The sequence below is a fragment of the Mycobacterium florentinum genome, assembly GCF_010730355.1.
In the GTDB taxonomy this organism is placed as follows: domain Bacteria; phylum Actinomycetota; class Actinomycetes; order Mycobacteriales; family Mycobacteriaceae; genus Mycobacterium; species Mycobacterium florentinum.
On sequence record NZ_AP022576.1, the window covers coordinates 5,082,514 to 5,543,886 of the forward strand.

The window sequence follows — 461,373 nt, forward strand, 5'->3', positions numbered from 1 at the left end:
GCGCTTCCGACTTGCTGTCGTGGATCTCTTCGGCGACGTAGTCGTCGCACGCCTTGCGCAGGCCTTCCTTCGACCCGAAGTGATGAATGACCAGTGCGGCGCTCACGCCCGCGGCCTCGGCGATGGTGCGCAGCCCGACACCGAAGCCGTGCTCGGCGAATTGCTCGATCGCCGCATCGCGGATTCGCGCGGCGGCGGTCAGGTCGACTGAACGCATGTTCAGGACACTAAACGCGCGTTCAGTCGAAGGTCAAGGGGACACCCCGTAAGGGATGCGTAAAGGTTTTGGGCGGCGAGTGCCCGGCTAGCCGGGCACGCAACACCGAACCCCCGGCTGGCCGGGCGCTCGTGCGGAGCGGCGAGTGCCCGGCCGGCTAGTCGCGGACGGCGGCCAGCACGCCGTCACCCAGCGGCACCAGCGCGGGCGTCAGCCGCTCGTCCTCGGCGATCAACCGGGCCGCCTCCCGAACCGCGACCACGTCGGCGTCTCGCGCCGCGGGATCGCCGGCGCGCCCGCCCAGCGCCGAGCCGTGCACGACGATGATCCCGCCGGACCGCAGCAGCCGCACGCCCTCGACGACGTAATCGGGCTGGTCGATCGGGTCGGCGTCGACGAACACCAGGTCATAGGACTCGTCGGCGAGCCGGGTGAGGACCTCCTGGGCCCGGCCGCTGATCAGCCTGGTGCGCGACGGGCCGATGCCGGCTTCGGAGAAGGCCTGCTTGGCCAGCCGCAAATACTCGGGCTCGATGTCGATCGTGGTCAGCACACCGTCGTCGCTCATGCCCGACAGCAGCCAGAGTCCGCTGACCCCGGCGCCGGTGCCCACCTCCGCGACCGCCTTGCCGCCGCTGAGCTTGGTCAGCAGGCTCAGCAGGGCGCCGACGGCCGGCGTCACCGCCCGGGCGCCGATGTCGACGGAACGTTCGCGCGCGCCGGCCAGAATCGCGTCCTCGGATATCGACCCCTCCGCGTGTGCGGAGAGCAATTCGGCCCGACTGGGGGCCGCCTGGCCGGGGGTTTCTTCCTCGGTGCCGTCCATGCCCGCAGCGTATTGCATGGCGGCGCACAGTTTGTCAGGCGCGCCTGAGCCGGGCGGTTTCCGACACGCCCGGGACGGCCGGCGCCGCCTAAGTCACTTCGTTGCGGATATGCCCTGCTTGCGCCAGGTAACGATAAGGTTTCTCAGCCAAACCTCAGATTGCTCCTATATCGCCCATACGCCGATGCGCGACGGTGTCGGTATGGAACGTGGAGGACGTTGGGCGGGGAATACAGATTGGCGACTTCGTGTTGCCGCTGAAAACGAGCTGCCGTCACTCGGCAGGGCAAATTATGCGGAGGATTCGATCAACACCACTCTCTTGAGCCCGAGCACCATGTCGCACGCCCAGGAACTCCCGGACGACGAATGGGTCGAGCAGGCCGAGGGGTTGCAGGGCACGGCGGTGTTCGACGCAACCGGGGACAAGACCACCATGCCGTCCTGGGACGAGCTGGTGCGTCAGCACGCCGACCGGGTGTACCGGCTGGCCTACCGGCTCTCGGGTAACCAGCAAGACGCCGAGGACCTCACCCAGGAGACATTCATCCGGGTCTTTCGGTCGGTGCAGAACTATCAGCCCGGGACATTCGAGGGCTGGCTGCACCGCATCACCACCAACTTGTTCCTCGACATGGTGCGCCGGCGCACCCGCATCCGGATGGAAGCGCTGCCGGAGGACTACGACCGGGTCCCGGCCGACGAGCCCAACCCCGAGCAGATCTATCATGACGCGCGCCTTGGGCCGGACCTGCAGGCCGCGCTGGATTCGCTGCCGCCGGAGTTTCGTGCCGCGGTAGTGCTGTGCGACATCGAGGGCCTGTCCTACGAGGAGATCGGCGCCACCCTGGGCGTCAAGCTGGGCACCGTTCGCAGCCGGATCCACCGCGGACGTCAGGCTTTGCGCGACTACCTGGCCGCGCATTCCGAGCCGGAAACTCCCGCCAAATCGGCTTAGTCCGGTTCATGGCACGGCCCACGGGCCGATAATCATGCGATTTCGCAAGATCCATGGCGGTGCTGGGCACCTAGTCGCGCTACATTCGAGGGGTACGTGGCAGCGAAAGGAGCTGGTGATGGCCGACCGGGGACATGTGTTCCGCCGCGCGTTCTCCTGGCTCCCGGCCCAGTTCGCCTCCCAGAGTGATGCGCCGGTCGGCGCGCCGCGTCAATTCGGCTCGACCGAGCATCTGTCCGTCGAAGCGATCGCCGCGTTCGTCGACGGTGAGCTGCGGATGAACGCCCACTTGCGGGCGGCCCATCACCTCTCGCTGTGCCCGCAATGCGCGAGCGAAGTCGACGATCAGAGCCGGGCGCGGGCCGCGCTGCGCGACTCCCACCCGATCCGCATCCCGAGCACCCTGCTCGGAATGCTGTCGGAGATCCCGCACTATCCGCCCGACGACACGCCCTCGCGGGCGTCCGACCGTTTCGCTGACCGCGATGTGCGCGACCAGCGTAAGCGCCGGTAGCGCTCGGGTTGCCCCAGCTCGTGGGTTCATGCCGACCGGTTAGCGACCGTGGATACTAGGGTGGACACGGACAATTCTGTGCCTGGTGCTCGCCCTGGACAGGGGCCCTGTGCGAGGCCCGTTTCGAGCACTCAAGTAGAGGATTCATGACCGCCGACCAAGGCTTTGATCAGGGGAAAGACGGCGGCGACAACGGAGCCAACCGGCTGGCGCCGCGCCCCATTTCCCGGCCGCCGGTCGACCCCGCATCGCGTCAGGCCTTCGGTCGCCCCGACGGGCTGCAGGGATCGTTCGTCGCGGAGCGAGTGCGCCCGACGAAATACCGCGAGCAGGGCGAGTTCAGTCCGCACGATCAACGCCGCGACCCGGTGCTGGAGGAGGCCTTCAGCAAGCCGGTCGGCGGCACCGAGACATTGCAGCGCCACCCCGTCGACGCCACCGCGCTGGCGGCCGAGCAGAACGGTTACGACGAGGACGCGTCGGACGATCCGTGGCGGGACCCGGGCGCCGCGGCGGCGCTGGGAACCCCGGCCGTCGCCCAGACCACCGCGCACACGCCGTCGGGGTACGGCGGCAAGCTGGGCGTGCGCGACGTCCTGTTCGGCAAGAAGGTGTCCTACCTCGCGCTGGCCGTCCTGTTCGTCGTCGCGCTGGCCATCGGCGCGGTCGGCGGGCTGATCGGCAACAAGACCGCCGAGGTCGTCGAAGCCTTCACCACCTCCAAGGTGACGCTGGCGACCAACAACAACACCGAAGAGCCCGCGGGCCGCTTCGCGAAGGTGGCGGCCGCGACCGCCAATTCGGTGGTGACCATCGAGTCGAAGAGCGAACAGGAAGGCATGCAGGGTTCCGGCGTCGTCATCGACGGCCGCGGCTACATCGTCACGAACAACCACGTGATCTCCGAGGCCGCCAACAACCCCAGCCAGTTCAAGACGACCGTGGTGTTCAACGACGGTAAGGAAGTGCCCGCCAACCTGGTCGGCCGCGACCCGAAGACCGACCTGGCCGTGCTCAAGGTCGACAACGTCGACAATCTGAGCGTGGCGCGGCTCGGCGACTCCGACAAGGTGCGCGTCGGCGACGAGGTGATCGCCGCGGGTGCACCGCTCGGCCTGCGCAGCACCGTGACGCACGGCATCATCAGCGCACTGCACCGCCCCGTCCCGCTGTCGGGCGAGGGATCTGACACCGACACCGTCATCGACGCCCTGCAGACCGACGCCTCGATCAACCACGGCAACTCCGGTGGTCCGCTGATTGACATGGACTCTCAGGTGATCGGCATCGACACAGCAGGAAAGTCGTTGTCCGACAGCGCAAGTGGGCTGGGTTTCGCGATCCCGGTCAACGAGGTCAAGGCGGTCGCGCAGACGCTGATCAAAGACGGCAAGATCGTGCACCCGACGCTCGGCGTCAGCACCCGCTCGGTGAGCAACTCCATCGCCGCCGGTGCCCAGGTCGCCAACGTGAAGGCGGGCAGCCCGGCACAAAAGGGCGGAATCCTGGAGAACGACGTCATCGTCAAGGTCGGTAGCCGCAAGGTCGCCGACGCCGACGAGTTCGTCGTCGCCGTGCGCCAGCTGAGCATCGGGCAGGACGCGCCGATCGAGGTGGTCCGCGATGGCCGCAACGTCACCCTGACCGTCAAACCCGACGCCGACAGCGGCTGATGTTCGCCAATGTCGGCTGGGGGGAGATGCTCGTCCTCGTCGTGGTCGGGCTGGTAATCCTTGGCCCGGAACGGCTTCCGGGCGCGATTCGCTGGGCGTCGACCGCGTTGCGGCAGGCCCGCGACTACCTCAGCGGCGTCACCAGCCAGCTGCGCGAGGACATCGGCCCCGAGTTCGACGACCTGCGCGGCCCGCTGAGCGAGCTACAGAAACTGCGGGGCATGACGCCGCGGGCGGCGCTGACCAAACACCTGCTGGACGGCGACGATTCGCTGTTCACCGGCAATTTCGAGCGGCCGGTCAACGGAGCCGCGGCGCAGCCGCCGCCCTCGGAACCGGCAGCGAGGCCGAACGGGAGCCCGACGTTCGGGGTCGGGCAGCAGGGCCCGGCGCCGTTCGACACCGACGCGACCTGAACACCTCGCGAGCGTCAGCGCACTGTTAATGCGGGGCCCGAAATCGCGGCCTGCTTACGCTCGCGGCGCGTAACGGTCTTACTTTCGGGTCGGGTCGAGCCCCAGCGATACGCCCGCCAATCCCCGCTTTCGCGACGACAGCTTGTCGGCGACGCCGCGCAACTCCTTGCCCACCGGCGAATCCGGTGCGCTGAGCACGATCGGTACGCCGGAATCACCCGCGGCGACCAGCGCCGGGTCCAGCGGGATCTGGCCCAGCAGCGGCACGTCGGCGCCCACCGCGCGGGTCAGGCGCTCGGCGACCTGCTTGCCGCCACCCTCGCCGAACACCTGCATGGTCGAGCCATCCGGCAGCACCAGCCCGGACATGTTCTCGACGACACCGACGATGCGCTGGCGGGTCTGCAGCGCGATGCTGCCGGCCCGTTCGGCGACCTCGGCGGCGGCCAGCTGCGGCGTGGTCACGACCAGGATCTCCGCGTTGGGGATCAGCTGCGCCACCGAGATCGCGATGTCGCCGGTGCCGGGCGGCAGATCGAGGAGCAGCACGTCCAGATCGCCCCAGTAGACGTCGGCCAGGAACTGCTGCAACGCCCGGTGCAGCATCGGCCCACGCCACACCACCGGGGTGTTGCCCTCGGTGAACTGGGCGATCGAGATGACCTTCACCTCGTGGGCGATCGGCGGCAGGATCATCGACTCGACCTGGGTGGGCCGGTCGGTGGTGCCCATCATCCGGGGGACGGAATGGCCGTGGATATCGGCGTCGAGCACGCCGACCGACAGGCCGCGCGCGGCCATCGCGGCGGCCAGGTTGACCGTGACGCTGGACTTTCCGACGCCGCCCTTGCCCGACGCGACGGCGTAGACCCGGGTCAGCGAGCTGGGCTGGGCGAACGGGATGACGGGCTCGCTGGCGTCGCCGCGCAACTGCTTGCGCAGCTCGGTGCGCTGCTCGTCGTTCATCACGTCCAGGCTGACCTTCACCGCCCCAGTGCCGGGGACGTCCGCGACGGCCTGGCTGACCCGCTCGCTGATTTCGGTCTTCTTGGGACAGGCCTCGGTGGTCAGGTAGATCCCGACGTGTACGCCGCCGTCGGGCTGGATGTCGATGCTCTTGACCATGCCGAGTTCGGTGATGGGACGCCGCAATTCGGGGTCGATCACCTTGCCCAGCGCGGCGCGAACGGCGGCGGTGCGGTCGTCTTGCGAACCAGAGGAGTCATGGCGGGACATCACCGCCGAGTGTAGGCGGGCTCGGCTATTGACCGGCTGGCAGGCGTCAGCCGGCCGGAGTGGGCGCCTGTTGCGCGGCGGGCGCCTGGGCCGCCGGTGCGACCGGCGGTGGCGGTGCGACCGGCGGTGGCGGTGCGACCGGCGGTGCCCACGGCGGGGCGGCGTTCGGCGGGGCCATCGGCCCAAACGGTTGCGGTCCCAGCTGCGGCGCACCCGGCGGCGGGGTCGAGTTGATGCAGATCACCGTGCACCCGGGCATGTGCCCCTGCGTCGGCACCTGGGCGGGGGGCGTCATCCAGGGGAACATCGGCGACGACGGGTTGAGCTGCTGCGGCTGGCCGGTCAGGTCGATCAGCGGCATCCGTGCGTACGGGTCGTCTTGGGGCAGGCCGATCATGTTGATCGGCAGACCGGGCCCGAGCCCCTCCGGGTTCTCGTCGTGCGCGTTGCCCAGCGGCGGGGGCGGTCCGGTGATCGGCGGCAGGTCGACCGGGACGACGCCGGTGGCGTAGGCCGCGGCCCAGCCCAGCACGTTCTGGGCGTAGGCAGTCGAATTGTTGTAGCGCAGGATCGCGGCCATGACCCCGGCGGGGTCGCGCAGGTTCAGCCCGCCGCTGCACAGGTAGCGGGCGGCCGTCAGGGTGGAGTCGAACAGGTTCTGCGGGTCGGCTATGCCGTCGCCGTCGCCGTCGGCGGCGTAGCGCGCCCAGGTGCCGGGCAAGAACTGCATGGGCCCCATCGCGCGGGCGTACGTGACGCGATTGCCGACGCTGCTGGAGATGATGACCTCGTTGCCGGGCAACGTGCCGTCCAGCGAGGGGCCGTAGATCGGGGTGACCGCGGTGCCGCGGGCGTCGACGGCGCCGCCGCTGGCGTGCCCGGACTCGATGCGCCCGATACCGGCCAGCAGGTTCCAGCTGACGCCGCAGGCCGGGTCGGACACGGCCATCTTCTGTTCGGCGTTGCGGTAGGCGGTCAGCGCCATCATCGGAATGCCCAGTGCGCCAGGCGCATTCACCACCCTAGGTGGTGGCGGTGCCGAGGTGGCGCCCGCCGCGACGTGGAACGCCGTCGGCGCCCGATCGATCGCGATGACGACCGGACCGGACAGATCGGGGACGCTGGGAGACACGGCGGCGACCGGAGTGATGACCGCATGCACCGACGGGATGGGGCTCTTACCGTGTCCGCGTAGCGGCTCGGGCGTGGCGCCGACCGCGCCCGCGAACACCAACGGACTGATCACGGCGACGCTGAATACCTGTGCCCGGGTTACCGGAAGCCCCCGCTTCCGCACCGCCGCAACGGCCCGGCGTGCACCCAAGCGACCCCCTATGCGCACTCCACCGTCCTATGTGTGTGGGCCGCCGGGGGCCCTGTGAGCTGCTGGAAACCTGCTCTTAGCTTCGTGAACTAGATCACCATACATAACTCTTGTTACGGGAGTGGCGCAATGGTGGATTCGGTATTCACGGGGATCTCTTAGTGGTCGGCCGCTGGTCTGAACCGGGTGATCACCGGCGCGACGGCGGCTCCTCCATCGGGATGTGCTTGTCCGGGCCGGTCAGCAGGGTACGCAGTTCTTCCAGCTCGTCGCGCAGATATTCGCGCGTGACGACCTCGCCGATCGCCAGCCGCAGCGCGGCCAGCTCACGGGTCAGGTACTCGGTGTCGGCCTTGGTCTGGGCGGCGCGACGACGATCCTCTTCGAGTGCGACCCGGTCCCGGTTCTCTTGGCGGTTCTGGGCCAGCAGGATCAGCGGCGCGGCATAGGCGGCCTGAGTGGAGAAGGCCAGATTCAGCAGGATGAACGGGTACGGGTCGAAGCGCAGACTCGCGGCGGCCAGGTTGATCGCGATCCACACGATCACGATGACGGTCTGGATCAGCAGGTAGCGGCCGGTGCCGAAAAAGCGCGCGATGGCTTCGGTGCTCTGCCCGACTGTCTCGGGGTCCACTCGCAGCGAGAGCCCGCGCGAGGTCCGCGGGGTGTACAGCCGTCGCATCGCCGGCGATTTGCTCACGGGGCCCCCTCGATTGCTTCGGCACCTCGGACCGCGGCGGTGAGCTCTTGGGCGTGCGCGCGCCAGTCGTGTGGCAGCAAGTGATCGAGCAGGTCGTCCACGGTGACAGCCCCGAGCAGGTGGCGTTGATCGTCGACGACGGGTCCGCACACCAGGTTGTAGGCGGCGAAGTAGCGCGTCACGGACGCGAGGGTGGTCTCCGGGGCCAGGGTGAGCAGGTCACTGTCGACGATTCCGCCGACCAAGTCGCTCGGCGGTTCGCGCAGGAGCTTCTGCAGCGAGACGCAGCCCAGGTACTTCCCGGTGGGCGTAGCCGTCGGTGGACGCGTCACGAACACCATCGACGACAGCGCGGGGGTGAGGTCGGGATCGCGGACCAGGGCCAGCGCCTCGGCCACCGTGGTGTCGGCGGTCAGCACCACCGGGTCGGAGGTCATCAACCCGCCCGCGGTGTCCGGAGAGTGTTTCAAAAGCCTTCGCACCGGGGCGGATTCGTCGGGGTCCATCCGGGCCAGCAGCAGCTCGGCATCGGTCGGATTCAGCTCGCCGAGCAGGTCGGCGGCATCGTCGGGGTCCATCTCCTCGAGCACGTCGGCCGCGCGCTCGGTGCCCAGGTGCGACAGCGCATCGGCCTGCTCCGACTCGGGCAACTCCTGCAGGATGTCGGCCAATCGCTCGTCGCTCAGGGCGGTGAACACCTCGGTGCGCCGCTTGACCGGCAGCCCGCGAATGGCGTCGGCGACGTCGACCGCGCGGCGACCCTCGAATTGGTTGAGCAGTTGCGCGACCGCCTGCCCGGGCATCGCCAACGCCGACGGCGTCAGCCCGTGCACGCTTTGCCAGTCGACCACGTGCGCCGGGCCGCGGCGGCCGAGCCGACGCTGGCTTCGCACCGCGATCCTGGTCACCAGCCAGTCGCGGGTCCGGGATTGCTCGATGCCGAGATCGGTGATCACGACGTCGCGCCCGACCAGCTCCGGGAGTTCGGGGTCGTTGACCGTGACGGGGGTGTCGAGGATCTGACCGATCGCCAGCACCTCGCCCGGACGCTGTTCGAAGTGGCGCAGTGACACGCTTCCGGTGTTCAGGGTCACGGCGTTGGGCTCGATCGCGGCGACCCGCAGAATCGGGATGAAGATGCTGCGGCGGGTGGCCAAATCGACGACCAGGCCCAGCACCCGCGGTTGCTGGCGCACGATGCTGATGCTGATCACGACATCGCGGATGCGCCCGAAGTTTTCGCCCATCGGCCCCAACACCAACATCCGCGCCAGCCGCGCCACGTACACCCTGTTGACCGATGCCATGGGAGAGAGCCTAGGCAGCCCGTCGCGCGATGGCAGCGAACAGGCTCTGGCGTGCCCGGCTAATGGGAATGCACCGCAAAAATCATCACGATCAGAGCCACCACCAAGGTTGCGATGCCGATCACAATGCCCGCGACGGCCATGCCGTATCCGTCCTGGCGGGTCCGCTTGATCTGGTCGATCGCGATGGTGCCCAGCACGATGGCCACGATTCCGCCGACGCAGCAGAACAACCCGGTGAACGACGAGATCAGCGCGGCGATCGCCATCCCGTTCGTGCCGGACCGGACGGCCTCAGCCGACCAGTAATCGCCCGGATAATCCGGTGCCGGGTAATAGCCGCCGGGATACGGCGGGGGACCGTAGTTCGGTGGGGGGCCGCCGAATTGCGCCGGCCCCGGCGGGTAGGACGGGCCACCGGGCGGCTGCTGGTAGCCGAACGGCGGGGTGCCCGGCGGGTAGTCGAGCACGTATCCGGGCGGCGGGTACGGCGGCGGCGGATAGTCGGCCGGCGGCGGTGCTCCCGGGGAATCCCACGGCGTTGCCCATCCTGGCTGCTCAGGGCGCTGCCCGCCGGCGGCATGCGGATCCGCGGCGTCTTCGCCACTGGCGCCGCCGGGAGCTGTCATGGTGTTCAACCTAGCCTGCAGGCTGGCTCGATAGGGTGGGAGGGCCGAGGTGAAACTACCGCCTCGGCGTAGGAGAATGAGCGCTGATGACTAGTCCTTTCCAGCCCGGCCAAGTGCCCGGCGCAACGCCGACCGGCGGGGCCGCGGGACGGCGCGGTGTGCCGCAGTTGCCGACTCCGCCCAAGGGCTGGCCGGTGGGCTCCTATCCCACCTACGCCGAGGCGCAGCGCGCCGTCGACTACCTGTCCGAACAGCAGTTCCCGGTGCAGCAGGTGACCATCGTCGGCGTCGATCTGATGCAGGTGGAACGGGTCACCGGCCGGCTGACATGGCCCAAGGTGCTCGGCGGCGGTGTGCTCAGTGGGGCCTGGCTCGGGCTGTTCATCGGGTTGGTGCTCGGCTTCTTCAGTCCCAGCCCGTGGGGCGCGCTGGTGACCGGTTTGGTCGCCGGGGTGTTCTTCGGTTTGATCACGTCCGCTGTTCCCTATGCAATGGCCCGTGGCACAAGGGATTTCAGTTCGACAATGCAGTTGGTCGCCGGCCGTTACGATGTCCTCTGCGATCCGCAGAACGCCGAGAGGGCTCGGGATTTGCTTGCGCGCCTGGCGATCTGACGGCCGGATAATTTGGTGCCGAGTCGCCACGGGCCGGTGCGCCGAGTAGGCGCAATCGTGCTGGCGATGCTGAGCATCGCGCTGTCCGGCTGCGGGTCCGGCCACGGCGGGGTGGTGATCACCTTCTACACCCCGGCCGCCGACGGCGCGACGTTCGACGAAGTGGCCCGGCGCTGCAGCCAGGATGCCGATGGCCGGTACACGGTCGCGCACATCAGCCTCCCCAGAGCCCCCGGCGCGCAGCGGTTGCAATACGCCCGCCGGCTTGCGGGCCATGACCGCACGCTGGACGTGATGTCGCTGGACGTCGTCTGGACCGCGGAGTTCGCCGAAGCGGGCTGGGCGCTGCCGCTGTCCGACGACCCGGCCGGCCGGGCCGAGGCCGACGTGAGCGTCGACACCCTGCCGGGCCCACTCGCGACCGCGGTCTGGAAACACCAGCTCTACGCCGCGCCCATCACGACCAACACCCAATTACTGTGGTATCGGCCGGATTTGGTGCATCAACCGCCACACGACTGGAACGGCATGGTCGCCGAGGCCACCCGGTTGCACGCCGCGGGCCGGCCCAGCTGGATCGCCGTGCAGGCCCACGAGGATGAGGGTCTGGTGGTGTGGTTCAACACGCTGCTGGTCAGCGCGGGCGGCCAGGTGCTCTCCGAAGACGGTCGCCACGTCACGCTGACCGATACGCCCGCGCACCGGGCCGCCACCGTCAGCGCGCTGCGAATCCTCAAGGCGGTGGCCACCGCCCCGGGAGCCGACCCGTCGATCACCCGGACCGACTCCAGCACGGCGCGACTGGCCGTCGAACAGGGCAACGCCGCGCTGGAAGTCAACTGGCCCTACGTATTGGCGTCGATGCTGGAGAACGCGGTCAAGGGTGGCGTGAACTTCCTTCCGCTCAACCAGAATCCGGCGCTGGCCGGCAGCATCAACCAGTTCGGCAGTTTCGCGCCCAGCGACGAACAGTTCGAAATCGCCTATCAAGCCAGCCAAAAGGTGTTCGGCTTCGCGCCCTACCCCGGTGTGGTGCCGAACCGGCCGGCCAAGGTGACGATCGGCGGGCTGAACCTGGCGGTGGCCAGCACGACTCGGCACCGGGCCGAAGCCTTCGAAGCCATCAGGTGCCTGCGCAGCTTGGCGAACCAGAAGTACATCTCGATCGGGGGCGGTCTGCCGGCGGTGCGGACGTCGGTCTACTCCGACCCGCAATTCCAGACCAAGTATCCGATGTACACGATCATTCGCCAGCAGTTGACCGATGCCGCGGTGCGCCCCGCAACGCCGGCCTACCAGGCGATGTCCATCCGGCTGGCGGCGGCACTGAGCCCCATTACCGAGATCGATCCGGAGCAAACGGCCGAGGAGCTCGCCGCGCAGGTGCGCAAGGCCATCGACGGGAAGGGGCTGCTGCCGTGAGTCGCGTGCCCCAACTCCGGAATCGCCCGCCCGAGCAACGACTGGCCTTCCTCCTCGTGGCGCCCGCGGCGACCCTGATGCTGGCGGTGACGGCCTATCCGATCGGTTACGCGATCTGGCTGAGCCTGCAGCACAACAATCTGGCCACCCCCGACGACACCAGGTTCATCGGTCTGGCCAATTACCAAACGATCCTCAGCGACCGGTATTGGTGGACGGCGCTGGCGGTGACGCTGACCGTCACGGTGGTCTCGGTGTCGCTCGAGTTCGTGCTCGGCCTGGCGCTCGCCCTGGTGATGCATCACACCCTGATCGGCAGGGGCGTGGTTCGCACCGCGGTGCTGGTGCCGTACGGCATCGTGACCGTGGTCGCCGCCTACAGCTGGTACTACGCTTGGACGCCGGGCACCGGCTATCTGGCCAACCTGCTACCGCACGGCAGCGCGCCGCTCACCGCGCAGATCCCGTCGCTGGGCATCGTCGTCCTCGCCGAGGTCTGGAAGACGACGCCGTTCATGTCGCTGCTGTTGCTGGCCGGGTTGGCGCTGGTGCCAGAGGATTTGCTGAAAGCCGGGCAGGTCGACGGCGCCGGCGCCTGGCGGCGGCTGACCCGAATCATGCTGCCGATCATCAAGCCGGCGGTCGTGGTCGCGCTGCTGTTCCGGACCCTGGACGCCTTTCGCATCTTCGACAACATCTACGTGCTGACCGAGGGCAACAACAACACCGGCTCGGTGTCGATCCTGGGCTACGACAACCTGTTTGAAGGCTTCGACGTCGGCCTCGGTTCGGCGATCAGCGTGCTGATCTTCGTCTGTGTGGGCATCATCGCGCTGATCTTCATCAAGGTGTTCGGCGCCGCGGCCCCGGGCGGTGACGTCGATGGGCGCTGACGCGCGGCGCACCGCGATGTGGGCGGTCGTCAACACCGCGGTCGTGGTGTATGCGCTGCTACCGGTGCTCTGGATTCTCAGTCTGTCCCTCAAGCCGACGTCAACAGTCCGGGACGGCAAGCTGATTCCGTCGTCGGTGACGCTGGAAAACTATCGCGGGATCTTCCGCGGCGACGTCTTCACCTCGGCGCTGATCAACTCGATCGGAATCGCGTTGACCGCCACCGCGATCGCGGTGGCCCTCGGCGCGATGGCGGCCTACGCGATTGCCCGGCTGAGCTTTCCCGGCAAGCGGGTGCTGATCGGCTCCACGCTGCTGATCACCATGTTCCCGGCGATCTCCTTGGTCACGCCGCTGTTCGAAATCGAACGCTGGGCCGGGCTTTTCGACACCTGGCCCGGACTGATCCTGCCCTACATCACCTTTGCGTTGCCGCTTGCCATCTACACGTTGTCGGCATTCTTCCGGGAGATCCCCTGGGATCTGGAGAAGGCAGCCAAGATCGACGGGGCCACGCCGGCGCAGGCCTTCCGCAAGGTCATCGTCCCGCTGGCGGCGCCCGGGCTGGTCACCGCGGCGATCCTGGTGTTCATCTTCGCCTGGAACGACCTGCTGCTGGCGCTGTCGCTGACCGCCACCAAGGCGGCGATCACCGCGCCGGTGGCGATCGCGAACTTCGGGGGCAGCTCGCAGTTCGAGGAACCAACCGGATCAATCGCGGCCGGTGCCATGGTGATTACGGTGCCGATCATCGTGTTTGTTCTAATCTTCCAACGACGGATTGTCGCCGGGTTGACCTCAGGCGCCGTGAAGGGATAGCGCGATGGCCGAGATTGTGCTGGAGCACGTCAACAAGAATTACCCCAACGGGCACACGGCGGTGCGGGACCTGAACCTCACCATCGCCGACGGCGAATTCCTGATCCTGGTCGGCCCGTCCGGGTGCGGCAAAACCACCACGCTGAATATGATTGCCGGCCTTGAGGATATCTCGTCGGGCGAGCTGCGGATCGGCGGCGAACGAGTCAACGAGAAGGAGCCCAAGGACCGCGACATCGCGATGGTGTTCCAGTCCTATGCGCTGTACCCGCACATGACCGTTCGGCAGAACATCGCCTTCCCGCTGACCCTGGCGAAGATGAAGAAGGCCGACATCGCGCAGAAAGTCGAGGAGACGGCGAAAATCCTTGACCTGAGCGAACTTCTGGACCGCAAGCCCTCCCAGTTGTCAGGTGGGCAACGGCAGCGGGTCGCGATGGGCCGGGCCATCGTGCGTCACCCGAAGGCGTTTCTGATGGACGAGCCGCTGTCCAATCTGGACGCCAAACTTCGGGTGCAGATGCGCGGCGAGATCGCCCGGCTACAGCGCCGGCTGGGCACCACCACCGTCTACGTCACCCACGACCAGACCGAGGCGATGACGCTGGGTGATCGGGTCGTGGTGATGCACGGCGGTGTCGCCCAGCAGATCGGCACGCCCGGGGAGCTCTACGAGCGTCCGGCGAATCTGTTCGTCGCGGGGTTCATCGGCTCGCCGCCGATGAACTTCTTCCCCGGCACCCTGACGTCGGCCGGACTCACGCTGCCCTTCGGTGATGTGATGCTGACCCCGGAAGTCCAGGATGTGGTTGCCGGGCACCCGAAACCGGAAAACGTCATCGTCGGGGTGCGCCCCGAGCACCTGCTGGACGCGGCGCTGATCGACGGCTACCAGCGCATCACGGCGACGACCTTCGAGGTGAAGGTCGACCTGGTCGAATCGCTCGGGGCCGACAAGTACGTGTACTTCACCACCACCGGATGCGACCTGCATTCGGCGCAACTCGACGAGCTGGCCGCCGAGTCGGAGGTAGTCGAAAACCAGTTTGTGGCACGGGTTCCCGCCGAGTCGAAGGCGCTGATCGGCCAGTCGGTCGAATTGGCCTTCGACACCGCTAAACTCGCCGTGTTCGACGCCGATTCCGGAGCGAACCTGACCCTGCCTGCGGGACAGTGACGCAGCTCCTGGACCAGGTACGGGCGCACCTGCGCGACCACTTCGCGAACGCCGGACAGTGGGGCGAGCCCGATTCGGCGAGCGTGACATTCCTGGGGACCGAGCCCATGGAGGTGCTGCGCTTTCGCGCGAAAGACGGCTTGGTGCAGTACGTGTCGCTGGGGTGCTCGCGCCACCCGATGGGCGATCCCACCGAGATCGTCGTCGACCCGCAGCGCGGCCCGCGCGCCGAGATCGTGCTCCGTCTGCGAAATCCCGGGCCGGCCACCGGAATTGCCCGCAGCCTGGCGATACTGGCGGCCTCGCCGGCCGTCGACGGTGTGGTGCTCGTCCCTAACGCGCTGATCGATCTCGGCTCGCCGCTGTGGGAATTGCCGTCGCAACGGGTGCCCTTCACGGCTGTTCTGTTGGGCCGCAGCGACATTGCGGATCTACCGCTCGAGCCGCCGCGCGACCCGGTGGTGTTTCTCTCCGCGACGCCGATCACCGCGACCGAGGCGGCGTGGGTGCGGCTCAAAGGCGCCGAGGCCATGCGGCAGGCCTGGGAGACCGACGGCGTCGACGTGCTGGACCCGAATCGCCACGCGGCGCAACCGAACTGACGCCGAGCGACTACGTGTCGAGTGTGCACACTCGGCGTCCTGAGCGCACACTCACAGCCCAGGGCGCACGCTCGAAGCGGTTAAAGCCAGTTGTTCCTGCGGAATTGGAAGTACAGGATCAGGCAGGCCAGCGTCATCAAGCCCATCACACCCGGATAACCCCAGGTCCAGTCCAGCTCGGGCATGAAATGGAAGTTCATGCCGTAGATGGCGGCGACCATGGTGGGCACCGCCAAGATACCGGCCCAGGCCGCCATCTTGCGCATGTCGTTGTTCTGCTGCATGCCAACTCGCGCCAGCGCCGCCTGAACCAGCGAGTTGAGCATGTCGTCGTAGCTGGCGATCTGATCGGCGGCGGCAGAGTGGTGGTCGCCGACGTCGCGCAGATAACGCCGTACTTCTTTGGAGATCAGATCCTTGTTTTCCACCTGCATGCGATGGAATGCGGCCGACAGCGGGTTGACGCAGCGGCGAAGCTCGACGACCTCGCGCTTGAGCATGTAGATCGGCTCGATGTCGAGCTTGCGGCCCGGGGCGAACGCCACCTCCTCGATGCTGTCGATGTCGGTTTCCATCAGCTGGGTGACCTCGAGGTAGCGGTCCACGACATAGTCGGCGATCGCGTGCATCACCGCATACGGCCCCAGCATCAGTTGTTCGGCGTCGGCCTCCATCTGCTTGCGCACGTCCGCCAGTCCGCTGTGCTCGCCGTGGCGGACCGTGACCACGAAGTCCTTGCCGACGAAGACCATCACCTCGCCGCTCTCCACGATCTCGCGTGCGAGCGCCACCGACTCGTGCGGGACGTACTTGACCGTCTTGAGCACCAGCACCAAGGTGTCGTCGTAGCGCTCCAGCTTGGGGCGCTGATGTGCGCACACCGCGTCCTCGACGGCCAGCGCATGCAAGCCGAAAACGTCTGCGACTTCCTTCATCTGGACCTCGTCGGGCTCGTGCAAACCCACCCAGACGAAGGCCTCGTGGCCCAGCATCTCGATCTGGTGCACCTTGCTGCAGGCTTCCGTGTAGGTGAACTTGCCGGGCAGCCGGTGCCCCGCAACGTAGACGGCGCAGTCGACCAGGGCTTCGTGGGGTGGGGGCGGCGGCGGGGGTTCTGGCGTCGGCTCGTGCGCGATCGTGCGCAGCGCTTCCGGCAGTGCGTCGAAACCCTCGAACACCTCAACCTCCTATCCCACCGTAGGCCTGGTAGAGCGGTGCTCCATGCTACGCGTCCTGGTAAAACGCCGGTTGAAACGGCACGAGCTGACAATGCCTGCCCGATGGGCGGCGGCGAATCCGCGGTGGCGTCGGACCGGAGATTTCGGGCGGGCAACGGTGCGCTAGTTTCGACCCGAAGCAAAAGGACCGAAATTTCTCCATAAGGAGCCAATCGACGTGAGCGCAACTCCTCTGAAGGTCGCCGTCACCGGCGCCGCCGGCCAGATCGGCTACAGCCTGCTGTTCCGCCTGGCCAGCGGCTCCCTGCTGGGACCCGACCGCCCGATCGAACTGCGGCTGCTCGAGATCGAGCCCGCGCTCAAGGCGCTCGAGGGCGTCGTGATGGAGCTCGACGACTGCGCGTTCCCGTTGCTGTCCGGCGTCCAGATCGGCGCGGACGCCAACAAGATCTTCGACGGCGTGAACCTGGCCCTGCTGGTCGGCGCGCGGCCGCGTGGCCCGGGCATGGAGCGCAGCGACCTGCTGGAGGCCAACGGCGCAATCTTCACCGCGCAGGGCAAGGCGCTCAACTCGGTTGCCGCAGACGACATTCGCATCGGCGTGACCGGTAACCCGGCCAACACCAACGCGCTGATCGCGCTCAGCAACGCTCCCGACATCCCCAAGGAGCGGTTCTCCGCGCTGACTCGCCTGGACCACAACCGGGCGATCTCGCAGCTGGCCCGCAAGACCGGTGCCGCGGTCACCGACATCAAGAAGGTGACCATCTGGGGCAACCACTCGGCGACCCAGTACCCCGACATTTTCCACGCGGAGGTCGGCGGCAAGAACGCCGCGGAGGTCGTCAACGACCAGGCCTGGATCGAGAACGACTTCATCCCGACCGTCGCCAAGCGCGGCGCGGCGATCATCGACGCGCGCGGCGCCTCGTCGGCCGCCTCGGCGGCCTCGGCCACCGTCGATGCCGCCCGCTCCTGGCTGTTGGGCAGCCCCGACGGCGACTGGGTGTCGATGGCGGTCTTCTCCGACGGCTCCTACGGCGTGCCGGAGGGCATCGTCTCGTCGTTCCCGGTGACCACCAAGGACGGCAACTGGTCCATCGTGCAGGGGCTGGAGATCGACGAGTTCTCCCGGAGCCGGATCGACAAGACCACCGCTGAGCTGGTCGAAGAGCGCACCGCGGTCACCGAGCTGAAGCTGATCTGAGCACACCAATTAGGCCTACTAATGGGTAGTCAGTACCCTGGGCGCGTGTCCGAAATCGTGCCACCACTCGTCATCGGGGACGATGAGATCTTCGACGCCCATGTCGGTGGGAAGCTTTCGGTAGGGATGAAGTCCCCGCTGGACACGCAGCGCGCGCTGTCGATCGCGTACACGCCGGGCGTCGCACAGGTCAGTCGGGCGATCGCCGCCGACCACACCCTGGCCGATCGCTACACGTGGGCGAACCGGCTGGTGGCCGTCGTCAGCGACGGCAGCGCCGTACTCGGTCTCGGCGACATCGGACCGGCGGCGGCGCTGCCGGTGATGGAGGGCAAGAGCGCACTGTTCAAACAGTTCGCCGACCTCGACGCGATCCCGATCGTGCTGGACACCAAGGACCCCGACGAGATCGTCGAAACCCTGGTGCGGCTGCGCCCGACGTTCGGCGCGGTGAACCTCGAGGACATCTCCGCGCCCCGCTGCTTCGAGATCGAACGACGGGTCATCGAGGCGCTGGACTGCCCGGTGATGCACGACGACCAGCACGGCACCGCGATCGTGGTGCTGGCGGCGCTGATGGGCGCGTCCAAGTTGCTCGGCCGCGACATGGGCTCGCTGCGGGTCGTGGTCTCGGGCGCCGGAGCAGCGGGTGTTGCCTGTTCGAAACTCCTTCTCGCAATGGGTGTTTCGGACATCACCGTGCTCGACTCACGCGGCATCCTGCACGCCGGGCGCGACGACATGAACGTCGTCAAGACCGACCTGGCGCGCAGTAGCAATCCCCGTGGTCTGGCCGGCGGCATGGTGGAAGCGCTCAAGGAAGCCGACGTGTTTCTCGGGGTGTCGGCCGGCGTGGTGCCCGAGGAGCTGATCGCCACGATGGCGTCGGATTGCGTGGTGTTCGCGCTGTCCAACCCCGACCCGGAGATCCAACCCGACATCGCGGCCAAGTACGCCGCCGTGGTGGCCACCGGCCGCAGCGACTACCCGAACCAGATCAACAACGTGCTGGCGTTCCCCGGGGTGTTCCGTGGTGCGCTGGATGCCGGGGCGCGGCGGATCACCGAAAAGATGATGGTGGCCGCGGCCGAGGCGATCTTCTCCGTCGTGAGCGACGACCTCGCGCCCGACCGGATCGTGCCGAGCCCGCTGGACGCGGGCGTCGGTGAGGCGGTGTCGCAAGCCGTGGCGCGGGCTGCCGACACCTCGGAGTGAAAATCGGCAAGCTCGGGGCGCTGCTGATCGCCGCCGTGCTCGCGCTCACCGCCGGTTGCACAACCGACCATCACCCCGCGCCGGGTCTGGTGGTCGGTTCCAAGAACGATCCCACCTCGAGGCTGCTGGCCGCCGTCTACCTGGCGGCGCTGCGGTCCTACGGTTTCGCCGCGCAAACCCAGACCGCCGACGATCCGATGGCGCAACTGGACTCCGGCGCCGTTGCCGTCACGCCGGCCTTCACCGGCCAGACGTTGCAGACCCTGCAGCCCGGCGCGACGGCGCTGTCCGACGCGCAGGTCTACCGCGCGATGGTGGCGGCACTACCCGAGGGCGTCGCCGCCGGCGACTACGCCACCGCCGCCGAGGACAAGCCCGTGCTGCTGGTGACACAACCCACCGCCAAGGCCTGGGGCGGCCAGGACCGCAGCGCGGACCTGACCACGTTGGGAAAACATTGCGACGGCCTGGTCGTCGGGATCGTCGCCGGCCACCACGCGCCGTCGGCGATCGGCAGCTGCCGGCTACCCGCCCCGCGTGAATTCCCGGATGGCACAACGATGTTCGCGGCGGTGCTGGCCGGGCAGTTGACCGCGGGCTGGACCACCACCGCCGACCCGGCCATTCCGGGCGACCTGGTGCCACTGGCCGACGGCAAGCCGGCTCTGATCCGGGCGGAGAACGTGGTGCCGCTCTACCGGCGCAATACGCTGACCGATCGGCAGGTGCTGGCGATCAACGAGGTGGCGGGCGTGCTGGACACCGCGGCCCTGGCCGATATGCGCCGCCAGGTCGATGGCGGTGCCGATCCGCTGGCGGTCGCCGGCGGGTGGCTCGCCGAACACCCGTTGGGCCGCTGAGGACCTACGGCTTGCCGCGGGGAACGAGCCGTCGCGTGATGGGTCCGAACAGCCGCTGGTAGCCCGGCCCGGTCAGCCGCACCACGGCATCGAGCACCTTGGCGTCCGTGCCGACCAGCACCCTGGCCTTGTTCTTGCGCACGCCCTCCAAGATCACTTGCGCGGCTTTCTCGGGGGTGGTGCTGGCCATCTTCTTGTCGAACACCTTGGCCAGTTCGGCCGCGTCGAGTCCCTCGACGGCGGTGGCGTTGCGCGCGATCGCGGTCTTGATGCCGCCCGGGTGCACCGTGGTGACCTTCACCGGATGCCCGGCCACCCACATCTCCTGGCGCAGCGCCTCGGTGAAGCCCCGCACCGCGAACTTGGCCGCGTTGTACGCGGCCTGGCCCGGCACCGAGAACAAGCCGAACACGCTGGAGATGTTGATGACGTGGCCGTCCCCGGACGCGATCAGGTGGGGGAGAAAAGCCTTGGTGCCGTTGACAACTCCCCAGAAGTCGACGTCCATCACCCGTTCGATGTCCTTGAACTGGCTGACCTCGATGTCGCCGGTGAACGCGATGCCGGCGTTGTTGTAGATCTGGTTGACCTTGCCGAAGTGCTCGTTGATCGCGTCGGCGTAGGCCAGGAAGGCCTCGCGCTCGGTCACGTCGAGTCGGTCGGTTTTGACCGGCGCGCCGATGGCCTTCAGCTGTTCCTCGGTCTGCGCCAGTCCCTCGGTGTTGACGTCACTGATCGCAAGGCCGGCACCGGAGCGGCCCAGCTCGACGGCCAGCGCCTGACCGATACCCGAACCCGCGCCCGTGACCACCGCGATCTTGCCGGCGAACCCCTGCATGTGCGCCCTCCCTCGTGTCCACACTTACCTCGAGATTACCGGTACCAGCGGTCCCGGGTAGCGATGGGGTTGCCGAGCGTCAGCTCCTGCGTGCCAGGAGGCGGCGTCCGAAGGTCACCAGCCGGCCCAGCACGCCCGGCCCGCCGAACAACACGTCGTGGTAGCGCGTACCGGCCACCCGCACCAGCAGGTCCGCGGATTTCGCGTCCGCGCCGATCAGGACCCGGGCCTTGTTCTTGCCCACCGCCGCCAGGATTCTGCGGGCGGCCTGTTGCGGCGTCGTCTTGGCCACCTGCTGGTCGAAGTTCGCGAGTATCTCGTCCTGGTCGAGTCCCATGCCGTCGGCGATCTCGGCGTTGGTGCCGAACGGGGTTCTGACGCCGCCCGGGTGGACCACGGTCACGCCCACGTTGTGGCCGGCCACCGACATCTCCTGGCGCAGCGCCTCGGTGAACCCGCGGACGGCGAATTTGGCCGAGACGTAGGCGACCTGACCCGGCAGTGCCATCACCCCGAGCACGCTGGAGATGTTGATGACGTGGCCGTCTCCGGAGGCGATCACGTGGGGGAGAAAGGCCTTGGTGCCGTTGACAACTCCCCAGAAGTCGACGTCCATCACGCGCTCGATGTCCTTGAAGTCGGTGACCTCGAGGGTGCCGATGTGGGTGAGTCCCGCGTTGTTGTAGATCTGGTTGACCTTGCCGAAGTGGTCGCTGACCTCGTCGGCGTAGGCCAGGAAGGCCTCGCGCTCGGTGACGTCGAGCCGGTCGGCCTTGACGGGGGCGCCGATGGCCTTCAGCTGTTGCTCGGTCTGCGCCAGACCGTCGGTGTTGACGTCACTGATCGCAAGGCTGGCACCCGCGCGACCGAGCTCGATGGCCAGCGCCTGACCGATACCCGAACCCGCGCCGGTCACGACGGCGACTTTGCCGGCGAACTTCTGCATGTACACCCTTTCCCAAGTCCGCCCCATGCGTCGAGGTTAACCGGTATTCGCGGAAGTCCAGCCGGTGGCCGATGAATCTCAGCCGAATGCGGTGTCGAGTATCTCCTGTTGTTCCACCGCGTGCACCTTGGACGAACCCGACGACGGCGCCGACATCGCCCGGCGCGAGATGCGCTTGATCCCGGACAGTTTGTCGGGCAGCAACTCGGGCAGCTCCAGGCCGAAGCGCGGCCACGCACCCTGATTGGCCGGCTCCTCCTGCACCCAGAAGTACTCGTTGACGTCCGGATAGCGGTCCAGGGTTTCGGACAGGCGCCGCTTCGGAAGCGGCGCGAGCTGCTCGATCCGCACGATCGCGATGTCGTCGCGGTTGTCCTTGGCCTTGCGTGCCACCAGCTCGTAGTAGATCTTGCCGCTGGTCAGCAGGATTCTGCGGACCTTGCTGCGATCGCCGATGCCTTCTTCGTAGGTCGGCTCCTCCAGCACCGAGCGGAACTTGATCTCGGTGAAGTCCCGGATGTCGCTGACCACGGCCTTGTTGCGCAGCATCGACTTCGGGGTGAATACGATCAGCGGGCGCTGAATGCCGTCCAGGGCGTGGCGGCGCAGCAGGTGGAAGTAGTTGGACGGGGTCGACGGCATCGCGATCGTCATCGAACCCTCCGCCCACAGCTGCAGGAAACGCTCGATTCGCCCGGAAGTGTGGTCGGGACCCTGGCCCTCGTGGCCGTGCGGCAGCAGCAGCACCACGTTGGACAGCTGGCCCCACTTGGCCTCGCCGGAGCTGATGAACTCGTCGATGATCGACTGCGCGCCGTTGACGAAGTCGCCAAACTGGCCCTCCCACAACACAAGTGCGTCCGGGTTGCCCACGGTGTAGCCGTATTCGAAGCCGACGGCCGCGTATTCGGACAGCGGCGAGTCGTAGACCAGGAACTTGCCCCCGGTCGGGGTGCCGTCGGGGTTGGTCGCCAGCAGCTGCAGGGGTGTGAACTCCTGGCAGTTGTGGCGATCGATGATCACCGAATGCCGCTGGGAGAAGGTGCCGCGGCGGGTGTCCTGCCCGGACAGCCGGATCAGCTTGCCCTCGGCGACCAACGTTCCCAGCGCCAGCAGCTCACCGAAGGCCCAGTCGATCTTGCCTTCGTAGGCCATCTCCCGGCGCTTTTCCAGCACCGGCTGTACGCGCGGGTGCACGGTGAACCCCTCCGGGACGGCCAGGAACGCGTCGCCGATGCGGGCCAGCAGCGATTTGTCCACCGCGGTGGCCAGGCCTGCGGGCACGATCTGGTCCGCCTCGACGGATTCGCTGGGCAGCGCGCCGTGCTTTTCCACCTCACGGACTTCGTTGAACACCTGCTCCAGCTGGCCCTGGTAGTCGCGCAGCGCGTCCTCGGCCTCCTTCATCGAGATGTCACCGCGGCCGATCAGGGCTTCGGTGTAGCTCTTGCGGGCGCCACGCTTGGTGTCGACGACGTCGTACATGTAGGGGTTCGTCATCGACGGGTCGTCGCCCTCGTTGTGGCCGCGGCGTCGATAGCAGAGCATGTCGATCACGACGTCCTTGCGGAACTTCTGCCGGAAGTCGACGGCCAGCCGCGCCACCCACACGCAGGCTTCCGGGTCGTCGCCGTTGACGTGGAAGATCGGCGCGCCGATCATCTTGGCGACGTCGGTGCAGTATTCGCTGGACCGGGAGAACTCCGGTGCGGTGGTGAAACCGATCTGGTTGTTGACGATGACGTGGATGGTGCCGCCGACCCGATAACCGGGCAGCAGCGCCAGATTCAGCGTCTCGGCGACCACGCCCTGGCCGGCGAAGGCGGCATCGCCGTGCAGCATCAGCGGCATCACCGAGAAGCCGTCCTCGCTGTCGCCCTTGTCTAGCAGGTCCTGCTTGGCCCGAACCAATCCCTCCAGCACCGGGTCGACGGCTTCCAGGTGCGACGGGTTGGCGGTCAGCGAAACCTGAATGTCGTTGTCGCCGAACATCTGTAGGTACACGCCGGTGGCACCCAGGTGGTACTTGACGTCGCCGGACCCGTGCGCCTGCGACGGGTTCAGGTTGCCCTCGAACTCGCTGAAGATCTGCGAGTACGGCTTGCCGACGATGTTGGCCAGCACGTTGAGCCGGCCCCGGTGCGGCATCGCGATCACCACTTCGTCCAGGCCGTGCTCGGCGCACTGGTCGATCACCGCGTCCATCAGCGGAATCTGGCTTTCGGCGCCCTCCAGTGAAAACCGTTTCTGCCCAACATATTTGGTCTGCAGGAAGGTTTCGAACGCCTCGGCGGCGTTGAGCTTGGACAGAATGTATTTCTGTTCGCCCACCGTGGGTTTGACGTGTTTGGTCTCGACCCGTTCTTCCAGCCAGCGCTGTTGCTCGGGCTCGAGGATGTGGGTGTACTCCACACCGATGTGCCGGCAGTACGCGTCGCGCAGCAGGCCCAGCACGTCGCGTAGTTTCTTGTATTCACAACCGGCGAAGCCGTTGACCTTGAACACCCGATCGAGGTCCCACAACGTCAGGCCGTGGTTGAGGATATCCAGGTCGGGGTGGCTTCGGAAGCGGCTGGTGTCCAACCGCAACGGGTCGATGTCGGCCATCAGATGTCCGCGGTTGCGGTAGGCCGCGATCAACTCCATCACGCGCGCGGTCTTGTCGACGATCGAGTCCGGGTTGTCGGTGCTCCAGCGCACCGGCACGTACGGGTTGCCCAGCTCGCGGAAGATCTCGTCCCAGAAGTCGTCCGACAGCAGCATCTCGTGGATGGTGCGCAGGAAGTCACCGGACTCCGCGCCCTGGATGATGCGGTGGTCGTAGGTCGAGGTCAGGGTGATCAGCTTGCCGATACCGAGTTCGGCGATGCGCTCCTCGCTGGCGCCCTGGAATTCGGCGGGGTACTCCATCGCACCCACCCCGATGATGGCGCCCTGGCCGGCCATCAGCCGCGGCACCGAGTGCACGGTGCCGATGGTGCCCGGGTTGGTCAGCGAAATCGTCACTCCGGCAAAGTCTTCGGCGGTCAGCTTGCCGTCGCGGGCGCGGCGCACGATGTCCTCATAGGCGGAGACGAATTCCGCGAACCGCATCGTCTCGCAGCCCCTGATGCCGGCCACCACCAGCGAGCGCTTGCCGTCCTTGCCCTGCAGGTCGATGGCCAGACCGAGGTTGGTGTGCGCCGGGGTGACCGCGGTGGGCTTGCCGTCGACCTCGGCGTAGTGCCGGTTCATGTTCGGGAACTTCTTGACCGCCTGCACCAACGCGTAGCCCAGCAGGTGGGTGAAGGAGATCTTGCCGCCGCGGGTGCGCTTGAGCTGGTTGTTGATGACGATCCGGTTGTCGATCATCAGCTTGGCCGGAACGGCACGGACGCTGGTCGCCGTCGGCACGTCCAGCGATGCGGACATGTTCTTGACGACGGCCGCGGCCGCGCCGCGCAGCACCTGCACCTCGTCGCCTTCGGCCGGCGGGGGCGTGGGGGCCTTGGCAGGCGCAGCGGGCGCCGGCGTCGCGGCACCGTTTCCGGCCGGAGCGGTGCTGGCCGGCGCAGCGGGGGCAGGCGGGGCGGCCGGCGGCTCGGCGACGACGACCGGCTTGGGCGCCGCGGCGGCCTGTCCGTCAGCGGGGTTCGGGGTGTCCTGGGCCGCGGCGCTGGGCTCGGGGTTGTAGTCCACGAGGAACTCGTGCCAGCTCGGATCCACCGACGAGGGGTCGTCGCGGAACTTGCGATACATCTCCTCGACCAGCCATTCGTTTTGCCCGAATGGTGAACTGCTGTTGCTCACGGCCGCTGTTCGCCTCAATTCTTCTGTCCTGCAGGCTCTATAAGCGGCTATTGCCCGGCGCCTGCAACTCTGCGCACCTCGGTTGACGAGGCACCTCACACCCGTGGCAGACCATTATGTTTCCGCCTCATAAAGGCTAACCCTTCGCCGGTGATTCGCCAGCGAGACCTCGGAACCCGGGGACCGGACGGCTACTGGCTCACCTCGCGCACCGGCGGCAATACGTGCAAGAGATTCGGCCAGCGAGCCGGCGGGGCGCCAAACGCCTGGCGGGCATTCTTGACGATCTTCTTACCGATGACGCGATTGCCGCCGCCACCGACCACGGCGCCGATGCCGACCGGCAGCATCTTGCCGAACATCAACGCGCCGCGGCGCAGCGCGTACCGCTTGACGAAGTATCTGAGCATTCGCGTGTTGAGCCGTCCCAAGCTCGACAGCGGCAGCGAGGCCATGCCCTCGGCCAGCCAGCCGCCGTTGGTGCGCGCCGGACCGATCAGCTCGCCGATGGCGCGCTTGCTGTCGTCGCCGACCAGGACGGCCAGCACCAGCGCGCGTCGCCGCTCGTGATGATCGGCGGGGATGCCGTAGACCTGGGCGGTCGAGAGCACGAAGATCGCGGTCGCTTCCAGGAAGAACACGGTTTCGCCGGCACCCGCCGACAGCGCCGTCAACGTCCCGATCCCGGGGAAGGTCGCCGCCGAACCGACCGCGGCACCGCTGGCCATCAAGGCGGCCAGGTAACGATTCTCCAGCTTGGTGACGATCTCGGCGGGGCTCGCGCCGGGGTTCGCCCGCCGCAGCCGGGCCACCAGGGCCTCCGCGGCCGGGCCCTGAACCCGCGAACTGCGCTCGATGACCTGCGCCAATGCGCGCGTCGAAGCCTTCGGGCGACCGGAGCGGCCGGACGGCACGTTCTCGGGCAGCTGCTCGGATCGTTTCAGGGACCGAAGCCCCGACCTAGTGCGTCGCGCGCTCATAGTGCCTCTCCTGCCAATGGCGTCCCTTCAGGCTAACGCGAGTTTGCTGAACGCGGGGCCAGCGAATGTGCGCGCGCGTCAATCAGACCGTGGACGGCGGGTGGTCGGCAGACCCGGAATAATGCAGGCTGGACACTGCTCGAGCCGTTGTCGGCTGCGGCTGGGGGAATCGCCGCGTGCGGGCGCTGTCACACCTGCTCACGGCGGCAAGCCGGTCGTCGGGCGTTGAAGCGAGGTGAGTGCATGACCACGGCCACGTCCGGGTCGTCCGGGGGAACCCGGCGCGCGGGGCCGAGTCGTGCCGAGAAGACCACCGACCGCAAGTACCTCGCCCCATCCGGGCCGTTCAGGAGCGGGAACCCGTGGCACGCGCTCTGGGCGATGATGATCGGGTTCTTCATGATCATGGTCGACTCGACCATCGTCGCGATCGCCAACCCGACCATCATGGCCGACCTGCGTATCGGGTACGGCGCCGTGGTCTGGGTGACGAGCGCCTACCTGCTCGGGTATGCGGTGGTGTTGCTGGTGGCCGGCCGGCTCGGTGACCGGTTCGGGACGAAGAACCTCTACCTGATCGGTCTGGTGGTGTTCACCGCCGCCTCGATGTGGTGCGGGCTGGCCGGCAGCGCCGGCATGCTGATCGCCGCGCGGGTCGTGCAGGGGGTCGGCGCGGGGGTGCTCACCCCGCAGACCCTGTCGACCATCACCCGGATCTTCCCGCCGCAGCGGCGCGGCGTGGCGGTCAGCGTGTGGGGCGCCACCGCCGGCGTCGCCAGCCTGGTGGGTCCGTTGGCCGGTGGCGTGCTGGTGGACGGGCTGGGCTGGGAGTGGATCTTCTTCGTCAACATCCCGATCGGCATCGCCGGGGTGGCGCTGGCGGTGTGGCTGGTTCCGGAGCTGCCCATCCAGGCGCATCGGTTCGATCTGGTCGGCGTCGCCCTGTCCGGGGTGGGCATGTTCCTGATCGTGTTCGGTCTGCAACAGGGCCAGTCGGCGCATTGGCAGCCGTGGATCTGGGCGACGATCGTCGCCGGCATCGGGTTCGTTTCGGCCTTCGTCTACTGGCAGTCGGTGAACGCCCGCGAGCCGCTGATCCCGCTGGCAGTCTTCACCGACCGTGATTTCAGCCTGTGCAGCGTCGGCGTGGGCATCACCTCGTTCGCCGCGACGGCGTTGATCTTGCCGGTGACCTTCTATACGCAGATGGTGTGCGGGTTGTCGCCGACCCGTTCGGCGCTGCTGCTCGCGCCGATGGCGATCGCCAACGGTGTGCTGGCGCCGTTCGTCGGCCGGATCGTCGATCGGTACCATCCGCGGCCGGTGTGCGGTTTCGGCTTTTCGGTGCTGGCGATCGCGCTGACCTGGCTGTCGTTCGAGATGGCCCCGGACACGCCGATCTGGCGTTTGGCGTTGCTGTTCACCGCAGTTGGTGTCGGGATGGCGTTTGTGTGGTCGCCGCTGACGGCCACCGCCACCCGCAATCTGGCGCCGGAGCTGGCCGGCACCGGGTCCGCGGTGTACAACTCGGTGCGCCAGCTCGGGGCGGTGCTCGGCAGTGCCGCGATGGCCGCGTTCATGACGTGGCGGATCGGTGCCGAGATGCCGCCCGACGTGTCCGACCAAGACGCGGGGGATGGCGCTATTGGGTTGCAATTGCCCGAATTCGTGCGCGAGCCGTTCTCGGCCGCGATGTCGCAGTCCGTGCTGTTGCCCGCGTTCATCGCGCTGTTCGGGATCGGCGCGGCGCTGTTCCTGGTCGGCTTCGCGTCCTCGACGATGTCCCGCCCGGGCGTCGGTGCTGCGCCGTCCGACTATGACGACGATGACGACTACGTCGAAGTCATCCTCCGTCGCGAGCACAGCGGTGAGCCTGCGCGCAGCGCCGCGATCGCCCCGGACGAGGTGCTGCACCGCGATCCCGTCGAATCGCGCCGCCGTCGCGGCGATCCGCCGTCGCGACCCGAACCGATTGGCTTCGCCCACAACGGCTCTCACATCGATCGTGAAAAGCGCTTTCGGCCGATCGTCGAGCTGCCGCCGCACTGGCATGGTCCGGCCACCCGCAGCGATCGCCGCGCGCCGTCGCCGGGCCGGCGCGTGAACGGCTCGACCCGGGCGGCGCGGGGCCAGCGTTACGGTCCCGACCCGGACGACGACCCGACCGGACGCGGCCGGCATTCGTCGGGCAGGTAGGCCCGACCGGACGCCCTCAGGCGTTCGCCGTCAACGCCAGAAAGCCGCCCAACTCCAGCAGGCCGGCCGGTGTGGTGGGCAGGTACTCGGTCAGCAGCTCCGACCGCACGATCACCGCCGCGTACTGCGCCCGGCTGACCGCGACATTGAGCCGATTCCTGTTGAGCAGGAACGAGATTCCGCGCGGCACTTCTTCGACCGACGACGCCGTCATCGAGATGAAGACGACCGGCGCCTGCGCGCCCTGAAACTTGTCGACGGTTCCGACCCGCACCGCATCCAGACCCGCCGACGCCAACCGCTCGCGCACCAGCGACACCTGAGCGTTGTACGGCGCCAACACCAGCACGTCGGAGGCGGCCAATTCCCGGGTGCCGTGCTCGTCGGTCCAGGACGACCCGAGCAGCGGCCGGATCTGCGCAACGATCGCGTCGGCCTCCTCGGGGCTTTCGATTGAATTGCCTTGGTGGCGAACGGAAAGCACGCGCACACCGGGCTCACAGCCGTCGAGGACGCGCGCGGCGGTGCGCTCGGCGAGCGAACGCAGTCTGCCTTCATACGATAGCTCGGAGACCGCGGCGCAGACCGCCGGATGCATCCGGTAGGACAGGTCCAGGAAGTAGCCGCGCTCGTCGGGCAACGTGCGCTGGCCGTCGACCAGCCAATCGAGGGCGGACGTGTCGACGGGTTCGGGATGAGTGCCCTGACTGACCTGCGGCAGCTGCTGCGGGTCCCCGAGCAGCAGCAGGTTGCTCGCCGCCGGCGCCACGGCGATCGTGTTGGCCAGGCAGAACTGGCCCGCCTCGTCGATGACAAGCAGATCCAGGCTGCCCGGCAGCACCCGATTGGCGTTGGCGAAATCCCATGCCGTACCACCTATTACGCATCCGTTGCCGGCCGAGATGAATGCGGCGTACTCGCTGCCGTCGATCTCCTGCCAGCGCGGGGCGTGGTGGTCGTACTTTTTCTTCGCGACCCGGCTCGGTTCGAGCCCCGCATCGATCACGGCGTCGAGCAGGTTTTCCACCGTGGCATGCGATTGCGCCACCACACCGACGCGCCAGCCGTGTTCGGTGACCAGGCGGGTGATCACCGCCGCGGCGGTGTAGGTCTTTCCGGTTCCCGGCGGGCCGTGCACCGCCAGGTATGACGATTCGAGATCCAGTGCCGCGGCAGTGATATCGGCGATAGCGTCGGAGGTGCGCGGCAACGGGTTTCTGGTGCGGGGTGCGCGGCGCAGCAGGATGTCGATCATCGCGGTGCGGGGCAGCTCCGGCAGCCCGGCGCCAACCGCGACGGCGGTGGATTCGATCGACTCGCGCAGCGCCGTCGTGGGAAGGGGCGGCCCGGGTGTCAGCGCAAAGGGGAGTTGGTGAAAGGCGTTGCCGTCATTGCCCATTCGTTCGACGATAACGACTTCGGTGGGCACTGCCGGATCGTCGACCTCCACGACGGTGGCCCGTCCGGGCGCCCGCCGATCGGGACTGTCGCACATGCTCGGCGGGGCCGGCGCCTCGTAGAGCGCGAAGACGTCGGTCATCAGGTCGCCGCGGGCCAGTTCACCGCGCAGCGTCACCCGGCGCTGCGGCTTGCGGGCCCGGGGCGGCGTGTGCCAGTCCACGCTGACGGATGACTCGTGGGAGACGAACACATCGGTGTTGTCCGCCCATTCGTCGACCGGGAAGTTCAGCCGGTCGAAATGCGCCCACCAGAACGGTTTGTCCTCACGCCGGTGATAGCCGCGCGCCGCGCCCACCAACGCGACGGCGACCTGCTCCGGCGTGCGATCGCCGACGGCGGCGTCCCCGGTGAACGCCGACAACGCGGCAGCCAGCTCGTCATGGTCGTCGACGGTATCGCCGCCGGAAACCGGTTGGGCGCCAACCGGTGTGACGCCGGATTCCCAGGCGCGCACCAACAGCCAGTTGCGCAGCTCCTGCGTCGACCGGCAGTCGTAGTGGTTGTAGTCCTCGATCTCCTTGAGCACGGTTTCGGCTTCGCCGGTGCGGCCGGCGTCGCGCAGTTCGCAGGACTTGGCGTAGGAGGTGATCGAATCGGCGGCCGTGGTGACCTCACCCGAGCGCAGCTGTGTCCCCATGTACAAGGGCTCCAGGGCCTTGAGACTGAACGACTCGGCGCCGGATTGAATGCTCTTGCGCACCAACGGGTACAGGTCGACCAGCGTGCCGCTGCGCAACAGGTCGTCGACCTCGTCCTCGCCGACGCCGTAGCGTCCGGCCAGCCGCAACAACGCGGTCTTCTCGTACGGCGCGTAGTGGTAGATGTGCATGTTGGGCCGACGCTTGCGCCGCTTTTTCACCATGGCCAGGAAATCGATCAGGGCCTTGCGCTCGTCGGCCCGGTTGTGCGCCCACAGCGGGCTGAAATGTCCCGCCGCGTCCAAGACGCCGAACAGGTACTCCAGGCCCCAGTCGTGGCCGTCGGCGGTCCACAGCGGATCGCCCTCGAAGTCGAAGAACAGATCGCCGGGGTCGGGCTCGGGCAACAGCGCCAGCGGCTTTGGATCGACCACCTCGAAGTGCGCAATTCCGGTATCACGCTGCCGTACTTGCAGTTTCGCCTGTGCGGTCAGCCTGGCCAGCGCGCTGGACGCCAGGCCGGGCACCGGGCCGTCATGTTCGGCCAGCTCGGCGACCGTGTCAATCCCGGCATCAATCAGCTTGTCGCGCTGACTGACTCGCATGCCGGCCACCAACAACAGATCGTCTCCCGCTCGCACCTGCTCGACACACAGCGGGCAACGAAAGCAGGCCCGCACGCCCTCGTCTTCCCAGCGCACCGGCGTGCCGGCGGCGTGGTGCTCGTCGAGCAATCGCTGCAACCGGGCCCGCTGCGATCGAAAGACGGGGATCAGGTCGTAGACGCGGTACCGCATCACCGAGCCGTCGCCCAGCCGCAGCTCGGCCTCCTGGGCGACGGACACGCCCATTGCGGTCAGCGCGTCGGCGTAGGCCGCCAGCTGCAGCAACGCGGTGACCTTGGCGGAGCGGGCCAGCTTGGTGTCGACGAGCCGATACTGCTCACCGTCGGCGACCAGGAAGTCGGCGAAGCCGACGAAGCGCCCGTCGAACATGGCGGCCTGATACACCACCGGGGCGCGGCCGGCGATCGCGCGCCGGGTCGCCTCCGCGGCGGCGCTCAGCCCGGCCAGCGTGTAGGCCGGACGCCCGATGACCGCGACGCCGTCGGCGAACTCGTCGCGCAGCCGGTCGAGTTCGCGTCGCTCGTGGTCGTCCCCGAGGGCCGCGGTGCGCGCCAGCAGTTCGTCCTCGACGTCGACGGCGGGGCCCCAGCCGAGCTTCGCGTCGAAATTCCGGAGCAGGGCGTACTCGCATCGGGCGGCCGCGGCCAGGTCCGACGCGCTGTACACGATGCTGTCATCGGTGACGAACACAGCAGCCACTGTAGGTGAGGCGGCCGACACCGCCGCGGTTCTGCGAAGGCGTGCCGGGTCAGCGCGCGGGGACGTTGCCGATCAGCTCGACGGTGTTGCCGTTCCAATGGAATCGGACGTTGGTGTTCAGGCCGTTGATGCCGCTGGGATAGGTCAACGCCACCGTGTCGCCGGTGGTTTGCGCCGCGTCGATGCCGTTGAACCCGTAGGTGTCCGGCACCCCCTGCGGGATGAACTGGCCGAGATGAAACAGCACCGCCCGGGTCGTCGCATTCACCGCGTTGGTGTTGGCCTTGATGATCACCGCGGAAAGCGGTGCGCACTGGTTGTAGTTACCGGCCAGCGGCTCCGGGTTCCAGGCCTGTTGGCTGCGCGGATCGCGGGGTAGGTCGGAGACCACCTTCGCGATCGTGGGCGACGCCAGGTTGACCGCGCACGGGTCGGCCGGCGTGCTGGGACCCGGCGACGCGATTTCGGTCGGCTTGGGCGTGGCGGGGGCGGTGATCGAAGCGGTTGCCGTGGTGGCTTGCGGCGTCTTCGCGACCGTCGAATCTCCGGAACCGCAGCCGGTCAACGTTGCGGCAAGCAGGACGCCGACGGTCAGTGGCTCGACACGGCACGGTAGGCACCACACATCGCGCTACCGTACCGGCAGCCCGCTCGCTGGTGTAGCAGGCATGCCGTGCCACTAAACTTCTCAGACGATGACAGTCCCAGACGGTTCGCCTGAAGCGGCCGCTACTACCTTTGCCGACCTGCAGATTCACCCCTCGGTCATGCGGGCCATCGCCGACGTCGGTTACGAATCGCCGACCGCGATTCAGGCGGCGACAATTCCGGCGCTGATGGGCGGCTCCGACGTGGTCGGACTGGCGCAGACCGGCACCGGAAAGACCGCAGCGTTCGCCATCCCGATCCTGTCCAAGATCGACGTCACCAACAAGGCGACCCAGGCCCTGGTGTTGGCGCCCACCCGCGAGCTGGCCTTGCAGGTGGCCGAGGCATTCAGTCGCTACGGCGCCCACCTGCCCAAGATCAACGTGCTGCCGATCTATGGCGGGTCGTCCTACACGGTGCAGCTGTCTGGCCTGCGGCGCGGTGCACAGGTGGTGGTCGGCACCCCGGGTCGGGTCATCGACCACCTCGAGCGTGGGACGCTCGACCTGTCGCACGTGGATTACCTGGTGCTCGACGAGGCCGACGAGATGCTCACGATGGGCTTCGCCGAGGAAGTCGACCGCATCCTCTCCGAAACACCGGAATACAAACAGGTGGCGCTGTTCTCGGCGACCATGCCGCCGGCCATCCGCAAGCTCACTACCAAATACCTGCACGATCCGCTCGAAGTCACCTTCAAAGCGAAAACCGCGACAGCCGACAATATTTCGCAGCGCTACGTCCAGGTGGCCGGACCGCGCAAGATGGACGCGCTGACCCGGGTACTGGAAGTCGAGCCGTTCGCGGCGATGATCGTCTTCGTGCGCACCAAGCAGGCCACCGAGGAGGTCGCCGAAAAGCTGCGTGCCCGAGGGTTTTCCGCGGCCGCCATCAACGGCGACATCGCTCAGGCCCAGCGTGAGCGGACCATCGCGGCGCTCAAGGATGGAAGGATCGACATCCTGGTTGCCACCGACGTGGCGGCCAGAGGCCTGGATGTGGAACGCATCTCGCATGTGCTCAACTACGACATCCCGCACGACACCGAGTCCTACGTCCACCGGATCGGACGCACCGGCCGCGCCGGCCGTTCGGGAAACGCGCTGCTGTTCGTCTCGCCGCGTGAGCGCCACATGCTCAAGGCGATCGAAAGGGCGACCCGGCAAACGTTGACCGAGGTCGAATTGCCCAGCGTCGAGGATGTCAACGCGCAGCGGGTGGCGAAATTCGCGGATTCCATTACCGATACGCTTGGCGGCCCAGGCATCGAGCTGTTCCGCAGGCTGGTCGAGGACTACGAGCGCGAGCACGACGTCCCGATGGCCGACATCGCGGCCGCGCTCGCTTTGCAGTCGCGCGATGGTGAGGCGTTCCTGATGTCGCCCGAACCGCCGCCGCAGCGACGTGAGCGGCCCGAACGTAACACCGAGCATCGGGATCGCACGGACAAGCCAAGGCAAACAAGAGATTTCGCCACCTATCGAATCGCCGTGGGCAAGCGGCACAAGATCGGGCCGGGTGCCATCGTCGGCGCCATCGCCAACGAGGGCGGCCTGCATCGCAGCGATTTCGGCCACATCGCGATCGGGCCCGACTTCTCGTTGGTGGAGCTGCCGCCAAAGCTCTCCCCCGCGACGCTCAAAAGGCTTGAAAAGACCCGTATCTCGGGTGTGCTGATCGACCTGAAGCGGGACCGCTCGTCCGGCAAGTCCGCTGAAAGGCCCGGCCGATCGGGTGGGCCCAAGCGGCGCAGAAAAGACGCTGGATGACCCTGTCCGACGAACGGGACGCCCAAGGCGGACTCGAGCAGGTCTCGCACGTCGACCGGGTCGCCTCCTTGACCGGTATCCGCGCGGTCGCCGCGATCCTGGTCGTCGGGACTCACGCGGCCTACACCACCGGCAAGTACACGCACGGCTACTGGGGTCTGGTCGGCGCCCGGATGGAGATCGGTGTGCCGATCTTCTTCGTGCTGTCCGGCTTCCTGCTGTTCCGCCCCTGGGTGAAATCGGCAGCCGGCGGCGGGCCGCCGCCGGCGGTGAGTCGCTATGCGCGACACCGGGTTCGGCGCATCATGCCGGCCTACGTGATCACCGTGCTATTCGCCTATGTGCTGTACCACTTCCGCGATGCCGGACCGAATCCCGGCCATTCCTGGCACGGCTTGATTCGCAATCTCACGCTGACGCAGATCTACACCGACGGCTACCTCGGCAAGTATCTGCACCAGGGCCTGACCCAAATGTGGAGCCTCGCGGTAGAGGCGTCCTTCTACGTGCTGCTGCCGTTTCTGGCATACCTGCTGCTGGTGGTCATCTGCCGGCGGCGCTGGCGGCCGAGGTTGCTGGTGGGGACCTTGTTGGCGCTGTCGTTGATCAGCCCGATCTGGGTTGTCCTGGTACACACCGATCATTGGTTCGCCGACGGCGCTCGGCTGTGGCTGCCGACCTACCTGGCGTGGTTTCTGGGCGGCATGTTGCTGGCGGTGCTGCAGGCGATGGGCGTGCGCTGCTACGCATTCGCCGCCATACCGCTGGCGGTGATCTGTTACTTCATCGTCGCCACCCCGATCGGCGGCGCACCCACGACATCGCCGGCGTCGACGCCGGAGGCGGTCGTCAAGACGGTCTTCTACGCCGTGATCGCCACCCTGGCGGTCGCCCCGCTGGCGTTGGACGGCCACGGTTGGTATTGGCAGGCGCTGGCCAGCCGGCCGATGGTGTGGCTCGGCGAGATCTCCTATGAGATCTTCCTGATCCACCTGGTGACCATGGAATTCACGATGGTCTACATCGTGCGGGCCCACGTCTACACCGGGCCGATGCTGTATCTGTTCGTCGCGACGCTTGTGGTGACGATCCCGCTGGCTTGGCTGCTGCACCGCTTCACCCGCGTACCCGGATGAGACGGCTGCCGGCTAGCGGCGGGCGCTCGCCGGGGCGATGACCGGGACGACAAATTCCTCGATCATCGCTCGCTCCTCGTTTTCGTCGCGGCCCGGATAGGTCAGCAGCGAGACGATCACCCGCACCGCCCAGCGGGCGCGGCGCTCGATGACGGCGGGATCGTGGGGCCCCAGCGAATGCAGGAACGCCGCCGCCAGGGCCGCGATCACGTCGGACTGTCCGGCCAACTCGCCGCCGATCGGCGGGCGAGTGGTGGCGAACCACGACGCCAGGGCGGGGTTCTCGCGAACCATCTCCATCGTGACGAGGATGCTGGCGACCAGCTTTTCGCGGGGGTCCTCGATGCCGCCGGTCCGCGCGATGATGTCGCGGCCAAGGCGATGCGTTTCGCGATGGATGTACGCGGTTCGCAGCGCCTCCCGGTTTTCGAAGTACCGGTACAGCGTCGCGCGGGAACAGCCTGCGGCCCTCGCGATCTCATTCATGCCGATCGAATCCGAATCGCGCGCGGTGTACAGCTGCTCGGCCGCATCGAGGATGCGGTCTACCGCGGCCTCGCTGCGACTCGAGGCAAGCCAGTCATTACCGGCCATCAGGACTTCACGGTGATCGGCACCGACACCGGACGCCGCACGTAGCTGCCGCCCGCCCACACGACCGAATTCTCGTCGACGTCGAAGTCCGGGCAGCGGGCCAGCAGTTCGGTCAGCGCGACCCGGGATTGCATCCGGGCGGCCGCCGCCCCCAGGCAGTGGTGCGCGCCGTGGCTGAAGGTCAGGATGTTGCGCGGGCAGCGGGTCACGTCGAGTTCGCCGGCGTCCGGGCCGTATTGGCGTTCGTCGCGGTTGGCCGACCCGTACAGCAGCAGCACGCGGCGATCGGCCGGGATCGTGGTGTCGCCGATCGTCACGTCGTGGGTGACGGTGCGTGCTAGACCCTGGGCCGGCGAGGTCAGCCGTAACAGCTCCTCGACCGCGTCGTTGATCAGTTCGGGGTTGTGCACCAACAACTCTCGCTGATCGGGCCGTTGGTGCAGCAGCGGCATCGAACCACCGAGCATGCCGGTCACCGTGTCGTTGCCGCCGGTGACCATCGTGAAGGTGAACGCCAGAATCGACAGGGTTCCGGAGATGTCGCCGTCGGCGCCGACGCCGGCAGAGACCAGGTGGGAGATGGTGTCGTCCTCGGGCTCGGTCCGGCGGCGCTCGATCAGCCCGGTGAAGTAGGCCATCATCGATCCGACCGCGTCGCCGACGGTTTCCAGCGCGCCCGCAACCCCGCCGTCGGCGGTGTTGGCCGCGACGATGGCCTGCGTCCAGCCGTCGAACTGAGCCCAATCCTCTTCGGGCACACCGAGATAATGCGCGACGACCATCGACGGCAGCGGCTTGAAGAGTTCGGTGACGATGTCGCCGCCGCCGCGGGCGCGCAACCCCTCGATGCGCTCCACGACGAACTGGCGAACCTTCGGTTCCACCGCCTCGACCTGTCGGGGGGTGAACCCGCGCGACACCAGCTTGCGAAACTCGGTGTGTACGGGCGGATCTTGCATCACGAACGGCGGATTATCCTGCAGCCCAATCATTTCCAGGTCGCCGTAATTGACCGTCAGGCCTTGCGCCGAGGAGAACGTCTCGTGGTCGCGGGCCGCCGACCACACATCCGCGTGCCGGGACAGCACGTAGTAATCCTGCTCGGGATGCTTCGGGGGGACGACGTGGTGCACCGGGTCGTGGTCGCGCAGCGCGCGGTACATCGGCCACGGATTCGGCCAGGTGTCGGCGTTGGCGAGCTCGAACACGACCGGCGCGTTGTGAGACATTACCGCAGTCATGTCTTATTCGTACGACAATGACAGATACATGTCAACTGGCGGGGGTGTCGAGTGTGCGTTCGGGGCGCCCTCCTGAGTGCACATTCACCGCCCTGAGCGCACACTCAGCGCCCAGGCTGCACACTCAACCCCGCAACTAGATCGCCGCGCCGGGGTTGAGGATCCCTAGCGGGTCCAATGCCTGCTTGATCCGTTGATTCAGCGCCATCACCTCGGGCCCGAGATAGCCGTCCAGCCAGGGCCGCTTCAGCCGGCCCACCCCGTGTTCACCGGTGATCGTGCCGCCCAAACCGATGGCCAGGTCCATGATTTCGCCGAACGCGACCTGGGCCCGCGCTGTCATCGCGGCGTCGGCGCTGTCGTACACGATCAGCGGGTGGGTGTTGCCGTCGCCGGCGTGCGCGATCACCGAGATCATCAGGTCGTGCTCCGCGGCGATGCGGGCAATCCCGGTCACCAGTGTGCCCAGCGCCGGAAGCGGCACCCCGACGTCCTCGAGCAGTAGCGATCCCTTGGCCTCGACGGCCGGGATGCAGAACCGGCGCGCGGCGACGAAGGCGTGGCCCTCGTCCGGGTCGTCGGTGGTGAAAACGTCTGTTGCCTTGTTCTCGGCAAAGATCGCCGCCATCAGCTCGGCGTCCTCACCGCTGGCGCGGCCCCGCTCGTCGGAGCCGGCCACCAGCATGGCCGCCGCCCCCCGATCCAGATCCATGCGCAAGATGTCCTCGACGGCGTTGATCGACGCCGAATCCATGAATTCCAGCATCGCCGGCCGCAGCCGGGCCGCGACCCCGAGCACCGCGTCGACCGCCGATTCCACCGAGGCGAACGTCGCCACCACGACGCTCGACGTGTTCTGGGCGGGCAGCAGCCGCAGCGTCACTTCCGTGACGATGCCCAGCGTGCCTTCGCTGCCGACGAACAGCTTGGTCAGCGAAAGCCCCGCCACGTCCTTGAGCCGCGCGCCGCCCAGCCGCACCGCGGTGCCGTCGGCCAGCACCACCACCATGCCAAGCACGTAGTCGGTGGTGACGCCGTACTTCACACAGCACAGGCCCCCGGCGTTGGTGGCGATGTTGCCGCCGATGCTGCAGATTTCGTACGACGACGGGTCCGGCGGATACCACAGGCCGTGTTTGGCGACGGCCTTCTTCACCTCGGCGTTGAGCAGGCCGGGCTGACATACCGCGGTCCGGGTAACCGGGTCGACGGTGATGTCGCGCATCTTCTCCGTCGACAACACGATCCCGCTGGCCAGCGCCGTCGCCCCACCCGACAAGCCGGTGCCGGCCCCTCGCGGCACCACCGGCACCTGGTGGGCGGTGGCCCAGCGCATCACCGCCTGCACGTCTTCGGTGCAGCGCGGCCGTACCACGGCCAGCGGTGTGCCCGCCGACGGGTCGAAGGCGCGGTCCTGGCGGTAGCCGTCGGTGATGGTCGGGTCAGTGACCACCATGCCGTCCGGCAGGTCGGCGATCAGGCCGGCCAGCATGTCTTCATTGACTGTGGTGCTCACGGGCCGATTTTACGGCGCGGAATCCTCGGCAAACTCCGGCGCGCGATCGAGTTCCCGCAGCGACGGCAGCGCGCACGCGATCAGGCCGACCGCAATGATCGGCACCGCCAGCGTCAGGAATGTCACCCGCAGCCCGGCCGCGTCGGCCAACGGACCCGCCACCAGCAAGCCCAGCGGGCCCGCGGCGAAGGTCAGCCCGGTCATCACCCCGACCACCCGGCCGCGCAGATGGTGTGGCGCCCGGGTCTGCATCACGTAGTTGTAGATCGGCTGGATCGGCCCGTAGACCAGGCCGGTCAGCCCGCACAGCACCAGGATCACCGGCAACGGCGGCAGGAACGCGATGCCGACCGACGCGGCACCGAAGGTGAGCGTCGCGGTCAGCACCGCCGTGCGCCGCCGCACGGATTTCGACAGCACGGCATAGCCCAGCGCGCCGGCCACGCCGCCGACCCCGAGCGCCATCAACGCCCAGCCCAACTCCGCGGGTTCGTGACGATCGCTGAAGTATTTGGGAAACAGCACGCTTTCCATCGGCAGGTACAGCGCGGTGACGACCAGGTCGATCAGGCCGAGCGTCCGCAGCACCCGCATCTTCCAGACGAACCGCATGCCCTCGGCGACCCCGGACACCAGCCCGTCGGGCCGGGTCGCGTGGTGTGGCTTGCCGATGCCTTCGAGTCGCAGCGCCCCAATTGCGAGGAACGACAACCCGAAACAGCCCGCCGTGATCCACATCGTGTTGACCCCGCCGACCGTGGCGATCATCAAACCGCCGATACCGGGGCCTACGATGTAGGCCAGGTTGAGAATCGCTTCGTAAACACTGTTGGTGCGGTCCAGCGACCAGCCGGCGCGGCTGGCAGCCTCGGGCAGCATCGACTGGCGCGCCGTTGTCCCGGCCGGGTCGAATGCGGCCGAAAAGAATGCCAACAAGGCCAACTCGGCGACATTGAGCGCGTTCGCGCCGAATAGCCACGCGATCAGCGGTACCGCCGCCACCGCGGTGCCGGATAGCGCATCGGAGACCAGTGAAATGCGGCGCCGCCCGAAAAAGTCGACCGCGGTGCCGGCGACCAATGTGGAGAGCACCAGTGGCACGGTCATGGCCGCGGCCACTATCGATGCGTGGCCGGCGCTGCCGTGCTGCTGCAACGCCAGCCAGGGGAAAGCGACCAATGAAATGCCGGTACCCGCGGTCGCCACCAGAGTGGCGAACAGAATCAGAAGCGCCGGACCGCGGCTGGAACGTGTCATAAATATCGCGGCTGAATCTAGCTCCAATGCGATCGCGGGACCACCGAATTTCGTGGTCACTACCGCCTGAATGCAGGATGTTCATGTGCTTGTTCATCCGAATACCGGATTGGCATTCGATTCGCCGGTGCAACCCGGCACCGGATGGCCCGGCGATCCGGCCACACCGCATACCCCCAAGGCCGCCGATGCGGCGCGGGTTCGGGCGCTGGCCGGCGCGGTCGGCTCGATTCCGGATCTGGACGCCGTGGTGAGCGTCTGTCGTGCCTGCCCGCGGCTGGTCACCTGGCGCGAGGATGTCGCCGTGGCCAAACGGCGCGCGTTTGCCGACCAGCCATATTGGGGCCGGCCGGTTCCGGGCTGGGGGTCGCAGCAGCCGCGAATCTTCATCGTCGGGCTGGCGCCGGCCGCGCACGGCGCCAACCGAACCGGGCGGATGTTCACCGGCGACCGGTCCGGCGACCAGCTGTACGCCGCCCTGTATCGGGCCGGGCTGGTGAACCAGCCGACCAGCGTGGACGCCGCAGACGGGTTGCAAACCAAGCAGATTCGGATCTCCGCGCCGGTGCGGTGCGCGCCGCCGGCCAACGCCCCGACCCCGGCCGAGCGTGACACCTGTTGGCCCTGGCTGGAAGCCGAGTGGCGGTTGGTGTCCGAGCACGTCCGCGTCATCGTGGCGCTAGGCGGATTCGGCTGGCAGATCGCGCTGCGGCTGCCGGGCGCCTTGGAAATGCGAGCGATGCGAGGGACGCCCAAGCCGCGGTTCGGCCATGGCGCCGTTGCCGAGTTGCCGTCGGGCGTGCGTTTGTTGGGGTGCTACCACCCGAGCCAGCAAAACATGTTCACCGGTAAGCTAACTCCGGCAATGCTCGACGACATCTTTATGGAAGCCAAGAAGCTGACAGGGATTAAGTGACCGAGGTATTGATTTCCGGGGCCAGCGTCGCCGGTACAACGTTGGCGTATTGGCTTGGGCAACACGGCTTTTCGGTGACCGTTGTGGAGAGCCACCAGGGCCTGCGCCCGGGCGGGCAAGCGATCGATGTGCGGGGTCCGGCGCTGACGGTGCTGGACCGCATGGGCCTGCTGGCCGCCGCGGCGGACCGAAAGACGGGCATTCGCGGCTCTTCTGTCGTCGACCGCGACGGCAACGAGCTGTCCCGCGACACCGAGTCGACGCCCACCGGCGGTCTCATCGACAACCCCGACATCGAGCTGCTGCGCGACGACCTGGTCGAATTGCTATACGAGGCAAGCCAACCCGACACCGAATACATCTTCAACGACAGCATCTCCGCCGTGGTGAACCGCGGCACCGCGGTCGATGTGAGGTTCGAACGCACGCCCGGCCGCAGCTTCGACCTGCTGATCGGCGCCGACGGCCTGCATTCCAATGTGCGCCGGCTGGTGTTCGGCCCCGAGGAGCGGTTCATCAAACGGCTCGGGACGCACGCAGCGATCTTCACTGTGCCCAACTTCCTGAACCTGGACTTCTGGCAGATGTGGCACTACGGGGACACCACGATGGCCGGGGTCTACAGCGCCCGCAACAACACCGAGGCGCGCGCCATGTTGGGTTTCATGGACACCGAACTGCGGATCGACTGGCGCGACACCGAAGCCCAGTTCGCCGAGGTCGAACGGCGGATGGCCGACGACGGCTGGGTACGCCCGCAACTGCTGGAGTTCATGCGCAAAGCGCCGGATTTCTACTTCGACGAGATGGCGCAGATCGTGATGGATCACTGGTCGATCGGGCGCGTGGCGCTGGTGGGCGACGCCGCCTACTGCTGCTCGCCGCTGTCGGGCCAGGGGACCAGTGTCGCGCTGCTGGGCGCCTACATCCTGGCCGGCGAGCTCAAGCGCGTCAGCCAAGCCGATTGGGTCGACCACGGGGTCGCCTTCACCAACTACTTCAAGCGCTTTCACGGCTACACCGAACGCACCCAGTTCCTGGCCACCGACAACATTCCCGGTGGTGCCCCGATATCGCAGGAGCAGTTCGAGGCGGTCGTCAACTCGATCACGCCGAGCAACTACTAGCCGGGAACGACCACCGCGCCGAATGCGTTGAGGCCATCGTGCGTCTTTCCGTCCTCGATCTCGTCCCGGTACGCACCGACCAGTCGACCGGCGACGCGCTGGCGGCCACCGTGGCGCTGGCGCAGACCGCCGACCGGCTGGGCTTCACCCGCTACTGGGTCGCCGAACACCACAACATGCCCTCGGTCGGTGCGACCAGCCCGCCGGTACTGCTCGCCTACCTGGCCGCCCAGACGTCGCGGGTTCGGCTGGGATCCGGCGGGGTGATGCTGCCCAACCATGCGCCGCTGGCCGTCGCCGAGCAGTTCGCGCTGCTGGAAGCGGCCGCCCCGGGCCGAATCGACCTGGGCATCGGGCGGGCGCCCGGCTCCGACCCGGTGACGTCCTATGCGTTGCGCGGCGCTCGTGATGATCGCGATATCGAGAACTTCCCCGAATACCTCGACGACGTGGCGGCGTTGATGAGCGCACGCGGCGTGCTGGTTCCCCTGCGCTCTGGCGACTACCGGCTCAAGGCCACCCCGGCCGCGGCCAGCGAACCACGCCTGTGGCTACTGGGCTCGTCGATGTACTCGGCGCATTTGGCGGCCGCCAAGGGACTGCCCTACGTGTTCGCACATCACTTCTCGGGCAAGGGAACCGAGGAGGCGCTCGAGGTCTACCGCACGCGGTTCGTGCCCAGCATGTTGACCGCCGAGCCCGTGACGTTCTTGACGGTCAACGCCGCGGTAGCCGAAACACGGGACGAGGCAACGGCATTGATGCTGCCCAACTTGCAGATGATGGCGCGCCTGCGCACCGGACAGCCGCTGGGTCCCGTCCCGCTGGTGGAGGAGGCCGAAGTGGCGGAACTGACGGCGGCCCAACAGCACATCGTCGACAGCGGGCTGCAGCGCGCCGTCCTCGGCACCCCGGCCCAGGCCGCCGAGCAGGTGCGGGCGCTGGCCGAGCAGTTCGGCGTCGACGAGGTGATGGTGAACCCGGTCGCGTCGGCCCGGCGCGGCACCGACCCCGCCACCGCACCGGGGCGGGTGGCAACGCTGGAGCTGCTGGCTAAGGAATTGTTCTAGCGCTCAATCGGCGATGCCGGCCTGCTCGGGCTTTCTCGGGTTTTGCTGGCGCACATGGCTGCTGATCCACTCCTCGAGCTTGTCCGGGGGCAGCGGCGGGGTGTGTACGAACCCCTGGGTAATCGTGCAGCCGTATCGCTGCAGTGCGGTCAGCGTGACCTCGTCTTCGACCCCCTCGGCCACCAGGTCCGCGCCGAGACTGTCCGCCAGCGCGATCGTGGACCGCACGATGGCCACCGATCGGGCGTCCTGAGCCAGCCGTGCCACGAAGATCCGGTCGAGCTTCAACTCGTCAACCGAGACATCCTGCAACCTCGCCAGCGACGACCATCCGGTCCCGTAGTCGTCCAGCGAAATGCGAACGCCCAGGCGCCGCAGCTCGGCCACGGTATTGCGTGACCGCACCGAGTCGACGAGGGCGCTTTCGGTGATCTCGACGATCAACGCGTTCGCGGGCAAACCGCGGGCCCAGAGCAGTCTTTCGATCGAGCTGACAAGCTCGAGGTCAAGTAGGTTGGTTGTCGCCAGGTTCACCGATACGGCCGAGGTGATGCCGTTTTCGCGCCAAAACTGGATCTGGGTGAGAGCGAGTTTCAGTGTGCGGTCGGCGATCTTGCGCATCAGCCCGGCGCGTTCGGCGGCGGACAGGAATTCCTCGGGCAGCAGCAGCCCACGAGTGGGATGGTTCCACCGCAGCAGTGCCTCGACGCTGTGCACGCTGCCGTCGCTCGTGTTGACCTTGGGCTGGTAGTACAACGTCGGTTCCTCACCTTCGAATAGCGCGTTGCGCAATTCCTCGATGAGGTTGGGGTCGGTGTCGCGGTACACCTCGAACGCCGAGTCGTAGACCGCGATCTTGCCCATCGCGAATTTGGCGTGCGGCATCGCCGCCTCGGCGCGACTCAGCAGCTCTTGCGGATGCTGACAATGATCGGGGCACAACGCAATAGCGATGCGTGCATCGACTCGCACGGTGATCGGATCCAATGCGAATGGCTCGCCCAAGGCTTCGAGCAGGCGACCCGCTTGGGCGCGAGCGCCGATCAGGTCGGACCCCTCCGTCAGCAGGATTGCGAATTCGTCATCGCTGACCCGGGCCAGCAGATCCGCGTGCCGCACGCTGTTGGCAAGCCGATCCGCGATGTGGCGCAACAGCTCATCGCCGAACGGGCGCCCGAGTGAGTCGCTGATCTCGTCAAGCTCGTACAGCTTCACCAGCAGCAACGCCTTGCGCGACGGCGTTTTGAGCGCCGCGTCGAGTTCTGTCGGGGTGTCGGGCAACGACGTCAACGCGGTGGCCAGCGACCTTCGGTTGGGCAACGTCGTCAACTCGTCGGTCATGGAGTGCTTGTAGCTTTCGGCCATCATGCTGACGTCACGCAACGTCAGCGAGAACCGGACGGCGGCGGTCACCAGGCTCAATGCCGCCAAAGCCGTTGCAAATCGCGAGTTTTCGTCCAACACGATGACCGTCAGCGCGACGGCTGTGCAGGCCGCCGGCACGGCGTAGGACCAGAATCCACGCTTGAGCCCGCGCGCCGCCGATGGCGCGGGCGCCCAGCTGGCCATCGCCACCAGGAGTGAGGCCGCGGGCCAGGCGGCATCGAGCGTGGTTCCTGAGCGGTATGAGCCGGCCGAGGTCTCGAAGAGATAGACGGTGTCCGCGACCGCAAAACCGATCAGCCCACCGACGAGCAGAGCCCAGCGAAATTCGTTGCGCCAGCCAACCATTGGCAGCATGCCGGCGGCGAGAGCCACCAGCACCAGATCGCCCCACGGGTACAGCAGTCCGACCAACACGGTGTCCGGTGCCCGGGTCGCGGCCGCGTGGAAGGGACCGTTACGCAGTGCCACGCCCAGTGCTGCCATGGCCAAACCGCATACCAGGGGATCGAGCCGGATCGGAATCGGTACGGCGGCCAGTCGTGCCCGCACCAGCAGCAGCAGCCCGAGATAGACGAACGGGTAGAACGCGAGGTACTCCGGGTCGGCCGCCGAGGGTGACTGCCCGTCGGGTACTCCCACGAGGTAGACGACGTCGCCCATCGCCGAGGATGCCATCCCGACCGCGATCAGCGACCAGGCCAACCGATCGCTCGCGACGCGGTAGGCGCGAACGGCAATCAGCCCGGCCGCCAGCAAGTTCAACGCGGCATACAGAGAATTGGTGAAGGGTATGTCCTTGGCATTGAGGCCGGCAAGGCTCGTCGCGGTGAAGGTGAGCACGCCAATTGCCAATATTGCCATGGCAATTCGGACCGGCGCGGGTGCCCATCGCAGGTCATCGGGCAGATCGGATGGCTCGTCGGGTGCCGAGGTCTTTGGCTCCGCTCGTGCGGTGCGTGGCGAGCCGGATATGCCCGAGGCGGCTGCCGAAATGGGCGCCCATTCCGCCAGTTTGGCGGGCAAGGCCGATATCGCCGATACCGACTCGCTCGACCGCGGAAACGTATAGGAGAACGGAATGTCCGGCACGAAGCTGCGGACGCATTGGCCGCCTTCGCGTTTGGCGGTATACATGGCCAGGTCGGCGTGCCGCAGCAGCTGGTCGACGGTGCATGTCGACGCGGCGGTGGCCACGGTGAAGCCGATGCTCGGGCGAACCGCGACCGGCACGCCGTCGATCACGATCGGGGCGCTGAACGCCTCGAGCACGTCATGTGCGGCAGCCTGAGACTCTTCGACGGAACCCTCTAGCAGCACCGCGAATTCGTCACCGCCCAGTCGGGCGATGAGGCCGTTTTCGTGCAGGGCGGCGGTGAGCCGCCCGGCGACCCGGATGAGCAGTTCGTCGCCCGCCGGGTGTCCCAAGCCGTCGTTGACCGCTTTGAAGTTGTCGAGGTCGAGGCACAACACCGCGATTGGTGGAGAATCTTCGTTTCGGGCGGCGACGGCGTCTTCCAGGCGATGCAGGAAATGCGGCCGATTCGCCAGGCCGGTCAGGCTGTCCCGAAACGCCTCCCGCGCGACCGCGGACAACAGGTCCTGGTTTTCGGTGAGCGCGATGAATTGCCGGACGAGCACCGCGCCCACCAGGATTCCCAGCAGGGCGGTCAACACTCCGAGGTGCTGACTGACGATGGCGCCAAACCCGACGACCGCGGCCAGCGACAGCGGCAGGTACGGCAGCCACAGCAGCGTGCGTGACAACACCTCGCTGCGCGACGCCGTCGCCGACACGGGTTCGTCGACGCTGGCCAGGGCGCCAAGCGTGATCAGGCACAATCCGGCCACCCGGCCCAGGTCACCCAGATCACTGACGTGATAGCTGCCGATCCCGGTATCGAACACCATCGTGATGTCGGCGATGCTGATCACCGCGATACCGGCGGCTACCAGGCTGCGGCTCGGTCGCTCACCGGGACGACCCCGCGACAGCATCAGAATCGCCGTCGTCAGCAGGATGCCGTCGTTGACCACCTGCGCCACCGTCGCGGTCCGGGAACCGGTGGTGTCGCGCAGCTGCTTTTCCAGGACGAATACCCACGAGACCACGAGCAGCGAGGTGACCAGGATCAGCCCGTCGAGTACCAGCCGCCGCGAACTGTGGCGAGACAGGTTGGACAACGCCACCAACGACGTCATGGCGCCGAAAGGCCATAACAGCAGCACGATCTCGGCCGCGGCCGGGTGCGCGGCGTGATCCAGCTGCGAGCGCACGTCGTAGAATGCCCAGATGAGTTCGCCGATCGCCCAGCCCATCAGGGCCGTCACCATGGCCAGCCAGCCGACTCTGCGGCGCCCGGTGGTGTAGCGCGCCGCGCGCAGGCCGCATGCCGCACCGAACAGCAGACTCGCCGCCAAGGCGATTTCGTCGACCGGGCGGGTCGCGTACTCGCCTTCCCAGTTCCGGACCGAGGCGACGATGATCATCAGCCCGGCGACGCCGTATCCGGCGACGACGAGCCACCCGACGCGCGCGGACAGCCCGAATCGCTGCCACGGAATCCCCGTCCAGCGCTTCATTGCTGCTCCAGCCGATCTGTTCCCCCGGCGGTGAACGCATGAAGGCTTCACCACTGCATGGGCAGAATAGTCGTCCCAGACGGTTTAGCTGGTGCTTTTGTGCAGCTTGGTACCGCTAGGCGGGCGTCAGCGCGACGATCGGGATGGGCCGCGACGTCCGGCTCTGATACCCGTCGTACCGGTTGGCGTTGTTCTTGTTGACGATTTGCCACAGCCGCGCGTAGTCGGGGTCGTCCGGGCCGATGCTGCGCGAGTTGACTCGGAACCGGTTGGGGCCGACGTTGATCTCACATTCCGGACGTTTGCGCAGGTTGTGGTACCAGCCGGGGGCGCTGTCGCTACCGCCGTAGGACGCGACGACCAGGTACGCGTCGCCGTCCTTGGCGTAGGTCAGTGTGGACGAGCGCTGCTGACCGGTCTTGGCGCCGATCGTGTGCAACAGCAGGCTGTCCGGCATCCCGGGTACGTGGTGGCCGATCCGGCCATCGGTTTTCCGGTACAGCGAGTCGTGAATGCGCAGCAGCGGGGCCAGAAAGATCCGCTCCAGCGTGGTGAGGTTGCTCATGAATCCATTTCTACTGACTGGCGTCGATGCGTGCCAGCGCGTCGCGCAGGATCTGCCCGGTGGCCTCGCGGTCCGGGTCTCGGCGCAGCAACATCCCCTTGGCCACCGAAAGTTTGTCGCCGTTGCGGCGGGGGAGAACGTGCAGGTGGATGTGGAACACCGTCTGGAAAGCCGCGCTGCCGTCGTTGATCCCGATGTTCGTCGCGTCGGCCAATTCGGTGGCCTTGGCGGCGCGTGCGATCCGCTGGCCGATGGTGATCATCTGGGCCAGCGTCTGCGGCGGGGTGTCGGTCAGATCGACGCTGTGCTCCTTGGGCATCACCAGGGTGTGGCCTCGCGTGAACGGGCGGATATCGAGGATCGCCAGGTAGTCGTCGTCTTCGTAAATCCGGATGGCCGGAGCTTCCCCAGCGACGATCGCACAGAACACGCAGGACATGTCGCCACGGTACTGGCTGCCTCAACCCGGCCGGCTCGCGCCCGAGCCGGCGAATGCACACCCTTATACCGTTTGCGCACATGATCAACCGGCCGGGGCGCGACGCCGGCCGCGGGGGCTACGCTGCGGCAATGGACGCTCGCGAACTCGCCTTCGCCGGTGCGGGCGCACTGGCGAAGATGCTGGCCGACGGTGAAATCAGCGCGCCGGACCTGCTCGAGGTCTACCTGGAGCGGATCGCGCGCCTGGACAGCGACCTGCGCTGCTACCGCGTGGTGCTGGCCGACAGCGCCCGCGAGGACGCGCAGGCCGCCCAGGAACTTCTCGACGCGGGCGCGCGGCTGCCGCTGCTGGGCGTGCCGATCGCGATCAAGGACGATGTCGACGTCGCCGGTGAGGTGACCGCGTGCGGCAGCGGCGGCCACGGTCCGCCGGTCGCGTCCGATGCGGAAGCCGTTCGCCGGCTGCGCGCTGCCGGCGCGGTCATCCTCGGCAAGACCAATGTGCCCGAGCTGATGATCTTCCCGTTCACCGAGTCGCTGACCTTCGGCGCGACCCGCAACCCGTGGAACCTCGGGCGCAGCCCGGGCGGCAGCAGCGGCGGCAGCGGCGCCGCGGTCGCCGCCGGGCTGGCCCCGATCGCGCTGGGATCCGACGGCGGCGGCTCGATTCGCGTCCCGTCGTCCTGGTGTGGCCTGTTCGGCCTGAAGCCGCAACGCGATCGCGTCTCGCTCGAACCGCACGACAACGCGTGGTACGGGCTGAGCGTCAACGGTCCGATCGCACGCTCGGTGGCCGACGCCGCACTGTTCCTCGATGCCACCACGACGATCCCGGGCCCCGAGGGCGGATTCGTCGGCGCCGCCGCGCGCGACCCCGGCAAGCTGCGAATTGCGTTGAGCACCAAGATCCCCACCGCCCCGCAGCGGGTCGGGCGCGAAGAGTTGGCGGCCGTGGAGCAGGCCGGCGCGCTGCTTCGCGATCTGGGCCATGAGGTCATCACCGCCGACCCTGACTATCCACTCACGCGGCTGTATGCGAACTTCCTGCCGCGCTACCTGCGGGGCATCTGCGACGACGCCGACGCGCAGGCCCATCCGGAACGCCTCGAAGCCCGCACCCGCACCCTGGCGCGCCTGGGATCGTTCTTCTCGGACCGCAGGATGGAAGCCGTGCAGGCCGCCGAGGAGCGGATGAGCGCCAGGATCCAGTCGATCTTCGACGACGTCGACGTCGTCATCACGCCGGGCACCGCGGACGGTCCGTCCCGGATCGGTGCCTACCGGCGCCGCGGCGCGGTGTCGACGCTGCTGCTGGTCGCCCAGCAGGTTCCGTACTTCGCACCCTGGAATGCAACCGGTCAGCCCGCCGCGGTGGTGCCGTGGGACTTCGACGGCGACGGGCTGCCGTTGTCGGTACAGCTGGTCGGCCGACCGTTCGACGAGGCGACGTTGTTGTCGCTGTCCGCACAGATCGAAGCGGCCCGGCCGTGGGCGCACCGGCGACCGCCGGTGTCATGAAAGCAACAACGCCCGCCAGGCCGCCAGCTTGACGCCCGGCCGGGTGGCATGGGCCGGGCTGCTGGACGGCAGCCGCTGGAACTCGAGCCGATCGTCGGGCTGCGCCAGCCTGCGATACAGCTCGGCCGCCTTGGCGCCGTTGAAGTAAACCCGGGTGATCCTCGGGTAGTCGGCGAATAACCCGGCAAAGTCGTTGAGCACCAAGCTTTTCGGATCGATCGCGGAATCGGCGCTACCGGCCCGGCGGCAGCCGCGCAGCACGTCCCACAGCGCGACCCCGTGCGCCCGCAACGCGGCCAGACGGGATTCGTAGGGCGCGTCGGCGTCGAACCCGAAGAGCTCACCGGTGATGGGCCAGAACGCATTTCGTGGATTTGCGTAGTACTCGTGTGCGATCAGCGACTGCGCACTCGGAAACGAGCCCAGGATCAGCATCCGGGCGCGGCCGTCAATGACGGGGCCGAAGCCATGCAGCAGGGGCGGGGTCATCGCTTCACATCATGGCCGGTCGGCGTTGTACGTTGACCACGTGGACGACGAGGTCGACATCGACGATCTGCTCGACGGACTCGAGGGTGCCGCGCGCACGGAACGTGCCGAGCTGGTGGCCTGGCTGCTGGAACAGGGGATCACCGCCGACGAGATCGCCTCCACCAACCCGCCACTGCTGTTGGCCAGCCGCCGCATCATCGGTGACGACGGCACCTACGTGTCGGCGCGTGAGATCAGCGAGCACTACAACATCGACCTGATGCTGCTGCAGCGCGTGCAGCGCGCGATCGGGCTGGCCAGGGTGGACGATCCCGACGCGGCGATCCACATGCGCGCCGACGGTGAAGCGGCCGCCTACGCCCAGCGCTTCGTGGAGATGGGGCTCAACCCCGACCAGGTCGTGCTGGTGGTGCGGGTGCTGGCCGACGGTCTGTCCCACGCCGCCGAGGTCATGCGTTATGCGGCGCTGGCGGCGATCATGCGCCCCGGCTCCAGCGAGCTGGAGGTCGCCCAGGCGTCCAAGGCGCTGGTGAGTCAGATCGGCCCGCAGCTCGGCCCGATGATCGAGCAGATGCTCTTCATGCAGTTGCGCCACATGATGGAGACCGAGGCGGTCAATGCCGCCGAACGCGCCGCCGGCAAACCGCTGCCGGGCGCGCGCCAGGTCACCGTCGCCTTCGCCGATCTGGTCGGCTTCACCCGGTTGGGCGAGGTCGTATCGCCCGAGGAGCTGGGGCAGCTCGCCGGCCGGCTGGCGTCCCTGGCTCGCGACATGACGGCCCCGCCGGTGCGGTTCATCAAAACGATCGGGGACGCGGTGATGTTCGTCTGCCCGGAGCCCGCGCCGCTGCTCGATGTGGTGCTGAAGCTCGTCGAAGCCGTCGACACCGACAACGACTTTCCCCGGCTGCGGGCGGGGGTGTCCGCCGGGATGGCGGTGAGCCGGGCCGGTGACTGGTTCGGCAGCCCGGTCAATGTCGCGAGCCGGGTTACCGGGGTGGCTCGCGCGGGCACCGTTTTGGTCGCCGATTCGGTGTGGGACGAGATCGGCGAGTCCGGGGAGTTCTCCGGGTCTTTCGCGGGCGCACGTCGCCTCAAGGGCGTCAAGAACGAAGTCAAGCTTTTCCGGGTACGTCGCGGCGGCGACGCCCGCGACAACGACTGAATCCACTACACGCTGAGGCAGGCCCGGGCGGCGCTGGGGGGCGTCTGACACGGTCCGACGCGGCCGGCTCCTTCCCCTGTGCCGGCGCTTTGACTTGGCCGCTTCCGGGCCTGCTTCGTGATCAAAAATACGCCTGTGAGCGGGCCATATCAACGGTTTTCCGGTTCCCGTAGCTAGCCGACTTTCGCGACCGTCCGGCGTTCGCCGCGGGCGAACCCGCTAGGTATTACAAATGTAACGGTGTAATCATGTAATCATGAAATCGCACCACAGTCAGAGGCGGTACGGCCGCCCCGGGGGCTGGCAGCAAGCCCAGCAGCCCGATGCCACCGGCGCGGCGGAATGGTTCGCCGGACGCCTGCCCGAAGCCTGGTTCGACGGCGACCCGACGGTCGTCGTCGACCGTGAAGAGATCACCGTCATCGGCAAGCTGGCGGACGCAACAGAAGAGAGCGAGGCGCGTGCCGAAGGCCGGGCCTCGCGGTTCCGCGAGGAGACCCGTTCCGAGCGGATGCGCATTGCCGATGAGGCGCAGGATCGCTACGGGCGCAAGGTTTCCTGGGGCCTGGAGATCGGCGGCGAACGAATCCTGTTCACGCACATCGCAGTTCCGGTGATGACACGCTTGAAGCAGCCGGAGCGCCAGGTGCTCGACACGCTGGTGGATGCCGGTGTCGCGAGGTCGCGGGCCGACGCCCTGGCGTGGTCGGTCAAGCTCGTCGGCGAGCACACCGAGGAATGGCTGGCCAAGTTACGCGACGCGATGTCGGCGGTCGACGATCTGCGCGCCGAAGGGCCAGATCTACCGGCTTAAGCCAATCTCGCAGTGCCGCTTAGGCATTGGCGGCCGCAAGAGCTAGATGTTGTTGACTTTGTCGACGATCTTGTCGGCGATCTGGCTCGACTGATCGCTGATGTGGTAGCCGCAGGCGTTGACGTCGACGATCACGTTGTTCGCCACGCTCATCGCGTGCTCGCACTGCCAGCCGTCGGCGCCTTCCTGGGTCTGCAGCACCGAGATCTTCGGTGAAGTGCCCTGGATGGGAGCGAAAGTCCAGCGATAGGTCTTGTCGTTCGAGTTCGTCACCGTCACCGTCTGACCGACGCACTTCTTCCATTTGTCCGCCGAGCTCTGCAGGAACGCCTTGGCTTTGTCGGCGGTCGGGAACGACACCACCGCCTGGTTGACCCAATGGTCGTTGTCGTCGCCCGGCTCGGAGGCCACCAGCCCGTTGATACCGGTGTAGCCGCTGCCGGCATACACCTGATCCTGCGTCGTGTAGAGCGCTCCCTTGCAGTCCGGTATCGACACCGTCATCGTCGAGGTGCCCATCGTGGTGATGGGCTTGCCGGGCTGGATGTTCGTCGCGCCCATGATGGCGTTGATCTCCGAGGGGCTCAGCAGCAGCGAGTTGAGCTTGTCGGACGCGATCGGGTCGGGCGGCGGCTTCGGGTCGGGGATGATCAGCCAAATCGCGACCGCGCTGACCAGCACCACGACCACCACCGCGGCCGCGGCGATGATCGGCCAGGGATTGCGCTTGGGCTTCGGTGGCTGCGCCAGGCCCCAGGGGGTGTGGCCGACGGGCTGGGCGGGCGGCAGGTTGCCGGTTGGCGGGCCGACCCGGTTGCCGCTGCCGCCTTGGTAATACTGCGGAACAGAGACGGGCTGAGCCGGGCTGGGCACGGGACCGCTCTCGGGTGCCCAGGGCCGAGGGCTCGGTGCGTGGTGCGGTGGCACCGGAGTGGAACTCGGTCGCGGGTACGGCGTCGGGGTTCGCGGCGGGGGTGTGGTGGGCCGCTGCTGCACGGGAGGCGCCGCCATGGTGCCCGCGATCGTCGGGGGCTGCTCGAGCTTGTCCTTGCCGGGCAGGGTCGCTTCCTGGCTGCGGCGCAGGATGTCGGAGGCGTGGTCTTGATCGGGATTGCTGAGCGCCTCATGCGCGGCCAGGGCCAAGTCGCCCGCGCTGGCGTAGCGCTCCTCGGGCTTTTTCGCCATGCCGCGCCCGATCACCGCGTCGAAGGCCTTGGGAATTCCCGCGCGCACCGCGCTGGGCAGTGGAATGGGATCGCTCATGTGGGCCTTGACCAGCACGCCGGCGCTGTCGGCGCGATACGGCGGGGACCCGGTCAGGCACTCGTGCAGGACGCAGGCCAACGCGTAGATATCGGCGCGGTAGGTCACCTCGTCATTGGTGAATCTCTCCGGGGCCATGTATTTCCAGGTGCCGACCGCCGTACCGAGCTGGGTGAGCTTCTCGTCGGTGGTGGCGCTGGCGATGCCGAAGTCGACGAGGTAGGCGAAATCGTCGCGGGTGACCAGGATGTTGGGCGGTTTGACGTCGCGGTGCATCACCCCCGCGGCGTGCGCCGCGTCCAGGGCCGAGGCGATTTGGGTGATGATCGCGACCGCGCGCGGTGGCGTCAGGGGGCCATACCGTTTGAGCAAGCTGTCCAAGTCGGTGCCCTCGACGAGGCGCATCTCCATGAACATTTTTCCGTCGATTTCGCCGTAGTCGTGAATCGGGACGACGTGCGGCTCCTGCAAACGGCCCGCGGTGCGCGCTTCGCGCTTCATCCGCTCGCGAAAGACGGGGTCCGAGCTGAACTGGTCGGACATCAGCTTGACCGCGACGGTCCACTCCTTGACGGTGTGCTCGGCCTCGTAGACCTCGCCCATCCCGCCCCGGCCCAGCAGCCGTTTCAGGTGGTAGGGCCCGAACGTCGAGCCCTCGCGTGAGGCCTGCCCCTCGCTCATCGCTGATCCTCCAAACCAACCGCAGACCCGCCGACCATATCAACAATTTCCCGGCGGACCTGTCGGCTGCAACCCCCGGTAAGCACCCATGACGGTATGCGCCGGCCGGCTTCACCGCTCCGTAACGGCAAACGCCGACGGGCTGCCCACGCGTCGATCCCGGCCCCCAAATACGGGCCGCGTTCCAAGGATTCATCAAGGATCTCGGCAGTACGCGGGCAGACCCTTACTCCATACGAACGCGGGTTACAGCGAGGGGATATCAATGCTCACCACGATGTCGTCCGCGCAGTGGCGGGCCGGTGCCGAGCGGACATGGTCCTACGGCGTGTACTACGTCGGGTATCGGTTGCTGTCGGTTCACCTGACGTGCGGCTCGTGGGCTCTCAGCGCGCTAACGCTGGTGGCCAAACACGCGTAGGCGGTGTTACTTGGCCGCTTTGCGTTGCGGGTCAAGCTGTCTGAGTCGCAGCGCGAGCAGAACGATCAGCACGATCGCCTGTACCGCGCAGGCACCCGCGGCCATCCACCAATCGCTGGCGTCGTACTCCCACAGCGGGTCCTCGTCGCCGCCCGCGGTCCGGCGCAGATCGTCGAGATCGACGGTCGAGGCGGCCATCGCGTAGGCCCAGCGGGACGGCGACAGCCACGCCAACTGCTCCAGCGGGATGCGGCCCTTGACCCCAAACATGCCGCCGCACAGCACGAGTTCGGCCATCACCACCAGCACGAGCAGCGGCATGCCCCGGTCGGCGTTGCCGATCATCGCCGAAATCAGCAGACCGATCATCATCGAGACCACGGTGACGGCGACCACCGCAATCGCCACTTCGGCTCTGGGCCACGGCAGGACGACGGCCTGATCCGGCGGAGGCAGGCCCACCACCCCAAGGAAACCGAGAATGAGCCCTTGCACCGTGGTCAGCGCGCTGAGCACCACCAGCTTCGAGGCCAGATAGGCGCCGCGCGACAACCCGATGCCGTGCTCGCGTTGATAAATGGCTCGTTCCTTGACGATCTCGCGGATCGACGCGGCGCAGCCCATCAGCGCCCCACCGATGATCAGCAGCACCAGCAGTTGCGAGGGCTGAGTGGACTTCGTTTCGATCGCCTTGGTCAGCGACAACCCGGCCTCGCCCGGGACGGCGTGCGCGAACAGGCTCAGCAGCAGCGGTAGCACCAGCAGCGTCACCGCGTACTGGCGATCGGCGGCGATGACCGCCAGATACCTTCGGCACAGCGTGGTGAACTGAGCGAACGCGCTCTGCTGGGCGACCGGTTTCGCGGCGCGCGTGGCAGGTGCCGGGGCCTTCAGTGTGGCGTGCGGCCCGGTGAGGGCCCCGTGAATGGGCGATGCGACGTAACGCCCCGTCCAGTCGGTCGTGGTGTCGTGTTCGAGGAGGTTGAACAGGTCGGCGAAGTCGTTGCAGCCGAAGTAGTTCAGGGCTTGGTGCGGCGGACCGAAGTACGCCAGCCGACCGCCCGGTGCCAGGATGAGCAGCCGGTCGCACAGATTCAGCTGCGCGGTGTTGTGGGTGACCACCACGACGGACCGGCCGTCGTCGGCCAGGGCGCGCAGGGTCTGCATCACGGATTTCTCGTAGCCCGGATCGAGGCCCGACGTCGGCTCGTCCAGGAACAGCAGGGATGGTTTGGTCAGCAGTTCCAGCGCAACGCTGGTTCGTTTGCGCTGACCGCCCGACAAACTGTCGATCCGTTGATTGGCATGCGCCGCCAGCCCGAGTTCGCCCAGCACCTCGTCAATGCGCTGCTTCCGTTCCCGGGTGGAGACGTCCTGCGGAAACCGAAGCTGCGCAGCGTAATTCAGTGCCCGTCGGACTGTCAGCTGAGTGTGCAGGATGTCGTCCTGCGGCACGAAGCCAATCCGGTGTCGCAGCTCGGCGTAGTTCTGGTAGAGGTCGCGATTGTCGTAGCGGACCTCCCCGCTGCCGGCCGGGCGGAATCCGGTCAACGCGCTCAACAGCGTGGATTTCCCTGCGCCACTTGGCCCTACCACCGCCATGAAGCAGCGTTGCGGCAGGGCGAAACTGACGCTGGCCAACAACACCTTGCCCTTGCCGGAGACCACCCGCAGGTTCGACGCCTCGTAGGACACGTCGCCGGTGTCGACGTATTCGACGAGTTGGTCACCGGACAGGTGCAGCAGCTGATGGCCGATGCCGACGATGTCGTTCGGTCCGATGATCGCGCGCGCGATCCGGTTGCCGTTGACGTAGGTTCCGTTGGCGCTGTTGCTATCTACCAGCTCCCACTGATTCCCGGCACGGCGCAACACCGCGTGATGGCGAGAGACCAGCAGGTCGTCGAGCACGACGGCGTTGTCGGTTCCGCGGCCGATCCCGATGGTTACCTGATCCATCGTGTAGACCGCGGTCGGTGGCCGGGCAACCGTGGTCTCGCCGACCGGTCGCGTCGGTGCGACGGTTTGCGTCCTCGCCGGGCTGGGCGGTGGGGCAATCGGGTAGAGCTCGAGCGGCTGCCCGGAGGACGCCGACCCCAGCACGACGGTGATCGGCTGGCTGATCGGCAGGCTCTCGACTCGCCGCCCGTTCACGAACATCCCGTTGTTGCTGCGGTTGACCAGGACCCAGCCCGCCGGCGTCGGCTGCAGCACCGCGTGCTGGCGCGACACTCTGGGATTCTCCAGCTGGATGTCGGCTTCGTGCGCACGGCCAATGCTCCAGGACCGGCCACCGCTGGCCCGCCAGGTACGCCCACCGGCCCGCAGTTCCAAACCGGGAATGGTGGTGACCACGTCGGTCCTGTCGTCCACTCATCGCCTCCGCTGGGTTAGCTGGCCGCCTCGAGTATTGTCACGGCGTCCACCACTTGTATAGCTGATCTTGGTGTGATCCTGGCGTTTTTGCCACCCGGGCGCGGTTTGCTGGTTTGGTCCGCATCGCGTGGCGCGCGCCGCCTCGGTTATCCGATGCCGTTGGGCCGGTTGATCTTTGGCTACCGAGGCTCAGCCACCGTATTTGGTCCACCAGGTGTGCAGTTCCTCGATGGTCGGGGGATCGCCGAAGACGTCGCATAACAGCAGCTTGACCTGATTGCTCCACACCATGTTCGGGTGGTTGTTGTAGGTGCCGCAGGCGACCATGCCGACGTCGACCTTCGGGGCGTCCGGGTGCTGCCACGGTTCCGGGTTGTTAACCCCTCCGGGGCAGGTCGCCAGCGTCAGCAGCTTGATGTCGGCGTCGGTTGCGTCCTTCAGGACGCTCGGATTCGGGAAGAGACCGTAGCGCGCCTTCGAGGGGCCGCCCGGGTTGGTGTTCTGGTCGCAGTCGACGACGGCCAGCGCGTCCGACCAGACCGTGTTCGGTTTCGCGGTGGCCGGTGTGCACGTGCCGCTCGGGTAGCCCGGGGGCACCAGGGTGAGCAGCTGGCCTTCGAGGTCGCCGCTCGCGGTGGTCGTGGTGGTGGTCGGTTTCGAACTCGTGGTCCTCGGCGGGGTTGTGGTGCTGGTCGCGGTCGGATGCGGTTTCGGGTTGTCGTCATCCTGTGTGGCGACGTAGACGCCGACGGCCGCGAGCACCAGGACCACAACCAGGGCGGCGGCCCCGATGACGAACGGCCAGGGGTTGCGCTTGGGCTTGGGCGGGGGTTGCTGTCCCAGCGTCCAGGCAGCGGGGCCGGCGGGCGGGGGTGCGCCGGGCGGCGTTGCGGCCCAGTTGCCGCTGGTGCCTTGGTAATACTGCGCGCCCGAGACCGGCTGGCTCGGGGTCGGGACGGGGCCACTCTCGGGCGCCCAGGGCCGAGCGGTCGGCGCGGGCGGTGGCACCGGCGTAGAACTTGGCGGCGGGTACGGCGGCGGTGGAGTGCCGCTCTGCGGTGGCGCGGCCGGGGGAGGCAGGTGCGGGGTTTCGGCCGCCAGGGTGGCTTCCTGGCTGCGGCGCAGGATGTTGTCGGCGTGGTCTTGATCGGGATTGCTCAGCGCCTCGTGCGCGGCCAGCGCCAGGTCGCCGGCGCTGGCGTAGCGGTCCTCGGGCTTTTTCGCCATGCCCCGCGCGATCACCGCATCGAAGGCCTTCGGGATGCCCGAGCGCACCGCGCTGGCCAGCGGTATGTCGTCGGTGGTGTGCGCCCTGACCAGCTCGCCGGCGGTGCCCGCGCGATAGGGCGGGGTGCCCGTCAGGCATTCGTACAGCACGCAGGCCAACGCGTAGATATCGGCGCGGTAGGTGACCTCGCCGTTGGAAAACCGTTCGGGCGCCATGTATTTCCAGGTGCCCACCGCGGTGCCGAGTTGGGTGAGCTTCTCGTCGGTGGTGGCGCTGGCGATGCCGAAGTCAACGAGGTAGGCGAAATCGTCGCGGGTGATCAGAATGTTGGGCGGCTTGATGTCGCGGTGCATGACGCCGGCGGCGTGGGCCGCGTCGAGGGCCGAGGCGATCTGGGTGATGATCGCGACCGCGCGCGGCGCGGTCAGTGGGCCAAACCGTTTGAGCATGTCGTCCAAGTCGATGCCCTCGATCAGGTGCATCTCCATGAACATCTGTCCATCGATCTCGCCGTAGTCGTGGATCGGCACCACATGCGGTTCCTGCAAACGGCCGGCGGTGCGCGCCTCGCGCCGCATCCGCTCACGGAATACCGGGTCCCTGCTGAACTCCGCGGTCATCACCTTGACCGCGACCGTCCACTCTTTGACGGTGTGCTCGGCCTCGTACACCTCGCCCATGCCACCCCGGCCCAGCAGCCGCTTTAGATGGTAGGGCCCGAACATCGACCCCACTCGCGAGTTTTGCTCCTCGCTCATCGCTGATCCTCCAAACCGGCCGCAGACCCGCCGACGATATCAACAACTACGGTCAGATCCTCGCTCGTAACCTCCGCGACTAGCAACCATCACGGTAAGCCGTCGTGCACGCCCAGGCGGGACAATCGCGAGATCCCGGCGCAGGCGCGTCGCGCATCGACACCGACAACGTCCGGCGAAAAGCCTTGCGGTGTTTGGCCATGCCGGATATTGCTACGAAATACCTTGCACAGCAAGGATATTCGGCTACTTCAGTTTGCTGCCTCGCTGTTGTAGCCGCGCGGGATCTCGAACGTGAATTCGTGGTCGCAGATGCGGACGTGGTCGCCGTCCTTCAGGGTGGCCGCCGACCGGATGCGTTGGTGTTGCACGTGTACACCATTGGACGACCGCAGGTCGTTGATGACATAGCTGGTGCCGGTGTCGACGATGACGGCGTGATGGCGGCTGACATTGGCGCTGGCCAGGACGATGTCGTTGTCGCTGAGACGTCCGATCCGGGTCTCGGTCAGGCGCAATGGGTAGCTGCGGCCCGACGCTTCGTGCAGGTAGGCGGCGGGCTTGCCGGCGGGGACCTTGGTGCGCTGGTCCAGCAGGGTGATGGTGCCGACGGCCGTGGTCCTGGCTGATTTCTTGGCGTCCAGCGGCTCCTGGCGCAGGATTTTTTCGTTGAGGTCACGCAGCGTCGGGCCGGGGTCGATTCCGAGCTCGTCGGCGAGTGTCGTCTTCACCCGGCGGTACGCGGCCAGCGCGTCGGATTGCCGGTCGGTCAGGTAGTAGGCCGTGATCAGCTGGGCCCACAGCGGCTCGCGGTAGGGGTGCTCCGCGATGAGCACTTCGAGGTCGCCGATCACGGCGGCGCCACGTCCGCAAGCGATTTCGGCCTCTGCCTTCGCGGTGTGGACCAGAATTTTTTCCTCCACGAGTGAGGTGGCGAAGGTGTCGACGAACTGAAAGTCGCGCAGGTCATCGAGCACCGGTCCGCGCCATTGCGCCAATGCCGCCGTCAGGTGCTGGCTCGCCTGCTCGAACCGGCTGATCGCGGCCGCGTGCACGCCCGCGGTCTTCTCGGTGATGAACCGTCCAAGATCGCAACTGTTTTCGTCGACGGTGAGCCGGTAGCCCGGCGGCGCGGCGGCCAGCACCACGCGCGGGTCGATGCCGGCGCCGGTGAGGAGCTTGCGCAGATTGGACACGTAGGAGTGGATGCTGGCCCGTGCACCCGACGGGGGCTCGTCTTCCCACAGGGCGGTGATCAGCCTTTCGACGCCGACCGGGCTGTTGCGGTTCATCAGCAGCATGGCCAGCACCGCCCGCTGTTTGGGCGTGCCCAGCGGCACCACCGTGCCGTCCACAGTCATCTCCAACGGCCCGAGCAGGCCGAATTCGAGACTCTTGTCTACCATCGTCGCTAACCAGCCCTTCCGGGTTCTCTGCGCGGCGTCACCTGCCCATGCGGTGTTATTCCTTGTCATTGTGATACGAACCCCCCGAATTCGGTAATATCCCGCGATTGGTGTGCCGCGGCGCCGGCGGCGGCATGCGCTTGGCCCGGGCTGAAATGTGTTCCCTGCCAGCGTGATCATCGATTGCTCGCACGAATCCGATTGGGATGCCCCGAAAACGCATAAGGCGGGCAGCCGACCCGGTGCATGTGCTCCGCGTGGCTGCCCGCCGATTGGGCAGTTGGGTGGGTTTAGGTGGTGAAGACCATCAGCTCCTTGCTGGCCTCCCACGCCCGCATGAACAGCGCTATCGGGATCTGCTCGTCGCGGCCTTCCTTGGTGCCGCTGTCGTTGAGGTGCACCACGTCATTGGCGGTGTCGATGCCGGTGACCACCACGGCGTGGTCGCCCCGCGGGTTTCCGTCGTCGTCCTTGTTTTCGACGGGCTGGCCCCAGATCAGTTCGCCGTTGACGCTGACGATGACCTTGTGGCCCTCCGCCAGCTGCTCCTCGAGCCCTTCGATGCCACCGAGGATGCCGTCTTTGGCGGCGTGCTCCTTGTTGGTGATCGTGGCGTTGATCTTGTAGAGCTTCAGCAAGGTCGGGACGTCGGCAAAGCTGGTGCCCATACCCGAGTTTGGGTTTTTGGTGTTGGCCGGCGTGGTGTAGATCGAGCCCGGGTGGACGACGCTCGGAGTCGCTTGCGCCCGCTTGATGATGGCCGGTTCCGAGGGTTGCTTGCCGGTGATCTGGCCGATCACGTCGGCACTCGCCATCAGGACGCAGTCGTCGTATTTCTGGTACTGCCAGTACTCGGCGGCGGCCGCGGGATCGCCGTACATGGTGCCCGCGGCTGCCCCGGCCGGTGCGGCCAAACCCAACGCGACGGCACTTGCGACGACTGCGAAGGCGGCGGTCTTGGCGATCGCGACGATTTTGGTGGTCTTCATCGTGGTCCCTTCTCTCATTCCGCGGTGTTGTGCGGCGGTTGAGAAAAGGTTCCGATCGTGGCCTATCTGTTATCTCCACGAATTCTTGGAGTGATGAAGACCGTGCTCAGGCAGCGTTGGCTCGTCGCACGGCGGTTTGGGGCCAGGGACTAGTTGCACGCCCAGGTGTCGATGGAGCCGCCGCCGAGTTTGGTCAAGGCGTCCTTCATCGCGGCGGCCAGGGTCGAGCCGACACCGCCCTGGAATGCCTTGCCATTGGTCGCGACGGCGCCGCAATCGGTGAAGCTGGTGAGCACCTTGCAGTCGGTGTATGCGCAGTTTTTGACCGCGGTCGCCTCCGCGGCCGGGCGGGTAGGGTAGTCCCACGAGCGGCCCCAGGAACCGTTGCTGGAGTAGGCAATCGCGCCGTATTGATCGGCGGCGCCGGCCGCGGGAGCCAGCGCGACGCTGATCGCGGCGGCGGTGGCCATACCGGCGACGGCCACGGTGAACCGCCGGCGACGAGCAATCGTCCTCATTGGTGATTCCTTTCCGAATGCCGGCGGTCCGGCGGTTTCCGCGTTTTCCAGGGGTTGCGATTCCGCGCTCATGGCGAGACGGGCTTCGTGGCGCTGACCGTCTTGCCCCAGTCCGACATCGTCAGCGTCACCGAGGTGTCGTTCGTCGGATGGACCCGAAGCTGAACGAGGTGCGAGGAGCCGTCCGAGGCGATCCAGACCGTGGTGGGCACCGTCGTCACGCTCTGCGCGGTCAACTTGGAGCCGGCCAGGGTGGCGACGTCGTCGGCCGAGGAGCTACCGGTGATCTTGGTGGTTGCGACGCCGTTGACCTGCTCGGTCCCCGACACCGCACCGCCCTGCAGTTTCGACAGCAGATTGGCCAGCCCCTTGGTGGGGTCCAGCAGCACCGACACGTTGTAGATCGAGGCGCCGTTGCCGAAGTCGGTGTAGGTGCCGGGCTGTCCGAGGTCGGAGTAGAGATGGCCGTCGATGTAGACGAACTTCGCGTCTTCCGGCGATTTGCCGACCAGCAGCGTCGCGGTACCCGTGGCAACCGTTTGCGGGGTGTTGGAGATGTCGCCGTCCAGCTTGGTCACACGAAGATTGGGCACGTCGCCCTGCACGGCCACGCTGACATGCATCCCGGTGACCTTGGTCATCGCGTCGGCGGCCTGCTTGAGCAGGGTGGCCGCCTCGCTGCTGGAGGTGCTGGAAGTGGTGCCGGGCGGTTTGCCGGTGCTCGAGTCATTCGAACAGCCACCGATGGCGAGTACGAGGGCGAGCGCTGCGGCAGCGGCGGCGGTGACGGTGCGAGGCGAGAGCTTCATCGACATCTCCTTCAGTGGTGGCCACAGCTGCCTCCTGCATAGCAATCGCCGCGCAGCAAATCAACAGCCGACCCCCGAGCTTAGTGAGCCCGATGTCGGATGCGGAAGGTCTAAACAGGATCGCGCGTCTGCCCGGTGTCGCCGCGCAGTCACATTCGGGCCGATATGACAGTGAATTAGCTTGATTAGCAACGTTTTCCAATCTCACCGCGGTGTTGTGGAAGCTGCGGTGTCGTCGAACGCGGTGCCTGACCGGCGTGACCGAGGGTCCGCAATCCGAACCCAGAAATGGCGAATGGGGGGATCCCGGTTACCGGGATCCCCCCATCCAGTGGGGTGGGTGCGACTAGGTGAGCTGCGGGGCGAGTTGCGGGCAGTAGGCGTGGGTCGCGTCGACGACGAAGTAGGCCGCCTGATGGCTGGTCAGGTTCGTCTGCTGCAGGACCTCGCTGGCGACGTCGGTGCCCGTTTTGCCGGACGCGAGCTCCTGGCAGACCTTGTGGCCGTCCTTGATGGCGTCCGCGGGGGAGTTGAAGGAGATGCCGAGCTTGTCCATCTGGGCGAGGAACGCGTCGTCGGCGCTGGTAGCTCCGGCGGTGCCGGCGGTACCGACTGCGATGATGCCGATGGCGGCGGCGCCGATGACGGTGCTGGCAATCGTGCTGATGCGGCGAGTGAACATTGCTGTGGTCCCTTTCGGTTGGGCGGTTGGGGTGCTGATGGGACTAGCGTCAGCCGCACTTCTAAAGGGATTCTGTATAACTTCTTGGCGTCGTTTCAGTAACGCCTCAGGCGCCCGGCCGGACCGGGAAGTTCAGGCCCGGGTCATCGCGTAATAGGCACCCCGTCGGGCCATGAGTTCGGCGTGGTTGCCCTGTTCGACGACCCGGCCGGACTCGACCACCACGATGCGGTCGGCATCACGGATCGTCGAAAGACGGTGCGCGATAACGAAGCTCGTACGATCCCGGCGCAGCTCGTGCATGGCCCGCTGAATGAGAGCCTCGGTGCGGGTGTCGACCGAGCTGGTTGCCTCGTCCAGGATCAGCAGCTGCGGACGGGCCAGGAACGCGCGCGCGATCGTGATCAGCTGCTTCTCGCCGGCGCTGATGTTGGCGCCGTCGCCGGTGACCCGGGTCTGATAGCCGGCCGGCAGGGTGTGTACAAAACGGTCGACGTAGGCCGCCTCGGCGGCCTCGGCCACCTCTCGCGCGCTGGCGTCGGGCCGGCCGTAGGCGATGTTCTCCGCGATCGTCCCGTCGAAGAGCCAGGTGTCTTGCAGCACCATGCCGATTCGCGATCGCAGGGCTTGTCTGCTCATCGTGGTGATGTCGACGCCGTCGATCAGGATGCGGCCGGAATCGACGTCGTAGAACCGCATCAGCAGGTTCACCAGCGTGGTCTTGCCCGCTCCGGTCGGTCCGACGATCGCCACGGTGCTACCCGGCTCGGCCGCCATCGACAGGTCTTCGATCACCGGCGTGCCCGGGTGGTAGGCGAAGCTGACGTGCTGGAACTCGACACGTCCGCGCGGTTCCTCGCCGTTGGCCGGAGTTTGTTCGCCGGCCGGCGCGGGGTCGGGTGCTTCCTCGGGCTCGTCGAGCAGGTCGAACACCCGCTCAGCGCTGGCCACCCCGGATTGCAGGGTGTTGTACATCCCGGCCACCTGGCCCAGCGGGTTGTTGAGTTGCCGGACGTATTGGATGAACGCCTGGATGTTGCCGAGGGTGATGTGTCCGGTGGCCACTTGCAGACCGCCGAGCACCGCGACCGCGACGTATCCGAGGTTGCCGATGAACGCCGTGGCCGGCGCCACCAGGCCGGAGAAGAACTGCGAGCCGAAACTGGCGTGGTAGACGTCGTCGTTGAGACTGCGGAATTCCTCACGGGCGGCGTCCCGGTGACCGAAGGTCTTGACCACCGTGAAGCCGCTGTACGTCTCCTCGATGTGGGCGTTGAGCCGTCCGATGCTGGTCCACTGCGCCTTGAACAGGCGTTGCGAACGGCGCGCGATCGCCCGGGTGGCCAGCAGCGACAGCGGCACGGTCAGCAGAGTGATCAGGGTCAGTGTCGGCGAAATCGACAGCATCATGGCCAGCGTCGTGACCACGGTCAGAATCGCCGTCAGCAACTGGCTGATTGTCATCGACAACGACGCTTGGACGTTGTCGATGTCGTTGGTCACCCGACTCAGCAGCTCGCCGCGCAGCCGCCCGTCGAAGTAGGACAGCGGCAGGCGATGGACCTTGTCCTCGACCTGCGAGCGCAGCGCGACCATGGTGCGCTGCAGGGTGAGGTTGAGCAGGCGAGCCTGTACCCAAATAAACAATGCGGCAACGATATACAGGGCGAGGGCAACGCCCAGCGTTCTCGCCACCGCGCCGAAGTCCACGCCTTGACCGGGCACCAAATCCATTCCGGACAGCAGGTCGGCGAACGCGTTGTCACCGCGCGCCCGCGCCTGGGCGACGGCCTGCGCCTTGGTGATTCCCGCCGGCAGCCCGCGTCCGATCACACCGTTGAAGAGCAAATCGGTGGCGTGGCCCAGGATTCGCGGTACGACGACGCCGATCACCGTGCCGGTCAGGCCCAGTGTGATTACCGCGATGCTCAGCGTTCGTTGTGGCGCAAGCCGTTTCACCAGCCGGGTCGCGGTGCCCCAGAAGTCGCGCGATCGCGTGCTGGGTGCGGGTCCTTTGGTCGGCCGGAATGTCGCTCTGGTCACTGGGTGCCCCCGGCTCGACCCGATCGCAGGGCGCCGACCGATTGTGAGTCGGCGAATTCCGCGTAGGTGGTGCAATCGGCCAGCAGCGACTCGTGGGTGCCCGTGCCCACCAATTTTCCGTTGTCGACGACGATGATCTGGTCGGCCTGCGATGCCGTCGAAATACGCTGTGTGACAACGATGATCGTGGCCCCGCCGGAGATCTCCTGCAGGGCGGCCCGGACGTGTGCGTCGGTGTGCACGTCGAGCGCGGAGAACGCGTCGTCGAACAGGTAGATCGCCGGGCGGCGAATGACTGCCCGGGCGATCGCCAGCCGTTGCCGTTGGCCGCCCGAGAAATTCATGCCGGCCTGCGCGACCCGCATCTGCAGCCCGTCGGCGTGCGCGCGGACGAATTCGTCGGCGGCGGCGACCCGTAACGCTTCCCACATCTGCTCGTCGGTCACCACCTGACCGGGGGCCGCGCCGATCCGCAGGTTCTCCGCGACGGTGCCGGAGAACAGGTATCCGCGTTGCGGGACCAGGCCGATCGCCGACCAGAGTCGCTCGGTGTCGTAGTCGCGGACGTCGATGTCGTCGAGCAGGACCGCGCCGTCGGTCACGTCGTAGAGCCGGCAGATCAGCGACACGAGCGTCGACTTGCCCGAGCCGGTGCTGCCGACGATCGCGGTGGTGGTGCCGGGCCGCGCGGTCAACGAGATATCTTGCAGCACAGGGCGGTCGGCACCCGGGTAGGTGAACGTCGCACCCTCCAGGCGGACGACGCCGGTGATCCCCGCGCTCGGGAGCCTGGGGTGTTGCGGGCTGGCGATGGCCGGACGTGTGGACAGCACCTGAGTGATGCGCTCGGCGCAGACGGACGCCCGGGGCAGCACCACCAGCGTCATCGTCGCCATCAACACGGCCATCAGGATCTGCGTGAAATAAGCCAGAAAAGCGGTCAGCGAGCCGACCTGCATCTGGCCGCGATCGATGCGCAGACCGCCGAACCAGATCAGCGCGACGCTGGAGACGTTGATGGTCAGCGTGGTCACCGGCAGCATCAGCGCTTGCCAATTACCCGCCGTCAGGGACGCATTCGACAGGGCGGTGTTGGCGCGGGAAAACCGTTCGCGCTCGAAGGTTTCGCGGGTGAACGCCCGGACCACCCGCACCCCGGACAGCTGGTCGCGCATCACCCGGTTGATGCCGTCGATCAGCGCTTGCATCCGGCGAAACAGCGGGAGCATGTGCGACATGATCCAGTAGTTGGCGACGGCCAGCACCGGAACGCTGACCAGCAACAGCCACGTCAGCGCGGCCTCTTGATGGATGGCCATGAAGATTCCGCCGACGCACATGATCGGTGCGGTGATCAGCACCGTGCCCATCAATTGCACCAGGTACTGAATCTGCCGGACGTCGTTGGTGCTGCGGATCAGCAGGGTCGGCGTGCCGAATCGGGCGGTCTCGGGCTCGGAGAAGGTTGTGACGTGTTCGAACATCGCCAGGCGCAGGTCGCGGCCGAACCCCATGCCGCTTCGTGACCCGAGGTAGGTGGCCCCGACCGAGCACAGCACCTGCAGCCCGGTGACCGCCAGCATCACCATGCCGAGCCGGACGATCGTCGAGGTGTCGCCCCTGGCGACGCCTTCATCGATGATCGCGGCGTTGACCGTCGGCAGGTACAGCGTCGCCAGCGTGCTGATCAGTTGAAGCACCATCAGCACCGCCACCAGCCGGCGGTACGGCCGGATGTACTGGCGCAGCAGTGCCAGAAGCATTTGGTAACTGTCGCATACGGCACGTGTCGCGGCGCTGAGCACCGCCGGGCGGTTGGGTGCGGGTGCCCCGTCCGGCAAATACTTTGAAATGCCTGATCAGGTGGCGCGTCGGTGGTTGACCCGCTGGGCTGCCGCTACAGTGCATCGTGTGGACCAGGAGCACGCGGAGCAGAAGCAGGGTAGTGGTGCGTCGTAACCTCACGGCTCTGGCCCTCGCGGCCGTCATGGCCTTGGCCCCGACGGTTGCGGGCTGCTCGGGCTCCGGCGACAACAAGCCGGGTGGGACGTCCTCGACGACGCCCGGCAACGCCGAGGGCCACCACGGACCGATGTTTCCGCAGTGCGGCGGTATCAGCGACCAGCAGGTGGCCGAGCTGACCAAGATGAGTGGGCTGATCAACACGGCCCGCAATTCCGTCGGTTGCCAGTGGCTGGCCGGCGGCGGCATCCTCGGGCCGCACTTCTCTTTCTCCTGGTACCGCGGCAGCCCGATCGGACGCGAACGCAAGACCGAGGAACTCTCGCGCGCCAGCGTCGAAGACATCAATATCAACGGTCACAGCGGCTTCATCGCGATCGGCAACGAGCCGAACCTGGGCGACTCGCTGTGCGAGGTCGGCATTCAGTTCCAGGACGACTTCATCGAATGGTCGATCAGCTTCAGTCAAAAGCCCTTCCCGCCGCCGTGTGACATCGCCAAAGAACTGGCTCGTCAATCGATTGCGAATTCGAAATGATGACCAGACGTGTCCGGACCGCGCTGGTCATCTTGATCAGCGCGGTGGTGCTCGTGACCGGCTGTTCGAGGTCGATCGGCGGCAACGCGGTCAAGGCGGGCGCCGGCGGCGTCCCGCGCAACAACAACTCCCAGCAGCAGTACCCGAATCTGCTCAAGGAATGCGAGGTTCTGACCAGTGACATCCTGGCCAAGACGGTGGGCGCCGACCCGCTCGACATTCAGAGCACGTTCGTCGGCGCGATCTGCCGGTGGCAGGCGGCCAACCCGGCCGGCCTGATCGACATCACCCGGTTCTGGTTCGAGCAGGGCAGCCTGAGCGAAGAGCGCAAGGTCGCCGACTTCCTGCATTACAAGGTCGAGACCCGAACGATCGCGGGTGTGAGTTCGATCGTGATGCGCCCGGACGACCCGAACGGCGCCTGTGGGGTGGCCAGCGACGCGGCCGGTGTCGTCGGTTGGTGGGTCAACCCGCAAGCACCGGGAATCGATGCGTGCGGGCAGGCCCTCAAGCTGATGGAGCTGACGCTCTCGACGAACTCCTAGCGGGGTTCAGCGCGGAACGTGGAAGTCGGTCAGGGCGGCTGTCCCCAGTTGCAGGTCTTTCCAGTCGCCGGTGACCCTGAGCACCGCGATGGCCGATGTCGCGAACTTCTCCGAGATGCGTCGTACCGCATCGCCGTCGGTGCCGTCGTCACCGGCCAGGCCGAGCGCCAGCGATGACATAGTCGGCTCGTGCCCGACGACGAGCAGGGTGTCGACGTCGTCGGCAACGTCGTTGATCTCGTCGATCATCGTGCCCGGGGTGGTGTCGTAGAGACGCTCGCGGAATCGGACGGGGGCGTCGATGCCGGTGTTGGCCAGGGTCTGACGCGCGCGGGTGGCCGTGGAGCACAGCACGGCGTCGATGCTGGGTTGATTGGCGCGCAGCCAGTCACCGCCGATCCCCGCTTCCCGGATGCCGCGGGGAGCCAGCGGCCGGTCGTGGTCGACGACGCCGGGCGGATATCCAGATTTCGCATGCCGCATCAGCAACAGGGTCCGCTCGGCATTCACCCGACCCACGCTACGTTCTACGCGACATCGTCGGCGATCACACCCGTACTCATACCGACAAAACTAGATCGACCCATCGACACAAAACCCCGCGATGTGACCACAGGAACACAAGTGGCACAAGAGATTCAACGACTGTGAAGCCACACCGATAGTCGCTCGGAGGCGGGCACGACAGCACCCGGATCGGCCCTGGTCACAGCCCGCGGTGGACACCGCGCCGAGGCATGCCGATGCAGGTCCCAAGAGTTGTCGGTGAACCCACCTAGACTTCGCGGTGCCTTGATAGCCACGTCATTTCCGAAGGGGGCGCCGGGATGCGATTCCTGCACACCGCCGACTGGCAGCTGGGCATGACCCGCCACTTCCTGGCCGGTGACGCCCAGCCGCGGTACTCGGCCGCCCGGCGTGACGCGGTCGCCGGCCTGGGCGCCCTCGCGGCCGAGGTGGGCGCCGAGTTCGTCGTGGTCGCGGGCGACGTCTTCGAGCACAACCAGCTCGACCCGAAGGTGATCGGGCAGTCGCTGGAAGCGATGCGCGCCATCGGTATTCCGGTCTACCTGCTGCCCGGCAACCACGACCCGCTCGACGCGTCGTCGGTGTTCACCAGCACGTTGTTCACCCGGGAATGCCCGGACAATGTCATCGTCCTCGATCGGCCCGGCCCGCATCAGGTGAAGCCGGGCGTCGAGATCGTCGCCGCGCCATGGCGGTCCAAGGCCCCGACCACCGACCTGGTCGCCGAAGTTCTCGAAGGCCTCGAAGACGCAGGCGCCGTCACTCGCGTGCTCGTCGCTCACGGCGGCGTCGACGTACTCGACCCCGATCGCGACAAGCCCTCGCTGATTCGGCTGGCCGGACTCGAAGAGGCGTTGACCCGTGGCGCGATCCACTATGCGGCGCTGGGGGATAAGCACTCGCTCACCCAGGTCGGCGACAGCGGCCGGGTGTGGTACTCCGGATCGCCGGAAGTCACCAATTTCGACGACGTCGAATCCAACCCGGGTCATGTGCTGGTCGTCGACATCGACGAAACCAACGCGGTATCGGTGACGCCCCGGCACGTGGGCCACTGGCGGTTTGTCACCCTGCATCGTCAGGTCGACACCAACCGTGACATCGCCGACCTCGACATGAACCTGGACCAGATGCCCGACAAGGAACGCACCGTGGTGCGCCTGGCGCTGACGGGCTCGTTGACGGTCACCGACCGGGCCGCGCTGGATGCGTGCCTGGACCGATACGGACGGCTGTTCGCCCACCTGCGCACCTGGGAACGCCACACCGACCTCGCGGTGATACCGGCCGACGGCGAGTTCACCGATCTCGGCGTCGGCGGATTCGCCGCCGCGGCCGTCGAAGAGCTGGTAGCCACGGCACGCGGGGACGACACCGACTCCGCGACCGACGCCCAGGCCGCACTGGCACTCTTGCTGCGCCTCACCGACCGGAGGTCGGCGTGAAGCTGCACCGCCTGGTCCTGACGAACTACCGGGGAATCCGGCACCGCGAGATCGACCTTCCCGATCACGGCGTCGTCGTGGTGAGCGGCGCCAACGAAATCGGCAAGTCGTCGATGATCGAGGCGCTGGACCTGCTGCTGGAATCCAGGGACCGTTCGACGAAAAAGGAAGTCAAGCAGGTCAAGCCCACCAACAGCGACGTCGGCTCCGAGGTCACTGCCGAAATCAGCAGCGGCACTTACCGTTTCATCTATCGCAAGCGCTTCCACAAGAAGTGCGAGACGGAATTGACCGTGCTGGCGCCGCGGCGCGAGCAACTGACCGGCGACGAAGCCCACGAACGCGTCCGCAGTATGCTCGCCGAGACGGTGGACAACGAGCTCTGGCACGCTCAGCGCGTACTGCAATCCACATCGACTGCCGCGGTAGACCTTTCGGGCTGCGACGCGCTTTCCCGCGCACTCGATGTCGCTGCTGGCGACGAAGCGGCGCTGTCCGGCAACGAGCCATTGCTCATCGAGCGGATCGACGCCGAATACGCGCGTTACTTCACCCCGACCGGACGTCCCACCGGGGAGTGGGCCGCCGCCATCGCACGACTGTCCGACGCAGACGCCGCGGTAGCGCAGTGCGCGGCGGCGGTCGCCGAGGTCGACGACCGGGTGCGCCGCCATGCCGTGCTGACCGAGCAAGTGGCCGAGCTCTCCCAACTGCGGCTTGCGGCCGGTCCACGGTTGGCCGTCGCGCAGGCCGCCGCCGACAAGGCCGCGGAGCTCACTCGCCAAGCGCGAGAAGCCAAGCTGGTCGCGGCCGCCGCCGCCGCAACCAGCGCCGCCGCGACCGCCGCGCACAACGGCCGGTTGCGCCTCGTGCACGAGATCGAAACGCGCACCGCGGCCGTTGCGGCCGCCGAGACCGAAGCCCAACAAGCCGCCGCCGCGCAGACGGCGGCGCAGGCCGAGGCCGAGACGGCCGGTGTCGCAATGCAGGAGGCCGTGCAGCTTCTCACCGACGTGGCGCGCCGCGTCGAATCCGCCCGCCGCACCGTCGACCAGCTCGCCGAGCGCGAGGAGATCGACCGGTTGAGCACCCGGCTGGCCAAGATCGACGCCGCTCGACGCGAGCGTGACCGGCTCACCACGGAGCTTTCCACGGTCGTCCTCACCGAGGAGCTGCTGCGCCGAATCGAAAGCGCCGCAGCGGCGGTCGATCGTGCCGGCGACCAGCTGACGTTGATCTCGGCGGCTGTCGAGTTCACCGCTGTGGCCGATATCGACCTCGCGGTCGGCGAACAACGGGTGTCGTTGTCGGCAGGGCAAACCTGGTCGACGACGGCGACCGGTCCCACCGAGGTCGAGGTTCCCGGCGTCCTCACCGCGCGGATCACTCCCGGCGCGACGGCGCTCGACGCGCAGGCGAAATATGATGCGGCACAACAAGAACTGACCGCAGCGCTCGCCGAAGGCCAGGTCGCCGACCTCGCCGCGGCACGACTGGCCGACCACAATCGCCGCGAATTGCAGAGCAGCCGCGATCAATTGAGCGCGACGCTGTCCGGCCTGTGCGGCGACGAAGACGTCGACCAGCTGCGCGCGCGACTGACGCAGCTGCGCGCCGGGCAACCGGCCGAGCCCGACCTGTTCGCCGCCGATATCGCTTCGGCTCGTGCCGAACTCGACGCCGCGCAGGCCGCTCGCCTGGCTGCGGAAGCCGAATGCGAGGCGCGTCGCCGCGCCTCGGCTACCGCCGACTCTCGGCTCGCCGAGACATCAACCCGGGCAACGCTTTTGCTCAACGAAGTGACAACCCAACGAGCCGAACTCGGTAGGTCTACCGATCAGCTGGCGCAGGAGCGTGCCTCGGTGCCTGACGAAGATCTGGCGTCGTCGGCGGATGCCGAGCAGCGAGCCGCGGCAGCCGCCGAACGCCGCGCGGCCGAGCTGGGCGAAGAACTGGCCGCCGCGGCGCCCGACGCGGTCACCGCCGAATTGGCCGCGGCCAAGCAGGCCGCCGAGTCGCTGGGCGTTCGCTACGAGGATGCCGCCCGCTCGCTGCGCGAGCTCACCATCGAACTCTCGGTCTTCGGCAGTGAAGGCCGCCAGGGCAAGCTCGACGCCGCGGAGATCGAGCGTGAGCACGCGGCCAGTCAGTACACCCGGATCGGTGGCCGGGCCCGCGCGGCCGAACTGTTGCGTTCGGTGATGGCCCGCCATCGCGACACCACCCGGCTGGGCTATGTCGAGCCCTACCGCACCGAATTACAGCGGCTCGGCCGGCCGGTGTTCGGGCCCAGCTTCGAGGTCGACGTCGACACCGACCTGTGTATCCGCAGCCGAACCCTGGACGGCGTCACGGTGCCGTATGACTCCCTCTCGGGTGGGGCCAAGGAGCAGCTCGGGATCCTGGCACGGTTGGCCGGTGCCGCCCTGGTCGCCAAGGAGGACGCCGTCCCGGTCGTGGTCGACGATGCGCTCGGGTTCACCGACCCTGAGCGGCTGGCCAAGATGGGCGAGGTGTTCGACACCGTCGGCGCACAGGGCCAAGTGATTGTGCTGACGTGTAGTCCCGATCGTTACGACAGCGTGAAAGGTGCGCACCGTATCGATCTCAATGTGTAGGACGCGGGGGTCGTCCCGTCTTACACTCGCCCCGAAACGGGGTGTAAATGGATATTCAGTGCGACTACCTGGTGGTCGGTACCGGCTCGGCCGGCTCTGTCGTGGCGAGTCGACTGAGCGCCGATCCGGCGACTTCGGTGCTCGCGCTCGAGGCGGGCCCGCCCGACACCAATAAGTTGATCCGGATCCCGGCGGGCTACGGGCGGTTGTTCCGCAGCGAGATCGATTGGGACTACCTGACCGAACCGCAGAGCGAACTGGGTGGGCGCGAGATCTATTGGCCCAGCGGCAAGGTGCTGGGCGGATCGTCATCCATCAACGCGGGGATGTGGGTGCGCGGATTCGACGCCGACTACGACGAGTGGGCGCGACGGGCCGGCCCGCAATGGTGCTATGCCGAGATACTCGGCTATTTCCGCCGGATCGAAAACGTTACCAAGGCATGGTATTTCGTCAGCGGCGACGACAGCGGGGTAACCGGCCCGGTACACATTTCCCGGCAGCGCAGCCCACGGCCCTCGACGGCGGCCTGGTTGGCCGCGGCGCGCGAGTGCGGGTTTCCCGCAGCGCAACCGAATTCCCCACGACCGGAAGGCTTCTGCGAGAGCGTCGTCACCCAGTGCCGGGGTGTGCGCTGCAGCAGCGCGGACGCCTATCTGAAACCGGCCATGCGTCGCAAGAACCTCACCGTGCACACCGGGTCCACCGTCACCCGGATCGTGATCGACGGAAACCGTGCGGTCGGTGCGGAATTCGAGCGCGACGGTCAACTCTGCGTCGCGCGCGCCCGCCGCGAGGTGGTGCTCTGCGGCGGCGCCATCAACAGCCCCCAGCTGTTGATGTTGTCCGGCATCGGCGATCGTGATCATCTCGCCGAGCACGGCATCGACGTCGTCCACCACGCACCGCAGGTGGGGCAGAACCTGATCGACCACCTCGCCGCGCGGCTGGGTTTCCGGGTCGACGGTGACAGCCTGTTCGCCGGCCAAAAGCCGAAAGAGCGAATCAATTTCGCGTTGCGGCGCCGCGGCATGCTGACATCCAGCATCGCCGAGGCCTATGGGTTTGTCCGCAGCCGGCCCGAGCTGGAGCTACCCGATCTCGAACTTCTCTTCGCGCCCGCGCCGTTCTACGACGACGGACTCGGCGAGCCCGACGGCCACGGGGTGGTGTTCGGGCCCGTCCTGGTGGCACCGGAAAGCCGCGGCCAGATCACGCTGCGATCCGCCGACCCGCGGGACAAACCGGTGATCGAACCGCGCTACCTGTCGGATCCGGGCGGCGTCGACCGGGCCGCGATGGCCGAAGGACTGCGTATCTGCGTGCGGATGGCCGAGGCGCCCTCGCTGCAGGGCCTGCTCGGCGCGATCGCGCAACCCCGCGATTGCACCGAGCTGGACGAGGCGACGCTGGAATTGGTGCTCACCACCGGTACGCAGAGCCTGTATCACCCGCTGGGGAGCTGCCGGATGGGCAGCGACGAGGCCAGCGTGGTGGATCCGCAGCTGCGGGTGCGCGGGGTCGACGGGCTTCGCGTCGCCGACGCCTCGGTGATGCCCAGCACGATTCGGGGCCACACCCACGCGCCGTCGGTGTTGATCGGGGAGAAGGCCGCCGACCTGATCACCGGCTGACCCGCCAGCCCCGCGTGCCCGCGGGTACCCTGCCGTGCTGCTGATCGCCAGCGACCCCGGCAGAATGGGCGGCGATGACCATGAACGCGAAACGGCGCCGGGTGCACGAAAGGCTTGCGGCAATGCCCGGTGTCCGGCCGGTGCGCAGGCCGATATCGCCGGGCAGCGCCGATGAATTCGACCTGTATTACGTGCGCACCGGCCGCAAGTCCGCTCACCCGCTGGTCATCATCCCGGGCGGACCGGGCGTCGCGTCGATGCAGGTCTACAAGGGACTGCGACGCCGCGCCGCCCTCGCCGGTCTCGACGTCATCATGATCGAGCACCGCGGGATCGGCATGTCGCGTCACGGCGACTCCGGCGCAGACCTGCCGCCCGAGGCGATCACGGTCGATCAGGTGGTCGACGACATCGCCGCCGTGCTCGACGACGCCCACGTGGACTCCGCCGTCATCTACGGCACGTCGTACGGCAGCTATATTTCCGCGGGCTTCGGCGTGCGCCACCCCGGCCGGGTGCACGCGATGATCCTCGATTCGCCGCTGCTGTCCCGAAACGACATCGCGGTCGTGCGCGACGCCGTGCGCGGCTTGCTGTTCGACGGCGACAATCCCGAAACCGCCGCATTGGCCCCCAAGGTGCGCCGGCTCATCGACTCCGGGGTGATGGCCGGGACAGCGGGAGAGATCGCCACCACCATCTACGCCTACGGCGGGGCTCCGCTGCTGGATCGCGAACTCGACCTGTTGCTCAGTGGCCGAATGACGGTGTGGCGGATGCTGTCCCGCTTCTCCGCCGTCGTCAGTCTCAATGTCGCCTACCGCCACGAAATCGATCTGGTGAGCCGCATCGCGTTCCGCGAACTCAACTACGGGGCCGAGCCCGATGGCCTGCCGCTGGATCCGGCCGTGGCGCTGCGGGAGATCATCAGCGACACGGAATCTTTCGAGGCAGAGCCGTACGATCTGGTGGCCGAGATGCCAAAGTTCACCTGGCCGACGGTGGTGGTATCCGGCGGGCGTGATCTGGTGACGCCGCGGGCGGTGGCAGAGCGGGTGGCGTCGCTGGTGCCGAACGCGTTGCTGTTGGCATTGCCGACGATGGCGCACAGCGCGTTGGACTTTCGTGAGTCCGCCGCACTGATGATCGCCGCGGCGGTGTGCCGCGGCGAGATCGACCAGCTTGCCGGTCGGGGAGTGGCGCTGGACGCGCTGCCAGCCCGTCCCGCCATTCGGCTGCTGTGGAAGGCGGTCGAGATGGCGGCGATCGCAGAGGGTGCGCTCCCGGTGGTGACGCCGTTGTGGCGGCGGCTTAGGTACGCATGAATCCGATTGTGGTGTAGTCGATGTCGGCCAATCCGGGGGCGCCGTAATTGGCCAAATCATGCCGTACCGCCCGGTTGCCGGGCGACTGGAACAGCGGCAGGTTGAAGCCTTCCTGCCAGATCATCGCGTCAACCTGATTGGCCAATACCCGCGCCTTGTCCTGGTCGAGCTCCGACAAGGTCGCGGCGATCTTCGCATCGATTTCGGCGTTGCCGATCCTGCCGAAGTTGCTGTCACCGTCCGAGGTGTAGATCTGAGGAAGCGCAGACAACGGGAAAGCGTTTCCTTCCCAACCGAATTGGGCGATATCGAAGTCGCCGACTCCGACGTATTGGCTGAAAAAGCCGCTGCCCGCTTTGAGGTCCAGCACCAGCTTCACGCCGATCTGCGCCAGGCTGTTCTGCGCGACCATGGCGATCTGCCGGTTGGACGGCGCGTCGTAGAGTACGTCGCGAACGACGAGCTGCTTGCCGTCCTTCTCCCGCACCGCGCCGTTGAGCTTCCAGCCCATGGCATCCAAATCTCTTCGGGCCTTGTCCGGGTTGTAAGCGCCTGGGGCGCTGTTGTTTTGGTAGCCAACCTGTCCGGCCACGTAGATGTGGTTGTTAAGTGGAACGGGATGAGCGCTCAGGCCGTGCTGGACGACGTCGACGATGGCTTGGCGATCGATACCCTGGCAGATCGCCAGTCGCAACCGCTCATCGGCCATGATCGATCCTTCGGCCCCGTTGAACGTGAAGTGGAACCAGGTGGGGGCCGGTGCGCGCCGGATCACGATGCCGGGCGTGCGCTGGGCGGTCACCATATCGTCGAGCGTGGAGATGCCGGCGGCATCGATTGCCTTGTTCTGTAAGGCGGGAATGACGGCGGACGCGTCGAGCACCAGGAAGGTGATGGAATCCAGCCGCGGCTTGCGGCCCCACCAGCGCGGGTTGCGGGTCAGCACGATGCGCTGCGCGGTCCGGTCAATCGTGGACACGATGAACGGCCCGGCCGACGGGCCGGGAGCTTCAAGCTGGCCCTTGTTGAAGACCTCCGGGTTGGCCGTCATGCTGCGCGGTTGTATCCCGCCGGCGAACATCCCCCGCCACTCGGCGTACGGATCGGAGAAGGTGATCACCGCTTGCCGGTCGTCGACACCTCTGGTCACCGACCTCACGCGTTCGAACCCGGCCCGGCTGGCGATCAAGAACTTCTTGTCGCGGCCGTTGCACGCGTCAACCTCCGACTTGAGGTCTTCCCAGGTGATCGGCGTGCCGTCGCTCCACGTTGCTTTCGGATTGATTGTGTAAGTTACGGTTTGGGGGTTGGTCCCGGTCAGCTCCGCACCGGTGAAGTAGTCGGTGTTGAGGTTGAGCGTCCCATCCGCCTGGGTCGTGAACGCTCCCGGCAGCGTGGCCCCCAGCACGGCGGCGGTGTCAGACGTGTTGCCGTCGATGTTCAATTCGTTGAAATTGTCCGGGAACTCCGTTAGCGGCAGTCGCAGGTTGCCGCCGTCTTGCAGCGTTGCGGGGTCCTGCGGATTCATGTCGCTGCTGGCGCCGACTTGAGCTGCGCGGGTCTCCGGCAGGTCCTGATAGCCACTGGTACATCCGGTGACCACGACGAACGCCGACGCCAGCACCGCAAGCTCGCGGGCTCCCGGTAGGTGCCTCACCCCGACGATGTTAATCGGCGCCGCCTTCGGGATGCGCCCGCGGAACGGCGTCAAGGAGCCGCCGGGTGTATTCGTGCTGTGGGTTGGTGAAGACCTCATTGCCATCGCCCTGTTCGACGATGGTGCCCTTGTACATCACCACCACCTGATGTGCCAGGTGTTTGACGACGGAAAGATCATGCGAGACAAACAGATACGACAGGCCGAACCGCTCCTGCAGATCGAGTAGCAGGTTGATGATCCCGGCTTGGATCGAGACGTCCAGCGCCGACACCGGCTCGTCGAGGGCCAATATCTTGGGCTGCAACGCCAGCGCTCGTGCGATACCGATGCGCTGTTTTTGCCCACCCGAGAACTCGGCCGGATAGCGGGCCGCGTCGGCGTGACGCAGACCAACGATGTCGAGCAGCTCGGCGACTCGCGCGTCGGTATCACCCTTGCGGAATCCGTTCGCCTGCAAAGGTTCAGCGATTACTTCGGAAACGGGCAGCCTGGGGTCCAGGGACGCCACCGGATCTTGGAACACGACCTGAATATCGCCTCGCAGCGCGCGCCGGCTCTCCGGACTCAGCGTGGCGACGTCGGCGCCAAGAACCTCGATCGAACCCGATTGCGGCGTGTTCAGTTCCAGGATCTGTTGCAGGGTAGTCGATTTACCCGAACCGGATTCTCCGACGATCGCCAGCGTGCGGCCCTGTTCCAGGGTGAAGCTGACGCCGTCGACCGCTCGCACCTCACCCACCCGCCTGCGAAAGACGACGCCCTTGGTCAGCGGGTAGGTCTTGGAAAGGTCGACGACTCGCAGCACCGGTGCGGTGTGGTTTGCCGCATCATCGACGGCCGGCGGCCGGGTGGACACGTCGAAGATCGCGGCGGCGGCGCGACCCGCGACGTCCTCGATACGGATGCAGGCCGCCCGGTGGTCTTCGGCAACGGTGATCAGAGCCGGCTCAGCCGAATGACATTCGTCGATCACCAGCGGACAGCGCGGCGCGAACGGACAGGCATCGGGTGCCAGCGTGGCCAGGTCGGGCGGCGCACCCGGAATCGGAACCAGCCGAGTGCCCTGCGGGGCGTCCAGTCGCGGCACCGAACCGAGCAACCCGACGGTGTAGGGCATGCGGCGGTCGCGGTACAGATCTGCAACGGTCGCGATCTCGACCTCACGTCCGGCATACATGACCATTGCCCGATCGGCGAACTCCGAGACCACCCCCAGGTCGTGGGTGATGATCAACACGCCCGCGCCGGTGACGTCGCGCGCCGTGCGCAGCACGTCGAGAATTTGGGCCTGCACGGTGACGTCCAGCGCGGTGGTGGGCTCGTCACAGATCAGCAGGTCCGGATCGTTGGCGATCGCGATCGCGATCACCACCCGCTGGCGCTCGCCACCGGATAGCTCGTGCGGGAACGCTTTTGCGCGACGGTCCGGCTGCGCGATCCCGACCAGCTCGAGGAGCTCGACGGCCCGCGTCCGGGCGGCTGCCCGGCTGACGTCATCCTGGTGAACCCTGATGGCCTCGGCGATCTGGTCGCCGACGGAGTAGACGGGAGTCAGGGCCGACATCGGGTCTTGGAACACGGTGCCGATCGTCTTGCCGCGGATCCGCGACATCGCCTGGTCGCCCAGGCCGAGCAACTCCTGGCCTTGTAGCCGAACCGAACCCGACACCTCGGCGTATTCGGGCAGCAACCCGACGACGGCCATCGCGGCGGTGCTTTTGCCCGAGCCCGATTCACCGACGATGGCGAGCACTTCGCCCGGATCGATGTGGTAGGTCGCTCCGCGCACCGCGGGCACCCGCGCATCTCCGGTGTCGAAGGTGACGCCCAGGTCGGTTACCTCTAGCAGTGCCGTCACCGTGGCCGCCGCTTTTTCCGGCGAGACGGCTTCGCGCTCGGATCGATGGCGTCGCGCAGACCGTCACCGGCGAGGTTGGCGCACAACACAATCAATATCAACGCCGAGCCCGGGAACAGGAAGACCCAGGGGAAGGTCGTCACCGAAGGGGTGCCCTCGGCGATCAGCGTGCCGAGCGAGACGTCCGGTGGCTGAACCCCGAATCCCAAGAAGCTCAACCCGGTTTCGGCCAGGATCGCGAAACCCACGTTGAGCGTCGCGTCGATGATCAGGATCGAGGCGACATTCGGCACGATGTGATGCACGATCACCCTTCGGCTCGACACCCCCATATACCGTGCCGCGCGCACGAATTCGCGTTCCCGCAGGCTCATCGTCAGGCCGCGCACCATCCGGGAGCTGACCATCCAGCCGAACGCCGCGAGCAGCACGATGAGCCACAGAACGCTGTTCGAATGTTTGGTGCGCGGCGTGACGATCGCGATGAGCAGGAAGCTGGGCACCACCAGCAGCAGGTCCACCAACCACATCGACGCTCGATCGCGCCAGCCACCGAAATAGCCCGCGATCGATCCGACGGTGGCCGCGATGGTGGTCGAGATCACCGCCACGCACACGCCGATCAGCAACGACTTCTGCAAGCCGCACAGGGTGCGGGCCAGTAGGTCCTGGCCCAGCGCGTTGGTACCGAACCAGTGTCGCGTCGACGGCGGCTGCAGCAGCGCGTGCAGGTCCAGATCGGTGTAGTGGTACGGCAATAGCGGCGGCACCGTGTAGCAGCCGATGAACGCCAGCGCCAGCAGAATCAGCGCCACCGCCGCGGGACGATTGCGAAAGAAGCGGCGAATCAACAGGTTTCGGCGCGATGTGAACATGGCGACCGGGTGGACGCCAGAGCGTCCCGGCGCGCTTTGCGCAGCCTCTGGACTCATGTGACCCGCACCCTCGGGTCCAGTGCCGCGTAGATGACGTCGGACAACAGTCCCGCCAGCAGAACGGCGGCGCCGGAGAAGAGCGTGATCGCCGCGACGACGTTCGCGTCCTGGGTCGCGATTCCCGACACCACCCATTCGCCCATGCCGTGCCAGCCGAAGATTTTCTCGACGAACACCGCGCCGACAACCAGCCCGCTCACGCCGTAGGCGAACAGGGTGGCCATCGGGATAAGTGCGGTGCGAAGACCGTGCTTGAAGAGTGCCTTGCGGCGGGTCAGGCCCTTGGCCCGCGCGGTGCGGATGAAGTCCTCGCCGAGCACGTCCAGCATCGCATTGCGTTGGTAGCGGCTGAAACCCGCGATTGTGCCCAGGGCGAGGGTGAGGGTGGGCAACACGATGTGCTGCAGGCGCTCGATGAGCTCGTCGACGGTTCCACTGGGCGGAAGCGGCGAGGTCTCCCCGGTGTACTGGAAGATGCCCACGCCGGCGAACAAGTTGATCCGCAGCGCACCGAGGATGAGCAGACTCGCCAGCACGAACGACGGGATGCTCAAGACGATCAGCGACAAGACGGTGATCACCCGGTCGCTGAGCTTGTATTGCCGGACCGCGCCCCAGGCCCCCACGATGACGCCGATCAGCGTGCCCAGCACCGAACCGGTCACCACCAGTCGCAGGCTGACCCCGACCCGACGCCACAGCTCGTGTGACACCGGGTGACCGGTCACGGTCACCCCGAAGTCACCGTGGACCACACCGGAAATCCATTTCGCATAGCGGATCACCACCGGTTTGTCCAAGCCCAGCGCAACGGCCTTGGCGTGAATGGCCTCCGGTGGTGGCGTCGGGTGACGCTGCACAAAACTGTCGAGCGGATGGAAGGTCTGCGAGGTCAGCAGGAAGGTCAGGAAGGACGCCAGCAACAGCAGGACGACGTAGTTGAGGAACCGCCGGGCGAGGTACCGGATCATGCCCGGCGGGCCTGCCTGCATCGCATTGGGACAGGTTAGCGAGACGAGGGCGTCCCGGCTTGGATCGCGGTGCGCCGGTCGCGTCGACCATAGTTCGGCAGCACCACAGCCAGGCCGTATGATGAATTCTTCAACTGATCAACTACACGAATAGTGAATTCTTCAGGAGCAAGGTGGAGTCGAAGCCCCTGTACAAGCTCAAAGCCGACTTTTTCAAGACGCTCGGGCATCCGGCACGCATCAGAATTCTCGAGCTGCTGGTGGAGCGGGACCGCTCGGTCGGGGAGTTGTTGGTGTCCGATGTCGGACTCGAGGCGTCGAATCTCTCCCAGCAGCTGGCCGTGTTGCGTCGCGCGGGAGTTGTCGTCGCCGAACGGGACGGCAATGTCGTGACCTATTCGATCGCCTCGCCCGACATCGCCGAGCTGCTCGCGGGGGCTCGCCAGGTCCTGGCCAGAGTGCTTACCGATCGGGTCGCGGTGCTGGAAGATCTGCGCGCCGGCCCCACGGCCAATTAGCGCCATGGGTTGGCTCGCCAAAATCCTTCGTGTCGGCCGGATCGTCGAGCCCGCGGTGGCGGCACCGCCGTCGGCAATAGAACCGCCGGCGGGAGCGCGAGGTTCGCTGCAGATTCGGCATGTCGATGCGGGGTCGTGCAACGGATGCGAGGTGGAGATTTCGGGCGTGTTCGGCCCGGTGTATGACGCGGAGCGGTTTGGGGCACGGCTCGTCGCCTCGCCCCGGCACGCCGACGCGCTACTGGTGACCGGGGTGGTGACCCGCAACATGGCCGACCCGCTGCGCAACACCCTCGAGGCGACGCCACGCCCCCGGGTCGTGATCGCATGCGGCGATTGCGCGTTGAACCGAGGGGTGTTCGGGGATTCATACGCGGTCGCAGGTTCGGTGGGTGAGGTGGTACCGGTCGATATCGAGATTGCCGGCTGCCCGCCCACACCCACCGAAATCGTTGCGGCCCTGCGATCGGTGACGGGGAAGTGACGATTACCACTACGACGTCGGGCGAGACCCCGACGTCGACGCCAAACGTGCTGCCGCGGTCCGGTTTTGCTGCGGTCGTCGGCGGGATGGCGACATCCGGTGTAGGCATCCTCGGGCTGTGGCTGGGCCTGCAAGCGATATTCGGCTCGGTACGCCCGGTAGCGGTCGACTGGCTATTTCCACTGTCCGGCATACGGATTGAACTCGACGGGCTGGGCGGATTCTTTGTCGCGCTCACGGGCGCGGTCGCGGTCCCGGTGGGCTGTTACGCGATCGGATACGCGAGGCGTGAGCAGCTGAGCGGGGTCACGCTGGCACTGCTGCCGGTGTTCGTCGCCGCGATGGAGCTGGTGCCGGCCGCGGGATCGGTGACGACTTTCCTGCTGGCGTGGGAACTGATGGCGATCACGTCGCTGATATTGGTGCTGTCGGAATACACCCGCCCGCAGGTTCGCTCGGCTGGTCTGTCGTATGCGGTGATGACCCAGCTCGGATTCGTCGCGATCCTGGTCGGACTGATGGTGTTGTCGACGGCGGGCGGATCCGTTCGGCTCGCCGACCTCACCGGGGTGTCCGGCGGCGCCCGCACGGCGGTGTTCGTGCTGACGTTCGTCGGCTTCGGGTCGAAGGCGGGGTTGGTGCCGTTGCACGCCTGGTTACCGCGCGCCCACCCCGAGGCACCCAGCCCGGTGTCGGCGTTGATGAGTGCGGCGATGGTCAACCTGGGGATCTACGGCATCGTTCGCTTCGACCTGCGGTTGCTCGGGCCCGGCCCGCGCTGGTGGGGGCTTGCGCTGATGGCCGTCGGCGCCATCTCCGCGCTCTACGGTGTGCTGCAGGCCTCGGTGGCCACCGACATCAAACGGCTGCTGGCGTATTCGACGACCGAGAACATGGGCCTGGTGACGTTGGCACTAGGTGCGGCAACGCTTTTCGCGGACACCGGCGACTACGGTCCGGCAACCATTGCCACGGCGGCTGCGGTGGTGCATCTGATGGCGCACGCGGCGTTCAAGAGCCTGGGGTTCCTGGCGGCCGGATCGGTGCTGGCGGCGACGCACCTGCGAGATCTCGACCTGCTTGGCGGGCTGGCCCGCCGGATGCCGTTCACCACCGTGTTCTTCGGGGTGGCCGCGCTGGGCGCGTGCGGGCTGCCGCTCGGCGCCGGTTTCGTCGGGGAGTGGCTGCTGGTGCAGGCCCTGGTCCACGCGCCTCCCGCACACGATCCGATGGTGGCGCTGACGACACCACTGGCCGTCGGCGTGGTCGCGCTCGCCACCGGTTTGAGTGTGGCCGCGATGGCGAAAGCGTTCGGGATCGGGTTCTTGGCCCGTCCCCGCTCCAGTCGGGCCGCCGGCGCGGAGGAGGCGCCGGTCAGTATGCGGGTGGGCATGGCGGCCGCGGCGGGCGCCTGCCTGGTACTGGCGGTGGCGCCGGGGCTCGTCGCCCCGATCGTGCGGCACACCGTCGCGACGCTGCCGTACGCCCCAACCGGGTTCACCGGCTTCGGCGCGGTGGTGCGACTGCCCGGGGCAGCCGGATCGATCGCGCCCGGCGTAATCGCCGCCGGTGTGATCGGCGCGGCGCTGGTGACGGTCGGGCTGGCCCGGCTGCGTTCGCGGCGGCGCCCCCCAACGGTTGAGCTACCGTTATGGGCTTGCGGCGCAGACGATCTCACCGAGCGCATGCAATACACGGCCACGTCGTTCGCCGAGCCCCTGCAGCGAGTCTTCGGTGATGTGCTGCGTCCCGATACCGATATCGAGGTCACTCAGACGGCCGAGTCACGATTCATTGCCGACAGAATCGCTTACCGGACCGCGATCACCGACGCGATCGAACAGCGGCTGTATCAGCCGGTGGTCGCCGCGGTCGTCGCCGCGGCGGGACTGATGCGCCGCGCCCACACCGGTAGCGTGCACCTCTACCTGGCCTACGGTGCGGTGGGTGTGCTGATCGTGCTGGTGGCGGCGAAGTGAACGCGATGTCTTACGTCGCCGGGGCGGCTCAGCTCGGCGTGGTCGCGGTGGGCGCGCCGCTGGTTGTCGGAGTGACGCGTCAAGTACGGGCCCGCTGGGAGGGACGAGCCGGCGGTGGCGTGCTGCAACCGTGGCGCGATCTGCTCAAACGGCTTGGTAAGCAACAGATCAGACCAAAGGGAACGACGATCGTGTTCGCCGCTGCGCCCGCGATCGTGGCCGGCACCGCGCTGTTGATCGCGGCGATCGCGCCGATCGTCGCGACCGGGTCGCCCCTGGATTCCAGTGCCGATCTGTTCGCCGTGGTCGGCCTGCTCTTTCTGGGGACCGTTGCGCTCACCCTTGCCGGCGTCGACACGGGTACCTCGTTCGGTGGCATGGGCGCAAGCCGCGAGATCACCATCGCCGCCTTGGTCGAGCCGACCATCCTGCTGGCGGTGTTCGCGCTGTCCATTCCAGCCGGATCGTCCAATCTCGGTGCGCTGGTAACAGATACGGTCGCGCACCCCGATCACGTCATCTCCCTGACCGCGGTGCTCGCCTTTGTCGCGCTGGTCATCGTCATCGTCGCCGAGACCGGGCGGCTGCCGGTCGACAACCCGGCGACCCACCTGGAACTGACGATGGTGCACGAGGCGATGATCCTCGAATATGCCGGTCCGCGGTTGGCGCTCGTCGAATGGGCGTCGGGGATGCGGCTGACGGTTCTGCTGGCGCTGCTGGGAAACCTGTTCCTGCCGTGGGGGATTGCCGGCGCCGCGCCCACCGCGCTTCAGGTGTTCGCGGCGGTGGCGGCGATAGTGGCCAAGGTGGCGATTCTCGCCGCGTTGCTCGCGACATTCGAGGTGTTCGTCGCCAAACTCCGGTTGTTCCGGGTGCCCGAGCTGTTGGCGGGTTCGTTCCTGCTGGCCCTGCTCGCGGTCACCGCCGCCAACTTCTTCACGGTCCACGCGTGAGGACCCAGCGATGACCGACGCTAACTTCTCGACCCTCGTTGACTTCGCCGCGGGCGGCCTCGTGCTGGCCGCAATCTTTATCGTCTGGCGCCGCGAGCTGCCGGCCATTGTGCGTCTGCTGGCCTGGCAGGGCCTGGCGCTGACCGCGATCCCGGCGTTGCGCGGCATCCATGACCACGATGTCGCGTTGATCGGCGTGGCCGTCGCCGTGCTGGTACTGCGGGTGGTGGTGTTGCCGTGGTTGCTCGCGCGCGTGGTGGGTGCCGAAGTCGCCTCGCGACGCGAGGCCACCCCGCTGATCAACACCACCAGTTCGCTGCTGATCACCGGCGCATTGATTGTCGCCGCGTTTGCGATCACTCAACCGGTGGTCGACCTGGAACCGGACGCCAGCACCAGCGCCGTGCCCGCCGCGTTCGCGGTGGTGCTGATCGCGCTGTTCGTGTTGACCACCCGGTTGCACGCGGTCTCGCAAGCGGTCGGATTCCTGATGCTGGACAACGGGATTGCCGCGACCGCGTTCCTACTCACCGCGGGGGTGCCGTTGATTGTCGAACTCGGAGCCTCACTGGACGTGCTCTTCGCCGTCATCGTGATCGGCGTGCTGACCGGCCGGTTGCGGCGCACGTTCGGCGACGCCGACCTGGACAAGCTGCAGGAACTACACGACTGATGACCGCATTGCTGCTCACCGCGATCCTCGCGCCCCTTGCCGCCGCCGTCGCCGCCGTGGCCGGCGGATGGCGGCGCCTGACCGCCGCCGCGACCGTCGTGTCCGCGGTCACCGTGCTGGGGTGCGGCGCGGCATTGGGTTTTCGGGTCGGGTCCGGCCCCCAGTTCGCGCTCGGCGGGCTGCTGCGTGCCGACGCGCTCACGGTCACCATGCTGCTGGTCATCGGAATCGTCGGCACGCTGGCCACTTGGGCGAGCATCGGTTACATCGACACCGAACTCGTGCACGACCACATCGACGAGCGCGGTGCCCACCTGTACGGCGCACTGACACCGGCGTTCTTGGCCGCGATGGTTCTCGCGGTGTGCGCCAACAACATCGGGGTGATATGGGTGGCCATCGAGGCCACCACGGTGATCACCGCCTTCCTGGTGGGACATCGCCGCACCCGCACCGCGCTGGAAGCGACCTGGAAGTACGTCGTGATCTGCTCGGTCGGTATCGCCATCGCATTCCTGGGTACCGTGCTGCTGTACTTCGCCGCACGCTATACCGCTGCGCCCGCCGCCCACGCGCTGAACCTCGACGTCCTTGCCGCGCACGCCCGCAACCTGGATCCGGCGGTCACCCGGCTGGCCGGTGGACTCTTGCTCATCGGTTACGGCGCCAAGGCCGGGCTCTTCCCGTTCCACACCTGGCTGGCCGATGCCCACAGCCAGGCCCCCGCGCCGGTCTCCGCGTTGATGAGCGGGGTGCTGCTGTCGGTGGCATTCTCGGTGATCATTCGACTGCGGCCGATCATCGACGCCGCCGCCGGGCCCGCCTTCCTGCGCGGCGGGTTGCTGGTGGTCGGGTTGGTCACGCTGTTGGTCGCGGCGTTGATGCTGACCGTCACCGGCGATATCAAGCGCATGTTGGCCTACTCGTCGATGGAGAACATGGGCCTGATCGCGATCGCCGCCGCCGCCGGGACCACATTGGCGATCTCGGCGCTACTGCTGCATGTGCTTGCCCACGGGATCGGCAAAACGGTGTTGTTCCTCGCCGGCGGCCAGTTGCAGGCCGCGCACGACTCCACCGCGATCGCCGACATCACCGGCGTGCTGCGCCGGTCGCGGCTGGTCGGCGTGTCCTTCGCCACCGGCCTGATCGTCCTGCTGGGCCTGCCACCGTTTGCGATGTTCGCCAGCGAGCTGGCGATCGCGCGGTCACTGGCCGGTGCGCACCTGGCCTGGGTGCTGGGCGTCGCGATGCTGCTGATCGCGATCGCCTTCGCCGCGCTGGCCCGCAACTCGGGGCGAGTGCTGCTCGGCGCCCCGGCGGCGGGGGCGCCATCGATCCGGGTGCCGGCCACCGCCGCGGCCGCCCTGATCGTCGGCGTCGTTGTTTCGGCGGCCCTCGGCATCACGGCGGGTCCGCTCACCGGACTGTTCACCGTCGCCGCCAGCAGCAACGTCGGAGCGTCGCGGTGAGCCGAAACTGGTTGCGGCACCGGGTGTCCCCGCAGGGTCTCACCGGAATGGCCGAACAACTCCTGGACGATTCGTTCCGATTGGCGTTGGTCGCCGCGCACGACGACGGAGACGACCTGCGCGTGGTCTACCTCTTTCTGGCCGGCGGTCCGGACCGCCGCGTTGAAGTCGAATGCCCTGTCCCCAGGGATGATCCAAGCATTCCATCGTTGGCCTACTTATCGTTTCCGGCGAGCCGATTCGAACGTGAAATGGCCGACCTGTACGGAATCCGCCCCGTCGGCCACCCCAAGCCGCGCCGCCTGGTCCGCCATGCGCACTGGCCCGACTGGCATCCGATGCGTCACGACGCTGGGCCCGCACCCGAATTCGCCGAAACCGGTGCATTCCCCTTCCTCAACGTCGAAGGACCCGGGGTGTACGAGATCCCGGTCGGCCCCGTCCACGCCGGCCTCATCGAACCCGGCCACTTTCGCTTCTCCGTTGCCGGCGAGACCGTGTTGCGGCTCAAAGCCCGCCTGTGGTTCGTGCACCGCGGCATCGAGAAACTGTTCCACGGCCGCTCCGCCACGGGGGCGGTCGATCTGGCCGAACGTATCAGCGGCGACACGTCGGCGGCGCATGCATTGGCCCACAGCCTCGCCGTCGAAGACGCTCTCGGCATCGCGCTGCCCGATGAGGTGCATCGGCTACGGGCGCTGATCGTTGAACTCGAGCGGCTGTATAACCACGCCGCCGATCTGGGCGCGTTGGCCAACGACATCGGCTACAGCATCGCCAACGCGCACGCCCTGCGTATCCGCGAAGGACTGTTGCGGCTCAACGCCACGGTCACCGGCCACCGGATGCTGCGCGGCGCCATCTGCCCGGGCGGCGTTGCGCTGCAAGCGCTTCCCGACACCGGGGAAATTCAACGGTTCGGTGCTGACGTGGCCGAGGTCGCCGCGCTGACGCTGGCCAACTCGGTCGCCTACGACCGATTCGCCGGCACCGCCATCCTGCGCACCGAAGACGCCTCCGCGCTCGGATGTCTGGGGTATGTCGCCCGGGCCAGCGGCCTGCGTACTGACGCCCGGGTCGAGCACCCCTTCGTCGAGCTGCCCATTACCGAAATCGGCGTCGCAGACGGCGATGTCCTCGCCCGCTACACCGTGCGGCGCGATGAGTTCGCCGCGTCGGCCGCCCTCGCCGCCCACATTGTCGAGTCACACGGCGGTCCAATCGAATACCTAGTCAAAGCCGACTCGAAGGGCTCGCCCAGCAGCGGTGTCGGCATCGTCGAAGGTTGGCGTGGCACCATCGTGCATCGCGTCGAGATCGACGCGACCAACCGCATCACCCGCGCCAAAATCGTTGACCCGTCCTGGTTCAACTGGCCCGCGCTGCCTGTGGCGATGGCCGACACGATCGTCCCGGACTTCCCGCTGGCCAACAAAAGCTTCAATCAGTCGTACGCGGGCAACGACCTGTGACAGCGGCGAGCCCGGTCACCGGCAGCCACCCAGAGATTCTGAATTCGCTGAGCAAAACTAGACCCTGAACCAATCGCAGGCGATATGCTGCTGCACCGGTTGTCTGGCAATTCCATCCGAGGAGGCTTGCGTGACTGTTACCGATGACTACGTGACTAACAACGCTGCCTACGCAAGCACGTTCAACGGCCCGCTGCCCTTGCCGCCGAGCAAACGCGTCGCGGTCGTCGCGTGCATGGATGCCCGGCTCGACGTCTACCGCGTCCTCGGGCTGAACGAGGGCGAAGCCCATGTCATCCGCAACGCCGGCGGGGTTGTTACCGATGACGTCATTCGCTCATTGGCCATCAGCCAGCGGCTGCTGGGGACCCAGGAGATCATCCTGATTCACCACACCGACTGCGGGATGCTCACCTTCGCCGACGATGAGTTTAAGCGCGCCATCCAAGACGAGACGGGGGTCAAGCCTCCGTGGGCAGCCGAGGCCTTCCCCGACGTCGCCGAGGATGTCCGGCAGTCGTTGCGCCGCATCGAAAACAACCCGTTCGTCACCAAGCATGTCTCGCTGCGCGGCTTCGTCTTCGATGTCGCCACCGGCAAGCTCGAGGAGATAAATCTCGCCGCCGACCAACTCGCTGAGGTAGGCAGCTAACGCCGGCGCCGCTCAGCCGACTTTGTAGGTAGCGAGGGCCTTGGCGATCAGCCTGCCCTCCGGGTCGACGATCTCGGCCTCGCAATTGGTCAGCGACCGGCCCCGTCGCAGTACCCGGCCCACCCCGATCACGTCGGTGGCCCGGGCCGGCGCCATGAAGTCCACCGTCATCGACACCGTGACGCCGCGCAGATCGGGGGGTGCGTCCGCGCCGCACCACGCCGCCGCCATCACGGTGAGATCGGCGAGGGTGGCGATGGCGCCGCCGTGCACCATGTCGCCGAGCGTGACATTGGAGGGATCCCACGGCAGCCGTAGCCGTACTTCGTCATCACTGAGCTGATCGGCGACGATTCCCAGCTTGGCGACGAAGGGCGACTGGGGCAGAAACTGCGCGATCACGTCGCGCCCGCTAGGGGGAGCGGAAGAGGTGGTCATTCCTCCATGCTTTCGCACCGATCCGCCGCGGCGGAAGTCCCGGCACCGCAACCTGGCGCGATGTGTCCGGTGCGCGGCCCGCGCGCCACCGCGTCGGCCGGCATTGACACGGCGGGGGCGGGCTGGTTCTATAAACGTCAATGACCGTAAACATGGTCAGTTCTACCAAGATTATCGGGATATAAGGAAGCCATGACCAGTGGTGTGACGGCAGGCCCCGCGGCCGGTCAGTACGAATTGAGCCATCTGCGCTCGCTGGAGGCGGAGGCCATCCACATCATCCGCGAGGTGGCCGCGGAGTTCGAACGGCCGGTGCTGCTCTTCTCCGGCGGCAAGGACTCCATCGTGATGCTGTACCTGGCGCTCAAGGCGTTCCGCCCCGGGCGGCTGCCGTTCCCGGTCATGCACGTCGACACCGGCCACAACTTCGACGAGGTGATCTCGACCCGCGACGAACTCGTCGACGAATTCGGGGTGCGCCTGGTGGTGGCGTCGGTGCAAGAAGACATCGATGCCGGCCGGGTCGTCGAGACCATCCCGTCGCGCAACCCGATTCAGACCGTGACGCTGCTGCGCGCCATCCGGGAGAACAAGTTCGACGCCGCGTTCGGCGGGGCGCGGCGCGACGAGGAGAAGGCGCGCGCCAAGGAGCGGGTGTTCAGCTTCCGCGACGAATTCGGCCAGTGGGACCCCAAGGCCCAGCGGCCCGAACTGTGGAACCTCTACAACGGCCGCCATCACAAGGGCGAGCACATCCGGGTCTTCCCGCTGTCGAACTGGACCGAGTTCGATATCTGGTCCTACATCGGCGCCGAGAAAATCAAGTTGCCGCCCATCTATTACGCCCACCGGCGCAAGGTTTTCGAGCGCGACGGGATGCTGCTGGCCGTACACCGCCACATGCAGCCACGCGCCGACGAGCCGGTGGTGGAGAAGATGGTGCGGTTCCGCACGGTCGGCGACGTCACCTGCACCGGCTGCGTCGAGTCGGAAGCCGGCACGGTGTCGGAGGTCATCGCCGAGACCGCGGTGTCCCGACTGACCGAGCGCGGGGCGACCAGGGCCGACGACCGCATCTCAGAGGCTGGAATGGAAGACCGGAAACGGCAGGGCTACTTCTGATGGCTGCACCAACAACGCTGCTCCGCATCGCAACTGCCGGCTCGGTCGACGACGGCAAGTCCACCCTGATCGGGCGGCTGCTATACGACTCCAAGGCCGTGATGGAAGACCAGTGGGCCGCGGTCGAGAAGACGTCGAAGGAACGCGGCCACGACTACACCGATCTGGCGCTGGTCACCGATGGCCTGCGGGCCGAGCGTGAACAGGGCATCACGATCGATGTCGCATACCGCTACTTCGCCACGCCCAGGCGGAAATTCATCATCGCCGACACCCCGGGGCACATCCAGTACACCCGCAATATGGTGACCGGCGCGTCGACCGCCCAGCTGGTGATCGTGCTCGTCGACGCTCGCCAGGGCCTGCTCGAGCAGTCGCGCCGGCATGCCTTCCTGGCGTCGCTGTTGGGCATCCAGCACATTGTGCTGGCGGTCAACAAGATGGACCTGGTCGATTGGGACAGGGCGACGTTCGACGCGATCAAGGATGAATTCCACGCCTTCGCCGCACGTTTGGACGTGCAGGACGTGGCGACCATCCCGCTGTCCGCGCTGCACGGTGACAACGTGGTCACCAAATCGGACAAGACGCCCTGGTATGAGGGCCCGGCGCTGCTTTCGCACCTCGAGGAGGTGTACATCGCCGGTGACCGCAACCTGGTCGATGTGCGGTTCCCGGTGCAGTACGTGATCCGGCCGCAGACCCACGAGCATCGCGACCACCGCAGCTACGCCGGAACGGTGGCCAGCGGAGTGATGCGTCCCGGCGACGAGGTGGTGGTGCTGCCGGTCGGCAAGATCAGCCGGATCACCGCGATCGAAGGCCCGAATGGCCCTGTGCAAGAGGCATTTCCGCCAATGGCTGTGTCGCTGAGCCTGGCCGACGATATCGACATTTCGCGTGGCGACATGATCGCCCGCACCAACAACCAGCCCAGGGTCGCGCAGGAATTCGACGCGACCGTGTGCTGGATGGCCGATGGTGCGGCGCTCGAGCCGGGCCGCGATTACGTCATCAAGCACACCACCCGAACCACACGGGCACGGGTCACCGCGCTCGACTACCGGCTCGATGTCAACACCCTGCACCGGGACAAGAGCGCTACGGCGTTGAAGCTCAACGAACTTGGCCGCATTTCGCTGCGCACCCTGGTGCCGTTGCTGCTCGACGAGTACACCCGCAACGCCAGCACCGGTTCGTTCATCCTGATCGACCCGAACACCAACGGCACCGTGGCGGCCGGCATGGTGCTGCGCGACGTCACGGCGCAGAAGGCAAGCCCGAACACCGTGCGGCACGAGTCGCTGGTCACCGCCGAAGACCGGGCGGCTCGCGGCCGGACGGTGTGGCTCACCGGCCTTTCGGGTGCGGGCAAATCGTCGGTGGCGATGCTGGTCGAGCAGAAACTGCTCGAAATGGGAACGCCCGCTTATGTTCTCGACGGCGACAACCTGCGCCACGGTCTGAATGCCGACCTCGGCTTTTCAATGGCCGACCGGGCGGAGAACCTGCGCCGGCTGGCCCACGTCGCGACGCTGCTCGCCGATTCCGGCCAGACCGTGTTGGTGCCCGCGATCAGTCCGCTGGCCGAGCATCGCGAGATGGCTCGTAAGGTGCACGCCGACGCCGGATTTGAGTTCTTCGAGGTGTTCTGCGATACCCCACTCTCCGAGTGTGAGGCGCGTGATCCCAAGGGGCTGTATGCCAAAGCCCGCGCGGGCGAAATCACGCATTTCACCGGGGTCGACAGTCCGTATCAGCGGCCGAAGAATCCAGATCTGCGGCTGATCCCGGACCGCTCGCTCGAGGAAATGGCGCAGAGCGTGATCGAGATGCTGGAGTTGGGCGCCTAGCCCACAGACCCAGTGTTCGCGTCGTCACCGCGCCGGGGGTGGCACAATCCTCAACGTGCGGATGTCGGCGAAGGCGGAGTACGCGGTGCGGGCGATGATTCAGCTCGCCACCGTGGACAGCGGCGCGCTGGTCAAGACCGACGACTTGGCCCAGGCGCAGGGGATACCGCCGCAGTTTCTGGTCGACATCCTGACCAACCTGCGCACCGATCGCTTGGTGCGCAGCCACCGCGGTCGCGACGGCGGCTATGAGCTGGCCCGTCCGGGCAGCGAGATCAGCATTGCCGACGTGCTGCGCTGCATCGACGGACCGCTGGCCAGCGTCCGTGACATCGGCCTCGGTGACCTGCCGTATTCCGGGCCGACGGCGCCGCTGGCCGACGTCTGGCGTGCGCTGCGCGCCAGCATGCGCTCGGTTCTGGAAGAGACAACCCTGGCCGACGTGGCGTCCGGCGCCCTGCCCAAGCACGTCGCAAAGCTCGCCGACGACTATCGGGGTCAAGAGAGCCGCCGGCATGGCGCTCCGCGCGCCGACTAAGCATCGCGAAATCCACCCCGATCCCGACAATTTTCGGGCCAGCATCTATGCCGCACGGACCCGTCAAATCTGCTTTCGGGTGCTCGTGAATTCGGCGCTTGTGCGCTCGACATATTGAGGCCAAAGTGGATATATGACCGAACAGAAAATGATCGAGCATTGGCTTGAGGGCTGTGCGGTACAACGGATCACGTTCCGCGATGGTTTGGTGCTGAATTTCGACGACGACAACGAACTCGTCATCTCGGTACCGCTGCGCCTGACCCTGCCGGCCATTGCCACTGACCCCGCGGAAGTGGTCGCGATCGACCCGAATGACCCAGCCGGCCAGATGCGTCCGCTATTCGATTTCTCCGGGCAAATGTGCACGGGTGTCGCGTGGTTTGACACCGGAGATCTCCACGTTGAATTCGCCGACGGTCACCGGATCGACGTGCCTCCGGCCGATCGCGTCACCGCGTGGGAACTGTATGGCAAGTCCCACGGATATGCCGCCTGCCTGCCGCACGGCAAGGTGCAGGTGGTGCGGCATGACGTGGCCGATGCGAACGCCGACGAGTGAGCTAACGGCGAAGGCTCAGCCGCCCGACCCGTAGGGGCGGGTGAGGATCTCCATGGCGTGCCCGGAGGGATCCAGGAAGTACACCCCGCGGCCGCCGTCGCGGCGATTGATCTCGCCGGGCCGTTGCGCGCCCGGATCCGCCCAGTGCTCCAGGCCGCGCGACTGGATCTTGCCGTAGATCGCGTCGAACTCTTGCTCGGAGACGAGGAACGCGTAGTGCTGTCGCCGGATGTCCTCGCCCTCGGGGGCGTTCGCGTAATCGAGGCTGGCGTCGTGGTCGAGCGTGACAACCATGAAGTGGCCAAACGGCTTGGGGCTCGGCAGGTCGAACAGCTCGGCGAGAAACTTCGCGGATTCTTGTTTGTCGCGCGAGGCGACGATGGTGTGGTTGAAACTAATGGACATAGTTCTTTCCAGTGAACCACTGTCGTCGCGAGCCGACAACGCGCGCAGCGCTACTTCGGCGCGGTCAGCTCCAAGGCGATGTTGTCGGGGTCGCGGAATTCCAGAATGTAGGACGGCCCAATGTCTTTGACCGGCTCGTGCTCGACCCCAACTTCGTCGAGATGTGCTGCCGCGGCGTCTAATTCGTCCTTACTGCCGAGCCGGAACGCGATGTGGTCGAGACCGCAGCGGTCCTCGTGAAAGCGGTCCGAGGCGACCGGGCGCAGCCCGAGCAGCGTGCCGCCGAGGTCGTAGATCACGCCGCCGTACAAGAAGGAGAACTGGTTGCGGGTTGCCTCGTCCGCATTCTCGGGAACTTCGATCAACACCGGCCAATCGAACACGCTCTCGTAGAACCGCCGTGATCGCTCGATGTCGGTGACGGTCAGGCGGACGTGTGCGATGGACGTACTGGCTAAGGGCACTCACCCCATGCTGCCACTTGAGGAAGCACATGTTGAGGGCATGCCAGAATCGCCGTCGTGCGGATAGCAATGACGATGCCGGTGATGGAACCGGATTTGGACGCGACGGTGCTCGAGACGTGGGCGCGCACGATCGACGAGGGCCCGTTCTCGTCACTGTGCTGGGGCGAGCGCATCGCGTTCGAAAACCCGGACAATCTCACGCTGCTCGGTGCGCTCGCCGCCTGGACGAGGCGGGTGCGGCTGATGACGACGGTGATCGTGCCGCAGCTGCACGATCCGGTGATGTTGGCGAAGGGTCTGGCGACCGGGGACATGCTGTCCGGTGGACGGTTGACCGTGGGCATCGGAGTGGGTGGCAGGCAGGAAGACTACGTCGCGGTCGGCGCGGACCCGGCAACGCAGACCATGCGCGACATGGCCGAGCGGGTCGCGGTGATGAAGCGGGTGTGGGCCGGCGAGAAGATCACCGAGTCGGTGCTCCCGGTCGGGCCCGCGCCGGTTCAGCCCGGCGGCCCGCCGCTGTTCGTCGGCACCATCGGGCCAAAGACGGTTCGCAGCGCGGCTGCCTGGGCCGACGGGCTGGCCGGCACCACGCTGGACCTGGACGTCGACAAACAAAACGAGCTCTTCGACGTCGCGCGCCAAGCATGGGCACAGGCCGGTAAGCCCAGGCCGCATCTGGTGACGTCGTTCTGGTTCGCCTTCGGCACACCCGAGGAGTCGCGCGTCCAGGTGCATCGGCACCTGCGCCGCTACATGAACTGGATACCGGCGGAGTACGTCGACGCGATGGCCCCGATGACCGGCTGGGCCGGCAGCGAAGACGAGCTGGCCGCGGTGCTGCGCAAGTTCGAAGAGGTCGGCACCGACGAGGTTCAGCTGATTCCGACCAGTTCGGACCTCGACCAGGTGCGCCGCGCCGCCGACGTCGCCGGGCGGCTTTAGGCCGGAAGGCGCTCGCGGCCGACTTCGGGCTGCGGGGGTTGCCCCTTTTGCAGCGTGGCCACCAGCTCGCGGTAGGGGCCGACCAGGTAGACGGTGTCGCCGGCGCGCAGCCGGGCGTCGCGCCGCGGATGCAGCTGGACCGGGGCGTCGTCCCGGGTGATCGCGATGACGCGGGTCTGGGTGGACAGTTCGAACATCCGCAGCCCGTCGAGTTCGCTGCCGGCCGCCACGTGCATGCCGCCGACCATGAAGTAGCGCTGCCCGACCGAAAACGTCCCCAGCACCTGCAGGCCCATCGCGGCGCCGATGAACCACGGTGCGGCCAGCTCGACCGTCGAGCGCACGGTGTCGAACCCGAACCGCTCCGCCACCGCGCTGCCCAGCGCCCGGTCGTAGATGCGCAGCACGATCGGAACGTCGGGCCGGATGACCTTCGGCATCACCCGCGGCCCCAACATCTCGCGCAGCACAATCCCGGTCTCGATGTTGGTCATGTCGTCGTGGGTCAGCACCGCGATCGCGCGCGCGGTGTCGACGCGCGCCGCCGCCAGCGTCTGGCGCAGCGTCGCATCCCCGAAGATCACCGGCACCTCGAGTTCGGCGGCGGTCGACAAGTAGCGGTTGTTCTCGTCCAGCTCGATCACCGCGACGTCGTATCCCGCGGCGTGCAGGTCGGCGGTGACCCGGCTGCCGAACGAGCCGAGTCCGACGACGACGATGTGGTTGCGCATATGGCGCGCCCGCCGCCGGCCGGCCGTGTGGGCGAAGCGGCGCGAGATCAGCAGGTCGGCGATGAACGCGACGAGGACGGCGGTGGTGGTCAATCCGCCGAACATCAACATGATGCTGAACAGTCGCAGCCACGTCGGTTGTGAGAGGAAGCTGAAGTCGCCGTAGCCCACGGTCGCGATGGTCTCGGTGCTGAAGTACAGCGCGTCGACCCAGTTCATTTTCGCGTGGGGCTGATAGCAGTAGCGCAACAACACCGTCGAGCCGATCAGCACGGTCAGCACTGCGGCCACCGCACGCATGAACATCGGGTTGATGTCGTTGCGCAGGCCGCGTGCGACGTCGATGGCCCGGCGTAGCCGGCGCTGGCGGGTGAGGGTCGTGTTGGGCCGCGGGGTCTTGATGCCGCGCGCCGCCAGCTCGTCGACGGTGCCGATCATCGCGGCCCAGTCGCCGGTGCGGACGCGCAGGTCGCGGCCGGGACATGTCTCCAGCAGTCCGGGCGCGGGCGAGTTCTTGCCGTGGATCACCGCCACCGGAGCCAGGTCGGCGTAGATCTCGCGCAGGGTGGCGTCATACGGCGCGTGCGAGCCCGAGACGAGAAACTTGATGCCGGCCGCCTCGAACGGGTGCGCGGTATGCGCCAGGCACGCCTCGACGACCGACGGCGCCGCCAGTTCGGCGACGTCGAGGATCGCGCCGGGACCGTTGTCGTCGGCCACCGCTTCGCGCAGTACATCGTTGGCCAGCCGGGCAACCACGCGCACATGCGGGTTGGCTTTCCTTGCCAGTAAAGCGATTTCGAGATTGATCGCGTCGTCGTCCCCGGCGCAGACCACGGCGGCCGCGCGCACGATCCCGGCCTCGATGAGGTCGTCCTTGGTGTCGGCGACATTGTCATCGACGAGCTTGACGACGGTTGCGCCGGCGGTCTCCAGCTCGTCGGCTATCGTCGTCGCCAGCGCGTCGTCGCCGCTGACGATGATGTGGCCGTGCATGCTCACCCCGCCTCCCAGGACGTCATATTGCTATGACTATCGGCTACCGCGCCGATTTGTGCCAGCGCAACGTCGGAGAGCGCCACGGCTCGCTCGGTGCGGCGCCGTAACTTCTTCGGCTGTAACGGCTTTGCGCTAGAGGACCTGAACGTCGGAGGGCGACCAGAACGCCCGCATTGACGTGATCTTCCCGTCGTCGTCGAACGTCATCAGCGAGATGGGTGAGATGCGCGTACGGCTGTCCCCGGCGTCGAGCGTCAGGTGCCAGAAGAACGCCGCCTCGTTGCCGCCGACGCGTATTTCGGCGAGTTCGGTGTCTTTCTTGGCATCCTGGAACGCCGCGTAGAACTCGCGGACCGCGTCCCGGCCACGCCGCAGTTCAGATCCGGCCGGATCCTCGATGGTGGCGTCGGCCGAGTAGAGGTTCACCACTTCTTCGGTGGCGCCGTTGGCGACATGCGTGAGATAGCTGTTGACGGTCTGGGTGATGGCTTCTTGGGAAGGCATGGCTTCGGACGCTACCTGGTCGGGATGGCGGTCGTGACGGGTTGGTCGCATTCATACTGAGCTGCGTGCCCATCATCGAACGCCTCGCGTCGCGCGAGATCTATCGGAATCCGTGGCTGATCCTCCGGGAGGATGACATCCGTCGTCCGGATGGCAGCCCCGGCATCTACGCCGTGCTGGACAAGCCGACCTATGCGCTGGTGATTCCCCACGACGGGAAGCGATTCCGCCTGGTCGAACAGTTCCGTTATCCAGTGGGCGCGCGCCGCTGGGAGTTTCCGCAGGGCACGGCGCCCGATCTGGCCGACACCGAGCCCGCCGAACTGGCCGCGCGCGAGCTGCGCGAAGAGACGGGGTTGACCGCGACGTCGTTCGAGGCACTCGGTTTGCTCGACGTCGCGCCCGGCATGACCAGCCAGCGCGGCTGGGTGTTCCTGGCCACCGGGATCTCCGAGGGGCAAGCGGCTCGCGAGCACGAGGAGCAGGACATGCGCAGCGCATGGTTCTCGCGCGAAGACGTCGAAGAGATGATCCGCTCGGGCGTGATCGCCGACGCGCAGTCCGTGGCGGCTTACGGTCTGTTCCTGTTGCACGGGCGATGAGTTTCGTGGCCGGCTTCGGTCAACACTGTTATGACGATCAAAGCGCGCAATCTCGACGGGTATGCGGCGCCGACGATTGAGTGGGCCCGGGTGGAAACGGTGCTGGACGGCCAGCTGACGCAGGCGCCGGGCAGCGGTGGTCCGCAACGACATACGGCATGGCTCACGACAATCAACCCCGACGGCAGCCCGCACGTGCGGCCGGTGGGGGTGATTGCGCACGACGGCGCCTGGTATTTCACGTCCGGATCCGCGACCCGCAAGTCCCGTAACCTGGCCCGCGACCCCCGATGTGTGGTCAGCGTCGCTACCGAACCGTTCGACCTCACCCTGGAGGGTGCCGCCGAACGGGTCACCGATCGCGACGAATTAGCTTCCGTTGCAGCGGTGTTCGTCCGTTCCGGATGGCCCGCCCAGGTCGACGGCGATGCGTTCACGGCCGAGTACAGTGCGCCGTCGGCGGGTCCGCCACCCTGGCAGGTCTACCGCGCGCGGCCGTCGACGGTGTTCGCGATGGGCACGTCGGAACCGTTCGGCGCCACGAAGTTTCAGCTGGACTGAGGCATCACCGCGCGATCGTGTCCGTGCCGATACCGGATCGCGTCATCGAGTCCGCACCATTGGCACGGTGTGTTCGCGCTTCCTGGCCGTGATGCTCGGCGTCGTCGCGATCCTTGCTGCCCCGGTGATTTCGGTGCACGCGGCGACCCCGGTGTGGAATGGCAAGTACTCGTTGATGAGATACGCGGTGAACAAGACCGGCACCAGCGTGGCGGCCGGGCAAGCCGAGCCGACGTTCAGCGCCGACTACGTCTTCGTGACGTCGTGCTCGTCGGGCCAATGCGTCGCCACCGCCACCAACGGACCGGTCCCCAAGAATCCGACGCTGCCCCAGCCGTCCCATTACGTCTGGGACGGGGCCCGGTGGGTGGAGCACTTCGACTTTGATTGGGATTGCTATATGGGCGAAGGGGTTTCGAAAGTCTGGGCGCCCGCGAAGTCGTGGGCGTTCTACACGCCGCAACCGGACGGTTCGCTGCGTGGCACCTGGCACACCGACATCTCCAGCGGCCCATGCCGTGGAACCGTGGAGATGCCGGTGGCGGCGTTTTCAGCGGGCGCGCACTGACCGCAGCCCGCTCAATTCATTAGGCGCAGTAGTTGGATTCCGCGGCGCTGACGACACCGGTCGCGTCACTGAGGCTGATTCCCGGGTTCTTGCTCTGGACGACTTGGGCCAGCTGGTCCGGTGTCTCGCCGGCCGCGCGGTCGGCGCAAATCAGGTGCCCGAGCTGGATCAGCCCGGTGGGGTCACCGGTAAGGCCGATTTTTTTGATTTGGGCGAGGTAGGCGTCGTCATCGGCGACCGCGATCCCGGTGCCCACGGTCAATGCGGCGGCGACAGCAATAGTCGGCGCACTCACTAAGAGAAGTTTGCGAGGGGAGATCACGGTCGGCTCCTTGTCTGGGAGGGGCGGTACAACCGCATCATTATGCGGTTCGCGAAGCGGGTGTGCGCGGCGAATTGAGGAAGCGGGCAAAGACTCGCGTCCTGCTTGTCGGGGGGCCAGGGTGCCCCAGACCCGCAGGAAGCCGTAGATCGGCAACGCGGCCCTCCAAAAGCGTCGCGCGCGCAGCAAATGGCCAGGCTACGGCGCAAAAAGGCCCCTTTTCCAATACTCACGAAATAGTGACCGGCGGCAATCATGTCTTTTTCGGAGTTTCTCCCGGGTGTCGCCATCGGAGAATGGTTAGGTCGGGAATGTGACGTCCCTGGTGAAGTTGTTTCGCGACACCGTCGCGGTTCGGATGGTCGTTGTCGTGGTGCTCGGCGTCGTCGTCGCCATCATGGTGGGAAGTGCCTTGGGTGGGCGCTACGCGCTCGTCGGCTGGATCACCGCCGCGGGCGTGTATGTGGTGTGGACGCAGCTCATCCTGCGCGGGATGGACGCTGAGCAAACCCGGATCTGGGCGACGCGAGAGGACCCGACCAGGTGGCTCGCCGATGCGGTCATCCTGACCGCGAGCGTCGCAAGCCTGGGCGGGGTCGGGTACGTGGTGGCCGCCGGGTCCCGGTCCGGCGCCGGCGCGATCCACGCCGCCATCGTCGGCATTCTCAGCGTCGCGGCGTCCTGGTTCGCCGTGCACACGCTGTACACCGTGCACTACGCGCGGCTCTACTATTCCGACGATCCGGGCGGCATCGACTTCCATGACCCGGAGCCGCCGCGATTTCGGGACTTCGCATATGTCGCGTTCACTGTCGGCATGACCTACCAGGTATCGGACACCGAGATCAATCTGACGTCCATCAGAGCGACGGTGTTACGCCATGCGATGGTGTCCTACCTCCTGGGCGCGGTGGTGCTCGCCGTCACGATCAATCTGATCGCGGGGCTGAGCTCCAAGGTGTGATCGTCACACCGGTCTCGCCGGCACCAAAAAGGTTGGACTAGGCCAAGTTTGAAACGCGATATCGCATTCGCTATCGCGCGTCGGCCGTCGCTAGCCGATTTTCGTGAGCGTAAAGGTATCGTCCGGGTCGGTGAGGCCGCACGGCACGGTGCTGTCCAGGAAGACCGCCATCCCGGTGAGCGTCAGCGGGTCCCAGGATTGGTGAACCGTCACCGGGTGCAGGCTGTTGTCGTCGGCGCAGATCGCGGCTTCCGGGATCGTGCGCGTCACGGTGTATCGGCCGTCGATCAGTGGAGCGTTGAACCCCATGCCCGGACCGGTCGTCACGTGGGCAACGCAGACCTGCTTGCACGTGGTGTTGATGGTCCAAATTCCGGTGTCCCCGTCTTCGTCCGCGTAGTGATAAACGCCGTTCATTTTCGCGTCGTCGCCGGCGGCTAGCGGCTCGGCCCAGGCTAGGGGTGCTGGCAAGGCTGCCACGCCAGCAAAGAATACGGTTGCCGCGATGAACGTGCTGATCCTCATCTTTTCCGGCCTCTTGTCCTGGTTTTACTGCCCGGCGGGCACGATGAGGCGAATTTATCAGCAAACTAATAGAGAGTATCCGGTCGCTGGTGAACGCATATCGAATTGAAAGACGAATCGGCGAAGGGGACCGATAAGTTCTATGAAATCGACATGTTTCGAAGCCCGGCCGGCCGGGCTTCGTCGGTCGTGGCCCTCAGCAATGCGGCGCCCAGCACTTCTGGGTGGGGCAATACGTCGCGTGTGCGATGCCGACCATGGACGCGACGTCACCGACGGCGATGCCGCGTGGATCCAAGTTCGCGTGGACGTCCTGGGCGATCTGGTCCGGCGTCCAGCCCCAGCCGAGGTCGTCGCAGATGAGCTGCGCCATCCCGATCAGGGCGGCGTCGTGGCCGGGCGGCCAGGAGAGGCCGGCGGCACGCAGCTGAGCAAGGTATCCGTCATTGACGGGATCGGCAGTCGCAATCGGCGCGCTCGCAACCAGCGCGGCACCAACCAGTACGGGGGCGGTAATTCTGAGCAACCAGCGAAATGAGGGCATGGCAGTCAGTATGTGGCAAACGGATGAAGAACAGAGAAAGTCGGGATAGCCGTTGAGCTGTGACAACGTTGTTGCTCCGGCAGGATTCGAAAATGCCATCACCACGGTCTCGCTCAATCGCGCCGCTCGTTTTGATTCTCGCGCTGATCGCCGGCACTGCCGTGGCGGCGTGCGGTCGAGGCCAGGAATCGGCTGCGGCCGATTACGCCGTCTACGCGGAATACTCACAGTCGAACAAGCCGATGGTCGCCGGCTGGAACGCGCGCGTCTTCAACAAAAAGGAAGTTCAGGAAGGCGCGAACATCAGCCTCGACGATCGGACCGGAGTTGTGACGCTGCGGGCCGGTCGGTATCGCGTGACGGCCATGTCGCTCATCAACTACTACGACGTGGCGAACCCGACCATCATCCCGACGTCGGCGACGCCGCCGGCCGGCTACGCGCGCCTGCGATATCTCGAAGATGCGCTGAGCCCGGACGTCGTCCCCACCATCGACGTGATCAACGCCAGCAACGCCAAGGCGCTCTCCGTCGGCACGGGAAGCGACGCCAACGCGCTGCCGAGCTTCATGGAGACGTTCTTGACGGTCAAGGACAAAGCCAATCTCGTTGTCGAGCACCAGGTTGGCAACGAGGTCAACGGCCTCTATCTACAGGTCAATGCGAACGGCTCGGTCTGGCACGTCAACGCACGGATCTCGATCCAACGGCTCTAAAGGCGGTTAGTGTTCGTGCACCGGCCTCGAGAAGGTGGTGAAGGCGATGCGACTCTCAATGTGCGCGGCCGCCATGGCCGTTGCGGCTGTATTCGCTGCGCCGGCAGCGTCGAATACCACGGCGGCAGCCATGCCCTGGTGCGGGGCCGATTCGCTGAGTCTGCGTACCAGCCCACCCATTTCGCCCGGCGAGCAAGCGTATCTCCACTTCTATGTCATCTTGACGAACAGCTCCCGCCAGACCTGCACCCTGCAGGGCTATCCCGGTGTGGACCTCGTCGGCCCCGACGACCCGGCGTTGGGCCCGACCTACCGCCTGCCAAGGGACACTGGCGATGTGCGGCCCGTCGTACTCGCGCCGGGAGCATCCGCCGCCAGCCTGCTGGCTTTCCTGCCGAAGATCGGCCCGAACGGCACCGAGCCCGCCTGGCCGCCGGCCACGATCCTGGTGACTCCGCCGGACTCCACGACACAGCTGCAGACCCCGTGGATTCCGGGCGGCTTCACCGTTTTACGGCAGGGCGACGGCACCCACCCCGGTGGCCACATCGGGCCGCTGCAGCCGTACGCGTAAATCCCGTCGTTACGCGCGAGCGGAAAGTCCGGCCGCGGCGCGGATCTGGCGGCGAGCCGCGACACGGTCGGTATCGGGAAAGATGTAGTGGCTCAACGCAGTTCGAGCAATAGCGCCGGCCAGGTCACTAGGGTCGACCGCTGCGGCCAGCGCGCCCTCACGGGCGCAGTGCTGCAAGACTGCCCCCAGCCCTTCGGCGAGCATCGGTAGCGCCGCGGCCATCTGGTCGTGTGCGAAGCCCGGCTCGAGGTCGAGCAGGCGTCCCGGCGGCTGAGCCTCGAGGAAGCTCGCCACGACGTCGACCGCGGCCTCCAATCGTGCGACGCCGACGATCCCGGACGTCGCTTGGTCCATCGCCGCGTAGAAGCGACGGCGTTCGCGCTTTCCCATCGCGTCGATCAGGTCTTCTTTGGACACGAAATAGCGGTAGATGGTGGGACGTGACACCCCGGCCCGGCTGGCCACGTCCGACAGGGACAACTTGCGGGCCCCGGTCCGGAATATCAGCCGCTCGGCCGCGTCCAGGATTCGATCCGCCAGATCGCCATGATCTGAACGGGGTCCGCGTGATTCGGCGATCGACACCGTGGCGGCTCCTACAGCCGGCCGAGTTTGCGTAGCCACGAGATCAGCAGTCGCAATCCGTCGTCGAAGGACATGGGCGCATAGCCCAGACGCCGGGTGGTCAGGTTGTCTTTGCTTCTGGTTGTGCGTTTGCTGTTCGCCGCCGCCTTCGCGATCGCCATCAAGGTGGGCCCGAATTCGGCGGTCAACGCCTCGGGATCGGTGCGGTAGTCGAGATCCTCGACGCGGTGGTCGATTCCGGCGACCTCGCAGGCGCGGTTGATGCCGCCGGCGGTACTGAAGGTGTCTTCGGGCCGGCCGACCAACAGGTAGCGCTCGCCGGCCACGCCGTCGTCCAGTGCGGCGATCGAGCCCTTTGCGACGTCAGCTCCGGCGACCCAGGTCACTGGAAAAGCCAAGTAGCGCTTGATCTTTCCGCGCATTCCCGCCAAGAGAACCCGATTGAAACTGGTGCGGTGCAACGCGCGGTCCGCGACCAGGCCGGGTCCGTAGATCGCGCCCGGGTGGCATGTCAGGACGTCGTCGCCGGCGGCTGCGCGCCGATGAGCTTCCAGGAAAGCGGCGAGCTTGGTGACGGTGTAGGGGTCGTTGGGCGGGTTCTTCAGGACCGGTGCCTCCTCGAAGTCGGCGCCCGTGCTCAGGTCGAGGAAGGTGGCGGTGCTCAGGGCAACGACCCGACGCATGCCGTGGGCTTTCCCTGCATCCAGGACGTTGGTGGTGCCGACCAGGTTGACGGCCCTGAAGTCGTCGAGGTCCTGGCTCGCACCGCCCAGCAGTGCCGCACAGTGGATCGCCGCCTCGGCGCCCTTGGCCGCGTTGAGTACATCGTCGGCGTCGGCGATGTCGCCCTTGACCAATTCGACGCCGATTTCGGCCAGCGGCGCGGCGTCGTCGGGATTGCGCACCAGGGCGCGAACATGGTCGCCACGCTCGATCAGCTGCTCGCAGACGTTGCCGCCCGTTTGACCGGTTGCGCCGGTGACGAAGATCGTGCTGGTCATCGGGACCTCCCAGGCGTTACAAATCGAACATGTCTAGCAAGAACTGTAAACCTTGACGTGGGGTTGTTCTATAGTCCAGTCCATGGCACTCGATCCCTCCAGCGTCCTGCTCACCGACCGCGTCGCGGTCGTCACCGGTGGGGGCGCGGGTATCGGCCGGGGCATCGCGGCAGGGCTGACCGCATTCGGTGCACGAGTCGCGATCTGGGAACGAAACCCCGACTCGTGTGCCGCCGCCGCCGACGAGATCGGCGCTCTCGGAATTCCGGTCGACGTCCGGGACAGCGCCGCCGTGGATGCCGCGCTGGCGCAGACATCGGACCGGCTCGGAACGGTGTCGATCCTGGTCAACAATGCCGGCGGAGTCTTCTGGTCGGGGATCCTCGACACCACCGAGAACGGGTGGGACGCGCTGTACAAGTCGAACCTGCGCCACGTGTACCTGTGCACGCAACGGGTGGCCCGCAACCTCGTCGAGCAGAAGCTGCCCGGCAGCATCATCAGCGTCACGTCGATCGAGGGTGTCCGCGCCGCTCCGGGCTATGCGACCTACGCGGCGGCCAAGGCGGGCGTCATCAACTACACCAAGACCGCCGCGCTGGAACTCGCCCCGCATGGCATCCGGGTCAATGCGCTGGCCCCGGACATCACCTGGACAGAAGGCCTCGAGCAGATGGCGCCGCCGGGGTCTCGGGATCGCACGGGCTACACGGTGCCGATGGGGCGCGCGGGTCACGTCGACGAAATGGCCGGAGCGGCAGCATTTCTCGCGTCCGACATGTCCAGCTACATCACCGGCCAGACGATCCACGTCGACGGTGGTACACATGCCGCCAGCGGCTGGTACCACCATCCGGAGACCGGGGCATACGCGCTCGGGCCGACAACTTAGAAAGGCGCTTCGTTAATTCACATTCGCCGAATAGCGCCTGTGCCGGTAATGGCTGCGATTAATTAATCGCCAGTATTCATCGAAACATGCGCCGACATTCCGCCGTCGATCGAAATCATTTGTCCGGTGATGTAGCGGGACCGCTCGGACGCCAGAAAGACGACGAGTTCCGCGACGTCTTGCGGTTGCCCGACGTAGGGCGTCAACGTCGCCCGGCTCAGGCCGTCGACGATGTCCGCGGACAGGTGCGCGCGTACGGCGTCGGTGAGGATCAATCCGGGCACGACGGTGTTCGCCCGCACGCCCTGTTTTCCCTCACTGGTCGCGACGTACATCGTCAGGGCGTGCACCCCGGCCTTCGAAACGCCGTAGGCCAGCCGGGTGCGGTCGCCCGACAGGGCCGCGCCCGACGACATGTTGACGATGGAACCACCACCACCGCTTCGCATTTCAGGTACGACGTATTTGCACATCAGCAGCTGACTGCCGAGGTTGACTTCCATGGACCGCTGCCATACGTCGAGCGACATCTCCGAGACCGTGGTGTCGCGCGACAGGAAGCTGCTGGCGGTCAGCGCCGCGTTGTTGTGCAGCACGTCGATTCGGCCGAACTCCGCCACGGTGGCTTGCACGTTGGACCGCGCCACGTCCTCCTGCGCGAGATCGCCGCCGAGGGCGATCGCTTGGGCCCCGGATCGCCGAATCTCGTCGGCGACTTCGTTCGCTTTTGTCTCGTCGATATCGACGACGGCTACGGCCGCGCCCTCACGCGCCAATTCGCGTGCCGTCGCCGCGCCAATCCCGCCGGCGCCCCCGGTAACGATCGCGACTTTTCCGGCAAGTATGGACATTGCGTTCTCCTTTTCAGCGACGCATAAAAAAGATAGCCTGAATTAATGCCGCGTATTGCACCAATCCCGATGGAAGAGCTCAGCGCGCACTCGCGCGAGATCGTCGACGCCGGCGTGGCCGCCGGGCTCTACGCGACGCCGGTGCCGTTGCAGATCTTCGCCTATCGCAGTGCCCAGCTCGAACAGGTCAACATGGCCAGGACTCACCTGGGTGCCGGCACGCTGCTCGGCGGCCGGATTCTGGAGTTGCTGCGCATCCGCAGCGCGCAGCTCGGTGAGTGCGAACCGTGCAGCCAGTCGCGCAAGCATGATTCGATCACCGACGACGACGTCGCGTGCCTGCTCGCGCCCGGCCACGGCGACCTCACCCCGCAGGAGCAGATGGCCGTCGAGTTCCTCGATCTGCTCTCGGCCGACCATCACGCGATGGACGACGAGTTCTACCAGCGGCTGGGTGAGCATTTCACCGCCGCGCAGATCATCGAGCTCGGTTTCACCTGTGCGGGTGTGATGGGGCTGCACCGCTTCATCCACACCCTCAACGTGTACGGCGACTCGGCGCCCGTCATCGAATACGACCGGGATCAGGTCGACAGCGCTAAGCCGGTGTGAGGATGGCAAGCCCCTCGGCGCGCTGATACCGCGGGGCTTTCGACAACAGGAACACGTAGAGCACATCGAGAACCAGAATCTCGACGTAGATCACCAGCCAGACAACGTTTCCCGGGGCGTAGAGGTACTGGGAGATGGAAGCCGTCACGGTGCCCAGTAGCTTGCCCCAGGCTATCCACATGCTTTGGCCGCGCCGGTCACCGCGACGCATGAGCATGCTCAGGAACAGTGCCGACATGATCAGGTTGTCGACGTAAGCCGTGTAGACCGAACCGTTTTCGCGCCCGAACACCGACACGATGGCGACCATCATCGGCGTCACCATCGCAAAGGCGAAGACGAACATGGGCCAGAAGTAAGACTGGGGCAGGTTTTTCGGGTAGTCGGAGCGCCAGTACTTCACGAAGACCGCGAGAATGGCGATATCGGCGGCGAACCAGATCGCGTTGATGACCTCCTGCAACATCCCGCCGACCGACGGGTAGATGAACGTGAACAGGAACTCCCAGGTGATGTTCATTGCCAACGCGAGAAAGGGCATCGCGTAGCTGCGGTCGAGCAGGCCCTGCCGTATCACGCACGCGTAGGTGAGGATCCAGAAGATCCCGCTGGCAAGCCCGAACATGTCGATCAGGGACACAGGAGACCTCATTCCGCCGTAGCTAGATACAGACTAGTAGTCTGTATCTTGTGGCGTGGCCGAATGGACGGAGCGGTCATGAAGACCGGAGCCCCGGCGGGTGACGAGACGAACCCAGGCAGATCGCCGCGCCGCGACCCGCACGGCGATCCTCGCGGCCGCCCGCGAGTTGTTCACCGAGCACGGCTATCAGGGCTGCAGCGTCGACACGATCCTGGCTCGCGCCGAATCCAGCAAAGGGGCCTTCTACCACCACTTCTCGGACAAGGCGGCGGTCCTCGAGGCGCTGCTCACCGACTTCGAGGAGGAGGGCGTTCGCCGGGCCAGAGAATGGAGTACCGGGATATCGTCCCCGCTGGAGATCATGCGGGTGTCGGCGCGCAACCTGTTGGATTGGTGCACGGATCCCTACATCCGGCAGGTCGTGCTGACCGACGCGCTGTCGGTGCTCGGCTTCACGCGGTGGCATCAGATTGACGACCGCTACACGCTCGACGTCCTGGATCATCTGCTGCAGCGCGGCGTCGCCGCAAAAGAGGTGCGACCGCTGCCCTCGACCCGCATGACCGCGCGGCTGATCATCGCCGCAACAAACGAGGCGGCACTGTTCGTCGCGAATGCGGTCGATGTCGAGGCCGCCCGCGCGGAGGCACTTGCTTCCATCGACTTCATGATCATGTCGATCGCGGCCCCGGGCCCAGCCGGTAGGCGCTCGGTGTGAGACCGCTAAATCGCTTGAACGCGTTGGTATGTCTACGCGTTCCTGTCGAGCGCCCAGTCGCTGTTGTCCGCTCCCCGCAACAAACCGCTGCTCTTGTCACTGCTCAGCACTTGGGACGGTCGGAGACCGATCGTGGCATAGGCGACGCTTTGCTGCGTCGATCTCCGGGGCTTCGGCGAAGAGCGCACGGGGTGTGCAAACGGGTGCCTGAAGTTCCACATACTGGCCGTGAAGCCGGGATTTTTGGTGGGTGCCCCCGGCAGCGTGGTGCCCCCGGCAGGATTCGAACCTGCGGCCTTCTGCTCCGGAGGCAGACGCTCTATCCCCTGAGCTACGGGGGCGCACGATGTCAATACTGCGCCAATGGGCCCCGACAGACTAACGCATCGAGGTGGCTGCGCTGACATCGCAATGGATTCGGGGCGTAGGCGCACTAACCAATAGGATGGACGCTCGTGACCCCCGCTGACCTGGCTGAGCTGCTCAAAGTCACCGCATCCGCGGTGCTTGCCGAGCATGGCCTCGACGTCTCCGCGCTACCGGGGACGGTCACCGTGGAGCGCCCGCGCAATCCCGAGCACGGCGATTACGCGAGCAACCTGGCGATGCAGCTGGGCAAGAAGGTCGGTGCCAACCCGCGTGAGCTGGCCGGATGGCTCGCCGAGGCGCTGGCCCAAGCCGACGGTGTCTCCTCGGCGGAAGTGGCCGGACCCGGCTTCATCAACCTGCGCCTCGCGGCGTCGGCGCAGGCCAAGGTCGTCAACGATGTCATCGACGCCGGCGCCCGCTTCGGGTACTCCGACTCGCTGGCCGGGCGCAAGATCAACCTGGAATTCGTCTCGGCCAACCCGACCGGCCCGATCCACATCGGTGGCACCCGCTGGGCCGCCGTCGGCGACGCCTTGGGCCGGCTGTTGACGACACAGGGCGCCGACGTGACGCGCGAGTACTACTTCAACGACCACGGCGCGCAGATCGACCGATTCGCCAACTCGTTGATCGCCGCGGCCAAGGGCGAGCCCACCCCGGAAGACGGCTACGCCGGCACCTACATCAACGACATCGCCGCGCAGGTGCTGCAGAAGGCGCCCGACGCGTTGAGCCTGCCGGACGCCGATATGCACGAGACCTTCCGCGAGATCGGCGTCGACCTGATGTTCACCCACATCAAGGAGACGCTGCACGAATTCGGCACCGACTTCGACGTGTACACGCACGAGGACTCGATGCACACCAGCGGCCGCGTCGACGAGGCCATCGCCCGGCTGCGCGCGTCCGGCAACATTTACGAGAAGGATGGCGCAAGCTGGTTGCGCAGCAGCGCTTTTGGTGACGACAAGGACCGCGTCGTGATCAAGAGCGACGGCAAACCCGCCTACATCGCGGGAGACCTGGCGTACTACCTGGACAAGCGGCAGCGCGGTTTCGACCTGTGCATCTACATGCTCGGCGCCGATCACCACGGCTACATCGCCCGGCTCAAGGCCGCCGCGGCTGCCTTCGGCGAAGACCCGGCCACCGTCGAGGTGCTCATCGGACAGATGGTCAACCTGGTCCGCGACGGCCAGCCGGTCCGGATGAGCAAGCGCGCCGGCACCGTGATCACGCTCGACGACCTGGTCGACGCCCTGGGCGTCGACGCCGCGCGCTACAGCCTGATCCGTTCGTCGGTGGACACCGCGATCGACATCGACCTGGCGTTGTGGTCCTCGGCGTCGAATGAAAACCCGGTCTATTACGTGCAATACGCGCATGCCCGGCTCTCGGCGCTGGCCCGCAACGCCGCCGAGCTCGGCCTGATCCCCGACACCGGGCATCTCGAGTTGCTGAGCCACGACAAGGAGGGCACGCTGCTGCGCACCATCGGGGAGTTCCCGCGGGTGCTCGACACCGCCGCGTCCCTGCGCGAACCCCACCGGATCTGCCGTTACCTGGAGGACCTGGCCGGTGACTACCATCGGTTCTACGACTCGTGCCGGGTATTGCCCCAGGGCGACGAACAACCCACGGACCTGCACGTCGCCCGGCTGGCGCTGTGCCAGGCCACCCGCCGGGTCATCGCCAACGGACTGGCAATACTCGGCGTCAGCGCCCCGGAGAGAATGTGAACGTCCATCCCGCCGGTCCCCGGCACGCCGAAGAGATCCGTCACGCGGACAGCCCGCCGCGGCCGCAGTCCCCGGAGGAGCTGCTGCTGTTGGCGCCGAATGTGTGGCCGCTCAACATGGTTCGCAACGATGCCGGTGTGGCCGTCATCGCCGGAATTCCCGTGACCGACCTTGCCCAGGAATACGGAACTCCGCTGTTCGTCATCGACGAGGACGACTTCCGGTCCCGCTGCCGGGAGATCGCGGCGGCGTTCGGTGGTGGTGCCAACGTCCACTACGCCGCTAAAGCGTTCCTGTGCAGCGAGATTGCGTGCTGGATCGACGAAGAGGGCCTCTGCCTCGACGTCTGCACCGGGGGAGAGCTGGCGGTTGCACTGCACGCCAACTTCCCGCCGGAGCGAATTACCTTTCACGGCAACAACAAATCCGTCGCGGAGTTGACAGCCGCGGTCAAGGCCGGGGTTGGCCACATCGTGGTGGACTCGATGACGGAAATCGAGCGTCTGGAAACCATCGCGGGTGAGGCCGGCGTCGTCCAGGATGTCTTCGTCCGCCTCACCGTCGGCGTCGAGGCGCACACCCACGAGTTCATCTCCACCGCGCACGAGGACCAGAAGTTCGGCTTGTCGGTCGCCGGCGGCGCGGCAATGGCGGCGGTGGAGCGGGTATTCGCGACCGATCACCTGCGGCTGGTCGGGTTGCACAGCCACATCGGTTCGCAGATCTTCGACGTCGCCGGTTTCGAGCTGGCCGCGCGCCGGGTCCTCGGCCTGCTGCAGGAGGTCGTCGGCCGGTTCGGGGTGGAGATGACCGCGCAGATCTCGACCGTGGATCTCGGTGGCGGCCTTGGCATCTCGTACCTGGCCTCCGACGATCCGCCCCCGATGGCCGAGCTGGCGGCCAAGCTCAGCACGATCATCGGCAACGAATCCGCGGCCGTGGGTCTGCCCACGCCCCGGCTGGTGGTCGAGCCCGGACGGGCCATCGCCGGACCCGGGACCATCACGCTCTACGAGGTCGGCACCGTCAAGGACGTCGAGGTCAGCACGACGGCAATCCGGCGCTACGTCAGCGTCGACGGCGGCATGAGCGACAACATCCGCACCGCACTCTACGACGCGCAATACGACGCCCGACTGGTGTCGAGGGTCAGCGACGCACCCGCAGCGCTGGCTCGCATCGTCGGAAAGCACTGCGAGAGCGGCGATATCGTCGTCCGCGACACCTGGGTGCCCGGCGACCTGGGCCCGGGTGACCTGCTGGGGGTCGCCGCGACCGGTGCCTACTGCTATTCGCTGTCGAGTCGCTACAACATGATCTGCCGGCCCGCCGTGGTAGCGGTGCGCGATGGACGGGCTCGCCTGATCCTGCGCCGGGAGACGGTCGACGATCTGCTGAGTCTGGAAGTGAGGTGAACTGTGTCCGGTAACGGAAAGCCAGTCGGCGTGGCGGTACTCGGGTGCGGCAACGTCGGCAGCGAAGTGGTCCGCATCATCGCGGAGAGCGCGGACGATCTCGCCGCCCGGGTCGGCGCGCCTCTTGCCCTGCGCGGCATCGGGGTCCGGCGCGTCGCAGCCGATCGCGGTGTCCCGGTCGAGCTGCTCACCGACAACATCGAAGAACTCGTGTCGCGGGAAGACGTCGACATCGTCGTCGAATTGATGGGGCCGGTCGAGCCGTCGCGCAAGGCGATCCTGGCCGCGCTCGAGCATGGCAAGTCCGTCGTCACCGCCAACAAGGCGTTGTTGGCCACGTCGACCGGAGAACTGGCACAGGCCGCCGAAAATGCGCATGTCGACTTGTATTTCGAGGCGGCGGTCGCGGGCGCGATCCCGGTCATCCGCCCGCTCACCCAGTCGCTGGCCGGTGACACCGTGGTGCGGGTGGCCGGCATCGTCAACGGCACCACCAACTACATCCTTTCCGCGATGGACAGCACCGGCACCGATTACGACAGCGCCCTGGCCGACGCGAGCGCGCTGGGTTACGCCGAGGCCGACCCCACCGCGGATGTCGAGGGCTACGACGCCGCGGCCAAGGCCGCGATCCTGGCATCCATCGCCTTCCACACCCGGGTGACCGCCGACGACGTCTATCGCGAAGGCATCACCAAGATCACCCCGGCCGATTTCGCGTCCGCTCATGCGTTGGGCTGCACCATCAAGCTGCTGTCCATCTGCGAACGTATTACTACCGATGATGGCCAGCAACGGGTCTCGGCCCGCGTCTACCCGGCACTGGTACCGCTGGCACATCCGCTGGCCACCGTCAACGGGGCGTTCAACGCCGTGGTGGTGGAGGCCGAGGCGGCGGGCCGGCTGATGTTCTACGGCCAAGGCGCCGGCGGCGCGCCCACCGCGTCGGCGGTCACCGGTGACCTGGTGATGGCCGCGCGCAACCGGGTGCTGGGCAGCCGCGGGCCGAAGGAATCCAAGTACGCCCAATTACCGATTGCACCAATGGGTTTCATCTCCACCCGCTACTACGTCAGCATGAACGTCGCGGACAAGCCCGGTGTGTTGTCGTCGGTGGCAGCCGAATTCGCCAAGCGCGAGGTCAGCATCGCCGAGGTTCGTCAGGAAGGTGTCGCGGACGAAGGCGGGCGACGGGTGGGGGCCCGCATCGTGGTGGTCACGCACAGTGCCACCGATGCCGCACTCTCCGAAACCGTTGATGCGCTAGCCGATTTGGATGTCGTGCAGAGTGTGGCAAGCGTGCTGAGATTGGAAGGAACCAGCATATGAGCGTGCCGCGAACCGCCGTCCACACACCCTGGCCGGGTCTGATCGCCGCCTATCGCGACCGGTTGCCGGTCGGCGCCGACTGGACGCCGATCACCCTGCTGGAGGGTGGCACCCCGCTGATCCCCGCGACCCGGCTCTCGGAGAAGACCGGCTGCACGGTCCACCTGAAGGTCGAAGGACTCAACCCCACCGGCTCTTTCAAAGACCGGGGCATGACGATGGCGGTCACCGACGCGGTGGCCCGCGGGCAGCAGGCGGTACTGTGCGCCTCGACCGGAAACACCTCGGCGTCCGCGGCGGCTTACGCCGCGCGCGCCGGCATTACCTGCGCGGTGCTGATACCCCAGGGCAAGATCGCGATGGGCAAGCTCGCGCAGGCGGTTATGCACGGCGCCAAGATCATTCAGATCGACGGCAACTTCGACGACTGCCTGGAGCTGGCCCGCAAGATGGCCGCCGACTTCCCGACGATCTCGTTGGTGAACTCGGTCAACCCGGTGCGTATCGAGGGGCAGAAAACGGCAGCGTTCGAGATCGTGGACGCGCTGGGCACCGCGCCGGACATTCATTCGCTGCCCGTCGGCAACGCCGGGAACATCACCGCGTACTGGAAGGGCTACACCGAGTACCACCAGGAGGGCGTGTTCGAGAAGCTGCCCCGCATGCTGGGCACCCAGGCGGCCGGGGCGGCGCCACTGGTACACGGCAAGCCGGTGCCCAACCCCGAGACCATCGCGACCGCGATCCGCATCGGGTCACCGGCGTCGTGGACGTCGGCCGTTGCGGCCCAGGAACAGTCCAACGGACGATTCCTGGCCGCGACCGACGAGGAGATCCTGGCGGCCTACCATCTGGTGGCCCAATCCGAAGGCGTGTTCGTCGAGCCCGCGTCCGCGGCCAGCATTGCGGGTCTGCTCAAGTCCGTCGAAGACGGTTGGGTGCCCCGCGGATCGACCGTGGTGTGCACGGTGACCGGCAACGGCCTCAAGGATCCCGACACGGCGCTGAAGGATATGCCGAGTGTGTCGCCGCTGCCGGTAGATCCGGTACTCGTCGTCGAGAAGTTGGGGCTGGCCTAGTGAGTGCTTGCCGGTGAATCAGATGCTGCCCGCCGGGCTGGTGGCCAGCGCCGTGGTGTCGGCGTCCAGCGCCAACCTTGGCCCGGGTTTCGACAGCATCGGTCTCGCATTGAGTCTGTACGACGAGATCGTCCTGGAGACAACCGATTCCGGCTTGGTTGTGCAGGTCGAGGGCGAGGGCGCCGGCCAGGTGCCGCTGGGCCCCGAGCATCTGGTGGTGCGCGCTATCGAGCGCGGGCTGCAGGCCGCCGGCGTCAGCGCGCCCGGCATGGTGGTGCGCTGTCGCAACGCCATTCCGCATTCTCGCGGTCTCGGCTCATCCGCGGCCGCGGTGGTGAGCGGCCTCGCTGCGGTCAATGGCCTTGTTGCACAGACGGATTCGGGCCCGTTCAGCGAAGCGCAGCTGATCCAGTTGGCGTCGGAGTTCGAGGGCCATCCCGACAACGCTGCCGCGGCGGTGCTGGGCGGTGCGGTGGTGTCGTGGACCGAACCCGGTGGCGACGGGCCCGCCTACTCGGCCGTCCCGCTGACGCTGCACCCCGATATCCGGCTGTTCTGCGCGATCCCCGAAGAGCGCTCGTCGACCGCCGAGACGCGGGTGCTGCTGCCCGCCCAGGTCAGCCACGAGGACGCCCGATTCAACGTCAGCCGCGCCGCATTGCTGGTGGTCGCCCTGACCGAACGCCCGGATCTGCTGATGGCGGCCACCGAAGACGTGCTTCATCAGCCGCAACGGGCCCCCGCCATGCCGGCGTCGGCGGAATATCTGCGACTGCTGCGACGTCTTAACGTGTCAGCGACGCTTTCGGGGGCGGGTCCCTCAGTTATTGCATTGACCACCGAGCCGGAGTTGCCGTCGGAAGCGTTGGACTGCGGCGTTGCCAATGGATTCACCATTACCGAGATGACAGCCGGCGAAGGCGCTCGCTGGAGCCCGGGTCTGACAGTCGCTGGTTAATCCACAGGCTCGCCGGAGGGTTTGCTTGCTTCAAGCACAGATGCGGGCTATTCTCGGCATCGTCCAGCAATCGCAGTCATCTGCATCTGCATACATACTGCCTTGCCGCTGGTACAACACCAATTCTTCTCGTGGACGAGGTTCGCCGTTTTCTCCGCCCATCCAGGCGATCACCGTTGCAGAGTCGATTTTTGGGCGCACTCGGCAATTTAGCTGAATGCAACGAACCCCTCGTATGACGTGATCAGCGAGGGAAGAAAGGAAATCCGTGACTGATACGGACCTGTTCACGGCTGACGAAAGCACCGACAGCAATCAGCTGTCGAACGCCGTGATTACAGACACTCCCGACGTGAAAACCAACGTCTCGGCCGGCTCCCTGTCCACCATGGTGCTGCCCGAGTTGCGTGCGCTGGCTAATCAGGCCGGCGTCAAGGGGACGTCGGGGATGCGCAAGAACGAACTCATTGCGGCGATCAAGGAAATCAGGGCAGCACAGGCCAACGGCACATCCGCCGCCGCCCCAACCGAAGACGCCGGCAAGTCCGAACAGGACAAGAACCAACAGAAAACTGCCGACGAAGAACCGACTGCTCAAGGGGAACAGAAGGATTCGGCGACCGAGGGGGGTCAGCGTCGGGAACGACGGGGCGCCTCTCGCGAAGCGGGATCGGCTGACCGTGCCGCCGATGAGACGGCCGGCGAGGGCCCGCAGAACCGCAACGGCACCGCCCCTCGCGAGGCCGACAAGCGTGACGGCGGCCAAGCCGAGCGGCGCGACGGCGGCCAAAGAGAATCCAAGACCGACGACCGCGGATCGGATGCGGGCGACCAGAACGCCGATCAAGGCTCGGGTGGCCAGCAGAATCGCGGCGGCTCGAATCAGCAAGACGACGACGGCGAGGGCCGTGGGGGCCGGCGCGGTCGCCGGTTCCGCGACCGCCGGCGTCGCGGCGAACGCTCCGGCGAAGGGGGCGGTGGCGACACCGAACTGCGGGAGGACGACGTCGTCCAGCCGGTAGCCGGCATTCTTGACGTCCTCGACAATTACGCCTTCGTGCGTACGTCCGGTTACCTAGCCGGTCCGCACGACGTCTACGTGTCCATGAATATGGTGCGCAAGAACGGCCTGCGCCGCGGTGACGCGGTCACCGGCGCGGTGCGGGTGCCCAAGGAGGGCGAGCAGCCCAACCAGCGGCAGAAGTTCAACCCGCTGGTCCGATTGGACAGCGTCAACGGTGGACCCGTCGAAGACGTCAAGAAGCGTCCCGACTTCCAGAAATTGACGCCCCTGTACCCCAACGAGCGGCTGCGTCTGGAAACCACTCCCGACCGGCTGACCACGCGGGTCATCGACCTGATCATGCCGATCGGTAAGGGGCAGCGGGCCCTGATCGTGTCGCCGCCCAAGGCCGGCAAGACGACGATCCTGCAGGACATCGCCAACGCCATCACCAAGAACAACCCGGAATGCCACCTGATGGTCGTGCTCGTCGACGAGCGCCCTGAAGAGGTCACCGACATGCAGCGTTCGGTGAAGGGCGAGGTCATCGCCTCGACCTTCGACCGGCCGCCGTCAGACCACACGTCCGTCGCCGAGCTGGCCATCGAACGCGCCAAGCGGCTCGTCGAGCAGGGCAAAGACGTCGTGGTGCTGCTCGACTCGATCACCCGCCTGGGCCGCGCGTACAACAACGCGTCACCCGCGTCGGGCCGGATCCTGTCCGGTGGTGTCGACTCCACCGCGCTGTACCCGCCGAAGCGATTCCTCGGCGCGGCGCGCAACATCGAAGAAGGCGGATCGCTGACCATCATCGCCACGGCGATGGTCGAAACCGGATCCACCGGTGACACGGTCATCTTCGAGGAGTTCAAGGGCACCGGTAACGCCGAGCTCAAGCTGGACCGCAAGATCTCCGAACGGCGGGTCTTCCCGGCGGTCGACGTCAACCCGTCCGGTACTCGCAAGGACGAATTGCTGCTCTCGCCCGACGAGTTCGGCATTGTGCACAAGCTGCGCCGCGTGCTGTCGGGGCTGGATTCCCACCAGGCCATCGACTTGCTGATGTCGCAGCTGCGCAAGACCAAGACCAACTACGAATTCCTGGTCCAGGTGTCCAAGACGACCCCGGGGAATATGGACAACGACTAGCGTCGCAAGCTGTGGCGGAGACGCTTCAGCAGTTGCTTCGTGAGCGTTTGGACCAAGACGCGCCTGCCCTGAAGTTCGGCGAGCGGGTCTGGACCTGGCGGGAACACCTCGCCGATGCCGGCGCCAACGCCGCCGCGCTGATCGGCACCGCCGATCCGGATCGCCCGCTGCACGTCGGCGCGCTGTTGGGCAACACCCCCGAGATGCTCACTGCGATGGCGGCCGCCGCGCTGGGCGGGTATGTGCTGTGCGGAATCAACGACACCCGCGGCGGCGCCGCGCTGGCCAGGGATATCTTGCGGGCCGACTGCCAGATCCTGCTCACCGATCCGGCCCACCTGGGCCTGCTGGAAGGCCTGGACTTGCCCGGCGTGCGGGTGTTCGATGTGTCGACTGAGCCCTGGTCAAAGCTGCTGGCCCGAGCCGGGCCGCTGAGCCCCCATCGCGAGGTCGGGCCCACCGACACCTTCATGATGATGTTCACCTCGGGTACCAGCGGCGACCCGAAGGCGGTGCAGATCCCTCATCTCGTTGTGCTGTTCGCCGGTGCCTCACTGGTCGAACGGTTCGATCTCGGCGCTTCCGACGTCTGCTACATGCCGATGCCGCTGTTTCACTCCAACGCGCTGCTCGTCGGGTGGAGCGTGGCGGTCACTACCGGTGCGGCGATGGCCCCGGCGGCGTTCTCGGCGTCTCGCCTGCTTCCCGACCTGCGCAGGTACGGGGCCACGTTGATGAACTACGTCGGCAAGCCGCTCGCCTACGTGCTCGCCACGCCCGAGCGGCCCGACGATAGCGACAACCCGCTGCGGGTGGCGGTGGGCAACGAGGCCAGCGCGCGCGACATCGCGGAATTCAGTAGGCGATTCGGCTGCACGGTCTTTGACGGTTTCGGCTCGACCGAGGGCGGGATCTACATCTATCCGGAAGACGGCTGCCCGCCGGGGTCGTTGGGCAAGGGTCTGCCCGGTATCGCGATTTACAGCCCCGAGACGGGGACCGAATGCGCGATCGCCACGTTCGGCGACGACGGCGCCCTCACCAATCCCGACGAGGCGATCGGGGAGCTGGTCAACACCAACGGCCCGGGATTGTTCGCCGGCTACTACAACGACCCCGAGGCCACCGGCGCACGCCTTCGTAGCGGCATGTTCTGGTCGGGTGACCTGGCCTATCGGGACGCCGACGGGTGGATCTACTTCGCCGGTCGCAGCGGTGACTGGCTGCGCGTCGACGGCGAGAACATGACGACCGCGCCCATCGAGCGGATCCTGGAACGGCTGACGCCGATTAGCCAGGTGGCGGTCTACGCGGTCCCGGACGAAAACGTCGGCGACCAGGTGATGGCGGCGATTGTCCTGCAAGACGACGCCGAGCTGACGCCCGAGGAGTTCGTGCGGTTTTTGGCTGGTCAGCCCGATTTGTCGGTCAAGGCGTGGCCGCGGTATGTCTGGCTCACCGACCGGCTGCCGGCCACGGCAACGAACAAGATCCTCAAACGGGAGCTGAAAGCGCTCGGTACGGCCCCCGGGGGTGGCCTGCTGTGGACGCGAAACGGGCAAGCCAGGGCCTACACACAGCGCTGATCCGCGATGGCGGGCCGCACTCTGGCGCCGGGAATGTGCGGGCGCATCTCGGTGTTTGGGGAGAAGGTAGTTGACCTGGCATAATCGAGCGTCGACTGCCCGGAGCCGCTTCAGGTTCTGAGTTCACGCCCGACGGCCGGATCCCTGCGGGGGACCAGGGCGACAACGATCGAAGAGGACATCATGAAGGCTGACATTCATCCCGCCTACGGGGAGACCACCGTGCTCTGCGGATGCGGCAACACGTTCCAGACGCGCAGCACCAAAGACGGCGGGCACATCACCGTCGAGGTTTGCTCGCAATGCCACCCGTTCTACACGGGCAAGCAGAAGATCCTGGACAGCGGTGGCCGCGTGGCGCGCTTCGAGAAGCGTTACGGAAAGCGCAAGGCCGGAGCCGACAAGGAATCGGCCGACAAATAGCTGCCTTGCCGACGCCCGAACTGTGCACGAAACTGCGCAGGCCGGGCGTCGGTTCGCGTTTGCGGTAAACAACGGGGGAGGAGGTGTGTGATGACGCAGCCGGTACAGACGATTGACGTGCTGCTCGCCGAACACGCCGAACTGGAGCAGCGACTGGCCGACCCCGAGCTGCACAGCAATCCCGACGAGGCGCGCAAGGCCGGCCGGCGATTCGCCCGCCTGGCCCCGATTGTCGCGACACACCGCAAGCTGGAGGCGGCGCGCGGCGACCTGGAGACGGCCCGCGAACTGGCCGCCGACGACGATTCGTTCGCCGACGAGGTCGTCGAACTCGAAGCGCGCGTGGCCGAACTGGACACCCAGCTCACCGACATGCTGGCACCGCGCGATCCGCACGACGCCGACGACGTCGTGCTCGAAGTCAAATCCGGTGAGGGCGGCGAGGAATCGGCATTGTTCGCCGCCGATTTGGCCCGGATGTACATCCGCTATGCCGAGCGGCATGGCTGGACCGTCACGATGCTGGGCGAAACCACCTCCGACCTCGGCGGCTACAAGGATGCGACGCTTGCGATCGCCAGCAAGGGCGACTCGGTCGACGGGGTATGGTCCCGGTTGAAGTTCGAGGGCGGGGTGCACCGGGTGCAGCGCGTGCCGGTAACGGAATCACAAGGCCGCGTGCATACTTCGGCGGCGGGCGTGCTGATCTACCCTGAACCCGAGGAAGTCGGCGAGGTGCAGATCGACGAGTCGGATCTACGCATCGACGTCTACCGCTCGTCCGGCAAGGGCGGGCAGGGCGTCAACACCACCGACTCGGCGGTGCGAATCACCCACTTGCCCACCGGAATTGTCGTCACCTGCCAAAATGAACGATCGCAGCTGCAGAACAAGATTCGGGCAATGCAGGTGCTGGCCGCCCGTTTGCAGGCGCTCGCCGAGGAGCAGGCGCAGGCCGACGCGTCGGCGGACCGGGCCAGCCAGATCCGCACCGTGGATCGCAGCGAACGGATTCGCACCTACAACTTCCCCGAGAACCGGATCACTGATCACCGAATCGGTTTCAAGTCGCACAATCTCGACCAGGTTCTCGACGGCGACCTGGATGCGCTGTTCGACGCATTGGGCGCCGCCGACAAACAGGCCCGGCTGCAACAGGCATGACCGTGTTGCGGCGCGCAATCGACTCTGCTGCGGCGGTGCTCGCCGAAGCCGGAATCGATTCTGCGCGTTGGGATGCCGAGGAATTAGCCGCTCACGTGGCGGGTGCCGAGCGTGGGCGACTGACCCTGATCGAGTCGATCGACGACGAGTTCTTGGTCCGATATCGCGACATGGTCGCCGCGCGTTCGCGGCGAATACCGTTGCAGCACCTCACCGGGACCGCGGCATTCGGGCCGGTCGTGCTGCACGTCGGCCCCGGCGTCTTCATCCCGCGCCCGGAGACCGAGGCCATTTTGGAATGGGCCACCGCGCAGCGCCTGGCCGCGGCGCCGGTGATCGTGGATTTGTGCACCGGATCCGGTGCGTTGGCGGTGACGCTGTCCCGGCACTGGCCGGCGGCGCGGGTCCTCGCCGTCGACGACTCCGACACGGCCCTGGACTATGCGCGCCGCAACGTCGAGGGCACCGCGGTGGAGCTGGTCCGCGCCGACGTCACCGCCCCACGCCTGCTACCCGAGCTTGACGGACGAGTCGACCTGGTGGTGGCCAACCCTCCCTACGTTCCGGACGGTGTCGAGCTGGATCCCGAAGTCGCCCAACATGATCCATCACACGCAGTGTTCGGGGGTCCGGACGGGATGACGGTGATTGACGCGGTGGTGGACCTGGCCCGACGCTGGCTGCGTCCCGGCGGCCTGTTCGCCGTCGAGCACGATGACACCACGTCGTCGCGGACAGTCGAGTTGATCGAGCGCACCGGACTTTTCGGCGACATTCGGGCGCGCCACGATCTCACCGGCCGGCCAAGATTCGTGACTGCCAGTAGGAGCGGCGCTTGTGACTGAGGTATTCAATTGTGCTGAACCCGAACAGCGTTCGTCCGGAATCGCCTCGGCGGTGGGCGCGCTCAAGGGCGGGCGACTGGTTGTGATGCCGACGGACACCGTGTACGGCATCGGCGCCGACGCGTTCGACAACACCGCGGTGGCCGCACTGGTGGCGGCGAAGGGGCGCGGCCGCGACATGCCGGTCGGTGTGCTGGTCGGTTCCTGGCACACCATCGAGGGCCTGGTCTACACGGTGCCGGACGGGGCCCGCGAACTGATCCGCGCCTTCTGGCCCGGCGCGCTGAGTCTGGTTGTGGCGCAAGCGCCGTCGCTGCAGTGGGATCTCGGCGATGCCCGCGGCACCGTGATGCTCCGGATGCCGCTGCACCCGGTCGCCATCGAGTTGCTGCGCGAGGTCGGTCCGATGGCGGTATCCAGTGCCAACGTCTCCGGTCGCCCTCCCGCGGTGAACGCCGGCGAGGCACGCGACCAACTCGGCGATCTCGTCGACGTCTACCTCGACGCGGGACCCTCCGAACAGCAGGCCGCCTCGACGATCGTCGACCTGACCGGCGATACCCCGCGCCTGCTGCGCGCCGGGCCGGTGAGTGCCGAGCGGATCGCGGAAGTGCTCGGCATGGACCCGGGACGGTTGATCGCCTAGCGGCGGCAACGAAGCGAGGCCGGCGGCCTCAGAAAGGTGGCGTACGGTCTCGTGGTGTCTAGCGACCCAGCCAGCAATCTCGTCAGTCTTGCCGCTGGTATGCACGCCCTGTCCGATCGCGGCGCCGGGGTTCCGCTGCGTGAGCTGGCGCTGGTCGGCCTGACCGCCGCGATCATCACCTACTTCGTGACCGGACCGGTGCGGGTGCTGGCCACTCGCCTGGGAGCGGTCGCCTATCCGCGCGAACGCGATGTGCACGTGACGCCGACACCACGCATGGGCGGGCTGGCGATGTTCGTCGGCGTCGCGTCCGCCGTCTTCTTGGCATCCCAGCTGCCCGCGCTCACCCGCGGTTTCGTCTACTCCACCGGTATGCCCGCGGTGATGGTGGCGGGCGCGGTGATCATGGGCATCGGACTGATCGACGACCGCTGGGGCCTGGACGCCCTGACGAAATTCGCCGGCCAGATCACCGCCGCCAGCGTGCTGGTCACGATGGGCGTTGCCTGGAGCGTCCTCTACATCCCGTTCGGGGGTGTCGGCACCATCGTGCTGGACCAGGCGTCGTCGATCCTGCTGACGCTGGCGCTGACGGTGTCGATCGTCAACGCGATGAATTTCGTCGACGGACTCGACGGGCTGGCGGCCGGGCTGGGGCTCATCACCGCGATGGCGATCTGCGTGTTCTCGGTCGGTCTGCTCCGCGACCACGGCGGCGACGTGCTGTTCTATCCGCCCGCCGTCATCTCTGTCGTGCTGGCCGGCGCCTGTCTTGGCTTCCTGCCGCACAACTTCCACAAGGCCAAGATCTTCATGGGCGACTCCGGCTCGATGCTGATCGGCCTGATGCTTGCTGCCGCATCCACCACCGCGGCCGGGCCGATCTCGCAGAATGCGTACGGCGCCCGCGATGTCTTTGCTCTGCTGTCGCCGTTCCTGCTGGTGGTCGCGGTGATGTTCGTGCCGATGCTCGACCTGCTGCTGGCCATCGTGCGACGCACCCGCGCCGGCCGCAGCGCGTTCAGCCCCGACAAGATGCATCTACACCACCGGTTGCTGCAGATCGGTCATTCGCATCGCCGGGTCGTATTGCTCATCTATCTGTGGGTCGGCATCGTCGCGTTCGGCGCCGCCAGCACGATCTTTTTCAACCCACGCGATACCGGTGCGGTGATGCTGGGGGCGATTGTGGTTGCCGGCGTCGCGACCGCGATCCCACTCTTGCGGCGCCGCGACGACTACTACGACGAGGAGTAGTAGTAGTCCTGACCTTGTGGTACGGTGCTGGTAGAACCCCAAAATGAATCTTGAGGGTTGCCGGCCAATCGGCCCGCCGGATTGTTTTCCGGCAGTGCCGATCGACGACCGACAGAGGGAGCTACCCCTTGAGTGAATCCCCTGTGACGTGCGATACGCTCGGCGGGCCACCGATCAGTCGGTCGGAAGTTTTCCGCTCCACCAATCCGGATTGAGGTGCTGCAGTGACGACACCAGCGCAGGACGCGCCGTTGGTGTTTCCCTCTGTTGCATTCAATCCGTCCCGGCTCCTCCTGGTCTGCGCCGCGATCACCGCGGTCGCGATAGCTGCCGCCGGTTTCTCCGGTCATTTGATGGTCGGGGTGTTCTTCGGCGTCGGATTGCTCCTGGGTTTGCTCAACGCGCTTCTGGTGCGTCGCTCGGTTGCGTCGATAACCGCGAAAGAACATCCGATGAAAAGCTCGATGGCGCTGAACTCGGCGACCCGGCTGGCGATCATCACCGTGATCGGCTTGATCATTGCCTACATTTTCCGGCCCGCCGGCTTAGGCGTGGTGTTCGGCCTGGCCCTGTTCCAGGTGGTGTTGGTGCTCTCGACCGCACTGCCGGTATGGAAGAAGCTGCGTGCCGGCGACTGGGTGGAGCCGGCATCCGAAGGTACGGAAAGAGGGAACACCTGCGATGAGTGAGACGAGGTTCCTGGCCGAGGGCGCAATCGAGGTCGGCGAGCACACCCACGCCACCTGGCTCGGGTTGACCGTCAACACCGACACGATTCTGTCGACCGGGATCGCCGCCGTAATCGTCCTCGCACTGGCCTTCTACCTGCGTGCGAAGATCACCTCGACCGGTGTGCCCAGCGGCGTGCAGCTGTTCTGGGAGGCCATCACCGTCCAGATGCGCGATCAGATCGAGGCCGCCGTCGGGATGCGGATCGCGCCGTTCGTGCTGCCGCTGGCGGTCACCATCTTCGTGTTCATCCTGATCTCCAACTGGCTGTCGGTGCTGCCGCTGCAGTACACCGACGAATCCGGACGCACCACCGAGTTGCTCAGCTCGGCGGCCGCGGACATCAATTACGTACTCGCGCTGGCCCTTTTCGTCTTCGTCTGCTACCACGTGGCCGGCATCTGGCGTCGCGGTATCGTCGGGCACCCGTTGGCGGTACTCAAGGGCCACGTGGCTTTCCTCGCACCGATCAACCTGGTCGAAGAACTCGCGAAGCCAATCTCGTTGTCGCTGCGACTTTTCGGCAACATCTTCGCCGGCGGCATCCTGGTCGCGCTAATCGCGCTCTTCCCGCCCTACATCATGTGGGCGCCCAACGCGATCTGGAAGGCGTTCGACTTGTTCGTCGGCGCGATCCAGGCGTTTATCTTCTCGATCCTGACCATCCTGTACTTCAGCCAAGCCATGGAGATCGAAGATCACCATGACTGAGACCACCATGAATCGGCCTGAGCCACACACCATTACAGAAGCCTGGTAGACCACTACCAGTTATAAGGAGGATAAGAATGGCCCTGGACCCCCAAGTCGCTGCCGCTGCTCTCATCGGCGGTGGAATCATCATGGGCGGCGGCGCAATCGGTGCCGGTATCGGTGACGGTATTGCCGGTAACGCGCTGGTTGCGGGTATTGCCCGTCAGCCGGAGGCGCAAGGCCGGCTGTTCACGCCGTTCTTCATCACCGTCGGTCTGGTTGAGGCGGCGTACTTCATCAACCTCGCCTTCATGGCGCTGTTCGTCTTCGCCACTCCCGTCGGCTAGTTCGCAGTGATGGGTGACGCGAGCCACGGCGTTCTGGCGTCCAGCCAGTTAGCAGCCGAGGGGGGCAATAACTTCCTCGTCCCCAACGGCACTTTCTTTTTCGTGCTGGCGATCTTCTTGATCGTGCTGGCCGTCATCGGCATGTTCGTCGTGCCGCCGGTCATGAAGGTGTTGCGCGAACGCGACATGATGGTCGCCAAGACCGCCACCGACACCAAGAAGGCGAACGAACAGTTCGAAGCCGCGCAGGCCGACTACGAGAAGGCGATGAAAGAAGCCCGAGTGCAGGCGTCGTCCTTCCGGGACAAAGCCCGCGCGGATGGCCGCAAGGTCGTTGACGACGCGCGCGCAAACGCCGAGCAGCAGGTGCTGGCGACTTTGCAGCAGACGGGCGAGCAATTGAAGCGGGAAAGGGACGCCGTGGAACTGGATTTGCGCGCCAACGTGGCTACCATGTCGGCGACGTTGGCCAGCCGCATCCTCGGCGTCGACGTCACAACTTCTGCCGCGACAAGGTAACTATCAATGTCGACGTTCATTGGACAGCTGATCGGCTTCGCGGCCATCGTGTGGTTGGTGGTGCGCTACGTGGTGCCGCCGGTGCGCAATTTGATGGCCGCTCGCCAGAACACGGTGCGCCAGCAGTTGGCTGACTCGGCGGCGGCCGCCGAGCGGTTGACCGAGTCGACGACCGCCCACAGCAAGGCTGTGGAAGCCGCAAAGTCGGACGCGGAGCGCGTCGTCGAAGAGGCCAAGGTAGACGCGGAACGGATTACCGAACAGCTAGGCGCCCAGGCCGAGATCGACGCGGAGCGCATCAAGGCACAGGGTGCGCGCCAGGCCGAGCTGTTGCGGGCCCAGCTGAGCCGTCAGCTACGGCTGGAGCTCGGGCACGAATCTGTCCGCCAGGCAGAGGAATTGGTGCGCAACTACGTCGCCGATGCCCAGCAGCAATCGTCCACCGTCGATCGCTTCCTGGACGAGCTCGATGCCATGGCGCCCGCGGCGGCTGACGTCAAGTACCCCTTGTTGGCGAAGATGCGCTCGGCCAGTCGGCGTGCGCTGAAGGGTGTCACTGATCGGTTCGACACCATCGCAAAGGATCTCGACACTGCCGGGCTGGAAAAGTTGGCGGCTGAACTGGTTTCAGTAGCCAAGATGCTGAACGGCGAAATCGTCGTCACGCGGTATCTCACCCTGCCTTCCGAAGACGCCACACCCAGAGTCAGGTTGCTCGAGCGCCTGCTATCCGGCAAAGTCGGCGATCCGACCCTTGAGGTGTTGAGGACCGCCGTTTCGGAACGGTGGTCGGCCAACTCGGATCTGATCGACGCCGTCGAACACGTGGCGCGGCAAGCACTGTTGGAGGTCGCCGCGCGCGAGGATCGGGTCGACGAGGTCGAAGACCAGTTGTTCCGGTTTGCCCGGATCCTCGAGGCACAGCCGCGCCTCGCAACCCTCCTTGGCGAGTACGGGGCTCCGGCCGAAGGCCGCGTCAAGCTGCTACGCAACGTGCTCCAAAGCGCGACCGGCCAAAGCAACCGGATCACGAATTCACTGCTGTCCCAGACCATCGAGCTCTTGAGAGGTCAATCGGCCGACGACGCCGTGACGTTCTTGGCCGAAGCGGCGGTGGCGCGGCGCAACGAAGTCGTCGCGCAGGTGAGTGCGGCGGCCGAGCCCAGCGATGCTCAGCGCGCTCGCCTGACCGAGGTGCTCAGCCGCATCTACGGGCACCCGGTGGCCGTGCAGCTGCAGACCGACCCCGCACTGCTGGGTGGGCTCCTGATCTCCGTGGGCGACGAAGTGATCGACGGGACGCTCTCGTCTCGCCTGACCGCAGCCGAGGCTCAACTGCCCGAGTGAACACGAACTAGTCAGCAATAACCGAAGTAGGAAGACGAAAAGCTATGGCCGAGTTGACGATATCCGCTGCTGACATCCAGAGCGCGATCGAAGAGTATGTAGATTCCTTCACCTCCGATACCTCCCGCGAGGAGGTCGGCACCGTGATCGATGCCGGAGACGGCATCGCCCACGTCGAGGGTCTGCCGTCGGTGATGACCCAGGAACTGCTCGAGTTCCCGGGCGGCGTCCTCGGGGTCGCACTCAACCTCGACGAGCACAGCGTCGGCACGGTGATCCTCGGTGACTTCGAGAAGATCGAAGAAGGCCAGCAGGTCAAGCGCACCAACGAGGTCCTGTCGGTCCCCGTCGGTGACGCTTTCCTCGGGCGGGTGGTTAACCCGCTGGGCCAGCCGATCGACGGCGGTGGTGACATCGCAGCCGAGACGCGCCGCGCGCTGGAACTGCAGGCGCCCTCGGTGGTGCAGCGGCAGAGCGTGAGCGAGCCGCTGCAGACCGGGATCAAGGCCATCGACGCGATGACGCCGATCGGGCGTGGCCAGCGTCAGCTGATCATCGGCGACCGCAAGACCGGCAAGACCACGGTCTGCGTCGACACCATCCTCAACCAGCGCCAGAACTGGGAGACGGGCGACGAGACGAAGCAGGTGCGCTGCGTCTACGTGGCCATCGGGCAGAAGGGCACCACGATCGCGTCCGTGCGCCGCACGCTCGAAGAGGGCGGCGCGATGGACTACACCACCATCGTCGCCGCGCCCGCCTCGGACGCCGCGGGCTTCAAATGGCTTGCGCCGTACGCAGGTTCGGCGATTGCTCAGCACTGGATGTATCAGGGCAAGCACGTGCTCATCGTCTTCGACGACCTGACCAAGCAGGCCGAGGCGTACCGTGCGATTTCGCTGCTGTTGCGCCGCCCACCCGGCCGTGAGGCCTACCCCGGCGACGTCTTCTATCTGCACTCGCGGCTGTTGGAGCGCTGCGGGAAACTCTCCGACGAGCTCGGTGCCGGTTCGTTGACCGGTTTGCCGATCATCGAGACCAAGGCCAACGACATCTCGGCCTACATCCCCACCAACGTCATCTCGATCACCGACGGACAGTGCTTCTTGGAGACCGACCTGTTCAACCAGGGCGTCCGGCCCGCCATCAACGTCGGTGTGTCGGTGTCCCGAGTCGGTGGCGCGGCGCAGATCAAGGCCATGAAAGAGGTGGCAGGAAGTCTCCGTTTGGACCTGTCGCAGTACCGCGAATTGGAATCCTTCGCCGCCTTTGCCTCCGATTTGGACGCCACATCGAAGGCGCAGTTGGAGCGTGGCGCGCGGTTGGTCGAACTGCTCAAGCAACCGCAAAACCAGCCGTTGCCCGTCGAAGAGCAAGTGGTCTCCATGTTCCTGGGCACCGGTGGGCACGTGGACTCGGTGCCGGTCGAGGACGTCAGGCGATTCGAAACCGAACTGCTGGACCACATCCGGGCCTCCGAGGACAAGATCCTCGAAGACATCCGCAGCAGCAAGAAGCTCAGTGAGGAAAACGAGAAGGCCCTCACCGACGCCATCAATCACTTCAAGAAGGGCTTCGCGGCAACAGGCGGTGGGTCGGTGGTGCCCGACGAGCACGCCGAGGCCAAGGAAGACGACGACAAGGAATCGGTGAAGGTCAAGAAGGCTGAGCCCAAGGACAAGGACGCGAAGAGCGAGTCCAAGAAGGACAAGAAGTAGCTAACCATGGCTGCCACACTTCGCGAACTACGCGGGCGGATCCGCTCCGCGGGCTCGATCAAGAAGATCACCAAGGCCCAGGAGTTGATCGCGACGTCGCGCCTTCCCAAGGCGCAGAACCGGCTCGATTCCGCCCGGCCCTACGCCTTCGAGATCACCCGGATGCTCACCACCCTGGCCGGCGAAGCCGCTTTGGACCATCCGTTGCTCGTCGAGCGTGCGGAAGCGACACGGGCCGGTGTGCTGGTGGTGTCCTCGGACCGCGGTTTGTGCGGCGCACATAACTCCGGCATCTTCCGTCGCTCGGAGCAGCTTTTCGCCCAGCTCCGAGACGAGGGAAAGGAACCGGTGCTCTACACCGTGGGCCGAAAGGCGCAGGGCTACTACACCTTCCGGAACTGGGACATCGCCGCGTCGTGGTCGGGCTTCTCCGAGCAACCCCAGTACGAGAAGGCCGCGGAGATCGGTTCGACCTTGGTGGATGCGTTCATGAAGGGCGCGGGAGATGACGACGATCAGGGCGTCGACGAACTGCACATCGTGTATTCGGAGTTCAAGTCGATGATGTCGCAGACCCCGGTCGCCCACCGGATGGCGCCGTTGGTCGTGGAGTATGTCGAGGAAGACCCCGGACCGCGCACCCTGTACTCGTTCGAGCCCGACGCAACGACGCTGTTCGAGGCGCTGCTGCCGCGGTACCTGACAACGCGGGTTTACGCGTCGATGCTCGAGTCCGCGGCATCCGAGCTGGCGTCGCGGCAACGGGCGATGAAATCGGCCACCGACAACGCCGACGACCTCATCAAGGCTCTGACGCTAGAGGCCAACCGGGAGCGGCAGGCCCAGATCACCCAGGAAATCAGCGAAATCGTCGGTGGCGCAAACGCGCTCGCCGACGCCGCTAAGTAGCCCCACAAGGAAGCGAAAAAGATATGAGCGCTACTGCCGAGAAGACCGACAAGCCGACAAAATCGGACACCAGCGGCCGCGTGGTACGGGTGACCGGGCCGGTCGTCGACGTCGAGTTCCCGCGGGGTTCGGTCCCCGAACTGTTCAACGCGCTGCATGCGGAGATCACGTTCGAGGAGCTCAAGAAAACCTTGACGTTGGAGGTGGCGAACCACCTCGGCGACAACCTGGTGCGCACCATCTCGATGCAGCCCACCGATGGCCTGGTGCGTGGCGTCGAGGTGACCGACACCGGCAACTCGATCACCGTGCCGGTCGGTGAGGACGTCAAGGGCCACGTCTTCAACGCGCTGGGTTACTGCCTGGACAAGCCGGGTTACGGAGAAGACTTCGAGCACTGGTCGATTCACCGCAAGCCACCCGCTTTCGAGGACCTCGAACCCCGCACCGAGATGCTCGAGACCGGGCTGAAGGTGGTGGACCTCCTCACTCCGTACGTGCGTGGTGGCAAGATCGCCCTGTTCGGCGGCGCGGGCGTGGGCAAGACGGTGCTCATCCAGGAGATGATCAACCGCATCGCCCGTAACTTCTCCGGTACTTCGGTGTTCGCCGGTGTGGGGGAGCGCACCCGTGAGGGCAACGACCTCTGGGTCGAGCTCAAGGAAGCCAACGTGCTCAAGGACACCGCGCTCGTCTTCGGTCAGATGGACGAGCCGCCTGGCACTCGTATGCGAGTCGCGCTGTCGGCGCTGACGATGGCGGAGTGGTTCCGCGACGAGGCGGGCAAGGACGTGCTGCTGTTCATCGACAACATCTTCCGGTTCACCCAGGCCGGCTCGGAGGTGTCGACACTGCTCGGCCGGATGCCGTCGGCGGTGGGCTACCAGCCCACGCTGGCCGACGAGATGGGCGAGCTGCAGGAGCGCATCACCTCGACGCGAGGCAAGTCGATTACGTCGATGCAGGCGGTCTACGTGCCGGCCGACGACTACACCGACCCGGCGCCGGCGACGACGTTCGCCCACCTGGACGCCACCACCGAGCTTTCTCGATCGGTTTTCTCCAAGGGAATCTTCCCCGCCGTGGACCCGCTGGCGTCGAGCTCGACCATCCTCGACCCAAGCGTCGTCGGTGACGAGCACTACCGCGTGGCGCAGGAAGTCATCCGAATCCTGCAGCGGTACAAGGACCTTCAGGACATCATCGCGATTCTCGGTATCGACGAACTGTCGGAAGAGGACAAGCAGTTGGTCAACCGGGCCCGGCGCATCGAGCGGTTCCTGTCGCAGAACATGATGGCGGCCGAACAGTTCACCGGTCAGCCGGGTTCGACAGTCCCGGTCAAGGAGACCATCGAGGCGTTCGACCGGCTGAGCAAGGGCGATTTCGACCACGTGCCCGAGCAGGCGTTCTTCCTGATCGGCGGTCTGGACGACTTGGCGAAGAAGGCTGAGAGCCTCGGCGCCAAGCTGTGATTGAGACTCCCGAGGTATCGAAAGGCGGTGTGGCATGGCTGAATTGAACGTTGAGATCGTCGCCGTCGACCGCAAGATCTGGTCGGGGGAAGCGACGTTCCTGTTCACCCGCACCACCAGCGGCGAGATCGGCATACTGCCCCGCCATATCCCGCTGGTGGCCCAGTTGGTCGATGACGCAATGGTGCGCGTCGAGCGGGAGGGTCAAGACGATCTGCGCGTCGCGGTGGATGGCGGGTTCTTGTCGGTGACCGAGGAGAGCGTCACTATTCTCGCCGAATCCGCCGAGTTCGAATCGGAGATCGACGAGGCCTCCGCCAAGCAGGATTCCGAGTCCGACGACCCTCGCACCGCCGCGAGGGGACGCGCCAGATTGCGCGCCGTCGGCGCGATCGACTAGCCGCCGATGAGCGCGCCCATGGTTGGCATGGTCGTGCTCGTCGTCGTGCTGGGGGCCGCCGTCCTGGCGCTGAGCTATCGGCTGCTGAAACTCCGGCAGGGTGGAACCGCGGGAATCATGCGGGACATCCCGGCGGTCGGAGGTCACGGCTGGCGGCATGGCGTGATCCGTTATCGCGGAGGTGAAGCCGCGTTCTACCGGCTCTCCAGTGTCCGGCTCTGGCCGGATCGCCGGCTCAGCAGGCGAGGCGTCGAGATCGTGGCCCGGCGCGCACCGCGCGGCGATGAGTTCGACATCATGACCGACGAGATCGTGGTGCTGGAACTGCGTGATACGACCCAGGAACGCCGGCCGGGATACGAAATCGCGCTGGACCAGGGCGCGTTGACCGCGTTTTTGTCGTGGCTCGAGTCCCGACCGTCGCCGCGCGCGCGTCGTCGCAGCATCTGACCAAAAGTTCAGCGGCTCAATCGGTTTAGGCTCCGCCGCCCGGCTTCCACAGGACATCACCCTCGGGGTTTGCCACCCGCGACAGGATGAAGAGTAGATCCGACAACCGATTCAGGTATTTCGCTGGCAGCACGTTGACGTCGTTCGGTGCCGAATCGACTGCGGCCCAAGCCGACCGCTCGGCGCGGCGCACCACGGTGCGGGCGACGTGCAACAGTGCTGACAACGGTGAACCACCAGGCAGCACAAAGGAATTCAGCGCCGGCAGGGGCTCGTTGTATTTGTCGCACCATCCTTCCAGCCGGTCGATGTAGGACTGGACTACTCGCAACGGAGGGTATTTCGGGTTCTCCACCACCGGAGTGGACAGATCGGCGCCGGCGTCGAACAAATCGTTTTGGATCTGGCGCAGCACGTCCGCGAGTTCGGCGTCGGGCTGACCCAGCGCGATGGCGACGCCGATCGCGGAGTTGGCCTCGTCGCAGTCCGCGTATGCCACCAGGCGGGGATCGTTTTTCGACACTCGGGAGAAGTCGCTCAATCCCGTGGTGCCGTCGTCGCCGGTCCGGGTATAGATGCGGGTCAGATGGACTGCCATGAACAAACCGTACTCGGCGAAGTGAGTTAGCTGACTGACAAGCCGATACCGCTTCACTAGACTGACGCGGGTGGCTGAGCGATTCGTGGTAACCGGCGGCAACCGGTTGTCCGGCGAAGTCGCAGTAGGGGGCGCCAAGAACAGCGTGCTCAAGCTGATGGCCGCGACGTTATTGGCCGAAGGCACCAGCACGATCACCAACTGCCCCGACATTCTCGACGTGCCGTTGATGGCCGAGGTGCTGCGCGGGCTGGGCGCCACCGTGGAACTCGACGGCGACGTCGCCCGCATCACCTCACCCGACGAGCCCAAGTACGACGCCGACTTCGCGGCGGTGCGGCAGTTCCGCGCCTCGGTGTGTGTGCTGGGCCCGCTGGTCGGCCGGTGCAAGCGGGCCAAGGTGGCGCTGCCCGGCGGGGACGCGATCGGATCGCGGCCACTGGACATGCATCAGGCGGGCCTGCGGCAATTGGGCGCGACGTGCAACATCGAGCACGGCTGTGTCGTTGCTCACGCAGATACGTTGCGCGGCGCGGAGATTCAACTCGAATTTCCCTCGGTGGGGGCCACCGAGAACATCTTGATGGCCGCGGTCGTCGCGGAGGGCGTCACCACGATCCACAACGCCGCGCGGGAACCCGACGTTGTCGATCTCTGCACGATGCTCAACCAGATGGGCGCGCAGATCGAGGGCGCCGGTTCGCCGACCATGACGATTACCGGGGTGCCGCGGCTGTATCCCACCGAGCACCGGGTGATCGGTGACCGCATCGTCGCCGCCACCTGGGGGATCGCCGCTGCCATCACCCGTGGCGACATCTCGGTGAGCGGTATCGATCCGGCGCATCTTCAGGTGGTGCTGCACAAACTGCACGACGCGGGTGCCACCGTCACGCAAACGGACAGCAGTTTTCGCGTGGTGCAATACGAGCGCCCGAAGGCGATGAACGTTGCGACGTTGCCTTTTCCCGGTTTTCCGACGGACCTGCAACCGATGGCGATTGCCCTGGCGTCGATCGCCGACGGCACCTCGATGATCACGGAGAACGTGTTCGAGGCGCGCTTCCGATTCGTCGAAGAGATGATCCGGCTCGGCGCCGACGCGCGCACCGACGGCCATCACGCCGTGGTGCGGGGACTGCCGCAACTTTCCAGCGCACCGGTCTGGTGTTCGGACATCCGGGCCGGCGCCGGCCTGGTGCTCGCCGGGCTCGTCGCCGACGGTGACACCGAGGTCCACGACGTCTTTCACATCGATCGCGGCTACCCGTTGTTCGTGGAGAACCTGGCGATTTTGGGAGCGGAGATCGAGCGGGTACAGTAACCAAAGTCAGTGCCCCACAGGCGCGGTCACCACTCGAAGGGGACCGAGACCGGGGCTTGACTCCCTCGCCGGATTGGTACTAACCTGGCACGGCTGCCCTCGCAGCGATCACCACGATCGCAAGAAATTTGAGGGTTGACGCCTCTGCCGGAATTGTATTAAGCTGGCAGGGTTGCCCCGAAGCGGGCGAAACAAGCAAGAGTGTTGTTTGAGAACTCAATAGTGTGTTTGGTGTTTTTGTTTGTTGTTGTTTTTTTGACCACACCGTAAACACTCCCCGTGTGATGGGTGTGGTCGTTTTATTTTGATGCCAGTTTTTGGTGTCTTTTTGTTAGGTCAGATTTTCTCTGATTCGAAATACGCCTCGTTTATCGAGGAGTTTTTGTTTGGAGAGTTTGATCCTGGCTCAGGACGAACGCTGGCGGCGTGCTTAACACATGCAAGTCGAACGGAAAGGCCCCTTCGGGGGTACTCGAGTGGCGAACGGGTGAGTAACACGTGGGTAATCTGCCCTGCACTTCGGGATAAGCCTGGGAAACTGGGTCTAATACCGGATATGACCACGAGACGCATGTCTTGTGGTGGAAAGCTTTTGCGGTGTGGGATGGGCCCGCGGCCTATCAGCTTGTTGGTGGGGTGATGGCCTACCAAGGCGACGACGGGTAGCCGGCCTGAGAGGGTGTCCGGCCACACTGGGACTGAGATACGGCCCAGACTCCTACGGGAGGCAGCAGTGGGGAATATTGCACAATGGGCGCAAGCCTGATGCAGCGACGCCGCGTGGGGGATGACGGCCTTCGGGTTGTAAACCTCTTTCAGCAGGGACGAAGCGCAAGTGACGGTACCTGCAGAAGAAGCACCGGCCAACTACGTGCCAGCAGCCGCGGTAATACGTAGGGTGCGAGCGTTGTCCGGAATTACTGGGCGTAAAGAGCTCGTAGGTGGTTTGTCGCGTTGTTCGTGAAAACCGGGGGCTTAACCCTCGGCGTGCGGGCGATACGGGCAGACTGGAGTACTGCAGGGGAGACTGGAATTCCTGGTGTAGCGGTGGAATGCGCAGATATCAGGAGGAACACCGGTGGCGAAGGCGGGTCTCTGGGCAGTAACTGACGCTGAGGAGCGAAAGCGTGGGGAGCGAACAGGATTAGATACCCTGGTAGTCCACGCCGTAAACGGTGGGTACTAGGTGTGGGTTTCCTTCCTTGGAATCCGTGCCGTAGCTAACGCATTAAGTACCCCGCCTGGGGAGTACGGCCGCAAGGCTAAAACTCAAAGGAATTGACGGGGGCCCGCACAAGCGGCGGAGCATGTGGATTAATTCGATGCAACGCGAAGAACCTTACCTGGGTTTGACATGCACAGGACGCCGGCAGAGATGTCGGTTCCCTTGTGGCCTGTGTGCAGGTGGTGCATGGCTGTCGTCAGCTCGTGTCGTGAGATGTTGGGTTAAGTCCCGCAACGAGCGCAACCCTTGTCTCATGTTGCCAGCACGTAATGGTGGGGACTCGTGAGAGACTGCCGGGGTCAACTCGGAGGAAGGTGGGGATGACGTCAAGTCATCATGCCCCTTATGTCCAGGGCTTCACACATGCTACAATGGCCGGTACAAAGGGCTGCGATGCCGTAAGGTTAAGCGAATCCTTTTAAAGCCGGTCTCAGTTCGGATCGGGGTCTGCAACTCGACCCCGTGAAGTCGGAGTCGCTAGTAATCGCAGATCAGCAACGCTGCGGTGAATACGTTCCCGGGCCTTGTACACACCGCCCGTCACGTCATGAAAGTCGGTAACACCCGAAGCCAGTGGCCTAACCTTTTGGAGGGAGCTGTCGAAGGTGGGATCGGCGATTGGGACGAAGTCGTAACAAGGTAGCCGTACCGGAAGGTGCGGCTGGATCACCTCCTTTCTAAGGAGCACCACGAGAAACACTCCAATTGGTGGGGTGTGAGCCGTGAGGGGTTCTCGTCTGTAGTGGACGGGGGCTGGGTGCACAACAGCAGACAATCGCCAGACACACTATTGGGCCCTGAGACAACACTCGGCCGACTTAGGTCGATGTGGTGTCCCTCCATCTTGGTGGTGGGGTGTGGTATTTGAGTATTGAATAGTGGTTGCGAGCATCTAGACGGATACGTTGCCCTCGTGGTGCGTGTTCGTCAAAAATGTGTAATTTTTCTTTTGGTTTTTGTGTTCGTAAGTGTTTAAGGGCACATGGTGGATGCCTTGGCATCGAGAGCCGATGAAGGACGTGGGAGGCTGCGATATGCCTCGGGGAGCTGTCAACCGAGCGTTGATCCGAGGATTTCCGAATGGGGAAACCCAGCACGAGTTATGTCGTGTTACCCGTATCTGAATATATAGGGTGCGGGAGGTAACGCGGGGAAGTGAAACATCTCAGTACCCGTAGGAAAAGAAAACAAAAGTGATTCCGCTAGTAGTGGCGAGCGAACGCGGAACAGGCTAAACCGCATGCATGTGTAACCGGGTAGGGGTTGTGTGTGCGGGGTTGTGGGATTGATTTTCTCAGCTCTACCTGGCTGAGGGGCAGTTAGAAAGTGTCGTGGTTAGCGGAAGTGGCCTGGGATGGTCTGCCGCAGACGGTGAGAGCCCGGTACGCGAAAACCCGGCACCTGCCTTTATCAATTCCCGAGTAGCAGCGGGCCCGTGAAATCTGCTGTGAATCTGCCGAGACCACTCGGTAAGCCTAAATACTTCTCGATGACCGATAGCGGATTAGTACCGTGAGGGAATGGTGAAAAGTACCCCGGGAGGGGAGTGAAATAGTACCTGAAACCGTGTGCCTACAATCCGTCAGAGCCTCCTTGTGGGGTGATGGCGTGCCTTTTGAAGAATGAGCCTGCGAGTCAGGGACATGTCGCAAGGTTAACCCGTGTGGGGTAGCCGCAGCGAAAGCGAGTCTGAATAGGGCGCTTGAGTGGCATGTTCTGGACCCGAAGCGGAGTGATCTACCCATGGCCAGGGTGAAGCGCGGGTAAGACCGCGTGGAGGCCCGAACCCACTTAGGTTGAAGACTGAGGGGATGAGTTGTGGGTAGGGGTGAAAGGCCAATCAAACTCCGTGATAGCTGGTTCTCCCCGAAATGCATTTAGGTGCAGCGTTACGTGTTTCACCACGGAGGTAGAGCTACTGGATGGCCGATGGGCCCTACTAGGTTACTGACGTCAGCCAAACTCCGAATGCCGTGGTGTATAGCGTGGCAGTGAGACGGCGGGGGATAAGCTCCGTACGTCGAAAGGGAAACAGCCCAGATCGCCGGCTAAGGCCCCTAAGCGTGTGCTAAGTGGAAAAGGATGTGCAGTCGCAAAGACAACCAGGAGGTTGGCTTAGAAGCAGCCACCCTTGAAAGAGTGCGTAATAGCTCACTGGTCAAGTGATTGTGCGCCGATAATGTAGCGGGGCTCAAGCACACCGCCGAAGCCGCGGCAACCGCAAGGTTGGGTAGGGGAGCGTCCTCCACGCAGAGAAGCTGTCGGGTGACCGATGGTGGAGTATGGAGGAGTGAGAATGCAGGCATGAGTAGCGATTAGGCAAGTGAGAACCTTGCCCGCCGAAAGACCAAGGGTTCCTGGGCCAGGCCAGTCCGCCCAGGGTGAGTCGGGACCTAAGGCGAGGCCGACAGGCGTAGTCGATGGACAACGGGTTGATATTCCCGTACCCGTGTATGAGCGTCCCTGACGAATCCATTCTGCTAACCACCCAAATGGTGGTCTATCAATCCCTTCGGGGTGCGAGGACCGTCGGCTGCGTGGGACCCGGGTGGGTAGTAGTCAAGCGATGGGGTGACGCAGGAAGGTAGCCGTACCAGTCAGTGGTAATACTGGGGCAAGCCTGTAGGGAGAACGATAGGCAAATCCGTCGTTCATATTCCTGAGAGGTGATGCATAGCCGATTGAGGCGAATTCGGTGATCCTCAGCTGCCAAGAAAAGCCTCTAGCGAGCGCATACATGGCCCGTACCCCAAACCAACACAGGTGGTCAGGTAGAGAATACCAAGGCGTACGAGATAACTATGGTTAAGGAACTCGGCAAAATGCCCCCGTAACTTCGGGAGAAGGGGGGCCGGCTTATTGTGAACAGCCTTGCGCTGCGAGCGAGAACCGGCCGCAGAAACCAGTGGGAAGCGACTGTTTACTAAAAACACAGGTCCGTGCGAAGTCGCAAGACGATGTATACGGACTGACGCCTGCCCGGTGCTGGAAGGTTAAGAGGACCCGTTAATCGTAAGGTGAAGCGGAGAATTTAAGCCCCAGTAAACGGCGGTGGTAACTATAACCATCCTAAGGTAGCGAAATTCCTTGTCGGGTAAGTTCCGACCTGCACGAATGGCGTAACGACTTCCCAACTGTCTCAACCATAGACTCGGCGAAATTGCACTACGAGTAAAGATGCTCGTTACGCGCGGCAGGACGAAAAGACCCCGGGACCTTCACTACAACTTGGTATTGGTGTTCGGTACTGTTTGTGTAGGATAGGTGGGAGACTGTGAAACTCTAACGCCAGTTAGAGCGGAGTCGTTGTTGAAATACCACTCTGACCGTATTGGACACCTAACTTCGAACCCTTATCGGGTTCAGGGACAGTGCCTGGCGGGTAGTTTAACTGGGGCGGTTGCCTCCTAAAATGTAACGGAGGCGCCCAAAGGTTCCCTCAACCTGGACGGCAATCAGGTGTTGAGTGTAAGTGCACAAGGGAGCTTGACTGCGAGACTTACACGTCAAGCAGGGACGAAAGTCGGGACTAGTGATCCGGCACCCCCGAGTGGAAGGGGTGTCGCTCAACGGATAAAAGGTACCCCGGGGATAACAGGCTGATCTTCCCCAAGAGTCCATATCGACGGGATGGTTTGGCACCTCGATGTCGGCTCGTCGCATCCTGGGGCTGGAGCAGGTCCCAAGGGTTGGGCTGTTCGCCCATTAAAGCGGCACGCGAGCTGGGTTTAGAACGTCGTGAGACAGTTCGGTCTCTATCCGCCGCGCGCGTCAGAAACTTGAGGAAACCTGTCCCTAGTACGAGAGGACCGGGACGGACGAACCTCTAGTGCACCAGTTGTCTCACCAGAGGCACTGCTGGATAGCTACGTTCGGACAGGATAACCGCTGAAAGCATCTAAGCGGGAAACCTTCTCCAAGATCAGGTTTCTCACCCTTTTAGAGGGATAAGGCCCCCCGCAGACCACGGGATTGATAGGTCAGACCTAGAAGCTCAGCAATGAGTGTAGGGAACTGGCACTAACCGGCCGAAAACTTACCAACACAATCGCAACCACTATGAGTGACTATTTAGTCGCGCCAAATACCACACCCCCCATCAATACACTTGAATGGAAAAATAAATAGAGTTACGGCGGCCACAGCGACAGGGAAACGCCCGGTCCCATTCCGAACCCGGAAGCTAAGCCTGTCAGCGCCAATGATACTGCCCGATCGGGTGGAAAAGTAGGACACCGCCGAACACACACAAAAACACCCCCTGCAAAGGGGGTGTTTTTGCATTTCCTCAGTCGAATAACGTCAAATTCGACCGCTGATTTTCCAATTCGAGCAGTGTGCGTTTGCGGCCGAGTCCGCCGCCGAAGCCGGTGAGGCGGCCATTTGCGCCGATGACGCGATGACAGGGGACGACGATCGCGATCGGGTTGTGGCCGTTGGCCAATCCGACGGCTCGCGCGGCACCGGGCGCCCCGATTTGTTCGGCGATTTCTCCATACGACCGGGTCTCGCCATACGGAATTGTCAGCAGCGCCTGCCAGACGCGTCGCTGGAATTCGGTGCCCCGCAGGTCGAGCTCGAGATCGAAAGTCGTGAGCTCGCCGGCGAAATACGCCACGAGTTGGTCGACGGCCGTGCCGAATGCACGCGGATCGGGCGACCAGTCGGCGCGGCTCGGTTCGTAGGTCTGATCGATCATCCGCAGGTTGGTCAAGACCGAGCCATGGCCGGCGAGGGTCAGCAACCCGATCGGGCTGTCGATGGTGCGGTACTGGATCATACGACCTCCTGTGGTGGCCATTGGTTCACCGGGTGCTCGAGGGTGGTCCACAAATGCTGGGTGGCATACGAGCGCCAGGGGCGCCAATGTGCGCTGTGCTCAATGAGTTTGCGCTGATCCGTCGGCAAGCCCAGCTGTTTGGCGGCGAGTTGTAGCCCGAGGTCACTGGCAGGAAAAGCGTCCGGGTCCCCGAGGCCGCGCATCGCGATCACCTCCGCGGTCCATGGGCCGATCCCCGGCAGGGCCAGCAGCTGGGTGCGCGCACCGTCCCAGTCGCTTCCGGCGTCCAGCACCACGCTGCCATCGAGAAGCCCGTCGATCAGCGCCCTCATCGTCCGCTGCCGGGCCTTGGGGACCGCCAGATGGATGGGATCGATCTCGGCGAGTTGCTCGATTGCCGGGAAGGCATGCGTCAGTGCGCCTTCGGGGTCGTGCACCGGCGGGCCGTACGCGTGGACCAATCGGCCGGCGTGGGTGCGCGCGGCCTTCGTCGACACCTGTTGACCCAGCACGGCACGCACCGCGAGTTCGGCCTCGTCGACCGTGCGCGGAATGCGTTGTCCGGGTGCCTTGGCCACGACGGGGGCCAGCAGCGGGTCGCGGCTCAGCGTGTCCACGATCGCTTCCGGATCGGCGTCGAGGTCGAGCAGCCGCCGGCAGCGGGCGATCGCGGTCGTCAGATCGCGGAAGTCGTCGAGCACGAGTAGGCAGCGCACGTGGTCGACGGCCGGCGTCAGCGCGACCACGGCGTTGCCCGCCGGAAGCCGTAGGCTGCGCCGGTAGGCGCCGTCGCGCACCTCCTCGCAACCCGGGACGGCACCCGCGGCCAGATGGCCGAAGGCGCCCTCATAGGCGAACGGGGTACGTACCGGCAGCCGAAGACACACTGTCCCAGGCGAAGTCGTGTCGGACCCGAACCGGGCGGCCGCGCGTCTGCGCAACTCGGTCGGTGTGTTTTCGAACACCAGCTGCACCGTGTCGTTGAATTGGCGGATGCTGGAAAAGCCGGCGGCGAATGCGATGTCGCCGAACGGCAGATCGGTCGTCTCGATCAGCAGCCGGGCGGTCTGGCTTCGTTGCGCGCGAGCCAGCGCGAGCGGACCGGCGCCGACTTCGGCCTGCAAAAGCCGCTCCAGCTGCCGGGTAGTGTACCCGAGGTGGGCGGCCAGACCGCCCACGCCGTCGCGGTCCACCGTGCCGTCGGCGATGAGCCGCATCGCCCGCGCAACGACGTCGCCGCGCACGTTCCATTCGGGCGATCCCGGCGAGGCGTCGGGACGGCATCGCTTGCACGCGCGGAAACCCGCCCGCTGTGCGGCCGCCGCGGCCGGATAGAACCGCACGTTGCGTGCGAACGGCGGGCGCACCGGGCAGCTGGGCCGGCAGTAGATGCGGGTGGTGAGCACCGCCGTGACGAACCAGCCGTCGAACCGGGCGTCCTTGGACTGGACCGCCCGGTAGCAGCGTTCGAAATCGTCGTGCACGCTTCCACAGTTACACCAGAGGTCCGACAAGACTGGCGGAAAAGCGACATGACCGTGGGCCGGCGGGCCGCCAGGTCAGATGACGAGGGCTACCGCGCGATCATCAACAATGACCCGCTCGGGCGGGGGTTCAAGGTGACGGCCTATGTCGACCTGGGGCCGATCGATTCGGCGGCGATCCGAGCATTCGAGGGCGCGGTCGTGGCGCTTCCGGAGATCATCGAATGTCGGCGCATGATGGGCACTCCCGACTACGTATTGCTGATCGCGGCCGCCGACCTGGTCGACTACGAGAAGCTGTACACGGACAGACTGTCCACCCTTCCCGGGATATCGAGGATCCGCTCGCAGATTGCGATGAAGACCGTGAAGTCCGGTTAGCTCACCAAGGAGTCCACATGACCGAGCCGAGGCCCATCGCCGTCGAGAACTTCTCCCATGTCTGCATCGGCGTCTCCGACATGGACAGGTCGCTGGCGTTCTACACCGCGGTGCTGGGCATCGACGTGGTCTTCGATGTCGAACTCGAGGGCGGCGGACTCGACGTGGTGACCGGCGGCGCTGCCCAGAAGGGCCGGATGGTCGGCGGATTGATCGGGGGAGCGATGGTCGAGTTGCTCTACCTGGGCGACGTTCCCGCCGCCCCCGCCGGCCCGCACCGTGGCTACACCAACATCTCGTTTCGGGTCGCCGACCTCGACGAAACCTACGCGGCCGTGCGGCGCCAGCACCCTGGGGTGCGCACCGAGCCGGTGGTCGACATCGGTGGTGTACGAATGTTTTTCGTCCACGATCCCGATGACACGCCGATTGAGATTCTCGAGCTGCCGGGTGGCGCGCGCACCACGGAGGAACTCTGGCGGCCCGGCGGCTAAGACGTTGCGGCCAAAGCGACGAAGTCTCCGGCGGCGCGGGACAACGGCCGGGCAGAATCCCAGACCATCCCGATATCGCGGTAAGCGTCGGCGTCGGCCAGGTGCAGCACGCTGACCCCGGGCGCATGCTCGCTGCCGTCGATCGGCGTCAGGCTGATGCCCAGCCCGGCGGCCACCAGCCCGGCGTTGGTGGTCAGGTTCGCCGATTCCAATACGATGCGAGGCTGGAATTGTGCTGCGGCACAAAGCTCGTCGAGCAGCTGCCGCATGCCGAATCCCGGATGCATCGTGATGAACGGCTCGTCGGCGAGGTCCGTCATCGATACCGCTGCCGCATCCGTCAGCCGGTGGTCGCGGGGCACCGCGATGCCGAGGCGCTGACGAAACAGGCTGCGCCAGGCCAGGGTTGGCTTCTGCGGTCGCGGTGACACCACCGCGACATCGAGAAACCCGTCCAGCACACGATCGCTGATCGTCTCGGCGGCGCCCTCCTCGAGCGTGAATGTCACGCGCGGTGAGACCTCCGAGAAGCCCGCGATCAACCGGGGGACGACGACTGATCCGAACGAACTCAAGAAGCCCAGGCGGATCTCCCCGGCGGCCGGATTGCTCAGGTCTTCGATTTCGCGTCGGGCCGAATCGAGCTCCAACTGGGCCCGGCGGGCGTGCCCGTAGAAGATCCGGCCGTAGTTGCTCAGCGAGAGCCGGCGGCCGTGGCGGTCGAACATCGGCACCCCCAGGCGGCGTTCCAGACGCGCCAGCATCCGCGTCAGCGTCGGCTGCGCGATGTGAAGTTGTTGAGCCGCCGCCGTGACGTGCTGGAGCTCGGCGAGTGTGAGGAACCACTCGTAGTCGCCATCAGCCATGTCAGCCACCTTTACTTATGTCGAAAATGCATCATAATCTCGGCAATAATTCATTTCCGAATCCGTGGGCCGGCGCGCAGCATCGTATCTGTGCCCCAGTTCGCCGCGACTCCTGCCGCCCACCTTGCCGGCAGCAGCGGATACCGGCGAGTGACCGCGGCGCTGTGCGGCGCCGGTCTGGCCAGTTTTGCCGCGATGTACTGCACGCAGGCGCTGCTGCCCGCGTTGTCGGCGTACTACCGAATCTCCCCGGCTACCTCGGCGCTGACGGTCTCCCTGACCACCGGAATGCTGGCGCTGGCCATCGTCCCGGCCAGCGTGTTGTCGGAGCGCTACGGGCGCATCGCGGTGATGCTGGTCTCGGGGATCACGTCCAGCACGATCGGGTTGCTGCTGCCGTTCAGCCCCTCGCTCGGCGTCCTGCTGGTCGGCCGGGCGCTGCAGGGCGTCGCGCTGGCCGGGATTCCAGCGGTCGCGATGGCGTTTCTGGCCGAGGAGGTGCACGCGTCATCGCTGGGATCGGCGATGGGGCGCTACATCGCCGGGACGACGATCGGCGGCTGCGCGGGGCGGATCATCCCGGCACTGGTCCTCGAGGTCAGCAACTGGCGGGTCGCGCTGTTGGTGTGTTCGGTGACGACGTTGGCCGCGACGGTGGTATTCGCCCTGCTGGTGCCCCGGTCCCAGTTCTTCACTCCGAAGACGGTGAGCATGCGGGTGACCACCCAGAGTCTGCTGGATCATCTGCGAAATCCGTTGTTGCTGAAGCTTTTTTCTCTGGCTTTCACGCTGATGGGCGGATTCGTCACCGTGTACAACTACCTCGGTTACCGGCTGGCCGCCGCTCCGTTCGCGCTGGCGCCGTCGGTGGTGGGCCTGCTGTTCCTGCTGTACCTGGTGGGCACCGGGACGTCGGTCGTGGCGGGACGGCTCGCCGACCGCCGCGGGCGCATGCTGGTGCTGGGCGGCGCCTTGCCGGTCACGGTCGTGGGCCTGCTGATGACGCTGCCGGATGCACTGCCCGTGATCGTCGCCGGCACCGGCGTCTTCACTGGCGGCTTCTTCGCCGCCCACGCGGTGGCCAGCGGATGGGTGGGCGCGGTGGTCCGCCGAGATCGCGCCGAGGCCTCCGCGCTCTACCTGTTCAGTTACTACCTGGGCGGATCGGTGGCCGGCGCGGTCGGCGGGCTGGTCTACAGCGTGGGCGGCTGGGCGGCCACCGTGTGGTTCGTGGGAACGCTGCTGATCCTCGCCCTGCTATTGGTGGCGTCGCTGGTGAGAGTCGCTGTGCCCGTGCGGGTTCGCAGTCTGTCCTAGAGGTCGAAGATATTGCGGCGCGGGGGGCCCGGCTGGGCAGCCGGATCGACGAACCATTCGTGACTGAACACCAGTCCGAACACTTGCGGCGGCAACAGCATCACCAACCCGAACAGACACGCGCCGAGCCCGCCGCCGATCTGCGAACGATGCGCGGCGAAGGCATCGCGCTTCTGCCGGGCGAAGGCCCGGACGTCGATCCGGTGTGTGATCGTGGCCTGCGAGGCGTACGCGGTGCGTACCGTTTCGGCGTCGTAGGGCGCCGGAAGTCGCAGTAGGCGACAGACGTTGGAGACGCGGACCAGTAACTCGCGTGGCATGGTCGCCTCGAGCACCCGCGGGGTGGTGGCCAACTCGGCGGCGCGCTTGCCGACGTGATGGACCTGCACGTGATCCCGGTGCCCGTAGCCGCCGTTGGGCTGATAGCTCAGCAGCAGCTGTGCGTCCTCGTCGCGCAGGATCGCGGCCAGCCGCTGGGCCGCCGCTTCCACCTCGGCCCGCGCGAACCTCACCCGGCCGGGCGGGTCCGGGTAGCAGATCGGCCCGTAGCCGCTGTCCGCGTAGCCAAGGCACTCGACTCGGTGCACACCGAGAACGCTTGCGCTCGAGAGTAATTCATCCATTCGGGTGTCGTCGTCCTGGTCGCTCACGCGTCCGTCGGTCGCCGTTACCAGGATTACCCGATGCCCCGCGGCGACCGCACCGGCGAGCGTGCCGCCGGTGAGGACCACCTCGTCGTCGGGATGAGCGTGAAAGGCGACGAGGGTTGCCACGGCTACTCGCAGCTTACCGGCGATGCCAGCCGGGTGGGGTGGTCGTGCCCGCGCAGCGTCACGGTCTCACCCAAAGACCAACGGGCGCTTTCGCTTTCGCTCGCGCCCTGGATGGCGTCCGAGGTTGCCAACAATCCGCCCGGGTGCGACTTCGCCAGCTCGCACAGCCGGGCCGCCTCGTTGACCGGCCCGCCGATCACGGTGTATTCGAACCGCTCCTTGGCGCCGACATTGCCGGCGACGACCTGGCCGGCCGCCACGCCGATACCGGCCTCGAGCTCGGACATTTCGCCGGCCAGCCGGTCGCGGATCGCGCGTGCCGCGGCCAGGGCCTCGTCTTCGGGACAGTCGAGATGATTCGGGGCGCCGAAGATGGCCAGCGATGCGTCGCCCTCGAACTTGTTGACCAGTCCGTGGTGTCGGTCGACTTCCTCGACGACGATCGCGAAGAAGCGGTTGAGTATCTGGACGACCTCGGTCGGCGGTTGGCTGGTGACCAATTGCGTGGAGCCGACGATGTCGATGAACACCACCGCCACGTGGCGCTCTTCGCCGCCCAGTTTCGGCTTTTCGCGCTCGGCGGCCGCGGCGACTTCGCGCCCGACATGGCGGCCGAACAGGTCGCGCACCCGTTCGCGCTCACGTAGGCCGTCGACCATGGCGTTGAAACCGCGCTGCAGCTCGCCGAGTTCGGTGCCGTCGAACACCACCAGATCGCCCCGCAGATCGCCCTGCTCGACGCGTTTCAGGGCCGCGCGCACCACCCGAACCGGTGTCGCCGTCAACCAGGACAGGATCCACATCAGGATGAAGCCGAAAATCAGCGTCACGGTCGCGACGATCAGCACCGCGACGCCGAGTTGGGTCTCGCTCAGATTTCCCAGCACCAATGCGAAGAACGCGATCATTGCGATGCCGAACAGTGGCACGCCGGAACCGAGCAGCCAGACCGTCAGGGTCCGGCCCATGATGCCCGGCGCCAGGCGCTGCGGGACCCGTCCGGCCTCAAGCGCTTGGGCGGCCACCGGCCGCAGGGCGAACTCGGTGACCAGGTAGCAGGCGGTGGACACCAGGATGCCGCAGATGCTCACCGAGAAGCCCACGATCGGGATGAACAGTGTGTTGGTCAGCCCGTAGAGCGTGGTCAGCAACGCCGTCCCGATTCCCCACAGCACGAGCACCCCAATCGCCAGCCAGAACGGGATCAGGAAGGTATTGCGTTCGTCGTCGAGGGTGGGCGTGCGCTCTTCGATCGCCCACCGCAGCGCGGCCGTCGTCCGGTGGGTGATCCAGTAGGTGCCGAGCGCCGACGCGATGGCGACGTATCCGGGCGCGACGGCCCAGGTGATCCACGCCGGCGCGTCGGTGAAGACGCTGGGCGACGGCAACGCGACGGCCAGAAGCAGCACGGCCACGCCGATCCCGATCAGATTCGCCGCGAGGATGAAGACGGTCAGGATGATTTGGATGCGTACCCGTCGGCGGGCCTGGCTCTCGCTCACTCGTCCGAGCAGCCACGAGCCATACGCGGGCGTCTCTGGCAACCGGCCGCTCTGGCGGGTGACCCTTTCGAGCACCCGTCCCAAGCGTTGGGCCATGCTCTGGTTCGCCGACATGGTGGCGCCAGCCTAATTCGTTGACGACGCTCTAAGGTGAGTCGGGTGCGTCTTGTGATCGCCCAGTGCACCGTTGACTACGTTGGCCGGCTCACCGCTCATCTGCCGTCGGCGCGTAGGTTGTTGCTGTTCAAGGCCGATGGCTCGGTGAGCGTGCACGCCGACGACCGCGCCTACAAGCCGTTGAACTGGATGAGTCCGCCGTGCTGGGTGACCGAAGAGGTCGTGGGCGAGACGCCGGTCTGGGTGGTGGAGAACAAGGCGGGCGAACAGCTGCGCATCACCGTCGAGGAGATCGAGCACGACTCCAGCCACGATCTCGGTGTCGATCCCGGGTTGGTCAAAGACGGCGTCGAGGCGCACCTGCAGGCACTGCTCGCCGAACACGTGCAGTTGCTGGGTGAGGGCTATACGTTGGTCCGCCGCGAGTACATGACCGCGATCGGTCCAGTCGATCTGTTGTGCCGTGACGAGCGGGGCGGCTCGGTTGCGGTGGAGATCAAACGGCGCGGCGAAATCGACGGCGTGGAGCAACTCACTCGCTACCTCGAATTGCTGAATCGCGACACCGTTCTCGCGCCGGTCAAGGGCGTGTTCGCCGCGCAGCAGATTAAACCTCAGGCGCGAACTTTAGCCACTGACCGCGGGATACGTTGCCTCACACTGGATTACGACAAGATGCGGGGAATGGACAGCGACGAGTACCGGCTGTTCTGATTTGCCCGATTAGACTTGGCGGCATGGCTCGACGCCGCACACCGCCGCGCCGGCAACAGCTGCCTTCGCTGTCGCCGGTGCTGCGACGGGTGGAAACCGGGCCCGACGGTCACGATTACGAAGTGCGCCCGGTCGCCGCCGCGCGTGCGCTGAAGACCTACCGGTGCCCCGGCTGCGATCACGAAATCCGTTCCGGCGTAGCACATCTGGTGGTGTGGCCGGCGGACTCGGCCGGAGGCGGGTTGCAAACACGAGAAGACGATCGCCGGCATTGGCACACGCCGTGCTGGACGAACCGGGCAAACCGCGGCCCGACCCGAAAGTGGTCGTGAATGTGAAGACCGGCTAGGAAGCCGGCTCGACCAATTCCATCAGCACCCCGCCGGCGTCCTTGGGATGGATGAAGTTGATCCGAGAGTTCGCTGTACCGCGGCGCGGAATCTCATAGACCAGCCGCACGCCCTGCTCACGCAGCTGCTCGCAGAGGGCGTCCAGGTCGCTGACTCGGACGGCCATCTGCTGGATGCCCGGTCCGCGCTTGTCCAGGAACTTGGCGATCGTCGAGGACTCGTCGATCGGGGCCATCAGCTGGATCTGCGCGGTGCCGGGCTCGCCGTCCTGCACGGCGATCATGGCTTCGCGGATTCCCTGATCCTCGTTGACTTCCTCGTGTACCAGCACCATGCCGAGGGTGTCGTGGTACCAGGCGATGGCCGCGTCGAGGTCGGCGACTGCGATGCCGACGTGATCGATCGCCGTCACCAGCGAGGTGGCCAGCAACTGACGGGCGCCAACTTGATCGGTCGTCATCACATAAAGGTAACCTGGCGGCAAAGATTGCGCTTCTCCGGGAGGCCGACTGGGCCGTCCATGCGTCGCTAGGAGGTTGTTATGACGACATCGGTGATCGTTGCTGGAGCACGGACCCCGATCGGCAAGTTGATGGGTTCGCTGAAGGATTTCTCGGCCAGCGACCTGGGTGGGATCGCGATCGCCGGTGCGCTGGAGAAGGCGAACGTGCCCGCCTCCGCGGTCCAGTACGTGATCATGGGCCAAGTGCTGACCGCCGGCGCCGGCCAGATGCCCGCGCGGCAAGCTGCGGTGGCGGCCGGTATCGGCTGGGACGTCCCGGCGCTGAGCATCAACAAGATGTGCCTGTCCGGTATCGATGCCATTGCACTGGCTGACCAGCTGATTCGGGCCGGAGAGTTCGACGTTGTGGTGGCCGGTGGTCAGGAGTCCATGACGAAGGCACCCCACCTGCTGATGGACAGCCGTGCGGGCTACAAGTACGGGGACGTGACGGTGCTCGACCACTTGGCCTACGACGGCCTGCACGACGTGTTCACCGACCAGCCGATGGGCGCGCTGACCGAGCAGCGCAACGACGTCGACAAGTTCACCCGCGCCGAGCAGGACGAGTTCGCTGCGCGGTCGCATCGGAAGGCGGCCGCCGCGTGGAAGGACGGCGTTTTCACCGACGAAGTCGTGCCCGTGAACATCCCGCAGCGCAAAGGCGATCCGCTGCAATTCACCGAGGACGAGGGCATTCGGGCAAACACCACCGCCGAATCGCTGGCCGGTCTCAAACCGGCTTTCCGGAAGGACGGCACCATCACCGCGGGCTCGGCGTCGCAGATTTCCGACGGGGCCGCCGCGGTCGTGGTGATGAACAAGGACAAGGCGCAGGAAATGGGCCTGTCGTGGCTGGCCGAGATCGGTGCGCACGGAGTCGTGGCGGGGCCCGATTCGACGCTGCAGTCCCAGCCCGCCAACGCGATCAAGAAGGCACTCGCCCGCGAGGGCATCACGGTCGACCAACTCGACGTGGTGGAGATCAACGAGGCGTTCTCGGCGGTGGCGCTGGCCTCGACGCGCGAACTCGGCCTCAACCCCGAGATCGTCAACGTCAACGGCGGTGCGATCGCGGTGGGACACCCGATCGGCATGTCGGGCGCCCGGATCACGCTGCATGTGGCCCTGGAACTGGCGCGGCGCGGTTCGGGCTACGGCGTCGCGGCGCTGTGCGGCGCCGGGGGCCAGGGCGACGCGCTGATTCTGCGCGCCGGTTAAGCCGGGCTGACCAACGGTCACGGTTGCTGGAAGGCCGGATTCGGTGCGCGTTGTGACGTTGCTCTCATGAGCCGAGCAGGGGTCTTCGCGGGGCCGATTTTCGCCCGGAGTTGCCCGTGCGGGAGCCCCCGCGCCACCGGGTGGCTTGGTAGTCGGCGCGCATGACAGACTTGACGGCGTGACGCGTCCGAGATCCTCGATCGGGCCTGCGCTGGCTGGTGCGGTCGACCTGTCCGGTCTTAAGCAACGTGCTCAGCAGAGCCCGTCGCCCGCCGGCGCCGCGGCCGGGTCCACACCGGCGGGTCCGGGGACCACAGCGGTCACCGAGGCCAATTTCGAGGCCGAGGTGCTAATCCGCTCCGACGAAGTGCCCGTCGTGGTCGCCCTGTGGTCGCCGCGCAGCGAGGCCTGCGTCGAGCTGGTCGACACGCTATCCGGCCTGGCCGCCGAGGACGGCGGGAAATGGGCCCTGGCGACGGTCAATGTCGACGTGGCGCCCCGGGTGGCCCAGATCTTCGGTGTCGAGGCGGTTCCTACCGTCGTGGCCCTGGCCGCCGGCCAGCCGCTGTCCAGCTTCCAAGGCCCGCAGCCCGCCGATCAATTGCGCCGCTGGCTGGATCAACTGCTGTCGGCGACGGCCGGAAAGCTAAAGGGCGCAACCGGTTCCGAGGAGGCCGCGGAGGTCGACCCCGAGTTGGCCCAAGCCCGCCAGCAGCTGGAGGCCGGTGACTTCGACGCGGCCAAGCAGTCCTACCAGGCGCTGCTGAACACCAATCCGGACAGTGTCGAGGCGAAGGGCGCGATCCGTCAGATCGAGTTCCTCACCCGTGCGACCACTCAGCGTCCCGATGCGGTGGCCGTCGCGGATGCAGCACCCGGTGACATCGAAGCCGCCTTCGCGGCCGCCGATGTGCAGATCCTCAACCAGGATGTGAACGCGGCATTCGAACGCTTGACGGCGTTGGTGCGCAGCACATCTGGGGACGAGCGCACCCAGGTGCGCACCCGGCTGATCGAGTTGTTCGAACTCTTCGATCCCGCCGACCCCGAGGTCATCGTCGGCCGGCGCAACCTCGCCAACGCGCTCTACTGAGGGCCATCGATTCAGGCCGCGAACGTCGAGTTGTTGGGCCAAGCGAGGCCGTAATCCAACAACAAGTCGACGCTCGGTGTGGCGATAAGCGGCTTACTCGGGTTCCAGCCACAGTGCCGACGTGGGCGGCAGCACCAGCTGCGCCGAGGCCGGGCGGCCATGCCACGGGTCCTCGGTGGCGTCCACACCGCCGAGATTGCCTATCCCCGAACCGTTGTAGTCCGTCGCGTCGGTGTTGAGCACCTCTCGCCAGCGACCGGCGCTCGGCAGCCCGAGCCGGTAGCCGGCGTGCTCGGTGCCCGAGAAGTTGAACACACACGCCATCACCGAGCCGTCGTTGCCGTACCGCAGGAAACTCAACACGTTGTTGCCGGAATCGTTGGCGTCGATCCAGGAATAGCCCTCGGGTGTGGTGTCGCGGCTCCACAGCGCCGGACGGTCGCGGTAAATGGCGTTGATGTCGCGGACGAAACGCAGCACCCCGTTGGAGAAGCCCTGCTCGTCGAGCTGCCACCAATCCAGGCCGTTCTGCTCTGACCACTCGGCGCGCTGCCCGAATTCCTGTCCCATGAACAGCAATTGCTTGCCGGGGTGGGCCCACTGATAGGCCAGCAGGCTGCGCAGTCCGGCGGCCTTGACGTGATTGTTGCCCGGCATCCGGCCCCACAGCGTGCCCTTGCCGTGCACGACCTCGTCGTGGCTGAGCGGCAGCACGTAGTTCTCGCTGAACGCGTACAGCATCGAGAAGGTCATCTCGTGGTGGTGGAAGCTGCGGTAGACCGGGTCGCGGCTGATGTAGTCGAGCGTGTCGTGCATCCAGCCCATATTCCACTTCATCGAAAAGCCAAGGCCGCCAAGGTTGGTCGGCCGCGTCACGCCGGGCCACGATGTCGACTCCTCGGCGATCGTGACGATGCCCGGTGCGGCCTTGTGCGCGGTGGCGTTCATCTCCTGCAGGAACTGCACGGCCTCGAGATTCTCTCGCCCGCCGTAGATGTTGGGTGTCCAGCCGTCGGCGGGACGCGAGTAGTCCAGGTAGAGCATCGAGGCCACCGCGTCCACTCGCAGGCCGTCGATGTGGTACTCCTCGAGCCAGTACAGCGCGTTGGCGACCAGGAAGTTGCGCACCTCGCGGCGGCCGAAGTCGAAAACGTAGGTACCCCAGTCGAGTTGCTCACCGCGCTTGGGGTCGGAGTGCTCGTAGAGGGGGGTGCCGTCGAAGCGGCCCAGTGCCCACGCGTCCTTGGGGAAGTGCGCCGGAACCCAGTCCACGATCACGCCGATGCCGGCCCGGTGCAGCGCGTCGACGAGCGCCCGAAAATCGTCGGGTGTGCCGAATCGCGATGTCGGGGCGTAATACGAGGTGACCTGATATCCCCAGGACCCGGCGAAGGGGTGTTCGGCCACGGGCAACAGCTCTACATGGGTAAATCCATGCTCGACAACGTAATTCGTCAGCTCGGTGGCGAGCTCGCGGTAGCTGCGTCCGGGTCGCCACGAGCCGAGATGTACCTCGTAGGTGCTCATCGGCTCGAACACCGGATTGCGCTGCGCCCGCTGCGTCATCCAGTCGCCGTCGGTCCAGGTGTGCTTGCTGGTCGTCACCCGCGACGCGGTCTGCGGTGGCACCTCGGTGGCGAAGGCGAACGGGTCGGCCCGTTCGGTCACGACGCCGTCGGCGCCGTGCACGCGGAACTTGTACAGGCCGTCAGTCGGGAACCCGGGCCAGAACAACTCCCATACCCCGGTGGAGCCCAGCACTCGCATCGGCGCCTCGGTGCCGGTCCAGCCGTTGAACTCGCCAATCAGGCTGATGCCCTTGGCGTTTGGCGCCCACACCGCGAACGACACCCCGTCGACGACACCGTCGGCCGTGGTGAACGAGCGGGGGTGGGCACCAAGGACTTCCCAGAGTCGCTCGTGGCGGCCCTCGGAGAACAGGTGCAGGTCGACCTCGCCCAGGGTGGGCAGGAAGCGGTAAGCGTCGGCGGTCACGTGCGCGCCGGGGCCGTAATCCAGCTTCAGCCGGTAGTCGATCAGGTTCGCGAACGGCAACGCAACGGCGAACAAACCGGCTTCGAGGTGCTGCATCGCGAACTCGTCGTCACCGATTAGTGCGACGACTTCCTTCGCATGCGGGCGAAAGGCCCGGATGACGGTGTGGTCGCCGTACTCGTGAGCACCCAGGATGCTGTGCGGGTTGTGGTGAGTGCCGGCCACCAGCCGGGCCAGATCGCCCGGGTCGGGCGCCAGGTGCGTTTGATCGGTTCGGCTCTCGGTTCGACTCATGCGGTTATCCCCTTTCGGGCCCTCTTACCTCCTGCGCAGCAACGCGTTTCGAGACTCCTGCGGGATGATTGGCATATTGATGATGTGGGCGACCGCCTGTCCGGGGTCGATGCGAACGTAATTGGACTGCCCCCACTGGAATTCCTGACCGGTTATCTCATCGCGCACCCAGAACCGCTCATAGGACTCCATACCCAATGCCGCCATGTCTAACCACAGTGTGCCTTCTTCGGGCCCGAGTGCGTTGAGCGTCACTACCACCAGTACGCAGTCTCCCGTGGCCGGGTCGAACTTGCTGAAGGCCATCAGCGCGTCGTTGTCGACACCGTGGAAGTAAATGGTGCGCAACTGCTGCAAGGCGGGATGGACGCGTCGAATTGCGTTGAGCTGCTTCAAGAACGGCTCGAGCGACCTGCCCTCGGCGCGCGCTGCCGCGTAGTCGCGGGGACGCAATTCGTACTTCTCCGAGTCGAGGTACTCCTCGCTGCCCTCGCGTACGGCGCGGTGCTCGAACAGCTCGTAGCCCGAGTACACGCCCCAGGCCGGACTCATCGTCGCGGCCAGCACCGCGCGGATGGCGAACATGCCCGGGCCGTTGTGCTGCAGTATCGCGTGCAGGATGTCGGGTGTGTTCACGAACAGATTCGGCCGCCGGAAGTCGGCGAGGGCGGAGATGTCGTTGCCGAATTCGGTGAGTTCCCATTTGGCGGTGCGCCAGGTGAAGTAGCTGTAGGACTGGGTGAAGCCGAGCTTGGCCAGTCCGTATTGGCGGACCGGCGGGGTGAACGCCTCGGACAGGAACAGCACGTCGGGATCGGCGTCCTTGACCTGACCGATCAGCCAGGCCCAGAAGTTGGGCGGCTTGGTGTGCGGGTTGTCGACCCGAAAGAACTTGATGCCGTGGTCAACCCAGTGCCGGACCACGCGCAGCACTTCGTCGTAGAGGCCCGCGGGATCGTTGTCGAAGTTGATCGGATAGATGTCCTGATATTTCTTCGGCGGATTTTCCGCGTAAGCGATTGTGCCATCCGGCAATTCGGTGAACCACTGCCGGTGTTCGCGCGCCCACGGGTGATCCGGGGCGCACTGCAGTGCCAGGTCCAGAGCGACTTCCATGCCCAGATCGCGTGCCGCGGCGACGAATTTGTCGAAGTCCTCGATGGTGCCCAGCTCCGGGTGGATCGCGTCGTGGCCGCCCTCGTCGCTACCAATTGCCCAGGGCGAGCCCACATCTCCGGGAGCCGCGGTGGGGGAGTTGTTTCGCCCCTTGCGGTGTACCTTGCCGATCGGATGGATCGGCGGCAGATACACGACATCGAATCCCATCTCGGCGATGCGCGGCAGGTCGGCGGCGGCCGTCGCGAAGGTGCCGTGCACGGGGTTTCCGTCGGCGTCCCAGCCGCCGGTGGAACGCGGGAACATCTCGTACCAAGAGCCGAAGCGGGCCAGCGGCCGGTCCACCCAGACCCCGTGCTGCTCGCCGCGGGTGACGATCTCGCGCAGCGGATAGGTGTCCAGGACCTCCTCGATCTCGGGCGCCAGCGCCAGCGCGGTGCGCGTCACCGGATCTCCCGGGGCCCGCAACGCCGCGGCGGCCGTCAGCAGCGGCTCGCGGTCCGCGCGCGGCACCCCGGTCGCGGCGCGCTCGAGCAAACCGGCGCCGACCAACAGATCGTTGGACAGTTCCTTCTCGCCCTGGCCGGCATCCAGCTTGGCCAGCAGACCGTGGCGCCAGGTGTGGATGGGGTCGCCCCAACCGTCCACTCGGTAGGTCCACAGCCCGACCCGGTCGGGCGTGAACTGGCCATGGAAAACATACGGTTCCAGGCCCATCGTCATCGGCAGCTGCAGCGGTTTGACCCGCTCGGCGGGCTTGCCGTCGACCGGGGACGCCAGCCGTTCCGGCGCCTGCACCGCCGTAACCCGGCGCGTCTCGGTGACCTGGGGGTAGCGCGGCCCCAGGTAGCGGACGACCAGGGTCGCCGCGACCGCGTCGTGGCCTTCTCGCCACACCGCGGCACTGACCGGGACGGTCTCTCCGACCACCGCCTTGGCGGGGTACGCGCCGCAGGAAACGACGGGCGCGACGTTATCGATCTCGACACGACCGGGCACCACCACTCCGTTCCATCCGATTGTTTGCGGGCAAACCGCGGATTGTGCTGCGGCGCGGAATGCCTGCCGTCTCAGGAAACATCGTCTCGTGGGGAAAGTTCCTGTACCGGGGGAGCGTCATTGCAGCCCCGATTACTACCCGTACCCACCCTAGTGTCTGGTCACACGCCCGGTGGCGAACCGTCGAAGACTGACCCTGCGAGCCCGGCAATCCTCAGTAAGGTGGTCATGTGTGAAAGCCCTCCGTCGCTTTACCGTCCGCGCCCACCTGCCCGAGCGGCTTGCCGCACTCGAACAGCTGTCCATCAATCTGCGATGGTCCTGGGATAAGGCGACGCAAGACTTATTCGCGAGCATCGATCCGACGCTGTGGGCGAATTGCGGCAGCGATCCCGTGGCGCTGCTGGGTGCGGTCAACCCCGCGCGGCTCGATGAATTAGCCCTCGACGAGGGCTTTCTGCGCTGGCTCGACGAGCTGTCCGCCGACCTGAACGACTACCTGAGCCGTCCGCTGTGGTACCAGCAACAGCAGGAAGCCGGTGTCGCGATGCCGACCGGTATCGCCTACTTCTCGATGGAGTTCGGCGTCGCCGAGGTGTTGCCCAACTACTCGGGTGGTCTGGGCATCCTGGCCGGCGATCACCTGAAGTCCGCGTCCGATCTGGGCGTGCCGCTGATCGCCGTCGGCCTCTACTACCGCTCCGGGTACTTCCGGCAGTCGCTGACCGCCGAAGGCTGGCAAAACGAGACCTATCCGTCGCTGGATCCGCAAGGGCTGCCGCTGCGGTTGCTCACCGATGCCGCCGGGGATCCCGCGCTGGTGAAATTGACGCTGCCCGACTCCGCGCGGCTGTCCGCGCGGATCTGGGTGGCGCAGGTGGGCCGGGTTCCGCTGTTACTGCTGGATTCCGACGTCCCGGAGAACGAGCACGATCTGCGCAGCGTCACCGACCGGTTGTACGGCGGTGACCAGGAACACCGGATGCGCCAGGAGATCCTGGCCGGCATCGGCGGGGTGCGGGCGATTCGTGCGTTCACCGCCATCGAAGGCCTGCCCGCGCCCGAGGTGTTCCACATGAACGAGGGGCACGCCGGGTTCCTCGGCGTCGAACGCATCCGCGAGCTGATCGCCGATCCGGGGCTGGACTTCGACACCGCCCTGACGGTGGTGCGGTCCAGTACGGTGTTCACCACCCACACGCCGGTGCCTGCCGGGATCGACCGCTTCCCGGTCGAGATGGTGCAGCTGTACTTCGACGACCACGTCGACGAGGCGCCCGGCGATCGCGCGCCCGCATTGCTGCCGGGCGTCCCGATCGATCGGGTGATCGCGCTCGGCGCCGAAGACGACGAGACCAAATTCAACATGGCGCACATGGGACTGCGCCTCGCACAACGCGCCAACGGTGTCTCGTTGCTGCACGGCCGGGTGAGCCGGGCCATGTTCAACGAGCTCTGGCCGGGATTCGACCGCGCCGAGGTACCGATCGGGTCGATCACCAACGGCGTGCACGCCCGCACCTGGGCGGCGCCGCAGTGGCTGCAACTGGGCCGCGAGCTGGCCGGGCCGGACGACGCGGCGTTCAGCGATCCGGGGGTGTGGCTGCGATTGCGGGAAGTCGACCCCGGTCATCTGTGGTGGATCCGCTCCCAACTGCGCTCGTTGCTGGTCGACGACGTCCGGCGGCGGCTGCGCCGCTCGTGGATCGAGCGCGGCGCATCCGACGCTGAATTGGGTTGGATCGCAAAGGCTTTCGATCCAGACGTGCTCACCGTCGGCTTTGCCCGCCGGGTGCCGACGTACAAGCGGTTGACCTTGATGCTGAGCGACCCCGAGCGCCTGGAACGACTGCTGCTGAACGACGAACGGCCGATCCAGCTGATCGTCGCGGGGAAGTCGCACCCGGCCGACGACGGGGGCAAGGCCCTGATCCAGCAGGTCGTGCGTTTCGCCGACCGGCCCGAGGTGCGTCACCGCATCGCGTTCCTGCCCGACTACGACATGTCCATGGCCCGGTTGCTGTATTGGGGTTGTGACGTCTGGCTCAACAACCCGCTGCGGCCGCTGGAGGCTTGCGGCACTTCGGGAATGAAGAGCGCGCTCAACGGCGGGTTGAACCTGTCCATCCGCGACGGCTGGTGGGACGAGTGGTACGACGGCGAAAACGGTTGGGAGATACCGTCGGCCGACGGGGTGAGCGACGAGGAGCGCCGCGACGAGCTGGAGTCCAGCGCCCTCTACGGCCTGCTCGAACAGGCGGTGGCGCCGAAGTTCTACGAGCGCAATGAGCACGGGGTACCGCCGCGCTGGATCGAAATGGTCCGGCACACCCTGCAAACGCTCGGGCCCAAGGTGCTGGCTTCGCGGATGGTGCGCGACTACGTCGAGCAGTACTACACGCCGGCGGCGCAGTCGCTGCGCAAGACCATCGCCGACACCGGCGAGGGTGCGTTCGGCGCCGCGCGTGAGCTAGCCGACTACCGGCGGCGCGCCGAAGCGGCGTGGCCGATGGTGCGGATCACCGACGTCGACTCCACCGGCCTGCCCGACACTCCGGTGCTCGGCTCGAAGCTCACGCTGACCGCGACCGTGCAGCTGGCCGGACTGGCACCCGACGAGGTCACCGTGGAGGCGGTGGTGGGCCGGGTCGATTCCGGTGATGTGCTCCAAGACCCGGTCACCGTCGAAATGTCTTACACGGGAACGGCAGAAGGCGGCAACCAGGTCTTCTCGACGACGACCTCGCTGCCGGTGGCCGGAGCGGTCGGGTACACGGTCCGGGTGCTGCCGCATCACCCGATGCTCGCGGCCGGCAACGAGCTCGGCCTGGTCGTCCTGGCAGGCTAGCCCGCCTCGGACAGGCCGTCGGGCGCGGTGCGCAGTCGCTGCAGCGCGGCGCGGACCTGTTCGGCGTTGGTGGTCTGCCAAAACGGCGGCAAGGATGCGCGCAGGTAGCCGCCGTAGCGGGCGGTGACCATGCGCGAGTCGAGTACCGCGACCACGCCGCGGTCGGTGTCGCGGCGCAGCAGCCGTCCCGAGCCCTGCGCCAGCAGCAGTGCCGCGTGACTGGCGGCGACGGCCATGAAGCCGTTGCCACCGCGGGCGGCCACCGCGCGCTGCCGGGCACCCAGCAGCGGATCGTCCGGCCGTGGGAATGGAATGCGGTCGATCAGCACCAGCGACAACGACGGCCCCGGCACATCGACGCCCTGCCACAGCGACAACGTGCCGAACAGCGAGGTTTCGGGGTCGGCGCTGAACTGTTCGACCAACGCCGACGTGCTGTCATCGCCCTGGCACAAAACCGGCGTGGACAGTCGTTCGCGCATGGCATCGGCGGCGGCCCGGGCGGCGCGCATCGACGAGAACAGGCCCAGAGTGCGCCCGCCGGCGGCGGTGATCAGTTCGGCGATCTCGGTCAGCTGCTCGGCCGAGCCGGTGCCGTCGCGGCCCGGCGGTGGCAGATGCGATGCGACATAAAGGATTCCGGCCTTGGCATGCTCAAATGGCGATCCGACGTCGAGGCCACGCCAGGGTGGGCCGGCCGTGGCCCCGTCGGGCCCGGACTCGAATCCGTTGAGGCCCCACGCCGAGGCCATCGCGTCAAAGGATCCGCCGACCGTCAGCGTGGCCGAGGTCAGCACGGTCGTCGAGCGTGAGAACACGTGGTTGCGCAGCAAGCCGGCCACCGTCAGCGGTGCCACCCGCAGCACGGGTCGCGGCGAGCCCCGGTTGTCCTCGTGATCCAGCCACACCACCTCGGTACGATCGGGAATCGAGGGCCCGAACGACGTCAGGATCCGCGTCGTGGTATCGGAGATCTCGCTCAGTGCCGCAACGGCTTCGGCGCGCGCCGCGGCCGCCTTGGCATCGCTGGTGGTGTCGATGTCGGCGCGCGCCGCGCCGGCCACGTCGCGCAACGCCCGCAGGTAGGTCGCCAGCTCGTCGTCGAGGTGATCGATGCGGCCCGGTGTGGCGTCATGAATTGCCGCCGCGAAGGTTGCGGTCGTCGCCTCCAGCCGCTGGACCAGTTCCGGGTTCACCAGTCGGGTGATCCGTCGCGCGGCGACGCCCAGGGCTGCCGACGTCAACTCCGCGGTGGCCACCGACGTCACCCGGTCGACCAGCTCGTGCGCCTCGTCGACCACCAACAGCGAATGTTCGGGCAGCACTGCTGATTCCGAGACGGCGTCGATGGCCAACAGTGCGTGATTGGTGACGACGACGTCGGCCACACCGGCCCGCCCGCGCGCACGTTCGGAAAAGCACTCCGAGCCGAACGGGCAGCGGGCCACCCCGAGGCATTCTCGCGCCGAGACGCTGACCTGTGCCCAGGATCGGTCTGGCACCCCGGGTTTGAGATCGTCGCGGTCACCCGACTCCGTGGTGGCGGCCCACGCGGTGAGCCGTTGCACGTCGCGGCCCAGGGCGCTGGCCGCCATCGGATTGAACAGCTCCTCTTGCGGCCGTCCCTCGTCGGCGTCCGGCTCGTCGGCGGACCCGTTGTGAATTTTGTTCAGGCACAGATAGTTTCGCCGTCCTTTGAGCAGCGCGAACTGCGGGGGATGCGGCAGCGCGTCGGCAAGTGAGTCGGCCAGCCGCGGCAGGTCTCGATCGACGAGCTGGCGCTGCAGGGCGATCGTCGCCGTCGACACCACGACCGGTGTCTCCTCGTCGATCGCGTGCACGACCGCCGGAATCAGGTACGCCAGCGACTTGCCGGTTCCGGTGCCCGCCTGCACCGCGAGGTGCTCGCCCGTTTCGAATGCTCGCGCGACCGCGGTGGCCATCTCCAGCTGGCCGCTGCGCTCGCTGCCGCCGAGCGCGGCCACGGCGATGGCCAGCAGCTCGGGCACGGATGCGGACACGTCGTCGACGTTATCCGCAATCCGGCGATCAGGCCGGAATGTGCAGCGTCGGAATCGCCGGTTCGCCGTGCGCCAATTTCAGGCCCTCCCAGGGCAGGCTGTGCAGCCCCGACGCCACCAGGTCCCGGGCGGCGGCCAGGGCCGCGTGATCCGTGCCGGCCACCACCTCGCCGCCGCGCACGAGCGGGGTGGTCAGCACCCGGCATGGCTGGGTGATCGAGGGTGGCCGGCCCGCCGGATGCACGACCTCTTCGGTGATCGTGCCGGTCGGGCGGGACAGGCGCAGCGCTTCCTTGCGGCCGCCCTGGGATGCCTTGTGGCTGCTGCGTTTCTGCACCGGTATGCCGTCGACTTCGACCAGCTTGTAGACCATCCCCGCGGTGGGGGCCCCCGAGCCGGTGACCACCGAGGTGCCGGCACCGTAACTGTCCACCGGCTCGGCCCGCAGCGCGGCGATGGAGAACTCGTCGAGATCGCCGGAGACCACGATGCGGGTGCTGGTGGCGCCGAGACGGTCGAGTTGCTCGCGCGTCTGGCGGGCCAGCACGCCGAGCTCGCCGGAGTCGATGCGCACTGCCCCGAGCGTCGGCCCGGCGGCGGCCACGGCATTGGCCACCCCGATCGTTACGTCGTAGGTGTCCACCAACAGCGTGGTGCCCACTCCCAGCGCTTCGACCTGGGCGCGAAATGCCGCCAGCTCGTCGGGTCCGCCCTCGCCGGTGTGCAGCATCGTGAACGCGTGCGCGGCGGTGCCCTCGGCCGGGATGCCGTAGCGGCGCTCGGCTTCCAGGTTGGACGACGCGGCGAATCCGGCGATATAGGCGGCGCGGGCCGCAGCGACGGCGGCGCGCTCGTGGGTTCGCCGCGATCCCATCTCGATCAGCGGGCGGCCCCCGGCCGCGCTGACCATGCGTGCCGCGGCCGACGCGATCGCCGTGTCGTGGTTGAAGATCGACAGCGCCAGGGTTTCGAGCACCACGCATTCGGCGAAGCTGCCGCGCACGGTCAGCACCGGCGAGCCGGGGAAATACAACTCGCCCTCGGCGTAGCCCTCGATATCGCCGGTGAACCGGTAATCGCGGAGGTAACGCAACGTGTCGGCATCGAGGAATTGCGCCAGCAACTCGCACGCGTCGTCGTCGAACCTGAACTCCGGCAAGGCCTCCAGCAAACGACCGGTGCCCGCGACCACGCCGTAGCGCCGCCCCTCGGGAAGTCGACGGGCGAACAGTTCGAACGTGGTCGGGCGCTCGGCCGTGCCGTCGCGCAGCGCCGCGGCCAGCATGGTCAACTCGTACTTGTCGGTCAACAGCCCAGCTAAGACCGGCTCGTTCATTCCGCAACGGTAACGGCCGGCGCCAGGCGGCGGGTCTCTCGGTATCCTGGAGGCCATGGTTGTTGCGTCAGCGCCCACCAAGCCCAGCACCACCGGGCAGCGCGAGTCGGCTCCCGCCGACGTCACGGCCAGTCCATGGGTCACCGTCGTGTGGGACGACCCCGTCAATTTGATGACTTACGTTACGTATGTGTTCCAGAAGTTGTTCGGCTACAGCGAGCCGCATGCCACCAAACTGATGCTGCAGGTGCACAACGAGGGCAAGGCAGTGGTGTCGGCGGGTAGCCGCGAGTCAATGGAAGTCGACGTGTCCAAGCTGCACGCCGCCGGTTTGTGGGCGACGTTGCAGCAGGACCGCTGAGTATTCGAGGGGCATCCGGGATTTCCTGTGCGCAAATGGAAGCGGGTTGAGACCGCCGGTGGTCCCCGTTTCCGGTCCTCCTTGGCCCCGCACGAGGCGGATCTGCTCAAGAATCTGGTCGGCGCGTTGATCGACTTGCTCGACGAACGCGAATCCTCCTCGCCGTCAGACGAACTCGAGGAAATCACCGGCATCAAGACCGGGAACTCGGAGCCTCCCGGAGATCCGACACTGCGTCGGCTGCTGCCGGACTTCTATCGGCCCGAGGGCGAGGACGCGTCGAGCGTCGGGACCGAAACACCCGAAGGTCTCAACGCCGCGCTGCGCAGTCTGCACGAGCCGGCGATCATCGACGCCAAACGTGTTGCGGCACAACAGCTGTTGCACACGATTCCGGACAGTGGCGGGCGCTTCGAGCTGAGCGAGGACGAGGCCAACGCGTGGATCTCGGCCGTCAACGACATCCGGCTGGCACTGGGAGTCATGCTCGAAGTCGGCCCGGACGGGCCGGAACGGCTGCCCGCCGACCATCCGATGGCCACGCACTTCGACGTCTACCAGTGGCTGACCGTGCTGCAGGAGTACCTGGTCCTGGTGCTGATGCGCAAGCAGGCCGGATGAACGCGCTCACCGACGTCGGCGGCATCCGGGTCGGTCACTTCCAGCGACTGGATCCCGACGCGTCGTTGGGCACCGGGTGGGCCAGCGGCGTCACCGTCGTGCTCACCCCGCCGGGCACCGTCGGCGCGGTCGATTGCCGCGGCGGCGCGCCCGGCACCCGGGAGACCGATCTGCTGGACCCGGCCAACACCGTGCGCTTCATCGACGCGGTGCTGCTGGCCGGCGGCAGCGCCTACGGGCTGGCGGCCGCCGACGGCGTCATGCGCTGGCTGGAGGAACACGAGCGCGGCCTGGTGATGGAGGGCGGCGTCGTGCCCATCGTGCCGAGCGCGGTGATCTTCGACCTGCCGGTCGGCGGCTGGGATTGCCGGCCGACGGCGGAGTTCGGCTTTCTAGCCTGCGAAGCCGCCGCCGCCACGACGGCCGTCGGCACGGTCGGCGCCGGCGTGGGGGCGCGGGCCGGTGTCCTCAAGGGCGGCGTCGGGACGGCGTCGACGACACTGCCTTCGGGCGTCACCGTCGGCGCGGTCGTCGTGGTGAACTCCGCGGGCGACGTCGTCGACCGGAGCACCGGCCTGCCGTGGATGGCGGATCTGATCGAGGAGTTCGCGCTGACGCCGCCGCCGGCCGACCAGATCGACACGCTCGCGCAGCTGCGTTCGCCGCTGGAACCGCTCAACACGACGATCGCGGTGGTAGCGACCGACGCGGCGCTGAGCTCGCCGGCGTGCCGGCGCGTCGCGATCGCCGCCCAGGACGGCCTGGCCCGCACCATCCGCCCGGCACACACCCCGCTGGACGGCGACACCGTGTTCGCGGTCGCGACCGGGGCGGTCGAGGTGCCGCCGTCGGCCGATGCACCCGCGGCGATGTCTCCGGAGACGCGACTGGTCACCGAGGTGGGTGCCGCCGCGGCCGATTGCCTGGCCCGTGCGGTGCTGGTCGGTGTGCTGGCGGCCGAGTCGGTCGCCGGAATACCGACCTACCGCGACACGTTGCCCGGTGCATTCGGAACAGGGAGCTGACGTGCTGGTGATTCGCGCCGACCTGGTGGACGCCATGGTCGCGCACGCGCGCCGCGACCACCCCGACGAGGCGTGCGGAATTTTGGCCGGGCCGCAGGGCTCCGATCGTCCCGAGCGCCACATTCCGATGGCCAACGCCGAGCGCTCGCCGACGTTCTACCGCTTCGACGCCCACGAGCAGCTCGAGGTGTGGCGGGCGCTCGACAATGCCGATGAGGTGCCCGTCGTCCTCTACCACTCGCACACCGCGACGGAGGCCTACCCGAGCCGCACCGACATCAAGTTGGCCGCCGAACCGGACGCGCACTATGTGCTGGTGTCGACGCGCGACCCGGAACGCCACGAGCTGCGCAGCTATCGCATCGTCGACGGCGAGGTCACCGAGGAGCCCGTCGATATCGTCGAGCAGTATCCAGAAAGGTCCGCATGAACGTCACCGTCTCGATCCCGACCATCCTGCGGCCGCACACCGGCGGCGAGAAGCGCGTCTCGGCCAGCGGCGAGACCTTGAGCGCGGTGATCAGCGACCTGGAAGCCAACTACTCGGGCATCTCCGAGCGACTGATCGACTCCGGCAAGCTGCACCGCTTCGTGAACATCTACGTCAACGACGAGGACGTGCGTTTCTCCGGCGGCCTGGACACCGCGATCGCCGACGGCGACTCGGTCACCATCCTGCCCGCCGTGGCGGGTGGGTAAGCGGAGCGCATGACGCGCTACGACTCGCTGTTGGGCACCCTGGGCAACACACCACTGGTCGGTCTGCAACGGCTGTCACCACAGTGGGCTGACGAGCCGCACGTGCGGCTGTGGGCCAAGCTGGAGGACCGCAACCCGACCGGGTCCATCAAGGACCGGCCGGCACTGCGGATGATCGAGGCGGCCGAGGCCGACGGGCTGCTGGCACCCGGTGCGACGATCCTGGAACCCACCAGCGGCAACACCGGCATCTCGCTGGCGATGGCGGCCCGGTTGAAGGGCTATCGGCTGATCTGCGTGATGCCCGAGAACACCTCGGTGGAACGGCGCCAGCTGCTCGAGCTCTACGGCGCGCGGATCATCTATTCGCCCGCCGAGGGGGGCTCCAACACCGCCGTGGCCACCGCCAAAGAGCTGGCCGCGGCCAATCCGTCGTGGGTGATGCTGTACCAGTACGGCAACCCGGCCAATACCGACGCGCACTACCACGGCACCGGTCCCGAGCTGCTCGCCGACCTGCCCGAAATCACCCACTTCGTCGCGGGACTGGGCACCACCGGCACGCTGATGGGCACCGGGCGGTTTCTGCGTGAGCGGGTGCCCGGGGTCAAGATCGTGGCCGCCGAGCCGCGCTACGGCGAGGGCGTCTATGCGCTGCGCAACATCGACGAGGGCTTCGTGCCCGAGCTGTACGACCCCGACGTGCTGACGACCCGTTTCTCGGTCGGTTCGCTGGACGCGGTCCGCCGCACCCGCGAGTTGGTGGAGTCCGAGGGCGTCTTCGCGGGCATCTCCACCGGCGCCGTGCTGCACGCCGCCCTGGGCATCGCGACCAAGGCAAAGGCCGCCGGCGAGCGTGCCGACATCGCGTTCGTGGTCGCCGACGCCGGGTGGAAGTACCTGTCGACCGGCGCCTATGCCGGTAGCCTGGATGATGCCGAGGACGCTCTAGAAGGGCAGTTATGGGCATGAGCCCGAGTCAACAGCGCACACCCGCTACGCAACCGAAAAAGCGGCCCGACTGGATGGTGGGCGGGGCCACGGTGCTGTGCTTCGTCGTGCTGCTCTGGGTCATCGAGCTGTGGGACAGCCTGACCAATCATCGCCTCGACGCCAACGGCATCCGACCGCTGGAGACCGACGGTCTGTGGGGCATCCTCGTCGCGCCGCTACTGCACGCGAACTGGGATCATCTGATCGCCAACACCGTTCCGGCCCTGGTGCTCGGATTCCTGATGGTGCTCGCCGGCTTGGCACGGTTCATCGTCGCCACGGCCATCGTCTGGATCCTGGGTGGCTTCGGCACCTGGTTGATCGGCAACGTCGGCATGCATTGCCCGTACGTCGGCGTGCACTGCGAGAGCAACCACATCGGCGCGTCGGGGCTGATCTTCGGCTGGCTGGCGTTCCTGATCGTGTTCGGGTTCTTCACCCGCAAGGTGTGGGAGATCGTCGTCGGCATCATCGTGCTGTTCGTGTACGGCGGCGTCTTGCTCGGCGTGCTGCCCGTCACCCCCGGGGTGTCGTGGCAGGGCCACCTGTGTGGTGCCATCGCCGGCGTCGTGGCCGCGTATCTGTTGTCCGCCCCGGAGCGCAAGGCCCGGGCCAAACGCAAAGCCGGCAACGCGCCGCGGCTGACGACATGAGCTCACCATTGGCGCCCGTCGGGGTCTTCGACTCCGGCGTGGGGGGACTGACGGTCGCCCGCGCGATCATCGACCAACTGCCCGACGAGGACATCGTCTACGTCGGCGACACCGGCAACGGTCCCTACGGACCGCTGTCCATTCCCGAGGTGCGCGCCCACGCGCTGGCCATCGGCGACGACCTGGTCGGCCGCGGCGTGAAGGCATTGGTGATCGCCTGCAACACCGCCTCGGCGGCCTGCCTGCGCGATGCCCGCGAGCGCTACGACGTGCCCGTCGTCGAGGTGATCCTGCCGGCGGTGCGCCGCGCCGTCGCGACGACCCGCACCGGCCGCATCGGCGTCATCGGCACCCAGGCGACCATCACCTCGCACGCCTACCAGGACGCGTTCGCGGCCGCCCGCGACACCGAGATCACCGCGGTGGCCTGCCCGCGCTTCGTCGATTTCGTCGAGCGCGGCGTGACGAGCGGGCGTCAGGTGCTGGGACTGGCCGAGGGCTACCTGGAGCCGCTGCAACGCGCTCAGGTCGACACGCTGGTGCTGGGCTGCACGCACTACCCGCTGCTGTCGGGGTTGATTCAGCTGGCGATGGGCGAAAACGTGACGCTCGTTTCCAGCGCCGAGGAAACCGCGAAGGAAGTGCTGCGGGTGCTCACCGAACAGGATTTGCTGCGCCCGCACGACGCGGCGCCGGCCACTCGCATTTTCGAAGCTACGGGCGACCCCGAGGGCTTCACGAAATTGGCGGCCCGATTCCTGGGGCCCGCCGTCAGCGGTGTCCGAACGGTGCATCACTCGCCCATCGGCTAGGCCGCAGAGAGATTCTCATCACATCAATCGTGCGATGTTTTTCTCATGGTGGTTCCGGGCATGGCACAGTAGTGCCTGTGCGAATAACCGTGCTCGGCTGCTCGGGCAGCGTAGTCGGTCCGGACTCGCCAGCGTCGGGATATTTGCTTCGGGCTCCGGACACTCCTCCGCTGGTACTGGACTTTGGCGGGGGTGTGCTAGGCGCCCTGCAGCGCTACGCCGACCCCGGTTCCGTGCACGTGCTCTTGTCGCATCTGCATGCCGACCACTGTCTGGATATGCCGGGACTGTTCGTGTGGCGCCGCTACCACCCGTCGTCGCGTCCCCTCGGCAAGGCGATGCTGTACGGCCCCAGTGACACCTGGTCGCGATTGGGCGCCGCATCGTCGCCGTACGGCGGTGAAATCGACGATTGCTCGGACATATTCGACGTCCATCACTGGGTCGACGGCGAGCCGGTCGCGGTCGGTGCACTCACCGTGACGCCGCGGGTGGTCGCGCACCCCACCGAGTCTTACGGCCTGCACATCACCGATCCCAGCGGAGCGTCGTTCGTCTACAGCGGCGACACCGGAGTCTGCGATCAGCTCGTCGAGTTGGCTCGCGGCGCCGACGTGTTCCTCTGTGAGGCGTCCTGGACGCACGACCCGGATCATCCGCCGGCCTTGCACTTGTCGGGCACCGAAGCCGGTCGGGTTGCGGCGCAGGCCGGCGTGCGAGAGCTGTTGCTGACCCACATCCCGCCCTGGACCTCGCGCGAGGACGTGATCAGCGAGGCCAAGGCCGAGTTCGACGGTCCCGTGCACGCCGTGGTGTGCAACGAGACGTTCGACGTTCGGCACTCCGAACGAGTCTGATTCGACCGACCGGTGCCCTGACGCCGCGGCGGACTAGGGTGGCGTCGTGTCGAAACGAGAAGACGGTCGCAATGACGACGAGCTTCGCCCGTTAGTCATCACCCGGGGCTTCACCGAAAATCCGGCGGGTTCGGTGCTGATCGGATTCGGGGGAACCAAAGTCCTGTGCACCGCGAGTGTCACCGAGGGAGTACCGCGCTGGCGCAAGGGGTCTGGCCTGGGCTGGCTGACCGCGGAGTACGCAATGCTGCCGTCGGCCACCCACACCCGCTCCGACCGGGAATCGGTGAAGGGCCGGCTATCCGGGCGCACCCAGGAGATCAGCCGGCTCGTCGGACGATCGCTGCGCGCGTGCATCGACCTGGCGGCGTTGGGGGAGAACACAATCGCCGTCGACTGCGATGTGCTGCAGGCCGACGGTGGCACCCGTACCGCCGCGATCACGGGTGCCTATGTGGCGCTGGCCGATGCCGTGACCTATCTGTCGGCGGCGGGCAAGCTGTCGGATCCGCGGCCGTTGTCGTGCGCGATCGCGGCGGTGAGCGTCGGTGTGGTCGACGGCCGGATCCGCGTCGACCTGCCCTACGAGGAGGACTCGCGCGCCGAGGTCGACATGAACGTCGTCGCCACCGATACCGGAACCCTGGTCGAGATCCAGGGCACCGGCGAGGGCGCGACGTTCCCGCGCTCGACGCTGGACAAGCTGCTCGACATGGCGCTCGGCGCGTGCGACACACTTTTCGCCGCCCAGCGCGAGGCGCTGGAGTTGCCCTACCCGGGGGTGCTGCCCGAGGGGCCTAATCAGCCGAAAGCGTTCGGCAGCTGACCCGGCTGCCGGTCGCCCGTTTGTCCCACCTCGGCCCCGAGTCGTTGGTAACCTACGCCAGGCAGGGAGGGGTCCGTTGAGCGGAACGGGATTGCAGTCTCACGCCTCGAATCGGCGCGCGCTGGGCGGATTGGCCATTCTGGGTATCGCGTTGGCTCTCACCGGATGTGGGTCTTCCGACAGGCTCACGGGATCATCGTCGTCGCGGGGCGGGGTGGTCACCACGCTGCCGGGCACCGAAACATGCTCGGGGCGAGCACCCCAGAATGCCGCGTCGCGCGACGTCTACCGGCAGCACTACGCGGACGGTCTCGCGACTCCGCTCAAAGAGCGACTGAAAACCTACGACTCGGCGCTCGAATCCGGTGATGTTCACGGTGTCGGTCAAGCCGCCGGCACGCTGGGCACCGAGATACGAGCGTACGGGCGCATGGTCGACATCCCGCGTTTGTACGGCTGCTATGACCAGCAAGTGCTGGCCCATCTGCAGAACGCGGCAAAAGAATTCGCGAATGCGCTCGACTCCCTGTCGTGTGCCACCGCGAACATGTGCAACAGGAAGCAGAGTGAGGTCCCCAGCCTTATCGCGCAAGCGGCGCAGCAGGAACGGGCCGCCGTCGAGGCGTTCAATACCTACGCCGCTCAGTTCGGGGGGATGGAGATCCCGGTCCCGACGACGGGCGCACGGGCCTGGCGCACTTCGGCGGTGTAGTGGCGTTTGACTGAACTGCTGGTCGCCAGCCACAACCCCAAGAAGCTGGCCGAACTGCACCGGGTGCTGGACCGCGCCGGGTTGTCGGGGCTGACGCTGGTATCGCTCAACGAGGTGGCGCCCTTCGACGAGGCGCCCGAAACCGGTGCGACGTTCGAGGACAACGCGTTGGCCAAGGCGCGGGATGCGTTCGCCGCGACCGGGTTAGCCACGGTGGCCGATGATTCCGGCCTGGAGGTGACGGCGCTGCGTGGCATGCCCGGCGTGCTGTCGGCACGCTGGGCGGGCACTCACGGTGACGACGCCGGCAACACCGCGCTGCTGCTCGCCCAGTTGCGTGATGTGCCCGACGAACGACGTTCCGCGGCGTTCGTGTCGGCCTGCGCGCTGGTGTCGGGCAGCGGCGAAGTCGTCGTCCGTGGCGAGTGGCCGGGCACGATCGCCCGCGCCCCGCGCGGCGACGGCGGGTTCGGCTACGACCCGGTTTTCATTCCGGTTGGCTCCGAGCGCTCCGCGGCAGAGTTGAGCCCGTCGGAAAAAGACGCGGCCTCGCATCGTGGCCGCGCGCTGGCCCTGCTGCTGCCCGCCTTGCGCGCCCTGGCCTGAGCGGCGTTTCGGCTCACAGCCCGAAGCGGGCCTTGACGTCCTTGGTCTGGAAATGCTCGACGATGATGCCCAGCAGCGGGATCGTTCCGGCCAGCAGCACGCCGACGGTCTTGCCGATCGGCCACCGAACCTTGATCGCCAGATTGAAAGCCGTCAGCACGTACGCGAAATACACCCAGCCGTGCACCACTTCGATCCACCGGATCTCGTGGTGGAACGAGAGATGCGAGACGATCTCGTAGCACAGTGCGATCAGCCACAGACCCGTCGTCCACGCCATGATCCGGTAGCCCAGCAGGGCGGGGCGGATGCGGTCGGCGGAGACGGCTCCGGGTGTCTCGGGTGTGGTCATGCGGTCGTCCTGTTCTGTTTTTCGGCATCTTTGGCTGCGAGCTGGGCCAGGTAAGCGTTGTATTCCCGCAGCGCGGGCTCGTCGGCGGGCTGTTGCGCGGGCGCGGGCCGCTCGGGCAGCAACCCGGCCGGGATCTCGGTGACCGCGCCGTGCTTGCGCGGCTGCGGCGGGGCCTCTTCGTAGCGGACGAAGTTGCGGTACGCATAGATGCAGAACCACGCGAACAGTGGCCACTGCAACGCGTAGCCGAGGTTTTGGAACGTGCCCGACGCGGACTGAAAGCGGGTCCATTGCCACCAGCCCAGGGCCAGGCAGCCGCACGCCGCAGCAATCGCCAAAACGATCAGTGCGGGCCGGTGATGGCGCCTGAGAGGGGTCTCGCTGGACACCCCTCGACGGTACCGCGCGGTGGCCCGCGCAGCGCCGCCCGCCGTCCATTTCAGCGAACAACTGTTTATTGAACGACTTTGTGGGGAAGCCGCTTGAGAACCGTGTTCTCAGCCGACGCACGGAACCTCGATCGATCACAGGGACAAATAATGGGTTCTACCCTGCGCAACCTCACTCGTTGGAGCACGGCGCCGGCAAAAGGTGTTGAGACCGCCAAGTCCTGGGTCAATGTGCCGCGCGGGCTCGCGGCCCGCGCAACCACGCCGTTGCTGCCCGATGACTACCTCAAATTGCTGAACCCGCTGTGGTCGGCTCGCGAACTGCGCGGCCTCATCGTGGATGTGCAGCCCGAGACCGCGGATTCGGCAACCGTGACGATCAAACCGGGGTGGGGCTTCTCGGGCAAATACCGGCCCGGACAGTACGTCGGTATCGGGTTGCGGATCGACGGCCGGTGGCACTGGCGTTCGTATTCGTTGACGTCGATTCCGCGGCGCGACAACAAGATCGTCACGATCACCGTCAAGGCGACGCCCGAGGGTTTTCTGTCGACACACCTGGTGAACGGCGTCCAGGCGGGGACCATCGTGCGCCTGGCCTCGCCGAAGGGGGAGTTCGCGCTCCCCGACCCGCCGCCGGCCAACATCCTGTTCGTCACCGCGGGCAGCGGCATCACGCCGGTGATGGCCATGCTGCGGACTCTCGGCTCGCGTAACCAGGACGCCGACATCGTGCACATCCATTCGGCGCCCAGTGCGGACGACGTGATCTTCCACGACGAGTTGCGAGATCTCGAGAAATCTCGGGAAGGATATCGACTTCACTTGCAGCTCACCGAAACTGACGGCCACCTCGACTTCGGCGAGATCGGCGACCTCGTCGCGGACTGGCGAGATCGCCAGGCGTGGGCATGCGGCCCGCCGGCCTTGCTGGACACCGTGGAAGAGGTCTGGAAGAACGCGGAACTCGAAGAGCTGCTCCACACCGAGCGCTTCAGCATCGCCGCGACCGACAAGGGCGGCGAAGGAGGAACGGTCAACTTCGCCATCTCCGACAAGAATATCGAAATCGACGGTGCCACAACACTGTTGGAGTCGGGAGAAAAGGTCGGCATCCAAATGCCATTCGGCTGCCGGATGGGTATCTGCCAAACCTGCGTACTTCCGCTGGAGGCCGGCCATGTGCGCGACGTTCGGTCGGGAACCGAACATCGCGAAGGCGACCGCATCCAGACGTGCATTTCCACGGCCTCCGGTGACTGCACCCTCAAGATCTAGGGAGGACTCATGGCAATCACCGACATCAAGGAATACGCCCATCTGAGTACCGAGGACGTCGAGCAACTGGCGCGGGAGCTGGACGCGATCCGCGCCGAGATCGAGGAGTCACGCGGTGAGCGCGACGCCCGCTATATTCGCCGCGCCATCCAGTTGCAGCGCGCACTGGCCGCCGGCGGGCGAATTGCGTTGTTCGCCAGCCACAATCGGCTCGCGCGCTACGGCGGTATCGGCATGCTCGCGATGGCCAAGATCATCGAGAACATGGAGCTCGGCCACAACATCACCCACGGCCAATGGGATTGGATGAACGACCCGGAGATCCACTCCACCGAGTGGGAATGGGACAGCACCTGCCCGAGCGTGCAGTGGAAGCATTCCCACAACTTCGTCCATCACAAGTACACCAACATCGTCGGCCTTGACGAGGACGTCGGCTACGGGATCATGCGGGTCACCCGCGACGAGCCATGGGCGCCCTGGATGCTGGGCAATCCGATCTACAACCTGCTGCTCGGCACACTCTTCGAGTGGGGTGTCGCGGTGCACCACATCGAGACCCGCAAGCTGCGCGACAAGGAGAAGACCTGGGCCGAGGCGCGCAAGGATCTGCGGGTGATCGGCAAGAAGGCCGCCAAGCAGGCCGGCAAGGATTACCTGATCTTTCCCGCGCTGGCCGGGCGCAACTGGAAGCGCACCCTCAAGGCGAATATGGTCGCCAATCTGATCCGCAACTACTGGGCTTACATGGTGATCTTCTGCGGCCACTTCCCCGATGGCGCAGAGAAATTCACCGTCGAGGAATTCGAGAGCGAGACGCCGGGGGAGTGGTACCTACGCCAGATGCTCGGCTCGGCCAACTTCAACGCGGGCCCGGTGATGGCGTTCGTCAGCGGCAATCTGTGCTATCAGATCGAACACCACCTGTTTCCGGACCTGCCCAGCAATCGCTATGCCCAGATCGGCGTGCGGGTGCGCGAGCTGTGTGAGAAGTACGACCTGCCCTACACCACGGGATCCCTTGGCCGGCAGTACTTGCAGTCGTTCTGGACGATCCTCAAGCTCGCCTTACCGGACAGACTGCTCAAGGCGACCTCTGAAAACGCCCCGGAGACCAACTCCGAGTTGAAGTTCCGTGTCCGCGAAGGGCTGCGAGAGAGCTTCGTCGACCCCGCGACCGGTAAACGCCGGGGCCTGCGCACCGCGCTGCGCGAATTGCGGGCCGCCTCGAGGGCGGCGTGAGTGGCATAGCTCTCAGCTCGTAACCAAGGCTAGCCTTGCCTTAGCTAACCGTGTAAGGTCCCTCGCCATGGCCTCCTCTTCTTCCGCGGTGACCACTGCGCTGCAAAGCATTCTGCGTGATGACCTCAACGTCGACATGACCCGGGTCACGCCCGAAGCCAGGTTGATCGACGATGTCGGGTTGGACTCGGTGGCCTTTGCTGTCGGCATGGTCGCCATCGAGGAGCGGCTCGGCGTCGCGCTGTCCGAGGAGGAGCTTTTGACCTGCGACACGGTCGGCGATCTGGACGCGGCGATCGCGGCGAAAACGTCGTAATGAGCGAACTCGCGGCAGCGGTCACGCGGTCAATGCAGACCGCGACCTCCGAATTGGCTGTCTTCGACAAGGAGACCTCGGGGTGGCAACGGCGCCCCTGGCCGGAAGTGCACGGGTTAGCCGAAGCAATTGCGGCCTGGCTGCTCGACCATGACCGGCCCACCGCGGTCGGTCTCGTCGGCGAACCGTCCGTCGAGTTCGTCGCCGCGATCCAGGGTTCGTGGCTAACCGGCGCGGCCATCTCGATCCTGCCCGGCCCGGTGCGGGGCGCCGAGTTGCGGCATTGGGCGGAGTCGACGCTGGCCCGGTTTGCCGAAATCGGGGTCGGTGCCGTCCTGAGCCACGGCTCGCACCTCGAAAGTCTGCAAGCCGCACCGGATGCCGGCATCACGGTCGAAGACCTGGCAATCGCGGCGCGCACCAACCGTTCGGCATCGGGCCTGCCCCATGCCGATTCCACCGGCTACGCGATTCTGCAAGGAACGGCGGGGTCGACCGGTTCACCCAAAACCGCGATGCTTTCGCCGGGAGCCGTGCTCAGCAACATGCGCGGGGTGGATCAACGATTCGGCTTCGACGTCTCCCGTGACGTTGTGTGCTCATGGCTGCCCGTATTTCACGACATGGGGCTCACCTGCGTGCTCTCGGCGATGCTGGCCGGATTGCCGCTCTGGCTCGCTTCGCCGACGGCGTTCTCCGCGTCGCCCTTCAACTGGCTGAAGTGGCTCTCGGAAAGCCGCGCGACGCTCACCGCCGCGCCCAACCTCGCCTACAACATCCTGGGCAAGTATGCGGCGCTGGTGTCCGACGTCGACCTGGGCGCCATGCGGGTGGCGATCAACGGTGGCGAGCCGGTCGACTGCGAGGGATTCGCCCGGTTCGCAGAAGCCATGGCGCCGTTCGGATTTGACGCGGATGCGCTGGCGCCGTCCTACGGCCTCGCCGAGTCCACCTGCGCGGTGTCCCTGCCCGCGCCGGGAACGGGACTGAACTTCACGACCGTTTCCGACGACACCGGTGCGCACAAATACGCCGTCCTGGGCGAGGCGGTTCCCGGCATGGAGATCCGGGTGCTGACCGGCGATCGCAACGCCGGCACGACCGACCGCGAGATCGGCAACATCGAGATCCGCGGCACGTCGATGATGGACGGCTACCGAGGTCACCCGGCCATCGATCGCGACGGCTGGTTCCCCACCGGCGATTTGGGCTTTTTCGACGACGGCGGCCTGGTCGTATGTGGCCGTGCCAAGGAAATCATCTCGATTGCGGGCCGCAACATCTTCCCGACCGAAATCGAGCTGATCGCGGCCCAAGTCAGCGGGGTGCGCGAGGGCTGCGTGGTTGCCCTGGGAATCGGCGAGCGAACCGCGCGCCCCGGCCTGGTCGTCGCGGCCGAGTTCAAGGGCGATGACCAAAGCCAGGCCCGCTCCGAAATGATTCAGCGAATCGCGTCGGTGTGCGGAATCGTGCCGGCCGACGTGGTTTTCATGTCGCCGGGATCCCTGCCCCGCACCTCGTCGGGCAAATTACGCCGACTGGAAGTGCGGCGAACACTGGAGCTGGTGGACTGAGATGACCGCAACAGGTCAGACCGTTTTCGATGCCGACTATCGCGCGCTGCTGACCGATGCGTTCGACGACCGAGTCACCGAGTGGACGGCCGAAGCCGAGTTGCAGCAACGCTTTCCGCGCAAGCTGATTGAACACCTCGGCGCAAGTGGTGTCTTCAGCGCCAAGTGGACCGACCAAACCCAGCCCGACGTCGGCAAGCTCATCGAGCTTGCCCTTGCGCTGGGCCACCTGGCCTCCGCGGGTATCGGAGTGGGTGTCAGCCTGCACGACTCGGCCATCGCCCTGCTGCGCCGTTTCGGCAAGTCGGATTACCTGAAGGACATCTGCGAGAAGGCGATTCGCGGCGAGGCGGTGCTCTGCATCGGTGCCTCGGAAGAATCCGGCGGATCGGATCTGCAGATCGTCGAGACCGAGGTTCGTTCGCACGACGGCGGTTTCGCGGTCCGGGGCATCAAGAAGTTCGTCTCGCTTTCGCCGATTGCCGACCACATCATGGTCGTGGCGCGCAGCGTCGACCACGACTCGTCCAGTCGGCACGGCAACGTCGTGGTGGTGGCGGTGCCAACCACGCATGTCAACGTGCAGCAGCCTTACAACAAGGTGGGTGCCGGGCCGCTGGACACCGCGGCGGTCCACATCGACACCTGGGTTCCGGCCGACGCGATGGTCGCGCGGGCCGGCACCGGGCTGGCGGCCATCAGTTGGGGATTGGCGCACGAGCGCATGTCGATTGCCGGCCAGATCGCGGCTTCATGCCAGCGGGTGATCGGAGTTACCTTGGCCCGCATGATGACTCGGCGCCAGTTCGGCAACACGCTGTTCGAGCATCAGGCGTTGCGGCTGCGGATGGCGGATCTGCAGGCGCGCGTCGACCAGCTGCGCTTTGCCCTGCACGGCATCGCCGCACAGGGGCGGCTGGATCTGCGGGCGGCCGCGGGTATCAAGGTCACCGCGGCTCGCCTCGGCGAAGAAGTCATCGGCGAGTGCATGCACATCTTCGGTGGCTCGGGCTATCTCGTCGACGAAACACCCCTGGGCAGGGTGTGGCGGGACATGAAGCTGGCCCGGGTCGGTGGCGGCACCGACGAAGTCCTCTGGGAATTGGTCGCGGCCGGCATGAAGGCCGACCACAACGGCTACGACGACTGGGTCGGACGCTCCAACGCGTAGAGCACCATGCGCCGGTTCGGCGCGTCGTGCTCACCGAGCCAACGGCATCCGACGAACTCGCACAGTCGGCGCACCGTGGTGTTGCGGTGATCGGGGTCGAACATGATCCGCTCGCAGCGCGGTTGCAGCGCGAACACGCTGGCCACGATCCGCGGCAGCAGTCGCGGGCCGAAGCCCCGGTTCACCAGCCTCAGGTCCGCGATGGCCGCGTGCAGACCGATGTCGTAAGGGTGGGCGTCGTAGTGGTGCGAGATCATGTCCTTTGCCGCCCAATAGATCTCGAGGTAGGCGCACTCTTCGCCGCGCAGGGTTGCGATCAGCGGCAGCGAATAGGTCCCCTCGAGCTGCGCGTCGATGTGCTGACGCCAGCGCGACTCGGGCCAGGCGTACTCCCAGGTCTCGGCGAGATGAGGGCGATTCATCCACTCCGACACCATCTCTGCGTCGTCGCTGACCGCGGCGCGCAGGTCGTATGGCGGGTCCAGCACGGGGACCGGAAGCGGGCCGACGCGCCGTACCTCTTCGGGCAAGTCCCTGCGTTCGCGCTTCAGTACCTGGGTCGCCGCGTCGTCGGTCTGGGTGCTTGAGGCTCCGTTCATCGTTTGCTGACCTTACCCGAGAGTGGTTTCGAGGTTAGGTTAGGCATGCCAAATACAGCTGCGGGTCCTCTTCCGGCGGCCCCGGACCTAGGCCGCACCTTCCAGCCCCGTCGAGTGGGCATCCGCGGCGTTGCGCGTGCCAGGAGGGCGGGGACACGCCGGGCAGGCCCGACGTCGACCCACACGCGAATCCCCGAGCACACGCGTCAAAGACGCGGCCTCATTGTCCCGCCCGCGCGGGCGGGACAATGAGGCCACCGCGGTGACGTTTGCCCCGCCGCCGGAGCGGTAATATCGCTACGCCCAGGCGCGAGTGGCGGAATTGGTAGACGCGCTGGATTTAGGTTCCAGTGTCTTAGGACGTGGGGGTTCGAGTCCCCCCTTGCGCACTCCGGCGGTTCAGCCGTGAATCCCGTGCACCCGACCACCGCGCCTCGACCGGGTCACCGCGCGTCAGCTATGGTAAGGCAACCCTTAGTTACGGGTAATGTGATCGTGGCGCGGAACTCCCCGCCGCGGGAGAGGACCGCCGATGGCACGCGGGTTCCAGGGTGCGATATTGCGTGGTTTCGGCGCGCGCGATCACACCGCAACCGTGCTCGAAACCGTGCAGATCGCACCGCATTTCGTGCGGGTCCGGATGGAGTCGGCGACCCTGTTCGAAGACGTGGAGGCCGAGCCCGCCGCGTGGCTGCGGTTCTGGTTCCCCGACCCGGCCGGGTCGAGTACCGAGTTCCAGCGCGGCTACACGATCTCCGAGGCCGACGCCCCGTCCGGCCGTTTCGCGGTCGACGTCGTGCTGCACGAACCCGCCGGCCCGGCGTCGACGTGGGCGCGCACCGTCGCGCCCGGCACCACGATCGCGGTGATGTCGCTGATGGGCTCGTCGCGGTTCGACCCGCCCGAGGAGCAGCCGGCCGGCTATCTGCTGATCGGCGACTCGGCGTCGATCCCCGGGATGAACGGCATCATCGGCACGATCCCCGACGACGTGCCGATCGAGATGTACCTCGAGCAGCACGACGACAACGACACCGCGATCCCGATCACGGCGCATCCCAGGCTGCGGGTGCACTGGGTCCGGCGCGGCGACGAGAAATCGCTGGCCGACGCGATCGAGACCCGCGACTGGTCGAACTGGTATGCCTGGGCGACGCCCGAAGCCACCACGCTGAAGAACGTCCGCAAGCGGCTCAAGGAGGCGTTCGGCTTCCCCAAGTCCGAGGTGCACGCGCAGGCGTATTGGAGCGCCGGGCGCGAAATGGGTACCACCCGCGGCGGCGAGGCGGAGACCGTCGAGGCGCGCTCCGACGAGAGTGCACCGGGAAGCGTTGCGGCGCAGCCCGAGCCGGCGCCGGCCGCCGTCGACGACGTGGCCGCCGCCGGCCGCGGCAATTGGCGCGCTCAGGCCGCCGGCCGCTTACTCGCGCCGCTGCGATCGGCGCTGATCGTCTCCGGCGTGCTGCAGGCGGTGATCACGCTGGTGCAGCTCGCGCCGTTCGTGCTGCTGGTCGAGTTGGCCCGGCTATTGGTCTCGGGCGCGGACGCGTCGCGGTTGTGGGACGTCGGAATCGCCGCCGTCGCGCTGCTGGGTCTGGGCACCCTGCTCGGTGCCGCCCTCACCCTGTGGTTGCACGTGATCGACGCGCGGTTCGCGAGCGAGCTGCGCTCACGGCTGCTGAGCAAGATGTCACGGCTGCCGCTGGGCTGGTTCACCGCCCGTGGATCGGGCTCGATCAAGCAACTGGTGACCGACGACACGCTGTCGCTGCACTATCTGGTCACCCACGCGATCCCGGACGCGGTCAACGCGATCGTCGCGCCGGTGGCGGTGCTGGTCTATCTGTTCACCGTCGACTGGCGGGTGGCATTGGTCTTGTTCGGGCCGGTGCTGGTCTATCTCGTGATGGCGTCGGCGCTGTCGATCCAATCCGGGCCGAAGATCGCCCAATCGCAGCGCTGGGCCGAACGAATGACCGCGGAGGCCGGCGCCTACCTCGAGGGCCAGCCGGTGATCCGCGTCTTCGGCGGCGCGGCGGCGTCGAGCTTCCGGCGCCGGTTGGACGAGTACGTCGGATTCCTGGTGGCCTGGCAGCGGCCGCTGGCCGGTAAGAAAACCGCGATGGATCTGGCCACCCGCCCGTCCACGTTCCTGTGGCTGATCTGCGTCATCGGCACCCTGCTGGTGGTCACGCACCGGATGGATCCGGTCAACCTGCTGCCGTTCTTGTTGCTGGGCACCACCTTCGGTGTTCGGCTGCTCGGCATCGCCTACGGACTCGGCGGCATCCGCAGCGGAATGCTCGCCGCCCGGCGGCTGCAGATCGCACTCGACGAACAAGACCTCGGCGTAGCAGAACAGCCGGGCGCGCCGGGCAGCGACGCGGTGGTGTTCGACCGGGTCGGCTTCAGCTACCGCCCCGGCGTTCCGGTGATCCAGGACGTCTCACTGGAACTGCGCCCGGGCACCGTGACCGCGCTGGTCGGCCCGTCCGGCTCCGGGAAGTCGACGCTGGCGGCGCTGCTGGCCCGGTTCCACGACGTCGAGCACGGTGCGATACGTGTTGCGGGACAAGACATCCGGTCGCTCACCGCCGACGAGCTCTACACGCGGGTCGGCTTCGTGCTGCAGGAGACTCAGCTCGTGCACGGCACCGTCGCGGAGAACATCGCGCTGGCCGTCCCGGATGCCACCCTCGAACAGATCCAGGCCGCGGCCCGCGAGGCGCAAATCCACGACCGGGTGCTGCGGCTGCCAGATGGATACGACACCATGCTGGGCGCCAACGCCGCGCTGTCCGGCGGTGAGCGGCAACGCCTCACCATCGCCCGCGCGATCCTTGCCGACACCCCGGTTTTGATCCTCGACGAGGCCACCGCATTCGCCGATCCGGAGTCGGAATACCTTGTGCAGCAAGCACTTAACCGGTTGACCCACGACCGGACCGTGTTGGTGATCGCCCACCGCCTGCATACCATCACCCGAGCCGACCAGATCGTCGTGCTCGATCACGGGCGGGTCGCCGAACGCGGCACGCACGAGGAGTTGCTCGCCGCCGACGGGCGGTATCGCCGGTTGTGGGATACCGGCCAGGGTAATCCGGTGGCCGCGACCGGGGCGGCGCAGGAGGGCCGGCGATGATCCGCACCTGGATAAGCCTTGTTCCGGCCGAGCGCCGCGCGAAGGTGAACGCCTACGTCGTTCTCGCGCTCGTTTCGGTCGTCGTGCGCGCGGTCGGCGCCGTCCTGCTCGTCCCGCTGGTGGGGGCGTTGTTCAGCGACGCGCCGCAGCGCGCGTTGGCGTGGCTGGGCTGGCTGTCCGTCGCCACCGTGACCGGATGGATCGTCGACACCGCCACCGCTCGCACCAGCTTCGAATTGGGCTTCGCGGTGCTCGACCATTCGCAGCACGACGTGGCGGACCGGCTCCCCGGTGTCCGGCTGGACTGGTTCACCGCCGACAACACCGCGCTGGCCCGCCAGGCGATCGCGGCAACCGGCCCCGAACTCGTCGGCCTGGTGGTCAACCTGCTGACGCCGCTGACCACCTCGGTGCTGCTGCCCGCGGTCATCGGCCTGGCGCTGTTGCCCATCTCGTGGCAGCTCGGCGTGGCCGCGCTGGCCGGTGTGCCCCTGCTGCTCGGGGCGTTGTGGGCCTCGCTTCGGTTGACGCGCCGGGCCGACGCGGCGGCCGGCGACGCCAACAGCGCGCTGACCGAGCGGATCATCGAGTTCGCCCGGACCCAGCAGGCGCTGCGCGCCGCGCGGCGGGTCGAGCCGGCCCGCAGCCTGGTGGGCTCGGCGCTGGCCGAGCAGCACAGTGCGACGATGCGGCTGCTCGGCATGCAGATCCCCGGTCAGCTGCTGTTCAGCATTGCCAGCCAGCTGGCCCTGATCGCGCTGGCCGGCGCCACCGCGGCGCTGACCGTGGACGGCACGCTCACGGTGGCCGAAGCGGTCGCCCTGATCGTCGTGATCGCCCGCTACCTGGAGCCGTTCACCATCGTCAGCGAGCTGGCGCCCGCGCTGGAGAGCACCCGCGCCACCCTCGACCGGATCCGGGGCGTGCTCACCGCGCCCGCCGTTGCGGCGGGGTCCGGTGACTTGCCGGGCACCGCGGTGGCGCCGCGCATCGAATTCGACGACGTCGCCTTCGGCTACGACGGCGCCAGCACGCCGGTGCTGGACGGGGTCAGCTTTGCCTTGGAGCCGGGAACCACGACGGCGATCGTCGGGCCGTCGGGTTCCGGCAAGAGCACGATCCTGTCGCTGATCGCCGGGCTGCACCAACCCACCCGCGGCCGCGTCGTCGTCGATGGCACCGATGCCGCCACGCTGAACACCGAGGCGCGCCGCGCGCTCAGCAGCGTCGTCTTCCAGCACCCGTATCTGTTCCACGGGACGATCCGCGACAACATCTTCGCCGGTAACCCCACCGCCGGCGACGACCAGTTCGGCCGGGCGGTCGCGCTGGCGCGGGTCGACGAGCTGATCGGCCGGTTGCCCGACGGTGCCGACACCGTCGTCGGCGAGGCCGGCTCGGCGTTGTCCGGCGGCGAGCGGCAACGGGTCAGCATCGCGCGGGCCCTGCTGAAGTCTGCCCCCGTGCTGCTGGTCGACGAGGCGACCAGCGCCCTGGACACCGAGAACGAGGTCGCGGTGGTCGACGCGCTCACCGCCGACCCGCAAGCGCGTACCCGGGTGATCGTGGCGCATCGGTTGGCCAGCATCCGCCACGCCGATCGCGTGCTGTTCGTCGACAACGGGCGCGTTTCCGAGGACGGTTCGATCGACGAATTGCTGGCCGCGGGTGGCCGATTCAGTGAATTCTGGCGACAGCAGCACGAGGCCGCCGACTGGCACATCGCCTCCGATTAGGCCACGGCGGGTGGCACTTGCCGTATGCCTTACAGTTGATCAGTCAGTCGGCCGGTTGAGTCCTGGAGGCGTGGTTGCGTATGAGTGCTGTGGTGTCGATTCCGCGGTACCCCGGCGATGTGACACCCGCATGGTTATCCGCGGCACTCAGCGAACGCCACCCACCGGTCGAGGTGTCTCACGTCGACGTGGTGGCCATCGGCACCGGCCAGACCGGGGCGACCTATCGCGTGACGGCGCAATACGCCTCGGATCCGGGGGAGCTGCCACAAACTTTCGTGATCAAGCTGCCCGCCCAGGACGACACCGTGCGCGACCGCGTCGTCATCGGCTATCGGAGCGAATGTGCGTTCTACACCGCGGTGGCCGACCGGGTACGGGTGCCGACCCCGAGCTGCTTCTATTGCGAAATTACCGACGACGCAATGGAATACGCGCTGCTGCTGGCCGACCAGGCGCCCGCGGTGCAGGGAGACCAGATCGGGGGCTGCGGCGAGCGGGAGGCGCGACTGTCGGTGCTGGCGCTGGCCGGCCTGCACGGGCCGAGTTGGTGCGACCCCTGCTGGCTGGATCTGCCCGGACTGGCGTTTCCCCGCCCGGACGAGGATATGGCCCAGGGCCTCGGCGAGGTGGCCAAGATGAGCGCCGAGATCACCCTGGAAAAACTCGGTGACCGGATGAGCGCCGAAGACCGCGAAACCTTCACCACAACAATGGGTTTGGTGGCGCCGTGGCTGTCCACCGAGCGGGACCGTTTCGCGTTGCTGCACGGTGACTACCGGCTGGACAATCTGCTGTTCGACCCGGCGCACACCTGGGTGAGCGTGGTCGACTGGCAGACGCTCGGCGTGGGGCTGCCCGCCCGGGATCTCGCCTATTTCACGGCAACGAGCCTGAATTCCGAACTGCGGTCGGCAATCGAGAGGGACCTGGTCGACGACTATCAGCGAGCGCTGCGGGGTTATGGCGTTACCGGCTACGACCGCGAAACATGTTGGCGCGATTACCGACTCGGGATGCCGCAGGCGCTGCTGATCTCGGCCCTGGGATTCGCGTTCGCGACCTCCACCGAGCGCGGTGACGACATGGTGCTCGCGATGCTGGGTCGCGGCTGCCAGGCGGTCCGTGACTTGGGGACGCTCGAACTGCTCGGCTGAGCGCCGGTTATCGGTTGAACCGACCGTCGAGATACTCGGCCCGGCACGCGTTGCGGGCGAGTTTGCCGCTGGTGGTGCGTGGGATCGTGCCGGCGGCGACGAGCCGGATATCGGCCACCCGGACCTGATGCTCGCGTGCGACCGCGGCGCGCACCGCCGCGGCGATCGCCTCGGGATCCGCGCGCCCGACACCGGCGGCGCGTTCGGCGACCACGACCAGCTGCTCGGCGGAGCCGCCGTTGGCAGCGTCGGCCGGAACGGAGAACGCGGCGACGTAGCCGGTTCGGATGGCCGGTGAGGAATGGCTGACGGTGGTTTCGATGTCGTGCGGGTAGTGGTTGCGACCGTCGATGATGATGAGGTCCTTGATCCGTCCGGTCAGGTAGATCTCGCCGTCGATGTACACGCCGAGATCGCCGGTGGCCAGCCAGTAGCAGTTGTCCGGGGCGCCCTCGGCGTGGCTGCCCCGCTCGAGCCGGGCCTGCAGCTTGTTGCCGAACGTGCGCTGCGATTCTTCCTCGCGCCCGAAATAGCCGCGGGCGATGTTGTTGCCGTGCAGCCAGATCTCGCCGACCCCGCCGTCCGGCACCTCGGCACCGTCCGGGCCGGCGATCACCGCCCAGACGTCACGGAAGGGCCGGCCGCAGGAGACATACGCGACCGCACCTTGGGCGTCCGGCTCGACGATCACCGCGTGCCCGGCGGCGAGCTGAACACGGTCGAGAAACACCCCGTGGGCCGCCGCGTCCGGGGCGGTCATGGCCACTCCCAGCGTCGCCTCCGCCATCCCGTAGGCCGGTTTGACCGCCGTCGCGGGTAGACCGTGAGCAGCGAACGCCTCGGTGAATTTCTCGATGGCCGACATGGTCACCGGCTCGGAGCCGTTGAGCAGGCCAACCACGTTGTGCAGGTCGATGGCGACACCGTCGGGGGGTAGTCCCCGTTCGGCGGCCAGCTCATACGCGAAATTGGGGGCGGCAGCGAACGTCGGGCCGTTGGCGGCTTCCGCGCTCAGCTCTTTGATCCACCGGAACGGCCGACGGACGAATGCCATCGGATCCAGCAGCGTGAGGTATTCGCCACCGCACAACGCCGGGAACATGATCATGATCAAGCCCATGTCGTGGTACAGCGGCAACCAGCTGACGCTGTGCGTGTTTCGGTGCAGGTCGGCGCCCAGGATCATCTGCAGCACGTTGGTAACCACCGCGCGATGCGTGACTTCCACGCCGGCCGGGCTGCGCGTCGACCCCGACGTGTACTGCAGATACGCGGTGTCGTCGGTGCCGATGGTCGGCTCGGTGAACATCGAGGCCAGCGATGCCGGGATCGCGTCGACCGCGATCAATCGCGGCCGGCCGACCACCGGGTGCGCGCGCAGCGATTCCCGCACCGACTCGGCCGCCGCGGTGGTCGTCAACACCACGGCGGGCCGAGCGTCGGCCAGCACCGCCGTCAGCCGCTCGGTATGACCGGCCAGGCTCGGGGCGAACAGCGGGACCGCGATATTGCCCGCATGGACGGCGGCGAAGAACGAGGCCACGTACTCCAGGCCCTGTGGCGCCAGGATCGCGACGCGGTCTCCGGGCTTGGCGACCTGCTGCAGGCGGGCGCCGATCGCCCGGACCTGAGTCCACAGGTCATTCCAGCTCAGTTCCAGGACGCGGCCGTCCTGCTCCTTCGCGTAGTCGATGAACCGGTACGACGGACGGTCACCGAACGAGGCACGGTTTTGATCGAAGAACGAGGTGAGCGTCAAACCGTCGGGCAAGTGAATCGAGCCGTCGGCGAGTACGTAATCGTTTATGTCAGCCGCGAGTGGCTTAACAGCATCTATCGACAGATGGGGCCGTCCCATGTTGAGAGAATAAGAGAGTTACTTAGTCTTTTGCTCCACCGGGTGGGTGTGTCGCATCCGACGTTCGGTAACGATGTGATTTATGTCACGTCACAACGGCGCGATGACCAGCGGATTTGGTCGGAAATGCACCGCGGCATCCGTCGTTGTCGGCGCGGAAAGTGTTGGCACAACTCGTCGCTGGGGATCGCGGCGCGGGTTTGGCATCGGCGCTGAGCCTGGTGCCGAACCGCGGACGCATCAGTATTGGCTGGACCCCTGATCCACCCGGATCTGGGCGGCGGTGACCTTGCGCGACTCGTCGCTCGCCAGCCAGCACACGGCGTCGGCGATCTCTTCCGGCTCGGCAACCCAGTCGGGCAGAAACGGCGTCAGGACGTGCGCCAGCTGGGGGTTGGTTTCCATCGCCCTGGCCACCGCCTCGACCATGTCGCCGGAACCCATCTGCGTGTTCACCGGGCCCGGGTGCACGCTGTTGACCCGGATCGAGTGCTTGCCCAATTCGGCGGCGAAGGCCCGGGCCAGCCCGGTGACGGCGTGCTTGCTGGCGGTGTAGTGCACCATGAACGGCTGCTGCTTTGCCCCGGCCGCCGAGCTGATCAGGATGATCGAGCCGCCGCGCCCACCTTCGATGATCTTGTCCGCGCCGGCCATCACGGTGTTCCAGGTGCCCGTCACGTTGATGTCCAGCACGTCGCCGAAGTCTTCCGGCGTGATCTCGTTCCACGGCTGGGGGGCGGCAACCCCGGCGTTGGCCACGATGATGTCCAGGCGGCCCAGTGCGGCGACGCCGTCGTCGACGGCCTTGCGCAGCGCCGCCAGGTCGCGGGTGTCGACGACCGAGGCGACGATGCGCCGGTTTGTCTGCTCGACCAGGCGAACGGTTTCGGCGAGGTCTTCCTCGGTCGCCGGATCGTAGGGAACGCACGACGGGAGCTTGCCGGCGATATCGACGGCGATGATGTCGGCGCCTTCCTCGGCCATCCGCACGGCATGGGCGCGACCCTGGCCGCGCGCCGCTCCGGTGATGAAAGCGACTCGGCCCTCGAGCTTGCCCGGCATTACCGCTCCTTCGCTGTAGCCCGCCCCGCCGCTTTGACGAGGTTGGACCCGATGATCAGACGCTGAATCTCGCTGGTGCCCTCGTACAGCCGCAGCAACCGCACGTCGCGGTAGATGCGCTCGACGGTAACGCCGCGCATGTAACCGCTGCCACCGTGAATCTGGACCGCGAGATCCGCGACGTTGCCGGCCATTTCGGTGCAGAAGACCTTCGCGGCCGACGGCGCAATCCGGCGATCCTCGTCGGCGACCCACAACCGGGCCGCATCACGCACCAGCGCCCGGCCCGCCATCACCCCGGTCTGCTGGTCGGCCAGCATCGCCTGTACCAGCTGGAAGTCGCCGATCGGCGTCCCGCCCTGGGTCGCGGTGGCGGCATACGCGACGGATTCGTCGAGGGCACGCGTCGCCGCGCCGACCGCGAGCGCGGCGATGTGGACCCGGCCACGCGCCAGCGAGGTCATCGCGGCCCGGTAGCCGACGTCTTCGCTGCCGCCGACGAGCGCATCGGACCCGACGCGGACGTCGGTGAGGTTGACGTCGGCCGTCCAGGCGCCTTCCTGGCCCATCTTGGCGTCCTTGGCGCCCACCTCGACGCCCGCGGTGTCCGCGGGAACCAGGAAGACGGCAATGCCCGGGCCCTGGTCGTCGGCGGGCCGGGTGCGCGCGAACACCACGAACAGGTCCGCGACGGGTGCGTTGGTGATGAAGCGCTTCTGGCCCGAGATCACCCAGTGGTCGTGGTCCCGAACGGCTTTGGTGCGCAAGCCGGCCGGGTTGGATCCGGCGCCGGGTTCGGTCAGCGCGAAGGAGGCGACGACGTCGCCGGATGCGATCGACTCCAGCCAGCGCGATTTCTGCTCGTCGGTGCCGAACCCGACCAGAACTTGACCGGCGATGCCGTTGTTGGTGCCGAACATCGAACGCAGGGCCAGCGACGTGTAGCCCAGCTCCATCGCCAGTTCGACGTCTTGCATCAGGTCGAGGCCGAGGCCGCCCCATTCCTGGGGAATCGCGTAGCCGAACAGCCCCATCTTCTTGGCCTCGTCGCGCAGGTCGTCGGGGACGCGATCCTCGTCGAGGATTTCCTGCTCGCGGGGGACGACGGCGGTTCGGACGAATTGCCTTGTCTGAGCAAGGATCTCGCGGAAATCGTCGTCCGACACTGCGGTGGATTCGGCGGTGGCCATCGGCTCCACACTCCTCTCCCTGCCCGGGATACCCCGGTCCAGGGCAGGATCCTATATCAAATATGATATTTGCCTTGAGGTGCCCGGCAGTAGCGAAAACAGTGAAGGATGTGGGTCCAGGTGTCGTTGTTGACAGGTCAGACGGCGGTAATCACAGGCGGAGCGCAAGGACTGGGTCTGGCCATCGCGGAGCGCTTTGTCGCCGAGGGTGCGCGCGTTGTGCTCGGCGACGTCAACCTCGAGGAAACCCAGGTCGCGGCCAAGCAGCTGGGCGGTGACGACGTCGCCGTCGCGGTCCGCTGCGATGTCACGCAGTCGTCCGACGTCGAAACCCTGATCCAGACCGCGGTCGAGCGGTTCGGTGGCCTGGACATCATGGTCAACAACGCCGGGATCACCCGCGACGCGACGATGCGCAAGATGACCGAGGAGCAGTTCGACCAGGTTATTTCGGTGCACCTGAAGGGAACCTGGAACGGCACCCGGCTGGCGGCCGCGATCATGCGGGAAAACAAGCGAGGCGCGATCATCAACATGTCCTCGGTGTCGGGGAAGGTCGGCATGGTCGGGCAGACCAACTACTCGGCGGCCAAGGCCGGCATCGTCGGCATGACCAAGGCCGCCGCCAAGGAGCTGGCCTACCTGGGTGTGCGGGTCAACGCGATCGCACCCGGTTTGATCCGGTCAGCCATGACTGAGGCTATGCCGCAACGCATTTGGGACTCGAAGGTCGCCGAGGTGCCGATGGGCCGGGCCGGCGAGCCCAGTGAGGTCGCCAGCGTGGCGCTGTTCCTGGCGTCCGACCTGTCGTCGTACATGACCGGCACCGTCATGGAGATCACCGGCGGCCGCCACCTATGAGTGCTCTCCGCGAGGTCGTCATCTGCGAGCCCGTCCGGACGCCGATCGGCCGTTACGGCGGAATGTTCTCCTCGCGCAGTGCCGTTGACCTCGGGGTCACCGCGCTGAAAGGGTTGCTCGATCGAACCGGGCTGGCTCCCGATGCCGTGCAAGACGTGATTCTCGGCCACTGCTATCCCAACAGCGATGCGCCCGCGATCGGGCGCGTGGTGGCGTTGGATGCCGGGTTGCCGGTGACGGTGCCCGGCATGCAGGTGGACCGTCGCTGCGGCTCGGGTCTGCAGGCAGTGATTCAGGCGGGCCTGCAGGTGGGCGCCGGCGACAACGACCTCGTCGTCGCCGGGGGATGCGAAAGCATGAGCAACGTCGCCTTCTACTCCACCGACATGCGTTGGGGAGGGGCTCGCGACGGCGTACGGGTGCACGACGGGCTGGCCCGCGGGCGCACGACCGCCGGCGGCCGTCACTACCCGGTTGCGGGCGGGATGCTCGAGACCGCCGAGAACTTGCGCCGCCAGTACGGCATAACACGTCAGGAGCAGGACGAGCTCGCGGTGCGGTCGCATCAGCGTGCGGTGGCCGCGCAGAAGGACGGCGTGCTGGCCTCGGAAATAATCCCGGTGATCATCCCCGGTCGACAGGGCGACGACGTGATCGACACCGACGAGCATCCCCGCGCCGACACCTCGGTGGAGTCGTTGAGCAAGCTCAAACCTGTTCTGCGCAACGATGATCCGGAGGCAACGGTCACGGCCGGCAACGCCAGCGGCCAGAACGACGCCGCGTCCATGTGTGTGGTGACCACGCGGGACAAGGCATCCGAGTACGGCCTGACCCCGCTGGTCCGGATCGTGTCGTGGGGACTGGCGGGGGTGGCGCCCAAGATCATGGGGATCGGCCCGGTGCCCGCCACCGAGGTGGCGCTGGCCAAAGCCGGCCTGCAACTGTCCGACATCGACCTCATCGAGCTCAACGAGGCCTTTGCCGCTCAAGCACTGGCGGTGACACGCGAATGGAAGTTCGGCGCTGCCGATTTCGACCGAACCAACGTGCACGGCTCGGGGATCTCGCTGGGCCACCCGGTCGGTGCGACCGGCGGACGCATGCTCGCCACCTTGGCGCGTGAGCTCAATCGTCGCCAGGCGCGCTACGGACTGGAGACCATGTGCATCGGAGGCGGGCAAGGCCTGGCCGCGATTTTCGAAAGGATCGCTTGACGTGCAGCCGCTCAGCGGGGTTACCGTCATCGAGATATCCAGCTTCGTCGCCGCGCCACTGTGCGGTGTGACGCTGAATCAACTTGGCGCACAAGTAATCCGTGTCGATCCGATCGGCGGCGCCTCGGACGTGAAGCGCTGGCCGCTGGCCGCCGACGGCACGTCGATCTACTGGACCGGGCTGAACAGGGGGAAGCGCTCGGCCACCATCGACGTGCGCTCGCCCGAGGGGCAAGAACTGGTGCAGCGGCTGGTTACCGACGGCGACGGCATCGTCGTGACCAATGCGGTGCTGCCCTGGCTCAGCCATGAAGTGTTGGCGGCCAAGCGTTCCGACGTCATCCATGTGCAGCTACTCGGGCGCGGCGACGGGTCCACCGGGGTCGACTACACCGTCAACGCGGCCATCGGTTATCCACTGGTGACCGGACCGGCCAACCAGGCCGGTCCGATCAACCACGTGCTGCCCGCCTGGGATGTGTGCTGCGGGCTCTATGCGGCATTGGCGGTTGTTTCCGCGCTGCACCGCCGCGCCCAGTCGGGCGAGGGCGCACGGATCACCCTCGCGCTGGAGGATGTCGCACTGGCCACGGCGGGGAATCTGGGATTGCTGACCGAGCCTCAGGTGATCGGAACCCAGCGCGAGCGTCTGGGCAACGCCATCTACGGCCAGTACGGCCAGGACTTCAACAGTTCCGACGGGGTGAGGTTCATGGTTGTCCTGTTGACTTCCAGGCATTTTCGCGACATGGTTGCCGTGACCGGAACAGGCTCCGCGGTGGCTGCGCTGGCCGAGGCGCTGGGTGTGGACTTCAACACCGAAGGCGACCGGTACCGATACCGTGACGTGCTGTCCGGCTTGTTCGCCACCTGGTTCGCCGATCACACGGCCGAACAGGTCACCGCGGCGCTGTCGGACACGACCGTGCTGTTCGAGCGATACCGCACCTTCGCGCAGGTCGCCGAAGACCCGAAAGTGACTGCCAATCCGCTATTTTCCCGGCTGGACCAACCGGGTGTCGGTGAATATCTGGCCACCGGCCTGCCGGCGGCGTTCGACGGCGTGCACGCCTACAGCCAGCCCGCGCCCACGCTGGGCCAGGACACCGCCGATGTCCTCGGCCAGTGCCTGGGATTGACGCCCGCCGACATCGAGCGGCTCACCAGCGCCAAGACGATCGGCTGAAGGGACCGCGCATGACCAAACTCGCCCAGACCCTGGGGCTGACCGAGATTCAAACCGAGATCGTCGCTACGGTACGGCAATTCGTGGAGAAGGAGGTTATCCCGCACGCGGCCGAACTCGAACGCGCCGACACCTACCCGCAGGACATCGTCGATCAGATGCGTGAGATGGGCCTGTTCGGGCTGATGATCCCCGAAGAGTACGGCGGCCTCGGGGAGTCGCTGCTGACCTACGCGCTGTGTGTCGAGGAGCTGGCGCGCGGCTGGATGAGTGTGTCCGGGGTGCTCAACACCCATTTCATCGTCGCGTACATGCTGCGCCAGCACGGCACCGACGAACAACGGCAGCGCTTCCTGCCCCGGATGGCGACCGGCGAAACCCGCGGTGCCTTTTCGATGTCGGAGCCCGAGCTGGGTTCCGATGTGGCCGCGATCCGCACTCGGGCCCGGCGCAATTCCGATGGCACCTACACGATCAACGGCCAGAAGATGTGGCTCACCAACGGTGGCAGTTCCACCCTGGTGGCGGTGCTGGTGCGCACCGACGAGGGCTCCGACAAGCCGCACCGCAACCTGACCGCCTTCCTCGTCGAAAAGCCAACGGGCTTCGGCGAAGTCATTCCCGGCCTGCGAATTCCCGGCAAGATCGACAAGCTGGGCTACAAGGGCATCGACACGACCGAGATGATTTTCGACGGCTACGCGGCCAGTGCCGACGATGTGCTCGGCGGCACCACCGGGCAGGGCTTCTTCCAGATGATGGACGGTATCGAGGTCGGCCGGGTCAACGTGTCGGCGCGGGCGTGCGGGGTCGGGATCCGTGCTTTCGAGCTCGCGGTGCGCTACGCGCAACAACGCGAGACGTTCGGCAAGCCGATCGCCGAGCACCAGGCCATCGCCTTCCAGCTGGCCGAGATGGCGACCAAAGTCGAAGCGGCACACCTGATGATGGTCAACGCGGCGCGCCTGAAGGATTCGGGCGAGCGCAACGACGTCGCCGCCGGCATGGCCAAATACCTGTGCAGCGAGTACTGCACCGAGGTCACCCAGCAGAGTTTCCGGATCCACGGTGGCTACGGCTACTCCAAGGAATACGAGATCGAGCGGTTGATGCGCGACGCGCCGTTCCTGCTGATCGGTGAGGGAACCAGCGAAATCCAGAAGAACATCATCAGCAAGCGACTACTCGCCGAATATCAGGCGTGAAGCGATGAGCGTTCCGGATTTCGCTGCGCGGCCTCAACTTTCCGAGGACGTCGCGCGGATCATCCGTCGGCGGATATTCGACGGCGCCTACGCCGCGGGGTCATACGTTCGCCTGGACCAGCTGGCGGCCGAGTTGGGGATCAGTGTCACTCCGGTCCGAGAGGCGCTGTTTGCGTTGCGCGCCGAAGGACTGATCGCCCAGCAACCCCGCCGCGGCTTCGTGGTGTTGCCGGTCACCGGTCGCGACGTCACCGATGTCGCGAATGTGCAGGCACACGTCGGTGGGGAGCTGGCCGCGCGCGCCGCGGTCAACATCACTCCCGGCCAGCTGCACGAGCTCAAGGAACTGCAGGCGCAGCTGGAGCGGGCGTATGCCGGCGACGACCATGAGCGGATTGTCCTGCTGAACCACGAGTTTCACCGGGCCATCAATGTGGCGGCCGACTCGCCCAAACTCGCTCAGCTGATGTCACAGATCACCCGATTCGCCCCCGAATCGGTGTTCCCGTCGATCGAGGGCTGGCCGAGCCAGTCGATCAAGGACCATCGGCAGATCCTGACCGCGCTGGAGATTCACGACGACAAACTGGCGCGTGCCGCGATGTCGGAACATCTGGCCGCCGGCGCGGTTCCGTTGATCGATCATCTGGTCGCCCGCGGCGTGGTGGCCGACGACAGCGGTACCGCTTAGCCGCTCTGATCGCGGAACGTCTGCCGGTAGCCCTGCGGCGACACTCCGGACAGTCGGCGAAATTGCTCACGGAAGTTCGTCGCCGAGGCGAAACCTACTTGGCGCGAGATGCTTTCGATGCCGTCGGCGGTTCTCTCCAGGAGCTGCTGCGCGTGCCTGATCCGGACATTGTTGACCCACTGCATGGGCGTCTGACCGGTCTCGAGCTTGAACCGGCGGTTGATGGTCCGCTCGCTGCTGGACGCCTGGCGCGCAATGTCGCGCAGTGTCAACGGCAGGTGCGCATTGTTCTCGATCCAGACCAATACGCCGTCGAGTTCGGTGTTGGACATGCGGCGATTGCGGATGATGAATTGTGCTTGCCCGCCGCTGCGGTGCAGTGGGGTGACGGCCAGGCGGGCGGCGTCGGCGGCCGCGGCCGAACCGTAGTCGCGGGCGACCAGGTGCAGACACAGATCCAGCCCGGCCGACGCCCCGGCCGAGCTGAGAACTTGGCCTTCGTCGACGTAGAGCGCATCGGCATCCAGCCTGACATTGGGGTAGGTCGCCGCAAACAATTCCGCCGCGACCCAGTGCGTGGTCGCCCGTTTCCCGTCGAGGATGCCCGCGGCGGCCAGGGTGAAAGCACCGCTACAGATCGACGCGATTCGAATTCCCTTGTGGTACGCAGACTTCAATGCGGCAACCACGTCGTCGCCCACTGGCGCCGCCGCGTCGTTGCGGCCCGGCACGATGATGGTGTCGGCGTTGGCGAGCTCGTCCAGGCCGAAGTCGGTTGCGATCCGGATCGGCCCCGCGGCGACGAGGGGCTCGCAGCCACACACCCGAACCCGGTAGCCCGGCGCTGTGCCGTCCAGCCAGACGCGGCCGAACACCTCCACCGCGATCGCGAGATCGAACGCGATGACATCGGGCTCGGCGAGAATCGCGACGGAACGCATGTCTGGCAATATACCGGCGCAACGTGGCAATCCGGCCACTGGTCTCGGGCGCCGCGACCGGAGAACATGGCTGGGTGCATGCGCAAATTGTGTTGTACGACGGGTTCGACCCACTGGACGCCATCGGTCCGTTCGAAGTTCTTGCCGCCGGCGCGGAGATGGTCGCGGGCGATCTCGCGGTGACATTGGTGACGGCGGACGGCCCGCGGAGCGTGACCAGCGGCACCCGCGGTTTGGCGCTGGCCGCCACCGCCACGCTCGATCCGTCCGAACCCGGGTGCGTGATCGTTCCCGGTGCCAGTGGGCCGATCGTGGGCGACCCCGACGACGGCGTCGAGACCATCCCGGTGTTGTTGGCCCGGGCGGCGCAGACCGAGCTGACCCCGCTGCTGCACAAGGCATTTGCGAATCCGGACGTGACCATGGCCGCGGTGTGCGGGGGGTCGGTGATCATGGCGATGTCGGGCCTGATCGAAGGACGCCATGCGGTGACCCATCATTTGGGTTTGGACCTGCTCGACGCCGCGGGTGTGCGGCCGGTCGCGGCCCGGGTCGTCGACGACGGAGATCTCGTCACGGCCGGCGGCGTGACCTCGGGCCTCGACCTGGCCCTGCACCTGCTCGATCGCTTTTACGGTCCTCGAATCGCGCACGCCGTCGAGGAACTCTTCGAATACGAGCGACGGGGCACCGTATGGCGGCCCGCGGGCCGAGAACCGGTGGAGGTATAGGTTGAGCATCGAAGGCGACTGGGACGTGAAGATCAAAACCCCGATCGGCACGTTGGCCGTGCTGTACGCATTCACGCAATTGCCCGATGGGCTGGCCGGTACGGCGACCTACAAAGATGAAACTGTTGCGCTGCACGACTTTACGAGCGAACCGGCCCAGGGTGGCACCCGGCTCACCTGGCGGCAGTCGGTGACCAGGCCGATGCGGCTGAATCTGGCTTTCGATGTGCTGGTCCGCGGTGACGTGCTGAGCGGACACTCACGCGCGGGCCGGTTGCCGCGTTCGGCGGTGTCCGGGGCTCGTCGGTAGCCGGCGCCATCTCTTGTCGCACAGCCGGGGTGGGCATACGCTGCCCTCAGGGGTGGGCAACGAATGGAGAGAACAATATGGCTCCAGCGCTTCGTGCATCGGCCCTCTTCGTTGCAACCCTGACCTCCATCGCGTTCGCGGCGCCGGCGCATGCCGACCTGCTCGACCCGATCCCGGGCAACGGTGTCTTTGTGGTCGGGCCCGACATCGCACCGGGCCTCTACCACACGGGCGGGTCGGGGTCGGCCTTCGGGGTGTGGATCAACAATGTGCCGACCCAGGACTCGATGTGCTCGTGGTTCACCTACAGCACGCCCGATGCGAACAAGGACCATGTACTGCAGACGAACACCTCTATCGGTCCGATGTTCGCGAACATCAACACGTCGGTCAAGGCCTTCGAGTCGCAGAACTGTCAACCCTGGACGCGGGTCCCCTAGGACCGGGCGGCGCCAATACGTTTCAGGCCGACTGGGTTTCGCAGCGCGTCGCGGCGGCGTCGGTCGACAACCCGTTCTCCGCCCGCATGCGCCGCGCGGATGCGGCACGACGGCGGGCGAACAGTCCCGCCTCGATCATGCGGCCCGCTTCGCGTCGCAGGTCTCTGCCCACCGTGCGCCAGAGGTGAGCACCGTCAACAGCGGGGTCGCGTGCGGCGGCCATGGTCCACCGGATCAACCGGCCGGCCGTGAAAACTGCTGTTGGCGAACGGTTTCGGGAGAACACGTCGAGCAACTGCGTTGCGCCGTCCGGCCGGGCGGAGAGCCAACGATACGCCGCGTCTTCGATCGGGGACACCGCGTCGTCGCGGCCGAGCAGGTTCGCCCACTGATACATCGGCAGGCACTGCCGGTCCCGGTCCTGCTCCCACGCAACCAGCGCCGCGTCGAGTGCGACGGGATCGTCGAGGTGGGCGGCCGACGTCTCGCCCAGTAGCCGGCCGAACCGCAACGCATCCCGGATTCCCTGGGCGGTCACCGGATCTTTGAAGTGGCCGGCATCTCCCGGCAACGCCCACCCGGGTCCCTGCGAGTGTCGGAAGTACGACGGGTGTGAATAGGAGATCCGGATCTTGCCGACGCGGGTACATCCGCGCAATCGCTCGGAAAACGGTGGAACTCGGCCAACCGCCGCCCGGAACGCGGCCTCGGGATCCGTGCGAAATTCGTCGCTACGGGCCCGAGGCGGCATCAGCAGCGCCACCAATTGCCCTCCATCGCAAGGAAACACCGTGACGAGATCGTCGCCGTAACGCCACTGCATGGCCAGGTTGCGCAGATCGTCGCGGCAGTCCTGGTAGTAGGCGTACGCCATCATGCGCTGGTTCTCCCAGCGGTGGTGCTCGGTGGTGCCGACCAATCGGGCGACGGTGGAACGTCGGCCGTCCGCGCCGACGACCAACTTTGCGGCGATGGTGCCCTCCGATCCGTCCCGCCCGCGGTAACGGACGCCGGTGACGCGCCCGGTCGCGTCGCGGAGCAGATCGGTCACCCGGGTCCGTTCGCGGATGTCGGCGCCGGCCGCGCGGGCCGTCTCGACCAGGGCAAGATCCAACCCGGGGCGACGCACGCAGCTACCGGCAGTCTGACCCGCGCCGGTGTCGAACGTCCCGATCACGTCCACGCCCGGGGCGGCCAGGCCCGCGCGCGTGTGCAGCGGCGCGCCGAGTTGCAGCACGCGCTCGCGTGCGCCCAGGAACTCCAGTTCGGCCCAGTGGTGTGGGAAGAAGAGGTGTGTCGAGAGCGTGTCGGAGGGAAACGATGCTCCGTCGAGCGCGATGACGTCGCGACCGCGTTGTGCGAACGCGATGGCGGTGGCGGATCCCGCGCAGCGGCTTCCCACGATGACGACGTCGGCGCGCTCCGGCATAGGGGCGAGAATGCCAGCTCGCAGCTTGTTTTGCAAGAGGGTTCATTTTTTGAATTGACTTCCAATTAACTCGCTGGCCTATTCTGGGCGAGTGCCCGGTGGCAGCACCTTCGCGAGGACCGACGGCGCGGCGGCGCGTGCCGAACGCAGGCGGGCCCGTACCCGTGCCGCGATTCTGGACGCGGCCGAGGCGGTATTCAGCCGCGAAGGCTACGACGGGGCGCGAATCGAGGCGATCGCCGCTACGGCGGACGTGTCGGTCGGGACGATCTACACCCACTTCGACAACAAGCGCGGGGTCTATCTGCATCTGGTTGATCGATCCCTTGAGTTGTTCACCGAGTACATGGCGCGCAGCGCCGACCCGACGATGACGCCGCTGCAGCGTGTCCTCGCCGGTGGCGACGCATACCTACGGTTCCACGTGGACCACCCGGGTGCCTTTCACTTTCTGGCCTACCGAAATCCGGGTACGGCACCGCTTTCCGGCGACGACGGACCCGAGGCGAAGATCGGCGACCGGGTTGGGCTACTGCTGCGCCGGTTCGCGGCGCAGATCGACGACGCGATCGCGGCGGGTGAGGCACGACCGGTCGACTCGATTCGCCTGACCCGGTTTCTGTGGGGAGCGTGGAACGGTGTGATCGCATTGCGCCTGCAACCGGAGGGGCTTCGGCTCTCGGAGTCGGAGATCGCCGAGATACTGGAACTGGCGCGCTGGCTGCTTCGGGAGGGATTGGCGAGTTCGGCGTTGCGTGACGAGAACGGCGAGGTTGGCGACCGCGTTCCGTTGCCCCGGATCAGATGACGCCGGCCGCTGCGCGCAACATCTCGCGCAGCCGATGTGCGTCGACCTTGCCGGTGCCGCCGCGCGGCACGGCGTCGTCGGAGTCCAGCAGCAGCCACACCGTCGGAACCTTGAAGGCACTGAGCAATCCCTTTGCCGCGCCGTGCAATTGCTCGGCGGTGAGCCCAGGATGGCCGCACACCACCACGGCGCCCACCCGTTGGCCCGCCGGGCCCGGCACGTTGGTGACGAAGGCGTTGTCGATGCCGTCGATCGCGCGCAACGCTCGTTCGACCTCGCTCGGATAGACCGTGGCGCCGCTGACCTTGAACATGTCGTCGGATCGGCCGTGGTAGAACAGGAACCCCTGCTCGTCGAGGTGGCCGAGGTCGCCGGTCGGATAGAAGCCGTCGACGGTGAACAACTCTTCGCGGCTGCGACCGCAGATGCCGCGCAAGGTGTGTGGTCCGCGGAGCTGGATCATGCCGGCCGACCCGGCCGCGACCGGCTCGCCGCTGTCGACGTCGACGATGCGAACTTCCATGCCCGCGAACGGCTTTCCGCAGCTGCCCCACGCCGACGCGGGCATGTCCGTGTCGGCCGGGTAGCCGCAGTACGGTCCGAATGCCTCCGTCATGCCGAACAGGGTGGCCCGCGCACCGGGTGCGGCCCGCTGCTCGGCCGGCAGCAGGGCTTCCAGGCTGCCCGGCCGCAGCGCCGAGAGGTCGGCGCCGGACGAGCCGGCGTGCCGGGCCAGTGCCTCGGCCTGATCGGGCCAGCCGCGAAACAGGGTGACGCGCTCGCGCTCCAGCAGTCGCAGCGTGGTGTCCGGCCGGGGGATCTCCTCGGTCACCAGGGTGGCGCCGGCCAGCAGGACGGACAGTATTCCGCTGCCGAAGCCGCCCACCCAGAAGAACGGCATCGGCAGATACAGCCGGGTTTCGGCGGTGATGCACCGCGCCTCGAGACCCGAGCGCACGGCGCCCAGCGCGCTGCCGTGGGAGTGTACGACCCCCTTGGGTGTTCCGCTGCTGCCGGAGGTGAACATGACGACCAGCGGGTCGGCGGGGGTGACCGTTGCGGTCATGGCGTCGATGATGTGCCGCGCGCGAGCGCTCGCGGTGGCGTTGTCAAGCTGCCCGGTCCACCAAACCCGGCGTAGCGCAGGCAGTTCGGATTGCGGCACCGCCTTCAGGTCGTCGAGGTAGCGATGGCCCCGGAATTCGTCGACGCTGACCAGGAACTGCACGGCCGCGACGCGCAGCTGCGCGACGAGCTCGCGGGGTTGCAGCAGGGTACTCAACGGAACCAGCACGGCGCCGATGCGGGTCAGCGCGATGGCGACCTGCACCCAGCGGGCGCCGTTGGGCATGATCAACCCCACCCGGGTGCCCTTGCCGACGCCGGCGTCGACGAATACGGCCGCTAAATCGCGTGTGGTCGAATCGAGTTCGCGGTAGCTGAGCCGCGACGAGGGATCGATCACCATCGGCGTGTCCCCGTCCTGGTCGGCCCGAAGCCGCACCAGCCGGTCGACGGTGCTAGGCATCGAAGAGCTTTCTCAGTCGGCGCAGGTCGACCTTGCCGCTGGACATCAGCGGCAGGTCGGCGCGCGCCACGGTGATGAACCGCTTGGGGATCTTGTATGCGGACAGTTCGGCCTTGAGTCGCTCGCGCAGCGCGGCGTCGTCGAACGCCGCGGCGCCGTCGGTCCGGACCACAACCGCGGCGACGAGTTGCCCGCGGCGCGCGTCGGGCAGGCCGATCACGTAGGCCGGCGCCCCGCCGGTGACCTTGGTGATGGCCTTCTCCACCTCGGTCGCCGAGACGTTGGCCCCGGCCGTCTTGATCATCGCGCTGCGCCGGCCGACGAAGTAGACGAAGCCATCGGCGTCCGTGCGCACCAAATCGCCGGTGTGCAACCAGCCGTCGGCGTCGAAGCACTCCTCCCGCGCGCGCTTGTAGTAGCCCTGCATGACGTACGGACCGCGGATGCAGAGTTCGCCGACCTCGCCGACCGCGACGCATTCGCCCGTGTCGGGGTCGATCAGCATCGTCTCGAATCCGGGTGCGGGCTTGCCGAACGACCCGCGCCGCGCCTCCGGCTGGTCGGCTTCATCCTCGGCGATCAGCACGACGCTGCCGGCCTCGGTCATGCCGAGCATGTTGTGGCGCAGCTCGGGGTCGGCCGGCCTGGTGTCGGGCGCCATGATCGGGTACAGGTTGCCGCGCCGCATCGATGACAGATCACGCTCGGCATAGCTCGGGTGCTCGGCCAGATGGGCGATGCCTGCCACGAATCCGTTGGTCATGGTCGGCTTTTCGGCTTCCAGCAAGTCGAGTGTCGCGCCGGCGTCACTGGCGTTGGAGCACACCAGGGTCGATCCGGCCACCAGGGTGGCCAGCAGGCCGAACGCGAACCCGCCGATCCAGAAGAACGGCGAATTGCAGAACAGTTTGTCCGCCGCGGTCAAACCGCGAATCCTGTTGAGGTTGCGCTGATGTCCGAGCAGCGCGGCGTGCGTGTGCACCACACCTTTGGGAGTGCTGGTGGATCCCGAGGTGTAGGCGATCGCCAGCGGATCGCAGCCGTCGACGTCGGCCTCTATCGCGTCCAGGAGTGCGGGGTCGACGCTTCCGGACCGCTCGTATGCCGGCTCGTGAGTGATCGCGACGTGGCGCAGTTGCGGGGCGGCGGGCGAAAACAGCCGGGACTCGAGGTCGCCGACGGAGAGGACCTCGGCCAATCGCCGCACGTAATCGTGAGAACGAAAAGACGCTGCGGCCAACAGGATTTCGACATCGCTGTCGACCAACTGCTCGCGCATCTCACGGGCGGTGACGAACGTCGAGAACGGCACCACCACGGCGCCGATTCGTGCGGCGGCCAGCATCGCGATGACGAACGCGGGGCCGTTGGGGTAGAGCACCCCGACATGGGTCCCCTTGCCCGCGCCGAGGGCGATCAGCCCGCGGGCCAGCTCCGCGGACCGGGCGTCGGCGTCGGCGTAGCTGATCCGCTCGGCGTCGCAGACGAGCAGCGGGTGATCGTCGCGCGAGCGGGCTTGACGTCGCAGGACTTCGGCGACGGTGCAATCACCGGGCATGGTCGCGCTGTGCCGCGGACTCTTCGAAGAAGCGCCGGATCTCGCCCAGGTCGGCCTTGCCCGACGGGGTGCGCGGGATCGAGCCGACGATCGCGATCTCGGTGGGAATCTCGTAGCGGGCCAACCGCGTTCGCAGATGGTCGACCAACGTGTCGGCATCGGCGGCCGGCGGGTCGCGCAGCTCCACCATCGCGACCGGCGTCTCGCCGAGCCGGGCGTCGGGCCGCCCGATCACGGCCGCGCCCGCCACTGCGGGGTGGGCCTCCAACGCGGCGCGAACGTCGTCGGGCATCACCTTGAACCCGCCGCGGATGATCGCTTGATCGGCCCGCCCGACGATCCAGAGGAAGCCGTCCGCGTCGATGCGCGCCAGATCGGTGGTCCGCATCCACTGCGCCGAGTGCCCCAGCTGTCCCGGCTTGACCTCCAGCAGCCCGACCTGGTCGGCTCCCAGCGGCGTGCCGGCGTCGTCGACCACCCGCAGTCGCGCGCCGGGGTTGGCCCGCCCGACGCTGCCGCGTTTGGTGGCCCAGTGGTTCTGGTAGTCGGCCAGCGTCCAGCCGGCCACGCCGCCACCGAATTCTGTTGCGGCATAAGAGGTAAGAACGGGAATGCCGTACTTTTCGGTGAACGCGTCGGCGTCGTCGGCCGACAGCGGGGCGGTGCCGCAGGTGACCGCGCGGATGCTGTCCAGGTCGGCCCGGGTCAGGTCGGAGTGCAACACCGTGCGCAGCGCGGCCGGCACCAGCGATACCGCGCCGGGCCGGTGCGCGCGCACCGCCCGTGCCCACGCGTTGAGTTCGAAGCGTTCAAGCAACACAAAGGATCTCGCTTCGGTGACGCACTGCAGCACCCGGAACACGCCGCCGATGTGCACCAGCGGCGAGTTCACGATCGCGACACCACGTCGCAGCTCGAGCGGCGGGTGATCGGGGTTCGGACCCAGCACGCTGCGCGCCAGCATGTCGTAGCCGAGGTCGATCCGCTTGGGCGGACCGGTCGTGCCGCTGGTCAGCATTCGCACCGCGACTTCTGCTGCGGCAGTCGACCCGTCGTGATGCCGTGCCGACTCCCCGGGGCCCTCGAGGCGCCCGCAGACCGGCAGGGTCGGCGTGCCGGGGGCCACCAGCGTGGCCAGGTCATCGGGCTCGCCGACCACCAGGGGCAACTGCAGCGCGGCGATATCGGCGCGGGTGCGCTCGTCGCCGCGGGACGGATTGATGGTGACCACGGTCCCGCCACCCAGCAGCACACCCAGGAACGCCGCCACCTGGCCCGGCCGGTTGCGCAGCAGCATTCCGATCGCGGCGTTCTCGCGGTGTTCGGCGGTCACCGACGCCATCTGCCGTGCGGCAGCGGCGATCTGGCCCCAGGACAGCCATCGGCCGTCGTATTCGATCGCGGGGGCGTCGGGCTGCAGATCCAGCACGGCCGCGATGCGTTCGCTCAGCGGATGACGGCCCATCAGCGGATCTTTGGTTCGGCGCCCTTGCCGTCGGCGTCCCGCCGCGCAGCCAGTTCGGCGGTGCCCAGCGGGTTGCCCAGCCGGGTGTAGATCAATCCCTGCTCGAGGGCCGCGCGGTAGGGCTTGTCCAGCGATTCCCAGATCGCCTTGACGGTGCCCTGCGTCGCCGACGGCGGCTTGGCCGCGATCGTCGCGGCGATCTGGTGGGCACGGTCCCACAGCGCATCGGTCGCGACCACTTCGGATACCAGCCCGATCCGCAACGCGGTGTCGGCGCTGACCCGTTCGTCGTTGCCCATCAAGGCGATGCGCAACGTCTCGCCCAGGCCGATGCGGCGCATCAGGCCGATCGGCTCGAGCGCGCAGACCAGGCCGGCCGAGACGTGTGAATCGAAAAACGTCGCTTCTTGCGAGCAGATGACCACATCGGACTCGTTGATGAAGTAGAACGCGCCCGCGGTGCACATGCCCTGAACGGCGCACACCACCGGTTTCCACAGCTTCTGCCACTTGGGGCTGAGCAATTCGCCGGGATCCTCGTGGTTCCATATATTTTCGGGTTGCCCGTAGGGCGTTTTGATGTCCAGACCCGCGCTGAAGGCTCGGCTGCCGGCGGCCCGCAGCACCACCGCATGCACCGAGTCGTCGAGTTTGACGGTGCGCCAGGCTTCGGCCATCTCCTCACACATCGTGCGGTTGAACGCATTGAGCTGGTCGGGACGATTCAGCGTGATGGTCGCGACGTGGTCGCCCGCGTCGACGTCGAGGAGAATGGTTTCGAAGCGCGCGGTACTCATCGGCACTGCCAATTGGGTTTGCGCTTCTCCACGAAGGCCTTCGGGCCTTCGGCGGCGTCCTCGGTGCGCAGCACCCGCTCGCGGAAGGTTTCGGCCATGATCTCGGCCTCGTGCAGCGGCACGTTCAGGCCCTTGAGAATCGCCAGCCGGGTACCCCGAACCGCCAGCGGCGCATTGGAGTTGACGATGTCGGCGATCTCGCGGGCCCGGTCGAGTAACCGGTCGTGCTCGACGACCTCACTGATCAATCCGAGTTCGTAGGCGCGGGCCGCACTCATCCGTTCGTGCTTGCCCATCAAGGCCATTCGCAGGGCGATCGAGCGAGGCAACACCCGCGATATCCGCACCAATTCGCGGCCCGCGACCAGCCCGATGCTGACGTGCGGGTCGAAAAAGGTGGCCTGCTCGGAGGCGATGACGATGTCGGTCGTGGTGACCCAATCCATCCCGGCGCCACAACAGATTCCGTTCACCGCGGTCAGCACCGGCTTGGCCATCGTGCGAAACGGGGGAGTGCCCTCCTGCGGCGCCTCCCATTGGTCGTAGGTCGACAGGTACGGCCGCTCGTAGATCACCTTGCCGTCTTTGGGGATCTCCCGGACGTCGGCACCGGTGCAGAATGCGCGGCCGGTGCCGGTCACGATCGTCATCCAGACGTTGTCGTCATTCTCCACCTCGTCATAAGCGGCGCGAAGCTCGGTGATCATGTGCGGGCTCAGCGCGTTGAGGGCCTCGGGCCGGTTCAGGGTGATGGTGGCGGTATGCCCGTCGACCTCGTAGTCGATGGTGTCGAACGAGTCAGCAGGCATCCGTGTTCCCTTCATACCGGTACGACCGAAAGCCTAGCCGGTCAGCGTCCGTCGAATTTGGGCGTGCGCCGTTGCCGGAAGGCTTCCAGGCCTTCTTTGAAATCTTTTGTCCGACAGGACAGTTCCAGATTGAACAGCTCCTGACTCATGGACTGGCTCAGCGACGCCTGCAGGCCGTGATTCAGGGCCTGCTTGGCCAGTCCGATTGCCACGGTTGGCCCTTCGGCGAGTCGCGCCAGCAACTGCTCGACGGCGCCGTCGAGCTCGGCCGGGTCCGCGGCCTGGTGAATCAACCCCCAGTCGGCCGCGTCGGCCCCGCTCACCTTCTCGCCGAGCAGCAGCATGCGCCGGGCCCGCGCCACCCCGGCCAGGCGGGGGAGCAGCCAGCTCGCGCCCGAATCGGGGCTGAATCCCCGTTCGATGAACGGCTCCCAGAACACCGCATCGCGGGCCGCCACGGCAAAGTCCGCGGCCAGAGCGAGATTGCAGCCCATCCCGACCGCCCAGCCCCGCACGGTGCACACCACCGGGAGCTGGATGGTGTGCACCAGTTCGATCACCCGGTGCGCGGCGTGCGGGATCCGGCGCACCAGCTCGCCCGCGCGCGGGCGCGGTCCGCCGGCGCTGTTGGTGGCCACCCAGTCGGCGCCCGAGCAGAAGTCTTGCCCGGCGCCGCGCAGATGGATCGCGCGCAACGAGTCGTCGGCGGCGGCCTCGGTCAGCACGCGGACCATCGTCTCGATCATCAAGTGGGTCAACGAATTACGCCGCTGAGGGCGGTCCAGGGTGAGTCGCAGGATCGCGCCCTCCCGGCATGCTGTCACCGACCCCTCGGCGTCGGCCGCATCGGCGTCGTGACTCACCGTCGGATCCGGCCTTTCTCAGCGCTACGGTTACCCATACAGTAGGCAATTCGATTGATACGCTGTATAAGTTATCAAGGAAACGCAGCCGACGGAACAACCGGGTCGAACCCGGTGAAAGGGGGTCGCATGCCCGATCGCACACCGGTACGCGCCGATGACGCGAAATTCGGCGAGGCGCCCCTGGCCCAGACCGTGGCGGCCGCCGGTGCGATGCGGCGGCTGAGTTCCCTGCTGCTCTCGCTGGAACATCCGCACCCGACCGTCGATGCGATGCTGGCGAAGTTCGGCGAGTGGGAAGGCGAACTGGCGTCGGTGGCTTCGCCGGACAGCGCGCCCCGCATCGGCGAGGTCGACGGGGATTCCCCAGACCCGCGCCGGGTCTATCTCAACCACGCCACCGACATCGGCGCCTACAACCCGTCGTTTCCCGAGTACTCGTTCGATCACCTCGACGCCGACACGGCCACCGGTCGGGTCGTGTTCCCACTCGTCTACGAAGGGCCGCCGGGACTGGTACACGGCGGCTTCCTGTCCGTGTTTTTCGACTGCGTGATCCAGCATCACAGTTGCGTGATGGGGCTGTCCGGCAAGACGCGATCCCTACAGGTCACGTTTCGTCGGCCCACGCCGCTGTTGACCGAGCTGCGTTTCGACATCGCCCGGTCGCAGGACGAACGCGGCATCGCGTCGACGGCGCGGCTGTTGCTCGGCGACGACGTGCTGTGCATCGGCGAGGTCAATACCCTGGCGTCGCAGTCGGACAAGCTGAGCGGATACCGATTCGGCAGGCGGCGAAAGGAATCCGCGACATGACTGCCTCGAACGACGATCGCGTGCTTTTCGAGATCGATGCGGGCAAGAGAATCGCGACGATCACGCTGAACAATCCAAAGCAGCGCAACTCCTACGACGCCGGCATGCGTGAGGCCGTCGGCCGCTGCCTGGATCGGGTGGCCGACGACGACGATCTGACCGTGGTGCTGCTGCGCGGAGCCGAGGGGGTCTTTTCCACCGGGGCCGACATGAACAACGCATACGGCTGGTATGGCGACAAGTCCAAGGCGCCCGATGCGGCCAAGCGGCGACCCAGCCAGCGCAGACGACTTACGGTGGACCGCAAGTCATTTAGCTTCTATCACAACTTCATGGGCTTTCCGAAGGTGACGGTGGGGGAGATCTCCGGCTACGCCCTGGGCGGTGGCTTCGAGATGGCGCTGATGACCGACATCTCGGTGATCGCGCGCGACACGAAGGTCGGCATGCCGGCGACGCGTTTCCTGGGGCCGGCGCTGGGCAGCCTGCACATGTTCTTCCACCGGTTGGGGCCGGTGCTGGCCCGGCGGCTGCTGTTGACCGGTGACGTGATCGAAGCGGGCGAGCTCGAACATCTTGGAATCTTCACCGAGACATGCGATCCCGGCGCCGTGACCGCGCGCGCCCGGTACTGGGCCGAGAAGGCGGCGAAGATGCCCGCCGACGGGGTCGTCATCGCCAAGGAGGCGTTCCGCCTGGTCGAGCAGAGCCAGGCGTACAACGGTGAGGAAGTCGCGAGCTATCTTTTCCACGCCTTCGGCACCAACCTGCAGTTCGGGCCCGACGAGTTCAACTTCGTCAAGACTCGAGCCCAACACGGCACCAAGGAAGCATTCCGGTTACGCGACGAGCACTTCCATGTGCCGGAACCGGAAGCCTAGCAACCGGATTCGTGCCTAGTGGTTCGCGGTCGTCTTGGGCCGCGAGGATGGTTTCGTCGCCTTGCGCGGCCGCGATGTCGTCGACTTGGCTTTTGATCCCTCGTCGATCAACCGGTTGGCGTGGTCGAGGATGCAGGTGAGGCCGTACTCGAAATTGGTTTCATCCGGTGCGCCGATCCGGTGACCTATCCGGCTTACCTGGGCGAGCAGCGGGGTCTTTTCGGGGTCGATGGCAACGGCATCCTCGATGGCGCGCGGGCCGACGTCGGAGGACTGGTTCTTTTCGTAGAGCCGCTGCAGTACCACCGAGCCGCGGACGTGCACCGAAACCGCCGAGTAGGTGTCAAAGGCATCTTCGGGGGTGAGGCCGGCCTCGACCAGGTTGGAGATCGCCTTCTCCATCTCGAGCGCGCCCAGGCGGGCCGCCTTGGGACTCAGCGCGGCGCGAATCAAAATCAGGTCGCACAGAATTGGGTTGCCCATGAACGTCTTACGCATCGAGCGCGCGTGGTTGCGCAGGGTTTCGCGCCAGTCGCTGGCTTCGACATAGGGCGTGGCGAACACATACTTGCTCAGGGCGCGGTCGGTCATCGCGTTGAGCAAGTCGTCCTTCTTGCGGAAATACCAGTAGATGCTGGTAACGCCGACGCCGAGGTGTTTGCCGAGCAGCGGCATGCTGAGGTTATCGATCGACACCTGCTCGGCGAGTTCGAATGCGCCACTGATGATGTCGTCGGGGTTGATGGACCCGCGTTCGCGTCGTTGACGCTTATCAGCGGTTGCCTGCTTTGCCACTACGGGCACCTCCATCAAAATGTATCCTGAGCGTACGGTTTTCCAACCGTGCCACCGATTGAATCAAACTACCGGCAGATATGCTCCTACCTGCGTATATGTAGGCGTGTCGCCATTCGGGTATGACCGTCAACCGGGCTCTCGTACGCTTTTTCATCTGCTACTGTAATACCTATCGTAGGCTTTTTGATATATACGGCTGGACGGGCAAAGATGACCGGACGCACGCCATTGGCTGCCTCGCCGCGAGGGCCGCGGATATCACCATGGATCTAGGCCTGGCGAATGCGACAGCAGTAGTTGTCGGAGGTAGCCGCGGCATGGGTTTGGCCGCGTCCCGTTGCCTCGCCGAAGACGGTGCCCGGGTGGCGGTGGTCGGCCGAACTCAAGCCTGCATCGATAGCGCGGTGACCGATCTCACCGGCCGTGGCAGCCCGGACGCCCTGGGATTCGCGGCCGACATCGGTGACGCCGCGGCGGTGGACAAGGTATTCGCCGAGATCTCCGCCCGATGGAACGGCGAACTCAACGTACTGATCAACACGGTCGGCCCGGGAGCGGCGGGCAGCTTCGAAAACCTCACCGACGACCAGTGGCGTCAGTCCGTCGAAGACGGCGTGATGGGGATGGTGCGCTGCGTGCGTTCGGCGCTTCCGCTGCTGCGCAAGGCCCAGTGGGCACGCGTCGTCAACTTCTCGGCGCATTCGACACAGCGGCAAAGTGTCATGCTGCCCGCCTACACGGCGGCCAAGTCGATGCTGACGAGCGTCTCGAAGAACCTGTCCTTGTTGCTGGCCAAAGACGAGATCCTGGTCAACGTGGTGTCACCGGGCAGCATCGCGTCCGAGTCGCTCGTCGGCTGGGCCGACTCGGTCGGCGTCGACGGCAACGACCCCTATCGCCTGATGGAGGCCATCGACAAGCACTTTGGCCATCCGGCACACATGCCGCGAGCCGGGCTGCCCGAAGAGATCGGGCCCGTTGTCGCGTTCCTCGCGTCGCGGCGCAACTCCTACATGACCGGCGCCAACATCAACGTCGACGGTGGCTCAGACTTCACCTGATCTCAAATCGCTTGGCCGACAAAAGGAGTGAACTGTGGCGACAGCTGCGCAGGCGCGTACCTGGGCGCGCGGAGCATTGCGGGGAATCGGTGACTCCCTCTATACCCCGTTCTGCGGCACCGACGGCGATGACATCGACTGGGATGCCTACCGGACGCTGGTGCGTTACTGCGTCGGTGATCTCGGGCACCCGATGTTGTGGTGCACCAGCGGAATCGCCGAGTTCTGGTCGCTGACTATCGACGAGCGGAAACGCTTGCTGGAAGTGGCGATCGAGGAGGCGCGCGCCATCAACCCCGACGTCGTGATCCAGGCCTGTACGGCCGCCATGGCGCCCAAGGATTGTCTGGATCTGACGCGGCACGCCCAGCAGGCGGGCGCCGATATCGCCTACATCCAGACGCCGATGATGGAGGCCCACGGGGGCGAAGGCGTGTTGCGCTTCTTCAAATACATTGCTGCGCGTACGGATATCGCACTGGGGATGTTCAATTCGCCGTCCTCGGGGTATGTGTTGACCCCGGCCGAAAGCGCCCGGATCTACGACGAGGTACCCGCGGTGTGCGCCACCAAGGAGGGCGCCTTCCGTCCCGAGGCCAGCCGCCGGCTGCACGAATTAGCGCCCGGCCTGGCGGTATGGGAATGCGACAGGACGGTGTATCGCGCCGGGTGGTTGCGGGCGGGGATCGTCTGCCCGGCCCAATTGGGCACCGCTGGTTATCTTTTCGAAACGCCGCAGCGGCGGCAGTTCTCCGAGTATTGGGACCTGATACTCAACGACAAGCTGCTCGAGGCAATGGACTACGGGCGCGAATCCGGCATGGACCAATTCGATCTGGACATCGGGTCTTGGTGGACCTGCTACCCGGGCCGATCCGATTACTTCACCCACTGGGGCGGGGCGTTCAAGTACGCCGCATCCTTGTTGGGCCTGCCGATCGGTGACTACCCGCATTCCCGGCCTCCGCAGGCGGAGCTGCCCGCCGAGGCCAAGGCCCAAATGGAGACGGCGTACCGCCGGCTCGGGCTCATCGACTAGTCAAAGCCCTTGCGCAGCGCCTCGGCCCTGTCCTGCTGCGCTTGCCCCTGCCGGATCCAGTCGTTGCGGCCCGCGACGGTGCCGACCGCTTCCGTGGCCTTGCCGACGACGTCGATGACGACGCCCTTGACGGTGTCGAGCATTGGCGATTCCCTCCCGCTGCCTGGTGGCTGCCTCCACTACCTTTCCTTCCCTGCTCCCCCGGCCTTCCCTGCCGGCCGACGCGGGAAACCACGATTGGACCGTGGCCCTCGCCACAGTGTGCGACGTCGACCCGACTCCGGTGGCCTCCCGGACTGCGGCTCATATCGGTGAAATTCGCCGTTTGGCCTGGGTTCACGGTGCCGCGGGGACGGTTGTGGAATGCAGTACCGATAGGTATACAGTATGGGTACAAAGCCCACCGAAATCCGTAGTCAAAAGCATGAGGAGGTGCCGCGGAAGATGTCCGGCAGCGACGGTGCCTCCCAGGACCCCCAAGCTGACGACGCGGTGCTCTACGAGGCCACGGAGACCGGCGTCGCAATCCTGACGTTCAACCGGCCGGATCGCCTCAACGCGTGGGGTCCCGACATCGCGGCCGGGTTCTACGCCGCCGTCGACCGCGCCGAATCCGATCCCGCCGTCCGGGTGATCGTGCTGACCGGTCGGGGCCGAGGGTTCTGCGCCGGTGCGTATTTGGGCGCGCCGGGCGGGGCGGCCAAGGTCGGCGAATCGATGGAGCAGGCCGGGCAGACGAATCTCGCCGACCTGGTCGGTGAACGACCGCCGCATTTTGTCACCACGCTGCGCAAGCCGGTCATCGCGGCCATCAACGGTGCGTGCGTCGGCATCGGCCTGACCCAGGCGCTGATGTGCGACGTCCGGTTCGCCGCCGCGGGGGCCAAGTTCGGCGCCGTGTTCGCTCGCCGGGGCCTGATCGCCGAATTCGGTATCTCGTGGATCCTTCCCCGGTTGACCAGCATGGGCATCGCGCTCGATCTGCTGCTGAGTGCACGCACCTTTCTTGCCGAGGAGGCCGCCGAGCTCGGGCTGGTCAAGGAGGTCGTGGCGGCCGACGACCTGATGAAGCGTGTGCTGGAGTACGCCGAGGACATGGCGGCCAATTGCTCGCCGGCATCGATGGCGGTGATCAAACGGCAGGTCTACGGCGACGACATCCGCGATGTCGTGGACGCGAACAGCCGGTCCGAAGTCCTGGTGCACGAGGCGATGTCGCGGCCGGACGTCATCGAAGGGATCACCAGCTTCCTCGAAAAGCGGCCGCCGCAGTTTCCGTCGCTGCGCCCAACAGACGGCTAGTACCTCCGAAGGGATGATCATGAACAGCTTGAGCTACAAGGCGATTGACGTCGACAACCACTACTACGAACCGCTGGACGCCTTCACCCGGCACCTCGACAAGGCGTTCAAGACGCGCGGCGTGCAGATGGTCACCCAAGGCAAGCGCACCTTGGCCGTGATCGGGGGCCGGGTCAACCACTTCGTCCCCAACCCCACCTTCGATCCGATCATCGTGCCGGGCTGCCTGGATCTGTTGTTCCGCGGCGAGATTCCCGAAGGCGTCGACCCGGCCTCGCTGATGAAGGTCGAGCGGCTCACCGAGCACCCCGAGTACCAGAATCGCGACGCCCGCATCACGGTGATGGACACCCAGGACATCGAAACGGTGTTCATGCTGCCGACGTTCGGGTGTGGGGTCGAGGAGGCACTCAAGCACGACATCGACGCGACGATGGCGTCGGTGCACGCCTTCAACCTGTGGCTCGACGAGGACTGGGGTTTCGACCGTCCCGACCGCCGCATCATCGCAGCGCCGATCATCTCGCTGGCCGATCCGGCCAAGGCGCTCGAAGAGGTCGACTTCGTGTTGGCCCGCGGCGCCAAGCTGGTGCTGGTGCGTCCGGCGCCGGTGCCGGGCTTGGTCAAGCCGCGGTCCTTGGGTCATCCCAGCCACGACCCCGTCTGGGCCCGGCTGGCGGAGGCGGGGGTACCGGTGGGATTCCACCTGTCCGACAGCGGTTATCTGCACATCGCGGCGGCGTGGGGCGGCAAGGCGACCTTCGAAGGGTTCGGCGCCAAGGATCCGCTGGACAACGTGCTGCTCGATGACCGCGCGATCCACGACACGATGGCCTCGATGATCGTGCATGGTGTGTTCACCCGCCATCCGAAACTGAAGGCGGTCAGCATCGAAAACGGTTCCTACTTCGTGCATCGGCTCGTCAAGCGCCTCAAGAAGGCGGCCAACACCCAGCCGCGTGACTTCCCCGAGGATCCGGTCGAGCAGCTACGCAACAACGTGTGGATCGCCCCGTACTATGAGGACGACCTGCCGGAGCTGGCCGAGGTCATCGGCGTCGACAAGATCCTGTTCGGCTCCGACTGGCCACACGGTGAAGGCCTCGAGTCGCCGGTGTCGTTCACCGGGGAACTCACCGCCTTCAGCGAGTCGGATATCCGAAAGATCATGCGCGACAACGCGTTAGAGCTTCTCGGTGCCAAAGCCGCAGTGGCGGCTTAGGCGGCCCGGCCAGTGAGTGAATGGACCGTCGGAGCGGCTTTCGACGCGATCGCCGACGTCATCGGCGACCGCGTGATGACGGTATGCGGAGCGCGGCGCAGCACCTTCGCCGAGTCCGCGAGCCGAACCAACGGGTTGGCGAACTTCTTGAACGCCAACGGCTTCGGCGCGCACCGCGAGCGGGACACGCTGAACCGCTGGGAATGCGGTCAGGACCGGGTCGCGCTGCTGATGTACAACGACCTGTACCCGGACGCGGTGATCGCGTGTCTGAAAGCCCGGGTGGTCCCGGTCAATGTGAACTACAGCTATTCGCCGCGGGAGATCGCCGAGCTGTTCTCCTACGTGCGGCCCCGCGGCATCATCTATCACTCCTCGCTCGGTGCGCGGTGTGCAGAGGTGCTGCCGTCGGACGGTGCCGAGCTGCTGATCTCGATCGACGACGGCAGCGGCGCCGCCGAACTGCCGGGTGCGGTATCGCTGGATGATGCGCTGGCGCAAGGCGGTTCGGCAAGTCCGGCGCCGGGATCGCCCGACGACCTGATCATGATGTGCACCGGCGGGACCACCGGCCGTCCCAAGGGAGTGTTGTGGCGGCAAAGCGACATGTACGTGGCGTCGATGGTCGGTGCCGACCACGCCAGTGTCGAGGAGATCCACGCCAAGGTGCGCGGGGGCGGGCAGGCGTGGTTCGCGGTCTCGCCGCTGATGCATGCCGCCGGCATGTGGACCGCCTTCTCGGCGATCATGAACGGGTTCACGGCCGTGCTCTATGACGGGCAGGGCAAACTCGACGTGCGCTCGGTGTGGCAGACCGCCGAGCGCGAACGGGTCGGCATGATGACGATGGTTGGCGACGCCTATGCCGGCCCGCTGGTCGCCGAGTTGCAACGAGGTAGCTACGACTTGTCGTCGCTGAACGGGATCGGCACCGGCGGTGCCGCGACGAATCCAAAGTTCAAGCGCGCGTTGATGGAAAAGTTGCCGCAGGTCACCGTCATCGACGGCTACGGCTCGTCGGAATCCGGGAACATGGGGTTCGGGCACAGTCAACGCGGCACGCAGAGTGAGACTTTCGTGTTACGCGAGGGCGGAGCGGTGGTGTCGGAGGATCGCACCCGGTTCCTGCAGCCAGGTGATCCCGAGATCGGCTGGGTGGCGCGCAGCGGCCGGATCCCATTGGGCTACTTCGACGACGCCGAGGCCACCGAGCGCACCTTCCCGGAGATCGACGGTACGCGGGTGGTGATTCCCGGCGACCGGGCGAGCATCGAATCCGACGGCACCCTGCGCCTGTACGGACGCGATTCGCTGGTGGTGAACACCGGCGGTGAAAAGGTTTTCGTCGAAGAGGTTGAAGAGGTGCTGCGTACCCACCCCGGCGTCGCCGACGCGTTGGTGGTGGGGCGGCCCAGCGAGCGGTGGGGCCAGGAAATCGTCGCGCTGGTCGAGCTGCAGCCGGATGCCGGTGTCGTCGAAGAAGCCGAGCTCGCAGCCCTGTGCAAGTCGCAGCTGGCCCACTTCAAAGCGCCCAAGGCGATCCTGCTGGTGGAGCAGATCCAGCGGCTCGGCAATGGCAAACCGAACTACCGCTGGGCTAAACAAGCTGCCGCAGACCAGCTCCCGGCTACCGCACTGGCCGGCGCCGATGCGGAAGGATCCGCATGACCGATAAAGCGATTGACTGCCTGATCAACGTGCACTTCGGCGAGGTCGACTCCCAGCCCACCTGGATGCTCAAGGTCCGTGACGACTACTTCAAGGGCCCACAGTCGATGTTCGCGCCGGTCGACCTGTCCGAGCTGCTCGATGAGATGGACGAACAGGGCGTGCAGAAAGCCATCCTGATGGACAATCTCGCCAGCCCGTCGACCACCGCGCGCAAGTTCGTCGGGGCCAAGCCGGACCGATTCGCGCTGGCGATGGGCGGCGTCAACCTGCTGCGTCCGGTGGGGCCGTTGCGCGAACTGACCGCCGTCGTGCGCGACCTTCCGGTCGTGTATGCCGTAGTGGGACCGAGCTTTTGGGGTGATGGCCAGTACCCGCCCAGCGATGCCGTCTACTACCCGCTGTACGCCAAGTGCGCGGAGCTGGGCTTGCCGCTGTGCGTGAACACCGGTATTCCGGGGCCCCCGATCCCCGGCGAGGTACAGAACCCCATCCACCTGGACCGGGTGTGCGTGCGGTTTCCGGAACTCAAGCTGTGCATGATCCACGGCGCAGATCCATGGTGGGACATCGCGATCCGGCTGCTGCTCAAATACGCGAACCTTCGACTGATGACCTCGGCCTGGTCGCCCAAGCGGCTGCCGGAAAGCCTGCTGCACTACATGCGCACCCGCGGCCCGAACAAGGTCATCTACGCGTCGGACTGGCCGGTGTTGCGAATGCGTCGAGTGCTGCCCGAAGCCCGCGCGCTGGACCTGCCCACCGAGGTACTGGACAACTACCTGTACAACAACGCACAAGAGTTCTTCTTCGGCGACCGAGCCTGAGATACGACAGGAGCACTGAGATGGACCGCTTCGAGCTGCGCAGACTGGACTACAGTCTGTCCGATCACCATGTGGATCTGCAGAATGCGTACAAGCAATTCTTCAAGACCCACTGTTCCATCGAAACGGTCCGCGCCGCAGAGCCTTCCGGGTTCGACAAGAACCTGTGGGAGCGCCTGTGTGCGATGGGTGCGACCACGATGGCCCTGCCCGAGTCCTGCGGCGGTGACGGGGCGACGCTCGTCGACCTCACGCTGGTGGCCGAGGAGATCGGGCGCTCGCTCGCGCCGGTTCCGTGGGTCGATCATGTGTGCGCCGCGCGGCTGCTGGGTCGCCTCGGGGCGATCGGCGCCGACACCGCCGGCATCGCCGACGGGGAACAGCTTGCGGGGATCGATGCGCGCCTCGACGGCGCACCGGGCGTCCGCCTGATCCCGACCGGATCAATCGCCGACCACATCATCGTCCGCGACGGCGACGAGGTGGTGCGCCTGACGTTCGGGACCCGGCCGACCAAGGTCGACAACCTCGGCCGGCTGCCGATGGCCTGGGTCGATCCGGCCAATGCCGACACCCGCACCGTCGTCGCGCAGGGGGCCGAGGCGCTGGCGAGCTACGAACTCGCGCTCGACGAATGGCGATTGCTGACCGCGTCGGCACTGGTGGGCCTGGTCGAGGAGACCATGACGATCGCGGCCGAATTCTCCAAGACCCGCTACACATTAGGCGTCCCGATCTCGACGCTGCAGGCCATTTCGCATCCGCTGGCCAACATGGCCATTACCGTGCAGGGCGGGCGCAACCTGGCCCGGCGGGCGGCCTGGTTCCTGGACAACGAACCCGGCGAACGAGCCGAGTTGGCGCCGTCGGCGTTCGTGTTCATGGCCGAGGAAGCCGCCAAGGCGGCGACGATGGCCGTGCACATCCAAGGCGGACTTGGTGTTTCGGCCGAAGCCGCCGCAACGGCCTACTTGGTGCGAGCCCGCGGATGGCCGCTGGCCGCCGGTGATCCGGGTACCACCGCGAAGCGGGTCGCCGAGATCGTGACCGCACGTGAGAGTGCGGCCGCGGCCGTCTAGGACAGGAGCAAGACATGGACTTCTCCCGGGTGGAGCTATCGGAGGACGATGCGGCTTTTCGTGAGGAATTGCGCGGCTTCTTGAAAACCCATGTGACCGAGGACGTTCTGCGGCGCGACCGCGAGACCGGTGACAACTTCGACGAGGGCGTGCACCTGGCTTTGGGCGCAGCGGGTTATCTGGCGCGCGAATGGAAACCGGAATCCGATGGTGGATTCACCCGGGTGCGCCGGCGCATCTACGAGCTGGAGAAACGCCGCGCGCAGGTGCCGTGGGTGACGTGGGGGACGACCGCCATGGTGGCGCGATCGGTCGCGAAATTCGGTTCGGCCGAGCTGCAGGACGAGGTGATGCCGAAGGTCTTCAGCGGTGAGGTTCGGCTGTGTCTCGGCTACACCGAACCCGAGGGTGGCTCCGATGTCGCCACCTGCAAAACCCGTGCGGTCCGCGACGGCGATGGCTGGGTGATCAACGGCTCGAAGATGTTCACCACCGGTGCGCACAACTGCCAGTACGTGTTCTTGATCACCAACACCGCGCCGGATGCACCAAAGCACAAGAGCCTGACCATGTTCCTGGTTCCGTTGGACTCACCCGGCATCGAGATCCAGGGCATCCGCACCGTGGACGGCGACCGGACCAACATCGTGTACTACAGCGATGTCCGCGTCGACGACAAGTACCGGCTGGGTGATGTGAACGCGGGCTGGACGGTGCTGCGCGAGCCGCTCAACACCGAACACGGCGCGGTCGCGGCCGCACCCGACGGCTTGCAGGACACCTCGATCATGATGCACCAGGCCGGTTCGATGGCGACGGCGGTCGACCAGGCCGTGGCGGCCGTGATCCGGCCGGATCCCAACGGGCGCAAGCTTGTCGACGATGATTCGGTCGCGTATCGGCTGGGCCGCAGCGTCGCCCGGTTGGAGGCGGCGTTGTCGTCCCCGAACATCTACGGGCGGGTGGCCATCGCCCAGACGATGCGTGACATCTCCCCGGACCTGATGGACATCCACGGGGCGGCGTCGACCCTGCCGTTCGGCACCGACGGGGCCGCCGATGACGGCAGCGCCGAATATGTCTACCGTTTCGCGCCTTTGGTCGGAATCTACGGCGGCACCCTTGAGGTGTTCCGCAACATGATCGGCCAGTACACGCTCGGGCTGGGCAAGCCCAACTACTCACCGCCGGTCAAGAAGGTCTCGTAATTTCCGCATCCTGCGCCGAACGTGCACTGATGGCGGTGTTTTCCGGCGTGTCGCCGCCATCAGTGCACGCTCGGCGAAAGGTGGCGTCCGTCGCCGTTCAGGCGCCGGCGAGTGCCGGGGGCTTGGCGGCGTTAGGATCTGGGTTGGCGATCGGCAGCCCCATGAAGCGGCGCGCATTGTCGCCCATGAAGTCATAGGTACGCCGTTCGTCCATGTCGTCGGCGTATTTCCAGAAACCCTTCGGCTCGGCGAGCCCCTCGGGATGCGGGTAGTCGGAGCCGAACAGCACCCGGTCCCAGCCCACGGTGTCGACGACGTCGGCCACGCAGCCCTCCCAGAACGGGCTGACCCAGATGTTTCGCCGGAACACGTCGTGCGGATGCTCGGGGAAGTTCTGCGGCATCTTCTTGTACAGGTCGGCAAAGTCGTTGAACAGCGGGAAGATCCACGAGCTGCCGTTCTCGACGCTGGCGATGCGCAGCTTGGGGAATCGGGTCAGCGTGCCGTGACAAATCAGGCTGGTGATCATGTCCGCAATTTCGCGGTGGCCCAACGTCATCCAGCGAAATGCGCTCTGAGTCATGAAATTCTGGGTGTGCGGAGGTTCCCACCTGGCGACGTAATCGTCCAGCGGCGGGTAGCTGGCGTGCAACACGATCGGTAACCCGGCGGACTCGACGTCACGCCAGAAGGGATCGAACTCGGGCAGCGCCGGTGAGCGCCAGCCGTGAATCCCGTTCACCGGTCCGGGTTTGATCAATGCGGCCCGAACATCGTTGTCCAGCAGGTACTCCAGTTCGCGCTGGGCGGCGTCGACCTCGGACAGATTGACGATCGGTGTGGAGAACACCCGGTTTCGGTAGTTGTAGGTCCAGTGTTCGAGCATCCACTGGTTCAGCGCGTGGATGATCGCCAGCGTCAATTCGGGATCATCGGCCGACGAGTGCTCGACCAGGCTGGCCAGCGTGGGGTAGTTGAGTGCCTCGACGACGCCCTGGCGGTCGAGTTCGGCGATTCGGTCTTCGGGATTGCGCGTCGCGGCCGGCGCCGCGATCGCGTTGCCCTGCATCTCGCGCAGCGTGAGCCCCTCGGAGTTCTTACCGGCGAAGAACTTTTCGTGCGCACCCGGCGCGGCGACGCGTTCGAACGTCGGGTTCGGGATGAAGTCAGAGACCTTGTTGTTGATGATGATTCGGGTCTGACGCCCGATCTGGGCGAACTGGACGGACCGCGCGTACTTCTCCGGAAGATATTTCGTCAACGATTCCGGGGTTTCGTACATGTGCTGGTCGGCGTCGAAAATCGGCACCTGGGTGAACTGAGCCATCGAATGGTCCCGTCAGGTCGTGAGGATGGTCGCCGCGGCGGTGCCGGGGGCGCCGTACAGCTGGGTGAAGCCCACCTTCGGATTCCCGGGCACCTGGCGATCACCCGCCTCACCGCGGAGTTGGCGCACGATCTCGTGGATCTGCCGCAGCCCGGAGGCGCCGATGGGTTCGCCGTTGGCGATCAGCCCGCCGTCGGTGTTGACCGGCATCGGGCCGTTGATCTCGGTGGCGCCGTCGGCCAGCAGCTTCTCCTGGTCGCCGTGCTCGCAGAACCCGCACTCGGCCATGTGGATGATCTCGGCACCGGCGTCGGTGTCCTGCAACTGGATCACATCGACGTCGGCGGGGGCCACGCCGGCCTTCTCGAATGCGGAGCGGGCGGCGTAAACCGTTGGTGCCACATCTTCTTCGACCGGAGCACAGGTGGTGTTGACCTCGTAGGCGCCGTAACGCCGGGTACGGACTTCCACCGCCCGCAGATAGACAGGCGCCGACGTATAGCGGTGCGCGATGTCGGCCCTGCACATCACCGCCGCCGCGGCGCCTTCGTCGGGTGCGCAGAACATGTATTGGGTCAGCGGATAATTGAGCATCGTCGAGTTGAGGATGTTCTCCTCGGAGATGGGCTTGCGGCGAAATGCGTTCGGGTTCAAGGCTCCATTGCGGAAGTTCTTGGCCGCAACCTTGGCCAGCGTCTCCTGGGAGATGTTGTGGTCGTGCAGGTAGCGGTTCGCCTTCATGCCGAAGAACTGCGTGGTCAGATATTGCCCGTTCTCCGCATACCAGCTCGGCATGCCCACCAGCGCCGGGTCCTCGGTGAACGCCCCGCGCGGATGCTTGTCCAAGCCGATCGCGATGCCGATGTCGTAGTCGCCCAACCGGATTCCGTCCGCGCAGGCCTTGACGGCACTGGCGGCCGTCGCGCACGCGTTGAACACATTGGTGAACGGGATGCCGGTGAGCCCGACCATGCCGACGATCGCGTCCGGGTTGGCGACCGTCCAGCTGCCCCCGGTGGCGAATTGGACATCCTGCCAAGCGATACCGGCGTCGGCGACCGCGGCGAGGATGGCGTCGACGCCCATCTGCATGGCCGATTTGCCCTCGAATCGGCCGAACGGGTGTAGGCCGACCCCGATGATCGCCACGTCATTCATGCAATGGCTCCTGCGTTCTTGAGTTCTTCGATGCGGTCCCAATCCATGCCGATCTCCATCAAGACGATCTCGGTGTGCTCGGAGGCCTGGGGCGCCCGGGTGGTTTCCAGCGGCTCGTGGTTGAACTGGACCGGCCCGCGCACGACCTTGAACGGTGCACCACCCGCGGCGACCTCGACTTCGGCGATCATGTCGTTGGCGATGGCCTGCTCATCGCTGGCCAGGTCGATCAGGCTCTGGAACGGTGCCCACTGGCCCTTCATCGTCTTCAGGTGCTGGCGCCAATACTCAAAGGGTTTGGCGGCGAACGCTTTCGCGATCAGCTCGGCGGCCGCGTTGGCGTTCTGAATCAACGGCAGCACCTCGGAGAAGCGCTCATCGTCGGCGGCTTCGGGGATGCCGAGATGCTCGAAGGTGTCGCGGATCAGGCCGGTCGGGCTGATGATGCAGAGATTGATCGTGCCGCCGTCGGATGTCTCGTAGTTGCCCATGAACGGATTCACCGAGATCGCCGACGCGGAACCCGGCATCGGCGTGCGCATGACCTCTCCGGTCTCCATACCCTGCGTCATGCTGGCGCCCGCGGCCCACCAGGCCGTGCTCAACAGCGACACGTCGAGTTCGACCGCCTCCCCGGTACGCTCGCGGTGCAATAGCGCGGCCGAGATACCGCCGGCGATGAACATGCCGCCGATGGAATCGCCGAACGCGGGAATGCCTTGTCCCAGTGCGCCGCCCAACTCCTCGGGCGTCAACGCATAGCCGATGCCGCTGCGCGTCCAGAACGCCGTCCCGTCGTAGCCGCCGACATTGCGCTCGGGGCCCTTGTCCCCGTAGGCCGAACCCCGGGCGTAGATGATGTTCGGGTTCACCGCGCGAATGTGCTCGACGTCGAACTTGTGCGCTTGGCGCTGCGCCGGTTTGTAGTTGGTCAGAAACACATCGGAGGTCTTGGCGAGTTCGTAGATCACCTCCTGGCCGCCCGGCGTGGAGACGTCGATGCCGACGCTGCGCTTGCCGCGGTTGGGATGTTCCATCAGCGGATGGCGGTCCGGGTTGACCTGAATGCCACCCATGTTGAGGAAGCCGCGTTGCGTGTCGCCGCGCAGCGGGTGTTCGACCTTGATCACGTCGGCGCCCCAGTCGGCCAGAATCGCGCCCGCCGCGGGGACGAAGGTGAACTGCGCAACCTCGAGGACCCGAAAGCCCTGCATTACCTTGACCATTTCTCCCACCAACTCCGTCTTCTTCGCACCGGACGTTTCCTAACCGCGGACGCTACTTGGCCCCGAACGTCACCGGAAGGGCCGTCGGCGAGCGGAAGGGTTGTCCGAAGATGTGCGGGTCGTCGTCGGTGAGCAGGTTGATGTCGGTCAACCGGTTCAGCAGACATTCGAGCGCGACACGGGTTTCCAGCCGCGCCAGGTGCAGTCCCAGGCAGGTGTGCTCGCCCGCGGCGAAGGAGATGTGCGGCGTGGACTTTCGGAAGATGTCGAACTCCTCCGATCGTTGCCAGCGCGCCTCGTCGCGATTGGCGGAGCCGACGCACACCCCGATCACGGAGCGCGCCGGAATCGCCACGCCTTCCAGTTCGGTGTCCTCGGTGGTGAACCGCTGCACGGTGGTCAGCGGCGTCTCGAAGCGCAGGCCCTCCTCGATCGCCGGGGCGATCAGGTCGCGATCGGCTTGTACCGCGGCGAACTGCTCGGGATGGGTGAGCAGCAGGTACAGCAGATTTCCCGAGGACCGGTAGGTGGTTTCCAGCCCGGCGGGCAGCAGCAGCCGCAGGAACGAGTAGATGGCCTCGTCGCTTAGCTTTTCGCCATCGATCTCGGCGGTCACCAGATCGCCGATGATGTCCTCGGTGGGTTGGGATTTGCGATTGTCGATCTGTTCGACGAAGTAATCCTTCAACGCCGCCGACGCCTCGAACGCCTTCTCGTAGTTGACGTGGTAGCTGATCAACTGCACCGCGCGCTTGCGGAACATCGGCAGATCTTCGTCCGGCAATCCCAGCAGCCGGGCGATCACGCGGGTCGGGAATTCGAAGGTGTAGTTGCGGACCAGGTCGGCGGTTCCGGTAGCGATGAATTCGTCGATCAGCGCGTTGCAGATCGGGCGGACGATCTCGGGCTCCCAGCGGGCCAGCGCCCTGGACTTGAATGCCGCCGACACCAGGTTGCGATGTTCACGATGCTGCTTGCCCTCCATCGCCAGGATGGTCGGACCCATGAACAGGCCGATCGTCTTGTCGTAGGGCTTGGAGCTGAACACCCGCCCGTCCCGGAACACCGTGTTGACCGCGTTGAACGACACCGCCGAGTACTCGTTCTTGGGCAACAGGGACTCGGGGGTCTTGGTGTAATCCATCACCGTCCCGCGGAAGACGCCGGACTGACGACGCTTGTGCGCGAAGTACGGATAGGGGTTGCGCAGATCGACGGTTTGGTCGCCGGTGCCGGCGGTGTGAACGTTGGTCGTCACCTAAATCTCCAGCATTTGCGCGCGGACGGACGGTCGTTACGTAAGATCGTACTGTAATTATTACAGTAGACAATATGGGCTTCCCGTGCCCCGGTCTGACGAGGTCACCATGAGCACACTCGATGAACGCGCCGACAGCACGGTCGAACAGCAGCGAGCCGCTCTGGGCGCGATCCTGGCCCGGCAGCGTCAAGCCTTCATCGCCGACGGGCCGCCGTCCGTGGCGCTGCGACGCAACCGGATCGACCGGCTGATGGCGCTCGTCCTCGACAACACCGACGCATTCGTCGACGCGATGGCCACCGATTTCGGCACCCGGTCCAAGGCGGCAACGTTGTTCACCGAGGTGATCGGCATGATCTCGGTGATCGAGCACACGAGATCTCATGTTGCGCAATGGATGCGGGCGACCAAGCTGATGCGCGCCGCGGGATTGTTCGGGCTGCGCGCCGAGGTCCAGCCCTCGCCGCTGGGAGTGGTCGGCATCATCGGTCCGTGGAACTTCCCGCTCAATCTCGTGATCCTGCCTGCCGCGACCGCGTTCGCCGCGGGCAACCGGGTGATGATCAAGATGTCGGAGGTCACCTCGCAGACCGCCGAGCTGATGAAGGCGACTGCACCGAACTACTTCGACTCCGACGAACTCGACATCGTCACCGGCGGTCCGGAGGTCGCGGCGATCTTCTCGACGCTGCCGTTCGATCACCTGTTCTTCACCGGTTCGCCGGCGGTCGGCGCGTTGGTGCAGCGGGCGGCCGCGCAGAACCTGGTGCCGGTGACGCTGGAGCTCGGCGGCAAGAACCCCGTCGTCGTCGCACCCGGCGCCGACATTCGTCGGTCCGCCGCCCGGATCGCGCAGGGCCGCATGGTCAACGGGGGACAGGTCTGCGTGTGCCCCGACTATGTCTTCGTCCCCGACGATCAGATCGACACGTTCGTCGGCGCCGCCCGGGAGACGCTGCGCGGAATGTTCGGAACCATCATCGCCAACGGCGACTACTGCTCGAGTGTGAATCAGGCGAATTTCGACCGGGTCGTCGGCCTGATCGAAGACGCGCGTGCCAACGGCGCCACCGTGGAAACCGTTGCGCCGGAAGGGGAGCTCCTGCCCGACCGCGCTTCCCGCAAGATCGCACCCACCATCGTCCGCGATGTCGACGACACCATGAAGATCGCCAACGAAGAGATCTTCGGCCCGGTCCTGGTGGTCAAGGGATATTCGCGGCTGGGCGAGGCCATCGACTACATCAACCAGCGGCCGGCGCCGCTGGTGGCCTACTGGTATGGGCCCGACGACACCGACTTCCGAAACTTCTTGAACAACACCCGCAGCGGCGGCGTCGCCCGCAACGACTTTGCCGCGCAGATGATTCCGTCGGCCGCGCCGTTCGGCGGCGTGGGACGCAGCGGGATGGGCGCGTATCACGGCAAGGCCGGCTTCGACGCGTTCAGCCATCACCGGTCGGTGGTGGGCAGCGATCTGCCGTTCAGCGTCACCGGAAGCGCCGCCCCGCCGTTCGGCAAACCGATGCGGATATACGCCGACGCCATGATGCGCATGACGCGGGCGCGTACCCGCCGCCGGCTCAAGGGCGCACCGCGCGCCTAGCGGGCGTTGGGATTCAGCCGTGCGGCGCGCGCCATCAGGTCGGCGTATCCGACACCGAGCAGCCGCGGCATCGCCGCCATCACCCGCCCGTCGGGCCCGATCAGAATCCGGGCGCGGTTTTTCTCGGCCCCGCGCAGGATGGCCCGGGCGGCCTTCTCCGGCGACGTGAGCGCCAACCGGCTGAAGTACTTCGCCGCCTGCTCGGGATCCTCGGTCGCCGCGGTGCGCATGTTCGCCCCGAAGTTGGTGCGCACCACACCGGGGTGCACGCAATGCACGGTCACCGGGTGGCGTTCCATGATCATCTCCTGGCGCAGCGCCTCGGTGAAGCCGCGCACCGCGAATTTCGAAGTGCTGTAGGCGCCTTGGTAGGGCACCGCGATCAGGCCGAACGCGCTGGACAGGTTGACCAACCGGGCGGGCCGATCGGTGGTTCCGGATTCGATCAGCTGCGGCAGGAAGGCCTTCGTCCCGCTCACTACGCCACCGATGTTGATGCCGATCAGCCAGTCGAAGTCCTTCCAGGACATGTCGGCCACGCTGGCGAACAGGTCGACCCCGGCGTTGTTGAACAGCATCGAGGCGGGCCCGAGGTCGCGGCGGACGTCTTCGGCATGCCCGCACACCGCGTCGCGGTCGGCGACATCGACCTGATACGTGGTCACCTGCCCGGACCGGCACATCGCCTGTGTTTCGGCCAGATTCGCCTTGTCGATGTCGGATGCCGCGACGTGTGCCCCATCCTGCGTCAGCGCGTAGGTCAGGGCGCGCCCGATTCCCGACCCGGCACCGGTGACCACGGCGACACGATTCCGATATTTCATCTCGTTGCCCCTAGTCGCTCTCGGCTTGCTCGCGCGCCCAACGGTAATCGGCCTTGCCGGACGGGCTGCGCTCGATGACGGGGCGGAAGACGATCGCCTTCGGAAGTTTGTAGCGAGCCAACGATTGCGCGGCATGCGTCACCAGCTCGTCGGCGTCGGCGTGCGCCCCTTCGGCCAGCGCGACGACGGCGACGACCTCCTGGCCCCAACGTTCGCTGGGCCGTCCCGTGACCACCACGTCGGCCACCGCGGGATGCGACGCGATCGCGGTTTCGACCTCCTCGACGAAGATCTTCTCGCCGCCGGAATTGATCGTCACCGAATCGCGGCCCAGCAACTCGATGCTGGCGTCCTCGCGGTGGCGCGCCCGATCACCCGGAACCGCGTACCGCACACCGTCGATGACCGGAAAGGTCGCCGCGGTCTTGGCCGCATCGCCCTTGTAGCCGAGCGGAATGTAACCGCGTTGGGCCAGCCAGCCGATCCCGTCGTGTCCCGGCGGCAGGATGGACGACAGATCCTCGGCCGCCACGAAGACATCCGGGCCCGCGTTGAACGTTCCGGTAGACACCGCGCCGGACGCCGACATGTGATGCATCTGCGCCCCGGTTTCGGAGGATCCGACACCGTCGATGACGACGGCATTCGGTAGCGCTTCGATCAAGCGCTGCTTGACATATGGGGTCAGCAGGGCGCCGCCGTTGGCGATCGCGATCAGCGACGACACGTCGGCGATACCCTTCTCGACGGCGGCGAGCAACGGACGGGCCATCGCGTCGCCGACCACCGACACCACCGATACCCGCTCCCGCTCGATCGTGCGCACCACGTCGTCGGCATCCAAATGGTCGACGACGGAAGGGAAGACGACGGATTGCCCGGTGGTCAGGGCGGTCATCACGCCCCACTGCGCCGCGCCGTGGATCAGCGGCGGCAAGATCATCAACTTGGTGGGGGTGCTGGCGGCGACTCGTTCGACGATCTCGTCGACCGAGCCGGCGGGCTCGCCGGTCATCAGATTGCGTCCACCGAACGATGTCATGAAGATGTCGTGCTGTCGCCACAGCACGCCCTTCGGCATTCCCGTGGTGCCACCGGTGTACAGGACGTACAAGTCGTCGGGGGAGTGCTGTACCGGCGGCGGCTGGGACGGACTGGATCTGATGATGGTGTCGTAATCGACTGCGCCGTGCACCAAGTCGTTGCCGGAGTCGTCGGCGATCTGGATCAGCACCCGTAGCTTCGGCAGGTCGGGCAGGACTTCGGCGACCCGTGGCGCGAACGCCGCGTGGTAGACCAGGGCGGTCGCACCGGAATCCGCGAGCAGATATTGCAGCTCGCTCTTGACGTAGCGGAAGTTGACGTTGAACGGGGCGACGCGGGCCGCGAAAGCGCCGAGCAACGACTCGACGAATTCGTTTCCGTTGTAGGCGTATAGGCCGAGCAGGTCCTGGCCCACTTCGTGGCCGCCAAGGCCGGAGCGCTCGGTGTGGCAGCCAAGGCCCCGGGAGTGCAGATACGCCGCGAGCCGGTTGGACCGCTCGATGGTCTGCGCGTAGCTGAACCTCTGATCGCCCTGAATCAGCAGCTCTCGGTCGCCGATCGTGGCCGCGACGGCAGTGGCGACGGCCGGGACCGTGAATTGTGTTGCGGTGTCAGACATTGTACCTCTCACGGCTGGTGGGGTAGCAGACGCACCATCAGCCCGTTGGCTTCGCTGAGTAGCGATCCGTCGGCCGATGTCATCGTCGAGGAGATGAAGACTTTCCGGCCGTCGGTATCGCTGATGCGGCCTTTCGCGATCAATGGTTCGTCGATGGGAGTGATCTTGCGGTAGTCGACGTGCAGGTAGGCGGTGCGGGTCGGGCGAATGCCCGCGGTGGACACCACCATGCCGAACAGCCAGTCGTAGAACAGCGGGATCATGCCGCCATGCACGGCGTTGTTGCCGCCCACGTGAGACCGGGTGAAGTGCCCTTGCATCGTGACGCCGTCGGGCCCGGATTCCGTCAGCGTCCACGGCGGTAGCAGTGGATGGCCCAGCCCGGGCAGCTCGAGGACGCGGCCGGCGGGTGTCACGTGCTCCGGAGCCTGGTGGCCGTTGAGCAGGGCGCAGGCGTTTTCGACGTGCTGCGCCGCGCTCGCCCAGATCGAGCCGTCCGGGTTGGTGGACACCGTCAGATCCTGCAAACGTCGCATCGCGGCAGCGAATCGGCCCAGTTCGGGCGGCGCGTTTTCGACCGGCGAGATTTGCGGGAACCCGCCGCGGGTTCCGGGGGCGGTGTCGGCGGTGTCGGTCACTGGGCTCCTTTGGCCTGCTGCTGCCATACCTGGAGCAGATCGTCGGTGGTGGTGATCGTCGCCAGCAGCGACAGCGTGTTGGCGATAATCGCGGCACCGTACTCGGTGGGGATGCCCGCCACGGCGTCGGCGGGGACGACGACGCGATAGGCGGCGTTGACCGCATCCATCACGAGGTTGGGGATCGCGATGTTCAGCGAGACGCCGACCACGACAATCGTGGAAACCCCGAGGTTGCGCAGCACCGCATCCAGGTCGGTGCCGCCCATCGGTCCCACGCCGTGCCATCTGCGCAGCACCAGATCGCTTGGGTCGGGTCCCAATTCGGGAAGCACCTCGGCTCCCGGCGTGCCCGGGGTGATGTCGACTCCTCCTTTCCCGGGGCCGCGACTCATCGTGAAGATCTTGGCGTTGTGGTTGGACCCCAGCCCGTCGGGGCGGCGCTGCACCAAGCAATGCACGATCGGCACGCCGGCCGCCCGCGCCGCCGGCAACAGCCGCACGATGTTGGGCAGCGCGACGCGGCGGGCTTCCTCGGCGAGCATGGCCAGCCCGGCATCCGGGCCGATGACCGCGCCCTGGCACTCCTGGGCGACGATCGCGGTGCGCCCGGGCTCGAGGACGTCGGCGAGTTGCGCGCTCATGCCGGAACGTCGTAGAACTGCGTCGCCCATTTTCGCAGTGCCATATAGCCTTTCGCGTCGACCTTGGACAATGCCGGATGTTCGACGTACTTCTGGTAGCGCCAGATTTCCAGGTCGTCGAAGACGGTGGACAGGAATTGCTTTTCGATCAGGTTGCGCAGTTTGCCCTCCGGCACGTCGGAGTCATCGCCCGGGATGCGCGGCCACCAGATCGAATAGAACAGGTCCGAGCATTCGTCGTCGACCGGCGTGCAGGTGAAAATCAGCCGATGATTCTGCGCGCCCTCGAAGACGCTGATCGCCCCGCCGAGGCCGAATAAGTGGCTGTGGAACCGTAATGCGAGATCGTCGGGATTGTCGCTGCGCGCATCCGGCCAGCCCGCGATGAATTGCCATTCCTGGTCGACGATCTTCCAGTCCAGCACCCGGGGCGTCACCGTCGCGTGGTGGACGTACTCGAAATGGGCGCTGTCGGGGGCGTTCTCCGCGACGATCTGCGGATGCACCGGCTCGCGCTCGGCGCGCCGGGAGAACTCCGGATATGCCCGGTAGTAGCCCGCCGGATCCGTCTCGAACTGCGGGAACTTTCGGAAGATGTCCGGCATGTCCCACTGCGGTTCCTTGCCGTCCGGGTGGTGCCAGATGAACACGCAGTCGTATTGCTCCCGGACGGGATACGACTTGAGCCGCAGCGCCCGGTTGGGGCGGTCCGGCTGGTAGGGGATGTACCGGTTGGTGCCGTCCGGACCCCAGCGCCAACCGTGGAACGGACACTCGACGCAATCGCCGACCACCTTGCCGCCGTGACCGATATGGGCGCCGAGGTGTTTGCAATGCCCCTCCAGCACGTGCAGCGCACCCGACTCGTCGCGATAGGCGACCAGATCCTCGCCGAAGTACTGCAGCGGCCGAACCTCGCCCACGGGGAATTCCGGGGACCACCCGACCATGAACCACCCGGTGACCTTCCAGGTGAACGGGACTTTCACGGCGGCTCCTCACAAGTTCTGCTAGATACTAAGCCCGTTACAGTATAGATTTCAGCAGGTCCTCAGAAGTTCGTCCAGGGCGCGGCAGGGAGCGTGATGACGCAAGCGGTTGTCTCGGCGGCTGATGAGCTCGAAGAGCTCCGAAAACTGAAGGCGCGGTACTGCCGTTTTCTGGACACCAAAGACGTCGAGGCCTGGCGCGGCGTGTTCACCGCCGACGTGGTGGTCACCCTGGACATGGCGGTCTCCGTCGGCGGCGCCGATCCGATGACGGCACCGCCGATCGAGGGCGTCGACAACTTCGTCCCGACCGTGCTGGGCGGCCTGGAGGGCGTGGCCACCATGCACCATTGCCACACCCCGGAGCTGACCCTCACCTCGGCCACCACCGCCACCGGCATCTGGGCGATGGAAGATCTGCTCGTCTTCAGTGACGGCCGCGAGATGCACGGCGCGGGTCACTACCGCGAGACCTACGAGAAGGCCGACGGCTCCTGGCGGATCAAGACCCTGCACCTGACCCGAACGATGCTGAGGATAACGGGAGGAGACGATGCCTGAAGCCGACACCTCCTTCGACGCGCTGGTGATCGGTGCCGGGTTCTCCGGCTTGTACATGCTGCATCGGCTGCGCCAGCTCGGACTTCGCGCCCGGGTGCTGGAGATGGCTGAAAACGTCGGTGGCACTTGGCTGTTCAATCGCTATCCGGGCGCGCGATGCGACATCGAAAGCATCGAGTACTCCTACAGCTTCTCCGAAGAGATTCAGCAGGAATGGGTCTGGACGGAGTCGATGCCCGCCCAGCCCGAGATCGAGGCGTACCTGAATTTCGTCGCCGACCGGTTGGACCTGCGTCGCGACATCGCGTTTGACACCAAGGTCGTCGCGATGGAGTTCGACGAAGAGGCCGCGGTGTGGGTGGTGCGCACCGAAACCGGCAAGGCGTTTGTCGCCCCGTTCGTCGTGGCGGCCTCCGGCATCCTGTCGGTGCCGCTGGAGCCCGACATCCCCGGCATGCGGACGTTCGCCGGAGCGTCGCTGTTCACCAGCCGCTGGCCCAAGGACGGCTTCGACCTCGCCGGAAAACGGGTCGGCGTGATCGGCACCGGCTCCACCGGGGTTCAGCTCATCCCCGTCGTTGCTCAACAAGCCTTGCAGCTCTGCGTCTTTCAGCGGTCACCCGCATATACGCTGCCCTGGCGGGTGCACCGGTTCGAACCCGGCGAGCTGGACGAGATGAAGGGCCGATACGGCGAGATCCGGGAAGCCCAACGCGCCCACCCGATCGGGGCGGCGCGGCTGAGCGCCTTCTCCGTGCTGTTGGAAATGCTGAGCAGCCCGCCGATCAAGTCGGCCTCGCGCGAGGAGCAATTGCGCGCGATCGAGGAGGACGGCGTGATGGGCGCGCTCAACTGGAGCGACATCTTCTTCGACATCGACGCCAATCGGATGGCCGCCCGGCTCTACGGCGAGGCGGTGGCCCGCATCGTCAAGGATCCGCAGACGGCCGCGTCGTTGGTGCCCGTGCATCCGTTCGCGTGCAAGCGGCCGATCATCGACCAGGGCTACTACGAGACGTTCAACCGCGACAACGTGACGCTCGTCGACCTGCGCAAGGCGCCGATTCGCGAGATAACACCGGACGGCATCCGCACCGAAACCGATGACTACGAGCTCGACGTGATCGTCTACGCCACCGGGTTCGACGCGATGACCGGTGCGCTGAGCCGCATCGACATCCGGGGCCGCGACGCGATGTCGCTCGGCGAGTTCTGGGCGACCGAGGGGCCGCTGTCCTACCTGGGGCTGGCGGTCGCCGGCTTCCCGAACTTGTTCACCATCCAGGGTCCGGGCAGCCCGAGCGCAGCCACGAACTTCGTCGCCGCGCTGGAACAACATGTGGAGTGGATCGGCGATTGCATCGCGTACCTGCGCGACAACGGAATCCGCACGATCGAGGCGCTGGGTACCGCACAGCACGAGTGGATTGAGCACACCACCGCGCTGGTGGCTCCCACGGTGCTCGTGCACCCGTCCTGCAACTCCTGGTACAACGGCGGCAACGTGCCCGGAAAGAAGCGGATGTACATGGGCTATACCGGTGGAATCCCCGAATATCGGCGCCGCTGCGACGAAATCGCCGCCGGCGGATATGCCGGTTTCAAGTTGGCTTGATTGGTTCGGGGCTGGTTTAAGGTGAGCGGCATGGCGGGATTTTCGCTGGCGAAACGGTCCTTGGACATCGGCCGTGAACTCGGCTTGGTGCTGCCGCGCACGGTGGCAGGCCTCAACGAATCGACGGGCTGGGTACCGGCGTCAGCGCGGGGAGTGCGCCAATTCGGCGAGGTCATGCTGGACGAACTTGTCCTGAGCGGCTTTTCGCTGCTGGGCGGGAACCTGACCGAGCGGGTGCGCCCGCTGGCCGAGTGCGAGCCGGCGGCGCAGGAGTTGTCGGCGCTGGGCATCGACGGCGCGCATGCCGCACCAAAACCCTTGCAGGTGACGTCGATACGGAGACACCGTATCGGCGGACTGGCCTATGAACGGATGACGTTCGAGCATGACCCGCAGCTACCGGCGACGCTGGCGGCCGAGGGCCTCAGTGGTCCGGCGCGGGCGGTGGTACATCTGTGCCGCCACCGCGACCGTCCCCGCCCGTGGCTGATCTGGGTGCACGGAGCCGGCCAGGGCGGCACCGAAGATCTGCTGCTGTCGCGCATCGGCCGCATCCACCGCACGCTGGGCTTCAACGTCGCGATGCCGGTGCAGCCGGGTCACGGCTGCCGGCGCCGAGAATGGCCGGCCTATCCGGACATGGATCCGCTGGGCAACGTCGCGGGCATGATGCGGTCGGTGTCGGAGGTGCGCGCCGTGGTGCGCTGGGTGCAGCAGCAAGCCAGTGCCGTTGTGGTGTCCGGTATTTCGATGGGAACCCCGGTCGCCGCGCTGGCGTCGCATCTGGAGCGCGACATCGACGCGGTGGCGCTGTACACCCCGATCCTGGGCCTCAATGCGATGATCGCGCGGCACGTTTCGCGCTTCGGCTCTGGACGCGGCGAATTCCGCGAGCTGCTGGATTCACCGGTGGTCGCGCAGCTCACCTCGGTGATCGATCCACTGGCCGTCGATCCGGCGCCCCCGCCGCAGCGCCGGCTGATCGTCGGGGCGTGGCACGATCGCATGGCGATGCGCGAGCCCACCGACGCGTTGCAGGAACGCTGGGGCGGTCAGCTGTACTGGTACGACGGCAGCCACGTCGGCCACATCTTCTCCCGCCGGGTGCAAAATGTTTCCGAGCGATTCCTGGGCGAAGTGGTCTCGCAAAGCGGGCCAGAATCGGTGTCGCGGCGATGACGGCCACCCGGACCGCACGCGAAGTCGTCGAGCTCTACAACCTCGTGGTGTGGAACAAACGCGACTTCGCGCTCGCCGAGGAGTTGATCGGCGACACGATCATCCGGCACGAGGTGGGCGAGGCGACCGTGCTCACGCACGAGCAGGCGGTCAACCGGATCATCGATCACTGGGCGATGTTCGAGACCATCCGATTCGACCTGAACCTGGTGGTTGCCGGTGATGACGGCGAACACGTGGCAATCGTCTACCAATCGCCGATGACGCTCAAAGATGGTGCAGAGGTCGAAGTCGCCAGCATGGAGATCTTCCGCGTCGTCGCCGGCAAGATCACCGAAGTCTGGAATTGTGGCTACAAGCAAGGAGTTTGGAGTTGACCGAGACACTCGACGAATTGGGCTACTACCTGCTTGCCGGGGCCGGAGGTGAGGGTCCGGCGACGCTGATGGACGAGGCCCGCCGCGGCGAGGAGCTGGGCTTCGGCACCGCGTTCATCTCCGAGCGCTGGAACGTCAAGGAGGCGTCGTCTCTGGTCGGGGCGGCCTGCGCGGTGACCAACCGGATGCAGATCGCCACCGCCGCAACCAATCACAACACGCGGCACCCGCTGATCACCGGATCGTGGGCGACCACGATGCACCGGCTCTCGCGCGGCCGGTTCACGTTGGGCATCGGCCGGGGCATCGCCGCGATCTACGGAGCCTTCGGCATCCCCGCCGTCACGACCGCACAGATGGAGGATTGGGCCCAGGTGATGCGGCGTCTGTTCCACGGCGAGCTGATCTTCAACCACGACGGCCCGATGGGCAAATACCCGATCCTGTTCCTCGACCCGGACTTCAACGAGGACATCCGGCTGGCGCTGGTGGCGTTCGGGCCCAACACCCTCGCGCTCGGCGGACGTGCCTTCGACGACGTCATCCTGCACACCTACTTCACGCCGGAGACGTTGGCGCGCTGCGTCAAAACCGTCAAGACCGCCGCGGAGAAGGCGGGCCGCGACCCCGACAGCGTGCGGGTGTGGTCGTGCTTCGCCACCGTCGGCGACCACCTTCCCGAACAGCTGCGGCTGAAGAAGACCGTTGCCCGGCTGGCCACCTACCTACAGGGTTACGGCGACCTGCTGGTGCGGACCAATGACTGGGATCCCGCTGTGCTGGAACGGTTCCGGGCCGACTCGGTCGTGACGTCGATCGCCGGCGGGATCGACCACAAGGCCACAGCGGAGCAGATCGAGCACATCGCGACGCTGATTCCCGACGAGTGGCTGGAGCCGTCGGCGACCGGTTCGGCTCAACAGTGTGCGGACCGCATTCGCAAGGAGTTCGAATACGGTGCCGACGCGCTGATCATGCACGGCGCGACTCCCGACGAGCTGGAGCCGGTGGTCACGGCCTACCGCGCTTAAGGCAGGATCACCGTCCGGCTTACCGGCTCGGCGGCGGCCTGCCGGGCCGAGAGGCTTCGAAGCAGAGAAGCCAGCAAGGCGTCACGGGTCTCGCGGGGATCGATGAGTTCGTCGAATCCCATGCTTTCGGCCGAGCGATACGACGCTTGCAGCTCGGCGTCACGCAACTTCGCGGTGACGTCCTCGTCGGCATGCGTCGCCCGGCCCAGCGCGGCCGCGCTCATCGCGCCCATCGTGGCGCCGGGGTAGGCGAACGTCGCGGATTGGCTGTCGAAACCCAACAGCGACATGACCATCGAGCCGAACCCGTACGCCTTGCGCAGCGTCACGTGCAGCTTGACCGTGGTGGCCGCGGTCTGGGCGGCGAACATCCGCGCGCCGGCGCGCAGCACCCCGCTGCGTTCGGACCGGCTGCCGGGCAGCATGCCCGGATTGTCCGCGAAGAAGATGAGCGGCAGGTGGAATGAGTCGGCCACCATGATGAAATGCGCCGCCTTGTCCGCGGCCTCGGCGTCGATCGAGCCGGCGAGCACGTTGGGCTGGTTCGCGACGACCGCGACCGGGTGGCCACCGAGATGGGCCAGCGCGCAGATGATCGCCTTGCCGTACCGCGGCTGGACCTCGAACCAGTCGGGCCGGTCGAAGACCACGTCGAGCACGGCGCGCATGTCATAGACGCGGCGGTTGTCGCGCGAAACGATGTCGAGCAGCTCCGGCGTCGGGCGGGGGTCGCTGTCCTGGTCGGCGGGCAGTGGCGAGGGATACGACCATGCGCTGGGCGGGAAGTAGGACAGGTAGCGGCGGATGTCGGCAATGACGGCTTCGTCGTCTTCGGCGACGTTGTGGATCACCCCGCTGGGTAACGCGGTGACGGGCCCACCGAGGTCCTCCTTCGAAATGTCTTCTCCGGTGGACTCTTTGACGACCGGCGGCCCGGCGGTGAAGATCGCGCCCTGGGTGCTCATGATTCGGAAATCGCACACCGGAGCCACCAGGGCGCCGTGTCCGGCCGACGGGCCCAGCACCGCGGCCACGGTCGGCACCTTGCCCGAGCACTGCGCCTGGGCGAGCAGGTCGGTGGGGGCGCGCCCGTAATGGCCGCCGCCGGGGCGAAAGCCGGCGCCTTCGAGCAGCATCACCAGCGGCGTCTTGTCGCGCAGCGCCAGCTCCGCGATGCGGTAGCGCTTGGAGTTGCCGCCCGGTCCGATGCTCCCGGCCAGGGTGGTGAAGTCCTCGGCGCCCAGCATCACCGGCGAGCCGTTGATCGAGCCCGAACCCACCACCAGCCCGTCGGCCGCGATGTCGCCCCCGACCAGCGTGCCGATTTCGCGGAAGGTGCCCGGGTCCAGGAGTAGTTCGATGCGCGCGCGGGCGTCGAGCTTGCCCTTGCCGCGATGCTTGTCGAGCCGCTCCGGCCCGCCCATGCCCCACGCGTGCCGCCGCCGACGGTCGAGGTCGGTCAGCGTCTCCTCCCAGTCCGGGGGTTTTGTCATGCTTCTTTCCTACCTCTGTGGGGATATGGTCGCGCGTCCAGATCAGCAGGGTCACATACTGGATTGCTTACTGTAAAGTTACCCGCATGCCTGACGGCCCCCGCCTCAAGATCGACGGCGGCATCCCCAATCGACTCGACCGCGTGGTCGAAGCCGTTGGCAACCTGGAACAACAGGGCTACGACGGGGGCTGGACCGCCGAAACCAGCCACGACCCGTTCCTGCCGCTGCTGCTGGCCGCCGAGCACACGTCGCGACTCGAGCTCGGCACCAACATCGCCGTGGCGTTCGCGCGCAATCCGATGATCGTCGCCAACGTCGCCTGGGACTTGCAGGCGTACTCGCAGGGTCGCTTCATTCTCGGTCTGGGCACCCAGATTGCGCCCCACATCGAGAAACGATTCAGCATGCCGTGGAGTCATCCGGCCCGGCGGATGCGCGAATTCGTCGCCGCGTTGCACGCCATCTGGTCCGCCTGGAACGGCGAGGCCAAGCTGAGTTTCGAGGGCGATTTCTATACCCACAAGATCATGACGCCGATGTTCACCCCGGAGCGGCACCCGCATCCGGTGCCGAAGGTGTTCATCGCCGCCGTCGGTGAGGTGATGACCGAAATGTGCGGCGAGGTCGCCGACGGCCATCTCGGTCACCCGATGGTTTCGAAGCGCTACCTCAACGAGGTGACGGTGCCGGCCCTGCTGCGCGGGATGGCGCGCAGCGGCCGCGACCGCGGCGACTTCGCGGTGTCGTGCGAGGTGATGGTGGCGACCGGAGAAAACGACGCCGAGTTGGCGGCGGCCATGACCGCCACGCGCAAGCAGATCGCCTTCTACGGATCCACGCCCGCGTACCGCAAGGTGCTCGAGCTGCATGGCTGGGGCGACCTGCACGCCGAGCTGAATCGCCTGTCCAAGCAAGGCGAATGGGGCGCGATGGGTTCGCTGATCGACGACGACATGCTGGCGGCCTTCGCCGTCGTCGGCCCCGTGGACAAGGTCGGCGCCGCCCTGCAAAGCAGGTGTGAGGGCGTGGTCGACCGCGTGCTGCCGATCTTCTACAACGCTTCCCAGGCCTGTATTACCGCCGCAATGAAGGAGTTTCGCCAGTGAGCACAACGACGATGGACGATGCCGGCAGGTCCCTGGCGGATCCGTTGGCGTACACCGACGAGAAGCGGCTGCACGCGGCGCTGGCTCACTTGCGTGCCACCGCGCCGGTGTCGTGGGTCGAGGTGCCGGACTACAAGCCGTTCTGGGCGATCACCAAACACGCCGACATCATGGACATCGAACGGCAGAACATGCTGTTCACCAACTGGCCCCGCCCGGTGTTGACCACCACGGTCGGCGACGAGCTGCAAGCCAGCGCCGGGGTGCGCACGCTGATTCACATGGACGACCCGCAGCACCGGGTGGTGCGCGCGATCGGCTCGGACTGGTTTCGGCCAAAGGCCATGCGCGCGATGAAGATGCGCGTCGACGAACTCGCCAAGATCTACGTCGACAAGATGCTGGCCGTCGGGCCTGAGTGCGACTTCGTCCAGCAGGTGGCGGTGAACTATCCCCTCTACGTGATCATGTCGCTGCTGGGCATCCCGGAGGCCGACTTCGCCCGGATGCTCAAGCTCACCCAGGAGCTGTTCGGCAGCGAGGACAGCGAATTCAAGCGGGGCACCTCGAATGAGGACCAGATTCCGGCACTGCTCGATATGTTCGGTTACTTCAACGACGTCACGGCGTCGCGGCGGGCGAACCCGACCGAGGATCTCGCGTCGGCCATCGCCAATGCCCGCGTCGACGGAGAACCGCTGTCCGACATCGACACCGTGTCCTACTACCTGATCGTGGCCACCGCGGGTCACGACACCACCAGCGCGACCATTTCCGGCGGCATGCAGGCGCTCATCGAAAACCCGGACCAGCTGGACCGCCTGCGGAACAATCTCGACCTGATGCCGCTGGCCACCGAGGAGATGATCCGCTGGGTCACTCCGGTCAAGGAATTCATGCGGACTGCCAACGAGGACACCACCGTGCGCGGAGTACCGATCGCCGCGGGGGATTCCGTGCTGCTGTCCTATGTGTCGGGCAACCGCGACGAGGATGTCTTCGACGACCCGTTCCGCTTCGACGTCGGGCGTGACCCCAACAAGCATCTGGCCTTCGGCTACGGCGTGCACTTTTGCATGGGGGCCGCACTGGCCCGGATGGAAGTCAACAGCTTCTTCTCCGAGCTGCTGCCCAGGCTCAAATCAATTGAGCTGAGCGGGGATCCGGAATTGGTTGCGACGACATTCGTCGGCGGCCTCAAGCACCTGCCGGTGCGTTACTCGCTGGTCTGAGTGTGCCCCGCTAAGGCTTGAGCACCACCGATCCAACGGTCTTGCGCGCCTGAAGGTCTCGGTGTGCATCGGCCGCTCGCGCAAGCGGGTAGTGGGAGCTCACCGTGACCGCGATGTCGCCGGCGGCGATGGCATCGAACAATTCCCCTGTTCGCCAAGCAAACTCGGTGCGGCTGCGGACGAAGTGGATTCGCGACGGCCGGGTGAGGTAGACCGAGCCTGCCGCGTTCAGCCGCTGGGGATCCAGTGGCGGAACCGGTCCACTGGCCGCGCCGAAGAGTGCGAGTGTTCCGCGCACGGCCAGGCCGGCCAGGCTGGCGTCGAAGGTGGACTTGCCGACGCCGTCGTACACCGCCGCCACTCCATCGCCATCGGTCAGCGCACGGACCTTCGCGCCGAACTCCGGCGCGTTATTGGGGTAGTCGAGCACCTCGACCGCGCCGGCCCCCCGCGAGAGTTCGGCTTTGGCCGGGGTGGACGCCGTGGTGATGACGCGGGCTCCCAGGCTCGTCGCCCACTGGGTCAGGATCAGGCCGACCCCACCCGCACCGGCGTGCAGCAACACCGTGTCGCCTGGCTGCACCGGGTACACCGACTTGATCAGCAAGTGCGCGGTGATGCCTTTCAGCAATGCCGCAGCCGCGATATCGGAAGCGACATCGTCGGGCAGCGCTGCAACGAGATCGACTGGTGCGATGCAATATTCGGCGTAGGCGCCGACGGCGTCCGCGGTGGCGACCCGGTCGCCCACTCGCAATCCCGTGACCCCGGCACCCGTTGCTGCGACGGTCCCGGCCACCTCTGCGCCCAGCACGAACGGCAACTCGCGGGGATACAGCCCGGACCGGAAGTAGGTGTCAATGAAGTTGACGCCGATCGCCTCGGCCTCGATCAATACCTCACCGGGGCCGGGTGTGGGTTGTGAGATCTCAACGTAGGAAAGGACTTCCGGCCCACCGAGCTCACTGACTTCGATTGCATGCATGGCCACAGTGTGCGTCACCGGAGTGTGCCTGTCGATGCCGTTGTGCCTGGGCACACCGGGCGCCGCCCAACGCTGTGCAGGATTACATCGACACGCGCACACTAATGGGCGAGACTGAATCGCGGCGCACCGTGGAGGCCCATTAGCTCGCAGGGACAGAAAGTTGGGAAGCTCATGGCAAACGGGAAGACGGTCCACCAAGTCACCTACGACCTGCTGCGCAGGTTGGGCCTTACGACGGTGTTCGGCAATCCCGGCTCCACCGAGCAAACATTCCTGAAAGACTTCCCCGACGATTTCACCTATGTCCTTGGGCTGCAAGAGGCTTCCGTGCTGGCGATGGCCGACGGATTCGCGCAATCCACCGGCAAGCCGGCGCTGGTCAACCTGCACACCAGCGCCGGGACCGGCAACGCGATGGGCAGCCTGATCGCCGCGTACCGCGGCAACACCCCGCTCATCGTCACGGCCGGTCAGCAGACCCGGGAAATGGTGTTGTGCGAACCGTATTTGACCAACCCCGATGAGACGTTGCTCCCCAAGCCCTGGGTGAAGTGGGCATACGAACCCAAGCGCGCCGAAGATGTGCCCGCGGCATTCATGCGCGCCTACACCGTGGCCTTGCAGCCACCGGCCGGGCCGGTGTATCTGTCCATACCGCTTGACGACTGGGAAAAGCCGGCCCTGGGGCCGGCCGTCGTCCGCACCGTCAGTCATCGGGTAGCGCCCGACGCCGAGCGGCTGCGGGAGTTCGCCGACCGGATCAACCGCGCGCAGCGGCCGCTGCTGGTCTTCGGTCCCGAGGTCGATCGCAGCGGCGGCTGGGATGCCGGGGTGGCGTTTGCCGAAAAGGTCGGTGCCCCGGTGCACGGCGGCCCGCTGCCCGATCGTGCGTCGTTCCCGGAGAACCACCCGCTGTACCAGGGCATGCTGCCGCTGACCATCGCCGGGGTGGCCGAGGTGCTGCGCGGTCACGACCTGGTGGTGGTGATCGGTGCCCAGGTGTTCCGGTACTACCCGTATGTCGCCGGCGAATACCTGCCCGAGGGCAGCGAATTGCTGCAGATCACCGCCGACCCCGCGCTGGCCGGCGCCGCGCCGGTCGGCGACAGTTTGATCGGCGATACCCGGTTGGCGCTCGAGCAGCTGGTGGGTTTGATCGACAACCGCGGCGCCGCTTCGGCCCCGGCGGCGTCGCCCGCGAAGATCGAAATCGTCGACGCGGACTCGTCGCCGCTGACCCCGGACGCGGCGTGGTCCACCCTGGCCACCGTCAAGCCCGAGGATTCCCCGGTCGTCACGGAGTCGACGTCGACGATGGCGCAGCAGCTGCATTGGCTGCCCACCACTCGGCCGGGTTCGTTCTTCGCGACCGCCAGCGGTGGCATCGGCTGGGGCGTACCGGGTGCGGTCGGCGTCGCACTCGGCGATCGGGCGCGCGGTGTCAAGCGCACCGTGATCGCCACCATTGGCGACGGTTCGTTTCAATACTCGATCCAGGCGATTTACACCGCCGCCCAGCACCGGCTGCCCATCGTCTTCGTGGTGATGCGTAACGAGGAGTACTCGATCCTCAAGGCGTTCGCATTGCTGGAGAAGACACCGAACGTGCCGGGCCTCGACCTGCCGGGGCTTGATATTGCTTCTCTGGCAACGGGTTTCGGCTGCCGCGCGGTCAACGTCGACACCACCGAAAAGCTCGCCAGCGAGTTCACCACGGCGCTGACCGTCGACGGGCCCACGGTCATCGTGGTGCGGACCAAGGCGCAGCTGGCGCATCTGGGCTGACCCCGGCAGCGCGCGTGGTGGCGGCCGGGTGTGACGAGATGACCCCGCGCTTCTACCTTTATTGGCATGAGCGCGCAACGCACAGCCGAGCAGGTGTCGCTGATCGGCACCGAGTTGGTCCGGCGAACCGAACAACTCGGCGCCGTGGTCGCCTCGGCGATCCGTGACGAAGTCGACTTCTACCGGGACGCCGAGGTCGTCAGTCAGGATCAACTGGTCGAAAGCTGCACCGACAACGTGCGTTTCATCTTCGGCGGCTTGGCCGGGCCGCAGACATTCGACACCACCCCGGCCGCGCTCACCGGCGAATCGCGCGCCCAAAGCAGGGTTCCGCTGCACGTGGTGATGTCGGCCTATCGCATCGGCTCGCACCACATCTGGCAAGCGCTGCTGGACATCGTGGAGGCGCACGGCGACATCGCCCAGCAGGCATTGCTCACCGTGACCGAACGCATCTGGGAGGCGCAGGACGTCTACACCGAGGCGATGACGAGTGGCTACCGGCGACGAGCCACGCAGCAGGCCGTTGCCGACGAGGCCGAACGCGCGGCACTCACCGAGGCGTTGTTCTCCGGCACCGCGTCCGCAAACCATGGCCCGTGGGAGATCGCCGACCTGCTGGGACTGCCGACCCGCGGGCCCTATGTCGTCGTGGCCGCGCGGACACCCGAGCTGGGCAAGCACGCGCTGCCCGGCATCGTCGACATCCTGCGAAGCGCCGACATTTATTCGGCATGGCGGCTGTTGCCCGAGCTGCAAATCGGCATCGTCCACGTGCCGTCGCTCGCCGCTCACGCAAGCCTGATCGCAACCCTGCGGCGCATGAGTAGCCACGGCGTCGGAGTCAGTCCGCAATTCGATGCGCTGGCCGAGATCGGGACGGCGCTTCGCTATGCGCGGATCGCGGTCACCGGATCAAACGCGAGCGAGCCGGTCGTGGAGTTCGAGGACAGCGTTCTGGGCATCGCCGCGGTGACCGCTCCAGACGTCAACCTGCGACTGGCCGACGCGGTTCTGGGCGGTTTGGCCGGCGTCGCCGACATCGATCTGCTCCGTCAGACATTTCGGGTGTGGGTGGGGCATCGCGGCTCGATACCCGAGGCCGCCGCGGCACTGTTCTGTCATCCCAACACCGTTCGTCATCGGCTGCGCCGCATCGAGGAATGCACCGGGCGATCGATCAACGTCCCGCTCGAGCTCGCCGAGTTGTGTCTGGCCTTCGAAATCGATTCCAGGCTGCGCTGAAAAGGCGATCACTACACTCCGCGGCGGAGGACTACGCAATGACGCATCGGACGATTGTCATCACGGGTGGCAGCGACGGCATCGGTGCCGCGGCGGCTCGCCGGTTGGGCGGGGGCGGTGATGACGTTGTGGTGGTGGGACGTTCGGAGAGCAAAACCGCCGCGGTGGCGGCGGAATTCGACGCCGACTATTTCGTAGCCGACTTCGGCGACCTGGCCCAGGTGCGAGCCCTGGCAGACAAGATTCGCTCCAACTACCCCCGCATCGACGTTCTGCTCAACAACGCCGGCGGCATGAGCACCAAGATCCAGCTGACCTCCGACGGCTATGAACACACCTATCAGGTCAATTATTTGTCGCCGTTTCTGCTGACCACGCGGCTACTGCCGGTGCTCCTGGATTCGCGCGCCACTGTCGTCAACACGACCAGCTCATCGCACAAGCTGGTCCGCCGGGCCACCGTCGACGACCTGGAGAACACCGCCCGCCGCGGCGCCGGCACCGCCTACGCGTTGTCCAAGCTGGCCATCGTGTTGTTCACCCGGGAACTACACCGGCGCCACCACGCGGGCGGATTGTCCGCTGCAACAGTTCATCCCGGCTACGTCAACTCCAACTTCGGCCGCGCATCGGGATCGCGGTTCCTGGTCTTCATGCAGCAGTACACGCCGCAGGCGCGGTTCACCGCGAGCGTGGACGAAGGTGCCGACCAGCTGGTGTGGCTCGCGTCCACCGCCCCCGGTGTCGAATGGACGCCCGGGGAGTACTACGTGAAGCGCAAGATCGCCAAACCCGGTCGCCTGGCGATCGACCCGCGGCTTGCCGGCGAGCTGTGGGAGCGCACTGCGAGCAAGCTCGGCTTATTCGATACCGATTAGTATCGAATCGATACCGGGGAGTATGCTACTGGACATGTCGCCGGTCAAGCCGCATCGAACCCGCCCGACCCGCGGCGAGGTGCGCGACCGGATCCTGGATGCGGCCTCGAAAGTGTTCGCCGCCGAAGGATTCGCCGGTGCCACCATCGATGCGATCGGCCAAGCCGCGGGCTTCACCAAGGGCGCGGTCTACTCGAACTTCGAGTCCAAGGACGAACTGTTCCTGGCCCTGGTCGACCGCGAGTTCGAGCTGCGCGGCGAGCAGATCGCCACAGTGCTGGACAGCAGCGGCGGTGACACCGGCGTGGCCGCACACCAGTTGAGCCGGTCGGTGCTCGACTCGGTTCGCGATCATTCCGACTATTACGTGTTGTTGGTTGAGTACTGGCTGCGTGCACAGCGCGATCCGCAGCTTCGCGAGCGACTGATCGAACGCCGTCGCGCCGCCGCCGACCAAGCGGTGCACATCGTCAAATCGACCGACACCGGGCCGTCGGACCGGCGGTTGGCCGACCTCGCCCAGCTCGTTGTCACGGTCAATTTGGGCGTCGCGATGGAAGAGGTCTTGCGCCCCGGAACGATAAACCCCGACCTGCTCACGCAACTGATTACCGCGCTGCTGGAATCGGTTCCGGATTCCGGCAAGTAGGGAGAGCCCCACATGGACACAACAGACGAGTCGGACGTCGGTCCGCCGGTGATCACCGCCACCGGATTAGGGGTCGACGGCGAGCACGGGCCGTTGTTCTCGGGTGTCGATCTCACGCTTACGCCGGGCTTTCACGCGATTCAGATGCCCGGCGGACCGGGACAGACCACCCTGCTGTTGACCCTTGCGGGGCGCTTCAAGGCCACCCACGGATCGCTGAGGGTGCTCGGTGAAACGACGCCGCATGCGATTCGCCGACACTGCTCGATCGCGGCCTTCGACGACATCGACGACCTGGAGGAGTCGGTGACCGTCGAGACGGTGCTCGCCGAGCAACGCCGGTGGTTGGCGCCGTGGTATTCACTGGTGCCGCTGCAAGCCGGTCAGGCCGAGCTGGCAGAGGTTTTCGGCGAAACGCCGCTGCCGCCATCGGGTGCATACATCGTCGAATTGTCCGACCTGGAACTGTTTTTGCTGCGCATCACGCTGGCCGTGCTGTCGAACCGACCGGTTCTGGTGGTCGGTGACCTCGAGCAGGTTCGTGACAATTCCCGGCGAGTGATCGCGGTGGAGCGGCTCGGCGCGATCGCGAAGCAACGCACCGTCGTCGTCGGTGTCACCAACCCGCTCGGCACGGACGCGCCCGAGCACGAACTTCACGATCACCGCATCCTGACCGAAGGGGATTGACGATGCTGGCTGGACTCGCATTCGGCTCGGAGATAAAACGTTTCGGTCGCAATCGATTGACGCGCGTGGCCATCGTCGTGCTGATGCTGCTGCCGTTGGTGTATGGGGCGCTGTACCTGTGGGCGTTCTGGGATCCCTTCGGCCACACCAACAAAATGCCGGTAGCGCTGGTCAACTCGGACCGTGGTGCCATGCTGTCCGGGGAGCAGTTCAACGCCGGCGCGGAGATCGCCAAAAGCCTGACCGCGGACGGCGGCTTGGACTGGCACGTCGTGGACCTGTCGGAGGCGCGTAGCGGGGTCGACCACGGCAAGTACTACTTCATGGTCGAATTGCCGCCCGACTTCAGCGCGGCGATCGCGTCGCCGGTGACCGGGCAACCCAAGAAGGCCAGCCTAATCGCCTTCTACAACGACGCCAACAACTACATCTCGACGAGTATCGGTCGCACCGCCATCAGCCAAGTGCTCAACGCCGTCTCCAGCCGGATCTCCGGACAGGCGGTCAATCACATGCTTTCGGTGGTGATTTCGTCCGGAGCGGGGATCAAGCAGGCCGCCGACGGGGCGGCTCGACTCGATGACGGTGCCGGTCAGCTGTTGTCCGGTCTGGACGCCGCGCGGTCCGGTTCGGCGAAGCTCGCCGCGGGTGCCGGGCAGCTCTCGGACGGAATCAACCAGGCCACCGACCCACTGCTTGCGATAGCCAACGCGCTGTCGCAAATCAGCGGCGATACGCAGCAATTGCAACAGGGTGTGAGTGCGCTACAGCAGGCCAACGATCAGATCGGTACCATCGCTACGGCGCAGGATGCCGCCGCAAACTCGCTTTCCTCGGTGATCGATCAGCTCTCGGCGCGACAGGATCCGCTGGCGAACAACCTTCGTGGCGTTCAGGATCAGCTTCGTGGACACCAGTTCACGCCGCAGATCCGCCAACAGCTCACCGACGCCCAAAACGCCGCGATCGCGATGACCACTTCGCTGCGAGCGCCCGGCAGCCCGCTGGGATCGGCTCTCGACCGAGTCGGCAATAGGGGCCAAGAGCTGACGAGCAAGCTCACCCAACTCCGCGACGGAGCCCAGCAGCTCGCCGCCGGTAACGCCGAATTAGCCAGCGGGATAGCGAAACTCGACGACGGAGCCCAGCAGCTCAAGGCGGGATCGGCCGAGCTTTCGACCAAGCTTGCCGACGGGGCCAAGCAGTTGCCCAACTGGACAACCCAGCAAAAGGATGCGGTCGCGGAGACCATCGGCGGCCCGGTGCAACTCGAAGCCTCACATGAGAACGCCGCGCCCAACTTCGGCACTGGGATGGCGCCGTTCTTCCTGACGCTGGCCTTGTTCTTCGGCGCGTTGGTGCTGTGGATGGTGTTGCGGCCCTTGCAGAGCCGCCCGATCGCCGCAGAGGTGCTCGCGTTCCGCGTGGTGCTGGCCAGCTACCTGCCGGCGGCCGCGATCGCGCTATTCCAGGCGGTCATTCTGTACTGCGTGGTTCGATTCGCCCTCGGTATGCACGCGGTCCACCCCGTGGCGATGTTGGGGTTCATGGTGCTCATCTCCGCTGCATTCGTGGCCGCGACGCAGGCGATCAACGCGCTTGTCGGTCCGGCGGTGGGCCGCGTGCTGATCATGGCCCTGCTGATGCTGCAGCTCGTCAGCGCCGGCGGGATGTACCCGGTGGAGACCACGTCACGGCCCTTCCAGATCTTGCACCGCTTCGACCCGATGACCTACGGCGTCAACGGGCTCCGGCAGCTCATCCTCGGCGGCATCGACGCCCGGCTCTGGCAGGCGATCGTCGTGCTGGTAGTGATAACGGCTGTCGCACTGGCGATCTCATCGGTGTCCGCACGGCGAGACCGCACCTGGAATGTCAGCAGACTGATCCCGGCGATCAAGATGTAGGAAAAGCGACTCCGCGATCGAGAGGAAGCCCATGAGCACGGCACTGGTAACCGGTGGCGCGTCCGGCATCGGGCGCGAAGTCGCCGAACGGCTGCGCGACACGGGACACGATGTCGTGGTGTGGGACCTGTCGGACGCCGATATCGCGTGCGATATCAGCGATCCCGAGGCGGTGTCGGCAGCAATGGAGCGAACCGTGCGTGAGCATGGGGTGCCCACCCGGGTGGTGACATGTGCCGCGGTCGGAGCGGCGGGCGTGCTGCTCAAGCAGTCGCCCGCGGAATGGGAACGAGTGCTGGGCGTGAACCTCACCGGCACCTGGCTGACGATCCGCGCCGCGGCGCAGGCCATGATCGACGCCGGGGTGGGCGGTTCGATCGTCGCGGTGTCCAGCATCAGCGGCTCGATCGCCGATCGCGACATGGGTGCCTACTGCGTGTCGAAGGCCGGCGTGGACATGCTGGTCAAGGTCGCCGCCGTGGAGTGGGGGACGCACGGCATCCGGGTGAACGCCGTCGGGCCCGGTGTCACCCGGACGCCGATGCTGGCCAACCCGGAAGCGCTGCCCGGCTGGGTGGAAGGCATGACCGAGCGGACCGCGCTCGGTGGCCTGGGACAAGCCGCCGACGTGGCCGCCGCCATTGCGGGTGTGCTCGAATTACCCTGGGTGACTGGCCAAGTCGTGCATGCCGATGGCGGCCTGGCCCTACACAGTCCGATCGACGCCTACGGCCAGTTGCAGCGGCTGATGGCACACAAGAAAACCGCGGGTGACGACCGGCCGGGCTAGGGGATCTACTCGATCCCGAAATCGATGACGCCCCGGACGATCTTGCCGTTCAGCAGGTCGTCGTAAGCGTCGTTGATGTCGTCGAGCCGGTACCGCCGGGTGATCATCTCGTCGAGCTGGAGCTGCCCGGTCTGGTAGAGCCGGGCCAGCCGGAAGACGTCGGCCTTCGGGTTGCACGAGCCGAATACGGTGCCGGCCAGCGACTTGTTCGACAGGATGAAGTCCTGCAGATCGATCTTGACCGAGCTGGTCAACTGCGAGGTCATGCCGGTCAGCACGCACGTCCCGCCCTTGCGGGTGAGTCGCACCGCGTCGCGGACGTCGTCGGGAGTGATCAGCGACGGCGAGACCACGACGGCGTCGGCCATCACTCCGTAGCTCAGGTCGCGCACCAGATCCATCGCCTCGACCGCGGTTGCGGCGGTGTGGGTGGCGCCGAACTGCAACGCCGACTTCTGTTTGAACGCCACCGGATCCACCGCGACGATGTGTGCGGCACCGCCGATCCGGGCACCCTGAATCGCGCCCGTACCGATTCCACCGACACCGATCACGACCACGGTGTCACCCGGGCGCATATTGGAACGGTTGGCCACCGAACCGAATCCGGTCGGTATCGCGCAGGACAGCAGTGCGCTGGGCACCAGCGGCAGGTGGGGTTCGATCTTCACCAGCGAATTCGTCGACACCACAGTATGTTTGGAAAACGCGCCCACCTTGGCCAAGTGGCCCAGCGGCTTGCCCTCGGCGGTGTGATGGCGGTAGGTGCCGTCGGTGGGCATGCCCGGCGTCAGCACGCCGGCGCCCATGTCGCAGATGTACTCCATACCGCTGGCGCACCAGCGGCACTGCCCGCACACCGCGACGAACGACATCACCACGTGGTCACCCGGCACGAATTCCGTTACGCCGTCCCCGACTTCACGCACGACGCCCGAGCCCTCGTGACCGCCGATCATCGGGAACATGGTGGGCAGCCCGAGCGAGCGCAGCACCTCGTTGGGTGCCGACATGTCCCCCTTGAGGATGTGGTCGTCGGAGTGACACATGCCGGCCGCGGCCATCTCGACCAGCACCTCGCCCGCCCGGGGCGCGTCCAGTTCGAAATCCTCGACAGACCACGGGCCGCCGACATCATGCAGGATCGCCGCGCGGCTTTTCATGCGGCGGGGGTGAACGTGACGGGAAGCTTGTTGGGCGACCGGAAAGTGAGGCCGATGATCCTGGACTCCTCGCCGGTGCCGTCGTCGGGAACGAACGCGAGGTTCGACACCCGGTCGAGCAGGCTGTTCAACATCACCCGGGTTTCCAGCCGGGCCAAATGCATCCCGAGGCACATGTGGATCCCGCCGGCGAATGCGATGTGGGCCTGGCGCGGCCGGCGGATGTCGAAGCGATTCGCGTCGGGCCAACGACTTTCGTCCCGGTTGGCCGAGCCCATGCACATGTCGATCTGCGCTTCGGCGGGAATTGTCTTGCCGCCGATCTCGACCTCTTCGGTGGTGGTGCGCATGACCATGGTCAGCGGGGTCTCGACCCGCAGGCCTTCCTCGATGGCGGCCGGGATCAGGGACCGGTCCTGCCGGACCATCTCCAACTGCTCGGGGTGGGTCAGCAGCAGGTACAACAGGTTGCCCGACGAACGGTAGGTCGTCTCCAGTCCGGCGGGCAGCAGCAAGCGCAAGAACGCGATGATCGCGTCGTCGGTGAGTTTCTCGCCGTCGATCTCGGCGGCGACCAGGTCGCCGATGATGTCGTTGGTCAGCTTGCGGCGCCGCTGCTCGACCTGCTCGAGGAAGTAGCCGTGCAACTCGGTGGCGGCGTTGAGGCCGGCGATGATGTCGGTCGGAATCGAGATGAGGTCAAGCGACAGCCGCCGGAACATGTCGAGATCCTCCGGGGGCAGCCCGAGCAGCACCGAGATGATCCGGGTCGGGAACTCGAACGTCAGCGCCTTCACCAGATCGGCGTGACAGTCCTGCTTGATTTCGTCGATCAGCTGATCGCACACCGGCCCGATGACCGACGGCTCCCAGCGCTCCAGCGCGGTGGCCCGAAAAGCCTTGGCCACCAGGCTGCGGTGGTCGTGGTGTTCCTTGCCGCCCATCGCCAGGATGGTGTGCCCCATGACCAGACCGATGGTCTTCTCGTAGGCGGCCGATGTGAAGACCCGATCGTCGCGGAAGGCTTGGAACACACCGTCATAGCCGAACAGCACCCACTCGTCGTTCGGCCGCAGCTCCTCCGGCATCTGGGAGTGATCCCCCAGTGCGCCGTGCCAGACCGGGTCGGTACGCCGCATGTATTCGAAGAACGGATAGGGGCTGGTCTCACCGGTGAAATCGAGGGTGACGGGCTGGCCGACGGGGTCGGTGCTTAACGGCATCAGCGCTCCTCCTGAGCAATCGGTAAGGCCGTTGCCGCGGACCGGTCTTGACCGCCCCGGCGTCTTCGGCGGGTGTGTTCGAGCGGAATGTCGCTATCATAGTATAAATAGCAACGAAGCCCAACGGCTTGTGGTGGTTACCGTAACGGGCTCAGTATTGATCCGGATAGGTCCAGGAGGCGGTGATTCTCAAGTGGCCCAGCGGCGTTTCGTGTGCTCCGTCGACGAGTTGCCGCCCGGCGGGATGAAACTGGTCGACGTCGGCAAGTTCGGCGTGGGCGTGTACAACGTGCATGGCGCGTTGTACGCGATCGTCAATTACTGCTCGCACGAAGGCGCCCCGCTATGCCTGGGGCTGCTCGGGGGCACCACCGAATCCGCGCCGGAGGCGCCCGGCGGGATACGCCGGGTGCGCGACGGGCAGATCGTCCGATGCCCTTGGCACAACTGGGAATTCGATATCACGACGGGCCGCAACCTTGCCGATCCGCGACGCCGCGTCCGTACCTACCCGGTCGACGTCACCGACGGGGAGGTGTACCTGACGGCATGATTATCGACGCCAACGTCCAACCGCACTTCCGCTACAACGCCGAGATCCGGCGCTATCTCCCGGACGTCCACCAACTGCGCGCGATCCCCGATGTCGAGCAGCAGTGGTACCAGGCGCCCGGCGGCGACTACCGCCAAGACCTCTACGGCGAGCACTACCCGGGATCGGATCCCGCCACCCTGAGCCGCCACTTGTTCGAAGACGCGGGAGTCGACTACGCGATCTTGAATCCGTTGACGCGCGGCAACATCGCCGACTACCTGCTCAACAGCAGGATCTGCGCCGCGGTCAACGACTGGCTGCTCGATCGCTGGCTCGAGCCCGACACCACCGACCGGTTTCGAGGCACCATCCGGGTCAACCCCGAAGACCCGCGGGGTGCGGTCGCCGAGATCGAACGCCTGGCCGATCATCCGAAGCTGGTGCAAGTCGGTGTTCCGATGCAGTCGCGCGAGCCGTATGGCAAGCCGATGTTCGAGCCCATCTGGGAGGCCGCCGCGGCGCACGGTCTACCGGTCGCGGTGCACATCAACGGCGGCAACGGCGTCGACTATGCGCCCACCTTCGCCGGACACGCGCACACCTACCCCGGATACGCGGCGTTCATGCCGCTGAACTACTTCGTGCACCTTTCCACGCTGATCATCGAGGGCGTGTTCGGCCGGCTCCCCGGACTGAAATTCGTCTTCGCCGACGGCGGCTACGACATCCTCACCCCGCTGATGTGGCGCCTCGACACGTTCTGGCTGTCGATGCGCGACCAAACCCCATGGGTCGACCGCTATCCCAGCGAATACCTGCCGGGCCATGTCCGGTTCTGCTCGTCGGCGTTCGACGGGCCCCCGGCGGCGAGCCACGCCCAGCGCTGGATGGAGTTCAGCGGCAAATCCGAGCTGTTGATGTACGGATCGAGCTATCCCCACTGGTCGGCATCGCCGCCGACGGTGCTGGCCGAAAACCTCGATGCCGCCCAACGAGACAAGGTGTTGTGGCGAAACGCCAGCGAGCTTTACGGGCTTGAGGCAAAGGAGCGAGCGCAATGACCACGATCGAACGAGTCGAATCGCAGACCGGTCGCGACGACCACATCGCGGTCACCATCGTCGACACCGACGTGCACCCGTTGCCGGTCTCGACCGATGTGCTCAAGTCGTACGCGCCGGCCGAGTGGGTGGACAAGATCTGGCCGACCGGGAATGCGGTCGGCCCAACGTCGTATTTCTACGACACCCCGGATTCGTTCAAGACGTCGTCGCTGCGGATGGACTCGTGGCCGCCCAACGGGGGAGTCGCCGGCAGCGACCCGGATTACGCAGCCCAGCAGCTGCTGGTCGAGGCCGGTGTCAGCATCGCGTCGCTGGAGCCGATGTGCGACGCCCAGCTGCCGCAGGCCGAGCACGTGCTCAAATCCACCTACAACGACTGGCTCGCCGACGTGTGGCTGGACAAGCACAACGCGCACGGCCGGTGGCGCGGGTCGATCAGTGTCAGCGCGCAGACGCCGGAGCAGGCGGCACGCGAGGTGGAACGCTGGGCCGGGCATCCCTACCTGGCCCAGGTGCTGATGACACCGCAGACCCGCGGAATCCCTTTCGGCAACCCGCATTTCGATCCCCTCTACGAGGCCGCGTCGCGCAACGGGCTGCCGATCGCCACGCACCTCATGGGTCAGACGCCGTTCGAACTGATCCCGCTGTATCCGGTCGGCAATCCCACGCACTGGCACGACTTCTTCGCGGCGTGGCCACTGCTTTATGTGTCGCATCTGATGAGCCTGGTCTTCGACGGCGCGTTCGACCGGCATCCCGACCTGCGGGTGGTGTTCATCGAGGGCGGCTTCACCTGGGCGATGCCGGTGATGTCACGAATGGACCGGATCTGGGAAGCGCGCCGCGCCGATTTGCCGCACGTGCGGCGCCGCCCGTCGGACTACGTCCGCGAGCATGTCCGCTTCACCACTCAGCCCCTGGAAGACGTCGACATCGTAGAGTTTCGCGAATATCTGGAAATGATGGACCTGGGAGACAATCTCATGTTCTCGACGGACTATCCGCACTGGAGCTATGACTCGCCGACCTACGCGATCAATCGGTTCCCGGCCGACCAGCGGGAGCGGATCATGCGCGGCAACGCGACGGCCCTGTATGGGTTGCCGGCGACCGTCCGGGCGCTGCCGGGCGAGCCCGTCACACCGCAGAGCTGAGTCGCCCGGGCCCGGCGTCGTTGCCGGGCGCAGGGCTGTGATCAGCGAATATCACCAGAAGTCGGCGCGGTTCGACGCCGTCTGCGCTGCGCAGCCGTGGCAGCGTGCCGGCGCGCAACCGGCCAGGTCTACCGTGAATATGGTTTCCGACCTGGCCTCCCGCCGGCCCCGGAGGACAGCCCGCACCACGAGCCCGGAAGTTGAGAGGGTATGACACAAACGGATCTGACCCGCCCGCAAGGTATTAACCGCCTCGATCCGGTGCTGCGCGATGCCGCGAGCGAGCTGGGCATCGTCGAATTCCGTGCCGAGACACTGGCCGCCGAGCGGGAGCTGGCCAACGGCGCGGCCGCCGAGCGTGCCGCGGCGGTCGACACCGAGGGCGTGGCCGTCGAATCTCGCTCGATCTCCGGCCCGGGCGGCCAGCAACTGAACCTGCGCTTCTACCGCGGCCGCATCGTGGGCGACTCGGGAGCTCCGTTGGTTGTCTACGCCCACGGCGGCGGGTTCGTGTCCGGCAACCTCGACACCGACCACGCACAGTGCGTGGAGCTGGCTCGCGAGGGCGGTTGTCTGGTGGTGTCGGTCGACTACCGGCTGGCGCCGGAGAATCCGGCCCCGGCCCCACTCGACGACGTCGAGGCGGGTTTGTACTACGCCATCCGGAATGCCGCGGAGCTGAATATCGATTCGAGCCGCCTGGCCGTGATGGGCCGGGATGCGGGCGCCGCCCTCGTCGCGAGCCTGGCCCAGCGGATGTTCGACAACGAGGGACCACAGATCCTGATGCAGATCCTGCACCAGCCGATGCTGGACAGCGATGCCACGCCGTCGCGGCGCGAGTTTCAGCGCACACCGGGGCTCAACGGTCCCGCGGTGAGCCGTGCGTGGGGCCACTACCTCGGCGGCCCTGCCAGCGCCGGCGGTCAGCACGTCCCGTCGCATCGGGCGAATCTGGAGGGGCTGCCGCCCACCTTCATCAGTTGCTCGGAGATCGACCCGTGCCGCGACGAAGCCATCGACTACGCCAACCGGCTGCTGCATGCCTTCGTCCACACCGAATTGCATGTCATCGCAGCGACATTCAACGGCTTCGACTCGATGGTGCCGGATTGGGTCGTTTCTCAGGAGAATCGGGCCCTGCACGCGCAGTCGGTGCGTCGCGTCTTCGCGATGTAGCAGCTCCGCCGTCTTATCGACCCAACTCCGGTAACGCTTGGGGTATCGCCATTTGCTAATATCGAGAATGTGATTCTTGGCGGCGGCGACCTCATGTCGCGGAAGGGTTTGTCGACACCATGACCGTCGTCGACTCTCCCGAAAAGGCACTCTTCGTCTCGACAACCCAGTCCTTTCTGCAGAAGGAAGCGCCGCTGGCTCGCGTCCGGGAGCTGCACGCGGCGGGGGCTTCCTTCGACCCGGCCTGGTGGCAGCGCGCCGCGGAGCTCGGCTGGACGGGCCTGCTGGTTCCGGAGGAGTTGGGCGGCGGCAGTGTCTCGGAGAACGGTGTCGCGGACTTGGCCACGGTCGCCGAATTGCTCGGCAAGACCGTCGCGCCCGGGCCGCTGTACCCGGTCAGCATCGTGCTCACCGCGCTGTCCGAATGCGCCGATGCTCAGGCACACGCGGCCGTCATCGAGTCGCTGATCTCCGGCGAAGCCGTGGCGTCCTGGGCGGTCTCGGAACCCGGCCGCGGCTGGGAGCCGCTGGACCCGTCGGTGACGGCCACCCCGACCGACGCCGGCTATCGCATCGACGGCACCAAGGATCGCGTCGAGGCCGGCGCCCAGAGTGATCTGCTGCTCGTGGTGGCACGCTGCAACCCTGATGGTTCTGAGATCCGTCAGTTCCTGGTGCCGACGGACGCGCCCGGCGTTCGGGTCGAGCCCCAGCAGTCGGTCGATCTGGTCAAGCAATACGCGCGAGTGCATTTCGACGGGGTGGTGGTGGACGCGGCCATCGGCGGCGCGGCCGAGACCGCCGCGCTGATCGACCGACAGAGCCAGATCGCTCAGGTGCTGCAATGCGCCGAGGTGGTCGGCGTCGTGCAAACGGTGTTCGACTTCACCGTCCAGTGGGCGCTGGACCGGCACACGTTCGGCCGACCGCTGGCGTCCTACCAGGCACTCAAACACGGCTTCGCCGACATGAAGTTGTGGCTGGAAGCGTGCCGCGCCACCACGGCCGCGGCGGTCGCCGACATCGCCGAGCGCTCACCCGCGGCGGGCCTGTCGGCCAGCATCGCCAAGTCCTACGTTTCAGAGATGGCGGGTCGGATCGTTCAGGGTTGTGTGCAGATACATGGCGGCATCGGCGTCACGTGGGAACACGACCTGCACCTCTACCTGCGACGAGTTACGTTGTACCGCTCGCTGTTCGGCACGCCGGAGGAACACAACTTGCGGGTGTATGAGGCAGAAAAGGCCGAGCGTTCGGTGGCCGGGCGCGCGACGAAATGACGCCGACCGAATCCGTTGCGGAGTTCGCCGCCCGCGCCCGAGTGTGGTTGGCGGACAACCTGCCGGTGATCGACCCGGAGGCGCCGCCGCCCGCCCCGCGCGACGACGAGGACGCCTGGAAGCGGGCCCGGGAATTGCAAAAGCGGCTCTATGAAGGCGGATTCGCCGGGATCTGCTTCCCGCGCGAATATGGCGGCCTGGGTCTGGACTACGCCTACCAGAAGGCGTTCGACGAGGAATCCCTGCGCTATGAAATGCCGTTGATCCTCAATATTCCGACGTTCACCATCTGCTGCGCGACCCTGCTCGACACCGGCACCGAGGAGCAGAAGAAGCAGCACATCGCCGCGGCACTGCGCGGCGACGAGGTGCTGGTGCAGCTGCTGAGCGAGCCCAGCGGCGGATCGGATCTGGCCGGCGTCATAACCCGGGCCGAACGCCGCGGTGACCGATGGGTGATCAACGGCGCGAAGACCTGGAGCACGAGTGCGTTCGCCGCCGACTACGGACTGTGCCTGGCCCGCACCGATTGGGATGTGCCCAAGCACGAAGGCCTGACCATGTTCCTGGTGCCGATCGACCATCCGGGAATCACGTTGCGCCACATCACAATGCTCAGCGGCTCCACGGAGTTCTGCGAGGAGTTCTTCGACGGCGTGGACGTCGGCGACGATGCCGTCGTGGGGGAGGTCAACGGCGGCTGGGCGGTGGCCGCGCGGCAGCTGTATCACGAGCGCCGGGCAGTCGGTCAAGGTTCGGAATTCGCCAGCGGCAGCGGTAGCGAAGGCGGTAATGCGAATCCCGTTGACTACGTTGGCCTTTTGGAGAAGACGGGCCAGGCCGACAACGAACGCGTGCGGGAGATGGCCGGCCGGGCGCTGGTGCACCGGGCGGTGGCCGAGCAGCTGATCGACCACGTGTCCCGCAACGTCCGCGACGGTGTGCTGCCGCCGTCGGCCGGCACGCTGATTCGGCTGTTCCACGCCGAGACCGTGCAAACCGACGTCGACACCGCGATGGCGATCGCGGGAGCAGCCGGCGTGGTCGGCGAGATCGGCGACGGCCTGGAGACCGGACTGCGCTACCTGGTGCGGCAGAGTGTCGCGATCGGGGGCGGCACAACGGAGATGGCGCGCAACGTGATCGGGGAGCGAGTGCTGGGCTTCCCCCGCGAATACGCCGCCGACCGCGGGGTGCCGTTCAATCAGGTGCGGCACGGACAGACCCGCTGATCGCGGGTTAGTCTTCGGCGAAGATGTTCTCGTTGTCACCGCTGCTGACGGGTATCTGGACCATCGACAAGATGTGATGCGCGGGGCTTCCCGGCGGGGCGATCAGTTCGCAGTCACCGCCTTGTCGCACGGCCCGGTCCCGGGCGGCTGCCAGCGCGCTGACGCCCGCGGACCCCAGGTGGGTGACGGCGCTGAGGTCGATCTTCAAAGGTGCGATGCCCGAACGGCTTTCGACCGCGATCAGGCGGTCGAGCGTGGACGCGGTGGTGGAGTCGACGTCACCGCTGACCACGATGTGACCGGGCTCGCGAACCGTCGAGAGGAATTCGTTGTCGACGGCCTTGCGGAGGGTTCCCCGGCTGATGATCGTATCGGTGACGAAATTGGCCGGCCGTGACAGGCGGTGCGTCACGCTGGCCGTGGTGCCTTGGTCGCTGCGCGTGATGAGGGCGTGGGATACCAAAGCCTCTGCCATCGCCAGTCCCCGCCCACGGCCCTGTTCGCCTTCACGGTGATCCTTCCACCGGCCGCGGTCGATCACCGCGACGTGCAGGTTGCCATCGCCGGACAGCGATGCCTCGACGACAACACCGTCGGAAACCTCCGTGCCGTAACCATGTTCGACCGCGTTCTCGACGAACTCCGAGATGGCGTGCACGACGTCGGAGATGTCGTCGGCGTCGGCGCCGATCTCCGAGAGCCATCTGCGAAGCCGGGAGCGCACGGTGCGTGCGGCGTGGATCGTCGCATCGAGCTTCATGTGCAGCGGTGCCGGGGGATTGCGGCGCTGCGCGGCGAGCAGCGTGACGTCGTCGTTGTAACCGGTTGATCGGAGCAGCAATTCGAGTGTCTCCGAACAGATGCGGTCGATGGTGCGTGTCGGCGCATCGATCACGAACCCGCCGACGCCGGCGGCGATGTTGGCGGCCAGGTCGGCGAATTCCGCGGTGCTGGCGCCCAGTGGGCGCCCGGGCCGCTCGATCAGGCCGTCGGAATAGAACAGGATGGCGTCGCCGATATCGAGCATTTCGCTGCGTACCGGAAATCCGACGCGGCTGCCGAGCGGACCCGCGCCGGACGGTTCCACATAGCGCGCGGTGGACGCGGCGGTCACCACCAGCGGCGGCGGATGTCCGGCGGTGCAGTACTGGAATTCACCCGTGGCGTAGTCGAGCGAGCCGACGCACAATGTGGCCGAATCCGATCCCGGCACCTGCTCATGGAAGCGGTCGACCGCCTCGAGCGCTTCGGTGATGGTGTGGCCCTGCGATATTTGCATCCGCAGCGCGGTGCGCAACTGCGACATGACCGCCGCGGCCTCGACGCCGTGACCGACGACGTCGCCGACGACGAGCACCAACCGATCGCCGAGCGGTATCGCGTCGAACCAGTCGCCGCCGGCCGCGGTGTCCTCCGTGGCGACGAGGTACTGCGCGGTGATGTCGGCGCCGGGAATGACCGGTACGGACGAGGCCAGCAGCGCCTGCTGCATGACGATGGCCGAATCGCGAACGTTGCGGTAACGCTCGGACAGCTCCTCGATGCGTGCTTCAGTGGCCAGCCGTGCCTGCACGCGCTTGGTGACGTCGTCGAAGATGACCTGCACACCTTCGATCGCTCCGCCCTTGCCGCGGCGCGGGGTGACGAGGAAGTCGAAGTAGCGCTCCACGAGTCCCGAGCCCTCGAAGTCGGCCTGCAGCCGCCACTCCGCGCCGGATTGCGGCTCACCGGTCTCATACACCCGGTCGAGCATCTGAAAAATTTGCTGGCCCGTCAGTTCGGGGTAGATCGCGCTGAGCCGCATCCCCACCGGGGTGAAGCCCGGATTCAGGGCGCGATAGGCCGCATTGGCCGCGACGACGCGATGATCCGGCCCCTCCAGGCCGATCAACATCGCGGGGACCTTCTCGAAGATGCGGCGCACGTCGTCAGCCGTACCGACAATCTTGTCCCAGTCCTTTTCGGCCACCATATGGCCGTCCCTCCTGAGCCTTCCCTGCGGACCCTTCTACGGACCGAGAAATCCAACAATGCGCTGGTCTATTCGACACAAGCCAGTAATTAGATTAGCAATGGCTCGGGGGTGGCTGCTGCATCAGTTTGCTAACGGCCTGCGACCTTGCCGACAGGCTCTCAGGCCACTGATGTGGCCAGCGCGGTGTCGACCGTCGGATGCAGTGGCAAAACGCCGCCGAGATTGCACGCCTGGATGACGCGGGCGACGCCGGGATCGCAGCTCACCAGCCGCAATGCGACGCCGCGAGCGCGGCACCGCTCGGATTCGGCGGCCAGCACGGCGAACGCGCAGCAACCCATGAAATCAAGGCCGTTGATGTCGACGATGAAGGGACCCGGCGAGGTAGCGACCGCGGCCGCCTCCTCCACCAGCCGTCGCCAGGTGTGCTCGTTGACGGCGTCGACCTCGCCGCCCGCGCGGATGATCACGACCGCGCCGCTGCGCTGTGTCGCCGCCCGCAACGTGCTGTGTGGATCGCCCAGTTCGGAAACCAGCCGGGGGCTTAGCGCCACCCTGGTCACTGCCGACTCGACCGGAGCCAGGTTCATCGTGCACTCCTAACCGGCCACTTCAACGGGACCGCCCTGGACACCGGTGACGACATCCGTGTTCGGAGGGAAGATTCATTTCTATAGCAAGGCCGAAGGCCGCGTCTATAGTCCCGCCGTCGACCAGGACATAAAAGTGCGGGCGATGCTCAGTCCAGGATCAGGCCGAGACCGGCTTCTTGGCCGGCTTGGACACCTTCATCAGCTTCATCAGGTTGCCGCCCATGATCTTGGCGACGTCTTCTTCGGAGAAGTCGGTCAGCTCGTCGACGAAGGTGATCGGGTCCTTCAGGCCCTCGGGGTGCGGCCAGTCGGATCCGAACATGACCCGGTCGGTGCCGACCATGTTGACGATCTCGGTGAACCGGTCCTCCCAGAACGGGGTGATGTAGACGCAGCGCTTGAACGCCTCGACCGGGTCTTCACTGAACGACTGCGGCATCTTCTTGTAGACGCCCTTGAGGCCCTTGAACAGGTCCGGCACCCAGTCGGCGCCGTTCTCGATGGACAGGATCCGCAGCTCGGGGTTGCGGGACAGGGCGCCGTGGCAGACCAGCGCGCCCATCGCGTCCAGGATCGGGCGGTGGCCCATCGCGAAGCTGCGGAATGCGGTCGGTTTGAACGGCAGGAACTCGTCGCCGGGCTCCCACACGTTCGCGAATTCGGAGTAGCCGCTGTCCGAGGCGTGCATCGAGACCGGGATGTCGGCCTTGATGCAGGCCTGCCAGAACGGGTCGAATTCCTCCAGCCCGAACGACCGGCTGCCCTTGTAGCCGGGCACCGGCGCCGGACGAACGAGCACAGTGCGCGCACCGCGCTCCAGGCACCACTCGAGTTCCTCGAGGGCGCGCTCGACGATCGGCAGGGTGATCACCGGCGTGGCGAAGATGCGCTCTTTGTAGTTGAACGACCACTGCTCGTGCATCCACTCGTTGAGCGCGTGGATGACGTCGTGGGTCATCTCCGGGTCGTCCTTCATCCGCTCTTCGACCAGGCTGGCCAGGGTGGGGAACATCAGCGCGTAGTCGATGCCGAGCTCGTCCATCACCTCGAGGCGCGCGCCCGGCTCGCGGAAGGCGGGGATGGCCTTCATCGGCTCGCCCAGGATCTCGCGGTAGCTCTTGCCCTGGGCGCCGTTGCGGAAGTAGTCCTCCTGGGCGCCCGGCCGGGCCACCACCTCGAACGTCGGGTTGGGGATGTACTCGCTGATGTGACCGCGAACCACGATCTTGGTGCGCCCGCGCACCTGCACGTAGTCGATGACCCGCTTGCGGTTCTCCGGGAGGTACTTGGTCAGCGCCTCCTGCGGTTCGTACATGTGGTTGTCGGCGTCGAAGACGGGGAAGGAAAGCTCGCGCGAGGGCATAGCGATCTCCTTGAGGGCTGGATTCTCATTGGGTGGTAATGACGTTACCACTCGGGCGCAACAACATAAACCGGCGCTAGGTGTCCGTCCGAAGACCCTTCGGTGTCGCGCCGTTGATGATGGCGAAATTCACCGTCGCCGTGGCTGCGACCTCGTCGTCGCCATCGCCGTAGATGTCGATCTGCATGACCATCGCCCGCCGGCCGGCGCGCAGCATCCGGGGCACCGCGAACGCGGCGCCCTGCCGGATCGGCCGCAGGTAGCGAACGAACAGATCCGCGGTCGTCATGGTGGTGCCCGGCTGCAGAAAATCCAGCCCGTACTGTCCGCCCGCGACGTCGACGAGCGTGGCGATCAGGCCGCCCTGCAGCGCCCCGGACGTGTTGACGACGTGTGGACTCACCGGCATCGTCATCGCGAATTCGCCGTTGCGCGAGCCGGGGCGCATGCCGATCTGGGCGAACAGCTCCGCCAGCGATGGCGTGCCGGTTTCGTCGTCGACGTCCCGGATGCCCAACGCGCGGCTGCAGAAGTCGTACAGCTGGCCGGTGTCGACCGGCGTGCCGTTCAATTCGGCGCCCAGCCAGTGCAACCGCTGCGCGCCCATCATCGTCTGCATGACGATGGCGGCCGACGCGCCGACATCGAGCGCCGGGTTGAACACGCCCTCGGTGATGCCCTGCCCGACGATGTCGCGGATCAGTTGATAAAGGGGGGACAGCACGCGGGCGTATTCGCGGGGACGCGTATCGGCCAGATGCTGGTTGTAGAGGCCCAGCGCCCGGTTGAGGCTGTCCTGGGTGCTCGATTCCGGTTGCTGGCTGATGCGGTCGATCACCAGCTTCAGCGCCGCCGTGCTGTCCAGGCCGGAGGCCTCGGCGCGCCAGGTCAGCACCGACTGCGAAATGGTCCTGTCGAACAGAGCCAGAAGCAGTTCGTCCTTGCTGCTGAAATGCTGGTAGAAGGCCCGCAGAGAGGTCTTGGAGCGGGCGACGACCTCCTGCACGGTGAAGTCGGTGCGCCCGGTCTCGCGCAAGATCTCCACGGCCGTCTTGATGAAGCGGTCGCCGCGGGTCACTTCGGCTTCGTCGCTGGGGGCGGTCATGTGCGCTGGGTCCCCTTCCGTCGCGCGGGCGTGCGCTTTGAGAATGAGGTTACCGCGCGCACCATCGCGCCGTGCGGGGTCGGAGGTGGTCAGCGCGCCCCGGCCCGCCGTGGGATCGGCCCCAGGCCTATTCGGGGGTTGCGGCCTCGAGTTCGGACTCGGTCTGAGCCTCGGTCTCCGTCTCGGCCTCGAGTTCTGTCTCCGTCTCGGTGTCGGCCTCGGGTGACCGCTTCTTGAGTTTGCTGGCGAGCACCGCGACACCGCCGGCGGCAAGCAGCAGGGGCCATTCGACAACGGCGATCAGGCCGATTCCCGCGGCGACGACCGCGGTCCGGGGACGGATGTGGCCCTCCCGCATGCCGATGCGAATGTCCCTCGTCGTAACAACGACGCCCTCCGCGATCGCCGTCCCGATCTGGCTAACTGTCGAAATCGTTTGGTCGGCAACCGAGTTCGCTGATTTGGTGGCTCGTTCGATGAGCGTCACTGTGCCCTCCTAAGATTCGAATTGTTGTGCGTGTGGCCAATAATTTGTCGTCCGTTTGCTTTTCAGATTCTCTAAGTCGCGCTCTTAGATCCTCTTAGTCCCTACGGTGTAGCACGCACGTACTACTTCGATGAGTCGGCTGCGTGAATCTGCAATGTCAAAGTTAACTATCGCGAGAGGGCGTAACGCACACATATGGTCATCGAGCCGATCGTCTCGGGGCTTCGAATGGTGGTCGCGGGCGGCGTGGCCGCGGCAGCTGAGTTGCTAGGCGGGGACCGTCCCCGCCGCCGCTGGTCCGGCAATGGCCGGGGGTGGATCGAGCTGCGCATGCCCGACGAGGACCGCGCGTCCGAGTACACGACCGTCCTGAAGCGGACGATCGGCAGCACCACCGGCGTCGCACGCACCCAGGTGAACTGGCCGCTTTCGCGCCTGATCGTCGACATCGACGAAAACGGGCCGTCCGTCGACGATTTGGCCTTGATCGTGGAGGCAATCGAACGGGCCTTCACCGAGAAACCCGATCGAAACGAGTCATCCGATGTCGAAACGCCGACGCCGGCCCGGTTGCCGGTGATCGACATTCCCGGGGACGGCGCCGAGGTCGTCAACCGGATGAGCCTGCTCGGGGCCAAGGCGGTGTCGTTGGGTGTGACGACGATCTTGCAGGTGACGCGGATGCCCAGGCTGCCGCGCGCCTTCGCCGCCGCGACCACCTTCGCCGAGGCGCAGCCCGATGTACGCCGGGTGTTCGAGCGGGCCCTGGGCCGCGGGCGCGCCGACGCGTTGCTTGCGCTGGGCACCGCGGTCACCCAGTCGCTCGGCCACACCCCGTCGGTGATCGCCGCCGACATGTGCCTTCGGAGCCTGCGCCTCATAGAGGCGCTGTCGGCGGTCGAAGCCTGGAATGAGCACGAACCTCATCTGGCGCTGAGCGCGGGCTGCGAGGCGCATCCCGAAACGCGGCGGCCGCGGCCCGTGCCGGACACGGCGTCCGAAAACTACGCCCGCGCAGCAACCGCGGCGGGTCTGGCCGGCGCCATCGCGCTGACGGTCAGCGGCGGGGCCGCGCTGGCGAGCGAGGCGGTCATCGTCGCGGCGCCGCGGGCGCTCAACTACGCCCGCGAGTCGTTCGCCACCACGTTCTGCGCCGGCTTGAACCGCTACCACCACACCCTGGTGATGCGACCCGACGCGATCCGTCGCCTCGACGGTGTCGATGTGCTGATCGTCGAGCCCGCGGTGCTGATCGGTGAAACCCTGCGCGTCGCCGAGATCAGCGGCGTGGACGGAGAACTGCGCACCAAGGTGTGGCAGTGCGCCCAAACCGATGTCAACGACGGTCTGCTGGGTGCCGGCGTTCACACCGGGTGCTCGCTGTCACCCGCGCACGAGTTGCCGGAGCTGAGAGACCTCGAGGTCGTGGTGGCGCGCAACGCGGACCCCTACGCCGAGCCGCTGATGGCCGCGGCGCGTGGCGCCGATCTCAAGCTGGTGTCGGTGGATAAAGCCGATGCCGGGCACCTGCGTGGAACCTTCGACGAACTGTTGCCCGTCGAGGGCGACGACGTGGATCTCACCATCTACGGTGCGGTCCGGCAATTGCAGGCCGACGGACTAATCGTCGCCGTGGTCGGGCGTGACCTTCGGCTGGCCTTCGCCGCCGCGGACCTCGCGCTGGCGGTGTGGCCGGCCGGTCGGGCGGCACCGGCGTGGACGGCCGACGTCCTGATGCCGGATCTCAAGGTTGCCTGCCGGATCATCGACGCCATCCCGGCGGCGAAGTCGGCCGCGCGGCGCGGCGTCGAGTTGGCCGCTGCCGGAACGCTTCTGGGCTCGCTCACGCTGTTGCCGGGTGTTCGGGCCGCGGGCGTGCGGCCGAGCATCGCGGCCGCTGCCATCGCGCTCATTCCCGGATACGTGATCGGGCGGGGGGTGTCGATGCAGCCCGACCCGGCCGCCGCGGTGGACACCGAATGGCATGCGCTGGACGCCGATCAGGCGCAGAAACACATTCACGCGCTGTGGCCCGAGCTTGCCAATCCCGTCGCCGCGGCGGCGGCGGCTCAGGTTCCGAAGACGCGGATGCAGGCGCTGGCAGCCAGTTTCGCGGACACCAGTAAAGACGTCGTCGAGGCGATGTGGCACGAGATGCAGGATCCGCTCACTCCGATCCTCGCCACCGGCGCGATGGCGAGCGCGCTCGTCGGTTCGCCGCTGGACGGTGTGCTGGTCGGGATCGTGCTCGTCGGCAGTGCCGCGATTGCCGCGGCGCAACGGCTCAGCTCGGATCGTCAGCTGAACAAGATGCTCAGCGCCCAAACCCCGCTGGCCCGCGTCACCACGGGCGCCGATCAGTTCGAGCAGGTGCAGACCGAGCACCTGACGCCGGGGACCGTCATCGAGGTCCGGGCCGGTGAGGTCGTCCCCGCCGACGCGCGGGTGCTGAGCGCTGTTGCCGTGGAGGTCGACGAATCGTCGCTGACGGGCGAATCGTTGCCGGTGACCAAGAATCCCGCTCCGACACCAGGCCGTCCGCTGGCCGAACGCGCTTGCATGATCTACGAGGGCTCGATCGTGCTCGGCGGCGTGTGCCGCGCGGTGATCGTCGCGGTCGGCGACGCGACCGCCGCGGGCCGGGCCATGGCGCTGGCCCCGCGCCGCCGCGACGAGGTCGGGCTGCACGCGCAGCTGGCCGCGGTGACCGCAAAGGTGTTGCCCTGGACCCTCACCGGTGGTGTCGGCGTGATCGCCACCGCATTGCTGCGCGGCTCCGGAATCCGCGAGGCCGTCACCAGCGGCGTGTACTGCGCGGTCGCCGCGGTGCCGGAAGGCCTGCCGTTGGTGGCGACCTTGGCGCAGCGCGAGGCGGCCAGGCGCCTGACCGAGCGAAGCGTTCTGGTTCGGGCGCCGCGGTCGGTCGAGACCTTGGGTCGCGTCGAGGTGGTCTGCTTCGACAAGACCGGGACGCTCAGCGAAAACCGTCTGGTGGTGACAAACGTTTCCGCACAACCGGGTTTCGACGAGGACGTCATTCTCGAGCGCGCGGCGCTGGCCACTCCGGTGGCGGTCACCGCGCACGCTCCGCTGCAGGCGACGGATGCAGCCGTCGTCAATCGGGCCGGAAGCCAGCCGAAGCGCGACCGCGAGTTGCCGTTCCGCGCCGGGCGGGCCTACGCGGCCGGGCTGGACGGCGACACCCTCGCGGTCAAGGGCGGACCCGAGATCGTGCTCTCGGCGTGCGTCGAAGGCCAGAACGACGACCTGCGCGAGGAGCTGTTGGCGCACGTCCACGACATGGCCGCCCGCGGCCTGCGGGTGATCGCGGTCGCCGACAAGATCTTGACAGACGCCGACCTCGAGATCGCGGCGGATAGGGGTCTGGAACCATTGTGCCGCAACGGATTACGATTGTTGGGATTCCTCGGTATCACCGACACCCCGCGGGCGGACGCGCGCGAACTCCTGCTGGGGCTGGCCAAACGCGACATCGGTGTGCGGGTGATCACGGGTGACCACCCGGCCACCGCCCGCGCCATCGCTCGCGAGATCGGCCTCGACGTACCGGAAGACTGCATCATCACGGGCGCGCGCTGGGAGCGGTTGTCGATCGCCGAGCGGGCCGAGGTCGTCAAGACCAACGTGATCTATGCGCGGATGTCACCCGAGCAGAAGGTCCAGATCGTCCAGCAGATCAGCAATTCCGGGGTGGTGACCGCGATGGTGGGCGACGGCGCCAACGACGCCGCCGCCATCCGGGCAGCGGCCGTGGGCGTGGGCGTGTCCTCGCACGGCAGCGACCCGGCCCGCGGCGCCGCCGACGTGGTGCTGACCGAGGGCCGTGTCGGCAGCCTGTTGGAGGCGATCGAGGAAGGTCACCGGCTGTGGCAGCAGGCGCAGGCCGCGGTCGGGATGTTGTTGGGCGGCAACGCCGGTGAGGTCGCCTTCAACATGTACGGCACGATGGTCCGCGGCATGGCGCCGCTGACTGCCCGCCAGATCCTGCTGGTGAACATCCTGACCGACGTGTTCCCCACGACCGCGGTTGCGGTGAGCGCGGTTCGCAACATGCGAGCGCCGTCGGAGCGCGGCATCAACATCGACGATCTGATGCAGACCGTCGCCATCCGTGGTGCCGCCACGACCGTCGGCGCCAGCGCTTCGTGGAGCCTGGCCACCTTCACCCGCGCGGCCCCGCAGCGTGCGGCGACGGTCGGTCTGGTGGGCCTGGTCACCACGCAGCTCGGCCAGACGCTGCTGGATTCACGCGATCCGCTGGTGGTGAGCACCGTCGCCGGCACCTTTGTCGCGATGGCCGCCCTGATCACCACCCCGGGGCTGAGCCAGCTCGTCGGTTGCGTGCCGCTGGGGCCGCTGGGATGGATCGAGGGCGTGGCCCCGGCCGCGGCACTGACCTTGCTCACCGCCGCCAAGCCGGACCTGCTGCTCCGGATGGCGTCGATGATCGGCAAGCGCGTCTCGAAGTACGGCAACGAGGCCGACGGCGTCTTGACCAACATGGTGGGTTCGCTAACGACGTGGGCCCAGGAAATCCCGGGTATGGACAGTGGCAACGACGCCAAGCGCGACCGGGCGCCTCAACTGGAACTCACACCAGCCGGTTAACCGACGACACAACGGAGAGAGACTGACATGACCACGCTGGACCAAGACCAAAATGGCAAGGCCGAGGCGGAGATCGCCGACGAAATCGGTTCCACCGAAACCGATTCCGGCTCAGACGACCTGCACGACCAGCTCCACGACGAGTTGCATGACGAACTGCATGATGAGCTGCACGACGAGTTGCATGATGAGCTGCACGAAGAACTACATGAAGAGTTGCAGGATGAGCTCCGTGCCGGACCGACGTTCGCGCAGCGATGGGCCGCTTACGCCGAGGCGCACCCGAACTCCAAGCGGGCCCGTACCCTGCGCACCCTGCGGGAGCTGGAATCGCGGGCGATCGAGTTGCCGGTCATCGGAAAGTTCCACCGGCCCGACAAGCACGACATCATCTATGTCGCGGGGCTGGCGGCGCTGCTGGCGTTCGGGGCCGTCGAGCTGCCGATCGCGATCGTGGTGCTGGGCGGGCATGTGTTGGTCAAGCAGCACTCCAGCCGTTCGCTGGCGGCGGTCGGCGAAGTGATGGAAGACGTCTTCGGCCACCACATCTAGAACGGCGGCGGCTCGCCGTCAGGTGGGCGGGACGGTGCGGTGAGTTGTGTTGCAGCCGCGCATAACTCGCGAGCGTTGCGGTTCCGCCGTCGCTCGGCGGCGATGTAGTCGCGGCGGTAATTGGCGCGGGTGCGCCGCCGCCGCGGCATCATGGCGGCCCGGTCGGTGTAGCGGTCGGGCTCCACCGGCGAAGCTACCTCACCGGTGGGCGCGCACAAATCCGGAAACAGCAGTGCGCTGCCGGGAGCGGTCACATAGGTTTGCCCAGACGGCGATGTCCAGATCACCGTGCCGTCGGGCAGCTGTCGATCTCGCCATCCCCAAAACGTCTTGACCAAATGGTGAAAGCGGCACAGGCACTTCAGATTCGACGCGTGCGTACTTCCCCCTTGGGAGTGGGGGATGGTGTGGTCGAGATCGCTTCCGGTCGCCGGGTGGTCGCACCCGGGGAATCGACAGGTCAGATCGCGGCAGCGCACGAAATCGGCCAGGGCTTGCGACGGAACGTATCCGCGTTCGGCCGGTGCGTCGCCGGGGTGCACCAGCGGCCGCAGTCTCGCCGACTCGGCCAGTTGCGCGATCAGCTCGGCGGGGACAAGCACGTCGGTGCCGATGATCGCGCCGGGCTCGGGTGTGCTGCCGTCGACGGTGGACTGGTTGGCGACCACGTGGATGACCACGGGGCTCGGCACCGGTGTCGTGCCGGCGGGGCAGGTCGGCTGACCGCAGCGGCACTTTAGTCTGTCCGCCCCGGCTGCCAATGCGCCCAGGCCATCGGCGCGGCGCTGTTTGACGGTGCGCGGGTCTCGCTCGCACACGGTGCGCGCCAACGCATTCAATCGCGCGTCCACCCCGCGGGCGTCCGTGGTGACCAGCCTGCCGAAGACCTCGGTCAAGCCGTTGCCGGTGTCCCAGAGCGAGAACTCGCGATCCGCCTGCTGTTTGCTGGTGCGCCGAACCGCGTCGCGGTCCGCCGCCGCCACGACTCGATCGACCGCGGCGCCCAATCGGCCCCGAGTCATCGACGGCCACTGTCGCACCTTCGTTGCGAGTTTGGCGTCGACCGTAGCCATGACCTCGGGGTCGGTAATCAGGTCGGTGCGGTAAACGATCGTCTGGAACGTCGAGTAACTGATATCGCCGGCGCTCAACGCGGCACCGATGCGTGGCAGCCGATTTCGCATCGCGCGTGAATAGTTCAGGTAACTCGATGCCAGCCCTTGGCTGATGTGCAGTGCCGCGGCCACCTCCGCGGAGATCGCATCCCACGTGTCGGTTGACCAAGACTCGCGTTCCCCGCAGGCTCGCAGCCGCAGCAGGTCGAGTTCGCCGATCGCCTCGAGCCGCGCGCCGGCCGCCCGGTTCTCCGCACGTGACGCCGCGCGGATCCGATCGATGACCGACGCGGCGGCATCGTGTCGAGGCTCGAACATGCATTCGATCATAGTGCGCCGGTCCGACATTGATTCTGTTAAACGGGTTCGGGTGAGGATGGTCTTGGCCGTTCGCCGGTGACATTCATGTCGTGGAGGTGAATCGACCGGATCGGGCGGCCCGCCGGCGGCAGGGCAAGTCCGATCCGCTGGACGCCTACGCCGCTGCGCGGGCGGTGCTGGCCGGTCACGGTCTGGCCGTTCCCAAGGACCCTCAGACCAAAGCTCTCAAGGCGCTGCTGGTCGCGCGTCGCGGCGCGGTGAAGGGCCGCACCGCGGCGATCCAGCAGGTCAAAGACCTCCTCGTTACCGGACCGGCTGACCTGCGTGAGCGTTACCGCCGCTACACCACCACGTGCAGACTGCTGGCTGCACTGGCCCGATGCCGACCGGCCGCACACGACGACCCCGTCACCAAAGCGGTGCTCACTGCGTGCAAGGCCCTCGCCCAGCGCATCGAGGTCCTGCCATGCCAGATTGACGAGCTGACCAAGGAGGTTGACGCGCTGACCAACGCACTGAACCCGGCACTTCGCGCCGCTTGCGGCGTCGGCCCTGACACCGCCGCCCAACTGCTCATCACCGCTGGCACCAACGCCCATCGACTGCGTTCGGAGGCGGCATTCGCGATGCTGGCCGGTGTCGCACCCATTCCCGCATCGTCAGGGAAAACCACCCGCCACCGGCTCAGCCGCGGCGGAGACCGCGCCGCCAACAACGCGCTGCACCGCATCGCCCTCGTGCGTTGGTCCCACGACCCCCACACCCGCGACTACGCGGCCCGCCAACTGGCCGCCGGCCGATCTAAGAAAGACGTCCTGCGGCTGCTCAAACGCGCCATCGCCCGCGAGATGTTCAGACACCTCACCGCACCATGTCCGATCGACGACTACAGCGACCTCAGACCCAGCAGACAAGCCCAGAACATCACCCTCACGGCAGCCGCACGACAGCTGGGAGTGTGGCCCACCGAGATCTCGCGCCTGGAGCGCGGCCTCAAACGCGATGACACCCTCGCCACCAATTACCGTGCCTGGCTCGCCACACAAAACATCGACGCCGCTTGACGCCATAACAGAGATAGGAGCATCAGGTGCTAGCCGCCCCCGGGCGGCGGGCTGCGCCGCGCCAACGGGGACGATGGCGAATTGGGCGACACACGGGTCGAAGGCGTTCGAAGACCAAGATGGTCCGCGACGCTGGACGAGGCGCTGAATGCCTGACGTCTGACTAGCGGCAGGTGCGCCTTATGTGCGCTAGGAGACGATCTCTGTCCGTAATGATGTCGAGTAGGTACACCGCCGGCACGAGGACAATGTCTGCCGGCAGTCGGCAGCTGTGCTCAGCGAGGATCTCGGGGGTTTTGTTGAAGCCGTGCGTTGTGTTCCGAAGAGCGTTCCACAGATGCGTGAGCCGCGATTCCGTGGTTGCGTTGGGGTTTGGGCTGGAGACGATGAACTCGTCGGCGACCTGATCTGCTGCCTCCAGAGCACGATAAGCCGGTGCCATGATCAGGGGCTTGATTCGGTCTGGGACGTGTTCTTCAATTTCCTCGATAGCTTTGCGAATTCGCGACGGCAGCATGAGTTGGCCGATACCACCGCTCCCCATGATGCTGTCTCCAAGGATGTCCATGGCTTGATACATCAGCATCAGTTGCGCTCCTTGATCGCGGGGATGGCGAAGGATTGCGCCAACGCGGGCGACGAGCTGCTCGAAATTGAGCATCCAGCGCTGATGCGCATCGGGTAGGTAGAAATCGTTGGTATCGACGTAGGTAACGGGTGTGAAGATGTCGCGCAGCGTGTTGTTGATCCGTCCAGCCCACCAGTCGACGGCCTCGGAGAATGCGGCCTTGTGTAGCTGGGTCTCGTCGAGAACTTTGGTGTCGAAGTCGTGTGCCGGGTTGTGGTGCGTGAGTATTTGTAGCGCGTCGCGTTGGTCGCGGCTGGCCCCTAAACCATTTCCACCGATCACTCTGCCGAACGTGTAGACGATGACCTGACCGGTTCGAGGTGCTGCGATGCCCCACATTGATGGGGACATGTTGGCGAGCAAGGGCACGAAGTAGTGGCCGCCGAATATGGGGCCCTCCAGGAGCGCCTCCGTCGACCGAAAAGCCAATTTATCTGGGTTTGCTTTCGCGGTCGCAATGACTTCGGCCGCAGTGTGGTGTTTGAGCAGGAGAAAGAATTGAGTGAGCTTTGTCCAACGGTAGGCGAATGGGTCGATCCGGATGTCGTGAACTGAATACCGAGGAAACAGCGGCTCTGTCGACCCGTCGTCGTGGGTGAGGGGTATGTCCGCGAGCGTTTCGCTGCCCCATCTGATTGCGTCTGGGACTTGGTGGTCAGGAACGGCGATCAACGTCGTGGTGATCCGTTCGAGCCTGGACGCGAGAGTTGGATGCGCGTCGAGCTGTTGGGTGAGCTTTCCGAACTCGCCAAACAACTCGCGAGGCATCCCGCCAGGGGATTCTGGGGTAGGTGCCTTTGAGACCTGGAATCTACTGCGTTTGAGTGCTGGACCGTGGAGGACTTGCGATTCAACGAGATCCGTTCGGCCAGCGGCTACCTCCCACACTGTGTCGGAGCCTGTCGGCGCATTTACGACAAACAAACCGCAGTGGTCAATGAGCCCTGCTGGGTCCCCGCCGAACATCTCCCGTGGCAAGTCGATCTTCATTGACATTGATGCCTCCGTGGGGCCCTATGGTCTATCTAGGAGCCGGTGATGGCAGCGCCCAAGGGTCGTCGCTTCTGAACCACCCATCCCTCGCGGTGCCACTGCACAATGGTTGCGGCCAGGGTCACCACGGCACGTCCCTCTTCAAGAGACGGCGTGCGCTTCGGTCCGCTTGCTCCGCCGCCGTGCCGGTCGTGGTTCGGCCACATCAACCGCAGCATCGCGACGAGCGGCGAGACATCGTGTGACTGATCGCTTCCGGGAAGGATCATTCCCCACTGCGTACCCTGCTGTCCGCCCAACTCGCCGATCACGTTACTTAGGGTTGCTTTGCTATTGTTCGGCACGACAACAGGAATCAAGATGTCCTCGATCGCTTTAATAGCGTGGTCCCAGGCGTCAGAGGGATTGCCGTTGCGCCCAAAGGCATTCGACCACGCTTCTCTCAGCTCCTTCGTCGCTTCATCAGCCGTCGACGTCGCGGCGTTGAAGGTAGATTGGGCCTCGTCGCTCACAACCTCGGTGAGCGATACTCGATCATCGGCCACCCGCCAGACCGAAGCCCCAGACTCCAAAACCCGCTGCAACGCGGGCCAGTCATTGTGGGTCTCGCCCCAGACGTTTAGCGCCGCATCAATGAGGTCTAGAAAGATATCGTCGTCCTTCACGCCTTCCGCCAACAACGCCGTCATGAGGTGCTGCCTCGAATTCCGGGCACCGACGTCGCTTCGTATGCGAGCAGCAAGTTCCTGCATTTTGTCTTCTGCCCAGGCGCCGCTCAACGTCCGCCCCCGATACCCACAGATGCCCTGAAACCAGTGCTCGATTCCTCCCAAGATGTGGTCGGGCCCGCCGTTATAGGGACCGTCCGGTTTCGCACCGCGGGACCTCTGTGAAAGCGGTTGCCATGGCATTTGTTCAGCATACTGTGATGCGTCTCGGACGGATCCGGGCTTGAGCCGATGGTCGCGCTATTCCCAAAAGTGCCTTCGCCTACCGCCTGAATGGTAACGAATACGCTTACACGACAACTAAATATGCGTCGCGTGCGACGATGCGACCGTGAGAGAGACCGGCCACGGGCCGCAAATCGATCGTTCTCACGTAGTGGCCCAATGTCCCCGGCTGAGCCCCGGTGCTAGCCTCCCCGGGCGGCGATCATTGCCGAGCGATTGACCTTGGTCGCCGCCGTGCGGGGGATCGCGTCGACGAACTCGACCGTCTTGGGCGCCTTGTAGGGAGCCAGCCGGTTCTTGGCGTACTCGATCACTTGGGCCTCATCGAGCGACGCGCCGTCGGCGGCTTGCACCACGGCATGCACCCGCCGTCCCCACCGCTCGTCGGCAAGCCCGATCACGACCACGTCGGCGATGTTGGGGTGGCCGGCGAGCGCCGATTCGACCTCTGCCGGAAAGACATTGGCGCCACCGCTGACGATCATGTCGACCCGGCGGTCGACCAGGTAGAGGAAGCCGTCCTCGTCGAGATGGCCGATATCGCCGGCGGAGCGAAACCCGTCCTCGGTCGACGGCAGCGGCGGCGCCCCGCCGAGATAGCGATACCCCGCGCTCATCGGTGCGCGCAGGTAGATATCACCGTCTTGACCGGTGGGCACCGGGTTCTTGTCGGCATCCAGAATCCGGATCTCGGTGTCGCGGAAGCCGCGTCCGACGCTGCCGGGGTGCGACAGCCACTCGTCGCCGCGCAGCGCGGTGAGCCCGAGATTCTCGGTCATGCCGTAGGCCGTCACGATCCGCTCGGGGCTCAGCAGTTCGAACCAGGTATGCAGCAGCGAGGGCGGCATTACCGCGGCGCCCTGCAAGATGAACACGACGGTGGACAAGTCGCGCTGCCGGACGTCGGGCCGCGCGGCGATGCGCGCCAGCATCGTCGGCGTGGCGGTGAAGTTGGTGATCCGATAGCGCTCGATCACATCCAAAACCAGTGCCGCATCGAACTTTTCGAGTATCACCAAGTGGTTTCCGCCGAGCAGCATCAGGAAGGTGGCGAAGCCGTTGGTGTGGTACATCGGCGCGGGCACCATGATGGTCTGCGGCATCTGCACTGGTGCCCAGTTGGTGATGAACGGTTCGCCCTGCTCGGGAATCCACAGTGACGGAGCCAGGTTCAGGATCACCTTGGGCACCCCGGTCGATCCGCTGCTGCAGATCCCGTTTGCGGTGGGGGAGACGGCTTCGGGCAGCGGGTCGTCGGACTCGTCCGCCGCGCGCGCGTCCAGCTCCCATCGGGTCTGCTCGTCGACGACGACGGCGGGGTCGATCACCGCGCGCACCCGATCGCGCTCCCACTCCGGCAGGTCCCAGTGCATGGGGATCGGGACCGCGCCGATTTTCCAGCACCCCATGGTGGCCAGCACCAGGTGCACCGAGTTCGGGATTGCCAGTGCGACAAGGGAACCCGTCTGCGCTCCGGCGCCCGCCAGGGCCCGCCCCCATTGGTTGGCGCGGGCGTCGAGCTCACCGAAGGTCAGCGCCGCCGCGGTGCCGTCGAGCGCGACAACCGTGACGGCCGCCGTGTCGCGCTGCTCTTCGGCGAGGCTGGCAAGTTTGGTGCCGAACGGGACTCCGTCCGCGAACGGGTTGGGCGTCACCCCGGCTGTGGCGGACTCTGTGCTCATTGGCGCCGCTCTCCCCCGCAAGCGGGAGGTGCCCCCACCTCGTCGCTGCGCTCTGCATCGTCGCCGGCGCGCGTCATGCGGATACGGGCTCGCTGAACAGGGTCTCGAAGGACCCGTCGCGGACGTCGGAGATCAGCCGCAGCCCGAGCGCCTCGGCGCCCAGCGGCAAGCGGATCAGCGGCTGGGTGTGCCGGTCGAGCACGCTGACGTCGGACTCGTCGCAGAAGCCCAGGGCGCCGAGCAACTGATGGGAGGTGCGCAGCACTTGCCGGGCGGTGTCGGTGGCCTTGAACCGCAACACCAGCGCGTCGGCGGAATGCACCTGCACCGGCAGCGATTCCGGCCGGCAGATGGTGTATTTCGCCAGCTCGTGCAGTCCGCGTAACGCGACCGAGGCATCCGCGACGGCGAACCGGACGGCTTGGAAATCGGCCAGCGGCTTACCGAACTGGATACGGGCCTGCACATGGTCGGTGACGATCTGCAGCGAGCGCTGCATTGCTCCCAGAATCCGCCATGATCCCAGCACGAGATGAAGATTAACGTCGGCGGCCGGAACTGTCCCGTCGGGTGCGCCTAATGTGGCCGGCACCAGGAAGGGGCCCAGTTTGGCGTTCGTCCGCGACGCGATCTGCAGCCGGTAACGATTGCCATCCAGGTCGGCGGCGATCCAGTCGCCGGGTAGGTCGCCGTGGTCGATGCGCGCTGCCTCGGGATTGACCAGGGCCAGCCGCGCACCGTCGATGGCCAGTAGCTCGTCGACGAGAGGATAGGGCAGCGCGTGCGCGCCGGCTGTTTGGCAGAGTACCGCCGCGGCCAGCAGGTCGTCGGGGCCGGACCGGACATCGAGCTCGAACGCGCCGAGCTCGTTGCACGCCGTGCGTGCCGCGTCCCGAACGCTGTCGTCGTGTTCGGCCCGCAGCGCGGCCTGCGGCCCGCCGAGGCGGTCGAACCGCTTGGCGGCGACCGCTGCAAAATCGCTAATATCTTGTGGCAGTGTGGTTTTCACCGGTGCTCTCCCAGTGCGTCTCGAGCCACCAGCATCCGTTGCACCTCGATGGTGCCGGACGCCACGGTGGCCGCTTGTGCGTAGCGCCAATGGTCTTCGATCGCCCCGTGCAGTGCCGCCGACGCCCCGCTGTCCAGCGCGGTCGGGCCCAGCACGTCGAACAACAACTCGGCGACTTGCTGATCGCAGGTGGTGGTGGCGATGCGGGCGGCGCTGGCCGCCGCCCCGGCCGACGGATCGTCTTGCAGCGATACGGCGCGATAGGCCAGCAGCCGGGCCACCCGCAAATCGACCAGCGCCCGGACCCACCGGGCCCGAAGCGATTCGGGAAGCTCGTCCCACTTCTCGCCGAGCTCGCTCTGCATTCGGTGCAGCAGCGACTCGCAGCGCGCGTAGCGAGCGATGCCGACGCGCTCGAATGCGAGCGCTTCCCGCATCACCCGCCAGCCGTCGCCGGGCTCACCAAGGACGTCGCCGGGGAACGCCTGCACGTCGTCGAGGAACATCTCGTTGAGGTGATGCGGTCCCAGCATCGACGGAATTCCCCGTACCGTGAAGCCCTTGCGATCCATCGGAATCAGAAAAAGAGTGAGCCGCTTGTGCTTTGGGGCGTCGGGGTCGGTGCACGTCGCCAGCACGCACCACGACGCCATCTGCGCGTACGACGTCCACACCTTCTGGCCGGTGATGCGCCAACCGTCCCCATCCGGCACTGCGCGGGTGCGCAACGACACGAGGTCCGTTCCGGCCTCCGGCTCGGAAAACCCTTGGCACCAGATCACATCGCCGGATGCGATGGCCGCCAGGTGCTTTGCCTTCTGTTCCTCGGTCCCGTAACGCATCAGTGCCGGGCCGACCCAGTTGACGCCCATGTACTGCGGGCCGCGCGGTTCGTGCTGGGCCCACATCTCCTCGCGCAATACCGTCTGCTGCCAGACCGAACCACCGCCGCCGCCATGCTCTTTCGGCCAGGCCAGGGCCAGCAGCCCCTCGGAGGCGAGTAGCTTGCAGAACGTCTCGGTAGTGGCGAGGTCCTGCGGATCCTCGGTGCAGGCCCCAAGAAAATCGGGTGGCACGTGATGAGCGATCAACTCGCGCAGGCGGTGTCGCAATTCGACGGCGTCGTCACCGAGGTCGTAGTCCATCGTCATCCCTTCGGCAGCCCGAGCAGTCGCTCGGCGATGATGTTGCGCTGCACCTCCGACGTGCCGCCGTAGATGGTGGCGGCCAGTGCGTCCTGACGTTCGAACAGCAGGTCCGGGTCGCTGGCCGAACGCGGCCCTTGGGCGGCGGCCGCGAGTTCCCAAACCCGTTGCAAGGTAATCGATCCGAGCAGTTTCATGATGTCGGCTTCCGGGCTGGGCCGGCCGGACAGCTCGTTGCCCAACGCGCGGTACCCGGTGGCCCGCAGCGCCTCGGCGTCGGCGAGCAGCGACCCGAGCTCGGTGTAGAGGTCCTGGTCTTCGGTGCCGGCGCCGGCATTGCGCACGGCGTCGAGCCCGCGCTTGATCTCGACCCAGTTCATGATCCAGATCATCTGGCGTTCATGGTGCAGCGAGGACAGCGCGACGTTCCAGCCGCCGTTCTCCGGACCCAGCAGGTTTTCCGCGGGGATCTCGACGTCGTCGAGGAAGACCTCGCAGAAGGTCTCGTCGGAGACCGACGACATCCGGATGGGTTCGATGCGCACGCCGGGGGAGTGCAGGTCAAGGATCAGGCACGAGATGCCACGGTGTTTCGGCGCGTCCGGATCGGTGCGGGCATACAGCGTGCACCACCGCGATTCGTGAGCCTGCGTGGTCCAGATCTTGTGACCGTTGACCCGGAACACATCACCGTCGCGCTCGGCGCGGGTGCGCAGGCCGGCGAAGTCCGACCCGGCCTCCGGCTCGGACATACCCAGCGCCCACCATTCGTCGCCGCGCAGCAGCGGCACCAGCAGGCGCTCGATCTGGGCGGGGGTGCCGAACTGGCGGATGCCGGGTGCGGCGACGCCGGGCCCCTGGATGTTGGGCAGCTTGGGTACCGACCGCAACGCGCCCTCGATCCGGATCTCCATCGCGTCGCGCAGGCCCAGCGATCGACCACCGTGCTCGCGCGGCCAGGTGGGCTGCAGCCAGCCCGTTTCGAACGCGGCCCGCTGATAGGCGCGGCGCAGTGGGATGTCCCAGCGATATTCGCGGTAGTTCTCGTAGTAGTCGTTCGGCAGGAACGCGGCCAGCCAGTCGACGAACTCGGCGACGGTCTCGGATCCAGTGGTCATGCCGCGCCTCCGGCGAAACGGGCGCCCACCTCGTGGTAGAGCGCGCGACCGTCTCCCAGCAGCGCCGCACCCTGCCAGGCGTGCCGGACGTAGAGGTGGGCATCGTGCTCCCAGGTCTGCCCCAGCGCGCCGTGCACCTGGACCGCGGTGCGGGCGCAGCCGGCCGCGGCGTCGCCGGCCGCCGCCTTGGCCAGTGCCGCGGCGGTCCAGGCGTCCGCGGGTGCGGTGTCCGGATCGGCGAGGCGGGCCGCGGCCGCGTAGGTGAGGCTGCGGGCGCGCTCGATGCCGACATAGTTGTCGGCCAGCGCGTGCTTGATTCCCTGAAATGCGCCGATCGGGGTGCCGAACTGACGGCGCGACTTCGCGTGCTCGACGGAGAGGTGCAGCGCGGCGCTCGCCGTGCCGACCAGATCGGCGGCGACAGCCACCAGTGGTGCGGTCAGTGCCGACTCGAGGTCGACGGGCGCGACGGCCAAGGGTTCGGCGTCGACCTCGATTTCGGCCAGTGGTTGAGTGGGATCGGTGGACTCGCCCGCGGTGATCGTCACGCCGTCGCCGGTGCGCACGACCACCGCGACGTAGCCGTCCAGGGATTTGGCCAGCGCGACGATCAGCTCCGCCCGTGACGCGTTGGGGACGGCGACCGCCCGGCCGCGCACCCGTCCGTCGCGCAGCGTCATCGGCGGCCCGGGCAGCCGAGATCCCTTGGCGTGCACCGCCAGGGTGGCAATGACCCCGCCGGCGATATCGGTGAGCACCGAGTCCAGACCGCCCGCCCGCAAGACGCCCGCGGCCAGACCGACGCTGCTGAGCAACGGAATCGGCGCCAGTGCGGCACCGCACTCCTCGAGAACGACCGCGAGTTCGACGGGTCCGTAGTCGCCGCCCGCGGGTGCGGCGAGCTCGGTCCAACCGAGGTCGACTACGGTCTTCCACAGAGCGCGCCAGCGCTCCGGATCCGTCAGGGCCTGCCGGGCGGCATCGGGAGGACATTCGGTACGCAGGATGCCACGCACCGCGTCGCGCAGCGACAGCTGATCCGAAGTCAGTCCGACGTCCATAAGACCCCTAACATAATAAAGATAGTAAACTAGCGACGCGGACGAGCATAGGTGGGCGCATGGTCGAGTGGTATCTGTTCCTGCCGCAAGTACGGCTCTCTGTGGGCGATATCACCGAGCGGGCCCGTCATGCCGAAGCCAGTGGTTTCGACGGCATGGCGTTCATCGATCACCTCGAAGCGCCGGGGTTGCCCGGCGAAAGTATTTGGGAGGCAATGGCCGTCGCCACCTGGGTGGCGGCCAAGACCGAGCGGCTGCGGATCGGCCACCTGGTGCTGTGCGACGCCTTCCGGCATCCCGCCGTCCTCGCCAAGCAAGCCGTCAGCCTCTCGGACGCGTCGGACGGCAGGTTCGATCTGGGTCTCGGGTCGGGATCCTGGCCCGCGGAGTTCACCAGATTCGATGTCGGTCAGCAGGATCCGGTGGCCCGCGTTCAGCAGCTCGGCCGGCACCTGGCCCTGATCAGGCAGTACTGGGGCGACGGCGCCGACGAGGACGGCGCGGTGCAGTTGCCCAAGCGCAGCCATCCGATACCGCTGGTTCTGGGTGGCAGCGGACCCCGCATGATGGAACTCGTTCGCAATTACGCGGATTGGTGGAACCTGCAGGCCAACTACATCGACCGGTTGCCCAAGCTGGCCCCGGCGGCGGGCAGCGCCCGGATTTCGGTCCAGCAGATGATCGGCTTCGCCCGGTCGGGCACCGACCCCGACACCGTGCGTGAAGTCAGCACCCGTCGATTCGGCAACCTCGGGGCCGGGCTGGTCTGTGGTGACGCGGACGAGCTGACCCGGCACTTCGCGGGTCTGGCCGCCCAGCGGGTCGAGCGCTTCTACGTGTGGTTCGCCGATTTCGCGAACCCGGAGTCGCTGCGCGAGTTCGGCGAATCGGTGATCAAGACGTTCCCTGGCGCCGGCGCCGGGCCTCGTTAGGGATGACCGGCGGTCGGGCATACGGACCGCGCTGCACCGCCGAAAGCCGGATCTCCGGCACATCGACGGACGGGTCCACGGTGTCCAGCCAGGCAACGGCCGCGGCGACATCGGAGATCTGAATCGCGTACATCTCGAAGGGAACGTCCTGCAGCATCTCGGTTTCCACCGGGCCGGGCGTCACGATATGCACGGCGATGCCGTCGCGGTCGACCTCGAGCGCCAGGGCCCGGGCGAACGCGTTCATGCCGGCTTTCGACGCGGAGTAGGCGGTGCGGGCGGGCATCGGCTCGTGGGCGGCCGACGACGAGATGAACACGAACCGCGAGCCCGCGCGCATCCGCGGCAGCACCGCGGCGGTCACCACGAAGCACGAATCCAGGTTGGCCGAGATGATGGTCTGCCACTGCTCGAAAGTCTGCTTGCGCGCATACGTTCCGCCGAGCGCCCCGGCGGCGTGAACGACGAGGTCGATCGTCTCCAAAGTGCTTATCGCAGCGGCGAATCCGTCGGGATCGGATGCGTCGGCCACGATGTGGCGGGCCCCGATCTCCTCGGCCGCCGCACGGAGCGGATCCGCGCGCCGCGCCACCAGCACCACGTCATAGCCCAGTTCGGCCAGCTTGTGCGCGCAGCCCTTTCCGATCCCGCCGCTGCCGCCGGTGACCAACGCGGTTCGCATGCCGATGAGTGGCTTCCTCAGGACTGCCGCAGATCCCGCGGGCGTGACATTGCCTGCGGTGACAGCGCATAGATCCGTTGCGTGGGCCGGCCGGCCAGCACATAGGTCTGGGTATCGGCGAGGTGACGGCCCGCGATGCGCCGGGCACGGTCGACGTCACCCTCCGCAATGGTCTCGGCCAGCTTGATGTGCGTGTTGAGCACCGCACGCCGCTGGGTCAGCGAGGGATAGGTGCCGCGTGCCGCGCTCTCGTCGGCCCACTGCTTTTCGTGACTGCTCCACAGCGTTTCCAGGCTGCCGACCACTGCGATGATGGTGTGGTTTCCGCAGCCCTGGACGATGAGATCGTGGAACTGGCGGCCGATTTCGGTGAACAGGCGCCCGTCGTCGAGGTGCTCGGCCATGGAATCGTTGACCTGCTTGAGCTCTGGCACCAGGGTGTCCGCCCGGTCCGGGCGCTGGGCCGCCAGCGCGGCGCAGGCGGGCTCAAGTTCCTGCAGCGCCATGCCCAGGTCGGCAACCTGAACGGACTCGCTCTGCAGCAACAGCCCCAGCATGTAGGCCGCGCTGGTCTTAGCCGGTGCGTGCACCACGGCGCCGCCGCGGTTACCGCGGCGCACCGAGACCAGGCCCTCGGTTTCCAGGATGCGCAGGGCTTCGCGCAGCGAGACCAGGCTGACGTTGAACTGTTCGACCAGCACTTCCTGGCGTGGCAGGAGATCGCCGTCGGCAAGCTCGCCGTCGATGATCTGGCGACGCAATTCGTCGGCTACGATTTCGGCGATCCTCGGCGCCGACAACCGGCGACGGGCATCGGGCCCAATTCCCAGAGCGGGCATCCAATCCTCGCAGTCGCGGCAGGGAGAGCGTCGCGGCACCCGGTGCGCGTACTCAGCTGGCTTAGCTATTTTAGCAGTAATGATATAAATAGCATCTCTGATCGCGTGTCGGTCGGAAGGGCGGATGCAATTGAGCCAGGGGTCTGACGACCATCCGACACCGCTGCATGAGTTGCGTGTTGTCGAGATCAGCGACCGGATAGCTGGCAGCTACTGCGGCAAGTTGCTGGTCGACGTCGGGGCGCAGGTGCGCAAAATCGAACCGCCGCAAGGAGATTGGCTGCGGCGCTATTCCGCGTCCTGTTCGCCGGTGCCAGACGGCCAGGCGTCGCCGTTCTACAGCTACCTCAACGCCGGCAAGCAGAGCATGACTTTTGCGCCCGGCTCGCGGCGATTGCGGGCCGAGTTGGCGGGCGCCGACGTGATCATCCTCACCGCCGGCGCGGCGCGCGCCGCGGCGCTGGGCATCGATGTCGGCCGGCTGCTGGCGGATGCACCGCGGGCGGTCGTCGTCACGATCTCCGACTTCGGCTGGACCGGACCGTATGCGGACCGCGCTGCCAGCGAATTCACCTTGCAGGCCTGGGCGGGCTCACCCGGTTTCCGCGGCGACCCGGCCGGCCCCCCGATCTCGATCGGCGGCGACCTGGGGGAGTACATGGGCGGTGTGTTCGCCGCGTTCGGCGCGCTGGCCGTGCGCCGCCGCGTCGAGCACGGCGGTCCCGGTGAGCATCTCGATCTGTCCATGCTCGAGGCGATGACGTTGATGCAGAGCAGCGAGTGGCTGCATTCGCAGCTGCTGCGGGTGCCGCCGATCAGCCGCACCACCGAGGTCCCGTCGATCGAGCCGGCCAAGGACGGCTACGTCGGCATCACCATGGTCACCGGCCAGCAGTGGCTCGACTTCCTGGCGATGGTCGAGTGCCCGGCGCTCGAAGAGATTGAGCAACTGCGTTTTCAGATCGGGCGCTGGGGCTACCGCGACCTGATCCGCGGGCAGATCGGCCCGTGGCTTGCCGAACGGACCGTCGCGGAGGTCGTCGAGCTCGGCCAACTGTTCCGGCTGCCGATCGCTGCGCTCGGCAACGGCGCCACGATCCGCGAGGTGGAATACGCCACCGAACGCGGGGTATACCTGCCCAACCCCGCCGGCTTTCACCAGCCCCGCCCGCCGTGGCTGATGTCGGCGTGCGCGGCGCCTGCGGTCGGCGAGACCGCCGCCCCAGGCGCCGACAACGACGAGTCGCCCTGGCGCGCAGTCGAATCCGAAGGTAAGCCGGCGCCACCGACCCGGCCGCTGGAGGGCGTGAGGATCGTCGACCTGACCGCGTTCTGGGCCGGGCCGGCGGCGACCCACCTGCTGGCGGCATTCGGCGCCGAGGTGATCAAGGTCGAGTCTATCCAGCGCCCCGACGGCATTCGGTACTCCGGCGGGATGCGCAAAGACGTGGACGACTGGTGGGAGTACGGCTGGGTGTTCCACGCGATGAACACCAACAAGCGTTCGGTCACCTTGGATTTGGGCTGCGAGGAAGGCCGCCGCCTGTTCAAGAAACTGGCGGCCGGCGCCGACGTCGTGATCGAGAACTTCTCCCCGCGGGTGATGGATCAGTTCGGGCTCACCGCCGACGTGCTACTCGAGGTCAATCCCAAACTCGTCGTTGCGCGAATGCCCGCGTTCGGCCTGGACGGCCCCTGGCGCGAACGAGTCGGATTCGCCCCCACCATGGAACAACTCGCCGGCCTGGCCTGGGTGACCGGACTGCCGGATGCCCCGCCCGTGACGCCGCGCGGCGCCTGCGACCCGCTGGCCGGCGTGCACGCCGCCTTCGCCGTGCTGGCCGCGCTGAGCTTCACCGAACGCACCGGAACCGGTCAGCAGCTCGAGCTGCCGATGCTCGAAACGGTCCTGAACGCCACCGCGATACAGGCGATCGAATCCGAGGTATTCGGAAAGACATTGAGCCGCAATGGTAATCGTGGTTTCGGCGGATTGATCCAGAACCTCTACCGGTGTGCCGGCGAAGACGATTGGATCGCGGTCACCGTGCGCGACGACCAGCAGTGGTCGGCCCTCGTCGAAGTGATGGGGCGACCGTCCTGGTGTGACGAGGGTCTGGCCACCGCCGACGGCCGGCGCGAGCGGGCCGACGACATCGACCAGCGGCTGCAGGAATGGTTCGGCGCGCAGCCACTGGAATCGACGGTCGAGCGGCTGGCAAGCGCGGGCGTGCCCGCCGCGCCGGTGGTTTCGCCGTCGCTGGTGACCGAGAACCCCCAACTGTGCGACCGGGGTTTCTTCGAGACGCTGCAACACGCGAGTATCGGGTCAGCCCGCTATCCATGCCCGCCGTTCGCATCGCTGTCCGGCCAGGATCGGTGGCTATTGCGCCCGCCGCCGCTGCTGGGCGAGCACAATGGAGAAGTACTGCGCGATCGGTGCGGGCTGACCGACGAAGAACTGGCGAACCTCGCTGCCAGCGGGGTCATCGGAACCCGCCCCAAGGGCCTATAGAGGAGGCAACTGATGCGCGTGACCGTCGACGAGACCTTGTGCGAAGCCCAAGGCTTCTGTGAATCACTCGCCCCGGACATCTTCGAACTCGGCGACGAGGACGTGGTGCAGATCGCGGACGGCGAGGTGGCGCCGGACCGGGAGATCGACGTCCGCGCCGCGGTGGACCAGTGCCCGAAGGCCGCACTGCGGTTGCAGGACTGAGGAACTGCGAGGCCTTCTTGTCATCGGGAGACATGGCGAAGTACGCCGCGATGGGGCCGTACTTCGAGCTAGTCGTCGGCGCCCTCGACGGTTTGGTCGACGGCACCGACTTTTTCGATATCCACGCCGAGGATGCGGTGGTCGAGTTCGTCATCACCGTCCCGACGTATCCGAGGAAGATCGTCGGGCGCGAAGCGTTGGCCGAACTGTATGCCGATTACGGGGATTCGATCGTCCAGACTCACAGCAGCGACGTGCACCGCTACTTCGACCCCGAGCGGTCCACGGTGATTCTCGAGTACACGATGCACGGCACCGTCGTGAAGACGGGCGCGCCCTACGTCAACCGATTCGTCTCCGTCATCACGATCAAGGGCCGAAAGATCGTGGGATGGCGCGATTACCTGGATCCGCTCGCGGTGTTCGCCGCGTTCGGCGAGGGGCCCGCCCCGTACTGATCAGCGTCGTGCGGTCAGCGAGATCGCCATCTCGTCATAGATCGACATGTTGGTGGTCAGGTTCGGATACGACACCGTGGCGGGCCCGATTTCAAAGCGATCGCAGCGCAGCAGTAGCTCGTCGAGCACCGCGCGCAGCTCGGCGCGCGCCAGCATCGCGCCCAGGCAGTGGTGTGGCCCGCCCCCGCCGAAAGCGACGTGCGGGTTGGGTTGCCTGCCGATGTCAAAGGTGAACGGGGACTCGAACACTTCCTCGTCGCGGTTTGCCGAACGCAGCATCGACACCACCCGGTCGCCCGCGGGGATGTGCTGGCCGTCCATCTCCACGTCGACCTTCGCGGTGCGGGTCCAGTACGCCACCGGTGACGCCCAGCGCAGCACCTCCTCGACGGCGCTGGGGCGCAGCGCTTCCTGCTCGCGATAGCGCTCGATCTGCTCCGGGTTGGCGACGAACGCCTGCAGTCCCATGGCCAGAGCGTTTTTGGTGGTGTCACTGCCGGCGAATGCCAGCACGAAGAAGAAGAACTCCAGCTCGTTTTCGGGCAGGCTGAACTGCTCGCCGTCGTCACCGGTGATCACCGCGGATGCCAGCGTGCTCCAGATGTCGTCGGTGGGGTTGCCCCGCTTTTCGGCGGTGAGCTCCATCGCGTACCCGAAGACCGAGGCGAAGAGCTCGAGTTCCGCCTGCCCGCTCGGGCCCGCCTCGGGCGCCATTGCCTTGAGGATGCGGTCGAAGATGTCGAAGATTCGCGGCCGGTCCTCCTCGGGGATGCCGATGATGTCGCCTATCACCGTCATCGGCAACGCGTCCGCGACGTCCTCGATCCAGTCGCCACCACCCTTGGCGAGCAGGCGGTCGATCATCTGCGCCGCCCGCGCCCGAATGCCGTCCTCCAGCTTGGCGATCGCCCGCGGATTGAAGGCGTTGGAGATGAGTTTGCGGCGCTTGTTCAGGTCCGGCGGGTCCAGCGTGATGATGGTCGGGTACGACGAGAACATGGCGACCGGCTGGATCAATGGGCCGCCGCCCGCTGTGAACGACTCGGTGTCGCGGTGCAGGCGGACCGCGTGCCGGTGTTTGGTCGCCACCCAGAAATCTCGGCGCACGGTCTGGGCCACGCCGGGCGTCAGGCCGTGCCGGAAAAGCCGTCTGGTGTGCCGCAATTCGGCGAACAACTCGTCCGGAAAACCGTTACGCCACAAGGCGAAATCGGATAGGTCCACTGCAGCAGCAGTCATGCGCAACTCCGCTCGCTCTGGCAACACGCGGCGACCCGCTGGCGCCGCGTTGACGTTCAATGCTTAAAATAGTAAAAATAGACTTTAGTCGTCGAAACGCGGTGAGGTAAGAGCGGCCCGGCCGCGTGGGAAACGGAGTTCTCGTGACGAATACGATTCCAGAGTCAGACCCGTCGGAACGTGAGTTCGGACCCTCTGGCATTGCGCTGTCCACCTATCGGTACCCGACCGGGTGGTTCATTGTTGCCTTCGCCAGCGACGTGAAGCCCGGCGACGTCAAGCGACTGCACTACTTCGGTGAGGAGCTGGTGCTGTTCCGCACCGCTTCCGGCAAGGTCAGCGTGCTGGACGCGTACTGCCAGCACCTCGGCGCCAACATGGGCGTCGGCGGGACCGTCGAAGACGAGAACATCGTCTGTCCCTGGCACGGCTGGCAATGGCGCGGCGACGGCAGCAACGCGCTGATCCCGTACAGCAAGATCGGCTGCAAGAACAATGTTCGAATCCGGACCTACCCGACCATCCAGTGGTACGGCTTCATCCTGGTCTGGCACGAACGCCACGGCCGGGCGCCGTACTGGCAGCCGCCCGCGCTGCCCGAACTGGAGACCGGCGAGTACTACCCGCTGCACCCGCACAGCCGGATGCTCAACCGGGTCAAGGTGCACGCGCAGATGATCATCGAGAATGCGGCCGACCCCTATCACGTGCAGTACGTGCACAAGGCCGCCAATCCCGCCAACACCGCCTCGTTCGAGGTGGCCGGCTATCACCTGCATGCCACCGTCAACGCCCACTTCGGTGGGGGCCGGGCCAAGACGTGGCTGACCCCCAACGGGCCGGTCGACGCCAAGATCATCTACGACAACTACTCGTTGGGGCTGGGGCTCGTCCGGTTCCCGAGTGACTTGGTGGCCACCATCGAGGTCACCGGGCAGACGCCGGTCGACGAGCACTACACCGACTACTTCTACACGCAGGCTTCCGTCCGCGAGCCCGGCGACAGCGGTGACAAGCCGACCGGCCGCGCCGCGAAATTCCTGGCGCTGCAGCAAGAAGTCATCAAACAGGACTTCTTCACCTGGGAGAACATGAAGTACCTGGAGAAGCCGAACCTGGCTCCCGAAGAGGCACACGACTACGCGGCCCTGCGCCGCTGGGCGCACCGCTTCTACCCGGGCACGGAGCCCTCACCGAGCGACTTCGGATACACCGCCGGAGGCGAACCCGACCCGGCGGCCGCGAAAGCCTAATGCCTTTGGGGCCCGCCGATTTCGGCGTCGATCGCTTCACCGTCCCGGCCGTGCTGGATCGCCGGGCCCAGCAGCACCCCGATCGCGTGATGATGTCGATCGCCGGTACCGAGGTCACGTTCGAGCAGATGCGGCGGCGCTCCCGCGCGGCGGCCGAGCTGCTGCGCGAATTGGGGGTGGGCCGCGGCGACGGGGTGGCACTGTTCACCGGCACCTGCCCGGAATGGGTGTACTTCTGGCTGGGCGCGGCCCGCATCGGCGCGGTGAGCGGGGCGGTCAACGCCGCCAACAAGGGGGACTTCCTGAAGCACACCCTGCAGTTGTCGCGGGCCAAGGTGATTCTCACCGACGCCGAGCGCCGGGCCCGCGTCGACGAGGTCGCCGACCGGCTGGACACGGTGACCGACATTGTGGTGCAAGATGATTCGCTGAGCCACGCGCTTACGCGCGCAGCCAGCTGTATCGACGATCCCGGGGAGCCCGACGAGGTGGGAGCGCTGTTCTACACGTCGGGCACCACCGGACCGTCCAAAGCCGTTGCCACGACCTGGAATTACCTGTTCTCGGTCGCCGCGACCGTTGCGTCGTCCTGGGAGTTGCGGTCGGGGGAGGCGCTGTGGACGGCGATGCCGTTGTTCCACCTGAGCGCCGCACCGAGCGTGCTGGTCCCGATGCTGACCGGCGCAACGACCGTGCTGGCGCAGTCTTTTCACCCCGGCCAGGTGTGGGACGACATCCGCGCTCATGGCGCCGTCGGCTTTGCCGGAGCCGGCGCGATGGTGTCGATGCTGTACAACCTGCCCGCCGATCCGCGTGACGCGCAGCTGCCGTTGCGGTTCATCTCCGCCGCACCGATCGACGCGAGCTCCTATCACGACATCGAAAAGCGTTACGGCTGCCGCATTGTCACGATGTACGGGATGACCGAGGCCTTCCCGATCGCGGTCAAGGGCGTGGCCGACGAGGGCGTCCCCGGCACGTCGGGCCGGCCCAATCCCAACTTCGACGTGCGCATCGTCGACGACGACGGCAACCCGCTGCCCGTCGGCACCGTCGGCGAGATCGCCTGCCGGCCCAGGTACCCGCACGTGATGAGCGAGGGCTATGTCGGCCGCGACGCCCAGGTGGACCCGCACCCGGAATGGTTTCGCACCGGAGATCTGGGCCGGCTCGACGCCGATCAGAACCTGACGTATCTGGACCGGATCAAGGATTCGCTACGCAGGCGTGGGGAGAACATCTCCTCGGCCGAAGTGGAACGCGTCGTCATGGGCCATCCGGCGGTGGCCGAAGCCGCGGCGATCGGGGTGCCCAGCGAATTGGGGGAGGACGACATCCTGCTCGTGGTCGCGCTGCGCCCGGACGCCGTGCTGGATTGCGCCGAGCTGCTCGACTTCTGCGCCGGCCGGATGCCGTACTTCTGCGTGCCCCGATACGTCGACCAGGTCAACGAACTCCCGAAGAACGTTATCGGACGGGTGCGTAAAGATTTGCTGCGATCCAAGGGTTTGAGTTCTGAGGTCTGGGATCGGGAAGAATACGGATATATTGTTAAGCGGTAAGTAAAGTCGATGTTACGTAGTTCTTTTCTTTTTTCCTTCGGGGAGAGGCTGGCGAGTAGAAATGACGTTGTCCTACCAGCAGGAACAGTTCCTGCAAGCTGCGACCGGCCGCGATGCGATCTTGAATTTGAACGCCCGGCACAATCGTGCTTACTCCGACGGCGACCGCGATAGCTGGATCGCGACGTTCCGCCATTCCGGTGCCAGCTTTGTTCGCGACGGTGAACTCTTCGCCGATCTGCGTTTGGCGTTCGACGGCGGCGAAGGGCAACGCTTGGTGACCATCGATCACGAGATCGCCGTCGAGGGTGTCCACGCGATGCAGCGTTGTGTCGCCGTGCTTTTCTCCGCCGCCTTCGGGGACACCGCGCTGCGCGCCACCGGAACCTACCGGGATGAGCTGATCTACGAGCGCGGTGGCTGGTACTACACGTCGCGCAATCTCTCCTGGGATGTGGTGCCGAGCCGGCACCCGCTTGTCATGTAAGCGGCACCGCTTCGTGGATCGTGATCTCAGCTACGAATTAGCCTTCGGCACATACGAAGACGCGCTGCGCATGGTCGGCGCGACGAGCGAACCGCGCACGGCGGTGAATCCGGTCGGCGGGGCCCGTATTCAGTTGTACGCCTCTATGATTCACGACGGCAATCGTTCGTACTGGGACGCGGAGTTCGCACGGGAGCAGTGGGGAGGCCTGCTGGCCCCGCCGGGTCTGTTGATGGGATGGCTGATACCGCCGCCGTGGGAGCCCGGCGGCCGGCGGCCCGCGGCCTCGCTGATCCTGCGAGTGCCGTTGCCGGGCACCACATTCATCAACGCCGCCAACGACGTCGAGTTCCCCGAACCCATCGTCGAGGGTGACGTGCTCACCAGTGTCGAGGAATTGGTGTCGGTCTCACCGGAGAAACGGACCCGGCTGGGTGTCGGCCATTTCATCGAGACGCTGGAGACCTACCGCCGTCAGGACGGCACGGTCGTCGCCCGGTCACGGAATACGTTGTTCCGCTTCACCCCGGCAGCGCCGCAGTGACGGGCTTGGATTGGAACGAGATCACCGTTCCCGTCGAGCTGCCGGAGGTGGTCGACGAGATCAGCTACCAGCGGGTGGTGGAGAACGCCGGAGCGACGTGGGACTATTTCCCGGGCCATTTCGACCCCGAGTATGCCCAAAGTCAGGGCAACCCAACGATTTACCTCAACACCATGCATCTGGCCGGGTTCGCCGACCGCGTCGCGACCGATTGGGCCGGACCGAGCAGCCGGGTGGTGCGCCGCTCGCTGCGGCTGGCCGGTTCGGTCTATGCCGGCGACACGATGATCGGCCGCGGCCGCGCGGTGGCCAAGCGGCGCGACACCTCGGTGGATCCACCGCGCTGCCTGGTCGACATCATCATCGAAGTGACCAACCAGCATGGCGCCCTGTGTTGTCCGGTCGAGCTCACGTTGCAGATGCCCGGTGGATGACGACGTAGTCGCGGTGCACGGCGACACGGATGTGCAGGCCAAACTCCTTGCCCGCCTTGGCCGCAATCCGTTGTGGCCGAGCGATCTATAGCGGCGGCAGCTGGCCCTTGGCGATCACCGTCTGCAGCTCGACATACTCGTCGAGGCCTTCCGGCCCGAATTCGCGGCCGATGCCCGAGTGCTTGAAACCGCCGAACGGACTGCCGATGTCGAGCGTATACATGTTGATGCCGTACGTGCCCGCGCGCACACTGGCGGCGACGTCCAGGCCGTGGGCGATGTCCGAGGTCCACACCGATCCGGCCAGACCGTAGTTGCTTTCGTTGGCGATGCGGACCGCGTCGGATTCGTCGCGATAGCGCAGCACGGTCAACACCGGTCCGAAGATCTCTTCGCGCGCAATGCGCATGTCGTTCGTCGCGTCGACGAAAAGCGTTGGCCGCACGTACCAGCCGCGCTCGGCCGGACTGTCTTGTGCGGTATTGAGGCCACCGAGCACGATGCGGGCGCCCTCGCTTTGTCCGGACCGGATGTACTCCTGCACCTGGCGTTGATGCCGTTGAGCGAACAGAGGCCCGATGTCGGTCGCCTCGTCGGTCGGATCCCCGACGTTGAGATTCGACATCATCTCGGCCAGCGCGTCGACGAACTCGTCGTGCCGTTGTTCGCTGACCAAAAGGCGGGTCTGTGCGACGCAGGCCTGTCCGTTGTTCATCAGGCTGGCCGACTTCAGCCCGGCCACCGTCTTGGCGATGTCGGCGTCGTCGAGAATGATCGCCGCCGACTTGCCGCCCAGTTCCAGGCTCACCCGTTTGAGCTGCTCTCCGCACAGCGCGGCGATGCGGCGTCCGACGGCGCTGGAACCGGTGAACGAGATCTTGTCCACGCCGGGATGGCGCACCAGCGCCTCACCCACGTCGGTACCGCCGGGCAGCACCGACACCACGCCGTCGGGCAGGCCGACCTGCTCGATCATTTCGGCCAACCACAAAGCGTCCAAAGGTGTTTCGGGCGCGGGCTTGATGATGACCGTGCAGCCGGCGATCAGGGCCGGGATGAGCTTGGGCATGATCAGGAATTGCGGCACATTCCACGGCACGATCGCCCCGACCACCCCGACCGGGGCCCGGCGCAGGTGCACTTCGCCGAGCACGCCTTGGCGGCGTTCCGCCCAGGGGAAGGCACGGGCGGCGGCCAGCGTGAGGTGGATCAAGGCTGCCGCGGCCGCTCCCTGGCCCATCCGGCTGAAGGTGCGTGGGGAGCCCATCTCGTCGGTGATCAGGTCGGCCATCTCGTCGACGTGGCCGGCATAGATCGCGGCGAATTCCTCGACCTTGACCATCCGTTCGGCGTGGGTCAATCGTGGCCAGGGGCCATGGTCGAAAGCCTGTCGCGCGGCGGTGACCGCGGCATCGACATCCTCGGGACCGGCGGCTTGGACGTGGCCGATCGGCTCTTCGGTATGCGGGGAGATGACGGCGAGCTGGCTCGGGTTGAAGGGCTTGCGCCACTGCCCTCCGATGAACAGTTCGGCATAGGTCCGATGGTCGGATTTTTCTCTCATCGGGGCACTTCCTTGGGGAGGGGATGAGGCCGTGACCGTAACTTCGCTATTGACGCTAACATAGCAAAAATGAAAGATAGCGCCGTGGCAGGGAAGCCGAGATGAATACCGACTGGCGCAGTTACCCGTATCAGCTGGTGCCCGGTGACGACCAGCTGGATTTTCCCGCCGCCGAGGGCGAACACCCGGACCAGGAGTCCGACACGTGGTTCATCGCCGGACAACTCCAGGCCGTCGAGAGCGACCGGTCGTTTGCGTTCCTGACGATCTTCAACAAGAACCAACCCGGGGGAACCGTCGTCGCCGACTTCTACACAATGGCGCTGTTCGACCTCGACACCGGTGATTACGGCACCTACACCGATTACGACATGCCGCCGAAGAACATGGAGCCGGGCGCTCAGCGCAAATTGTCCATGGCCGCAGGCTATCTCGACATCAGCTATCACAGCAGTGCCGGCACCGCGTCGTGGACCACCTGCCGTGACGCCGAGGACCGGTTGCTGCCTTACACGTATCGAGTCAGTCTGGTCGGCCGGGATCACCAGGGCCGGTCCATGCGGTTGGACTTGGTCGTCACCCCGACGCGCGCGCCGGTGCCGGTGGGGGCGTCGACCTACAACGGGAAGATCGTCTGCTTCGGTCAAAAGGACACCTACTCGTATTTCCAGACCGGGATGTCGATGAGCGGGACGCTGCGCTGGGGGGAGACGATCGAGCAGGTTTCCGGCAGCGCCGGACACGTCGACCGGCAGTGGTTCCCGAAGTATGCCGGCGGCGGCGGAAGCGGGGGAGACCCGCGGGCCCGCTCGCACGAATGGCGCACGATCAATTTCGACAACGGCGTCGACCTGAGCATCTGGCGGCAGTTCGATCGTACGAACGGCAATGAGCTGCAACCCTTTACCGGTGTGACGACGTGCCATCCCGACCCCGCCATTGCGCCGGAGTGCGCCGAGGACGTGGAGGTGACCGTCAGCAGCTACGTGAAATGGCCGACGACGGTGCGGCCCCTGGTGCGGCCGCTGGCGCCGGCCCGGTACATGCCCGACCGGCACCGGATCACCTGCGCCACACTGCAACTGGATCTCGTCGGCGAGCCGCTGGTGCCGGCGCCCGCGCACGGCCTGCCCATCGAGTACATGGAAGGCCCGTACCGCTACCAGGGGACGCTGTGGGGTAAACCGGTGAGCGGCTTCGCGTTCAACGAGCGCTCGTTGGCGCTATATCGGGACTGGGAGCTGGTCGAAGTGCTGGCCACCACCGTGGCCGACGTCGACCCGGGTTTGCAGTCGGTGGTCGATCAGCTGGTGCCGTTGGTGGCCGCGGGCCGTCGGGGCGCGGCCGTGGAATTGCTCAACGGCGCGCGTCCCGTGCAAAACGACACGCTCGCAACGCTTCTCGACGATCTGATCGCGGCACTGTCCGAGGTGGAGTCAGCCGCCGGCAGCTGAGGCGGCCAGCGCCTCGGCCCACGCGATGTGGCGATGCTGCAACCCCGGCTCGTTGCGGCCGAACACCAGGTGATCGCGAGCGCCCGAACTGAGATTGGCCTGCAGCCCCTCGACCAGCCGGTAGTCTTCGTCGCGCACAGTGGCGTGCGCATACTCGAACACGGCTTGAGCGCCGGCCGCCACCGATTCGTCGGAGATGTCGAGCGGCGTCGAATTCTGGTGCACGGTAATCGATCTGCCCGGCTCGTCGCCGGGGTAGATCCGGAACAGCTCGCCGTTGGCGATCGTCACCGACAGCACGATGTTGGGGAACAACGCGTAGATCACCACCATGTTGTGGAACGGGTCCCACTGCTCCTCGGGAACATTCTCCAGCTCGAGGATCGCGTTGAGCGGGAAGATCAATCGATGGTGGGGTCCGTAGGAATCGAAAACCGTGCAGTTGCTGCGGGCAATGGTGGCGAAGGTGTCGCGGTGCACGGTGGCGAAGTGGTAGTTCTCGGCGAAGGTGTCGACGGCCAGCTTCCAGTTGATCGGGGCGTCGAGCACCTTCTCGCCCAGCGGAGACCAGCGCCCGATGCCCCACGAGTCGAGTTCGTCGGCCAGCGGTCCCAGATGCGCGGCGACGTCCAGGGTGGCGTCCTTGTCCAGCGCCACCCAGAGGAACCCGGCGAACTCGGCGGCGGGGAGTTCGGTCAATGCGTCGGACTTGACCGTCGTATCCGGGAAGCCCTCCCGGCCCGGCAGGCCGACCAGCTTGCCGGTGTTGTCGTAGGTCCAGGCGTGGTACGGGCAGCTGAATCGCTTCGCGGTGCCGCAGCCCGTCACCACCGGCGACTGGCGGTGCAGGCAGACATTGTCGAATGCGCGGACCGACCCATCGGATGTTCTGGTGAGCAGGATCGACCGCCCCATCACTGTCTTGGTGCAGTAAGCGGCGGGCTCGGCGAGCTCCGAGACGTAGCCGACCAGTTGCGGGCTGGCCAACAACAACGCCCTGTCGCTGAGGTGGCGCTGCATCGATGTGTACTCGCCGGCGTCGACGGTGTGCGGTCGCGGAGCCAGGTCGGTTGTCTTGTCGCGGGCCAACTTCAAGGCCCGTCGGGTCAGGTCGATGAGCTGGTCATGGTCCATTCGAAGCCCCCTCTGACGCTAACTTTATAAAGTTAATAGTGACAATAACAATGGGTCCGTCGAGCGTCTGGTGTGCGCTCATTGTTTTCGGTGTTACGTTGCGGCGGTCTTCCCCGGCGTGTCACCGCCCTGCGCGCGCACCCAGCGCCGACGCCGCACATTCGCCGCCCTGGACGCACACTCGGCGCCGTCATGCAACACTCGATCCCCGCGCCGGTGCAGCTGTGACTGATGGGACGGCAGCGAACTAAACACGCGATGCCCGGAAGTGACAAACCTGTAACCAGTGTGATTGATGTGTCTATTGATGTTTGTGTCGTACCCTGTCCGATGTGTCGATCTCACGTCGTGACGTGCTCAAATTCGCGGCGGCGACCCCGGCCTTGGTCGGCCTGGGCGTCGCGGCGTCGTCGTTGGGCGCCCCGACGGCCTCGGCATCGCTGGGCACCTTGTTGGACTACGCCGCGGGCGTGATCCCGGCCAGCCAGATCCGCGCCGCCGGCGCCGTGGGGTCGATCCGCTACGTTTCCGACCGGCGGCCGGGCGGTAACTGGATGCTGGGCAAGCCGATCCAGGTCGCCGAGGCTCGTGACCTGCACAGCAACGGGCTCAAGATTGTCTCCTGCTACCAGTACGGCAAGGGCAATTCCGCCGACTGGCTGGGCGGCGCCAACGCCGGGCTGCAACACGCCCAGCGGGGCATGGAGCTGCACGCCGCCGCCGGTGGCCCGCCCGAGGCGCCGATTTACGCGTCGATCGACGACGACCCGTCCTACGAGCAGTACAAAAGCCAGATCGCGCCCTACCTGCGGTCCTGGGAGTCAGTGATCGGGCACCAGCGGACGGGCGTTTACGGCAACGCGAAGACGATCGACTGGGCGCTGCACGACGGCCTGGGCTCCTGCTTCTGGCAGCACAACTGGGGCTCGCCCAAGGGCTACGCCCATCCGGCGGCCAATTTGCACCAGGTCGAGATCGATAAGCGCAGCGTGGGCGGTGTTGGGGTGGACATCAACGAGATCCTCAAGCCGCAATTCGGGCAGTGGGCCTAGCAACCGCGCGTCCTCGCACAGATTTCTGAACCAGTAGCCCATCCGGCCGGGCTTGCGCAAGCCGATTCCAGCAAACACTCGTTCGCCGTTTGTCGCGCCGCGCGGACTGCGGCTGGAGCGAGACGGCTCGGCCGCCGCGGCGCGACGGGCGGCGCGCACTACAAATTCTTAACATCACGATTTGATAACAATGCCGCCTTGAACAGCGCAGTTATAGCTACTCGACCGTAACCACCTGCATGCAGGACGTTTGTTCTGGATACCCGGAAGGCCGGTTAATCCGGGTGTTACCCACGACACGGTTACCCGTGCGTAGAACTCACCAGTAACCGATCTGCGCAGAAAAACGACCCGAATCCTTATGACACTCTTAGTACAGCCGATGCAGTCTGCCGCGCCGCTTGGTCGACATGAGTGGCCCGCCGACAACACACCGGTCAGCCGCTATTCGGGCTGCGATTCAAAGCGGAATCGACCCACAGCCAGCTGGAGTCCCGCTCACCGGGGCTGTCAGCAGGCCGAACGAACCGATACGTGAAGACGCATACAGGGAGATATACAAGGTGACGATCCACGAGCACGACCGGGTGTCCGCTGACCGCGACGGCAATGGCCCGCACAGCACCCATGCTCTCGTCGACCGTCTCACGGCGGGGGAGCCCTACGCAGTCGCGTTCGGCGGTCAGGGCAGCGCCTGGTTGGAAACCCTTGAAGAACTGGTGTCCTCGGCGGGCATCGAGACCGATATCGCCACGCTGGTCGGCGAAGCGGAGCTGCTGCTCGAACCGGTGGCCAAAGAGCTGGTCGTGGTGCGTCCGATCGGCTTCGAGCCGCTGCAGTGGGTGCGTGCGCTGGCGGCCGAGGACCCGACCCCGGCGGACAAGCACCTGACGTCGGCCGCGGTGTCGATGCCCGGTGTGCTGCTCACCCAGATCGCGGCCGGGCGTGCCCTGGCGCGACAGGGCATGGACTGGACCGCAACCCCGCCGGTCGCCGTCGCCGGCCACTCGCAGGGCGTGCTCGCCGTCGAGGCGTTCAAGGCCGAGGGCGTGCGCGACGTCGAGCTGCTGGCCCTGGCCCAGCTGATCGGCGCGGCCGGGACGCTGGTCGCCCGTCGCCGCGGCATCTCCGTGCTCGGCGACCGCCCGCCGATGGTGTCGGTCACCAACGCGGATCCCGAGCGCATCCGCCAGCTACTCGACGAGTTCTCCCAGGACGTCCGGACCGTGCTGCCCCCGGTGCTGTCCATCCGCAACGGTCGGCGCTCGGTCGTCATCACCGGCACGCCGGAGCAACTCTCCCGCTTCGAGCTGTACTGCCAGCAGATCTCCGAGAAAGAAGAAGCCGAGCGTAAGAACAAGCTGCGCGGCGGCGACGTCTTCGCGCCGGTGTTCGACCCGGTTCAGGTCGAGGTGGGCTTCCACACCCCGCGGCTGGCCGACGGCATCGACATCGTCGGCGGCTGGGCCGAAAAGGTCGGCCTGGACGTCGAGCTGGCCCGGCGCCTGACCGACGCCATCCTGGTGAGCGGCGTCGATTGGGTGGAAGAGATCACCGCGGTGCACGACGCCGGTGCGCGCTGGATCCTCGACCTGGGTCCCGGCGACATCCTGACCCGGCTCACCGCGCCGGTGATCCGCGGCCTCGGCGTCGGCATCGTGCCCGCCGCCACCCGCGGTGGTCAGCGCAACCTCTTTACCGTCGGGGCCACCCCCGAGGTGGCACGGCCCTGGTCGAGCTACGCGCCGACCGTCGTGACCCTGCCCGACGGCCGCGTCAAGCTGTCGACGAAGTTCACCCGGCTGACCGGGCGCTCGCCGATCCTGCTCGCGGGCATGACCCCGACCACGGTCGACGCCAAGATCGTCGCCGCCGCGGCCAACGCCGGACACTGGGCCGAGCTGGCCGGTGGCGGGCAGGTCACCGAGGAAATCTTCGGTGCCCGCATCGAGGAGCTGTCCGGGTTGCTCGAAGAGGGCCGGACCTACCAGTTCAACACCCTGTTCCTCGACCCCTACCTGTGGAAGCTTCAGGTCGGCGGCAAGCGCCTGGTGCAGAAGGCCCGCCAGGCCGGCGCCGCGATCGACGGCCTGGTGATCAGCGCAGGGATCCCGGACCTCGAGGAAGCCGTCGCGCTGATCGACGAGCTCAATGAGGTCGGCATCAGCCACGTCGTGTTCAAGCCCGGCACCATCGAGCAGATCCGCTCGGTCATCCGCATCGCCACCGAGGCGCCCACCAAATCGGTGATCATGCATATCGAGGGCGGGCGCGCCGGCGGTCACCACTCGTGGGAGGACCTCGACGACCTGCTCCTGGCGACCTACTCGGAGCTGCGCTCACGCTCCAACATCACCGTCTGCGTCGGCGGCGGTATCGGCACGCCCGAGCGCGCCGCCGAATACCTGTCCGGCCGTTGGTCGCAGTCCTATGGCTTCCCGTCGATGCCGATCGACGGCATCCTGGTCGGCACCGCCGCGATGGCCACCCTGGAATCCACCACTTCGCCCTCGGTCAAGCAGATGCTGGTCGAGACCACCGGCACCGACCAGTGGATCGGCGCCGGAAAAGCCCAGGGCGGCATGGCTTCCAGCCGCAGCCAGCTCGGTGCCGACATCCACGAGATCGACAACACCGCGTCGCGTTGCGGCCGGCTGCTCGACGAGGTCGCCGGTGACGCCGACGCCGTTGCCGAGCGCCGCGACGAAATCATCGCCGCGATGGCCGGCACCGCCAAGCCGTACTTCGGCGATGTCGCCGAGATGACCTACCTCCAGTGGCTGCAGCGCTACGTCGAGCTCACCATCGGTGAGGGCAACTCGACCGCGGACACCGCGTCGCCCGGCAGCCCGTGGCTGGCCGAAACCTGGCGCGACCGCTTCCAGCAGATGCTGCAGCGCGCCGAGGCCCGGCTGCACCAGCAGGACCACGGCCCGATCGAGACGCTGTTCAACGACGAGGCCCTGCTGGAGGACCCGCAGGCGGCCCTTGCCGCGCTGGTTGACAGCTACCCCGACGCGAAAACCGTTGTGCTGCACCCCGCCGACGTGCCGTTCTTCAACACGCTGTGCAAGACGCTGGGCAAGCCGGTCAACTTCGTGCCGGTCATCGACAAGGACGTGCGGCGCTGGTGGCGCAGCGATTCGCTGTGGCAGGCGCACGACGCCCGCTACGACGCCGACCAGGTGTGCATCATCCCCGGCACCGCCGCGGTCGCCGGCATCACCCGGGTCGACGAGCCCGTCGGTGAACTGCTCGACCGCTTCGAGCAGGCCGCCATCGACGACGTGTTGCGCGCCGGCGGCGAGGCGAAAGCCGTCAGGTCGCGCCGGCTGGGCCGCCCGGATGTGACCGGGGCGCTGGCCGTCGTGCTCGACGCCCCCGATGTGCTGTGGGCCCGACGCACCGCCACCAACCCGGTGCATCGCATCGCCGACCCGGCCGACTGGCTGGTCCACGAAGGTCAGCGCGCCACCCACTCGTCGACCGGAGCTCGCCTGCAGGTCCAGTCCGATGAGCGCGTCGTGCTCAGCATCCCGATCTCCGGGGTCTGGATCGACATCCCATTCACGTTGCACGCCAACACCATTGACGGCGGTATGCCGGTGGTCTCCACCGACGACGCCACCGCCGCGATGCGCGCGGTGCTCGCGATCGCCGCCGGTGTGGACGGGCCGGAGTTCCTCCCGCAGGTGACCGACGGAACGGCCACCGTGACGGTGGACTGGGACCCCGAGCGGGTCGCCGACCACACCGGCGTCACGGCCACCTTCGGCGAGCGCCTGGCGCCCAGCCTCACCACGGTGCCCGACGCGTTGGTCGGTCTCTGCTGGCCCGCGGTGTTCTCCACGATCGGTTCCGCGGTCACCGAGTCCGGTGTTCCCGTCGTCGAGGGCCTGCTGAGCCTGGTGCACCTGGACCACGCCGCACACGTGGTCGGCAAGCTGCCCGCGCAGCCGGCCCAATTGACCGTTACCGCAACGGCTTCGGCGGCGATCGACACCGACATGGGCCGGGTCGTCCCGGTCTCGGTGACGGTGGCCGATCCCGACGGTAAGGTGATCGCCACCCTCGAGGAGCGATTCGCGATCCTCGGGCGTACCGGTGCCGCCGAACTCACCGACCCGTGCCGGGCCGGTGGCGCGGTGTCGGAGAACACGACCGACACTCCGCGGCGCCGCCGTCGTGACGTGAAGATGACCGCGCCGGTCGACATGCGGCCGTTCGCCGTCGTGTCCGGTGACCACAACCCGATCCACACCGACCGGGCCGCCGCGCTGCTGGCCGGACTGGAATCGCCCATCGTGCACGGCATGTGGCTCTCGGCCGCCGCGCAGCACACGGTGACCGCCACCGACGGCCAGGCCCGCCCGCCGGCTCGCCTGATCGGCTGGACGGCCCGATTCCTGGGCATGGTGCGCCCGGGTGACGAGGTCGACTTCCGGGTCGACCGCGTCGGAATCGACCAGGGCGCAGAGGTTTTGGAGGTCACCGCCAAGGTTGGCACCGACCTGGTGATGTCGGCGACCGCGCGACTGGCCGCACCCAAGACGGTCTACGCGTTCCCCGGCCAGGGCATTCAGCACAAGGGCATGGGCATGGAGGTCCGCGCCCGGTCCAAGGCGGCCCGCAAGATCTGGGACGACGCGGACAAGTTCACCCGCGAGACCCTGGGCTTCTCGGTGCTGCACGTGGTGCGCGACAACCCGACCAGCCTGATCGCCAGCGGTGTGCACTACCACCACCCCGACGGTGTGCTGTACCTGACGCAGTTCACCCAGGTCGCGATGGCGACGGTGGCGGCCGCGCAGGTCGCCGAGATGCGCGAGCAGGGTGCATTCGTCGAGGGCGCCATCGCGTGCGGGCACTCGGTCGGTGAATACACCGCGCTGGCCTGCGTGCTGGGCGTCTACCAGCTGGAAGCCTTGCTGGAGACCGTGTTCCACCGCGGGTCGAACATGCACGACATCGTGCCGCGCGACGAGATGGGCCGCTCCAACTACCGGCTGGCCGCGATCCGTCCCTCGCAGATCGATCTGCCCGATGACGAGGTCACCGACTTCGTCGCCGAAATCGCTGAGCGCACCGGGGAATTCCTGGAGATCGTCAACTTCAACCTGCGTGGCTCGCAGTACGCGATCGCCGGCACGGTGCGCGGTCTCGAGGCGCTCGAGGAAGAAGTGGAGAAGCGCCGCGAGATCAGCGGCGGCAAGCGCTCGTTCATCCTGGTGCCGGGCATCGACGTGCCGTTCCACTCGCGGGTGTTGCGGGTCGGCGTCGCCGACTTCCGCCGCTCGCTGGAGCGGGTCATGCCGCGCGACCAGGATCCCGAGCTGGTCATCGGGCGCTATATCCCGAACCTGGTGCCGCGGCCGTTCACGCTGGACCGCGACTTCATCCAAGAGATCCGCGATCTGGTGCCGGCCGAACCGCTCGACCCGATCCTGGCCGACTACGACACCTGGCTTACCGAGCGGCCGCGTGAGATGGCCCGCACGGTCTTCATCGAGCTGTTGGCGTGGCAGTTCGCCAGCCCGGTGCGCTGGATCGAAACCCAAGACCTGCTCTTCATCGAGGAGGCAGCCGGTGGTCTGGGTGTGGAGCGGTTCGTCGAGATCGGTGTGAAGTCCGCGCCGACCGTCGCGGGACTGGCCACCAACACCCTCAAGCTGCCCGAATATGCGCACAGCACAGTCGAAGTGCTCAACGCCGAGCGCGACTATGCGGTGCTGTTCGCCAACGATACCGACCCCGAGCCGGAGGCCGACGAGCCCGCTGAGTCGGCCGCACCGGAAGCCGCGGCAGCTCCTGAAGGCGCCGCGCCCGCACCGGCACCCGCGCCGACCGCGCCCTCGGGCGCCCCGCGGCCCGATGACATCGGATTCGACGCGGCCGATGCGACTTTGGCGCTGATCGCCTTGTCGGCGAAGATGCGCATCGACCAGATCGAGCAGCTGGACTCGATCGAGTCCATCACCGACGGTGCATCATCGCGGCGTAACCAGCTGCTGGTCGACCTGGGTTCGGAGTTGAACCTGGGCGCCATCGACGGTGCCGCCGAGGCCGACCTGGCCGGGTTGAGGGCGCAGGTGACCAAGCTGGCACGCACCTACAAGCCTTACGGCCCAGTGCTTTCCGACGCGATCAACGACCAGCTGCGCACGGTTCTCGGGCCGTCCGGCAAGCGGCCGGCCGCCATCATCGAGCGGGTCACCAAGACCTGGGAGCTCGGCGAGGGTTGGGCCAAGCACGTCGTCGTCGAGGTTGCGCTGGGAACCCGCGAGGGCACCAGCGTGCGCGGCGGTGCGCTGGGGCACCTGCACGAGGGTGCGCTGGCCGACGCCGCCGCCGTTGACAAAGTCATCGATGCCGCGGTCGCCGCGGTCGGTGCGCGCCAGGGTGTTTCGGTGGCGCTGCCCTCGGCGGGCGGTGGCGGTGGAGCGACGATCGACGCCGCTGCGCTGTCGGAGTTCACCGACCAGATCACCGGCCGTGACGGAGTGCTCGCTTCGGCGGCCCGCCTGGTGCTGGGCCAGCTGGGTCTGGACGACACGGTCAGCGCCGCGCCGGTGGCCACGGACGCCGAGCTCATCGACCTGGTCACCGCCGAATTAGGTTCGGAATGGCCACGTTTGGTGGCGCCGGTGTTCGACGCCAAGAAGGCCGTCCTGTTCGACGACCGCTGGGCCAGCGCCCGCGAGGACCTGGTCAAGCTGTGGCTGACCGACGAGGGCGACATCGACGCGGACTGGGTCCGGTTGTCGGAGCGGTTCGAAGGTGCGGGCCACATCGTCGCGACCCAGGCCACGTGGTGGCAGGGCAAGGCGCTGGCGACGGGCCGTCAGATCCACGCCTCGCTGTTCGGCCGCATTGCCGCCGGCGCCGAGAACCCGGAACCCGGTCCCTACCACAGCGAAATCGCGGTCGTCACCGGAGCTTCGAAGGGTTCGATCGCCGCGTCGGTCGTGGCGCGTCTGCTCGACGGCGGTGCCACCGTCATCGCGACGACGTCGAAGCTCGACGACGAGCGGCTGGCGTTCTACCGCACGCTGTACCGCGACCACGCCCGGTTCGGCGGGTCGCTGTGGGTGGTCGCGGCCAACATGGCCTCGTACTCCGACATCGACGCCCTGGTCGAATGGATCGGTACCGAGCAGAACGAAAGCCTTGGGCCGCAATCGATTCACATCAAGGACGCGCAAACCCCGACACTGCTGTTCCCGTTCGCGGCACCGCGGGTGGCCGGCGATCTGTCGGAGGCCGGTTCGCGCTCCGAGATGGAGATGAAGGTTCTGCTGTGGGCCGTGCAGCGGCTGATCGGCGGTCTGTCGAAGATCGGCGCCGAGCGCGACATCGCGTCACGGTTGCATGTGGTGCTGCCGGGCTCGCCCAACCGCGGAATGTTCGGCGGCGACGGCGCTTACGGTGAGGCCAAGGCGGCGCTGGACGCGCTGGTGAGTCGCTGGCACGCCGAATCCTCGTGGGCCGCGCGAGTCAGCTTGGCGCACGCGCTGATTGGCTGGACCCGCGGCACCGGGCTGATGGGTCACAACGACGCCATTGTCACCGCCGTGGAGGAGGCCGGTGTCACCACCTACTCCACCGACGAGATGGCCGCGATGCTATTGGCCCTCTGCGACGTGGAGTCGAAGGTGGCCGCGGCCGGCAAGCCGATCGAGGCCGACCTGACCGGCGGTCTGGGTGAGGTCGAACTCGACATGGCCGAGCTGGCCGCCAGCGCACGCGAGCAGGCCACTGCCGCGAGCGAAGACGCCGACGACGAGCCGGCCGAGGGCACCATCGCCGCGCTGCCGTCGCCGCCGCGCGGGTTCACCCCGGCGCCGGCGCCGGAATGGCCCGACCTGGACCTCGACCCGGCCGATCTTGTGGTGATCGTCGGCGGCGCCGAACTCGGCCCGTACGGTTCGTCGCGTACCCGGTTCGAAATGGAGGTCGACAACGAGCTGTCGGCCGCCGGTGTGCTCGAGCTGGCCTGGACCACCGGCCTGATCCGCTGGGAGGACGACCCGCAACCGGGTTGGTACGACACGCAATCCGGTGATCTGGTCGACGAGGCCGAACTGGTCGAGCGCTACCACGACACGATCGTCGAGCGTTGCGGTATCCGCGAGTTCGTTGACGACGGCTCGATCGACCCCGACCACGCGTCGCCGTTGCTGGTCTCGGTATTCCTGGAGAAGGACTTCGCGTTCGTCGTCTCCTCGGAGGCCGACGCCCGTGCCTTCGCCGAGTTCGACCCGGAGCACACGGTCATCCGGCCGGTGCCCGACTCCAGTGACTGGCAGGTTATCCGTAAGGCGGGCACCGAGATTCGGGTGCCGCGCAAGAACAAGTTGTCACGCGTCGTCGGCGGCCAGGTCCCGACCGGGTTCGACCCGACGGTATGGGGCATCAGCCAGGACATGCTCAGTTCCATCGACCGGCTGGCCGTGTGGAACATCGTCGCGACCGTCGACGCATTCCTGAGTGCCGGGTTCAGCCCGGCCGAGGTGATGCGCTACGTGCACCCGAGCCTGGTGGCCAACACCATGGGCACCGGCATGGGCGGCGGTACCTCGATGCAGACGATGTACCACGGAAACTTGTTGGGCCGTAACAAGCCGAACGACATCTTCCAGGAAGTGCTGCCGAATATCGTTGCCGCACACGTGGTTCAGTCCTACATCGGCAGCTACGGGTCGATGATCCACCCGGTCGCCGCGTGCGCGACGGCCGCGGTGTCGGTCGAGGAAGGCATGGACAAGATCCGGCTCGGCAAGGCTGAGCTGGTGGTGGCCGGCGGCATCGACGACCTGACGCTGGAAGGCATCATCGGCTTCGGTGACATGTCGGCCACCGCCGACACCGAGATGATGCGCGGCCGCGGCATTGCCGACTCGAAGTTCTCCCGGGCCAACGACCGGCGTCGGTTGGGCTTCGTCGAGGCCCAAGGCGGCGGCACCATCCTGCTGGCGCGCGGCGACCTGGCGCTCAAGATGGGTCTGCCGGTGCTCGCGGTGGTGGGCTTCGCGCAGTCGTACGCCGACGGGGTGCACACCTCGATCCCGGCGCCGGGACTCGGCGCGCTGGGTGCGGGTCGTGGCGGCAAGGAATCGCCGCTGGCACGCGAGCTCGCGAAGCTGGGCGTGGGTCCCGACGACATCGCGGTGATCTCCAAGCACGACACCTCGACGCTGGCCAACGACCCCAACGAGACCGAGCTGCACGAGCGCCTCGCCGACTCGATGGGACGGTCCGAGGGTGCTCCGCTGTTCATCGTGTCGCAGAAGAGCCTCACCGGGCACGCCAAGGGCGGCGCGGCGGTCTTCCAGATGATGGGGCTGTGCCAGATGCTGCGCGACGGCGTCATCCCGCCCAACCGCAGCCTGGATTGCGTCGACGACGAACTGAGCGGGTCGGCCCACTTCGTCTGGGTGCGGGACACCTTGCGGCTCGGCGGGAAGTTCCCGCTCAAGGCCGGGATGCTGACCAGCCTCGGGTTCGGTCACGTGTCCGGGCTGGTCGCGCTGGTGCACCCGCAGGCGTTCATCGCAACGCTGGACCCGGAGCAGCGGGAGGACTACCAGCGGCGCGCGGACGCACGCCTGCTGGCCGGTCAGCGCCGGCTGGTGTCGGCCATCGCCGGCGGTGAGCCGATGTACCAGCGGCCGCCGGACCGCCGCTTCGACCACAGCGCACCGGAGAAGCGTCAGGAGGCTTCGATGCTGCTGAATCCGGTCGCGCGACTGGGCGAGGACGACGCCTACCAGGTGCCTGCCGGATGACTTTGGTGATCGGTTAACCTGGCCAGCCATGGGCATTGTCGGTGTCGGGATCGATCTCGTCTCCATTCCGGATTTCGCCGACCAGGTTGACCAGCCGGGAACGGTGTTCTCCGAAACGTTTACGCCGGGTGAGCGTCGCGACGCCTCCGACAAGAGTTCGTCGGCGGCGCGTCATCTGGCCGCACGATGGGCCGCGAAGGAAGCCGTGATCAAGGCCTGGTCCGGGTCACGGTTCTCGCAGCGGCCGATCCTGCGCGAGGACATCCACCGCGACATCGAAGTCGTCACCGACATGTGGGGCCGGCCGCGGGTGCGGTTGACCGGGGACATCGCCAAGCATCTGGCCGACGTGACGATCCATGTGTCGCTGACGCACGAAGGGGACACCGCGGCCGCGGTCGCGATCCTCGAAACGACGTGAGGCGCCGACTAGCCTCGGGGACATGAGCGATCTTGTTGAGCGCGTCCGCGACGTCTTGGCGTCGGTGCGCCGCGATCTCGAGGACTTGGTGCGGATCGAATCGGTGTGGGCCGACCCCGGCCGCCGCGACGAGGTGCATCGCAGTGCGCAGGCAGTCGCGGATCTGTTGTCCCAGGCCGGATTTGGCGATGTGCGCATCGTCAGCGAGGGTGGCGCACCGGCCGTCATCGCACACCATCCCGCACCCGCCGGGGCACCCACCGTGCTGCTGTACGCCCACCACGACGTGCAGCCCGAAGGCGACCGCGATCAGTGGGCATCGCCGCCGTTCGAGCCGACCGAGCGCAACGGCCGCTTGTACGGGCGCGGCAGCGCCGACGACAAGGCCGGTATCGCAACGCATTTAGCCGCATTCCGGGCACACGGCGGCCAACCGCCGGTCGGTGTGACGGTCTTCGTCGAAGGGGAAGAAGAATCCGGGTCGCCGTCCCTGGGCCGGCTGCTGGCCGCCCACCGCGACGCACTGGCCGCCGACGTGATCGTCATCGCCGACTCGGACAACTGGAGCACCGAAATCCCGGCGCTGACGGTGACCCTGCGTGGCCTGGTCGACTGCGTCGTCGAGGTGGCCACGCTCGACCACGGGCTGCACTCCGGCATTTGGGGCGGCGTGGTGCCCGACGCGCTGAGTGTCCTGGTGCGGCTGCTGGCCAGCCTGCACGACGACGACGGGAACGTGGCCGTCGCCGGTCTGCACGAAAGTACCGCAGCCGCTGTGGATTACCCGCCCGAGCGGGTGCGCGCCGACTCCGGGCTGCTGGACGGAGTGTCGGAGATCGGCACGGGTTCGGCGCCGCAGCGGCTGTGGGCCAAACCCGCGATCACGGTGATCGGAATCGACACCACACCGATCGAGAAAGCGTCGAACACGCTGATCCCGCGCGCGGCCGCGAAGATCAGCATGCGGGTCGCACCCGGTGGTGACGCCGCCGCACACCTGGACGCGCTGACCGCTCACCTGCAGCAGCACACGCCGTGGGGCGCGCAGGTCAGCGTCACCCGCGGCGACATCGGGGAGCCCTACGCCATCGATGCCAGCGGCGGCGTCTACGAGGCGGCGCGGGCGGCCTTCCGGCAGGCGTGGGGCACCGACGCGATCGACATGGGCATGGGCGGCTCGATCCCGTTCATCGCCGAGTTCGCCGCGGCCTTCCCGCAGGCGAAAATCCTCGTCACCGGCGTCGAAGATCCCGCGACCCAGGCCCACAGCATCAACGAGAGCCTGCATCTGGGCGTGCTGGAACGTGCTGCCATCGCCGAGGCGCTGCTGCTGGCCAATCTGGCCTAGCGCGACTCACCTGTCGTCGGGTGCTTTTTGACGCTGAGACACGATGTTGTTGTTACCCGTCTTGTTGATCGTCGGCGACCCGGAGTGGTAGATCATCGCGTTGTCATCGCCGAAAACGCTGATCGTGTCGGCGCTGTCGACGGTGACGTGATTTGCGCTTCCGGAGACGTCGAGCCGGCGACAGTGGCCCGTGACGGTGTAGGTGTTGTTGTCACCTTCCAGCCTCAGGTTTCCGTCGTTGCAGTCGATCTTGTCCTTCGCACCGCCATTGATCATTGTGAGATTTCCGTGCACGGTGGTGCCGGTGTAATGACCCACGAAAGCCGCGATCGCGAACGCGGCCAGGCACCCACCCATTAATATCCCCCATCCTCGCGGCGTGTTCGCCAGCTTCGCGACGTCCCCAAACCGGTGCCACCAGGTCGCCCCGGGCGTACCCCCGCCACCCCGGCCGCTCTTCGACGTTCCGGACGGGCGGGGCGCGGCACCCGGCGGCTGCCCGACGCCGCGCTCCAGCTCGCGTATGTAGTCCTCGGGGTCTTGCTTCTCCGGGTCCATCATTCAATAGTCCGCCCTGCAGTTCGGTTTTGGTGGTGTCGTCCCGAAGTCGCGACGTTTCACGGCCAGGGGAAGCCGGGTGCCGGTGGGGGTACGTCGGCCGGATTGGCCTCCTCGAAGTGATACACCGGGCCGGACGGGCCGTTGGTAACGGTCACCGCGAACCAGTGGCACACGCTCAGGTCGAATCCCGGTGGTATCGGAACCGTGTATCCCCATTTCTGGCCGGGGCAGTAGTGCCAATAGGACGGCCCGGCCTGAGCGGGGGCGGCCAGTCCCAAACCAGCCGCTGCCATGCCGCCAGAAATCAGCGCGCTCGTGAGGATCCGGCCCACGGTGCGCGGTGTATTCATCGGAAGACCTTTTCTTTGCCAATTGCGCCGTGCATTACGGCGACCCATTGGCGAAATTTTGGCGACCACGTGCGGCTACCGATCCCAAATTGAAGCCAGGAATGCTTTTCTAGACGGGTCGTCTCGCCGCATACTGCTCTGATAGGCAGCCACTCGTCCGCAGGAGAGGCCACACGGTGACTACGGAAGACACCCTGACCGGCAGAGCCGGTAAGACCAACCGTTACCACTTTGATCGCCACACCCCGGAGTACCGCGAACGGTTCACCGCGATCACCGAGGAGATGCACGCCAGGTGCCCGGTGGCATGGACCGACACCTACGACGGGCATTGGGTGGCCGCGGGCAGCCGGGAAGTCTTCGAGCTCGCTCGCTGTCCGCACGTGTCCAACGATCACGACGTGACCGGTGAAGGCACCGGCTACAAGGGCATCACCATTCCGACGCTGCCGCAGGGCACCGGCGTCCGCGGCGGCATGCTCGAGATGGACGAACCCGAGCACTCCGCCTACCGCAGCATCCTCAACCCCTACCTGTCCCCGGCGGCCGTCAAGCGCTGGAAGCCGTTTGTCGACGAGATCGTGCGGGCGAGCATCGACGAGAAGATCGAAGCCGGGCGGATCGACTTCGTCGACGATCTCGCGAACGTGGTGCCGGCCGTCCTGACGCTGGCGATGATGGGCGTGCCGCTGAAGAAGTGGCAGCTCTATTGCGAGCCGGCCCACGCCAACGTCTACACCCCCGCCGATTCTCCGGATGCTCCAAGGGTTTTGGAGCAAACGATGGCCATGGGCGCGGACCTGTTCAACCACCTCCTCGAGATCCGGGATAACCCGCGTCCCGGTCTGGTTGACGCGTTGGCGCGGCTCGAAATTGACGGCGAACCGGCGCCCGACGCCGAACTGCTCGGCATGCTCGGCCTGATCATCGGCGGCGGCTTCGACACGACGACGGCGCTGACCGCGCACGCACTCGAATGGCTCGGCGAAAATCCCGAGCAGCGCGAACTGCTGACGCGGGAGTCGGAAACGCTGCTCGACTCGGCGACCGAGGAATTCTTGCGTTACTTCACGCCCGCTCCGGGGGACGGTCGCACGATCGCCGCCGATCTCGAAATCGCGGGCACGCGGTTCAAGGAGGGCGATCGCCTGTGGTTGTCCTGGGCGATGGCCAACCGCGACCCCTCGGTGTTTCCCGATCCGAATCGATTGGACCTCGGCCGTAAGAACAACCGGCACTTCAGCTTCGGGCTCGGCATCCACCGCTGCATCGGCTCAAATGTGGCGCGCGTCGTGTTCAAGTCGATGCTCACGGCGGTACTCGACCGGATGCCCGACTACCGCTGCGACCCCGAGGGCACCGTGCACTATCCGACGATCGGTGTGATCCAGGGCATGCAGCACCTTCCGGCGACCTTCACGCCCGGGCGGCGGCTTGGACCCGGGATCGACGAGACGCTGGACAAGCTGCAGCGGGTCTGCGACGAACAGGGATGCGCGCGGCCCATCACCGAGTACGCCGAGGCCGCCGTCATCGACTAGACCGACAGATCGCGCCTTAGCTTGGCGACGTGGCCGGTGGCCTTCACGTTGTACTGCGCGACCGCGATCTTGCCCTTTTCGTCGATGACGAAGGTCGAGCGGATCACGCCGGTGACCGTCTTGCCGTACAGCTGCTTTTCGCCGTAGGCGCCGTACGCCGTCAGCACCTTGCGCTCGGGATCGGACAGCAGCGGGAAGGTCAGCTTCTCGGCGTCGCGGAACTTGGCGAGCTTCTCCGGCTTGTCGGGGGAGATCCCGACGACGTCGAGGCCGGCGCCGCCCAGTTCGGCCAGGCTGTCGCGGAAGTCGCAGGCCTGTTTGGTGCACCCCGGCGTCGATGCCGCCGGGTAGAAGTACACGACGACGCGGCGCCCCTTGTAGTCGGCCAGCGATACCTTGTTGCCGTCGGCGTCGGGAAGGCTGAAGGCGGGCGCTTTGTCCCCGGGTGCCAGCCGCGTGGTCTCGGTCAAGGTGCTTCCCCTTTCGGTTCACCAGAGCGTCGGCATTAGGGTAGTGCCTCAGGTGCACGAGGCTCAGTTGGAGGACAGACACGTGGTGGACCGCGACCCCGACGCCATCAAGCAGGAGATCGACGCCGCCCGCGACCAGCTCGCGGCCACCGTCGACTCGCTCGCCGAGCGCGCCAACCCGCGCCGCCTCGCCGACGACCTCAAGGCCAAGGTGATCGGCTTCGTCACGAAACCCGCGGTGGCCGCCACGCTGGCCGGAGCCGGGGCCCTCGTGGTCATCGTGGTGGTGCACCGGGTCAGGAACCGCTGACCTCGCTCACCGGGTAGACAGACAGCTCTGTCTACTGGCCTGACCTCTGCTAGCGTCGGCCTATGGACAGCCCTGCCCGGGAGGTCGCCACCGCGACCGATCAACCTGTGCGATTGGCGTCCCCGTCCGAACGGCTGCTCGCGGGAGCGACAAGATTATTTGCTGCGCACGGGATTCGAGGAGTCGGTATCGAGCGGATCCTGCGCGAATCGGGATGTGCGAAAGCGAGCCTCTACGACTCGTACGGTTCCAAGGCGGGTTTGGTGCTGGCATACCTGACCCAGTTGGATCGCGCTGATCGGGACCGGTGGGAGAAGGCGACCGAAACGGTGGTCAGCCCCGTCGAAAAAGCTTTGACGTTCTTTGATCTCGCGATCGCCAATGGACTCCGCGGTGAATTTCCCGGTTGCTTGTATGCCAACGTCGTGACCGAATTTCCCGGCGTGCGTTTTGAACCCGTCGATGCGCACCGCCAATGGGTGCGATCGTGTCTGACCGCGTTGATGGAGTCGGCCGGCGCACGTCCGCCGGATTCGACCGCCCGGCAGTTTCAGTTGCTCTACGACGGCGCGCTGGCGGGCTCCAAGCTCGAACGCTCGGTGGAGCCGATCCAGCTGGGCCGCAGTTTGGCGGCCGAATTCATCGATCGCGCCTGCCGTCGATAGCGGGCGGCCGGGCCGGTTCCGATCAGTGCGATCCAATTTCGGCCGGCGGTGTGACCAGTGTCATTTTCCAGCACCGCGGCCGAACGGACGCGGTTCACGCCGGTAGACGATGACGAGACGATTTCCGTCGCTGTGTTGAATTACCCAGCGCAACAACGTAATTCGTAGTCGTGTTGGCGGCTTGTTCGGCGACGACGTCGATGCCAGGCCGCAACGGCGGCCCCGGCGCGCGGGGAGACCTGCGTACCGCCCCACGCTGGCCGCGTAGACAGAGCGGTCTGTCTGTGGAAGCGTCGCCCTCGTGCCTGCCCTGCGGTGTGCAAGGCGCTCCGGGCTTCCCGAAAGGACACCAACGTGGCAATTGGCACAGTGCGGATAGTCGGTGGTCACAAGAGTTTTGGGGCCGCGAGACCCGCACTCGCCGGCGTCGACCTGACCATCGACGACGGGGATTTCCTGGCGATACTGGGACGCAGCGGAAGCGGCAAGTCCACCCTGCTGCGGGTGATCGCCGGCCTCGAGCAACTCACCTCCGGAACGGTCGAGTGGTCCACCGGTAACGGCGTGGCCCGGCCGCACACCGGTGTCGTATTCCAGCAGCCGCTCCTGATGCCCTGGCTCAACGCCCGGGAAAACGTCCTCTTCGCAGGACGATTCGCCGCGAACCGGCAGTACTTCGAGCCCGAATACGCGCAGGAGCTGCTGCGGCGTTTCGACCTGGAGCAGGTGGCCGACCAATATCCCGACCAGCTGTCCGGCGGGCAAGCCCAGCGCGTCTCGATCATCCGCGCGGTGGCCACCCGGCCCCGGCTGTTGTTACTGGACGAGCCGTTCAGCGCACTGGATCCCGCGATTCGTGGCGATTTGCGGACCTGGCTGGCCGATCTGGCCCTCGAGCTCGGGATCACCGTCGTACTGGTCACCCACGATGTCGACGAGGCGCTGCAATTGGCCAGCCGGATTGTTCTGCTCGGCCCCGACGGGCGGATCCGGCGCGAATGGCGGCCAGATACCCATGACACCGAGCTGAGGGAGCAGATTCTCGACCACTACCGACTGGTCGAACAATGACCGGCCTGCTCTCGCGCCGGTCGCTGCTCGCCGGGAGCGTCGCGCTCGCCGCGGCCGGGGGCGTGGCCGGGGTGGCCGACCTGGCCCGCGCCGCGAGCATCGACCGGACCAATACCAGCGGACAGCTCCGGATCGGATACCTGCCCATCACCGATGCGGCACCGCTGTTGATCGCCCACGCGGCCCGGCTCTACCAACCCGGCGTGGTCAGCTCGGCCAAGCCCGTGCTGTTCCGCAGCTGGGCGTCGCTGGCCGAGGCGTTCGTCACCCGGCAGGTCGACGCCGTGCACATGCTGATGCCGATGGCCATCCAGCTGCGCTTCGCCTTGGGCAGTGCCGTGCGGGTGTTGGCCTGGAACCACACCAACGGTTCGGCGCTGACCGTCGCGCCGAACGTCACCGACATCGGACAACTCGCGGGAACCCAAGTGGCGATACCGTTTTGGTGGTCGATCCACAACATCATCCTCCAGGAGCTGCTGCGCGCGCACGACCTGGTTCCGGTGGTGCGCCAAAGCGCGTCACGCAGCGCCCGCACGGTCGAGCTGATCGTGATGAGCCCGTCGGACATGGTGCCGGCGCTGGCCAACCGTTCCATTGGCGGCTATGTGGTGGCCGATCCGTTCAACGCGATGGCTCAGGTGCGCAAGATCGGACGCATCCAAACGTTTTTGGGCGACGTGTGGCGCGACCACGCCTGCTGTGTGGTGCTGGCGCACGAGGATCTCATCGAGAACCGGCCGCAGGCGGCCGGCTCCCTGGTCAATTCGATTGTGCTTGCGCAGCAACGGATTAACGACAACCGGCCCGCCGCCGCGAGGGCGCTGTCGACCGGAGGGTATCTGCCGCAGCCGCTGCCGGCCATCGAGACCGCACTCACCTACAACCCGAAGGACTATCGACTCGCGCATCCGGATTGGCAGCCGCAGCGGTTGGGCTATCAGCCCTTCCCGTTCCCGAGTTTTACCCGACGGTTGGTGGAGGCGATGCACGACACCGTGGTCGACGGCGACCGGCGGTTCCTGGATCGGCTCGATCCCGCGGTCGCGCACTCGCAATTGGTTCACGACAGCTTCGTGCGCGCGGCGCTGGACGCGCACGGCGGTGCCGCAAGCTTCGGTATTCCGTCCGACCTGACCCGAACTGAAGAGGTACAGCCGCTATGACCGCACAGGGAATCGAGACCGCCGCGCCGGGAGAGACGGTCACATCGGCGACGACGCCCGGGCCCAAGGGGTCCGTGCTGCGGCGCTGGTGGCCGCCCGCGCTGGCGATCGCGGCGGCGGTTGCCCTCTGGTGGCTTGTCACCGCCGTGCTGGCATCTGGGCAGTCGCTGCTGCACCAGACCACACCGGGCCAGGTGGCCAAATCGTTGGTCGAGCTGTACAAGCGGGGCGTGCTGTTGTCCGACACCGAGGTAAGCCTGTGGCGGCTGCTGGTCGGCTTGCTGGTGGCCGCGGTCATCGGGATTCCCGCCGGACTGTTCGTCGGGCTCAGCGACACCGCCGATCGCGCCACTCGTCCCGTCATCCAATTTCTGCGCATGATCTCGCCGCTGTCGTGGGCTCCGATCTCGGTGGCAATCTTCGGAATCGGCAACGAGCCGGTCATTTTCCTGATTGCCGCGGCGGCGGTGTGGCCGATCCTGATCAACACCGCGGCCGGCGTGCACAGCGTCGACCCCGGCTACCTACAGGTGGCGAAATCGTTTGGGGCGACTCGAATTGAGCAGCTGACGGTCGTGGTGCTGCCCGCCATCCGCGGGCACCTGCAAACCGGCCTACGGGTCGCGCTGGGCATCGCGTGGGTGGTGCTGGTGCCGGCCGAAATGCTCGGTGTGCGTTCCGGTTTGGGCTATCAGATCCTCAACGCACGCGATCAGCTGGCCTACGGTCAGGTGGTCGCCGTGATCGTGGTCATCGGTGTCATCGGCTACGCGCTGGATCTGGCAGCGCGCCGCTTGCTGTCGTCGGGGCGCGGCTGAATCAGGCGGTATCGGGTGCGGCACTGCGCTGCACGTGCACCGGCAGGTCGTCGGCCCACGGCTGGGTGGTGACCATGTCGTCGACATCGACGTAGCCGCGCTCGAATTCGCCCGTCGCCGCGTCCACCAACCGGTACTCCTGGGTCTGCGTTTGGATGGGCTGCGCGTCGAGAATCACCACCCGCACGTCGCCGGGCTCGAAGCCGCACCGCTGCTGTAACGCCTCGATCAGGCACTCGTTGTGCATGTGCCCGTCGCCGAAGTTCCAGCCGAGCACCATCGAGCAGAGCACCTCGCCCTCGCACAGGTTGTAGTCGTCCTCGTCGTAGCCGGCCAGCGCGCGGTGCACCAGCGTGAGCAGCGCGCGCCCGTGGGTGTTCATGCCGCGAAACGCCAACGCCAGGTGCAGCGGGATCAGCGTCTCCTCCTTGCTCCCATACAACCGCTCGAGCTGCAGGTGCTGCATCGGGCCCAGCGCCCGGGAGCCGACGCGGAACTTCTCGTCCACCGACGGCTTCACGCACCACAGCGTGGTGTCCCAGTTGCCGGCGTAGTAGCGCATACCTGGCAGGAAGGAAACCTTGTGCGGGAACAGGTTTCCCACCACGACGACTGTCGTGATGACCGCCAACAGCACGACGGGCCAGGGGCTGGTTAGGTCCGGCAGCCCGATGGGTGCGTGCGCCACGAACAACCACAGCACGCCGAAGATCATGAACACGTTCCACTCCAGCGGCACGCCCATCGGGAAGGCCAGCAGGATGTTCAGGTGGAACACGATCATCACGAACGCGGCGATTGTTGTGGGCCAGCCGCCGTGTGAGAAGAGCAGTGCCAGCGGCACCAAACCCTCGATCGCAGTGGAGAAGTGCGCGATAAAGCCCGACAGTGCGCTGGGCCTCAGGTCGTCCGGATAGTGCTTGAACAGCGACCGCTTGAGCACACCCGACGGCAGGAACGGGTTGTTGGCCAGCATCGTCGAAATCACGAACGGGAAGTGTCTGGTGATCTTCGAGGTGGCCGCGCCGATCCAGATCGCCATGAAGACGAGCTTGGCCCCGATCACGATGTCGGCGCCGGAGAATAGGAACGGCAGCGCCAGCGGCCCGTACACCTCGGCGCGGGCGGCCAGGAAGATCACCTTGTCGCGCAAGCTGATCGCGGCCAGCACGGCGAGGATGGCGATGGTCTGCCACCGCGGCAGCACACCAATCACCGTGTCCAGAGCTGGAATTGGGCCGGAGCCGTCGGATACCAGCGCCGTCGCGAGCAACACCAGCAGCGCGCCGTAGAGCAACGCGTCGAACGGGGTCCGGTCGATGCCCATGGTCAGCGGGACACGGTCAGGCCAGGGTGGCAGCCGGATGGTGCCGGGCCGCAGCCAGTACAGGATCGATCCCATCGGGGGGAAGTAACGTCCGGCCAGCGGCCCGAAACAGCAACCGAGACCGACGACTTCGAACAGCATCGTGAACAGCACGGCCTTCTGGAACACGATCGGCTCCGACCACCACGCGGTGACGTCGGTGAAGCCGCCGACGCCCGTCGTGCACCAACCGAAGAACCAGCCGCCCAAGATGTAGAGCGCGATCTTCACGCCGTACATCACATGCATGATCAGGGGAGTACCGAAACCGTTCTGGGCGACATGGCGCTGCATCGGGATGATCCGCTCGGCGCGTGGGAGCTTGCTCCACTCGGCCACGTCGACGACGGGCAGGTTGGGCTGGATGAACCCCATTGCAGCTCCTTAAGCGCGGCATTTCACCAGGGGCGCCGACCGACGGTCCGGCATCGGCGCCACGAAGAAACTACAGCTAATGACCGCCAATGCGTAGGGATATCCCGTCTACCGGAACGGACAAATCCGCAGCGGCGGGGTTGCGGGCCGGCGCGCTGGACTAGCATCACGCCTTCTGCTTGAGAGACGCACCCGCGCATTGCAACTCGTAGTCGTCGGGGTTTGGACGGTTGGTCCATCTCCAATAGTCGAAGATGCGGAACCCGTACAACGTGGGTACGTGGCCCGCCGCGTTCTTGTAGTAGCTGCTCGAGACCGCCGGGTGCGTGTACACCATCTCCTTCAGCCGCTCCTGGCTGCGGCGGTTGTATTCGTCGCATACGTCCGCCCGTGGCATAGCCGAGGCGAAGCCGCCCGCCAGCACCATGTCGATACAACCCATGATGTAGCGCATCTGGCACTCCGAGTTGTAGATGATGCTGGCGCCGTTCACCGCGTTGGTGCCCGGCCCGAACATGCAGAAGAAGTTCGGGAAGCCCGGCACCGTGACGCCCAGATAGGCGTACGCGGAATCGCCCCAGGCCGTGTTGAGTTCGACGCCATCGAGCCCGCGAACGTTGATGGGTCCGAGTTGGTGATTGACGTCGAATCCGGTGGCCCACACCAGCACATCGGCGGGTCGATGCACCCCATCGATGGTCCGCACTCCGTCAGCTGTGATCTCGATGATGCCGTCGGTGATCAGCTCGACGTCCTCGCGTTGCAGTGTCGTGAGCCAGGTTCCGTTGTCTTGCAAGGTCCGCTTACCCATTGGGGGATAGTTCGGGGTCACCTTCGTCAGGAGTTCCTCGTCGGCGCAGAAGACCCGCATCCACGCGATGAACATCTCGCGGATCGCGTGGTTCGACTCGCTGCACGAGAGTCCGCCGTTGTCCCAGGCCGGGTCGATCTTCACCTGTTCGTCGAGCGCGTCGGCGATCGGCCACCACGACACGAACCGCGACCATCTTCCGTAGTACGGCAGATGGCGGATCGCCCACCTGGCTCCGTCGGGGATGGCGTCGTGGTAGATAGGGTTGGGCGCCATCCACTGCGGCGTGCGCTGGTACACGTCGACGTGTTGAGTCGAGTCGGCGATCGCGGGCACGAGCTGGAATCCGCTGGCGCCGGCCCCGATGACCGCGACCCGCTGACCCGTCAGATCGATATCGTCGCGCCAATCCGCGGTGTGGAATGACGGCCCGCGGAAGTCCTTGGCGCCCTTGATGTCCGGAATCACCGAGTTGCTGAACTGGCCGACCGCGCAGATCACGGCACGCGCGGTCAGCATTTCCTGCCCGCCGTCCGCCCCGCGGGTCGTCACCCGCCAGGTTGCCGATTCCTCGTCCCAGTCCGCGCCGATCACCTCGGTGTTGAATCGCACATTGCGGGCGATGTTGTAGCGGGTGGCGACTTCGTCGAGGTACCGCAGGATCTCGGGCTGTTCGGAGAAGTAATGCGTCCAATGGTCAAGTGGCTCAAATGAGTACGCGTAGTACTGGCTGGCGATGTCTACGCGACAACCCGGATAGCGATTGGCCAGCCATGTTCCGCCGATGCCCGACTGTTTTTCGATGATCGTGAACGGTATGTTCGCCGCCTGGAGCTTGATCCCGGCCAGCAGCCCACCCTCACCGCACCCGATGACGACGACGGGGAAGTCAGCGCGCTGCTCGGGTGTCGACGACAGTACCGGCCCACACTGATCGGCATCGCTGAACCGCAGGTCCGCGGCGACGTATTCCAGGTATTCCTCGGTGACCTGTCCGGCGGATATCGTCTCGAACATCACCCGCATCTGTTCAGCGTTCGGCACGAACGGGGGCGGACAGCCGCGGTCGCGGTAGTCGCGAATCACGTCGAAGGCACGCTTGCGTACCAACTCCTTGTCAGGCTCGCTCATAGCGCCCTGCAGATCCATCGCGATGAGCATGAACGGCCGTGGAAGCTCGTCGAGCAGACCCATGTCGCCGGTCATGTGAACCATCGACATCAGCAGCGCCGGAACGCTCGCCTGATCAACGGCCGCCTGGATTACGTCATCGGAGTCGTCGAACGGCAGACCAAGCAATCGGTCCAGGTCCTTCGGTGCGGATGTCGAGGCAGGGTGGGACACAATTCCTCCGAATGACTAGACAGATCTCCAGCGATGTCTAGTCGTAGGTTAGCATCGTGGCCAACGCAGGTGAAGGAGACGCAATGAGCACGGCGCCCGAGCCCATTCCCTTCAAGATCGCGATTTACGGATTCTCGGGTCCGACAACCGAACTCGGCGTCGATACCGCGAAGGACGCGGCCGCGGCGGACGACATCTGGCGGCGATGATCACTTCCGCGGAACGGATGGCTGGCGGCGCGACTTCGGTTGTGGCGCACGCTTAGTCGTGCCCTTACCCGTCCGGGCCGGCGTAGCTGCCGCAGCGTTGAGGGAGATGGCCGGCGCAACCCACCTATGCAGGAATGCCCGCAATTCCTTGCCGCGATGTGGTGGGCGCCCCGGGTCGATGACCAACGACTGAAAGATCCGCAGCATGAACTCAACGAGTCGGTCGAGTTCATCGTCGGCGATGCCCGCACTGGCCCAATCGACGTTGAACCTCTCCACTATTGAGCGGCCGAAGGTCATGGCCGTCTCGGAGGTGACGCCTGCCGAGAAGGTGCTGGCCTTGCCGGGGGTCAGCAGCAGGCTCAGGTACCGCTCGTGCGGAAGCCTTTCCAGGGTGTGCGCCATTGCCTCGACAACCGCGTCGGCCGGCTCGTGAATCTTGTGCACGTGCGCCGCCAAGCTGTCCAGGAACGGGCCGGCCTCGGCGATTGACGTCGCGACCAGCAGCGCTTCGGTGCTGGGGAAGTAGCGATAGACCGTCTGGCGGGTGACGCCGACGTCCTTCGCCACATCGGAAATGCCGAAGTCCGTGCCGGACCGATCGATCCTGCGCCGCGTGGCGTCGAGGAGACGGGCGATCGCTTCCTCGTCGTTGGCCGGCGTCGCACCGGACCACCCATGTGTTCGCATCAGCGAACAGGATCCCATACGTCCACTACCGGGACGTTGCGATGGCATCAGTCCATGGTCAGACGGAGGAGGCGGCGGAGCGTTCCTCGCGCGCGCTGGGCTCCGCCGACTGCGCGGCCGCCGCGGGTGATCGGCGGCCTGCGCGCAGGAAGCTGCCGGTGCGTACCTTCCCGAGGATTTCGGTGGGTCGGCCGTGTGCCACCACCTGCTGGCCGCCGATGAACACCGCAACGACGGTGGCGTCGTTGCGATTCACCATGCGCGACAACCCACCGTACTGTTCGACGCGCTCCTCGGCGTACTCGTCCAGGGAGTCATCGAGGCGCTCGGGATCGATGATCGACAGATCCGCCCGGTCGCCGACCCGTAGGTGGCCGGCGTCGAGTCCGTACCAGTCGGCGATCTCGCCGCTGAGGCGGTGGATGGCGTATTCGATTGACATGAACGGAGTTCCGGCATTTTCCGCATCCCGCACGTGTCTGAGCAGCCGTAGGCCCATGTTGTAGAAGGCCATGTTCCGCAGGTGCGCACCGGCATCCGAGAACCCCAACTGGATGTAGGGCTCCGTGGCGAATTTCTTGAGCACCTCGGGGCGGTGGTTGGAGATGGTGGTGAACCAGCGGAGTTTGGTGCCATGCTCGAGGACCAGGTCGAGGAACGCGTCGACAGGGTGCAGGCCGCCGCGATCAAGGCCGACCTCACCGAACGACTTTCCGATGACGGTCGAGTCCGGGCAATCCGTGATCATCGCGTCGAAAAAGTCGCGGTGCCACACCCGAATTCCGAACTTCTGGTCATAGTCTTTGCGGAACCGCCGCCGGTAGGCCTCGTCGCGCATCAACTCATCACGTTCCAGACAGTCCGCCAGGTGCATCGCTTCCTGCCCCGATCCGAACTCCTCGAAGATGACGAAGTCGATGCCGTCGGCGTAGACGGTGAACGGTACCGGGAGATGCTGGAAGCGGAAGTTGGCGCCGAGCGAATTGACAGCCGTGGCCAATCCCTTGAGGAAGTAGAAAGCGACAGGATTTGACTTGGCGTCCGCCGCGGCCAGCAGGCTGGTCTTCAGCGGCTTGCGATACAGGCCGATCGACTGCAGTGCCTGAAAGACCAGATTCACCGGCATCGCGATGTCGGGAGCCGATTGCAGGATGCGGCCCCGGTCGCGCACCAATTTCTTGAGCCGACGGTTTTCGCGCCATTTCGCGTAGGTCGACGGCAGGGTGCGGGACCGGCAGGTCTGGCCGTCGAGTTTGTCGAACCGAAGCTGGTTGGTGGACAACCCGATGAAGCCGGCGTCCAGCGCGTCGGTCAGCATCCGCTCCATGCGTGCGATTTCGGCGCGGGTGGGTTTGATGTCGTCGTTGGTGGAGCGGTCGAGTCCCATCGTGACGGTGCGGATGTCCGAATGTCCGATGAAGGAGCACAGGTTTGGGCCCAGCGGCAGGTCCTCGATGGCGGTGATGTACTGCTCGCCGCTGTTCCACGTCTTGTGTGCGCCGATTGACTTGATCACGTGTTCGCGCGGAATTGCCTCGACCCGGCCGAATAGGTCGCCGGCGTCTTCGGCGTCGACGTGAATGGTTGATATCGAGCACGATCCCGTGGCCACAGTCGTCACGCCGTGCCGGACCGACTCTGCCAACCCGGGGCCTTCGAGGACCTCGATGTCGTAGTGCGTGTGAATGTCGAGGAACCCGGGGACAACCCACTTTCCGGATGCGTCAATGACGTTGCGGCAACCGGCTTCGTCGAGGTCGTTGGTCGAGACCGCGGTCACGTGCCCGCCCGAAATTCCGATATTGCGGATAGCCGAGGGCGCTCCCGTCCCGTCAAACCACCGTCCGTTGCGGATGATCGTGTCGTATGACATACCCGTTCCTCGCCGTTGGGAGCGGCAGGCGCCTTGCGGCGCTGGCTCGCGTTCTCTAGACCATACGCCCTTACCGCACGTGGATGGTGACGGGTGGAAAAATCAATACCATACAAAAACCAAAAATGTATGCTCTGACGAAGCCCGTCGACGAGCCTGGGGATGCGGAAATGACCGATCTGGCTATTCGCAAGATGCCGTGGACCTTTGATGCCGCCCTGCCGTTCCAGTGGCAGCCGGCAAACCCGCTGGTGGGGGTATTCGGCAACCTGTTCACCTTTTTCGCTGTGCCGTTCGAGCAATACATCATCAATGCGCGCCGACGAGGGCGTTGTAGCGGCGAAATATTCCGGTGCGCTGCACCAGAACCCACGACGCGTACCCGAAGAACGGGTACATGGCCACGATGTAGAGCGGCAGTCGGTCGTACAGAAACTGGACGCTGAATTGGTTGTGTACGAACGCCAGGCCCATCGATTTCTCCACGCCGAACCACTGCCGAAAATAGGCGACGGGTTCGATCAGCAGCAGGCAGAAGATGCCGGCGAACCAGATCACGAGATTGGACGAGTCACCCTGAGCGCGTCGCCACCCCAGGGCATGCACTAGGCAGGCGATGGCGCCGACGGCGAGGGTCACCTCGATCAGCGGCAGCGTCCAGTGCTGCAGCGAGAACGGGTTTCTCAGCGTGATGAAAGGGTTACCGGCACAGTCGAGTCCGCCCATCTTGGCGGTGAGACGCGCGTATTCGGCAGTACAAGTCTCCATTGCGCCACCTTCCGGCCGGTCGGAATGGCTGCCCTGACTGGCGACCATACACATAGGCCAATGTGGTTTGTCTAGAGCGAGAGCGCTTGGCGGAACTGATCCTTGTGCTCGACACGACGATCATGCATTTGTTGTTGCGTGTCTACCCTGTGGAACTGGGCTGGATCGGGCACGGTGGGGTGTCTTTCCTGCGGCCAACGACAACGCGCTGCTCTTTCGGCGGATGTCTGATGACGGTTGTCGAATTCGCGGGAGCGCAACCTAATCTAAGGCGATTAGGTTTAGACTCACTTGCGCAGCCCCCGATGCCCGACCAGGCATTTCAGACCCCGGCCGACCTGTGAGGTGAGTCGATGACCGCGTTGGAGAGCACCGTCCCGGCAGTGCGGACCGAAAGCGAATTGGCGGATGCCAAAACGGTGCATACGTTCTGCAGGTACTGCCTGGCGTCGTGTGGCGTGGAGGTGACGGTCAAAGACAATCGGGTGCTGAAGATCTCGGCCGACAAACAGAATCCGCATAGCTGGCACGACTTCTGCGCCAAAGGCCGGACCGCCAATCAGATGGTCGAACACCCGCGGCGCATCCTGGCCCCGATGCGCCGCGTCGGCGATAGCTATGTGGAGGCCAGCTGGGAAGAGGCGATCACCGATATCGCCACCCGGATGAATGCGCTTATCGAAGCCGGCGGCCCCGATGCCGTCGGCTGCTACTGGGGCAATGCGGCGGCCTTCTCGGCGCCCAACGTCATGTTCATGACCGCGTTCATGGATGCGCTCGGCAGCTACAGCCGCTACTTCGTCGGTTCCGTCGACCAGAACGCGATGCACGTCGTCGCCACGGCGATGTATGGCTCCCAGCTGATGGCGCCGGTGTCCGATATCGACTACTGCGACTACTTCCTGCTGGTGGGGACCAACCCGGCGGTCAGCGCCTGGAATTGGCTGGAGACGGTCCCGGCGGGGTGGAAGCGCACCCTGGACCGGCAGCGGCAGGGCGCGACGGTCGTCGTGGTCGATCCGGTTCGATCCGAGACGGCGGCCAAGGCGGACATGCACCTGGCCGTCCGGCCGGGGCAGGACTGGGCGCTACTGCTCGGCATGGTCAAGGTCATCCTCGACGAGGGACGCGAACATCGGCAGGACTGCCTCGAATTGGCAACGGGCGTACCCGAACTGCGCAACCTGGTCGCCGAGGCCGACCTCGACGACCTCGCCGCCCGGTGCGACATCCCGCGAACCCAGATCGAAGCGGTGGCACGCGATTTCGCGGCGGCGCGCGGCGCGATGGTGGTGACCCGGACCGGGGTGTCGCTGCATCTGGCCGGCACCATCGGCGAGTGGCTCGGTCACGTTCTCAACGTCATTACCGGGCGGATGGATCGGCCGGGCGGTCGCCGCTACGAGCAGGGCTACGTGGACTCGCTCAAGCTCTTCGACATGATGGCCAAGCCGGTCGCGCACAAATCCAGGTTGCAGCGTCGTGACATGGTCGCCGGCCATCACGGCCTCGACGAATTGCCGGACGAGATCACCACGCCCGGCCACGGACAGATCCGCGGGATGATCATCAATGGTGGCAATCCGGTGGTGGCCGGACCCGACGGCGCCAAACTGGATCAGGCCCTGGCGGACCTTGACCTGCTGGTGGCCGTCGACCTGGTCCAGCGCGAAAGCCACCGGCACGCGCACTGGCTGCTGCCCGTCGTGCACTGGCTGGAACGCGACGACCTGCACGCCCTCACCAGTGGTCTGCACGACGAGCCGTTCGCCATCTATGGCCTCAAGGCCATCGAGCCGCCCCCGGGTGCGCGGCCGGAGTGGCGGATCTTCACCGACCTCGCGCTGGCAATGCGCAAGCCGTTGTTCGGCATCAAGGGTGTCAACGGCTTCGTCAAGGCATCGCGCACGCTCGCCAGGATCACAAGACGGCCTGCGCTGGAATTCAACCCGCAGTGGATCGACCGCCTGCTGGTGGCCACCGGCCGCAAGGTGAAGTGGCGCGACATCGTGGCCCATCCGCACGGTTTCGTCTTCGGCAAGCCCGAATACGGCCACTTCAAGGCCGCGCTCAAGACCGACGACAAGATGGTGCACGCCGCGCCGCCGGAATTCCTGGCCAGGTGCCGGGAACTGCTGGCCGATCCGCATCCGTGCGCCCCGCCGGGCTACCCGTTCCAGTTGGCGAACCGGCGACACCGGCATTCCATGAACTCGTGGATGAACGACCTGCCGGGACTGCACCCGTCCGGCAAACGCAACGAAGTGGTGATTCATCCCGACGATGCCGCACCGCTGGGCATCGCGACCGGAGACCGGGTCAAGGTGTTCTCACCCGTCGGTGAGATCGAACTGCCCGCACTGATCAGCGATCAGCCGCGTCGTGGTGTCGTGATCGTCGACCACGGCTGGGGCTCAAGGACTTTCGATCCCCGCGGCGGCGGCGCGCCGGAGTCGTTCGGGGTCAACCGCAACTTGCTGATCGACGGGTCGAAACACGACCCGCTTTCGCAGTCGCCCGCGATGAGTTCTTCCTACGTGGGTCTCGCCCCCGCCGAATGAGTGGGCTGGCTCAGCCGACCGCCACCGCGTGGGGCCAGGCCAGTGGGTTGAGCTCGCGGTAAGGGTCGTTGGCGCGGACGGCCAGCAGATCGCTCAGGATCGTCTCCAGCGATTGCTGGGTCGCGGTGCGCACCGATTCCACCCAATTCTCGGTCGATGCGTTTTCTGGCTTCGCGGTGTCGATCGGCTGACCGAAACTCAGATACATCCGCTGTGGGCGGGGGATGAACGTGGGTCCGACGCCGCGCATCAACGGCATCGCCATATCCGCATTGCCGGACAGTCTCGTGCTGAGGGCCTGGCTGAGCCGGCCCATTCTGCTGTCGCGGGTAACCAGGCTCTTGTAGACGTCGTCGCCGCCGACCAAGCCGACGGGAACGATCGGGTAGTCGTTTTCCACGGCGATGCGGGCGAACCCGGAACGGCCGCGCCAATTGAGGTGGTACTCCTCGCCTTTGAACTTGGCGATTTCTCGGCCCCCGCCCGGGAAAACCAGGATGGTCTCGTTGTGCCGCATCAGTTCTCGTGCGGTCTCCGGCGCACCGACAACGCCGCCGTAGGCGGTGATCAGATCGTGCCCGAACCCGGGCCGTTGGGAGAACCTTCGGTCCGCCAGCGGCCGCACCCGAACCCCCAGCGCGCGCCGCACGAAGTGTGGAATCAGCAGCACTTCACCGCCAATGAACTGAGTGTGGTTGCCTACCAACAGGAATCGGCCGTCTCCCGGCAGCGTCTCGAGGCCGGCGACGTAGGGCCGCCACAGGTCGATCAGGGGCGTGACGCCGTCATGAACCTTCTCGAGCACGACACGCAAGAACTGCGCGCGGTGTGGATGGTTCATCACGGCATCGATATCGATCGGCATGTTCACGGCAACCTCGGCTCGGGCTCGGGAAAGATGACACCACTATACCGAACGAACTAGTTCGTATGGGATATGATCCTGCTCATGCGGACCACGACCGAACTGCGCGAGACGATCCTGACGGCCGCGCGGTCGGAGTTCGCGCAGTACGGGCTGGCCGGCGCCCGGATCGATCGCATTGCGCGCGCCGCGGACGCCAGCAAGGAGCGCCTTTACGCGCACTTCAAGGACAAGGAGACGCTGTTCCGCGGGGTGGTCGCCGCCGACATGGCGGAGTTCTTCGCCGCCGTCACGCTGCGTGCGGACGCGGTGCCGGAATTCGTGGGCGACATCTACGACCTGGCCTGTCGACGGCCCGAGCACTTGCGGATGATGACCTGGGCCAACCTGGAGGGTCTGGTGTTCGACCCGCCGCCCGTCGAGGGTCGTGAATCCGTCGCGGCCCGCGACATCGCCACCATCGAGGCGGCCCAGGCGGCGGGCTACGTGGACGCCTTCTGGCAGCCCATGGACTTGCTGGTGCTCTTGTTCGGCATCGCCTTGGCCTGGGCGCAATCGCCGCATCCCGACGCTGAGACGGCCGATGTTGCGGTGATTACCGCGCGCCGCGCGGCCGCTGTGGAGGCGGCCCGGCGGATTGTTGCTCCCACAACCTGAAATTGTGGTGCGCCGTCAGGGTTTCGAACCCCGGACCCGCTGATTAAGAGTCAGCTGCTCTACCAACTGAGCTAACGGCGCTTGGTCAGCCGAGATTGCGTTGCGACTTTAACAGGCATCCTGTCGCAGCGCGAAATCGCTGGATCTTCCAGTGTAGAGCCGGCGCGACGGGCGACGCTGCCACGTTTTGCGGACGTGATCGACGCCGGCTTAAGGTCACGGGCCGGATAAACCAGTTGAGTTGCCATGAGCACCGGGCGTAACCCATTAGAATATTTGCAAGTATTCTCCGGTCAGCGGTGACCGTACATAAGCCTGAACATTGTGGAAGGTCACTTGATGGCGCCTTTGCGTAGACGTCGATCGTGGCTGGCTGCTGGGTTGGTCATGTTTGCCGTAATCGGTGTCGCTTGCAGCAGCAACCAGGCCGCCACGCCGCCGAAGATCATCTTCGACAAGGGCACACCGTTTGCCGATCTGCTGGTCCCCAAGCTCACCTCCTCGGTGTCGGACGGCGCCGTCGGTGTCACCGTCGATGCGCCGGTCACGGTGAACGTCGCCGATGGCGTGCTGGCGTCGGTCACGATGGTCAACGACAACGGCCGTGCGATCGCCGGCCAACTCAGCCCCGACGGACTGCGCTGGTCGACCACCGAGCAGCTCGGCTACAACCGGCACTACACGCTGAACGTCAAGGCGACCGGGCTGGGCGGCGCGGCGAGCCGCCAGATGAGCTTCTCGACCAGTTCGCCCGCACACCTGACGATGCCGTACGTCGCTCCGGGCGACGGCGAGGTCGTGGGCGTCGGCGAACCGGTGGCGATCCGGTTCGACGAGAACATCGCCGACCGCGCCGCCGCGCAGAAGGCGATCAAAATCACCACCAACCCGCCCGTCGAGGGCGCGTTCTACTGGCTGAACAACCGCGAAGTGCGTTGGCGCCCAGAGCATTTCTGGAAGTCGGGAACCGCGGTCGACGTGGCGGTCAACACCTACGGCGTCGATTTGGGCGACGGGATGTTCGGCGAGGACAACGTCAAGACCCACTTCACCATCGGTGACGAGGTCATCTCGACCGCCGACGACAACACCAAGATCGTGACCGTCCGGGTCAACGGTGAAGTCGTGAAGACGATGCCCACCTCGATGGGCAAGGACAGCACCCCGACGGCCAACGGCTTCTACATCATCGGCGGCCGGTACAGGCACATCATCATGGACTCGTCGACCTACGGCGTTCCGGTCAACTCACCCAACGGATATCGCACCGAAGTCGACTGGGCCACCCAGATGTCCTACAGCGGCGTCTTCGTGCACTCCGCGCCGTGGTCGGTTGGTGCGCAGGGCCATACCAACACCAGCCACGGCTGCCTGAACGTGAGCCCGAGCAACGCCGAGTGGTTCTACGACCACAGCAAGAGCGGGGACATCGTCGAGGTCGTCAACACGGTCGGGTCGACGCTGCCCGGCACCGAGGGCCTGGGCGACTGGAACATCCCCTGGCCGCAGTGGAAAGCCGGCAACGCCAACACCTGACGCCCTAACCCTCGGGCTTGGGCCCGATGCTGCCGGCGTGCTCCAGCCGCTGCTCGACGATCGCCTTGATCGCGTCCTGGGTGGTCGAATTTCCGGTGATGGCGCGCAGGAAATCTTCCCGGCGTAGCCGCCAGAGCGTGCCCGGCTGCAGGCACCGCACCGTGGCGGTGCGGGGCACATCGAACAGCAGGGCGATCTCCCCGAAGTGGTCACCGTCCTGCAGCGTTCGCACCGGCCGGCCGTCGACGACGGTTTCGAAGACGCCGGAGCCGATCAGGAACATGTCGTCGGCGGAGTCGTCTTGCCGGACAACGACATCGCCCTCGGCGGCCGCGACGGCGATCAAGGCCGAGGCAAGCTGGTCGGTGGCCGCGACCGACAACGGCCGGAACGCTTGCACGCTCCTGATGGCGTCCAGTTCCTCGCGCTGCACCGGAGAGCGGCGTTCCACCCGCAGGACGCGCCACAGGCCGTAGATCGCACCCAGCAGCGCCAAACCGGCTGCCACCCGCAGCGTCCCGCGCACCCCGATCGCGGCGTTGACCTGAGCGGCGCAGAACCCGGCCACGCCGACGACCGAGACGGCGATCACCGCGTTGATTCCGGCGAGCAGGTCCAGCGACCGCCCCGACGCGCTGCGCTGCAGCAGGGTGCGCCCGCACACGATTTGATACGCGATCCCGATGCCGAACACGCTCAGCAGCGGGATGGCCAGAGCCTGCGCCGAGGTCACCGCGAGGGCGAACAAGACCAGTGCGCAACCGAGAAATCCGGCGACCATCGGGAGCGACATCGAGTGGCGACCGAGCGAGAGACTGGCGATGCCGCCCACCAGTCCGCCGATGCCGACCGCCCCGATCAGCACCGGCGTCCCCGACGCGCCCATGTGCAGCAGGTCGGTCGTGATGCTGGTGACGATGCTTTGCGCGGTACCGGTCAGCGACGCGGTGATGGCCATGACGGCGACCACTACCCGGGCGTTCGTCGACCTCCGGAGGACACCGATTCCACCGGCGAGTTCGTTGACGACTCGGGAGCCTTCGTTGCGCACCCGGGTGTCTATCCCGCGAATGGTGAGAAGCGGCCACGCTCCCAGCGCGCAAAACGCCACGATGGTCACCAACGCGGCGGTGGGTCCGGAGGACCCCAGGGCCACCGCGGCCACACCCGCACCCACCAACACCCCGGAGGTCTCGAGCAGGGCGGAAACGGCGTTCGCGGCGACCAGCTGGGCGGCAGAGTCGGCCAGCCACGGCATCAGGGCGTCGTTCAGTGCCTTCGGGGCGGACTGGGTGAACCCTTCCAACGCGATCACCGCAAACAGCAGCGCGGTCACGGTGTGGTGTCCCAACAGCGGAATCACAAGCGCCACTGCGGCTCCGCGGGCGATGATCGAGCCGGCCAGTACGCGCTCGCGCCGGAACCTGCCCGCCAGGGCGGCATAGACCGGGGCGCTGATCGCCCCCGCGATCTGCCGAACGATCAGGAACCAGCCGGGGCCGATCGGGCCGCGTAGGTCGAAGGTGACGACCAACATCGTCGACACCCAGGCCACATGGGCGACCACCCCGGCGGCGATCGACGATTCCGCTCTGACGATATTCGCGTTGGAGAAGGCATTGCGGAATGCGGACCACCGACTTGCTCGTGCCGGCGCCTCGGCCATCCGGTCAGCATATCGTCACGCCGGCGGGAGCGCTTGGCTTTGCGTCGACGAACTAGTTGCGGCGCAACAGATTACAACAGATACATGAGTTCGACTGCGGCGCAGTCGCTTTACGCGCCGCGCAGGATAGTCGGCCGCCGCAGACCGCTATGCGCAGGTGAAGAGCGGGTCGCACACGACGGTGAACGTGCACCCCGATGCCGCGGGGGCAGTGAACGCGAGGACCAGGGCGAGGACGACCTTGTACTTCAGACCAGACATGACCACTCCGTACCTATGCAATGGGGTGATAGTACGCCATGCGATCTTGAATAGACATGGCGCTGGCAAACATCGGTGGCGGCGTTTCATCGTCCCCGGGTGCCGGGGTGAACCGGGCCGCTGCCCGGGTGGCAAGGCCGCTGCGCCACAACGCAATAGGTGACCGGGTTCGACACCGGCCGCACGTCGATTCCGGCCCCGCCGAGCCGGCTATGGTCGCGGACAAGCAAAAAGGTCAGAGGGCGGATAAGCCCTCTGACCTTGTGGGGTGAGTGACGGGACTCGAACCCGCGACATTCAGGATCACAACCTGACGCTCTACCAGCTGAACTACACCCACCACGGCCGCCTAAGAGGCGGCGACTGTCGATACTAGCGGTTCGGTGGCTCGACGGCCGAATCAATTGGCTGTGCTGCGCCGTCGGTGCCCGCTAGATCGGCGGCCGCTGCCGCGATTTCGCTGGTAGATGGCCCCGGCAGGGGCACGAACGCGGTCCGGCGGTAGAACTGCAGCTCGCGGATGGACTCGCGGATGTCGGCCAGTGCCCGGTGGGCCAGCCCCTTGGCCGGCTGGCCGAAGTACACGCGGGGGTACCACCGGCGGCAGAGTTCCTTGATCGAGCTGACGTCGATAATCCGGTAATGCAGAAACGAGTCCAGGGCGGGCATGTCGCGGGCGATGAACGACCGATCAGTGGCGATCGAATTGCCCGCGAGCGGCGCCGTCTTGGGCTGCTTGACGTGCTTGCCGATGTATTCGAGCACCATCGCCTCGGCGGTGGCCAGGTCGACGGTCGATGCCCGCACTTCGTCGATCAGCCCCGAGCGGGTGTGCATTTCGGTGACCACGTCGATCATCGACGACAGGGCGGCGTCGTCGGCGTGAATCACCACGTCGACGCCGTCGCCGAGAATGTTCAGATCGGCGTCGGTGACCAGGGCTGCGATCTCGATCAACTTGTCCGCTCCCAGATCCAGGCCGGTCATCTCGCAGTCGATCCATACCAATTCGTCACGCACAGCGCTCAGCGTATGCCCACGTGAGCCCTGCCCCTGTCTCCCCCTGGCAAGTAGTGTTGAGCGTTGCAACTTTCGTCGGGAGAGGGGCGGGGCGCGATGACCACCGATTCAGCGGCCGGACCCGCGCAGCGGATCGCGGGCGGCTACGCCGTCGAAGGCCAGGCACTGGAACTGGGCACCGTCGTCATCGACGGCAACGCCGACCCGAGCGCGCAGATCCACATCCCGCTCGCCACCGTCAACCGGCATGGTCTGGTGGCCGGGGCGACCGGAACGGGCAAGACCAAGACGCTGCAGCTGATCGCCGAACAGCTCAGCGCCGCCGGGGTTCCGGTGCTGATGGCCGACGTGAAGGGCGACCTGTCCGGTCTGTCCCGTCCGGGGGAGGCCAACGACAAAACGGCGGCGCGGGCAAAGGACACCGGGGACGCGTGGGCGGCGACCGGCTTCCCGGTGGAGTTCCTGTCGTTGGGCACCGGCGGGCTCGGCGTGCCGATACGCGCGACCGTCGCCAGTTTCGGTCCCGTGTTGCTATCAAAAGTGTTGGGGCTCAACGCCACTCAAGAGTCGACCCTGGGCCTGATCTTCCATTGGGCGAAGGAGAACAACCGCTCGCTGGTCACCCTGGATCAACTTCGCACCATCATCAGCCACCTGGCCGGCGAGGAAGGCAAAGCCGACCTGAAATCGCTGGGCGGGGTGTCGTCGACGACGGCCGGCGTCATCTTGCGTGCGCTGGTCAACCTCGAAGGCGAGGGCGGCGACACCTTCTTCGGTGAACCGAAGCTCGACCCGCAAGACCTGCTGCGCGTCGACAACCAGGGCCGCGGCACCATCTCGCTGCTCGAGTTCAGCGGCCAGTCACTGCGTCCGGTCATCTTCTCGACGTTCCTGATGTGGTTGCTCGCCGACCTGTTCAACGAGCTCCCCGAGGTCGGCGACATCGGCAAACCCAAGCTGGTGTTCTTCTTCGACGAGGCGCATCTGTTGTTCACCGACGCGTCCAAGGCGTTCCTCGAGCAGGTCGAGCAGACCGTCAAGCTGATCCGCTCCAAGGGCGTGGGGGTGTTCTTCTGCACCCAGTTGCCCACCGATCTGCCCAACGATGTGCTGTCCCAGCTGGGCGCGCGCATCCAGCACGCCCTGCGCGCGTTCACCCCCGACGACCAGAAGGCGCTGTCGAAGACCGTCCGCACCTATCCGAAAACCGATGCCTACGACCTGGAGTCGGCATTGACCTCGCTGGGCATCGGTGAGGCCGTCGTCACCGTGCTGTCCGAAAAGGGCGCACCGACACCGGTTGCGTGGACGCGCATGCGGGTGCCCCGCTCGTTGATGGGCGCCATCGACACCGACGAGATCGTCAAGGCGGCGAAAGACAGCCCGCTGCAAGCCAAGTACGGCCAGACGAAGCAGCAGCCGTCAGAACCCGAAATACCCTCGGCACCATCGGCTCCAGAGGCTCCGGCGCCGCGGGGTCAATACGACCCGCTGCCTTCTTTTCCTGACCCGTACGACATCCCGCCGATGCCCGCGCCGGCCGAGCCGAAGGGCCCGGCCATGTGGGAGGAAGTGCTGCAGAACCCGACCGTGAAAAGCGGTATCAACACCGCGATTCGCGAGGCGGTGAAAAGCATCTTCGGCACCGGTCGCCGCCGTCGGTGACGCGAGCGTAACGCCACGGCGAAATATCGGGCCGATTTTCGCCGCCAGGTTACGCTCGCGGGAGAATGCTCAGCCGCCGCCGAGTTTCTTGTAGAAGCTGCCGACGATCGGCGCCACGATCGCGCGGGGGGCATACCCGCTGCCGACCGACATGGCCTTGGAGGTCAGGCCCGGGACGACGCGCATCTTGTTGCGCTCCAACGCATCCAGCGAGATCCGCGCGGTGTGTTCGGTCGAGATCCACAGGAAGTCGGGCACCAGCCGTTCGACCAGTGACCTCTCGGCGTCATCCGGCAGGTCGGTGCGCACCGGGCCCGGCGCCAGCAGCGTGACATGCACACCCGAGCGGCGCAGTTCGCCGCGCAACGACTCGCTGAAGGTGTTGACGAACGCTTTGGATGCGGCGTAGGTCGCGTTGTAAGGGATCGGCGAATTACCCGCCGCTGAACCGGAAATCAAGATGCCGCCCGCCGCGCGCTCGACCATCCCCGGCAGTACCGCCAACGTAAGGTCGTGCACCGCCACGGTATTCAGTTGCACCTGAGCCTTTTCGCCGGCCGGGTCGAGGCCGGAGATCGGGCCGAACGTTCCGGTACCGGCGTTGGCGCACAGGATCGAGATGTTGCGGGTGGCCAATTCGTCGCACAGTTTGGCCCGTTCTGCCGGGTCGGCGAGGTCGGCGGCGCGCACTTCCACGGTGACGCCGTACTTCTCGGCTAGCCGTGCGGCGAGGTCGTTGAGTTTGTCTTCGCGTCGCGCGGTGACGATCAGGTGGTGTCCGCGCGCGGCCAATTCCGTGGCCAGCGCCTCGCCGATGTTTTGCGAAGCTCCGGTGACAACGGCGCGTGCATCGGGGCTGGGAGCGGGTACCGGCATGCGCCAATCGTAGACAGCGGCCGAATCTCGACGACAATGGCTGCAACGGGCCGGCGCCGCGGGCGGCGGCTTGTCGGCTCACCAAATAGAGTGCCGGGCATGGGTCAGCCAGAACCGGGGGCGGGCGAGGTCGCGCGATCTCGGGTGCTGGCGTGGGCGCTGTGGGACTGCGGGTCAACGGGTCTGAACGCGATCGTGGCGACGTTCGTGTTCTCCGTCTACCTGACCAGCAGCGTGGGAGAGGGCCTGCCCGGCAGGACCACGCCGGAGAGTTGGCTGGGCCGCGCGGGGGCGCTCGCCGGATTGACGGTTGCGCTGCTGGCGCCGCTGGTCGGCGTGTGGGTGGAGTCGCCGCATCGCCGACGCGTGGCCCTGAGCGTGTTGACCGGCCTGGCGGTGACGCTGACCTGCGCGATGTTCCTGATCCACGATCGCCCCGCCTACTTGTGGGCCGGGTTGGTGCTGCTGGGCGCAACAGCGGCCTGCGGTGACCTGGCCAGCGTCCCGTACAACGCGATGCTGCGTCAGCTGTCGACTCCGCAGACGGCCGGCCGGATCTCGGGGCTGGGCTGGGCGTCGGGTTACCTGGGCAGCGTCCTGCTGTTGTTGCTGATCTACACCGGCTTCATCGCGGGCTCCGGCTCCGGGCCCGACGCGGTGCGGGGGCTGCTGCGGGTGCCCCTGGCCGACGGGCTCTACGTCCGGGAGGCCATGCTGGGCGCCGCGGCGTGGCTGGCGGTGCTGGCGTTGCCGTTGCTTCTCGTCGCGCACCGGCTGCCCGACACCGGCGAGGTGTACCAGCCGACGACCATGCTGGGCGGCTATCGCAAGCTGTGGACCGAGATCTCCGCGGAGTGGCGGCGCGACCGCAACCTGGTCTACTTCCTGGGCGCCAGCGCGCTCTTCCGCGACGGGCTTGCGGCGATATTCGCCTTCGGCGCCGTGCTGGGTGTCAACGTGTACGGCATCTCGCAGGCCAACGTGCTGATATTCGGTGTGGCGGCCAGCATCGTCGCCGCCGTCGGCGCGGTGGCGGGCGGCTTCATCGATCACCGGATCGGATCCAAACCGGTCATCGTCGGGTCGCTGGTGGCAATCATCGCCATGGCGCTCACCATGATGGTGCTCTCCGGTCCGGTGGCCTTCTGGGCGTGCGGCCTGCTGCTCTGCCTGTTCATCGGGCCATCGCAGTCCTCGGCGCGTGCCCTGCTGTTGCAAATGGCCACCAACGGCCGGGAAGGCGTGGCGTTCGGCCTCTACACGATGACGGGCCGAGCCGTCGCGTTCGTGGCGCCCTGGCTTTTCTCGGTGTTTGTCGATGTGTTCGGCGCGGTGCGCGCCGGGCTGGGCGGGATATCGCTGGTGCTGATCGCCGGACTGATCGCGATGATCGCCGTCCGTGTCCCGCCCCGGCACACCGCCGCGGTCGAACGGGTCGAACAGGCCTAGCGTCCGGCGGCGTCGCAGACCGTGATGCCGGCACCGAGGCGTTGGCGCACCTGCACGCCGTCCACGCTGACCGAGCAGGTGACGTTGTGGCCGATGTTGATGATCGTGACGCTGGCCGGATGAGCAGGCGACTGCGACAGGCTGACCTGCTTGGTCCACGGCAGCGAGACATTGAACTCGGTCTGGAGGACGTCGCCGGTATCCCAGTAGGTGATGCTGATCGCGCGTCCCTCGCCGCTGACGTTGTAGACGACGTTTTGCATCGCGCCCGGGGTGGGCGCGGATCCGGCCGAGCTGCTCGGCGGCGGTATCGGCAGCGCCGTCTGTGACGGCCGCGACGCCCGGGTCGACGGGGTCGGCGTCGGGCTCTCGCTCGAGCCGGGCATCGCGGGTAGCGGCGGCACCGCGGTCTGGGTCTTCAGCGCGCCATTGGTGAGAACCAGCGCGATCAGCAGCGCGACGACCAACAACACCGCCGCGCCGGCGCCGATCAACAGCCAACGCGGCAATCTCGGGCCCTCCGGCGGCGGGGGACCCACGTCACCGGGCGGCAAGCCGCCCGGTGGGGGCTGGTCCTGGTCTTGCTGCCAGTACGCCGGCAGCCGCCTCGTCGTATTGGTTTCGTTCAGGCTCGGCGCCCACTGCGGCGCATAGCCGCCGTAGGTAGGCGCAAAGGGAGCTTGGTCGGCATAGGCCGGATCAGCGGGCGGCGCGTTCCGCGGGCCAATCGGCCCGGTCGGTTCCGCCCCCGCTTGAGGGGGACTAAACCACTCGGGTCGACGTGGATCGTTCATGTCCACCTCACAGTTTGCAGGGTACCTAAGCCGAGCGGCTGGGCGTGGAATCTCCCGATGACGCCCGATTCAGCGGACTTGGCCCCCGGCTCCCAGTGCGGCGATCGTCATGGCCCGCATGACGGCACGCGACCGCGTCCCGCGGGCCGGCTTTTCCGCCGCCTTCATGCTGTGCGGCGTCGAGTTCAGCAGGCCGAACACCGCGTGCGCCGCCAGCCGAGCATCGGCTTCGGCCAGCGCCGGATCCAGCTCGCGCAGCACGCCGACCCATACCTCTACATATTGGCGTTGCGCCTTGCGTACCTGCCGCTCGGCGGCCGCGGGCAGGTGTGCCAGGTCGCGGTCCTGGATGCGGATCAGGTCTGGCTCGCCGAAGGCGAAGTCGAGGTGAAAATCGATCAGCCCGTCCAGCGCTGCGGCCGCGTCCGCGCTGCGCGCGGTCACTTCGCGGGCCCCGGCGAGCAGCCGAGCGCTGATCCCGACCAGCAACTCGACCAGCATCGATTCCTTGTTGGGGAAGTGGCGGTAGATGGCCGGGCCGCTCACCCCGGTGGCGGCGCCGATGTCTTCGAGTCGCACCGCGAGAAATCCGCGCTCGGCGAAGAGCCGTTCGGCCGCGGCCAGCAGTTGCAGTCGCCGGTCGGATTTCAACTGGCTGCGGCGATTTGGCGGTTCGGATTGACCGGGCGGACTGTCCGGGGTGGACGCTGTCATGACGGCCCTCCGGAAGTTTCGGTTAATCGTCACTAACGTAGCACGAGTTATTGGTGATTAACTCAGATCGCGCAGATACCCGGACACCGCCGCGACGTCCGCGACCGGCAGGTTCGGATCGATCAGGCCCAGCTGGCGCAGCAATGCGGCCTGATCCCAGTAAAGCCGTTCGCTTGCCATCAGGTCGCCGCGGAATCTGACGATCACGACGGCGGGCACTTCCACGGTTTTGCCGGTCGCAGCCAGTCCCGGCAGGAGGAACGGCACGACTCGGTCGTGGGTCATCCGCATGATGAACTCATCGACAAGCAAGCCGTCACCGACCGATCGGGCGATCGGCTCATTGGTGGTGTCGGCGGGAATCCCTGGAATGAATACGTCGGCGTAGTAGCGCCGCAGGTTCTCCCTGCCGGAGCCGCCGCTCATGGTCGGCAGATGCATGACGGTCGCGTCGTCGACCATCGTGGCCACCGCGAGGTCGGCGTCCTTGGTCGCGAATTCGCTCGCCATGTGGCGTTCCCACAGCTCGACCATCTGATCGTGGTTCATGGCTAGGAACCTAGCAACTGGTGGTAGATCTGCGAGCGCACCGCGCGGGCCTCGGGCAGCCACGAGGCCATGGCCCAGCAGTGAATTTCGCCGTCGCGCAGGTCGAAGGTGAACTTGGCGCCCGGTGTGGCGCGCGATTTCGCTTGCAGTGCAACGGTATCGGGGCCCAGCACGGCCAGGGCCCGGGTGGTGGTATGCCGCGGCGGGTGACGGCTGGCAATCAATGCGTTGATGCTGGCGCCCAGATCAATACCGACCAGGCCGACAATCGAGCGCAAGAGTTGCAGCGTCGGCGCGCCGATCCGCGCCTGCCACGAAGGTCGACCGGTGAATACGGACGCGCCCTTTGTTTGGGCCGGCGTGCCTGGCATGACTTCCCCTGTGGCGATTGCGCATTCTCGCTAGCGATGATCAACGAAAAATGTAGGCAATTTGGGGACTCCGGGTAAAGCAAACACCCGTTGTCTTCGCCCGGGGACACCGGATCTATCAGGGAGCGTTCGCCGCCGCGGCTCGGGTCAGGCCGGCCTCAGCTGCACTGTGGCAGCCGTCCCTGGACGCGGATGCACACCCGATGGTATTCTCGCTGAGTTAATGATCATTAACTGAAGTCGCGTGACGGCGAGGAGGCCTGTCGTGACTGTGACCGCAAAGGTCGCACCGTCGTTCGCCGACGAGCACCGCCGGCTCGTCGATGAGTTGAACGTCAAGCTGGCGGCCGCGGCATTGGGCGGCAATGAGCGCGCGCGGGAGCGTCACGTCAGCCGCGGCAAGCTGTTGCCGCGCGAACGGGTGGACCGGCTGCTCGATCCCGGCAGCCCGTTTCTGGAACTGACCCCGCTGGCCGCGAACGGGATGTACGACGACGAATCCCCGGGGGCCGGGATCATCACCGGCATCGGGCGGGTGTCGCAGCGCGAGTGCGTGATCGTCGCGAACGACGCGACGGTCAAGGGCGGCACCTACTACCCGATCACGGTCAAGAAGCACCTGCGCGCCCAAGAAGTCGCATTGCAGAACCGGCTGCCGTGCATTTACCTCGTCGACTCCGGCGGCGCCTTCCTGCCGCGCCAAGACGAGGTGTTTCCCGACCGCGAGCATTTCGGGCGAATCTTCTACAACCAGGCGACCATGAGCGCCAAGGAGATTCCTCAGGTCGCCGCGGTGCTCGGCTCGTGCACGGCCGGCGGTGCGTATGTGCCGGCGATGAGCGACGAGGCCGTCATCGTCCGCGAGCAGGGCACGATCTTCCTGGGTGGCCCACCACTGGTCAAAGCCGCTACCGGAGAGATCGTTTCGGCCGAAGACCTCGGCGGCGGCGACCTGCACTCGCGCGTCTCCGGGGTCACCGACCATCTCGCCGACGACGACGAGCATGCACTGCGCATCGTGCGTGCGATCGCCGCGACATTCGGTCCGCGTGAGCCCAGCCCGTGGGAAGTGCTGCCGCCGGTCGAACCCAAGCACGCGCAGACCGAGCTCTACGACGTCGTCCCGCCCGATCCGCGGGTGCCCTACGACGTGCACGAGGTCATCCTGCGGCTGGTCGACGGCAGCGAATTCAGTGAGTTCAAGGCCTTATATGGCAAGACACTGGTAACCGGATTCGCGCGCATCCACGGCCACCCGGTCGGGATCATCGCCAACAACGGCGTGCTGTTCAGCGAATCCGCGCTCAAGGGAGCACATTTCATCGAGCTGTGCGACAAGCGCAAGATTCCGCTGCTGTTCCTGCAGAACATCGCCGGCTTCATGGTCGGCCGCGACTACGAGGCCGGCGGCATCGCCAAACACGGCGCCAAGATGGTCACCGCCGTGGCCTGCGCCCGGGTACCCAAGCTGACCGTCGTGATCGGCGGATCCTATGGCGCGGGCAACTATTCGATGTGCGGGCGGGCGTACTCGCCGCGCTTTCTGTGGATGTGGCCCAATGCCCGGATCTCGGTGATGGGTGGCGAACAGGCGGCCTCCGTGCTGGCCACGGTGCGGGGCGAACAGCTCAGTGCGGCGGGCAAGCCATGGTCGCCCGACGACGAAGAGACGTTCAAGGCGCCGATCCGGGCCCAGTACGAGGACCAGGGCAACCCGTACTACTCGACGGCCCGGCTCTGGGACGATGGCATCATCGACCCGGCCGATACGAGAATGTATGTCGGGCTGGCCCTTTCGGTGTGCGCCCAGGCGCCGCTGGAACCGGTCTCCTACGGCGTCTTCCGGATGTGAGTGCAGTGTTCGACACCGTCTTAGTGGCCAACCGCGGCGAGATCGCCGTGCGAGTGATCCGAACCTTGCGCCGGCTGGGTATCCGGTCGGTGGCCGTCTACAGCGATCCCGACGCCGACGCGCGACACGTGCGGGAAGCCGACGCGGCGGTACGGCTGGGCGCGGCACCCGCCCGCGAAAGCTACCTCGATATCGAGAAGGTGCTCGATGCCGCCGCGCGCACCGGCACTCAGGCGATTCACCCGGGTTACGGGTTCCTTTCGGAGAACGCCCATTTCGCTGCCGCATGCGAGCGCGCCGGGGTGGTGTTCCTCGGCCCGCCGGCCCGCGCGATCGAGGTGATGGGCGACAAGATCACCGCCAAGAACGCGGTCGCCGCCTTCGATGTGCCGGTGGTTCCCGGTGTGGCGAAATCGGGATTGACGGACGACGAGCTCGTCGCCGCGGCCGCCGACGTCGGCTACCCGGTGTTGATCAAGCCGTCGGCCGGCGGCGGCGGCAAGGGCATGCGGCTGGTGGAAGATCCGGCCCGGCTGCCCGAGGCGCTGGTCGGTGCGCGCCGGGAGGCGGCGTCCTCGTTCGGCGACGACACTCTGTTCCTGGAGCGATTCGTGTTGCGGCCCAGGCATATCGAGGTACAGGTCCTTGCCGACGGCCACGGCAACGTGGTGCATCTCGGCGAGCGTGAATGCAGCCTGCAGCGGCGTCACCAGAAGGTCATCGAGGAGGCGCCCTCGCCGTTGCTGGACCCGCAGACCCGCGCGCGGATCGGGACCGCGGCCTGCAACACCGCCCGCAGCGTCGACTACGTCGGGGCCGGCACGGTGGAGTTCATCGTCTCCGCCGAGCGACCCGACGAGTTCTTCTTCATGGAGATGAACACCCGGCTACAGGTGGAGCACCCCGTCACCGAGGCGATCACCGGGCTGGACCTCGTCGAGTGGCAGCTGCGCGTGGGCGCCGGTGAGAAGCTCACGTTCGCCCAGGACGACATCGAGTTGCGCGGGCACGCGATTGAGGCCCGGGTGTACGCGGAGGATCCGGGGCGGGGCTTCCTGCCGACCGGCGGGCGGGTGCTCGATGTCTTCGAACCCTCGGGTCCCGGTGTGCGAGTTGACTCGTCGCTGCTGGCGGGCACGGTGGTGGGCAGCGACTACGACCCGATGTTGAGCAAGGTGATCGCGCACGGAGCCGATCGCGACGAGGCGCTCGCCGAACTCGTCCGGGCGCTGGCGCAGACGACGATTCTCGGCGTGCAGACCAACATCGAATTCCTGCGCTTCCTGCTCGCCGACGAACGAGTGCGCGCGGGCGACCTGGACACCGCGCTGCTCGAGGAGCGGCTGCCTGACTTCGCGCCGCTGCCGGCGCCCGACGACGTGCTCGCGGCGGGCGGGCTGTACGTCCAGTGGGTGTTGGCCCGTCGCGCGCGAGGCAACGTGTGGGCGCAACCGTCGGGCTGGCGCGTCGGCGCTGACGCGGCGCCGGTACGCACCGCGATGCGCACGCCGCTGCGCACCGAGACCGTCTCGGTGTCCGGCCTGCCGGCGGCCGCCACGGTACGGGTCGGCGACGGCGAAAACCTCTCGGCGAGCGTGGAAGTCGAGCGACGACGGATGAGTGCGACGCTGGCCGGGCTGCGCCGCGAGTACCGGTGGGCCGAGGCCGACCGCCATCTGTGGATCGCCGACGAGCGGGGCACCTGGCATCTGCGCGAGGCCGAGGAAACCAAGATCCATCGCGGGAGCGACACCAGGCAGGCCGAGGTGCTCAGTCCGATGCCCGGCAGTGTGATCGCCGTGCAGGTCGACGCCGGCGCCGAGGTGTCCGAGGGCGACGTGGTCGTGGTCGTAGAGGCGATGAAGATGGAACACTCGTTGGCCGCACCGGTTTCGGGACGTGTCGAGCTACTGGTGTCGGTCGGCGATCAGGTGACGGTTGACCAGGTGCTGGCCCGCCTGGTCCCAGACTCCGAAGAGAAAAAGGATTAGAGGATCATGACGACAACGATCTCCGCGGGGACGCTACCCAAGGAATACGAAGACCTTCGCGCCACCGTCGCCGATTTTGCGCGCAGCGTGGTCGCTCCCGTTTCGGCCAGACACGATGAGGAGCACAGCTTTCCCTACGAAGTCGTCGCCAAGATGGGCGAGATGGGACTGTTCGGGCTGCCGTTCCCCGAGGAGTACGGCGGCATGGGTGGTGACTACTTCGCGTTGTCACTGGCCCTCGAGGAACTCGGCAAGGTCGACCAGTCGGTGGCGATCACGCTGGAGGCCGGGGTGGGTCTCGGTGCCATGCCGATCTACCGGTTCGGCAGCGAGGAACAGAAGCAAACGTGGCTGCCCGACCTGGTGGCCGGCCGGGCGCTGGCCGGCTTCGGGCTCACCGAGCCCGGCGCGGGTTCGGACGCCGGAGGTACCCGCACCACGGCCAAACTCGACAACGGCGAGTGGGTGATCAACGGGTCCAAGCAGTTCATCACGAACTCGGGTACCGACATCACCTCACTGGTCACCATCACCGCGGTCACCGGGACCATCGGAGACGGCAAGAAGCAGATCTCGACAATCGTCGTGCCCAATGGCACACCGGGTTTCACCGTCGAACCGGTTTACAACAAGGTCGGCTGGAACGCGTCGGACACCCACCCGTTGACGTTCGCCGACGCCCGTGTTCCGGAGGAGAACCTGCTGGGCATCCGCGGCAAGGGGTACGCGAACTTTCTGTCGATCCTCGACGAGGGCCGCATCGCGATCGCCGCACTGGCCACCGGTGTGGCACAGGGCTGTGTCGACGAGAGCGTCAAGTACTCCAAGGAGCGCGAGTCGTTCGGCCAGCCGATCGGCTCTTACCAGGCGATCAGCTTCAAGATCGCACGCATGGAGGCGCGCGCGCACGTCGCGCGCACCGCGTACTACGATGCAGCCGCAAAGATGTTGGCGGGTAAGCCATTCAAGAAGGAGGCGGCCATCGCCAAGATGATCTCGTCGGAGGCGGCCATGGACAACGCCCGCGACGCCACTCAGATCCACGGCGGATACGGCTTCATGAACGAGTATCCGGTGGCGCGTCACTACCGCGACAGCAAGATCCTCGAGATCGGTGAGGGCACCACCGAGGTGCAACTCATGCTCATCGCGCGTTCGCTGGGCCTGTCATGACCGAAAGCAAGTCGGTTGTCCAGCGCGGCTTGTGGTTCGAGGAATTCGAGATCGGCACGACGTACCTGCATCGGCCGGGCCGGACCGTCACCGAGGCCGACAACGTGTTGTTCACCACGCTGACCATGAACACCCAGTCGCTGCACCTCGACGCCGCGTGGGCCGCCGAACAGCCCGGCTTCCGCGGGGAGCGGCTGGTGAATTCGATGTTCACCCTCTCGACGCTGGTCGGGCTCTCGGTCAGCCAGCTGACCCTGGGCACCATCGTGGCCAATCTCGGCTTCTCCGAGGTGTCCTTTCCGAAGCCGGTTTTTCACGGCGACACGTTGTACGCGGAGACCGTTTGCACCGGCAAGCGCGAGTCGAAGAGCCGACCCGGCGAAGGCATCGTCACCCTGGAGCACACCGGGCGAAATCAAGATGGTGAGATCGTTGCGCGTGCGGTCCGCACCACCCTGGTGCAGAAGCGACCAGCCTCCGAAACCAGCTGACGAGGAGCCCCGATGAACCTAGCCGCCGCCGGGCCCGGGTGGCTGTTCTGCCCGGCCGATAGGCCCGAGCGATTCGCGAAGGCCGCCGCCGCGGCCGACGTGGTGATCCTTGACCTCGAGGACGGCGTGGCGGAGGCGGACAAGCCCGCCGCCCGCAAGGCGCTGCAGGAGAACCCGCTGGACCCGGAGCGCACCGTGGTGCGGATCAACGCGGCCGACACCACGGAATACCCTCTTGACCTCGAAGCCTTGGCGGGTACCGCCTATTCGACGGTGATGTTGTCCAAGACCGAATCGGCGGCACAGGTGACGGCACTGGCGCCGCGCGACGTGATCGCGCTACTGGAAACACCGCGTGGCGTGGTGTTCGCGACGGAAATCGCCGCGGCGCAGGGCACGGTGGCGCTGATGTGGGGCGCCGAGGATCTGGTCGCCACGCTCGGTGGCAGCTCCAGCCGCAAAGCCGACGGCACCTACCGGGATGTCGCCCGGCACGTGCGGTCCACGGCGTTGCTCACGGCGAACGCCTTCGGCCGGGTCGCCCTCGATGCGGTGCATCTGGACATCGGCGACCTGGACGGCTTGCGCGCCGAGGCCGAGGACGCCGTCGCCGTGGGCTTCGCCGGCACCGTCTGCATTCACCCGACCCAGGTCCCGGTGGTGCGCAAGGCATTTCGGCCCACCGAGGAGAAGCTGGACTGGGCGCGCCGGGTACTGGCGGCGGCGCAGAACGAGCGCGGAGTGTTCGCCTTCGAAGGGCAGATGGTCGACTCGCCGGTGCTCAAGCACGCTGCCGCGCTGGTGCGCCGGGCCGGAGATTCCGGCTAGGAGTTCGGCCCTGCTCGCGGCGTCGTAAATTCGGCGAGCCTACGTGTTCTGAAAACGTCAATTGTCGCCTCTGGGCCTGGTCAGGAGCGGATACTCGGGTTCACGGTTGTTGCCATCCGTCGAGCAGTCGGAGGAATCATGGCAATGCAGTTTGACGGCAAGGTGGCGTTTATAACCGGCGCCGCGCGTGGGCAGGGTCGTTCGCACGCGGTTCGGTTCGCCGAAGAGGGCGCCGACATCATCGCGTTCGATCTGTGTGAGCAGATCGACAGCGTCGCCTACCCGACGGCCACGCCCGAGGACCTCGACGAGACCGTCAACCTGGTCGAGAAGACGGGTCGGCGCATCGTCGCCGAACGGGGTGACGTCCGGGACTTCGACCGGCTCAAGGCCGCCGTCGCGACGGGCGTCGCCGAATTGGGCCGGGTTGACTTTGTGCTCGCCAATGCCGGGATACTGCCCGCCTTTGGCGACCAGGGTTATGAGATGAAGTCATTTGCCGACGCGGTCGACGTCCTGCTCAATGGCGTCTATTACACCGTCGAAGCGGCGGTGCCCGCCCTGGTGGAACAGGGCGAGGGCGGCGCCATCGTCATCACCAGCTCATCGGCCGGCCTGAACAGCCTGTGCCCGACGTTCAGCGTGCGCAACCACGGGTTCGCCGGCTACCACGCCGCCAAACACGGCGTGGTGGGTCTGATGCGGTATTTCGCGACCACGCTGGCGGAGAAAAACATTCGCGTCAATGCCGTGCATCCCTGCGGGGTCGCCACGCCGATGCTCGAGAACGAGTCGGTCGCGCAACGCATGGCCGAATTTCCGGAGGGCGCCAGTGCATTGGAAAACCTGTTGCCGGTCCCGATGATTGAAGCCTCCGACGTGACCGAGGCAATGGTTTATCTGTGCGGGCAGTCCGGCCGATATGTCACCGGAATCTCACTTCCCGTCGACGCGGGTTACACCGTCAAATAGCGGCCCCCACCACCAGTTGCGGGATTGCGTACCCGGTGTTTCGCGTCTTAACGAGATCGCAAAAAAGCGGAAACATTCGCGAACGCCCAGGCCGCAAATCTGTCGTAATCTTTGATCCACCAGAACAGTTGCTCGCTGCACTGACTAGCTCCACGGAAGGAACCAAATCATGACCATCGCCCGGGGCTTCGCCGCAACCGTCGTTTGCGCCGGTTTAGCTGTCGGAACAGCCGGCACAGCGTGGGCTACACCGACGATGAACGGCAGCTACACCGAGACCGTCACAACGCCGAGTGGCAAAACCATCGACAACACCTGGGCCGTCAACTCTTGCGGTGACGGATGCCTCTGGATCAGGGCCGGGTTGGGCGCTAGCCAGGCCCGCTTGGTCGATGGTCAATGGGTCTTGGACACGATGAGCAACGTCAGTTGCCCGGACGGCTCCTACACCCTCTATGGCACGACCACTCACACGGTGTGGGATCCCAACAGCCTTACCGGCACGTCCGCGCACACCTACATCTTGGGAGCCTGCGGCAACCCGCCGGGATACACGCAGGTCGACCAGATTGCGATCAAGTCGGCTTAGCGACACATTCTCACTCTCAAAACCCCTGAAGCCCTTGGGATTTCAGGGGTTTTGAGCTATCACAACGGTTGCGTGCTCTCGGCCGGCTGGTTGGACGCCGAGCAGATAACTGCTGTATAAGGCAAGCTAACTAATCGCGCCGCTCAACCGACGGCGGCCGGCCGACGACACCGTGGAGCGCTATGGGCAGCCAGTACTTTCCGTACGTCATTGCGGTGGTCATGCTCGCCCTCGGGCTGACGCTCACCGTGGATGACTTCAAGCGGGCCGCCACGCTGCGGCGACCGCTGGCGGTGGCGCTGCTGTGCCAGGCCTTGCTTTTGCCGAGCCTGTGTCTGCTGATCGCCGAGGCCTTCCACCTCGAGCCGCATCTGGCGGTCGGGCTGATGCTGATGGCCGCCACACCGGGCGGGACGATGGCGAACATCGTCAGTCATCTGTTCAACGGGGACCTGGCGCTCAACCTGACGCTGGCGGCGATCAACGCCGCCCTGTCGGTCGTGGCCCTGCCGGCGATCCTGGCCGCATCGATGACCTGGTTCCTCGGCGAGGGACGCTTCATCCCGCTCCAGCTGGACAAGTTCGTCATGGTGTTCGCCCTGGTGCTCATCCCTACGGCGATCGGCATCGCGATACGCAACCGTTTCCCCGAGCTGGCCCGGCGATTGAAAACGCCCGTCAAGATCGTCGCGGTACTGCTGCTGGTCGTCGCGATCGGCGGGGCGATCGCCCAAGGCGAGACCACGCTGCTGAACAACTTCGGCGTGGTGAGCGGGGCGGTCGTCTCCTTCTGCGCGGTCAGCCTGACCGTCGGTTATCTGGCGCCCCGGTTGATGCGCCTGGGTCCGCCGCAGGGGATTGCCATCAGCCTGGAGATCGGTCTGCACAACACCGTGGTGGCCCTCGGTGTGGCGCTCAGCCCGCAACTGCTCAACAGTGTCGAAATGGCAACTCCGGTAGCGATTTACGGCGCTCTCTCGCCGCTGATGGCCCTGACGTTCATCGGCGCGGTTCGCCTGCTGGACCCCGCGTTCCGGGTCAAGGCCCAGCCCGAGGCCGTCGCGAGCGAACCCGCGGCGTAAGCCTTACTTGCGCCGGGCCGCGGCCAGACGTTCGGCGAACTCCGCTGACCGGATCGAGGTCACCTGCGGTCCAAGCTCGGTGCGCATCGCTAAGCGGTGGTGCTCGGTATCGAGTGACCCGGGGCTCGCCGTGGCACGCATGGTGGCCTTGGTGGCCAGCACCACCTCGCGCGGAGCGGACGCGGGTCCGGCGGCCAGTTCCAATGCCGCGGCGACGGGATCGTCGGCGACGCTGAGCACCAGCCCGTGCCGCACGGCGGCTTCGGCGTCCAATCGCAAGCCGAACAGCAGCGCGGCGCGAGCGACTTGTGGCCCCACGGCCCGCTGCAGCATCCAGGTCGCACCGCCGCCGGGGTGCAGCCCCAGCTTCTGGAAACGGGGATCGAACAGCGCACCGGGCCCGGCGATGCGCACGTCGGCGGCCAGGGCCAGGTTCAGGCCCGCACCGACCGCCGCGCCGTTGACCGCCGCAATGGTCGGCAGCGTGCAACTGCCGACTGCCATGAAGCCGTCGTAGACCTGCTGTAGACCCGATTCCGCGGCTCCGGCACCCGCGGCGGCCAGCGCACTGAGGTCGGCGCCGGCGCAAAACGCTTTGCCCGCCCCGGTGACCACGACGGCGTGCACACCCGGGTCGGCCTCGGCCCGCTCGACCGCGGCGCGCAACCGAGCCGAGCTCTCGCTCGTCAGCGCGTTGCGCCGATCGGGGTCGTTGACGGTGATCAGCGCGACGCGATTGTCCACGCTGAACAGGATGGAATCGGACTCGGCCATCGGGCACCTCCGCAGTCGATCGTTGGGCGAGCTAAAGGGTACTTGGAGCAGCGGCTTCAAGAATCCGTAGAGGATGCCGCAAGCCCCGCTGCTGATGCTGAAAACACCAGTGAAAGGCATCACGACGAAGGGGCATCCATGCGCACCACGATCAGCACCACATCGCAGGCGATCCGCTGGGCGATCTTCTCGGCGATAACGGTGGGCTTGACCGCGCTCGGCCTCGGTGTCGCGGCGGCCAACCCGCCGCAGCAGGACCAGCCGTGCTCGCTGCGGTACGCCACGATGCGCGACGCCGACGGACACATGATGCAGTGCGACCGGATGATGAACGGAAACCACGGCCTGGTGTGGCAGAGCACCCCGGGGTCGTGATCGTCGCTAGTCTGGCCGGGTGAGCGACCAAGTGCCCGGTGGGGTGGTGCACACGCTGCCCGCGGATCTGCGCGAGGCGCTGACGACGAACTCCACCGCACTCGCGGCGTGGAAGGACATCACGCCCCTGGCGCGCAACGAATTCATCTGCTGGGTCGAGGACGCCAAGCAAGAGGCCACCCGCCAGCGCCGCATTCGCCGGACTCAGGAGGAACTGGAAGAAGGCCAGCGCCGGCCCTGTTGCTGGCCGGGCTGCAAGCATCGGGAGCGCACCGGCCACCTGGCTGTTGTCGATCGCCCGCCGCGTGGTTGTCGATCAGATCCGCTACAACTCGAGCAGGCTCCGCACCGCCCACGCGGCTGACCTCGAGGACGCAACGGCACGACTGAGCTCCGGCAGCCGGATCGAAAACATCGTCGAAATGCGCATGCTGCTCGACCGACTGGCGTCCGAACGCCGCGAAGCCCTGATACCACTCAGGTCGTCGGCCTCTCCTACGCCGAAGCGGCCGGTGTCGCCGGATGCCCCGTCGGCACCATCCGCTCCCGTGTGGCGCGGGCCCGCGACGAATTGCTGCGCGTCGCCGACGAGAGCGAACAGGCCGGCTAGTTGTACTGCCTGGGCAGTACAACTAGCCGTCTTTAGAGATGGCTTGCCACGAAAGTCGCGGCCTGACCGGGCATTCCGGATCCTGCGTAAGACAGGTGCACGGGAGAAAACAGCTCGTCATGTGAGGGCAGCGCCAGGGCCCCGCCCGGCGTGCACACGGGATCGCCGGCCGCGCACAGGTCGATGGCCTTGGCGCCGTACCACGGGCTGACCTCGCTGACCGGCCCTCCTAGGTATCTGTCCGACGGATTGCCGAACAGCGCGAGCGCCGCGACGTGACCGGCTTCGTCGGCCGTGAGTATGTCGGGGATCAGGCCGGCAATCGGTGCCCGGGCGATGGTGGCCTCGTCTATCGCCATGGCGCCCAACGAATATCCACCAAGCACCAGCTTGGTGCTGGGACAGGTGGCAACCATGGACCGGACGTGAGCGTGGACGTCGCTTCCCCCGGCGGATGCCGACGGCGCGAAATCGTCGCCGGCGGGGTAGTCCACGGGATACACCCCAAGGGACCGACCGCCGACCTGCGAGCGCAGTGCGTCGATGAATTGCTGGCCGACCACTCCGACGCCGGGTGGTTCATCGGTGGCGCGGGCGAACGTCACCTCGACGTCGGGGCACGGGGCGGCGGATGCGGGGGCGATCAGGGTCGGTGCACTCACGAGCGCTGCGAAAGTCAGCACCGCGGCACCTAGCGGGTAAGCGAACTGGCGCGCGTTCACGTCCCCATGCTGACATATCGCCCCAACCGCTGAAAGACAACGCCAGTGGCACCTCTTGCATCTGATACATACGGTCTGTATCTTCATACATACCGTATGTATCTAAATAGAGGTAGGTTCGAATGAATGATGTGCTGAGGGCTATCGAAGAGGACCGCAAGGCCGTCTTGGCGCTGTGCGCGCAACTTCCTGAGGGGGTGTGGGCCAAGGAGAGTGGGTGCCCGGGCTGGTCGGTGCAGGATCTCGTGTCGCACCTGGCGTGCAGCTTCTGGCTCGCCGTCGACCCGGCCAAGCTGCCCGATCCCGCTGGATTGCCCGCCGAACGGGCCGCGGACCTCTACGTCGACTCGCGCCGTTCGATGACTCCCGAACAGGTGGTCGCCGACTATGAGCAAGTCAGCCGCAAGGGTCTCGAGATGCTGGCCGCGGTGGCGGACCAGGACTTCGAGGTTCCGCTGGGCGATGTCGGTACCTATCCCGCGTCCGTGGTGCCGACGGCCTTCGCGTTCGAGGAGTTCATCCATCTTCGGTTCGATCTGTTCGCCCCCGACGGCCCGTTGGAGGGCGAGCCCCCGCCCGCCGACGAGCTACGGCTGGCTCCGACGCTCGACTGGATCGAGGCGTCGTTGCCGCAGCAGAACGCGAATCTCCTTGAGGCGGTGGAAAAGTCGGTCGAGGTCCGCCTCGAGGGACTGTGCGCGCGGACGCTGAACATCGGTCGCGGGACGGACGTCGCCGCCCACATCTCCAGCGATTCCTTAGCGTTCGTGCGGTGGGTGACGCAGCGGGGCAGCTGGGAGGAGTTGGGTGTGCGAGCCGAAGGCGATCCGTCGACCCTGGAGACGATCCGCAAGCTCAGAGTCTTCTGACGAGCGGCGCGGTTGGCGCCGATTCCTCGGCGACATGCGGTATGTATGAAGCCGTGGGCTCGATGCAGGAAAAGCGCCGCACGCAGGCCGAACGTGCCGCCGACACGCGTGACGCTCTGATTGCCGCCGCCCGCCCTTTGTTCGCATCGCCGGGCTTCGCCGAGGTTTCCCTGGAAACGATCGTGCACGACGCCGGGGTGACGCGCGGTGCCCTGTACCACCATTTCGCTGACAAAACGGAGCTGTTCGCCGCGGTATTCGAGAAGGTCGAGGGCGAAATGGCCGACCGAATGGGCGAGGCGATCGCCGCCGCGGGGGAGACCGACCCGGTCGAAATCATGCGCCTGGGCTCGGCCTTCTGGCTGGATGCCTGCGCCGATCCCGAGGTGCAACGCATTGTGCTGATGGACGCGCCCGGGGTGCTGGGGTGGGAACGCTGGAGCGAGATCGGGCAGCGCTACAACATCGGGCTGGTGCGGAGTCTGATCACCGCCGCGATCGAGTCCGGACGCATACCGCCGCAGCCGGTGGAGGCGACGGCGTTGACGATGCTGGGCGCACTCCGAGAAGCAACTCTCTTCATCGCCCGCGCCGACGATCAGCGGCAAGCGCGCAAAGACGCCGGCGCGGTGATCAATCGACTCGTCGATTCCCTGCGGGCGTGTTAGGCCAACGCAATTGGGTCCAAACCGAAATCGGTTCGTACGGCCTCGACAAAGTCACTGACAGCCGCATTCGAGGCCTGGTTCCAGTTATTCGACGGTGTGCCGGCCCCGGAAATGAGGGCCGCAAAAAGCGTGACGACCGCGGCGTACTGAGCTTTTCGCAGGATGTCGTTAGGCATTATCAACTTCATTTCCGACATAACGCTATTCAATTCAACCATTTGAGGCGCCGCGCGGAGTGCCGCGCGGAGCGTGGCAGCTGCAATTTGCTCGACCATGGGAGGAGTCGGCTCCGCGGCGCGGGAGAGAAGCTCGAGCGCCGGGGAAGCTGTCGCCACGGCCGCGCCGCTTTTTTCCTGCTCGACGAGGTTCTTGACGTCTTGATTGGACGACACCAGTTCATCAAATTCCGCGGATAATTCTTTGAACTTCGACGAACTAATCTCGCCCTGCACTATATCCAAGGTTTTCACGAAGCGAACCGATACATCGCGCAGTAATACGTCGTGCTGCCTTTTGGTTTCAAGGGTTTCCCCTCGATGAAATGCAGCTTTCGAGGACATGAATGTCGTTACGCCGCCAACACCGGCACCTAGCAACGTCGCAAGCGATGTGAGTACAGCCTGATCCATGTGCATATGTGAATCCTTGTCCCTCGAGAGTCCTAGGCTTACGCTATGGGGTCCAAACCGAAATTGCTACGCACCGCGTCGACAAAGTCAGCGACGGCCGCACTTGAGGCTTGGTTTCCGTTACTGGCGCCGGCCTCGGAAACATGGGCCGCGAAAAGTGTGACGATCGCGGCGTACTGGGCTTTTAGCAGGATATCGCGAGGCATTGTGAACTTCATTTCTGCCATGATGCCATGCAGTTCAGCCATTCGAGGTGCCGCCCGGAACGTGGCGGCCGCAATTTGGTCAAGTTCCGTTGCGTCCGAGAGGAGTGCGAGCGCCTGATCGGCTGTTGCCGGGGCCCCGCCTGCTTTTATCCGTTCGAAGAGAATTCCGGCGGCTTGATTGGACGCGATTACTTCATTAAGTCCCGCGGATAATTCTAATGTCGGTACCGAATTAATCACGCCCTGTGCAATGTCCAGGCTTTTCACGAAGCGGAGCGATGAATCGCGCATTAATGCCTCATGCTGTATTTTCGTTACAACAGTTTCGCCGCGATAAAAATAGGGTTTGGTGGAAGCAAATGCAGTAAGGCCGCCACCGCCGGTACCTAGTAGCGTCGCACTCGAAGAAGTGAGTACAACCGGGTCGGTGTGCACCAACGGGAGCCAGCTCAGCGGCCCCCCGAGCGCCAAATCCGGCGCAGCCCCCGCGGCCGGGGGCGCCCCGGCAGCCACCACCAACGGATCGCCAACGATCGCCGGTGGCGGCGCCCCGACGGCCGGTACGGCAACCCCGGGAACAGCGAGCGGCGCAGCCAATCCCGGTACGCCGTGCGGCGGGGCCAACCCCGGTACAGCCTGCGGTACCGAGGCCGGCTGAGCCGCCGGAGCCTGGACTCCTGGAACCTGCTCGGCGGGCGCCGCCGTCGTCCCGGACGTCGTCCCCGACGTCGTCGTCCCGGACGTCGATGTCGACGAGGTTGTCGAAGCCGACGAGGTTGTCGACGTCGATGACGTTGTCGATGTGCCAGCCGTTGCCGCCGGCGCCGCCGCTGTCGGCGTCGCTGTCGTTGCCGGCGTGACTGCCGGCGCCGCCGGGGCGATGGAGCCGTTGATGACGGTGACGTTGGCGCCCTCAATCCCGCCGGTGAGGGTGCTGCCGGAGGGGAAGGTGACCGTGGAGCCCGCTGGGACATTGACAGTGCCGGATACGACGGTGAGGTTGCCGGTGGGGAAGCCGCGGGGGAGCACTTGGCCGGGAGCGAGGTAGAAGGGCTCTTGGAACTCGGGGTAGCTGAGGTAGGCGCCGTTGACTCCACCGGTGATGGGGTTGTCGCCTTGGAAAGGGGAGAAGATGGTGACACCCTGGCCGACGGTGACGGCGCCTTGGTTGACGCTGACCGATGCGCCGTTGGGGCCGGCGGTGTAGGCGGAACCGGGGTCGATGGTGGTTGTGGGCTTTTCCTCGGGGGGTGGCTGCAGCGACTGCATCAGGGATTGGGTGCGCTGGGTGGCGGTCTTGCCGGCGTTTTGGGCCTGCGCGCGGGCCTGGTCGAGCTGCCCGTCGGACTTGGTGGTCTGTGGCGGCTCGTCGAATGATTCCAGGGTGCTGGCGGTTTCGGCCGCGGCGGCGTAGCCGTACATCGCGGTGGCGTCTTGAACCCACATCTCCATGTACTGGGCTTCGGTGGCCGCGATCGCCGCCGTGTTCTGCCCGAAAAAGTTGGTTGCGATCAACGCCAGCAACAGCGCCCGGTTGGTCGCGATCACCGGCGGGGGCACCGTCAGCGCAAACGCCGCCTCGTAGGCCGCCGCCGCCGCGTAGGCCTGAACGCCGGTCTGCACGGCCACAGCGCCGGTCGCTGACAGCCACCCCGCATAGGGTGTCGCCGCGGCCGCCATCGCCATCGAAGCCGGGCCCAACCACACCTGGCCGGTCAGCCCCGCAATAACCGAGGAGTAGCCGACCGCGGTGTACTCCAGCTCGCCGGCCAGCGCGTGCCATCCCGCCGCGGCGGCCAGCATGGGACCCGCCCCCGGCCCGGCATACATGAGCCCAGAGTTGACCTCGGGCGGTAAAAGGGCAAAATCCGGCATGTCTTTTCGCTTTGGGAGTTAAGCGCTGATTTGTCAGCAGGAGCGTACTCGCAAATGGTGGGACATGACGTGTCTGAGAGAAACCCCGAGTGACGGCTCGCTTAACGATTGAATTCCGCGGTGAACCACCCCGCGGACATGTGAAATAGACGCGGTCGCTGGGCCTTTCGGGACCGTGCCGCTCGTCGGTCCCAGGCGACTTCAGGCATTGCGATGTGAGGATTCCACGACTCCGGCGCAGGCCGGCCGCGACCCGGACTTTATGCTGACCGTCCCAATTCTCAATGACCCCCGCAGCGCCCGCAAGTCGGCCCACAGCAAACGATAGAGCCGTCCGCGACGGGCTCGAGACGCCCGGCGTGACGCCGCACGGCTTCCTCAAGACCGTGGCAACGCTTTCTGATCGGTGCCCCCGGCACGACTCGAACGTGCGACCTAGGGATTAGAAGGCCCTTGCTCTATCCACCTGAGCTACGGAGGCAATGCGCAGGTCAGTCTATCCAACGAACGGCGACTCCCCGACTCGCCGACGCGACACGCGCGAAAAGCCTTGCACCGCTATTGAAATCGGTTATTGTATTGAGCCTCGACACACGTACAACACCAGCTGGTAAGCAGCTGTTAACCGCAACGAGGCGTGTGCACAGGGTCGAGGAGACCGTTTCAAATGGGCGTGGCCATGAGCATGACTGCGAGGTACGCGAGGGCGGGCTCCCAAGCGTTTCGCCTGGTAGCGGATGCCAGAGGTGCCTCAAAGGCCGCCGCCCTGCTGCTGCGCGGATCGCCATTTGCCCTGGGCTGGTTTGCCGGCTGGTTGTCCACGGAATTTCCCCCGCATGTCGTGACCGGGCACGCGTTGTCCCGGGTATCGGCACCCGCCATCGGTCGCGTCGGCGCGTCCTGGGCCGGGCAGCGTGCGGACCAAACGCTCACCGCTGCCCTCGAGGAGTCCTTCGGGCCGGACTACGCGGACCTGGTGAGCCACCCGACCAGCGAGGAATCCGAGTGCGCACCCCGTGGCGGGCTGTTGCACCGGCCCGGGCCACATGCCCGGTATGCCGCAGAGACGTCGGACATTTCATACGGACCTAGTGCTCGCGACAACCTCCTCGACATCTGGCGGCGCCATGACCTGGCGCCGGGCCGCCGCGCACCGGTGCTGATCCAGGTCCCCGGCGGGGCATGGGCCGTCAACGGCAAACGCGGCCAGGCCTACACGTTGATGAGCCGCATGGTCGAACTCGGCTGGATCTGCGTGTCGATCGACTACAGCAAGAGCCCACGGTCCACCTTTCCCGCGCACCTGATCGACGTGAAGCGGGCGATCGCCTGGGTCCGCGAGAACATCGCCGACTACGGCGGCGATCCCGGCTTCATCGCGATCACCGGCGGCTCGGCCGGTGGCCACCTGGCCTCGTTGGCGGCGCTGACGCCCAACGACCCGCGCTTTCAGCCCGGGTTCGAACACGCCGACACCACGGTTCAGGCGGCGGTGCCGTACTACGGCGTTTACGACTTCACCAACGCCGAGGTGATGCACGAACTGATGCTGCCGTTCCTCGAGCAGTTCGTGATGCGCGCTCGATACGCCGACACACCCGAGCGATTCGCGGCGGCGTCGCCGATCACCTACGTGCACGACGAAGCGCCCCCGTTCTTCGTGCTGCACGGCGCGAAGGACGAATTGGTTCCCTGCACGCAGGCCCGCACCTTCTGCGCGGCGATGCGCGCCGCCGGGGCCCCGCTGGTGGCGTACGCCGAACTCGGCAACGCTCACCACGCGTTCGACATCCTGTCCACGGCCCGCTCGCGGCTGGCGGCGAAGTCCGTCGCGGATTTCCTGGGCATCGTCTACGGGCGCCGGGCGAGCTCGCTGCTCGATTCGTGGCCGCTGTCGGCGACGCCGGCCAGCTGAGTTGCGCAGCTCCACTACCGGCGACAACGTTTCAACCGCCGGTTCGCTGCACCTGCCGTAGCGACCGAATCGTGCCTTTCACCAGTGCGTCAACGCGACTAGCGTTGGTGAGGCTATCCGGTTGGCGGAGCTGAGGCAGGAGGCTTGACGGCGGTGACGAGGTTGGCGCGTCGGGTGGGCGAGCATGACTGAGGCCGAGGGGGCCGCCGGATTGTCCGACGAGCTCGGGCCGGTCGACTATCTGCTGCATCGAGGCGAAGCGAACCCGCGGACCCGGTCGGGGATCATGGCGCTGGAACTCCTCGACACGACGCCGGACTGGGACCGGTTCCGCACCCGGTTTGAAAATGCGTCGCGAAAGGTGCTGCGGCTGCGGCAGAAGGTCGTCGTGCCGACGCTGCCGACGGCCAATCCGCGCTGGGTGGTGGACCCCGACTTCAACCTGGACTTCCATGTCCGGCGGGTGCGCGTCTCCGAACCCGGCACGCTGCGTGAGGTATTCGATCTCGCCGAGCTGATCCTGCAGTCGCCGCTGGACATCTCGCGGCCGCTGTGGACGGCCACCCTGGTCGAGGGCCTGCCCGACGGCAAGGCCGCGACGTTGCTGCACGTCAGCCACGCCGTCACCGACGGTGTCGGCGGTGTCGAGATGTTCGCCGAGATCTACGACCTCGAGCGCGATCCGCCAGCCCGGCCGACGCCGCCGCTGCCGGTCCCGCAGGATCTGTCGCCCAACGACCTGATGCGCGAGGGCTTCAACCACTTGCCGGTCGCCGTGATCGGTGGCGTCGTGGGTGCGCTGTCCGGCGCGGTGTCGGCGGCCGGGCGGGTGCTGATGGAACCGGTGTCGACGGTGTCGGGGATCGTGAACTACGCCATCTCCGGCATCCGGGTCGTCAACCGGGCCGCCGAGCCGTCGCCGCTGCTGCGCCGGCGCAGTCTGGCCACCCGTTCCGAAGCGATCGACATCCCGCTCGCCGATCTGCACAAGGCCGCCAAAGCCGGCGGGGGATCGATCAACGACGCGTATCTGGCCGGCTTGTGCGGCGCCTTGCAGCGCTACCACCAGGCCCTCGGTGTCCCGATCGGCTCGCTGCCGATGGCGGTGCCGGTCAGCCTGCGGGCCGACGCCGACACGGCCGGCGGCAATCGGTTCACCGGTGTCAATCTGTCGGCGCCGGTGGGGGCCGGGGATCCGGTGTCTCGGATGCGCAAGATCCGTGCCCAGATGACACAGCGCCGCGACGAGCCCGCGATGAACATCATCGGCTCGATCGCACCGGTGCTCAGTGTGCTGCCCACCGCCGTGCTGGAGGGAATCACCGGATCAGTGGTCGGCGCCGACGTGCAGGCCAGCAATGTTCCCGTTTACCCGGGCGACACCTACATCGCCGGTGCAAAGGTATTGCGGCAGTATGGAATCGGCCCGCTGCCCGGTGTGGCGATGATGGTGGTGCTAATTTCGCGGGGCGGGTGGTGCACCATCACGGTGCGTTACGACAGAGCATCGGTACGAAAGGAAGCCTTGTTCGCTCAATGCCTGTTGGAGGGCTTCGACGAGATTCTCGCGCTGGCCGGCGATCCGGCGCCGCATGCGGTGCCGGCATCGTTCGCTGTGCAAGCCGATTCGGTTTCCCGATCGGAGTCGGGCTCATGAGCGCGGCAAAGGATCGCGAGATACCAACGCCCCCAAAGGATTTACGGTTGCCCGGCTCGGTCGCCGAGATCCGTGCCAGCGCCCCCGGGCCCAAAGTCGGCGCATTCTTCGACATGGACGGAACGCTGGTCGCGGGGTTTACCGCGGTTATCCTCACCCAGGAGCGCTTGCGCCGACGAGACATGGGCGTGGGGGAGCTGCTCAGCATGGTTCAGGCCGGTCTGAACCATAGGCTCGGACGCCTCGAGTTCGAAGATCTGATCAGCAAGGCATCCGAGGCGCTGCGCGGCCGGATGCTGAGCGACCTCGAGGAGATCGGCGAGCGGCTCTTCGCCCAGCGGATCGAGTCGCGGATCTACCCGGAGATGCGCGAGCTGGTGCGCGCCCACGTAGCGCGCGGCCACACCGTGGTGCTCAGCTCGTCGGCGCTGACCATCCAGGTCAATCCGGTGGCCCGCTTCCTCGGGATCGCCAACACGCTCACCAACAAATTCAAGGTCAACGAGGACGGCTTGCTGACCGGCGAGGTCGTCGAGCCGATCTTGTGGGGGCCGGGCAAAGCCGATGCGGTGCAACGGTTTGCGGCCGAGCACGACATCGACCTGAAAGACAGCTACTTCTATGCCGACGGCGACGAGGACGTCGCGTTGATGTACCTGGTGGGCAATCCGCGGCCCACCAACCCTGAAGGCAAGATGGCCGCCGTCGCCAAGCGCCGGGGTTGGCCGGTCCTGGAATTCAGCAGTCGCGGCAGCGTGGGCATCCGGCCGCAGGTGCGCACGCTGGCCGGCATCGGTTCGATGATCCCGGTCGCGGCCGGCGCACTCGGGGTCGGTCTACTCACGCTGAGCCGCCGGCGTGGGGTGAACTTCTTCACCTCGACGTTCCCCCAGACGCTATTGGGAGCCAGCGGCGTGAGCTTGAACGTCATCGGCAAGGAGCATCTGACCGCACAGCGTCCGGCGGTGTTTATCTTCAACCACCGCAACCAGGTTGACCCCGTCATCGCCGGCGCGCTGGTGCGCGACAACTGGATCGCGGTCGGCAAAAAGGAACTGCAAAAAGACCCGCTCGTCGGCACGCTGGGCAGGCTGACCGACGGGGTGTTCATCGACCGCGACGATCCGGTCGCCGCGCTCGAGACGATGGCCGAGGTTGAGGAGCGCGCCAAGAAGGGCCTGTCGATTCTGATCGCCCCCGAGGGCACCCGGATCGACACCACCGAGGTCGGGCCGTTCAAGAAGGGGCCGTTCCGCATTGCGATGGCGGCGGGAATTCCGATCGTGCCCATCGTTATTCGCAACGCGGAGATCGTCGCCGCCCGCAACTCCACCACGATCAACCCCGGCACGGTCGACGTCGCGGTGTTCCCGCCGATCCCCGTGACGGACTGGACGGTCGAGTCGCTACCCGACCACATCGCCGAGGTGCGCCAGCTGTATCTGGACACCTTGGCCAACTGGCCCGAAGACGAACTGCCCGAGGCCGATCTGTACGCCGAGAAGAAGGCGGCCAAGAAGCCCCGGGCCAAGCCGGCCGCCAAGGCCGCCGCGACAAAGGCTCCCGCGAAGAAAGCTGCCGCGAAGAAAGCCCCGGCGAAAAAGGCCGCGCCTGGAAAGTCCGCGGCCAAGGCCAAGCCCCCGGCCAAATCGCAGCCACCGCAGCTGAATTCGAGTGAGTCCTCGCTCAACGACGGCGAGGCGCTGCAGCCCGGTGCCGACCAGCCCGGCACCAGCGAGTCGCCCAGGCCCCGAGGGCGCACGTGACACAACCGGCCGCAAACACCAGCGCAGTCCTGACCGCGCAAGATTCGCTGGTGCTGGCGTCCATGGAGTCCGGCATCGAGACGCAGCTGGTGATGGAATGGCTGAGCCAGCAGCGAGCCCGGAATCCGGATGTGAAGTTCGACGTGCTCAAACTGCCCTCCGGCGATGCGCCGCCAACCGCGCTGAATCTGCTGGTGGATCAGCTGGATTCGGTCGAAGACCGCTCGATCGTGCCGGTGCGCGTGTTCTGGCTACCGGCACCGGATCGCGGCCGGGCCGCGAAGCTGGCCGGGCTGCTTCCCGGGTGGGATCCCTACCACCCCAACCAACGTCGGCAGCGTCACATCCTGAGCAAGGATCGCCACCGGGCCCGGGTGGTGGCCGGTGAGGCCGCCAAGGTGTCCGAACTCCGCCAGCAGTGGCGCGACACCACCGTCGGCGAGGACGGGCGTGATTTCGCCCAATTCGTCACGCGCCGTGCCCTTTTGGCGTTGGAGCGGGCCGAGTACCGGATCCTCGGGCCGCAATACAAATCACCGCGACTGCTGAAGCCGGAGATTCTGGCATCCGCGCGATTTCGCGCCGGCCTGAAAAAGATCCCGGGCGCCAGCGTCGACGAGGCCGGCAGGATGCTCGACGAATTGGCCACCGGCTGGAGCCGGGTGTCCGTCGACCTGGTTTCCGTTCTGGCCAGGGCGATTTGCCGCGGATTCGAACCGGAGATCGACTACGACGCGTTCCAGATCGCGGCGATGCGCACCGGGCTGGAAATTCACCCGGCGGTGCTGCTGTTCTCGCACCGGTCCTACATCGACGGCGCGGTGGTGCCGGTCGCGATGCAGGAAAACCGGTTGCCGCCGGTGCACGTGTTCGCGGGGATCAACCTGTCGTTCGGATTGATGGGCCCGCTGCTGCGGCGCTCCGGCGTCATCTTCATCCGCCGCGACATCGCCGATAATCCGCTCTACAAGTACGTGCTGCGTGAATACGTCGGCTACATCGTCGAGAAGCGTTTCAACCTGAGCTGGTCCATCGAGGGAACTCGGTCGCGCACCGGCAAGATGCTGCCCCCCAAGCTTGGTCTGATGTCGTACGTGGCCAACGCGTATCTGGATGGCCGCAGCGAAGACATTCTGCTGCAACCCGTTTCGATCGGCTTCGACCAGCTGCACGAGACAGCCGAATACGCCGCCTACGCCCGCGGTGGAGAGAAGACCCCGGAGGGCGTGCTGTGGCTGTACAACTTCATCAAGGCCCAGGGTGAACGCAACTACGGCAAGATCTACGTCCGATTCCCCGAAGCGGTCTCCATGCGGCAGTACCTCGGCCCGCAGCATGGCCCGCTGGCTCAGGATGAGGACGCGAAACGTCTTGCGCTGCAGAAGATGTCGTTCGAGGTAGCGTGGCGGATCCTGCGCGCAACCCCGGTGACGGCGACCGGTTTGGTGTGCGCGTTGCTGCTGACCACTCGCGGTGCGGCGCTGACGCTCGACCAACTGCACCACACCTTGCAGGACTCACTGGACTACCTGGACCGTAAGCACACCCCGGTGTCGACGAGCGCGTTGCGGCTGCGCAGGCCCGACGGTGTGCGCGCGGCCGTCGACGCATTGTCCAACGGGCATCCGATCACCCGCGTGGACGGTGGTCGCGAGCCCGTGTGGCTGATCGCGCCCGACAAGGAGCACGCCGCGGCGTTCTACCGGAACTCGGTGATCCACGCGTTCCTGGAGACCTCGATCGTCGAACTCGCCCTGGCGCATGCCCGGCACACCGAAGGCGACCGCATGGAGGCGTTTTGGGCGCAGGCGATGCGGCTGCGCGATCTGCTGAAATTCGACTTCTACTTTGCCGATTCGACCGCGTTCCGCGACAACATCGCCGAAGAGATGGCATGGCATGACGATTGGGAGGCCCACGTCGCGACCGGCGGCGCCGCGATCGACGCGCTGCTGTTCGCCAAGCGGCCGTTGATGTCCGACGCGATGCTGCGGGTGTTCTTCGAGGCCTACGAGATCGTCGCCGACGTGTTGCGTGATGCGCCGGCCGATGTCGGGCAGCAGGAACTCACCGAGTCCGCACTCGGGGTCGGCCGGCAATACGTGGCGCAGACCCGGGTGCGCAGCAGCGAGTCGGTGTCGACACTGCTCTTTGCCACCGCGCGTCAGGTCGTCGCCGATCAGGATCTGATCGCGCCGGCCCCGGATCTCACCGAACGCCGGATCGCCTTCCGGCGGGAATTGCGGGCGATTCTGCGGGACTTCAGTTACGTCGAGCACATCGCCCGCAACCAATTCGTGGCCCGCGAATTCCAGGCGCGACAGGAGCGCACCGCTCACCAGGCCGGGTAGTGGGGGTGTTGCGGGCGCCCGCCCATACCCTGGATGTATGACGGTCGGCCAGTCCGCAGCCAAAGCCAGAGAGCTGGTGTGGCCGCTGCTTACCGGCGTCGCGGTGCTGGCCGGTTGCACGGCCGCCGGCATCGGGGCGTTGTCGCTGGCCGACGCGCTGACCGCCACCGGACTGCCCAATCCGGGCCCGGCAACCACGCTGGGTCTGCCGTTCGTCCGGGCGGCGGGTGAGATCGCCGCGGTGCTGGCCGTGGGGTCGTTTCTGTTCGCGGCCTTCCTGGTGCCGCCGCAGAAGTCCGGCGTGCTCGACGCCGATGGATACCGCGCGCTTCGGGTGGGGACGGTCGCGTCGGGCGCCTGGGCGGTGTGTGCTCTCCTGCTGATCCCGCTGACCATCTCCGACGTCTCCGGGCACCGGCTGGCCGAGATCCTCAATCCGGTGCGGCTCTGGTCGCTGGCCAGCCTGGTCAACACCGCCTCGTCGTGGCGCTGGACGGCGTTTCTGGCCGCCGGCGTCACGCTGGCCAGCTTGGCGGTGCTGCGCTGGTCGTGGACGCCGCTGCTGTTGGCCGGCTCGCTGGTCACCCTGATCCCGCTGGGCCTGACGGGCCACTCGTCGGCCGGCGGCTCGCATGACCTGGCCACCAATAGCCTGTTGATCCACCTCGTCGCCGCCAGCCTGTGGGCCGGCGGGCTGCTGGCCGTGCTCGCACACGCGCTGCGCGGTGGCGACCACCTCGCCCTGGCCGCCCGGCGGTTCTCGACGATCGCATTGTGGTGCTGGGTCGCGATGGCGCTCAGCGGCGTGATGAACGCCCTGGTGCGGCTGCTGCCGTCGGACCTGCTGACCACGACATACGGGCGGCTGGTGCTGGTCAAGGTCGTCGCGCTGGGTGCGCTCGGGGTCCTGGGCTGGCGGCAACGGCGCGCCGGAGTCGTTGCGCTGCAACGTGATCCCACGTCGCGCAGCGGCCTGATCCGGCTGGCGCTGGTCGAGGCGGCCCTGTTCGGCGTGACGTTCGGCGTCGCGGTCGGACTCGGCCGTACCCCACCGCCACCACCGCCGGTCCGGCTGCCGTCGATTCCTGAGGCCGAGATCGGTTACGACTTCGAGGGCGGGCCGACGGTGGCGCGCGTCCTGTTCGATTGGCGCTTCGATCTGGTCTTCGGTACGGCCGCAATCCTTTTGGCCGCGCTGTATGTGGCGGGGGTGCTGCGGCTGCGCCGCCGCGGCGATCACTGGCCGTCCGGCCGGATCGTGGCCTGGTTGTTGGGCTGTCTGACCCTGCTGTTCGTCACATCATCCGGGGTCGGCCGCTACATGCCGGCGATGTTCAGCATGCACATGGCCGCGCACATGGGGCTGTCGATGCTGGTGCCGATCCTGCTGGTGCTGGGCGCGCCGGTGAGCCTGGCGCTGCGGGCGCTGCCCGCCGCCGGCCGCGACGACCCGCCGGGCATGCGCGAATGGCTGCTGGCCGCCCTGCACAGCCGGGTGTCGCGCATCCTGACCAATCCGATCGTGGCCACGGTGCTGTTCGTCGCGGGCTTCTACGGCCTGTACTTCACCTCGATCTTCGACGGCGCGGTCGCCAGCCACGCCGGGCATCTGGCGATGAACGTGCACTTCCTGGTCAGCGGCTACCTCTTCTATTGGGTGGTGATCGGTGTGGACCCCACGCCGCGTCCGATCCCGCCGCTGGCCAAGGTGGGCGTGGTGTTCGCGTCGCTGCCCATGCACGCGTTCTTCGGCGTGGAACTGATGGGCACCCCGACCGTGCTGGGCGAGGCCTACTACCGGTCGCTGGGCTTGAGTTGGCATACCGACCTGCTGGGCGATCAACACTTGGGCGGCGGAATCGCTTGGGCGGCAGGCGAAGTGCCGCTCGTCATCGTCATGCTCGCGCTGCTGGTGCAGTGGGCCCGCAGCGACGCGCGCACCGCGCGGCGCCTGGATCGGGCCGCCGACCGCGACGACGACGCCGATCTGACCGCCTACAACGCGATGCTGGCCGAAATGGCCCGCGGCTCGAGGCCGCGGCCCGCGTCTCAGGGACCCGCTTCGCCCGATCCGCGAGCGTAACGTCACGGCGGTTTCCGGCGCGGATTTTCGCAGTGAGGTTACGCTCGCGGATCGGGCGGGGAGCGGATGTGCGTTTCACCGGGTGTCGCGCAATTGAGCGGCCCGTCGGTGACCTGGCCGCCGCCGACGGCGCCTCGCGTCCTTTCCACAGTCGCGAGTTTGTCCACAGAGCCTGCCGGCGATCGGACCGGATTGCCGGTGAGTCGTCGGTGCCCCAGCGCTCAATGGGCATCAGTCACGCGCAATACGAAAGGAACCAAGTCATGTTCGAAACACCCCTTACCGTGGTCGGTCACATCGTCAACAATCCCGAGCGTCGGCAGGTCGGAAGTCAGGAGGTCATGAAGTTTCGCGTCGCCAGCAATTCGCGCCGCCGCACCGCCGACGGCGGCTGGGAGCCGGGGAATTCGCTGTTCATCAATGTCAATTGCTGGGGCAAGTTGGTCACCGGCGTCGGGGCCGCGCTCGGCAAGGGCGCCCCGGTGATCGTGGTCGGCTTCGTCTACACCAGCGAGTACGAGGACCGTGATGGCAATCGGCGTTCGTCGCTGGAGATGCGCGCGACGTCCGTGGGGCCCGATGTCTCGCGCGCGATCGTGCGCGTCGAAAAGCCCGGCTACACCGGCCCCGACGCGGAACCGGCGGCCGTGGTCGGCGACACCACGGTCGAGCCGGTCGCCGAGGATGACGCGGCCGAATCCGGCGACGGCGCCGAGGACCCCAGCTCGCTGTCTCTGTCCGCCTAGCCGACGGCGTCGGGTCGGCGCCCTTGGGTGATGCCTAGGATGGTCGCGAGATCATTCTCGAACACCAGAAAGGCAAAACCGCGGCATGGCTGAGTTCATCTACACGATGAAAAAGGTCCGCAAGGCGCACGGCGACAAGGTGATCCTGGACGACGTCACGCTGAGCTTTTTCCCGGGCGCCAAGATCGGTGTCGTCGGCCCTAACGGCGCCGGTAAGTCGAGCGTCTTGCGGATCATGGCCGGTCTGGACAAGCCGAACAACGGCGATGCATTCCTGGCCAACGATGCGACGGTCGGCATCCTGCTGCAGGAGCCGCCGCTGAACGAGGAGAAGACCGTTCGCGGCAACGTGGAAGAGGGCCTGGGCGAGATCAAGGTCAAGCTCGACCGCTTCAACGAGGTCGCCGAGCTGATGGCCACCGACTACTCGGACGAGCTGATGGAGGAGATGGGCCGGCTGCAAGAGGAGCTGGACCATGCCGACGCGTGGGACCTCGACTCGCAGCTCGAGCAGGCGATGGATGCGCTGCGCTGCCCGCCGCCCGACGAGCCGGTGACCAACCTGTCCGGTGGTGAGCGTCGCCGGGTGGCGCTGTGCAAGCTGCTGCTGTCCAAGCCCGACCTGCTGCTGCTCGACGAGCCGACCAACCACCTGGACGCCGAGAGTGTGCAGTGGCTCGAACAGCATCTGGCCAGCTACGCGGGCGCGATCCTGGCCGTCACCCACGACCGTTACTTCCTGGACAACGTCGCCGAATGGATCCTGGAACTCGACCGCGGCCGCGCCTACCCCTACGAAGGCAACTACTCGACCTACCTGGAGAAGAAGGCCGAGCGAATCGCGGTGCAGGGCCGCAAGGACGCCAAGCTGCAGAAGCGTTTGCAAGAGGAACTGGCCTGGGTGCGCTCGGGCGCCAAGGCGCGCCAGGCCAAGAGCAAGGCCCGGCTGCAGCGCTACGACGAAATGGCCGCCGAGGCGGAGAAGACGCGCAAGCTCGATTTCGAGGAGATCCAGATACCGGTCGGGCCCCGGCTGGGCAATGTGGTGGTCGAGGTCGATCACCTGGACAAGGGCTACGACGGGCGCACCCTGATCAAGGATCTGTCGTTCACCCTGCCCCGCAACGGCATCGTCGGCGTCATCGGTCCCAACGGTGTCGGTAAGACCACGCTGTTCAAAACCATCGTCGGGCTCGAGGAGCCGGACAGCGGCACGGTCAAGGTCGGCGAGACCGTGAAGCTCAGCTACGTCGACCAGAGCCGCGCGGGGATCGATCCGAAAAAGACCGTCTGGCAGGTCGTCTCCGACGGGCTCGACCACATCGTCGTCGGCCAGACCGAGGTGCCGTCCCGTGCGTATGTGTCGGCGTTCGGATTCAAGGGCCCCGACCAGCAGAAGCCGGCCGGGGTGCTCTCCGGTGGTGAGCGCAACCGGCTGAACCTGGCGCTGACGCTCAAGCAGGGCGGCAACCTGATCCTGCTCGACGAACCGACCAACGACCTCGACGTCGAAACGTTGGGTTCGCTGGAGAACGCGCTGGAACAATTCCCCGGTTGCGCAGTGGTGATTTCGCACGACCGCTGGTTCCTCGACCGCACCTGCACGCACATCCTGGCCTGGGAGGGCGACGACGACAACGAGGCCAAGTGGTTCTGGTTCGAGGGCAACTTCGGTGCATACGAGGAAAACAAGGTGGAACGACTCGGAGTCGAGGCCGCCAGGCCGCACCGGGTGACGCACCGCAAGCTGACGCGGGACTAGTGTCAGCTCTGCCAGCTGCCCCGCGACGACGCGGCCGATCGGTCGCCGAGAAGTGCGGTGACTGAGCGTAGGGCCATCCGTGCGGAGTAGGGAGCTAGCGGCATGACGATCCGTTCGGGACCGAAGCAGCAAACGACGCCGTGGACCGCGTTCTCCTCGATGTCGGACGTGCCCGAGTGGATCTCCAAGGCCTACATCGAGACCTATCGCGGCCCCCACGACAAAGAACCCGGAACCCTCGAAACCGGCGTCATCGACCTGAACATCCCGGCCGCCATCCTCACCCCGGCGTTGCTGAGTGCCCACTACCGGCTCGGCGAGCACCGGCCGCCCGGCGAGAGCTGCGTCGCGGTCTACCCGCCCGAGGATCCCGCGGGTTTCGGGCCCGCGCTGCAGGTCGTCACCGACCACGGTGGCATGTTGATGGACTCCGTCACGGTGCTGCTGCACCGACTCGGCGTCTCATACTCCGCACTGATGACCCCGGTGTTCGACGTCCAGCGCAACCCGTCGGGCGACCTACTCAGCATCGAACCCAAAGCGCCCGGCACGCCGCAATACGTCGGCGAGGCCTGGATCCACATCCAGTTCGTGCCGTCGGTCGACACCAAGGCGCTCGCCGAGGTCGAAAAATTGCTGCCGCGGGTTCTCAGCGACGTCCAACAGGTGGCCTCCGATGCGGCGGGGATCATCGCCGCCCTGAGCAATCTGGCCGCAGACGTCGAAACCAACGTCGGTGGGCGATTCACGGCGCCCGACCGCGAGGATGTCGCGGCACTGCTGCGCTGGCTGGGTGACGGCAATTTTCTGTTGCTGGGCTACCAGCGATGCCGGGTGCATGACGGTCTGGTCTCCGGCGACGGGACCAGCGATCTCGGCGTGCTGCGCAGTCGGACCGGTTCTCGGCCGCGGCTGACCGACGACGACAAACTGCTGGTCCTGGCTCAGGCCACGGTCGGTAGCTATCTGCGCTACGGGGCCTACCCCTATGCCGTCGGGGTGCGCGAATACGTCGACGGCGGCGTGATCGAGCACCGCTTCGTCGGGCTGTTCACCGTCGCCGCGATGAACGCCGATGTCCTGGAGATCCCGGCGATCTCGCGCCGGGTCCGCGAGGCGCTGGCGATGGCCGACAACGACCCCGCCCATCCGGCTCAGTTGATCCTCGACGTGATCCAGACCGTCCCGCGCTCGGAGCTGTTCACGCTCAGCGGCGAGCGGCTTTTCACGATGGCCAAGGCCGTCGTGGATCTGGGATCCCAACGGCGAGCGTTGTTGTTCGTGCGGGCCGACCGGCTGCGCTACTTCGTCTCGTGCCTGGTGTATGTGCCGCGGGATCGCTACACCACCGCCGTGCGGTTGCAGATCGAGGACATCCTGGTTCGCGAATTCGGTGGCACGCGGCTGGAATTCACCGCGCGCGTCAGTGAATCGCCTTGGGCGCTCATGCATTTCATGGTGAGACTGCCCGAAGATGCGGGCCCGGTCGACGTCTCCGAAACCAACCGGATGCGAATCCAGGCGCTGGTCAGCGAGGCCGCGCGCACCTGGTCCGACCGGCTCGTCGCCGCCGCGCCTGCCGGCGGGATCTCGCACGCCGACGCCGAGCACTACGCCGACGCCTTCTCCGAGGGCTACAAGTCGGCGCTGACGCCCGACGACGCGCTCGGCCACATCAGCATCATCAAGGAGCTGACCGACGATTCGGTCAAGCTGGTATTCACCGATCGCGGCGAGGAAACCGCGCAACTGACCTGGTTCCTGGGCGGGCACAGCGCCTCGCTGAGCCAGCTGCTGCCGATGCTGCAGAGCATGGGTGTGGTGGTGCTCGAGGAGCGCCCGTTCACGGTCGTCCGGCCGGACGGATTGCCGGTGTGGATCTATCAGTTCCGCATCTCGCCGCACCCGACCATCCAGCTGGCGCAGACGCAGGCCGACCGGGACGCGACGGCGGAACGATTCGCCGAAGCGGTCACCGCGATTTGGCACGGCCGCGTCGAGGTCGACCGGTTCAACGAGCTGGTGATGCGCGCCGGGCTGAGCTGGCAGCAGGTCGTGCTGCTGCGCGCCTACGCAAAGTACTTGCGGCAGGCCAACTTTCCCTACAGCCAGGCCTACATCGAATCGGTGCTCAACGAGCACCCCTCGACCGCGCGATCGCTGGTGCGGCTGTTTGAAGCGCTTTTCGATCCCAGCACCGCGGGATCGGCGACGAGCCGCGATGCGCAAACGGCCGCCGCCGCGGTCGCCGCGGACATCGACGCGCTGGTCAGTCTGGACACCGACCGCATCCTGCGCGCCTTCGCGTCACTGGTGCAGGCGACGTTGCGCACGAATTACTTTGTGACACGCGAAGGTTCGGCCCGGGCTCGCAACGTGCTGGCGATCAAGCTGGATGCCCAGCTGGTCGACGAGCTTCCGCTGCCGCGGCCCAAGTACGAAATCTTCATCTACTCACCGCGTGTCGAGGGCGTGCACCTGCGGTTCGGCCCGGTGGCGCGCGGCGGGTTGCGCTGGTCGGACCGGCGCGACGACTTCCGCACCGAGATCCTGGGCCTGGTCAAGGCGCAGGCGGTCAAGAACGCCGTCATCGTGCCGGTCGGGGCCAAGGGTGGATTCGTCCTCAAGCGACCGCCGCTGCCCACCGGGGATGCCGCGGCCGACCGCGACGCGACCCGCGCCGAGGGCGTCGCCTGCTATCAGCTCTTCATCTCCGGATTGCTCGACGTCACCGACAATGTCGACCACTCCACCGGCAAGGTCAGCCCGCCACCGCAGGTGATTCGCCGCGACGGCGACGACGCCTACCTGGTGGTCGCCGCGGACAAGGGCACCGCCACCTTCTCCGACATCGCCAACGACGTCGCCCACTCCTACGGCTTCTGGCTGGGCGACGCCTTCGCGTCCGGCGGATCGGTCGGCTACGACCACAAGGCGATGGGCATCACCGCCAAGGGCGCCTGGGAAGCCGTCAAGCGACACTTCCGCGAGATGGGCGTCGACACCCAAACCGAGGACTTCACGGTGGTCGGCGTCGGCGACATGAGCGGCGACGTGTTCGGCAACGGCATGCTGTTGAGCAAGCACATCAGGCTGATCGCCGCCTTCGATCACCGGCACATCTTCTTGGACCCCGACCCCGACGCGGCGGCGACGTGGCCGGAACGCCGGCGGATGTTCGACCTGCCGCGGTCCAGCTGGGAGGACTACGACAAGTCGTTGATCAGCGAGGGCGGCGGGGTGTACAGCCGCGAGCAAAAGGCGATCCCGATCAGCCCGCAGGTGCGCCTGGCGCTCGGCATCGACGACGAGATCACCGAGATGGCTCCGCCCAACCTGATCAAGGCGATCCTGCTGGCGCCGGTGGACCTGCTGTTCAACGGCGGCATCGGTACCTACGTCAAAGCCGAGTCCGAGTCCGACGCCGACGTCGGCGATCGTGCCAACGACCCGGTGCGGGTCAACGGAAACCAGTTGCGCGCCAAGGTGATCGGCGAGGGCGGCAACCTCGGCGTGACGGCCCTGGGTCGCGTCGAGTTCGACCTGGCCGGTGGGCGGGTCAACACCGACGCGATGGACAACTCCGCCGGCGTGGATTGCTCCGACCACGAGGTCAACATCAAGATCCTGATCGACTCGCTGGTCACCGGCGGCAAGGTGAACGCCGACGAGCGCAGCGCGCTGCTGGAATCGATGACCGACGAGGTCGCCAAACTGGTGCTCGCCGACAACGAGGACCAGAACGACCTGGTGGGCACCAGCCGCGCCAACGCCGCGAGCCTGCTGCCGGTGCACGCGATGCAGATCAAGTACCTCGAGGAGAACGGCGTCGACCGCGAACTGGAAGCCCTGCCATCGGAGAAGGAAATCGCGCGGCGCACCGAGGCCGGTCTCGGGCTCACCTCGCCCGAGCTGTGCACGCTGATGGCTCACGTCAAGCTGCTCCTCAAAGCGGAGATGCTGACCACCGAGCTGCCGGAGCAGGACGTCTTCGCCTCACGGCTGCCCCGGTATTTCCCAACACCTTTGCGCGAACGGTTCACCCCGGAGATCCGTACTCATCAGCTACGCCGCGAGATCGTCACGACGATGCTGATCAACGACATGGTGGACGCCGCCGGCATCAGCTATGCCTACCGGCTCACCCAGGATGTCGGCGTCGGGCACATCGACGCGGTGCGCACCTGGGTCGCCACCGACGCGATCTTCGGTATCGACCAGATCTGGCGCGGTATCCGCGCGGCGGACATCCCGGTCGCGGTGTCGGACCGGATGACGCTGGACACGCGACGACTGATCGACCGGGCCGGACGCTGGCTGCTCAACTACCGGCCGCAGCCGCTGGCCGTCGGCGCCGAGATCAACCGGTTCGCCGCCAAGGTCAAAACGCTGACCCCGCGCATGTCGGATTGGCTGCGCGGTGACGACAAGGCCATCGTCGAACAGGAAGCCGCGGCGTTCGCCGCCCAAGGCGCGCCCGAAGAGCTGGCCTACCTGGTGGCGGCCGGGCTGTACCGCTTCAGCCTGCTCGACATCATCGACATCGCCGACATCACCGAGACCGATCCCGCCGACGTCGCGGACACGTACTTCGCGCTGATGGACCGGCTGGGCACCGACGGCCTGCTCACCGCGATCTCCGCGCTGCCGCGCTACGACCGCTGGCATTCGTTGGCGCGCTTGGCGATTCGCGACGACATCTACGCCTCGCTGCGATCGCTGTGTCTCGACGTGCTGGCGGTGGGGGAACCGGACGAAAGTGGGGAAGAGAAGATCGCGGAGTGGGAGCACATCAGCGCGTCCCGGGTGGAGCGGGCGCGGCGCACGCTCACCGAAATCTATGCCAGCGGCGGCGAGGACCTCGCGACGCTGTCGGTGGCCGCCCGGCAGATCCGTCGCATGACCCGCACCAGCGGGCGGGGGACGTCCGGGTGACCGTCGGATACGTCGCGTCGGTGCCGGTGCGCTGGTCGGACATCGACATGTATCAACACGTCAACCACGCCACGATGGTCACGCTGCTGGAAGAGTCACGGGTTCCCTTCCTCAAGCCGGCCTTCGAGGTCGATATCTTGGAGATCGGCCTGCTGATCGCCGACGTGCGCGTCACCTACAAAGCGCAGCTGAAGTTGGTGGATTCGCCTCTGCAGGTGACCATCTGGACCAAGCAGCTGCGGACGGTCGACTTCACGCTGGGCTACGAGGTGCGGTCGGTCAGTGCCGATCCGGAGTCCAAGCCGGCCGTCATCGCCGAGTCGCAGCTGGCCGCCGTTCACATCCAGGAGCAGCGGCTGGTGCGACTTTCGCCACAGCATCGGGAGTATTTGCAACGGTGGCTGCGTTAGCCGATCGCGGACTGTGGCTGGGCCCGGCATCGATGCAGGCCCACCGCGCCGACCTGGCCGCGTTCGTCGATCACGCTGTACGCCTTGACGATGCCGCGGTCGTTCGGTTGCGGGCTCGATCTTCGGGCTTGCTAACCGCCTGGATGGCAACGGGTTTCGACGTGCTGGCCAGCCGGGTGGTGGTGGGCCAGGTGCGGCCCGAGGACATGACCGTCGCCGCGAACGGGCTGGCGCGTGGGCTGTCGGCGATGGACGACACCGGCTACGTCGATCCCGGTTTCACGATGGACTCGTCGTGGCGCAGTGCGCTGCCACCGGAATCCGGCTTCACCTACCTCGACGACGTGCCGGCCCAGGTGATGCTGGACCTGGCGCAAGAAGGAGTGCGACTGGCCAAGGAGCACAGCAGCGCGCACGGCCCGCCGGCCTCGCTACTCGACCAGGAGGTGGTCCGGGTCAGCTCCGCTGACACCAGCGTGGGGCTGCCGATGCGTTGTGTGTTCGCTTTGACCGCAATGGGTTTCCTGCCGCAGTCAAGGGATGCAATCGACGCGAGCGAAATGATCCGGGTCCGGACCCTTCCGGCGTGGTTACGTCTCGACGCGCGCTTCGGATCGGTGTACCGCCGTCGCGGCCAGGCGGCGCTGCTGCTGCGCTGAGCGGTGCGTCAGGCCCGGTACTGCACCCACAACGGCAAGACGGCGTCCAGGTAATCCATAAACTTCTTGAGCCCCACCCGGTATTGCCCGAATCCGTATGGATCTTCGGCATATTCCGGAAATGCGATGCCCAGTCCGAAGAGCCCCGGGGCAAGGATTCCGTTTCTCCTGTTGTAATCCAGTGGGCCCCACTGCGGTGTCTCGGGCAGGTTTCTCCGCTCGAAGCCCACGGTGTAGACCACACGGTCGCACTGGCCGAGTTTCTCGTCGAATTCCGGGCTGGACACCCAACATCTCTCCAGCCGCTCCGGGTAGACCCCGTCGATGTTTTCCCGAGCCCACGCGGCCGCTCGGCCCTTGAGGCCGGTGTCGTCGAACAGGATCCAATCATCAAGATACACAGCGTATTTCAATGGGCTCTGGTAGAAGTTGATCACCCTCTTGACGGGGTGGCGCAGCAGATTCGGCAGTACGATCATCGACGAGTGCGACGAGCCGAAGACGGCCACCGTCGCGCCGTCGAGCGACTGCTCGGCGAGCCGGTCGGGATCCAGCGCCACCTCCACCGCAATCTCGTCGAGGCCGGGATAGGCAAGCTTCTTGGGCACCGCGCCGACGGCGAGGATCACATTTTCGGAGACAACTTCTTGGTGCTCCGTTTCAATTCTCCATCGCCTGTTGCCCAGGAAAAGCGACGTCGCTGTGGTTTGAAAGACGTCTACCCGCTCGCGCAAGTGCGCGGTAATCCACACCAGTGGATCGGCGACCAGGTCAAGGGCGCATGTCTGGCCCGGGTCGATATCGTGCAGCGGCAGCGCCGGTGCCTCCGAGAAACGAAACGCCGCAGAGCCATTCAGGAAGTGCAGGAAGGTTTCGGCGATGGTGTTGCTCGACACCGCCCGCCACTTCTGGCCGAGATCGCCTGCCGCAAAAGCGGGATCGATCCAGGCGATCTTGTCCGCCGCGACGCCCTGATCTAAAAGCCTTCCGACCGCAGCAATTCCGGCGGGGCCGGCTCCGATCACTGCCCACGCATACGCTGCCATGTAACACATATAGGCCAGCGCGGGCCGCGACGCGAATCGGCCCCCGGTGGGAAGCTAGACCAACCAGGCCGCCGCGTCGGTCGGCAGCTGGCCGTCGACCAACGGCGCACTGGCGAAAATGGGTTCGCCGGCGGGCAGCGGCATCGGACGTTTTCCGGTGTTCAGCGCGCACACCAGACCGCCTGCGCGGCGCCGGAATACCAGCCCATCGTCGGTCGCGGTCAGCCACTCCAGCTCGAGGCCGTCGAATTCGGCACGCTCCCTGCGCAATTTGAGCGCCGTGCGGAAAAACGCCAGCGTCGAGTCGGGATCGGCGTCCTGCTTCTCCACCGTCAACGGCGCCCAATCCGCGGGCATCGGCAACCAGGTATCGGGCGAACTGGAGAACCCGAACGGGGGAGCATCGCCCGACCACGGCAGCGGAACCCGGACCTTGTCGCGGCCCCGCTCGGTGTGTCCGGACCGTTCCCAGGTCGGGTCCTGCAGCACCTCTTCGGGCAGGTCCAGTACGTCGGGCAGCCCGAGCTCCTCGCCGTTGTAGATGAACACCGTGCCCGGCAGGGCGAGCATCACCAGCAGCATCGCCCGCGCCCGGCGCAGCCCGATCTCGCCGCCGCCGTAGCGGGTGACCTCTCGGTCGATGTCGTGGTTGGACAGCGTCCAGGTCGGAACGGAGTCATAGATCGCGGTGGCCGCGAGCGAATTCTCGACGGCGTCGTGAATTTGGTGCGCGTCGAAGCCGACCTTCGTCAGCCGGAAATTGAAGCCGAGATGCAGTTCGTCGGGCCGCAGGTATTCGGCCCAGAGCATGTTGTCCAGCACCCACACCTCGCCGATGGTCACCGCGCCGTCGTACTCGTCGACGATCTTGCGGATCTTGCGGTGGATGTCGTGCACGGCCGGGTTGTTGAAGCGCGGGTCGTCGTCGCTGTGCGACAGCACCTTGACGGCTTCCTTCGCGTCGGGCAGGCCGGCCGGCTTGGCCATCCCGTGTGCCACGTCGATGCGGAAGCCGTCCACGCCGCGGTCCAGCCAGAACCGCAGTGATGCCTCGAAGTCGTCGAAGACCTCGGGGTTGTCCCAGTTCAGATCGGGCTGGTGGGTGTCGAACAGGTGCAGGTAGTACTGGCCGGGATTGCCGTCGGGCTCGACCACTCGCTCCCAGGCGGACCCGCCGAAGACCGACGTCCAGTTGTTCGGCGGCAGCGCTCCGTCGGGCCCCTTGCCGTCGCGGAAGTGGTACAGCTCCCGGGCGTCGGTTCCCGGGCCGGCGGCCAGCGCGGCCGCAAACCACGCGTGCTGCGAGCTGGTGTGGTTGGGCACCACGTCCATGGTGATCTTGATCCCGCGCTGGTGGGCCTGCGCGATCAGCCGTTCGATCGCGGGCATCCCGCCGAACAGCGGGTCGATGTCGCGAGGATCGGAGACGTCGTAGCCGTGGTCGGCCATCGGGGAGACGGTGACGGGGCTGAGCCAAATCGCGTCGATCCCCAGCCGTTCGAGGTGGTCGAGGTGGGCAACGATTCCGTCGATGTCGCCGACGCCGTCGCCGTTGCTGTCGGCGAATGACCGGGGATAGACCTGGTAGAAAACCGCGTTCGACCACCATGCTGCGGGGCTCATGCTGCTCCGTTCGGTTTGGGGGAATCAGAAGGGCGAATTGACCAGTGAGTGCGCAGCCATCTCGAGGTAGTTGAGCAACTCTCGGCGGTGCTCGTCGTCGAGAGTCTGCGAGTCGATCGACGCGACGGCGGTGTGCATGCACCGCAGCCACGCGTCCCGCTCGATCGGGGTAATCCGGAACGGCACGTGACGCATCCGCAGCCGGGGGTGTCCGCGCTGGTCGGAGTAGGTGCGCGGGCCGCCCCAGTACTGCTCGAGGAACATGCGTAACCGCTCCTCGGCGCCCTCTAGGTCGTCCAGCGGATACAGCTCACGCAGGATCTCATCCTCGGGGACCTGGGCGTAGAAGCGCGCCACGATCGTCTTGAATGTCTCGGCACCGCCGACAGCGTCGTAGAAGGATTGTTGTACCTGATCCATCACCCCCCATTGTGGTGCATCGGCCGGCTGGCGCAGTCAAACGGCCGGATGCGCAACTGCTGTTCACCGGCTCGACACGGCGAGCACCTGCAATTAGGCGTGCGATTGGCGGCGAATCATGGTGGACTATCCGCGGAGGATTTATGGCGCAGGGCAAAAGACGCCGCAGCCACCGAAGTTCAGGGGCCGCGGCAGGGCTGACCGGACCCACAACGGCGTCGTCCCTGCATAGCATTTCCCACCGCCCTACCCAGGCTCTTTCGCACCGTCCCGCCCCGGGGGCCGACACCCATCCGCCCAACCGGCACGAAAGCGCTTCGATCTGGAGCCGCCGCCGGGTGCTGCTGCTGAATTCCACCTACGAACCGTTGACGGCGCTGCCGATGCGGCGGGCGATCGTGATGGTGATCTGCGGCAAGGCCGACGTGGTGCACCACGATCCCGCCGGTCCGGTCGTCCACTCGGCGAGCGAGTCGATCGTGGTGCCGTCGGTCATCCAGCTGCGGTCCTATGTCCGCGTTCCATATCGGGCCCGCGTCCCGATGACCCGCGCCGCGCTGATGCACCGCGACCGGTTCTGCTGTGCCTACTGCGGGGCGAAGGCCGACACCGTCGACCACGTGGTGCCGCGCAGCCGCGGCGGCGGCCACTCCTGGGAGAACTGCGTCGCCTGCTGCTCGACATGCAACCACCGCAAGGGCGACAAGCTGCTCGCCGAACTCGGCTGGGCCCTGCGCCGGGCGCCGTTGCCGCCGACCGGACAGCACTGGCGACTGCTGTCCACGGTCAAGGAGATGGATCCGTCCTGGGTCCGTTACCTCGGCGAGGGCGCGGCCTGACCGCGAATCTTGTGTCCAGGCGCGCCGCGGGATCACTCGGTGGGATACGGTTTCGGTCGTGAGTGCTATGGAGATTCACCTTTACTTGGTCGGAATCCCGGCGTTGCTGGTGATCGTGCTGGCGGCGCTGATCTGGTCGCGCAAGGGGCCGCACCCCGCGACCTACAAGATGTCCGAACCGTGGACGCATCCACCGGTGCTGTGGGCTGCCACCGACGAATTCGTCGGCCACTCACACGGACACCACGAGTTCTCAGTCGGAGGTGGCGCCAGTGGCACATGGTGAGGTAGCGACGAAGGCGCCCGCCGCGCTGCCGGTGGGCTTTGCGATCACCACGAGCGGACGGGTGTCTGGCGTCACCGAGCCCGGTGAGCTCTCGGTGCACTACCCGTTCCCGATCACGGACCTCGTCGCCATCGACGACGCCCTGAAGTACGGCTCGCGCCAGTCGATGACGCGGTTTGCCATCTACATCGGCGATCTCGGGAGCGACACCGCGGCCCGGGCTCGCGAGATCCTGGCCGACGTGCCGACGCCGAACAACGCGGTGCTGCTGGCCGTCTCGCCCGACCAAGCCGTCATCGAGGTCGTCTACGGCTCGGAGGTCCGTGGCCGTGGCGCCGAGTCGGCCGCCCCGCTGGGCGTGGCCGCGGCCTCGTCGGCGTTCGAGCAGGGCCACCTGGTCGACGGCCTGGTCAGCGCGATCCGCGTGCTCAGCGCCGGGATCTCGCCGGCCTAGCGGCTAAGCACCGTCGAAGGTGCGGGCCCGCAGCGCCCGCTTCACCCCGGCCTGGCCCTCCAGCACCAGGCGGCGCAGGGCCGGGGGCACCTCGGAGTCCGGTGCGGACAGGAACGTGTCGGCAGCGGCGATGCCGTCCTCGCTGATGTCCCAGGACGGATACAGCCCGATCACCACGGTCTGCGCGACCTCGCTGGAGCGCCGCGCCCAGACGCCGGGAATGGCCTGGAAATAGCGCGCGGCGAACGGCTTGAGCAATTCGCCCTGGCCGGGCGCCCCGAAGCCCGCGATGATCGAGCGGGCCGACGTGTTGGCCACGGTGTCGTCCTCGACCACGGTGGTGAACGCCTGCTCCTTGACCTCCAGCTGGGGACGGGCCGCGGCGGCCTGGGCGCCGTGGCGCTTGCCGGTCGCCGTCGGGTCGCGCCGCACCTCGGCGTCGATGAACGGCGTCTCCATGCCGTCGGCGTCGATATCCCCGGCGGTGGCCAGCGCGGTCACGATGCGCCAGCGCAGGTCGGTGTCGACCTCGAGGCCCGCCAGGCCCAGTTCGGCCGGGTCGCGGTCGAGCAGGTCGGCCAGCGCGCCGATGTGCCGGTCGGACAACACCGACGAGCAGAGCGTGTTGACGAAGGCGAGCTGGTGATCCGAGCCCGATTGGGCCGCCCGGGCCAACTCCAGTACCCGATCGGCGAACTGCGGCCAGCCGTGTTCGCGAGCCCAGCCCGGCTCGGCGTAAGCGCCCAGAGCCGTCTGCGCCTGCAGCAGCAGCCGTTGTGCCACACCGACTTCCGTCTCGGCCTGCACACCAGCTGAGACCAGGGCGACGAAATCGCGGGCACGCAGTTCGGCCTCACGGGTCATCTCCCACGCCGCGGACCACACCAGCGAGCGGGGCAGTGGCTCGGCGATGTCGGCGATGCGGTCCAGCGCGGTCCGCAACGACTGGGCGTCCAGGCGCAGCGAGCAATAGGTCAGGTCGTCATCGTTGACCAGAATCAGCTGCCCGGACGAAACACCAACCAGCCCAGGCACTTCCGTCTCGGCTCCTTCGACGTCGAGCTCCTCACGGTGCAGCCGCACCAACTTGCCCGAGCCGTCGTCGTCGTAGATCCCGACCGCCAGCCGGTGCACCCGGGTCTCACCCGCGCCCGGAGCCGCGCCGCTCTGCGCCACCACGAACCGGGTGAACTTCCCGTCGGCGTCGGTGTCGAACTCCGCGCGCAGGGTGTTCAGCCCGGTGGTCTTCAGCCACTGCTGGCCCCAATTCGACAGGTCGCGGCCCGACGCCTGCTCCAGCGCGGACAGCAGGTCGCTGAAGGTGGCGTTGCCGAATGCGTGGGTACGGAAGTAATCACGCAGCCCGGCCAGGAAGTGCTCCAGCCCGACGTAGGCGACCAGCTGCTTGAGCACCGAAGCGCCCTTGGCGTAGGTGATGCCGTCGAAGTTCACCTCGACCGCGTGCAGGTCGGGGATGTCGGCGGCGATGGGGTGCGTCGATGGCAGTTGGTCCTGGCGGTACGCCCATGACTTCTCGACGGTCGCAAAGGTCGTCCACGCCGAGGTGTATTCGGTCGACTCGGCCTGGCACAGCACCGACGCGAACGTCGCGAACGATTCGTTGAGCCACAGGTCGTCCCACCACGTCATGGTGACCAGGTCGCCGAACCACATGTGCGCCATCTCGTGCAGCACCGTCTCGGCGCGCCGCTCGTAGGAAGCGCGAGTCACCTTGCTGCGGAAGACGTAGTCCTCGAGGAAGGTCACCGCCCCGGCGTTTTCCATTGCGCCGGCGTTGAATTCGGGGACGAACAGCTGGTCGTACTTGCCGAATGCGTACGGCACACCGAAGTTCTTGTGGTAGAAGCTAAATCCCTGCTTGGTCTCGGTGAACAGCCGCTCGGCGTCCATGTGCTGGGCCAGTGAGGACCGGCAGTAGATGCCCAGCGGGATCTCGCCGTGCTCGTCACGGTAGGAGTCGTTCCACTCCGAATACGGACCCGCGATCAACGCCACCAGATAGGTGCTCATCCGCGGTGTGACCGCAAAACTGTGCACGCCGTTGTCGACCGAGGTGGTGGCGCCGTTCGAGATCACCTTCCAGTGCGCCGGCGCGGTCACCCGCAGGTCGAAGGTGGCCTTGAGGTCGGGCTGATCGAAGCAGGCGAACATGCGCTTGGCGTCGGCGGTCTCGAACTGTGAGTACAGGTAGGTCTCGTTGTCGACCGGGTCGACGAAGCGGTGCAGTCCTTCGCCGGTGTTGGAGTAACGGCAGTCGGCGTCGACGACGACGACGTTGCGGTCGGCCAGTCCGCGCAGCGGGATGCCGGTCGACTCGTCGTAGCCGGAGACGTCCACGTCGCGCCCGTTGAGGGTGGCGCTGCGCACGGTCTCGGCGGAAAGGTCGATGACCGTGTCGGCGCCGGCGAGTGCGTCGAACACCACGGTGGTGGTGGAGCGGAAGGTTCGTTCGCCGGGCCCGCCGTTGCCGTCGGTGACGTCGAGGCTGATCTGGTAGCTGTCGACGGTGATCAATGCCGAACGCTCGACGGCCTGGTCTCGGGTCAGGTTAGGTAATGCCACGCGTCCAACTTAGTAGCGTCGCGAGCCGGCAGCGCGGACCGGGAACACGCGCGCGGCGGCTACGGTTGTGCTGAACGGTGTTCTAACCGTTCCCGATCTCGTCCGGAGAGGACTGCGCAATGTCCGAGAAGGCCCCCGCGAAAAACCAAGCCGATTTCTGGTTCGACCCGCTGTGCCCCTGGGCATGGATCACGTCGCGCTGGATTCTTGAAGTCGAAAAGGTTCGCGACATCGACGTGAATTTCCACGTGATGAGCCTGGCGGTGCTCAATGAGAACCGCGAAGACCTGCCCGAGCAGTACCGCGAGAACATGAAGCGGGCCTGGGGACCGGTGCGGGTCGCGATCGCCGCCGAGCAGGCGCACGGCGCCGAGGTGTTGGCCCCGCTCTACACCGCGATGGGCACCCAAATTCACAACAAGGGCAACAAGGAACTCGAAGACGTCATCAAGCTGGCGCTCGACGAGGTCGGTCTGCCCGCCGAGCTGGCGGACGCCGCGACCAGCGAGGCCTACGACGAGGCGCTGCGCAAGAGCCACCACGCCGGCATGGACGCGGTCGGTCCGGACGTCGGCACGCCGACCATCCACGTCAACGGCGTCGCGTTCTTCGGGCCGGTGCTGTCGCGGATCCCGCGCGGCGAAGAGGCCGGCAAACTGTGGGACGCCTCGGTGACGTTCGCCGCCTATCCGCACTTCTTCGAGCTCAAGCGCTCGCGCCACGAGGCGCCCGAGTTCGACTGACCTTGCTCCGCTCGGCGACGTGACACCCCGCGCGTTGCGTCGCTGAGCGCACCGGGTAAGGATTGCGGGCATGCGCGTCTACCTGGGTTCAGACCACGCTGGATTCGAGCTCAAGCAAGCGATCGTCGAGCACCTGAAAAAGACCGGACACGAGCCGATCGACTGCGGCGCCTTCACCTATGACGCCGAGGACGATTACCCGGCGTTTTGCATCGATGCCGCAATACGCACCGTGGCCGACCCGGACAGCCTCGGCATCGTGATCGGGGGATCGGGCAACGGCGAGCAGATCGCGGCCAACAAGGTGCCGGGCGCCCGCTGCGCGCTGGCGTGGAGCGTCGAGACCGCGTCGCTGGCGCGTCAGCACAACAACGCACAGCTGATCGGCATCGGCGGCCGGATGCACACCGTTGCTGAGGCGCTCACGTTCGTCGACGCCTTCCTCACCACGCCGTGGTCGAAAGCCGAACGCCACCAACGGCGTATCGACATTCTCGACGAATACGAGCGCACCCACAAGGCACCGCCGGTGCCGGGCGCGCAGGCTTAGGGACCGTCTTGCCCGAAGGGCATACGCTGCACCGCTTGGCCCGGCTGCACCAACGACGCTTCGGCGGTGCGCCCGTCGCGGTGTCCAGTCCGCAGGGCCGCTTCGCCGAGGCTGCGGCCGCCGTCGACGGTCGCGTGCTGCGCAAGTCGAACGCCTGGGGCAAGCACCTGTTCCATCACTACGCCGGCGGGCCGACCGTGCACGTGCATCTCGGTCTCTACGGCACCTTCACCGAATGGGAACGCTCCGACGAGCTTCCGGAACCGGTCGGACAGGTACGGATGCGGATGGTCGGCGCCGAGTACGGAACCGACCTGCGCGGGCCGACGGTGTGCGAGGTGATCGACGAGGCTCAGGTCAGCGAAGTCGTCGCGAAACTCGGTCCCGACCCGTTGCGCAGCGACGCCGACCCAGCGTGGGCGTGGAATCGAATCGCGAAGTCCCGCAGGCCTATTGGTGCATTGTTGATGGACCAGACCGTCATCGCCGGGGTGGGCAATGTGTACCGCAGCGAGTTGTTGTTCCGGCATCGCATCGACCCGTACCGGCCCGGCCGGGCGGTCGGCGAGGCGGAGTTCGACGCGGCATGGACCGATCTGGTCGCGCTGATGAAGGTCGGTTTGCGGGGCGGCAAGATCGTCGTGGTTCGGCCCGAACACGATCACGGCCCGCCGTCCTATGCGCCCGACCGGCCCCGCACCTATGTGTACCGGCGCACCGGTGAGCCGTGTCGCGTATCGGGGGATCCCATCCGCACGGCAGTGCTGGAGGGCCGAAATGTGTTCTGGTGTCCGACCTGCCAGAAGTGACGTCGTCGAACTGACAGGAAACTGGCAGGAAGAAACGCTGGCGTCTACAGTTTCGAGCGGCGCACGCTTGGGTAAGAACTGCCCTGTGAAACCGATAACGCGTTTAACTGCAACGATTTTCGCTGGGGCCGCGGTGGGTCTGGCGGGTGTTGGCGTCGCCGCCGACGCCGCCGCGCAGCCCGGTCCATTTCCGCAATGGTGCCCGGGGGAGTGGTGGGACCCGGGCTGGGGCAATAACTGGGACTGGAACAGCTGTCACGACTGGCGTGGCGGGCCCGGGCCCGGGGGCTGGAACCCGCCCGGACCGGCCGGGGGCCCCGGCTGGGGACCGCAGCCTCCAGGACCGTGGGGACCGCCGCCGCCTCCGGGCTGGCACCCCTGATAGAAGTCCACATCGATAACCGCGCCCTGCCGACGCTGTTCGGCAGGGCGCGGTTATCTCGAGTCGGTCAGGAGACGTCGACGCCCAGCACGGCGTAGACCTCGTTCGACAGGGCGAGGCTGCGGGGGTCGGCGTTGGCCTTGGTGGCGTCGAAACGATTCGCCACGTACGCGTAGCCGATGCGGTGCTCGAGGTCGACGAACCCGAAGGAGCCGCCCAGCCCGCCGTGGCCGAAGATGCGCGGGTTGGGCCCGTTGACGCAACGCTGATTGAGCATGTAGCCCAGGCCCCAGCCGTGGTCGGCGACCCGGGGGCCGAGCACCAGGTCGGTTTCCTGACCGCCCTGGCATTCCCGGATCAGGTCCATGTGCTCGCGGCTGAGCAGTTTCTCCTGCGCGAGCGCGTTGTAGAAGGTGGCCAATCCCAGCGCCGACACCTGGCCGTTGGTGCCGGGGAACTCGAGCCGGCGCCACAAGTCGAGGTCGTAGGAGCTGACCTCGTCGTCCGGGGCCCACCCCATCGCGACCGACAGGCCGGCCTTGGGGTGATCGTCCAGCGAGCTGGGGTGGCTGGGGATGTTCGTCAGCAGGTCGCGCATGTGCGGCTTGTTGACCCGCTCGGCGCAGCGCCGCTGCTCGGCGTCGGACAGGCCGATGTGGACGTCGGCGCCCAGCGGCTCGGCGATCTCGGCGCGCAGGTACTGACCGATCGTGCGGCCGGTGACCCGGCGGAACACCTCGCCGAGGATGAAGCCGAACGTCGTCATGTGGTAGCCCTGGGCGGTCCCGGGCTCCCACCACGGTTCGGCGGTGACCAGCTGGTCGCAGACGAAATCCCAGTCGCAGACCTGCTGCCAGGTGATCGGGGCGCGCGGCCCGATCACGCCGGATCGGTGGCACATCACCATCGCCAGGGTGATGTCTTCCTTGCCCGCCTGACCGAATTCGGGCCAATAGCGGGCGACCGGCGCGTGTAGATCCAGCTCACCGCGGTCGACGAGCTGGTGGACGCAGGTGGCCGACAGCCCCTTGGTGCCGGACAGCACGGTGGTCAGCGTGTCCTGTTGCCAGGGCCGGGTGCCGGCCGCGTCGGCCCAGCCGCCCCAGAGGTTGACGACGAGCTCCCCGTCGACCCACACGGCGACGGCCGCGCCTTGCTCGCTTTGCTGGGCGAAGTTGCGCTCGAACGCGTTGCGTACCCCGACGAAATCGGACGCGCATGAGCCGTTAATGTCAGCGTCCGTTTTCAGGTCGCTCATGGCGCCTTTCTGTGGAGCAGCACTTACCCCGAGCGGGCGACGGGAATCGAACCCGCGTAGCTAGTTTGGAAGACTAGGGCTCTACCATTGAGCTACGCCCGCATGTATTAGTCGAGCGTGACTGTATCTGGCGGCGAACATCAAATCTAATCGACGCGGTCTTGTGACCGCTCTGTTAGGTCTGCGAGGTCGTTGTCGAGCCGACGCCGTCGAGCCGTAGGATCGCGAGGTCAGCGCGGGGTGTAGCGCAGCTTGGTAGCGCATCCGCTTTGGGAGCGGAAGGCCGCAGGTTCAAATCCTGTCACCCCGACCACACCGCGCCGCACCACCGAACACGAAGAACGAGGAGCACACCCGTGAAGAGCAGCGTCGAGCAGTTGAGCCCCACCCGGGTGCGCATCAACGTGGAGGTGCCGTTCACCGAACTCGAGCCCGACTTCCAGCGCGCCTACAAGGAGCTGGCCAGGCAGGTCCGGCTGCCCGGGTTCCGGCCCGGCAAGGTGCCGATGAAGTTGCTGGAGGCCCGCTTCGGCCGCGAGGAGATGCTCGACCAGGTCGTCAGTGAAGCGCTGCCCACCCGGTACGGGCAAGCGGTCAGCGAGACCGAGGTGCACCCGATCGGCCGGCCCGAGATCGAGGTCACCAAGAAGGAGTACGGCGAGGACCTCGCGTTCACCGCCGAGGTCGACATCCGCCCCAAGATCACCCTGCCGGACCTCGGCGCGCTGAAGGTGTCGGTGGATCCGATCGAGGTCAGCGACGACGACGTCGACGCCGAGCTGCAGTCGCTGCGGGCCCGGTTCGGCACCCTGACCGGAGTGGACCGTCCGGTGGCCGACGGTGACTTCGTCTCGATCGACCTGTCGGCGACGATCGACGGCGAGGACATCCCGGGCGCCGCCGCGCAGGGCCTGTCGCATGAGGTCGGATCCGGCCGGCTCATCGAGGGTCTCGACGATGCGATCGTCGGCCTGTCGGTCGACGAATCCAAGGAATTCACCGCCAAGCTCGCCACCGGCGAACACGCCGGCAAGGACGCGCAGGTGACCGTCACCGTCAAGTCCATCAAGCAACGCGAACTGCCCGAGCCCGACGACGAATTCGCGCAATTGGCAAGCGAATTCGACACCATCGACGAGCTGCGCACCAATCTGCGCGACCAGGTGGGCAACATCAAGCGCGCCGAGCAAGCGGGCAAGATCCAGGAAGCCACGATGGACGCGCTGCTCGAGCAGGTCGAGGTGCCGCTGCCCGAGGGCATCGTCAAGGAGCAGTTCGACAGCGCCATGCACGGCGCCATCGACAGCGTCAACCACGACGAAGCCAAGTTCGTCGAGGTGCTGGCCGAGCAGGGCAAGACGCGCGAGGAGTTCGAAACCGAGACGCGCACCGCGGTAGAGAAGGACGTGCAGCGCCAGCTGTTGTTCGATGCGCTGGCCGACGAACTGGAAGTCCAGGTCGGCCAGGACGACCTGACCGAGCGACTGGTGGCGACGTCGCGGCAGTACGGCATCGAGCCGCAGCAGCTGTTCGCCTACCTTCAGGAAAACAACCAGCTGCCGGCCATGTTCGCCGACGTGCGGCGCGGTCTGGCGATCGCCGCGGTGGTCTCGAAGGCGACGGTCACCGACACCGACGGCAACGCCATCGACACGAGCGAGTTCTTCCCGGACCGCACGAAGAACGACGCCGACGGCGAGGACTCCGAAGACGCCGACGACGTGGCGGACGAGTCCGGCGAGGAATGACCCAACCTTGACGCTGTGAGCGAACGCGCCCGGTTCGGGGGTGCGTGGCCGCGAAACGGCGCGCTTGGTTGGTTAGTGTCGTCAGTACAGATCTGAAAGAAAGCAGGTAACCCGGTCGTGACTGATATGCGTTCGAATTCGGTGGGTCTCAACCTCACGGACTCGGTCTATGAGCGCTTGCTCTCCGAGCGCATCATCTTCCTGGGTTCGGAGGTGAACGACGAGGTCGCCAATCGGCTGTGCGCGCAGATTCTGCTGCTCGCCGCCGAGGACGGTGACAAGGACATCAACCTCTACATCAACTCCCCGGGCGGATCGATCAGCGCGGGAATGGCGATCTACGACACGATGGTGCTCGCGCCGTGCGACATCGCCACCTACGCGATGGGTATGGCCGCCTCGATGGGCGAGTTCCTGTTGGCGGCCGGCACCAAGGGCAAGCGCTACGCGCTGCCGCACGCCCGCATCCTGATGCACCAGCCGCTGGGCGGGGTCACGGGTAGCGCGGCCGACATCGCCATCCAGGCCGAGCAGTTCGCCGTCATCAAGAAGGAAATGTTCCGGCTCAACGCGGAATTCACCGGTCAGCCGATCGAGCGGATCGAGGCGGACTCCGACCGCGACCGCTGGTTCACCGCCCCGGAGGCGCTGGAGTACGGCTTCGTCGACCACATCATCACCCGCGCCGCCCACATCAGCAATGGAGAAGCCCAGTGAACCCCGAAACCCAACCCCAGGCGCGCTACATCCTCCCGTCGTTCATCGAGCACTCCAGTTTCGGTGTCAAGGAGTCGAACCCGTACAACAAGCTGTTCGAGGAGCGCATCATCTTCCTCGGCGTGCAGGTCGACGACGCCTCGGCGAACGACATCATGGCCCAGCTGCTGGTGCTCGAGTCGCTGGATCCCGACCGCGACATCACCATGTACATCAACTCCCCCGGTGGCGGGTTCACCTCGCTGATGGCGATCTACGACACGATGCAGTACGTGCGGGCCGACATCCAGACCGTGTGCTTGGGTCAGGCCGCCTCCGCGGCCGCGGTGCTGCTGGCCGCCGGCACGCCGGGTAAGCGGATGGCGCTGCCCAACGCGCGCGTGCTGATCCACCAGCCGTCGCTGTCCGGCGTGATCCAGGGCCAGTTCTCCGATCTGGAGATCCAGGCCGCCGAAATCGAGCGGATGCGCACGCTGATGGAGACCACCCTGGCCCGGCACACCAACAAGGAGCCCTCGGTCATCCGCAAGGACACCGACCGGGACAAGATCCTGACCGCCGAAGAGGCCAAGGACTACGGGATCATCGACACCGTTCTCGAGTACCGGAAGCTCTCCGCGCAGACCGCGTAAGTGTCGACTTCGTCGAACGTGCTCTCATGGTGAGTTTCCGGCCGATTTCCCGCCATCAGAGCACGTTCGGCAACACGGTTCTCAGCTCCTCGATGTCGTTCGGCCCGACTCGGCAGCATCCGCCGACGATGCGCGCCCCGGCCGCGATCCACTGCCGGGCAAGCTCGGCCGAGAACCGCGACCGGCCCGACCAGTTGCGGCCGTCCCACTGTTCGCCGCTGTTCGGATAGACGATCACCGGCTTGCCGATCGACGACGCGATCTCGATGGCTCCCAGCACGTCGTCCGGGGCGCAGCAATTGACACCGACCGCGACGATCTCGTCCACGCCGGCCGCCACCGCGAACGCCTCGCCGAGCGACTGGCCGGCGCGCGTTGTGGTCCCGTCGATCGTGTAGCTGAGCCAGGCCGGCACGCCGGCCGTCCGCACCAGCCCGACGAGGGCCTCGGCTTCGTCGGCGTCGGGCACCGTTTCGCACGCCAGCACGTCGGCGCCCGCCGCGGCCAGGATCTCCAGTCGTGGCCGATGCCAGCGCCTCAGCGCGGCAACGGAAAGGCCGTAGCGTCCGCGGTATTCGGATCCGTCGGCCAGCGCCGCGCCGTACGGTCCGACCGAAGCGGCGACGAGCAGGCCGCCGGCGCCGCTCTCGTCGCGCGCCGCCCGGGCGAGTTCGACGCTGCGGCACAACAATTCGACGGACTGGTCGCGGTCAAACCCATGGGCCGCAAAGCCTTCGAGCGATGCCTGGTAGCTGGCGGTCGTCGCGATCGTGGCGCCGGCCCGAAAGTAGGCCTCGTGCACGGCGACGATTTCCTGCGGGGCATCCGACAGCAGCCGTGCCGACCACAGCGGGTCGGACAGGTCGTGACCACGTGCTTGAAGCTCCGTGGCCAGACCTCCGTCGCTGATCAGCACGGATTCGCCGGGCCTGAAAATTCCGCCAGCCAATCCCACCCGGCCACTGTATGGTGGTGGCCTGGCAACCGGCCCGTTTCGTGTCAGCAGCCTCGGTCGGGTAACGACCGCGACACGCCAAAGACACGGAAAGCGCGTCTGCGCCAGTGACGGGGGTTGGCGGGCTATATGTTTTCGGACAGGCATGAATACCACTGACGCGATTCGCCGCTAATGCTCGCGGCGTGCCCAATCTAGCGGGTAGCGTCGGGGGAACACATGCGGCAGGTTAAGACGTACGTCGAACAGGAAGTAGGCACTGAGGCACCATGGCGCGCATCGGAGACGGCGGTGATCTGCTGAAGTGCTCGTTCTGCGGAAAAAGTCAGAAGCAGGTTAAGAAGCTCATTGCGGGCCCCGGGGTCTACATCTGCGATGAGTGCATCGATCTTTGTAATGAGATCATCGAAGAGGAGCTGGCTGACGCCGACGACGTCAAGCTGGACGAGCTGCCCAAGCCTGCGGAAATCCGAGAGTTCCTCGAGGGATACGTCATCGGGCAGGACACCGCCAAGCGGACGCTGGCGGTCGCGGTCTACAACCACTACAAGCGGATTCAGGCCGGCGAAAAGGGTCGCGACTCCCGGTGCGAGCCGGTCGAGCTGACCAAGTCCAACATCTTGATGCTCGGCCCCACCGGCTGCGGCAAGACCTACCTGGCCCAGACCCTGGCCAAGATGCTCAACGTGCCGTTCGCCATCGCGGATGCCACCGCCCTGACCGAGGCCGGCTACGTCGGTGAAGACGTCGAGAACATTCTGCTCAAGCTGATCCAGGCCGCCGACTACGACGTCAAGCGCGCCGAGACCGGGATCATCTACATCGACGAGGTCGACAAGATCGCGCGCAAGAGCGAGAACCCGTCGATCACTCGCGACGTCTCCGGCGAGGGCGTGCAGCAGGCCCTGCTGAAAATCCTGGAGGGCACCCAGGCGTCGGTTCCCCCGCAGGGCGGCCGCAAGCACCCGCACCAGGAGTTCATCCAGATCGACACCACCAACGTGCTGTTCATCGTCGCGGGTGCGTTCGCCGGGCTGGAAAAGATCATCTACGAGCGCGTCGGCAAGCGCGGCCTGGGCTTCGGTGCCGAGGTTCGCTCCAAGGCCGAGATCGACACCACCGACCACTTCGCCGACGTGATGCCCGAGGACCTGATCAAGTTCGGCCTGATCCCCGAGTTCATCGGCCGGCTCCCGGTCGTTGCCTCGGTCACCAACCTCGACATGGAGTCGCTGGTCAAGATCCTGTCCGAGCCGAAGAACGCGCTGGTCAAGCAGTACACCCGCCTGTTCGAGATGGACGGCGTGGAGCTGGAGTTCAGCGACGACGCCCTCGAGGCGATCGCCGACCAGGCGATTCACCGGGGCACCGGTGCCCGTGGCCTGCGCGCCATCATGGAAGAGGTCCTGCTGCCGGTGATGTACGACATCCCGAGCCGCGACGACGTCGCCAAGGTGGTCGTGACCAAGGAAACGGTGCAGGACAACGTCTTGCCGACGATCGTGCCGCGCAAGCCGTCGCGCACCGAGCGCCGCGACAAGAGCGCCTAACCGACGGTCGGGTAGCCCCGACGAATTCCTCGCGACGCCCGAAACGGCGTCGAGAAATAACGCGCCGGACAACGGCCGATTGCGGCCCGGCACCGAAGTGACCAAGACCACAGTTTTGTGTCGTACTCGTCGGTAGCCCTCGCTGACTACGCGTTTTGCCTAAGATATTGGTAAGTACGCGCAGCCGGAGACGTCCTTCTGACCCGAAAACCAGTGCAATAATTGGTACTACCAGTCTCATACAACCGTGTGAGAGTGGGACTCCCTTTGACGGCGCGTAACCTGAAACTTCGGATGAGTGCCTGTCCGGTTAACAAATGGAAGGCGGAGACGTGGATTTGAACGGCAGTGGAGCCGGGTCAGATTCTCACGGCGGGTCCTCGGACCGTCAGCGCCTGGAACAGGTTGTCATTCGATTCGCCGGAGACTCCGGCGACGGTATGCAGCTGACCGGTGATCGGTTCACCTCGGAGGCCGCCCTTTTCGGCAACGACCTCGCGACCCAGCCGAACTATCCCGCCGAGATCCGAGCCCCCGCAGGCACATTGCCCGGGGTCTCGTCCTTCCAGATTCAAATCGCCGACTACGACATCCTGACCGCCGGCGACCGGCCGGACGTGCTCGTCGCGATGAATCCCGCGGCGTTGAAGGCCAATATCGGTGATCTGCCCCGCGGCGGGATGGTGATCGCGAACTCCGACGAATTCACCAAGCGCAACCTGACCAAGGTCGGTTACGTAGCAAACCCGCTGGAGACCGACGAGCTGTCCGACTATGTCGTGCATTCCGTCGCGATGACCACGCTGACGCTCGGCGCCGTCGAGACGATCGGCGCGACCAAGAAAGACGGGCAGCGCGCCAAGAACATGTTCGCGCTCGGCCTGCTGTCGTGGATGTACGGCCGGCCGATCCAGACCAGCGAGAACTTCATCAGGGAGAAGTTCGTCCGCAAGCCCGACGTCGCGGAGGCCAACGTGCTCGCGCTGAAGGCGGGCTGGAACTACGGCGAGACCACCGAGGCTTTCGGCACCACGTACGAGGTGTCCCGGGCGACGCTGCCGACCGGTGAATACCGGCAGATCTCCGGCAACACGGCGCTGGCCTACGGCATTATCGCGGCGGGTCAGGTTGCCGACCTTCAGGTCGTGCTCGGCAGTTACCCGATCACGCCGGCGTCGGACATCCTGCACGAGCTGTCCAAGTACAAGAATTTCAACGTGATCACCTTCCAGGCCGAGGACGAGATCGGCGGCATCTGCGCCGCGATCGGCGCCTCGTACGGCGGCTCGCTCGGCGTCACCACCACCTCGGGCCCGGGCATTTCGCTCAAGTCCGAGGCGATCGGCCTCGCCGTGATGACCGAACTGCCCCTGCTGGTCGTCGACGTGCAGCGGGGTGGACCGTCGACCGGTCTGCCCACCAAGACCGAGCAGGCCGACCTGCTGCAAGCGCTGTTCGGCCGCAACGGTGAGTCGCCGGTGGCGGTGCTGGCCCCGCGGTCGCCGTCCGACTGCTTTGAGACCGCGCTCGAGGCGGTGCGCATCGCGGTGTCGTACCACACGCCGGTGATCCTGCTGTCCGACGGCGCCATCGCCAATGGCTCTGAGCCGTGGCAGATTCCGGATGTCGGCTCGCTGCCGCAGATCCAGCACACCTTCGCCAAGCCCGACGAGCCCTTCCAGCCGTATGCCCGCGACCCGGAAACGCTGGCTCGCCAGTTCGCCATTCCTGGCACCCCCGGGCTGGAACACCGGATCGGTGGCTTGGAAGCCGCGAACGGTTCGGGTGCCATCTCCTATGAGCCGGTCAACCACGACCTCATGGTCCGGATCCGCCAGGCCAAGATCGACGGCATCTCGGTTCCCGACCTGGAGGTCGACGACCCGACCGGCGACGCGGAGCTGCTGCTGATCGGGTGGGGCAGCTCGTACGGCCCGATCGGCGAGGCCTGCCGGCGCGCGCGGCGCAAGGGCATCAAGGTCGCGCACGCCCATCTGCGCTACCTCAACCCGTTCCCGGCCAACCTCGGCGACGTGCTGCGGCGCTACCCGATGGTGGTGGCCCCGGAGATGAACTTGGGCCAGCTGGCGATGTTGCTGCGGGCGAAGTATCTGGTCGACGTCCAGTCGGTCACCAAGGTTCAAGGCCTGGCATTTTTGGCCGACGAGATCGGACGGGTTATCCGGGCCGCGCTGGCGGGAACCCTGGCCGAAATCGAGCAAGACAAGGCGATGGTCGCCAGAATGGCGGCAGCAACGGTTGGAGCTAACGCATGACGAGCGGGATCGCTGGCGACCTGGCGGGCACGGACCTCGGCTTGACTCCGAGGTTGAAGAAGAACGACGGTGTGCCCACGACGGATCAGCCGCAGAAGGGCAAGGACTTCACCAGTGACCAAGAGGTCCGCTGGTGCCCGGGCTGCGGCGACTACGTCATCCTCAACACCATCCGCAACTTCCTGCCGGATCTGGGTCTGCGCCGCGAGAACATCGTGTTCGTCAGCGGAATCGGCTGCTCCAGCCGGTTCCCTTACTACCTGGAGACCTACGGGTTTCACTCGATCCACGGCCGCGCGCCGGCGATCGCGACCGGCCTGGCGCTGGCCCGCGAGGACCTGTCGGTCTGGGTGGTCACCGGCGACGGCGACGCGTTGTCGATCGGCGGCAACCACCTGATTCACGCCCTGCGCCGCAACGTCAACATCACGATCCTGTTGTTCAACAACCGGATCTACGGGCTGACCAAGGGCCAGTACTCGCCGACGTCCGAGGTCGGAAAGGTCACCAAGTCGACGCCGATGGGCTCGCTGGACCACCCGTTCAACCCGACCTCGCTGGCGCTGGGCGCCGAGGCGACCTTCGTCGGTCGCGCGCTGGATTCCGACCGCGCCGGGTTGACCGAGGTGTTGCGCGGTGCCGCCGAGCACCGTGGCGCCGCGGTGGTCGAAATCCTGCAGGACTGCCCGATTTTCAACGACGGCTCGTTCGACGCGCTGCGCAAGGAAGGCGCCGAGGATCGGGTGATCAACGTCCGCCACGGCGAGCCAATTGTGTTCGGCGCCAACGGCGAATACTGCGTGGTGAAGTCCGGCTTCGGCCTTGAGGTGGCCAAGACGGCCGACGTGGCCGTCGAAGAGATCGTCAAGCACGACGCGCACGCGGATGATTCCGGCTATGCGTTTGCGCTGTCGCGGCTGTCGGACCAAAACCTCGATCACACGGTGCTGGGCATCTTCCGAAACGTCAACCGGCCCACCTACGACGACGCGGCCCGCGCTCAGGTCGCCGCGGCCCGGTCCGCAACACCGTTCGACGCGGCCGCGCTGCAGTCACTGCTGCGCGGGCGTGACACCTGGACCGTCGACTAAGGGGCTGCACTCGTGTCCGATGCAGTGTCATTGGCCGCAGTGGTACTCGCCGGGGGCGAATCGCGGCGCATGGGCCGCGACAAGGCCACGTTGCCGGGTCCCGGCGGAGTCGCCACGATGGTCGAGTACGTCGTGGGCGTGGTGGCCGAGCGCTGCGAGCCGGTATTCGTCGTCGCTGCCCCGGGCCAACCGCTGCCAAAGTTGGAGTCGGCGCGGGTAATTCGTGACGAGATACAAGGATTGGGGCCGCTGCCGGCGACCGGGCGAGGATTGCGCGCCGCCGCGGAAGTGGGCGCCCAGTTCGCCTTCGTCTCTGCGGTCGACATGCCGCTGCTGACAGCGGAATTGATCGACGACCTGATGGCGCTGGCCACCAAGACCGACGCCGAAGTGATCGTGCCGTGGGACGGTCGCAGCCACTTCCTAGCGGCGGTGTACCGCACCGATCTGGCCGACCGCATCGACGCGCTGGTGGCCGCCGGCGAGCGCAGAATGAGCGCCCTGATCGATGCGTCGGACGCCCAGCAGATCGTGTTGCCGGATTCGCGCGCCTTGACCAACGTCAACACCGACGCCGAGTTGCGCGCGCTGGTGCTTCCCGGAGCCTGATAGGCCCGGCGAGTTTCGCCATTCTTGAAATCTCTCGCTGGATTTCTTCTCAATTTATCGAGATAAACATATCGCTTAAATGCGTTACCAGTTAACCGATTATTCATCCGAGTTCATAATTGATGTAGGGACGAATAGCCAAACAATTGCGGGCCTATTGGCGGAGACGCCGGGAAAGCGCCGGTGATGTGTGCTGGATTGCATTGGAACACAACGGCTTTCGAGCGTGCGACGAGGCATCGGCGGGGCCGACGGTGACGGGCGCCACGATGCGGGCCGGGAAAGTGGCCGCAGGAATTTGCCCAGCAAATTGCTTTGCGCAAATCCGGACGGTGCGGCACGTGCGGTCTCGTCGGTCACGGTAGGCGGCGCCGAGTCGGCGCGCTCTGCGGGCCATCGACGCGTATGTCTCACTAAAGCCTTTGAAGCACTGCGTAACTCGCCCGAAACGGTTGCCGAGACGCGTTTACACGTTGCTAACACTCCCGCTTAGGGAACCCTACCTCCGCATGAACGAATGAGGTTGCGGAACAGCCCATTTCGGCTGGTAGAGGCGGATTTTGGCGATCAATACGGCGCCGGGTGAACCGCTCAAAAAGCCGGCCGTGCGACCCGTGTGACTCCCGGGGCGGGAGCGAAGTTGGCGGCAGCCAGTGGCCCCGGGCAAATGCGTGGTCCAGCTCACAAAATTTGCGTGATTCGAGTCACGATTGTGTCTTGATCTTGACCTGGGGCTTTCCAAAGATAAGGCGTCACTGACCTGCATAAATAAATAGCTACTCGCACCGTGATCTGCTCGTTATTGTTCCGAGATATCGGCGTGTCGGATATGACGAATGTGTCGCGGTCTCGTACGGTGCCTTTTAGCCCGAAAGGGGTAATAGAAAATTTAATCCACGAACCCGTGTGTGAGCGGGCTGCGGACGGCTACGGCCGTCTTGCGGCCGGCGGCTTTTCGCCCGCTGGGCAGCTGTTGCCCTCGCTGTCGTGCCGAAACGAGACGGCACGTTCCAGAGCACCTATTTCCACTTCACGAACCACCTAAACCCACCCGTGGGTTTGCTTTGGCGCGCGCGCTTGCGAAAGGAACATTTTGAACAACGTCCGTAAGACGCTCATCCTCGCTGCTATCACAGGCTCGCTGGTGTCGCTTCCGGCTGCCAGTGCCAGCGCGGATGTGCCCCCGCCGCCGGCTCCTGACGCCCCGGCTCCCGGCGCGCCCTTCGCGCCGGCGGGCTTCGACGTCCCGCCGCCTCCGGCCCCGGACGCCCCGCCGCCTGCCCCGGGCTTTGACCCGAACGTGCCGCCGCCGCCCGCGCCGGTGGGCTTCGACGTCCCGCCGCCGCCTCCTGCCCCGGACGCCCCGCCCCCGGTCAGGGCGTACAGCGTGAACTGGGACGCCATCGCGCAGTGCGAGTCGGGTGGCAACTGGGGGATCAGCACCGGTAACGGCTACTCCGGTGGCCTGCAGTTCACCCAGAGCACCTGGCGTGCCAACGGCGGATCGGGTTCTGCCGCCAGCGCGAGCCGTGAGGAGCAGATCCGGGTGGCCGAGAACGTGCTGCACTCGCAGGGGATCGGCGCGTGGCCGGTCTGCGGCCGTCGCGGCTGACGGACAGCTGACGTCTTAACATCGCAAGCAACAGGAAATGCCGGGCCTGGTGCCCGGCATTTCCTGTTGCGCAGCTCACGGTGACCCACTGCCCTTCAGCGGCCCAAATCAGTCGCCGACGCGGATCATTCGGCGGCTGGTGACCTGATGACATCCCCCTTGGGTTGCGAAGACATCGCGCATCGTGACGTCGTCGTAGCTGACCGAGAATGATCCGTCGGCGTTCAAGGTTGGCACATATGGTCGCACCTCGACGACGTTCGTCAGGGGCGAATCAGAACCAGACGGGGGCTCGCGGCCGCCGGGGCGCCGCTATCGATCCGGTACCGTCGCGACGATGACCGCAACGGGGCGAGAATTCGACATCGTGCTGTACGGGGCGACCGGCTTCGTCGGGAAGCTCACCGCTGAATACCTGGCACGGGCCGGCGCCGGTGCGAGGATCGCCCTGGCCGGTAGGTCGACAGACCGCTTGCGTGCCGTTCGCGACAGCCTGGGCGAAGCCGCGCAGTCCTGGCCGGTGCTGAGCGCCGACGCGGCGTCGCCGTCGAGCCTGGATGACATGGCCGCGCGGTCCCAAGTCGTCGTCACCACCGTCGGCCCCTACACCCGCTACGGCATGCCGTTGGTGGCCGCGTGCGCCGCGGCGGGCACCGACTATGCGGACCTGACCGGCGAGGCGATGTTCATCCGCGAGGCCATCGACCGGTATCACAAGCAAGCCGCCGACAACGGCGCCCGCATCGTGCACTGCTGCGGATTCGATTCCATCCCTTCCGATCTGACCGTGTACGCGCTGTACCGCGCGGCACAAGACGATGGGGCCGGCGAGCTCGGCGATACCAACTTCGTGATGCGTCGGTTGGTCGGCGGGCTCTCCGGTGGGACGGTCGCGTCGATCATGGGCGTGCTGCGAGCCGCATCCAGCGACCCCGACGTGCGCCGTCAGCTTGCCGACCCGTACACGCTGAGCACCGATCGCGGGGCCGAACCCGAGCTCGGCCGCCAGCCCGATCTGCCCTGGCGGCGCGGTCGCTACATCGCACCGGAGCTGACCGGTGTCTGGACGGCCGGGTTCTTGATGTCGTCGATCAACACCCGAATCGTGCGGCGCAGCAACGCATTACTGGATTGGGCATACGGCCGGCGCTTCCGCTACACCGAACACATGAGCCTGGGTTCGTCGCCGCTGGCACCGGTGGCCTCGGCCATCATGGCCGGAATCGGCAACGCGGCGGTCGAGCTGGGCAGCCGCTACTTCCGGCTGATTCCGGACAAGCTGCTGGACCGGATCGCGCCCAAACCCGGCACCGGTCCGAGCGCCAAAAGCCGCGACCGTGGCTATTACCGGCTGGAGACCTACACCACGACAACCAGTGGTGCGCGTTACGTGGCCAGGATGGAGCAGCGGGGAGACCCTGGCTACAAGGCGACCGCGGTGTTGCTGGGTGAGTGCGGCCTGAGCCTCGCGCTGGATCGTGACAAGCTCTCGGACCTGCGTGGTGTCCTTACCCCCGCGGCGGCGATGGGTGACGTTTTGCTGACCCGGTTGCCCGCGGCCGGCGTGTCGCTGCGGACTCAGCGGCTGGATTAATCCCGCTGCCGCAACACCTTTCGGTCGGCGGTGCATGGGACTAGTGTCGTAGGGGACTTGCCTGAAACATCAGTCCAATCAAGGTGGCGATTACGATGGCCGGTCTCGATGATCTGTACGCGCAGATTCCCACAGCCGACATCGCAAGCAGGCTCGGTGCCGACGAAGGCGAAGTCGACGCCGCGGTGCACACCCTGGTGCCGGCGCTGTTGAGCGGCCTGCACCAGAATTCACAAGATCCTGAGCACGCCGCCAGGATCGAATCCGCCGCGACCGCTGCCGACAGCGACGGGCATCAGGCGGTCGCGACGCTCTTCGGTGGCAGTGATGCCGACCAAGTCGCGTCCGCGCTGGCCGGCGGGGGAGCCGGGAATAGCGACCTGCTCAAACAGCTGTTGCCGGTTGTGCTCCCGATTGTGCTGGCGTACATCGGAAAGCAACTATCCGGTGGCTCGGCGCCGCAGACCACGCAGGCGCAGTCCGGCGGTCTCGGCGAGGTGCTGGGCAGCATCCTGAGCGGCAGCAGCGGCGACAAGTCGCTGGGCGGCATTCTCGGAAGCGTGCTGAGCGGCAAAGGCGGCGGCCTCGGCGACATTCTCGGTGGCCTGCTCGGCGGCAAGAAGTAGCCAACCCGGGCCCACTATCGGGCACCGGCAAGCGGGTCCGGCGCCATCACGCCGGACTGGATGACGAGAGGGAAATGCCATGTCAGACATGCTGACTGAAGGACAACAGCTGCAGCGGGGGCAATCGCTGGCCTCTAACAACGGGGCCTACACCCTGACGCTGCAAGACGACGGCAACCTGGTGCTGGCCGCACGGGGAGAGGCGCTCTGGGCGACGGCGACCAACGGCCAGGACGTGCAGCGCGCCGAAGTGCAGCACGACGGCAACTTCGTCCTGTACACATCGGACAAGCCGGTTTGGCACACCGACACCCAGGGCAAGAAGGACGTCCGGCTCGTCCTTCAGGATGACTGCAACCTGGTGCTCTACGCCGCCGACGGACCGGCGTGGTCCAGCCACACCGAGACCGAGGGTCCGCCGCCTCCGGCGCCGGCCGCCGAGCCCGCCGTCGCGGATGTGACGATCGACACCGCCGAGCCCACCCCGGAGCCCCCGCCAGACGCCGCGCCCGAGCCCGAGCCGCGCACCTACACCGTCGTCTCCGGCGACACGATGTGGGCCATCGCGGAGCGCTTTTACGGTGACGGCAGCAAATATCGGGTGATCACAGACGCCAGCGGCGTCGCCGATCCCGACCTGATTCACCCCGGCCAGGTGCTCACGATTCCCTGAACACCGCGGCCCAACCGGCACCGACCGACCACCTGCGTGTTCGGGCGCTTACACGCGGGCTCGCCGCGGTTCCTAGAATTGACCGGTGACCGCCAGCCCCAGCTCTGCCGCCGACCTGCCCAAGTCGTGGGATCCCGGTGCGCTGGAGACGGCGATCTACCAGAAGTGGGTGGACGCCGGTTACTTCAAGGCGGACCCGACCAGTTCTAAGCCCGGGTACTCGATTGTGCTGCCGCCGCCAAACGTCACGGGCAGCTTGCACATGGGCCACGCGCTGGAGCACACGATGATGGATGCCCTGACCCGCCGCAAGCGCATGCAGGGATACGAGGTGCTCTGGCAGCCCGGGATGGATCACGCCGGCATCGCGACCCAGAGCGTGGTGGAAAAGCAGCTCGCGGTGGACGGCAAGACCAAAGAGGACTTCGGGCGCGAGCTCTTCGTCGACAAGGTGTGGGACTGGAAGCACGAGTCCGGCGGCGCCATCGGCGGCCAGATGCGGCGCCTCGGTGACGGGGTCGATTGGGACCGCGACCGGTTCACGATGGACGAGGGCCTGTCCCGCGCGGTGCGGACGATCTTCAAGCGGCTCTACGACGCCGGGCTGATCTATCAGGCCGAGCGATTGGTCAACTGGTCGCCGGTGCTGGAAACTGCGATCTCGGACCTCGAGGTCAACTACCTCGACGTCGAAGGCGAGCTGGTGTCGTTCCGGTATGGCTCGCTGGACGACTCGCAACCGCACATCGTGGTCGCCACCACCCGGGTCGAGACGATGCTGGGCGACACTGCGGTCGCGGTGCACCCCGACGACGAGCGCTATCGCCACCTGGTCGGCACCACACTGCCGCACCCGTTCATCGACCGGCAGCTGATCATCGTCGCCGACGAGCATGTGGATCCCGAATTCGGCACCGGTGCAGTCAAAGTCACGCCCGCACACGATCCGAACGACTTCGAGATCGGTCTGCGCCACGAGTTGCCGATGATCTCGATCCTCGACACCAAGGGCCGGATCGTCGACACCGGAACGCAATTCGACGGCATGGACCGCTTCGAAGCCCGCGTCGCGGTTCGTGAGGCGCTGGCGGAACAGGGGCGGGTGGTCGCCGAGAAACGGCCCTACCTGCACAGCGTCGGGCATTCGGAGCGCAGCGGCGAACCGATCGAGCCCCGGCTGTCGCTGCAGTGGTGGGTCAGGGTGGAGACGCTGGCCAAGGCCGCCGGTGACGCGGTTCGCAACGGGGACACAGTGATTCACCCCGCCAGCCTGGAGCCGCGTTGGTTCGCCTGGGTTGACGACATGCACGACTGGTGCATCTCGCGACAACTGTGGTGGGGCCACCGCATCCCGATCTGGTACGGGCCCGATGGCGAGCAGGTGTGCGTCGGACCGGACGAGTCGCCGCCGCAGGGTTGGGAGCAAGACCCCGACGTGCTGGACACCTGGTTCTCGTCGGCGCTGTGGCCTTTCTCCACCTTGGGCTGGCCGTCGCAGACCGCAGAGCTGGAAAAGTTCTATCCGACAAGTGTTCTGGTGACCGGATACGACATCCTGTTCTTCTGGGTGGCGCGGATGATGATGTTCGGCACCTTCGTCGGCGGCGACGACGCGATCACGCTCGGCGGCTCCCGCGGCCCGCAGGTGCCGTTCACCGACGTCTTCCTGCATGGGCTGATCCGTGACGAATTCGGCCGCAAGATGAGCAAGTCCAAGGGCAACGTGATCGACCCGCTGGACTGGGTGGAGATGTTCGGGGCCGACGCGTTGCGGTTCACCCTCGCTCGCGGCGCCAGTCCCGGCGGCGACCTCTCGGTCGGCGAGGATGCCGTCCGGGCGTCGCGCAACTTCGTGACCAAGCTGTTCAATGCGACCCGCTTCGCGTTGCTCAACGGCGCGCAGCTGGCGCCGGTGCCTCCGCTCGCCGAGCTGACCGATGCCGACCGGTGGATCCTGGGGCGGTTGGAAGAGGTTCGCGCCGAGGTTGATTCGGCATTCGACAGCTACGAGTTCAGCCGGGCGTGCGAAGCGCTCTACCACTTCGCCTGGGACGAATTCTGCGACTGGTATGTCGAAGTGGCGAAGGTGCAGCTCGCCGACGGCCTCACCCAGACCACCGCGGTACTGGCCGCGGGCCTCGACACGCTGCTGCGGCTGCTGCAGCCGGTCATCCCGTTCGTGACCGAAGAGCTATGGCAGGCGTTGACGGGGGAGCAGTCCCTCGTCATCGCCGAGTGGCCGAAGCCTTCCGGTATCAGCCTGGATCCCGTTGCGGTGCAGCGCGTCAGCGATATGCAGCGGCTGGTGACCGAGGTTCGCCGGTTCCGCAGCGACCAGGGTCTGGCCGACCGGCAGAAGGTGCCGGCCCGGCTGGCCGGTGTCGAGGACTGCGATCTTGGCACTCAGGTCACCGCGGTCAAGTCGCTGGCCTGGCTCACCGCGCCTGGGCCGGATTTCGGCGCGTCGGTGTCCCTGGAGGTTCGACTCAGCGGCGGCACCGTCGTCGTCGAACTCGACACGTCGGGCACCATCGACGTCGCCGCCGAGCGTCGTCGCCTGGAAAAGGATCTGGCGGCAGCACAGAAGGAATTAGCCTCTACCGCAGCCAAATTGGCCAACGAAGACTTCCTGGCCAAGGCACCCGAACAGGTCGTCAGCAAGATTCGCGACCGTCAGCGACTGGCCCAAGAGGAAACCGAGCGCATCAACAGCAGGCTGGCCGGGCTGCAATGACCGAAGAGCCCGACTGGCTCGACACTCCCGGGGACACCAGCGTGGTTCCGACGCCGGACGAGATCGCGTCCCTTTTGCAGGTCGAGCATCTGCTGGACCAGCGCTGGCCCGAGACCAAAATCGAACCGAGCCTGACCCGGATCAGCGCCCTGATGGATCTGCTCGGCTCGCCGCAGCTCAGCTATCCGTCGATCCACGTCGCGGGCACCAACGGCAAGACGTCGGTGGTGCGCATGATCGACGCGCTGCTGACCGCGCTGCACCGGCGCACCGGCCGAACCACCAGCCCGCACCTGCAGTCGGCGGTCGAACGCATCGCGATCGACGGAAAGCCAATCAGCCCAGCGCAATACGTGGCGACCTATCGCGAGATCGAGCCGTTCGTGCAGATGATCGACGCGCAGTCGCAGGCCGCGGGCGGTCCGGCCATGAGCAAGTTCGAGGTGCTGACCGCGATGGCGTTCGCCGCCTTCGCCGATGCTCCCGTCGAGGTCGCCGTCGTCGAGGTGGGCATGGGTGGCCGATGGGACGCCACCAACGTGATCAACGCGCCGGTCGCGGTCATCACCCCGATCGGCATCGACCACGTCGAATACCTCGGCGAGGACATCGCCGGGATCGCCGGTGAGAAGGCGGGCATCATCACCAAGGCCCCGGACGGCGCGCCCGACACTGTCGCGGTCATCGCGCGACAGCTACCGGAGGCGATGGAAGTTCTCCTGGCACAGTCTGTTCCGGCCGACGCCGCCGTCGCGCGCGAGGATTCGGAGTTCGCGGTGCTGGGTCGTCAGATCGCGATCGGCGGGCAAGTATTGGAGCTGCAGGGCCTGGGCGGGGTGTACTCCGACGTGTACCTGCCGCTGCACGGCGAGCACCAGGCGCACAACGCGGTCGTGGCTCTCGCCGCGGTCGAGGCGTTCTTCGGCGCCGGTGCGCAGCGCCAGCTCGACGTCGAGGCGGTGCGAGCCGGGTTCGCCGCCGTCACCAGCCCCGGGCGGCTGGAGCGCATGCGCAGCGCCCCGACGGTGTTCATCGACGCCGCGCACAATCCCGCCGGAGCGGCGGCGCTGGCGCAAACGCTGGGCAGCGAATTCGACTTCCGGTACCTGGTCGGGGTCCTGTCCGTGATGGCCGACAAAGACGTCGACGGCATCCTTGCCGCACTGGAGCCGGCCTTCGATTCCGTCGTCGTGACCCACAACGGGTCGCCGCGGGCATTGGATGTCGAGTCGCTGTCGCTGACCGCCCAGCAGCGGTTCGGACCCGACCGGGTGTTGACCGCCGAAAATCTGCGCGACGCCATCGAGGTCGCGACGGCGCTGGTCGACGAGGCCGCCGCCGACGGGGAGGCCGAAGAGTTTTCCGGCACCGGAATGGTGATCACCGGCTCGGTGGTCACCGCCGGGGCCGCGCGCATGTTGTTCGGTCGTGACCCGGAATGACGGATAGCGACCAGACCCCGCCGCCGGCGGACCCCTGGAAGAGCTTCCGGGGAGTGATGGCCGCGACGTTGATCCTGGAGGCGATCGTGGTGCTGCTGGCTATACCGGTCGTCGGCGCCGTCGGGCCCGGCCTCAACGGGGCGTCGCTGAGCTACCTGATCGGGCTCGCGGTGCTGCTGATCCTGCTGTGCGGTGTGCAGGGCCGACCCTGGGCGATTTGGGTGAACCTGAGCGTCCAGCTGGTCGTGCTCGCGGGGTTCGCGGTGTACTCGGGCGTGGGCTTCATCGGGGTGCTGTTTGCCGGGCTGTGGCTGCTGATCGCCTACTTCCGCGCCGAGGTCCGCCGACGTCAGGAGCACGGGCAAGCACCGCCGGGCTGAGTCCCGATTCGTTGGGTACGCTGACCGCCGTGACCGAACGGACCCTGGTATTGATCAAGCCCGACGGCGTCGAGCGGCGACTGATCGGCGAGATCATCGGCCGCATCGAGCGCAAGGGCCTCACGATCGTGGCGCTCGAGCTGCGCGGCGTCGGCAAGGAACTGGCCACCCAGCATTACGCCGAGCACGAGGGCAAGCCGTTCTTCGAGTCGCTGCTCGACTTCATCACGTCGGGACCCGTCGTGGCGGCAATCGTGGAGGGCCCGCGCGCCATTGCGGCGTTTCGGCAGCTTGCGGGCGGTACGGATCCGGTCGAGAAGGCCACGCCCGGCACCATCCGCGGCGATTTCGGCCTGGAAACGCAGCTGAATCTGGTGCACGGATCCGATTCGATCGATTCGGCCAAGCGCGAAATCGCGCTATGGTTTCCCGGCGCTTAGCCCTCTAGCGCGCCTGGCTTCCAGGTCAGGCTCGTTTGGGCCCACGGCGTGATGTGGGATACTGACTGCGGGTGAACGTCGCCGGACCGGCGTCGGACACCCGAATGAAGACTTAGACAAGCGCGACCATTGCCAGCTCGCGATGTAGCGCCGCATGTCAGGCCGACATTCAGCACGGCACCGAGTTGGTTCTAGCCGAGTCGCTCGGGGCAAGACCATCACAAGTCCGGGAGAAAGTGACCCGGGTACATAGCGAAGCCCTCGCGTGGCCGCGTCGACATGACGCGCCCGGGGGCTTGAGGAGAATACGTGATAGACGGTGACCAAACTTCAGACCCATCAACTGTGCCGGCCCAGGAAGACCTGCCGGACCGATTGAGAGTCCATTCTCTGGCACGAGCGCTGGGGACCACCAGCAAGCGGGTGGTAGACGCGCTCAGCGCGCTGGATGGACGCATCCGCAGCGCACATTCCGGGGTGGACTACGAGGATGCGATCCGGGTGCGTGACCTGCTGTCGCCCCGGCCGCCGGAGAACTTCGTAGCCTTCAGCAACGCCGAAGCCGCCTCGCCCGGGGAACCCGGGCCCCGGCTGATGACGGAGCCCCCGATCGATCGCCCCGCCTACATGCCGCTGTTCGTAGCGCCGCAGCCGGTCGCGGCCGATCACACCGCGCGCGCCGCCGACAGCACCGACACCGACGATTCCGACGGCGACGACGACGGCGAGGACGACGAGGAGCAGGCCGATCGGCCCGCCAACCGGCGGCGGCGACGCGGCCGGCGGGGACGTGGCCGCGGCCGCGGCGAACAGGGCGGATCCGACCAGGACGACGACGGCGACGGCCCGAAATCCGGTGACTCGGATGACTCTGACGACGCCGACGACCAGGACTCGGACGACTCCGACGACGGCTCCGATGACGGTTCGCCGGACGGCGGCAATCGGCGTCGTCGCAGGCGCCGTCGGCGCAAGTCCGGTTCCGGTGACGACAACGACGACGGCTCGCCCGATGATCCGCCGAACACCGTCGTGCACGAGCGCGCGCCGCGTGGCAAGGGCGGCTCCTCCGACGACGGCAGGAACAACGGCTCGAGCAATGCCGAGATCAAGGGCATCGACGGGTCGACGCGGCTGGAGGCCAAGCGGCAACGCCGCCGCGACGGGCGTGACGCCGGACGGCGCCGCCCGCCGGTACTGACCGAGGCCGAATTCCTGGCGCGCCGCGAGGCCGTCGAACGGGTCATGGTGGTGCGCGACCGGGTCCGCACCGAGCCGCCGCACCCCGGCTCCCGCTACACGCAGATCGCCGTGCTCGAAGACGGCATCGTCGTCGAGCATTTCGTGACGTCGGCGGCGTCGGCGTCACTGGTCGGCAACATCTACCTGGGCATCGTGCAGAACGTGCTGCCCTCGATGGAGGCGGCGTTCGTCGACATCGGTCGGGGCCGCAACGGCGTGCTGTACGCCGGCGAGGTCAACTGGGAGGCCGCCGGACTGGGCGGCGCCGAGCGCAAGATCGAAAAGGCGCTCAAGCCCGGCGATTACGTCGTCGTCCAGGTCAGCAAGGACCCGGTCGGACACAAGGGCGCCCGGCTGACCACGCAGGTCTCCCTGGCCGGCCGCTACCTGGTGTACGTGCCGGGTGCGTCGTCGACCGGGATCAGCCGCAAGCTGCCCGACACCGAACGCCAGCGTCTCAAGGAGATCCTGCGTGAGGTGGTGCCGTCGAACGCCGGAGTGATCATCCGGACCGCGTCCGAGGGCGTCAAAGAGGACGACATCCGCCAGGATGTCACCCGCCTGCAGGAGCGCTGGGAACAGATCGAGGCCAAGGCGAGCGAGACCAAGGAGAAGGCCGCCGGCGCTGCGGTGGCGCTCTATGAAGAGCCCGACGTGTTGGTCAAGGTCATCCGCGACTTGTTCAACGAGGATTTCGCGGGCCTCATCGTCTCCGGCGACGACGCCTGGAGCACCATCAACGACTACGTGAATTCGGTTGCGCCCGACCTGGTTTCGAAGCTGACCAAGTACGACCCCCCCGCGACGGCGGACGGTCAGCCCGGGCCGGACGTGTTCGCGGTGCATCGCATCGACGAGCAACTGGCCAAGGCGACGGACCGCAAGGTGTGGCTGCCCTCGGGCGGAACGCTGGTCATCGACCGGACCGAGGCGATGACGATCGTCGACGTCAACACCGGCAAGTTCACCGGATCGGGCGGCAACCTCGAACAGACGGTCACCAAGAACAATCTCGAGGCGGCCGAGGAGACCGTGCGCCAGCTGCGGCTGCGCGACATCGGCGGCATCGTGGTCATCGACTTCATCGACATGGTGCTCGAATCCAACCGCGACCTGGTGCTGCGCCGGCTGACCGAGGCGCTGGCCCGCGACCGCACCCGTCACCAGGTGTCCGAGGTGACCTCGCTGGGCCTGGTGCAGTTGACCCGCAAGCGACTGGGAACCGGTCTGATCGAGGCGTTTTCGACGTCGTGCCCGAACTGCGGCGGCCGCGGAATCCTGCTGCACGCCGACCCGGTCGACTCGGCCCCGGCGACCGGGCGCAAGTCCGAGTCCGGCGGCGGCCGGCGCGGCAAGCGGTCGAAGAAGAACCGATCCGAAGAGCCCGCCGATCAGCCCGCCGTCGCCAAGGTGCCCGTACACGCGCCGGGCGAACACCCGATGTTCAAGGCCATGGCGACTCGCGACAACGGTGAGGCCGAGGAGGGTGGCGAGGACGTCACCACCGAGGTCGACGAGCAGACCAAGGTGGAGGGTCCCGCCGATCTGGACGCCGACTCCGATGCCTTTGAGGACGCCGAGGACGACGACAACGACCAGGACTCCGACGACGTCGACGAGGAGGACTCGGCAGACGAGGACCTCGACGATGACGACGACGACCTCGACGAGCTCGACGACGAGGATCTCGACGATGACGACGAGGACCTCGATGACGACGAGGACCTCGATGACGACGAGGACCCCGACGACGAAAACGGCGACGCGGAGGATTCCGCGGCCGAGGCCGGGTCGGACTTTGAGCGTCCGCGGCGTCGGCGCGCGGCGGGCCGGCCGGCCGGCCCACCCATCCACATGGGCTGATCTGTCCCGCGGCGGGCTGCCGAGTCTCTTGCGTCGCCGGTCCGGTTGACGGTTACCTGGCGCTTGCCCGATTCTTATTAGATCGCCTTACTGTACTGACGCTTAATAGGCAGATGCAGGGGAGCCGTCGTGGATTTTGGGTTGCTTCCGCCCGAGGTCAATTCAGCGCTGATGTATTCGGGTCCCGGGCCCGGGCCGCTGCTGGAGGCGGCGGTGAGCTGGGAGGCGGTGGCCGCCGAGCTGGAGTCCACCGCGGCGGGCTATTCGGCGCAGGTTTCGGGGCTGAGCGGTCTGACCTGGTCGGGTCCGTCGTCGGTGTCGATGACGGTGGCGGCCGAACCGTACGTGGGGTGGTTGCAGGCGAGTGCCGCGCAAGCCGCCCAGACGTCGGCGCAGGCGTACGCGGCCGCGTCGGCCTACGAGGCGGCGTTCGCCATGACGGTGCCTCCGCCGGTGATAGCGGCCAACCGTGCGCAGTTGATGGCATTGGCTGCCACGAATTTTCTGGGGCAGAACAGTGCGGCGATTGCGGCCACCGAGGCGCAGTACGCGGAGATGTGGATCCAGGACGCCACCGCGATGTACGGCTACGCCGTCGATGCGTCGGCCGCGGGCACCCTGACGTCGTATCAGGAACCGCCGCAGACCACTGATGAGGCGGGACGGGATGCGCAGGCTCGCGCGGTGGCTGACAGCGCGGCCGACACCGCGAGGGCCGAAACCCAAAACCTGACCCAGCTGGCACAACCGGCCACCCAACAGGTGGCCGCCGCCAACGCCGCGCAGCAGATCACCGGCGGCAACGTCACCATCGGATCGGGCGGAAACCTCACCATCGGCCCGGGTCTCACCACCGTTGGGCCAAACGGGACCTACACGTCGATCACCATCGAGTCCGGCGGCACGCTGACCGTCAACGGCACTCTCCTGATCCTCCCCGGCGGCACGATCACCGACGGCGGCACGCTGATCATCAACTCCGGTGGCACCCTCACCGTCTCCAACGGTGCCAGCGTCACCGTGGGCAGCGGCGCCGTGCTCAGCGTCAACAGCGGTGGCGTCCTGTCGATCAATAGCGGCGGCGTTGTCACCGTCAACGGAGCCCTTTTCATCCAGGGGGCTGTCACCGACGCCGGCACCCTCACCGTCAACGCCGGCGGCGACGTCACGAGTTTCGACGCCGGCACTCTCACGGTCGCCGACGGCGGCGCCCTCAGCGACTACGGCAGCCTCACCGTTCTGCCTTCCAGCAGTCTCACCGTCGACGACGGCGGCACCCTCACCGTCGCCAACGGCGGCACTCTCAGCGACTACGGCACCCTGGCCAACAGCGGAACCCTCGCGCTCGACAACGGGGGCACCCTGACCGTCTACCCCGGTGGCGTGTTGAACGATTACGGCACCATCACCAACTACGGCACCCTGGCCGTCAACGACGGCACCGTCACCAACCCGGGCATCCTCTCCGTCCATGACGGCGGCGTCCTCGACGACTACGGACACCTCGCGGTCAATGCCAATGGCACGGTGGACGTCTACACCGGTGGCACGGTCAACGAATACGGATCCCTGACCGTGGACGCCGGCAGCACATTCAACGATGCCGGCGCTCTCAACGTCAACGACGGCGGCGCCGTCACCCTGAGCAATGACGGCGTGCTCACCGTGTACAGCGACGGCACCCTCACCGTCTCCGACGGCGGCACCGTCAGCGACGGTGGCGCGTTGACCGTCGCCGACGGGGGCACCCTGACCGATGGCGGTGCCCTGACCGTCGACACCGGGGGCACCCTCACGGACGACGGGGCCCTCACCGTTGGCGATGGCGGCACGCTCTGCGTCAGCGACGGTGGCGCGTTGACCGTCGCCGACGGGGGCACCCTGACCGATGGCGGTGCCCTGACCGTCGACACCGGGGGCACCCTCACGGATGACGGAGCGCTCACGGTTAGCCATGGCGGCACGCTGTCCGTCAGCGACGGTGGCGCGTTGACGGTCACCGACGGGGGCACCCTGAGCGTCAGCGATGGGAGCACTCTCACCGACGCGGGCGCGGTGAGCGTCGACTCCGGTGGCACCCTCACCGTGGGCCATGACGGCACGATGACCGTCACCACCGGCGGCACCCTCAGTGATTACGGCACCGTGTCCAACATCGGCACCCTGTCCAACAGCGGCACGCTGACCGTGTACCCCGGCGGTGCGTTGGACGACTACGGCACCGTCCTCAACTACGGCACCCTGGCCGTCAACGACGGGACCGTCACCGACCCGGGCGCTCTCACCGTCTACAACGGCGCCGTTCTCAACGACTACGGTCACCTCGCGGTCGATGGCCACGGCACCCTCGACGTGAACCTCGGTGGCATCGTCAACGAATACGGTTCGCTGACCGTGGACGCCGGCAGCGCCTTCAACGATGGTGGCGCGCTCAACGTCAACGCCGGTGGCACCCTCACCCTCGGCGATGGCGGTGTTCTGACCGTCTACAACGGCGGTACCCTCACCGTCGCCGACGGTGGCACCGTCACCGTCGGATCGGGCGGCACCGTCCCGATCGGCAGCGGCGGCACTCTCGCCGTCGACGCCGGCGGTGCGCTCACCATCAACGGCGGCGGGTTCGTCGTTGTCACCGACGGCAGCATCGTGCCCGTCGCACCAGGCGGCACGATCGTCGTCGGCCCCGGCGACGTCGTCACCGTCTACCCCGGCGGCTTTGCGGGGTCCAGCGGCTACTTCGGCCCGGTGACCGTGGGTCCGGGGGTGCTGTCGGTGACGCCGCCGCCCGCTTCCGTAGCTTCCCCGGGCCTCGGCTTGTCGAGTTCACCGGGCCTGGCGGGCACCTCGGGAATCCAGCCCCGGTTCGATCCCGGCGCGCTGACGGACGCTTTCGCCGGCTCGCCGAGCTACGCGGATTGACCAGGAGTTAGCCAACAGCGAACAAATGCCTGGACGTGGGGCTTCATGCCATTGCCGGACCCGGCCTCGAGTCGGCCGCGGCTCGCCCGAGTGCTGGTTTGACCCTGTAGCCGCTGGTCACGTACCCTTGGACAGTTGTCGTCAAGCCGGGCACCTGACTTCGGCGGGCGACAGGCGGGAAGATTGTCCCGCTCCCCAGACCCAGCACGCGCATCGCAGTTAGCACGCGCGCGGAAGACGTGAGGAAGAGGCAGGAGCAACGATGGCGACCTACGCAATCGTCAAGACCGGTGGCAAGCAGTACAAGGTCGCCGTCGGTGACGTGGTCAAGGTCGAGAAGCTCGAATCCGAGCCCGGCGCCAAGGTGTCGCTGCCGGTCGCGCTGGTTGTCGACGGTGCCACCGTCACTTCCGACGCCGCCGCGCTGGCCAAGGTCGCGGTGACCGGCGAGGTACTCGAGCACACCAAGGGCCCGAAGATCCGTATCCACAAGTTCAAGAACAAGACCGGCTACCACAAGCGTCAGGGACACCGTCAGCAGCTGACGGTCCTGAAGGTCACCGGAATCAAGTAGCGGAGGCGACAGACATGGCACACAAGAAGGGCGCTTCCAGCTCGCGCAACGGTCGCGATTCCAACGCGCAGCGGCTGGGCGTCAAGCGGTTCGGCGGCCAGGTCGTCAAGGCCGGCGAGATCATCGTCCGCCAGCGTGGCACCCACTTCCACCCCGGCGTGAACGTCGGTCGTGGCGGCGACGACACGTTATTCGCGACAGCGGCCGGCGCGGTCGAGTTCGGCGTGAAGCGCGGACGCAAGACCATCAGCATCGTCGCGGCCGAGCAGAACGCCGACTGAGCGTCGCGGGTGCGCATTCACCCGTGATTAAGGGGAACCCCGATGCCTCGGTTTGTCGATCGGGTCGTCATTCACGCGCGGGCGGGTTGCGGCGGTAACGGCTGCGCGTCGGTTCATCGCGAGAAGTTCAAGCCGCTCGGCGGCCCCGACGGCGGCAATGGCGGCCGCGGCGGCAGCATCGTCTTCGTCGTCGATCCCGCCGTTCACACGCTGCTGGATTACCACTTCCGTCCGCACGTCACCGCTCCCAACGGCAAGCAGGGGGCGGGCAGCAACCGCGACGGCGCGGCCGGTGCGGATCTGGAAGTCAAGGTCCCCGACGGCACCGTCGTCCTGGACGAAAACGGCCGGCTGCTAGCCGATTTGGTCGGTGTGGGCGCCCGCTTCGAAGCCGCGGCCGGCGGCCGTGGCGGGCTGGGCAACGCGGCGCTCGCGTCCCGCGCGCGTAAGGCGCCCGGCTTTGCGCTGCTGGGTGAGCCCGGCCAGGCCCGCGACCTCACCCTCGAACTCAAAACCGTCGCCGACGCCGGGCTGGTCGGATTCCCGTCTGCGGGAAAGTCGTCGCTGGTGTCGGTGATCTCGGCGGCCAAACCCAAGGTCGCCGATTACCCGTTCACCACGTTGGTCCCCAACCTCGGTGTCGTCTCGGCCGGCGAGAAGTCGTTCACCGTCGCCGACGTGCCCGGCCTGATCCCGGGCGCGTCCGAGGGTCGCGGGCTGGGGCTGGATTTCCTGCGGCACATCGAGCGGTGCGCGGTGCTGGTGCACGTCGTCGACTGCGCCACAGCTGATCCCGGCCGCGACCCGATCTCCGACATCGACGCGCTGGAGGCCGAACTCGACGCGTATACGCCCACCCTGCAAGGTGATGCGGCGCTGGTCGACCTGGCGGAGCGGCCGCGGGCGGTGGTGCTCAACAAGATTGACGTGCCGGAGGCGCGTGAGCTTGCCGAGTTCGTCCGCGACGAGATCGCCGAGCGTGGCTGGCCGGTGTTCCTGGTGTCGACGGCAACCCGGGAAGGGTTGCAGCCGTTTATCTTTGGGCTCTGGCAGATGATCTCGGAATACAACGCCTCGCGCCCGGCCCCGGTGGCGCGACGTCCGGTGATCCGCCCGGTGCCCGTCGACGACAACGGTTTCACCGTCGAGCCCGACGGCGAGGGCGGCTTCGTGGTCACCGGAGCGCGCCCCGAGCGGTGGATCGGCCAGACCAACTTCGACAACGACGAAGCGGTGGGTTATCTCGCCGACCGCCTCGCGCGCCTCGGTGTCGAGGAGGAGCTGCTGCGGCTGGGTGCGCAACCCGGCTGCGCGGTGACCATCGGTGAGATGACGTTCGACTGGGAGCCGCAAACCCCTGCCGGCGTTCAGGTTCCATTGACCGGCCGCGGCACCGACGCGCGGCTGGAACGCACCGAGCGCATCGGCGCCGACGAGCGCAAGGCCGCGCGGCGCCGGCGCCGCGAACGCGGTGACGAGCCGTGAGCGCGCATCGCGAAGCCATCCGCACCGCGCGCAGCCTGGTCGTCAAGATCGGGACCAACGCGCTGACCACGCCGTCCGGGGTGTTCGACGGGGGCCGGCTGGCCGGGCTGGCCGATGCCATCGAGGGGCGCATGAAGGCGGGCACCGACGTCGTCATCGTGTCCTCGGGTGCCATCGCCGCCGGTATCGAACCGCTCGGATTATCGCGTCGGCCAAAGGATTTGGCCACCAAACAGGCGGCGGCCAGCGTGGGCCAGGTCGCGCTGGTGAACGCGTGGAGCGCGGCCTTCGCCCGCTACGGCCGCACGGTCGGGCAGGTGCTGCTGACCGCGCAAGACATTTCGATGCGGGCCCAGCACACCAACGCGCAACGCACCCTGGACCGGTTGCGCGCGCTGCACGCGGTGGCGATCGTCAACGAGAACGACACGGTGGCCACCAACGAGATCCGGTTCGGTGACAACGACCGCCTCTCGGCGCTGGTGGCCCACCTGGTCGGTGCCGAGGCGCTGGTACTGCTCTCCGACATCGACGGGCTCTACGACACCGACCCGCGAAAGACCAAGGAGGCACACTTCATTCCCGAGGTGGCCGCGGCGTCGGACCTTGATGGTGTGGTGGCCGGCCCGGGCAGCGCGCTGGGCACCGGGGGCATGGCGTCGAAGATGTCCTCGGCGCTGCTGGCCGCCGACGCCGGGGTGCCGGTGCTGCTGGCCGCGGCAACGGACGCCGCGACGGCGCTGACCGATGCGTCGTCGGGCACGGTGTTCGCCGCTCGGCCACAACGGATGTCGGCCCGCCGATTCTGGCTGCGCTACGCCGCCGATTCGGCCGGCTCGCTGACCCTCGACGAGGGTGCCGTGCGTGCGGTCGTCGGGCAACGCCGCTCGCTGCTGGCCGCGGGTATCACGGCGGTGTCCGGGCAGTTCCACGGCGGCGATGTCGTCGAATTGCACGGGCCGAATGCGACGGTGGTGGCCCGCGGCGTCGTTGCCTACGACGCGACCGAGCTCGCAACGATTATCGGCCGGTCGACCTCGGAGCTACCCGACGAGCTGCGGCGGCCCGCGGTGCATGCCGACGACCTGGTCGCGGTGTAGCGTCTCAGCTCGATTGCGACTTGAGATACAAAGTGGCCCAGATTATTTCGGCCAACGTGTCGGAGAGTTCTGCGTCGTAGGACTCCGGTGCGCCCGGCAGGTTCTGCTGACAGGTCCGCTCCACCATCCAGGTCAGCGCGCTGGCCGTGGTGGCCGCGGGCAGTTCGAGCCGGATGGAACCGTCGGCCTGGCCGTCTTCGATGACGCGCCTCAGCCGCGCGGCGATCGCGGTCAACAGATTGCCGTAGGTCGCGCCCACCACCGCGTCGTAGGCGGCCATCTCGTTGAGGGCGACCAGCACCGGCTGATGGCGGCGATAACTGGCAACCAGGCCCGCCATGGCCGCGCGGACGTCGGCGGGATCATGGCGCCCCGCCACGCTCCACCATCGATCGGCGCTCTCGGCCAGATCGGCGAACACCTGGCCGGCCAGCCGGCGCAGCAGATGGCCCTTGTCCTCGAAGTAGATGTAGAAGCTCGCCCGCGAGATGCCGGCCTCGGTCGACAGCCGGTCCACGCTGAGCTCGGTGAAGCTGGCCCCGCCGCGCATCAGCCGCTCGGTGGCGTCCAGTAGCTGGCGCTCTATCTCCTCACGCCGCTGCTCGCGCTTGGGCTGCGGCTTGCGGGTAACCGGCGGCATTTCCCGAGCATAACCGACAGTTCAACATATTGACTAGACATACCGTCTAGGCATACTGTCAACGACGTTGGATCACACGACGGAGGACGAACGATGGCAGTGCTGACCGGGCGTACCAGCCGCCCACGTGCGTATGACGCGATTGATCTGTCCTCGCGCGCGTTTTGGTCGACGACGGCAGCCGACCGGGAGCGCTCGTTTGCGGTGCTGCGGGCCGAGCGGCCGGTGAGCTGGCATCCCCCGGTCGAAGATTCCCTGATGCCCGATCCCGACGATCCCGGTTATTGGGCGGTCACCCGGCGCGCGGACATCGTCGCGGTCAGCCGCGACAGCGAGGTGTTCCTGTCCGGCAAGGGGGTGATGTTCGAAAGCGTTCCGGTGGAGCTGCTGGAAGCGTCGCAATCCTTCTTGGCGATGGACCCGCCGCGGCACACCAAGCTGCGCAAGCTCGCCCACGCCGCGTTCACGCCGCGGCAGGTGCGCCGCATCGAGGAGTCGATCCAGGCAAACGCGAAGACGATCGTGGAAGAGCTTCGCGAGGCCGGCAGCGGCGCGGATTTCGTCGATCACTGCGCCAAGGAGCTGCCCATCCGCACGCTGTCGGACATGGTGGGCATCCCGGAATCCGAGCGTGAGCGCATGGCACATGCCACCGACGCACTGGTGTCGTGGGCCGACCCCGAATTCCTCAACGGCCGCCCCGCATTGGAGGTCATCTTCGAACAGCAGATGTACCTGCACGGGGTCGTCGGCGCGCTCGCCGCGCAGCGCCGCGAGAACCCAGGTGAGGACCTGATCAGCAGCCTGGTGCACGCCGAGGTGGACGGTGACCGGCTTACCGATGCCGAGGTGGCGGCGTTTTTTGTGTTGCTCTCGGTGGCGGGCAATGACACCACCCGGCAGACGATGAGCCACACGATGAAGGCCCTCACCGACTTCCCGGCCCAAAGGGCTTGGCTGCTAGCCGATTACGAGAGCCGGATCGGTGTGGCGGTCGAGGAGTTCGTTCGTTGGGCGACGCCGGTGATGACCTTCCGCCGCACGGCGGCAACCGATTTCGAGCTCGGCGGTCAGACCATCGCCGCGGGGGAGAAGGTGGTGATGTTCTATTCGTCGGGCAACTGGGACACCGAGGCGTTCCAACGTCCTGATCACTTCGACCTGAGCCGCAGCCCCAACCCGCACGTCGGATTCGGCGGCGGCGGACTGCATTTCTGCCTCGGCGCGCACGTGGCTCGCGCGCAACTGCGGGCGATCTTCGGTGAGTTGTTCCGCCAGCTGCCGGACATTCAGGCAACCGATGCGACGTACGTGGCGGGCAACTTCGTGCGCGCGGTGCGCAGCCTACCCTGCACGTTTTAGCGTTCTAGGGCAAGGCCAGTGGCGCCAGCGCACCTCCCAGTTCGGAGGCGAGCAGCACCAGCAATTCCGAGCAGCCGGCGTCGAGTTTGACGGTGGCCAGATCGTCGCCGCGGGTAGGGCCGCGATTGACGATGGCGATCGGTATGCCGAGCGCGGCCGCGTGCCGCACGAATCGGTAGCCGGAGAATACGGTCAGCGACGACCCCGCGACCAGTAGTGCCTCGGATTCGTCGACCATCGAAAACGACTGTGCCACTCTTTCTTTAGGGACATTTTCGCCGAAGTAGACGATATCGGGCTTGAGCATACCGGTGCAGTGCGGGCAGTCCAGGTAGCGGAAGGACCCGGTATCGGTGACAACGGCGTCGGCGTCGGGTGCCACCGCCAGCCCACCGATCGCCTCCGCGCGCTCGATGAATCCCGGATTGAGCGCCTCGAGCTCCTCGGCCAGCGCCGCACGGCTCATCGTGTGGCCGCAGCTCAGGCAGATCACCTGCGCGTAGGTGCCGTGCAGATTGATCACGTTCTCGCTGCCGGCCTTGGTGTGCAGCAGGTCGACGTTCTGGGTGATCACGCCGCTCACCACCCCGGCGCGCTCCAGCGCGGCCAGCGCCCGATGCCCCGCGTTGGGCAGGGTCGCGTCCATGTGCCGCCAGCCGACGTGGTTGCGCGCCCAATAGCGCTGCCGGAACGCGGAATCGGAGGTGAACTGCCGGATCGTCATTGGGTTGCTCGGCGGCGAATCGGGACCGCGGTAGTCGGGAATGCCCGAGTCGGTGGAGATCCCGGCACCCGTCAGCACGGCGATCCGGCGTCCGGCCAACAGCGCAACCAGCTCCGGTGATTCGGGGCGTGCTGTCACGTATTCGAGGGTACGGACTGTGCCGTTCAGTCGCCGGTGCGTTCGAATTTCACGTCTTCGTCATAGGAGCCTGAACAACTGTCGGTGCCGGTCACCTGCTTGTGGCCGTGGCCCGTCAATAACGTGATCGGATCTTGCGGCGGCTGCGGCAACGGAAATTCCCAGTGGAACGTGGTTGGATCCGATATTTGCGTTTTCTCGCATCCTCGTTTGCCGTCAAATGCGTAGGTCCACTTGCCGTTCGAAAAGTGATAGATGTTGTATCCGACCCGACTGATGCAGCGTTCTCCCGTGCGCAGGCAGTCGGTCTGAACAATGGGCTCCCAGGTGCCTGTCAAGTGAGTGTCGAGAGGCTTCTGCGTTGCGTGGTAGCGGCCGTGGAATGCGGCGGCCGGGGACCCGACAGGTGCCGGTATCCCAGCCGGGTCCGGAAGAGTATTGACGTCGACGTCCCCGATCCGGGTGAAGGTGACGGTTCGCTCCGTCTCGCATTCGGGGGGCCCCGTGGCGCGATATTGGCCGCCCACCGATCCGTCGGGCCGCAGTTGCAGCGTGATGACGGTCCAGTATTCGGCGGGGAATTGGCATCCGTCGAAGCCCGACACTCCGGGTGGCGGCGACGCCACCGGGTATGCGCCGACCGCACGCCACTGTCCGCCAATGTCGTCGAACACGAATTCCGACTGCAGGGTAGCTCCGCCGGTGGCCGTTGCCGTTGCGACGCAGCCCGTGGGACGACATGCCGAACGGACCGCCCACTGTCCGCTTGATGACGTCCCTCCGTCGTCCGGTTTCCCATTGGTGCCCGAGGGGCCGAAGTCGACGCGGTACACGCCGGTGAACGGACCGGTGTTCGGCGCGGCGACGGGCTTCGCGGCCGGCTGGTTGGCAGGCCCGCTTCCGACGGTGAACACAATGATGGCGACGACGATTGTTGCGACCACGACGGCCCCACCCGCGAGTGCGATCCGGAGGTGTTTTCGGCGTTTTGGGTCACCGGCAGCCAGTGGGGGCAGGGTGAGTCGGCTTGCGTGTTGGGTCGCGGCAAGGCTGGGGTCGGCGGCCTTGGTTGCGGCCTGTGTCACGAAATATGCTGAATCGCTTAGGGTTTGGGCTGGCCTGGCGATTGGGTCGGTGACGGCATCGGTCGCGGCGGTGGCCAATTCGATGGTGGTGGCGTACCGCTGATCGGGGTCTTTGGCCATGCCGTTGGCAATCACCGGATCGAGCGTGGCCGGCACGTTGGGATCGGTGATCGACGGGCGTGGCGGCGGTTCCATGAAATGCGCGGTGATTTGCTGTTCGGTGTTGTCTCCGGCGAACGGGGTGTCCCCGGTCAGGCACTCGTACAACACGCAGGCCAGCGCATAGACATCCGAGCGGGCATCGACCTGGCCCGCTCGCAGCCGCTCCGGGGCCATGTAGGGCCAGCTGCCGATGACGCCGCCGGTACCGGTCATTCGGGTTTGGTCTGCGCCGCGGGCGATCCCGAAGTCAATCAGGTACGCGAAGTCGTCCTCGTCGAGCAGGATGTTGGACGGTTTGACGTCGCGGTGGACCAGTCCGATCTTGTGGGCGGCGTGCAGAGCTCGGGCCACCTGCTCGACGATGCGCACCGCTCGGGCCGGGTCCAGCGGCCCTTCACTCAGAACCTGTTGCAGGTCGCGGCCCTCGATCAAGCGCATGTTCACAAATAGCCGGCCGTCGATCTCGCCGTAGTCATGAATTGGGACCACATGCGGGCTGTTGAGTTGCGCCGCCGCTTCGGCTTCTCTGCGAAACCGTTGCACGAACGTCGGGTCTTGAGCCAGCTGCGGCGGTAGCAACTTAATTGCGACTATCCGGTTAGTCGATGTGTCGTGCGCACGCCACACTTCGCCCATCCCACCGCGGCCCAACAATTCCACCAAGCGGTAGCGCCCGAACGGGGTTCCATCCATATCAGCCTCCCGGCGTCCACGGTCGAACACACGATAGTTCGGGCGACAACGTTTGCACATAGGAAACACAAATGTTCGGCGCTCCAACGCGATATCCGAGGCCAGTGGGGTAGTCGATTACGCATCCCCGGCAGCGCGGCGCGATCGCATACTTGACGCCTCTGCACGGAAAGGCGGGCTGATGTCCGAATCCCAATTCTCGCGGGTGGAGAGCTGCGATGTGTGCATCGTGGGAGCCGGTATCGCCGGGCTCAACGCCCTATTCGCGGTCAGCCGATACCTATCGCCGGACCAGAAGGTGATCCTGATCGATCGCCGGCCGCGCCTCGGTGGCATGTGGGTCGATGTGTATTCGTATGTGCGCCTGCATCAACCACATCCGATGTTCACCGCGGGCAACATCGAGTGGACCCTGGGCAAGGATCGCGCCCACTTGGCGTCCAAGGGTGAAGTGCTCGGCCATTTTCAGCACTGCGTCGACGTGATCAGGGAGCGTGTGCAAGTCGACGAGTACTTCGGCTGGGACTTTGAGTCACACCAAGAAGCGGACGGAGTCGTGTGGGTCAACTGCCGGGCGGTCGACGGGCGGGTGCTCGTCGTCGGAGCCAAGCGATTGATCAAAGCCTATGGCCTGGCGGTCATGCCGAACGAGCCGCTGCAGCTCTCCAGCCGACGCGTTCATTCGGTGTCGCCCGACTACTGTGACGTCCGGGCCGGCGATATCGGGGAAAGCGCTGCGCCGGTGTGGATTATCGGCGGCGGAAAGACCGCGATGGACACCGCGCACGCGTTGATCACCGTGCGCCCCGGTCGCCAGGTCAACCTCGTCGCCGGCGCGGGAACATTCTTCACCAGCCGCGACAAATTTTTCCCGACCGGCGCCCGGCGGTGGTGGAAGGGTAGGCCGCCGAGCACCGTCGCCGCACAGTTGAGCCGACGGTACGACGGCGCGAACGAATCAGAGATCCGGGAGTGGTACCGCTCCACTCACGGCACGTTCCTGACTCCGCAGGCGGACAACTTCGTGTTGGGAGTGCTGTCCGAGGACGAGAATCGCGCGATCTCCGCCGGTCTCAATGATGTCGTCATGGATTATCTCGACGATGTCGTCGATCGCATGTGCACGACCGAGTTGGTGTTCCGCAGTAAAGCGACGAAGACAATCGAACCGGGCAGCTGGGTCGTGAACTGCACGGGGTACGTGGGGGCCGACCGCGAATACCCTTACGAACCTTACATTTCGCCCAGTGGTGCGGTCGTCTCGATCAATGTGCGGTCGGCCGTGCTGCACTTGCCTGCGTTCATGGGGTACTTCCTGGGCCACCTGATGATGTTGGACAAGCTCACCGACATTCCGCTCTACGAAGTCGACTGGCAGGAACTGAGGCGCGAATCGCCGGTGGCATTTCCGTACGTGCTCTTCGCGCTCGCCCAGCACAATCTGAGCCTGATCTACGACAACGTCCCCAGCGGCGTATTCAAGGAGAACGGTCTCGATTTCGATCAGTGGTATCCGCTACCGCGCCGCCTGCCGGGCCAGATACGGTTCCTGCTCACGCACCGCCGCGAATGCGAACGCCAGCGCCGCGTTCTGGACACGGTGCGGGAACGATTCCAAATCCGTTGCGGTCCAATAAGTGAGGAGCGGGTAGCCAGTCAAATCGGATGAGTGGATCGAGCTACTCAACCGCGGCGCCGGTTACGCCCCTTATGATTTGGCGATTTCCCAGGGACCTGCAGATGAACGTTGAGGACGGGTGCAACGCGATCGGTGAGTTCGGCAATCGGCGTGGAGGCGACGGGTTCGACCTGCAGGATGTACCTCAAGAAGGCGACACCGAGTAGTTGCGCCATCGCCAGATCGATTCCGATCTCGGCATCCGGCCCGGGAACCTCCGACGCGATCAGCTGATACAACTGACCCTGGATGAATTGCCGCACCAGCGTGGCCGACTCCTCATGCGTGGCAGCCCCACGCAAAATCGCCAGCAATGAGGCGCGGCTGTCGGGCTGCTCCCAAAACCCGAAGAACACCTCACTGAGTCGCCGGCCAATCTCGGCACGATCGCCTCCCGCGATGCGACCGGCGATCTGCTGCGGGTCGAACGGCCACCCGATCGTGGTCCGGAACAGGTCGTCCTTGGTGCCGAAATAGTGTCGAATCAGCGCGGTATCCACCTGCGCCTCGGTGGCGATGTCCCGTAGCGACGTCTTGTCGTAGCCGCGTTCGGAAAACAGGCGTCGAGCGGTCAGCAGGATCTGATCGCGCGTATCGGTTTTTCCCGGACGCCGTCCGACGGGTGACATACGACAAAATTCTACAGCTGTGGACTTTCTATCGGCTCGGGGCTATCGTGAGCCGTAGAATTCCACAGATGAGGAATTGTTAGGAGGAAGACCGTGCGGACATCAGTGGCTAGCGTCGGGTCAGCGGCGTTCTTTGTGGTGGCTCCGGGCACCGTTGTGGGTGTGATTCCCTGGCTGATCACCGGTTGGGTGCTGCCCAACGGCGGCGCGCCGTTGCGGTGGGCGCAGGCAGTAGGCGTCGTGCTGATCGCCGCGGGGCTCATCCCGCTGCTGCACGCGTTCACGCAATTCGCCAGGGCCGGAGGAACTCCCGCGCCCGTTGCGCCGACAGAACATCTGGTGATCACCGGGTTCAATCGCTATGTCCGAAACCCGATGTACGTCGGACTCGTGCTGGCAATTCTCGGGCAGGCGTTGCTCCTTCGCAGTCCGGGGTTGGTGGTCTACGCCGCGATTGTGTGGATTTCCACCGCATCTTTTGTGCTTCTCTACGAACAGCCAACCCTGGCAAGGCAATACGGGGACGAGTACGAGGAGTACAAACTCAACGTGCCCGCCTGGCTACCGCGCTTGCGGCCCTGGTGACCACGGAGTTTCAGGGGATCAGGATGTAGCTCATCCCCGGGGCTTGTGCGACGGTCCGTGTGTCGAATTCGTGGAAGCCCGTGGTGCGGTAGCCGTTTGACGCGGTGGCCCCGTAACCCGTGTTCATCTCGGTGATCGTGATGGAGTTGCCGTTGACGGCGTCGACCCAGGCGACGTGTCCGACGCCTCCGACGAGCGCGCTGCTGAAGACCGCGATCGAGTGGGGCTGCGCTTCGTTCACTACCGTCCAGCCTGCCGCTTGGGCTTGGTTAGCCCAGTTTTCGGCATTTCCGGTGAGCGCTCGGATGTAGTAGCCGGTGTGGGCGTGGATTTGTTCTTGGGCGCCCCAGGTGCAGTAGCCCTCGTAGTCGCCGCTCAAGGGGTTGTGGTCGATCGTGCGGCCTATGCTCGCTGCCGGATCCCCGTTGGCCGGAGCCGGCGCCATTGACGCTCCCAGGGAGAGTGCGCTGGTCACCGCGGCGGCGGCCACAACTGCGCTGCGCTTCATGCGCCTCCTCTCGCCCGCCCATCAACCCGTTACCTTCCTGTTATCGGAGCGAGACCAGAATTCGTTTCATCATGTCGGGTGTTTGGTGGACGGGCCATTTCGGCGCTGGTAAAAGCGTCGGCTAATCGCGGCGGTGCAGGGCTTCACGGCGAGTTCACGATCGCTGAGCGGCCGGTACGTTCAGTCTTGTCCGGCCTTGTGCTCGGGTACTAGCAAACTTCCTCCGACGCCGTAAAGACCGATCTTGCGTTGGATGGAGCGCATTAACGGAGCCGCTTCGTCGTCGTGAAAGTTGGATCTGAAATCCAGGCCGGAGCCAACCAAGTTGCTAGCCCACGAAGAAAGACCACGCGAGCCCAATCGAGCCTGGACATTGGTTCCTTGCGTCCGAGGGCCGTCGCGAGTCGGTGGATTGAGCCATCGAGGCTTTTCTCGTCTGGCAGTCCCAGGGCTCGGGCCATCACGGCTTGATTGCGAATCGGTCCGCCGTATTCGTTCAGGCCATGGCCAAGAAGGTCGTGCTCATCGTCTGTTAGCTCGATGTCGACGAGCTCCGTCGCGGTCATAAGCCTAAGCAGCTGTAAAATTGTTTCCAGTTCCGGCCCGGTCGGTGGGACGCAGCGCTAACCCATCAGCGCCCGGGCTGCTTGTTCCCCAGCGGGATTGAGTTGGAGCCAAATCCGGAAGTCATACAAATCCGGCTCGTCGTAGTGGCCGACGAAGAGGTCGCGGACGCGGTCCATGGCGGCATCGATTGAGAGGTCCCACGGCACGACGCGTTCATCAGAAGCGCCGAGTATGTCGCCAATCTTCATGAGCCCGTCGTCGAGCAACGATCGGATGGTGCGCAGTACTAAGTCCTGGCGGGCGGCGACATTGTCGGCGAGGTTTTCGCGGCTGATGATCGCTGTGACTTGTGCCATCGGTATGCACATCGCCGTTCCATCGAGCAACAGCTCATTGCGCAAGATGTCGTCGGCGTCCAACTGGAGCTCGACACGATCGCGAAACGGTTCATCGGGTCCAGTCATCGCACTCCCCACTCCTGCCGATATCTTGCGTTGCCTGCAATCGTCACTCTTCGGGTCCCAGGAATTCTTCTGGGATCTCACCCAATAGTGGGAATCGGTGATCCTTGGTGTGCGGTATGTGGATGGGGTGAGGTCCAGTTGCCGGCGAATTCGGGGGTAGGCCGCCGAAAAGCGATCCCGGCAATCCCGCCGCTGTTTGCCTTTCCGGGGGTGGGCTTAGGCGACGGTGCCACTTCAGTCGGTGGGTGGGCTGGCGCTTGAGGAGTGGTAGCAGGTTGTCCTGCTGCGGGAGGGCCGACAGGCCGCGGCGCGGGGGGTGCCGGTAGTTCCGGTACACCCCCTCGTGGGTTGATATGGATTTTCGTAGTCCCCTCGGTCGGGGAACTTGATGTCGAGGACTTGTTGTCCGTTGGGCTCGGCGCTCCACCGCCGCCCAATCCTCGTCCCGTCGGGTAGCTGGTATTCGACGCCCTTACTCGGGTCGCCGTATGCATTTGGGATCTCCACTTCGTGTTGCTTGGCCCAATTCAATAGATTCTCAAGGTCCTGAGGCGTGCGGACCTCTCTGATGGATGGTCGGTTGCCAGCGGGCAGTTTGTCGAGCACCCGGCGGATATCGTCGCCGCTCGGACCGTCGGTTTGCCCGGGTTCTGGATTCGGAGCGTCTCTGAAGGTGTGCAGATCGACTGCTTGAATTTTCGGCTTGTTGTGGCGGGGCGCGGATGGCGGTTCGGCGAAGGTCACCGCGTTGAGGGGTTCGGTGGCCGCGGTGATCTTGGCGGCGATCTCTTGGTCGTGGACGGCCAGCCGGACAGCGCGTTCTTGAATCTGTGCGGCGTAAAGCTGCGCTTGCGCCTACGCGGCGGCGCCACCGCGCGACGGTGTCACCGAAAGGTGTTCGCCCACCACATAACCGGCGGCGCTCGCCTCCCTGGCCACGTCCAGCACGCTCTGCTTGGCCGAATAGAGAGTCTCGGCTCCCCGGCGCGCTACGGCCGTGGATTCGTGCAGCGCATCGGCCAACCTCCGAACTTTTATGAGATCAGCGAAGGCGCGTTCCTGCGCGGCCTCGGCAGCGACACCTTCCCAGACCGTCCCGCCCGGCGACACGGACGCCCGATGAATCGAGCTAAGCGATGTTTCCCAATGCTGGGCGGTGGCTGTCCAGTCCTTGGCGCGTTTTCGAGGTGGGCGACGTCCCACGCTTGACTCTCTGACAAGCTGGGCGCCCCGACGCCAACAACCCCGACCACTGGTCACACCTGAGTGATCGAGCTACCTAGTGCGGCAGCGCTGTGCGCCCCAGCGCTGTCGCTGGCAACAAACTCAGCGCCGGCTACGGCGGCCTTGATCGCGCTTGCCTGCGATCTTCCCGCCAACGTGGCGATCACACCGTCGAGCGCCGCATATGCGGATCCGACAGCGCCGGAAGTCGCCTGGACTGGTAGCCCTACAGTTGGTACTGGAGTCGCTGCCACCAAACCGCGTCGCAATGCGCTGCCAGCACCTGCAGCCCCTCATTGCTCACGTGCAGCACATCCGCCACCTTGCAAAGTCTAAAGCTCACGCGGAAATAAGCTAGTAACTTCACCGCGAATCGCGCGGTGCGTCGACTCCGACATCACGGTCGCGGTCCATAGTCAAACCACATGCATTGCTAGCCAACCCTTTTGGGTGGTCCGACTATGCAAAGGATTTGGTGAGCGCGCGGTGCCACCGAGCTCAGCTATTCGCTGAGCAATCAAAATTGCATTTTGGAGCTCTGAACACCCATAACGCCGGTACGGTAAGCGCACCACAGTCTTCGGCAAGGAGGCATTTCGTGCGGCGAAAACTATTCATGCTCACGGGGGTGGTGGCCACCGCGGTGCTGATTGCGGGATGCTCGAGCGGCAAGTCGGGGTCGAGTCAGACGCCGTCGTCGAGTTCATCTGCCACGCAAACAAGTTTGGCGGGCCCGGCGTCGTCCCAAGCACCGTCTTCCTCGGCGCAGGCAGCGCCGCCCGACGCGTCGACGTGCCTTGACATCTCCTTTGCCAAAGACAGCCTCATGCTGTCCACCAAACGGGAGGATGCGCGCAAGAATGCCGACATCCTCGAGAAGTACAACCCTCCCGACAACGTCAAGGCCGCGATCGAGCATTTCGTCAACACCGTCGGCGCGGCCCCCGGCGACCCCGACCGCGAAGCCAACGACCACTTGATCGCCAATTGGCTCAAGCAAATGTGCCCCAACGTGAACACGTACTGATCCACAGAATTTGTCGCGACCTCGCTGGCCGTACCTGTGGGTCTGGGCTACCTTCTCGGCCCACGCCGATACCCGGCGCGTGCTTATTGACACTGGTCGGGCGACAATGGAAGGGCAATGGACTTTTACAACAGCTATAGCCAGGGTTTTGTCCGGGTCGCCGCGTGCACGCACCACACCACGCTCGGTGACCCGGCGGCCAATGCCGCCTCGGTGTTGCGATCGGCCGGCGAGTGCCACGCCGAGGGTGTCGCACTGGCCGTTTTCCCCGAACTGACGTTGTCCGGCTATTCCATCGAGGACATCGTCCTGCAAGACCTTTTGCTCGATGACGTCGAAACCGCGCTCGCCGACGTCGTCACCGCATCCACCGAGCTGTTGCCGATCCTGGTGGTCGGCGCGCCGCTGCGCTATCGGCAGCGCATCTACAACACCGCCGTCGTCATCCACCGCGGTGTGGTGCTCGGGGTGGCACCCAAGTCCTATCTGCCCACCTATCGCGAGTTCTACGAGCATCGCCAAGTCGCGCCCGGCGACGACGAGCACGGCGTCATCCGCATCGGCGACATCGAGGCGCCCTTCGGACCCGATCTGCTGTTCACCGCCACCGACTTTCCCGATTTCGTGCTGCACGTCGAAATCTGCGAGGACATGTTCGTGCCGATTCCGCCGAGCGCGGAAGCGGCGCTGGCCGGTGCGACGGTGCTGGCGAACATGTCCGGCAGCCCGATCACGATCGGGCGCGCCGAGGACCGTGAGCTGCTGGCGCGCTCGGCATCGTCGCGATGCCTGGCTGCCTACATCTATGCCGCCGCGGGCGAGGGCGAGTCGACGACCGACCTGGCCTGGGACGGGCAGACCATGATCTTCGAAAACGGGGTGCTGCTGGCCGAATCCGAGCGTTTCCCGAAGGGGGAGCGTCGTTCGGTGGCCGACGTCGACACCGGGCTGCTGCGTTCGGAGCGGCTGCGGATGGGCACGTTCGACGACAACCGGCGCCATCACCGGCCGCTGGCGGACTCGTTCCGGCGCATCGAGTTTCGGCTTGATCCGCCCGCCGGCGACATCGGACTACGGCGAACGATCGAGCGTTTTCCGTTCGTGCCCGCCGATCCGCAACGGCTGCAACAAGATTGCTACGAGGCCTACAACATCCAGGTGTCGGGACTCGAACAGCGTTTGCGTGCACTGAATTTCCCAAAAGTCGTGATCGGGGTGTCCGGGGGTTTGGACTCGACGCACGCGCTGATCGTCGCCGCCCGCGCGATGGACCGCGAAAACCGGCCGCGCAGCGACATTCTCGCGTTCACGCTGCCCGGCTTCGCGACGGGCGAACGTACCAAACGCAATGCGATCGAGCTATGCCGTGCGCTCGGCGTGACCTTCGCCGAGATCGACATCCGCGACACCGCGGCGCTGATGCTCAAGGAGATGGATCACCCGTTCTCCCGCGGCGAAAAGGTGTACGACATCACCTTCGAGAACGTCCAAGCCGGCCTGCGGACCGACTACCTGTTCCGGCTGGCCAACCAGCGCGGCGGCATCGTGCTGGGCACCGGCGATCTCTCCGAGCTGGGCCTGGGCTGGTCGACCTACGGTGTCGGCGACCAGATGTCGCATTACAACGTCAACGCCGGCGTGCCCAAGACGCTGATTCAGCACCTGATCCGCTGGGTCATCGCGTCGGGGCAGTTCCCGTCGGACGTCGACGCGGTGCTGCTCTCGGTGCTCGACACCGAGATCACCCCCGAACTCATCCCGGCCGGTGAGGAAGAAGAACTGCAAAGCAGCGAGGCCAAGGTCGGACCGTATGCGCTGCAGGACTTTTCACTGTTCCACGTGCTGCGTTACGGATTTCGGCCGTCGAAGATCGCGTTCCTGGCCTGGCACGCGTGGAACGATCCCGAGCAAGGGAACTGGCCGCCGGGATTCCCTGAGGACAAGCGGCCGTCTTATCAGCTCAAGGAGATCCGGCACTGGTTGCAGATCTTCGTGCAGCGGTTCTACTCGTTCAGTCAGTTCAAACGTTCGGCATTGCCCAACGGCCCCAAGGTGTCCCACGGCGGCGCGCTGTCCCCGCGCGGCGACTGGCGCGCCCCGTCGGACATGTCGGCGCGCATCTGGCTCGACGAAATCGACCGCGAGGTACCCGAAGACTAGCGCTGTGTCACCATGGCGCGGAGAGTATGACCTCGCGTACCCGATCCAATGCGTTGGCGAGCTCGGCCAGTGATGGCGTGCCCAGTGCGAGCCGTAGCGCATTGGGCGGATGTGGTGTGACACAGAATGCTTCGGCTGTCGATACCAGGATGCCTTGGTCTGCCAACTCGTGTGCGATGTAGTCGGCGCGCACACGCTCGGGGAGCGTCAGCCAACCGTAATAGCACGACGAATGAGCCTGGTAGTCAAAACCTTTCAGTACGCGATGAGCGATCTGCTGGCGTTCCCGCGCGTCGCTGCGGCGCTGCTTTTCCAGCCGGGTGACGGTACCGTCGGTGAGCCAGCCGGTGACCAGTGCCGATACCAGGCTTGAGGTACCCCAACTCGAGGTGCGCACCGCCTGTTTGGCACGGGCGACGTTTTCGTCAGGCACCACGACGAACCCGAACCGCAGACCGGTGGCAACGCTCTTCGAAAGACTGGCGACATGCAGGGTGCGTTCCGGGGCCAGTGCGTACAGTGTTGGCCCACTGTTGGGTTCGAGGAACGCATAGGTGCCGTCCTCGATCACCGCGCATTCGTGACGACGGGTGATCTCGGCCAGGCGCTCCCGCTGTTCGCGCGACATGATGTAGCCGAGTGGATTGTGCAGCGTCGGCATCGTGTAGACCGCGGCCACTCGGCGGCTTGAGCACAGCGCGGCGAGGGTGTCGAGATCCGGGCCGGCCGGCCCTGAGGGGAACGAAACTAGTTCCAGGGAGCGGTCTTCGGCGATCAGCTTGATCCCGGGATAGGTGAGTTCTTCGACCGCGATGACCGACCCGGGGCGCGCCAGCACGCGTAGCGCGATGTCCAGCCCGTGCTGGGATCCGGCGGTCAGCACGACATTGTTGGGCGGCACGTCGATCCCGCGGTCCAGCAGATACGTGGCGACCGCGGCCTTGTCGCTGGTTCGTCCACCCGGCGAATGCTGGGTGAGCACCGACTGCAGGTCCCCGGTCGTGGCCATGTTCCGCAACGCTTCACGCAACTGTTCGGCCTGATCGGCGGCGAGCGGCTGGTTGAACGACAAGTCGGCAGCCCGCGACGCTGGCGCAATTCGTCGGCCGTCCAGTCCGCCGTAGCCACCCTGGTCGCGGACGAATGTGCCGCGCCCGGGCTCACCGGCGACCAGACCGGCGTTCCCAAGATGGGCATAGACGCGAGTCGCGGTGGCCAGGGCAATGCCGTGACGGCGGGCGAGTTCGCGGTGGGTGGGAAGTCGGGTGCCGGGCGGCAGGCGGCCGTCGCGGATCTGCGCAGTCAGCTGATCCACGATGGCGGTATAGCGGCTGGTCGGCATCCGTAGCCCACCTTGTATCTAGGACAATTTCTCGATTGTTCTATCACACTTGGTTAGCGTAATGGAAGAGACCAACCAACTAGTCGGTTGTCTTGCATCGCCAGCCTTAGGGGTAGGAGGCCTCCCATGTCGACCATCGAAATCAGTGCGGGCACAATTTATTACGACGCTATCGGGCCCTTGAATGGCAGACCGGTGGTGTTCGTCCACGGCTACATGATGGGCGGCCAGGTGTGGCGCACGGTGAGCGAACAGCTGGCGGCGCGCGGCCTGCGCTGCATTGCGCCCACCTGGCCGATGGGAGCACACACCCAACCGCTGCGCCCCGGCGCAGACCAGACCATCACCGGCGTCGCCGGCATCGTCGCCGAGGTGCTCGCCGCCCTGGACCTCGACGACGTCGTGGTGGTCGGCAACGATTCCGGCGGTGTGGTCACACAACTCGTCGCAGTGCACCATCCCGAGCGAATCGGCGCCATGGTGCTGACGAGTTGCGATGCGTTCGAACACTTTCCGCCGCCGATCCTCAATCCGATGATCTTCGCGGCCAGGTCCACGATGTCGTTCCGGATCGCGCTGCAGGCCATGCGGCTGCGTAGCGTCCGCACCCGTGCCTACGGCGGGTTGGCGCACCGCGATATCGACGATCTTGCCCGCGTGTGGGTACGTCCGGCGTTGTCCGATCCCGCGGTCGCCGAAGACCTGCGCCAGCTCACGCTGTCGTGTCGCACCGAGGTGACCACCGATGTCGCGGCCCGGCTGCCCGAGTTCGAGAAGCCCGCCCTGATCGCATGGTCGGCGGATGACGTGTTCTTCGCGATCGAGGACGGTGAACGACTAGCCGCCACCCTTCCCAACGCGCGCCTGGAGGTCATCGAGGGGGCTCGCACATTTTCGATGGTCGATCGGCCGGCCCGGCTCGCCGACCTGCTGTCGACAATCGCGGTGCGCGCCTAGCATGTCGCCAACGCACCCGTTCGACGCCGCCATCCAACTCGACGTCATCGACGACAACACCTTTCGCGGCAGGACAGATCCCGAGTGGGACTCAATGGTGGGCCCGTTTGGCGGGATCACGGTCGCTGCCTTGCTGCGCGCCGTCGCATCACACCCGGCCCGCATCGGGGACCCGGTGGCACTGACCGTGAACTTCGCGGCGCCGATCGCGAAGGGAGACTTCGATATCTCGCTTCGCGCTGCTCGCACCAATCACACCAACCAGCACTGGATCGCCGAGCTCCGCCAGGACGGCGACATCAAGACAACCGCCACCGCGCTGTTCGGAGTTCACCGCGACACCTGGGCGGACACCGAAGCTCGCCCGCCCAGCGCACCGCCTCCGGAACAGCTCGCTCGCGACAGCGTCCAGCAAGACTTCGTCGGCTGGGCACGCCTGTACGACTTGCGGTTCGTCGAGGGAGCATTTCCCGGCGAAGGCGCACAACGCAGTTCGGCAGCGACGACGACTATGTGGATGCGCGACCGAGCACGGCGCCGGATCGACTACCCGGCGCTGGCGACGTTGTGCGATATCTTCTGCCCGCGCGCATTCCTGCGCTGTGGTGGACCCATTCCCGCCGGGACTATCTCGCTGACAAGCTACTTCCACGCCGATCAGGCCGCGTTGGATGCGCTCGGCGATGGCTTTGTGCTGGGGACCGCCCACGCCAACCGCTTCTTCGGCGGCTACTTCGACCAGAGTGCACAGCTGTGGACCCGCGACGGTGTCCTGCTGGCCAGCTCGCATCAGATCGTCTACTTCAAAGGCGATGCGTGCAAGCCTCGAGAGGAAGACCATGTCCGCCAACGCAGTTGAGTGCACCGGCAACCGCGACGGATTACTTCGCCTGACAATGCGGGCCGACGCCGCGATCAGCGGCTTCTTCGGCATGGCCGGCCTGGCTGGCTGGATCCCCGAGTTCTCCGGAGCGACAAAGGCTTTCGGGTATGGCGCCGACTCGTTCTTTGTCGCCTACGGCTTCATTGTGTGGCGTCTGGCCGGAGTGAGGTCCGTACGTCGTGCCGGCATCGGCGTTGTCGTCGCCAATCTCGTCTACACCGCGGCAGCCGTCGTCCTCGTTCTCGGACAGATCCTTGCGCTGACCGACTCTGGGGTGACTTTCGCGATAGTGTCCGCCGTCTACACATTGGTGTTCGCTGGACTGCAATACGTTGGCTCGCTTCGCATCAAGAGCTCGCGATGATGCCGGCCTCGCGTGGTGCCATGGCGGCGGCGGCCATCCCCAGCGGTGCGCTCCGGCGCTGCGGCGGCAATGCAGTACCGAAGACCCGCCGATCGCCGTTGTTCTATCTCCGGCAGGTCAGACCGAGCGACGGCCCAGCATTGATTCGCATGCATGAACGCTGCAGCCGTGCAACACGATATTCCAGATGGCTGGCGCCGAGCTCGGTCTTCCCGGACGCATACCTACGGTCGATGTCGGCATGCGGTCCCGAACACATCGCGATCGTGGCAGTGTGTAGCGGCCGGCCGTCGCGCATCGTCGGATTAGCCAGTGCCGCAGCGGATTCAGGTGGTGAGCGCGAGCTCGGCTTTCTGATTGAGGATGACTACCAGGGGCTAGGGATCGGCAGGGTGATGCTCAACGCGCTGATGAATCTGATCGGACCGGACGAAGGCCTGCACGTATCCGTGCTGTTCGAGAATCAGTGGCTGATCGGCAAGCTTGCGCGATTCGGGACGGTCGTGACCCAGCTGGACAACGGCATCATCGACGCGCGGGTGACCAGAACGCCACGCCGACCGCGGGACCCGTAAAAGGGTGAAAGAAGGGAGATCTAAGGTGGCGTATGACTATGCCATTTCCTCGGAGTGGCTGACCACCACAGGTCGACCACATCGAGGTCGCTCTCGGATCAACGTTTATCCAATCGTCGAAACCAAAGAGGCCCGCTACAGCGACATGGACGTCAACGGCCACCTCAACCATTTGGCGTTGGAAGCACTGCACGAAGACGCGAGGGCGCGGATCAACCAGAAGTACGTCCCTGGCACCTATGACCCGACAAATCGGGTCCTACGACTGGTGACCTCCCAGAACGTCGTGCATTTCTTGGGCGAGGTGCATTGGCCGGCAACGGTCGAGGTAGGAATCGGAATTGGCGGTATCGGGCGCACGTCCGTCGTCGTGTCATCGGGAATCTTCCTAGCGGGCAGATGCGTCAGCGTCTGCGATATGACCCTCGTCTTGGTGGGAGACGGTGGTCCAGTCAACTTCCCCGACGATAATCGCGAAGTGATGCGAAAGTTGCTGCTGCGCTGCGCATAAACAAGGAGGCCAACATGACACAAGCCGACCACTACGAGCAGTTTCTAGCCTTACATCATCAATCCGAAGCCTTTGTGATGCCCAACGCGTGGGACGGGCTGTCGGCACTGATCCTCAAGCAAGCCGGTTTCCCAGCACTGGGCACGTCGTCGGCGGCGTTGGCCGCAGCGTTGGGTCGCCCGGACGGACGCCACGAGGTTACCGTCGCCGAGCATTTGACGCACGCGAAGTTGCTCATCGAGGTTGGTCGCCTGCCTGTCAATGGTGACTTCGAGGACGGTTACGGCGCGACCCCTGAGGACGTGGCCGCGACCGTGCGCGCCGCCATAGATACTGGGCTGGCCGGGATCGGTGTTGAGGACACCTCCGGCGATCCCGCTCATCCGATCCGTGATTTCGATGACGCGGTCGCACGGGTTCGGGCAGCCGCTGAGGCAGGGCGTGGCCGCATAGTCCTTACCGGGCGCACTGACAATTTCCTACAGGGCCGCAACGATCTTGACGACACCATCCGTCGGCTCACCGCGTTTGCGGAGGCCGGAGCGGATGTGCTGTACGCCCCGTACCCGCCGGACATGGCCGCACTCGACGCGATCGTTAAGGCGGTCGCTCCGAAGCCGGTAAATATCGTGATGGGTACCAAGACCGAGCGGCCCACGGTGACACAGCTATCGGCGGCCGGGGTCAAGCGCATCAGCACCGGGTCAGCGCTTTACAACCACGCCGCCGCGGCGGTGCAGGCGGCGGCGACGGCATTGACTCGAGGCGACCTTGCCGGTGCGATGAGCGGGATGCCGACGCGCGACGTCGCCGCCCTCCTCGCGAGCGACTAGCGCTGCTCGAATTGGATTGACGCGAGCGTAACCACACTGCGAAAACTCGGGGGAGAATTCGCAGTGTGGTTACGCTCGCGAACCGTTTACGTCCGGGCGCGGCGCCAGCCTTGGTATTGCAGCTCGGCGAAGAACAGCGTGTAGACGCCGGATCCCAAGGTGACGACCACACCGGTGGCGGTCAATGGGAAGGCCTCGGCGAGCACCAGAACGACGGAGGCGACGGTGAAGAGCAGGTTGCCGATCACGACGGCCATCCCGGCGCGGCGCACCGACGGCAGCGAGGCCAGCCAAAGCACCAGCACGCCGTAACCGATCAAGAACGCGGCCATGCCGTACTCGAACGCCTTCGTGGTGCCGGATGCCGTGGCGAGGTAGCCGGCCAACGGGACGCCGGCGAGGCCGACCAGGCCGCTGATGGCGGCGTCGGCGCGCATCGCGAGGCGAAGCAGTCCGTCGCGGGTGCCTTTGCGGTCAAGAGTGGTGGCGGACATGGGGTTCCCTTCTGGTTGGGTGATACCGATGCCACCGACGTTGCTCGCAAAGCACTGCCAGATCGACGCCAGGCGCTGCCAAGTACTGCCAACCGCAGGTCAGCGTGGTGTGGCCGCTGCTGTGGCCTAGCGCTCGTAGGTGCCGGTCAGTGTGCCGCGAGCCAGTACGTGCCCGGACATCGCGGCCAGCAGGGCCTTGGCCGAGGCGATGCTCTCCGGAATCGCGACGTCGATCGCGAACACATGGAAGCGGTAGTGGTGCGGCCCGTGACCGGGAATCGGTCGTGGGCCGGCATAGCCGCGATGCCCGAGATCCGCACGGATGAACCGGATCCCCGCCGTCCCCGGCTGCAGCGCGCCCGCCGCGACCCGGTCAACCGTCGGGTCGATCACCGCGACGGTGTGTAGCAGTGGGCGGGGGAGCGGGACATCGACGTCGTCGACGATCAGCACCGTCTGCCGGGTCGCGGGCGGCAGCCCGTCCCAGCGCAGGTGCGGCGAGTTGTTGTCGCCCACGCCCTTTCCCGCACTGGACGACGGCATCGCCGCACCGTCGGTGAACGCCGCGCTGGTGACCGTGATGGATTCTGGCGCGTCAAAGCCGCTGCCGGATAGCGGGCCTCGCTGTGCACCGGCGCGCACGCCGCGCAACAACCTGCCCAGCAGCGCTATCACGCTCCGCTTCCGGCGCCGCGCATGGCGACCGCGCTGGAGCGCAGCAGGTCGCCTAGTTCGGCGGGTAGATAGCCCTGCGCCGCGAGCCGGGGCATGACGCCTCCGCTTTCGATGATCTCGAGGATCAGGTCGGGCAGTCTGGGAACCGTCCCGTACTCTCCGGTGCTGTCATTGCGCCAGCTGCCTTCGGACAGGTTGAAGGTGCCGGTCTCGCCCTCGCTGAACGCGGTGGTGGCGTTGGGCACGGTGATCGCGGGCAGCCCGGCGTTCACGGCGTTGCGGAAAAACAGCGAGTTGAATTCCTCGGCGACCAACCCGGCGACGCCGAGTTCAACGAACAAGGATGCGACCGGGCGCGAGGAGCCGACACCGAAGTTCCTGCCGCCCAGCACAATATCGCCCGGCGAAACCTGATCGGTCCAACCCGGCCGGACCTCGTAGAAGATGTGCTTGGCCGCTTCGGGAGGATCCATTTTCATCGCGAAGGCGGGATACATCGCGTCGGTGTTGAGGTTGTCGCCGAACACCCAGACCTTGCCGGAGAAGCTTATCGTCATGCCGCCACACTCCTCGGGTCGGTGATGTACCCGGTGATCGCCGACGCGGCAACGGTCGCCGGTGAAGCCATGAAGATCTCGGCCTCGGTGCTGCCCATGCGGCCGGTGAAATTGCGCGTGCTGGACGTGATGCACACCTCGCCGGGCCCGATGACGCCCATGTGGTAGCCGAAGCAGGCGCCGCACGTCGAATTGGTGACGACGCCACCCGCATCGGCGATGTCCTGCAGGTAACCCAGCCGCATGGCCTGGCGGTACACCGCCTGCGAGGCCGGCGTGACCAGCAGCCGCACCCCCGGAGCAATGGTCTTGCCGCGCAACACCTGTGCGGCGATCTCGAGGTCCTCGAGTTGACCGTTCGCGCACGACCCGATGAACGCCTGGTCCACCTTCTGCCTGCCTAACTGCGAGACGGGCAACCCATTGCGGCTCACGGTGCCCGGCCGCGCCACATAGGGTTCCAGGGCGGACAGGTCGATGTGCCGCACCTCGTGGTAGGCCGCGTCGGGATCCGGTGCCGCCGCGGCATATCCGGTGACACCGGCGTCGTCGAGGAATCGGGCGAGCACGTCGTCGGCTTCGAAGGTGCTGAAGTCGGCCGACACCTCGGCGCCCTGAGTCGCGATGGTGCGCCGGTCATGCATCGGTATGCCGGCCAGGCCGGGCCCGCCGAATTCCAGGTTGAGATTGGCGGCGTCGCCGTACTTGTCGGCGATGTGCAGGAAGATGTCCTTGCCGCTCACCGTGTTCGGCTTGACGCCCTCGAGCTCGTAGCGCACCGTCGGCGCAACCTGAAACCATGTGGTGCCGGTGCACATGATCGAGTAGATCTCGGCGGGACCCAACCCGCGAGCAGCGGTGTTGTAGGCACCGGCGGCACAGGTGTGAGAGTCGGTGCAGGCCAGGATCTCTCCCGGCCGGGCCAGGCCGTTCTCGGCGATGACCTGATGGCAGATGCCGTGCCGGCCGACATCGTAGAAGCGCTCGATACCGAAGTCGGCCACGAACTTGCGGGCATGCGGGCCGCCGGCGGCATCCTTGATGGTCGGCGCGGGCACGGCGTGGTCCATCACGACCGCCAGCTTGTCGGGGTCGTGAATCCGGTTGGGCTGGATCCACATGGTGGCGAACTGCAGATCGATCAGCACGGTCATGTCGACGTCGACGACCACGGTGTCGCCCGGTGACACGGCCTCCAGCCCTGCTCTGCGCGCGAAGATCTTTTCGATGATGGTCATGCCCATGAGGCGTCCTTACTTGCGTGCCTGGCGTCGAGCTCCAGCCATTCGGCCATGCCGACCAGGTTGAAGAAGTCGGCGGGGCTGGTGGGCAGATGAGCGGCGACGTCGGTGCCGTTCAGCTGGCAAAGGCTTTGCAGCATACCGAATGTCGCTTGCATCAGCAGGTTGCTCGGGTGGATCGCGATCGCGTAACCCAACTCCTGCAGGCGGGAGGCCGACTCCAGCGGGGTCAGGCCGCCCAGCACCAGATTGATCAGCAGGGGACCGTCGACCTCGCGAGCGATGCGCTCGATCTCCCGCTCGTTCTGCGGCGCCTCGACGAAGATGATGTCCGCGCCCGCCTCGGCGTATCGATTCGCTCGCTCGATCGCGGCGTCCAGCCCGAGCGGGGCGCGGGCGTCGGTGCGGGCCACGACGAGCAGGTTGTCGTCGGATCTGGCGTCCAGCGCGGCCGACAGCGTCTGTTCGAACACCGTGGCATCGACGACCTGCTTGTCCGGCAGATGGCCGCAACGCTTGGGAAACACCTGGTCTTCCAACTGAATTGCGGCCACCCCGGCCGATCCGTAGGCGCGCACCGTGCGCACCACGTTCATCGGTGCGCCGTAGCCGGTGTCGGCGTCGGCGATCAACGGAATGTCGCCCAATGCGCCGGTGATCGTGCGGACCCGGTCGGCCATCTCGGTCGCGGTGACCAATCCGATGTCGGGCAGGCCGAATCCCGACGCCGCGACGCCCGCGCCGGTCATGTACGCCGCGACGTGCCCGGTGCGTTTGGTCAGCTGTGCGGAGATGCCGTCGAAAACCCCTGGCGCGACGATGAGTTCGCGCTTGTCCAACAGTTCGCGCAGACGTTGCCGGGCCGGTGTGCTGGGCATGGTCATCCTTTCAGTCCAGGGCGCCCGCGACGGGCGCGGCGAGCAGATCGGTGAGATCCCTGATGTCATCGAGGTTTTCCAGCCCGACCACCGCGCGCTCGATCGCGTCAGCGCGGCCCCGGTTGGTCACCCGATCGGCTAGGGAGTGAAACTTCGCGGCGAGTTCGTCGTTGGTGACCGGGTCGGTGGGCGCGCCGTGCGGCAGGTCGACGCGCGCACGGTGTACCGCGCCGTCCCGCATGGTCACCGTGACATCGGTGCGAAACCGCTCGGTGATCGGCGCGTTGGTCAACGACTCGTCCAGGTGCACCGAAGTGTTGGCGATCAGCGCCCAGATGTCGTCGGAGTCCAGCCGGGCTGCGGTGAACTGCTCGGGCAGCACGTTGCCGTCCAGCAGTGCCGCGGCGGTGGCGTAGCCGATATTCATCTGAGCGCCGATCGGCGTTAGGGGGCGCTGCGGATCCCACCAGCCGTGCTTGTAGACGGTCTCGCCGACGGTGATCTCGATTTTCGAGATGTCTCCGGGTGCAACCGAATTTCGCAATTGCCGGGCCGCGTCGATCGCCCCATGCAGGCCGCCCATCGCGGCGTAGGACTTGACCATGATGAACGTGGTCTCCCAGCGCTGACCGAGCTGGCCGGTCAGCAGCGCGGCGTCGGGGTCGTGGCCTTCCCCGAAAACGCTGAGGAATCCACCATATTCACGCTCGAACACCCGCTTGATGCCGGTACAGCCGGCGGCGGCAAGCCCGGCCGCATAGAAGCCGTTGCGGGCGGCGAGGCCGTGGTGCATGCGCTTGCTCATCGCCTCGTACTGCGCGGCCATCAGCCCCGCCGACTGGGTGCCGGCCAAACCGAGTGCGTCCTCGAGCTGCGCCGGCGACAGGCCGCGCAACTTGCCCGACGCCATCGCCGCCGAGTGCGTGCCGAAGACCGAGCCCGAGTGCCAGCCACGGTCCAGCATCTGGGTTCCGTGCAACGTGTACCCGACGCGCGGACCCACCTCGAACCCGGCGATCGCCGCGACCAGGAGTTCGGCACCCGTCGTCGGATGCTGTCGCGCCGAGGCCGTCGAGAGCAATGCCGGGATGAGCAGCGAGCAGCTGTGCAGCGGCGCCAGGGGATGGAAGTCGTCGAGCTCGAAGCCCTGAATGAAGGTGCCGTTGAGCACCGCGGCCGCGGGTGCCCCGGTGGTGTGACCGGTGCCGATCACCACGCAGTCACCGGGACCCTCCAGCCCTAGAACCGCGCCGGTGGCGACGCGTGACCAGGGCAATTGGGCACCGACCAGGGCGCAGCCCAGCCCGTCGAGCAGGAGATATCTCGCCCGCTCGGCCAGGTCCGGCGGGACGTCGTCGAGTGTGAGGCCGGCGACCCAGGTGGCCAGCCGCCCGGTCGGGCCCGCCGGGTCGGTGGCGGCTTGCTGCGGCACCGCGGTCATCGGATCCCCCTGCCTAAATCAGTTGTTATATACATATAACAACTGAACGACGGGCGCAAGGAAAACGGTGTGGGAGCATGACGACCATGCAGGGGGCCAATGCCGAAAGCGGCCCGGTATCCGCCGGCGCCGGGGTGCCGCTGCACCGGCAACTCTTTTTGGTGCTGCACGACGAGATCGACCGTGGCGTGCTGGCTCCCGGCGACGCGTTGCCCACCGAGCAGACGCTCTGCGACCAGTTCGGCGTTTCGCGGATCACGGTGCGTCGCGCGCTGGCCGACCTGGCCGACCAGGGATACATTGAGCGCCGGCACGGCATCGGTTCGTTCGTGCGCGAGCACGGGCCGGCCGATCTGCCGGTGGCGGGCGGTTCCTACATGGACGGGCTACGGCAGGCACAGTTCGAGACCGAGGTCGACGTGCTCGAACTCGACTCGCGCCGGCCTCCGCGGCCCGTCGCCGACGCGCTCGAGACGTCCGGCGAGCTGCTGCACATCGTGCGGGTGCGGCGCCAGCGCCGAACCGGTGAGCCGTTGATGGTCACCGAGGCCTGGCTGCCAAACGAGTTGGCGGACAAGCTGACCGAGTCGGCGTTGCGGCGCGAACCGCTATATGAGCTGTTGTCGGATGTCGGGATCGTGGTGGAGCGGATGCGCCACGAGATCACCGCAGAGATCGCGGGCCCGCGCCACGCCCGCCTACTCGACACGGCAATCGGCGCCGCGTTGCTGCGCGTCAACCGCCTCGCGTTCGTGGCGGACCGGCCGCACCACTACCTGTCGATTCTGTTGTCGCCGAGCCGCAGTCGGGTTTTGATGAGCCAGTCGGCGGCCGAACTGGAAACCGGCGATGGTTTGGCGATCGCCCACGACGTGCGCCGGGACTCGCGCTAACGCATCAGTCCGACACCCGGGACGAAGCGGCCGACGCTCGCCGCATAGGCCCGATACGCATCGCCGTGGGCTCGCAACAGGTGTGGCTCCTCCACACGCCGCACCTGCAGTTCGACGGTGGCGATAAGCAGGATGAAGCCGGCGCAACCAACAAGATTCGGTGTCACCAGTGCGATCCCGAAGCCGAACGCGAACATCGCGGTGTAGATCGGGTTGCGCACCTGCCCGAACACGCCGGTGCGCACCAGTGTGGTGGTCTCCCGTTCGTCCACCCCGATCCGCCACGAATCACCCATCGCGAGTTGCGCGTACACCGTCGCCGCGATGCCGGCCACCGCGATCGCAATCCCGGCGACCTGGATCCAGGCGAAGCTCAACGCGGCCAGCGGGGCAACGACGTTGCATAGCTGCAGGATTGGCGCGCTCACCGCGACCAGCAGCGCGAACACGAAGCCGCCGCCGGCTAGCCAATGTATTGGCCCGCCTTTAACCCGGCGAAATCCGGTGGACCCGGTGCGGCGGTACTGCAGCCAACTGCGCCAACCGAATCCGAGCACCCCGAAAATAGCGAAGAGCACCAGGGCGACGGCGGCGGCGATCATTGCGCGGGGTCGGGCACGGCCGCGTCGATGGCGTCGGAATCCGGTGCGCAGTCACCGGCCCCGGGCACCAGCGTCGACAACGCCGCCGCGGTGCAGGCGCGCTGCAGGGCGGTCAATCGCTGCGCCCGCGAATCCGGGTCGCGTGGCCAGTTCGCGGCCAGCACTCCGGCGAAAACGTCGCCGGCACCGGTGGTGTCTACCGCGTTGACCGTGGGTGCGGGCACCCAGAGCTCGTCGTCGGGACTGACGTAGCGGGCGCCGCGGGAACCAAGGGTGGTCACCAAATGAGCCGGACGCCAGGGCAGTTCCGCGGTTTCGGCTTCGTTGGCAATCACCACGTCCGCGAGCTCCGCCAGTTCGGCCAGCGCGCTTCGCTGCTGGTGGCTCGGTGAGGCGTTGACGATGACGACCGCTCCGGCCGTTTTGGCTGCGCGTGCCGCCGCCACCGCGGTAGCGATCGGAATCTCCAACTGGGTCAACAACACATCGCAGTCGGCGACCGCGCGGGAGGCCGCGGTGTTCATGGCCAGCTGCCCGTTGGCGCCCGGTGCCACCACGATGGTGTTCTCGGCGCCGGCATCCACCACGATGATCGCCGTACCGCTGGGGCCGGGCACTGTCACGGTCGCGTCCAGCCCAACGCCGTTGGCCACCAGATGCGCCCGCAACTCTTCGGCCGCCGCGTCGTCGCCGACCGAGCCGATGAATTGCACCCGTGCACCCGCCCGGGCCGCGGCCACGGCCTGGTTGCCACCCTTGCCGCCGGGTGCATGGCTCAACGACGACGCGAGCACCGTCTCGCCCGGGCGGGGAAGGGTGTCGACGTCGCAGGTGATGTCCATGTTGACGCTGCCGACCACACAGACCCGAGCCATCTCGACAACGTTAGTACCGTGCGGCTTGCCTTTTGCATGCGTCGCATGGCTCAAACGCCAATTTTGTGATGTCCGCGCGCTAATGTGCTGCGTGAGCAGCGCCTATTTGGGAAGGAGGAAGCGAGTGACTTCGAGTGAGCTGGCCGACGGCAAATCGGCCACCGAATCCGTCCCGGCCGAAGAGGCGACGACTCCAGAGGGTGGGTCGCACCGGATTCGCAGGTTTCGCCGTCGGCGATTGGTGCGGGTGGGCATCCAGTCCAAGCTGTTGATGACGCTCTTGATCTGCAGCGTCTTTTCGGTGGCGGTCGTTGGCCTCATCGGGGCCCTCACCGGCCGCAGCGCGCTGCGGCAAGTCGAGGCCGAGCGGCTGATCGAATTGCGCGAGTCGCAGAACCGGCAATTGGACGCGCTGTTCAAGCAAATGACGAATTCGCTCGTGGTCTATAGCGGCGGGTTCAGCGTTGTTCAGGCGATGGAGGCGTTCACCGCCGGCTTCAATCAGCTGGGCAACGCAACGATCAGTCCCGCTCAGCAGCAGTCGCTCGTCAACTACTACGACAACCAGATGATCAAACCGATCAAACGGATCACCGGTGAAACGATCGATATCAACGCGGTGATGCCGAGTTCCAACGCCCAGAAGTACCTTCAGGCGAACTACACCGCGCCACCCAGGCCCAGCGCCGACGGGCTACCCGTCGCGGATGCGGGCGACGGCAGTGCGTGGTCGGCGGCCAACGCCCGATTCGACTTCTACATGCGCGGAATCGTCACCCGCTTCGACTACCGTGACGTGCTGTTGCTCGACAACGAAGGCAATGTCGTCTACTCCGTGGCCAAGGGCCCCGACCTCGGCACCAATGTCTTCACCGGCCCGTATCGCGAATCCAATCTGCGCGATGCATTCCAAAAGGCGTTGCGTTCCAACGACGTCGACTTCGTCTGGATTACCGACTTCCAGACGTATCAACCGGCACTGGACGCCCCGACCGGTTGGGTGGTCTCGCCGATCGGCATGAACGGCAAGATCCAGGGCGTCATGGCCTGGCCGCTGCCGACTCCGAAGATCAACCGGATCATGACCGCCGACAAGCAGTGGGAAGCCGCCGGCATGGGCCCCTCGACCGAGTCGTATCTGGTGGGCCCGGACGGCTTGATGCGGTCCGATTCTCGGCAATTCCTCGAGGACCCGGAGCAATATCGCAAGGACGCCATCGCGGCCGGAACTGCGCCCGACGTCGTGAACAGGGCGATCCAGTTGGGCACCACGATCCTCGTACAGCCGGCCCCAACCGCGGGTTTTCGTGCCTCCCAACGCGGGCAGACCGGAACCGTCACCGCCACCGACTACACGGGCAACAGTGAGATGGAGGCCTACGCCCCGGTGGTGGTGCCGAACTCCGATCTGCATTGGTCGATTCTGGTGACGCGCGACGACTCCGACGCGTTTGCGCGGCTGGGCAGATTCAGCCAAACGCTGGTGGTCGGTGTGGCGTCGATGATCTTCGTCGTGTGTGTCGCCTCGATGGTGCTTGCCCAGATCATGCTGCGGCCGGTGCGGCGGCTACAGGCCGGTACCCAGAAGATCAGTTCCGGCGACTACGAAGTCAACATCCCGGTACGGTCGCGCGACGAAATCGGTGACCTCACTCAGGCTTTCAACGAGATGAGCCGGAATCTGGCGATCAAGGACGAGCTGCTCAATGAGCAGCGCAAGGAAAACGACCGGCTATTGCTGGCGCTGATGCCGGAGTCGGTGGCCCAACGGTATCGCGAGGGCCAGGAAACCATCGCGCAAAAGCACCAGGACGTGGCCATCATATTCGCCGATATCGCTGGCCTGGACGAGATTTCGATCGATCTGTCCGGCAACGAATTGGTGGGAATCGTCGACGAACTGTTCCGGCAGTTCGATGCGGCCGCCGAAGCCCTTGGCGTCGAACGGATTCGCACGTTCCACAACGGCTACCTTGCCAGCTGCGGGGTTGTCACGCCGCGACTGGACAGCATTTACCGAAGCATTGACTTCGCGCTGGAGATGCGTCAGATCATCGAGCGGTTCAACAGTCAAACTTCACACGAGCTGAAGCTGCGGGTCGGCATCAACACCGGCAACGTGATCAGCGGACTGGTGGGACGATCAAGTCTGGTCTATGACATGTGGGGTGGTGCGGTCAGCCTGGCCTACCAAATGCACAGCGGCACACCGCAGCCCGGTATCTACGTCACCTCGAGCGTGTACGAGGCGATGCGGGATGTCCGGCAATTCACGCCGGCCGGCACCATCTCGGTCGGCGGAACGGATCAGCCGATCTATCGGTTGTCGGAGCGGTAATGAACGCATTCCACTCGGCGTGGTTCTACTGGGCAATAGCCGTAGCGATCGGATTTCCGGTCACGCTGATCCTGCTTACCGAGCTGCACCACACGCTGACTCGCCGGAACAATCGGCTGTCCCGGCAGGTCAGCCTGCTGCGGAACTTTTTGCTGCCGCTGGGCGCGCTGTTGCTGCTACTGGTCAATGCCGCACAGATCCCGGCCGGAGACGCCCCGGTGCGCATCCTGTCCACACTGTTCGGCTTCCTGGTGTTGGTCATGTTGCTGTCCGGGCTCAACGCGACCGTGTTCGAGGGTGCACCCCAAGACAGCTGGCGCAAACGGCTCCCCACGATTTTCCTCGACGTCGCCCGATTCGCACTGATCGGCGCCGGCCTGGCCGTCATCTTGTCCGTAATTTGGGGTGTGCGGGTCGGCGGGTTGTTCACCGCGCTGGGCGTGACGTCGGTCGTGCTCGGTTTGATGCTGCAGAATTCGGTCGGCCAGATCGTGTCCGGGCTGTTCATGTTGTTCGAGCAGCCGTTCCGCATCGACGATTGGCTCGACGCGTCCAACGAGCGTGGGCGGGTCGTCGAGGTGAACTGGCGGGCAGTACACATCCAAACCGGCAGCGGGATACGGGTCATGCCGAACTCGATGTTGGCCAGCACCTCGTTCACGAATCTCAGCCGCCCGCCCGGCACCCACAAGCTGTCGATCAAGACGACATTCGCGGCCGCGGACCCGCCCGACCGAGTCTGCGCGATGTTGACGCGGGTCGCCTCCGAACTGCCGCAACTCAAGGCCGGCAGCATTCCCCGTTCGGTGCCGGTCGGCAACGGCGAGTACTCCACCAGCATCGGGCTGAACTCGCCCGCCGAGGATGGCGGCGCGCGATCAACCTTTCTGCGCTGGATCTGGTATGCCGCCCGGCGGGAAGAACTGCACCTCGATGACGCCGACGACGACTACTCGACCAGGGAACGGGTCGAAGATGCGTTGCGGTCCGTGGTGGCGCCCGCGCTGCGGCTCAGCGTCGCCGATCAGCAGGCGCTGCACTCCTCGGCGCGAATCGTCCTCTACGGCGCCGACGAAATCGTCGAATACGCAGGGCAGGTGCCGGTGGGGATGACATTCGTGATCGCCGGGCGGGTGCAGATGATGGCGACGGCCGAGGACGGGGCGGTCGTGCCGATCAGCACGCTGGAGGCGGGCTCATTCCTGGGCCTGACCGCGCTTACCCGGCAACCGAACCTCGCGAGCGCATACGCGTTGGAAGAAGTCACCGCCTTGATCATCGATCGCGACCACCTCGAGCATCTCGTGATGCGTGAACCGTTGCTGCTACAGGACTTTGGCAACATCCTGGAAGAGCGGCAGAGCAAAGTGCGGCAAGCCGAGCGTGGTGAGCGCGTCGGGTGACCCGGGCCGCTACCCAGGCCGCCTTACCCGACCGGCTCAGGCCCGTTACCCTGGATCAATGAGTCTGCAAGCGCCATCGCGTCCTGACTTGCGTCAGGAGGTCCACAACGCCGCCCGTCGCGCCCGCGCCGCGTCCCGCGTGCTGGCGTTGTTGCCGACGGTGGCCAAGGACCAGGCGCTGCAGTCCGCGGCCGAGGCGATCACCGCCAACACCCGGCAGATCCTGGTTGCCAACGCCGAAGATCTGAAGGCCGCGCGGGTCGCTGGGACCCCCGACGCGATGCTCGACCGGTTGGCGTTGGACCCCAAGCGGGTGGAGGGAATCGCCGCTGGTCTGCGCCAGGTTGCCGGGCTTCCGGACCCGGTTGGCGAGGTGCTGCGCGGCTACACGTTGCCCAATGGGCTGCAATTGCGTCAGCAGCGGGTTCCGCTCGGCGTCGTGGGCATGATCTACGAGGGCCGGCCCAATGTCACCGTCGACGCTTTCGGGTTGGCGCTCAAGTCCGGCAATGCCGTGCTGCTGCGTGGTAGTTCGTCGGCGGCGCGATCCAATCAGGCGCTGGTCGAGGCGCTGCGGGTGTCACTGGCCAGCGAGGATCTACCTGCCGACGCGGTCCAGCTGCTGTCGTCCGACGACCGGTCCACGGTCACGCACCTAATTCAGGCGCGCGGCCTGGTCGATGTGGTGATCCCGCGTGGGGGAGCCAGTCTGATCGACGCGGTGGTCCGCGACGCCCAGGTACCCACCATCGAGACCGGGGTCGGCAACTGTCACGTCTACGTGGACGGCGGCGCAGACCTGGATGTGGCAGAACGGGTTCTGCTGAACTCCAAGACCCGGCGGCCCAGCGTGTGCAATGCGGCCGAGACGCTGTTGGTGGACGCCGCGATTGCGGCGGACGCGGTGCCGCGGCTGGTGGGGGCCTTGCAAGACGCCGGTGTGACCGTGCACCTCGACCCGGACGAGGACAACTTGCGCCGCGAGTACCTCTCGATGGACATCGCGGTGGCGGTCGTCGATGGCGTCGACGCCGCGATCGCCCACATCAACGAATACGGAACCGGGCACACCGAGGCCATCGTGACCACCAATATGGCTGCGGCCCAACGATTTTCCGACGGTGTCGATGCGGCCGCGGTGATGGTCAACGCGTCGACGTCGTTTACCGACGGCGAGCAATTCGGTTTCGGCGCCGAGATCGGCATCTCGACGCAGAAGCTGCACGCCCGCGGTCCGATGGGCCTGCCCGAACTGACCTCGACCAAATGGATTGCGTGGGGTGATGGCCAGGTTCGTCCTGCCTGACCCCGATCTACCAAAAGTCTTTTAGGAGAACCTGATTGTGAGCGTGCCCGCCCGGCCCACCCCGCTGTTCGCGGACATCAGCGACGTCTCGCGGCGATTGGCCGAGACCGGTTATCTGCCCGACACGGCCACCGCGACGGCGGTGTTTCTCGCCGACCGGCTCGGCAAGCCGCTGCTGGTCGAGGGTCCCGCCGGCGTGGGCAAGACCGAGCTGGCGCGCGCCATCGCGCAGGCCACCGGCTCGGGTCTGGTTCGGCTGCAGTGCTACGAGGGTGTCGACGAGGCTCGCGCCCTGTACGAGTGGAACCACGCCAAGCAGATCCTGCGCATCCAGGCCGGCTCGGGCGATTGGGACCAGACCAAGGATGACGTGTTCAGCGAGGAGTTCCTGCTGCAGCGCCCGCTGTTGACCGCGATCCGGCGCACCGAGCCGACGGTGCTGCTGATCGACGAGACCGACAAGGCCGACATCGAAATCGAGGGCCTGCTTCTCGAAGTGCTCTCCGACTTCGCTGTGACAGTCCCCGAGCTGGGTACGATCACCGCCGAGCGCACGCCGCTCGTCGTGCTGACCTCCAATGCCACCCGCGAGCTGTCCGAGGCGCTCAAGCGTCGCTGCCTGTTCCTGCACATCGACTTCCCCACGCCCGATCTGGAACGGCGCATCCTGTTGTCCCGGGTCCCCGAGTTGCCCGCGCATCTGGCCGAGGAGTTGGTGCGCATCATCGGCGTCATGCGCGGCATGCAGCTGAAGAAGGTGCCGTCGATCGCCGAGACCATCGACTGGGGCCGTACTCTGCTGGCGCTGGGCCTGGACACCATTGACGACGCGGTCGTCGCCCAGACGCTTGGCGTGGTCCTCAAACACCAATCCGATCAGCAACGCGCGGCCGGGGAACTGAGGCTGAACTAATGCCCCCGCGCCGCGTCCGCCCCACCAGGCCACTCGCCCCGTACGGGTTGCCGGGCCATCTGGTGGGATTCGTGGAAGCGCTTCGCGGAAGCGGGATTTCGGTGGGCCCGTCGGAGACGGTGGACGCCGGCCGGGTGATGGCCACCCTCGGCCTCAGTGATCGCGAAGTGCTGCGCGAAGGCATCGCGTGCGCGGTGCTGCGCCAGCCCGACCACCGCGACACCTACGACGCGATGTTCGACTTGTGGTTCCCCGCGGCGATGGGTGCGCGCGCCGTCGTCGTCGACGACGACGGCGGGGCCGGCCAAGACAGCGACGCCCTGCCCGCCGACGATGTCGACGCGATGCGGCAGATGCTGCTGGATCTGCTGACCCAGAACGAGGATCTGGCCGACATGGACGAACGACTCGTCGCGATGATCGCGCGGATCGTGGAGGCCTACGGCAAATACAGTTCCAGCCGCGGTCCGTCATTCTCGTCGTATCAGGCGCTCAAGGCGATGGCGCTGGACGAGCTGGAGGGCAAGCTGCTTGCCGGACTGCTCGCCCCCTACGGCGACGAGCCGACACCTACCCAAGAGCAGATCGCCAAAGCACTTGCCGCTCAGCGGATAACCCAACTGCGTAAGATGGTCGACGCCGAGACCAAGCGGCGCACCGCCGAGCAGCTCGGCCGCGATCACGTCCAGATGTACGGCATCCCGCAGCTTGCCGAGAACGTCGAGTTTCTGCGGGCTTCGGGTGACCAGCTGCGCCAGATGCAGCGAACCGTAGCGCCACTGGCCCGCACGCTGGCGACCCGGCTGGCCGCCCGTCGGCGTCGCAGCCGCGCCGGGACCATCGATCTGCGCAAGACGCTGCGCAAATCGATGTCGACCGGGGGTGTGCCGATCGACGTGGTGCTGGCCAAACCCCGTCCGGCGCGCCCCGAACTGGTCGTGCTGTGCGACGTGTCCGGTTCGGTGGCCGGGTTCAGCCACTTCACCCTGCTGCTGGTACACGCACTGCGCCAACAGTTCTCACGCGTGCGGGTGTTCGCCTTCATCGACACCACCGACGAGGTGACTCACATGTTCGGGCCGGAATGCGACCTGGCCGTGGCGATCCAGCGAATCACCCGCGAAGCCGGCGTCTACAGCCGCGACGGCCACTCCGATTACGGCAATGCGTTCGTCTCGTTCCTGCAGGCCAATCCGAATGCGTTGTCGCCGCGCAGCTCGCTGTTGGTACTCGGGGACGGGCGCACCAACTACCGCGACCCGGCCATCGACGTGCTGTCCGACATGGTGACCGCCGCGCGGCACGCACACTGGCTGAACCCCGAGCCCAGACACCTGTGGGGCAGCGGCGATTCGGCGGTTCCGCGCTACGAAGAAGTGATCACCATGCACGAATGCCGCTCCGCCAAGCAGCTCGCCACGGTGATCGACCAACTGCTGCCGGTGTGATCACGGCTTCTTCCGGTAGACGAGCCAGCGCATCTCGATCGGGCTCATCTCACGAACGATCGGAAACGCGTTGACGCCGCCGATCCAATCCGGGTACCAACGCGTGGGCGGCCACGCGCCGGGCGGCAGGTGCGCCTTCTCGTAGTCGTATACCGCGTCGTCAGCGATCAGCTCGAAGGGCAATCCGGCTGCCGCGGAGTCGATCTCGTCTTGCGTGAAGACGCCGGTGTGAAAATGCTGGCCGAACTCGCGCGCGGCCTGGTCCAGCGCGTGCTCGTGGTCGGCCAGAAACGTGTTGAACACCAGGCGTGCACCCGGGGCCAGGCAGTGACCGGCGAGTTCGAAGAGGCCGCGCAGCTGTTGTGTCGAAACGAAATCGGACACCACTTCGGAAAGCAGGATCAGCCGATAGTCGCGTCGGAGCTCATCCATTGTGGAGAAGACGTCGCCCACGATGACGCGCACGTCGACGGATTGTGCTGCGGCATCGGAGCGAATCACGTCGGCGAACTCTTGGGTCAACTCGACCGCGTCGACCGGGTGTCCGCGTCGCGCCAGGGCCAGCGCATTGCGCCCGATTCCAGCCCCGATGTCGAGTACCGGGTGCGCGGCGGGATCGGTGGCCTCGTGGGCCAGCGTCCACACCCGGGCGTCGGGCCGCTTGCCGAACAGCGATGGCCCGGGGCGGGTGAGCCAGCGCGCGTAGTAGCGCTGCAGGGTCTGCGGGTGAGCGGTGATCTGAGACTGCACCGGCCGGCCGCGGAAAGCCGCGAACACGACCCGCACGATCGACCGCGTCGACGCCGCGTGGGCCTCGGCCAACCGTCGCCTGAGCCGTCGCCTGACCCGGGCCCGTTCTTCGTCGGACAGCTCTCTGCCCAGCTTCGCGCAGAGGCCCACGCACACCGTCAGGTATTCGTCGATCAGGCCCGGAACCGCCGGCAGGTCGACCGTTGCGGCGATGTCCCCGATTGTCGCGGCGTCGAGCAGTTGCTGGACGATCGACTCCTTGAGCACCTGCGGCGGCGCTGGCGCCGGTTCGGCCGGCGAACTGTCCACAGAGTCCTTCTACACGATCGGGCGGCGACCGGGGCCGGCCCGGTCGCGGTCGCGGCGACTGCCCGGCTCGAGCGGCCCGGTAAGCTGGCACATCGTGCAAAAGCGCCGTCGCAGGTTGGGCGTAATGGGTGGGACCTTCGATCCCATCCATTACGGGCACCTGGTTGCCGCCAGTGAGGTGGCCGACCTGTTCGACCTCGACGAAGTGGTGTTCGTGCCCAGCGGTCAGCCGTGGCAGAAGACCCGTAACGTCTCCGCGGCCGAGGACCGGTATCTGATGACGGTGATCGCTACCGCCTCCAATCCCCGGTTCTCGGTCAGCCGGGTCGACATCGACCGCGCCGGCCCCACCTACACCAAGGACACGCTGCAGGATCTGCACGCGCTGAACCCGGATTCCGAGCTGTTCTTCATCACCGGTGCCGATGCGCTGTCATCGATCCTGTCCTGGCACGGCTGGGAAGTTCTGTTCGAGTTGGCGCGGTTCATCGGCGTCAGCCGGCCCGGTTACGAGCTGCGCCACGAGCACATCACCGAGGTGATCGGCGAGCTGGCCAAGGATGCACTGACCCTGGTTGAGGTTCCGGCACTGGCGATCTCGTCGACCGACTGCCGTCAGCGCGCCGCGGAGCGCCGTCCGCTGTGGTACCTGATGCCCGACGGCGTCGTGCAATACGTCTCCAAGCGCCGGCTCTACCGCGACCCGGTCGAGGGCGAGGCCAAGGCGACGCTGGGCCCGACGCCGTCCGGCCTTTCCGCCGGGAACAACTCATGAGCGCCACCCAGGAAGCCATCGACATGGCGACGATCGCGGCGAACGCGGCGGCGTCCAAGCTCGCCAACGACGTTGTGGTGATCGATGTCTCAGGCCAATTGGTCATCACCGACTGCTTCGTCATCGCCTCGGCGTCCAACGAGCGGCAAGTCAACGCGATCGTCGACGAGGTCGAGCAGAAAATGCAGAAGGCCGGCTACAAACCCGCACGCCGCGAGGGTGCGCGGGAGGGGCGCTGGACGCTGCTGGATTACCGCGACATCGTCGTGCACATTCAGCACCAGGACGACCGCAACTTCTACGCCCTGGACCGCCTCTGGGGCGACTGTCCGGTGATCCCGGTGGACCTGGACGCCGATTCGCAGGATTCGGCGAGCGCGCAATGAGCATCCGTCGCCTGGTGATGTTGCGGCATGGGCAAACCGACTTCAACGCCGGCAGCCGGATGCAGGGCCAGTTGGACTCCGCGCTCACCGAACTGGGCCGTGCCCAGGCGATCGCCGCCGCCGAGGTGCTGGGCAAGTTGCAGCCGTTGGTGATCGTGTCGTCGGATCTGCATCGCGCCTACGACACCGCGATCACGCTGGGGGAGCGGACCGGGCTGCAGGTTCGCGCGGATGAGCGGCTACGCGAGACGCACCTGGGCGAGTGGCAGGGCTTGACCCACACCGAGGTCGACGGGCAGGCCCCGGGCGCCCGGGTCACCTGGCGCGATGACGCCACCTGGGCGCCGCATGGTGGGGAAAGCAGGGTCGACGTCGCCGCCCGCAGCGTGCCGCTGGTCGCCGAGCTGGTGGCCGGCGAGCCGGAATGGGGAGACGCGGACGAGCCCGACCGGCCCGTGGTGCTGGTCGCCCACGGCGGACTGATCGCCGCGTTATCGGCTGCGCTGCTGAAGCTTCCGGTCGCCAACTGGCCGATCCTGGGTGGGATGGGCAATGCTAGCTGGGTGCAGCTCTCCGGCCACTCGCAGGACTCCGGCGCCGACTTCGACGGCATCCGCTGGCGCCTCGACGTGTGGAATGCTTCGGCGCAGGTCTCCAACGATGTCCTCTGACCTACGACCCACGCTGCTGGTCTTCGCCGATTCGCTGTCCTACTACGGTCCCACCGGGGGACTGCCCGCCGACGATCCTCGTATCTGGCCCAATATCGTTGCCTCCCAACTGGGTTGGGATGTGGAGCTGATCGGGCGCATCGGCTGGACCTGCCGCGACGTGTGGTGGGCCGCCACGCAGGACCCGCGGGCCTGGGCGGCGCTGCCCAGGGCGGGCGCGGTGATCTTCGCGACCAGCGGGATGGATTCGCTGCCATCGGTGTTGCCGACCGCGTTGCGTGAGCTGATCCGCTATGTCCGGCCGCCGTGGCTGCGGCGCTGGGTCCGCGACGGCTATGGCTGGCTGCAGCCCAGGCTTTCGCCGGTGGCCCGCGCCGCCCTGCCGCCGCATCTGACTGCCGACTATCTCGAGCAGACCCGGGGCGCAATCGATTTCAACCGCCCGGGCATCCCGATCGTGGCATCGCTGCCGTCGGTGCACATCGCCGAGACCTACGGTAAGGCGCACCACGGTCGTGCCGGGACGGTGGCGGCGATTACGGAGTGGGCGCAGCAGCACGATGTGCCCTTGGTCGATCTCAAAGCCGCTGTGGCCGAACAGGTTATGAGTGGTCGTGGCAATCCGGACGGCATCCACTGGAATTTCGAAGCCCACCAGGCGGTCGCGGAGCTGATGCTCAAGGCGCTGGCCGAAGCCGGGGTGTCGACCGAGAAATCGCGCGGCTGAGCAAATGACCGTCGTGGTGGTGACCGATGCCTCGTCGCGCCTCCCGGCCGATCTGCTCGAAAAATGGGCGATACGCGTTGTCCCGCTGCATGTCCTGCTCGACGGCGGCGACCTGCGCGACGGTGTCGACGAGATTCCCGACGACGTCTATCGGCACCACGCGACGACCGCGGCGGCCACCCCCGCCGAACTCAGCGCCGCCTACCGCCAGGCGTTGGCCGATTCCGGCGGGGATGGCGTGGTGGCAGTGCACATTTCGTCGGCGCTGTCGGGCACCTGTGGCGTGGGCGAACGGGCGGCAGCCGACATCGGCTCGGCCGTGCGGGTGATCGACTCGAGGTCGGCCGCGATGGGCACCGGCTTCGTCGCGTTGGAAGCGGCTCGGGCCGCGGCCGCGGGCGCTGACCTGGACGCCGTCGTGGCCGCCGCGAACTCGGCGGTAAGCCGCAGTCACGCGTTCATCGTGGTGCACGGTCTGGACAACCTGCGGCGCAGCGGCCGGATCGGTGGCGCCAAGGCATGGCTCGGCACCGCGCTGTCACTCAAGCCGCTGCTGCGCATCGAGGACGGCAAACTCGTTCTGGCCCAACGGGTACGGACTGTCACCAAGGCGACGGCGGCGATGCTGGACCGAGTCTGCGAAATCGTCGGCGATACTCCGGCGGCGGTAGCGGTGCATCACGTCGCCAACCCGGACGGCGCGAACGAGGTGGCGGCGGCGTTGGCCCGGCGGTTGCCGGCGTGCGAGCCGGCGATCGTCACATCGCTGGGGCCGGTGCTGGGTGTGCATGTCGGCCCCGGAGCCGTCGCGGTGTGTGTGGACGCGCCCGCGCCCTAGGCGGGTATCGGCTTTCGGGCGTTGTCACCGCGCGGGTGAACGACCTGCGGCCACCAGAACCAGCGTCCGAGCAGCGTCGCGATCGACGGCATCAACAGGGTGCGCACGATCAGCGTGTCGAGCAACAGGCCAATGCAGACGGTTGATCCGAACTGCCCGAGAATCGTCAGGTTGCTGCCCAGCATCGACGCCATCGTGAAGGCGAACACCAGGCCGGCCGCCGTGACCACCCCGCCGGTGCCGGCCATCGATCGGATGATCCCCGTCTTGAGCCCGGCGTGGATCTCCTCCTTGAATCGCGAGACCAGTAGCAGGTTGTAGTCCGATCCGACGGCCAGCAGGATGATCACGGACAGGGCCATCACGATCCAGTGGACCTTGATGCCGAACAGGTCCTGCCAAATCAGCACGGACAGACCGAATGACGCGGCAATCGAGCTGGCCGCGGTCCCGACGATCACCAGCGCGGCAACCGCGCTTCGAGTCAGCAGCAGCATGATCATGAAGATCAGCGTCAGCGCCGACACCACCGCGATCATCAGGTCGTATTTGGCGCCGTCGGCCATGTCCTTGAAGGTTGCGGCGGTGCCGCCCAGATACACCTTGGCGTCGGCGAGCGAGGACTGCTTCAGGCCTTCTTGGGCCGCCGTTCGCTCGGCGCTGACCCGCGAAATTCCTTCCGGGGTCATCGGATCGCCCTGATGCGTGATGAAGAAACGCGCCGACTTACCGTCCGGTGACAAGAACATTCGAAGCCCCGTCTGGAAATCCGGATTGTCGAAGGCCTCCGGCGGCAGATAGAAGAAGTCGTCGTTCTTGGACTGATCGAAGCTCTGCCCCATCACGATCGCGGTATTGCTCATCGCCTCCATCTGGTTGATCATCGCCCGGAAGGTCTGATAGAGCGTCAGCGTGATGCCCCTGGTGGTCTTCAACGTCGTGATCAGCGTGGGAAACAGCGCGTTCAGATCGTGGGTGGCCTGGGCGGTGTGCTTGATGTCGGCCGTGAGGTAGTGGAACTGCTCGGCAAGCTGGTCGAAGCCGTCCAACGTGTCGAACAGGGATCGCAGCCCGTAGCACAACGGGATGTCGTAGCAGTGCTTCTCCCAATAGAAGTAGGTGCGCACCGGCCGGAAGGTGTCGTCGAAATCCGCGATGTGGTCGCGCAAGCTATCGGTGATCTGCGACGTCACCGCCGTGGTGGCCGCGCTGTCGTCGGCGGCATGGGCCAGATCCAGCGACACCTCGTACTGGCGCTGCGTGGTGTCGATCTGGGTCTGCAGGTCATCGGCCATCTTGAGGATGTCGTTCATGCGCTCCTTGAGGAAGCCCATGTTCTGCATCGTTGTCTGGCTTTGGATGCTGTTCTGGAACGGTATCGAGCTGTGCTGAATCGGAATGCCCAGTGGCCGGGTGATGTCCTGGATCATCGCGATGCCCAGCACGCGAATAACGTTGTGCGCCACCCTGTCCAATACCAGCATGTCGGCCGGATTCCGCATGTCGTGTTCGGCCTCGATCATCAACATGTCGGGGTTCATCCGGGCCTGGGAGAAGTGCCGGTCCGCGGCGGCCTGTCCCAGGTTGGATGGCGCGGAGGCGGGCAGGTAGTGACTGTCGTTGTAGCTCGTGTGGTAGCTCGGCAGCGCGACCATGCCGACCAGGACGACCGCGGCGCTGACCGCCAAAACCGGTGCGGGCCAACGTACTACCGCGGTGCCGACCCGCCGCCACAGCCGGCCTTGCTTGGCGGCGCGCTTGGACTCGAACCGGCCGAACTTACTGCCCAGGAAGACGATGGCCGGACCGAGCGTGATTCCGGCCAACACCACGACCAGCATCCCGATCGCCACGGGTGCGCCCATGGTGTTGAACCACGGCAGCCGCGCGAAACTCAGGCAGTAAGTCGCACCGGCAATCGTCAGGCCCGAACCAAGCACCACCGGGGTGACGCTGCGAAACGTCGTGTAGTAGGCGGTTTCTCGATCCTCGCCGCTGCGGCGCGCCTCCTGGTAGCGGCCAACGAGGAAGATCCCGTAGTCGGTACCCGCGGCGATCGCCAGCATCGTCAGGATATTCGCGGCGAAGGTGGTGAGCCCGAATGCGTTGTTGTAGGCGAGAACCGCGACCACTCCGCGCGCGCACGCCAGCGAAACCAGCGTCATGAACAGCTGGATGAGAGTGGTGGCAATGGAGCGGTAGACCAGCAGCAGCATGATCGCGATCGCACCCAGGGTGAACAGCGTGATCTTGGCCAGGCTCGCGTTCCCGATGACGTGTGAGTCGTCGCTGAACGCGGCGGGACCGGTGACATAGACGTTGAGTCCGGGCGGTGTGGCGTTCTTTTCGATGACCTTGCGGACTGCCTCCACCGACTCGTTGGCATGGGTGGTGCCCTGGTTGCCGGCCAGGTTCAGCATGACGTAGGCGCCCTTGCCGTCCGCGCTTTGAGCGCCCGCCGCTGTCAACCGGTCACCCCAGAAGTCCTGGATGTGCTGGATGTGGTTGTGGTCCTGCTGCAGTTGGTGAATCAGGTTGTCGTAATAGCGATGTGCGTCCGGGCCCAGTGGCGCCTGACTCTCCAGGACGATCATGATCGTGCTGTTCGAGTCGAATTCTTTGAAGTTGTGGCCCAGCCGCATCATCGCCTTCATGGACGGCGCGTCCAATGGCGCCATCGGCGCCGAGTGCGCCTCACCGACGACCTCGAGCCGAGGGACGGCCACGTTCACCAAGACGGTGATGAACACCCAGCCCAACAGCACCGGCACCGCGAACAAGCGGATCATGTGCGGGACAAAGGGGCGGTGCGGGTGTCCGGGGTCCGCCTGGGCCGGCGCGCCGATCGGTCCGGGATCGGTGTCGTCCAGGCCGGTGTGGCCCTTGTTATGCAGGTCGCTCACGCGGATTTCACCAGGCAGAACGTCTGCGCGTTGTGTCCATCGGAGTTCTGCTGGTCGCGCACGACGTTGTCCACCGTGATCTTGCAGCTGATCCGGTTGCCGTCACTTTGCGCCATGATGTTGGCGCTCACCGACGGCAGCGTGGTCGAGATCGTGGTCGACCAGGGCAGCGGCGCGTTGTCGATCTGGTGTGTGTTGGCGTTCTCGTCCCAGTAGTTGATGTTCGCGGTGGCGCCCGGCGGGCCGGAGATTTCGTAGACGACGACCTTCGGGTTGAACTGCACGATCTCGATGCCCTTGCCGGCATTCGCGTTGAGGTCCTGCGAACCGAAGATCTTGTGCAGCCGCGACACGACCAATGCCGAGACGGCCAGTACCACAATTAACAGCAGGGGGATCCACGCCCGTTTGAGCGCCCGAGTTATCGCGTCCGGGTTCGGCGAAGCCCGCATGTTGACCGCCTTCCGCTCACCGCTGCGGGGGCCTGCCGTCCTGCCTCGGAAGGCTCGCCCACCGTCGTCGACAACCTTAGTTGTCTGCGGAACCTTTGCTCGGCTAAGTACTCTAAACCTTAAAGGACGGAAGCGTTCCTCCGGGGTGGCGGGTCTGTGGCCGGCGTCGTACGGCTAGCGAGCCAGGCGCCCGGTGACCGGCGGCAAGTCAGCGAGGGTCGCGATCCCGGGCTTGGCGGCCACCACGGCGGGCACGGCGTTGGTGACCGGCATCGCGGTATAGATCATGCCGAGGCCCATGAACCCGGGCTCGGTCCAATCCTTGGGCGGCAGGCAATGCAGCACGGTCCGCATGTTGGGCATGCCGTAGACCTGAATGACGTGGCCGTGCTCGAGCGGCTTGGGTGGGTCGACGTGGTTACCCATGGTCCAGTTGAATCCGACGCTGACGACATTGCGGTCGCCTTCCCAGCCGCGGTGGTAGCCGTACACGCCGCCGACGGTGCCGGCGGGGATCTTCATGAAGCCCAGATCGGAGTCGCCGGTGGCCGCGGTGAACGTGACGTCGAAGGTCATCTTGTCCAGCTTGGCGCCGATCGCGTCGGCCATCATCGCCGCGGACTCGGCGAAGACTTCGCTTTCCCGCCGCACGTTCTCCGCCAGCCCGGGTGTGTCGGGATCTTGCGAGAAGCCCATCGCCGTCTGGGTTTCCGCGGATTCGTAGGTCGAGCAGTCCACCGACTCGGTGATCCGGATTTCGTCGACGCGCTCGCAGGAGGCGGACAACACCATGCCGACCATGTTCGTCATGCCGGGATGCGCACCGCTGCCGAAGATCGTCGAATTGCCTCTGGCGCAGGCGTCTTCGATGCGCTTGCGGTCCTGCGGTGTCTGCTTGCCGCCGGTGATCCAGGCCGCGCTGGAGCACACGTTGACCCCCGATTCAAGCAGCCGCACCAATTCGTCGATGTTGGGCCACAACGGGTTATAGCAACACGCGTCGGCGCGCAGCGCGATCAGCGCGTCGATGTCGTTGGTGGCTTGCACCCCGGTCGGCTCCGGCCAGCCGGAGAGTTCGGCGGCGTCCACACCGACCTTGTCCGCCCCGTGCGCGTACACCCCGACCAGCTCCATGTCGGGCCTGCCGATGATCGCGTGCAGCGACCGGCGTCCGATGTTCCCCGTCGTCCACTGGATGACGCGTAAGGGACGGTCTGTGCCGGGAGTGCTCATCGTGGCTCCTTTGCCGCTGCGGGGGTGGAACCATTATGCGAAGGCCCCGAGCCGGTGCAGCGGTCGGGCGCCCGCCGGCCGGCCTTAGGCGTCCAGCCGAACGAATTGGCCCTGCCGGTATTGCTCGACGCAGAAGGCGCGCCGGATCTTGCCGCTCGTCGTGGTGGGAATCGATCCGGCCGCGACCGGCACGAGATCACCGGCGTTCAGTCCGTGCGCATTGGAGATCGCCGAGGTGACTTCGCTCTTGACGTCGCTGAGCCAGCGCGCCGTGTCCTCGCCGGCGCCGGTTGGCTTCTTGAGTTCGATGACGGTGACCAGCTGCTCGGTGCCATCCATCGGAACCGAGATGGCCGCGACCCGGCCACGCGTGATCTCTTGCACGGTCGCCTCGATGTCCTCGGGATAGTGATTGCGCCCGCGGATGATCAGCAGGTCTTTGATGCGCCCGACGATGAACAGCTCATCGGAGTGGATGAAACCCAAGTCGCCGGTTCGCAGCCACGTCCCGTCGGGCGTGCCGGGCGACGGGTCCACAAGCGTTGCGCCGAAGCAGCGCTGCTCTTCCGGTGGCCTGCGCCAATAGCCATCGGCGACATTCTCGCCGTGCACCCAGATTTCGCCGATCACGTCCGGCGGGCATTCGCGATTCGTCTCGTTGTCGACGATGCGCACCGTGGGGGATTGCGGCACTTGGTACTTGACCAGCGTCGTGCCTTTCCTGGCCGCGCACGGCTCAACACGGCCCGCGCCGAGCGCTTCGGTATCGAAGTATGCCGCCGGTGCCGATTCACTCCAGGTGCCGGTCGCCACGAAGACCGTCGCCTCGGCCATCCCGTATGAGGGACGCATCATGTGGTCGCGAAAGTTGAAGTGCGCGAACCGATCCACGAACCGACGCAAGGTGGCCGGCTCGACACGCTCGGCGCCGCTGATGATGCCCAGCACGCCGCCGAGGTCGAGCCCGGCCAGGTCTTTGTCGGTGGTCTTGCGGGCGGCCAAGTCAAAGGCGAAGTTAGGCGCGGACGACCACGTGTGGGGGTTTTCGGCGAGCGCACGCACCCACCGGGCCGGCCGCTCCAAGAATCCGACCGGACTGGTCAGCTCGGCGCGACGGCCGCTCAGGATTGGGGCGCAGACCCCCAGTACCAAACCCATGTCGTGGTAGAACGGCAACCACGACACGATCGTGGTGTCCAAGGGGATCTTGGTTCCGGCGTCTGAGAAGAAGCTGCGCATCAGCTGCTCGAAATTCACTTCGAGGTTTCGGTGCGAGATCGTCACTCCGGTCGGCGTTCGGGTCGAACCCGAGCTGTACTGCAAATACGCGACGCTGGGCAAATCGGTTGTCCGGATAGTTGTTTCGCTATCGACGTCCAGGTTCATCGAGTCGATTTCGACGATCTTCGGAACGTCGTCCATGCGTGCTCGATCGACGTACTCGGCGACAGCTTCGGCGTGCGCGGACGTGGTGAGAACAACCGACGGCGAGGTATCGGCAAGGACCGCACTCACCCGGTCGTGACTCGAGCCGCGATGCGGCAATGGAAGTGGAACCGCGATGAGCCCGGCCTGCATGGATCCCAGGAACGCCGCAATGTAGTCGAGGCCCTGGGGAGCCAGGATCACCGCCCGGTCGCCGACCGACCCGTGCGGGCCGAGATCGCGTGCCACATTGAGTGTTCGGCGGGCTATCTGCGACCACGTGAGGCTCTCGGCAACACCGTCCCAGTTGCCCTCGTAGTCGGTGAACGTGTACGCCACGTCATGCGGGCGCAGGCTGGCACGGCCGTGCAGCATGGCGAGAATCGATGATCCAGACATAGGCGCCGTCAGTGGTCGGCTTGGCCCGCGCCGTGGGACAACACGGATGTGGCGCCGCTGAGGATCTGCGAAAGTGGGTCGGCGCCGCCGCCAAATGTCGCCTGGTTGGCCGGCGCGGTGACTTCCGCCGGGTCGAAGCCGTGCACCGGGTCCACCTGAACCGGAGCGGTCGCCGGGTCGTCGTTGCGCGAATAGCCCGCGTTCACCCGGGGGATCAGGATCGCGTCGAGCTTGTTCAGCGTGTCTTCGTCGATCCCGACGTATTTCAGCGGCATGACCAGGGGAAGGTGCTTTTCCGGGACCATGATCGTGGTGTCCTTGGCCCCGCGAGAGTTGATCGTCGTTCGGATGTTCTGCGGCGGCACCATGCTCGGGTTCGTAAAGGCCACCGCGGTGTGACCCGTGGCGAGGCCCAGCAGCGTGTTGGCGAGGGCGAACATGTTGTCCGGCCGGTCGGGGAAGTCCGCGATCGAGTCGTACGCGGCCACGAATCTGTTTGTGTCGTACTGACTCTCGTACGCCGGAGGCATGGTGTAGTCGAGCGCGGGAACAACGCTGCCGACCGGGAACATGGCGCTCAGGAAGCTCTGACCGAAGGCATGACGCCCGATCGGGTCACCGAATGTGGCGAAGTTCAGTTTGTCCGGCGGGGGAGCGGTCGGGTCAGTCGCCAGCCGCGCCTGCTCGCCGTCGACCACGAACCCGCCCTCGGACAAGCCGATCGCCGTTCCGGGACGACCGGCGCGGATCGCCGCATCGAGGTTGTCCACTCCCACGTCGACCGACTCGCCGACGCTGGGGCCGTCGAGACCCAGGCCGGGGAAGAGTTCATCGAAGCGGCCGATGCCCGGAAACAGCCGCTCCAGCACGTGGCCCTGCACCTGGCCCGCCGGGTACCGCACGATTTCGCGCTTCTGACCGGGGAACCATTGGGCACCCTCCTGACGGATGTACTCGTCGTAGGGGATGCCCAGAACGTGGGCGCCTCCGAGTGCGTACGCGGTCTGGTCGCCCGGCGCCCCGGGGGTCGGCGGCCCGCCGATGGGCGTGTCGTCGGCCGACGCGGTGCCGACGCCGAAATATCCTGTGGCGCCGACTGTTACCAGCGCTGAAACTCCTGCGAGTAGCTTCTTCATTCCTAATCCTGACCGCTCGGATTCGTCTCGTAGTCTCACATAGATCATGCGTAGGCCCTAACCGGCTTGTGGCTCGGCGCGTCGGAAGGGCGCGGTCCGCACGCCCGCTTGCGCACCCACTCGGGAAGGCCACCAGTTTGCCCGTCCGACCAGCGCGGCGATGGCGGGAACCGTGATGGTGCGGACCAAGAAAGTGTCCAGCAAAATTCCCACGCCGATCACGAAACCGCCCTGGACCACCGTGCCGATGCTGGAGAACAAGAGACCGCACATCGAGGCGGCGAATATCAGACCTGCCGCGGTGATTACACCGCCCGTCGAACTGAGGGTGCGAATGATGCTGTAGCGCATGCTCTGCGGCGATTCCTCACGCATCCGCGAGACGAGCAGCATGTTGTAATCGGCTCCCACCGCAACCAGCACCACGAATGCCAGCGGGGGCACGCTCCAATGCAATTGCTGGCCCAGTAGGTATTGGAATACGAGTACGCCGATACCCACCGCGGACAGATACGAAATAACCACGGAAGCAACCAGATACAGCGGCGCGACAATCGCACGCAGCAGCGCGATCAAGGTCACCAATACGACGAGCAGCGTCACCGTGATGATGAACCGGATGTCGTGTTGGTAGTAGTCGCGGGTGTCCTTGAGGCCGACGGCGTATCCCGACATCGAAATCGTGGCGTCCGAGAGCGCGGTATTCGGTTGTGCTCCCCGGGCGGCCGCACCGATCGCATTGACCTGGTCCATGGCTTCGGTGCTGAACGGATTCAGTTTGGTTTGAACCAAATACCGCACCGAGTGGCCGTCCGGGGAGATGAATACCTTGGCGGCCTTCTGGAACTCCTCCAACTGCAACAGCTGGGGCGGGATGTTGAATCCGGCCATTGCTGGTTGGGCCGCATCGCGTTTCAGGGACAACAGAAATGCCGCTGACTCGCTGAGCCCGGCGCCGAGCTGTTTGACTTGGTCAACGAGTTGCGCCACGGCATCGGCCACTTGCCGGCTCCCGCCGGCCAGCCGGTTTGCGCCGTCTTGCACGCTGTTCAGATTTGCCTGCAGGCCGCCGGGTTTGTCCATCCCCATGGAGTGCATCACCTTGGTGAGCTTCCCCAATGCGGCACGCACCCGGTCCGTCGACGCTTTCAGGGCCTTTCTGTCCTGGTAGTCCTGCAATTGGTGGGCCAAATCGTTGATCGCGTCGAGGTCCGCCTGATCGCGCGAACCAACCAGTTGCTCGAATGCCCCGCGGGTGGTGCTGCACGATTGATCGGCATCGCAGACCGGGTTGCCCTGTAGCGCAGTCAGTACCGGGCCGATCCAGGCGAACATGTTCCTGGCCGCCGAGAAATTCCAGCCCATGGCGTTGCTGAGCGAATTGACATGATCGACGAGCTGGGCCGCGAGGTCGACCTGTTTGACCAGAGCGTCGCCGGTGTATTGGCTCTTCGCCGACGAGAACGCGCCTTGCAGTTCCTCCAAGCTGGCCGCGAGCTGGGTGACCTGGCCGCGGACGTCGCCGAGGCTGTTGGCCAGCGTGCCGGCCCCGTTGACCAGCCGGTTGAGGTCACTGGTGTGGTCGTTGATCATGGTGGATCCGCCGGCCAGCAGGGTGCCGATAGCGCCCGCCTGATAGGTGGCCCGGAATTGTTCGGGCACGTTTCCGGTGGGACGCGTAATGCCGCTGACCGCGGCGATATTCGGCAATTGGCTGACTCGGTCGGCCATTTGTTCCAGGTCTGCAAGGGCTCTCGGCGTGCGAAGGTCATGCGGTGACTGGATGAGGATGTACTCCGGAATGGATTGATTCACCGGGAAATGACGATCCAGCGCGGCATAGCCGATCGAGCTCGGCGCCGACGACTGCAGGGCCTTGCGATCGTCGTAGTTGTAGCGCACCAAGCCGGCGCAGCTGGCCAGGATGATCAGCACCAGCACGCTGGCAACCAGATTGGCCTTGGGCCGGCGCACGATGCGGATGCCCGAACGCCGCCAGAACCGCGCGGTCAGTTCGCGTCGCGGTTTGACCCAGCCACGCGGGCCCGCGAGGGCCAGAATTGCCGGCAGCAACGTCAAGGCCGCGAGGAATGCCACACCGACCCCGATCGCCGACGACGCGCCGACCGTTTTGAATACCCCCATTCGGGCGAAGCTGATGAGGAGAAAAGTGATTCCGACGGTGGCGGCGGAGGCGCCGATCACTTTTCCGATCGAGATCATGGCGTGCTTGATCGCCTGATCGGAATCCGCCCCGGACCGCAGATAGTCGTGATAGCGACTGATCAGAAAGACCGCGTAATCCGTCCCGGCGCCGGCCATTATGGCGCTGAGAAATACGATCGACTGGTTCGAGACGCCGGACCCGGTGAATTGGGAGTAACCCGCCACCACCGCCTGCGCGATTACCAGGGATATCCCGATCGTCAGCAGCGGCAGCAGCATGGTGACCGCGCTGCGGTAAATCACCAGCAGCACGATGAGCACCAGCACGGCGATCGCCAGCTCGATCGGAAGCCGATCCTTGTCGCCGGCGACCGTGAGATCGGCGACTGTTGCCGCGGGGCCGGTGAGGTTGACCGTCAGGGGAGTTCCGGCGACCGAGCGTGTGACGAGGTCGCTGATCCGGTTGAAAGCGGCGTACGACCCAGGAGTGCCCAGCTCGCCCGCAACGCCGACCGGCAGCACCCAGGCCCGGTGATCCTTGCTGGTCACGACCGAGCGCAGCGGCGGCGTGGTGATGAAATCCTGCACCATCACCACATCTCGCGTGTCCTGGCGCAGCGTGTCGACGAGTTTGCGGTAAGCGGCCTCGTCGGCGGGGCTTAGCCCCTTGTCGTCGGTCAGGACCACCAGCAGCAGGTCTTCGGAGCCCGATTCGTGAAACGCCTTGGTCATCTCTCGAGCAGTGACGCTCGACGGTGCATCGTTGGGCAAGATGGCCAGCGGATGCTTCTGGGCCATCTCGCCGAGCGACGGCAATGTCAGCGGTAGCGCGACCGCAACCGCGACCCAGAGCCCGATCACCACCCAGGGCCACCCCACCACGAAATCGGCTAACCGTCGCATATTGCCCTCGCCCCTGGTCGGCGCAGTCGTGTGCGCCCGCCGGCAACGCTCGCCGGCGTTCTATCAAGCCCCGCTAGTTCCCGGCGGGGCCGACCGAAATTCGCGCACCGCGGAAAAGCTCTAGCCATCGGATGGACCCACGCTACGCGACGCGCCCCCAGTGTCCGCTGCAAGCGACCCGCTCGCACACCGACTTCATAGCCGCCATGTAGCGGCTGACTGATTTCCTGGCGACCGGATTGTCGGGATGCATGATCGCCATCACCGTGCCTTCGCCGTACCGGAACACATAAATGGTCAGCTGATAGGAGTACCGGCCGTCCGGATAGATTCCGATATTGTTCGCCAGACCCAGGTCGGCCGCGGCGAGAATCGCGTTGAGTGGCGCAGCGCCGCCGTGAAAGAAGTTCGACACCGGAAAGTTTGGCTGTGGCCAGCTCAAGTGTGGCGCCAATTCCAACACCCGGTAGTAGGGCACCTTCGCCATGTCCAGACTCGAATCGAAAGAAGCCTGCGCCGCCCACGCGGCATCGCCGAAAGAGGCCGCGGCAATCGGCACGGTGATCGGAATCAGTCCGGTAAACCAGCCCTGCGTCATGAAATTGTCCGCGGCGGTCCGAGAGTCTCTGGGGGTGAGGCCGTAATAGGTCAGCGCGCCCGTGAATTCATGCTCCAGCAGGGCGAAGCACGCGAATAAGCCGCCGACGAAGCGCGCCCCGGCGGCCGTGCAGGCCGATTCGAACCGCTCCGTTTGTGCCGGATCCATCAGAAGTTCGGAGGTCATATCGCTGCTACTCGACTCCGATGGGTTCCCGAGGGGCAGGGGGAATTCGGGGAAACCGCCATTGTTGTTGTCGGCGAAGTCGATCCACGCCCGCACCTCGGGCGAATCCGCGGTTAATGTGGACGTGTATTCGCGTTCTCGGACGCAGAATTCGTCGAAGCTGCCGGCATCGGGAAGAGCGAGGGGCTCACCGCCGCCGCTCAACGCCGTGTACATGCCGTTGGCTTCCATCATCGTGGTGCCGATCAGTGTCGCGTCCCCGTGCACGTGATCCATGGCGGCAAAGAATGTGAAATGGTTCTCGCTTTGGATGATCCCGAAGGTGAAGCAGCCCCACTCCAGCGGGTTCGGTATGGCCACGACATGAGCGCGTATTTCGTCAGTGGTCATCTGGCCGTGATCGATTGGCGCGAACTCGATATCGGCCGGATCGCCGTGGGTATGCCGGACGAACTCTCCGCCGCCGGTGTGCTCGAACCAACTGCGGAACGTGTCGTGTCGGCGCAGGTAGGCGTTGACGGCGTGGTCCATGGCCGCGACATCACAAGTCCCAGGTAACTCACAGGTGGCGATGATCTGCCGGGAAAAGTTCAGCCCCGCGGCCGCTCGTTCGCAGTAGTTGCGCAGATGCTGACCCTGCATGTAGCTGACCGGCACCGGGCTGACCGGCGCCTGTCGGACCTTGTCTTTTGCCGCGTCAGTGGGGTGCCACGAGGTAACCGAGCCTGGAGTCGGCGTCCAATCATCGAGTGCGCCGATCGTAATTTTCCCGATGCGCAAAACTACGTCCCCCTCGGTTAAAACGGTCCCCGTCCGGCCACTGGCGGCGACACCAAGATAACCCGCCCGGCGATCGCCTCCGCAGCGAAGCGCGGGCCACCGCCTACACTCACTCAGGGATCCGACGGGCCGTTGGGACGATCGGACGGCCGGGCGAGAGACGCAGGGCGGCAGCCGCACTGGTTGTCGTTGCGCGGTGGGAGCACTGCAATCGCGGTGCTGGCCGTCGGAAAGTTGCTTCTGAAGCGCAATCGGGGCCGGGGGTGGGGTCGAACTGTTCATCGGCCAAGGCAGGGGAGGTCAAGGACATGGCATCCGTGGAAGATCTGAGAGAGCAGACCTCGGGTTTTGCAATCGTCGGCTATGCCGCCCGTTTTCCGGGTGCTGCGGATGCGGACGAGTTCTGGGATGTGTTGCGCGACGGTCGGGATGCGATCTCCGAGGTACCGCAGGACCGCTGGGACGTCGACGAATTCTTCGACCCGGAACCCGGCGCACCGGGCAAGGTGGTGACCCGTCGCGCGGGTTTCGTCGACGACGTGACGGGCTTCGACGCGCCGTTCTTCGGTATGTCGACGCGCGAGGTCAGATTGATGGATCCGCAACACCGGATCTTGCTGGAGACGGCATGGCGTGCCGTCGAGCATTCGGGCACCGCGCCAACGGCGCTGGCCAACAGCAACACTGGCGTCTTCGTCGGTCTGGCCACCCACGACTACCTCGGAATGGCTTCCGACGAGCTGACTTACCCCGAGATCGAGGCCTACATGGCCATCGGGACGTCGAGCGCCGCCGCGGCGGGCCGGATCAGCTATCGACTGGGGCTGCAGGGTCCCGCGGTCGCCGTCGATACGGCGTGCAGCTCGTCGCTGGTGGCCATCCATCAGGCGTGCCAGGCGCTGCTGTTGGGAGAATGCGACCTCGCGCTGGCCGGCGGTGCGAACGTCCTGCTCACCCCGGCGACCATGATCACCTTCTCCAGCGCTCACATGCTCGCGCCGGACGGCCGCTGCAAGACGTTCGATGCGGCCGCGGACGGCTATGTGCGCGGCGAAGGATGCGGCGTCATCGTGATCAAGCGCCTCGAGGACGCGATTCGCGACGGCGACCGGATTCGGGCCGTGATCCGCGGCAGTGCGATCAACCAGGACGGTGCGTCGGGTGGATTGACCGTCCCGAACGGCGTTGCCCAGCAGCGGGTCATCGCCGAGGCGCTGAAGCGCGCCAACCTCGAACCCCACGACGTCGGGTATCTGGAGGCACACGGCACCGGGACATCGCTGGGTGACCCCATCGAGGCCCAGGCCGCGGGCGCGGTGCTCGGCGCCGGGCGCGAAGCCGGCCAACCACTGCTGATGGGCTCGGTCAAGACGAACATCGGTCACCTGGAGGCGGCCGCGGGAATCGCCGGTGTAATCAAAGTCATTCTCTCGCTCGAGAACGAGTTGCTGCCGCGGCACCTGCACTTCGAGAACCCGTCGCCGCACATTCCCTGGGATCGGCTGGCGGTGCAGGTGGTCAAGGAGGCCACGGCCTGGGAACGCAACGGGCGCCCGCGCATCGCGGGTATCAGCTCATTCGGGTTCGCCGGAACGAACGCGCACGTCATTGTGTCCGAAGCGCCCGAGCAGGCGGCGCAGCCTCTCACGGCACCGGTCCCGGTCGAGCAACCCGGGGGCCGGCGGTTCAGCGTTCTTCCGCTCTCGGCGCGAACGCCCGCCGCGCTGGTGCGGCTCGCCGATGAATACCGCAGCTGGATGAGCGCACACCCGGAGGCCGGCCTGGCGGACGTGTGCCTCACCGCCGGGACGGGGCGCGCACACTTGGAGCACCGCGCCGCGTTGGTGGTCAATTCGCGAGAATCCGCGATGGAGCTACTCGGCGCACTCGCGGACGACCGCCCCGCACCGGGCTTGTTCCGCGGTGAATCTCATGACACACCCAAGACGGCCTGGCTGTTCACCGGTCAAGGCAGCCAGTACCCCGGCATGGCCCGGGAGTTGTTCGACACCGAGCCGGTGTTCGCCGAGACGCTGAGTCGTTGCGCCGCAGTGGTCGCCGATGTTCTCGAAAAGCCGTTGATCGAGCTGATTTTCGATATGGACAGCCCGGACAGCGAAGCGACGCTGCGGCAGACGTCGTACGCGCAGCCCGCGTTGTTCGCGGTCGAGATGGGACTGGCCCGTCTTTGGCAGTCGTGGGGCTTCGAACCAGACGTCGTGCTGGGCCACAGTGTCGGACAGTATTCGGCGGCCTGTGTCGCGGGCGTGCTAGGTCTCGAGGACGGCGCCCGGCTGATGGCCGAACGCGGCCGCCTCTTCGGAAGTTTGCCCGCGGGCGGGCGGATGGTCGCGGTGTTTGCCGCCGCCGATCGGATCGAGAACCTGACCAACGAGTTCCCGAGTCTGTCGGTCGCGGCCTACAACGGTGCGAACACCGTATTATCCGGCCCCGCAGGGGATCTGGAGAAGGCGGTGGCTCCGCTGGCGGCCGACGGTGTCCGGTGTGACTGGCTCGACACCAGCCACGCATTTCACTCGGCGCTGCTGGATCCGATTCTGGACGAATTCGAGTGGTATGCGGATCAGTTCGAATTCGGTACACCACAACGGATTCTGATCGACAATCGCACCGGCGTCGCGCTCGGCCGCAGCGTGCGCCTCGATGGCGCGTACTGGCGCCGTCACGCGCGTCAGCCGGTGCAATTCGCCAAGAGTGCGCACACCCTGGCCGAGCTCAATTGCAAGGTATTGCTCGAGATTGGCCCGCGGCCGGTGCTCGCCGCCGCGGCCCTGAGTGCCTGGCCCGACCCGGCCACCGCGCCGCGGGCGATCACGTCGCTGCGCCGGAACACCGCCGACCATCGACAGATCACCGAAGCCGTTGCCGAGGCGTATGTCCTGGGCCACCTGCCCGATTTCGACACCTTCCGGCGGCCGCATGCGCACAAACTCGACCTGCCCACCTATCCGTTCGAGCATCGTCGGTACTGGTTCCGCGACAATCAGGAACCGGTCGGCCAACAACCGCAGCTTTCCGCGCGTACCCAGGCCGTCCGCCTTCTCGAGGACGGCCGGATCGAGGAACTCGCGGCCCTGCTCGGGGGTGCACGCGATCATCGGACCCTGAAGGTGCTTACCAAACTTGCCGCACAACACAACCAGGAACGGACCACCCAGTCCATCGCCGACGACCGCTACGAGATCCGTTGGGAGAACGCTACGGCCCGCCTGTCCGGTGCGGGAGTCGGCGAGGGGTCCAGCTGGCTTCTCGTCGGCGAGGACTCCCCGGCGCTTCGGCCGCTAATCGGCGAGCTCGTCGCCCGTGGACATCAGCACCGGTTCGTCGGGTTGCCGACGTCGGATGCCGACACCGAACAGCTCGCTGATGTATTGCGCGCCGCGGATTCGACACTACGTGTCGTGCTCGTCGCGGCGGTGGACTCCGAGGACGCCCCGTCGATGCAGTCGCTGTTGCGGATGCAACACCGGATCCTGGGTGGGACGCGGCGACTCTTCCGCGCGGCGGTCGCCGCCGATTTGCGCACCCCGATCTGGGTGGTAACCCGTGGCGCGCAGCGAGTTACCGACGCGGACACCGTGGCGCCGGAGCAGAGCTCACTGTGGGGCTTCGGACGTGCCGCGTCGCTCGAGCATCCGCAGCTGTGGGGCGGGCTGGCAGATCTGGCGCAGGCCGGCGCCGACGAGTGGGCTCACTTCATCGACGCGATAGCGACGCCGAGCGAGCTCAGGGAAGACCAGATCGCGCTTCGCGATCAAGGCGTCTACGTGCCCCGGCTGGTTCGGCGGGACGGTCAGCCGATCGGGTCGCCGCTGGAACTGCGCGATGACGCAACGTATTTGGTGACCGGCGGGCTGGGATCGGTCGGGCTGGAAATCGCCGGCTACCTGGCTGCACACGGCGCCACCCAGCTGGTGCTGACCAGCCGGCGCGCGCCCAGCGAGGCCGCACAGCAGCGCATCGATGCGCTCGGCGAACAGTATGGCTGCGAAGTCCGGGTCGTTACCGCCGATGTCGCCGACGCGCACGACGTCGCACGCCTGCTGGCAGGCGTGCAGGCCGAGTTACCGCCGCTGGCCGGCATCGTCCATGCCGCGGGCGAGATCGGTACCACGCCGCTGAGCAGCCTGGACTACGAATCCCATCAAGCCGAAGTCGACCGGGTCTTCGCTGGGAAGGTTTGGGGTGCTTGGTATTTGAGCCAAGCCGCGACTGATTTGCAGCTCGACTTCTTCATCACCACCTCGTCCATCGCCTCGGTGTGGGGCGGATACGGCCAGACCGCCTACGGCGCGGCCAACGCATTCCTCGACGGGCTGGCCTGGCGCCTGCGCGAGCAGGGCACCGCCGGGATCAGCGTCAACTTCGGACCCTGGTCGGCCGGCATGGCCGACGCGGAATCTCGTGCCCGGCTGGATCAGCGCGGGGTCCGGACGCTATCACCTGCCGATGCACTGGCCGGCCTGGCCGATGTCGTGGCCTCTTCGTCGGCTCAGGGTGTGGTAGCCCGGATCGACTGGACCCGTTTCCTGCCGCT

General features: G+C 66.4%; 398 protein-coding genes, 7 tRNA genes, 3 rRNA genes and 6 pseudogenes (2 of these 414 cut by a window edge). 250 read left to right on the forward strand and 164 right to left on the reverse strand.

Translation table 11 applies throughout. From position 1 onward, the window contains the following. Together G6N55_RS24180 and G6N55_RS24185 are read right to left on the reverse strand one after the other, a co-directional pair. Window positions 1-217 carry the start of a TetR/AcrR family transcriptional regulator gene (locus G6N55_RS24180; RefSeq protein ID WP_085221035.1) on the reverse strand. Its footprint begins 422 nt before the window's first position, so only the first 217 of its 639 coding nucleotides appear in the window; its start codon is at window positions 215-217; the stop codon falls past the left edge of the window. 157 nt (window positions 218-374) lie between these two features. Further along, entirely contained in the window at window positions 375-1,043 is a 669-nt protein-coding gene (locus G6N55_RS24185; RefSeq protein ID WP_085221261.1) for an O-methyltransferase, read from the reverse strand. A gap of 202 nt (window positions 1,044-1,245) precedes the next feature. Between G6N55_RS24185 and sigE the strand changes: the two genes are divergently transcribed. The 4 genes from sigE to tatB all read left to right on the forward strand — a co-directional run bounded on the left by sigE (window position 1,246) and on the right by tatB (window position 4,604). After that, a complete protein-coding gene (gene sigE, locus G6N55_RS24190; RefSeq protein ID WP_085221260.1) occupies window positions 1,246-2,001 on the forward strand; it encodes an RNA polymerase sigma factor SigE in 756 nt (251 codons plus the stop codon). A gap of 118 nt (window positions 2,002-2,119) precedes the next feature. Beyond that, window positions 2,120-2,515 carry an anti-sigma E factor RseA gene (gene rseA / locus G6N55_RS24195; protein ID WP_085221034.1) on the forward strand — a complete coding sequence of 132 codons (396 nt, stop codon included), beginning with the start codon at window positions 2,120-2,122 and terminating at the stop codon, window positions 2,513-2,515. A 146-nt stretch (window positions 2,516-2,661) separates the two neighbouring features. Beyond that, window positions 2,662-4,188: a serine protease HtrA gene (htrA, locus tag G6N55_RS24200; RefSeq protein WP_085221033.1), complete on the forward strand. Its 1,527-nt coding sequence runs from the start codon at window positions 2,662-2,664 to the stop codon at window positions 4,186-4,188. After that, the gene (gene tatB / locus G6N55_RS24205) at window positions 4,188-4,604 is read left to right on the forward strand and encodes a Sec-independent protein translocase protein TatB (protein ID WP_085221032.1); all 417 of its coding nucleotides are present in this window, start codon (window positions 4,188-4,190) and stop codon (window positions 4,602-4,604) included. Before htrA ends, tatB begins: the two co-directional genes overlap by 1 nt. Window positions 4,605-4,682: 78 nt before the next feature. Here tatB and G6N55_RS24210 read toward each other — a convergent pair whose 3' ends face one another. The 5 genes from G6N55_RS24210 to G6N55_RS24230 all read right to left on the reverse strand — a co-directional run bounded on the left by G6N55_RS24210 (window position 4,683) and on the right by G6N55_RS24230 (window position 9,800). Next, a complete protein-coding gene (locus G6N55_RS24210) occupies window positions 4,683-5,840 on the reverse strand; it encodes an Mrp/NBP35 family ATP-binding protein (protein WP_139826721.1) in 1,158 nt (385 codons plus the stop codon). 46 nt (window positions 5,841-5,886) lie between these two features. After that, window positions 5,887-7,182 (reverse strand): lytic transglycosylase domain-containing protein, encoded by a 1,296-nt coding sequence (locus G6N55_RS24215; protein ID WP_085221030.1) that lies wholly within the window; start codon window positions 7,180-7,182, stop codon window positions 5,887-5,889. Between the two features lie 172 nt (window positions 7,183-7,354). Beyond that, on the reverse strand, window positions 7,355-7,864 hold the full coding sequence (locus tag G6N55_RS24220; RefSeq protein WP_085221029.1) for a DUF1003 domain-containing protein: 510 nt from the start codon (window positions 7,862-7,864) through the stop codon (window positions 7,355-7,357). After that, window positions 7,861-9,171: a magnesium transporter MgtE N-terminal domain-containing protein gene (locus G6N55_RS24225; RefSeq protein ID WP_085221028.1), complete on the reverse strand. Its 1,311-nt coding sequence runs from the start codon at window positions 9,169-9,171 to the stop codon at window positions 7,861-7,863. Before G6N55_RS24225 ends, G6N55_RS24220 begins: the two co-directional genes overlap by 4 nt. 59 nt (window positions 9,172-9,230) lie before the next feature. After that, window positions 9,231-9,800 carry a DUF4190 domain-containing protein gene (locus G6N55_RS24230; RefSeq protein WP_085221027.1) on the reverse strand — a complete coding sequence of 190 codons (570 nt, stop codon included), beginning with the start codon at window positions 9,798-9,800 and terminating at the stop codon, window positions 9,231-9,233. 86 nt (window positions 9,801-9,886) lie between these two features. Between G6N55_RS24230 and G6N55_RS24235 the strand changes: the two genes are divergently transcribed. Genes G6N55_RS24235 through G6N55_RS24260 form a run of 6 tightly spaced genes read left to right on the forward strand, consistent with a single transcriptional unit; the run spans window position 9,887 to window position 15,328 of the window. Continuing rightward, window positions 9,887-10,414: a general stress protein gene (locus tag G6N55_RS24235; protein ID WP_085221026.1), complete on the forward strand. Its 528-nt coding sequence runs from the start codon at window positions 9,887-9,889 to the stop codon at window positions 10,412-10,414. A 12-nt stretch (window positions 10,415-10,426) separates the two neighbouring features. Then, window positions 10,427-11,836 carry an extracellular solute-binding protein gene (locus G6N55_RS24240; protein WP_139826720.1) on the forward strand — a complete coding sequence of 470 codons (1,410 nt, stop codon included), beginning with the start codon at window positions 10,427-10,429 and terminating at the stop codon, window positions 11,834-11,836. After that, window positions 11,833-12,729, forward strand: a complete 897-nt coding sequence (locus G6N55_RS24245) for a carbohydrate ABC transporter permease (protein ID WP_232078825.1) — start codon at window positions 11,833-11,835, stop codon at window positions 12,727-12,729. Before G6N55_RS24240 ends, G6N55_RS24245 begins: the two co-directional genes overlap by 4 nt. Next, the gene (locus G6N55_RS24250) at window positions 12,719-13,549 is read left to right on the forward strand and encodes a carbohydrate ABC transporter permease (RefSeq protein WP_085221024.1); all 831 of its coding nucleotides are present in this window, start codon (window positions 12,719-12,721) and stop codon (window positions 13,547-13,549) included. The genes G6N55_RS24245 and G6N55_RS24250 overlap by 11 nt, the downstream gene beginning before the upstream one ends. 4 nt (window positions 13,550-13,553) lie before the next feature. Then, a complete protein-coding gene (locus G6N55_RS24255; protein WP_085221023.1) occupies window positions 13,554-14,726 on the forward strand; it encodes an ABC transporter ATP-binding protein in 1,173 nt (390 codons plus the stop codon). Beyond that, window positions 14,723-15,328 carry a suppressor of fused domain protein gene (locus tag G6N55_RS24260; protein WP_085221022.1) on the forward strand — a complete coding sequence of 202 codons (606 nt, stop codon included), beginning with the start codon at window positions 14,723-14,725 and terminating at the stop codon, window positions 15,326-15,328. The genes G6N55_RS24255 and G6N55_RS24260 overlap by 4 nt, the downstream gene beginning before the upstream one ends. Before the next feature lie 80 nt (window positions 15,329-15,408). Here the strand turns inward: G6N55_RS24260 and corA are convergent, their stop codons facing one another. Further along, window positions 15,409-16,506: a magnesium/cobalt transporter CorA gene (gene corA / locus G6N55_RS24265; RefSeq protein WP_085221021.1), complete on the reverse strand. Its 1,098-nt coding sequence runs from the start codon at window positions 16,504-16,506 to the stop codon at window positions 15,409-15,411. A gap of 217 nt (window positions 16,507-16,723) precedes the next feature. Here corA and G6N55_RS24270 point away from each other — a divergent pair, with 217 nt between their 5' ends. The 3 genes from G6N55_RS24270 to G6N55_RS24280 are packed head-to-tail and all read left to right on the forward strand — an operon-like array spanning window position 16,724 to window position 19,788. Next, window positions 16,724-17,713 (forward strand): malate dehydrogenase, encoded by a 990-nt coding sequence (locus tag G6N55_RS24270; protein ID WP_085221020.1) that lies wholly within the window; start codon window positions 16,724-16,726, stop codon window positions 17,711-17,713. Window positions 17,714-17,758: 45 nt separating this feature from the next. Continuing rightward, window positions 17,759-18,928, forward strand: coding sequence for an NAD(P)-dependent malic enzyme (locus G6N55_RS24275; protein WP_232078826.1), 1,170 nt, complete (start codon window positions 17,759-17,761; stop codon window positions 18,926-18,928). Next, window positions 18,925-19,788, forward strand: coding sequence for a glycine betaine ABC transporter substrate-binding protein (locus G6N55_RS24280; protein ID WP_085221018.1), 864 nt, complete (start codon window positions 18,925-18,927; stop codon window positions 19,786-19,788). The genes G6N55_RS24275 and G6N55_RS24280 overlap by 4 nt, the downstream gene beginning before the upstream one ends. Window positions 19,789-19,792: 4 nt before the next feature. On the opposite strand, the gene G6N55_RS24285 is transcribed toward G6N55_RS24280, so the two are convergent. From G6N55_RS24285 to G6N55_RS24300, 4 genes are all read right to left on the reverse strand, one after another. Continuing rightward, a complete protein-coding gene (locus G6N55_RS24285) occupies window positions 19,793-20,626 on the reverse strand; it encodes an SDR family NAD(P)-dependent oxidoreductase (protein ID WP_085221017.1) in 834 nt (277 codons plus the stop codon). A 79-nt stretch (window positions 20,627-20,705) separates the two neighbouring features. After that, complete coding sequence (locus G6N55_RS24290; RefSeq protein ID WP_085221258.1) at window positions 20,706-21,572, reverse strand: SDR family NAD(P)-dependent oxidoreductase; 867 nt, start codon at window positions 21,570-21,572, stop codon at window positions 20,706-20,708. A 78-nt stretch (window positions 21,573-21,650) separates the two neighbouring features. Further along, on the reverse strand, window positions 21,651-25,361 hold the full coding sequence (locus tag G6N55_RS24295; RefSeq protein WP_085221016.1) for a multifunctional oxoglutarate decarboxylase/oxoglutarate dehydrogenase thiamine pyrophosphate-binding subunit/dihydrolipoyllysine-residue succinyltransferase subunit: 3,711 nt from the start codon (window positions 25,359-25,361) through the stop codon (window positions 21,651-21,653). Window positions 25,362-25,552: 191 nt separating this feature from the next. Beyond that, entirely contained in the window at window positions 25,553-26,341 is a 789-nt protein-coding gene (locus G6N55_RS24300) for a hypothetical protein (protein ID WP_085221015.1), read from the reverse strand. A gap of 243 nt (window positions 26,342-26,584) precedes the next feature. Between G6N55_RS24300 and G6N55_RS24305 the strand changes: the two genes are divergently transcribed. Next, on the forward strand, window positions 26,585-28,537 hold the full coding sequence (locus G6N55_RS24305) for an MFS transporter (RefSeq protein ID WP_085221014.1): 1,953 nt from the start codon (window positions 26,585-26,587) through the stop codon (window positions 28,535-28,537). A 16-nt stretch (window positions 28,538-28,553) separates the two neighbouring features. Here G6N55_RS24305 and G6N55_RS24310 read toward each other — a convergent pair whose 3' ends face one another. Continuing rightward, entirely contained in the window at window positions 28,554-31,952 is a 3,399-nt protein-coding gene (locus tag G6N55_RS24310) for a TM0106 family RecB-like putative nuclease (RefSeq protein ID WP_085221013.1), read from the reverse strand. Between the two features lie 58 nt (window positions 31,953-32,010). Further along, window positions 32,011-32,586 carry an LppP/LprE family lipoprotein gene (locus G6N55_RS24315; RefSeq protein ID WP_085221012.1) on the reverse strand — a complete coding sequence of 192 codons (576 nt, stop codon included), beginning with the start codon at window positions 32,584-32,586 and terminating at the stop codon, window positions 32,011-32,013. A gap of 70 nt (window positions 32,587-32,656) precedes the next feature. Between G6N55_RS24315 and G6N55_RS24320 the strand changes: the two genes are divergently transcribed. Together G6N55_RS24320 and G6N55_RS24325 are read left to right on the forward strand one after the other, a co-directional pair. Beyond that, window positions 32,657-34,378 (forward strand): DEAD/DEAH box helicase, encoded by a 1,722-nt coding sequence (locus G6N55_RS24320; RefSeq protein ID WP_085221011.1) that lies wholly within the window; start codon window positions 32,657-32,659, stop codon window positions 34,376-34,378. After that, complete coding sequence (locus tag G6N55_RS24325; RefSeq protein ID WP_085221010.1) at window positions 34,375-35,514, forward strand: acyltransferase family protein; 1,140 nt, start codon at window positions 34,375-34,377, stop codon at window positions 35,512-35,514. Before G6N55_RS24320 ends, G6N55_RS24325 begins: the two co-directional genes overlap by 4 nt. 12 nt (window positions 35,515-35,526) lie before the next feature. Here the strand turns inward: G6N55_RS24325 and G6N55_RS24330 are convergent, their stop codons facing one another. The 4 genes from G6N55_RS24330 to G6N55_RS24345 form a co-directional block, all read right to left on the reverse strand. After that, window positions 35,527-36,108: a TetR/AcrR family transcriptional regulator gene (locus G6N55_RS24330; RefSeq protein WP_085221257.1), complete on the reverse strand. Its 582-nt coding sequence runs from the start codon at window positions 36,106-36,108 to the stop codon at window positions 35,527-35,529. After that, complete coding sequence (locus tag G6N55_RS24335) at window positions 36,108-37,349, reverse strand: cytochrome P450 (protein ID WP_163667489.1); 1,242 nt, start codon at window positions 37,347-37,349, stop codon at window positions 36,108-36,110. Before G6N55_RS24335 ends, G6N55_RS24330 begins: the two co-directional genes overlap by 1 nt. Before the next feature lie 136 nt (window positions 37,350-37,485). Further along, window positions 37,486-38,841, reverse strand: coding sequence for an FAD-binding oxidoreductase (locus G6N55_RS24340; RefSeq protein ID WP_085221256.1), 1,356 nt, complete (start codon window positions 38,839-38,841; stop codon window positions 37,486-37,488). A 33-nt stretch (window positions 38,842-38,874) separates the two neighbouring features. Beyond that, on the reverse strand, window positions 38,875-40,122 hold the full coding sequence (locus G6N55_RS24345) for an MFS transporter (protein ID WP_085221008.1): 1,248 nt from the start codon (window positions 40,120-40,122) through the stop codon (window positions 38,875-38,877). Window positions 40,123-40,192: 70 nt separating this feature from the next. Here G6N55_RS24345 and G6N55_RS24350 point away from each other — a divergent pair, with 70 nt between their 5' ends. The 3 genes from G6N55_RS24350 to G6N55_RS24360 are packed head-to-tail and all read left to right on the forward strand — an operon-like array spanning window position 40,193 to window position 43,235. Further along, complete coding sequence (locus G6N55_RS24350) at window positions 40,193-41,038, forward strand: uracil-DNA glycosylase (RefSeq protein ID WP_085221007.1); 846 nt, start codon at window positions 40,193-40,195, stop codon at window positions 41,036-41,038. Then, window positions 41,035-42,165 carry an FAD-binding protein gene (locus G6N55_RS24355; RefSeq protein WP_085221006.1) on the forward strand — a complete coding sequence of 377 codons (1,131 nt, stop codon included), beginning with the start codon at window positions 41,035-41,037 and terminating at the stop codon, window positions 42,163-42,165. Before G6N55_RS24350 ends, G6N55_RS24355 begins: the two co-directional genes overlap by 4 nt. 38 nt (window positions 42,166-42,203) lie before the next feature. Then, window positions 42,204-43,235 (forward strand): LLM class flavin-dependent oxidoreductase, encoded by a 1,032-nt coding sequence (locus G6N55_RS24360; protein WP_085221005.1) that lies wholly within the window; start codon window positions 42,204-42,206, stop codon window positions 43,233-43,235. Between the two features lie 3 nt (window positions 43,236-43,238). Here G6N55_RS24360 and G6N55_RS24365 read toward each other — a convergent pair whose 3' ends face one another. The 3 genes from G6N55_RS24365 to G6N55_RS24375 form a co-directional block, all read right to left on the reverse strand. Continuing rightward, window positions 43,239-47,201 carry a bifunctional diguanylate cyclase/phosphodiesterase gene (locus G6N55_RS24365; protein WP_085221004.1) on the reverse strand — a complete coding sequence of 1,321 codons (3,963 nt, stop codon included), beginning with the start codon at window positions 47,199-47,201 and terminating at the stop codon, window positions 43,239-43,241. A gap of 115 nt (window positions 47,202-47,316) precedes the next feature. Then, window positions 47,317-47,766 (reverse strand): nitroreductase family deazaflavin-dependent oxidoreductase, encoded by a 450-nt coding sequence (locus G6N55_RS24370; RefSeq protein WP_085221003.1) that lies wholly within the window; start codon window positions 47,764-47,766, stop codon window positions 47,317-47,319. Window positions 47,767-47,776: 10 nt separating this feature from the next. Next, window positions 47,777-48,205: an HIT family protein gene (locus G6N55_RS24375; RefSeq protein WP_085221002.1), complete on the reverse strand. Its 429-nt coding sequence runs from the start codon at window positions 48,203-48,205 to the stop codon at window positions 47,777-47,779. A 131-nt stretch (window positions 48,206-48,336) separates the two neighbouring features. Here G6N55_RS24375 and G6N55_RS24380 point away from each other — a divergent pair, with 131 nt between their 5' ends. Then, window positions 48,337-49,725, forward strand: a complete 1,389-nt coding sequence (locus tag G6N55_RS24380) for an amidase (protein ID WP_085221255.1) — start codon at window positions 48,337-48,339, stop codon at window positions 49,723-49,725. On the opposite strand, the gene G6N55_RS24385 is transcribed toward G6N55_RS24380, so the two are convergent. Beyond that, on the reverse strand, window positions 49,720-50,214 hold the full coding sequence (locus G6N55_RS24385) for a DNA-deoxyinosine glycosylase (protein ID WP_085221001.1): 495 nt from the start codon (window positions 50,212-50,214) through the stop codon (window positions 49,720-49,722). The genes G6N55_RS24380 and G6N55_RS24385 overlap by 6 nt on opposite strands. On the opposite strand from G6N55_RS24385, the gene G6N55_RS24390 reads away from it, so the two are divergent. Both G6N55_RS24390 and G6N55_RS24395 read left to right on the forward strand, forming a co-directional pair. Continuing rightward, window positions 50,213-51,382: an adenylate cyclase regulatory domain-containing protein gene (locus tag G6N55_RS24390; RefSeq protein WP_232079098.1), complete on the forward strand. Its 1,170-nt coding sequence runs from the start codon at window positions 50,213-50,215 to the stop codon at window positions 51,380-51,382. The two genes, G6N55_RS24385 and G6N55_RS24390, sit on opposite strands and share 2 nt — an antisense overlap. Before the next feature lie 256 nt (window positions 51,383-51,638). Continuing rightward, window positions 51,639-52,196 carry a hypothetical protein gene (locus G6N55_RS24395; RefSeq protein WP_085220999.1) on the forward strand — a complete coding sequence of 186 codons (558 nt, stop codon included), beginning with the start codon at window positions 51,639-51,641 and terminating at the stop codon, window positions 52,194-52,196. A 42-nt stretch (window positions 52,197-52,238) separates the two neighbouring features. Here the strand turns inward: G6N55_RS24395 and G6N55_RS24400 are convergent, their stop codons facing one another. Then, entirely contained in the window at window positions 52,239-54,140 is a 1,902-nt protein-coding gene (locus tag G6N55_RS24400; protein ID WP_085220998.1) for a serine/threonine-protein kinase PknH/PknJ, read from the reverse strand. A 265-nt stretch (window positions 54,141-54,405) separates the two neighbouring features. Here G6N55_RS24400 and G6N55_RS24405 point away from each other — a divergent pair, with 265 nt between their 5' ends. Then, entirely contained in the window at window positions 54,406-54,561 is a 156-nt protein-coding gene (locus tag G6N55_RS24405; protein ID WP_163667072.1) for a hypothetical protein, read from the forward strand. A 6-nt stretch (window positions 54,562-54,567) separates the two neighbouring features. Here the strand turns inward: G6N55_RS24405 and G6N55_RS24410 are convergent, their stop codons facing one another. The 9 genes from G6N55_RS24410 to G6N55_RS24450 all read right to left on the reverse strand — a co-directional run bounded on the left by G6N55_RS24410 (window position 54,568) and on the right by G6N55_RS24450 (window position 67,133). Continuing rightward, window positions 54,568-56,934, reverse strand: coding sequence for an FHA domain-containing protein (locus G6N55_RS24410; protein WP_085220997.1), 2,367 nt, complete (start codon window positions 56,932-56,934; stop codon window positions 54,568-54,570). 192 nt (window positions 56,935-57,126) lie between these two features. Continuing rightward, complete coding sequence (locus G6N55_RS24415; protein WP_085220996.1) at window positions 57,127-58,923, reverse strand: serine/threonine-protein kinase; 1,797 nt, start codon at window positions 58,921-58,923, stop codon at window positions 57,127-57,129. A gap of 251 nt (window positions 58,924-59,174) precedes the next feature. Further along, the gene (locus tag G6N55_RS24420; RefSeq protein WP_085220995.1) at window positions 59,175-60,329 is read right to left on the reverse strand and encodes a BTAD domain-containing putative transcriptional regulator; all 1,155 of its coding nucleotides are present in this window, start codon (window positions 60,327-60,329) and stop codon (window positions 59,175-59,177) included. Between the two features lie 290 nt (window positions 60,330-60,619). After that, complete coding sequence (locus G6N55_RS24425) at window positions 60,620-61,318, reverse strand: C39 family peptidase (protein ID WP_085220994.1); 699 nt, start codon at window positions 61,316-61,318, stop codon at window positions 60,620-60,622. A 149-nt stretch (window positions 61,319-61,467) separates the two neighbouring features. After that, complete coding sequence (locus G6N55_RS24430) at window positions 61,468-61,836, reverse strand: DUF4189 domain-containing protein (RefSeq protein WP_085221254.1); 369 nt, start codon at window positions 61,834-61,836, stop codon at window positions 61,468-61,470. A 68-nt stretch (window positions 61,837-61,904) separates the two neighbouring features. Then, window positions 61,905-62,645, reverse strand: a complete 741-nt coding sequence (locus G6N55_RS24435) for an LppX_LprAFG lipoprotein (RefSeq protein ID WP_085221253.1) — start codon at window positions 62,643-62,645, stop codon at window positions 61,905-61,907. A 346-nt stretch (window positions 62,646-62,991) separates the two neighbouring features. Further along, the gene (locus G6N55_RS24440) at window positions 62,992-63,327 is read right to left on the reverse strand and encodes a DUF732 domain-containing protein (protein WP_085220993.1); all 336 of its coding nucleotides are present in this window, start codon (window positions 63,325-63,327) and stop codon (window positions 62,992-62,994) included. Window positions 63,328-63,459: 132 nt separating this feature from the next. After that, complete coding sequence (locus G6N55_RS24445; RefSeq protein ID WP_085220992.1) at window positions 63,460-65,370, reverse strand: ABC transporter ATP-binding protein; 1,911 nt, start codon at window positions 65,368-65,370, stop codon at window positions 63,460-63,462. Next, window positions 65,367-67,133: an ABC transporter ATP-binding protein gene (locus G6N55_RS24450; RefSeq protein WP_085221252.1), complete on the reverse strand. Its 1,767-nt coding sequence runs from the start codon at window positions 67,131-67,133 to the stop codon at window positions 65,367-65,369. Before G6N55_RS24450 ends, G6N55_RS24445 begins: the two co-directional genes overlap by 4 nt. A gap of 224 nt (window positions 67,134-67,357) precedes the next feature. Here G6N55_RS24450 and G6N55_RS24455 point away from each other — a divergent pair, with 224 nt between their 5' ends. Together G6N55_RS24455 and G6N55_RS24460 are read left to right on the forward strand one after the other, a co-directional pair. Further along, complete coding sequence (locus G6N55_RS24455) at window positions 67,358-67,870, forward strand: DUF3558 domain-containing protein (RefSeq protein ID WP_139826738.1); 513 nt, start codon at window positions 67,358-67,360, stop codon at window positions 67,868-67,870. Continuing rightward, window positions 67,870-68,415, forward strand: a complete 546-nt coding sequence (locus G6N55_RS24460) for a DUF3558 domain-containing protein (RefSeq protein WP_163667492.1) — start codon at window positions 67,870-67,872, stop codon at window positions 68,413-68,415. Before G6N55_RS24455 ends, G6N55_RS24460 begins: the two co-directional genes overlap by 1 nt. Window positions 68,416-68,421: 6 nt before the next feature. On the opposite strand, the gene G6N55_RS24465 is transcribed toward G6N55_RS24460, so the two are convergent. Continuing rightward, on the reverse strand, window positions 68,422-68,898 hold the full coding sequence (locus G6N55_RS24465; RefSeq protein WP_276072843.1) for a SixA phosphatase family protein: 477 nt from the start codon (window positions 68,896-68,898) through the stop codon (window positions 68,422-68,424). A 344-nt stretch (window positions 68,899-69,242) separates the two neighbouring features. On the opposite strand from G6N55_RS24465, the gene G6N55_RS24470 reads away from it, so the two are divergent. The 4 genes from G6N55_RS24470 (at window position 69,243) to G6N55_RS24485 (ending at window position 75,965) form a co-directional block, all read left to right on the forward strand. Then, window positions 69,243-70,388, forward strand: a complete 1,146-nt coding sequence (locus G6N55_RS24470) for a metallophosphoesterase family protein (protein WP_085220989.1) — start codon at window positions 69,243-69,245, stop codon at window positions 70,386-70,388. After that, window positions 70,385-73,006, forward strand: coding sequence for an AAA family ATPase (locus tag G6N55_RS24475; RefSeq protein ID WP_085220988.1), 2,622 nt, complete (start codon window positions 70,385-70,387; stop codon window positions 73,004-73,006). The genes G6N55_RS24470 and G6N55_RS24475 overlap by 4 nt, the downstream gene beginning before the upstream one ends. 47 nt (window positions 73,007-73,053) lie before the next feature. Next, window positions 73,054-74,640, forward strand: a complete 1,587-nt coding sequence (locus tag G6N55_RS24480; protein WP_085220987.1) for a GMC family oxidoreductase — start codon at window positions 73,054-73,056, stop codon at window positions 74,638-74,640. A gap of 74 nt (window positions 74,641-74,714) precedes the next feature. Beyond that, a complete protein-coding gene (locus tag G6N55_RS24485; RefSeq protein WP_085220986.1) occupies window positions 74,715-75,965 on the forward strand; it encodes an alpha/beta hydrolase in 1,251 nt (416 codons plus the stop codon). Here G6N55_RS24485 and G6N55_RS24490 read toward each other — a convergent pair. From G6N55_RS24490 to G6N55_RS24505, 4 genes are read right to left on the reverse strand one after another with little or no spacing between them, the layout of a single operon-like run. Beyond that, a complete protein-coding gene (locus tag G6N55_RS24490; RefSeq protein ID WP_232078827.1) occupies window positions 75,952-77,622 on the reverse strand; it encodes an ABC transporter family substrate-binding protein in 1,671 nt (556 codons plus the stop codon). The genes G6N55_RS24485 and G6N55_RS24490 overlap by 14 nt on opposite strands. 10 nt (window positions 77,623-77,632) lie before the next feature. Next, window positions 77,633-79,483: a dipeptide ABC transporter ATP-binding protein gene (locus G6N55_RS24495; RefSeq protein ID WP_085220984.1), complete on the reverse strand. Its 1,851-nt coding sequence runs from the start codon at window positions 79,481-79,483 to the stop codon at window positions 77,633-77,635. Then, window positions 79,480-80,415, reverse strand: coding sequence for an ABC transporter permease (locus G6N55_RS24500; protein ID WP_085220983.1), 936 nt, complete (start codon window positions 80,413-80,415; stop codon window positions 79,480-79,482). Before G6N55_RS24500 ends, G6N55_RS24495 begins: the two co-directional genes overlap by 4 nt. Next, window positions 80,412-81,389 carry an ABC transporter permease gene (locus G6N55_RS24505; RefSeq protein WP_085221250.1) on the reverse strand — a complete coding sequence of 326 codons (978 nt, stop codon included), beginning with the start codon at window positions 81,387-81,389 and terminating at the stop codon, window positions 80,412-80,414. Before G6N55_RS24505 ends, G6N55_RS24500 begins: the two co-directional genes overlap by 4 nt. A 173-nt stretch (window positions 81,390-81,562) precedes the next feature. Between G6N55_RS24505 and G6N55_RS24510 the strand changes: the two genes are divergently transcribed. The 8 genes from G6N55_RS24510 to G6N55_RS24545 all read left to right on the forward strand — a co-directional run bounded on the left by G6N55_RS24510 (window position 81,563) and on the right by G6N55_RS24545 (window position 89,595). Continuing rightward, a complete protein-coding gene (locus G6N55_RS24510; RefSeq protein ID WP_085220982.1) occupies window positions 81,563-81,907 on the forward strand; it encodes a lsr2/espR transcriptional regulator in 345 nt (114 codons plus the stop codon). A gap of 4 nt (window positions 81,908-81,911) precedes the next feature. Further along, entirely contained in the window at window positions 81,912-82,391 is a 480-nt protein-coding gene (locus G6N55_RS24515) for an NADH-quinone oxidoreductase subunit B family protein (protein WP_085220981.1), read from the forward strand. 86 nt (window positions 82,392-82,477) lie between these two features. Further along, on the forward strand, window positions 82,478-84,370 hold the full coding sequence (locus G6N55_RS24520; protein ID WP_085221249.1) for a proton-conducting transporter transmembrane domain-containing protein: 1,893 nt from the start codon (window positions 82,478-82,480) through the stop codon (window positions 84,368-84,370). A gap of 5 nt (window positions 84,371-84,375) precedes the next feature. Next, window positions 84,376-85,326 (forward strand): respiratory chain complex I subunit 1 family protein, encoded by a 951-nt coding sequence (locus G6N55_RS24525; protein ID WP_085221248.1) that lies wholly within the window; start codon window positions 84,376-84,378, stop codon window positions 85,324-85,326. A gap of 10 nt (window positions 85,327-85,336) precedes the next feature. After that, on the forward strand, window positions 85,337-85,999 hold the full coding sequence (locus G6N55_RS24530; protein ID WP_085220980.1) for a hypothetical protein: 663 nt from the start codon (window positions 85,337-85,339) through the stop codon (window positions 85,997-85,999). Next, the gene (locus G6N55_RS24535) at window positions 85,999-87,471 is read left to right on the forward strand and encodes a proton-conducting transporter transmembrane domain-containing protein (RefSeq protein ID WP_085220979.1); all 1,473 of its coding nucleotides are present in this window, start codon (window positions 85,999-86,001) and stop codon (window positions 87,469-87,471) included. The genes G6N55_RS24530 and G6N55_RS24535 overlap by 1 nt, the downstream gene beginning before the upstream one ends. Before the next feature lie 47 nt (window positions 87,472-87,518). Further along, window positions 87,519-88,943 (forward strand): hydrogenase large subunit, encoded by a 1,425-nt coding sequence (locus G6N55_RS24540; protein ID WP_232079099.1) that lies wholly within the window; start codon window positions 87,519-87,521, stop codon window positions 88,941-88,943. Between the two features lie 130 nt (window positions 88,944-89,073). Continuing rightward, window positions 89,074-89,595, forward strand: a complete 522-nt coding sequence (locus tag G6N55_RS24545) for a beta-class carbonic anhydrase (protein ID WP_085220977.1) — start codon at window positions 89,074-89,076, stop codon at window positions 89,593-89,595. A 12-nt stretch (window positions 89,596-89,607) separates the two neighbouring features. Here the strand turns inward: G6N55_RS24545 and G6N55_RS24550 are convergent, their stop codons facing one another. Then, window positions 89,608-89,997, reverse strand: coding sequence for a PaaI family thioesterase (locus G6N55_RS24550; RefSeq protein WP_179968200.1), 390 nt, complete (start codon window positions 89,995-89,997; stop codon window positions 89,608-89,610). A 176-nt stretch (window positions 89,998-90,173) separates the two neighbouring features. On the opposite strand from G6N55_RS24550, the pseudogene cysD reads away from it, so the two are divergent. The 4 genes and pseudogenes from cysD (at window position 90,174) to G6N55_RS24570 (ending at window position 94,108) form a co-directional block, all read left to right on the forward strand. Further along, window positions 90,174-91,155: pseudogene (gene cysD, locus G6N55_RS24555) on the forward strand (sulfate adenylyltransferase subunit CysD). Next, a complete protein-coding gene (gene cysC / locus G6N55_RS24560; RefSeq protein ID WP_085220974.1) occupies window positions 91,155-93,008 on the forward strand; it encodes an adenylyl-sulfate kinase in 1,854 nt (617 codons plus the stop codon). Before cysD ends, cysC begins: the two are co-directional and overlap by 1 nt. A 55-nt stretch (window positions 93,009-93,063) precedes the next feature. Continuing rightward, entirely contained in the window at window positions 93,064-93,546 is a 483-nt protein-coding gene (locus tag G6N55_RS24565) for an Rrf2 family transcriptional regulator (protein ID WP_085220973.1), read from the forward strand. Between the two features lie 133 nt (window positions 93,547-93,679). Further along, window positions 93,680-94,108 carry a DUF6188 family protein gene (locus G6N55_RS24570; protein ID WP_085220972.1) on the forward strand — a complete coding sequence of 143 codons (429 nt, stop codon included), beginning with the start codon at window positions 93,680-93,682 and terminating at the stop codon, window positions 94,106-94,108. 15 nt (window positions 94,109-94,123) lie between these two features. Here G6N55_RS24570 and G6N55_RS24575 read toward each other — a convergent pair whose 3' ends face one another. Both G6N55_RS24575 and G6N55_RS24580 read right to left on the reverse strand, forming a co-directional pair. Continuing rightward, window positions 94,124-94,513 (reverse strand): VOC family protein, encoded by a 390-nt coding sequence (locus tag G6N55_RS24575; RefSeq protein ID WP_085220971.1) that lies wholly within the window; start codon window positions 94,511-94,513, stop codon window positions 94,124-94,126. 50 nt (window positions 94,514-94,563) lie between these two features. Next, window positions 94,564-94,977 carry a VOC family protein gene (locus G6N55_RS24580; RefSeq protein WP_085220970.1) on the reverse strand — a complete coding sequence of 138 codons (414 nt, stop codon included), beginning with the start codon at window positions 94,975-94,977 and terminating at the stop codon, window positions 94,564-94,566. Window positions 94,978-95,046: 69 nt separating this feature from the next. Between G6N55_RS24580 and G6N55_RS24585 the strand changes: the two genes are divergently transcribed. Continuing rightward, a complete protein-coding gene (locus tag G6N55_RS24585) occupies window positions 95,047-95,925 on the forward strand; it encodes an LLM class flavin-dependent oxidoreductase (protein WP_085220969.1) in 879 nt (292 codons plus the stop codon). Here the strand turns inward: G6N55_RS24585 and G6N55_RS24590 are convergent. Together G6N55_RS24590 and G6N55_RS24595 are read right to left on the reverse strand one after the other, a co-directional pair. After that, entirely contained in the window at window positions 95,922-97,652 is a 1,731-nt protein-coding gene (locus G6N55_RS24590) for an NAD-binding protein (RefSeq protein WP_085221247.1), read from the reverse strand. The genes G6N55_RS24585 and G6N55_RS24590 overlap by 4 nt on opposite strands. A gap of 135 nt (window positions 97,653-97,787) precedes the next feature. Further along, window positions 97,788-98,159, reverse strand: a complete 372-nt coding sequence (locus G6N55_RS24595) for a nuclear transport factor 2 family protein (protein WP_085221246.1) — start codon at window positions 98,157-98,159, stop codon at window positions 97,788-97,790. Window positions 98,160-98,224: 65 nt separating this feature from the next. Here G6N55_RS24595 and G6N55_RS24600 point away from each other — a divergent pair, with 65 nt between their 5' ends. From G6N55_RS24600 to G6N55_RS24610, 3 genes are all read left to right on the forward strand, one after another. After that, window positions 98,225-98,761 carry an NUDIX domain-containing protein gene (locus G6N55_RS24600; RefSeq protein ID WP_085220968.1) on the forward strand — a complete coding sequence of 179 codons (537 nt, stop codon included), beginning with the start codon at window positions 98,225-98,227 and terminating at the stop codon, window positions 98,759-98,761. 30 nt (window positions 98,762-98,791) lie between these two features. After that, window positions 98,792-99,322, forward strand: coding sequence for a pyridoxamine 5'-phosphate oxidase family protein (locus G6N55_RS24605; protein WP_085220967.1), 531 nt, complete (start codon window positions 98,792-98,794; stop codon window positions 99,320-99,322). A gap of 91 nt (window positions 99,323-99,413) precedes the next feature. Continuing rightward, a complete protein-coding gene (locus tag G6N55_RS24610; RefSeq protein ID WP_085221245.1) occupies window positions 99,414-99,890 on the forward strand; it encodes an Rv2253 family sensor-like surface protein in 477 nt (158 codons plus the stop codon). Between the two features lie 19 nt (window positions 99,891-99,909). Here G6N55_RS24610 and G6N55_RS24615 read toward each other — a convergent pair whose 3' ends face one another. Then, window positions 99,910-100,185 (reverse strand): DUF732 domain-containing protein, encoded by a 276-nt coding sequence (locus G6N55_RS24615; protein ID WP_232078828.1) that lies wholly within the window; start codon window positions 100,183-100,185, stop codon window positions 99,910-99,912. A 385-nt stretch (window positions 100,186-100,570) separates the two neighbouring features. Here G6N55_RS24615 and G6N55_RS24620 point away from each other — a divergent pair, with 385 nt between their 5' ends. Further along, complete coding sequence (locus G6N55_RS24620; protein ID WP_085221243.1) at window positions 100,571-101,176, forward strand: DUF1345 domain-containing protein; 606 nt, start codon at window positions 100,571-100,573, stop codon at window positions 101,174-101,176. 90 nt (window positions 101,177-101,266) lie between these two features. Here G6N55_RS24620 and G6N55_RS24625 read toward each other — a convergent pair whose 3' ends face one another. Further along, window positions 101,267-101,656 (reverse strand): hypothetical protein, encoded by a 390-nt coding sequence (locus tag G6N55_RS24625; protein WP_085220966.1) that lies wholly within the window; start codon window positions 101,654-101,656, stop codon window positions 101,267-101,269. A 241-nt stretch (window positions 101,657-101,897) separates the two neighbouring features. Beyond that, window positions 101,898-102,245, reverse strand: coding sequence for a DUF732 domain-containing protein (locus G6N55_RS24630; RefSeq protein ID WP_372517600.1), 348 nt, complete (start codon window positions 102,243-102,245; stop codon window positions 101,898-101,900). Window positions 102,246-102,304: 59 nt separating this feature from the next. Between G6N55_RS24630 and G6N55_RS24635 the strand changes: the two genes are divergently transcribed. Both G6N55_RS24635 and G6N55_RS24640 read left to right on the forward strand, forming a co-directional pair. After that, the gene (locus G6N55_RS24635; RefSeq protein ID WP_163667495.1) at window positions 102,305-102,961 is read left to right on the forward strand and encodes a hypothetical protein; all 657 of its coding nucleotides are present in this window, start codon (window positions 102,305-102,307) and stop codon (window positions 102,959-102,961) included. Window positions 102,962-103,007: 46 nt separating this feature from the next. Further along, window positions 103,008-103,535 carry a DUF4232 domain-containing protein gene (locus G6N55_RS24640; RefSeq protein ID WP_085221241.1) on the forward strand — a complete coding sequence of 176 codons (528 nt, stop codon included), beginning with the start codon at window positions 103,008-103,010 and terminating at the stop codon, window positions 103,533-103,535. Between the two features lie 9 nt (window positions 103,536-103,544). On the opposite strand, the gene G6N55_RS24645 is transcribed toward G6N55_RS24640, so the two are convergent. Beyond that, window positions 103,545-104,120: a TetR/AcrR family transcriptional regulator gene (locus G6N55_RS24645; protein WP_085220964.1), complete on the reverse strand. Its 576-nt coding sequence runs from the start codon at window positions 104,118-104,120 to the stop codon at window positions 103,545-103,547. 11 nt (window positions 104,121-104,131) lie between these two features. Beyond that, window positions 104,132-105,121, reverse strand: coding sequence for an NAD-dependent epimerase/dehydratase family protein (locus G6N55_RS24650; RefSeq protein ID WP_085220963.1), 990 nt, complete (start codon window positions 105,119-105,121; stop codon window positions 104,132-104,134). An 82-nt stretch (window positions 105,122-105,203) separates the two neighbouring features. On the opposite strand from G6N55_RS24650, the gene G6N55_RS24655 reads away from it, so the two are divergent. Then, the gene (locus tag G6N55_RS24655; RefSeq protein ID WP_085220962.1) at window positions 105,204-106,013 is read left to right on the forward strand and encodes an SDR family NAD(P)-dependent oxidoreductase; all 810 of its coding nucleotides are present in this window, start codon (window positions 105,204-105,206) and stop codon (window positions 106,011-106,013) included. Between the two features lie 62 nt (window positions 106,014-106,075). Here the strand turns inward: G6N55_RS24655 and G6N55_RS24660 are convergent, their stop codons facing one another. Continuing rightward, complete coding sequence (locus tag G6N55_RS24660) at window positions 106,076-106,864, reverse strand: SDR family NAD(P)-dependent oxidoreductase (protein ID WP_085220961.1); 789 nt, start codon at window positions 106,862-106,864, stop codon at window positions 106,076-106,078. A gap of 45 nt (window positions 106,865-106,909) precedes the next feature. Here G6N55_RS24660 and G6N55_RS24665 point away from each other — a divergent pair, with 45 nt between their 5' ends. After that, complete coding sequence (locus tag G6N55_RS24665) at window positions 106,910-107,476, forward strand: carboxymuconolactone decarboxylase family protein (RefSeq protein WP_085220960.1); 567 nt, start codon at window positions 106,910-106,912, stop codon at window positions 107,474-107,476. On the opposite strand, the gene G6N55_RS24670 is transcribed toward G6N55_RS24665, so the two are convergent. After that, on the reverse strand, window positions 107,463-108,116 hold the full coding sequence (locus G6N55_RS24670) for a transmembrane-type terpene cyclase (protein ID WP_085220959.1): 654 nt from the start codon (window positions 108,114-108,116) through the stop codon (window positions 107,463-107,465). The two genes, G6N55_RS24665 and G6N55_RS24670, sit on opposite strands and share 14 nt — an antisense overlap. A 100-nt stretch (window positions 108,117-108,216) precedes the next feature. On the opposite strand from G6N55_RS24670, the gene G6N55_RS24675 reads away from it, so the two are divergent. After that, window positions 108,217-108,837 (forward strand): TetR/AcrR family transcriptional regulator, encoded by a 621-nt coding sequence (locus G6N55_RS24675; protein WP_085220958.1) that lies wholly within the window; start codon window positions 108,217-108,219, stop codon window positions 108,835-108,837. A 265-nt stretch (window positions 108,838-109,102) separates the two neighbouring features. Here the strand turns inward: G6N55_RS24675 and G6N55_RS24680 are convergent. Beyond that, window positions 109,103-109,178, reverse strand: a tRNA-Arg gene (locus G6N55_RS24680). Between the two features lie 114 nt (window positions 109,179-109,292). Between G6N55_RS24680 and argS the strand changes: the two genes are divergently transcribed. From argS to G6N55_RS24790, 22 genes are all read left to right on the forward strand, one after another. Then, a complete protein-coding gene (gene argS / locus G6N55_RS24685) occupies window positions 109,293-110,945 on the forward strand; it encodes an arginine--tRNA ligase (protein WP_085220957.1) in 1,653 nt (550 codons plus the stop codon). After that, the gene (gene lysA, locus G6N55_RS24690) at window positions 110,942-112,360 is read left to right on the forward strand and encodes a diaminopimelate decarboxylase (protein WP_085220956.1); all 1,419 of its coding nucleotides are present in this window, start codon (window positions 110,942-110,944) and stop codon (window positions 112,358-112,360) included. The genes argS and lysA overlap by 4 nt, the downstream gene beginning before the upstream one ends. Window positions 112,361-112,363: 3 nt before the next feature. Beyond that, window positions 112,364-113,689: a homoserine dehydrogenase gene (locus G6N55_RS24695; protein WP_085220955.1), complete on the forward strand. Its 1,326-nt coding sequence runs from the start codon at window positions 112,364-112,366 to the stop codon at window positions 113,687-113,689. Further along, window positions 113,686-114,768: a threonine synthase gene (gene thrC, locus G6N55_RS24700; RefSeq protein WP_085220954.1), complete on the forward strand. Its 1,083-nt coding sequence runs from the start codon at window positions 113,686-113,688 to the stop codon at window positions 114,766-114,768. The genes G6N55_RS24695 and thrC overlap by 4 nt, the downstream gene beginning before the upstream one ends. 22 nt (window positions 114,769-114,790) lie before the next feature. Next, a complete protein-coding gene (gene thrB, locus G6N55_RS24705; RefSeq protein WP_085221240.1) occupies window positions 114,791-115,726 on the forward strand; it encodes a homoserine kinase in 936 nt (311 codons plus the stop codon). A gap of 268 nt (window positions 115,727-115,994) precedes the next feature. Continuing rightward, window positions 115,995-117,878, forward strand: a complete 1,884-nt coding sequence (rho, locus tag G6N55_RS24710; protein WP_085220953.1) for a transcription termination factor Rho — start codon at window positions 115,995-115,997, stop codon at window positions 117,876-117,878. A gap of 11 nt (window positions 117,879-117,889) precedes the next feature. Then, complete coding sequence (fadD1, locus tag G6N55_RS24715) at window positions 117,890-119,464, forward strand: fatty-acid--CoA ligase FadD1 (RefSeq protein ID WP_085220952.1); 1,575 nt, start codon at window positions 117,890-117,892, stop codon at window positions 119,462-119,464. 183 nt (window positions 119,465-119,647) lie between these two features. Beyond that, window positions 119,648-119,887, forward strand: a complete 240-nt coding sequence (gene rpmE, locus G6N55_RS24720) for a 50S ribosomal protein L31 (RefSeq protein ID WP_085220951.1) — start codon at window positions 119,648-119,650, stop codon at window positions 119,885-119,887. A gap of 90 nt (window positions 119,888-119,977) precedes the next feature. After that, window positions 119,978-121,051, forward strand: coding sequence for a peptide chain release factor 1 (prfA, locus tag G6N55_RS24725; RefSeq protein ID WP_085220950.1), 1,074 nt, complete (start codon window positions 119,978-119,980; stop codon window positions 121,049-121,051). Continuing rightward, entirely contained in the window at window positions 121,048-121,896 is an 849-nt protein-coding gene (gene prmC, locus G6N55_RS24730) for a peptide chain release factor N(5)-glutamine methyltransferase (protein ID WP_085220949.1), read from the forward strand. Before prfA ends, prmC begins: the two co-directional genes overlap by 4 nt. Then, entirely contained in the window at window positions 121,889-122,542 is a 654-nt protein-coding gene (locus G6N55_RS24735) for an L-threonylcarbamoyladenylate synthase (RefSeq protein ID WP_085220948.1), read from the forward strand. Before prmC ends, G6N55_RS24735 begins: the two co-directional genes overlap by 8 nt. 36 nt (window positions 122,543-122,578) lie before the next feature. Continuing rightward, window positions 122,579-123,799, forward strand: coding sequence for a glycosyltransferase family 4 protein (locus G6N55_RS24740; protein WP_139826719.1), 1,221 nt, complete (start codon window positions 122,579-122,581; stop codon window positions 123,797-123,799). Window positions 123,800-124,023: 224 nt separating this feature from the next. After that, on the forward strand, window positions 124,024-124,488 hold the full coding sequence (locus tag G6N55_RS24745) for an ATP synthase subunit I (protein WP_085220946.1): 465 nt from the start codon (window positions 124,024-124,026) through the stop codon (window positions 124,486-124,488). Then, window positions 124,481-125,239 carry a F0F1 ATP synthase subunit A gene (atpB, locus tag G6N55_RS24750; protein ID WP_085220945.1) on the forward strand — a complete coding sequence of 253 codons (759 nt, stop codon included), beginning with the start codon at window positions 124,481-124,483 and terminating at the stop codon, window positions 125,237-125,239. The genes G6N55_RS24745 and atpB overlap by 8 nt, the downstream gene beginning before the upstream one ends. A gap of 83 nt (window positions 125,240-125,322) precedes the next feature. Beyond that, window positions 125,323-125,568 carry a F0F1 ATP synthase subunit C gene (locus tag G6N55_RS24755; RefSeq protein WP_090609504.1) on the forward strand — a complete coding sequence of 82 codons (246 nt, stop codon included), beginning with the start codon at window positions 125,323-125,325 and terminating at the stop codon, window positions 125,566-125,568. A 9-nt stretch (window positions 125,569-125,577) separates the two neighbouring features. After that, entirely contained in the window at window positions 125,578-126,087 is a 510-nt protein-coding gene (locus tag G6N55_RS24760) for a F0F1 ATP synthase subunit B (RefSeq protein WP_085220944.1), read from the forward strand. 6 nt (window positions 126,088-126,093) lie between these two features. Further along, the gene (locus tag G6N55_RS24765) at window positions 126,094-127,434 is read left to right on the forward strand and encodes a F0F1 ATP synthase subunit B/delta (RefSeq protein WP_085220943.1); all 1,341 of its coding nucleotides are present in this window, start codon (window positions 126,094-126,096) and stop codon (window positions 127,432-127,434) included. A 44-nt stretch (window positions 127,435-127,478) separates the two neighbouring features. Continuing rightward, window positions 127,479-129,152: a F0F1 ATP synthase subunit alpha gene (gene atpA / locus G6N55_RS24770; RefSeq protein ID WP_085220942.1), complete on the forward strand. Its 1,674-nt coding sequence runs from the start codon at window positions 127,479-127,481 to the stop codon at window positions 129,150-129,152. A gap of 6 nt (window positions 129,153-129,158) precedes the next feature. Then, entirely contained in the window at window positions 129,159-130,061 is a 903-nt protein-coding gene (locus G6N55_RS24775) for a F0F1 ATP synthase subunit gamma (protein WP_085220941.1), read from the forward strand. Window positions 130,062-130,084: 23 nt separating this feature from the next. After that, complete coding sequence (atpD, locus tag G6N55_RS24780; RefSeq protein WP_085220940.1) at window positions 130,085-131,536, forward strand: F0F1 ATP synthase subunit beta; 1,452 nt, start codon at window positions 130,085-130,087, stop codon at window positions 131,534-131,536. A 34-nt stretch (window positions 131,537-131,570) separates the two neighbouring features. After that, window positions 131,571-131,936 carry a F0F1 ATP synthase subunit epsilon gene (locus G6N55_RS24785; RefSeq protein WP_085220939.1) on the forward strand — a complete coding sequence of 122 codons (366 nt, stop codon included), beginning with the start codon at window positions 131,571-131,573 and terminating at the stop codon, window positions 131,934-131,936. A 6-nt stretch (window positions 131,937-131,942) separates the two neighbouring features. Next, on the forward strand, window positions 131,943-132,386 hold the full coding sequence (locus tag G6N55_RS24790; RefSeq protein ID WP_085220938.1) for a DUF2550 domain-containing protein: 444 nt from the start codon (window positions 131,943-131,945) through the stop codon (window positions 132,384-132,386). 25 nt (window positions 132,387-132,411) lie between these two features. Here G6N55_RS24790 and G6N55_RS24795 read toward each other — a convergent pair whose 3' ends face one another. Next, on the reverse strand, window positions 132,412-132,984 hold the full coding sequence (locus G6N55_RS24795) for a cob(I)yrinic acid a,c-diamide adenosyltransferase (protein ID WP_085221239.1): 573 nt from the start codon (window positions 132,982-132,984) through the stop codon (window positions 132,412-132,414). 70 nt (window positions 132,985-133,054) lie between these two features. On the opposite strand from G6N55_RS24795, the gene murA reads away from it, so the two are divergent. The 4 genes from murA to rrf all read left to right on the forward strand — a co-directional run bounded on the left by murA (window position 133,055) and on the right by rrf (window position 139,777). Further along, window positions 133,055-134,308 (forward strand): UDP-N-acetylglucosamine 1-carboxyvinyltransferase, encoded by a 1,254-nt coding sequence (murA, locus tag G6N55_RS24800; protein ID WP_085220937.1) that lies wholly within the window; start codon window positions 133,055-133,057, stop codon window positions 134,306-134,308. 383 nt (window positions 134,309-134,691) lie between these two features. Further along, window positions 134,692-136,210: ribosomal RNA gene (locus G6N55_RS24805) — 16S ribosomal RNA — on the forward strand. Window positions 136,211-136,495: 285 nt separating this feature from the next. Continuing rightward, a 23S ribosomal RNA gene (locus G6N55_RS24810) occupies window positions 136,496-139,577 on the forward strand. Window positions 139,578-139,664: 87 nt separating this feature from the next. Next, window positions 139,665-139,777 (forward strand): 5S ribosomal RNA (rrf, locus tag G6N55_RS24815). The 16S, 23S and 5S rRNA genes sit together here, the layout of an rRNA operon. 44 nt (window positions 139,778-139,821) lie before the next feature. Here rrf and G6N55_RS24820 read toward each other — a convergent pair. Both G6N55_RS24820 and G6N55_RS24825 read right to left on the reverse strand, forming a co-directional pair. Continuing rightward, entirely contained in the window at window positions 139,822-140,313 is a 492-nt protein-coding gene (locus G6N55_RS24820) for a methylated-DNA--[protein]-cysteine S-methyltransferase (RefSeq protein WP_085220936.1), read from the reverse strand. After that, window positions 140,310-141,797, reverse strand: a complete 1,488-nt coding sequence (locus tag G6N55_RS24825; RefSeq protein ID WP_085220935.1) for a DNA-3-methyladenine glycosylase 2 — start codon at window positions 141,795-141,797, stop codon at window positions 140,310-140,312. Before G6N55_RS24825 ends, G6N55_RS24820 begins: the two co-directional genes overlap by 4 nt. A gap of 48 nt (window positions 141,798-141,845) precedes the next feature. On the opposite strand from G6N55_RS24825, the gene G6N55_RS24830 reads away from it, so the two are divergent. Both G6N55_RS24830 and G6N55_RS24835 read left to right on the forward strand, forming a co-directional pair. Next, entirely contained in the window at window positions 141,846-142,178 is a 333-nt protein-coding gene (locus G6N55_RS24830; protein WP_085220934.1) for an Lrp/AsnC family transcriptional regulator, read from the forward strand. A 17-nt stretch (window positions 142,179-142,195) separates the two neighbouring features. Beyond that, window positions 142,196-142,672: a VOC family protein gene (locus G6N55_RS24835; RefSeq protein ID WP_085220933.1), complete on the forward strand. Its 477-nt coding sequence runs from the start codon at window positions 142,196-142,198 to the stop codon at window positions 142,670-142,672. On the opposite strand, the gene G6N55_RS24840 is transcribed toward G6N55_RS24835, so the two are convergent. Beyond that, the gene (locus tag G6N55_RS24840; protein WP_085220932.1) at window positions 142,669-143,538 is read right to left on the reverse strand and encodes a LysR family transcriptional regulator; all 870 of its coding nucleotides are present in this window, start codon (window positions 143,536-143,538) and stop codon (window positions 142,669-142,671) included. The two genes, G6N55_RS24835 and G6N55_RS24840, sit on opposite strands and share 4 nt — an antisense overlap. Before the next feature lie 90 nt (window positions 143,539-143,628). On the opposite strand from G6N55_RS24840, the gene G6N55_RS24845 reads away from it, so the two are divergent. Next, on the forward strand, window positions 143,629-144,855 hold the full coding sequence (locus tag G6N55_RS24845) for an MFS transporter (protein ID WP_264001953.1): 1,227 nt from the start codon (window positions 143,629-143,631) through the stop codon (window positions 144,853-144,855). On the opposite strand, the gene G6N55_RS24850 is transcribed toward G6N55_RS24845, so the two are convergent. Both G6N55_RS24850 and G6N55_RS24855 read right to left on the reverse strand, forming a co-directional pair. Beyond that, the gene (locus G6N55_RS24850) at window positions 144,852-145,628 is read right to left on the reverse strand and encodes a PIG-L deacetylase family protein (protein WP_085220931.1); all 777 of its coding nucleotides are present in this window, start codon (window positions 145,626-145,628) and stop codon (window positions 144,852-144,854) included. The genes G6N55_RS24845 and G6N55_RS24850 overlap by 4 nt on opposite strands. Window positions 145,629-145,630: 2 nt before the next feature. Then, entirely contained in the window at window positions 145,631-147,244 is a 1,614-nt protein-coding gene (locus G6N55_RS24855) for an adenylate/guanylate cyclase domain-containing protein (RefSeq protein ID WP_085220930.1), read from the reverse strand. 45 nt (window positions 147,245-147,289) lie between these two features. On the opposite strand from G6N55_RS24855, the gene nucS reads away from it, so the two are divergent. Continuing rightward, window positions 147,290-147,961: an endonuclease NucS gene (gene nucS, locus G6N55_RS24860; protein ID WP_085220929.1), complete on the forward strand. Its 672-nt coding sequence runs from the start codon at window positions 147,290-147,292 to the stop codon at window positions 147,959-147,961. A 23-nt stretch (window positions 147,962-147,984) separates the two neighbouring features. Then, window positions 147,985-148,293, forward strand: a complete 309-nt coding sequence (locus tag G6N55_RS24865) for a hypothetical protein (RefSeq protein ID WP_085220928.1) — start codon at window positions 147,985-147,987, stop codon at window positions 148,291-148,293. Window positions 148,294-148,306: 13 nt separating this feature from the next. Here the strand turns inward: G6N55_RS24865 and mce are convergent, their stop codons facing one another. Further along, the gene (gene mce, locus G6N55_RS24870) at window positions 148,307-148,774 is read right to left on the reverse strand and encodes a methylmalonyl-CoA epimerase (protein ID WP_085220927.1); all 468 of its coding nucleotides are present in this window, start codon (window positions 148,772-148,774) and stop codon (window positions 148,307-148,309) included. Window positions 148,775-148,852: 78 nt separating this feature from the next. Between mce and G6N55_RS24875 the strand changes: the two genes are divergently transcribed. Both G6N55_RS24875 and G6N55_RS24880 read left to right on the forward strand, forming a co-directional pair. After that, window positions 148,853-150,034 carry an acetyl-CoA C-acetyltransferase gene (locus tag G6N55_RS24875; protein ID WP_085220926.1) on the forward strand — a complete coding sequence of 394 codons (1,182 nt, stop codon included), beginning with the start codon at window positions 148,853-148,855 and terminating at the stop codon, window positions 150,032-150,034. Window positions 150,035-150,212: 178 nt separating this feature from the next. Continuing rightward, entirely contained in the window at window positions 150,213-151,127 is a 915-nt protein-coding gene (locus G6N55_RS24880; protein ID WP_085220925.1) for a thioredoxin family protein, read from the forward strand. A 93-nt stretch (window positions 151,128-151,220) separates the two neighbouring features. Here the strand turns inward: G6N55_RS24880 and glgB are convergent, their stop codons facing one another. Together glgB and G6N55_RS24890 are read right to left on the reverse strand one after the other, a co-directional pair. Then, entirely contained in the window at window positions 151,221-153,416 is a 2,196-nt protein-coding gene (gene glgB / locus G6N55_RS24885) for a 1,4-alpha-glucan branching protein GlgB (RefSeq protein ID WP_085220924.1), read from the reverse strand. 24 nt (window positions 153,417-153,440) lie between these two features. Further along, a complete protein-coding gene (locus G6N55_RS24890; protein ID WP_211283667.1) occupies window positions 153,441-155,531 on the reverse strand; it encodes an alpha-1,4-glucan--maltose-1-phosphate maltosyltransferase in 2,091 nt (696 codons plus the stop codon). 232 nt (window positions 155,532-155,763) lie between these two features. On the opposite strand from G6N55_RS24890, the gene glgP reads away from it, so the two are divergent. Further along, window positions 155,764-158,379, forward strand: coding sequence for an alpha-glucan family phosphorylase (gene glgP, locus G6N55_RS24895; RefSeq protein ID WP_085220922.1), 2,616 nt, complete (start codon window positions 155,764-155,766; stop codon window positions 158,377-158,379). Here the strand turns inward: glgP and G6N55_RS24900 are convergent. Next, window positions 158,376-160,421, reverse strand: coding sequence for an ATP-dependent DNA helicase (locus G6N55_RS24900; protein ID WP_139826717.1), 2,046 nt, complete (start codon window positions 160,419-160,421; stop codon window positions 158,376-158,378). The genes glgP and G6N55_RS24900 overlap by 4 nt on opposite strands. A gap of 7 nt (window positions 160,422-160,428) precedes the next feature. Then, a complete protein-coding gene (locus G6N55_RS24905; RefSeq protein WP_372517601.1) occupies window positions 160,429-161,793 on the reverse strand; it encodes a nicotinate phosphoribosyltransferase in 1,365 nt (454 codons plus the stop codon). Between G6N55_RS24905 and clpS the strand changes: the two genes are divergently transcribed. The 12 genes from clpS to rdgB all read left to right on the forward strand — a co-directional run bounded on the left by clpS (window position 161,792) and on the right by rdgB (window position 169,901). Then, on the forward strand, window positions 161,792-162,097 hold the full coding sequence (gene clpS / locus G6N55_RS24910; RefSeq protein WP_085220920.1) for an ATP-dependent Clp protease adapter ClpS: 306 nt from the start codon (window positions 161,792-161,794) through the stop codon (window positions 162,095-162,097). The genes G6N55_RS24905 and clpS overlap by 2 nt on opposite strands. A gap of 27 nt (window positions 162,098-162,124) precedes the next feature. Next, entirely contained in the window at window positions 162,125-162,718 is a 594-nt protein-coding gene (gene aosR / locus G6N55_RS24915) for an oxidative stress transcriptional regulator AosR (RefSeq protein WP_085220919.1), read from the forward strand. Then, complete coding sequence (locus G6N55_RS24920; RefSeq protein ID WP_085220918.1) at window positions 162,715-163,743, forward strand: P1 family peptidase; 1,029 nt, start codon at window positions 162,715-162,717, stop codon at window positions 163,741-163,743. The genes aosR and G6N55_RS24920 overlap by 4 nt, the downstream gene beginning before the upstream one ends. Before the next feature lies 1 nt (window position 163,744). Next, complete coding sequence (locus G6N55_RS24925) at window positions 163,745-164,173, forward strand: Mov34/MPN/PAD-1 family protein (protein ID WP_085220917.1); 429 nt, start codon at window positions 163,745-163,747, stop codon at window positions 164,171-164,173. Further along, entirely contained in the window at window positions 164,170-164,442 is a 273-nt protein-coding gene (locus G6N55_RS24930) for a MoaD/ThiS family protein (protein WP_085220916.1), read from the forward strand. The genes G6N55_RS24925 and G6N55_RS24930 overlap by 4 nt, the downstream gene beginning before the upstream one ends. A gap of 9 nt (window positions 164,443-164,451) precedes the next feature. Beyond that, complete coding sequence (locus G6N55_RS24935; RefSeq protein ID WP_085220915.1) at window positions 164,452-165,414, forward strand: cysteine synthase; 963 nt, start codon at window positions 164,452-164,454, stop codon at window positions 165,412-165,414. After that, on the forward strand, window positions 165,411-166,088 hold the full coding sequence (locus G6N55_RS24940) for a rhomboid family intramembrane serine protease (protein ID WP_139826716.1): 678 nt from the start codon (window positions 165,411-165,413) through the stop codon (window positions 166,086-166,088). The genes G6N55_RS24935 and G6N55_RS24940 overlap by 4 nt, the downstream gene beginning before the upstream one ends. Beyond that, a complete protein-coding gene (murI, locus tag G6N55_RS24945) occupies window positions 166,085-166,900 on the forward strand; it encodes a glutamate racemase (RefSeq protein WP_085220913.1) in 816 nt (271 codons plus the stop codon). Before G6N55_RS24940 ends, murI begins: the two co-directional genes overlap by 4 nt. Window positions 166,901-166,971: 71 nt before the next feature. Beyond that, on the forward strand, window positions 166,972-167,757 hold the full coding sequence (locus G6N55_RS24950; protein WP_085220912.1) for a cyclic nucleotide-degrading phosphodiesterase: 786 nt from the start codon (window positions 166,972-166,974) through the stop codon (window positions 167,755-167,757). A 46-nt stretch (window positions 167,758-167,803) separates the two neighbouring features. Continuing rightward, window positions 167,804-168,583, forward strand: coding sequence for a ribonuclease PH (gene rph / locus G6N55_RS24955; protein WP_085220911.1), 780 nt, complete (start codon window positions 167,804-167,806; stop codon window positions 168,581-168,583). Window positions 168,584-168,659: 76 nt separating this feature from the next. Beyond that, a complete protein-coding gene (locus G6N55_RS24960; RefSeq protein WP_139826715.1) occupies window positions 168,660-169,295 on the forward strand; it encodes a hypothetical protein in 636 nt (211 codons plus the stop codon). A 6-nt stretch (window positions 169,296-169,301) separates the two neighbouring features. Then, the gene (gene rdgB, locus G6N55_RS24965) at window positions 169,302-169,901 is read left to right on the forward strand and encodes an RdgB/HAM1 family non-canonical purine NTP pyrophosphatase (protein WP_085220909.1); all 600 of its coding nucleotides are present in this window, start codon (window positions 169,302-169,304) and stop codon (window positions 169,899-169,901) included. A gap of 13 nt (window positions 169,902-169,914) precedes the next feature. Here the strand turns inward: rdgB and G6N55_RS24970 are convergent, their stop codons facing one another. Both G6N55_RS24970 and G6N55_RS24975 read right to left on the reverse strand, forming a co-directional pair. Continuing rightward, a complete protein-coding gene (locus tag G6N55_RS24970) occupies window positions 169,915-170,253 on the reverse strand; it encodes a DUF3817 domain-containing protein (RefSeq protein ID WP_085220908.1) in 339 nt (112 codons plus the stop codon). Further along, the gene (locus tag G6N55_RS24975) at window positions 170,250-170,642 is read right to left on the reverse strand and encodes a hypothetical protein (protein ID WP_085220907.1); all 393 of its coding nucleotides are present in this window, start codon (window positions 170,640-170,642) and stop codon (window positions 170,250-170,252) included. Before G6N55_RS24975 ends, G6N55_RS24970 begins: the two co-directional genes overlap by 4 nt. A 150-nt stretch (window positions 170,643-170,792) precedes the next feature. On the opposite strand from G6N55_RS24975, the gene G6N55_RS24980 reads away from it, so the two are divergent. Genes G6N55_RS24980 through mbtN form a run of 5 tightly spaced genes read left to right on the forward strand, consistent with a single transcriptional unit; the run spans window position 170,793 to window position 176,223 of the window. After that, window positions 170,793-171,920 (forward strand): ferredoxin reductase, encoded by a 1,128-nt coding sequence (locus tag G6N55_RS24980; protein ID WP_085220906.1) that lies wholly within the window; start codon window positions 170,793-170,795, stop codon window positions 171,918-171,920. Window positions 171,921-171,929: 9 nt separating this feature from the next. Then, a complete protein-coding gene (locus G6N55_RS24985) occupies window positions 171,930-173,162 on the forward strand; it encodes a fatty acid desaturase family protein (RefSeq protein WP_085220905.1) in 1,233 nt (410 codons plus the stop codon). Continuing rightward, a complete protein-coding gene (locus G6N55_RS30205) occupies window positions 173,056-173,478 on the forward strand; it encodes an acyl carrier protein (protein ID WP_264001956.1) in 423 nt (140 codons plus the stop codon). Before G6N55_RS24985 ends, G6N55_RS30205 begins: the two co-directional genes overlap by 107 nt. Then, the gene (gene mbtM / locus G6N55_RS24995; protein ID WP_085220903.1) at window positions 173,478-175,052 is read left to right on the forward strand and encodes a long-chain-fatty acid--ACP ligase MbtM; all 1,575 of its coding nucleotides are present in this window, start codon (window positions 173,478-173,480) and stop codon (window positions 175,050-175,052) included. The genes G6N55_RS30205 and mbtM overlap by 1 nt, the downstream gene beginning before the upstream one ends. A gap of 1 nt (window position 175,053) precedes the next feature. Continuing rightward, entirely contained in the window at window positions 175,054-176,223 is a 1,170-nt protein-coding gene (gene mbtN / locus G6N55_RS25000; protein WP_085220902.1) for a mycobactin biosynthesis acyl-ACP dehydrogenase MbtN, read from the forward strand. On the opposite strand, the gene G6N55_RS25005 is transcribed toward mbtN, so the two are convergent. Further along, on the reverse strand, window positions 176,190-176,822 hold the full coding sequence (locus tag G6N55_RS25005; RefSeq protein ID WP_085220901.1) for a GNAT family N-acetyltransferase: 633 nt from the start codon (window positions 176,820-176,822) through the stop codon (window positions 176,190-176,192). The two genes, mbtN and G6N55_RS25005, sit on opposite strands and share 34 nt — an antisense overlap. A gap of 307 nt (window positions 176,823-177,129) precedes the next feature. Between G6N55_RS25005 and G6N55_RS25010 the strand changes: the two genes are divergently transcribed. The 4 genes from G6N55_RS25010 (at window position 177,130) to G6N55_RS25025 (ending at window position 182,857) form a co-directional block, all read left to right on the forward strand. Further along, window positions 177,130-177,211: transfer RNA gene (locus tag G6N55_RS25010), tRNA-Leu, on the forward strand. 143 nt (window positions 177,212-177,354) lie between these two features. After that, the gene (locus tag G6N55_RS25015) at window positions 177,355-179,964 is read left to right on the forward strand and encodes an ABC transporter ATP-binding protein/permease (RefSeq protein ID WP_085220900.1); all 2,610 of its coding nucleotides are present in this window, start codon (window positions 177,355-177,357) and stop codon (window positions 179,962-179,964) included. Next, the gene (locus G6N55_RS25020) at window positions 179,961-181,700 is read left to right on the forward strand and encodes an ABC transporter ATP-binding protein (protein WP_085220899.1); all 1,740 of its coding nucleotides are present in this window, start codon (window positions 179,961-179,963) and stop codon (window positions 181,698-181,700) included. Before G6N55_RS25015 ends, G6N55_RS25020 begins: the two co-directional genes overlap by 4 nt. Window positions 181,701-181,780: 80 nt before the next feature. Continuing rightward, window positions 181,781-182,857, forward strand: coding sequence for a phosphotransferase family protein (locus G6N55_RS25025; protein ID WP_085220898.1), 1,077 nt, complete (start codon window positions 181,781-181,783; stop codon window positions 182,855-182,857). Between the two features lie 7 nt (window positions 182,858-182,864). Here G6N55_RS25025 and G6N55_RS25030 read toward each other — a convergent pair whose 3' ends face one another. The 3 genes from G6N55_RS25030 to G6N55_RS25040 form a co-directional block, all read right to left on the reverse strand. Then, the gene (locus tag G6N55_RS25030; RefSeq protein WP_085220897.1) at window positions 182,865-184,715 is read right to left on the reverse strand and encodes a fatty acyl-AMP ligase; all 1,851 of its coding nucleotides are present in this window, start codon (window positions 184,713-184,715) and stop codon (window positions 182,865-182,867) included. Between the two features lie 240 nt (window positions 184,716-184,955). Then, the gene (locus tag G6N55_RS25035) at window positions 184,956-185,777 is read right to left on the reverse strand and encodes a mycofactocin-coupled SDR family oxidoreductase (RefSeq protein WP_085220896.1); all 822 of its coding nucleotides are present in this window, start codon (window positions 185,775-185,777) and stop codon (window positions 184,956-184,958) included. Continuing rightward, on the reverse strand, window positions 185,777-186,967 hold the full coding sequence (locus tag G6N55_RS25040; RefSeq protein ID WP_085220895.1) for an acyl-CoA dehydrogenase family protein: 1,191 nt from the start codon (window positions 186,965-186,967) through the stop codon (window positions 185,777-185,779). Before G6N55_RS25040 ends, G6N55_RS25035 begins: the two co-directional genes overlap by 1 nt. A gap of 108 nt (window positions 186,968-187,075) precedes the next feature. Here G6N55_RS25040 and fabG point away from each other — a divergent pair, with 108 nt between their 5' ends. From fabG to G6N55_RS25065, 5 genes are read left to right on the forward strand one after another with little or no spacing between them, the layout of a single operon-like run. Continuing rightward, a complete protein-coding gene (gene fabG / locus G6N55_RS25045; RefSeq protein WP_085220894.1) occupies window positions 187,076-187,828 on the forward strand; it encodes a 3-oxoacyl-ACP reductase FabG in 753 nt (250 codons plus the stop codon). Beyond that, window positions 187,825-189,045: an acetyl-CoA C-acetyltransferase gene (locus G6N55_RS25050; protein ID WP_085220893.1), complete on the forward strand. Its 1,221-nt coding sequence runs from the start codon at window positions 187,825-187,827 to the stop codon at window positions 189,043-189,045. Before fabG ends, G6N55_RS25050 begins: the two co-directional genes overlap by 4 nt. Window position 189,046: 1 nt before the next feature. Beyond that, entirely contained in the window at window positions 189,047-190,231 is a 1,185-nt protein-coding gene (locus G6N55_RS25055; RefSeq protein WP_085220892.1) for a CoA transferase, read from the forward strand. A gap of 11 nt (window positions 190,232-190,242) precedes the next feature. Continuing rightward, window positions 190,243-191,436, forward strand: coding sequence for an acyl-CoA dehydrogenase family protein (locus G6N55_RS25060; protein ID WP_085220891.1), 1,194 nt, complete (start codon window positions 190,243-190,245; stop codon window positions 191,434-191,436). 4 nt (window positions 191,437-191,440) lie between these two features. After that, a complete protein-coding gene (locus G6N55_RS25065) occupies window positions 191,441-192,127 on the forward strand; it encodes a GntR family transcriptional regulator (protein ID WP_085220890.1) in 687 nt (228 codons plus the stop codon). Here the strand turns inward: G6N55_RS25065 and G6N55_RS25070 are convergent. Then, window positions 192,124-193,068, reverse strand: coding sequence for a GlxA family transcriptional regulator (locus G6N55_RS25070; protein WP_085220889.1), 945 nt, complete (start codon window positions 193,066-193,068; stop codon window positions 192,124-192,126). The genes G6N55_RS25065 and G6N55_RS25070 overlap by 4 nt on opposite strands. 74 nt (window positions 193,069-193,142) lie before the next feature. Here G6N55_RS25070 and G6N55_RS25075 point away from each other — a divergent pair, with 74 nt between their 5' ends. The 3 genes from G6N55_RS25075 (at window position 193,143) to G6N55_RS25085 (ending at window position 194,549) form a co-directional block, all read left to right on the forward strand. Next, window positions 193,143-193,799 (forward strand): DJ-1/PfpI family protein, encoded by a 657-nt coding sequence (locus G6N55_RS25075; RefSeq protein WP_085221236.1) that lies wholly within the window; start codon window positions 193,143-193,145, stop codon window positions 193,797-193,799. Between the two features lies 1 nt (window position 193,800). Continuing rightward, window positions 193,801-194,109, forward strand: coding sequence for a hypothetical protein (locus G6N55_RS25080; protein ID WP_085220888.1), 309 nt, complete (start codon window positions 193,801-193,803; stop codon window positions 194,107-194,109). Between the two features lie 77 nt (window positions 194,110-194,186). After that, complete coding sequence (locus tag G6N55_RS25085) at window positions 194,187-194,549, forward strand: hypothetical protein (protein ID WP_085220887.1); 363 nt, start codon at window positions 194,187-194,189, stop codon at window positions 194,547-194,549. A 22-nt stretch (window positions 194,550-194,571) separates the two neighbouring features. On the opposite strand, the gene G6N55_RS25090 is transcribed toward G6N55_RS25085, so the two are convergent. Further along, on the reverse strand, window positions 194,572-195,978 hold the full coding sequence (locus G6N55_RS25090; RefSeq protein ID WP_085220886.1) for an NAD(P)/FAD-dependent oxidoreductase: 1,407 nt from the start codon (window positions 195,976-195,978) through the stop codon (window positions 194,572-194,574). Between the two features lie 91 nt (window positions 195,979-196,069). On the opposite strand from G6N55_RS25090, the gene G6N55_RS25095 reads away from it, so the two are divergent. Further along, window positions 196,070-196,786, forward strand: coding sequence for a TetR/AcrR family transcriptional regulator (locus G6N55_RS25095; RefSeq protein WP_085220885.1), 717 nt, complete (start codon window positions 196,070-196,072; stop codon window positions 196,784-196,786). Here G6N55_RS25095 and G6N55_RS25100 read toward each other — a convergent pair. Genes G6N55_RS25100 through G6N55_RS25125 form a run of 6 tightly spaced genes read right to left on the reverse strand, consistent with a single transcriptional unit; the run spans window position 196,779 to window position 203,806 of the window. Next, on the reverse strand, window positions 196,779-198,314 hold the full coding sequence (locus G6N55_RS25100; protein WP_085220884.1) for a class I adenylate-forming enzyme family protein: 1,536 nt from the start codon (window positions 198,312-198,314) through the stop codon (window positions 196,779-196,781). The genes G6N55_RS25095 and G6N55_RS25100 overlap by 8 nt on opposite strands. Further along, window positions 198,307-199,872: a class I adenylate-forming enzyme family protein gene (locus G6N55_RS25105; RefSeq protein ID WP_085220883.1), complete on the reverse strand. Its 1,566-nt coding sequence runs from the start codon at window positions 199,870-199,872 to the stop codon at window positions 198,307-198,309. Before G6N55_RS25105 ends, G6N55_RS25100 begins: the two co-directional genes overlap by 8 nt. Further along, window positions 199,862-201,337 carry a class I adenylate-forming enzyme family protein gene (locus G6N55_RS25110; RefSeq protein ID WP_085220882.1) on the reverse strand — a complete coding sequence of 492 codons (1,476 nt, stop codon included), beginning with the start codon at window positions 201,335-201,337 and terminating at the stop codon, window positions 199,862-199,864. Before G6N55_RS25110 ends, G6N55_RS25105 begins: the two co-directional genes overlap by 11 nt. Next, window positions 201,337-202,134 carry an enoyl-CoA hydratase/isomerase family protein gene (locus G6N55_RS25115; RefSeq protein ID WP_085221235.1) on the reverse strand — a complete coding sequence of 266 codons (798 nt, stop codon included), beginning with the start codon at window positions 202,132-202,134 and terminating at the stop codon, window positions 201,337-201,339. The genes G6N55_RS25110 and G6N55_RS25115 overlap by 1 nt, the downstream gene beginning before the upstream one ends. Beyond that, window positions 202,131-202,943, reverse strand: coding sequence for an enoyl-CoA hydratase/isomerase family protein (locus G6N55_RS25120; protein ID WP_085220881.1), 813 nt, complete (start codon window positions 202,941-202,943; stop codon window positions 202,131-202,133). The genes G6N55_RS25115 and G6N55_RS25120 overlap by 4 nt, the downstream gene beginning before the upstream one ends. Before the next feature lie 41 nt (window positions 202,944-202,984). After that, window positions 202,985-203,806 (reverse strand): enoyl-CoA hydratase/isomerase family protein, encoded by an 822-nt coding sequence (locus G6N55_RS25125; protein ID WP_085220880.1) that lies wholly within the window; start codon window positions 203,804-203,806, stop codon window positions 202,985-202,987. A 129-nt stretch (window positions 203,807-203,935) separates the two neighbouring features. On the opposite strand from G6N55_RS25125, the gene G6N55_RS25130 reads away from it, so the two are divergent. Next, window positions 203,936-204,622 carry a hotdog family protein gene (locus G6N55_RS25130; protein ID WP_085220879.1) on the forward strand — a complete coding sequence of 229 codons (687 nt, stop codon included), beginning with the start codon at window positions 203,936-203,938 and terminating at the stop codon, window positions 204,620-204,622. Beyond that, window positions 204,619-205,503, forward strand: a complete 885-nt coding sequence (locus tag G6N55_RS25135; protein ID WP_085220878.1) for an enoyl-CoA hydratase/isomerase family protein — start codon at window positions 204,619-204,621, stop codon at window positions 205,501-205,503. The genes G6N55_RS25130 and G6N55_RS25135 overlap by 4 nt, the downstream gene beginning before the upstream one ends. A 15-nt stretch (window positions 205,504-205,518) precedes the next feature. On the opposite strand, the gene G6N55_RS25140 is transcribed toward G6N55_RS25135, so the two are convergent. Then, a complete protein-coding gene (locus G6N55_RS25140; RefSeq protein WP_085220877.1) occupies window positions 205,519-206,313 on the reverse strand; it encodes a TetR/AcrR family transcriptional regulator in 795 nt (264 codons plus the stop codon). 251 nt (window positions 206,314-206,564) lie between these two features. On the opposite strand from G6N55_RS25140, the gene G6N55_RS25145 reads away from it, so the two are divergent. Both G6N55_RS25145 and G6N55_RS25150 read left to right on the forward strand, forming a co-directional pair. Then, entirely contained in the window at window positions 206,565-207,362 is a 798-nt protein-coding gene (locus tag G6N55_RS25145; RefSeq protein WP_085220876.1) for an SDR family NAD(P)-dependent oxidoreductase, read from the forward strand. Window positions 207,363-207,396: 34 nt separating this feature from the next. After that, complete coding sequence (locus G6N55_RS25150) at window positions 207,397-208,401, forward strand: dihydrodipicolinate synthase family protein (protein WP_085220875.1); 1,005 nt, start codon at window positions 207,397-207,399, stop codon at window positions 208,399-208,401. 11 nt (window positions 208,402-208,412) lie between these two features. Here the strand turns inward: G6N55_RS25150 and G6N55_RS25155 are convergent. Continuing rightward, window positions 208,413-208,544 (reverse strand): annotated as a pseudogene (locus G6N55_RS25155) (CsbD family protein); the annotation flags it as partial. A 301-nt stretch (window positions 208,545-208,845) separates the two neighbouring features. Here G6N55_RS25155 and G6N55_RS25160 point away from each other — a divergent pair. Genes G6N55_RS25160 through G6N55_RS25185 form a run of 6 tightly spaced genes read left to right on the forward strand, consistent with a single transcriptional unit; the run spans window position 208,846 to window position 215,707 of the window. Next, window positions 208,846-209,703 carry an enoyl-CoA hydratase gene (locus G6N55_RS25160; protein WP_085221234.1) on the forward strand — a complete coding sequence of 286 codons (858 nt, stop codon included), beginning with the start codon at window positions 208,846-208,848 and terminating at the stop codon, window positions 209,701-209,703. 19 nt (window positions 209,704-209,722) lie between these two features. Continuing rightward, complete coding sequence (locus G6N55_RS25165; RefSeq protein ID WP_085221233.1) at window positions 209,723-210,925, forward strand: amidohydrolase family protein; 1,203 nt, start codon at window positions 209,723-209,725, stop codon at window positions 210,923-210,925. Between the two features lie 12 nt (window positions 210,926-210,937). Continuing rightward, window positions 210,938-212,593, forward strand: a complete 1,656-nt coding sequence (locus G6N55_RS25170; RefSeq protein ID WP_085220874.1) for an acyl-CoA synthetase — start codon at window positions 210,938-210,940, stop codon at window positions 212,591-212,593. After that, window positions 212,590-213,420 carry an amidohydrolase family protein gene (locus tag G6N55_RS25175; RefSeq protein ID WP_085220873.1) on the forward strand — a complete coding sequence of 277 codons (831 nt, stop codon included), beginning with the start codon at window positions 212,590-212,592 and terminating at the stop codon, window positions 213,418-213,420. The genes G6N55_RS25170 and G6N55_RS25175 overlap by 4 nt, the downstream gene beginning before the upstream one ends. 20 nt (window positions 213,421-213,440) lie before the next feature. Beyond that, complete coding sequence (locus G6N55_RS25180) at window positions 213,441-214,499, forward strand: acyl-CoA dehydrogenase family protein (RefSeq protein ID WP_085220872.1); 1,059 nt, start codon at window positions 213,441-213,443, stop codon at window positions 214,497-214,499. A gap of 14 nt (window positions 214,500-214,513) precedes the next feature. Next, window positions 214,514-215,707 carry an acyl-CoA dehydrogenase family protein gene (locus G6N55_RS25185; protein ID WP_085220871.1) on the forward strand — a complete coding sequence of 398 codons (1,194 nt, stop codon included), beginning with the start codon at window positions 214,514-214,516 and terminating at the stop codon, window positions 215,705-215,707. 97 nt (window positions 215,708-215,804) lie between these two features. Here G6N55_RS25185 and G6N55_RS25190 read toward each other — a convergent pair whose 3' ends face one another. From G6N55_RS25190 to G6N55_RS25205, 4 genes are all read right to left on the reverse strand, one after another. Then, window positions 215,805-217,034, reverse strand: a complete 1,230-nt coding sequence (locus G6N55_RS25190) for an amidohydrolase family protein (protein ID WP_085220870.1) — start codon at window positions 217,032-217,034, stop codon at window positions 215,805-215,807. A 12-nt stretch (window positions 217,035-217,046) separates the two neighbouring features. Beyond that, complete coding sequence (locus tag G6N55_RS25195; protein WP_085220869.1) at window positions 217,047-218,192, reverse strand: thiolase family protein; 1,146 nt, start codon at window positions 218,190-218,192, stop codon at window positions 217,047-217,049. Beyond that, complete coding sequence (locus tag G6N55_RS25200) at window positions 218,189-219,406, reverse strand: CaiB/BaiF CoA transferase family protein (protein ID WP_085221232.1); 1,218 nt, start codon at window positions 219,404-219,406, stop codon at window positions 218,189-218,191. Before G6N55_RS25200 ends, G6N55_RS25195 begins: the two co-directional genes overlap by 4 nt. A gap of 64 nt (window positions 219,407-219,470) precedes the next feature. Then, window positions 219,471-220,676 (reverse strand): cytochrome P450, encoded by a 1,206-nt coding sequence (locus G6N55_RS25205; RefSeq protein ID WP_085220868.1) that lies wholly within the window; start codon window positions 220,674-220,676, stop codon window positions 219,471-219,473. 172 nt (window positions 220,677-220,848) lie between these two features. Between G6N55_RS25205 and G6N55_RS25210 the strand changes: the two genes are divergently transcribed. Further along, on the forward strand, window positions 220,849-222,285 hold the full coding sequence (locus G6N55_RS25210) for a coniferyl aldehyde dehydrogenase (RefSeq protein WP_139826736.1): 1,437 nt from the start codon (window positions 220,849-220,851) through the stop codon (window positions 222,283-222,285). Here G6N55_RS25210 and G6N55_RS25215 read toward each other — a convergent pair. Genes G6N55_RS25215 through G6N55_RS25235 form a run of 5 tightly spaced genes read right to left on the reverse strand, consistent with a single transcriptional unit; the run spans window position 222,282 to window position 227,043 of the window. After that, complete coding sequence (locus tag G6N55_RS25215; protein WP_085220866.1) at window positions 222,282-223,109, reverse strand: SDR family NAD(P)-dependent oxidoreductase; 828 nt, start codon at window positions 223,107-223,109, stop codon at window positions 222,282-222,284. The genes G6N55_RS25210 and G6N55_RS25215 overlap by 4 nt on opposite strands. Before the next feature lie 10 nt (window positions 223,110-223,119). Then, the gene (locus G6N55_RS25220; protein WP_085220865.1) at window positions 223,120-224,772 is read right to left on the reverse strand and encodes an acyl-CoA synthetase; all 1,653 of its coding nucleotides are present in this window, start codon (window positions 224,770-224,772) and stop codon (window positions 223,120-223,122) included. A gap of 8 nt (window positions 224,773-224,780) precedes the next feature. Then, window positions 224,781-225,410, reverse strand: coding sequence for a PaaI family thioesterase (locus G6N55_RS25225; RefSeq protein WP_232078829.1), 630 nt, complete (start codon window positions 225,408-225,410; stop codon window positions 224,781-224,783). Next, window positions 225,407-226,054, reverse strand: a complete 648-nt coding sequence (locus G6N55_RS25230; RefSeq protein WP_085220863.1) for a cysteine hydrolase — start codon at window positions 226,052-226,054, stop codon at window positions 225,407-225,409. The genes G6N55_RS25225 and G6N55_RS25230 overlap by 4 nt, the downstream gene beginning before the upstream one ends. Beyond that, window positions 226,051-227,043 (reverse strand): Rieske 2Fe-2S domain-containing protein, encoded by a 993-nt coding sequence (locus G6N55_RS25235; RefSeq protein WP_085220862.1) that lies wholly within the window; start codon window positions 227,041-227,043, stop codon window positions 226,051-226,053. Before G6N55_RS25235 ends, G6N55_RS25230 begins: the two co-directional genes overlap by 4 nt. Window positions 227,044-227,139: 96 nt before the next feature. Between G6N55_RS25235 and G6N55_RS25240 the strand changes: the two genes are divergently transcribed. From G6N55_RS25240 to G6N55_RS25260, 5 genes are read left to right on the forward strand one after another with little or no spacing between them, the layout of a single operon-like run. Next, window positions 227,140-227,604 (forward strand): nuclear transport factor 2 family protein, encoded by a 465-nt coding sequence (locus G6N55_RS25240; RefSeq protein ID WP_085220861.1) that lies wholly within the window; start codon window positions 227,140-227,142, stop codon window positions 227,602-227,604. Further along, complete coding sequence (locus G6N55_RS25245) at window positions 227,597-229,219, forward strand: flavin-containing monooxygenase (protein WP_085220860.1); 1,623 nt, start codon at window positions 227,597-227,599, stop codon at window positions 229,217-229,219. The genes G6N55_RS25240 and G6N55_RS25245 overlap by 8 nt, the downstream gene beginning before the upstream one ends. Before the next feature lie 30 nt (window positions 229,220-229,249). After that, window positions 229,250-230,398: an alpha/beta hydrolase family protein gene (locus G6N55_RS25250; protein WP_085220859.1), complete on the forward strand. Its 1,149-nt coding sequence runs from the start codon at window positions 229,250-229,252 to the stop codon at window positions 230,396-230,398. Further along, entirely contained in the window at window positions 230,395-230,775 is a 381-nt protein-coding gene (locus tag G6N55_RS25255; RefSeq protein ID WP_085220858.1) for a nuclear transport factor 2 family protein, read from the forward strand. Before G6N55_RS25250 ends, G6N55_RS25255 begins: the two co-directional genes overlap by 4 nt. After that, window positions 230,739-231,806 carry a TIGR03857 family LLM class F420-dependent oxidoreductase gene (locus tag G6N55_RS25260; protein WP_085220857.1) on the forward strand — a complete coding sequence of 356 codons (1,068 nt, stop codon included), beginning with the start codon at window positions 230,739-230,741 and terminating at the stop codon, window positions 231,804-231,806. Before G6N55_RS25255 ends, G6N55_RS25260 begins: the two co-directional genes overlap by 37 nt. Here the strand turns inward: G6N55_RS25260 and G6N55_RS25265 are convergent. Then, window positions 231,803-233,299, reverse strand: a complete 1,497-nt coding sequence (locus G6N55_RS25265; RefSeq protein WP_085220856.1) for an acyl-CoA carboxylase subunit beta — start codon at window positions 233,297-233,299, stop codon at window positions 231,803-231,805. The genes G6N55_RS25260 and G6N55_RS25265 overlap by 4 nt on opposite strands. An 86-nt stretch (window positions 233,300-233,385) precedes the next feature. On the opposite strand from G6N55_RS25265, the gene G6N55_RS25270 reads away from it, so the two are divergent. Together G6N55_RS25270 and G6N55_RS25275 are read left to right on the forward strand one after the other, a co-directional pair. Further along, complete coding sequence (locus tag G6N55_RS25270; protein ID WP_085220855.1) at window positions 233,386-234,408, forward strand: LLM class F420-dependent oxidoreductase; 1,023 nt, start codon at window positions 233,386-233,388, stop codon at window positions 234,406-234,408. A gap of 11 nt (window positions 234,409-234,419) precedes the next feature. After that, window positions 234,420-235,640 carry a cytochrome P450 gene (locus G6N55_RS25275; RefSeq protein WP_085220854.1) on the forward strand — a complete coding sequence of 407 codons (1,221 nt, stop codon included), beginning with the start codon at window positions 234,420-234,422 and terminating at the stop codon, window positions 235,638-235,640. A gap of 10 nt (window positions 235,641-235,650) precedes the next feature. On the opposite strand, the gene G6N55_RS25280 is transcribed toward G6N55_RS25275, so the two are convergent. Then, on the reverse strand, window positions 235,651-236,625 hold the full coding sequence (locus tag G6N55_RS25280) for a quinone oxidoreductase family protein (protein ID WP_085220853.1): 975 nt from the start codon (window positions 236,623-236,625) through the stop codon (window positions 235,651-235,653). 174 nt (window positions 236,626-236,799) lie between these two features. Here G6N55_RS25280 and mdlC point away from each other — a divergent pair, with 174 nt between their 5' ends. The 7 genes from mdlC to G6N55_RS25315 all read left to right on the forward strand — a co-directional run bounded on the left by mdlC (window position 236,800) and on the right by G6N55_RS25315 (window position 244,572). Continuing rightward, window positions 236,800-238,413 (forward strand): benzoylformate decarboxylase, encoded by a 1,614-nt coding sequence (gene mdlC / locus G6N55_RS25285; RefSeq protein ID WP_085220852.1) that lies wholly within the window; start codon window positions 236,800-236,802, stop codon window positions 238,411-238,413. A gap of 66 nt (window positions 238,414-238,479) precedes the next feature. Further along, a complete protein-coding gene (locus G6N55_RS25290) occupies window positions 238,480-239,658 on the forward strand; it encodes a PucR family transcriptional regulator (protein ID WP_085220851.1) in 1,179 nt (392 codons plus the stop codon). Window positions 239,659-239,696: 38 nt separating this feature from the next. Next, window positions 239,697-240,536, forward strand: a complete 840-nt coding sequence (locus G6N55_RS25295; protein WP_085220850.1) for an SDR family NAD(P)-dependent oxidoreductase — start codon at window positions 239,697-239,699, stop codon at window positions 240,534-240,536. A 22-nt stretch (window positions 240,537-240,558) separates the two neighbouring features. After that, window positions 240,559-241,185: a TetR/AcrR family transcriptional regulator gene (locus tag G6N55_RS25300; RefSeq protein WP_085220849.1), complete on the forward strand. Its 627-nt coding sequence runs from the start codon at window positions 240,559-240,561 to the stop codon at window positions 241,183-241,185. A 12-nt stretch (window positions 241,186-241,197) separates the two neighbouring features. Further along, entirely contained in the window at window positions 241,198-241,875 is a 678-nt protein-coding gene (locus G6N55_RS25305) for a hypothetical protein (RefSeq protein WP_085220848.1), read from the forward strand. Window positions 241,876-241,877: 2 nt separating this feature from the next. Beyond that, complete coding sequence (locus G6N55_RS25310; protein ID WP_085220847.1) at window positions 241,878-243,782, forward strand: YhgE/Pip domain-containing protein; 1,905 nt, start codon at window positions 241,878-241,880, stop codon at window positions 243,780-243,782. 31 nt (window positions 243,783-243,813) lie between these two features. Continuing rightward, the gene (locus G6N55_RS25315) at window positions 243,814-244,572 is read left to right on the forward strand and encodes an SDR family NAD(P)-dependent oxidoreductase (RefSeq protein ID WP_085220846.1); all 759 of its coding nucleotides are present in this window, start codon (window positions 243,814-243,816) and stop codon (window positions 244,570-244,572) included. A gap of 5 nt (window positions 244,573-244,577) precedes the next feature. On the opposite strand, the gene G6N55_RS25320 is transcribed toward G6N55_RS25315, so the two are convergent. Together G6N55_RS25320 and G6N55_RS25325 are read right to left on the reverse strand one after the other, a co-directional pair. After that, complete coding sequence (locus G6N55_RS25320) at window positions 244,578-245,735, reverse strand: Zn-dependent alcohol dehydrogenase (protein ID WP_085220845.1); 1,158 nt, start codon at window positions 245,733-245,735, stop codon at window positions 244,578-244,580. Beyond that, complete coding sequence (locus G6N55_RS25325) at window positions 245,732-246,958, reverse strand: cytochrome P450 (protein ID WP_085220844.1); 1,227 nt, start codon at window positions 246,956-246,958, stop codon at window positions 245,732-245,734. The genes G6N55_RS25320 and G6N55_RS25325 overlap by 4 nt, the downstream gene beginning before the upstream one ends. 193 nt (window positions 246,959-247,151) lie before the next feature. Between G6N55_RS25325 and G6N55_RS25330 the strand changes: the two genes are divergently transcribed. The 6 genes from G6N55_RS25330 to G6N55_RS25355 all read left to right on the forward strand — a co-directional run bounded on the left by G6N55_RS25330 (window position 247,152) and on the right by G6N55_RS25355 (window position 253,405). Then, entirely contained in the window at window positions 247,152-247,511 is a 360-nt protein-coding gene (locus G6N55_RS25330) for a Rieske (2Fe-2S) protein (RefSeq protein WP_085220843.1), read from the forward strand. Continuing rightward, window positions 247,508-248,554: an amidohydrolase family protein gene (locus tag G6N55_RS25335; RefSeq protein WP_085220842.1), complete on the forward strand. Its 1,047-nt coding sequence runs from the start codon at window positions 247,508-247,510 to the stop codon at window positions 248,552-248,554. The genes G6N55_RS25330 and G6N55_RS25335 overlap by 4 nt, the downstream gene beginning before the upstream one ends. After that, a complete protein-coding gene (locus G6N55_RS25340) occupies window positions 248,551-249,714 on the forward strand; it encodes an amidohydrolase family protein (protein ID WP_085220841.1) in 1,164 nt (387 codons plus the stop codon). The genes G6N55_RS25335 and G6N55_RS25340 overlap by 4 nt, the downstream gene beginning before the upstream one ends. A 210-nt stretch (window positions 249,715-249,924) precedes the next feature. Beyond that, complete coding sequence (locus G6N55_RS25345) at window positions 249,925-250,893, forward strand: alpha/beta hydrolase (RefSeq protein WP_085220840.1); 969 nt, start codon at window positions 249,925-249,927, stop codon at window positions 250,891-250,893. A 119-nt stretch (window positions 250,894-251,012) separates the two neighbouring features. Then, window positions 251,013-252,173: an acyl-CoA dehydrogenase family protein gene (locus G6N55_RS25350; RefSeq protein WP_085220839.1), complete on the forward strand. Its 1,161-nt coding sequence runs from the start codon at window positions 251,013-251,015 to the stop codon at window positions 252,171-252,173. Continuing rightward, window positions 252,170-253,405, forward strand: a complete 1,236-nt coding sequence (locus tag G6N55_RS25355) for an acyl-CoA dehydrogenase family protein (RefSeq protein WP_085220838.1) — start codon at window positions 252,170-252,172, stop codon at window positions 253,403-253,405. Before G6N55_RS25350 ends, G6N55_RS25355 begins: the two co-directional genes overlap by 4 nt. 7 nt (window positions 253,406-253,412) lie before the next feature. Here G6N55_RS25355 and G6N55_RS25360 read toward each other — a convergent pair whose 3' ends face one another. From G6N55_RS25360 to G6N55_RS25380, 5 genes are all read right to left on the reverse strand, one after another. Beyond that, window positions 253,413-255,377, reverse strand: coding sequence for a SpoIIE family protein phosphatase (locus G6N55_RS25360; protein WP_085220837.1), 1,965 nt, complete (start codon window positions 255,375-255,377; stop codon window positions 253,413-253,415). 161 nt (window positions 255,378-255,538) lie between these two features. Next, window positions 255,539-255,970 (reverse strand): anti-sigma factor antagonist, encoded by a 432-nt coding sequence (locus tag G6N55_RS25365; RefSeq protein WP_085220836.1) that lies wholly within the window; start codon window positions 255,968-255,970, stop codon window positions 255,539-255,541. 160 nt (window positions 255,971-256,130) lie between these two features. Continuing rightward, window positions 256,131-257,336, reverse strand: a complete 1,206-nt coding sequence (locus G6N55_RS25370; protein WP_085220835.1) for an amidohydrolase family protein — start codon at window positions 257,334-257,336, stop codon at window positions 256,131-256,133. 76 nt (window positions 257,337-257,412) lie between these two features. Continuing rightward, window positions 257,413-258,441 carry a hotdog fold thioesterase gene (locus G6N55_RS25375; protein ID WP_085220834.1) on the reverse strand — a complete coding sequence of 343 codons (1,029 nt, stop codon included), beginning with the start codon at window positions 258,439-258,441 and terminating at the stop codon, window positions 257,413-257,415. A 127-nt stretch (window positions 258,442-258,568) separates the two neighbouring features. Further along, a complete protein-coding gene (locus G6N55_RS25380) occupies window positions 258,569-258,928 on the reverse strand; it encodes a hypothetical protein (RefSeq protein WP_085220833.1) in 360 nt (119 codons plus the stop codon). Window positions 258,929-259,123: 195 nt separating this feature from the next. On the opposite strand from G6N55_RS25380, the gene G6N55_RS25385 reads away from it, so the two are divergent. Continuing rightward, window positions 259,124-263,557 (forward strand): cation-translocating P-type ATPase, encoded by a 4,434-nt coding sequence (locus G6N55_RS25385; RefSeq protein ID WP_085220832.1) that lies wholly within the window; start codon window positions 259,124-259,126, stop codon window positions 263,555-263,557. 27 nt (window positions 263,558-263,584) lie between these two features. After that, a complete protein-coding gene (locus tag G6N55_RS25390) occupies window positions 263,585-264,109 on the forward strand; it encodes a hypothetical protein (protein ID WP_085220831.1) in 525 nt (174 codons plus the stop codon). On the opposite strand, the gene G6N55_RS25395 is transcribed toward G6N55_RS25390, so the two are convergent. Further along, the gene (locus G6N55_RS25395) at window positions 264,106-265,542 is read right to left on the reverse strand and encodes an HNH endonuclease signature motif containing protein (protein WP_232078830.1); all 1,437 of its coding nucleotides are present in this window, start codon (window positions 265,540-265,542) and stop codon (window positions 264,106-264,108) included. The genes G6N55_RS25390 and G6N55_RS25395 overlap by 4 nt on opposite strands. Before the next feature lie 92 nt (window positions 265,543-265,634). Here G6N55_RS25395 and G6N55_RS25400 point away from each other — a divergent pair, with 92 nt between their 5' ends. Beyond that, window positions 265,635-266,609, forward strand: a complete 975-nt coding sequence (locus tag G6N55_RS25400; protein ID WP_232078831.1) for a transposase — start codon at window positions 265,635-265,637, stop codon at window positions 266,607-266,609. A gap of 163 nt (window positions 266,610-266,772) precedes the next feature. On the opposite strand, the gene G6N55_RS25405 is transcribed toward G6N55_RS25400, so the two are convergent. The 8 genes and pseudogenes from G6N55_RS25405 to G6N55_RS25435 form a co-directional block, all read right to left on the reverse strand. Further along, window positions 266,773-268,005 (reverse strand): hypothetical protein, encoded by a 1,233-nt coding sequence (locus G6N55_RS25405; protein WP_139826714.1) that lies wholly within the window; start codon window positions 268,003-268,005, stop codon window positions 266,773-266,775. 257 nt (window positions 268,006-268,262) lie between these two features. After that, window positions 268,263-268,919, reverse strand: a complete 657-nt coding sequence (locus G6N55_RS25410) for a hypothetical protein (protein ID WP_139826713.1) — start codon at window positions 268,917-268,919, stop codon at window positions 268,263-268,265. 446 nt (window positions 268,920-269,365) lie between these two features. Then, the gene (locus G6N55_RS25415) at window positions 269,366-270,865 is read right to left on the reverse strand and encodes a class I adenylate-forming enzyme family protein (RefSeq protein ID WP_085220827.1); all 1,500 of its coding nucleotides are present in this window, start codon (window positions 270,863-270,865) and stop codon (window positions 269,366-269,368) included. A gap of 73 nt (window positions 270,866-270,938) precedes the next feature. Beyond that, the gene (locus tag G6N55_RS25420; protein WP_085220826.1) at window positions 270,939-271,874 is read right to left on the reverse strand and encodes an acyl-CoA dehydrogenase family protein; all 936 of its coding nucleotides are present in this window, start codon (window positions 271,872-271,874) and stop codon (window positions 270,939-270,941) included. After that, window positions 271,871-273,019, reverse strand: a complete 1,149-nt coding sequence (locus tag G6N55_RS25425) for an acyl-CoA dehydrogenase family protein (protein ID WP_085220825.1) — start codon at window positions 273,017-273,019, stop codon at window positions 271,871-271,873. Before G6N55_RS25425 ends, G6N55_RS25420 begins: the two co-directional genes overlap by 4 nt. Window positions 273,020-273,021: 2 nt before the next feature. Further along, window positions 273,022-273,489 carry an acyl-CoA dehydrogenase family protein gene (locus tag G6N55_RS30400; RefSeq protein ID WP_408632726.1) on the reverse strand — a complete coding sequence of 156 codons (468 nt, stop codon included), beginning with the start codon at window positions 273,487-273,489 and terminating at the stop codon, window positions 273,022-273,024. Window positions 273,490-273,504: 15 nt separating this feature from the next. Further along, a pseudogene (locus tag G6N55_RS30405) lies at window positions 273,505-274,137 on the reverse strand (acyl-CoA dehydrogenase family protein); the annotation flags it as partial. Further along, window positions 274,134-275,198: an acyl-CoA dehydrogenase family protein gene (locus tag G6N55_RS25435; protein ID WP_085220823.1), complete on the reverse strand. Its 1,065-nt coding sequence runs from the start codon at window positions 275,196-275,198 to the stop codon at window positions 274,134-274,136. The gene G6N55_RS25435 and the pseudogene G6N55_RS30405, both read right to left, overlap by 4 nt. A gap of 59 nt (window positions 275,199-275,257) precedes the next feature. Between G6N55_RS25435 and G6N55_RS25440 the strand changes: the two genes are divergently transcribed. Then, window positions 275,258-276,130 (forward strand): LLM class flavin-dependent oxidoreductase, encoded by an 873-nt coding sequence (locus tag G6N55_RS25440; protein ID WP_085220822.1) that lies wholly within the window; start codon window positions 275,258-275,260, stop codon window positions 276,128-276,130. Here the strand turns inward: G6N55_RS25440 and G6N55_RS25445 are convergent. Beyond that, the gene (locus G6N55_RS25445; RefSeq protein WP_085220821.1) at window positions 276,093-276,812 is read right to left on the reverse strand and encodes an SDR family oxidoreductase; all 720 of its coding nucleotides are present in this window, start codon (window positions 276,810-276,812) and stop codon (window positions 276,093-276,095) included. The genes G6N55_RS25440 and G6N55_RS25445 overlap by 38 nt on opposite strands. Before the next feature lie 17 nt (window positions 276,813-276,829). Further along, entirely contained in the window at window positions 276,830-277,651 is an 822-nt protein-coding gene (locus G6N55_RS25450; protein WP_085220820.1) for a FadR/GntR family transcriptional regulator, read from the reverse strand. A gap of 124 nt (window positions 277,652-277,775) precedes the next feature. Here G6N55_RS25450 and G6N55_RS25455 point away from each other — a divergent pair, with 124 nt between their 5' ends. From G6N55_RS25455 to G6N55_RS25465, 3 genes are read left to right on the forward strand one after another with little or no spacing between them, the layout of a single operon-like run. Further along, window positions 277,776-280,166 carry a CaiB/BaiF CoA-transferase family protein gene (locus G6N55_RS25455; protein WP_085220819.1) on the forward strand — a complete coding sequence of 797 codons (2,391 nt, stop codon included), beginning with the start codon at window positions 277,776-277,778 and terminating at the stop codon, window positions 280,164-280,166. 12 nt (window positions 280,167-280,178) lie between these two features. Then, entirely contained in the window at window positions 280,179-280,370 is a 192-nt protein-coding gene (locus G6N55_RS25460; protein WP_085220818.1) for a ferredoxin, read from the forward strand. 32 nt (window positions 280,371-280,402) lie between these two features. After that, window positions 280,403-280,828, forward strand: a complete 426-nt coding sequence (locus G6N55_RS25465; protein WP_085220817.1) for a nuclear transport factor 2 family protein — start codon at window positions 280,403-280,405, stop codon at window positions 280,826-280,828. Here the strand turns inward: G6N55_RS25465 and G6N55_RS25470 are convergent, their stop codons facing one another. Beyond that, entirely contained in the window at window positions 280,829-282,127 is a 1,299-nt protein-coding gene (locus tag G6N55_RS25470) for a cytochrome P450 (RefSeq protein WP_372517602.1), read from the reverse strand. An 83-nt stretch (window positions 282,128-282,210) separates the two neighbouring features. Between G6N55_RS25470 and G6N55_RS25475 the strand changes: the two genes are divergently transcribed. From G6N55_RS25475 to G6N55_RS25495, 5 genes are all read left to right on the forward strand, one after another. Then, complete coding sequence (locus G6N55_RS25475; RefSeq protein WP_085221231.1) at window positions 282,211-283,320, forward strand: Rieske 2Fe-2S domain-containing protein; 1,110 nt, start codon at window positions 282,211-282,213, stop codon at window positions 283,318-283,320. Then, window positions 283,320-284,882: an AMP-binding protein gene (locus G6N55_RS25480; RefSeq protein WP_085220815.1), complete on the forward strand. Its 1,563-nt coding sequence runs from the start codon at window positions 283,320-283,322 to the stop codon at window positions 284,880-284,882. The genes G6N55_RS25475 and G6N55_RS25480 overlap by 1 nt, the downstream gene beginning before the upstream one ends. Window positions 284,883-284,943: 61 nt before the next feature. Then, window positions 284,944-285,369, forward strand: coding sequence for a nuclear transport factor 2 family protein (locus tag G6N55_RS25485; RefSeq protein WP_085220814.1), 426 nt, complete (start codon window positions 284,944-284,946; stop codon window positions 285,367-285,369). Window positions 285,370-285,439: 70 nt separating this feature from the next. Beyond that, on the forward strand, window positions 285,440-285,913 hold the full coding sequence (locus G6N55_RS25490; RefSeq protein ID WP_372517623.1) for an FAS1-like dehydratase domain-containing protein: 474 nt from the start codon (window positions 285,440-285,442) through the stop codon (window positions 285,911-285,913). Next, window positions 285,910-286,347, forward strand: coding sequence for a MaoC family dehydratase (locus tag G6N55_RS25495; RefSeq protein WP_085220812.1), 438 nt, complete (start codon window positions 285,910-285,912; stop codon window positions 286,345-286,347). The genes G6N55_RS25490 and G6N55_RS25495 overlap by 4 nt, the downstream gene beginning before the upstream one ends. Window positions 286,348-286,432: 85 nt before the next feature. Here the strand turns inward: G6N55_RS25495 and G6N55_RS25500 are convergent, their stop codons facing one another. Continuing rightward, window positions 286,433-287,911: an aldehyde dehydrogenase gene (locus G6N55_RS25500; protein ID WP_085220811.1), complete on the reverse strand. Its 1,479-nt coding sequence runs from the start codon at window positions 287,909-287,911 to the stop codon at window positions 286,433-286,435. 101 nt (window positions 287,912-288,012) lie between these two features. Here G6N55_RS25500 and G6N55_RS25505 point away from each other — a divergent pair, with 101 nt between their 5' ends. Further along, the gene (locus G6N55_RS25505; RefSeq protein WP_085220810.1) at window positions 288,013-289,365 is read left to right on the forward strand and encodes a lipocalin-like domain-containing protein; all 1,353 of its coding nucleotides are present in this window, start codon (window positions 288,013-288,015) and stop codon (window positions 289,363-289,365) included. Here the strand turns inward: G6N55_RS25505 and G6N55_RS25510 are convergent. Further along, window positions 289,348-290,499 carry an aromatic ring-hydroxylating oxygenase subunit alpha gene (locus tag G6N55_RS25510; RefSeq protein WP_085220809.1) on the reverse strand — a complete coding sequence of 384 codons (1,152 nt, stop codon included), beginning with the start codon at window positions 290,497-290,499 and terminating at the stop codon, window positions 289,348-289,350. The two genes, G6N55_RS25505 and G6N55_RS25510, sit on opposite strands and share 18 nt — an antisense overlap. Window positions 290,500-290,831: 332 nt before the next feature. On the opposite strand from G6N55_RS25510, the gene G6N55_RS25515 reads away from it, so the two are divergent. The 4 genes from G6N55_RS25515 to G6N55_RS25530 all read left to right on the forward strand — a co-directional run bounded on the left by G6N55_RS25515 (window position 290,832) and on the right by G6N55_RS25530 (window position 303,105). Then, a complete protein-coding gene (locus G6N55_RS25515) occupies window positions 290,832-291,551 on the forward strand; it encodes a glycoside hydrolase domain-containing protein (RefSeq protein ID WP_085220808.1) in 720 nt (239 codons plus the stop codon). Window positions 291,552-292,114: 563 nt separating this feature from the next. Beyond that, window positions 292,115-301,336 (forward strand): type I polyketide synthase, encoded by a 9,222-nt coding sequence (locus tag G6N55_RS25520; RefSeq protein WP_085220807.1) that lies wholly within the window; start codon window positions 292,115-292,117, stop codon window positions 301,334-301,336. 28 nt (window positions 301,337-301,364) lie between these two features. Continuing rightward, window positions 301,365-301,757 (forward strand): holo-ACP synthase AcpS, encoded by a 393-nt coding sequence (acpS, locus tag G6N55_RS25525; RefSeq protein WP_085220806.1) that lies wholly within the window; start codon window positions 301,365-301,367, stop codon window positions 301,755-301,757. A gap of 22 nt (window positions 301,758-301,779) precedes the next feature. Next, window positions 301,780-303,105, forward strand: coding sequence for a dipeptidase (locus G6N55_RS25530; protein WP_085220805.1), 1,326 nt, complete (start codon window positions 301,780-301,782; stop codon window positions 303,103-303,105). Between the two features lie 6 nt (window positions 303,106-303,111). Here the strand turns inward: G6N55_RS25530 and G6N55_RS25535 are convergent, their stop codons facing one another. Beyond that, complete coding sequence (locus G6N55_RS25535; protein WP_139826712.1) at window positions 303,112-303,663, reverse strand: DUF3060 domain-containing protein; 552 nt, start codon at window positions 303,661-303,663, stop codon at window positions 303,112-303,114. Between the two features lie 59 nt (window positions 303,664-303,722). Next, entirely contained in the window at window positions 303,723-304,016 is a 294-nt protein-coding gene (locus G6N55_RS25540; RefSeq protein ID WP_085220803.1) for a hypothetical protein, read from the reverse strand. Between the two features lie 176 nt (window positions 304,017-304,192). Between G6N55_RS25540 and G6N55_RS25545 the strand changes: the two genes are divergently transcribed. Then, window positions 304,193-305,557, forward strand: a complete 1,365-nt coding sequence (locus G6N55_RS25545; protein WP_085220802.1) for a cytochrome P450 — start codon at window positions 304,193-304,195, stop codon at window positions 305,555-305,557. Here G6N55_RS25545 and bcp read toward each other — a convergent pair. Further along, entirely contained in the window at window positions 305,554-306,027 is a 474-nt protein-coding gene (bcp, locus tag G6N55_RS25550; protein ID WP_085220801.1) for a thioredoxin-dependent thiol peroxidase, read from the reverse strand. The two genes, G6N55_RS25545 and bcp, sit on opposite strands and share 4 nt — an antisense overlap. Before the next feature lie 82 nt (window positions 306,028-306,109). Between bcp and G6N55_RS25555 the strand changes: the two genes are divergently transcribed. From G6N55_RS25555 to G6N55_RS25575, 5 genes are all read left to right on the forward strand, one after another. After that, a complete protein-coding gene (locus G6N55_RS25555; protein WP_085221230.1) occupies window positions 306,110-306,337 on the forward strand; it encodes a DUF3618 domain-containing protein in 228 nt (75 codons plus the stop codon). Window positions 306,338-306,399: 62 nt separating this feature from the next. Continuing rightward, the gene (locus G6N55_RS25560; RefSeq protein WP_085220800.1) at window positions 306,400-307,002 is read left to right on the forward strand and encodes a TetR/AcrR family transcriptional regulator; all 603 of its coding nucleotides are present in this window, start codon (window positions 306,400-306,402) and stop codon (window positions 307,000-307,002) included. Between the two features lie 360 nt (window positions 307,003-307,362). Next, window positions 307,363-308,073: an ABC transporter ATP-binding protein gene (locus tag G6N55_RS25565; RefSeq protein ID WP_085221229.1), complete on the forward strand. Its 711-nt coding sequence runs from the start codon at window positions 307,363-307,365 to the stop codon at window positions 308,071-308,073. Further along, entirely contained in the window at window positions 308,070-309,239 is a 1,170-nt protein-coding gene (locus G6N55_RS25570; protein WP_085220799.1) for an ABC transporter substrate-binding protein, read from the forward strand. The genes G6N55_RS25565 and G6N55_RS25570 overlap by 4 nt, the downstream gene beginning before the upstream one ends. Continuing rightward, the gene (locus G6N55_RS25575; RefSeq protein WP_085220798.1) at window positions 309,236-310,057 is read left to right on the forward strand and encodes an ABC transporter permease; all 822 of its coding nucleotides are present in this window, start codon (window positions 309,236-309,238) and stop codon (window positions 310,055-310,057) included. The genes G6N55_RS25570 and G6N55_RS25575 overlap by 4 nt, the downstream gene beginning before the upstream one ends. A gap of 1 nt (window position 310,058) precedes the next feature. Here G6N55_RS25575 and G6N55_RS25580 read toward each other — a convergent pair whose 3' ends face one another. Together G6N55_RS25580 and G6N55_RS25585 are read right to left on the reverse strand one after the other, a co-directional pair. Beyond that, on the reverse strand, window positions 310,059-311,798 hold the full coding sequence (locus tag G6N55_RS25580; protein WP_085220797.1) for a DUF3556 domain-containing protein: 1,740 nt from the start codon (window positions 311,796-311,798) through the stop codon (window positions 310,059-310,061). 166 nt (window positions 311,799-311,964) lie between these two features. Beyond that, window positions 311,965-313,953, reverse strand: coding sequence for a flavin-containing monooxygenase (locus tag G6N55_RS25585; protein WP_085220796.1), 1,989 nt, complete (start codon window positions 313,951-313,953; stop codon window positions 311,965-311,967). 83 nt (window positions 313,954-314,036) lie between these two features. Between G6N55_RS25585 and G6N55_RS30210 the strand changes: the two genes are divergently transcribed. Further along, window positions 314,037-314,162: a hypothetical protein gene (locus G6N55_RS30210; RefSeq protein WP_264001975.1), complete on the forward strand. Its 126-nt coding sequence runs from the start codon at window positions 314,037-314,039 to the stop codon at window positions 314,160-314,162. Here the strand turns inward: G6N55_RS30210 and G6N55_RS25590 are convergent, their stop codons facing one another. The 3 genes from G6N55_RS25590 to G6N55_RS25600 all read right to left on the reverse strand — a co-directional run bounded on the left by G6N55_RS25590 (window position 314,163) and on the right by G6N55_RS25600 (window position 317,493). Further along, a complete protein-coding gene (locus tag G6N55_RS25590) occupies window positions 314,163-314,852 on the reverse strand; it encodes a TetR/AcrR family transcriptional regulator (protein WP_085221228.1) in 690 nt (229 codons plus the stop codon). A 58-nt stretch (window positions 314,853-314,910) separates the two neighbouring features. Further along, the gene (locus G6N55_RS25595; RefSeq protein WP_085220795.1) at window positions 314,911-316,725 is read right to left on the reverse strand and encodes an N-acyl-D-amino-acid deacylase family protein; all 1,815 of its coding nucleotides are present in this window, start codon (window positions 316,723-316,725) and stop codon (window positions 314,911-314,913) included. A gap of 309 nt (window positions 316,726-317,034) precedes the next feature. Beyond that, on the reverse strand, window positions 317,035-317,493 hold the full coding sequence (locus G6N55_RS25600) for a hypothetical protein (RefSeq protein WP_163667499.1): 459 nt from the start codon (window positions 317,491-317,493) through the stop codon (window positions 317,035-317,037). A gap of 353 nt (window positions 317,494-317,846) precedes the next feature. Here G6N55_RS25600 and G6N55_RS25605 point away from each other — a divergent pair, with 353 nt between their 5' ends. Then, window positions 317,847-320,054 (forward strand): molybdopterin-containing oxidoreductase family protein, encoded by a 2,208-nt coding sequence (locus tag G6N55_RS25605; RefSeq protein WP_085220793.1) that lies wholly within the window; start codon window positions 317,847-317,849, stop codon window positions 320,052-320,054. Window positions 320,055-320,064: 10 nt separating this feature from the next. On the opposite strand, the gene G6N55_RS25610 is transcribed toward G6N55_RS25605, so the two are convergent. Continuing rightward, the gene (locus G6N55_RS25610; RefSeq protein WP_085221227.1) at window positions 320,065-320,919 is read right to left on the reverse strand and encodes a lysophospholipid acyltransferase family protein; all 855 of its coding nucleotides are present in this window, start codon (window positions 320,917-320,919) and stop codon (window positions 320,065-320,067) included. A gap of 84 nt (window positions 320,920-321,003) precedes the next feature. Here G6N55_RS25610 and G6N55_RS25615 point away from each other — a divergent pair, with 84 nt between their 5' ends. Further along, the gene (locus G6N55_RS25615; protein WP_085221226.1) at window positions 321,004-321,576 is read left to right on the forward strand and encodes a TetR family transcriptional regulator; all 573 of its coding nucleotides are present in this window, start codon (window positions 321,004-321,006) and stop codon (window positions 321,574-321,576) included. Between the two features lie 5 nt (window positions 321,577-321,581). Here G6N55_RS25615 and G6N55_RS25620 read toward each other — a convergent pair. Then, a tRNA-Lys gene (locus G6N55_RS25620) sits at window positions 321,582-321,657 on the reverse strand. A gap of 258 nt (window positions 321,658-321,915) precedes the next feature. On the opposite strand from G6N55_RS25620, the gene G6N55_RS25625 reads away from it, so the two are divergent. Next, complete coding sequence (locus G6N55_RS25625) at window positions 321,916-323,112, forward strand: L,D-transpeptidase (protein ID WP_085220792.1); 1,197 nt, start codon at window positions 321,916-321,918, stop codon at window positions 323,110-323,112. Between the two features lie 4 nt (window positions 323,113-323,116). On the opposite strand, the gene G6N55_RS25630 is transcribed toward G6N55_RS25625, so the two are convergent. The 3 genes from G6N55_RS25630 to orn all read right to left on the reverse strand — a co-directional run bounded on the left by G6N55_RS25630 (window position 323,117) and on the right by orn (window position 326,059). Then, window positions 323,117-324,778 (reverse strand): cyclic nucleotide-binding domain-containing protein, encoded by a 1,662-nt coding sequence (locus G6N55_RS25630; protein ID WP_085220791.1) that lies wholly within the window; start codon window positions 324,776-324,778, stop codon window positions 323,117-323,119. Window positions 324,779-325,303: 525 nt separating this feature from the next. Next, window positions 325,304-325,379 (reverse strand) — tRNA-His (locus tag G6N55_RS25635). 32 nt (window positions 325,380-325,411) lie between these two features. Further along, window positions 325,412-326,059, reverse strand: coding sequence for an oligoribonuclease (orn, locus tag G6N55_RS25640; RefSeq protein ID WP_085220790.1), 648 nt, complete (start codon window positions 326,057-326,059; stop codon window positions 325,412-325,414). Window positions 326,060-326,155: 96 nt separating this feature from the next. Between orn and G6N55_RS25645 the strand changes: the two genes are divergently transcribed. After that, window positions 326,156-327,724, forward strand: a complete 1,569-nt coding sequence (locus G6N55_RS25645; RefSeq protein WP_085220789.1) for a helicase HerA-like domain-containing protein — start codon at window positions 326,156-326,158, stop codon at window positions 327,722-327,724. A 69-nt stretch (window positions 327,725-327,793) separates the two neighbouring features. Here the strand turns inward: G6N55_RS25645 and cmrA are convergent, their stop codons facing one another. Further along, window positions 327,794-328,600, reverse strand: a complete 807-nt coding sequence (gene cmrA, locus G6N55_RS25650; protein WP_085220788.1) for a mycolate reductase — start codon at window positions 328,598-328,600, stop codon at window positions 327,794-327,796. 99 nt (window positions 328,601-328,699) lie between these two features. Here cmrA and G6N55_RS25655 point away from each other — a divergent pair, with 99 nt between their 5' ends. Then, the gene (locus tag G6N55_RS25655; protein WP_085220787.1) at window positions 328,700-330,049 is read left to right on the forward strand and encodes an MFS transporter; all 1,350 of its coding nucleotides are present in this window, start codon (window positions 328,700-328,702) and stop codon (window positions 330,047-330,049) included. On the opposite strand, the gene G6N55_RS25660 is transcribed toward G6N55_RS25655, so the two are convergent. From G6N55_RS25660 to G6N55_RS25675, 4 genes are all read right to left on the reverse strand, one after another. Then, window positions 330,046-330,843 (reverse strand): MmpS family transport accessory protein, encoded by a 798-nt coding sequence (locus tag G6N55_RS25660; RefSeq protein WP_085220786.1) that lies wholly within the window; start codon window positions 330,841-330,843, stop codon window positions 330,046-330,048. The two genes, G6N55_RS25655 and G6N55_RS25660, sit on opposite strands and share 4 nt — an antisense overlap. 69 nt (window positions 330,844-330,912) lie before the next feature. Next, on the reverse strand, window positions 330,913-331,557 hold the full coding sequence (locus tag G6N55_RS25665) for an SACE_7040 family transcriptional regulator (protein ID WP_085220785.1): 645 nt from the start codon (window positions 331,555-331,557) through the stop codon (window positions 330,913-330,915). A gap of 57 nt (window positions 331,558-331,614) precedes the next feature. Then, window positions 331,615-332,106, reverse strand: a complete 492-nt coding sequence (locus G6N55_RS25670; protein ID WP_085220784.1) for an ester cyclase — start codon at window positions 332,104-332,106, stop codon at window positions 331,615-331,617. A gap of 2 nt (window positions 332,107-332,108) precedes the next feature. Continuing rightward, the gene (locus tag G6N55_RS25675) at window positions 332,109-332,477 is read right to left on the reverse strand and encodes a hypothetical protein (protein WP_085220783.1); all 369 of its coding nucleotides are present in this window, start codon (window positions 332,475-332,477) and stop codon (window positions 332,109-332,111) included. A gap of 271 nt (window positions 332,478-332,748) precedes the next feature. On the opposite strand from G6N55_RS25675, the gene G6N55_RS25680 reads away from it, so the two are divergent. The 8 genes from G6N55_RS25680 (at window position 332,749) to G6N55_RS25715 (ending at window position 341,455) form a co-directional block, all read left to right on the forward strand. Then, on the forward strand, window positions 332,749-334,329 hold the full coding sequence (locus G6N55_RS25680) for a carboxyl transferase domain-containing protein (RefSeq protein ID WP_085221225.1): 1,581 nt from the start codon (window positions 332,749-332,751) through the stop codon (window positions 334,327-334,329). A 5-nt stretch (window positions 334,330-334,334) separates the two neighbouring features. Continuing rightward, window positions 334,335-336,320, forward strand: a complete 1,986-nt coding sequence (locus G6N55_RS25685; protein ID WP_085220782.1) for an acetyl/propionyl/methylcrotonyl-CoA carboxylase subunit alpha — start codon at window positions 334,335-334,337, stop codon at window positions 336,318-336,320. A 6-nt stretch (window positions 336,321-336,326) separates the two neighbouring features. Then, window positions 336,327-337,493 carry an acyl-CoA dehydrogenase family protein gene (locus G6N55_RS25690; protein ID WP_085220781.1) on the forward strand — a complete coding sequence of 389 codons (1,167 nt, stop codon included), beginning with the start codon at window positions 336,327-336,329 and terminating at the stop codon, window positions 337,491-337,493. Further along, window positions 337,490-337,984 carry a MaoC family dehydratase gene (locus tag G6N55_RS25695; protein ID WP_085220780.1) on the forward strand — a complete coding sequence of 165 codons (495 nt, stop codon included), beginning with the start codon at window positions 337,490-337,492 and terminating at the stop codon, window positions 337,982-337,984. The genes G6N55_RS25690 and G6N55_RS25695 overlap by 4 nt, the downstream gene beginning before the upstream one ends. 12 nt (window positions 337,985-337,996) lie before the next feature. Beyond that, complete coding sequence (locus G6N55_RS25700) at window positions 337,997-338,812, forward strand: HpcH/HpaI aldolase/citrate lyase family protein (protein WP_085220779.1); 816 nt, start codon at window positions 337,997-337,999, stop codon at window positions 338,810-338,812. Window positions 338,813-338,950: 138 nt separating this feature from the next. Further along, complete coding sequence (locus G6N55_RS25705) at window positions 338,951-339,784, forward strand: mycofactocin-coupled SDR family oxidoreductase (RefSeq protein ID WP_085220778.1); 834 nt, start codon at window positions 338,951-338,953, stop codon at window positions 339,782-339,784. A gap of 169 nt (window positions 339,785-339,953) precedes the next feature. Next, window positions 339,954-340,373, forward strand: a complete 420-nt coding sequence (locus G6N55_RS25710; RefSeq protein ID WP_139826709.1) for a hypothetical protein — start codon at window positions 339,954-339,956, stop codon at window positions 340,371-340,373. Between the two features lie 182 nt (window positions 340,374-340,555). Then, complete coding sequence (locus G6N55_RS25715) at window positions 340,556-341,455, forward strand: bile acid:sodium symporter family protein (protein ID WP_085220776.1); 900 nt, start codon at window positions 340,556-340,558, stop codon at window positions 341,453-341,455. Between the two features lie 3 nt (window positions 341,456-341,458). On the opposite strand, the gene G6N55_RS25720 is transcribed toward G6N55_RS25715, so the two are convergent. Next, entirely contained in the window at window positions 341,459-342,229 is a 771-nt protein-coding gene (locus tag G6N55_RS25720; RefSeq protein ID WP_085220775.1) for an enoyl-CoA hydratase, read from the reverse strand. Window positions 342,230-342,367: 138 nt separating this feature from the next. Between G6N55_RS25720 and G6N55_RS25725 the strand changes: the two genes are divergently transcribed. The 3 genes and pseudogenes from G6N55_RS25725 to G6N55_RS25735 all read left to right on the forward strand — a co-directional run. Next, window positions 342,368-342,604 carry a hypothetical protein gene (locus G6N55_RS25725; protein WP_085220774.1) on the forward strand — a complete coding sequence of 79 codons (237 nt, stop codon included), beginning with the start codon at window positions 342,368-342,370 and terminating at the stop codon, window positions 342,602-342,604. Window positions 342,605-342,635: 31 nt separating this feature from the next. Then, a pseudogene (locus G6N55_RS25730) lies at window positions 342,636-342,881 on the forward strand (YdeI/OmpD-associated family protein); the annotation flags it as partial. Further along, window positions 342,871-343,214: pseudogene (locus G6N55_RS25735) on the forward strand (sigma factor-like helix-turn-helix DNA-binding protein); the annotation flags it as partial. The pseudogenes G6N55_RS25730 and G6N55_RS25735, both read left to right, overlap by 11 nt. Before the next feature lie 32 nt (window positions 343,215-343,246). On the opposite strand, the gene G6N55_RS25740 reads toward G6N55_RS25735, so the two are convergent. Further along, window positions 343,247-343,936, reverse strand: coding sequence for a cutinase family protein (locus G6N55_RS25740; RefSeq protein WP_232078832.1), 690 nt, complete (start codon window positions 343,934-343,936; stop codon window positions 343,247-343,249). Between the two features lie 122 nt (window positions 343,937-344,058). Between G6N55_RS25740 and G6N55_RS25745 the strand changes: the two genes are divergently transcribed. Beyond that, on the forward strand, window positions 344,059-344,805 hold the full coding sequence (locus tag G6N55_RS25745) for a maleylpyruvate isomerase family mycothiol-dependent enzyme (RefSeq protein WP_085220772.1): 747 nt from the start codon (window positions 344,059-344,061) through the stop codon (window positions 344,803-344,805). 41 nt (window positions 344,806-344,846) lie between these two features. Continuing rightward, a complete protein-coding gene (locus tag G6N55_RS25750; RefSeq protein WP_232078833.1) occupies window positions 344,847-345,473 on the forward strand; it encodes a TetR/AcrR family transcriptional regulator in 627 nt (208 codons plus the stop codon). Here the strand turns inward: G6N55_RS25750 and G6N55_RS25755 are convergent. The 3 genes and pseudogenes from G6N55_RS25755 to G6N55_RS25765 all read right to left on the reverse strand — a co-directional run bounded on the left by G6N55_RS25755 (window position 345,470) and on the right by G6N55_RS25765 (window position 348,664). After that, complete coding sequence (locus G6N55_RS25755; RefSeq protein WP_139826708.1) at window positions 345,470-346,102, reverse strand: hypothetical protein; 633 nt, start codon at window positions 346,100-346,102, stop codon at window positions 345,470-345,472. The genes G6N55_RS25750 and G6N55_RS25755 overlap by 4 nt on opposite strands. Window positions 346,103-347,580: 1,478 nt before the next feature. Beyond that, window positions 347,581-348,183: pseudogene (locus G6N55_RS30255) on the reverse strand (PPE family protein); the annotation flags it as partial. 407 nt (window positions 348,184-348,590) lie between these two features. After that, a tRNA-Arg gene (locus G6N55_RS25765) sits at window positions 348,591-348,664 on the reverse strand. Between the two features lie 186 nt (window positions 348,665-348,850). Between G6N55_RS25765 and lipQ the strand changes: the two genes are divergently transcribed. The 10 genes from lipQ to G6N55_RS25815 all read left to right on the forward strand — a co-directional run bounded on the left by lipQ (window position 348,851) and on the right by G6N55_RS25815 (window position 366,467). Then, window positions 348,851-350,098 (forward strand): esterase LipQ, encoded by a 1,248-nt coding sequence (lipQ, locus tag G6N55_RS25770; RefSeq protein WP_085220769.1) that lies wholly within the window; start codon window positions 348,851-348,853, stop codon window positions 350,096-350,098. A gap of 184 nt (window positions 350,099-350,282) precedes the next feature. Continuing rightward, complete coding sequence (locus tag G6N55_RS25775) at window positions 350,283-351,755, forward strand: WS/DGAT/MGAT family O-acyltransferase (protein ID WP_085220768.1); 1,473 nt, start codon at window positions 350,283-350,285, stop codon at window positions 351,753-351,755. Continuing rightward, complete coding sequence (locus G6N55_RS25780) at window positions 351,752-353,521, forward strand: HAD-IB family hydrolase/lysophospholipid acyltransferase family protein (RefSeq protein WP_085220767.1); 1,770 nt, start codon at window positions 351,752-351,754, stop codon at window positions 353,519-353,521. The genes G6N55_RS25775 and G6N55_RS25780 overlap by 4 nt, the downstream gene beginning before the upstream one ends. After that, on the forward strand, window positions 353,518-355,872 hold the full coding sequence (locus tag G6N55_RS25785) for a glycerol-3-phosphate 1-O-acyltransferase (RefSeq protein WP_085220766.1): 2,355 nt from the start codon (window positions 353,518-353,520) through the stop codon (window positions 355,870-355,872). The genes G6N55_RS25780 and G6N55_RS25785 overlap by 4 nt, the downstream gene beginning before the upstream one ends. 37 nt (window positions 355,873-355,909) lie before the next feature. After that, on the forward strand, window positions 355,910-357,955 hold the full coding sequence (locus G6N55_RS25790) for a cytochrome c oxidase assembly protein (RefSeq protein ID WP_085220765.1): 2,046 nt from the start codon (window positions 355,910-355,912) through the stop codon (window positions 357,953-357,955). A gap of 263 nt (window positions 357,956-358,218) precedes the next feature. Continuing rightward, entirely contained in the window at window positions 358,219-358,701 is a 483-nt protein-coding gene (locus tag G6N55_RS25795) for a single-stranded DNA-binding protein (protein WP_085221223.1), read from the forward strand. Between the two features lie 85 nt (window positions 358,702-358,786). Next, window positions 358,787-360,463 carry an energy-dependent translational throttle protein EttA gene (ettA, locus tag G6N55_RS25800; protein ID WP_085220764.1) on the forward strand — a complete coding sequence of 559 codons (1,677 nt, stop codon included), beginning with the start codon at window positions 358,787-358,789 and terminating at the stop codon, window positions 360,461-360,463. Between the two features lie 102 nt (window positions 360,464-360,565). After that, window positions 360,566-365,398 carry an NAD-glutamate dehydrogenase gene (locus tag G6N55_RS25805; protein WP_085220763.1) on the forward strand — a complete coding sequence of 1,611 codons (4,833 nt, stop codon included), beginning with the start codon at window positions 360,566-360,568 and terminating at the stop codon, window positions 365,396-365,398. Further along, window positions 365,395-365,808, forward strand: a complete 414-nt coding sequence (locus G6N55_RS25810) for an acyl-CoA thioesterase (protein ID WP_085220762.1) — start codon at window positions 365,395-365,397, stop codon at window positions 365,806-365,808. Before G6N55_RS25805 ends, G6N55_RS25810 begins: the two co-directional genes overlap by 4 nt. Before the next feature lie 32 nt (window positions 365,809-365,840). Then, window positions 365,841-366,467, forward strand: a complete 627-nt coding sequence (locus G6N55_RS25815; protein ID WP_085221222.1) for a hypothetical protein — start codon at window positions 365,841-365,843, stop codon at window positions 366,465-366,467. Between the two features lie 8 nt (window positions 366,468-366,475). Here the strand turns inward: G6N55_RS25815 and G6N55_RS25820 are convergent, their stop codons facing one another. The 3 genes from G6N55_RS25820 to G6N55_RS25830 form a co-directional block, all read right to left on the reverse strand. Continuing rightward, window positions 366,476-367,492 (reverse strand): FAD-dependent oxidoreductase, encoded by a 1,017-nt coding sequence (locus tag G6N55_RS25820; RefSeq protein WP_085221221.1) that lies wholly within the window; start codon window positions 367,490-367,492, stop codon window positions 366,476-366,478. A gap of 75 nt (window positions 367,493-367,567) precedes the next feature. After that, on the reverse strand, window positions 367,568-369,136 hold the full coding sequence (locus tag G6N55_RS25825) for a glycoside hydrolase family 13 protein (RefSeq protein WP_085220761.1): 1,569 nt from the start codon (window positions 369,134-369,136) through the stop codon (window positions 367,568-367,570). A gap of 24 nt (window positions 369,137-369,160) precedes the next feature. Continuing rightward, window positions 369,161-369,556: a globin gene (locus G6N55_RS25830; RefSeq protein ID WP_085221220.1), complete on the reverse strand. Its 396-nt coding sequence runs from the start codon at window positions 369,554-369,556 to the stop codon at window positions 369,161-369,163. A 143-nt stretch (window positions 369,557-369,699) separates the two neighbouring features. On the opposite strand from G6N55_RS25830, the gene G6N55_RS25835 reads away from it, so the two are divergent. The 3 genes from G6N55_RS25835 (at window position 369,700) to G6N55_RS25845 (ending at window position 371,135) form a co-directional block, all read left to right on the forward strand. Then, window positions 369,700-370,395 carry an HNH endonuclease gene (locus G6N55_RS25835; RefSeq protein ID WP_085220760.1) on the forward strand — a complete coding sequence of 232 codons (696 nt, stop codon included), beginning with the start codon at window positions 369,700-369,702 and terminating at the stop codon, window positions 370,393-370,395. 67 nt (window positions 370,396-370,462) lie between these two features. Further along, a complete protein-coding gene (ctaJ, locus tag G6N55_RS25840) occupies window positions 370,463-370,681 on the forward strand; it encodes an aa3-type cytochrome oxidase subunit CtaJ (RefSeq protein WP_085220759.1) in 219 nt (72 codons plus the stop codon). After that, complete coding sequence (locus G6N55_RS25845) at window positions 370,668-371,135, forward strand: DUF5130 domain-containing protein (RefSeq protein WP_085220758.1); 468 nt, start codon at window positions 370,668-370,670, stop codon at window positions 371,133-371,135. The genes ctaJ and G6N55_RS25845 overlap by 14 nt, the downstream gene beginning before the upstream one ends. 3 nt (window positions 371,136-371,138) lie before the next feature. Here the strand turns inward: G6N55_RS25845 and pepN are convergent, their stop codons facing one another. After that, window positions 371,139-373,718: an aminopeptidase N gene (gene pepN, locus G6N55_RS25850; RefSeq protein ID WP_085220757.1), complete on the reverse strand. Its 2,580-nt coding sequence runs from the start codon at window positions 373,716-373,718 to the stop codon at window positions 371,139-371,141. A gap of 119 nt (window positions 373,719-373,837) precedes the next feature. Here pepN and G6N55_RS25855 point away from each other — a divergent pair, with 119 nt between their 5' ends. The 4 genes from G6N55_RS25855 (at window position 373,838) to G6N55_RS29505 (ending at window position 376,202) form a co-directional block, all read left to right on the forward strand. Then, window positions 373,838-374,461: a mycothiol-dependent nitroreductase Rv2466c family protein gene (locus G6N55_RS25855; RefSeq protein ID WP_085220756.1), complete on the forward strand. Its 624-nt coding sequence runs from the start codon at window positions 373,838-373,840 to the stop codon at window positions 374,459-374,461. Between the two features lie 70 nt (window positions 374,462-374,531). Beyond that, complete coding sequence (locus tag G6N55_RS25860) at window positions 374,532-375,011, forward strand: ribose-5-phosphate isomerase (RefSeq protein WP_085220755.1); 480 nt, start codon at window positions 374,532-374,534, stop codon at window positions 375,009-375,011. Window positions 375,012-375,019: 8 nt separating this feature from the next. Continuing rightward, window positions 375,020-375,820, forward strand: a complete 801-nt coding sequence (locus tag G6N55_RS25865) for an Fpg/Nei family DNA glycosylase (RefSeq protein WP_085220754.1) — start codon at window positions 375,020-375,022, stop codon at window positions 375,818-375,820. A 133-nt stretch (window positions 375,821-375,953) separates the two neighbouring features. Further along, window positions 375,954-376,202, forward strand: a complete 249-nt coding sequence (locus G6N55_RS29505; protein WP_232078834.1) for a hypothetical protein — start codon at window positions 375,954-375,956, stop codon at window positions 376,200-376,202. 67 nt (window positions 376,203-376,269) lie between these two features. Here the strand turns inward: G6N55_RS29505 and G6N55_RS25875 are convergent, their stop codons facing one another. Together G6N55_RS25875 and G6N55_RS25880 are read right to left on the reverse strand one after the other, a co-directional pair. Then, window positions 376,270-377,460 (reverse strand): serine hydrolase domain-containing protein, encoded by a 1,191-nt coding sequence (locus tag G6N55_RS25875; protein WP_085220753.1) that lies wholly within the window; start codon window positions 377,458-377,460, stop codon window positions 376,270-376,272. Between the two features lie 31 nt (window positions 377,461-377,491). Next, window positions 377,492-377,562 (reverse strand) — tRNA-Gly (locus tag G6N55_RS25880). A 134-nt stretch (window positions 377,563-377,696) separates the two neighbouring features. On the opposite strand from G6N55_RS25880, the gene G6N55_RS25885 reads away from it, so the two are divergent. The 4 genes from G6N55_RS25885 to clpP2 all read left to right on the forward strand — a co-directional run bounded on the left by G6N55_RS25885 (window position 377,697) and on the right by clpP2 (window position 380,557). After that, window positions 377,697-377,773, forward strand: a tRNA-Pro gene (locus G6N55_RS25885). Window positions 377,774-377,816: 43 nt separating this feature from the next. Beyond that, window positions 377,817-379,208 (forward strand): trigger factor, encoded by a 1,392-nt coding sequence (tig, locus tag G6N55_RS25890; RefSeq protein WP_163667503.1) that lies wholly within the window; start codon window positions 377,817-377,819, stop codon window positions 379,206-379,208. Window positions 379,209-379,334: 126 nt separating this feature from the next. Continuing rightward, window positions 379,335-379,925, forward strand: a complete 591-nt coding sequence (gene clpP1, locus G6N55_RS25895) for an ATP-dependent CLP protease proteolytic subunit ClpP1 (protein WP_085220751.1) — start codon at window positions 379,335-379,337, stop codon at window positions 379,923-379,925. Beyond that, on the forward strand, window positions 379,922-380,557 hold the full coding sequence (gene clpP2, locus G6N55_RS25900) for an ATP-dependent CLP protease proteolytic subunit ClpP2 (RefSeq protein WP_085220750.1): 636 nt from the start codon (window positions 379,922-379,924) through the stop codon (window positions 380,555-380,557). The genes clpP1 and clpP2 overlap by 4 nt, the downstream gene beginning before the upstream one ends. A gap of 55 nt (window positions 380,558-380,612) precedes the next feature. Here clpP2 and mmuM read toward each other — a convergent pair whose 3' ends face one another. After that, complete coding sequence (mmuM, locus tag G6N55_RS25905; protein ID WP_232079101.1) at window positions 380,613-381,494, reverse strand: homocysteine S-methyltransferase; 882 nt, start codon at window positions 381,492-381,494, stop codon at window positions 380,613-380,615. Window positions 381,495-381,781: 287 nt separating this feature from the next. On the opposite strand from mmuM, the gene clpX reads away from it, so the two are divergent. The 5 genes from clpX (at window position 381,782) to G6N55_RS25930 (ending at window position 388,650) form a co-directional block, all read left to right on the forward strand. Next, complete coding sequence (clpX, locus tag G6N55_RS25910) at window positions 381,782-383,062, forward strand: ATP-dependent Clp protease ATP-binding subunit ClpX (protein WP_085220749.1); 1,281 nt, start codon at window positions 381,782-381,784, stop codon at window positions 383,060-383,062. A 332-nt stretch (window positions 383,063-383,394) separates the two neighbouring features. Further along, entirely contained in the window at window positions 383,395-385,338 is a 1,944-nt protein-coding gene (locus G6N55_RS25915) for a 2-oxoacid:acceptor oxidoreductase subunit alpha (RefSeq protein ID WP_139826706.1), read from the forward strand. Then, on the forward strand, window positions 385,335-386,429 hold the full coding sequence (locus tag G6N55_RS25920) for a 2-oxoacid:ferredoxin oxidoreductase subunit beta (protein WP_085220747.1): 1,095 nt from the start codon (window positions 385,335-385,337) through the stop codon (window positions 386,427-386,429). Before G6N55_RS25915 ends, G6N55_RS25920 begins: the two co-directional genes overlap by 4 nt. A 12-nt stretch (window positions 386,430-386,441) precedes the next feature. After that, on the forward strand, window positions 386,442-387,038 hold the full coding sequence (gene mobA / locus G6N55_RS25925; RefSeq protein ID WP_085220746.1) for a molybdenum cofactor guanylyltransferase: 597 nt from the start codon (window positions 386,442-386,444) through the stop codon (window positions 387,036-387,038). Window positions 387,039-388,131: 1,093 nt separating this feature from the next. Then, on the forward strand, window positions 388,132-388,650 hold the full coding sequence (locus G6N55_RS25930) for a transglycosylase family protein (RefSeq protein ID WP_085220745.1): 519 nt from the start codon (window positions 388,132-388,134) through the stop codon (window positions 388,648-388,650). Window positions 388,651-388,758: 108 nt separating this feature from the next. Here the strand turns inward: G6N55_RS25930 and G6N55_RS30220 are convergent, their stop codons facing one another. Then, on the reverse strand, window positions 388,759-388,887 hold the full coding sequence (locus G6N55_RS30220) for a hypothetical protein (protein ID WP_264001989.1): 129 nt from the start codon (window positions 388,885-388,887) through the stop codon (window positions 388,759-388,761). 100 nt (window positions 388,888-388,987) lie between these two features. On the opposite strand from G6N55_RS30220, the gene G6N55_RS25935 reads away from it, so the two are divergent. From G6N55_RS25935 to proB, 13 genes are all read left to right on the forward strand, one after another. Then, entirely contained in the window at window positions 388,988-390,244 is a 1,257-nt protein-coding gene (locus G6N55_RS25935; RefSeq protein ID WP_085220744.1) for a saccharopine dehydrogenase family protein, read from the forward strand. Between the two features lie 95 nt (window positions 390,245-390,339). Further along, on the forward strand, window positions 390,340-390,870 hold the full coding sequence (locus G6N55_RS25940) for a DUF937 domain-containing protein (protein WP_085220743.1): 531 nt from the start codon (window positions 390,340-390,342) through the stop codon (window positions 390,868-390,870). Between the two features lie 79 nt (window positions 390,871-390,949). Beyond that, entirely contained in the window at window positions 390,950-391,543 is a 594-nt protein-coding gene (locus tag G6N55_RS25945; RefSeq protein WP_085220742.1) for a LysM peptidoglycan-binding domain-containing protein, read from the forward strand. Window positions 391,544-391,628: 85 nt separating this feature from the next. Continuing rightward, window positions 391,629-394,277, forward strand: coding sequence for a valine--tRNA ligase (locus G6N55_RS25950; RefSeq protein WP_085220741.1), 2,649 nt, complete (start codon window positions 391,629-391,631; stop codon window positions 394,275-394,277). Further along, complete coding sequence (gene folC, locus G6N55_RS25955) at window positions 394,274-395,719, forward strand: bifunctional tetrahydrofolate synthase/dihydrofolate synthase (protein WP_085220740.1); 1,446 nt, start codon at window positions 394,274-394,276, stop codon at window positions 395,717-395,719. Before G6N55_RS25950 ends, folC begins: the two co-directional genes overlap by 4 nt. Next, window positions 395,716-396,099, forward strand: a complete 384-nt coding sequence (locus G6N55_RS25960) for a DUF4233 domain-containing protein (RefSeq protein WP_085220739.1) — start codon at window positions 395,716-395,718, stop codon at window positions 396,097-396,099. The genes folC and G6N55_RS25960 overlap by 4 nt, the downstream gene beginning before the upstream one ends. 29 nt (window positions 396,100-396,128) lie before the next feature. Next, window positions 396,129-396,539, forward strand: a complete 411-nt coding sequence (gene ndk, locus G6N55_RS25965; protein WP_085220738.1) for a nucleoside-diphosphate kinase — start codon at window positions 396,129-396,131, stop codon at window positions 396,537-396,539. 309 nt (window positions 396,540-396,848) lie between these two features. Further along, window positions 396,849-399,644 carry an Rne/Rng family ribonuclease gene (locus G6N55_RS25970; RefSeq protein ID WP_085220737.1) on the forward strand — a complete coding sequence of 932 codons (2,796 nt, stop codon included), beginning with the start codon at window positions 396,849-396,851 and terminating at the stop codon, window positions 399,642-399,644. Window positions 399,645-399,773: 129 nt separating this feature from the next. Continuing rightward, window positions 399,774-402,563: a PPE family protein gene (locus tag G6N55_RS30410; RefSeq protein WP_372517603.1), complete on the forward strand. Its 2,790-nt coding sequence runs from the start codon at window positions 399,774-399,776 to the stop codon at window positions 402,561-402,563. 262 nt (window positions 402,564-402,825) lie between these two features. Next, window positions 402,826-403,137, forward strand: a complete 312-nt coding sequence (rplU, locus tag G6N55_RS25980) for a 50S ribosomal protein L21 (protein ID WP_025736107.1) — start codon at window positions 402,826-402,828, stop codon at window positions 403,135-403,137. A 14-nt stretch (window positions 403,138-403,151) separates the two neighbouring features. Further along, on the forward strand, window positions 403,152-403,418 hold the full coding sequence (rpmA, locus tag G6N55_RS25985) for a 50S ribosomal protein L27 (protein ID WP_085220736.1): 267 nt from the start codon (window positions 403,152-403,154) through the stop codon (window positions 403,416-403,418). A gap of 42 nt (window positions 403,419-403,460) precedes the next feature. After that, window positions 403,461-404,903 carry a GTPase ObgE gene (gene obgE, locus G6N55_RS25990; RefSeq protein ID WP_085220735.1) on the forward strand — a complete coding sequence of 481 codons (1,443 nt, stop codon included), beginning with the start codon at window positions 403,461-403,463 and terminating at the stop codon, window positions 404,901-404,903. Continuing rightward, window positions 404,900-406,003, forward strand: coding sequence for a glutamate 5-kinase (gene proB / locus G6N55_RS25995; RefSeq protein ID WP_085220734.1), 1,104 nt, complete (start codon window positions 404,900-404,902; stop codon window positions 406,001-406,003). The genes obgE and proB overlap by 4 nt, the downstream gene beginning before the upstream one ends. A gap of 4 nt (window positions 406,004-406,007) precedes the next feature. Here proB and G6N55_RS26000 read toward each other — a convergent pair whose 3' ends face one another. Beyond that, entirely contained in the window at window positions 406,008-406,643 is a 636-nt protein-coding gene (locus tag G6N55_RS26000; protein ID WP_085220733.1) for a TetR/AcrR family transcriptional regulator, read from the reverse strand. A gap of 93 nt (window positions 406,644-406,736) precedes the next feature. Between G6N55_RS26000 and G6N55_RS26005 the strand changes: the two genes are divergently transcribed. Then, window positions 406,737-408,005, forward strand: a complete 1,269-nt coding sequence (locus tag G6N55_RS26005) for a cytochrome P450 (protein ID WP_085220732.1) — start codon at window positions 406,737-406,739, stop codon at window positions 408,003-408,005. Between the two features lie 4 nt (window positions 408,006-408,009). On the opposite strand, the gene G6N55_RS26010 is transcribed toward G6N55_RS26005, so the two are convergent. Together G6N55_RS26010 and G6N55_RS26015 are read right to left on the reverse strand one after the other, a co-directional pair. Then, entirely contained in the window at window positions 408,010-408,867 is an 858-nt protein-coding gene (locus G6N55_RS26010; RefSeq protein ID WP_085220731.1) for an NAD-dependent protein deacetylase, read from the reverse strand. A 26-nt stretch (window positions 408,868-408,893) separates the two neighbouring features. Then, on the reverse strand, window positions 408,894-410,807 hold the full coding sequence (locus tag G6N55_RS26015; protein WP_085220730.1) for a serine/threonine-protein kinase: 1,914 nt from the start codon (window positions 410,805-410,807) through the stop codon (window positions 408,894-408,896). Between the two features lie 181 nt (window positions 410,808-410,988). On the opposite strand from G6N55_RS26015, the gene G6N55_RS26020 reads away from it, so the two are divergent. Further along, on the forward strand, window positions 410,989-412,476 hold the full coding sequence (locus G6N55_RS26020) for an FAD-dependent oxidoreductase (protein WP_085220729.1): 1,488 nt from the start codon (window positions 410,989-410,991) through the stop codon (window positions 412,474-412,476). 14 nt (window positions 412,477-412,490) lie between these two features. On the opposite strand, the gene G6N55_RS26025 is transcribed toward G6N55_RS26020, so the two are convergent. Continuing rightward, window positions 412,491-413,114 carry a TetR/AcrR family transcriptional regulator gene (locus G6N55_RS26025; RefSeq protein ID WP_085220728.1) on the reverse strand — a complete coding sequence of 208 codons (624 nt, stop codon included), beginning with the start codon at window positions 413,112-413,114 and terminating at the stop codon, window positions 412,491-412,493. Window positions 413,115-413,207: 93 nt separating this feature from the next. Here G6N55_RS26025 and G6N55_RS26030 point away from each other — a divergent pair, with 93 nt between their 5' ends. Continuing rightward, complete coding sequence (locus G6N55_RS26030) at window positions 413,208-413,699, forward strand: methyltransferase family protein (RefSeq protein WP_085220727.1); 492 nt, start codon at window positions 413,208-413,210, stop codon at window positions 413,697-413,699. Between the two features lie 10 nt (window positions 413,700-413,709). On the opposite strand, the gene G6N55_RS26035 is transcribed toward G6N55_RS26030, so the two are convergent. The 3 genes from G6N55_RS26035 to G6N55_RS26045 all read right to left on the reverse strand — a co-directional run bounded on the left by G6N55_RS26035 (window position 413,710) and on the right by G6N55_RS26045 (window position 416,261). Continuing rightward, window positions 413,710-414,207 carry a CHAP domain-containing protein gene (locus tag G6N55_RS26035; protein WP_085220726.1) on the reverse strand — a complete coding sequence of 166 codons (498 nt, stop codon included), beginning with the start codon at window positions 414,205-414,207 and terminating at the stop codon, window positions 413,710-413,712. A 623-nt stretch (window positions 414,208-414,830) separates the two neighbouring features. Further along, on the reverse strand, window positions 414,831-415,193 hold the full coding sequence (locus tag G6N55_RS26040; protein ID WP_139826705.1) for a hypothetical protein: 363 nt from the start codon (window positions 415,191-415,193) through the stop codon (window positions 414,831-414,833). A 900-nt stretch (window positions 415,194-416,093) separates the two neighbouring features. Next, window positions 416,094-416,261 (reverse strand): hypothetical protein, encoded by a 168-nt coding sequence (locus tag G6N55_RS26045; RefSeq protein ID WP_163667506.1) that lies wholly within the window; start codon window positions 416,259-416,261, stop codon window positions 416,094-416,096. A 799-nt stretch (window positions 416,262-417,060) separates the two neighbouring features. On the opposite strand from G6N55_RS26045, the gene G6N55_RS26050 reads away from it, so the two are divergent. Then, window positions 417,061-417,489: a hypothetical protein gene (locus G6N55_RS26050; protein ID WP_139826704.1), complete on the forward strand. Its 429-nt coding sequence runs from the start codon at window positions 417,061-417,063 to the stop codon at window positions 417,487-417,489. A 117-nt stretch (window positions 417,490-417,606) separates the two neighbouring features. Beyond that, complete coding sequence (locus G6N55_RS26055; protein WP_085220721.1) at window positions 417,607-419,649, forward strand: NAD(+) synthase; 2,043 nt, start codon at window positions 417,607-417,609, stop codon at window positions 419,647-419,649. A gap of 7 nt (window positions 419,650-419,656) precedes the next feature. Here the strand turns inward: G6N55_RS26055 and G6N55_RS26060 are convergent, their stop codons facing one another. Continuing rightward, window positions 419,657-420,991, reverse strand: coding sequence for an aminotransferase-like domain-containing protein (locus G6N55_RS26060; protein ID WP_085220720.1), 1,335 nt, complete (start codon window positions 420,989-420,991; stop codon window positions 419,657-419,659). Between the two features lie 126 nt (window positions 420,992-421,117). On the opposite strand from G6N55_RS26060, the gene G6N55_RS26065 reads away from it, so the two are divergent. Genes G6N55_RS26065 through G6N55_RS26090 form a run of 6 tightly spaced genes read left to right on the forward strand, consistent with a single transcriptional unit; the run spans window position 421,118 to window position 425,114 of the window. Continuing rightward, the gene (locus G6N55_RS26065) at window positions 421,118-421,948 is read left to right on the forward strand and encodes an alpha/beta fold hydrolase (protein ID WP_085220719.1); all 831 of its coding nucleotides are present in this window, start codon (window positions 421,118-421,120) and stop codon (window positions 421,946-421,948) included. Window position 421,949: 1 nt separating this feature from the next. Next, window positions 421,950-422,807 (forward strand): acyl-CoA thioesterase, encoded by an 858-nt coding sequence (locus G6N55_RS26070; RefSeq protein ID WP_085220718.1) that lies wholly within the window; start codon window positions 421,950-421,952, stop codon window positions 422,805-422,807. Continuing rightward, a complete protein-coding gene (locus tag G6N55_RS26075) occupies window positions 422,788-423,195 on the forward strand; it encodes a hypothetical protein (protein WP_085220717.1) in 408 nt (135 codons plus the stop codon). Before G6N55_RS26070 ends, G6N55_RS26075 begins: the two co-directional genes overlap by 20 nt. 20 nt (window positions 423,196-423,215) lie before the next feature. Beyond that, window positions 423,216-423,770 carry a GNAT family N-acetyltransferase gene (locus G6N55_RS26080; protein ID WP_139826703.1) on the forward strand — a complete coding sequence of 185 codons (555 nt, stop codon included), beginning with the start codon at window positions 423,216-423,218 and terminating at the stop codon, window positions 423,768-423,770. A gap of 25 nt (window positions 423,771-423,795) precedes the next feature. Then, window positions 423,796-424,281 (forward strand): hotdog family protein, encoded by a 486-nt coding sequence (locus tag G6N55_RS26085; protein WP_232078835.1) that lies wholly within the window; start codon window positions 423,796-423,798, stop codon window positions 424,279-424,281. A 14-nt stretch (window positions 424,282-424,295) separates the two neighbouring features. Next, window positions 424,296-425,114, forward strand: a complete 819-nt coding sequence (locus tag G6N55_RS26090; protein WP_085220715.1) for an isocitrate lyase/PEP mutase family protein — start codon at window positions 424,296-424,298, stop codon at window positions 425,112-425,114. A gap of 86 nt (window positions 425,115-425,200) precedes the next feature. Here G6N55_RS26090 and G6N55_RS26095 read toward each other — a convergent pair whose 3' ends face one another. The 6 genes from G6N55_RS26095 to G6N55_RS26120 all read right to left on the reverse strand — a co-directional run bounded on the left by G6N55_RS26095 (window position 425,201) and on the right by G6N55_RS26120 (window position 430,400). Then, on the reverse strand, window positions 425,201-425,608 hold the full coding sequence (locus G6N55_RS26095) for a hypothetical protein (protein WP_085220714.1): 408 nt from the start codon (window positions 425,606-425,608) through the stop codon (window positions 425,201-425,203). A gap of 126 nt (window positions 425,609-425,734) precedes the next feature. Further along, window positions 425,735-426,283: a YbhB/YbcL family Raf kinase inhibitor-like protein gene (locus G6N55_RS26100; protein ID WP_232078836.1), complete on the reverse strand. Its 549-nt coding sequence runs from the start codon at window positions 426,281-426,283 to the stop codon at window positions 425,735-425,737. Next, window positions 426,280-426,840 carry a LeuD/DmdB family oxidoreductase small subunit gene (locus G6N55_RS26105; protein ID WP_085220713.1) on the reverse strand — a complete coding sequence of 187 codons (561 nt, stop codon included), beginning with the start codon at window positions 426,838-426,840 and terminating at the stop codon, window positions 426,280-426,282. The genes G6N55_RS26100 and G6N55_RS26105 overlap by 4 nt, the downstream gene beginning before the upstream one ends. Beyond that, a complete protein-coding gene (locus tag G6N55_RS26110; RefSeq protein WP_085220712.1) occupies window positions 426,837-428,084 on the reverse strand; it encodes a 3-isopropylmalate dehydratase large subunit in 1,248 nt (415 codons plus the stop codon). Before G6N55_RS26110 ends, G6N55_RS26105 begins: the two co-directional genes overlap by 4 nt. After that, window positions 428,075-428,959: an isocitrate lyase/PEP mutase family protein gene (locus G6N55_RS26115; protein WP_085221215.1), complete on the reverse strand. Its 885-nt coding sequence runs from the start codon at window positions 428,957-428,959 to the stop codon at window positions 428,075-428,077. Before G6N55_RS26115 ends, G6N55_RS26110 begins: the two co-directional genes overlap by 10 nt. A gap of 10 nt (window positions 428,960-428,969) precedes the next feature. Then, complete coding sequence (locus G6N55_RS26120; protein ID WP_085220711.1) at window positions 428,970-430,400, reverse strand: MmgE/PrpD family protein; 1,431 nt, start codon at window positions 430,398-430,400, stop codon at window positions 428,970-428,972. Between the two features lie 77 nt (window positions 430,401-430,477). Between G6N55_RS26120 and G6N55_RS26125 the strand changes: the two genes are divergently transcribed. Then, window positions 430,478-431,293: a GntR family transcriptional regulator gene (locus G6N55_RS26125; RefSeq protein ID WP_085220710.1), complete on the forward strand. Its 816-nt coding sequence runs from the start codon at window positions 430,478-430,480 to the stop codon at window positions 431,291-431,293. On the opposite strand, the gene G6N55_RS26130 is transcribed toward G6N55_RS26125, so the two are convergent. Together G6N55_RS26130 and G6N55_RS26135 are read right to left on the reverse strand one after the other, a co-directional pair. Then, window positions 431,290-431,895 (reverse strand): methyltransferase family protein, encoded by a 606-nt coding sequence (locus G6N55_RS26130; RefSeq protein ID WP_085220709.1) that lies wholly within the window; start codon window positions 431,893-431,895, stop codon window positions 431,290-431,292. The two genes, G6N55_RS26125 and G6N55_RS26130, sit on opposite strands and share 4 nt — an antisense overlap. Further along, complete coding sequence (locus G6N55_RS26135; protein ID WP_085220708.1) at window positions 431,892-432,770, reverse strand: ribokinase; 879 nt, start codon at window positions 432,768-432,770, stop codon at window positions 431,892-431,894. The genes G6N55_RS26130 and G6N55_RS26135 overlap by 4 nt, the downstream gene beginning before the upstream one ends. Window positions 432,771-432,894: 124 nt before the next feature. Between G6N55_RS26135 and G6N55_RS26140 the strand changes: the two genes are divergently transcribed. Genes G6N55_RS26140 through G6N55_RS26160 form a run of 5 tightly spaced genes read left to right on the forward strand, consistent with a single transcriptional unit; the run spans window position 432,895 to window position 440,178 of the window. After that, a complete protein-coding gene (locus tag G6N55_RS26140) occupies window positions 432,895-435,108 on the forward strand; it encodes an adenylate/guanylate cyclase domain-containing protein (protein WP_085220707.1) in 2,214 nt (737 codons plus the stop codon). Then, on the forward strand, window positions 435,108-436,511 hold the full coding sequence (locus tag G6N55_RS26145) for a mechanosensitive ion channel domain-containing protein (protein ID WP_085220706.1): 1,404 nt from the start codon (window positions 435,108-435,110) through the stop codon (window positions 436,509-436,511). Before G6N55_RS26140 ends, G6N55_RS26145 begins: the two co-directional genes overlap by 1 nt. 58 nt (window positions 436,512-436,569) lie before the next feature. Further along, the gene (locus G6N55_RS26150) at window positions 436,570-437,817 is read left to right on the forward strand and encodes a glutamate-5-semialdehyde dehydrogenase (RefSeq protein ID WP_085220705.1); all 1,248 of its coding nucleotides are present in this window, start codon (window positions 436,570-436,572) and stop codon (window positions 437,815-437,817) included. A 37-nt stretch (window positions 437,818-437,854) separates the two neighbouring features. Beyond that, window positions 437,855-438,730 carry an AAA family ATPase gene (locus G6N55_RS26155; RefSeq protein ID WP_085220704.1) on the forward strand — a complete coding sequence of 292 codons (876 nt, stop codon included), beginning with the start codon at window positions 437,855-437,857 and terminating at the stop codon, window positions 438,728-438,730. After that, window positions 438,730-440,178: a vWA domain-containing protein gene (locus tag G6N55_RS26160; protein WP_085220703.1), complete on the forward strand. Its 1,449-nt coding sequence runs from the start codon at window positions 438,730-438,732 to the stop codon at window positions 440,176-440,178. The genes G6N55_RS26155 and G6N55_RS26160 overlap by 1 nt, the downstream gene beginning before the upstream one ends. Here the strand turns inward: G6N55_RS26160 and G6N55_RS26165 are convergent, their stop codons facing one another. Continuing rightward, entirely contained in the window at window positions 440,179-441,237 is a 1,059-nt protein-coding gene (locus tag G6N55_RS26165; RefSeq protein WP_085220702.1) for a class I SAM-dependent methyltransferase, read from the reverse strand. It lies immediately after the preceding gene. A 94-nt stretch (window positions 441,238-441,331) separates the two neighbouring features. On the opposite strand from G6N55_RS26165, the gene nadD reads away from it, so the two are divergent. Genes nadD through G6N55_RS26190 form a run of 5 tightly spaced genes read left to right on the forward strand, consistent with a single transcriptional unit; the run spans window position 441,332 to window position 444,634 of the window. Next, window positions 441,332-442,012 (forward strand): nicotinate-nucleotide adenylyltransferase, encoded by a 681-nt coding sequence (gene nadD / locus G6N55_RS26170; protein ID WP_085221214.1) that lies wholly within the window; start codon window positions 441,332-441,334, stop codon window positions 442,010-442,012. Further along, complete coding sequence (gene rsfS / locus G6N55_RS26175) at window positions 442,009-442,398, forward strand: ribosome silencing factor (RefSeq protein WP_085220701.1); 390 nt, start codon at window positions 442,009-442,011, stop codon at window positions 442,396-442,398. Before nadD ends, rsfS begins: the two co-directional genes overlap by 4 nt. Further along, window positions 442,395-443,069, forward strand: coding sequence for a glucosyl-3-phosphoglycerate phosphatase (gene gpgP, locus G6N55_RS26180; RefSeq protein ID WP_085220700.1), 675 nt, complete (start codon window positions 442,395-442,397; stop codon window positions 443,067-443,069). Before rsfS ends, gpgP begins: the two co-directional genes overlap by 4 nt. Continuing rightward, window positions 443,059-443,796, forward strand: coding sequence for a diglucosylglycerate octanoyltransferase (gene octT / locus G6N55_RS26185; RefSeq protein WP_085220699.1), 738 nt, complete (start codon window positions 443,059-443,061; stop codon window positions 443,794-443,796). The genes gpgP and octT overlap by 11 nt, the downstream gene beginning before the upstream one ends. A 4-nt stretch (window positions 443,797-443,800) precedes the next feature. Continuing rightward, entirely contained in the window at window positions 443,801-444,634 is an 834-nt protein-coding gene (locus G6N55_RS26190; RefSeq protein ID WP_085220698.1) for a DegV family protein, read from the forward strand. On the opposite strand, the gene G6N55_RS26195 is transcribed toward G6N55_RS26190, so the two are convergent. From G6N55_RS26195 to G6N55_RS26225, 7 genes are all read right to left on the reverse strand, one after another. Beyond that, entirely contained in the window at window positions 444,631-447,423 is a 2,793-nt protein-coding gene (locus G6N55_RS26195; RefSeq protein WP_139826733.1) for an MMPL/RND family transporter, read from the reverse strand. The genes G6N55_RS26190 and G6N55_RS26195 overlap by 4 nt on opposite strands. A 110-nt stretch (window positions 447,424-447,533) precedes the next feature. Continuing rightward, window positions 447,534-447,989, reverse strand: a complete 456-nt coding sequence (locus G6N55_RS26200) for an MmpS family transport accessory protein (protein WP_085220696.1) — start codon at window positions 447,987-447,989, stop codon at window positions 447,534-447,536. 174 nt (window positions 447,990-448,163) lie between these two features. Beyond that, window positions 448,164-449,222, reverse strand: coding sequence for an NAD(P)H-dependent amine dehydrogenase family protein (locus G6N55_RS26205; protein ID WP_085220695.1), 1,059 nt, complete (start codon window positions 449,220-449,222; stop codon window positions 448,164-448,166). Window positions 449,223-449,306: 84 nt separating this feature from the next. Beyond that, a complete protein-coding gene (locus G6N55_RS26210) occupies window positions 449,307-451,046 on the reverse strand; it encodes an AMP-binding protein (RefSeq protein WP_085220694.1) in 1,740 nt (579 codons plus the stop codon). 8 nt (window positions 451,047-451,054) lie between these two features. Then, entirely contained in the window at window positions 451,055-452,182 is a 1,128-nt protein-coding gene (pe, locus tag G6N55_RS26215) for an acyltransferase PE (RefSeq protein WP_085220693.1), read from the reverse strand. Between the two features lie 57 nt (window positions 452,183-452,239). Continuing rightward, complete coding sequence (locus G6N55_RS26220; RefSeq protein WP_197747370.1) at window positions 452,240-455,251, reverse strand: MMPL/RND family transporter; 3,012 nt, start codon at window positions 455,249-455,251, stop codon at window positions 452,240-452,242. A 142-nt stretch (window positions 455,252-455,393) separates the two neighbouring features. After that, window positions 455,394-456,815 carry a condensation domain-containing protein gene (locus G6N55_RS26225; RefSeq protein WP_085220692.1) on the reverse strand — a complete coding sequence of 474 codons (1,422 nt, stop codon included), beginning with the start codon at window positions 456,813-456,815 and terminating at the stop codon, window positions 455,394-455,396. A gap of 308 nt (window positions 456,816-457,123) precedes the next feature. On the opposite strand from G6N55_RS26225, the gene G6N55_RS26230 reads away from it, so the two are divergent. Next, window positions 457,124-461,373, forward strand: partial view of a type I polyketide synthase gene (locus G6N55_RS26230; RefSeq protein WP_085220691.1) — the 5' portion only. 6,805 nt of this gene lie beyond the right edge of the window; 4,250 of the gene's 11,055 nt are visible here — the first part of the coding sequence; the start codon lies at window positions 457,124-457,126; its stop codon lies off the right edge, out of view.

Bases quoted from the DNA above. Each gene is read 5' to 3' on its own strand.
- G6N55_RS30210 (WP_264001975.1), top strand. From the start codon at position 314,037: ATGAGCACGGCGCCCGAGCCCATTCCCTTCAAGATCGCGATTTACGGA.
- G6N55_RS24400 (WP_085220998.1), bottom strand. From the start codon at position 54,140: ATGAGCGAGGGGCAGGCCTCACGCGAGGGCTCGACGTTCGGGCCCTAC.
- G6N55_RS25780 (WP_085220767.1), top strand. From the start codon at position 351,752: ATGAGCGCGGCAAAGGATCGCGAGATACCAACGCCCCCAAAGGATTTA.
- G6N55_RS24305 (WP_085221014.1), top strand. From the start codon at position 26,585: ATGACCACGGCCACGTCCGGGTCGTCCGGGGGAACCCGGCGCGCGGGG.
- G6N55_RS24540 (WP_232079099.1), top strand. From the start codon at position 87,519: ATGGCCGAACAACTCCTGGACGATTCGTTCCGATTGGCGTTGGTCGCC.
- G6N55_RS25465 (WP_085220817.1), top strand. From the start codon at position 280,403: ATGGCGAAGTACGCCGCGATGGGGCCGTACTTCGAGCTAGTCGTCGGC.
- G6N55_RS25480 (WP_085220815.1), top strand. From the start codon at position 283,320: ATGCCTTTGGGGCCCGCCGATTTCGGCGTCGATCGCTTCACCGTCCCG.
- G6N55_RS24585 (WP_085220969.1), top strand. From the start codon at position 95,047: ATGACGATGCCGGTGATGGAACCGGATTTGGACGCGACGGTGCTCGAG.
- obgE (WP_085220735.1), top strand. From the start codon at position 403,461: ATGCCTCGGTTTGTCGATCGGGTCGTCATTCACGCGCGGGCGGGTTGC.
- atpB (WP_085220945.1), top strand. From the start codon at position 124,481: ATGAGTGAGACGAGGTTCCTGGCCGAGGGCGCAATCGAGGTCGGCGAG.
- G6N55_RS25175 (WP_085220873.1), top strand. From the start codon at position 212,590: ATGACCGATAAAGCGATTGACTGCCTGATCAACGTGCACTTCGGCGAG.
- G6N55_RS24250 (WP_085221024.1), top strand. From the start codon at position 12,719: ATGGGCGCTGACGCGCGGCGCACCGCGATGTGGGCGGTCGTCAACACC.
- G6N55_RS24485 (WP_085220986.1), top strand. From the start codon at position 74,715: ATGACCATGAACGCGAAACGGCGCCGGGTGCACGAAAGGCTTGCGGCA.
- G6N55_RS25325 (WP_085220844.1), bottom strand. From the start codon at position 246,958: ATGCCGTTAAGCACCGACCCCGTCGGCCAGCCCGTCACCCTCGATTTC.
- pe (WP_085220693.1), bottom strand. From the start codon at position 452,182: ATGAAGAAGCTACTCGCAGGAGTTTCAGCGCTGGTAACAGTCGGCGCC.
- G6N55_RS24820 (WP_085220936.1), bottom strand. From the start codon at position 140,313: ATGATCCAGTACCGCACCATCGACAGCCCGATCGGGTTGCTGACCCTC.
- G6N55_RS24370 (WP_085221003.1), bottom strand. From the start codon at position 47,766: ATGAGCAACCTCACCACGCTGGAGCGGATCTTTCTGGCCCCGCTGCTG.
- G6N55_RS26205 (WP_085220695.1), bottom strand. From the start codon at position 449,222: ATGAGCACTCCCGGCACAGACCGTCCCTTACGCGTCATCCAGTGGACG.
- G6N55_RS25180 (WP_085220872.1), top strand. From the start codon at position 213,441: ATGGACCGCTTCGAGCTGCGCAGACTGGACTACAGTCTGTCCGATCAC.
- G6N55_RS25510 (WP_085220809.1), bottom strand. From the start codon at position 290,499: ATGGACCATGACCAGCTCATCGACCTGACCCGACGGGCCTTGAAGTTG.
- G6N55_RS25290 (WP_085220851.1), top strand. From the start codon at position 238,480: ATGAGCGCGCAACGCACAGCCGAGCAGGTGTCGCTGATCGGCACCGAG.
- G6N55_RS24505 (WP_085221250.1), bottom strand. From the start codon at position 81,389: ATGATCCGGTACCTCGCCCGGCGGTTCCTCAACTACGTCGTCCTGCTG.
- G6N55_RS26135 (WP_085220708.1), bottom strand. From the start codon at position 432,770: ATGGCTCGGGTCTGTGTGGTCGGCAGCGTCAACATGGACATCACCTGC.
- G6N55_RS24290 (WP_085221258.1), bottom strand. From the start codon at position 21,572: ATGCAGAAGTTCGCCGGCAAAGTCGCCGTCGTGACCGGCGCGGGTTCG.
- rplU (WP_025736107.1), top strand. From the start codon at position 402,826: ATGGCGACCTACGCAATCGTCAAGACCGGTGGCAAGCAGTACAAGGTC.
- G6N55_RS25835 (WP_085220760.1), top strand. From the start codon at position 369,700: ATGGCGCAGGGCAAAAGACGCCGCAGCCACCGAAGTTCAGGGGCCGCG.
- G6N55_RS24320 (WP_085221011.1), top strand. From the start codon at position 32,657: ATGACAGTCCCAGACGGTTCGCCTGAAGCGGCCGCTACTACCTTTGCC.
- G6N55_RS25345 (WP_085220840.1), top strand. From the start codon at position 249,925: ATGACACAAACGGATCTGACCCGCCCGCAAGGTATTAACCGCCTCGAT.
- G6N55_RS25450 (WP_085220820.1), bottom strand. From the start codon at position 277,651: ATGCCCGCTCTGGGAATTGGGCCCGATGCCCGTCGCCGGTTGTCGGCG.
- G6N55_RS25530 (WP_085220805.1), top strand. From the start codon at position 301,780: ATGAGCGATCTTGTTGAGCGCGTCCGCGACGTCTTGGCGTCGGTGCGC.
- G6N55_RS25440 (WP_085220822.1), top strand. From the start codon at position 275,258: ATGGTCGAGTGGTATCTGTTCCTGCCGCAAGTACGGCTCTCTGTGGGC.
- G6N55_RS24455 (WP_139826738.1), top strand. From the start codon at position 67,358: ATGGCCTTGGCCCCGACGGTTGCGGGCTGCTCGGGCTCCGGCGACAAC.
- G6N55_RS25595 (WP_085220795.1), bottom strand. From the start codon at position 316,725: ATGTCATACGACACGATCATCCGCAACGGACGGTGGTTTGACGGGACG.
- htrA (WP_085221033.1), top strand. From the start codon at position 2,662: ATGACCGCCGACCAAGGCTTTGATCAGGGGAAAGACGGCGGCGACAAC.
- G6N55_RS24430 (WP_085221254.1), bottom strand. From the start codon at position 61,836: ATGAGGACGATTGCTCGTCGCCGGCGGTTCACCGTGGCCGTCGCCGGT.
- G6N55_RS24440 (WP_085220993.1), bottom strand. From the start codon at position 63,327: ATGTTCACTCGCCGCATCAGCACGATTGCCAGCACCGTCATCGGCGCC.
- G6N55_RS25645 (WP_085220789.1), top strand. From the start codon at position 326,156: ATGACCACCGATTCAGCGGCCGGACCCGCGCAGCGGATCGCGGGCGGC.
- prmC (WP_085220949.1), top strand. From the start codon at position 121,048: ATGACCGTGTTGCGGCGCGCAATCGACTCTGCTGCGGCGGTGCTCGCC.
- G6N55_RS24235 (WP_085221026.1), top strand. From the start codon at position 9,887: ATGACTAGTCCTTTCCAGCCCGGCCAAGTGCCCGGCGCAACGCCGACC.
- G6N55_RS24785 (WP_085220939.1), top strand. From the start codon at position 131,571: ATGGCTGAATTGAACGTTGAGATCGTCGCCGTCGACCGCAAGATCTGG.
- G6N55_RS25715 (WP_085220776.1), top strand. From the start codon at position 340,556: ATGGGCAGCCAGTACTTTCCGTACGTCATTGCGGTGGTCATGCTCGCC.
- cysC (WP_085220974.1), top strand. From the start codon at position 91,155: ATGGCTGCACCAACAACGCTGCTCCGCATCGCAACTGCCGGCTCGGTC.
- G6N55_RS25240 (WP_085220861.1), top strand. From the start codon at position 227,140: ATGACGCAAGCGGTTGTCTCGGCGGCTGATGAGCTCGAAGAGCTCCGA.
- G6N55_RS25705 (WP_085220778.1), top strand. From the start codon at position 338,951: ATGGCAATGCAGTTTGACGGCAAGGTGGCGTTTATAACCGGCGCCGCG.
- G6N55_RS25350 (WP_085220839.1), top strand. From the start codon at position 251,013: ATGACCGTCGTCGACTCTCCCGAAAAGGCACTCTTCGTCTCGACAACC.
- ctaJ (WP_085220759.1), top strand. From the start codon at position 370,463: ATGGAGATTCACCTTTACTTGGTCGGAATCCCGGCGTTGCTGGTGATC.
- G6N55_RS25500 (WP_085220811.1), bottom strand. From the start codon at position 287,911: ATGAGAGAAAAATCCGACCATCGGACCTATGCCGAACTGTTCATCGGA.
- mbtN (WP_085220902.1), top strand. From the start codon at position 175,054: ATGACCGCAACAGGTCAGACCGTTTTCGATGCCGACTATCGCGCGCTG.
- cmrA (WP_085220788.1), bottom strand. From the start codon at position 328,600: ATGCCGGTACCCGCTCCCAGCCCCGATGCACGCGCCGTTGTCACCGGA.
- G6N55_RS24760 (WP_085220944.1), top strand. From the start codon at position 125,578: ATGGGTGACGCGAGCCACGGCGTTCTGGCGTCCAGCCAGTTAGCAGCC.
- G6N55_RS25580 (WP_085220797.1), bottom strand. From the start codon at position 311,798: ATGGGGTTCATCCAGCCCAACCTGCCCGTCGTCGACGTGGCCGAGTGG.
- thrB (WP_085221240.1), top strand. From the start codon at position 114,791: ATGCTGCCCGCCGGGCTGGTGGCCAGCGCCGTGGTGTCGGCGTCCAGC.
- G6N55_RS25690 (WP_085220781.1), top strand. From the start codon at position 336,327: ATGACGACAACGATCTCCGCGGGGACGCTACCCAAGGAATACGAAGAC.
- G6N55_RS26190 (WP_085220698.1), top strand. From the start codon at position 443,801: ATGACCGTCGTGGTGGTGACCGATGCCTCGTCGCGCCTCCCGGCCGAT.
- G6N55_RS25920 (WP_085220747.1), top strand. From the start codon at position 385,335: ATGACGAGCGGGATCGCTGGCGACCTGGCGGGCACGGACCTCGGCTTG.
- G6N55_RS25775 (WP_085220768.1), top strand. From the start codon at position 350,283: ATGACTGAGGCCGAGGGGGCCGCCGGATTGTCCGACGAGCTCGGGCCG.
- G6N55_RS26150 (WP_085220705.1), top strand. From the start codon at position 436,570: ATGAGTCTGCAAGCGCCATCGCGTCCTGACTTGCGTCAGGAGGTCCAC.
- G6N55_RS25050 (WP_085220893.1), top strand. From the start codon at position 187,825: ATGAGTGCTCTCCGCGAGGTCGTCATCTGCGAGCCCGTCCGGACGCCG.
- G6N55_RS25335 (WP_085220842.1), top strand. From the start codon at position 247,508: ATGATTATCGACGCCAACGTCCAACCGCACTTCCGCTACAACGCCGAG.
- G6N55_RS25195 (WP_085220869.1), bottom strand. From the start codon at position 218,192: ATGAATGACGTGGCGATCATCGGGGTCGGCCTACACCCGTTCGGCCGA.
- G6N55_RS25720 (WP_085220775.1), bottom strand. From the start codon at position 342,229: ATGGCCGAGTCCGATTCCATCCTGTTCAGCGTGGACAATCGCGTCGCG.
- G6N55_RS25065 (WP_085220890.1), top strand. From the start codon at position 191,441: ATGAGCGTTCCGGATTTCGCTGCGCGGCCTCAACTTTCCGAGGACGTC.
- G6N55_RS24835 (WP_085220933.1), top strand. From the start codon at position 142,196: ATGACCGAGCCGAGGCCCATCGCCGTCGAGAACTTCTCCCATGTCTGC.
- G6N55_RS25935 (WP_085220744.1), top strand. From the start codon at position 388,988: ATGACCGCAACGGGGCGAGAATTCGACATCGTGCTGTACGGGGCGACC.
- G6N55_RS24530 (WP_085220980.1), top strand. From the start codon at position 85,337: ATGACCGACGCTAACTTCTCGACCCTCGTTGACTTCGCCGCGGGCGGC.
- G6N55_RS26115 (WP_085221215.1), bottom strand. From the start codon at position 428,959: ATGCCCAGCACACCGGCCCGGCAACGTCTGCGCGAACTGTTGGACAAG.
- G6N55_RS24570 (WP_085220972.1), top strand. From the start codon at position 93,680: ATGACCGAACAGAAAATGATCGAGCATTGGCTTGAGGGCTGTGCGGTA.
- G6N55_RS24515 (WP_085220981.1), top strand. From the start codon at position 81,912: ATGGGTTGGCTCGCCAAAATCCTTCGTGTCGGCCGGATCGTCGAGCCC.
- G6N55_RS24435 (WP_085221253.1), bottom strand. From the start codon at position 62,645: ATGAAGCTCTCGCCTCGCACCGTCACCGCCGCCGCTGCCGCAGCGCTC.
- G6N55_RS25675 (WP_085220783.1), bottom strand. From the start codon at position 332,477: ATGCCAGGCACGCCGGCCCAAACAAAGGGCGCGTCCGTATTCACCGGT.
- G6N55_RS24365 (WP_085221004.1), bottom strand. From the start codon at position 47,201: ATGAAGCGCTGGACGGGGATTCCGTGGCAGCGATTCGGGCTGTCCGCG.
- G6N55_RS25070 (WP_085220889.1), bottom strand. From the start codon at position 193,068: ATGCGTTCCGTCGCGATTCTCGCCGAGCCCGATGTCATCGCGTTCGAT.
- G6N55_RS25375 (WP_085220834.1), bottom strand. From the start codon at position 258,441: ATGACCGCCCCCAGCGACGAAGCCGAAGTGACCCGCGGCGACCGCTTC.
- G6N55_RS25265 (WP_085220856.1), bottom strand. From the start codon at position 233,299: ATGACAAAACCCCCGGACTGGGAGGAGACGCTGACCGACCTCGACCGT.
- sigE (WP_085221260.1), top strand. From the start codon at position 1,246: ATGGAACGTGGAGGACGTTGGGCGGGGAATACAGATTGGCGACTTCGT.
- G6N55_RS24285 (WP_085221017.1), bottom strand. From the start codon at position 20,626: ATGCAGGGGTTCGCCGGCAAGATCGCGGTGGTCACGGGCGCGGGTTCG.
- octT (WP_085220699.1), top strand. From the start codon at position 443,059: ATGTCCTCTGACCTACGACCCACGCTGCTGGTCTTCGCCGATTCGCTG.
- G6N55_RS25755 (WP_139826708.1), bottom strand. From the start codon at position 346,102: ATGGATCAGGCTGTACTCACATCGCTTGCGACGTTGCTAGGTGCCGGT.
- acpS (WP_085220806.1), top strand. From the start codon at position 301,365: ATGGGCATTGTCGGTGTCGGGATCGATCTCGTCTCCATTCCGGATTTC.
- G6N55_RS26200 (WP_085220696.1), bottom strand. From the start codon at position 447,989: ATGCGGGCTTCGCCGAACCCGGACGCGATAACTCGGGCGCTCAAACGG.
- G6N55_RS25185 (WP_085220871.1), top strand. From the start codon at position 214,514: ATGGACTTCTCCCGGGTGGAGCTATCGGAGGACGATGCGGCTTTTCGT.
- tatB (WP_085221032.1), top strand. From the start codon at position 4,188: ATGTTCGCCAATGTCGGCTGGGGGGAGATGCTCGTCCTCGTCGTGGTC.
- G6N55_RS25300 (WP_085220849.1), top strand. From the start codon at position 240,559: ATGCTACTGGACATGTCGCCGGTCAAGCCGCATCGAACCCGCCCGACC.
- G6N55_RS25815 (WP_085221222.1), top strand. From the start codon at position 365,841: ATGCAGGCCCACCGCGCCGACCTGGCCGCGTTCGTCGATCACGCTGTA.
- G6N55_RS24225 (WP_085221028.1), bottom strand. From the start codon at position 9,171: ATGGCATCGGTCAACAGGGTGTACGTGGCGCGGCTGGCGCGGATGTTG.
- mbtM (WP_085220903.1), top strand. From the start codon at position 173,478: ATGAGCGAACTCGCGGCAGCGGTCACGCGGTCAATGCAGACCGCGACC.
- G6N55_RS24425 (WP_085220994.1), bottom strand. From the start codon at position 61,318: ATGAAGACCACCAAAATCGTCGCGATCGCCAAGACCGCCGCCTTCGCA.
- G6N55_RS25825 (WP_085220761.1), bottom strand. From the start codon at position 369,136: ATGAGCCCCGCAGCATGGTGGTCGAACGCGGTTTTCTACCAGGTCTAT.
- G6N55_RS24930 (WP_085220916.1), top strand. From the start codon at position 164,170: ATGAACGTCACCGTCTCGATCCCGACCATCCTGCGGCCGCACACCGGC.
- G6N55_RS26005 (WP_085220732.1), top strand. From the start codon at position 406,737: ATGGCAGTGCTGACCGGGCGTACCAGCCGCCCACGTGCGTATGACGCG.
- G6N55_RS25615 (WP_085221226.1), top strand. From the start codon at position 321,004: ATGCGGACCACGACCGAACTGCGCGAGACGATCCTGACGGCCGCGCGG.
- G6N55_RS24640 (WP_085221241.1), top strand. From the start codon at position 103,008: ATGCGACTCTCAATGTGCGCGGCCGCCATGGCCGTTGCGGCTGTATTC.
- G6N55_RS25390 (WP_085220831.1), top strand. From the start codon at position 263,585: ATGACCACGCTGGACCAAGACCAAAATGGCAAGGCCGAGGCGGAGATC.
- G6N55_RS24380 (WP_085221255.1), top strand. From the start codon at position 48,337: ATGGACGCTCGCGAACTCGCCTTCGCCGGTGCGGGCGCACTGGCGAAG.
- G6N55_RS24520 (WP_085221249.1), top strand. From the start codon at position 82,478: ATGGCGACATCCGGTGTAGGCATCCTCGGGCTGTGGCTGGGCCTGCAA.
- G6N55_RS25015 (WP_085220900.1), top strand. From the start codon at position 177,355: ATGGCACGCGGGTTCCAGGGTGCGATATTGCGTGGTTTCGGCGCGCGC.
- rsfS (WP_085220701.1), top strand. From the start codon at position 442,009: ATGAGCGCCACCCAGGAAGCCATCGACATGGCGACGATCGCGGCGAAC.
- G6N55_RS24620 (WP_085221243.1), top strand. From the start codon at position 100,571: ATGGTCGTTGTCGTGGTGCTCGGCGTCGTCGTCGCCATCATGGTGGGA.
- G6N55_RS24920 (WP_085220918.1), top strand. From the start codon at position 162,715: ATGAACGCGCTCACCGACGTCGGCGGCATCCGGGTCGGTCACTTCCAG.
- G6N55_RS25435 (WP_085220823.1), bottom strand. From the start codon at position 275,198: ATGGACGTCGGACTGACTTCGGATCAGCTGTCGCTGCGCGACGCGGTG.
- G6N55_RS25940 (WP_085220743.1), top strand. From the start codon at position 390,340: ATGGCCGGTCTCGATGATCTGTACGCGCAGATTCCCACAGCCGACATC.
- G6N55_RS24325 (WP_085221010.1), top strand. From the start codon at position 34,375: ATGACCCTGTCCGACGAACGGGACGCCCAAGGCGGACTCGAGCAGGTC.
- G6N55_RS26065 (WP_085220719.1), top strand. From the start codon at position 421,118: ATGTCGACCATCGAAATCAGTGCGGGCACAATTTATTACGACGCTATC.
- G6N55_RS25700 (WP_085220779.1), top strand. From the start codon at position 337,997: ATGAACCTAGCCGCCGCCGGGCCCGGGTGGCTGTTCTGCCCGGCCGAT.
- G6N55_RS24385 (WP_085221001.1), bottom strand. From the start codon at position 50,214: ATGACCCCGCCCCTGCTGCATGGCTTCGGCCCCGTCATTGACGGCCGC.
- G6N55_RS25460 (WP_085220818.1), top strand. From the start codon at position 280,179: ATGCGCGTGACCGTCGACGAGACCTTGTGCGAAGCCCAAGGCTTCTGT.
- G6N55_RS25280 (WP_085220853.1), bottom strand. From the start codon at position 236,625: ATGCATGCAATCGAAGTCAGTGAGCTCGGTGGGCCGGAAGTCCTTTCC.
- G6N55_RS24665 (WP_085220960.1), top strand. From the start codon at position 106,910: ATGCCGCGTATTGCACCAATCCCGATGGAAGAGCTCAGCGCGCACTCG.
- G6N55_RS25660 (WP_085220786.1), bottom strand. From the start codon at position 330,843: ATGAACGATCCACGTCGACCCGAGTGGTTTAGTCCCCCTCAAGCGGGG.
- G6N55_RS26195 (WP_139826733.1), bottom strand. From the start codon at position 447,423: ATGATCCGCTTGTTCGCGGTGCCGGTGCTGTTGGGCTGGGTGTTCATC.
- G6N55_RS25570 (WP_085220799.1), top strand. From the start codon at position 308,070: ATGACCGGCCTGCTCTCGCGCCGGTCGCTGCTCGCCGGGAGCGTCGCG.
- G6N55_RS25310 (WP_085220847.1), top strand. From the start codon at position 241,878: ATGCTGGCTGGACTCGCATTCGGCTCGGAGATAAAACGTTTCGGTCGC.
- G6N55_RS25190 (WP_085220870.1), bottom strand. From the start codon at position 217,034: ATGGCTCAGTTCACCCAGGTGCCGATTTTCGACGCCGACCAGCACATG.
- G6N55_RS24575 (WP_085220971.1), bottom strand. From the start codon at position 94,513: ATGTCCATTAGTTTCAACCACACCATCGTCGCCTCGCGCGACAAACAA.
- clpP1 (WP_085220751.1), top strand. From the start codon at position 379,335: ATGCGTTCGAATTCGGTGGGTCTCAACCTCACGGACTCGGTCTATGAG.
- G6N55_RS25365 (WP_085220836.1), bottom strand. From the start codon at position 255,970: ATGAACCTGGCTCCGGTCGAGTCGGCAGTGACCAGGGTGGCGCTAAGC.
- G6N55_RS25960 (WP_085220739.1), top strand. From the start codon at position 395,716: ATGACGGATAGCGACCAGACCCCGCCGCCGGCGGACCCCTGGAAGAGC.
- G6N55_RS25060 (WP_085220891.1), top strand. From the start codon at position 190,243: ATGACCAAACTCGCCCAGACCCTGGGGCTGACCGAGATTCAAACCGAG.
- rseA (WP_085221034.1), top strand. From the start codon at position 2,120: ATGGCCGACCGGGGACATGTGTTCCGCCGCGCGTTCTCCTGGCTCCCG.
- G6N55_RS26160 (WP_085220703.1), top strand. From the start codon at position 438,730: ATGCCCCCGCGCCGCGTCCGCCCCACCAGGCCACTCGCCCCGTACGGG.
- G6N55_RS26120 (WP_085220711.1), bottom strand. From the start codon at position 430,400: ATGACCGCGGTGCCGCAGCAAGCCGCCACCGACCCGGCGGGCCCGACC.
- G6N55_RS25105 (WP_085220883.1), bottom strand. From the start codon at position 199,872: ATGCCCGGTGATTGCACCGTCGCCGAAGTCCTGCGACGTCAAGCCCGC.
- G6N55_RS25605 (WP_085220793.1), top strand. From the start codon at position 317,847: ATGACCGCGTTGGAGAGCACCGTCCCGGCAGTGCGGACCGAAAGCGAA.
- G6N55_RS24935 (WP_085220915.1), top strand. From the start codon at position 164,452: ATGACGCGCTACGACTCGCTGTTGGGCACCCTGGGCAACACACCACTG.
- G6N55_RS25535 (WP_139826712.1), bottom strand. From the start codon at position 303,663: ATGGACCCGGAGAAGCAAGACCCCGAGGACTACATACGCGAGCTGGAG.
- G6N55_RS24795 (WP_085221239.1), bottom strand. From the start codon at position 132,984: ATGGCAGTCCATCTGACCCGCATCTATACCCGGACCGGCGACGACGGC.
- G6N55_RS25355 (WP_085220838.1), top strand. From the start codon at position 252,170: ATGACGCCGACCGAATCCGTTGCGGAGTTCGCCGCCCGCGCCCGAGTG.
- G6N55_RS25030 (WP_085220897.1), bottom strand. From the start codon at position 184,715: ATGGGACGGCCCCATCTGTCGATAGATGCTGTTAAGCCACTCGCGGCT.
- G6N55_RS24470 (WP_085220989.1), top strand. From the start codon at position 69,243: ATGCGATTCCTGCACACCGCCGACTGGCAGCTGGGCATGACCCGCCAC.
- G6N55_RS25020 (WP_085220899.1), top strand. From the start codon at position 179,961: ATGATCCGCACCTGGATAAGCCTTGTTCCGGCCGAGCGCCGCGCGAAG.
- G6N55_RS25830 (WP_085221220.1), bottom strand. From the start codon at position 369,556: ATGGATCAGGTACAACAATCCTTCTACGACGCTGTCGGCGGTGCCGAG.
- G6N55_RS24855 (WP_085220930.1), bottom strand. From the start codon at position 147,244: ATGTCGGCGAACCAGAGCATGGCCCAACGCTTGGGACGGGTGCTCGAA.
- G6N55_RS25035 (WP_085220896.1), bottom strand. From the start codon at position 185,777: ATGCCGGGCAAGCTCGAGGGCCGAGTCGCTTTCATCACCGGAGCGGCG.
- G6N55_RS24185 (WP_085221261.1), bottom strand. From the start codon at position 1,043: ATGGACGGCACCGAGGAAGAAACCCCCGGCCAGGCGGCCCCCAGTCGG.
- G6N55_RS24775 (WP_085220941.1), top strand. From the start codon at position 129,159: ATGGCTGCCACACTTCGCGAACTACGCGGGCGGATCCGCTCCGCGGGC.
- G6N55_RS26110 (WP_085220712.1), bottom strand. From the start codon at position 428,084: ATGGGCATGACCATCATCGAAAAGATCTTCGCGCGCAGAGCAGGGCTG.
- G6N55_RS25485 (WP_085220814.1), top strand. From the start codon at position 284,944: ATGACGTTGTCCTACCAGCAGGAACAGTTCCTGCAAGCTGCGACCGGC.
- G6N55_RS24350 (WP_085221007.1), top strand. From the start codon at position 40,193: ATGCAGGATGTTCATGTGCTTGTTCATCCGAATACCGGATTGGCATTC.
- glgB (WP_085220924.1), bottom strand. From the start codon at position 153,416: ATGAGTCGAACCGAGAGCCGAACCGATCAAACGCACCTGGCGCCCGAC.
- G6N55_RS24460 (WP_163667492.1), top strand. From the start codon at position 67,870: ATGACCAGACGTGTCCGGACCGCGCTGGTCATCTTGATCAGCGCGGTG.
- G6N55_RS26015 (WP_085220730.1), bottom strand. From the start codon at position 410,807: ATGGATGGAACCCCGTTCGGGCGCTACCGCTTGGTGGAATTGTTGGGC.
- G6N55_RS24535 (WP_085220979.1), top strand. From the start codon at position 85,999: ATGACCGCATTGCTGCTCACCGCGATCCTCGCGCCCCTTGCCGCCGCC.
- G6N55_RS24940 (WP_139826716.1), top strand. From the start codon at position 165,411: ATGAGCCCGAGTCAACAGCGCACACCCGCTACGCAACCGAAAAAGCGG.
- G6N55_RS26210 (WP_085220694.1), bottom strand. From the start codon at position 451,046: ATGTCTGGATCATCGATTCTCGCCATGCTGCACGGCCGTGCCAGCCTG.
- G6N55_RS24610 (WP_085221245.1), top strand. From the start codon at position 99,414: ATGCTCGGCGTCGTCGCGATCCTTGCTGCCCCGGTGATTTCGGTGCAC.
- G6N55_RS25540 (WP_085220803.1), bottom strand. From the start codon at position 304,016: ATGAATACACCGCGCACCGTGGGCCGGATCCTCACGAGCGCGCTGATT.
- G6N55_RS24595 (WP_085221246.1), bottom strand. From the start codon at position 98,159: ATGCCTTCCCAAGAAGCCATCACCCAGACCGTCAACAGCTATCTCACG.
- G6N55_RS24985 (WP_085220905.1), top strand. From the start codon at position 171,930: ATGGCAATCACCGACATCAAGGAATACGCCCATCTGAGTACCGAGGAC.
- G6N55_RS25445 (WP_085220821.1), bottom strand. From the start codon at position 276,812: ATGCGAACCGCGTTGGTCACCGGCGGCAGCGGCGGGATCGGAAAGGGC.
- G6N55_RS26080 (WP_139826703.1), top strand. From the start codon at position 423,216: ATGGCGGCGGCGGCCATCCCCAGCGGTGCGCTCCGGCGCTGCGGCGGC.
- G6N55_RS24230 (WP_085221027.1), bottom strand. From the start codon at position 9,800: ATGACAGCTCCCGGCGGCGCCAGTGGCGAAGACGCCGCGGATCCGCAT.
- G6N55_RS25875 (WP_085220753.1), bottom strand. From the start codon at position 377,460: ATGAGCGACCTGAAAACGGACGCTGACATTAACGGCTCATGCGCGTCC.
- G6N55_RS25560 (WP_085220800.1), top strand. From the start codon at position 306,400: ATGGACAGCCCTGCCCGGGAGGTCGCCACCGCGACCGATCAACCTGTG.
- G6N55_RS24830 (WP_085220934.1), top strand. From the start codon at position 141,846: ATGACCGTGGGCCGGCGGGCCGCCAGGTCAGATGACGAGGGCTACCGC.
- atpD (WP_085220940.1), top strand. From the start codon at position 130,085: ATGAGCGCTACTGCCGAGAAGACCGACAAGCCGACAAAATCGGACACC.
- G6N55_RS24375 (WP_085221002.1), bottom strand. From the start codon at position 48,205: ATGTCCTGCGTGTTCTGTGCGATCGTCGCTGGGGAAGCTCCGGCCATC.
- G6N55_RS25140 (WP_085220877.1), bottom strand. From the start codon at position 206,313: ATGGAGGTGCCCGTAGTGGCAAAGCAGGCAACCGCTGATAAGCGTCAA.
- G6N55_RS24905 (WP_372517601.1), bottom strand. From the start codon at position 161,793: ATGGCCTCCAGGATACCGAGAGACCCGCCGCCTGGCGCCGGCCGTTAC.
- G6N55_RS24300 (WP_085221015.1), bottom strand. From the start codon at position 26,341: ATGAGCGCGCGACGCACTAGGTCGGGGCTTCGGTCCCTGAAACGATCC.
- G6N55_RS25100 (WP_085220884.1), bottom strand. From the start codon at position 198,314: ATGCCTAGCACCGTCGACCGGCTGGTGCGGCTTCGGGCCGACCAGGAC.
- G6N55_RS24650 (WP_085220963.1), bottom strand. From the start codon at position 105,121: ATGACCAGCACGATCTTCGTCACCGGCGCAACCGGTCAAACGGGCGGC.
- G6N55_RS25255 (WP_085220858.1), top strand. From the start codon at position 230,395: ATGACGGCCACCCGGACCGCACGCGAAGTCGTCGAGCTCTACAACCTC.
- G6N55_RS24500 (WP_085220983.1), bottom strand. From the start codon at position 80,415: ATGAGTCCAGAGGCTGCGCAAAGCGCGCCGGGACGCTCTGGCGTCCAC.
- G6N55_RS25025 (WP_085220898.1), top strand. From the start codon at position 181,781: ATGAGTGCTGTGGTGTCGATTCCGCGGTACCCCGGCGATGTGACACCC.
- G6N55_RS24980 (WP_085220906.1), top strand. From the start codon at position 170,793: ATGGGTTCTACCCTGCGCAACCTCACTCGTTGGAGCACGGCGCCGGCA.
- G6N55_RS25115 (WP_085221235.1), bottom strand. From the start codon at position 202,134: ATGAGTACCGCGCGCTTCGAAACCATTCTCCTCGACGTCGACGCGGGC.
- G6N55_RS24330 (WP_085221257.1), bottom strand. From the start codon at position 36,108: ATGGCCGGTAATGACTGGCTTGCCTCGAGTCGCAGCGAGGCCGCGGTA.
- G6N55_RS25005 (WP_085220901.1), bottom strand. From the start codon at position 176,822: ATGAACGGAGCCTCAAGCACCCAGACCGACGACGCGGCGACCCAGGTA.
- clpS (WP_085220920.1), top strand. From the start codon at position 161,792: ATGGTTGTTGCGTCAGCGCCCACCAAGCCCAGCACCACCGGGCAGCGC.
- G6N55_RS24255 (WP_085221023.1), top strand. From the start codon at position 13,554: ATGGCCGAGATTGTGCTGGAGCACGTCAACAAGAATTACCCCAACGGG.
- atpA (WP_085220942.1), top strand. From the start codon at position 127,479: ATGGCCGAGTTGACGATATCCGCTGCTGACATCCAGAGCGCGATCGAA.
- G6N55_RS25305 (WP_085220848.1), top strand. From the start codon at position 241,198: ATGGACACAACAGACGAGTCGGACGTCGGTCCGCCGGTGATCACCGCC.
- G6N55_RS25410 (WP_139826713.1), bottom strand. From the start codon at position 268,919: ATGACGGCGTTGTTGGCGGAAGGCGTGAAGGACGACGATATCTTTCTA.
- thrC (WP_085220954.1), top strand. From the start codon at position 113,686: ATGAGCGTGCCGCGAACCGCCGTCCACACACCCTGGCCGGGTCTGATC.
- G6N55_RS26075 (WP_085220717.1), top strand. From the start codon at position 422,788: ATGTCCGCCAACGCAGTTGAGTGCACCGGCAACCGCGACGGATTACTT.
- G6N55_RS26220 (WP_197747370.1), bottom strand. From the start codon at position 455,251: ATGCGACGGTTAGCCGATTTCGTGGTGGGGTGGCCCTGGGTGGTGATC.
- G6N55_RS24840 (WP_085220932.1), bottom strand. From the start codon at position 143,538: ATGGCTGATGGCGACTACGAGTGGTTCCTCACACTCGCCGAGCTCCAG.
- G6N55_RS25600 (WP_163667499.1), bottom strand. From the start codon at position 317,493: ATGGAGACTTGTACTGCCGAATACGCGCGTCTCACCGCCAAGATGGGC.
- G6N55_RS25750 (WP_232078833.1), top strand. From the start codon at position 344,847: ATGTATGAAGCCGTGGGCTCGATGCAGGAAAAGCGCCGCACGCAGGCC.
- G6N55_RS25120 (WP_085220881.1), bottom strand. From the start codon at position 202,943: ATGCCTGCTGACTCGTTCGACACCATCGACTACGAGGTCGACGGGCAT.
- G6N55_RS25490 (WP_372517623.1), top strand. From the start codon at position 285,440: ATGGTCGGCGCGACGAGCGAACCGCGCACGGCGGTGAATCCGGTCGGC.
- G6N55_RS24660 (WP_085220961.1), bottom strand. From the start codon at position 106,864: ATGTCCATACTTGCCGGAAAAGTCGCGATCGTTACCGGGGGCGCCGGC.
- G6N55_RS26025 (WP_085220728.1), bottom strand. From the start codon at position 413,114: ATGTCACCCGTCGGACGGCGTCCGGGAAAAACCGATACGCGCGATCAG.
- G6N55_RS24335 (WP_163667489.1), bottom strand. From the start codon at position 37,349: ATGACTGCGGTAATGTCTCACAACGCGCCGGTCGTGTTCGAGCTCGCC.
- G6N55_RS25275 (WP_085220854.1), top strand. From the start codon at position 234,420: ATGGACGATGCCGGCAGGTCCCTGGCGGATCCGTTGGCGTACACCGAC.
- ettA (WP_085220764.1), top strand. From the start codon at position 358,787: ATGGCTGAGTTCATCTACACGATGAAAAAGGTCCGCAAGGCGCACGGC.
- mdlC (WP_085220852.1), top strand. From the start codon at position 236,800: ATGGCAAACGGGAAGACGGTCCACCAAGTCACCTACGACCTGCTGCGC.
- murI (WP_085220913.1), top strand. From the start codon at position 166,085: ATGAGCTCACCATTGGCGCCCGTCGGGGTCTTCGACTCCGGCGTGGGG.
- G6N55_RS25855 (WP_085220756.1), top strand. From the start codon at position 373,838: ATGTCCGAGAAGGCCCCCGCGAAAAACCAAGCCGATTTCTGGTTCGAC.
- G6N55_RS25220 (WP_085220865.1), bottom strand. From the start codon at position 224,772: ATGTCTGACACCGCAACACAATTCACGGTCCCGGCCGTCGCCACTGCC.
- G6N55_RS24395 (WP_085220999.1), top strand. From the start codon at position 51,639: ATGAAATCGCACCACAGTCAGAGGCGGTACGGCCGCCCCGGGGGCTGG.
- gpgP (WP_085220700.1), top strand. From the start codon at position 442,395: ATGAGCATCCGTCGCCTGGTGATGTTGCGGCATGGGCAAACCGACTTC.
- G6N55_RS26105 (WP_085220713.1), bottom strand. From the start codon at position 426,840: ATGACGATAAGCTTCTCCGGCAAGGTCTGGGTGTTCGGCGACAACCTC.
- G6N55_RS24340 (WP_085221256.1), bottom strand. From the start codon at position 38,841: ATGCTGGCCGGCCTGATCGCCGACCTGCCGGACGGCATGGTGGTCACT.
- G6N55_RS25590 (WP_085221228.1), bottom strand. From the start codon at position 314,852: ATGCGAACACATGGGTGGTCCGGTGCGACGCCGGCCAACGACGAGGAA.
- G6N55_RS25695 (WP_085220780.1), top strand. From the start codon at position 337,490: ATGACCGAAAGCAAGTCGGTTGTCCAGCGCGGCTTGTGGTTCGAGGAA.
- G6N55_RS25575 (WP_085220798.1), top strand. From the start codon at position 309,236: ATGACCGCACAGGGAATCGAGACCGCCGCGCCGGGAGAGACGGTCACA.
- G6N55_RS25425 (WP_085220825.1), bottom strand. From the start codon at position 273,019: ATGGACTACGACCTCGGTGACGACGCCGTCGAATTGCGACACCGCCTG.
- G6N55_RS24480 (WP_085220987.1), top strand. From the start codon at position 73,054: ATGGATATTCAGTGCGACTACCTGGTGGTCGGTACCGGCTCGGCCGGC.
- G6N55_RS25630 (WP_085220791.1), bottom strand. From the start codon at position 324,778: ATGGCCGAGGCGCCGGCACGAGCAAGTCGGTGGTCCGCATTCCGCAAT.
- G6N55_RS24420 (WP_085220995.1), bottom strand. From the start codon at position 60,329: ATGGTAGACAAGAGTCTCGAATTCGGCCTGCTCGGGCCGTTGGAGATG.
- G6N55_RS25415 (WP_085220827.1), bottom strand. From the start codon at position 270,865: ATGAGCACAGAGTCCGCCACAGCCGGGGTGACGCCCAACCCGTTCGCG.
- G6N55_RS25110 (WP_085220882.1), bottom strand. From the start codon at position 201,337: ATGGGCCGTCATCCGCTGAGCGAACGCATCGCGGCCGTGCTGGATCTG.
- G6N55_RS25250 (WP_085220859.1), top strand. From the start codon at position 229,250: ATGGCGGGATTTTCGCTGGCGAAACGGTCCTTGGACATCGGCCGTGAA.
- G6N55_RS25655 (WP_085220787.1), top strand. From the start codon at position 328,700: ATGGGTCAGCCAGAACCGGGGGCGGGCGAGGTCGCGCGATCTCGGGTG.
- G6N55_RS25670 (WP_085220784.1), bottom strand. From the start codon at position 332,106: ATGAACCACGATCAGATGGTCGAGCTGTGGGAACGCCACATGGCGAGC.
- G6N55_RS26145 (WP_085220706.1), top strand. From the start codon at position 435,108: ATGAACGCATTCCACTCGGCGTGGTTCTACTGGGCAATAGCCGTAGCG.
- folC (WP_085220740.1), top strand. From the start codon at position 394,274: ATGACCGAAGAGCCCGACTGGCTCGACACTCCCGGGGACACCAGCGTG.
- G6N55_RS25610 (WP_085221227.1), bottom strand. From the start codon at position 320,919: ATGCCGATCGATATCGATGCCGTGATGAACCATCCACACCGCGCGCAG.
- G6N55_RS25245 (WP_085220860.1), top strand. From the start codon at position 227,597: ATGCCTGAAGCCGACACCTCCTTCGACGCGCTGGTGATCGGTGCCGGG.
- lipQ (WP_085220769.1), top strand. From the start codon at position 348,851: ATGGGCGTGGCCATGAGCATGACTGCGAGGTACGCGAGGGCGGGCTCC.
- G6N55_RS25395 (WP_232078830.1), bottom strand. From the start codon at position 265,542: ATGTTCGAGCCTCGACACGATGCCGCCGCGTCGGTCATCGATCGGATC.
- G6N55_RS26060 (WP_085220720.1), bottom strand. From the start codon at position 420,991: ATGCCGACCAGCCGCTATACCGCCATCGTGGATCAGCTGACTGCGCAG.
- G6N55_RS24875 (WP_085220926.1), top strand. From the start codon at position 148,853: ATGACGACATCGGTGATCGTTGCTGGAGCACGGACCCCGATCGGCAAG.
- G6N55_RS24970 (WP_085220908.1), bottom strand. From the start codon at position 170,253: ATGACCACACCCGAGACACCCGGAGCCGTCTCCGCCGACCGCATCCGC.
- G6N55_RS25360 (WP_085220837.1), bottom strand. From the start codon at position 255,377: ATGGTGGCCGAAAAGGACTGGGACAAGATTGTCGGTACGGCTGACGAC.
- G6N55_RS25505 (WP_085220810.1), top strand. From the start codon at position 288,013: ATGAATACCGACTGGCGCAGTTACCCGTATCAGCTGGTGCCCGGTGAC.
- G6N55_RS25790 (WP_085220765.1), top strand. From the start codon at position 355,910: ATGACGGTCGGCCAGTCCGCAGCCAAAGCCAGAGAGCTGGTGTGGCCG.
- G6N55_RS24405 (WP_163667072.1), top strand. From the start codon at position 54,406: ATGCTCACCACGATGTCGTCCGCGCAGTGGCGGGCCGGTGCCGAGCGG.
- fabG (WP_085220894.1), top strand. From the start codon at position 187,076: ATGTGGGTCCAGGTGTCGTTGTTGACAGGTCAGACGGCGGTAATCACA.
- rpmE (WP_085220951.1), top strand. From the start codon at position 119,648: ATGAAGGCTGACATTCATCCCGCCTACGGGGAGACCACCGTGCTCTGC.
- G6N55_RS25135 (WP_085220878.1), top strand. From the start codon at position 204,619: ATGACTGCCTCGAACGACGATCGCGTGCTTTTCGAGATCGATGCGGGC.
- G6N55_RS25665 (WP_085220785.1), bottom strand. From the start codon at position 331,557: ATGACAGCGTCCACCCCGGACAGTCCGCCCGGTCAATCCGAACCGCCA.
- G6N55_RS25200 (WP_085221232.1), bottom strand. From the start codon at position 219,406: ATGCAGGGCTTTCGGGTCCTCGAGGTTGCGCAGTTCACCTTCGTCCCC.
- G6N55_RS25145 (WP_085220876.1), top strand. From the start codon at position 206,565: ATGGATCTAGGCCTGGCGAATGCGACAGCAGTAGTTGTCGGAGGTAGC.
- G6N55_RS25160 (WP_085221234.1), top strand. From the start codon at position 208,846: ATGTCCGGCAGCGACGGTGCCTCCCAGGACCCCCAAGCTGACGACGCG.
- G6N55_RS25455 (WP_085220819.1), top strand. From the start codon at position 277,776: ATGCAATTGAGCCAGGGGTCTGACGACCATCCGACACCGCTGCATGAG.
- G6N55_RS24415 (WP_085220996.1), bottom strand. From the start codon at position 58,923: ATGAGCGAGGAGCAAAACTCGCGAGTGGGGTCGATGTTCGGGCCCTAC.
- G6N55_RS25945 (WP_085220742.1), top strand. From the start codon at position 390,950: ATGTCAGACATGCTGACTGAAGGACAACAGCTGCAGCGGGGGCAATCG.
- G6N55_RS26000 (WP_085220733.1), bottom strand. From the start codon at position 406,643: ATGCCGCCGGTTACCCGCAAGCCGCAGCCCAAGCGCGAGCAGCGGCGT.
- G6N55_RS25805 (WP_085220763.1), top strand. From the start codon at position 360,566: ATGACGATCCGTTCGGGACCGAAGCAGCAAACGACGCCGTGGACCGCG.
- G6N55_RS25090 (WP_085220886.1), bottom strand. From the start codon at position 195,978: ATGCCGGAGCGCGCCGACGTCGTCATCGTGGGAAGCCGCTGCGCGGGA.
- G6N55_RS24450 (WP_085221252.1), bottom strand. From the start codon at position 67,133: ATGCTTCTGGCACTGCTGCGCCAGTACATCCGGCCGTACCGCCGGCTG.
- G6N55_RS24345 (WP_085221008.1), bottom strand. From the start codon at position 40,122: ATGACACGTTCCAGCCGCGGTCCGGCGCTTCTGATTCTGTTCGCCACT.
- G6N55_RS24590 (WP_085221247.1), bottom strand. From the start codon at position 97,652: ATGCACGGCCACATCATCGTCAGCGGCGACGACGCGCTGGCGACGACG.
- G6N55_RS25860 (WP_085220755.1), top strand. From the start codon at position 374,532: ATGCGCGTCTACCTGGGTTCAGACCACGCTGGATTCGAGCTCAAGCAA.
- G6N55_RS26095 (WP_085220714.1), bottom strand. From the start codon at position 425,608: ATGTCCGCCACCACTCTTGACCGCAAAGGCACCCGCGACGGACTGCTT.
- G6N55_RS25040 (WP_085220895.1), bottom strand. From the start codon at position 186,967: ATGGCCACCGCCGAATCCACCGCAGTGTCGGACGACGATTTCCGCGAG.
- G6N55_RS24630 (WP_372517600.1), bottom strand. From the start codon at position 102,245: ATGCCCTCATTTCGCTGGTTGCTCAGAATTACCGCCCCCGTACTGGTT.
- G6N55_RS24865 (WP_085220928.1), top strand. From the start codon at position 147,985: ATGGCTCGACGCCGCACACCGCCGCGCCGGCAACAGCTGCCTTCGCTG.
- G6N55_RS25215 (WP_085220866.1), bottom strand. From the start codon at position 223,109: ATGAAATATCGGAATCGTGTCGCCGTGGTCACCGGTGCCGGGTCGGGA.
- G6N55_RS25625 (WP_085220792.1), top strand. From the start codon at position 321,916: ATGGCGCCTTTGCGTAGACGTCGATCGTGGCTGGCTGCTGGGTTGGTC.
- G6N55_RS25725 (WP_085220774.1), top strand. From the start codon at position 342,368: ATGCGCACCACGATCAGCACCACATCGCAGGCGATCCGCTGGGCGATC.
- G6N55_RS25295 (WP_085220850.1), top strand. From the start codon at position 239,697: ATGACGCATCGGACGATTGTCATCACGGGTGGCAGCGACGGCATCGGT.
- G6N55_RS26070 (WP_085220718.1), top strand. From the start codon at position 421,950: ATGTCGCCAACGCACCCGTTCGACGCCGCCATCCAACTCGACGTCATC.
- G6N55_RS25405 (WP_139826714.1), bottom strand. From the start codon at position 268,005: ATGCCTCGCGAGTTGTTTGGCGAGTTCGGAAAGCTCACCCAACAGCTC.
- G6N55_RS26055 (WP_085220721.1), top strand. From the start codon at position 417,607: ATGGACTTTTACAACAGCTATAGCCAGGGTTTTGTCCGGGTCGCCGCG.
- G6N55_RS26130 (WP_085220709.1), bottom strand. From the start codon at position 431,895: ATGATCGCCGCCGCCGTCGCCCTGGTGCTCTTCGCTATTTTCGGGGTG.
- G6N55_RS25085 (WP_085220887.1), top strand. From the start codon at position 194,187: ATGGCTCCAGCGCTTCGTGCATCGGCCCTCTTCGTTGCAACCCTGACC.
- G6N55_RS25230 (WP_085220863.1), bottom strand. From the start codon at position 226,054: ATGAGCGCGCAACTCGCCGACGTCCTCGAGCCCGGGCGCACCGCGATC.
- prfA (WP_085220950.1), top strand. From the start codon at position 119,978: ATGACGCAGCCGGTACAGACGATTGACGTGCTGCTCGCCGAACACGCC.
- G6N55_RS25340 (WP_085220841.1), top strand. From the start codon at position 248,551: ATGACCACGATCGAACGAGTCGAATCGCAGACCGGTCGCGACGACCAC.
- G6N55_RS24465 (WP_276072843.1), bottom strand. From the start codon at position 68,898: ATGCGGCATGCGAAATCTGGATATCCGCCCGGCGTCGTCGACCACGAC.
- G6N55_RS25130 (WP_085220879.1), top strand. From the start codon at position 203,936: ATGCCCGATCGCACACCGGTACGCGCCGATGACGCGAAATTCGGCGAG.
- G6N55_RS25370 (WP_085220835.1), bottom strand. From the start codon at position 257,336: ATGCCCTCGCGCGAGCTTTCCTTCCCCGTCTTCGACGCCGACAACCAC.
- rpmA (WP_085220736.1), top strand. From the start codon at position 403,152: ATGGCACACAAGAAGGGCGCTTCCAGCTCGCGCAACGGTCGCGATTCC.
- G6N55_RS24210 (WP_139826721.1), bottom strand. From the start codon at position 5,840: ATGTCCCGCCATGACTCCTCTGGTTCGCAAGACGACCGCACCGCCGCC.
- G6N55_RS25385 (WP_085220832.1), top strand. From the start codon at position 259,124: ATGGTCATCGAGCCGATCGTCTCGGGGCTTCGAATGGTGGTCGCGGGC.
- G6N55_RS26035 (WP_085220726.1), bottom strand. From the start codon at position 414,207: ATGAAGCGCAGCGCAGTTGTGGCCGCCGCCGCGGTGACCAGCGCACTC.
- G6N55_RS24790 (WP_085220938.1), top strand. From the start codon at position 131,943: ATGAGCGCGCCCATGGTTGGCATGGTCGTGCTCGTCGTCGTGCTGGGG.
- G6N55_RS26020 (WP_085220729.1), top strand. From the start codon at position 410,989: ATGTCCGAATCCCAATTCTCGCGGGTGGAGAGCTGCGATGTGTGCATC.
- G6N55_RS25270 (WP_085220855.1), top strand. From the start codon at position 233,386: ATGCCTGACGGCCCCCGCCTCAAGATCGACGGCGGCATCCCCAATCGA.
- G6N55_RS24525 (WP_085221248.1), top strand. From the start codon at position 84,376: ATGTCTTACGTCGCCGGGGCGGCTCAGCTCGGCGTGGTCGCGGTGGGC.
- G6N55_RS25165 (WP_085221233.1), top strand. From the start codon at position 209,723: ATGAACAGCTTGAGCTACAAGGCGATTGACGTCGACAACCACTACTAC.
- G6N55_RS26090 (WP_085220715.1), top strand. From the start codon at position 424,296: ATGACACAAGCCGACCACTACGAGCAGTTTCTAGCCTTACATCATCAA.
- G6N55_RS24605 (WP_085220967.1), top strand. From the start codon at position 98,792: ATGACGATCAAAGCGCGCAATCTCGACGGGTATGCGGCGCCGACGATT.
- G6N55_RS25315 (WP_085220846.1), top strand. From the start codon at position 243,814: ATGAGCACGGCACTGGTAACCGGTGGCGCGTCCGGCATCGGGCGCGAA.
- G6N55_RS25745 (WP_085220772.1), top strand. From the start codon at position 344,059: ATGAATGATGTGCTGAGGGCTATCGAAGAGGACCGCAAGGCCGTCTTG.
- G6N55_RS26125 (WP_085220710.1), top strand. From the start codon at position 430,478: ATGACGACCATGCAGGGGGCCAATGCCGAAAGCGGCCCGGTATCCGCC.
- G6N55_RS25320 (WP_085220845.1), bottom strand. From the start codon at position 245,735: ATGAAAAGCCGCGCGGCGATCCTGCATGATGTCGGCGGCCCGTGGTCT.
- G6N55_RS25795 (WP_085221223.1), top strand. From the start codon at position 358,219: ATGTTCGAAACACCCCTTACCGTGGTCGGTCACATCGTCAACAATCCC.
- clpX (WP_085220749.1), top strand. From the start codon at position 381,782: ATGGCGCGCATCGGAGACGGCGGTGATCTGCTGAAGTGCTCGTTCTGC.
- G6N55_RS24655 (WP_085220962.1), top strand. From the start codon at position 105,204: ATGGCACTCGATCCCTCCAGCGTCCTGCTCACCGACCGCGTCGCGGTC.
- G6N55_RS25710 (WP_139826709.1), top strand. From the start codon at position 339,954: ATGACCATCGCCCGGGGCTTCGCCGCAACCGTCGTTTGCGCCGGTTTA.
- G6N55_RS24765 (WP_085220943.1), top strand. From the start codon at position 126,094: ATGTCGACGTTCATTGGACAGCTGATCGGCTTCGCGGCCATCGTGTGG.